The sequence below is a fragment of the Gallaecimonas kandeliae genome, assembly GCF_030450055.1.
GTDB lineage: Bacteria > Pseudomonadota > Gammaproteobacteria > Enterobacterales > Gallaecimonadaceae > Gallaecimonas > Gallaecimonas kandeliae.
This window is the reverse complement of the sequence record NZ_CP118480.1, coordinates 3,312,599-3,764,631: the sequence shown is the minus strand read 5'-3', so window position 1 is coordinate 3,764,631 and position 452,033 is coordinate 3,312,599. Positions and strand designations below refer to the sequence as shown.

At 63.3% G+C, this 452,033-nt stretch carries 417 protein-coding genes, 3 tRNA genes and 2 pseudogenes (2 of these 422 running past the window's edge); 217 read left to right on the top strand and 205 right to left on the bottom strand.

Features of this window, described 5'->3' with window-relative positions:
- Positions 1-1,016, bottom strand: the 5' portion of a protein-coding gene (locus PVT67_RS18480; RefSeq protein ID WP_301496363.1) for an MBL fold metallo-hydrolase. 343 nt of this gene lie to the left of the window's left edge; 1,016 of the gene's 1,359 nt are visible here — the first part of the coding sequence; the start codon lies at positions 1,014-1,016; its stop codon lies beyond the left edge, outside the window.
- Between the two features lie 63 nt (positions 1,017-1,079).
- Positions 1,080-2,258: an MFS transporter gene (locus PVT67_RS18475; protein WP_301496361.1), complete on the bottom strand. Its 1,179-nt coding sequence runs from the start codon at positions 2,256-2,258 to the stop codon at positions 1,080-1,082.
- 175 nt (positions 2,259-2,433) lie between these two features.
- Here PVT67_RS18475 and ccoG point away from each other — a divergent pair, with 175 nt between their 5' ends.
- The 4 genes from ccoG (at position 2,434) to PVT67_RS18455 (ending at position 6,179) form a co-directional block, all read left to right on the top strand.
- Positions 2,434-3,858, top strand: coding sequence for a cytochrome c oxidase accessory protein CcoG (gene ccoG, locus PVT67_RS18470; protein WP_301496359.1), 1,425 nt, complete (start codon positions 2,434-2,436; stop codon positions 3,856-3,858).
- Positions 3,858-4,844 carry a serine/threonine protein kinase gene (locus tag PVT67_RS18465; RefSeq protein WP_301496357.1) on the top strand — a complete coding sequence of 329 codons (987 nt, stop codon included), beginning with the start codon at positions 3,858-3,860 and terminating at the stop codon, positions 4,842-4,844. Before ccoG ends, PVT67_RS18465 begins: the two co-directional genes overlap by 1 nt.
- Positions 4,845-4,883: 39 nt before the next feature.
- Positions 4,884-5,486 carry a DsbA family protein gene (locus PVT67_RS18460; RefSeq protein WP_301496355.1) on the top strand — a complete coding sequence of 201 codons (603 nt, stop codon included), beginning with the start codon at positions 4,884-4,886 and terminating at the stop codon, positions 5,484-5,486.
- Between the two features lie 84 nt (positions 5,487-5,570).
- On the top strand, positions 5,571-6,179 hold the full coding sequence (locus PVT67_RS18455) for a thiol:disulfide interchange protein DsbA/DsbL (protein ID WP_301496353.1): 609 nt from the start codon (positions 5,571-5,573) through the stop codon (positions 6,177-6,179).
- 27 nt (positions 6,180-6,206) lie between these two features.
- Here PVT67_RS18455 and PVT67_RS18450 read toward each other — a convergent pair whose 3' ends face one another.
- The 4 genes from PVT67_RS18450 to PVT67_RS18435 all read right to left on the bottom strand — a co-directional run bounded on the left by PVT67_RS18450 (position 6,207) and on the right by PVT67_RS18435 (position 7,095).
- Positions 6,207-6,719 carry a hypothetical protein gene (locus PVT67_RS18450; protein WP_301496351.1) on the bottom strand — a complete coding sequence of 171 codons (513 nt, stop codon included), beginning with the start codon at positions 6,717-6,719 and terminating at the stop codon, positions 6,207-6,209.
- A gap of 111 nt (positions 6,720-6,830) precedes the next feature.
- Positions 6,831-6,907: transfer RNA gene (locus PVT67_RS18445), tRNA-Pro, on the bottom strand.
- 7 nt (positions 6,908-6,914) lie between these two features.
- Positions 6,915-6,990: transfer RNA gene (locus PVT67_RS18440), tRNA-His, on the bottom strand.
- 28 nt (positions 6,991-7,018) lie between these two features.
- Positions 7,019-7,095, bottom strand: a tRNA-Arg gene (locus PVT67_RS18435).
- Positions 7,096-7,315: 220 nt separating this feature from the next.
- On the opposite strand from PVT67_RS18435, the gene PVT67_RS18430 reads away from it, so the two are divergent.
- Both PVT67_RS18430 and PVT67_RS18425 read left to right on the top strand, forming a co-directional pair.
- Positions 7,316-7,732, top strand: a complete 417-nt coding sequence (locus PVT67_RS18430) for a c-type cytochrome (RefSeq protein WP_336407783.1) — start codon at positions 7,316-7,318, stop codon at positions 7,730-7,732.
- A 111-nt stretch (positions 7,733-7,843) separates the two neighbouring features.
- On the top strand, positions 7,844-10,375 hold the full coding sequence (locus tag PVT67_RS18425) for an EAL domain-containing protein (protein WP_301496349.1): 2,532 nt from the start codon (positions 7,844-7,846) through the stop codon (positions 10,373-10,375).
- A 34-nt stretch (positions 10,376-10,409) separates the two neighbouring features.
- Here the strand turns inward: PVT67_RS18425 and rep are convergent, their stop codons facing one another.
- Entirely contained in the window at positions 10,410-12,428 is a 2,019-nt protein-coding gene (gene rep / locus PVT67_RS18420; RefSeq protein ID WP_301496347.1) for a DNA helicase Rep, read from the bottom strand.
- Between the two features lie 102 nt (positions 12,429-12,530).
- Between rep and PVT67_RS18415 the strand changes: the two genes are divergently transcribed.
- The 4 genes from PVT67_RS18415 to ubiK are packed head-to-tail and all read left to right on the top strand — an operon-like array spanning position 12,531 to position 17,604.
- Complete coding sequence (locus PVT67_RS18415; protein WP_301496344.1) at positions 12,531-13,124, top strand: TetR/AcrR family transcriptional regulator; 594 nt, start codon at positions 12,531-12,533, stop codon at positions 13,122-13,124.
- A 6-nt stretch (positions 13,125-13,130) separates the two neighbouring features.
- Positions 13,131-14,246 carry an efflux RND transporter periplasmic adaptor subunit gene (locus PVT67_RS18410; protein WP_301496342.1) on the top strand — a complete coding sequence of 372 codons (1,116 nt, stop codon included), beginning with the start codon at positions 13,131-13,133 and terminating at the stop codon, positions 14,244-14,246.
- Between the two features lie 11 nt (positions 14,247-14,257).
- A complete protein-coding gene (locus tag PVT67_RS18405) occupies positions 14,258-17,347 on the top strand; it encodes a multidrug efflux RND transporter permease subunit (RefSeq protein WP_301496340.1) in 3,090 nt (1,029 codons plus the stop codon).
- A 2-nt stretch (positions 17,348-17,349) separates the two neighbouring features.
- On the top strand, positions 17,350-17,604 hold the full coding sequence (gene ubiK, locus PVT67_RS18400; protein ID WP_301496338.1) for a ubiquinone biosynthesis accessory factor UbiK: 255 nt from the start codon (positions 17,350-17,352) through the stop codon (positions 17,602-17,604).
- A 31-nt stretch (positions 17,605-17,635) separates the two neighbouring features.
- Here ubiK and nhaD read toward each other — a convergent pair whose 3' ends face one another.
- Positions 17,636-18,865 (bottom strand): sodium:proton antiporter NhaD, encoded by a 1,230-nt coding sequence (nhaD, locus tag PVT67_RS18395; RefSeq protein ID WP_301496336.1) that lies wholly within the window; start codon positions 18,863-18,865, stop codon positions 17,636-17,638.
- A 45-nt stretch (positions 18,866-18,910) separates the two neighbouring features.
- Positions 18,911-23,191: an EAL domain-containing protein gene (locus PVT67_RS18390; protein WP_301496334.1), complete on the bottom strand. Its 4,281-nt coding sequence runs from the start codon at positions 23,189-23,191 to the stop codon at positions 18,911-18,913.
- 111 nt (positions 23,192-23,302) lie between these two features.
- Between PVT67_RS18390 and PVT67_RS18385 the strand changes: the two genes are divergently transcribed.
- Positions 23,303-24,823, top strand: coding sequence for a YifB family Mg chelatase-like AAA ATPase (locus PVT67_RS18385; RefSeq protein ID WP_301496332.1), 1,521 nt, complete (start codon positions 23,303-23,305; stop codon positions 24,821-24,823).
- A gap of 75 nt (positions 24,824-24,898) precedes the next feature.
- Here the strand turns inward: PVT67_RS18385 and pncB are convergent, their stop codons facing one another.
- The 3 genes from pncB to speE form a co-directional block, all read right to left on the bottom strand.
- A complete protein-coding gene (pncB, locus tag PVT67_RS18380) occupies positions 24,899-26,125 on the bottom strand; it encodes a nicotinate phosphoribosyltransferase (RefSeq protein ID WP_301496330.1) in 1,227 nt (408 codons plus the stop codon).
- A gap of 1 nt (position 26,126) precedes the next feature.
- On the bottom strand, positions 26,127-26,765 hold the full coding sequence (locus PVT67_RS18375) for a nicotinamidase (protein ID WP_301496327.1): 639 nt from the start codon (positions 26,763-26,765) through the stop codon (positions 26,127-26,129).
- 78 nt (positions 26,766-26,843) lie between these two features.
- On the bottom strand, positions 26,844-27,701 hold the full coding sequence (gene speE, locus PVT67_RS18370) for a polyamine aminopropyltransferase (protein ID WP_301496325.1): 858 nt from the start codon (positions 27,699-27,701) through the stop codon (positions 26,844-26,846).
- A 161-nt stretch (positions 27,702-27,862) separates the two neighbouring features.
- Between speE and speA the strand changes: the two genes are divergently transcribed.
- The 5 genes from speA (at position 27,863) to PVT67_RS18345 (ending at position 35,537) form a co-directional block, all read left to right on the top strand.
- A complete protein-coding gene (gene speA / locus PVT67_RS18365; protein WP_301496323.1) occupies positions 27,863-29,743 on the top strand; it encodes a biosynthetic arginine decarboxylase in 1,881 nt (626 codons plus the stop codon).
- A complete protein-coding gene (locus tag PVT67_RS18360; protein ID WP_301496321.1) occupies positions 29,743-30,633 on the top strand; it encodes an acyltransferase in 891 nt (296 codons plus the stop codon). The genes speA and PVT67_RS18360 overlap by 1 nt, the downstream gene beginning before the upstream one ends.
- 10 nt (positions 30,634-30,643) lie before the next feature.
- A complete protein-coding gene (locus PVT67_RS18355) occupies positions 30,644-31,573 on the top strand; it encodes an acyltransferase (protein ID WP_301496318.1) in 930 nt (309 codons plus the stop codon).
- A gap of 69 nt (positions 31,574-31,642) precedes the next feature.
- Positions 31,643-33,370 (top strand): GAF domain-containing sensor histidine kinase, encoded by a 1,728-nt coding sequence (locus PVT67_RS18350; RefSeq protein WP_301496316.1) that lies wholly within the window; start codon positions 31,643-31,645, stop codon positions 33,368-33,370.
- Positions 33,360-35,537 (top strand): putative bifunctional diguanylate cyclase/phosphodiesterase, encoded by a 2,178-nt coding sequence (locus tag PVT67_RS18345; protein WP_301496314.1) that lies wholly within the window; start codon positions 33,360-33,362, stop codon positions 35,535-35,537. The genes PVT67_RS18350 and PVT67_RS18345 overlap by 11 nt, the downstream gene beginning before the upstream one ends.
- Before the next feature lie 45 nt (positions 35,538-35,582).
- On the opposite strand, the gene PVT67_RS18340 is transcribed toward PVT67_RS18345, so the two are convergent.
- Positions 35,583-36,149 (bottom strand): hypothetical protein, encoded by a 567-nt coding sequence (locus tag PVT67_RS18340; protein WP_301496312.1) that lies wholly within the window; start codon positions 36,147-36,149, stop codon positions 35,583-35,585.
- A gap of 103 nt (positions 36,150-36,252) precedes the next feature.
- On the opposite strand from PVT67_RS18340, the gene PVT67_RS18335 reads away from it, so the two are divergent.
- On the top strand, positions 36,253-37,638 hold the full coding sequence (locus tag PVT67_RS18335) for a M17 family metallopeptidase (protein WP_301496310.1): 1,386 nt from the start codon (positions 36,253-36,255) through the stop codon (positions 37,636-37,638).
- Between the two features lie 36 nt (positions 37,639-37,674).
- Here the strand turns inward: PVT67_RS18335 and PVT67_RS18330 are convergent, their stop codons facing one another.
- From PVT67_RS18330 to PVT67_RS18315, 4 genes are all read right to left on the bottom strand, one after another.
- The gene (locus PVT67_RS18330) at positions 37,675-38,433 is read right to left on the bottom strand and encodes a DUF2799 domain-containing protein (RefSeq protein WP_301496308.1); all 759 of its coding nucleotides are present in this window, start codon (positions 38,431-38,433) and stop codon (positions 37,675-37,677) included.
- A gap of 72 nt (positions 38,434-38,505) precedes the next feature.
- A complete protein-coding gene (locus PVT67_RS18325; RefSeq protein WP_301496306.1) occupies positions 38,506-39,024 on the bottom strand; it encodes a DUF2799 domain-containing protein in 519 nt (172 codons plus the stop codon).
- A gap of 98 nt (positions 39,025-39,122) precedes the next feature.
- Positions 39,123-41,900 carry a M16 family metallopeptidase gene (locus tag PVT67_RS18320; RefSeq protein ID WP_301496304.1) on the bottom strand — a complete coding sequence of 926 codons (2,778 nt, stop codon included), beginning with the start codon at positions 41,898-41,900 and terminating at the stop codon, positions 39,123-39,125.
- A 101-nt stretch (positions 41,901-42,001) separates the two neighbouring features.
- Positions 42,002-42,649, bottom strand: a complete 648-nt coding sequence (locus PVT67_RS18315; protein WP_301496302.1) for a DUF2959 domain-containing protein — start codon at positions 42,647-42,649, stop codon at positions 42,002-42,004.
- A gap of 69 nt (positions 42,650-42,718) precedes the next feature.
- Between PVT67_RS18315 and PVT67_RS18310 the strand changes: the two genes are divergently transcribed.
- From PVT67_RS18310 to dtd, 3 genes are read left to right on the top strand one after another with little or no spacing between them, the layout of a single operon-like run.
- Positions 42,719-43,579 (top strand): virulence factor BrkB family protein, encoded by an 861-nt coding sequence (locus PVT67_RS18310; RefSeq protein ID WP_301496299.1) that lies wholly within the window; start codon positions 42,719-42,721, stop codon positions 43,577-43,579.
- Positions 43,560-44,513: a prolyl aminopeptidase gene (gene pip, locus PVT67_RS18305; protein WP_301496296.1), complete on the top strand. Its 954-nt coding sequence runs from the start codon at positions 43,560-43,562 to the stop codon at positions 44,511-44,513. The genes PVT67_RS18310 and pip overlap by 20 nt, the downstream gene beginning before the upstream one ends.
- Positions 44,510-44,947, top strand: a complete 438-nt coding sequence (dtd, locus tag PVT67_RS18300; protein ID WP_301496294.1) for a D-aminoacyl-tRNA deacylase — start codon at positions 44,510-44,512, stop codon at positions 44,945-44,947. Before pip ends, dtd begins: the two co-directional genes overlap by 4 nt.
- Before the next feature lie 111 nt (positions 44,948-45,058).
- Here the strand turns inward: dtd and PVT67_RS18295 are convergent, their stop codons facing one another.
- Positions 45,059-45,541 (bottom strand): GNAT family N-acetyltransferase, encoded by a 483-nt coding sequence (locus PVT67_RS18295; protein ID WP_301496292.1) that lies wholly within the window; start codon positions 45,539-45,541, stop codon positions 45,059-45,061.
- Between the two features lie 62 nt (positions 45,542-45,603).
- On the bottom strand, positions 45,604-46,080 hold the full coding sequence (locus PVT67_RS18290; RefSeq protein WP_301496291.1) for a Dps family protein: 477 nt from the start codon (positions 46,078-46,080) through the stop codon (positions 45,604-45,606).
- A 155-nt stretch (positions 46,081-46,235) separates the two neighbouring features.
- On the opposite strand from PVT67_RS18290, the gene PVT67_RS18285 reads away from it, so the two are divergent.
- The 5 genes from PVT67_RS18285 to argS all read left to right on the top strand — a co-directional run bounded on the left by PVT67_RS18285 (position 46,236) and on the right by argS (position 52,352).
- Positions 46,236-47,126, top strand: coding sequence for a bifunctional GNAT family N-acetyltransferase/hotdog fold thioesterase (locus tag PVT67_RS18285; RefSeq protein WP_301496288.1), 891 nt, complete (start codon positions 46,236-46,238; stop codon positions 47,124-47,126).
- 56 nt (positions 47,127-47,182) lie between these two features.
- On the top strand, positions 47,183-48,898 hold the full coding sequence (locus PVT67_RS18280; RefSeq protein ID WP_301496286.1) for a permease: 1,716 nt from the start codon (positions 47,183-47,185) through the stop codon (positions 48,896-48,898).
- 62 nt (positions 48,899-48,960) lie between these two features.
- Positions 48,961-49,497 (top strand): SRPBCC family protein, encoded by a 537-nt coding sequence (locus PVT67_RS18275; RefSeq protein ID WP_301496284.1) that lies wholly within the window; start codon positions 48,961-48,963, stop codon positions 49,495-49,497.
- A gap of 269 nt (positions 49,498-49,766) precedes the next feature.
- The gene (locus tag PVT67_RS18270) at positions 49,767-50,582 is read left to right on the top strand and encodes a Rossmann-fold NAD(P)-binding domain-containing protein (RefSeq protein WP_301496282.1); all 816 of its coding nucleotides are present in this window, start codon (positions 49,767-49,769) and stop codon (positions 50,580-50,582) included.
- Positions 50,583-50,615: 33 nt separating this feature from the next.
- Complete coding sequence (argS, locus tag PVT67_RS18265; RefSeq protein ID WP_301496280.1) at positions 50,616-52,352, top strand: arginine--tRNA ligase; 1,737 nt, start codon at positions 50,616-50,618, stop codon at positions 52,350-52,352.
- 55 nt (positions 52,353-52,407) lie between these two features.
- Here argS and PVT67_RS18260 read toward each other — a convergent pair whose 3' ends face one another.
- Positions 52,408-53,499, bottom strand: a complete 1,092-nt coding sequence (locus tag PVT67_RS18260) for a pyroglutamyl-peptidase I (RefSeq protein ID WP_301496278.1) — start codon at positions 53,497-53,499, stop codon at positions 52,408-52,410.
- Positions 53,500-53,612: 113 nt separating this feature from the next.
- A complete protein-coding gene (locus tag PVT67_RS18255) occupies positions 53,613-56,192 on the bottom strand; it encodes a glycosyl hydrolase family 18 protein (protein WP_301496276.1) in 2,580 nt (859 codons plus the stop codon).
- A 298-nt stretch (positions 56,193-56,490) separates the two neighbouring features.
- Here PVT67_RS18255 and PVT67_RS18250 point away from each other — a divergent pair, with 298 nt between their 5' ends.
- From PVT67_RS18250 to PVT67_RS18240, 3 genes are all read left to right on the top strand, one after another.
- Positions 56,491-57,048 (top strand): DNA-3-methyladenine glycosylase I, encoded by a 558-nt coding sequence (locus PVT67_RS18250; RefSeq protein WP_419181042.1) that lies wholly within the window; start codon positions 56,491-56,493, stop codon positions 57,046-57,048.
- A gap of 61 nt (positions 57,049-57,109) precedes the next feature.
- Positions 57,110-57,988 carry an EamA family transporter RarD gene (gene rarD, locus PVT67_RS18245; protein WP_301496271.1) on the top strand — a complete coding sequence of 293 codons (879 nt, stop codon included), beginning with the start codon at positions 57,110-57,112 and terminating at the stop codon, positions 57,986-57,988.
- A 43-nt stretch (positions 57,989-58,031) separates the two neighbouring features.
- Positions 58,032-58,352, top strand: a complete 321-nt coding sequence (locus tag PVT67_RS18240; RefSeq protein ID WP_301496269.1) for a hypothetical protein — start codon at positions 58,032-58,034, stop codon at positions 58,350-58,352.
- A gap of 145 nt (positions 58,353-58,497) precedes the next feature.
- Here PVT67_RS18240 and uvrD read toward each other — a convergent pair whose 3' ends face one another.
- Genes uvrD through lptM form a run of 7 tightly spaced genes read right to left on the bottom strand, consistent with a single transcriptional unit; the run spans position 58,498 to position 65,130 of the window.
- A complete protein-coding gene (gene uvrD, locus PVT67_RS18235; RefSeq protein ID WP_301496267.1) occupies positions 58,498-60,654 on the bottom strand; it encodes a DNA helicase II in 2,157 nt (718 codons plus the stop codon).
- Positions 60,655-60,687: 33 nt separating this feature from the next.
- Positions 60,688-61,395 carry an HAD-IA family hydrolase gene (locus PVT67_RS18230; RefSeq protein WP_301496265.1) on the bottom strand — a complete coding sequence of 236 codons (708 nt, stop codon included), beginning with the start codon at positions 61,393-61,395 and terminating at the stop codon, positions 60,688-60,690.
- Entirely contained in the window at positions 61,392-62,282 is an 891-nt protein-coding gene (xerC, locus tag PVT67_RS18225; RefSeq protein ID WP_301496263.1) for a tyrosine recombinase XerC, read from the bottom strand. Before xerC ends, PVT67_RS18230 begins: the two co-directional genes overlap by 4 nt.
- A complete protein-coding gene (locus tag PVT67_RS18220) occupies positions 62,266-62,940 on the bottom strand; it encodes a DUF484 family protein (RefSeq protein WP_301496261.1) in 675 nt (224 codons plus the stop codon). The genes xerC and PVT67_RS18220 overlap by 17 nt, the downstream gene beginning before the upstream one ends.
- Complete coding sequence (gene dapF / locus PVT67_RS18215; protein WP_301496259.1) at positions 62,937-63,767, bottom strand: diaminopimelate epimerase; 831 nt, start codon at positions 63,765-63,767, stop codon at positions 62,937-62,939. Before dapF ends, PVT67_RS18220 begins: the two co-directional genes overlap by 4 nt.
- Positions 63,761-65,011: a diaminopimelate decarboxylase gene (gene lysA / locus PVT67_RS18210; RefSeq protein WP_301496257.1), complete on the bottom strand. Its 1,251-nt coding sequence runs from the start codon at positions 65,009-65,011 to the stop codon at positions 63,761-63,763. Before lysA ends, dapF begins: the two co-directional genes overlap by 7 nt.
- Entirely contained in the window at positions 65,008-65,130 is a 123-nt protein-coding gene (gene lptM / locus PVT67_RS18205; protein ID WP_301496255.1) for an LPS translocon maturation chaperone LptM, read from the bottom strand. Before lptM ends, lysA begins: the two co-directional genes overlap by 4 nt.
- A 79-nt stretch (positions 65,131-65,209) precedes the next feature.
- Between lptM and cyaY the strand changes: the two genes are divergently transcribed.
- The 4 genes from cyaY to PVT67_RS18185 are packed head-to-tail and all read left to right on the top strand — an operon-like array spanning position 65,210 to position 66,109.
- The gene (cyaY, locus tag PVT67_RS18200) at positions 65,210-65,539 is read left to right on the top strand and encodes an iron donor protein CyaY (protein WP_301496253.1); all 330 of its coding nucleotides are present in this window, start codon (positions 65,210-65,212) and stop codon (positions 65,537-65,539) included.
- A gap of 49 nt (positions 65,540-65,588) precedes the next feature.
- The gene (locus tag PVT67_RS18195; RefSeq protein ID WP_336407781.1) at positions 65,589-65,729 is read left to right on the top strand and encodes a frataxin domain-containing protein; all 141 of its coding nucleotides are present in this window, start codon (positions 65,589-65,591) and stop codon (positions 65,727-65,729) included.
- A gap of 49 nt (positions 65,730-65,778) precedes the next feature.
- Positions 65,779-65,919, top strand: a complete 141-nt coding sequence (locus tag PVT67_RS18190) for a frataxin domain-containing protein (protein ID WP_336407782.1) — start codon at positions 65,779-65,781, stop codon at positions 65,917-65,919.
- Between the two features lie 49 nt (positions 65,920-65,968).
- Entirely contained in the window at positions 65,969-66,109 is a 141-nt protein-coding gene (locus PVT67_RS18185; protein WP_336407781.1) for a frataxin domain-containing protein, read from the top strand.
- A gap of 53 nt (positions 66,110-66,162) precedes the next feature.
- Here PVT67_RS18185 and PVT67_RS18180 read toward each other — a convergent pair whose 3' ends face one another.
- On the bottom strand, positions 66,163-68,511 hold the full coding sequence (locus PVT67_RS18180) for a class I adenylate cyclase (RefSeq protein WP_301496251.1): 2,349 nt from the start codon (positions 68,509-68,511) through the stop codon (positions 66,163-66,165).
- Positions 68,512-68,641: 130 nt separating this feature from the next.
- Between PVT67_RS18180 and PVT67_RS18175 the strand changes: the two genes are divergently transcribed.
- The 6 genes from PVT67_RS18175 to PVT67_RS18150 all read left to right on the top strand — a co-directional run bounded on the left by PVT67_RS18175 (position 68,642) and on the right by PVT67_RS18150 (position 74,464).
- Positions 68,642-69,022 carry a DUF2914 domain-containing protein gene (locus tag PVT67_RS18175; protein ID WP_301496249.1) on the top strand — a complete coding sequence of 127 codons (381 nt, stop codon included), beginning with the start codon at positions 68,642-68,644 and terminating at the stop codon, positions 69,020-69,022.
- 39 nt (positions 69,023-69,061) lie between these two features.
- Positions 69,062-69,994 carry a hydroxymethylbilane synthase gene (hemC, locus tag PVT67_RS18170; protein WP_301496247.1) on the top strand — a complete coding sequence of 311 codons (933 nt, stop codon included), beginning with the start codon at positions 69,062-69,064 and terminating at the stop codon, positions 69,992-69,994.
- Complete coding sequence (locus PVT67_RS18165) at positions 69,991-71,760, top strand: uroporphyrinogen-III C-methyltransferase (RefSeq protein WP_301496245.1); 1,770 nt, start codon at positions 69,991-69,993, stop codon at positions 71,758-71,760. The genes hemC and PVT67_RS18165 overlap by 4 nt, the downstream gene beginning before the upstream one ends.
- The gene (locus PVT67_RS18160) at positions 71,757-72,878 is read left to right on the top strand and encodes a heme biosynthesis HemY N-terminal domain-containing protein (protein ID WP_301496243.1); all 1,122 of its coding nucleotides are present in this window, start codon (positions 71,757-71,759) and stop codon (positions 72,876-72,878) included. The genes PVT67_RS18165 and PVT67_RS18160 overlap by 4 nt, the downstream gene beginning before the upstream one ends.
- Positions 72,879-72,969: 91 nt before the next feature.
- Positions 72,970-73,383, top strand: coding sequence for a hypothetical protein (locus PVT67_RS18155; protein ID WP_301496241.1), 414 nt, complete (start codon positions 72,970-72,972; stop codon positions 73,381-73,383).
- 118 nt (positions 73,384-73,501) lie between these two features.
- Positions 73,502-74,464, top strand: coding sequence for an AEC family transporter (locus PVT67_RS18150; RefSeq protein ID WP_301496239.1), 963 nt, complete (start codon positions 73,502-73,504; stop codon positions 74,462-74,464).
- On the opposite strand, the gene PVT67_RS18145 is transcribed toward PVT67_RS18150, so the two are convergent.
- The 4 genes from PVT67_RS18145 to PVT67_RS18130 form a co-directional block, all read right to left on the bottom strand.
- Complete coding sequence (locus tag PVT67_RS18145) at positions 74,461-75,564, bottom strand: MFS transporter (RefSeq protein WP_301496237.1); 1,104 nt, start codon at positions 75,562-75,564, stop codon at positions 74,461-74,463. The two genes, PVT67_RS18150 and PVT67_RS18145, sit on opposite strands and share 4 nt — an antisense overlap.
- Positions 75,565-75,577: 13 nt before the next feature.
- Positions 75,578-76,273, bottom strand: coding sequence for an NAD(P)H-flavin reductase (fre, locus tag PVT67_RS18140; RefSeq protein ID WP_301496235.1), 696 nt, complete (start codon positions 76,271-76,273; stop codon positions 75,578-75,580).
- A 6-nt stretch (positions 76,274-76,279) separates the two neighbouring features.
- Complete coding sequence (gene ubiD / locus PVT67_RS18135; RefSeq protein WP_301496233.1) at positions 76,280-77,755, bottom strand: 4-hydroxy-3-polyprenylbenzoate decarboxylase; 1,476 nt, start codon at positions 77,753-77,755, stop codon at positions 76,280-76,282.
- Positions 77,756-77,833: 78 nt separating this feature from the next.
- Complete coding sequence (locus PVT67_RS18130) at positions 77,834-78,418, bottom strand: LysE family translocator (RefSeq protein ID WP_301496231.1); 585 nt, start codon at positions 78,416-78,418, stop codon at positions 77,834-77,836.
- Between the two features lie 111 nt (positions 78,419-78,529).
- Here PVT67_RS18130 and PVT67_RS18125 point away from each other — a divergent pair, with 111 nt between their 5' ends.
- Positions 78,530-78,973, top strand: a complete 444-nt coding sequence (locus PVT67_RS18125; RefSeq protein WP_301496229.1) for an Lrp/AsnC family transcriptional regulator — start codon at positions 78,530-78,532, stop codon at positions 78,971-78,973.
- Positions 78,974-79,031: 58 nt separating this feature from the next.
- Here PVT67_RS18125 and rho read toward each other — a convergent pair whose 3' ends face one another.
- Together rho and trxA are read right to left on the bottom strand one after the other, a co-directional pair.
- Positions 79,032-80,297 (bottom strand): transcription termination factor Rho, encoded by a 1,266-nt coding sequence (gene rho, locus PVT67_RS18120; protein WP_301496227.1) that lies wholly within the window; start codon positions 80,295-80,297, stop codon positions 79,032-79,034.
- A 179-nt stretch (positions 80,298-80,476) separates the two neighbouring features.
- Positions 80,477-80,803, bottom strand: a complete 327-nt coding sequence (gene trxA, locus PVT67_RS18115) for a thioredoxin TrxA (protein ID WP_301496225.1) — start codon at positions 80,801-80,803, stop codon at positions 80,477-80,479.
- A 117-nt stretch (positions 80,804-80,920) separates the two neighbouring features.
- On the opposite strand from trxA, the gene rhlB reads away from it, so the two are divergent.
- From rhlB to PVT67_RS18100, 3 genes are read left to right on the top strand one after another with little or no spacing between them, the layout of a single operon-like run.
- Positions 80,921-82,225 carry an ATP-dependent RNA helicase RhlB gene (gene rhlB, locus PVT67_RS18110; protein WP_301496223.1) on the top strand — a complete coding sequence of 435 codons (1,305 nt, stop codon included), beginning with the start codon at positions 80,921-80,923 and terminating at the stop codon, positions 82,223-82,225.
- 10 nt (positions 82,226-82,235) lie between these two features.
- On the top strand, positions 82,236-83,672 hold the full coding sequence (locus tag PVT67_RS18105) for a Ppx/GppA phosphatase family protein (protein WP_301496221.1): 1,437 nt from the start codon (positions 82,236-82,238) through the stop codon (positions 83,670-83,672).
- A gap of 48 nt (positions 83,673-83,720) precedes the next feature.
- Entirely contained in the window at positions 83,721-84,044 is a 324-nt protein-coding gene (locus PVT67_RS18100) for a hypothetical protein (RefSeq protein WP_301496205.1), read from the top strand.
- Here PVT67_RS18100 and PVT67_RS18095 read toward each other — a convergent pair.
- The 3 genes from PVT67_RS18095 to PVT67_RS18085 form a co-directional block, all read right to left on the bottom strand.
- Entirely contained in the window at positions 84,034-85,716 is a 1,683-nt protein-coding gene (locus PVT67_RS18095) for a methyl-accepting chemotaxis protein (RefSeq protein ID WP_301496203.1), read from the bottom strand. The genes PVT67_RS18100 and PVT67_RS18095 overlap by 11 nt on opposite strands.
- Before the next feature lie 100 nt (positions 85,717-85,816).
- Complete coding sequence (locus PVT67_RS18090) at positions 85,817-86,941, bottom strand: PilT/PilU family type 4a pilus ATPase (protein WP_336407779.1); 1,125 nt, start codon at positions 86,939-86,941, stop codon at positions 85,817-85,819.
- Positions 86,942-86,997: 56 nt separating this feature from the next.
- Entirely contained in the window at positions 86,998-87,474 is a 477-nt protein-coding gene (locus tag PVT67_RS18085; protein WP_301496201.1) for a DUF4124 domain-containing protein, read from the bottom strand.
- Positions 87,475-87,802: 328 nt separating this feature from the next.
- Between PVT67_RS18085 and PVT67_RS18080 the strand changes: the two genes are divergently transcribed.
- Positions 87,803-88,534 carry a hypothetical protein gene (locus tag PVT67_RS18080; protein ID WP_301496199.1) on the top strand — a complete coding sequence of 244 codons (732 nt, stop codon included), beginning with the start codon at positions 87,803-87,805 and terminating at the stop codon, positions 88,532-88,534.
- An 87-nt stretch (positions 88,535-88,621) separates the two neighbouring features.
- Here the strand turns inward: PVT67_RS18080 and PVT67_RS18075 are convergent, their stop codons facing one another.
- The 15 genes from PVT67_RS18075 to PVT67_RS18005 form a co-directional block, all read right to left on the bottom strand.
- Positions 88,622-90,265 carry an ArnT family glycosyltransferase gene (locus PVT67_RS18075; RefSeq protein ID WP_301496196.1) on the bottom strand — a complete coding sequence of 548 codons (1,644 nt, stop codon included), beginning with the start codon at positions 90,263-90,265 and terminating at the stop codon, positions 88,622-88,624.
- A gap of 4 nt (positions 90,266-90,269) precedes the next feature.
- The gene (locus PVT67_RS18070; protein WP_301496193.1) at positions 90,270-90,536 is read right to left on the bottom strand and encodes a lipid-A-disaccharide synthase N-terminal domain-containing protein; all 267 of its coding nucleotides are present in this window, start codon (positions 90,534-90,536) and stop codon (positions 90,270-90,272) included.
- The gene (locus PVT67_RS18065) at positions 90,536-91,249 is read right to left on the bottom strand and encodes a glycosyltransferase family 2 protein (protein ID WP_336407778.1); all 714 of its coding nucleotides are present in this window, start codon (positions 91,247-91,249) and stop codon (positions 90,536-90,538) included. The genes PVT67_RS18070 and PVT67_RS18065 overlap by 1 nt, the downstream gene beginning before the upstream one ends.
- A gap of 121 nt (positions 91,250-91,370) precedes the next feature.
- On the bottom strand, positions 91,371-92,375 hold the full coding sequence (gene hemB, locus PVT67_RS18060; protein WP_301496189.1) for a porphobilinogen synthase: 1,005 nt from the start codon (positions 92,373-92,375) through the stop codon (positions 91,371-91,373).
- Between the two features lie 27 nt (positions 92,376-92,402).
- Positions 92,403-93,185 (bottom strand): TatD family hydrolase, encoded by a 783-nt coding sequence (locus tag PVT67_RS18055; protein WP_301496187.1) that lies wholly within the window; start codon positions 93,183-93,185, stop codon positions 92,403-92,405.
- Complete coding sequence (locus PVT67_RS18050) at positions 93,182-93,676, bottom strand: hypothetical protein (RefSeq protein WP_301496177.1); 495 nt, start codon at positions 93,674-93,676, stop codon at positions 93,182-93,184. The genes PVT67_RS18055 and PVT67_RS18050 overlap by 4 nt, the downstream gene beginning before the upstream one ends.
- Complete coding sequence (gene tatC / locus PVT67_RS18045; protein WP_336407858.1) at positions 93,673-94,410, bottom strand: twin-arginine translocase subunit TatC; 738 nt, start codon at positions 94,408-94,410, stop codon at positions 93,673-93,675. The genes PVT67_RS18050 and tatC overlap by 4 nt, the downstream gene beginning before the upstream one ends.
- Positions 94,397-94,753 carry a Sec-independent protein translocase protein TatB gene (tatB, locus tag PVT67_RS18040; RefSeq protein ID WP_301496173.1) on the bottom strand — a complete coding sequence of 119 codons (357 nt, stop codon included), beginning with the start codon at positions 94,751-94,753 and terminating at the stop codon, positions 94,397-94,399. The genes tatC and tatB overlap by 14 nt, the downstream gene beginning before the upstream one ends.
- On the bottom strand, positions 94,753-94,986 hold the full coding sequence (tatA, locus tag PVT67_RS18035) for a twin-arginine translocase TatA/TatE family subunit (protein WP_301499732.1): 234 nt from the start codon (positions 94,984-94,986) through the stop codon (positions 94,753-94,755). The genes tatB and tatA overlap by 1 nt, the downstream gene beginning before the upstream one ends.
- Before the next feature lie 50 nt (positions 94,987-95,036).
- The gene (gene ubiB, locus PVT67_RS18030) at positions 95,037-96,653 is read right to left on the bottom strand and encodes a ubiquinone biosynthesis regulatory protein kinase UbiB (protein ID WP_301496171.1); all 1,617 of its coding nucleotides are present in this window, start codon (positions 96,651-96,653) and stop codon (positions 95,037-95,039) included.
- Entirely contained in the window at positions 96,650-97,252 is a 603-nt protein-coding gene (locus tag PVT67_RS18025) for a ubiquinone biosynthesis accessory factor UbiJ (RefSeq protein ID WP_301496169.1), read from the bottom strand. The genes ubiB and PVT67_RS18025 overlap by 4 nt, the downstream gene beginning before the upstream one ends.
- A 1-nt stretch (position 97,253) precedes the next feature.
- A complete protein-coding gene (gene ubiE / locus PVT67_RS18020; RefSeq protein WP_301496167.1) occupies positions 97,254-98,003 on the bottom strand; it encodes a bifunctional demethylmenaquinone methyltransferase/2-methoxy-6-polyprenyl-1,4-benzoquinol methylase UbiE in 750 nt (249 codons plus the stop codon).
- 148 nt (positions 98,004-98,151) lie between these two features.
- The gene (locus tag PVT67_RS18015; protein WP_301496165.1) at positions 98,152-100,308 is read right to left on the bottom strand and encodes a carboxypeptidase-like regulatory domain-containing protein; all 2,157 of its coding nucleotides are present in this window, start codon (positions 100,306-100,308) and stop codon (positions 98,152-98,154) included.
- A 102-nt stretch (positions 100,309-100,410) separates the two neighbouring features.
- The gene (gene pbpC, locus PVT67_RS18010; protein WP_301496163.1) at positions 100,411-102,705 is read right to left on the bottom strand and encodes a penicillin-binding protein 1C; all 2,295 of its coding nucleotides are present in this window, start codon (positions 102,703-102,705) and stop codon (positions 100,411-100,413) included.
- A complete protein-coding gene (locus PVT67_RS18005) occupies positions 102,702-108,335 on the bottom strand; it encodes an MG2 domain-containing protein (RefSeq protein WP_301496161.1) in 5,634 nt (1,877 codons plus the stop codon). The genes pbpC and PVT67_RS18005 overlap by 4 nt, the downstream gene beginning before the upstream one ends.
- 132 nt (positions 108,336-108,467) lie before the next feature.
- Here PVT67_RS18005 and PVT67_RS18000 point away from each other — a divergent pair, with 132 nt between their 5' ends.
- The 4 genes from PVT67_RS18000 (at position 108,468) to PVT67_RS17985 (ending at position 113,327) form a co-directional block, all read left to right on the top strand.
- Positions 108,468-110,474, top strand: a complete 2,007-nt coding sequence (locus tag PVT67_RS18000; RefSeq protein WP_301496159.1) for a S9 family peptidase — start codon at positions 108,468-108,470, stop codon at positions 110,472-110,474.
- Positions 110,475-110,560: 86 nt separating this feature from the next.
- Positions 110,561-111,841 carry a hypothetical protein gene (locus tag PVT67_RS17995; protein WP_301496157.1) on the top strand — a complete coding sequence of 427 codons (1,281 nt, stop codon included), beginning with the start codon at positions 110,561-110,563 and terminating at the stop codon, positions 111,839-111,841.
- Positions 111,842-111,887: 46 nt separating this feature from the next.
- A complete protein-coding gene (locus tag PVT67_RS17990; protein WP_336407777.1) occupies positions 111,888-112,340 on the top strand; it encodes a nucleoside deaminase in 453 nt (150 codons plus the stop codon).
- A 63-nt stretch (positions 112,341-112,403) separates the two neighbouring features.
- Entirely contained in the window at positions 112,404-113,327 is a 924-nt protein-coding gene (locus PVT67_RS17985) for an aspartyl protease family protein (RefSeq protein WP_301496155.1), read from the top strand.
- Between the two features lie 46 nt (positions 113,328-113,373).
- Here the strand turns inward: PVT67_RS17985 and PVT67_RS17980 are convergent, their stop codons facing one another.
- Positions 113,374-114,804, bottom strand: a complete 1,431-nt coding sequence (locus tag PVT67_RS17980) for an HDOD domain-containing protein (protein ID WP_301496153.1) — start codon at positions 114,802-114,804, stop codon at positions 113,374-113,376.
- Between the two features lie 136 nt (positions 114,805-114,940).
- On the opposite strand from PVT67_RS17980, the gene PVT67_RS17975 reads away from it, so the two are divergent.
- Both PVT67_RS17975 and PVT67_RS17970 read left to right on the top strand, forming a co-directional pair.
- Complete coding sequence (locus tag PVT67_RS17975) at positions 114,941-115,393, top strand: hypothetical protein (protein WP_301496151.1); 453 nt, start codon at positions 114,941-114,943, stop codon at positions 115,391-115,393.
- A 95-nt stretch (positions 115,394-115,488) separates the two neighbouring features.
- On the top strand, positions 115,489-116,145 hold the full coding sequence (locus PVT67_RS17970) for a fumarylacetoacetate hydrolase family protein (RefSeq protein ID WP_301496149.1): 657 nt from the start codon (positions 115,489-115,491) through the stop codon (positions 116,143-116,145).
- A gap of 4 nt (positions 116,146-116,149) precedes the next feature.
- On the opposite strand, the gene PVT67_RS17965 is transcribed toward PVT67_RS17970, so the two are convergent.
- Positions 116,150-116,794: a hypothetical protein gene (locus PVT67_RS17965; protein WP_301496147.1), complete on the bottom strand. Its 645-nt coding sequence runs from the start codon at positions 116,792-116,794 to the stop codon at positions 116,150-116,152.
- A 222-nt stretch (positions 116,795-117,016) separates the two neighbouring features.
- Here PVT67_RS17965 and PVT67_RS17960 point away from each other — a divergent pair, with 222 nt between their 5' ends.
- A complete protein-coding gene (locus PVT67_RS17960; protein WP_301496145.1) occupies positions 117,017-118,513 on the top strand; it encodes a phospholipase D family protein in 1,497 nt (498 codons plus the stop codon).
- Between the two features lie 3 nt (positions 118,514-118,516).
- On the opposite strand, the gene PVT67_RS17955 is transcribed toward PVT67_RS17960, so the two are convergent.
- Genes PVT67_RS17955 through PVT67_RS17940 form a run of 4 tightly spaced genes read right to left on the bottom strand, consistent with a single transcriptional unit; the run spans position 118,517 to position 120,886 of the window.
- Positions 118,517-119,050, bottom strand: coding sequence for a hypothetical protein (locus tag PVT67_RS17955; protein ID WP_301496143.1), 534 nt, complete (start codon positions 119,048-119,050; stop codon positions 118,517-118,519).
- Positions 119,043-119,567 carry a hypothetical protein gene (locus PVT67_RS17950; RefSeq protein WP_301496141.1) on the bottom strand — a complete coding sequence of 175 codons (525 nt, stop codon included), beginning with the start codon at positions 119,565-119,567 and terminating at the stop codon, positions 119,043-119,045. The genes PVT67_RS17955 and PVT67_RS17950 overlap by 8 nt, the downstream gene beginning before the upstream one ends.
- Positions 119,560-120,090 carry a hypothetical protein gene (locus tag PVT67_RS17945; protein WP_301496139.1) on the bottom strand — a complete coding sequence of 177 codons (531 nt, stop codon included), beginning with the start codon at positions 120,088-120,090 and terminating at the stop codon, positions 119,560-119,562. The genes PVT67_RS17950 and PVT67_RS17945 overlap by 8 nt, the downstream gene beginning before the upstream one ends.
- Positions 120,083-120,886, bottom strand: a complete 804-nt coding sequence (locus PVT67_RS17940) for a hypothetical protein (protein ID WP_301496137.1) — start codon at positions 120,884-120,886, stop codon at positions 120,083-120,085. The genes PVT67_RS17945 and PVT67_RS17940 overlap by 8 nt, the downstream gene beginning before the upstream one ends.
- Positions 120,887-121,123: 237 nt before the next feature.
- Here PVT67_RS17940 and PVT67_RS17935 point away from each other — a divergent pair, with 237 nt between their 5' ends.
- From PVT67_RS17935 to PVT67_RS17920, 4 genes are all read left to right on the top strand, one after another.
- The gene (locus PVT67_RS17935; protein WP_301496135.1) at positions 121,124-121,456 is read left to right on the top strand and encodes a hypothetical protein; all 333 of its coding nucleotides are present in this window, start codon (positions 121,124-121,126) and stop codon (positions 121,454-121,456) included.
- 58 nt (positions 121,457-121,514) lie between these two features.
- Positions 121,515-122,381 carry an AEC family transporter gene (locus PVT67_RS17930; RefSeq protein WP_301496133.1) on the top strand — a complete coding sequence of 289 codons (867 nt, stop codon included), beginning with the start codon at positions 121,515-121,517 and terminating at the stop codon, positions 122,379-122,381.
- Between the two features lie 86 nt (positions 122,382-122,467).
- Positions 122,468-124,336, top strand: a complete 1,869-nt coding sequence (locus PVT67_RS17925) for a CocE/NonD family hydrolase (RefSeq protein ID WP_336407776.1) — start codon at positions 122,468-122,470, stop codon at positions 124,334-124,336.
- A gap of 125 nt (positions 124,337-124,461) precedes the next feature.
- A complete protein-coding gene (locus PVT67_RS17920; RefSeq protein WP_301496131.1) occupies positions 124,462-124,851 on the top strand; it encodes a glutaredoxin family protein in 390 nt (129 codons plus the stop codon).
- A 34-nt stretch (positions 124,852-124,885) separates the two neighbouring features.
- Here the strand turns inward: PVT67_RS17920 and PVT67_RS17915 are convergent, their stop codons facing one another.
- The 18 genes from PVT67_RS17915 to PVT67_RS17830 form a co-directional block, all read right to left on the bottom strand.
- Entirely contained in the window at positions 124,886-125,122 is a 237-nt protein-coding gene (locus PVT67_RS17915) for a DUF2164 domain-containing protein (RefSeq protein WP_301496129.1), read from the bottom strand.
- Between the two features lie 147 nt (positions 125,123-125,269).
- The gene (locus PVT67_RS17910) at positions 125,270-128,251 is read right to left on the bottom strand and encodes an ImpA family metalloprotease (protein ID WP_301496127.1); all 2,982 of its coding nucleotides are present in this window, start codon (positions 128,249-128,251) and stop codon (positions 125,270-125,272) included.
- A gap of 223 nt (positions 128,252-128,474) precedes the next feature.
- The gene (gene mddA / locus PVT67_RS17905) at positions 128,475-129,203 is read right to left on the bottom strand and encodes a methanethiol S-methyltransferase (RefSeq protein WP_301496125.1); all 729 of its coding nucleotides are present in this window, start codon (positions 129,201-129,203) and stop codon (positions 128,475-128,477) included.
- 64 nt (positions 129,204-129,267) lie between these two features.
- Positions 129,268-129,495, bottom strand: a complete 228-nt coding sequence (locus tag PVT67_RS17900; protein ID WP_301496122.1) for a hypothetical protein — start codon at positions 129,493-129,495, stop codon at positions 129,268-129,270.
- A gap of 67 nt (positions 129,496-129,562) precedes the next feature.
- Positions 129,563-129,817: a hypothetical protein gene (locus tag PVT67_RS17895; RefSeq protein ID WP_336407775.1), complete on the bottom strand. Its 255-nt coding sequence runs from the start codon at positions 129,815-129,817 to the stop codon at positions 129,563-129,565.
- Between the two features lie 17 nt (positions 129,818-129,834).
- On the bottom strand, positions 129,835-130,242 hold the full coding sequence (locus PVT67_RS17890) for a VOC family protein (RefSeq protein WP_301496120.1): 408 nt from the start codon (positions 130,240-130,242) through the stop codon (positions 129,835-129,837).
- Positions 130,193-130,732 carry a helix-turn-helix transcriptional regulator gene (locus PVT67_RS17885; RefSeq protein ID WP_301496118.1) on the bottom strand — a complete coding sequence of 180 codons (540 nt, stop codon included), beginning with the start codon at positions 130,730-130,732 and terminating at the stop codon, positions 130,193-130,195. The genes PVT67_RS17890 and PVT67_RS17885 overlap by 50 nt, the downstream gene beginning before the upstream one ends.
- A gap of 56 nt (positions 130,733-130,788) precedes the next feature.
- Complete coding sequence (locus tag PVT67_RS17880) at positions 130,789-131,292, bottom strand: hypothetical protein (protein WP_301496116.1); 504 nt, start codon at positions 131,290-131,292, stop codon at positions 130,789-130,791.
- A gap of 394 nt (positions 131,293-131,686) precedes the next feature.
- On the bottom strand, positions 131,687-132,103 hold the full coding sequence (locus PVT67_RS17875; RefSeq protein WP_301496114.1) for a hypothetical protein: 417 nt from the start codon (positions 132,101-132,103) through the stop codon (positions 131,687-131,689).
- 471 nt (positions 132,104-132,574) lie between these two features.
- Positions 132,575-132,997: a hypothetical protein gene (locus tag PVT67_RS17870; protein WP_301496112.1), complete on the bottom strand. Its 423-nt coding sequence runs from the start codon at positions 132,995-132,997 to the stop codon at positions 132,575-132,577.
- Positions 132,998-133,112: 115 nt separating this feature from the next.
- The gene (locus PVT67_RS17865; protein ID WP_301496110.1) at positions 133,113-133,649 is read right to left on the bottom strand and encodes a hypothetical protein; all 537 of its coding nucleotides are present in this window, start codon (positions 133,647-133,649) and stop codon (positions 133,113-133,115) included.
- 83 nt (positions 133,650-133,732) lie between these two features.
- On the bottom strand, positions 133,733-134,908 hold the full coding sequence (locus PVT67_RS17860) for a DUF726 domain-containing protein (RefSeq protein WP_301496107.1): 1,176 nt from the start codon (positions 134,906-134,908) through the stop codon (positions 133,733-133,735).
- A 236-nt stretch (positions 134,909-135,144) separates the two neighbouring features.
- Positions 135,145-135,966 carry an FRG domain-containing protein gene (locus tag PVT67_RS17855; RefSeq protein WP_301496105.1) on the bottom strand — a complete coding sequence of 274 codons (822 nt, stop codon included), beginning with the start codon at positions 135,964-135,966 and terminating at the stop codon, positions 135,145-135,147.
- Between the two features lie 79 nt (positions 135,967-136,045).
- Complete coding sequence (locus PVT67_RS17850; protein WP_301496103.1) at positions 136,046-136,426, bottom strand: hypothetical protein; 381 nt, start codon at positions 136,424-136,426, stop codon at positions 136,046-136,048.
- A gap of 641 nt (positions 136,427-137,067) precedes the next feature.
- Positions 137,068-137,358, bottom strand: coding sequence for a hypothetical protein (locus PVT67_RS17845; protein WP_301496101.1), 291 nt, complete (start codon positions 137,356-137,358; stop codon positions 137,068-137,070).
- Positions 137,359-138,024: 666 nt separating this feature from the next.
- Entirely contained in the window at positions 138,025-139,776 is a 1,752-nt protein-coding gene (locus PVT67_RS17840) for a DUF885 domain-containing protein (protein WP_301496098.1), read from the bottom strand.
- Positions 139,777-139,995: 219 nt separating this feature from the next.
- Positions 139,996-141,564, bottom strand: coding sequence for a DHA2 family efflux MFS transporter permease subunit (locus tag PVT67_RS17835; RefSeq protein ID WP_301496096.1), 1,569 nt, complete (start codon positions 141,562-141,564; stop codon positions 139,996-139,998).
- Between the two features lie 3 nt (positions 141,565-141,567).
- The gene (locus tag PVT67_RS17830; protein ID WP_301496094.1) at positions 141,568-142,572 is read right to left on the bottom strand and encodes an HlyD family secretion protein; all 1,005 of its coding nucleotides are present in this window, start codon (positions 142,570-142,572) and stop codon (positions 141,568-141,570) included.
- A 56-nt stretch (positions 142,573-142,628) separates the two neighbouring features.
- Between PVT67_RS17830 and PVT67_RS17825 the strand changes: the two genes are divergently transcribed.
- Positions 142,629-143,702 (top strand): LysR family transcriptional regulator, encoded by a 1,074-nt coding sequence (locus tag PVT67_RS17825; RefSeq protein ID WP_336407774.1) that lies wholly within the window; start codon positions 142,629-142,631, stop codon positions 143,700-143,702.
- Positions 143,703-143,729: 27 nt separating this feature from the next.
- Here PVT67_RS17825 and PVT67_RS17820 read toward each other — a convergent pair whose 3' ends face one another.
- Positions 143,730-145,964 (bottom strand): DUF6351 family protein, encoded by a 2,235-nt coding sequence (locus tag PVT67_RS17820; protein WP_301496090.1) that lies wholly within the window; start codon positions 145,962-145,964, stop codon positions 143,730-143,732.
- Between the two features lie 341 nt (positions 145,965-146,305).
- On the opposite strand from PVT67_RS17820, the gene PVT67_RS17815 reads away from it, so the two are divergent.
- The 3 genes from PVT67_RS17815 (at position 146,306) to PVT67_RS17805 (ending at position 148,438) form a co-directional block, all read left to right on the top strand.
- Positions 146,306-146,575 carry a hypothetical protein gene (locus PVT67_RS17815; RefSeq protein ID WP_301496088.1) on the top strand — a complete coding sequence of 90 codons (270 nt, stop codon included), beginning with the start codon at positions 146,306-146,308 and terminating at the stop codon, positions 146,573-146,575.
- A gap of 123 nt (positions 146,576-146,698) precedes the next feature.
- A complete protein-coding gene (locus PVT67_RS17810) occupies positions 146,699-147,358 on the top strand; it encodes a cupin domain-containing protein (protein ID WP_301496086.1) in 660 nt (219 codons plus the stop codon).
- Between the two features lie 63 nt (positions 147,359-147,421).
- Positions 147,422-148,438, top strand: a complete 1,017-nt coding sequence (locus PVT67_RS17805; RefSeq protein WP_301496083.1) for a diguanylate cyclase — start codon at positions 147,422-147,424, stop codon at positions 148,436-148,438.
- A gap of 42 nt (positions 148,439-148,480) precedes the next feature.
- Here PVT67_RS17805 and typA read toward each other — a convergent pair whose 3' ends face one another.
- Positions 148,481-150,319 carry a translational GTPase TypA gene (gene typA, locus PVT67_RS17800; protein WP_301496081.1) on the bottom strand — a complete coding sequence of 613 codons (1,839 nt, stop codon included), beginning with the start codon at positions 150,317-150,319 and terminating at the stop codon, positions 148,481-148,483.
- Between the two features lie 331 nt (positions 150,320-150,650).
- On the opposite strand from typA, the gene glnA reads away from it, so the two are divergent.
- The 4 genes from glnA (at position 150,651) to glnG (ending at position 155,232) form a co-directional block, all read left to right on the top strand.
- Complete coding sequence (glnA, locus tag PVT67_RS17795; protein ID WP_301496079.1) at positions 150,651-152,060, top strand: glutamate--ammonia ligase; 1,410 nt, start codon at positions 150,651-150,653, stop codon at positions 152,058-152,060.
- A 148-nt stretch (positions 152,061-152,208) separates the two neighbouring features.
- Entirely contained in the window at positions 152,209-152,748 is a 540-nt protein-coding gene (locus PVT67_RS17790; RefSeq protein ID WP_301496076.1) for a DUF4124 domain-containing protein, read from the top strand.
- Positions 152,749-152,842: 94 nt separating this feature from the next.
- On the top strand, positions 152,843-153,868 hold the full coding sequence (gene glnL / locus PVT67_RS17785; protein WP_419181022.1) for a nitrogen regulation protein NR(II): 1,026 nt from the start codon (positions 152,843-152,845) through the stop codon (positions 153,866-153,868).
- Entirely contained in the window at positions 153,868-155,232 is a 1,365-nt protein-coding gene (glnG, locus tag PVT67_RS17780) for a nitrogen regulation protein NR(I) (RefSeq protein WP_301496074.1), read from the top strand. Before glnL ends, glnG begins: the two co-directional genes overlap by 1 nt.
- Positions 155,233-155,242: 10 nt before the next feature.
- Here the strand turns inward: glnG and PVT67_RS17775 are convergent, their stop codons facing one another.
- Together PVT67_RS17775 and PVT67_RS17770 are read right to left on the bottom strand one after the other, a co-directional pair.
- A complete protein-coding gene (locus PVT67_RS17775; RefSeq protein WP_301496071.1) occupies positions 155,243-156,550 on the bottom strand; it encodes a sensor histidine kinase in 1,308 nt (435 codons plus the stop codon).
- Complete coding sequence (locus tag PVT67_RS17770) at positions 156,540-157,883, bottom strand: sigma-54-dependent transcriptional regulator (RefSeq protein ID WP_301496069.1); 1,344 nt, start codon at positions 157,881-157,883, stop codon at positions 156,540-156,542. Before PVT67_RS17770 ends, PVT67_RS17775 begins: the two co-directional genes overlap by 11 nt.
- Positions 157,884-158,096: 213 nt before the next feature.
- Here PVT67_RS17770 and PVT67_RS17765 point away from each other — a divergent pair, with 213 nt between their 5' ends.
- Genes PVT67_RS17765 through PVT67_RS17745 form a run of 5 tightly spaced genes read left to right on the top strand, consistent with a single transcriptional unit; the run spans position 158,097 to position 164,487 of the window.
- Positions 158,097-159,347 carry an efflux RND transporter periplasmic adaptor subunit gene (locus tag PVT67_RS17765; protein ID WP_301496067.1) on the top strand — a complete coding sequence of 417 codons (1,251 nt, stop codon included), beginning with the start codon at positions 158,097-158,099 and terminating at the stop codon, positions 159,345-159,347.
- A gap of 11 nt (positions 159,348-159,358) precedes the next feature.
- Complete coding sequence (locus tag PVT67_RS17760) at positions 159,359-160,051, top strand: ABC transporter ATP-binding protein (protein ID WP_301496065.1); 693 nt, start codon at positions 159,359-159,361, stop codon at positions 160,049-160,051.
- Positions 160,044-162,437: an ABC transporter permease gene (locus PVT67_RS17755; RefSeq protein WP_301496063.1), complete on the top strand. Its 2,394-nt coding sequence runs from the start codon at positions 160,044-160,046 to the stop codon at positions 162,435-162,437. The genes PVT67_RS17760 and PVT67_RS17755 overlap by 8 nt, the downstream gene beginning before the upstream one ends.
- A 59-nt stretch (positions 162,438-162,496) precedes the next feature.
- Positions 162,497-163,165, top strand: coding sequence for a response regulator (locus tag PVT67_RS17750; protein WP_301496061.1), 669 nt, complete (start codon positions 162,497-162,499; stop codon positions 163,163-163,165).
- Positions 163,162-164,487: an ATP-binding protein gene (locus PVT67_RS17745; RefSeq protein WP_301496059.1), complete on the top strand. Its 1,326-nt coding sequence runs from the start codon at positions 163,162-163,164 to the stop codon at positions 164,485-164,487. Before PVT67_RS17750 ends, PVT67_RS17745 begins: the two co-directional genes overlap by 4 nt.
- Here the strand turns inward: PVT67_RS17745 and PVT67_RS17740 are convergent.
- Positions 164,472-165,377 (bottom strand): cation diffusion facilitator family transporter, encoded by a 906-nt coding sequence (locus PVT67_RS17740; protein WP_301496057.1) that lies wholly within the window; start codon positions 165,375-165,377, stop codon positions 164,472-164,474. The genes PVT67_RS17745 and PVT67_RS17740 overlap by 16 nt on opposite strands.
- Complete coding sequence (locus tag PVT67_RS17735; RefSeq protein ID WP_301496056.1) at positions 165,370-165,804, bottom strand: Spy/CpxP family protein refolding chaperone; 435 nt, start codon at positions 165,802-165,804, stop codon at positions 165,370-165,372. Before PVT67_RS17735 ends, PVT67_RS17740 begins: the two co-directional genes overlap by 8 nt.
- A gap of 85 nt (positions 165,805-165,889) precedes the next feature.
- Between PVT67_RS17735 and trmL the strand changes: the two genes are divergently transcribed.
- The gene (gene trmL, locus PVT67_RS17730; RefSeq protein WP_301496054.1) at positions 165,890-166,354 is read left to right on the top strand and encodes a tRNA (uridine(34)/cytosine(34)/5-carboxymethylaminomethyluridine(34)-2'-O)-methyltransferase TrmL; all 465 of its coding nucleotides are present in this window, start codon (positions 165,890-165,892) and stop codon (positions 166,352-166,354) included.
- A 325-nt stretch (positions 166,355-166,679) separates the two neighbouring features.
- On the opposite strand, the gene PVT67_RS17725 is transcribed toward trmL, so the two are convergent.
- The 5 genes from PVT67_RS17725 to PVT67_RS17705 form a co-directional block, all read right to left on the bottom strand.
- Positions 166,680-167,174 (bottom strand): hypothetical protein, encoded by a 495-nt coding sequence (locus PVT67_RS17725; RefSeq protein ID WP_301496051.1) that lies wholly within the window; start codon positions 167,172-167,174, stop codon positions 166,680-166,682.
- Between the two features lie 123 nt (positions 167,175-167,297).
- Positions 167,298-168,314 carry an NAD(P)H-dependent glycerol-3-phosphate dehydrogenase gene (gpsA, locus tag PVT67_RS17720; protein ID WP_301496049.1) on the bottom strand — a complete coding sequence of 339 codons (1,017 nt, stop codon included), beginning with the start codon at positions 168,312-168,314 and terminating at the stop codon, positions 167,298-167,300.
- Between the two features lie 15 nt (positions 168,315-168,329).
- Entirely contained in the window at positions 168,330-168,821 is a 492-nt protein-coding gene (gene secB / locus PVT67_RS17715; RefSeq protein WP_301496046.1) for a protein-export chaperone SecB, read from the bottom strand.
- A 36-nt stretch (positions 168,822-168,857) separates the two neighbouring features.
- Entirely contained in the window at positions 168,858-169,133 is a 276-nt protein-coding gene (gene grxC / locus PVT67_RS17710; protein WP_301496044.1) for a glutaredoxin 3, read from the bottom strand.
- Between the two features lie 10 nt (positions 169,134-169,143).
- The gene (locus PVT67_RS17705) at positions 169,144-169,575 is read right to left on the bottom strand and encodes a rhodanese-like domain-containing protein (RefSeq protein ID WP_301496042.1); all 432 of its coding nucleotides are present in this window, start codon (positions 169,573-169,575) and stop codon (positions 169,144-169,146) included.
- A gap of 141 nt (positions 169,576-169,716) precedes the next feature.
- On the opposite strand from PVT67_RS17705, the gene gpmM reads away from it, so the two are divergent.
- Genes gpmM through PVT67_RS17680 form a run of 5 tightly spaced genes read left to right on the top strand, consistent with a single transcriptional unit; the run spans position 169,717 to position 174,701 of the window.
- Positions 169,717-171,243 (top strand): 2,3-bisphosphoglycerate-independent phosphoglycerate mutase, encoded by a 1,527-nt coding sequence (gene gpmM, locus PVT67_RS17700; protein ID WP_301496040.1) that lies wholly within the window; start codon positions 169,717-169,719, stop codon positions 171,241-171,243.
- The gene (locus tag PVT67_RS17695) at positions 171,240-172,358 is read left to right on the top strand and encodes a murein hydrolase activator EnvC family protein (protein ID WP_301496038.1); all 1,119 of its coding nucleotides are present in this window, start codon (positions 171,240-171,242) and stop codon (positions 172,356-172,358) included. Before gpmM ends, PVT67_RS17695 begins: the two co-directional genes overlap by 4 nt.
- Positions 172,359-172,370: 12 nt before the next feature.
- Positions 172,371-173,570: a S41 family peptidase gene (locus tag PVT67_RS17690; RefSeq protein WP_301496036.1), complete on the top strand. Its 1,200-nt coding sequence runs from the start codon at positions 172,371-172,373 to the stop codon at positions 173,568-173,570.
- 14 nt (positions 173,571-173,584) lie between these two features.
- Positions 173,585-174,313: a divergent polysaccharide deacetylase family protein gene (locus tag PVT67_RS17685; protein WP_301496034.1), complete on the top strand. Its 729-nt coding sequence runs from the start codon at positions 173,585-173,587 to the stop codon at positions 174,311-174,313.
- A 52-nt stretch (positions 174,314-174,365) separates the two neighbouring features.
- On the top strand, positions 174,366-174,701 hold the full coding sequence (locus PVT67_RS17680; RefSeq protein ID WP_301496032.1) for an acetyl-CoA sensor PanZ family protein: 336 nt from the start codon (positions 174,366-174,368) through the stop codon (positions 174,699-174,701).
- Between the two features lie 45 nt (positions 174,702-174,746).
- On the opposite strand, the gene rpoH is transcribed toward PVT67_RS17680, so the two are convergent.
- The 4 genes from rpoH to ftsY form a co-directional block, all read right to left on the bottom strand.
- Positions 174,747-175,598 (bottom strand): RNA polymerase sigma factor RpoH, encoded by an 852-nt coding sequence (gene rpoH / locus PVT67_RS17675; RefSeq protein ID WP_301496030.1) that lies wholly within the window; start codon positions 175,596-175,598, stop codon positions 174,747-174,749.
- An 82-nt stretch (positions 175,599-175,680) separates the two neighbouring features.
- Complete coding sequence (gene ftsX, locus PVT67_RS17670; RefSeq protein WP_301496027.1) at positions 175,681-176,661, bottom strand: permease-like cell division protein FtsX; 981 nt, start codon at positions 176,659-176,661, stop codon at positions 175,681-175,683.
- Positions 176,658-177,335 carry a cell division ATP-binding protein FtsE gene (gene ftsE / locus PVT67_RS17665; RefSeq protein WP_301496025.1) on the bottom strand — a complete coding sequence of 226 codons (678 nt, stop codon included), beginning with the start codon at positions 177,333-177,335 and terminating at the stop codon, positions 176,658-176,660. Before ftsE ends, ftsX begins: the two co-directional genes overlap by 4 nt.
- Positions 177,332-178,765, bottom strand: a complete 1,434-nt coding sequence (gene ftsY, locus PVT67_RS17660) for a signal recognition particle-docking protein FtsY (RefSeq protein ID WP_301496023.1) — start codon at positions 178,763-178,765, stop codon at positions 177,332-177,334. Before ftsY ends, ftsE begins: the two co-directional genes overlap by 4 nt.
- 76 nt (positions 178,766-178,841) lie before the next feature.
- On the opposite strand from ftsY, the gene rsmD reads away from it, so the two are divergent.
- The 3 genes from rsmD (at position 178,842) to PVT67_RS17645 (ending at position 182,982) form a co-directional block, all read left to right on the top strand.
- The gene (gene rsmD, locus PVT67_RS17655) at positions 178,842-179,420 is read left to right on the top strand and encodes a 16S rRNA (guanine(966)-N(2))-methyltransferase RsmD (protein ID WP_301496020.1); all 579 of its coding nucleotides are present in this window, start codon (positions 178,842-178,844) and stop codon (positions 179,418-179,420) included.
- On the top strand, positions 179,417-179,680 hold the full coding sequence (locus tag PVT67_RS17650; protein WP_301496018.1) for a DUF1145 domain-containing protein: 264 nt from the start codon (positions 179,417-179,419) through the stop codon (positions 179,678-179,680). Before rsmD ends, PVT67_RS17650 begins: the two co-directional genes overlap by 4 nt.
- 338 nt (positions 179,681-180,018) lie before the next feature.
- Positions 180,019-182,982 (top strand): TonB-dependent receptor, encoded by a 2,964-nt coding sequence (locus PVT67_RS17645; protein ID WP_301496015.1) that lies wholly within the window; start codon positions 180,019-180,021, stop codon positions 182,980-182,982.
- A 342-nt stretch (positions 182,983-183,324) separates the two neighbouring features.
- Here the strand turns inward: PVT67_RS17645 and PVT67_RS17640 are convergent, their stop codons facing one another.
- The 4 genes from PVT67_RS17640 to PVT67_RS17625 all read right to left on the bottom strand — a co-directional run bounded on the left by PVT67_RS17640 (position 183,325) and on the right by PVT67_RS17625 (position 186,100).
- Positions 183,325-183,912, bottom strand: coding sequence for a YhgN family NAAT transporter (locus tag PVT67_RS17640; protein WP_301496013.1), 588 nt, complete (start codon positions 183,910-183,912; stop codon positions 183,325-183,327).
- 85 nt (positions 183,913-183,997) lie between these two features.
- Positions 183,998-185,182, bottom strand: coding sequence for a conjugal transfer protein TraF (locus tag PVT67_RS17635; protein ID WP_301496011.1), 1,185 nt, complete (start codon positions 185,180-185,182; stop codon positions 183,998-184,000).
- Between the two features lie 98 nt (positions 185,183-185,280).
- A complete protein-coding gene (locus PVT67_RS17630) occupies positions 185,281-185,850 on the bottom strand; it encodes a YjaG family protein (RefSeq protein WP_301496009.1) in 570 nt (189 codons plus the stop codon).
- Between the two features lie 55 nt (positions 185,851-185,905).
- Positions 185,906-186,100 carry a hypothetical protein gene (locus PVT67_RS17625; protein ID WP_301496007.1) on the bottom strand — a complete coding sequence of 65 codons (195 nt, stop codon included), beginning with the start codon at positions 186,098-186,100 and terminating at the stop codon, positions 185,906-185,908.
- Between the two features lie 158 nt (positions 186,101-186,258).
- Here PVT67_RS17625 and bla point away from each other — a divergent pair, with 158 nt between their 5' ends.
- Positions 186,259-186,933 carry a subclass B1 metallo-beta-lactamase gene (bla, locus tag PVT67_RS17620; RefSeq protein WP_301496005.1) on the top strand — a complete coding sequence of 225 codons (675 nt, stop codon included), beginning with the start codon at positions 186,259-186,261 and terminating at the stop codon, positions 186,931-186,933.
- On the opposite strand, the gene PVT67_RS17615 is transcribed toward bla, so the two are convergent.
- Both PVT67_RS17615 and PVT67_RS17610 read right to left on the bottom strand, forming a co-directional pair.
- Positions 186,930-187,178 (bottom strand): GlsB/YeaQ/YmgE family stress response membrane protein, encoded by a 249-nt coding sequence (locus PVT67_RS17615; RefSeq protein WP_301496003.1) that lies wholly within the window; start codon positions 187,176-187,178, stop codon positions 186,930-186,932. The genes bla and PVT67_RS17615 overlap by 4 nt on opposite strands.
- Before the next feature lie 45 nt (positions 187,179-187,223).
- Positions 187,224-187,634 carry an HIT domain-containing protein gene (locus PVT67_RS17610; RefSeq protein WP_301496000.1) on the bottom strand — a complete coding sequence of 137 codons (411 nt, stop codon included), beginning with the start codon at positions 187,632-187,634 and terminating at the stop codon, positions 187,224-187,226.
- Between the two features lie 42 nt (positions 187,635-187,676).
- On the opposite strand from PVT67_RS17610, the gene PVT67_RS17605 reads away from it, so the two are divergent.
- The 3 genes from PVT67_RS17605 to PVT67_RS17595 all read left to right on the top strand — a co-directional run bounded on the left by PVT67_RS17605 (position 187,677) and on the right by PVT67_RS17595 (position 189,863).
- Positions 187,677-188,210, top strand: a complete 534-nt coding sequence (locus PVT67_RS17605) for a dihydrofolate reductase family protein (RefSeq protein ID WP_301495998.1) — start codon at positions 187,677-187,679, stop codon at positions 188,208-188,210.
- Complete coding sequence (locus PVT67_RS17600) at positions 188,207-189,532, top strand: DNA recombination protein RmuC (protein WP_301495996.1); 1,326 nt, start codon at positions 188,207-188,209, stop codon at positions 189,530-189,532. Before PVT67_RS17605 ends, PVT67_RS17600 begins: the two co-directional genes overlap by 4 nt.
- Before the next feature lie 121 nt (positions 189,533-189,653).
- A complete protein-coding gene (locus PVT67_RS17595) occupies positions 189,654-189,863 on the top strand; it encodes a DUF1107 family protein (RefSeq protein WP_301495994.1) in 210 nt (69 codons plus the stop codon).
- Positions 189,864-189,933: 70 nt separating this feature from the next.
- Here the strand turns inward: PVT67_RS17595 and epmA are convergent, their stop codons facing one another.
- Both epmA and PVT67_RS17585 read right to left on the bottom strand, forming a co-directional pair.
- A complete protein-coding gene (gene epmA, locus PVT67_RS17590; protein ID WP_301495991.1) occupies positions 189,934-190,914 on the bottom strand; it encodes an EF-P lysine aminoacylase EpmA in 981 nt (326 codons plus the stop codon).
- Positions 190,915-190,948: 34 nt separating this feature from the next.
- Positions 190,949-191,746, bottom strand: coding sequence for an RMD1 family protein (locus PVT67_RS17585; protein ID WP_301495989.1), 798 nt, complete (start codon positions 191,744-191,746; stop codon positions 190,949-190,951).
- A gap of 54 nt (positions 191,747-191,800) precedes the next feature.
- Here PVT67_RS17585 and add point away from each other — a divergent pair, with 54 nt between their 5' ends.
- The gene (add, locus tag PVT67_RS17580; protein ID WP_301499727.1) at positions 191,801-192,796 is read left to right on the top strand and encodes an adenosine deaminase; all 996 of its coding nucleotides are present in this window, start codon (positions 191,801-191,803) and stop codon (positions 192,794-192,796) included.
- A gap of 26 nt (positions 192,797-192,822) precedes the next feature.
- On the opposite strand, the gene hemN is transcribed toward add, so the two are convergent.
- The 5 genes from hemN to PVT67_RS17555 all read right to left on the bottom strand — a co-directional run bounded on the left by hemN (position 192,823) and on the right by PVT67_RS17555 (position 196,995).
- Positions 192,823-194,181, bottom strand: a complete 1,359-nt coding sequence (hemN, locus tag PVT67_RS17575; protein WP_301495987.1) for an oxygen-independent coproporphyrinogen III oxidase — start codon at positions 194,179-194,181, stop codon at positions 192,823-192,825.
- Between the two features lie 69 nt (positions 194,182-194,250).
- Entirely contained in the window at positions 194,251-194,691 is a 441-nt protein-coding gene (locus tag PVT67_RS17570; protein ID WP_301495985.1) for a DUF2489 domain-containing protein, read from the bottom strand.
- Positions 194,688-195,230 (bottom strand): Der GTPase-activating protein YihI, encoded by a 543-nt coding sequence (gene yihI, locus PVT67_RS17565; protein WP_301495983.1) that lies wholly within the window; start codon positions 195,228-195,230, stop codon positions 194,688-194,690. The genes PVT67_RS17570 and yihI overlap by 4 nt, the downstream gene beginning before the upstream one ends.
- Positions 195,231-195,236: 6 nt before the next feature.
- Positions 195,237-195,869 (bottom strand): class I SAM-dependent methyltransferase, encoded by a 633-nt coding sequence (locus tag PVT67_RS17560; RefSeq protein ID WP_301495981.1) that lies wholly within the window; start codon positions 195,867-195,869, stop codon positions 195,237-195,239.
- A 502-nt stretch (positions 195,870-196,371) separates the two neighbouring features.
- Complete coding sequence (locus PVT67_RS17555; RefSeq protein ID WP_301495979.1) at positions 196,372-196,995, bottom strand: c-type cytochrome; 624 nt, start codon at positions 196,993-196,995, stop codon at positions 196,372-196,374.
- Between the two features lie 203 nt (positions 196,996-197,198).
- Here PVT67_RS17555 and yihA point away from each other — a divergent pair, with 203 nt between their 5' ends.
- The gene (gene yihA, locus PVT67_RS17550; RefSeq protein WP_301495977.1) at positions 197,199-197,852 is read left to right on the top strand and encodes a ribosome biogenesis GTP-binding protein YihA/YsxC; all 654 of its coding nucleotides are present in this window, start codon (positions 197,199-197,201) and stop codon (positions 197,850-197,852) included.
- Positions 197,853-198,394: 542 nt separating this feature from the next.
- On the opposite strand, the gene polA is transcribed toward yihA, so the two are convergent.
- Positions 198,395-201,169: a DNA polymerase I gene (gene polA, locus PVT67_RS17545; RefSeq protein ID WP_301495975.1), complete on the bottom strand. Its 2,775-nt coding sequence runs from the start codon at positions 201,167-201,169 to the stop codon at positions 198,395-198,397.
- A 96-nt stretch (positions 201,170-201,265) separates the two neighbouring features.
- Positions 201,266-201,493, bottom strand: coding sequence for a hypothetical protein (locus PVT67_RS17540; protein WP_301495973.1), 228 nt, complete (start codon positions 201,491-201,493; stop codon positions 201,266-201,268).
- A gap of 61 nt (positions 201,494-201,554) precedes the next feature.
- On the opposite strand from PVT67_RS17540, the gene elbB reads away from it, so the two are divergent.
- The 3 genes from elbB to PVT67_RS17525 all read left to right on the top strand — a co-directional run bounded on the left by elbB (position 201,555) and on the right by PVT67_RS17525 (position 205,622).
- Positions 201,555-202,205: an isoprenoid biosynthesis glyoxalase ElbB gene (elbB, locus tag PVT67_RS17535; protein ID WP_301495971.1), complete on the top strand. Its 651-nt coding sequence runs from the start codon at positions 201,555-201,557 to the stop codon at positions 202,203-202,205.
- Positions 202,206-202,244: 39 nt separating this feature from the next.
- Positions 202,245-204,800, top strand: a complete 2,556-nt coding sequence (locus tag PVT67_RS17530; RefSeq protein WP_301495968.1) for a diguanylate cyclase domain-containing protein — start codon at positions 202,245-202,247, stop codon at positions 204,798-204,800.
- Between the two features lie 207 nt (positions 204,801-205,007).
- Positions 205,008-205,622: a helix-turn-helix transcriptional regulator gene (locus PVT67_RS17525; protein ID WP_301495966.1), complete on the top strand. Its 615-nt coding sequence runs from the start codon at positions 205,008-205,010 to the stop codon at positions 205,620-205,622.
- On the opposite strand, the gene PVT67_RS17520 is transcribed toward PVT67_RS17525, so the two are convergent.
- On the bottom strand, positions 205,619-206,260 hold the full coding sequence (locus tag PVT67_RS17520; protein WP_301495964.1) for a 7-cyano-7-deazaguanine/7-aminomethyl-7-deazaguanine transporter: 642 nt from the start codon (positions 206,258-206,260) through the stop codon (positions 205,619-205,621). The genes PVT67_RS17525 and PVT67_RS17520 overlap by 4 nt on opposite strands.
- Positions 206,261-206,515: 255 nt before the next feature.
- Between PVT67_RS17520 and PVT67_RS17515 the strand changes: the two genes are divergently transcribed.
- Together PVT67_RS17515 and PVT67_RS17510 are read left to right on the top strand one after the other, a co-directional pair.
- A complete protein-coding gene (locus PVT67_RS17515; protein ID WP_301495962.1) occupies positions 206,516-207,499 on the top strand; it encodes a response regulator in 984 nt (327 codons plus the stop codon).
- A 4-nt stretch (positions 207,500-207,503) separates the two neighbouring features.
- A complete protein-coding gene (locus PVT67_RS17510; RefSeq protein WP_336407773.1) occupies positions 207,504-208,451 on the top strand; it encodes a sensor domain-containing diguanylate cyclase in 948 nt (315 codons plus the stop codon).
- Here the strand turns inward: PVT67_RS17510 and PVT67_RS17505 are convergent.
- Complete coding sequence (locus tag PVT67_RS17505) at positions 208,448-208,723, bottom strand: DUF3630 family protein (protein ID WP_301495957.1); 276 nt, start codon at positions 208,721-208,723, stop codon at positions 208,448-208,450. The genes PVT67_RS17510 and PVT67_RS17505 overlap by 4 nt on opposite strands.
- Positions 208,724-208,736: 13 nt before the next feature.
- Positions 208,737-210,170, bottom strand: a complete 1,434-nt coding sequence (locus PVT67_RS17500) for a protein adenylyltransferase SelO (RefSeq protein ID WP_301495955.1) — start codon at positions 210,168-210,170, stop codon at positions 208,737-208,739.
- A 136-nt stretch (positions 210,171-210,306) separates the two neighbouring features.
- Here PVT67_RS17500 and PVT67_RS17495 point away from each other — a divergent pair, with 136 nt between their 5' ends.
- A complete protein-coding gene (locus tag PVT67_RS17495) occupies positions 210,307-210,987 on the top strand; it encodes a pirin family protein (RefSeq protein WP_301495953.1) in 681 nt (226 codons plus the stop codon).
- Between the two features lie 50 nt (positions 210,988-211,037).
- Here the strand turns inward: PVT67_RS17495 and PVT67_RS17490 are convergent, their stop codons facing one another.
- Positions 211,038-211,499, bottom strand: coding sequence for a MarR family winged helix-turn-helix transcriptional regulator (locus PVT67_RS17490; RefSeq protein WP_301495950.1), 462 nt, complete (start codon positions 211,497-211,499; stop codon positions 211,038-211,040).
- 245 nt (positions 211,500-211,744) lie between these two features.
- Positions 211,745-213,571: a DNA helicase RecQ gene (gene recQ / locus PVT67_RS17485; RefSeq protein WP_301495948.1), complete on the bottom strand. Its 1,827-nt coding sequence runs from the start codon at positions 213,569-213,571 to the stop codon at positions 211,745-211,747.
- 125 nt (positions 213,572-213,696) lie between these two features.
- On the opposite strand from recQ, the gene PVT67_RS17480 reads away from it, so the two are divergent.
- The 3 genes from PVT67_RS17480 to PVT67_RS17470 all read left to right on the top strand — a co-directional run bounded on the left by PVT67_RS17480 (position 213,697) and on the right by PVT67_RS17470 (position 216,266).
- The gene (locus PVT67_RS17480; protein ID WP_336407856.1) at positions 213,697-214,167 is read left to right on the top strand and encodes a thioesterase family protein; all 471 of its coding nucleotides are present in this window, start codon (positions 213,697-213,699) and stop codon (positions 214,165-214,167) included.
- A gap of 99 nt (positions 214,168-214,266) precedes the next feature.
- The gene (locus PVT67_RS17475) at positions 214,267-215,541 is read left to right on the top strand and encodes a metal-dependent hydrolase family protein (RefSeq protein WP_301495944.1); all 1,275 of its coding nucleotides are present in this window, start codon (positions 214,267-214,269) and stop codon (positions 215,539-215,541) included.
- On the top strand, positions 215,541-216,266 hold the full coding sequence (locus PVT67_RS17470) for a sulfite exporter TauE/SafE family protein (RefSeq protein WP_301495941.1): 726 nt from the start codon (positions 215,541-215,543) through the stop codon (positions 216,264-216,266). The genes PVT67_RS17475 and PVT67_RS17470 overlap by 1 nt, the downstream gene beginning before the upstream one ends.
- Here the strand turns inward: PVT67_RS17470 and PVT67_RS17465 are convergent.
- Together PVT67_RS17465 and PVT67_RS17460 are read right to left on the bottom strand one after the other, a co-directional pair.
- A complete protein-coding gene (locus PVT67_RS17465) occupies positions 216,160-216,870 on the bottom strand; it encodes a phosphatase PAP2 family protein (protein WP_301495939.1) in 711 nt (236 codons plus the stop codon). The genes PVT67_RS17470 and PVT67_RS17465 overlap by 107 nt on opposite strands.
- Positions 216,846-217,205 (bottom strand): diacylglycerol kinase, encoded by a 360-nt coding sequence (locus PVT67_RS17460; RefSeq protein ID WP_301495937.1) that lies wholly within the window; start codon positions 217,203-217,205, stop codon positions 216,846-216,848. The genes PVT67_RS17465 and PVT67_RS17460 overlap by 25 nt, the downstream gene beginning before the upstream one ends.
- Positions 217,206-218,288: 1,083 nt before the next feature.
- Between PVT67_RS17460 and PVT67_RS17455 the strand changes: the two genes are divergently transcribed.
- The 5 genes from PVT67_RS17455 to PVT67_RS18845 all read left to right on the top strand — a co-directional run bounded on the left by PVT67_RS17455 (position 218,289) and on the right by PVT67_RS18845 (position 221,645).
- A complete protein-coding gene (locus PVT67_RS17455) occupies positions 218,289-218,699 on the top strand; it encodes a hypothetical protein (RefSeq protein WP_301495935.1) in 411 nt (136 codons plus the stop codon).
- 82 nt (positions 218,700-218,781) lie between these two features.
- Positions 218,782-219,639 (top strand): hypothetical protein, encoded by an 858-nt coding sequence (locus PVT67_RS17450; protein ID WP_301495933.1) that lies wholly within the window; start codon positions 218,782-218,784, stop codon positions 219,637-219,639.
- Between the two features lie 110 nt (positions 219,640-219,749).
- A complete protein-coding gene (locus PVT67_RS17445) occupies positions 219,750-220,364 on the top strand; it encodes an AbiV family abortive infection protein (RefSeq protein ID WP_301495930.1) in 615 nt (204 codons plus the stop codon).
- 140 nt (positions 220,365-220,504) lie between these two features.
- The gene (locus PVT67_RS17440) at positions 220,505-220,780 is read left to right on the top strand and encodes a hypothetical protein (protein ID WP_301495928.1); all 276 of its coding nucleotides are present in this window, start codon (positions 220,505-220,507) and stop codon (positions 220,778-220,780) included.
- Between the two features lie 574 nt (positions 220,781-221,354).
- The gene (locus PVT67_RS18845; RefSeq protein ID WP_301495925.1) at positions 221,355-221,645 is read left to right on the top strand and encodes a YkgJ family cysteine cluster protein; all 291 of its coding nucleotides are present in this window, start codon (positions 221,355-221,357) and stop codon (positions 221,643-221,645) included.
- A 145-nt stretch (positions 221,646-221,790) separates the two neighbouring features.
- On the opposite strand, the gene PVT67_RS17430 is transcribed toward PVT67_RS18845, so the two are convergent.
- The 10 genes from PVT67_RS17430 to rimK all read right to left on the bottom strand — a co-directional run bounded on the left by PVT67_RS17430 (position 221,791) and on the right by rimK (position 232,571).
- Entirely contained in the window at positions 221,791-222,471 is a 681-nt protein-coding gene (locus tag PVT67_RS17430) for a tetratricopeptide repeat protein (protein WP_301495923.1), read from the bottom strand.
- 38 nt (positions 222,472-222,509) lie between these two features.
- On the bottom strand, positions 222,510-223,058 hold the full coding sequence (locus tag PVT67_RS17425; RefSeq protein WP_301495921.1) for a hypothetical protein: 549 nt from the start codon (positions 223,056-223,058) through the stop codon (positions 222,510-222,512).
- Positions 223,059-223,069: 11 nt separating this feature from the next.
- Positions 223,070-223,840, bottom strand: a complete 771-nt coding sequence (locus tag PVT67_RS17420; RefSeq protein WP_301495919.1) for an AHH domain-containing protein — start codon at positions 223,838-223,840, stop codon at positions 223,070-223,072.
- Positions 223,841-224,356: 516 nt separating this feature from the next.
- Entirely contained in the window at positions 224,357-225,655 is a 1,299-nt protein-coding gene (locus PVT67_RS17415) for a sensor histidine kinase (RefSeq protein WP_301495917.1), read from the bottom strand.
- Entirely contained in the window at positions 225,652-226,983 is a 1,332-nt protein-coding gene (locus PVT67_RS17410) for a sigma-54-dependent transcriptional regulator (RefSeq protein ID WP_301495914.1), read from the bottom strand. Before PVT67_RS17410 ends, PVT67_RS17415 begins: the two co-directional genes overlap by 4 nt.
- A 9-nt stretch (positions 226,984-226,992) precedes the next feature.
- A complete protein-coding gene (locus tag PVT67_RS17405; protein WP_301495911.1) occupies positions 226,993-228,204 on the bottom strand; it encodes an ABC transporter permease in 1,212 nt (403 codons plus the stop codon).
- An 11-nt stretch (positions 228,205-228,215) separates the two neighbouring features.
- Positions 228,216-229,538 carry an ABC transporter permease gene (locus PVT67_RS17400; RefSeq protein WP_301495909.1) on the bottom strand — a complete coding sequence of 441 codons (1,323 nt, stop codon included), beginning with the start codon at positions 229,536-229,538 and terminating at the stop codon, positions 228,216-228,218.
- Positions 229,539-229,548: 10 nt separating this feature from the next.
- On the bottom strand, positions 229,549-230,238 hold the full coding sequence (locus PVT67_RS17395; RefSeq protein ID WP_301495907.1) for an ABC transporter ATP-binding protein: 690 nt from the start codon (positions 230,236-230,238) through the stop codon (positions 229,549-229,551).
- Positions 230,239-230,251: 13 nt separating this feature from the next.
- The gene (locus PVT67_RS17390; protein ID WP_301495905.1) at positions 230,252-231,520 is read right to left on the bottom strand and encodes an efflux RND transporter periplasmic adaptor subunit; all 1,269 of its coding nucleotides are present in this window, start codon (positions 231,518-231,520) and stop codon (positions 230,252-230,254) included.
- Between the two features lie 154 nt (positions 231,521-231,674).
- The gene (gene rimK, locus PVT67_RS17385) at positions 231,675-232,571 is read right to left on the bottom strand and encodes a 30S ribosomal protein S6--L-glutamate ligase (protein ID WP_301495903.1); all 897 of its coding nucleotides are present in this window, start codon (positions 232,569-232,571) and stop codon (positions 231,675-231,677) included.
- Between the two features lie 231 nt (positions 232,572-232,802).
- On the opposite strand from rimK, the gene PVT67_RS17380 reads away from it, so the two are divergent.
- A complete protein-coding gene (locus tag PVT67_RS17380; RefSeq protein ID WP_301495901.1) occupies positions 232,803-234,884 on the top strand; it encodes a M13 family metallopeptidase in 2,082 nt (693 codons plus the stop codon).
- A gap of 79 nt (positions 234,885-234,963) precedes the next feature.
- On the opposite strand, the gene PVT67_RS17375 is transcribed toward PVT67_RS17380, so the two are convergent.
- The 4 genes from PVT67_RS17375 to PVT67_RS17360 all read right to left on the bottom strand — a co-directional run bounded on the left by PVT67_RS17375 (position 234,964) and on the right by PVT67_RS17360 (position 237,407).
- Entirely contained in the window at positions 234,964-235,314 is a 351-nt protein-coding gene (locus PVT67_RS17375) for a MaoP family protein (protein ID WP_301495899.1), read from the bottom strand.
- Between the two features lie 93 nt (positions 235,315-235,407).
- Positions 235,408-236,274, bottom strand: a complete 867-nt coding sequence (locus tag PVT67_RS17370; RefSeq protein ID WP_301495897.1) for a DUF3014 domain-containing protein — start codon at positions 236,272-236,274, stop codon at positions 235,408-235,410.
- Positions 236,275-236,283: 9 nt separating this feature from the next.
- The gene (locus PVT67_RS17365) at positions 236,284-237,021 is read right to left on the bottom strand and encodes a ferredoxin--NADP reductase (RefSeq protein ID WP_301495895.1); all 738 of its coding nucleotides are present in this window, start codon (positions 237,019-237,021) and stop codon (positions 236,284-236,286) included.
- 8 nt (positions 237,022-237,029) lie between these two features.
- Positions 237,030-237,407, bottom strand: coding sequence for a SirB2 family protein (locus tag PVT67_RS17360; RefSeq protein ID WP_301495893.1), 378 nt, complete (start codon positions 237,405-237,407; stop codon positions 237,030-237,032).
- Between the two features lie 227 nt (positions 237,408-237,634).
- Between PVT67_RS17360 and PVT67_RS17355 the strand changes: the two genes are divergently transcribed.
- From PVT67_RS17355 to PVT67_RS17330, 6 genes are all read left to right on the top strand, one after another.
- The gene (locus tag PVT67_RS17355; protein ID WP_301495891.1) at positions 237,635-239,488 is read left to right on the top strand and encodes an ATP-binding protein; all 1,854 of its coding nucleotides are present in this window, start codon (positions 237,635-237,637) and stop codon (positions 239,486-239,488) included.
- A 13-nt stretch (positions 239,489-239,501) separates the two neighbouring features.
- On the top strand, positions 239,502-240,065 hold the full coding sequence (locus PVT67_RS17350) for a lysophospholipid acyltransferase family protein (protein ID WP_301495889.1): 564 nt from the start codon (positions 239,502-239,504) through the stop codon (positions 240,063-240,065).
- Positions 240,066-240,142: 77 nt separating this feature from the next.
- A complete protein-coding gene (locus tag PVT67_RS17345; RefSeq protein WP_301495886.1) occupies positions 240,143-241,117 on the top strand; it encodes a DUF4382 domain-containing protein in 975 nt (324 codons plus the stop codon).
- A gap of 64 nt (positions 241,118-241,181) precedes the next feature.
- Positions 241,182-242,336 (top strand): RsmB/NOP family class I SAM-dependent RNA methyltransferase, encoded by a 1,155-nt coding sequence (locus PVT67_RS17340; RefSeq protein ID WP_301495883.1) that lies wholly within the window; start codon positions 241,182-241,184, stop codon positions 242,334-242,336.
- Between the two features lie 206 nt (positions 242,337-242,542).
- Positions 242,543-243,706: an MFS transporter gene (locus PVT67_RS17335; protein WP_301495881.1), complete on the top strand. Its 1,164-nt coding sequence runs from the start codon at positions 242,543-242,545 to the stop codon at positions 243,704-243,706.
- A gap of 72 nt (positions 243,707-243,778) precedes the next feature.
- Positions 243,779-244,519: a head GIN domain-containing protein gene (locus PVT67_RS17330; protein ID WP_301495879.1), complete on the top strand. Its 741-nt coding sequence runs from the start codon at positions 243,779-243,781 to the stop codon at positions 244,517-244,519.
- Positions 244,520-244,532: 13 nt separating this feature from the next.
- Here the strand turns inward: PVT67_RS17330 and PVT67_RS17325 are convergent, their stop codons facing one another.
- A complete protein-coding gene (locus tag PVT67_RS17325; RefSeq protein WP_301495877.1) occupies positions 244,533-244,961 on the bottom strand; it encodes a YybH family protein in 429 nt (142 codons plus the stop codon).
- A gap of 61 nt (positions 244,962-245,022) precedes the next feature.
- On the opposite strand from PVT67_RS17325, the gene PVT67_RS17320 reads away from it, so the two are divergent.
- From PVT67_RS17320 to PVT67_RS17295, 6 genes are all read left to right on the top strand, one after another.
- Entirely contained in the window at positions 245,023-245,484 is a 462-nt protein-coding gene (locus PVT67_RS17320) for a CopD family protein (RefSeq protein ID WP_301495875.1), read from the top strand.
- Positions 245,481-247,496: a tetratricopeptide repeat protein gene (locus PVT67_RS17315; RefSeq protein ID WP_301495873.1), complete on the top strand. Its 2,016-nt coding sequence runs from the start codon at positions 245,481-245,483 to the stop codon at positions 247,494-247,496. Before PVT67_RS17320 ends, PVT67_RS17315 begins: the two co-directional genes overlap by 4 nt.
- A 214-nt stretch (positions 247,497-247,710) precedes the next feature.
- Complete coding sequence (locus PVT67_RS17310; RefSeq protein WP_301495871.1) at positions 247,711-248,997, top strand: cation:proton antiporter; 1,287 nt, start codon at positions 247,711-247,713, stop codon at positions 248,995-248,997.
- A 124-nt stretch (positions 248,998-249,121) separates the two neighbouring features.
- Positions 249,122-250,291, top strand: a complete 1,170-nt coding sequence (locus PVT67_RS17305) for a YjgN family protein (RefSeq protein WP_301495869.1) — start codon at positions 249,122-249,124, stop codon at positions 250,289-250,291.
- Between the two features lie 3 nt (positions 250,292-250,294).
- Complete coding sequence (locus PVT67_RS17300; RefSeq protein WP_301495867.1) at positions 250,295-251,320, top strand: M48 family metallopeptidase; 1,026 nt, start codon at positions 250,295-250,297, stop codon at positions 251,318-251,320.
- 55 nt (positions 251,321-251,375) lie between these two features.
- Positions 251,376-252,446 (top strand): FAD-dependent oxidoreductase, encoded by a 1,071-nt coding sequence (locus PVT67_RS17295; RefSeq protein WP_301495865.1) that lies wholly within the window; start codon positions 251,376-251,378, stop codon positions 252,444-252,446.
- Here PVT67_RS17295 and PVT67_RS17290 read toward each other — a convergent pair.
- Positions 252,443-253,678, bottom strand: coding sequence for an MDR family MFS transporter (locus PVT67_RS17290; RefSeq protein ID WP_301495863.1), 1,236 nt, complete (start codon positions 253,676-253,678; stop codon positions 252,443-252,445). The two genes, PVT67_RS17295 and PVT67_RS17290, sit on opposite strands and share 4 nt — an antisense overlap.
- Before the next feature lie 70 nt (positions 253,679-253,748).
- Positions 253,749-254,111 carry a SpoIIAA family protein gene (locus PVT67_RS17285; protein WP_301495861.1) on the bottom strand — a complete coding sequence of 121 codons (363 nt, stop codon included), beginning with the start codon at positions 254,109-254,111 and terminating at the stop codon, positions 253,749-253,751.
- Positions 254,112-254,246: 135 nt separating this feature from the next.
- On the opposite strand from PVT67_RS17285, the gene PVT67_RS17280 reads away from it, so the two are divergent.
- Both PVT67_RS17280 and PVT67_RS17275 read left to right on the top strand, forming a co-directional pair.
- Entirely contained in the window at positions 254,247-254,699 is a 453-nt protein-coding gene (locus PVT67_RS17280) for an NfeD family protein (RefSeq protein WP_301495859.1), read from the top strand.
- 16 nt (positions 254,700-254,715) lie between these two features.
- Positions 254,716-255,576: an SPFH domain-containing protein gene (locus PVT67_RS17275; RefSeq protein WP_301495857.1), complete on the top strand. Its 861-nt coding sequence runs from the start codon at positions 254,716-254,718 to the stop codon at positions 255,574-255,576.
- A 54-nt stretch (positions 255,577-255,630) separates the two neighbouring features.
- Here the strand turns inward: PVT67_RS17275 and PVT67_RS17270 are convergent, their stop codons facing one another.
- The 4 genes from PVT67_RS17270 to PVT67_RS17255 are packed head-to-tail and all read right to left on the bottom strand — an operon-like array spanning position 255,631 to position 258,409.
- The gene (locus PVT67_RS17270) at positions 255,631-256,803 is read right to left on the bottom strand and encodes a GGDEF domain-containing protein (protein ID WP_301495854.1); all 1,173 of its coding nucleotides are present in this window, start codon (positions 256,801-256,803) and stop codon (positions 255,631-255,633) included.
- A 58-nt stretch (positions 256,804-256,861) separates the two neighbouring features.
- Positions 256,862-257,578, bottom strand: a complete 717-nt coding sequence (locus tag PVT67_RS17265; RefSeq protein WP_301495852.1) for an aspartate/glutamate racemase family protein — start codon at positions 257,576-257,578, stop codon at positions 256,862-256,864.
- Positions 257,575-258,009 carry a DUF2214 family protein gene (locus tag PVT67_RS17260; RefSeq protein ID WP_301495850.1) on the bottom strand — a complete coding sequence of 145 codons (435 nt, stop codon included), beginning with the start codon at positions 258,007-258,009 and terminating at the stop codon, positions 257,575-257,577. The genes PVT67_RS17265 and PVT67_RS17260 overlap by 4 nt, the downstream gene beginning before the upstream one ends.
- Before the next feature lie 16 nt (positions 258,010-258,025).
- Positions 258,026-258,409 (bottom strand): VOC family protein, encoded by a 384-nt coding sequence (locus tag PVT67_RS17255; RefSeq protein ID WP_301495847.1) that lies wholly within the window; start codon positions 258,407-258,409, stop codon positions 258,026-258,028.
- Positions 258,410-258,541: 132 nt separating this feature from the next.
- Between PVT67_RS17255 and PVT67_RS17250 the strand changes: the two genes are divergently transcribed.
- Positions 258,542-258,883 (top strand): FKBP-type peptidyl-prolyl cis-trans isomerase, encoded by a 342-nt coding sequence (locus tag PVT67_RS17250; protein WP_301495846.1) that lies wholly within the window; start codon positions 258,542-258,544, stop codon positions 258,881-258,883.
- Positions 258,884-258,885: 2 nt separating this feature from the next.
- Here the strand turns inward: PVT67_RS17250 and PVT67_RS17245 are convergent, their stop codons facing one another.
- The 4 genes from PVT67_RS17245 to PVT67_RS17230 form a co-directional block, all read right to left on the bottom strand.
- Positions 258,886-259,290 (bottom strand): hypothetical protein, encoded by a 405-nt coding sequence (locus PVT67_RS17245; protein WP_301495843.1) that lies wholly within the window; start codon positions 259,288-259,290, stop codon positions 258,886-258,888.
- A 50-nt stretch (positions 259,291-259,340) separates the two neighbouring features.
- Positions 259,341-260,264 (bottom strand): M14 family metallopeptidase, encoded by a 924-nt coding sequence (locus PVT67_RS17240; protein WP_301495841.1) that lies wholly within the window; start codon positions 260,262-260,264, stop codon positions 259,341-259,343.
- A gap of 146 nt (positions 260,265-260,410) precedes the next feature.
- Entirely contained in the window at positions 260,411-262,600 is a 2,190-nt protein-coding gene (katG, locus tag PVT67_RS17235; RefSeq protein ID WP_301495839.1) for a catalase/peroxidase HPI, read from the bottom strand.
- A 396-nt stretch (positions 262,601-262,996) separates the two neighbouring features.
- On the bottom strand, positions 262,997-263,740 hold the full coding sequence (locus tag PVT67_RS17230) for a nuclear transport factor 2 family protein (RefSeq protein WP_301495837.1): 744 nt from the start codon (positions 263,738-263,740) through the stop codon (positions 262,997-262,999).
- A 384-nt stretch (positions 263,741-264,124) separates the two neighbouring features.
- On the opposite strand from PVT67_RS17230, the gene PVT67_RS17225 reads away from it, so the two are divergent.
- Entirely contained in the window at positions 264,125-265,039 is a 915-nt protein-coding gene (locus PVT67_RS17225) for an IS5 family transposase (RefSeq protein ID WP_301494219.1), read from the top strand.
- A 45-nt stretch (positions 265,040-265,084) separates the two neighbouring features.
- Here PVT67_RS17225 and PVT67_RS17220 read toward each other — a convergent pair whose 3' ends face one another.
- A complete protein-coding gene (locus PVT67_RS17220) occupies positions 265,085-265,594 on the bottom strand; it encodes a nuclear transport factor 2 family protein (protein ID WP_301495835.1) in 510 nt (169 codons plus the stop codon).
- 9 nt (positions 265,595-265,603) lie between these two features.
- Complete coding sequence (locus PVT67_RS17215) at positions 265,604-267,643, bottom strand: winged helix-turn-helix domain-containing protein (protein WP_301495833.1); 2,040 nt, start codon at positions 267,641-267,643, stop codon at positions 265,604-265,606.
- Positions 267,644-267,802: 159 nt separating this feature from the next.
- On the opposite strand from PVT67_RS17215, the gene PVT67_RS17210 reads away from it, so the two are divergent.
- Complete coding sequence (locus PVT67_RS17210; RefSeq protein WP_301495831.1) at positions 267,803-270,085, top strand: CocE/NonD family hydrolase; 2,283 nt, start codon at positions 267,803-267,805, stop codon at positions 270,083-270,085.
- 703 nt (positions 270,086-270,788) lie between these two features.
- On the opposite strand, the gene PVT67_RS17205 is transcribed toward PVT67_RS17210, so the two are convergent.
- The 13 genes from PVT67_RS17205 to PVT67_RS17145 form a co-directional block, all read right to left on the bottom strand.
- Complete coding sequence (locus tag PVT67_RS17205; protein WP_301495829.1) at positions 270,789-271,109, bottom strand: hypothetical protein; 321 nt, start codon at positions 271,107-271,109, stop codon at positions 270,789-270,791.
- A gap of 21 nt (positions 271,110-271,130) precedes the next feature.
- Positions 271,131-271,304, bottom strand: coding sequence for a transposase (locus PVT67_RS17200; RefSeq protein ID WP_301495827.1), 174 nt, complete (start codon positions 271,302-271,304; stop codon positions 271,131-271,133).
- Between the two features lie 69 nt (positions 271,305-271,373).
- Positions 271,374-271,796 (bottom strand): DUF4279 domain-containing protein, encoded by a 423-nt coding sequence (locus tag PVT67_RS17195; RefSeq protein ID WP_301495825.1) that lies wholly within the window; start codon positions 271,794-271,796, stop codon positions 271,374-271,376.
- A gap of 78 nt (positions 271,797-271,874) precedes the next feature.
- A complete protein-coding gene (locus tag PVT67_RS17190; RefSeq protein ID WP_301495823.1) occupies positions 271,875-272,198 on the bottom strand; it encodes a hypothetical protein in 324 nt (107 codons plus the stop codon).
- A gap of 90 nt (positions 272,199-272,288) precedes the next feature.
- Positions 272,289-272,660: a hypothetical protein gene (locus tag PVT67_RS17185; RefSeq protein ID WP_301495821.1), complete on the bottom strand. Its 372-nt coding sequence runs from the start codon at positions 272,658-272,660 to the stop codon at positions 272,289-272,291.
- Between the two features lie 718 nt (positions 272,661-273,378).
- Positions 273,379-273,762: a hypothetical protein gene (locus tag PVT67_RS17180; protein ID WP_301495819.1), complete on the bottom strand. Its 384-nt coding sequence runs from the start codon at positions 273,760-273,762 to the stop codon at positions 273,379-273,381.
- A 292-nt stretch (positions 273,763-274,054) separates the two neighbouring features.
- Positions 274,055-274,861 carry an NYN domain-containing protein gene (locus tag PVT67_RS17175; RefSeq protein WP_336407772.1) on the bottom strand — a complete coding sequence of 269 codons (807 nt, stop codon included), beginning with the start codon at positions 274,859-274,861 and terminating at the stop codon, positions 274,055-274,057.
- Positions 274,862-274,969: 108 nt separating this feature from the next.
- Complete coding sequence (locus PVT67_RS17170) at positions 274,970-275,185, bottom strand: hypothetical protein (protein WP_301495817.1); 216 nt, start codon at positions 275,183-275,185, stop codon at positions 274,970-274,972.
- A gap of 85 nt (positions 275,186-275,270) precedes the next feature.
- Positions 275,271-277,457, bottom strand: coding sequence for a bifunctional diguanylate cyclase/phosphodiesterase (locus PVT67_RS17165; RefSeq protein WP_301495814.1), 2,187 nt, complete (start codon positions 277,455-277,457; stop codon positions 275,271-275,273).
- Positions 277,458-277,661: 204 nt separating this feature from the next.
- Positions 277,662-278,138: a DUF1203 domain-containing protein gene (locus PVT67_RS17160; RefSeq protein ID WP_301495813.1), complete on the bottom strand. Its 477-nt coding sequence runs from the start codon at positions 278,136-278,138 to the stop codon at positions 277,662-277,664.
- 144 nt (positions 278,139-278,282) lie between these two features.
- Positions 278,283-279,815 carry a histidine ammonia-lyase gene (hutH, locus tag PVT67_RS17155; protein ID WP_301495812.1) on the bottom strand — a complete coding sequence of 511 codons (1,533 nt, stop codon included), beginning with the start codon at positions 279,813-279,815 and terminating at the stop codon, positions 278,283-278,285.
- Complete coding sequence (hutU, locus tag PVT67_RS17150; RefSeq protein ID WP_301495811.1) at positions 279,815-281,485, bottom strand: urocanate hydratase; 1,671 nt, start codon at positions 281,483-281,485, stop codon at positions 279,815-279,817. Before hutU ends, hutH begins: the two co-directional genes overlap by 1 nt.
- The gene (locus tag PVT67_RS17145) at positions 281,482-282,192 is read right to left on the bottom strand and encodes a UTRA domain-containing protein (protein ID WP_301495809.1); all 711 of its coding nucleotides are present in this window, start codon (positions 282,190-282,192) and stop codon (positions 281,482-281,484) included. The genes hutU and PVT67_RS17145 overlap by 4 nt, the downstream gene beginning before the upstream one ends.
- A 72-nt stretch (positions 282,193-282,264) precedes the next feature.
- Between PVT67_RS17145 and hutI the strand changes: the two genes are divergently transcribed.
- Entirely contained in the window at positions 282,265-283,488 is a 1,224-nt protein-coding gene (hutI, locus tag PVT67_RS17140) for an imidazolonepropionase (RefSeq protein WP_301495806.1), read from the top strand.
- Positions 283,489-283,585: 97 nt separating this feature from the next.
- Here the strand turns inward: hutI and PVT67_RS17135 are convergent, their stop codons facing one another.
- Entirely contained in the window at positions 283,586-284,143 is a 558-nt protein-coding gene (locus PVT67_RS17135; RefSeq protein ID WP_301495804.1) for a GNAT family N-acetyltransferase, read from the bottom strand.
- 284 nt (positions 284,144-284,427) lie between these two features.
- Here PVT67_RS17135 and PVT67_RS17130 point away from each other — a divergent pair, with 284 nt between their 5' ends.
- Positions 284,428-284,634: a hypothetical protein gene (locus tag PVT67_RS17130; protein WP_301495802.1), complete on the top strand. Its 207-nt coding sequence runs from the start codon at positions 284,428-284,430 to the stop codon at positions 284,632-284,634.
- Between the two features lie 8 nt (positions 284,635-284,642).
- Here the strand turns inward: PVT67_RS17130 and PVT67_RS17125 are convergent, their stop codons facing one another.
- On the bottom strand, positions 284,643-285,260 hold the full coding sequence (locus tag PVT67_RS17125) for a LysE family translocator (protein ID WP_301495800.1): 618 nt from the start codon (positions 285,258-285,260) through the stop codon (positions 284,643-284,645).
- A gap of 136 nt (positions 285,261-285,396) precedes the next feature.
- A complete protein-coding gene (locus tag PVT67_RS17120) occupies positions 285,397-286,266 on the bottom strand; it encodes a DMT family transporter (protein WP_301495798.1) in 870 nt (289 codons plus the stop codon).
- Between the two features lie 77 nt (positions 286,267-286,343).
- Between PVT67_RS17120 and PVT67_RS17115 the strand changes: the two genes are divergently transcribed.
- Positions 286,344-287,252, top strand: coding sequence for a LysR family transcriptional regulator (locus tag PVT67_RS17115; protein ID WP_301495796.1), 909 nt, complete (start codon positions 286,344-286,346; stop codon positions 287,250-287,252).
- Between the two features lie 90 nt (positions 287,253-287,342).
- Here PVT67_RS17115 and PVT67_RS17110 read toward each other — a convergent pair whose 3' ends face one another.
- Both PVT67_RS17110 and PVT67_RS17105 read right to left on the bottom strand, forming a co-directional pair.
- The gene (locus PVT67_RS17110) at positions 287,343-288,230 is read right to left on the bottom strand and encodes a DMT family transporter (protein ID WP_301495794.1); all 888 of its coding nucleotides are present in this window, start codon (positions 288,228-288,230) and stop codon (positions 287,343-287,345) included.
- 73 nt (positions 288,231-288,303) lie between these two features.
- Positions 288,304-289,344, bottom strand: coding sequence for a formimidoylglutamase (locus PVT67_RS17105; RefSeq protein WP_301495792.1), 1,041 nt, complete (start codon positions 289,342-289,344; stop codon positions 288,304-288,306).
- A 99-nt stretch (positions 289,345-289,443) separates the two neighbouring features.
- On the opposite strand from PVT67_RS17105, the gene PVT67_RS17100 reads away from it, so the two are divergent.
- From PVT67_RS17100 to PVT67_RS17080, 5 genes are all read left to right on the top strand, one after another.
- On the top strand, positions 289,444-289,674 hold the full coding sequence (locus PVT67_RS17100) for a cell division protein ZapB (RefSeq protein WP_301495789.1): 231 nt from the start codon (positions 289,444-289,446) through the stop codon (positions 289,672-289,674).
- Positions 289,675-289,890: 216 nt separating this feature from the next.
- Complete coding sequence (gene aroQ, locus PVT67_RS17095; RefSeq protein WP_419181041.1) at positions 289,891-290,346, top strand: type II 3-dehydroquinate dehydratase; 456 nt, start codon at positions 289,891-289,893, stop codon at positions 290,344-290,346.
- Positions 290,347-290,370: 24 nt separating this feature from the next.
- Positions 290,371-290,829 (top strand): acetyl-CoA carboxylase biotin carboxyl carrier protein, encoded by a 459-nt coding sequence (accB, locus tag PVT67_RS17090; protein WP_301495784.1) that lies wholly within the window; start codon positions 290,371-290,373, stop codon positions 290,827-290,829.
- A gap of 9 nt (positions 290,830-290,838) precedes the next feature.
- Positions 290,839-292,191 carry an acetyl-CoA carboxylase biotin carboxylase subunit gene (gene accC / locus PVT67_RS17085; protein ID WP_301495782.1) on the top strand — a complete coding sequence of 451 codons (1,353 nt, stop codon included), beginning with the start codon at positions 290,839-290,841 and terminating at the stop codon, positions 292,189-292,191.
- A gap of 78 nt (positions 292,192-292,269) precedes the next feature.
- Positions 292,270-294,267 carry an OPT family oligopeptide transporter gene (locus tag PVT67_RS17080; protein WP_301495780.1) on the top strand — a complete coding sequence of 666 codons (1,998 nt, stop codon included), beginning with the start codon at positions 292,270-292,272 and terminating at the stop codon, positions 294,265-294,267.
- A gap of 36 nt (positions 294,268-294,303) precedes the next feature.
- Here PVT67_RS17080 and PVT67_RS17075 read toward each other — a convergent pair whose 3' ends face one another.
- The 3 genes from PVT67_RS17075 to PVT67_RS17065 all read right to left on the bottom strand — a co-directional run bounded on the left by PVT67_RS17075 (position 294,304) and on the right by PVT67_RS17065 (position 295,489).
- The gene (locus PVT67_RS17075) at positions 294,304-294,783 is read right to left on the bottom strand and encodes a hypothetical protein (protein ID WP_301495777.1); all 480 of its coding nucleotides are present in this window, start codon (positions 294,781-294,783) and stop codon (positions 294,304-294,306) included.
- Positions 294,759-295,121 (bottom strand): hypothetical protein, encoded by a 363-nt coding sequence (locus PVT67_RS17070; protein WP_301495775.1) that lies wholly within the window; start codon positions 295,119-295,121, stop codon positions 294,759-294,761. Before PVT67_RS17070 ends, PVT67_RS17075 begins: the two co-directional genes overlap by 25 nt.
- Positions 295,122-295,255: 134 nt before the next feature.
- Entirely contained in the window at positions 295,256-295,489 is a 234-nt protein-coding gene (locus PVT67_RS17065; protein ID WP_301495773.1) for an HP1242/YdcH family protein, read from the bottom strand.
- A 110-nt stretch (positions 295,490-295,599) separates the two neighbouring features.
- Here PVT67_RS17065 and prmA point away from each other — a divergent pair, with 110 nt between their 5' ends.
- The 3 genes from prmA (at position 295,600) to fis (ending at position 297,906) form a co-directional block, all read left to right on the top strand.
- Positions 295,600-296,475 carry a 50S ribosomal protein L11 methyltransferase gene (prmA, locus tag PVT67_RS17060; RefSeq protein WP_301495771.1) on the top strand — a complete coding sequence of 292 codons (876 nt, stop codon included), beginning with the start codon at positions 295,600-295,602 and terminating at the stop codon, positions 296,473-296,475.
- 138 nt (positions 296,476-296,613) lie between these two features.
- Positions 296,614-297,576, top strand: a complete 963-nt coding sequence (dusB, locus tag PVT67_RS17055) for a tRNA dihydrouridine synthase DusB (protein WP_301495768.1) — start codon at positions 296,614-296,616, stop codon at positions 297,574-297,576.
- A 33-nt stretch (positions 297,577-297,609) separates the two neighbouring features.
- On the top strand, positions 297,610-297,906 hold the full coding sequence (fis, locus tag PVT67_RS17050; RefSeq protein WP_301495766.1) for a DNA-binding transcriptional regulator Fis: 297 nt from the start codon (positions 297,610-297,612) through the stop codon (positions 297,904-297,906).
- Between the two features lie 53 nt (positions 297,907-297,959).
- On the opposite strand, the gene PVT67_RS17045 is transcribed toward fis, so the two are convergent.
- Both PVT67_RS17045 and PVT67_RS17040 read right to left on the bottom strand, forming a co-directional pair.
- Positions 297,960-299,306, bottom strand: coding sequence for a heavy metal sensor histidine kinase (locus PVT67_RS17045; protein ID WP_301495764.1), 1,347 nt, complete (start codon positions 299,304-299,306; stop codon positions 297,960-297,962).
- Positions 299,296-299,979, bottom strand: a complete 684-nt coding sequence (locus PVT67_RS17040) for a heavy metal response regulator transcription factor (protein ID WP_301495762.1) — start codon at positions 299,977-299,979, stop codon at positions 299,296-299,298. Before PVT67_RS17040 ends, PVT67_RS17045 begins: the two co-directional genes overlap by 11 nt.
- Before the next feature lie 154 nt (positions 299,980-300,133).
- Between PVT67_RS17040 and PVT67_RS17035 the strand changes: the two genes are divergently transcribed.
- Genes PVT67_RS17035 through PVT67_RS17025 form a run of 3 tightly spaced genes read left to right on the top strand, consistent with a single transcriptional unit; the run spans position 300,134 to position 303,209 of the window.
- Positions 300,134-301,885: a copper resistance system multicopper oxidase gene (locus tag PVT67_RS17035; protein ID WP_301495760.1), complete on the top strand. Its 1,752-nt coding sequence runs from the start codon at positions 300,134-300,136 to the stop codon at positions 301,883-301,885.
- Between the two features lie 9 nt (positions 301,886-301,894).
- Positions 301,895-302,857 (top strand): copper resistance protein B, encoded by a 963-nt coding sequence (locus PVT67_RS17030; protein WP_301495758.1) that lies wholly within the window; start codon positions 301,895-301,897, stop codon positions 302,855-302,857.
- A gap of 10 nt (positions 302,858-302,867) precedes the next feature.
- Entirely contained in the window at positions 302,868-303,209 is a 342-nt protein-coding gene (locus PVT67_RS17025) for a cation transporter (protein WP_301495756.1), read from the top strand.
- Positions 303,210-303,237: 28 nt separating this feature from the next.
- On the opposite strand, the gene PVT67_RS17020 is transcribed toward PVT67_RS17025, so the two are convergent.
- The 3 genes from PVT67_RS17020 to rraA form a co-directional block, all read right to left on the bottom strand.
- Positions 303,238-305,178, bottom strand: a complete 1,941-nt coding sequence (locus PVT67_RS17020; protein ID WP_301495754.1) for a M1 family metallopeptidase — start codon at positions 305,176-305,178, stop codon at positions 303,238-303,240.
- A 159-nt stretch (positions 305,179-305,337) separates the two neighbouring features.
- Positions 305,338-305,985 (bottom strand): DsbA family oxidoreductase, encoded by a 648-nt coding sequence (locus PVT67_RS17015; RefSeq protein WP_301495752.1) that lies wholly within the window; start codon positions 305,983-305,985, stop codon positions 305,338-305,340.
- A gap of 116 nt (positions 305,986-306,101) precedes the next feature.
- On the bottom strand, positions 306,102-306,587 hold the full coding sequence (rraA, locus tag PVT67_RS17010; protein WP_301495749.1) for a ribonuclease E activity regulator RraA: 486 nt from the start codon (positions 306,585-306,587) through the stop codon (positions 306,102-306,104).
- Positions 306,588-306,783: 196 nt separating this feature from the next.
- Here rraA and PVT67_RS17005 point away from each other — a divergent pair, with 196 nt between their 5' ends.
- From PVT67_RS17005 to PVT67_RS16995, 3 genes are all read left to right on the top strand, one after another.
- Positions 306,784-307,311: a lipid-binding SYLF domain-containing protein gene (locus tag PVT67_RS17005; RefSeq protein WP_301495747.1), complete on the top strand. Its 528-nt coding sequence runs from the start codon at positions 306,784-306,786 to the stop codon at positions 307,309-307,311.
- Between the two features lie 75 nt (positions 307,312-307,386).
- Entirely contained in the window at positions 307,387-307,899 is a 513-nt protein-coding gene (locus tag PVT67_RS17000; RefSeq protein WP_301495745.1) for a phosphatase PAP2 family protein, read from the top strand.
- Between the two features lie 19 nt (positions 307,900-307,918).
- Positions 307,919-308,983, top strand: a complete 1,065-nt coding sequence (locus PVT67_RS16995; RefSeq protein WP_301495743.1) for an MJ1255/VC2487 family glycosyltransferase — start codon at positions 307,919-307,921, stop codon at positions 308,981-308,983.
- On the opposite strand, the gene hdfR is transcribed toward PVT67_RS16995, so the two are convergent.
- Positions 308,947-309,804: an HTH-type transcriptional regulator HdfR gene (gene hdfR, locus PVT67_RS16990; RefSeq protein WP_301495740.1), complete on the bottom strand. Its 858-nt coding sequence runs from the start codon at positions 309,802-309,804 to the stop codon at positions 308,947-308,949. The genes PVT67_RS16995 and hdfR overlap by 37 nt on opposite strands.
- Positions 309,805-309,934: 130 nt before the next feature.
- Here hdfR and PVT67_RS16985 point away from each other — a divergent pair, with 130 nt between their 5' ends.
- The 3 genes from PVT67_RS16985 (at position 309,935) to PVT67_RS16975 (ending at position 312,574) form a co-directional block, all read left to right on the top strand.
- Positions 309,935-310,282 (top strand): MaoP family protein, encoded by a 348-nt coding sequence (locus PVT67_RS16985; RefSeq protein WP_301495738.1) that lies wholly within the window; start codon positions 309,935-309,937, stop codon positions 310,280-310,282.
- A gap of 40 nt (positions 310,283-310,322) precedes the next feature.
- The gene (locus tag PVT67_RS16980) at positions 310,323-310,598 is read left to right on the top strand and encodes a hypothetical protein (RefSeq protein WP_301495736.1); all 276 of its coding nucleotides are present in this window, start codon (positions 310,323-310,325) and stop codon (positions 310,596-310,598) included.
- A 137-nt stretch (positions 310,599-310,735) separates the two neighbouring features.
- A complete protein-coding gene (locus tag PVT67_RS16975; RefSeq protein ID WP_301495734.1) occupies positions 310,736-312,574 on the top strand; it encodes a methyl-accepting chemotaxis protein in 1,839 nt (612 codons plus the stop codon).
- Positions 312,575-312,631: 57 nt separating this feature from the next.
- On the opposite strand, the gene hslU is transcribed toward PVT67_RS16975, so the two are convergent.
- The 4 genes from hslU to priA form a co-directional block, all read right to left on the bottom strand.
- Positions 312,632-313,963 (bottom strand): HslU--HslV peptidase ATPase subunit, encoded by a 1,332-nt coding sequence (gene hslU, locus PVT67_RS16970; RefSeq protein ID WP_301495732.1) that lies wholly within the window; start codon positions 313,961-313,963, stop codon positions 312,632-312,634.
- 3 nt (positions 313,964-313,966) lie between these two features.
- Positions 313,967-314,488 carry an ATP-dependent protease subunit HslV gene (gene hslV / locus PVT67_RS16965; RefSeq protein WP_301495730.1) on the bottom strand — a complete coding sequence of 174 codons (522 nt, stop codon included), beginning with the start codon at positions 314,486-314,488 and terminating at the stop codon, positions 313,967-313,969.
- A 118-nt stretch (positions 314,489-314,606) separates the two neighbouring features.
- A complete protein-coding gene (locus PVT67_RS16960) occupies positions 314,607-315,164 on the bottom strand; it encodes an SPOR domain-containing protein (protein ID WP_301495728.1) in 558 nt (185 codons plus the stop codon).
- Positions 315,165-315,218: 54 nt separating this feature from the next.
- A complete protein-coding gene (priA, locus tag PVT67_RS16955) occupies positions 315,219-317,420 on the bottom strand; it encodes a primosomal protein N' (RefSeq protein ID WP_301495726.1) in 2,202 nt (733 codons plus the stop codon).
- Between the two features lie 101 nt (positions 317,421-317,521).
- Here priA and rpmE point away from each other — a divergent pair, with 101 nt between their 5' ends.
- Positions 317,522-317,734: a 50S ribosomal protein L31 gene (rpmE, locus tag PVT67_RS16950; protein WP_301495724.1), complete on the top strand. Its 213-nt coding sequence runs from the start codon at positions 317,522-317,524 to the stop codon at positions 317,732-317,734.
- A 141-nt stretch (positions 317,735-317,875) separates the two neighbouring features.
- Positions 317,876-319,102: pseudogene (locus PVT67_RS16945) on the top strand (malic enzyme-like NAD(P)-binding protein); the annotation flags it as partial.
- Between the two features lie 54 nt (positions 319,103-319,156).
- On the opposite strand, the gene metJ reads toward PVT67_RS16945, so the two are convergent.
- Positions 319,157-319,477, bottom strand: a complete 321-nt coding sequence (gene metJ, locus PVT67_RS16940; RefSeq protein ID WP_301495720.1) for a met regulon transcriptional regulator MetJ — start codon at positions 319,475-319,477, stop codon at positions 319,157-319,159.
- 192 nt (positions 319,478-319,669) lie between these two features.
- On the opposite strand from metJ, the gene metB reads away from it, so the two are divergent.
- The 19 genes from metB to PVT67_RS16845 all read left to right on the top strand — a co-directional run bounded on the left by metB (position 319,670) and on the right by PVT67_RS16845 (position 340,991).
- Positions 319,670-320,827: a cystathionine gamma-synthase gene (gene metB / locus PVT67_RS16935; RefSeq protein ID WP_301495718.1), complete on the top strand. Its 1,158-nt coding sequence runs from the start codon at positions 319,670-319,672 to the stop codon at positions 320,825-320,827.
- Positions 320,827-321,027: a PLP-dependent transferase gene (locus tag PVT67_RS16930; protein ID WP_419181021.1), complete on the top strand. Its 201-nt coding sequence runs from the start codon at positions 320,827-320,829 to the stop codon at positions 321,025-321,027. The genes metB and PVT67_RS16930 overlap by 1 nt, the downstream gene beginning before the upstream one ends.
- A gap of 64 nt (positions 321,028-321,091) precedes the next feature.
- Entirely contained in the window at positions 321,092-323,293 is a 2,202-nt protein-coding gene (locus PVT67_RS16925; protein WP_301495716.1) for an amino acid kinase family protein, read from the top strand.
- 135 nt (positions 323,294-323,428) lie between these two features.
- Positions 323,429-325,705 (top strand): 5-methyltetrahydropteroyltriglutamate--homocysteine S-methyltransferase, encoded by a 2,277-nt coding sequence (gene metE / locus PVT67_RS16920; protein ID WP_301495714.1) that lies wholly within the window; start codon positions 323,429-323,431, stop codon positions 325,703-325,705.
- A 352-nt stretch (positions 325,706-326,057) separates the two neighbouring features.
- A complete protein-coding gene (gene metF / locus PVT67_RS16915; protein ID WP_301495712.1) occupies positions 326,058-326,960 on the top strand; it encodes a methylenetetrahydrofolate reductase in 903 nt (300 codons plus the stop codon).
- 390 nt (positions 326,961-327,350) lie between these two features.
- Positions 327,351-329,234: a M61 family metallopeptidase gene (locus PVT67_RS16910; protein WP_301495710.1), complete on the top strand. Its 1,884-nt coding sequence runs from the start codon at positions 327,351-327,353 to the stop codon at positions 329,232-329,234.
- 244 nt (positions 329,235-329,478) lie between these two features.
- The gene (locus tag PVT67_RS16905; protein ID WP_301495708.1) at positions 329,479-330,195 is read left to right on the top strand and encodes a glucosaminidase domain-containing protein; all 717 of its coding nucleotides are present in this window, start codon (positions 329,479-329,481) and stop codon (positions 330,193-330,195) included.
- A 9-nt stretch (positions 330,196-330,204) separates the two neighbouring features.
- Positions 330,205-330,597: a hypothetical protein gene (locus PVT67_RS16900; protein ID WP_301495706.1), complete on the top strand. Its 393-nt coding sequence runs from the start codon at positions 330,205-330,207 to the stop codon at positions 330,595-330,597.
- Entirely contained in the window at positions 330,598-331,041 is a 444-nt protein-coding gene (locus tag PVT67_RS16895) for a hypothetical protein (RefSeq protein WP_301495704.1), read from the top strand.
- 505 nt (positions 331,042-331,546) lie between these two features.
- Positions 331,547-331,954: a hypothetical protein gene (locus PVT67_RS16890; protein WP_301495702.1), complete on the top strand. Its 408-nt coding sequence runs from the start codon at positions 331,547-331,549 to the stop codon at positions 331,952-331,954.
- Positions 331,955-332,882: 928 nt separating this feature from the next.
- A complete protein-coding gene (locus PVT67_RS16885) occupies positions 332,883-333,494 on the top strand; it encodes a hypothetical protein (RefSeq protein WP_301495700.1) in 612 nt (203 codons plus the stop codon).
- 303 nt (positions 333,495-333,797) lie between these two features.
- Positions 333,798-334,415, top strand: coding sequence for a hypothetical protein (locus PVT67_RS16880; RefSeq protein ID WP_301495698.1), 618 nt, complete (start codon positions 333,798-333,800; stop codon positions 334,413-334,415).
- A 343-nt stretch (positions 334,416-334,758) separates the two neighbouring features.
- Entirely contained in the window at positions 334,759-335,310 is a 552-nt protein-coding gene (locus PVT67_RS16875; RefSeq protein ID WP_301495696.1) for a hypothetical protein, read from the top strand.
- Positions 335,311-335,713: 403 nt separating this feature from the next.
- Positions 335,714-336,562, top strand: a complete 849-nt coding sequence (locus PVT67_RS16870; protein ID WP_301495694.1) for a nuclease-related domain-containing protein — start codon at positions 335,714-335,716, stop codon at positions 336,560-336,562.
- Positions 336,563-336,652: 90 nt separating this feature from the next.
- On the top strand, positions 336,653-336,973 hold the full coding sequence (locus tag PVT67_RS16865; RefSeq protein ID WP_301495692.1) for an ElaB/YgaM/YqjD family protein: 321 nt from the start codon (positions 336,653-336,655) through the stop codon (positions 336,971-336,973).
- A 74-nt stretch (positions 336,974-337,047) separates the two neighbouring features.
- Complete coding sequence (locus PVT67_RS16860) at positions 337,048-337,245, top strand: hypothetical protein (RefSeq protein ID WP_301495689.1); 198 nt, start codon at positions 337,048-337,050, stop codon at positions 337,243-337,245.
- Complete coding sequence (locus PVT67_RS16855; RefSeq protein ID WP_301495687.1) at positions 337,218-337,460, top strand: hypothetical protein; 243 nt, start codon at positions 337,218-337,220, stop codon at positions 337,458-337,460. The genes PVT67_RS16860 and PVT67_RS16855 overlap by 28 nt, the downstream gene beginning before the upstream one ends.
- A gap of 229 nt (positions 337,461-337,689) precedes the next feature.
- Positions 337,690-340,098 (top strand): S9 family peptidase, encoded by a 2,409-nt coding sequence (locus PVT67_RS16850; protein ID WP_336407771.1) that lies wholly within the window; start codon positions 337,690-337,692, stop codon positions 340,096-340,098.
- 239 nt (positions 340,099-340,337) lie between these two features.
- Positions 340,338-340,991 carry a flagellar brake domain-containing protein gene (locus PVT67_RS16845; RefSeq protein WP_301495685.1) on the top strand — a complete coding sequence of 218 codons (654 nt, stop codon included), beginning with the start codon at positions 340,338-340,340 and terminating at the stop codon, positions 340,989-340,991.
- Positions 340,992-340,995: 4 nt separating this feature from the next.
- Here the strand turns inward: PVT67_RS16845 and PVT67_RS16840 are convergent, their stop codons facing one another.
- Positions 340,996-341,730, bottom strand: coding sequence for a hypothetical protein (locus tag PVT67_RS16840; RefSeq protein ID WP_301495683.1), 735 nt, complete (start codon positions 341,728-341,730; stop codon positions 340,996-340,998).
- 305 nt (positions 341,731-342,035) lie between these two features.
- Between PVT67_RS16840 and PVT67_RS16835 the strand changes: the two genes are divergently transcribed.
- Genes PVT67_RS16835 through PVT67_RS16825 form a run of 3 tightly spaced genes read left to right on the top strand, consistent with a single transcriptional unit; the run spans position 342,036 to position 347,899 of the window.
- A complete protein-coding gene (locus tag PVT67_RS16835) occupies positions 342,036-343,652 on the top strand; it encodes a c-type cytochrome (RefSeq protein WP_301495681.1) in 1,617 nt (538 codons plus the stop codon).
- A 10-nt stretch (positions 343,653-343,662) separates the two neighbouring features.
- A complete protein-coding gene (locus PVT67_RS16830; RefSeq protein WP_301495679.1) occupies positions 343,663-345,912 on the top strand; it encodes a c-type cytochrome in 2,250 nt (749 codons plus the stop codon).
- 10 nt (positions 345,913-345,922) lie between these two features.
- Complete coding sequence (locus tag PVT67_RS16825; protein WP_301495677.1) at positions 345,923-347,899, top strand: patatin-like phospholipase domain-containing protein; 1,977 nt, start codon at positions 345,923-345,925, stop codon at positions 347,897-347,899.
- A 48-nt stretch (positions 347,900-347,947) separates the two neighbouring features.
- Here PVT67_RS16825 and PVT67_RS16820 read toward each other — a convergent pair whose 3' ends face one another.
- A complete protein-coding gene (locus tag PVT67_RS16820; RefSeq protein WP_301495675.1) occupies positions 347,948-348,550 on the bottom strand; it encodes a nitroreductase family protein in 603 nt (200 codons plus the stop codon).
- Positions 348,551-348,749: 199 nt separating this feature from the next.
- Here PVT67_RS16820 and PVT67_RS16815 point away from each other — a divergent pair, with 199 nt between their 5' ends.
- The 3 genes from PVT67_RS16815 (at position 348,750) to PVT67_RS16805 (ending at position 350,608) form a co-directional block, all read left to right on the top strand.
- Positions 348,750-349,064 (top strand): hypothetical protein, encoded by a 315-nt coding sequence (locus PVT67_RS16815; protein WP_301495673.1) that lies wholly within the window; start codon positions 348,750-348,752, stop codon positions 349,062-349,064.
- 116 nt (positions 349,065-349,180) lie between these two features.
- Positions 349,181-350,167 carry a response regulator gene (locus PVT67_RS16810; protein WP_301495671.1) on the top strand — a complete coding sequence of 329 codons (987 nt, stop codon included), beginning with the start codon at positions 349,181-349,183 and terminating at the stop codon, positions 350,165-350,167.
- A gap of 3 nt (positions 350,168-350,170) precedes the next feature.
- Complete coding sequence (locus PVT67_RS16805; RefSeq protein WP_301495669.1) at positions 350,171-350,608, top strand: PAS domain-containing protein; 438 nt, start codon at positions 350,171-350,173, stop codon at positions 350,606-350,608.
- A 430-nt stretch (positions 350,609-351,038) separates the two neighbouring features.
- Here the strand turns inward: PVT67_RS16805 and ppc are convergent, their stop codons facing one another.
- From ppc to argE, 4 genes are read right to left on the bottom strand one after another with little or no spacing between them, the layout of a single operon-like run.
- Positions 351,039-353,651, bottom strand: coding sequence for a phosphoenolpyruvate carboxylase (ppc, locus tag PVT67_RS16800; protein ID WP_301495667.1), 2,613 nt, complete (start codon positions 353,649-353,651; stop codon positions 351,039-351,041).
- Between the two features lie 25 nt (positions 353,652-353,676).
- Positions 353,677-354,594, bottom strand: coding sequence for a 2-hydroxyacid dehydrogenase (locus tag PVT67_RS16795; protein ID WP_301495665.1), 918 nt, complete (start codon positions 354,592-354,594; stop codon positions 353,677-353,679).
- The gene (locus tag PVT67_RS16790; protein ID WP_301495662.1) at positions 354,591-355,340 is read right to left on the bottom strand and encodes a TerC family protein; all 750 of its coding nucleotides are present in this window, start codon (positions 355,338-355,340) and stop codon (positions 354,591-354,593) included. Before PVT67_RS16790 ends, PVT67_RS16795 begins: the two co-directional genes overlap by 4 nt.
- Before the next feature lie 39 nt (positions 355,341-355,379).
- On the bottom strand, positions 355,380-356,522 hold the full coding sequence (gene argE, locus PVT67_RS16785) for an acetylornithine deacetylase (protein ID WP_301495660.1): 1,143 nt from the start codon (positions 356,520-356,522) through the stop codon (positions 355,380-355,382).
- A 224-nt stretch (positions 356,523-356,746) separates the two neighbouring features.
- Between argE and argC the strand changes: the two genes are divergently transcribed.
- The 5 genes from argC to argH are packed head-to-tail and all read left to right on the top strand — an operon-like array spanning position 356,747 to position 362,440.
- Positions 356,747-357,763, top strand: a complete 1,017-nt coding sequence (gene argC / locus PVT67_RS16780; protein ID WP_301495658.1) for an N-acetyl-gamma-glutamyl-phosphate reductase — start codon at positions 356,747-356,749, stop codon at positions 357,761-357,763.
- A complete protein-coding gene (argB, locus tag PVT67_RS16775) occupies positions 357,760-358,506 on the top strand; it encodes an acetylglutamate kinase (protein ID WP_301495655.1) in 747 nt (248 codons plus the stop codon). The genes argC and argB overlap by 4 nt, the downstream gene beginning before the upstream one ends.
- 7 nt (positions 358,507-358,513) lie before the next feature.
- A complete protein-coding gene (gene argF, locus PVT67_RS16770) occupies positions 358,514-359,398 on the top strand; it encodes an ornithine carbamoyltransferase (protein WP_301495653.1) in 885 nt (294 codons plus the stop codon).
- 5 nt (positions 359,399-359,403) lie between these two features.
- Entirely contained in the window at positions 359,404-360,609 is a 1,206-nt protein-coding gene (locus tag PVT67_RS16765) for an argininosuccinate synthase (protein WP_301495651.1), read from the top strand.
- Between the two features lies 1 nt (position 360,610).
- Entirely contained in the window at positions 360,611-362,440 is a 1,830-nt protein-coding gene (gene argH / locus PVT67_RS16760; protein ID WP_301495649.1) for an argininosuccinate lyase, read from the top strand.
- 37 nt (positions 362,441-362,477) lie between these two features.
- Here argH and PVT67_RS16755 read toward each other — a convergent pair whose 3' ends face one another.
- The 7 genes from PVT67_RS16755 to PVT67_RS16725 form a co-directional block, all read right to left on the bottom strand.
- Positions 362,478-363,668 carry an ATP-binding protein gene (locus PVT67_RS16755; protein WP_301495646.1) on the bottom strand — a complete coding sequence of 397 codons (1,191 nt, stop codon included), beginning with the start codon at positions 363,666-363,668 and terminating at the stop codon, positions 362,478-362,480.
- A complete protein-coding gene (locus tag PVT67_RS16750) occupies positions 363,665-363,793 on the bottom strand; it encodes a hypothetical protein (RefSeq protein ID WP_301495644.1) in 129 nt (42 codons plus the stop codon). The genes PVT67_RS16755 and PVT67_RS16750 overlap by 4 nt, the downstream gene beginning before the upstream one ends.
- On the bottom strand, positions 363,778-364,137 hold the full coding sequence (locus tag PVT67_RS16745; protein WP_301495642.1) for a DUF3019 domain-containing protein: 360 nt from the start codon (positions 364,135-364,137) through the stop codon (positions 363,778-363,780). The genes PVT67_RS16750 and PVT67_RS16745 overlap by 16 nt, the downstream gene beginning before the upstream one ends.
- A gap of 3 nt (positions 364,138-364,140) precedes the next feature.
- On the bottom strand, positions 364,141-364,962 hold the full coding sequence (locus PVT67_RS16740; protein WP_301495639.1) for a MipA/OmpV family protein: 822 nt from the start codon (positions 364,960-364,962) through the stop codon (positions 364,141-364,143).
- 113 nt (positions 364,963-365,075) lie between these two features.
- Positions 365,076-365,552, bottom strand: a complete 477-nt coding sequence (bfr, locus tag PVT67_RS16735; RefSeq protein ID WP_301495637.1) for a bacterioferritin — start codon at positions 365,550-365,552, stop codon at positions 365,076-365,078.
- A gap of 51 nt (positions 365,553-365,603) precedes the next feature.
- Complete coding sequence (locus PVT67_RS16730; protein ID WP_301495635.1) at positions 365,604-365,819, bottom strand: bacterioferritin-associated ferredoxin; 216 nt, start codon at positions 365,817-365,819, stop codon at positions 365,604-365,606.
- A 70-nt stretch (positions 365,820-365,889) separates the two neighbouring features.
- On the bottom strand, positions 365,890-368,517 hold the full coding sequence (locus PVT67_RS16725) for a penicillin-binding protein 1A (protein WP_419181020.1): 2,628 nt from the start codon (positions 368,515-368,517) through the stop codon (positions 365,890-365,892).
- Between the two features lie 172 nt (positions 368,518-368,689).
- On the opposite strand from PVT67_RS16725, the gene PVT67_RS16720 reads away from it, so the two are divergent.
- The 9 genes from PVT67_RS16720 (at position 368,690) to PVT67_RS16680 (ending at position 377,489) form a co-directional block, all read left to right on the top strand.
- The gene (locus PVT67_RS16720) at positions 368,690-369,721 is read left to right on the top strand and encodes a pilus assembly protein PilM (RefSeq protein WP_301495633.1); all 1,032 of its coding nucleotides are present in this window, start codon (positions 368,690-368,692) and stop codon (positions 369,719-369,721) included.
- Positions 369,721-370,302 carry a PilN domain-containing protein gene (locus PVT67_RS16715; RefSeq protein ID WP_301495631.1) on the top strand — a complete coding sequence of 194 codons (582 nt, stop codon included), beginning with the start codon at positions 369,721-369,723 and terminating at the stop codon, positions 370,300-370,302. Before PVT67_RS16720 ends, PVT67_RS16715 begins: the two co-directional genes overlap by 1 nt.
- Entirely contained in the window at positions 370,299-370,889 is a 591-nt protein-coding gene (locus tag PVT67_RS16710; RefSeq protein WP_301495629.1) for a type IV pilus inner membrane component PilO, read from the top strand. Before PVT67_RS16715 ends, PVT67_RS16710 begins: the two co-directional genes overlap by 4 nt.
- Complete coding sequence (locus PVT67_RS16705) at positions 370,867-371,400, top strand: pilus assembly protein PilP (RefSeq protein WP_301495627.1); 534 nt, start codon at positions 370,867-370,869, stop codon at positions 371,398-371,400. Before PVT67_RS16710 ends, PVT67_RS16705 begins: the two co-directional genes overlap by 23 nt.
- A 28-nt stretch (positions 371,401-371,428) precedes the next feature.
- Entirely contained in the window at positions 371,429-373,480 is a 2,052-nt protein-coding gene (locus tag PVT67_RS16700) for a type IV pilus secretin PilQ (protein WP_301495625.1), read from the top strand.
- Between the two features lie 203 nt (positions 373,481-373,683).
- On the top strand, positions 373,684-374,199 hold the full coding sequence (gene aroK, locus PVT67_RS16695; protein WP_301495623.1) for a shikimate kinase AroK: 516 nt from the start codon (positions 373,684-373,686) through the stop codon (positions 374,197-374,199).
- Positions 374,200-375,282: a 3-dehydroquinate synthase gene (gene aroB / locus PVT67_RS16690; protein ID WP_301495621.1), complete on the top strand. Its 1,083-nt coding sequence runs from the start codon at positions 374,200-374,202 to the stop codon at positions 375,280-375,282.
- An 8-nt stretch (positions 375,283-375,290) separates the two neighbouring features.
- Positions 375,291-376,553 (top strand): SPOR domain-containing protein, encoded by a 1,263-nt coding sequence (locus tag PVT67_RS16685; protein ID WP_301495619.1) that lies wholly within the window; start codon positions 375,291-375,293, stop codon positions 376,551-376,553.
- Between the two features lie 33 nt (positions 376,554-376,586).
- Entirely contained in the window at positions 376,587-377,489 is a 903-nt protein-coding gene (locus PVT67_RS16680; RefSeq protein WP_301495617.1) for a Dam family site-specific DNA-(adenine-N6)-methyltransferase, read from the top strand.
- On the opposite strand, the gene PVT67_RS16675 is transcribed toward PVT67_RS16680, so the two are convergent.
- The 4 genes from PVT67_RS16675 to PVT67_RS16660 all read right to left on the bottom strand — a co-directional run bounded on the left by PVT67_RS16675 (position 377,400) and on the right by PVT67_RS16660 (position 380,438).
- Entirely contained in the window at positions 377,400-377,597 is a 198-nt protein-coding gene (locus tag PVT67_RS16675) for a DUF2970 domain-containing protein (RefSeq protein ID WP_301495615.1), read from the bottom strand. The genes PVT67_RS16680 and PVT67_RS16675 overlap by 90 nt on opposite strands.
- Complete coding sequence (locus PVT67_RS16670; RefSeq protein WP_301495613.1) at positions 377,575-377,802, bottom strand: hypothetical protein; 228 nt, start codon at positions 377,800-377,802, stop codon at positions 377,575-377,577. Before PVT67_RS16670 ends, PVT67_RS16675 begins: the two co-directional genes overlap by 23 nt.
- Positions 377,803-377,916: 114 nt before the next feature.
- Complete coding sequence (locus PVT67_RS16665) at positions 377,917-378,585, bottom strand: TorF family putative porin (RefSeq protein ID WP_301495611.1); 669 nt, start codon at positions 378,583-378,585, stop codon at positions 377,917-377,919.
- 398 nt (positions 378,586-378,983) lie between these two features.
- Entirely contained in the window at positions 378,984-380,438 is a 1,455-nt protein-coding gene (locus PVT67_RS16660) for an NAD-dependent succinate-semialdehyde dehydrogenase (RefSeq protein ID WP_301495609.1), read from the bottom strand.
- Between the two features lie 108 nt (positions 380,439-380,546).
- Here PVT67_RS16660 and rpe point away from each other — a divergent pair, with 108 nt between their 5' ends.
- From rpe to PVT67_RS16550, 24 genes and pseudogenes are all read left to right on the top strand, one after another.
- Positions 380,547-381,221, top strand: coding sequence for a ribulose-phosphate 3-epimerase (gene rpe / locus PVT67_RS16655; protein WP_301495604.1), 675 nt, complete (start codon positions 380,547-380,549; stop codon positions 381,219-381,221).
- Positions 381,218-381,892: a phosphoglycolate phosphatase gene (locus tag PVT67_RS16650; protein ID WP_301495602.1), complete on the top strand. Its 675-nt coding sequence runs from the start codon at positions 381,218-381,220 to the stop codon at positions 381,890-381,892. Before rpe ends, PVT67_RS16650 begins: the two co-directional genes overlap by 4 nt.
- Positions 381,871-382,875 carry a tryptophan--tRNA ligase gene (trpS, locus tag PVT67_RS16645; protein ID WP_301495600.1) on the top strand — a complete coding sequence of 335 codons (1,005 nt, stop codon included), beginning with the start codon at positions 381,871-381,873 and terminating at the stop codon, positions 382,873-382,875. Before PVT67_RS16650 ends, trpS begins: the two co-directional genes overlap by 22 nt.
- A 353-nt stretch (positions 382,876-383,228) precedes the next feature.
- Entirely contained in the window at positions 383,229-384,956 is a 1,728-nt protein-coding gene (locus tag PVT67_RS16640; RefSeq protein WP_301495598.1) for a ShlB/FhaC/HecB family hemolysin secretion/activation protein, read from the top strand.
- 17 nt (positions 384,957-384,973) lie between these two features.
- Positions 384,974-385,858 (top strand): annotated as a pseudogene (locus tag PVT67_RS18840) (filamentous hemagglutinin N-terminal domain-containing protein); the annotation flags it as partial.
- Between the two features lie 288 nt (positions 385,859-386,146).
- Positions 386,147-404,866 carry a beta strand repeat-containing protein gene (locus PVT67_RS16635; protein WP_301495596.1) on the top strand — a complete coding sequence of 6,240 codons (18,720 nt, stop codon included), beginning with the start codon at positions 386,147-386,149 and terminating at the stop codon, positions 404,864-404,866.
- Between the two features lie 3 nt (positions 404,867-404,869).
- Positions 404,870-405,235: a DUF7674 family protein gene (locus tag PVT67_RS16630; RefSeq protein WP_301495594.1), complete on the top strand. Its 366-nt coding sequence runs from the start codon at positions 404,870-404,872 to the stop codon at positions 405,233-405,235.
- 130 nt (positions 405,236-405,365) lie between these two features.
- Positions 405,366-405,542, top strand: coding sequence for a hypothetical protein (locus PVT67_RS16625; protein WP_301495592.1), 177 nt, complete (start codon positions 405,366-405,368; stop codon positions 405,540-405,542).
- A gap of 120 nt (positions 405,543-405,662) precedes the next feature.
- Entirely contained in the window at positions 405,663-406,262 is a 600-nt protein-coding gene (locus PVT67_RS16620; RefSeq protein ID WP_301495590.1) for a DUF6990 domain-containing protein, read from the top strand.
- A gap of 31 nt (positions 406,263-406,293) precedes the next feature.
- Positions 406,294-406,503: a hypothetical protein gene (locus PVT67_RS16615; RefSeq protein WP_301495588.1), complete on the top strand. Its 210-nt coding sequence runs from the start codon at positions 406,294-406,296 to the stop codon at positions 406,501-406,503.
- Positions 406,504-406,630: 127 nt separating this feature from the next.
- Positions 406,631-407,608, top strand: coding sequence for a transposase (locus tag PVT67_RS16610; protein WP_301495571.1), 978 nt, complete (start codon positions 406,631-406,633; stop codon positions 407,606-407,608).
- Between the two features lie 264 nt (positions 407,609-407,872).
- Positions 407,873-408,289, top strand: coding sequence for an immunity 70 family protein (locus PVT67_RS16605; protein WP_301495587.1), 417 nt, complete (start codon positions 407,873-407,875; stop codon positions 408,287-408,289).
- Between the two features lie 338 nt (positions 408,290-408,627).
- The gene (locus tag PVT67_RS16600; protein WP_301495585.1) at positions 408,628-409,029 is read left to right on the top strand and encodes a cytidine deaminase-like fold-containing protein; all 402 of its coding nucleotides are present in this window, start codon (positions 408,628-408,630) and stop codon (positions 409,027-409,029) included.
- Positions 409,016-409,483: a DUF6911 family protein gene (locus PVT67_RS18835; RefSeq protein WP_419181019.1), complete on the top strand. Its 468-nt coding sequence runs from the start codon at positions 409,016-409,018 to the stop codon at positions 409,481-409,483. The genes PVT67_RS16600 and PVT67_RS18835 overlap by 14 nt, the downstream gene beginning before the upstream one ends.
- Positions 409,484-409,627: 144 nt before the next feature.
- Positions 409,628-409,843, top strand: coding sequence for a hypothetical protein (locus tag PVT67_RS18830; protein WP_419181018.1), 216 nt, complete (start codon positions 409,628-409,630; stop codon positions 409,841-409,843).
- A 1-nt stretch (position 409,844) separates the two neighbouring features.
- Positions 409,845-410,444 carry a DUF6990 domain-containing protein gene (locus tag PVT67_RS16590; protein WP_301495580.1) on the top strand — a complete coding sequence of 200 codons (600 nt, stop codon included), beginning with the start codon at positions 409,845-409,847 and terminating at the stop codon, positions 410,442-410,444.
- Positions 410,445-410,475: 31 nt separating this feature from the next.
- On the top strand, positions 410,476-410,958 hold the full coding sequence (locus PVT67_RS16585; RefSeq protein ID WP_301495578.1) for a hypothetical protein: 483 nt from the start codon (positions 410,476-410,478) through the stop codon (positions 410,956-410,958).
- 91 nt (positions 410,959-411,049) lie between these two features.
- Positions 411,050-411,220, top strand: a complete 171-nt coding sequence (locus tag PVT67_RS16580; RefSeq protein ID WP_301495576.1) for an HNH/ENDO VII family nuclease — start codon at positions 411,050-411,052, stop codon at positions 411,218-411,220.
- Between the two features lie 20 nt (positions 411,221-411,240).
- Positions 411,241-411,513, top strand: a complete 273-nt coding sequence (locus PVT67_RS16575; protein ID WP_301495574.1) for an SMI1/KNR4 family protein — start codon at positions 411,241-411,243, stop codon at positions 411,511-411,513.
- A 48-nt stretch (positions 411,514-411,561) separates the two neighbouring features.
- A complete protein-coding gene (locus tag PVT67_RS16570; RefSeq protein ID WP_301495571.1) occupies positions 411,562-412,539 on the top strand; it encodes a transposase in 978 nt (325 codons plus the stop codon).
- 234 nt (positions 412,540-412,773) lie between these two features.
- The gene (locus PVT67_RS16565) at positions 412,774-413,751 is read left to right on the top strand and encodes a transposase (protein WP_301495571.1); all 978 of its coding nucleotides are present in this window, start codon (positions 412,774-412,776) and stop codon (positions 413,749-413,751) included.
- A gap of 250 nt (positions 413,752-414,001) precedes the next feature.
- Positions 414,002-414,916 carry an IS5 family transposase gene (locus PVT67_RS16560; protein WP_301494219.1) on the top strand — a complete coding sequence of 305 codons (915 nt, stop codon included), beginning with the start codon at positions 414,002-414,004 and terminating at the stop codon, positions 414,914-414,916.
- Between the two features lie 63 nt (positions 414,917-414,979).
- Entirely contained in the window at positions 414,980-415,252 is a 273-nt protein-coding gene (locus tag PVT67_RS16555; RefSeq protein ID WP_301495569.1) for a hypothetical protein, read from the top strand.
- Position 415,253: 1 nt separating this feature from the next.
- Positions 415,254-415,610: a hypothetical protein gene (locus tag PVT67_RS16550; RefSeq protein ID WP_301495567.1), complete on the top strand. Its 357-nt coding sequence runs from the start codon at positions 415,254-415,256 to the stop codon at positions 415,608-415,610.
- A gap of 242 nt (positions 415,611-415,852) precedes the next feature.
- On the opposite strand, the gene PVT67_RS16545 is transcribed toward PVT67_RS16550, so the two are convergent.
- The 6 genes from PVT67_RS16545 to PVT67_RS16520 are packed head-to-tail and all read right to left on the bottom strand — an operon-like array spanning position 415,853 to position 421,650.
- Positions 415,853-417,082, bottom strand: a complete 1,230-nt coding sequence (locus tag PVT67_RS16545; RefSeq protein ID WP_301495565.1) for a hypothetical protein — start codon at positions 417,080-417,082, stop codon at positions 415,853-415,855.
- Complete coding sequence (locus tag PVT67_RS16540) at positions 417,082-417,774, bottom strand: ABC transporter ATP-binding protein (protein WP_301495563.1); 693 nt, start codon at positions 417,772-417,774, stop codon at positions 417,082-417,084. The genes PVT67_RS16545 and PVT67_RS16540 overlap by 1 nt, the downstream gene beginning before the upstream one ends.
- 9 nt (positions 417,775-417,783) lie before the next feature.
- Positions 417,784-419,004, bottom strand: coding sequence for an ABC transporter permease (locus PVT67_RS16535; protein WP_301495562.1), 1,221 nt, complete (start codon positions 419,002-419,004; stop codon positions 417,784-417,786).
- Positions 419,004-420,224, bottom strand: a complete 1,221-nt coding sequence (locus PVT67_RS16530) for an ABC transporter permease (protein ID WP_301495561.1) — start codon at positions 420,222-420,224, stop codon at positions 419,004-419,006. The genes PVT67_RS16535 and PVT67_RS16530 overlap by 1 nt, the downstream gene beginning before the upstream one ends.
- Complete coding sequence (locus PVT67_RS16525; protein ID WP_301495560.1) at positions 420,224-421,006, bottom strand: outer membrane lipoprotein-sorting protein; 783 nt, start codon at positions 421,004-421,006, stop codon at positions 420,224-420,226. Before PVT67_RS16525 ends, PVT67_RS16530 begins: the two co-directional genes overlap by 1 nt.
- 23 nt (positions 421,007-421,029) lie before the next feature.
- Entirely contained in the window at positions 421,030-421,650 is a 621-nt protein-coding gene (locus tag PVT67_RS16520) for a TetR/AcrR family transcriptional regulator (protein WP_301495558.1), read from the bottom strand.
- A 379-nt stretch (positions 421,651-422,029) separates the two neighbouring features.
- Between PVT67_RS16520 and PVT67_RS16515 the strand changes: the two genes are divergently transcribed.
- The gene (locus PVT67_RS16515; protein ID WP_301495556.1) at positions 422,030-422,593 is read left to right on the top strand and encodes an anthranilate synthase component II; all 564 of its coding nucleotides are present in this window, start codon (positions 422,030-422,032) and stop codon (positions 422,591-422,593) included.
- Here PVT67_RS16515 and PVT67_RS16510 read toward each other — a convergent pair.
- Positions 422,590-422,970, bottom strand: a complete 381-nt coding sequence (locus tag PVT67_RS16510; RefSeq protein ID WP_301495554.1) for a DoxX family protein — start codon at positions 422,968-422,970, stop codon at positions 422,590-422,592. The genes PVT67_RS16515 and PVT67_RS16510 overlap by 4 nt on opposite strands.
- Before the next feature lie 275 nt (positions 422,971-423,245).
- Between PVT67_RS16510 and PVT67_RS16505 the strand changes: the two genes are divergently transcribed.
- From PVT67_RS16505 to PVT67_RS16490, 4 genes are all read left to right on the top strand, one after another.
- The gene (locus tag PVT67_RS16505; RefSeq protein ID WP_336407770.1) at positions 423,246-424,463 is read left to right on the top strand and encodes an aspartate aminotransferase family protein; all 1,218 of its coding nucleotides are present in this window, start codon (positions 423,246-423,248) and stop codon (positions 424,461-424,463) included.
- A gap of 61 nt (positions 424,464-424,524) precedes the next feature.
- Positions 424,525-425,550, top strand: a complete 1,026-nt coding sequence (astA, locus tag PVT67_RS16500) for an arginine N-succinyltransferase (protein WP_301495549.1) — start codon at positions 424,525-424,527, stop codon at positions 425,548-425,550.
- Positions 425,551-425,553: 3 nt separating this feature from the next.
- Positions 425,554-427,014 (top strand): succinylglutamate-semialdehyde dehydrogenase, encoded by a 1,461-nt coding sequence (gene astD / locus PVT67_RS16495; protein WP_301495547.1) that lies wholly within the window; start codon positions 425,554-425,556, stop codon positions 427,012-427,014.
- Positions 427,015-427,070: 56 nt separating this feature from the next.
- The gene (locus tag PVT67_RS16490) at positions 427,071-427,886 is read left to right on the top strand and encodes a DUF1338 domain-containing protein (RefSeq protein ID WP_301495545.1); all 816 of its coding nucleotides are present in this window, start codon (positions 427,071-427,073) and stop codon (positions 427,884-427,886) included.
- A gap of 41 nt (positions 427,887-427,927) precedes the next feature.
- Here PVT67_RS16490 and PVT67_RS16485 read toward each other — a convergent pair whose 3' ends face one another.
- Positions 427,928-428,674, bottom strand: a complete 747-nt coding sequence (locus tag PVT67_RS16485; protein WP_301495543.1) for a substrate-binding periplasmic protein — start codon at positions 428,672-428,674, stop codon at positions 427,928-427,930.
- 111 nt (positions 428,675-428,785) lie between these two features.
- Here PVT67_RS16485 and PVT67_RS16480 point away from each other — a divergent pair, with 111 nt between their 5' ends.
- The 4 genes from PVT67_RS16480 to PVT67_RS16465 are packed head-to-tail and all read left to right on the top strand — an operon-like array spanning position 428,786 to position 434,446.
- Complete coding sequence (locus tag PVT67_RS16480) at positions 428,786-429,691, top strand: AAA family ATPase (protein ID WP_301495541.1); 906 nt, start codon at positions 428,786-428,788, stop codon at positions 429,689-429,691.
- Positions 429,688-430,614, top strand: a complete 927-nt coding sequence (locus tag PVT67_RS16475) for a DUF58 domain-containing protein (RefSeq protein WP_301495539.1) — start codon at positions 429,688-429,690, stop codon at positions 430,612-430,614. The genes PVT67_RS16480 and PVT67_RS16475 overlap by 4 nt, the downstream gene beginning before the upstream one ends.
- Entirely contained in the window at positions 430,611-432,554 is a 1,944-nt protein-coding gene (locus PVT67_RS16470) for a transglutaminase TgpA family protein (RefSeq protein ID WP_301495537.1), read from the top strand. The genes PVT67_RS16475 and PVT67_RS16470 overlap by 4 nt, the downstream gene beginning before the upstream one ends.
- The gene (locus PVT67_RS16465; protein ID WP_301495535.1) at positions 432,551-434,446 is read left to right on the top strand and encodes a GNAT family N-acetyltransferase; all 1,896 of its coding nucleotides are present in this window, start codon (positions 432,551-432,553) and stop codon (positions 434,444-434,446) included. The genes PVT67_RS16470 and PVT67_RS16465 overlap by 4 nt, the downstream gene beginning before the upstream one ends.
- Here PVT67_RS16465 and crp read toward each other — a convergent pair.
- Complete coding sequence (gene crp / locus PVT67_RS16460) at positions 434,431-435,066, bottom strand: cAMP-activated global transcriptional regulator CRP (RefSeq protein ID WP_301495533.1); 636 nt, start codon at positions 435,064-435,066, stop codon at positions 434,431-434,433. The two genes, PVT67_RS16465 and crp, sit on opposite strands and share 16 nt — an antisense overlap.
- Positions 435,067-435,215: 149 nt before the next feature.
- On the opposite strand from crp, the gene PVT67_RS16455 reads away from it, so the two are divergent.
- Positions 435,216-435,623, top strand: coding sequence for an OsmC family protein (locus PVT67_RS16455; protein WP_301495531.1), 408 nt, complete (start codon positions 435,216-435,218; stop codon positions 435,621-435,623).
- Positions 435,624-435,878: 255 nt separating this feature from the next.
- Positions 435,879-436,688, top strand: a complete 810-nt coding sequence (gene speD / locus PVT67_RS16450; protein WP_301495529.1) for an adenosylmethionine decarboxylase — start codon at positions 435,879-435,881, stop codon at positions 436,686-436,688.
- A gap of 39 nt (positions 436,689-436,727) precedes the next feature.
- Here the strand turns inward: speD and PVT67_RS16445 are convergent, their stop codons facing one another.
- Complete coding sequence (locus PVT67_RS16445) at positions 436,728-437,129, bottom strand: NINE protein (protein ID WP_301495527.1); 402 nt, start codon at positions 437,127-437,129, stop codon at positions 436,728-436,730.
- A 167-nt stretch (positions 437,130-437,296) separates the two neighbouring features.
- On the opposite strand from PVT67_RS16445, the gene PVT67_RS16440 reads away from it, so the two are divergent.
- Positions 437,297-439,021 carry a DEAD/DEAH box helicase gene (locus tag PVT67_RS16440; protein WP_301495525.1) on the top strand — a complete coding sequence of 575 codons (1,725 nt, stop codon included), beginning with the start codon at positions 437,297-437,299 and terminating at the stop codon, positions 439,019-439,021.
- Positions 439,022-439,093: 72 nt separating this feature from the next.
- Here the strand turns inward: PVT67_RS16440 and PVT67_RS16435 are convergent, their stop codons facing one another.
- The 5 genes from PVT67_RS16435 to PVT67_RS16415 all read right to left on the bottom strand — a co-directional run bounded on the left by PVT67_RS16435 (position 439,094) and on the right by PVT67_RS16415 (position 445,338).
- Positions 439,094-440,659, bottom strand: a complete 1,566-nt coding sequence (locus PVT67_RS16435) for an MDR family MFS transporter (protein WP_301495523.1) — start codon at positions 440,657-440,659, stop codon at positions 439,094-439,096.
- The gene (locus PVT67_RS16430; RefSeq protein ID WP_301495520.1) at positions 440,646-441,734 is read right to left on the bottom strand and encodes an HlyD family secretion protein; all 1,089 of its coding nucleotides are present in this window, start codon (positions 441,732-441,734) and stop codon (positions 440,646-440,648) included. Before PVT67_RS16430 ends, PVT67_RS16435 begins: the two co-directional genes overlap by 14 nt.
- Positions 441,724-442,176 carry a MarR family winged helix-turn-helix transcriptional regulator gene (locus tag PVT67_RS16425; RefSeq protein WP_301495518.1) on the bottom strand — a complete coding sequence of 151 codons (453 nt, stop codon included), beginning with the start codon at positions 442,174-442,176 and terminating at the stop codon, positions 441,724-441,726. Before PVT67_RS16425 ends, PVT67_RS16430 begins: the two co-directional genes overlap by 11 nt.
- Before the next feature lie 67 nt (positions 442,177-442,243).
- A complete protein-coding gene (locus tag PVT67_RS16420; RefSeq protein WP_301495516.1) occupies positions 442,244-443,590 on the bottom strand; it encodes a sigma-54-dependent transcriptional regulator in 1,347 nt (448 codons plus the stop codon).
- Positions 443,587-445,338 (bottom strand): sensor histidine kinase, encoded by a 1,752-nt coding sequence (locus PVT67_RS16415; RefSeq protein ID WP_301495514.1) that lies wholly within the window; start codon positions 445,336-445,338, stop codon positions 443,587-443,589. The genes PVT67_RS16420 and PVT67_RS16415 overlap by 4 nt, the downstream gene beginning before the upstream one ends.
- 241 nt (positions 445,339-445,579) lie before the next feature.
- Here PVT67_RS16415 and PVT67_RS16410 point away from each other — a divergent pair, with 241 nt between their 5' ends.
- The 6 genes from PVT67_RS16410 to PVT67_RS16380 form a co-directional block, all read left to right on the top strand.
- Entirely contained in the window at positions 445,580-446,974 is a 1,395-nt protein-coding gene (locus PVT67_RS16410; RefSeq protein ID WP_301495512.1) for a cytochrome ubiquinol oxidase subunit I, read from the top strand.
- Entirely contained in the window at positions 446,974-447,927 is a 954-nt protein-coding gene (gene cydB, locus PVT67_RS16405; RefSeq protein WP_301495510.1) for a cytochrome d ubiquinol oxidase subunit II, read from the top strand. Before PVT67_RS16410 ends, cydB begins: the two co-directional genes overlap by 1 nt.
- Before the next feature lie 197 nt (positions 447,928-448,124).
- On the top strand, positions 448,125-450,788 hold the full coding sequence (acnA, locus tag PVT67_RS16395; protein WP_301495506.1) for an aconitate hydratase AcnA: 2,664 nt from the start codon (positions 448,125-448,127) through the stop codon (positions 450,786-450,788).
- Between the two features lie 116 nt (positions 450,789-450,904).
- Positions 450,905-451,075, top strand: coding sequence for a PLDc N-terminal domain-containing protein (locus PVT67_RS16390; RefSeq protein ID WP_301495504.1), 171 nt, complete (start codon positions 450,905-450,907; stop codon positions 451,073-451,075).
- A 24-nt stretch (positions 451,076-451,099) separates the two neighbouring features.
- Positions 451,100-451,444: a DUF6559 family protein gene (locus tag PVT67_RS16385; protein WP_301495502.1), complete on the top strand. Its 345-nt coding sequence runs from the start codon at positions 451,100-451,102 to the stop codon at positions 451,442-451,444.
- Positions 451,445-451,552: 108 nt separating this feature from the next.
- Positions 451,553-452,033: the 5' portion of an NADPH-dependent FMN reductase gene (locus PVT67_RS16380; RefSeq protein ID WP_301495499.1), read on the top strand. 110 nt of this gene lie beyond the right edge of the window; only the first 481 of its 591 coding nucleotides appear in the window; its start codon is at positions 451,553-451,555; the stop codon falls past the right edge of the window.

Here is a 452,033-nt window from a genome sequence, read left to right as displayed (position 1 = left end):
ATGTGGTGCAGTATCCGCCCCCCTGTGGCCATGCCGCTGCCGGCGATGATGATATGGGGGTATTGCTGGTCGGCCAGGGCCTTGGACTCTTCGACACTGCTGACAAAGGTGATAGTGGCGCCCATCTGCCGGCACTGGTTGCTGTCGAGGCGGTGCAACCGCTGGTAGTCGAGGTAGAGGTCGGTGACGTCTATGGCCATGGGGCTGTCCAGGAAGATGGGCAGGCGGGGGATGCGCCCATCCGCCATCAGGGTGGCCAGCATGTGTTGCAGGGCCTGGGCCCGGCCCACGGCGAAGCTGGGGATCAGCAAGACACCGCCTCGCTTGACGCTGTCGTTGACCACCTCCGCCAGCTGCTCGAAGGGATCGATTAGGGGGTGGAGCCGGTCGCCGTAGGTGGATTCGAGCAGCAGCAGATCCAGTTCCGGCAAGGGTTCAGGGGGCGGCATCAGCATGTCGTTGTCCCGGCCCACGTCGCCGGAGAAGCCAACCCGCTTGCCCTCAGCCTCCAGGATGATGCTGGCGGCCCCCAGTATGTGGCCGGCCGGTTGCAGGTGCAGGCGGATGTCCCCTATCTCCAAAGGCTGGTGGAAATCCAGGGGTTGGAACTGGGCCAGGCAACGCTTGGCGGCGGCCTCGTCGTAGAGGGGTTCGGGGTTGTCGTGGCGGCTGAGCTGGTGGCGGGCGTAGAACTTGGCGTCTTCTTCCTGGATGCGGCCGCTGTCCGGCAGCAGGATGCTGCACAGATCGGCGGTGGCGGCGTGGGTGTGGATGGGGCCCTTGAAGCCTTTATCACAGAGCACCGGCAGGTAGCCGGAATGATCCAGGTGGGCATGGGTCAGCACCACGGCGTCCAGGCCCTTGATGTCCAGGGGCGGTGTCTGCCAGTTGCGGCGGCGCAGCCACTTGTAGCCCTGGAAGAGGCCGCAGTCCACCAGGATGCGGGTGCTGGCGGTGGTTACCAGGTACTTGGAGCCGGTGACGGTTTCGGCGCCGCCGAGGAAGGTGATTTTCATGGCAATGGCCTCAATGCCCTTAAGGTAATGAATAGCTTAGGTGCTGGCGGCCGTTACTGCCGGTCAGGTGTTGATGAGGCTCCTGGCCTGCAGTGCCAGGAGCGACAAGCCGCTGAAGCCGGCTCCCACCAGGAAGCAGGCCCCAGGCCCCAGCTGGTCCCAGACCAGGCCCGCCAGCAGGCTGGCGATGAGCATGGCCAGGCCACTGACCAGGTTGAAAAAGCCGAAGGCGGTGCCACGCAGGGCCACAGGCGCCCTGTCCGCGACCATGGCCGCCAGCAGGCCCTGGGTCATGCCCATATGCAGCCCCCAAAGCAGTACCCCTGCCAGTACCGCGGCCCAATGGCCGTCCCAGGCCAGTATCAGGTCGGCGGCGATCAGTACCAGCAACCCCAGGGCCAGCAGCCGGTGGCGTTCGAAGCGGTCCGACAAGCGGCCAAAAGGGTAGGCGGTCAGGGCGTAGACCAGGTTCATGGCCACCAGCACCAGGGGAACCAGGGCCTTATCCCAGCCCCCTTGCTGGGCCCTCAGCAGCAGGAAGGCCTCGCTGAAGCGGGCCAGGGCAAACAGGGCCCCTACCGCCACCAGTTGCCAATAGTCTGACCCCAGCTGCCCCAGCCCCCTGAACCCCGGCTGCGCTGCCGGACGCCAGTCCGAGGCGGGTTCCTTGACCCCCAGGGCCAGCAGCAGCACCGCCAGGGTGGCCGGTATGGCAGCGACCCAAAACAGGGTTTGGAAGTCGAGTTGCCAGAGCAGCATCAAGCCCACCGCCAGCAGTGGACCCAGGCAGGCGCCTACGGTGTCCAGGGCTTGGCGCAGGCCAAAGGCGGCGCCGCGCAGCCCGGGCGGGGTGAGGTCTGCCACCAGGGCGTCCCGGGGGGCCCCGCGGATCCCCTTGCCCACCCTGTCCAGCAGCCGGGCGGCCAGCACCAAGCCCACTGAGCCGGCCAGGGCGAACAGGGGCTTGGTGAGGGCGCTCAGCCCATAGCCGGCCAGGGCCAGGCCCTTGCGCCTGCCGAGGTGGTCGCTGAGCAGGCCGGAGAAGAGCTTGACCACCAGGGCCGTGGCTTCTGCCAGGCCCTCGATCAGCCCCACCAACAGGGCGCTGGCGCCCAGGCTGCCCACCAGGAACAGCGGCAGCAGGCTGTGGATCAGTTCGGAAGAGGTATCCATCAAGAGGCTGACCCCGCCCAGCGCCCAGATGGCGGCAGGCAGGGAACGGCGGGGGGCGAATTTATCCAAAGGTGGCTTTCCTGTCAGTGACTTGCCGTTAACTATGGCCCCTGCTTTTGATGTGGGGCAAACCGACCCGGCAGGGCCCCTGCTAGGATTTTGTGACGGCCGGCACTCTGGGCTTATACTGGGGTCGCCTTTTCGCGCAACGGGTACCCCAGCGGTGGTGCCAAGAGAGGTCGCCATGAGCGAGCAGATCCCGGTCAAGGACGTGACACCGGACGTGCAGATCCAGCAGCCGGATCCCCGCAAGTCCAACAGCTTCAACCCCCGCAACCGCATCTATGTCAGGGCCGTACAGGGGCTCTACCAGCGGCTGCGCCAGCGCATGGGGTTCGTGATGCTGGGGCTCTTCCTGCTGCTGCCCTGGGTCCCCTACGGCGGCCGCCAGGGCATACTGCTGGATATCGCCGACCAGAAATTCCAGCTCTTCGGCCTGACCCTGATGCCCCAGGATTTCACCCTGGTGGCCTACCTCTTCATGCTGGCGGCCTTCAGCCTCTTCTTCGTCACCACCTTCCTGGGCCGGGTCTGGTGCGGCTACATGTGCCCCCAGACGGTCTGGACCTTCCTCTTCATCTGGTTCGAAGAGAAGTTCGAAGGCACCGCCAACCAGCGCAAGAAGCTGGACCAGAGCCCCTGGAACTTCGACAAGGCCTGGCGCAAGGCCGCCAAACACCTGGGCTGGCTGGCGGTGGCCCTGCTCACCTCCCTCACCTTCGTGGCCTATTTCGTACCGGCCAGGGAACTGTTCCCCGGCTTCTTCACCTTGCAGGCCGGCGGCTGGACCAGCTTCGCGGTGATCTTCTTCGCCTTCTGCACCTACGGCAACGCCGGCTGGATGCGGGAGATCATGTGCACCCACATCTGCCCCTATGCCCGCTTCCAGTCGGTGATGTTCGACAAGGACACCTTCATCGTCGGTTACGACCCCAGGCGCGGCGAGCCTAGAGGCCCTCGTTCCCGCAAGCAGGACCACAAGGCCCTGGGTCTGGGGGACTGCATCGACTGCCAGCTCTGCGTCCAGGTCTGCCCCACCGGCATCGACATCCGTAACGGCCTGCAGTACGAATGCATCAACTGTGGGGCCTGCATCGACGCCTGCGACGGCGTCATGGACAAGATGGGTTATCCCCGCAAGCTGATCTCCTACACCACCGAGCACCAGCTGTCCGGCGGCAAGACCCATGTGGCCAGGCCCAAGCTCATCGGCTACGGCGCCGTCATGGCCGTGATGCTGGGGCTCTTCGTGCTCACCCTGGCCACCCGCAGCCTGGCCCAGCTGGACGTGGTGCGGGACCGCAACGCCCTCTACCGGGAAACCAACGAAGGGCTGATCGAGAACAGCTACACCCTCAAGGTGCTCAACAAGGATGCCAAGGTCCACGACTTCGTGCTCAAGGTAAAAGGCCTGCCCGCCGACGCCCAGTGGAACGGCGACCAGCACATCCAGGTGGCGCCGGGGGAATTGGCCACCTTGCCCATCAGCCTGGTGCTGGATCCGGCCGATCTCAAAAAGCCCATCACCGACATCCATTTCCAGGCCCAGGCCGCCGACGACCCCGGCATCCAGGCCGACCAGGACTCCCGCTTCTTCGGACCCCATTGATGCCCAGATTCAACTTTGCCGACCTGACCCCCGATCTCATCCTCGACGCCCTGGAGGAACTGGACATCAGGGTCAGCTCTGGGCTGCTGCCCCTCAACTCCTTTGAGAACAGGGTCTACCAGTTCCTCGACGACGACCGCCGGCGCTGGGTGGTCAAGTTCTACCGCCCCGAGCGCTGGACTGATGCGCAGATCCAGGAAGAGCACGACTTCGCCCTGGAACTGGCGGCGGCCGAGCTGCCGGTGGTGGCCCCAGAGCGGCTCCAGGGACGCACCTTGCACCATGGCCAGGGTTACCGCCTGGCCCTTTATTCCTCAGTGGGGGGGCGGCCGGTGGAGATAGCCGACCTCGATACCCTCGACACCCTGGGCCAGTACCTGGGCCGGCTGCACCGGTTGGGGGCCGGCCGCGATTTCCAATACCGGGAAAAGCTGGACCCCGAACTGCTGCTGGGCCGGGCCGGGGCCGCCATAGCGGCCTGCGAACTGGTGCCCGATTACCTGCAACAGCCCCTCAAGGCCATACTGGCGCCCCTGGTGGACACCACCCTGGAGGCCTTTGCTCGCATCAAGGCCCAGTCCATCCGCCTGCACGGCGACTGCCACGCCGGCAACTTCCTGGAGGGCCCCAACGGCCTCTTCGTGCTGGATCTCGACGACGCCCGCCAGGGCCCGGCCATGCAGGATCTCTGGATGCTGCTCAGCGGCGACCGCCACGAACGGGAGGCCCAATTGGCGGTGCTGGTGGAGGCCTACGAGCAGTTCATGGACTTCGACCCGGCCCAGCTGCGCCTGGTGGCGCCTTTGCAGGCCCTGCGCCAGGTCCAGCACCTGGGTTGGCTGGCCGAGCGCTGGGGCGATCCTGCCTTCCCCCGTGCCTTCCCCTGGCTGGCGGAGCCCAGGCATTGGGAAAACCAGATCCTCAACTTCAAGGAAAGCCTGGCCGCCCTGGCAGAGCCGCCGCTTAGGTTGTTGACCGGTTACTGAGGCTGTGCCAGCCTGGGAAGCCAACAAGAGGGTAAGCCCATGAAAAACGGACTTTTAGCCTTGCTGTTCTGCTTCGCCTCCGGCCTGATGGCGGCGGACTTCCAGGAAGGCAAGAACTACGAAGTGTTGAAAGATCCCCACCCCGGCCCTGAGCCGGAATTGGTGGAGTTCTTCTCCTTCCTTTGCCCCCACTGTTATGCCTTCGAGGGCATCATCAACCAGGTGGAGGCCGAGCTGCCCCAGGGCGTGCATTTCGACAAGGTGCACATAGAGCCCTTCGGCGGCGAGCAGGGCAAGCTGATGGCCAGGGCCTGGGCCATCATGTCGGTGATGGGTGTGGAGAAACAGGTGGCACCGAAGATCTTCGAAGGCCGCCACCGCTACAAGATACAGTACCGTGACCTGCGGGATATTCGCGCTGCCTTCGTGGCCGCCGGGGTCAAGGGTGAGGAGTTCGACGCCGCCTCCCGTTCCTTCCCGGTGGAGAGCCGGCTGGCCCAGATGCGGGCCAAGGTGGAGGAGCTGCAACCCAGGAGCATTCCCGACCTGGTGGTGAACGGCAAGTACCGGATAGACAGGGCTTCGGTGCCGGATGCCAAGCAACTGGAAGCCCTTGTTGAGTATCTGCTGAACAAAAAGTAAGGAACTTTTCAGCTACAAGCTGGTTCCATAGCTGCAAGGCCTTTGTGTTAGGCTACCGAAAAAACGAGAGTCCAGAGGAAACCCATGAAGAAGCTGCTGTTGGGCCTTGTCGCCCTCTGCCTGGTACCCCTTGCCTTTGCCAAGGATTTCAAGGAAGGCGAGAACTACGAAGTGATCAAGATGGCGGGCCCCACAGCTCAGCCCGAAGTCACCGAATACTTCTCCTTCCTGTGCCCCCACTGCTATGCCTTCGAACCCTTCGTCCAGGAACTCAAGGCGCAGCTGCCCAAGAACGTCAAGTTCGACCGCAACCACGTGGACTTCCTGGGCCGCGACCTGGGTGTGGATCTGTCCCGCTCCTACGCCGTGATGGAACTGCTGGGCGTGGAAGACAAGGTGGGCCCCAAGATGTTCTCCTTCATCCATGAACAGCACCTCAAGCTGACCGGCATGGACGACATCCGTAAGGTGTTCGTGGCCGCCGGCGTGCCGGGTGAAGAGTTCGACTCCGCCGTCAACTCCTTCTCCGTCAGCGGCCGCCTGGCCCAGATGGAGCGCAACACCCAGAGCTCCGACATCAAGGGTGTGCCCACCCTGATCGTCAACGGCAAGTACAAGGTCAAGACAGGTTCGGTCTCCTCCAAGGAAGAACTCTTCCAACTGGTGGATTACCTGACGCAGTTGAAAGACTGAAGAAAAAGGGGCCCTCGGGGCCCTTTTTCACAGGTGGCTGGGAGCGGCCGAAGCGCCAGGCCCCGTGAAGATGCTCTTGGGGAAGTGGAACTGGTCCTGGGCCCTTGGCGTCAGCGACAGGCTCTGGTCAGGCACCTTCTTCAAGGGGCTGACCGGCTCGGCACGGGCCAGCTTGTAGGCCTGGGCCTCGCAATAAAGGCGGGCGGCGCAGTCGCCGCTGTGCAGGTCCTGCTTGCAGGCGGGGGTGGAGATGGCGTTGGCCCCTCTATCGTAGGCCGCTTCCTTGATGGCGCTGATGACGGCGCCTTTGTCCAGGGTTCTCTCCGGGCTGTACCGGCCGCTGGCTTCTGGCACGCATTCGCTGCGGGTCAGGGTACCCAAGTCGGTGCGATCGACGCCCTGGAGTTCATAAGGCTGGTAGGTCGTTATCTGGTTTTGCTTGGCGGCCGCGGCCAGGGCGCTGCCAGCATTGGTGGTGAGGCTGGTAGCGGTGCAGCCGCCCAACAGGGCCAGGGCGGCCAGTCCAAAAATCCTTTTCATCTTGTTATCTCTATGGGGCTTGAACCCTTAAGCAATACACCAAGGATAGAGCGATGCCAAGTCCTTGGCCCAGATACAAAAAAACCCGCTCTTTGAGCGGGTCTCTGTTCTTGGTCGGTGCTGAGGGATTCGAACCCCCGACCCTCTGGTCCCAAACCAGATGCGCTACCAGACTGCGCTAAGCACCGGGAATAATGGGGTGGACGATGGGACTTGAACCCACGACAACCGGAATCACAATCCGGGGCTCTACCAACTGAGCTACGCCCACCATAAATTCTTTTGCCATTGTATCGGGATGGCGCGCCCGAGAGGATTCGAACCTCTGACCTCTGCCTCCGGAGGGCAGCGCTCTATCCAGCTGAGCTACGGGCGCCCGACCGGCGAGGGCATATAATACTGAGCCACCCAGGGGTCGTCTATGGTGAAATGCGAAAAAAGTGGTGCCGGCCTTCTGTTCGTCTACTTTATCGCCAAAGGGCCATGCTTGCGGTGGCCAGCGGCTATCTTTCCAGAGGTGGTGCGTCTTTTTTGCGCATTGCTGCCCTTCAGCGCTAAATTAAATGAAAACCCCATAAGAAACAGGGAGAACCCTAGTGAGCAGATCCAGCAAAGTCCTGGCTTTCAGCCTGGCCCTGGTAGCGGCCAGTGTCCTGGCGAGCACCGACACCGAAAAGGACAAGGAAAGGCAGGCCATCGCCGAGCGCATCAAGCCGGTGGGGTCTGTCTACCTGGAAGGGGAAGGCGCCGCGGCCCAGGCTGCCAAACCCTCAGGCCCCCGTACCGGCCAGCAGGTTTACCAGGGAGCCTGTTTCGCCTGCCACGGCACCGGAGCCCTGGGGGCGCCCAAGGTCCATACCGCCGACTGGGATCCCCGCGTGGCCAAGGGCATGGACGTGCTGCTGGGCCACGCCCTCAACGGCTTCAACGCCATGCCCCCTAAAGGCACCTGTGGGGACTGCTCCGAAGCCGAGATCAAGGCGGCCATCGAGTTCATGAGCAGTAAATCTTAATTAGCAAGACACAATAACTTGGCATTTCTGTAACGTTTTGTTGATGTCTGCCTAAAAAGTGTGCTAAAACAGGACGCTTGCCGATCCGGCCCTACAAAGATCTGAGCCCTCATGGACGATTTACAGCCGATCATGGGCGCCAAGAACGATGTTTTATTGGATGCCTTATTCGAGATATCCGAGCTTTCCAGCGAAGCTCGGGATTTGGCGTCCTTTTTCCCCGCCGTGCACCGCATCATCGGCAACCTGCTGCCGGCCGAAAACTTCTACGTCGCCCTCTACCAAGAGCTGGATGACACCATAGAGCTGGTGTACCTGGTGGATCACGCCGACCCCATGCTGGACCCTGCCCAGGTGTCTTCCCAGGATTTGCACCGCGGCCTGACCGGTTACCTGCTGCGCAGCGGTGACGCCCTGCTGCTGTCCTCCGACGGCTTCAAGGTCCTGGCGGAGCAAGGCCAAATAGAAGAGCTGGGCCCGGACGCCGTGGATTGGCTGGGCATTCCCCTCAAGCACAACGACAAGGTCATAGGCGCCATGGTGGTGCAGAGCTATGACGCCGGCACCCGCTACAGCGAAGACGACAAGGCCCTGCTGGCCTTCGTGGCCCGCCAGGTGGTCAATACCCTGGAGCGGATCCGCCACCAGGAACTGCTGGAACAACAGATCCAAGAGCGCACCCAGGCCCTGCAGGCCAGCAACCTGCTGCTGCGCCGGGAAGTCCAGGAGCGCAAGAGAGCCGAGACCTTCCAATCGGTGATGCTACACCTCTCGGAACTGGCCAACAGCGACGGCGAGCCCCAGGACTTCTTCCGCCAGGTCCATGAGCAGGTATCCAGGCTGATTGCCGCCGAGAATTTCTACATTGCCCTGCTGGACGACCGGCAGATGCTGACCTTCCCCTACTTCGTGGACCAGGTGCAGCCCAAGGCCGCCACCCGCAAGCCGGGGCGGGGCCTGACCGAATACCTGATGCGCGGCGGCAAGCCGGTGTTGGTGACCAGGAAGGTGCGGGATGCCCTGGTACGCGAAGGCCTGCTGGATCCCGAAGGCACCCAGGCCTTCCACTGGCTGGGCGGGCCCCTCATCGTCGACAAGCAAGTGGTGGGCGCCCTGGTGGTACAGAGCTATGACGCTACCCAGCGTTACCGCCGCGAAGACGTGGAGCTGATCCAGTTCGTGTCCCGCTCCGTGGCCAATGCCCTTGGCCGGCGTCGCCATCGCGAGATGCTGGAGGTGGCCAAGCGTGACCTGGAATTGAAGGTGGCGGAGCGCACCCAGGCCTTGGAAGAAGCCAACGGCGCCTTGCGCCGGCAGATGCAGGAGAAAGAAAGCCTGGCCGAGCAGCATCGCTTCGATGCCCTGCATGACGCCCTGACCGGCCTGGCCAACCGCGCCTACTTCACCTCGCAGCTTAACAGGGTGCTCAAATCCCTGGGGCGCTACCCCAACCGCCGCTACGTGGTGGCCTTCATCGATCTGGACCGCTTCAAGATCATCAACGACTCCATGGGCCACCTGGCCGGTGACCAACTGCTCAAGGAAGTGGCCCAGCGGCTGGAATCCTGCATTCGCGAGACTGACATGGTGGCGCGCCTGGGGGGCGACGAGTTCGTGATCCTCTTCGACTGCATGCAGCAGAGCGAGGATGTGGAGCTGGTGACCCAACGTATCGTCAAGGTGATGCACCAGCCCTTCGAGCTCCTGGACAGGCAGGTTTTTTCCGGCTGCTCTGTGGGGGTGGCCCATCTCCATCGCCGTTACAAGGATGCATCCGAAGTGCTGCGGGACGCCGATACCGCCATGTACCAGGCCAAGGCCCAGGGCCGCGGCCAAGTGGTGAGCTTCGACGACACCATGCGCGAGAGCCTGCTGAGCCGCTTCAGCCTGCAGAACGCCCTGCGCCACGCTGTGGAGTCCAAGCTGATCTTCCCCGCCTTCCAGCCCATCTTCAGCTTGCCCGGTAAGCGCCTCTTCGGCTTCGAAGTGCTGGCCCGTTGGCCCCGCCCTGGTGGCGGCGAACTGACCCCTGAGCTGTTCCTGGAGGCGGCCGAGGAAACCGGCATCATAGTGGACATCGATGCCCAGATGGTGAGCCATGCCTGCCGCCAACTGGGGGTCTGGAGCCACCAGCTGACCGAGCAGCCGCTGTTCGTGTCGGTGAACCTGTCCCTGCGCAGCCTGCAAAACCCGGCCTTCGTCAGGCACCTGACCCAGGAGATCCGCGACCATGAGCTGAGCCCTGGCCAGCTCATGTTGGAATTGCGGGAAAGCGCCCTGCTGCATCCTTCCAGCCAGGTGCTGGAGGTGATGGAGTACCTGTCGGAGCTGGGAGTGGGCCTGGTGCTGGATCACTTCGGGGCCGGCTCGGCCACCTTGTCGGTGCTGATGCAGTACAACTTCCAGGCTCTGAAGATGAGCCCCCACTTCCTCAAGCAGGTCACGGAACACAGCCGTGGTCAGAATCTGCTGCAGTCGGTGGTGGCCGTGTCCAGGCACCTGCAGATCCCCATCATCGCCCACGGCATCGAAGACGAGGCCAAGTTCGAGGCGGTGCGTGGCCTGGGCTTCGCCTTCGGCCAGGGGGAATACCTCTGCCAGCCGTTGGCCCTGTCCCAGGCCGAGCTGATGCTCTGCGCCTAAGGCATTTACCCAGGCATGACTGCCTGGGCTCCAATCAATCCTTGTTGAACAGCGCCGCCCTCAGGTTGGCGATATTGGCCTTGCCCTTGGCCTGGCGTTCCTGTGGGCTGGGCGGAGGCTGGCGGTGTTCCCAGACCAGGTCGTCCTGGGGCAGCTCGTCGAGGAAGCGTGAGGGCTGGGGCCTGACGCTCTCGCCGAACTGGCGCCGCTCCCTACAGAGCATGAAAGTCAGCTCCCGCTGGGCGCGGGTGATGCCCACATAGGCCAGGCGCCGCTCTTCCTCGATGTTGTCTTCGTCGATGCTGCTTTGGTGGGGCAGCAGCCCTTCTTCCATGCCGATCAGGTAGACGTAGGGAAACTCCAGGCCCTTGGAGGCGTGCAGTGTCATCAGCTGCACCTGGTCGGCCTCTCCTTCCTCGCTCTGGCGTTCCATCATGTCGCGCAGCGTCAGGCGAGTGACAACCTCCTGCAGGCTCATGGGCTCGTCGAGGTCGTCGCCGCGCAGCATGCCGCTGACCCAGCCGAAGAGGGTGGAGACGTTCTTCATGCGCATCTCGGCGGCCTTGGCCGAGGGGGAACTCTCGTAGAGCCAGTTCTCGTAGTGGCTGCCGCGGATCAGTTCCCGCACCGCCTCCTCCGGCTCGCCGCGCTTGGCTTCTTCCTGGAGATCGGTCAGCCAGCGGGTGAATTCCCGCACCGCTTCCAGGCCGCGGCCGGTCAGGTGCTGCTCCAGGCCGAGATCGAAGCTGGCGGCGAAGAGGCTGGTCTTGCGCAGGCCCGCGTAGTGGCCCAGTTTTTCCAGGGTCACGGGACCTATCTCCCGGCGCGGCACGTTGATGATGCGCAGCAGCGCCGTGTCGTCGTCCGGGTTCACCAGGAGGCGCAGGTAGGCCATGATGTCCTTGACCTCGGCGCGGGAGAAGAAGCTGGTGCCGCCGGAGATACGGTAGGGGATGCGGTTCTGCATCAGCGCCTTTTCAAGGAGCCGCGACTGGTGGTTGCCCCTGTAGAGCACGGCGTAGTCCTTGTAATGGGTCTTGCCCAGGAACTTGTGGGAGAGGATCTCCGCCACCACCCTTTCCGCCTCGTGGTCTTCGTTGTTGGCCATCATCACCTTGAGCCGTTCCCCCTGGCCCAGTTCAGAGAACAGTTCCTTCTCGTAGACGTGGGGGTTGTTGGCGATGAGGATGTTGGCGCTGCGCAGTATGGTGGCCGTGGATCTGTAGTTCTGTTCCAGCTTCACCAGCTTGAGGTGGGGAAAGTCTTCCTTGAGCCGAACCAGGTTTTCGGGGCGGGCGCCGCGCCAGGAATAGATGGACTGGTCGTCGTCCCCCACCACGGTGAAACGGGCCCGCTCACCCACCAGCAGTTTCACCATCTCGTATTGGCTGGTGTTGGTGTCCTGGTACTCGTCCACCAGCAGGTAGCGCAGCCTGTCCTGCCAGCGCTCGCGCACCTCGAGGTTGTCCCGCAGCAGCAAGGTAGGCAGCAGTATCAGGTCGTCGAAGTCCAGGGCGTTGACGGCCCGCAGATACTGGCTGTAGCGGTCGTAAAGCTCGGCGAAGGCAGCATCGCGCCCGTCCTGGGCCAGGGCCTTGGCCTGGTCCGGCAGTATCAGGTCGTTCTTCCATTGGCCGATACGGCCGATCACCAGATTGAGCAGATCTTTGTCGTCCTGCAGCAGCTTGGCACCGATCTCCTTGAGGGCCTGGCTCATGTCCGCCTCGTCAAAGAGGGTGAAGCCGGCGCGCAGCCCCAGGTGGTGGCCGTCCCTCTTCAGGATGTTGAGCCCCAGGGTGTGGAAGGTCGACACCGTCAGGCCCCTGGCCTCTTTCTTGCCCAGGGTCTGGGCCACCCGCTCCTTCATCTCCCTGGCGGCCTTGTTGGTGAAGGTGACGGCGGCGATGTGCTTGGCCTGCCAGCCACATTGCTGCACCAGGTAGGCGATCTTGTTGGTGATCACCCGGGTCTTGCCCGAGCCGGCGCCAGCCAGCACCAGCAAGGGGCCGGAGATGTATTTGACGGCGTCGTTCTGGGCGGGATTGAGCTTCATGGCGCAGCTTCCTGAACAGGGCCGCACATTGTACCCCAGGTGCTGGCCTTGTGCAGTCCACCGGGTTAGAATGGATGAACGTTCATTCATTTCATGGCAAGCATGGCGGAACAACCCGGCATCGACAAAGAGCAGCGCATCCTGGAAGCCACGGGCCGGCTCTTGGCCAGCCACGGTTTCCATGGCCTGTCCATGCAGTTGGTGGCCAAGGAGGCCGGGGTGGCGGCGGGCACCATCTACCGCTACTTCGACTCCAAGACGGCGCTGATCGTGGCGCTGCATGCCAAGATAGTCACAGAGGCGGCGCAGCAGCTTTTCCGGGACTACGATGCCGGTGCCAGCCTCGAGGACCGTTACCGCTATCTCTGGAACCGGACCTGGGAGATCTTCCTGGGCTCTCCCGAGGTGTTGCTGTGCAAGCACCAATTTGACCGCCTGCCCACTGAGCAGGATCTGCAGCGGATGCGGGAACTGGAAGAACGCCATTTCGCCCCCTGGCAGGCCTTCCTCGAAGAGGGGCGCCAACAGGGGGTGTTCAAGGATCTGCCGGACGAGCTCTTATCCAGCCTGAGTATTGAAGTCTGTTTTGGCCTGGCCTACAAAGAGGTCACCGGCCTGGTGAATTTAACGCCGTCCCAGTTGGATGCGGCCATGGAGGCCAGCTGGCATGCGCTGGCCCATAAGACAAGGAGCTGATTAGGCATGAAACGTTGGAGCATCATGATAGCGGTGGTGGTACTGCTGCTGGGCACTGTGTTGGGCTTTAACGCCCTCAAGAGCTACGGTATGAAGCAGTATTTCGCCCATATGCCCCCCCCCGTCTTTCCCGTCACCACCATGAAGGTGACCACCCAGGACTGGACCCCCACCATAGAGGCCATCGGCTTTATCGAACCCAACCAAGGGGTCATGGTGCGCTCTGAGGCGGCCGGGGTGATCCGCGAGCTGGGCTTCGAGTCCGGCGACAAGGTGGAGAAGGGCCAGCTGCTGGCGGCCCTGGACAACAGCGTCGAGCAGGCCAACCTCAAGGCGGCCCAGGCCAAGATGCCGGCCGCCAAGGCCCAGTACGAGCGGCTCAAGACCCTCTACCGTGACAAGTCCGCCTCCAAGGGCCAACTGGACGAGGCAGAAGCCAACTACCAGAGCCTGGTGGCGGAGATAGAGAGCCTCAACGCCACCATAGGGCGCCGTACCATCAAGGCCCCCTTCGCCGGCGTGGTGGGGCTGCGCAATATCTACCTGGGCCAGTACCTGCAGAATGGTTCCGACGTGGTGCGCCTGGAAGACCAGCACCTGATGCGGATCCGCTTCACCGTGTCCCAGAATGACCTGTCGCGGATCGAGAAGGGCCAAACTGTCTCCATCAAGGTGGATGCCTACCCCGACACCCCCTTCAGCGGCCAGATCACCGCCATAGAGCCCGTGGTCAACGCCGAGAGCGGCGTGGTCAACGTCCAGGCTGACATCCCCAACAACGACGGCCAGCTGCGCTCCGGCATGTTTGCCAAGGTGGAGGTGACCCTGCCCACCCTCAAGGACCAGGTGGTGATCCCCCAGACCGCCATCGAGTTCGCCCTCTACGGCCAGACCGTCTACGTGATGCAGGACGCCAAGGACGACAGCGGCAAGGCCTACAAGGCGGTGCGCCAGTTGACGGTGCAGGTGGCCGAGCGCCGCGGTGACGTGGCCCGCCTGACCGGCGGCCTGGAGCCGGGCATGGAGCTGGTCACGGCCGGCCAGGTCCGCCTCTATAACGGCGCCCATGTGGACGTGAAGCAGGACAGCCTGGGTACAGACAAGCCGCTGCCGCGACTTTAAGGAAGAAGGCCATGCGCTTTACCGATATCTTCATCCGCCGCCCCGTGCTGGCGGCGTCCATCAGCTTCCTGATAGCGCTGATGGGCCTCTATGCCCTCAAGGGCATGCAGGTGCGGGAATACCCGGACATGACCAACACCACAGTGTCGGTCACCACCAGCTATTACGGGGCCTCTTCCGACCTGATCCAGGGTTTCATCACCCAGCCGTTGGAGCAGGCCATAGCCCAGGCGGACAACATCGACTTCATGACCTCCCAGTCCATGCTGGGCAGGAGCACCATCACCGCCTACATGAAGCTCAACACCGATCCCAACGACGCCCTGGCCAACATCATGGCCAAGGTCAACTCGGTGCGGGCCCAGCTGCCTTCCGAGGCCGAGGATCCGACGGTGGCGGTGGCGGCGGCCGGTGGTACCTCGCTGATCTACATCAGCTTTTCCTCCGACACCCTCAACTCCAGCCAGATCAACGACTACCTGGAGCGGGTGGTGCAGGCGCAGCTGTTCACCGTTGACGGTGTGGCCAAGGTCAACCTCTACGGCGGCATCAAGTTCGCGCTGCGCATCTGGTTGGATCCCCAGCGCATGGCCGCCTACGGCCTGACCGCCGAGGACGTGCTGCAGGTGCTGGCCGCCAACAACTACCAGGCCGCCCCCGGCCAGGTGGTGGGCCGCTACACCCTGATGAACGGCAACGCCGACACCCAGGTCAGCACCGCCGACGACCTCAAGAAGCTGGTGGTGGCCTCAAGGCCGGACGGCGTCGTGGTGCGGGTGCGCGACATCGCCGAAGTGACCTTGGAGAAGAGCCACGACTCGGTGCGGGCCCTGGCCAACGGCAAGCAGGCCGTGGTGGTGGGCATCGAAGCCACTCCCACCGCCAACCCGTTGGACGTGATCAAAGGGGTGCGCAAGATGTTGCCGGACATCGATAAGGCGATGCCCGACACCATCAAGATGCGCATCCTCTACGATGCCACCCGCGCCATCGATGAATCCATCAACGAAGTGGTGCATACCATAGGTGAAGCGGCGCTGATCGTGCTGGTGGTGATCACCCTCTTCCTGGGCAACTTGCGGGCCGTGCTGATCCCCGTCATCACCATTCCCCTGTCGCTGATCGGCGTGGCCATGCTGATGAGCCTGTTCGGCTTCTCGTTGAACCTGATGACGCTGCTGTCCATGGTGCTGGCCATAGGCCTGGTGGTGGACGACGCCATAGTGGTGGTGGAGAACGTGGACCGGCATATCAAGCTGGGGGAACCGCCGTTCCGGGCCGCCATCATAGGTACCCGCGAGATAGCGCTGCCGGTCATCACCATGACCCTGACCCTGGCCGCCGTCTATGCCCCCATAGCCCTGATGGGCGGCATCACCGGCGCCCTGTTCAAGGAGTTCGCCCTGACCCTGGCCGGCGCCGTCTTCGTGTCCGGCGTGGTGGCCCTGACGCTGTCGCCCATGATGTGCGCCAAGCTGCTCAAGCCCCACCAGAACCCCAACCGCTTCGAACGGGGCGTGGAAAGCACCCTGGCGGCCGTCAACCGCCGCTACGAGGTGATGCTGGCCTGGATGCTGGAGCACAGGCCCCTGGTGATCACCTTTGCCGCCATCGTCTTCATCTCCCTGCCCTTCCTGTTCAAGGTGGTGCCACAAGAGCTGGCGCCCAACGAGGACAAGGGCGGCTTCATGATGCTGGCCAAGGCCCCAACCAACGCCAACCTCGACTACATCGAGGACAGCTTGGACAAGGTCTCGGAAAGGGCCAAACAGCTGCCGGAGATCGACGGTACCCTGGCCCTGCCTGGGGTGCCGGCAGCCAACCAGGGCCTGGGCATCGCCATCCTCAAACCCTGGAGCGAGCGCAGCAAGTCCCAGAAGCAGCTGGTCCAGGAGATCAACCAGCGGATGCGGGACCTGCCCTATGTGTCTGTGTCGGCCTTCGAATTCCCTGAGCTGCCCGGCTCCTCCGGCGGCCTGCCGGTGCAGCTGGTGATCAGCACGCCGCAGGGCTTCGAGAGCCTGTTCCAGGTGGCGGGGGAAGTCTTCGACAAGGTGCGCAAGAATCCGCTGTTCGTCTATTCGGAGATGGACTTGGCCTTCGACTCGGCCAACCTGCAGATCAAGGTCAACAGGGACAAGGCCGGCGCCTACGGCATCACCATGCAGGCCATAGGCCGCACCCTCTCGACCATGGTCAGCGACGGCTATGTCAGCCGCATCGACCTCAACGGCCGTTCCTACGAGGTGATACCCCAGGTGAAAAGGGTCGACCGCCTCAACCCCGCCTCCCTGGGCCAGTACTATGTGCGGGCCGCCGATGGCAAGCAGATCCCCCTGTCGAGCCTGATCACCATGGAGGTGAGCGGCAAGCCGAGGTCACTGAACCACTACAACCAGCTCAACTCCGCCACCATCGGCATGGTGCCGGCTCCCGGCACCGCCATGGGGGACGCAGTGGCCTTCCTGAAGCAACAGGGCGAGGCCCTGCCCAAGGGCTACCAGTACGACTTCCTGGGTGAGTCGCGCCAGTACGTCAAGGAAGGCTCGGCCCTGTTCGCCACCTTCGCCCTGGCGCTGGCGGTGATCTTCCTGGTGCTGGCCTCCCAGTTCGAGAGCCTGCGCGATCCCCTGGTGATACTGGTGTCGGTGCCACTGGCCATCTGCGGTGCCCTGGTGGCCCTGGCCTGGGGGCTCTCGACCATGAACATCTATGCCGAGGTGGGGCTCATCACCCTGATAGGCCTGATCACCAAGCACGGCATCCTGATCTGCGAGGTGGCCAAGGAGCAGCAGCTGCACCATGGCCGGAGCCGCCGTGAGGCGGTGATCGCCGCCGCCGGCACCCGCCTGCGGCCCATCCTGATGACCACAGCGGCCATGGTGGCCGGCCTGATCCCGCTGCTGTTCGCCCAAGGCGCCGGCGCCATCAGCCGCTTCTCCATCGGCATCGTCATCGTCTCTGGCCTGACCATAGGCACCCTCTTTACCCTTTTTGTGCTGCCGGTGATTTACACTTTCCTGGCGTCGGAACATAAACCCCTGCCTGTCTTCGAAGAAGCTGGCGAGGTCGAAGGGCAACAGGCCCCTGTCGGAGGATGAAGATGATCAATGCCAACAAACTCGAAGAGCTGGCCAAGCAAATCACCGAGGCCCTGCCCCCCGGGGTCAAGGCCTTCGGCAACGAGGTGGAAAGCCGGGTCAAGCAGGTGCTGCAGGCGCAGCTGATGAAGCTGGATCTGGTGAGCCGCGACGAGTTCGAGGTGCAGAGCCGGGTGCTGCTCAAGACCCGCGAGAAGCTGGACGCCCTGGAGGCCAGGGTCGAGGCCCTGGAGAAGGGCGGCGAAGCCGAATCCTGAAGCAAAAAACGCGGCCCCTGGGCCGCGTTTTTCATAACACCAGGCCTATGGCGTAGACCCCCAGGAAGCCGGCGCTGTAGGCCAGCAGCAAGGGCGGGGTGAACTTCAGGTAGCTGGCGAAGGTCAGGCCTTCGACCTTGCTCATGGCCACCACCCCGGCCGCAGAACCTATGGCCAGCAGAGCGCCGCCGACCCCCACCGAGTAGGTCAGGGTCAGCCAGAGCGGCAGGCCCATGTCGATACCGGATTTGAGCAGCGCCGCCGTCAGCGGCACGTTATCCAGCAGCGCCGAGATCAGCCCCACCAGGTAGTTGGCGCCCAGGGTCGGCAGGGCCTGGTAGAGCCTTGGCAGATGGGCCAAGGTCCCCAGCTCCTTGAGCATGCCTACCAGCAGCAAGACCCCCAGGAAGAACAGCAGGGTGTCGAACTCGATGCGGCGCACATAGTCGAGGATGGGCTCGTCGCGGTTGAGGAACTGCACCACCAGGAACATCAGCGACAGCCCGAACAGGAAGCTCAGCACCGGCGGTATGCCGAAGGCGACATTGGCCCCCAAGGTGCCGAGGATGGTGAGGCCGAACAGCACCGCTATGGCCAGATCCGCCTGTTGTACCGGCACCTCGCGCTTCTGGGTCACCAGCTCGCCGGCCAGGGGCCTGGCCAGCAACAGCGCCAGCAACAGCACAGAGCCCAGGGCCGGCAGGCTCAGCAGCACCAGGTCCACTATGCCCACCTTGCCTGCCAGGAAGATCATCAGGGTGGTGACGTCCCCGGTGATGAGGGCGGCACCGCCGGCGTTGACGGCGAACACCACCAGCACCACGTAGCGCAGCAGCTTGTCGGTGGGCAGCTTGAGGCTGGCCAGCACCGAGATGCAGACCAGGGTGGAGGTGATGTTGTCGGCCATAGAGGAAAACAGGAAGGCGCCGGTGCCGGTCAGCAGCATCAGTTTCCGTTCGCTGAGCCGTGCCGGCAGCGCCCTTTGCACCAAGGCGTCGATGATGCCCTTGCTGGAGAGGTAGGAGACGAAGGTCATGGCCGCCATCAGGAACAGCCAGAGGCTGGCGATGTCCAGCAGGTTGCCGTTGAGGGCCTTCATCAGGCCAGCTTGGCCTAGTCCCGGCGGCGGCACCGCGAAGTAGAGCACCCACACCAGGGTGCCGAAGAAGAGGGTGGTCTTGGCCTTGTCGACATGGGTGAGGTCCTCGATGACGATGGACAGGAAGCCCAGCGCCACCAGCACCAGCAGTATGATCGTCATGGAGTCCTTCCGTTGCAGGCCGCAACGGCAGTGTAGCCGCTGGCCTCAGCGGCCCGCCAGCCAGGCCTCCAGTTCGGGCGCCGGCAATGGCCGGGCGAAATGGTAGCCCTGGCCCTCGTCACAGCCCAGCGCCACCAGGCATTGCAGCTGCTCCTGGGTTTCGATGCCTTCTGCCACCACCCGCATGCCCAGGCCCTGGGCCAGCTCCAGTACGGCGCGGATCACCGCCACCGAATCGCCGTCGCCGGGCAGCTTGGCCACGAAGCTGCGGTCCAGCTTGAGGATGTCGAAGTGCAGCTCGGTCAGGTAGGACAGGGCCGAATAGCCGGTGCCGAAGTCGTCCAGGGCCAGGCGGATGCCGCTCTTTTGCAGCCTGGCTACCTGGCGAGCCGCCCCTTCCTTGCCCGACAGCAGGGTGGACTCGGTCAGTTCCAGCTCCAGGCGGTTGCTGTCCAGCCCCAGCTCGGCCAGCAGGGCCGCCACCTGGCCAGGTAGGTCCTGGCTCTGGAACTGGCGCACCGAGAGGTTGACCGCCATCTGCAGGTCTATGCCCTTGGCCTGCCAGGCCTGCTGCTGGGACAGGGCTTCCCGCAGCACCCAGGCTCCCAGGGTGCTGATCAGACCGGTTTCCTCGGCCAGGGGAATGAAGTCACAGGGCGGGATGTTGCCCAGCTGCGGGTGCTGCCAGCGGGCCAGGGCTTCCACCCCCACCACCTGGTTGCTGGCGAGATCGACCCGTGGCTGGTAGGCCAGGCTCAGGCCCTCTTCCTGCAAGGCCTGGCGCAGGCCGTGCTCCAGGGCCAGGCGGCGCTGGGCGGCGGCGTTCATGGCGTTGGTGTAGTACTGGAAGTTGCCGCGGCCCCTGGACTTGGCGTGATACATGGCGGTGTCGGCGTAGCGCACCAGGGTGTCGGGGTCCGTGCTGTCCTGGGGATAGAGGGCGATGCCGATGCTGGGGCTGATGTTGACCCTGTGGCCTGCGAGATCCATGGCCGGCTCCAGCACCTGGACCACCTTTTCCGCCACCAGGGTGGCGGTCAGCAGTTCCTTGACGTCCTCGAGGATGATGGTGAATTCGTCGCCTCCCAGGCGCGCCACAGTGTCGTAGCTGCGCACGGCGCCGCAGAGGCGCCTGGCCACTTCCTTGAGTAGCTTGTCGCCAAACTGGTGGCCCAGGGAGTCGTTGACGTGCTTGAAGCGGTCGAGATCCAGGAACAGCAACGCCACCAGCTGGCCCGAGCGCCTGGCCCTGGCCATGGCGTGGCCGAGGCGGTCATGGAAAAGGGTGCGGTTGGGCAGGCCGGTCAGGGTGTCGTAGTTGGCCAGGTAGCGCAGCTCCTCCTCTGCCGACTTGCGCTCCGTGATGTCGTTGAAGAGCACCACCAGGTTGGCTCCCTGGGCCTGGTCCTGGGCCCAGTGGATCTCGGCTTCCACCAGCAGCAGTTGGCCTTCGTGGTTAAGGATGCTCAGTTCCCCTGCCCAGTTGCCGTGCTGGAGCAGGGCGGCGCGGATCTGGTTGAGCCTGGCCCGGCGTCCGGCCCTTGGCAGGAACTGCCAGGGGCGGTAGCCCAAGAGAGCGTCCCTTTTTCTGGCCAGCAGCCGCTCCGCCGCCGGGTTGATGCCGATGATGACCAGTTTGTCGTTGGTCACCATCACCCCTTCAGACATGGACTGGGTCACCAGGTCGGACAGTTGCAGCTGCCGCTCCCTGGCCTTGTCGGCGCTGATGTCGCTGTGGGTGCCCACCATCCGCACCACCTCGCCGTCGGGGCTCCTTTCCACCACCTGGCCCCTGTCCTGCACCCAGACCCAGTGGCCGTCGGCGTGGCGCAGCCGGTAGACGCACTGGTAATGGGCATCCTGGCCGCGCAGGTGGCGGCGTACCGCCTTGACGATATCGGCCTTGTCGTCGGGATGCACCAGGCCGGACAGGCCCTGGGGGGTCGGGGCTATGTCCCCTTCGGCGTAACCCAGGAATTCCAGGCCGGTGCGCACCACTGTATGGCTGCGCCAGTCCCAGTCCCAGACCCCGTGCCCAGAGGCCACCATGGCCAGGCGCAAGCGTTGTTCGTTGTCGACCAGTTGCCGGCGCAGCGACAGGCGGCTCTCCCGGCGGCGGCGCCACAGATACCAGCAGCACCAGAGCAAGAGCAGCACCAGCAGGCTTTCCCAGAGCAGGTGGACCGGCTGCCAATACCAGGGCTGGCGTACCCGGATCTGCAGCTCCAGGGGCGGTTGGTGGCTGCTTTCCCGGCTCAGCTGCAACAGGTGGCTGCCGGAAGGCAGGTGGGTGAACACCAGTTCCCTTTCCTGGCCTATGGATTGCAGCTGGCCATCCAGTCGGTACTGGTAGTTGCGCACGTCCCGGCCCAGATCCAGGTCGGCAAAACCGAGGCTGAGGCGCCTTATGGGCGGCGTCAGCACCAGGGGCTGGCCAGGGAGCAGGGCGGTGGGCACCCCGTCCACCGACACCGAGGTCCACTGCAGGGGATAGTGCTCTGCCTGGATGGCGTGTTTGGCCGGTTGCACCTCGGTCAGGCCGTTGACGGCGCCGAAATAGAGCAGGCCGCCCGGTGCCACCCAGAGGCTGTTGCCGTTGTATTCCAGGCTGTACTGGTCGCGCTGGGGCGAATAGAAATGCTGGCGGGCCACGTCGAACAGCGCCAGGCCGCGGTTGGTGGACAGCCACAGCTGGCCGGTTTTGCCTGGGGCTATGGCATAGATGGTGTCGTCGAGCAGGCCAGGCTGCTGTTCCCAGCGACTGAGCCTGCCTTGGGCATCCAGGTGCAGCAGGCCGCTCTGGGTCCCCACCCACCAGCCGTCGCCGTCTGCCAGCAGGCTGCGAACCCGGTGCGCCACCAGGGGCCTTTGCCAGCACTTGGGCTGGGGTCTGACGCGGCAAAGGCCGTCTTCCCGGCCTACCATCAGCGTCTCGCCCTGGCTGGCTATGGCGTAGACGGGGACTGCGTCCTCCACGGCCTGGAAGTGACCGTCCTTCAGCAGCAGCAGCCCTTTGCTGGTGCCCAACCAGAGTTCATTGCCCTTGGCGTACAGGGTCCAGATCCGGGCCTTGGGCAGGCCTTGTGCCTCACCGAAACGTTGCCACTGGCCCTGGGGATCGAGGCGCAGCAGACCCTGGTCGGTGCCCAGCCAGAGGTTCCCCGCCTGATCCTTGGCCAGGGCCGAGACGATCAGGAAGAGGCTGGCCGGATCCTCGCCCAACAGGGCGGCCAAGGGCTGCCGATAGGAGTGGTAGTGGCCCTGGGGATCCAGGCGTTTGAGGCCCTCCCCCAGGGTGCCCAGCCAGAGGCCCTGGTCGTCGCCGAGGATGGCCCTGATGTTGTTGGCGGCCTGGCTGGTGCCGTCCAGGAAATAACGGATGGCCCTGTTGTGGTCGGGCAGGTGCACCACGCCGCTGGTGGCGGTGCCGATCCACAGTTGCCCCTCGGAATCGGCAAAGGCGCTGAGGGACCATTGGATCAGCTCGCCCTTCGGCCCCTGCATCAGGGACTCGGTCAGGCCAAGGTCCGGGTCCAACCAACGCAGACCCTGGTGGCTCTGGATGAGGTAGAAGTGGCCCTTATGGTCGCTGACCAGGGCTATGGCCCGGGCACTGCCGGCCCAGCTCAGTCGAGGCTTCAGGCTGCCGCCATGCCACTGCCAGAGCCGGCCGGGGCCGGCCAGCCAGGCCTCGCCTTGCTGATCCAGGGCCAGGGCCTGCAGGCGGACGTCGTCGGCCTTCTTGACCAGGGTCTGGTCCTGCAGCTGCCAGAGCCCCCCTTGGCTGTCCAGGGTCCAGAGTTCGCCATGGCCTGCCGCCAGGGCGAGGATGGCGCCCGGCATCATCAGCCGCCACTGCTGGTTGGCCATGGACAGGCGCCAGAGCCCGGCCCTGGTGCCGACGAATATTTGGTCCCCCAGGCTGGCCAGCTGGGTGACGGGAGCCTCTTTCCAGGGCTGGGGCAGGCTCTGGAAGAACTGGCCGTCGTAGCGCTGCAGGCTGCCGTCGGCGGCCCCTATCCAGAGGCCGCCCTTGTCGTCCCCGCCGAGGGCGGTCAGGTGTTCGGAGTTGAGGCTGAAGGGATCGCTGGAGTCGGCGTGGAAGACCTGGAGCTGGCGGCCGTCGTAGCGGTTGAGGCCGTCCTGGGTGGCGAACCAGAGGAAGCCCTTGGCGTCCCGGTAGATGGCGCTGACCGAATTCTGGCTGAGGCCTTGGGTGACATCCAGCACCTGTGGCGGCAGGTAGGGCGCCGCCGTCAAGGGGGCCGCCCTCAAGGGCAGGGACAGCAGCAGGAGGAGAAGCAGGCGTATGTGCAGTGCGGTCAACCGGCCAGGGGAGTTCATAAAAACTATTATCAAGTTGTAACAGGGATGAAGGCAAGGAGTAGCCATCTTGCTGGTGATCAAATTTTATTCGGCAGTGCCGGGGCGGCAGCCATGGCCTTAGCCACGCTTTATTGCCGGGCCCAGTTGGGGATGGAAGCCCCCCTGGTGACGGTGGAGGTGGATATCGGCAACGGCCTGCCCGCCTTCGCCTTGGTGGGCTTGCCCGAGGCCTCGGTGCGGGAGGCCAGGGAAAGGGTCAGGGCCGCCATCCTCAATGCCGGCTTCGAATTTCCTGCGCGGCGCATCACAGTCAACCTGGCGCCGGCGGAGCTGCCCAAGGAGGGAGGCCGTTTCGACCTGGCCATAGCCCTCGGCATCTTGCAGGCGTCCAACCAGCTGCCTGCCAAGGTGTTGGACGGCATCGAGTGTTTTGGCGAGCTGGCCCTGTCCGGCGAGCTGCGCTCCTGCCAAGGCCTGTTGCCCGCCCTGTTGGCCTGCAAGCAGGCGGGGCGCTGCGCCCTCTATCCCCAGGCCAACGAGGCCGAGGCCCAGCTGCTGAAGGATCTCCAGGCCCATGGCGCCCCGGACCTGCTGGCGGTCTGCGCCCATGTCGCCGGGCAAAGAGCTTTGCCTCTGACGTCCACCCCGGTGCCAGATGGCACGGCTGTCGACGAAGGTGCCCTCTCCCTCAACGACGTGGTGGGCCAGGCCCAGGCCAAGCGGGCGCTGCTGGTGGCGGCGGCCGGCGGCCACCACCTGCTGTTCATAGGGCCCCCCGGCACCGGCAAGTCGATGCTGGCCAGGCGCCTGCCGGGACTGCTGCCACCCCTTGGGGAAGGCCAGGCCCAGGAGGTGGCGGCCATCCATTCCCTGGCCGGCAAGCCCCGCGACCAGGGCCATTGGCGCCTGCCGCCCTGGCGTAGCCCCCACCACACCGCTTCTGCCGTGGCCCTGGTGGGGGGCGGCTCAGTGCCGCGGCCGGGGGAGATCTCCCTGGCCCACCAAGGCGTACTCTTCCTCGACGAGCTGGCCGAGTACGAGCGCAAGGTGCTGGACGCCCTGCGCGAGCCCCTGGAAACGGGAGAGGTGAGTATCAGCCGCGCCGCCCAGCAGGCCCGTTTCCCGGCCCGGTTCCGGCTGGTGGCCGCCGCCAACCCCTGCCCCTGCGGCCATTTCGGCAACCCGCGCCGGCCTTGCCGTTGCAGCCCTGACCAGATCCGCCGCTACCTGGCCCGGCTGTCCGGGCCCTTTCTGGATCGCATCGACCTGCAGGTGGAGGTCGCCATGCTGCCGCCGGGCAGCCTCAGCGGTTCGGCCCAGGCCGGGCCGACCATGATCGAGCTGCGGGAAAAGGTGGCGGCTTGCCAGCAGCGCCAATGGGCGCGCCAGGGTTGCCTCAACGCCGATCTGGAAGGGGAAGCCATGCGGGAAGCCTGCGCCCTGGGCCCTGAACTGGCCCAGTGGTACGACGCCACCCTCCAGGCCCTGGGCCTCTCGGCTAGGGTCCATCACAAGCTGCTGAAGGTGGCCAGGACCCTGGCGGATTGGCAGCGCGCCGAGGCCATAGGCCAGCTGCACCTGGCCGAGGCCCTGCAATACAGGGCCATGGACAGGTTGCTGGCGGGTCTTTAGAGATTGAGCTGGGCCGCTGGCTTCCACCTGGAACACCTGCTCCTGGCTCAGGCGCAATGCGCTTAGGTAAGCTGCCTAGAGGTTAAGCTGGGTCAGTACCTGTTGCTGGACACCGGCTTCCACCTGGAACACCTGCATCAGGTAGCGCAGGAAGTTCTCGTCGTCGCACATGATCTTGCCGGGGCTGTCGGTGATCTTGGCCACCGGCTGGCCGTTGAGGCGGGTCAGCTTCATGACGATGTTCATGGGCTCGTTGGCGCCGAAGTCCCCCATCAGCCAGGTGCCTATGCCGAAGGCGGTGTTGATGCGGCCGTGGAAGTGGCGGTAGATGTGCACGGCCCGCTCGAAGTTGAGGCCGTCGGAGAACACCAGCCGCTTGGTGCCGGGATCCACGTCCAGCTCTTCCAGGCGCGATATGATCTTCTCACCCCAGGCGATGGGATCGCCGCTGTCGTGGCGGAAGCCGTCATAGAGCTTGGCCAGATACCTGTCGAGGTCCCGGCAGAAGGCGTCGACGCCGATGACATCGGTCAGTGCCACCCCCAGATCGCCCCTGTACTCCTTGACCCAGTTCTCCAGGGCCATCTTCTGGCTGTCCACCAGCCGGTAGTTCAGCGCCTGGTGGCTCTGCAGCCATTCGTGGGCCATGGTGCCCTGGCAGCGCAGCCCCAACTCCCTGGCCAGGTGCGGGTTGGAGGTGCCGACGAAGTTGTCGGGCAGGGCGACCTTGAGCTGTTCCAGCACCAGCTTCTGGGCCTGGTAGCTGAAGCGGCGGCGGGTGCCGAAGTCGGTGAACAGAAAGTCCGAGAGGTCCACCTTGTCGCCATAGGCCTCCAGCTGGCGGATCTTGGCCTGGGTGCTGCGGTGTATGGTCTCGCTGTCCACCTCCGGGTAGCGGCTGCGGTTGCGGACCTCGGAGACGGCGGCCAGCACCGGTATCTCCAGGGGCGAGACATGCAACAGGGGCCCGTTGGCCTCGATCACCAGTTGGCCGTCCTGGGTGCTGACCTTGAGGAAGTGGGGGTTGAAGCGAAAAAGGCGCAGGAATTCCAGGTAGTCGGGCTTGAGGAAGGGGTAGTGCTGGCGAAGGTGGGCCAGCTGATCCTCGGTGGCGTAGAGCTGGGCCAGGGCCTCGAACTCTTCCCGCAGCGGCGCCACATAGGGGCTCAAGTCCTCGTCGCTTCTACAGCGGAAGGTCCAGCGGGCCTGGGTGCCGGGCTGTTGGTGCAGGTAGGCCTGCTGCATGGTGAGCTTGTAGAAGTCGGTGTCCAGCAGGCTCTGGACGGCGGTGCGGCCAAACATCTCAGGGCTTTTCCTTGTTGAGCAGGGACTGGAGGGCGGCGGCGTCGGCCACCAGATGGATGCCGGCAGCCTGCATCTCGGCCTTGGCCGCCTCTGCGCCCTCCGGGCTGATGGCGCGGCAGGCGGCCAGGTTCAGGTAGACGGCGAAGCCGGCCTCGGCCAGCTGCAAGGCCGTGGTCTTGACGCAGAAATCCAGGGCCAGGCCCCCCACCAGCACCTTGTCCACACCCTTGGCGCTCAGCCATTCGATGACGCCGGTGGAGATGCGGTTGCCGAGGTCGTGGTAGCAGGCGCCGTAGGGGTGCATGTCGGCCTCCACGCCCTTGTAGACCAGGAAGTCGTAGTCCCGGGGTGCCGGCAGGCCAGGTACCAGCTCGAAGCCTTCGGTGCCGGGCTCGGCGTGGCGTACCCAGGTCAGATCGCTGTCCGGGTAAGGCAGGGGCTGGAGCATCTCGCCGTGGCTGGCCACCACCCACTTGGCCCGGGGGCTGTGGGCGTCCTTGGAGGCGAGGCGGAAGTCGGCGAGGGCGGCCTGGGCGTTGAGTTCGGCCGCTATCTGGTGGCCGCCCGGAACCGGCAGCTCGTTTGGGCAGAGGGGGGTGAAGGTGCGCTGGGCGTCGACGTCGAACGAGGCGATCATGGCGGCCTCCTGGTGACGGGTTTCCCTGCACTATACAAAAAAGCGCGCCGGAGCGCGCTTTTCACAGGGAGGCCGGGCTTAACCCAGGGCCTTCTTCATGAAGTTGGGCAGGGCCATGGCGCCCTGGTGGATGCCGCTGTTGTAGTAATGGGTCTCGAAGGCCTGGGCGTCGGCGTCGGCACGGCGGAAGTCGCCGAAGGCCTCGCCCTTGCGGGCCAGGGTGCAGCTCCACCAGCCGGAGGGGTAGAGGGGCTGGGGGAAAGGCAACGTCTGGAAGGCGTCGAAGCCGGCCTTGGCCATCTCGCTGCGCATTTCCTGGATCAGCTTGATGTGCAGCAGCGGGCTTTCGGACTGTTGCACCAGGATGCCGCCGGGGCGCAGGGCGCGCAGGCACTCTTCATAGAAGGCGCGGTTGAAGAGACCTTCGGCCGGGCCGACCGGGTCGGTGGAATCGACGATGATGATGTCGACGGAGGCGCTGCCCTGGTCCTTCATCCACTGGATGCCGTCGATGAACTTCAGCTCGGCGCGGGGGTCGTTGTTGGACTCGCACAGCTCCGGGAAGTAGATCTCGGAGAGGCGGGTGACGTTCTCGTCGATGTCGATCTGCACGGCCTGCTCGACGCCGGGGTGCTTGAGCACTTCGCGCAAGGTGCCGCAGTCGCCGCCGCCGATGATCACCACCACCTTGGGGTCGGCGTGGGTGTAGAGGGCCGGGTGGCTCATCATCTCGTGGTAGAGGAAGTTGTCACGGCTGGACACCATGGTGCAGCCGTCGATGACCATCAGCTTGCCCCAGTCGGTGGTGTCGTACATCTCTGTGGTCTGCCAGTCGGACTGGCGGCTTTCCAGGTGGCCGGTGATGCGCAGGGAGAAGGCGCTGCCGTCACGGTCGCTGACCTCGGTGAACCACTGCTTGGCATCCAGTTGTGACATGTCTTTTGTCTCCATCGACGGGGGTCAAAAAAAGAGCGCGCATTGTGCCGCCCCTTGGTGGCGGGCACAATGGATTTTGCGCACATTTTAGCTGCATAGGTATTCGGGGATCATTACAATACGCCCCCTAAAATTCCTTGCGGCCATAGGAGCTGCTACTCATGTCAAACTGGACCCTGGACAAAGCCCGCAATCTCTACGGTGTCGCCCATTGGAGCGACGGTTATTTCGACATCGACAACAAGGGCGAACTGGTTGCCTTTCCCGATCGAAACCGTAACAGGGCCGGGGTCCGATTATCCGACCTGGTGCAGGACCTCAAGGATCAGGGCCTGTCCCTGCCGGTGCTGGTGCGCTTCAACGACATCCTCACCGACCGCGTCAAGCGCCTGACCAGCGCCTTCGCCAAGGCCGTGGACAACTTCGAGTACAGCGGCACCTACCACGCCGTCTATCCCATCAAGGTCAACCAGCAGAAGTCCGTCGTCGAAGGCCTGCTGGCCGCCAGCCCCCACGTCGGCCTGGAAGCGGGCTCCAAGCCTGAGCTGATGGCGATCCTGGGCGTGGCCACCCGCCCCATCACCATGGTCTGCAACGGCTACAAGGACTCCGAATTCCTGCGCCTGGCCCTGATCGGCCGCCGCCTGGGCCACAAGGTCTATGTGGTGGTGGAGAAGCTGTCCGAGCTGAAAAAGCTGCTCAACGAGAGCAAGGACATGGGCATAGACCCCCTGGTCGGGGTGCGGGTACGCCTCAACTCCGTGGGCAAGGGCAAGTGGCAGAACACCGGCGGCGAGAAGGGCAAGTTCGGCCTGGCCGCCCACCAGGTGCTGGAAGCGGTGGAGATGCTGCGCGAAGCCGGCAAGCTCGACTGCCTGAAATTGGTGCACTTCCACATCGGTTCTCAGGTGGCCAACATCCAGGACATCCAGGGTGCCCTCAAGGAATGCGCCCGCTACTACGCCGAACTCCGTGAACTGGGCGTGCCCCTGGACGTGGTGGACGTGGGCGGCGGCCTGGGCGTGGACTACGAAGGCTCCCGTTCCCGCGGCAACTGCTCCATGAACTACACGGTGGACGAATACGCCGCCAAGGTGGTCCATGCCCTCAAAGAGATCTGTGTTGCCCGCGAACTGCCTGAGCCGGACGTTATCACCGAATCCGGCCGCGCCATGACAGCCCACCACGCCGTGCTGGTGACCAACGTCATAGACGTGGAGCGCGCCCCCGGCGAGCGCCAGTTCGAGGAACCGGCCGAAGACGCCCCCGCCGTGCTGCGGGACCTGTGGCGCACCCTGGATCTCATCAACGACGAGCCGCCGCTCGAGAACTACCACGACGCCGTCTACTTCCTGTCCGAAGCCCACAGCATGTACACCCATGGCCTGCTGAAGATCCAGGAATGGGCCCTGGCCGAACAGATGTACTTCGCCATCTGCCGCGGCGTGCGTGAGCAGCTCAACCCCCGCAGCCGCGCCCACCGCCCCGTGCTGGACGAGCTCAACGAGAAGCTGGCCGACAAGCTGTTCTGCAACTTCTCGTTGTTCCAGAGCATGCCTGACGTCTGGGGCATAGAGCAGCTGTTCCCGATCATGCCGGTCAGCCGTCTGGACGAGGCCCCCAGTGCCCGCGCCGTCATTCAGGACATCACCTGTGACTCCGACGGCCAGATCAACCAGTACGTGGACGCCGAAGGCATCGAATCCAGCCTGCCGCTGACCGGCTACCAGCCGGGCGACGACTACCACATCGGCATCTTCATGGTCGGCGCCTACCAGGAGATCCTGGGCGACCTGCACAACCTGTTCGGTGACACCGACTCTGTGCACGTGCAGCTCACCAAGGACGGCTACCGCTTCGACGCCGCCCAGAAGGGCGACACAGTCGCGGACGTGCTGCGCTACGTCAGCTTCGATCCCAAGGGCCTGATCCAGGGCTACCGCCGCCAGCTGGCTGCCGCCAACCTGAGCGACAGCGAGCGCCAGCAGTACGGCGCCGAGCTGGAAGCCGGCATCCACGGCTACACCTACTTGGAGGATTGATGCTGGCGTTCCTGCCCGCCTTCCTGAAAGGCCCCCTGGCGGTGTTGGGCTATGTGCTCAACACCCTATTCTGGTTCCCCCTGGCGATGCTGCTGGGGGTGATCAAGCTGCTGCTGCCGATAACGGTGATCCGCAACGGCTGCAACTGGCTGCTGGACAGGGCGGCGACCCTCTGGATCGCCATCAACAATGCCAACCAGCGGCTTTTCTCCCGCACCCGTTGGGTGGTGGAAGGCCTGGAAGGGCTGAAGAGGAAGGATTGGTACCTGGTGGTGGCCAACCACCAGTCCTGGGTGGACATACTGGTGCTGCAGCGGCTGTTCAACGGCCGCATCCCCTTCATCAAATTCTTCCTGAAAAAGGAATTGCTGTACGTGCCCTTCCTGGGGCTCTGCTGGTGGGCCCTGGACTTCCCCTTTATGCGCCGTCATTCACGGCAGCAGATTGCTGAGAATCCTGCCCTGGCCCAGCAGGACATAGACACCACCCGCGCCGCCTGTGAGAAGTTCAGCCAGCTGCCGGTGACGGTGATGAACTTCGTCGAAGGCACCCGTTTCACGGCCGGCAAGCACCACAAGCAGGCCAGCCCCTACGGCCATCTGCTCAAGCCCAAGGCCGGCGGCATCGGTTTCGTGCTGTCCGCCATGGGCGACAAGCTGCACAAGTTGCTGGACGTGACCATCTGCTACGGCAAGGAGATCCCCAGCTTCTGGGACTTCATCAGCGGCAAGGTCAAAACCGTCCATGTTAAGGTGCGGGTGTTACCGATTGACGACAAATTGCTCGGTGATTATGTTGGTGACCCTCAATACAAGGCCCGCTTTCAAGAATGGGTCAACCAGTTGTGGGCCGACAAGGACGCCACCCTGGCCCAGATGAAAGTGCGATAGATAGGTTTCCATGCTCAGTTTCTTGCCCAGATTCATCCTGATGCCGCTGATGGCGGTGCTGCTCTGCCTCAACGTCGCCTTCGGCGGCGGCATGGTCATGCTGCTCTCCATTCCCAAGCTGATCCTGCCCATTCCCGCCTGGCGCCGCTTCATGACCACCGTCATGGAACTCTGCATCCGCGCCTGGAGCCTGATGAACATGGCCATATTGCGCCTGGGCAACAAGGCCCAGTGGCAGATCACTGGCCTGGAGCAGGTGAAGAAGGACGGCTGGTACCTGATGATGGCCAACCACTTGTCGTGGCTGGACATCATAGTGCTCTACGGCGTCGCCGGCGGCCGTCTGCCGCTGCCCCGCTTCTTCCTCAAGCGCGAACTGATCTTCGTGCCCTTCCTGGGCCTGGGCTGCTGGGCTATGGACATGCCCTTTATGCGCCGTTATTCAACGGCCTACCTGAAGAAGCATCCCCATAAGAAGGGCAAGGACATCGAGGCCACCGCCAAGGCCTGCGCCAAGCTCAAGCACCACCCCTCCACCATGATCAACTTCGTGGAAGGCACCCGCTCCACCGCCGAGAAGCTCCGCAAGCGCAGGAGCCCCTACCAGTACCTGCTGCCGCCCAAGGCCGCCGGCATCGCCTATGCGCTGTCGGCCATGGGCCAGCAGTTCGACAAGGTGCTGGACGTGACCCTGGCCTACCCCGGTTCTGAAGGCCACATAGGCCGCGACGTGCTGAGCGGCAAGCTCAGGACCATAGTGGTGGACGTGGAGGCCCTGCCGGTGACCGACAGGGTGATAGGGGACTACTTCAACGACGTGGACTTCAAGCGCGGCTTCCAGGGCTGGCTCAACGAGCGTTGGCAGCTCAAGGATCGCAAACTGGCGGCCCTGACCCAAAGCGAAGAGGCCCCTGCCGCCCTGTCCGAACAGACCAGCTGAAAGGCCGGTCACTTGACATCCGCCGTCCATTGTCGGAGCTTAACGAGACGTTAACAGTGTGCGGCGGACATGTCTCCCGAACAACTTCTCAGGCAACTGGTACGGAACACGGATCGCCTCTTCGGTGAGGCCTTCTTTGAAGCGCTGGTGGCGAACCTGGGCCAAGCCCTCAAGGTTCGCCACGTCTCACTGACCCGGCTCCTGGAAGACCAAAGCGCCCTCACCCTGGCCGTCTGGAACGACGGCCCACCGCCCCAACTGAGCCGCTGCGATCTCAGCCGCTCCCCTGGCCTCCAGGCCTGCAGCCAGAAAGAACCCAGCTATATCTCCAGCGGCGTGCTTGAACGCTACCCGGACGATCCCCTGTTCAAGGCCCTCAAGGCCGAGGCCTACTTCGGGGTGCCGCTCTTGTCCCGCCAGGGGCGGGTCCAGGGCCTGCTGGCCCTGGCGCACACCCAACCCCTGGAGCTGGAGGAGGCCGACCAGTTGCTGTTGGAGCTGCTGGCGGACAGGGTGGAGGCGGAACTGGACCTGCTGGACGCCGAGGCCCAGCGCCGCCGGCCCGACCTGCTGGAGCCCGACCAGCGGGACCTGATGGCCATGGTGGCCAGCCGCACCAACAACCTGGTCTATATCCGCAACGCCCAGGACCAGATCACCTGGGTCAACGACGCCTTCACCCGCATCACCGGCTACCGCCGCGAAGATGCCCTTGGCCAGCAGCCGGCCGACTTGCTGCTGGGTCCAGAAAGGCCGCGGGTAGAGCAGATGATAAGCCGGCGCCAGGGCTTCCAGCTGGAAGCCAAGAGCTTTCGCAAGGACGGCAGCGCCTTCTGGCTCAAGGCCGACGTCCAGCCCCTGTTCGACGAGGGCGGGGAATTCCTGGGCCATATGATCATCGGCAACGACGTCACAGAACTGCGCCAGGCCGAGGAAGTGCTGGCCCAGAGCAACGCCCGACTGGAAGAGGAAGTGGCCAAGCGCACCCAGGACCTCAGCCAGGCCAACCTGGAGCTGCAGCTGGCCATGGAACAACTGGTGCAGTCCCGGAAGTTGGCCTCCCTCGGCGCCCTGGTGGCGGGCATAGCCCACGAACTCAACACCCCCATGGGCAACGCCCTGACGGTGGCCACCAGCCTGGAAGGCTCTGGCCGTGAGCTGCAGGCCGCCCTGGACAGCAACGCCCTGACCCGCAGCGGCCTGGCCGGCTACGTGGACAGGGTCAACGAAGGCTGTCGCCTGATCAGCCGCAGCCTGACCCGCAGCGCCGAACTGGTCAGCAGCTTCAAGCAGGTGGCGGTGGACCAGTCCAGCACCATGAGGCGCGGCTTCGACCTGGCCCTGGTGCTGGAAGAAACCCTGGCCACCCTCAAACCCGGCATCCGCAAGTTGCCCATCGACCTGGCCCTGGACTGCCCGGCCCTGGAGATGGAAAGTTATCCCGGCCCCCTGGAGCAGGTGGTCACCAACCTGGTGCTCAACGCCGTCACCTACGCTTTCAAACCGGGCCAGCCCGGCCAGATCCGGCTTTCGGTCGAGGACAAGGGCAAACAGGTGACATTGCAGGTGGCGGACGACGGCAAGGGCATAGACCCCGAGATCCTCGACAACGTCTTCGACCCCTTCGTCAGCAGCCAGCTGGGCCAGGGGGGCAGCGGCCTCGGCCTCTATATCGTCTACACCCTGGTGACCGGCGTCTTGGGTGGCCAGATCCAGTTGACCAGCAGTAGTCAGGGCACCCGCTTTACCCTGACCTTGCCCAAGGTGGCGCCTTTGAGGGAACAGCATGACAGGTGAAGAAGACAAGCTGGTATTCGCACTGGAAGACGAACAGCAGCCGGTGGCCGGCAGTTGGCAGTTGCTGGTGGTGGACGACGACCAGGAAGTGCACCAGAGCACCCGCTTCGCCCTGGGCGAACTGCGTATCCTGGGCCGGCCCCTGAACCTGCTCCATGCCCACAGCGCCGCCGAGGCCGCCGAGATACTGCGCCAGCACCAAGACATCGCCGTGGTGCTGCTGGACGTGGTGATGGAAAGCACCGCCGCCGGCCTGGAGTTGGTGCGGCTGATCCGCCAGGAGCTGGGCCTGACCAAGGTCAGGTTGGTGCTCCGTACCGGCCAGCCCGGCTACGCCCCCGAGCTGGAAGTGATAGAGCGCTTCGACATCAACGACTACCGTACCAAGGGCGAACTGACCCAGGCGCGGCTGGTAGCCACCCTGACCACGGCCCTGCGCGCCTACCAGCAGATCGACACCATAGAACACAGCCGCCAGGGCCTGGAGCTGGTGGTCAAGGCCTGCAACCAGCTGATGAAGTTCAAGGGCCTGGCCGACTTCTCCAAGGGCGTGCTGACCCAGATCGCCGGTTTCCTCGGCCTGCCGCCGGACGGCATCCTCTGCGCCGAATACGAGGCGGAGGCCGGCTGGTGGGTGGTGGGCGCCGCCGGCCGCCTGGCCGAACATATCCACAAGCCCCTGGCCCAGGTGCCAGAGCCCGGCCTGCGCCATTCGGTGGAGAAGGCCGTACTGGAAGCCCGGCACCAGTTCGCCGGCGACCATACGGTGCTCTACCTGGCCAGCGGCAGCCACCAGGGCGTCGTCTACCTGGCCACGGGCCGGCCCCTGAGCGCCGCCGATCGCCAACTGGTGGAGCTGTTCGCCGCCAATATCGCCACCTGCCACGCCAACGTGCGGCTGATGGAGGCCATGTCCAAGGTCGCCTACACGGATCCCTTGACCGGCCTCTACAACAGGGCCGGCATGCAGCAGCAGCTGGATGAAGACGTCGCCCAGGGCCATGCCGCCGTGTTGGCCCTCATCGACCTGGATCAGTTCGCCGACGTCAACGACGCCCTGGGCCACGAAACGGGCAACGGCCTGCTGCTGGCCCTGGCCCGCCGCCTGCAGGAGGCCTTCGGCCAAGAATGCCAGCTGGCCCGTCTCCATGCCGACGTCTTCGCCGTGCTGGGCCCGGCGGCCCTGTTGCAGGCCCAGCAGCTCAGCAGCCTGCTCAACCGCCCCTTTACGGCGAACGGCCAGCAACTGGTGCTGCACCATCACCTGGGGTTCTGCCCCGTCACCGCCGATGCCGGCTCCGGCGCCAACGTGCTGCGCCGGGCCAATATCGCCCTCAACAAGGCCAAGCTGCACCTGGTGGAGCGGGGGATCTGGTTCGACGACTCCATGGAGAGCGACACCGCCGCCCGCCTGGATCTGGTGCGCCGCCTGCGCCAGGCCTTGGACAACGAAGAACTGGCGGTCCACTACCAGCCTCAGATCTGCCTGGACAGCCGCAAGCTGATGGGCATGGAAGCCTTGGTGCGCTGGCCGGGCGGTCCCGGGCCTGGGGACTTCATCCCCCTGGCCGAATACGCCGGCCTCATCATCCCCCTGGGGCTCTTCGTGCTGCGCCGCGCCTGCCGGGAGCTGGCGGCCCTGGACGGGCAGGGGGTCAAGATGCCCCATGTCTCGGTCAACGTCAGCCTGGCCCAGTTCCAGGCCGCAGATTTCATCTCCCAGGTGCTGGCGGCCCTCGAGGACGCCGGCCTGGCTCCCCATCGCCTGGAGCTGGAGATCACCGAGAGCATCGCCATGGAAGACCCCCACGTGGTGGTGCGTACCTTGCGGGAACTCAAGGGCCACGGCATCAGGGTGGCGCTGGACGACTTCGGTACCGGCTACAGCTCCCTGGGCCACCTCAACACCCTGCCCCTGGACCGCCTCAAGATCGACAGGCGCTTCGTCACCGGCCTGGCGCCTGGCCAGGAAGGGCCCCTGATGAGCCTGATCCTGGGGGTGGCCAAGAGCCTCAAACTGGAATCCATCGCCGAAGGGGTGGAGAACAGCGACGAGCTGGCCTGGCTGGAGGCCGCCGGTTGCAGCGGCGCCCAGGGCTACCTCTTCGCCAGGCCCATGGGCAGCCAGGCCCTGGCCGACTGGCTGGCCACCTGGCCCCAGGGCTGAAACAAAAAGCGCGGCCAGGCCGCGCTTTTTCGTGGGGGAGCCGGCTCAGATCTTGGCCATGGCGTCGAGATCCAACAGGTTGGCGTAGGCCAAGAGATCGGGTTCCTGGCAGCCGTCGCATTGCAGCTGCACCATCAGGGTTCCCTTCATCAGGCTGAGGCTCATGTCGTCCGGCTTCAACATGGCGTTGACGCCCTTGACCTTCTTGACCTTGTAGCCGGCCATGACGGCCATGCCGGGGTTGCTGAAGATGCCCATCATGGCCTGCATCATGGGGGAATCCTTGAACAGGGTCAGCTCCAGGCTGACGTCGTCGCCCTTGCGGTAGACCCGGGACACCTGGATGCCGCCGCCCATGATGGCGCCGCTGGTGCTGTCGTTCTGGGCCTCCTCTGCCTGCCAGCCGTCCAGGGGCTGGGGCAGCAGCTTGGTCAGCTGTTGGCCCTGTTCCTGGCGGATCAAGGTGGCGGCGTATTCGAACTGGCCGGCGGCGTTGGAGAGGTCGCCTTTCTGGTAGGCGTCCTGGGCGGCCTTGATGGCGTCGTCTATTTCGCCGGCCTGGCAGGTGAAGGCGGCGCTGGCCAGCAGCGCCAGGGGGATAAGGGCTTTCATGGTCACTCCTTTGACTGAGGTTCGCAGCCAGTGTAGCCCGCCGCCATTTTTTGAACAGCCCCCGGCGGCTATAATGGCGGTTCATTCAGAAAGGGACCCCCCGATGCAAGATTTCCAATTCCCCGACGTCCAGATTGCCTCCGGCCGCCAGGACAGCGCCCTGCTGATCCTGGTGGGCGAGGCCGGCGCCCCAGACGCCCTGGCCTCCCTCAAGGCTTTGGCGCCCAAGGCCGGTGCCTGGCTGCTGGCCGGTGCCCAGCCGACCCTGGTGGTGGCCCCCAAGGCGGTCAAGAGTCCCTTCGAGCGCCACAACCAGGTACGCAAGTGGTTGGCGGTGCTGGGGGATGCCCAGTTCGAGTCTGTGCAGCTCAAAGGCGACGACAAGGACTGGCTGGAGGCCCTGGCCGCCACCCTGCTGGCCCGCCAGCTGCGCCTGCCCAGCTTCAAGAAGGACAAGGGGGAACACCAGGCGCTGCGCCGCATCAGCGTCGAGGGCCCCGAGCTGGACGCCGGCCGCCTGCTGGCCGAGGCCAGGGGCAACGCCCTGGCCCGCTGGTTGAGCGCCCTGCCCGCCTCAGAATTGACCCCGGCCAAGTACCGCACCGTGCTGGAAGCCCTGGCCCGCGACCACGGCTGGCAGCTGGAGATCTTCGACCAGACCCGCCTGGCCGGCCTCGGCGCCGGCGCCTTCCTGGCGGTGGCCCAGGGTTCCGACAACGACGAGGCGGCCATAGTGCGGCTGCGCCACAGGCCCAAGGCGCCCAGCGGCAAGCTGGCCCTGGTGGGCAAGGGCCTCTGCTTCGACACCGGCGGCTACAACCTCAAGACCAGCCACATGTTCGGCATGCACGGCGACATGGGCGGCAGTGCCGTGGCCCTCGGCACCCTGCTGGCACTGACCGAACTGGGCAGCGACCTGGAAGTGGACTGCTGGCTGGCCCTGGCCGAGAACCACATAGGGCCCAAGGCCTACAAGCCCAATGACCTGGTGGTTGCCATGAACGGCACCAGCATCGAGGTGGTGGACACCGACGCCGAGGGGCGCATGGTGCTGGCCGACACCCTGACCCTGGCCTCCCGCGAGAAGCCCGACCTGGTGATGGATTACGCCACCCTCACCGGCGCCTGCATCCGCGCCATCGGCACGGCCCAGAGCGGCGTCTTCTCCAACAGGGACGACTGGCGCGAGGCGCTGATCCAGGCCGGCCGCGCCAGCGGCGAGCGGGTCTGGCCCTTCCCTTTGGATGAAGACTACGACGACAACATCGAGTCCGATGTCGCCGACGTCAAGCAGTGCCATCCCGGCACCAGCTGCGACCACATAGACGCGGCCCGCTTCCTGTCCCGTTTCGTGGAAGAGGGAGTCAACTGGGTCCATGTGGACTTGAGCGCCGCCGAGCACAAAGGCGGCCTGGGCCTGGTGGACACCGAGGTCACCGGCTTCGGGGTGCGCTTCACCTTGGCGGCACTGCCGGCCCTGATGAAGTAAGAAGACAAAAAAGGCGCCCCAGGGCGCCTTTTTCGATCACAGCAGCCGCAGCAGCAGCTCGTCAATGTGCATCAGCTCGTCGCTGAGCTGCTGGCGCTGCCAGAGCAGGTCTTGGCGCTCCCTGGGGCTCAGGCCCTGCTCGCAGTGTCGCTCGGGATGCTCCGGTTTGGCCTTGCCCGGCTTCGAAGGGTGCTCCGGCTTCGCCGGCTTGGCGGGCTTTTCCGGTTGACGCCGGGGCGGCTGGCCCTTTTCCCAGGGGGTGGGCCTGGCGTCCCTGTCCTGGGGTGGCGGCACCTTCACCTTCTCTTTGTGGGCCGGTTTGGCCGGCGCCTCATGGGGCTTCTCCGGCGGCGGGCAGGGATGGGGGCGGGCCCGCAGCTGCCTGTCGATGTCGGCGACCTGGCGGCGCAGGTCGCTTTGGCGGTCATAGAGGGACTGGCGGTACTGGTTGCGCTCGAAGAGCTGGCGGCCCTGCTGGTAGCTGTCCAGGAAAGCCTGCTGGGCCGGCCCCTGGCAGACCCCCTGATAGTCCTGGCCCTGGCTGCCGTGGCGGTAGCCCTGGGCCGGGGTGCAGTATTGCCGGTTGCCTTCCACCCAGCCCTGGCTGTAGCCCTGCTGGTCGACGCCGTAGCCGTACTGCTGGCACTGGCTCTGCCAGTAGCCGCTGCGGGCCACCAGGCCGTCGAAACCGTCATTGAGCCCCTGTTGGTGCCAGTTCATGTTGGCGCACTGATCGGCCGTCACGGCGGCACAGCCGCTCAGCAACAGCCCCAGGGCGGCAATTCCTGCCCGCATTCCCCCTCCTTCATCGTTGTTATGGTTTTGCCCAATTGTGCCCCTTTGGCTTGGGGGTGCAAGGCCTTGCCTTCACAGCAGGTGTAGCAGCATCGAATCGATCTGCATCAGTTCCTGGGTGAGCTGCTGGCGCTCCCAGCGCAGCTGTTCGCGCTCGCGATGGCCCAGTTTGCCGTCGCGCAGCCGGTCGTCTATTTCCCCTATCCGCCAGCGGATGTCCCGTTGGCGGTCGTAGAGGGACTGGCGGTACTGGTCCTGCTGATACTGGCGGCGGCCCTTCTCGTAGCCGCCCATGAAGGCGTCCTTGGCGCTGCCCTGGCAGACCCCCTGGTAGTCGTTGCCCAGTCGGCCCTGGCGGTAGCCCTGCTCGGCAGTGCAGTACTGACGGTTGCCTTCGGCCCAGCCGCGGCTGTAATTGCCGGGGTCGACGGTCACCCCTTTGCACTGGCTCTGCCAATAGCCGCTGCGGGCCACCAGGCCGTCGAAGCCGTCCTCCAGCCCCTGCTGGCGCCAGTCGGTGCGGGCGCATTGCTCCGGGCTGACGGCGCAGCCGGCCAGGAGCAGCGGCAGTGTCGCTATCAATAAACGCATGGCGCCTCCTCATCCCCAGCATAGCCGGGCCAGGCTGAACTCCGGCCATAAAAAAGGGGCGCAAAGCGCCCCAAAAGGTTGGTTGGGCAAAACATCGATCAGATGGGCTTACCGTCGCTGTTGAGCTTGGTGACGGGGCCCAGCTTGAGGGTGCGTACCTTGTCCTCGATCTTGCTCAGGTCGCCGACTATGACCCAGGTCATGGCGTCGGGCTTGAGCACGTCCTTGGCGCTGGCACGCACCTGATCCAGGGTCAGGGCCTTGACCCTGGGGCCGTAGCCTTCCAGCCAGGCCATGTCCTTACCCTGGCTCAGGGTCTTGGTGATGGCGCCCAGCAGGGCGTCCTTGGTCTCATAGGCGCCGGGCAGTTTGGCGGTCTTGTTGGCCTGGATCTTGGCCAGTTCGTCTTCCTTGGCCGGGGCCTTGGTCACGTAGTTGGTCAGCTCCTTGCGCATCTCCTGGATGGACTCGCTGGCCTTGTCCACCTGCACAGGGGCGTAGGCGAAGTAGAGGCCCTGGCCCTCGGCCTTGACCCAGGCGGAGCCGGCACCGTAGGACCAGTGCTTGTCTTCGCGCAGGTTCATGTTGAGCCTGGAGGTGAAGGTGCCGCCGATGATGGCGTTCATCACGTCGATGGCGGTGGCCTGGTCACTGTGCTCGGACGGCGCCAGCTGGCCGGCGATGATGGTGGCCTGGGGGCTGCCGGGCTGGTCGATGAGGAAGACGCGGGTCTTGCCTTGGTCGGCGGCCAGGCCCAGTTGCTTCTTGGGCTTGGGCGCAGCCGGTGCCTGCCAGCTGGCGAAGTGTTTCTCCAGCAGCGGCTTGAGCTCGGCTTCGGTGGTGTCACCCACCACCACCAGGCGGGCGTTGTCGGGGCGCAGCCAGGTGTCGTGGTAGGCCACCAGATCCTCACGTTTGAGGGCGGAGATGGAGTCCTTGGTGCCGGAACCGGTCAGGGGCGCGCTGTAGGCGTTGTCCTTGCCGTAGAGCAGGCCGGGCAGGACCCGCAGCGCCATGTTGAAGGGCTGGGCCTTCTCCTGGTTGATGCCCTCTATCCAGCGGGAGCGCTGCTTGTCGATGGCCTCCTGGCTGAAGGCGGGGTGTTCCAGCACCTCACTGATGATATCCAGGGTCGGATCCAGGTTCACCGTCAGGCTGTCGAGGCTGAGGGTGGCGCTGTCCAGGCTGGCGCCGGCGGACCAGTTGCTGCCCAGCTTCTGCATGGCGCTGGACAGGGCTTCGCCGTTCATCTTGTCGGTGCCTTCGGCCAACATGGCCATGGCGAAGCTGGCGGTGCCGGCCTTGTGGCCGTAGTCGGCGGCATAGCCACCGTCGAAGCTCAGCTTCATCTCCACGGTCGGGGTGTCATGGCGTTCGGCCAGGGCCACTTCCAGGCCGTTGGACAGCTTGAACTTGTGCAGGGCCGGCAGGGTCAGTGACGGCAAGGTGCCGACGGCGGGCAGCTTGGAGCGGTCGGCACCGGTCTTGGCGGTCTTGTAGTCGGGCTGGGGCACCACGTTCAGCACGAAGGCGCCGTCGGTCAGCCAGCGGTTGATGACGCCCTGGATGGCGGCCGGGGTGGCGCCTTCCATGTGCTTGAGCTGGGTCTCATAGAAGCCCGGATCGCCGTGGTAGACCATGCCGGAGGCCAGGATGTCGGACTTGCCGCCGAAGCCGCCGATGCGCTCGGCGCCGCGGACCATGTCGGCGGCCTGGCTGAACTGGATGCGTTGCAGTTCCTCGGCGGTGGGGCCGTCCTTCTGCAGCTTGGCCAGCTCTTCATCTATGGCCTTTTCCAGGCGGTCCAGGGACACGCCGGGCTTGGCGTCGGCCATGATGATGAACTGGCCGGCCAGTTGGCGATCGTAGTTGAAGGAGCTGACGTTGCTGGCGATCTGGTCCTGGTCCACCAGGCGCTTGTAGAGGCGGGAGCTCTTGCCCTTGGTGAGCAGGTCGGACAGCAGGCTGATCTCGTCGGAGTCCTTGGTGCCCTGTTCGGCCACGTTCCACACCTTGTAGAGGCGGGCGGCGGGCACATGGTCCTGCATGGTGGCGCGCTTGGTGCCGTGCATCTTGGCCACCCAGGACTTCATCTTCTTGAGCGGCTGGCCGGCGGGGATGTCGCCGAAGTATTTCTCGACCTTGGCCTTGGCCTCGGCCGGGGTGATGTCGCCGGCCAGCACCAGCACGGCGTTGGCGGCGCCGTAGTAGCCTTTGAACCAGGCCTTGACGTCATCCAGGGAGGCGGCGTTGAGGTCGGCCATGGAGCCGATGGTGGTCCAGTGGTAGGGGTGGCCTACCGGGAAGGTCTGGTCGGCCAGGTAGCCGAAGACGCGGCCATAAGGCTGGGCTTCGCCCTGGCGCTTCTCGTTCTGCACCACGCCGCGCTGTTCGTCCAGCTTGGCCTGGTCGATGGCGCCCACCAGGTGACCCATGCGGTCGGATTCCATCCACAGCGCCATGTCCAGGGCCGGGGTGGGAACGTTCTCGAAGTAGTTGGTGCGGTCGTTGCTGGTGGTGCCGTTCATGTCGGTGGCACCGGCCTTTTCGAAGGGCCCGAAGTACTCGTCGTTATAGTGCTCTGAACCGTTGAACATCAGGTGTTCGAAGAGGTGGGCGAAGCCGGTCTTGCCGGGCTTTTCGTCCTTGGAGCCGACGCCGTACCAGACGTTGACGGCCACTATGGGCGCCTTGTGATCCTCATGCACCACCAGGGTCAGGCCGTTGTCCAGGGTGAACACCTGGTAGGGGATCTTGACGTCGGGCAGGTTCTGGGCAGGAGGTTGGGAAGTGGCGGTGGTTTGGGCCGTGGTCTGGCAGCCCGCCAGCAGGACAGTGGCGATGGCCGCCGCCGTCAGGGTCGGTTTCAGGCGCATTGTTTTCCTTCCATAGTGGTTGGCGCAATCCTGAAACGGTACAAGAAAGCCCGGCGCCGGGACAGGGCCGGCGCCGGGCTTAAATGTAACAAAAAGTGGCCTCAGCCCTGCTGGTTGAGGTTCTGGATGAAGCGCTCGGATTCGTTGACGGCCCTCTGCATCTCCTTGATAAGGCTATCAACTTGTTTCTCTATGGAGCCCAGCTCGCCCTTGAGGGAGCCGATGGCACGGGCGTTAAGGTTATGTTTCAGGAACAGCACCTGGTCATGGAACTTGGCCAGCACCGGCGGCATCTTGGCCTCGGCCTTGCGCATGGCCTTGAGCAGGCTCTGGTAGCGGCGCTTGGTGTCGGCCAGGGTGTGGGCCGAGGCGGCCCTCAGGCTGGGGGAGCTGTACTGGTCCAGCTCGCCCTGCCATTCCTCGAACAGGGCTTCGGCCACGTCCTGGACGGCGTCGATGCGGTCTGACACTTCCTTGGCCGCCTTCTCCGAGTCCTCGTACTGGCTGGACAGCTCGTCGTAGCGCTTCTCCAGATCTTCACTGCCTTCCACCTTGACCACGGCGCGGAAGTGCTCCAAGGCGTCCTTGAACTGCTTCTGGGCATCCTGCTGGGCCTCGCCGGCCGCTTCCACCCGGTCGGCCAGGATGTCGCGCTTGTGGATGCCGACCTTTTCCATGGTCGCGTAATAGGCGCTTTGGCAGCCGCTCAGGCTGAAGAGGGCCAACAAGGCCAGTAAGGGGGCGCGCATCTCGGATCCTTTGCGGCAAGTATTTGGTGTTAGAGTAAAAGGCAGTAAGTCGATGAGCAACCCAAGCCGATGGATCTGCCGAACTGGAACGTTTTCTGGGCCCATATCAAGGGCTTCGTTACCCGGGTCAGGGAAGACAAGCTGACCTTGCATGCAGGGGCCATGGCCTACATCAGCCTGCTGTCCCTGGTGCCTTTGGTGGCGGTGCTGTTCAGCCTTTTTTCCGCCTTCCCCGGCTTCGAGCAGATCAAGGGCCAGTTGCAGAGCTTCGTCTTCGACAACTTCGTGCCCGCCGCCTCCGACGTCATCTCCCAGCAGGTGCAGGGTTTCGCCACCAACGCCTCCAAGATGACGGCGCTGGGCATAGTGTTCCTGGTGGTCACGGCCCTGGCGCTGATCAGCTCGGTGGACAGGACCATCAACCAGATCTTCCGTATCCACAAGGGCCGGCGCTGGTCCGTGGCCTTCGCCATCTACTGGTCGGTACTGACCCTGGGGCCGCTGCTGATGGGGGCTTCCCTGGCCATCACCTCCTATGTGGTGGGCATGGAGGTGTTCCAGCAAGGGGCCCTGTCCGGGGTGCGCACCTCCCTTATCCGCCTGGCGCCTTTCCTGGCCTCCTGGGCCGCCTTCATGGTGCTCTACCTGTTGGTGCCCAACAAGAGGGTCAAGGTGCGCCACGCCGTGGGCGGCGCCGTGCTGGCGGCGGTGCTGTTCGAGTTTTCCAAGCGGGCCTTCGCCTTCTACGTGGCCCAGGTGCCGTCCTACCAGCTGATCTACGGCACCCTGGCGGCCATACCCATTTTATTTTTCTGGATTTACCTCTGCTGGCTGATCGTGCTGCTGGGGGCGGAGTTGACCGCCTACCTCACCGAGTGCGACGAGAACCTGCAGGAAGAGGAGAGCGACGATGCGGACACTGTTGCCTGAGATAACCCCCAACTGGCAGCAGTGGCTGCCGGTGGGGGACGGCCATGAACTCTACGTGGAAGAAGTGGGCAACCCCCAGGGGCTGCCGGTGGTGGTGCTGCACGGCGGCCCCGGCGCGGGTTGCAACGAGACCATGCGCCGCTTCTTCGACCCGGCCCGCTACCGGGTGATCCTCTTCGACCAGCGGGGCGCCGGCCGCTCCCGGCCCCACGCCAGCCTGGAAGGCAACAACACCCAGAACCTGGTGGCCGATATCGAACTGATCCGCGCCAACCTCGGCATCGACAGCTGGCTGGTGTTCGGCGGCTCCTGGGGCTCCACCCTGGCCTTGGCCTATGCCGAGACCCATCCCCAGCGGGTCAAGGCCCTGGTGCTGCGCGGCATCTTCCTGGCCAGGGACGAGGACATCCATTGGATGACGGCACCAGACGGCGGCAGCGCCCAGGTCTACCCCGACCACTACCGGGACTTCCTCGAGCCTCTGGGAGGCGAAGCCCATGATCTCTTGGCCCGCTACTATGCGCTGCTGACCTCGGACAACGAGCTGGAGCGGATGCAGGCGGCCAAGGCCTGGACCCTCTGGGAAGGGCGCATGGTCAACCTGGTGCCGCCGGCCCGCGTCGACGAGATCTACACGGATCCCAGCCTGGCCCTGGCCGTGGGGCGCATGGAGTGCCACTACTTCGTGCACCGCTGCTTCCTGGACGAAGACCAGCTGCTGCTGGACGCCCACAAGCTGGCCGGCATTCCCACAGTCCTGGTCCACGGCCGTTACGACATGGTCTGCAAGCTGGAGAACGCCACCAGCCTGGCCGCCAAGCTGCCTGACGCCCAGCTCTGGATAGTGCCGGCCGCCGGTCACAGCGCCATGGAGCCCGGCATCACCGACGGCTTGATCAAGGCCCTGGACTGGGTCTGGGAGAAGCTCAAGTGATAGGGCTGATCCAGAGGGTCAGCCAGGCCAGGGTGGATATAGAGGGTCGCACCCAGGGCGCCATCGACAGGGGCTTGCTGGTGCTGCTGGGGGTGGAGAAGGGCGACGACGACGCCAAGGCCCGCCGCCTGGCCGAGAAGGTCTGCAAGTACAGGGTGTTCGAGGACGACCAGGGCAAGATGAACCTCAACGTCAGCCAGGCCGGCGGCGCCCTCTTGGTGGTCAGCCAGTTCACCCTGGCCGCCGACACCAACAGCGGCAACAGGCCCAGCTTCTCCAGCGCCGCAGTGCCGGCCGAGGGCGAGCGCCTCTATGAACTCTTCTGCCAATGCTGCCGGGAGCTGGGGCTGGGGGTCGAGACGGGCCGCTTCGGCGCCGACATGCAGGTCAGCCTCTGCAACGACGGGCCTGTGACCTTTTGGCTTAACGTCTAAAAGCCGGGAGCTGGGAGCCCTCCCTGGCGGCGCGCCCGGCTCGCCCGTCCAGAGGCTCGCGTTCAGCCGCAGCCAGGCAGCGCCTGGCTTTTGGGCTTCACCTTTCCTGATTTACCCCTGTGGCGCGGTATCGACCAGGGATTTACGCATCGGCATGCAGGCCAGCGTCATGCCCCTGGGAGACTGGTAAAACCCCGTTTCGCCGCCCTCGAACCCCAAGGCGCTGTAGAAGGGAACGGCGTTGAGGCTGGCGTCCAGGCTCAGGCTGTCCAAGCCATGCTGGCGGGCCAGCAGCTCCAAGTGGGCCATCATCCATTTGCCGAGGCCCTGGCGAAAAGCCTCCGGATGCACCAGCAGGCCGTCCAGCCGGCCCGAATCCAGGTTCACAGTGCCGCTGGCCAGCAACTGCTGCCCCTCTTCGATGAGGTACCAATGGCCGCGGATATGCTGGGCAAAGTCGGCCGGCATGGGGCCGCCGGCCCAGGCCTCGAGCAGGTCATCGGGGTAGAAGCCGCGGCAGCCGGCCAGCAAGGATAGCCGGCGCAGTTCCCAGATGGCCGCGGCGTCGGCGGGGGTTGCCTGTCTGAGGTGCATTTTTCCTCCGTCCATGAAAAAGCCACCCTGATGGGTGGCTTCTTAGCCTAGCGAAGCAGCCTTTACTTGTTAAGGTAGGCGCCCAGCATCCAGACGGTCTTTTCCTGCGCCTTGATGTAGTCGCTCATCAGGGAGGCGGTGCCTTCGTCGCCTATTTCGCCGGCCAGGGCCAGGATCTGGCGCTGCTGGGCGATCAGGGCCTGGTAGGAATCCAGCAGGTGGCCCACCCCTTTCTTGCCGTCGGTGACGTCCCGCTCCTCGTTGATGGCGGCACGCTCTATGTAGGCGCTGAAGCTGTGCAGCGGACGCTCGCCCAGGGTCAGGATGCGCTCCGCTATCTCGTCTACCTTCAGCAGCAGCTCGTTGTAGGTCTCCTCGAACTTGAGGTGCAGCTCGAAGAAGTTGTCGCCACGGACGTTCCAGTGGAAGCCGCGGGTGTTCATGTAGAGGATCTGGTAATTGGCCAGCAGCTGGTTGAGCATGGCGGTGAGCTTGGTCACCCCTTCCTGGTTCAAACCGATCAGATTGTGGTTGCTCATGGGGCCTCCTTAGTCGTCAGATGTCCTAGCTTAGCCTAGCCAGGTTACAATGGATTAACGCTTAAAATTATTTGAAACAATAGTTTTATCCGATTAATTGCCGGCATCCCGCCCTTGTTATCTAATGACATCCTCGGCCACAGGATCTTGATCTCATGCAGCTTTGTAGCCCCTTGACCCCCAAAGACTTCGCCGACTACTTCGCCCTGCGCTGGCAGGTGCTGAGGGCTCCCTGGCAGCAGCCCCCTGGCTCGGAGCAGGACGAGCTGGAGGCTAAGAGCTGGCACCTGATGGTGAGGGACGGCGAGCAGATCCTGGCCGCAGGCCGGCTGCACCAGAGCGCCCCTGGCGTGGGGCAGATCCGCTATATGGCGGTGGCGCCTGGGCAGCAGGGCAAGGGATTGGGGGCCAGGATATTGGCGGGCCTGGAAGCCCTGGCCGACAGCCTGGGCCTGGACAGTGTCGAACTCAACGCCCGGGAAGGGGCCTTGGCCTTCTACCAGAAGGCGGGTTACCAGTTGCTGGGGCCGGCCCATACCCTCTACGGCGTCATACCCCATTTCAAGATGGCCAAGGCCATGGCCAGCACCCAGCGGGCCTGGGCCAAGGAGCTGACCGACACCTGGCACCAGACCATACCCCTGTCCCGCTTCATGGACCTGCGGGTGGCGGCCTTCAACGGCGAACAGCTCTTCACCAGGGGGGATTTCCAGGCCAACAGCAACCTGCACGGCAGCCTTTTTGCCGGCAGCCACTACGCCCTGGCCACCCTCACCGCCTGGGGGCGGGTCTGGTGGCAACTCAAGACCCTGGGATTGGAGGGGGACATAGTGCTGGCCAAGGGGGAGATCAGCTACAAGCGGCCTCTGACCCAGGCACCGTTGATGCTGAGCCAGCCGGTAGAGGACTGGCATGGCCTGGAGGCCCTCAAGTCCGGCCGCAAGGCCAGGGTGAAGGTGGACGCCCTGGTCACTGAGGCGGGCCAGGCGGCGCCGGCCTCCCTGTTCAACGGCCACTTCGCCGTGCTGCCCAAGAAGGACGCGTAGCCAGGGACCTCCTGGCTTTGTTATCCTATAACAGCGCTTTTCCTTTCGAGATCCCCATGCTCCTGGTCTTGAGTCTGCTGGCCCTGTTGGCCGGCCCCCTGCTCTATCGGCAACTGTCGCGCCAGCCCCATTGGCTGGTGCTGCTGGACAACTTCATCTTTGTGGTGATCGGCGGCCTGCTGCTGTTCCACGTCATGCCCGAGGCCCTCCATGAAGGGGGCTGGCCGGTGCTCTTGCTGCTGCTGGCCGGCGCCGTGGGCCCTGGCCAGGTGGAGCACCTCTTTCGCGGCGCCGCCAAGGCCACTCACAACCTGACCCTGCTGGTGGGCATCGGCGGCCTGGCGTTGCACGCCATCACCGACGGCACCGCCCTGGTGGGCGGCCAGGGCCAATCCGGCGCCCTGCTGGCCCTGGGGGTGGTGCTGCATCGGCTGCCGGTGGGCCTGACCCTCTGGTGGCTGCTGCGGCCCCAGTTCGGCCGCCTGGCCGCCAGCCTGGCCCTGGGGTTGGTGGTGGCCGGCACCCTGATCGGTTACTTCCTCGGCTACCGCTGGCTGCCGCAGCTCGGCGCCGAGCAGCTGGGCTGGCTCCAGGGGCTGGTGGCCGGCACCCTGCTGCACGTGGTGCTGCACAGGCCCTTCAGCCAGCATCACCACGGCTCCAACCTGACGGCGGGCCTCGGCGGCCTCTTGGGAGCGGCGGTGCTGCTGGCCATTTCCCTGCCGGCCCTGTTCCAGGTGCAGCTGCACGGCCATGACCACGGCCAGACAGGCGCCGCCCTGCTGCGGCTCTGGCAGCTGCTGCTGACCCTGTCACCCTGGCTGCTGGCGGCTTACGGCCTGGCGCTGCTGCTGAACTGGCTGCGGCCCCTGCGCCACGGCCGTGTTGAACATGACAGAGGCCTGTGGCGCGGCATGGCCTGGGGCCTGCTGTTGCCGGTGTGCCTGCCCGACGCGGCCCGGGTCTATCCCAAGCTGCTGCAACACGGCGCCCAGCCGGTGATGGCCCTGGCCTTCCTGCTGGCCGCCCCCGTCTTTGGCATCGACGCCCTGCTGGCCAGCCTGGCCCTGCTGGGGGGCAAACTGACCCTGTGGCGCTTCCTCTCGGTGCTGCTGCTGGCCCTGGCTTCGGCCTGGCTGCTGGTGCGGCTCTTGCCCAGGGTGCCGGGGCGCAGCTGCTTCCAGCACGACGCCGAGGCGCCGCTGCGCTCGGCCTTCGAGATGGGCTATGGCCACCTCATCGACCACACGGCGCCCTGGGTGATCACCGGCCTGGTGGTGGCCGCCACCCTGGCGCCCCACCCGCTCTGGGACGCCCTGGCCGCCCATCCGATCTGGCAATTGCTGCTGGTATTGGTCCTGGCCCTGCCGCTGCATCTCTGCGCCACCGGTCTGACCCCTGTGGTGGCGGTGCTGCTGGCCTTTGGCCTCGACTGGGGGGCGGCGCTGGCGCTGCTGTTGGTGGGGCCGGCATTGAACCTGGGGCTGCTGCGCTACCTGGCCGACCAGCACAGCAGGCGCTTTGCCTGGAGCTACGTGCTGGTGGTACTGGCCTTGGCGGCCACCTTGGCCCTGGGCGTCAGCCAGGGGTTGGGGGTTAACGGCAGCTCCCTGCCGGCCCTGGTACCGGCCGGGACTGGCGGATGGCGGGTGCTGAGCGCCTTGGCGCTGCTGGCCATCTTCGCCACCGCCTTGCTGCGCCGTGGCGCCAGGGGTTTCGTGGCGGAACTCTGGCCCAAGGGCCTGGCTATCAAGCCCCACCATCACCACTGAAGCCTTGCCAGGGAAGGTCCGTACTGCTAGTGCTTAGCTAGCGACACCACAAGGAAAACAAGATGATTTGGCTGAAACGTATCGTCACCGCCCTGGTGCTGTTGGTGGTTATCCTGCTGGTGGTGGGCCTCTTCCTGCCGAGGGAAGTGCAGGTGGAGCGCAGCATCCACATCGATGCCAAGCCCCAGTCGGTGTTCACCAAGGTCACAGACCTGACCCAGTTCAACCAATGGTCCCCCTGGTACGGCCTGGATCCCTCGGCCCGCTACGAGATCAGCGGCAAGGCCGGGGAGCGCGGCCACAAGCTGGCCTGGCAGTCCGACAAGCCCGATGTGGGCAGCGGCTCCATGACCCTGATCGAATTCAATGCGCCTGGCTATGTGGCCATGAAACTGGATTTTGCCGGCCAGGGCCAGGCCGACAGCTATTTCAGGATCCGCCCTGAGCAAGGGGGCAGCGACGTCACCTGGGGCTTTCGCACCAATTTCGGCAACGATCTGGTGGGCCGTTATGTCGGGCTCTTCATGGACAGCATCTTGGGTCGCCAGTACGAGGAGGGCCTGGCCAAGCTGAAGAAGGTGTTGGAAAGGAGAGCTTAGAAAGTAAGCCCGGTGACAATGGCTAGATGAGGGAAGAGGGGATTCTGCCTGTTTCTATTGCCACCGGGCTAGCCCGAAAAAACAGCCGACTCGGTTCCCACTGAGAAGGCTACGGGCTTGAAGGGTGGACCACCCAGCCGGGACGTCGTCCGGGTGGCCTGGTCATCCAATGAACTCCGCTTGCAAAAGAGCCATTCGACGAACACCTGTGCACTGTACAACAACGGTAGGCAGGTGTGTAGCAATAATTTTTCATGGTGCCTAAAACGATGCAATTTGATACAGCCGTGATCGGTGCCGGCTGGCTGGGGTTGCCCTTGGCCAAGGCGTTGAGAGATAAGGGAAACAAGATACTGGTCACCAGGCGAAGCCAGGCCGGTTGCGCCGAGCTGGCCGAGCTTGGCCTGGCTGTTGTGGCCCTGGATCTGACGGAAAATAACGATCTGGGAGTCCTGGCCCAGTGCCGGCAGCTGGTGCTGGCCTTCCCCCCCGGTATCCGCCGCGGCAAGGGGGAAGACTACCTCAAGATGCTGCAGCGGCTGCGGGACGGCCTGGCCGGCAGCGCCGTGCAAAACATGCTGCTGGTGTCCTCCAGCGGCGCCCTGGCCGAGCAGGAAGCCGAGCTGGACGAAACCAGCCCCGCCGATCCCGCTTCTCCCCTGGCCCAGGCCGAACAGCAACTGCTGGCCGACCCGCGCTACAGCGCCAGCGTCATCCGCATGGCCGGCCTCTTCGGCCCAGGCCGTTATCCTGGCCGCTTCCTGGCCGGCAAGCGGGATCTGGAGCGGGGGGCGGCGCCGGTCAACCTCATCCACCAGGCCGATGCGGTGGGGCTCTGCCTGGCGGTCCTCGAGCGCCAGGCCTGGGGCCAAATCTTCCACGGCGTGGCCCCAGTGGCCTACCGCCGCGACCATTTCTACGGGGAGGCGGCCAGGCTGGCTGGCCTGGCCGAGCCACACTTTGTAGACCAGAAGGGTGGCAAGCGGGTGCTGGGGGACTGGACGGCCGCATTGCTTGGCTACCAATACCAGGTGCCTGACCCCCTGGCCTGGTGCCAAGGGGCGGTGTCTGGGGTAGAATGCTGACCCTTTGCTCAATTTCTCGGATGGGATGGTTCTGTGAACATTCAAGCGCTGCTCAATGACAAGGTTGCCGCTGCCATGGTGGCAGCCGGTGCTCCTGAAGGTACTCCGGCCGCGGTGCGCCAATCGGCGCGACCCGAGTTCGGCGACTATCAGGCCAACGGTGTCATGGGTGCCGCCAAACGCATGGGCCAGAATCCCCGCGCCTTCGCCGAGACCCTGCTGGGCCACCTGGACCTGGGTGACATGGCCGACAAGGTCGAGATCGCCGGTCCCGGCTTCATCAACATCCACCTCAAGGCCGACTGGCTGGCCGTCCAGGCCGAGCAGGCCCTGAGCGATGATCACCTGGCCGTGACCCGTCCCGCTCCCCAGAAGGTGGTGGTGGACTACTCCAGCCCCAACCTGGCCAAGGAGATGCACGTCGGTCACCTGCGCTCCACCATCATCGGTGACGCCGTGGTACGCACCCTGGAATTCCTGGGCCACCAGGTGGTCCGCCAGAACCACGTCGGCGACTGGGGCACCCAGTTCGGCATGCTGCTGGCCTACCTGGAGAAGCTCAAGGCCGAGGGCAAGGACCAGGCCGCCATGGAGCTGTCCGACCTGGAGGTCTTCTACCGCGCCGCCAAGCAGTGCTTCGACGAGTCCCCCGACTTTGCCACCCGTGCCCGCGAGCTGGTAGTCAAGCTCCAGGGCGGCGACGAAGACTGCCTGAAGATGTGGCGGGAATTCAACGAGATCTCCCTGAGCCACTGCCACGAGGTCTACCAGAAGCTCAACGTCAGCCTGACCCGCAATGATGTCATGGGCGAGTCCGCCTACAACGCCGACCTGGCCCAGGTCGTGGCCGACCTCGACCAGCAGGGCCTGCTGGTGGAAGACCAGGGCGCCAAGTGCGTCTTCCTGGACGAGTTCAAGAACAAGGACGGCTCCATACTGCCGATCATCATCCAGAAGGCCGACGGCGGTTACCTCTACGCCACCACCGACCTGGCGGCCATGCGCCACCGCGACCGGGTGCTCAAGGCCGACCGCGCCCTCTACTTCGTGGACCAGCGCCAGGCCCTGCACTTCAAGCAGGTGTTCGCCCTGGCCCACAAGGCCGGCTTCGTGCGCGACGAACTGAGCCTGGAGCACATGGGCTTCGGCACCATGAACGGCGAAGACGGCCGCCCCTTCAAGACCCGCAGTGGCGGCACCGTCAAGCTCATCGACCTGCTGGTTGAGGCCGAAGACAAGGCCTACCAGCTGGTCAAAGAGCGCAACAGCGACTTCGATGAGGCCGAGCTGCGCGAGATTGCCCACGCCGTCGGCATAGGCGCCGTCAAGTACGCCGACCTCTCCAAGCACCGCAGCTCCGACTACATCTTCAGCTTCGACGCCATGCTGAGCTTCGAGGGCAACACTGCCCCCTACATGCTCTACGCCTATACCCGCGTCGCCAGCATCTTCCGCAAGGCCGGCATCGAGGCCCAGAGCCTGGCCGCGCCCCTGGTACTGGCCGAGCCCCAGGAGAAGGCCCTGGCCCAGAAGCTGCTTCAGTTCGAAGAGACCATCGACTCGGTGGTGCGCGAAGGGGCCCCCCACTACCTCTGCCTCTACCTCTTCGAGCTGGCCGGCCTCTTCTCCGGCTTCTACGAGGCCTGCCCGATACTGAGCGCCGAGGACCAGGGCGTGCGCGACTCCCGCCTCAAGCTGGCCCACCTCACGGCCCGCACCCTCAAGCTGGGCCTGGACCTGCTGGGCATCAAGACCCTCGAACGGATGTAAGAGGTCCTCAAGAAAAAAGGCAGCCGATGGCTGCCTTTTTTGTGCCTGGACTCCGCTATTTCAGGGCCACCAGGGCGTTTTCCAGCATGGCCTTGAGCTGGTCGCAGCTGGCCTTTTCCTTGGCCTTGTCGTAGGCGTTGATGCGCGGCACATGGATGTGGCCCACCGGGATAGGGCTCTTCATCAGGTTGCGCAGGCGGATGGCGCGGTAGCTGATCTCGTTGGAGAGGTAACCGCCGCCGGAGCCGCGCACCGATACCTGGCTCTGGATCTCCGACAGGTGCAGGGCTTCCAAGTCGCCGTCCAGGGTGGCCACCTTGCGGTTGTCGTGGATGGGGAAGGGGCCTGAGGTGGCGGCCATGGCGGCGGCCGGCAGGCTGAAGGTGACGAACTCGGGGCCCGACAGGGGCTTGCCGTAGAGCAGCGGCAGCTTGGGCAGCACGGCGGTGGCGCCTGTCATGACGTTGAGGTTGTCCGGGGCCTCGGCGCTGCGGCGCTTGCCTGGGTAGCGCTCCAGGTCGAAGTCTTCCCGGCCCATGGACACCGTCACCACCATGTCCGCCGTCTTCTGGCTGTAATAGGGCAACAACAGCCGTTCGATAAGGCCGTCGTCGAAGTCCTTGAAGCGCACCGGGATCAGCACCGTCTCGATGCGGGCCCTGACCCCGTCCTTCTCGATCACCTGGCCGTCCAGCAGCAGGGCCGCCAGGCCGGAGGGGTTGGACTGGTCGATATGGCGGTCCAGGAAGAAGGGGTCGAAGCCGGTCAGCAAGATGTGCTTCTCGGGCCCGGTGAACTGGACGTCGTCGATGCCGCGGCTGACCGCCTCGAAGCGGCGCAACAGTGCCGCCTTCTGCTCTTGGGGCAGCGCCAGGGCGCGCAACTTGGCCTTGCCGGCCAGGCGGAACCAGTAGAGGGGCCTGTCGTCCAGTTTCTGGCGGGCCAGGGACTTGCCGAGGGCCCAGCCCTGGCTGGCGACGGCGGTGACGGTATCCAGGCTGGCCTTATCGTCCAGTTTGGCCAGCAGCGGGGCGAAGGGCGCCAGCAGCCCGGGCATGGCGGCCTCGGCCTTGGGCAGGCGGTCCTCCTCCACGTCGGCCAGGGCCGGCAGGGCGAAGAGGGCTAACAGCAGCAGGGTTCGAAACATGGCTATCTCCTTGATTGCCCAAAGCTTGGCAGAAAGGGCAAGGAGAAGGAAGCGGGGCCTGGCCGCCCTAGGAGGGTGACCAAAAGAAAGCCCCGCTTGGCGGGGCTTGTGGTTCAGGGGCAGCTGGCGGCGCCGGCGTCCACCCAGACGCTGGCGACACCGGGCTCTTCACCCTTGGTCCACCACTGGGCGCGCCAGTGGCGGCCGTTGTGGTCCACCTCGTCGCCGCCGTTGTAGGCGACGCCGGCTTGCCAGGTCTGTGCAACGGTGGACACCAGCTGCCAGGCGTCGCTGCTCTGGCTGGGGGCCGTGCCCTGCACCCAGTACTTGGCTTCCCAGACCAGACCCTGGTAGCTGACCTTGTCGCCGCCCACATAGGTAGCGGCGCCGTCCCAGGCCGGGTACTTGGCGGCGTCGGGATCTGTGGTGGCGCAGCCGCCCGTGGCCGGGGCGCTGACCACCAGGGTGGTGCCGGCGCTGGCGGTCAGGCCTTCGGCGTCGGTGACGGTCAGGTTGATGATGTAGCTCTGGTCACTGCTCACCGTCGGCGCCGTCAGGCTCAGGCTGGGGGCCGTCAGGTCGGCGGCGCTGAGGCCGGCCGGCAGCTGCCACTGGTAGCTGACGGTGCCTTCGTCCTGCACTGTGGCGTTGATGGTGACGGCCTGGCCACTGGCGGCCAGCACCTGGGCCGGCAGGCTGAGGCTGGGCGGCTGGTTGGGCTGGGGCGCCTTGTTGGTGATCAGCACGCTGTCGCTGGTGCTGAGGGCGCCGTCCGAGACGGTCAGGGTGAAGCCGTACTGGGTGTCGGCGCTGACCTGGGGCAGGTCGAAGTGGGGGTTGGCGGCGGTGGCGTCGCTCAGGGTGACGGCGGGGCCGCTGCCCTGGGTCCAGCTGTAGCTCAGGGTGTCACCGTCGGGATCCGAGCCGCTGCCGGCCAGGGTGACTGTGGCGGGGCCCGTGACCGTCTTGTCGGCGCCGGCGTTGGCCGAGGGGGCGCGGTTGGCGGGGGGCGGGGTGCCGTCACCGTTGCCCAGGCCCTCGTTCATGGCGTTGAGGATGTCGCCGTTGTCGGCGTCGATCTCCCAGGCGAAGAGGCCGCCCAGGCCGTGGCTCAGCACGTACTGGCCCTTGGCCTTGACCGAGCGGGGGTCGTCATAGCTGATGAGGTCGCCGGTGCCGGGGTTGAAGGCATAGGGTGCCTCGGCGGTGCCGTCGTAGCCGTATTGCCAGGTCGGCAGGTAGTCGTTGACGATCTGCCGGTAGTCCACCACCCCGGCCTCCCAGGTGCCCTTGACCGGCCCAGTGGCGGTGCCGCTCAGGGGATCGCCGGACTGGTAGTCATGGACGCCCGTCCAGCCGCGGCCGTACATGGCGGCGCCCACCACCAGCTTGGCCGGCTCCACCCCCTGGGCCAGCAGGGCCTGGATGCCCTTGTCGGTGCTGTACTTGGTGTCCGGCTTGCCGGCCGGCGCATAGAGGGCGGTCTGGTTGCCCAGCACCTGGTTGTCCCAGGCGCCGAAGAAGTCGTAACTCATCACGAAGAAGTGGTCCAGGTACTGCTGGGTGGCCTGGTAGTCCACGTTGGCGATCTTCTCGGGGCCGGCGCTGATGGCGGAGGTCAGTTCCAGCTTGCGGCCTGTGTCGGCCTCGACCCTGTCCATCATGGCCCGCAGATCCTTCATCAGGGCTTGGTAGGTGGCGCCGTCCGTGGGCTTGCCGAGGGCCGGGTTGGCCCCTTCACCGCCGGGGAATTCCCAGTCGATGTCGATACCGTCGAAGAACTTCCAGGTGCGCAGGAACTCCTCCACCGAATCCACGAAGATCTTGCGCTTGGCCGGGTCGTCCATGAAGTAGAAGGGGTCGGAGAGGGTCCAGCCACCGATGGACGGCAGTATCTTGAGCTTGGGGTAGGCCCGTTTGAGGGCCATCAGCTGGCCGAAGTTGCCCTTGTAGGCGCTGCTGAAACTCTGGCCATCCTGGCTCTTCTGCAGGGCGGCGTAGGGGTCGTGGATGGCCACCTTGAAGTCGGCCCGGCCGGCGCAGGCCCGCTGCAGGGCTTCGAAGCTGCCGGAGATGCTCTTGAGGCTGTCGTTGATGCCGTCACCGCCGCAGATAGGGATGAAGCCGTAGAGCAGGTGGTTGAGGTTGTAGGCGGGGATCTTGTCCACCGGGAAGTTGCGGCCGTAGACGCCCCATTCCACGAAGTAGGCCCCCAGCACCTTGCCGGACTGGTCCAGGTAGGGGTGGTTGTTTTCGCCGGCGTGAAGGCTGATGGGGTCCAGATGGCTGCCGTCGGTGTCGGCCACCGTGATGGCGGTGGCGTCGCTGGGGGTGCAGCCGTCGCTGTTGCAGAGCGCGACCTGGAGCTGGTACTGGCCGCCCTTGGCGATGGACAGGGTGGCGCTGCCGGTCTGGGCGCCGGAGAGGCTGTCTTCCTTCACCAGCTTGCCGTTCAGCAGGTACTGGACAGAAGTGGCGGCGGCGCCGGAATACTGGCTCCAGCTGACCGGCACCTGGACGGCGTCCTTGACGGTAAAGAGCTGTTCGTAGGCGGTGGCGCTGTCGTTCACCTCCACCAGGGCGAAGCTGGTGTTCATCCAATTGATGCCGGGTTTACCGGGGGCGGAGGCCCAGGCCGGGTGTGCCAGGGCGGCGAGCCCGGCGGCGGCGATCAGGCGTTTTCCGTATCGCATAAGTCCCTCTTTCTTTTTTGGGTTGTCCTCACTCAACACTGGCCGCGCCCTCTCATCTCCACGGTGACAGCGTTGTCATTTTTTGCCACCAGCAAGGCGACAAATCCCCTAAACCATAGGCACAGATCGCCGGGAATTCCTTGGCCTCCGTCACATAAAAACTTGGCAGTTCAAAAGGCTACATCTTTCATCTGCCTAAAATTTGCTCAACCCCACCTTTCGCCATCGGGCTTTCACCGGCCGCCCCTTTGCCGTTACCCTGTACCCAACCACAGCCATAGGAGCCCTCATGGACGACCTGCAAGCCTGCCCCTGGTGCGGCAGCGATCCCCTCTACCGCCAATACCACGACCAGGAATGGGGGAGCCCAGTGCATGACGACAGGACCCTCTTCGAGTTCCTGATCCTCGAAGGGGCCCAGGCCGGCCTGTCCTGGATCACCATATTGCGCAAGCGCGACGCCTATCGCGCCGCCTACCAGGGCTTCGACGTCCACAAGGTGGCGGCCTTCACCGAGGCCGACCAGCAGCGGCTGCTGGCCGACCCCGGCATAGTGCGCAACCGTCTCAAGGTGGCGGCAAGCATAGGCAACGCCCAGGCCTTCATCCGGGTGCAGCAGGAGTTTGGTAGCTTCGCTTCCTACCTCTGGGGCTTCGTGGACGGCCAGCCCATCATCAACCGCTTCGCCAGTTCGGCCGAGGTGCCGGCGGTGACGCCCCTGGCGGAGCGGATCTCCAAGGATCTCAAGAAGCGCGGCTTCCGCTTCGTGGGGCCCACCATCATCTATGCCTTCATGCAGGCGGTGGGGCTGGTGAACGATCACCTGCTCAGCTGCCATCGCCACCCGGCAAACTGAGCGGTTCGGCTCGCCGGCTTCTGGTAGCATAGGCGGGCTTTCTTCCCTTCCCGGAGTGGTCATGTCGACCGTGGAATCCAAGGGCAGCCTCTACGCGGTGGCGGCCTACACCATGTGGGGCATAGCCCCGGCCTATTTCAAACTGATCCAGCAGGTGCCCGCCACCGAGATCCTCACCCACAGGGTGATCTGGTCCTGCCTGCTGCTGGCGGTGCTGCTGCTGGTGCTGGGCAAGTGGGGCGCCGTGCGCCAGGTGCTCAAGGAACGCCGCCAGTGGCAGACCCTGATGCTGACCGCCTGCTTCATAGCCACCAACTGGGGGCTCTTCATCTGGGCCATCAACAGCGACCACATGCTGGACGCCAGCCTGGGTTACTACATCAACCCCCTGGTGAACGTGGCCCTGGGCATGCTGTTCCTCGGTGAGCGGCTGCGGCGCCTGCAATGGCTGGCCCTGGGCCTGGCCGCCGGCGGCGTGGCGATACAGCTCATCGCCTTCGGCTCCCTGCCCTGGATAGCCCTGGTGCTGGCCGTTTCCTTCGGCCTCTACGGCCTTTTCCGCAAGAAGGTGCCGGTGGACCCAATAGCCGGGCTCTTCGTGGAGACGGTGCTGCTGCTGCCGGCCGCCCTGCTCTACCTCAACCTGCTGGACAGCCCCACGGCCCACCTCACGGCCAATCCCTGGCAGCTCAACGGCCTGCTGGTGGCCGCCGGCCTGGTGACCACAGTGCCGCTGCTCTGCTTCATCGCCGCCGCCCGCTCCCTGCCGCTGTCGGTGCTGGGCTTCTTCCAATACATAGGCCCCAGCCTGACCTTCCTGATGGCGGTCTTTCTCTACGGCGAGGCCTTCGACGCCAGCAAGATGCTGACCTTCGGCTTCATCTGGGGGGCCTTGTTGCTGTTCATCCTGGATGCGGTGCGCCAAGCGCGGCGGCGCTGAAGCTGGGCTAGGCTAGGGGAAGAAGACCCCGGAGGCCAGGCCCATGAAAAGACACTGTTTTTGGGTGCTGTTATTGCTGCTGGCCGGCTGTGCCAGTACCCAGGAAGTGGCCGACAACGCCGAGCTGCGCCAGGGGGAGGCCATAGTAGTGCGCCTGAGCGACGGCAGCGAGCTCAGCACCCGCTACCTGGGCCAGGATCCCCAGGTGCTCCAGACCCAGGACGGGGCCATACCCTGGCCGAAGATAGACAGCATCCGCCATCGCCAGGGCCCCAGTGACAAAGAGAGCAAGGACTGGGCCCAACTGCTGCAGCAGCTGATCCCCGGCGCCATAGGGGTGCTGGCGTTGGCGCTGATCTTTTAGCCAATAAAAAACCGCTCAAGAGCGGTTCTTTATTGGGCCGTTGTGCCAGGGATGGGTGAAGCCAGAAAGCCAAGCGTTGCTTGGCTGCGGCTGAACGCCCGCCCCCGGACGGGCTGGCCGGAACGCGGCGCCAGGGACGGCTTATTTAGATCGACTCCAATCTGGCATAGGCGACCACCAGCCACTTGGGGCCCGCCTCATCGAAAGCCACCTGCACCCGCGACTGGGGCCCTGAGCCTTCGTAGTTGATGATGATGCCGTCGCCGAATTTGGCGTGGCGCACCCGTTGACCGAGGCTCAGGCCCGTCTCGTTGAACTGGTCGCTGGACTTCTGGTACTGGGCCATGGGCCTGCTGACCTGGGTACGCATCCGCACCTCCTCCAGGCAGTCCTTGGGGATCTCCTTGAGGAAGCGGCTGGGGGTGTGGTACTCGTCGCGGCCGTAGAGGCGGCGCGACTCGGCGTAGCAGAGGTAGAGCTTCTTCATGGCGCGGGTCATGCCCACATAGCAGAGCCGCCGCTCTTCCTCGAGGCGCTCCGGGTCGGTGGTGGACTGCATGGAAGGGAACATGCCCTCTTCCACCCCCACCAGGAACACCAACGGGAACTCCAGGCCCTTGGCGGTGTGCATGGTCATCATCTGCACCGCGTCCTCGAACTCGTCGGCCTGGGTGTCGCCGGACTCCAGGGCGGCGTGGGCCAGGAAGGCGTTGAGCTCGCTCATCTCCTCCGCCCCTTCGGGGGGCTCGAAGTCCTGGGTGGCGGACACCAGTTCCTCCAGGTTCTCCACCCGCGCCTGGGCCTTCTCGCCCTTCTCGGCCTGGTAGTGGGCCAGGAGCCCGGATTCCTTGATGGCCACGTCCACCTGGCGGCTCAGCACCTGGTCGCAGCCCTGCTCCTCCAGGCCGTCCACCAAGGTCAGGAAGCCCTGGACGGCGTTGCCGGCCCGGCCCGACAGCACCTTGGCTTCCAGCAACTGGCGGGCGGCCCGCCACAGGGTGGTGCCCTGCTCGCGGGCCTGCTGGCGGATGATGCCTATGGTGCGGTCCCCTATGCCGCGGGTGGGGGTGTTGACCACCCGCTCGAAGGCGGCGTCGTCGTCGCGGCTCGCCATCAGCCGCAGGTAGGCCAGGGCGTCCTTGATCTCCTGGCGTTCGAAGAAGCGCAGGCCGCCGTAGATGCGGTACTTGAGGTTTTCCCGCAGCAGGGCATCTTCCAGCACCCGCGACTGGGCGTTGTTGCGGTAGAGGATGGCGCAATCCGACCAGCGGCCGCCCTCGTCTACCCAGGCCTGGATGCGGCTGACCACGAAGCGGGCCTCGTCTATTTCGTTGAAGCCGGCATAGACGGACACCGGCTCGCCGTGCTGGCCTTCTGTCCAGAGATCCTTGCCCAGGCGCTCGGCGTTATGGGTGATGAGGCCGTTGGCGGCCTTCAAAATGGTGCCTGTGGATCTGTAGTTCTGCTCCAGGCGGATGGTGGTGGCCGGGGCGAAGTCTTCCAGGAAGCGGTGGATGTTGTCGATGCGGGCGCCGCGCCAGCCGTAGATGGACTGGTCGTCGTCGCCGACGATCATCACGTGGCTCTGGGGGCCGGTCAGCAGCCGCAGCCAGGCGTACTGGATGCTGTTGGTGTCCTGGAACTCGTCCACCAGTATGTGGCGGAAGCGGGCCTGGTAATGGTCGCGCAGATGGGGGTTATCCCGCAGCAGCTCCAGGGCCCGCAGCAGCAGCTCGGCAAAATCCACCAGGCCGGCCAGTTCGCAGGCGTTTTGGTAAGCCTCGTAGATCTGGTGCCAGAGCCTTTCCACCGGATCCTGGGGGTCTATGTGCCGCGGGCGCAGGCCGTCGTCCTTCTTGGTGTTGATGTAGGCCATGGCCTGGCGCGGCGGCCATTTCTTGTCGTCGATATTGAGGCTGCGCATCACCCTCTTGACCAGCCGCAGCTGGTCGTCGGAGTCGAGGATCTGGAAGTTCTCGGGGAGCCTGGCGTCCTGGTGATGGAAGCGCAGCAGCCGGTGGGCCAGGCCGTGGAAGGTGCCGAGCCAGAGGCCGCGCAGGGCGCCGCCCAGCAGCTGCTCCACCCGGCCGCGCATCTCGCTGGCGGCCTTGTTGGTGAAGGTCACGGCCATGATGGCGTGGGGGGACACCTGCAGGGCCTGGATCAGGTAGGCGATGCGGTGCACCAGCACCCGGGTCTTGCCGGAGCCGGCCCCGGCCAGCACCAACAGGTTGCTTTGGGGGGCGGCCACCGCCTCCCGTTGTTTGCCGTTAAGGCCTTCCAGCAGCTGGGCAATGGTCATGGAAATTTATACAGTGGTTGAGCCTGGCGGCCATTATAGCAACTGCTGCAGCGAGTCCAAGGCGCCAAACTCGAAATGGGGCAGCAGCCGGCCCCTGGGGTGCTGGCGCAGGGAGTGGCCCTTGGGGTTGTACCAGGCGGCCTGGTAGCCGGCGAGCAGGGCACCCTGGATGTCGTCGTCCAGGTGGTCGCCGATGTGCAGTATGGCCTTGGGGGTCAATTTCAGGTGCTGGGCTGCGGCGACGAAGAGGTCCGGGTCCGGCTTCATGCGGCGGCTGCCGCCGGCGTGGAAGCTCGCCTTGAAATACTGGCCCAGGCCCAGGCGCTCGACATCGGCATTGCCGTTGGAGATGGCGATCAGCGGCCGACGGCCGCTCAGGTAGGCCAGCATCTGGTGCACTTCCGGGGCTATGTCCCCCTCGGAGCGCCAGGCCAGGAAGTGGCCCATGGCGGCGTCGGCCAGCACCTGGGCCTGGGGCACCCCCAGGGCCTTGAGCCCCAGCAGCAGCGCCTGGTGGCGGCTGGCGGTGGCATCGTGGCGCAGGGCCGGCTTTTCCTTCAGCACCCGCTGGCGCCACTGCTGGAAGTAGCTGCGGCTGTCCTCCCGCAGCTTGACCCTCTCCGCCAGCCAGGCATAGAGCTTGTCTTCGGCGGCCTGGATCACGGGCCTGTTGTCGTACAACGTGTCGTCCAGATCGAAGCTGATGGCGGCGATGGGGCCCAGGGGGCGGTAATGGATCATTTGCGTCTCGCTCTCGGGTGGGCGGCGTCGTAGACCTTGGCCAAGCGGTCCATATCAAGATGAGTGTAGATCTGGGTGGTGGCCAGTTGGCTGTGGCCCAGCAATTCCTGTACGGCCCTCAGGTCGCCGCTGGCCGACAGCAGGTGGGTGGCGAAGCTGTGGCGCAGCTTGTGGGGGTGCAGGTGGCTGTCGAGGCCGGCCTTCTGGGCGTACTGGCCGAGCCGCTGTTGCACAGTGCGTACCGACACCCGGGCGCCGCGGTTGCTGATGAAGAGCGCCCGCTCGCCGCCCTTGGCGAACTGGCCGCGCACCTTGAGCCATCTCTCGACGGCGGCCAGGGCCGCCCGGCCCACCGGCACTATGCGGTCCTTGCCGCCCTTGCCGGTGACCATCAGCTCGCCGCCGCGGATCTGGCCACAATCGACTCCCACCAGCTCCGACAGGCGCAGGCCGCAGCCGTAGAGCAGCTCCAGCATGGCCTTGTCCCGCAGCAGCAGGGGGTCCTTGCTGTCGGCGGCGAAGAGCTTGCCGGTCTCATCGAGATCCAGGGCCTTGGGCAGCCGTTTCGGCTGCTTGGGGGGCTTGACCCTGGCCGCCGGGTTGTCGCTGAGCAGCCCCAGGTGCAGCAGGTACTGGTAGAGGCCGCGCAGGGCCGAGAGCCCCTGGGCCAGGGAGCGGGGAGACTGGCCGCGGCGGGTCTCGGCGGCCAGCCACTGGCGGATCTCCCCTTCCTTGACCTGTTCCAGCCGGCTTTGGCCCCTGTCTTGGAAGAAGGCGGCCTGGGCGTCCAACTGGCGGCGGTAGCCGGCCAGGGTATGGGGCGAGCGCTGGCGCTCGCTGGCCAGGTGGCGGTAGTAGCGGGGCAGGGCTTCAGCGAAGCTCGGCATGGCTCAAGGCCGCCAGGCGCAGGGCCAGCAGGTCGCAGAGCTGGCCGACCAGGAGGGCGTCCATGTCCGGCTGGAAATGGCCGGCGTCGGGGGAGGCGATAACCCAGATCCCCAGCAGCTTGTCCTGGCGGCGGATGGGCAGCAGCGCCAGGGACTCGGCCCTGACCGGGGCATGGCCCAGCAACAGCCGTTTTTCGTCCTCGGTGAGGCGGCCGAAATAGGGCCCCTTGGCCAGGCGTTCGAACACCGAACTCAGGGCCTTCTGCTGGGTTTCGGCCAAGCGGGCGCAGAGCACCAGCCGGCTGATGTCCATGCCCAGATGGATGCGCACCCCTTCGCCGAGCAGGGCGATCAGCTGGTCGAGGCTGGTGGCGGCCAGGGCCTGGAGGCCCAGCTCATGGCAGGCCTTGGCCACCTGCTCGTTGTGGGCGGCCACCCCCAGCAGTGCCGTGATCTCTTCCTCGAGGTCCCGGTGCTTGTGGCGGGCCAGTTCCAACTGGCGCTCCAGCAGCGACACCGAGCCCTTCTCGCCGTGGGGCAGGCGCAGCCTGGCCAGCAGCTCGGGATGGCGCCCGAAGAAGTCCGGGTTGGTCTCCAGGTACTCGGCGACCAGTTCCTCGTCCAGGGCCAGCAGGCTGGCGGTGTTGCTCTCGCTCATAGGTGTATCTGTCCGTCGTACACGTGTTCGGCCGGGCCCGTCATGTAGAGGGGTTCCCCCGGGCCGGCCCAGTTGATCTGGAGGCTGCCGCCGGGCAGATCCACCCGTACCTTCTTGCCCAACTTGTCCTGGAGCTGGCCTACCACCACGGCGGCGCAGGCGCCGCTGCCGCAGGCCTGGGTTTCGCCGGCGCCGCGCTCATAGACCCGCAGCCGGACATGGTCGCGGCTCACCACTTCCATGAAGCCGACGTTGACCCCTTCCGGGAAGCGGTCCGAGCCCCCCAGCAGCGGGCCAATCTGAGCGACGTCGGCGTCCTGGGTGCTGTCCACCTGCAATACGCAATGGGGGTTACCCATGGACACGACACCGGCGAAGAAGGTGTGTTCCCCTTCCCGCAGTATGTAGGTCTTCTCTTCCTTCTGGGCCCTGAAGGGCACCTGGGCCGGCTCCAGCACCGGCACCCCCATGTTGACCGAGACCAGGTTGTCCTTGTCGATGTTGAGGGTCAGCTTGCCCTTGGCCGTGGAGACCTTGATGCGGTTGCGGTTGATCAGGCCCTTGAGGCGCACGAAACGGGCGAAACAGCGGGCGCCGTTGCCGCACTGCTCCACTTCGGAGCCGTCGGCATTGAAGATGCGGTAGTGGAAGTCGAGGTCCGGATCGTAGGGCGGCTCCACCACCAGCAGCTGGTCGAAGCCGATGCCGGTGTGGCGGTCGGCCAGCTTCTGGATCTGTTCGGCCGAGAAAAAGACGTTCTGGGTGACGTTGTCCACCACCATGAAGTCGTTGCCCAGGCCGTGCATCTTGGCGAACTGAACTAGCATGAAGCCTCCGGCAGCAGCTGTTCACCGGCCCAGAGGTTCTCCACCGTCTCGCGCTGGCGGATCAGCAGGGCTTCATCGCCCCTGACCATCACCTCGGCGGCGCGGGGCCTGCTGTTGTACTGGGAACTCATGGTGAAGCCGTAGGCACCGGCGCCGCCTATGGCCACCAGGTCACCTTCCTCGGCGGCCAGGGGGACGTCCTTGGCCAACCAATCGCCTGTCTCGCAGACAGGGCCCACCAGGTCAGAGACGGGCCCCTGGTTCTGGGCCTCCTTGACGGCCAGCACCGGCATCACCGCCTGGTAGAGGGTGGGGCGCATCAGGTCGTTCATGCCGGTGTCGAGGATCACGAAGCGCTTGAAGCCGTTGTCCTTGGTCATCTCCACCCGGCCCACCAGCAGGCCGGCGTTGGCCACCAGGGCGCGACCGGGCTCCAGCACCACGGTCAGGTTGGCGGGGATCAGCGGCAGCACTTGTGCCAGGTACTGGGCCGGGGTCGGGGGCTGCTCGTCGGTGTAGCTGACCCCAAGGCCACCGCCGATGTCGAGGTGGGACAGCACTATGCCGTCGGCCTGGAGCTGCTGCTCCAGCTCGATCAGGCGCTTGATGGCGTCAACGAAGGGCTGGGTCTGGGTCAGCTGGGAGCCGATGTGGCAGTCCACCCCCACCACCTTGAGGTGGGGCAGGCTGGCGGCCTTGCGGAAGGCGTCGGGGGCCATGCGGATATCGATGCCGAACTTGTTCTCTTTGAGGCCGGTGGCGATATAGGGGTGGGTCTTGGCGTCCACGTCCGGGTTGACGCGGATGGAGACGGGGGCCACCAGGCCCAGCTCGGCGGCCACGGCGTTGAGGCGGTCCAGCTCGGCGACGGACTCGACGTTGAAGCAGTGGATGCCGGCCTTCAAGGCCTGGGCCATCTCGGCGCGGGTCTTGCCGACCCCGGAGAAGACCACCTTGGCCGGGTCGCCGCCGGCGGCCATGACCCTGGCCAGTTCGCCGCCTGAGACGATGTCGAAGCCGGCGCCGAGGCGGGCCAGCAGGTTCAGCACCGCCAGGTTGGAGTTGGCCTTGACGGCATAGCAGATCAGGTGCTTACGGCCCTTGAGTGGCTCGGCGAAGGCGTTGAAGGCCTGCTCAATGGCGACCTGGGAATAGAGGTAGAGAGGAGTGCCGAAGCGCTCCGCCAGGGCGGCGACGCTGCAATCTTCCAACATCAGCTGCTGGTTCTGGTAACGGTGCATCATGGCTGCTGCTCGCCGGGTTGGTTGTTCTGGGGTTGGTCGGGGGTATAAAGGGGGCCTTTCTGGCCACAACCACCCAGCAACAGGCCAAACAAGGCCAGGAGTAGAAGGCGCTTTCTCACTTGGTATCGCTATCGGATTTATCGGGCTCTGACCCTATAATCGCACTACCCATGGCTTTTGCAAAACCGAAGGTAAGAGATGAACGACAGCCAGTACGAGGATTTGACCGACGCCCTGTTGTTGGCCATAGAAGACGCCGTGGAAAAGGTGGCTGAGGACAGCGGCCTGGACATCGAAGTGGAGTCTTTGGGCGGCAAGCTGGACCTGCTGTTTCCTGACAATTCCAAGATCATCATCAACAAGCAGCCGCCCCTGCACCAGGTCTGGGTGGCCACCCGTTTCAACGGCCACCATTTTGGCTACCGTGACGGGCTCTGGTTCGACGTGCGCAGCGGCGCCGAGCTCAAGGCCTTCCTGGACGAGGCGGTCAGCCGCCAGGCCGGCGCCGATCTGAAGTTAAGCCTCTAAAAGGTGCCAGGCCGGCTGCACCAGCCGGCATCCTTGGCACCAGGTTTGGGTGGCCACCCGTTTCAACGGCCACCATTTTGGCTACCGTGACGGGCTCTGGTTCGACGTGCGCAGCGGTGCCGAGCTCAAGGCCTTCCTGGACGAGGCGGTCAGCCGCCAGGCCGGCGCCGATCTGAAGTTAAGCCTCTAAAAGGTGCCAGGCCGGCTGCACCAGCCGGCATCCTTGGCACCAGGTCTGGGTGGCCACCCGTTTCAACGGCCACCATTTTGGCTACCGGGGCGGGCTCTGGTTTGACGTGCGCAGCGGCGCCGAACTCAAGGCCTTCCTGGACGAGGCGGTCAGCCGCCAGGCCGGCGCCGATCTGAAGCTAAGCCTCTAAAAGGTGCCAGGCCGGCTGCACCAGCCGGCATCCTTGGCACCAGGTCTGGGTGGCCACCCGTTTCAACGGCCACCACTTTGGCTACCGTGACGGGCTCTGGTTCGACGTGCGCAGTGGCGCCGAGCTCAAGGCCTTCCTGGACGAGGCGGTCAGCCGCCAGGCCGGCGCCGATCTGAAGTTAAGCCTCTAAAAGGCGGGCAGAAAAAAGGGCTGCGTTGGGCAGCCCTTTTTCTTTGGGGGAACTCAGGGTTCGGACAGGGCCGAGGTGGTCAGAGGCTGCATCTGCCAATGCCCTTCCTTTTCCACCAGTTCGTAGTACTGGGGCAGGTTGAAGGTGGCGCTGGGGCAGAGGCTTTCCTTCTGGGTGTAGAAGCGGCTGATCAGGTTCACCAGGTTGGCCTTGTCCATGGCCGGGTAGTGGTAATAGCTGATCTGGTTCTGCTCGTTGGACACGTAGAGGCTGTAACCGTCTTCCCTGTTGATGAAGAAGAACTGCACCAGGCCGCAGAGGGCGTGGGCATAGACGGGGGCCGGCACTGACGGGTCCTTGCTGTGGCTGTGCTGTTCCAGCTTGGCCGCCGACAGGGCGGCGTAGAAAGCCAAGGGATCGGTCATTTCCTGCCAGTGCAGCTCGCCGGCGTGATACCAGAACACCCACTTGCCGTTGCCGACGCACAGGGTCCAGGGGCCTTGGGTGAGGCGGGCCTGGGCGGCGGCGATAAGGTCCAGCACCTTGTGGGCTATGGTTTCCCCCAACTGGCTGGCGAAGCAATGGATATGGACCCGCTTGGCCTGCAGGCTGTCCCCCGGCATCAGCGGCAGCAGCGCCAGCAGCAGCTCGGCCAGGGCATGGTTGCCCCTGAAGGTCTGCACTGTGCATTCCCCCCAGGTGTTGCGCACCACCAGCGTCAGTTCCCCCACCAGTACCTCTTTTTCCTCGCCGAACATCAGCGGGTTGGGAACCTGGCCGCGTTTGAGCTTGATGTCGCGGGTGGCGTCCTGCTCCAGGTTGATGATGATCTGGGCCCGCTCCAGCTGGGCCGGCTGGGCCAGGATCTGGTGCGCGGGATCGATCTTCTCTCCCAGCCAGGCCATGCTGCGGCAGAGGCTGTCGAGGCTGTCCAGGCTGAGGCTGTCGCTTTCCAGCTGGAGTTCGGTATGGCTGCTGATCAGGCCGTTGAGCAGGCACCAGGCCAACAGGCCGGGCAGCTCCTGGCACTGGTAGAGGGTCTTGGCGGACTGGGGGCAGGCCAGCTGCCATTGGCCGTCCTTGCGGATCACCAGGCTCGGCTGGCCCATTTCCACCCGGGGCGGCAGGCACAGCTGCTGCAGCTTGTTGGGCTTCTCGGCGAAGGCGGCGTCCAGCTTGCGGCTCAGCACCGTCAATTCGATGGGGCAGAGCCGCGACACTGTGCCGGTGCGGCGGAACAGCTCCCGCGCCTCGTGCAGGCCGGCCAGCATCTGCTCACGCAGCCGCAAGTGCCATTCCTGCAGCTCCGCCAGGGGCCAGTGGCGGTGATCCTGGAGCTGCTCGCGCTTGGCCTGGTCCCAGCCCCAGGACTGGGCCAGGTCGGCCAGCGCCTGGGCGTGGTTGGCGGGCAGTTCCAGCAGGTTGTCGCCGCCGCACTTGAAGTAGAGGCAGGTGCGGGCCGTATCCAGCTCTACGGGCCCCAGGTCCAGCTCACGCAGGTACTGCTCCAGCAGCAGATAGGGGTCCAGGGCCATGACCTCGGTCTCGCCCCTGTGCAGGGCGCGGCGGAACTCGTTGCACAGCAGCCGCACCGCCGGGTACTGGCGGGCGTAGGCGGACATCAGGGTCAGCTTCAGCAGCGCCTTGTAGGGATTTTCTATGCCCTTGTAGAGCAGCCAGAGCATGGAGCCGAGGAACTCGTCCGCCGGTATGGGGTCCGGGGAGCCGAGGTCTATCCACTGGTGGGGGTCCACCCCCTTGGCGAAGAGGTTGGCCTTGGCCTGCAGGTAGGGGGTCTTGTCGTCCGGGCTGACCAGCAGCCAGATCGGCAGCTGGCCGGCCAGGCAGATGGCGCTGCGGTAGAATTCGTCCAGCAACAGCCAATGCTGGAAGCTGCCGCAGGACTCGCCGCTCATGCCCTGTTTGTTGCCCTGGCGGAACTGTTCGGGGTCTATGAGGAAGAAGGTCAGATCCATGCCCTGGCCCTTGCCCCAGTCGGTGAGGCGGTCGCACTTGGCGGCCAGGGCCTGGCGCTCTTCGGCGCCGAGGCAGGATCTGTGGCAGACCCAGATGTCCAGATCCGAGCAACGGGTCTGGCCCAGGGTGCCGGTGGAGCCCATGGAATAGACGGCCAGTATGCTGTCGTCGGAGGGGCTGTCCGCCTTGACCCCCAGCCGGGTGGCCAGGCGTTTACGCAGAGGCTCGTCCTCGACACTGCGGATGCCGTGGGGTGCCGCCTCCTCGCCGCCGGGCAGGGCTTGGTCCTGGCAATGCAACAGCGCCGGCACCAGGTCGAACACCATGGCCGCCTGGGGCGTCATGGCCTGGCGGGCCAGGCGCCGGCGTTCGGCGTGCAGGGCGGCGATGTTGAGGGTGAGCTGGTCGAGGCTGATGGGGGACATGGACCGTCTAAAGTGTTAATTCGGTCACATTTTAAACCCTGGCGCCCCTTTCGCCAACGCCTCAATTTCCTGTCGGCGCCAAGGCGATAGGTATACTGCTGAGATTATTAAGAAAAAGGACTATTCGACCATGTCGAGACGCTTTCTCTGGTTGTTGCTTAGCCTGCTCAGCCCCCTGGTGCTGGCGACCCCCGACCTGAGCCGCGTGGTGCTGTGCCGCGACGTGGTGCAGCGGGAGCCCGTAGGCGTGCTGCAGGGTGACCAACTGCCCAAGGGCCTGGACAAGCTGGTGCTCTTCACCGAGGTCCATGGCGGCGCCGGCCAGAAGCTGCACCACCGCTGGTACTTCAACGGCGCGCTCCAGGCCGATATCGCCCTGCCGCTGGGGGCCGATCGCTGGCGTACCTGGTCGCAGAAACACATCAGGCCCGGCACCTGGCGGCTGGAGGTGCTGAGCGACGACGGCACCCTGCTCTACCAGCACACCCTGGTCGAAAGCACAGCCCCCTAGTGGTAGGATGAGCTGAGAACAATCCAAGGCAGCGCAGCGATGTCCCAATCCATTCGTATTGCCACCCGGCAAAGTCCCCTGGCCCTCTGGCAGGCCCACCATGTGAAAGAGGCCCTGGAAGCGGCCCACCCCGGTCTGGAAGTGGTGCTGGTGCCCATGACCACCCAGGGTGACAAGATCCTCGACACCCCCCTGGCCAAGGTCGGCGGCAAGGGCCTCTTCGTCAAAGAGCTGGAGCTGGCCATGCTGGACGGCCGGGCCGACATCGCCGTCCATTCCATGAAGGACGTGCCTGTAGAGTTCCCCGAAGGCCTGGGCCTGGTCACCATCTGCGAGCGCGAGGATCCCCTGGACGCCTTCGTCTCCAACCGATCCCCCGACCTGGACGCGCTGCCGGCCGGCGCCGTGGTGGGCACCTCCAGCCTGCGCCGCCAGTGCCAGCTGCGGGCCCGCCGCCCCGATCTTGTGGTCAAGGACCTGCGCGGCAACGTCAACAGCCGCCTGGCCAAGCTGGACGATGGCCAGTACGACGCCATCATCCTGGCCTGCGCCGGCCTCAAGCGCCTCGGCATGGGCGACCGCATCCGCAGCGCCCTGCCGCCTGAGCTGAGCCTGCCCGCCGTGGGCCAGGGCGCCGTCGGCATAGAGGCGCGGCTGGGCGACGAGCGGGTACTGGCGCTGCTGGCCCCCCTCGGTCACGAGCCGAGCCGGATCAGGGTCAGCGCCGAGCGGGCCATGAACGAACGCCTCCAGGGCGGCTGCCAGGTGCCCATCGGCAGCTATGCTGAACTGCAAGGCGAGGAGCTCTGGCTGCGCGGCCTGGTCGGGCAGCCGGACGGCGGCGCCATCATCGAGGCCGAGATCCGCGGCCCGGCCAGCCAGGCCGAAGCGTTGGGCCAGACCCTGGGCCAGCAGCTGCTGGACAGCGGCGCCAAGGCCATACTGGAAGCCGTCTACGGAAGAAGCCTATGACATTGCTCATCACCAGACCCGAACCCCAGGCCAGCCGGCTGGCAGAACGCCTCCAGGCCGAGGGCGTCAAGGCGCTGGTGGTGCCCCTGCTGGATATCGAGATACTGCCGCCCCAACCCGGCTTGGCCGAAGAGCTGGCCCAGGCCGCCTGGGTGATAGCGGTGTCCAGCAACGCCGTGGCCGGCCTGCCAAAACCCCTGCCCAAGGGGCCGCGCTACGCCGCCGTCGGCGAAGCCACGGCCCAGGCTTTGCGCGATGCCGGTGCCCAGGCGGTGTTGGTGGCCGAGCCGCCGGACTCCGAAGGCCTGCTGGCCCAGCCGGCCCTGGCCAAGGTGCAGGACGAGAGCATCCTCATCGCCCGCGGCAACGGCGGCCGCGAGCTGCTGGCCCAGGTGCTTGGCGAGCGCGGTGCCCAGGTCAAGGCCCTGGAGCTCTACCGCCGCCAGCCGGTCAGCGTGGCGCCGGAGCAGTTCCTGGCCTGGCAGGACGCCAGTGTCGACCAGGTCCTCATCACCTCCCAGAGCCTGCTGGATGCCCTCTTGGCCACCACGCCGCCGCCGCTGCTGGACTGGCTCCATTCCCTGACCCTGCTGGTGCCGTCGCAGCGCGTGGCCGACCATTGCCGCCGGCAGGGTTTCGAGCAGCTGGTGCTGCTCAAGGACGCCTCGGACGAGGCCATCATTCATCATTTCAAGGAAAGTGCCGCCCCCATGACGGACAAGACCCCCACTCCCCCGACCCAGGCCTCCGAGCCCAAGCCGTCACCCAAGCCCGCCGCCCCCGGCAAACCCCAGGCCGCCAAGGGCGGCAAGGCCTCCCTGGCGTTGGCCTTGCTGGCACTGCTGCTGGGCGCCGGCGCCCTGGCCCTGTCCGGCTGGAGCTACTACCAGCAGCAACTGGCCGCCAAGGCGCCCAAGGCCCCGACGGTGGATCCGGCCCGGGTTGCCGAGCTGGAGCGCGGTGCGAGTGGGATGGGCGCGACCCTGGCCGCCCAGGCCAAGGCGCTGAAGCAGCAGGATGCGGCCTTGGCCCAGCTGCGCGAGCAGCTGGCGGCTGTCCAGCAGAAGGAAGAACAGGCGGTCAGCTGGCCCCGTGAGGAAGCGGCCAGCCTGGTACGCATGGCCAACCGCCGCCTTTATCTGGCCCAGGATCTCACTGTCGCCAAGGCCCTGCTGGAAGACGCAGACCAGGCCCTCAAGCAGCTGCCCGAGAGCAGCGACAACCTGGCTTGGCGCCAGGCCATAGCGGCCGATCTCGCCAGCCTGGATGCCCAGCCCCAGATCGACCGCACCGCCATCGCCATGCGCCTCGGCGGCCTGGCCCAGCAGGTGGCCAAGTTGCCCTTGAACATGGTCAAGCTGCCGGATCTGGCCGAGCAGAAGGCCGACCTGTCCCTGACCCAGGACAGCGGCGACTGGCGCGACAACCTGGCCAAGTCCTGGCAGCGCTTCACCGACGACTTCATCAAGATCCGCAAGCGTGACGGCGAAGTGGCGCCGCTGATGAGCCCCAGCCACCAGGCCTACCTGCGCGAGGCCCTGCGCCTGGCCCTGGACGGATCCCGCCTGGCCCTCTTCGCCGGTGACCAGGAGCGCTTCCAAGCCAACCTGCGCCAGGCCCGTGACTGGCTGACCGGCTATGCCGACACCAAGGAGCAGGCTACCCAGGCCTTCCTGGGCGAGCTGGACCAGCTGCTGGCGCTGCAGATCAGCCTGAGCCTGCCGGCCCAGCTCGATTCCCTGCGCTACGCGGAGGCCAAGCCATGATCCGCCTCATCCTGCTGCTGGCCCTGCTCATCGCCGGCCTGGTGATAGGTCCCTGGCTGATGGGCAATACCGGTTATGTGCTGATCGCCATGGGCCGCTACACCATAGAGATGTCGGTGGTGAGCCTGGGCATATCGCTGCTGGTGCTGTTGGGACTCATCTGGTGCCTGGACTGGCTGGTGCGGCGCCTGGCCCGTTCCTTCGGCAGCTCCCGCAGCTGGTTCAGCGATCGCAGCGGCCGCCGTGCCAACAAGAAAGCCTCCAAGGCCTGGGCCCAGCTCTGGCAGGGCCAGTACGGCCAGGCCGGCGCCGCTCTGGCTGCAGCCGTGCCCCATTCCCAACTGCCCGACCTGCCGCGCCTGGCCGCCGCCTATGCCGAGCACAGGGCCGGCGACAAGGCCGAGCGTGACCGCCTGCTGGCCGAGCTGGACCAACCCCTGGCCAGGGCCGCCCTGCTGCTGCAGCTGGGGGATCTGGAGTCGGCCCGCCAGGCCTTCGACGCCCTGGAAGAAGGGCAGCGCCAAGGCAAGAGCGGCAACCAGTTGGCCGCCCGCCTGGCCCTGGCCGAAGGGGACCTGGCGGCGCTCTGGCCGCACCTGGACAGCCTCACCGACGCCGAGCAGGACCGCTACCACTTGGCGGCCCTCAAGGCGCGGATCGGCGTCGCCGCCAAGGAAGGCCAGGCCAGCCTGTCCAGGCTGGAGCAGGTGTTGGACAAGCACAGCCGCCAACAGCCCGAGGTGCTGGCGGATCTGGCCGGGGCCTATGCCGCGGCCGGCGCCAGGGACAAGGCCCTGGATCTGCTGATGCCGGCCCTCAAACGCGACCCCCACCCCGCCTTGCTGGCCGAGCTGGCGGCCCTGGCCGGCACCGAAGATGCGGCCGAGCTGCAGCGCCAGTTGCTGAAATGGCACCACAAGCGTGACAACGACCCCGCCCTCTTGGCGACCCTGGGCCAGCTCAGTGCCAGGCAGGGGGATCTCAAGGAAGCCAGGCGTTACCTGGAGGCGGCGCTCCAGCTCAAGGAAGAGCCCCAATGGCGCCTGGCCCTGGCCCAGATCCTGGAGCGACTGGGCAACCTGGACGCGGCCTTGGCCCAGTACCGGACCCTGGCTTGAAGGCAGGCCGCGCCACCAGGGCGCGGCCTCACTTTATTGACAGGAAAAAGCCTTTGATTGCGCTAGTCTTTCCAAAGAGACTGGAGACGCTATGATGCGCTGGCTTGTCGTTACCCTCTTACTGCTCTGCCCCTGTTTGGCACCGGCCGCGACGCCGGAGCCCCTGTTGTCGTCTCGTTTTGCCGACATCGCCTATTCCGACCAGGACAGTTTCCTCAAGGATCTGCTGCGCCGCCGCGACCCCAGGCACCTTCAGGCGCCGGGGGCCAGCTACAAGGCGCCCGTGGTCAGCGCCATCAACTGGCAGGGCAAGGAAGGGGTGGTGCTGACCCAACGCGCCTGGTTCCTCGGTGAGCCCTACCACCTGGTGGTGTTCATCGTCGCCAGCGATTACAAGCCCCTCTACAAGACCCGCCGTGTCCATATCGAATGCCGGCTGGAGGGCAACCTTTCCCGCCGTGACGCCATAGAGCGCTGCCGCCGCCAGCAGGGCCACGACGACTGAGCCGCTGACGGCGTGCCGAACGCCGCTGGCGCCACCCTGGCAACCGCAGGGCGCATGGCCCTTGAGCCGGGCCGCCAAAGGCGCTTTGATAAGGCCAAGGCCACCACCGAGTCCCTTCATGACCACCCAACTCCAGGGCCTGGCCCTCTACTGGGATACCTTGCTGTTCACCGCCCGCATGGTGGCCCCCATCTTCCTGCTGGTGGCCCTGGGCGCCTTGCTGCGCCGCACCCGGCTGCTGGACGAGGCCTTCGTCCATACCGGCTCCCGCCTGGTGTTCCTGGTCTGCCTGCCGGTGCTGGTGTTCATCTCCATCAGCCAGACCCATATCCGCCAGGTGCTGGATCTGCCGCTGATGGCCCTGCTGGCGGCGGCTGTCCTGCTCACCTATTTGAGCTGCAGCCTCTGGGCCAGGGCCAAGGGCCTGGCCCAGGCCGACAGGGGCGCCTTCGTGCAGGGGGCCTTCAGATCCAACTTCGGCATCATAGGCCTGGCCATGGCCGTCAACCTCTTCGGCGAGGCGGGCCTCGGCCGGGCGGCGGTGCTGCTGGCCCTGGGCATTCCCTTGTTCAACGTGCTGTCGATACTGGCCCTGTCAGGGGGCGGGCGGCGCTGGGGCCAGACCCTGGCCACCGTCTGCAAGAACCCCCTGATCATCGCAGTGGCGCTGGCTTTGCCGTTCTCGGTGATGGAATGGCGGTTGCCGGCCCTGGCCTTGGATGTGGGCCAGTCCCTGGGGCGCATGACGTTGCCCCTGGCCCTGCTGACCATAGGGGCCACCCTCAACTTCCGGGAGCTCAAATCGGATTCGAAACTGGCCGGCCAGGCCAGCCTGGTGAAGCTTTTGTGGATGCCTGGGCTCTCAAGCCTGGTGGCCTGGGGATTGGGCTTTGCCGGTAAGGATGTGGCGCTGCTGTTCGTGATGCTGGGCTCACCGACGGCGGCAGCGGCCTTCGTCATGGCCCGCGCCATGGGGGCCAATGCCCAGCTCACCGCCAACATCATACTGGTGTCCACCCTGGGCTCGGTGCTGAGCCTGTCCGGCGGTATCTACCTGATGCGCCTCAGCGGCCTGATCTAGGCGGCTATCAGGCGGTTGCGTCCGGCCAGCAGGCCGAAGAGGGTAGCCATCAGGCTGATGGCCGCCAGCAGTGGCGCCGTCGCCGTCCAGCCGCCGAAACCGTCCTGCCAGGCGCCCACCGCCAAGGGCCCCAGGGCGGCCAGGCAGTAGCCCAGGCCCTGGGCCATGCCGGAAAGCCGGGCCGCCACCTGGCTGTCGGGGCTGCGCAGCACCAGCAGCGCCAGGGCCAGGCCGAAGGAGGCGCCCTGGCCCACACCCAGGATGAGCCCCGCCGGCCACAGCCAAGCGTCCCCTGCCAAGAGGATCAGCATCAGTCCAACCAGGGTGGCAACCATGGACAGGCCTATGGGCAGTTTCTGGTCGCGCCCCAGGTGGCTCAAGGCCGGGGCCAACAGCGCCGCCGGCGCCTGGATGAAGATGGAGACCGAGGTCAGCCAGCCGGCCGCCGCCGGGCTCAGGCCGCGGTTGATCAGCATGCTGGGCAGCCAGGCGAAGACGCTGTAGGCCAGGGCCGACTGCAGCCCTATGTAGAGGGTGACCTGCCAGGCCAGGGCCGAATGCCAGAGCGGCTTGGGCCGCGCGGCCTGCAGCGGCAGGTTACCACCTTGACCGTAGCGCCATATCAGCAAGGCCAGCAGGGCCGGCAGGGCCCAACTGGCCAGGGCCAGGCTGGTGGAGTGGAAGAAACCGGCCAGGGGCACCATGGTGCCGGCGGCCGCGGCCGCGCCCAGGCAGAGGACCATGGTGTAGAGGCCCGTGACCAGGCCGGCCTTCTGAGAAAAGTCGCTCTTGACGATGCCGGGCAGCAATACCCCCGCCACCCCTATACCGGCGCCGGCCAGCACCATGCCGCCAAACAGGGCCCAGGGGCTGCCAAGGCCACGCAGCAGCACCCCGGCCAGGATCGCCAGCAACGCCAGGCGCACCGCCCAGCCCAGGCCAAGGCGCTGGGCCAGCAGCGGGGCCAGGGGGGCGAAGAGACCGAGGCAGAGCACCGGCAAGGTCGTCAGCCAACCGGCGGCGGTGGCCGACAGTCCCAGGTCGGGCAAGACGGGCCCCAGGCTGGACAGGGCCGGCCGCAGGTTCAGCGCGACCAGCAACAGCGCCAGCAGATTATATGAAGGCGAAGGCATCGCCGTAGAGGTGTTCGCGCACGGCGCCCTGGGCCAGGAAGAGGTCACGGGCCACGGCGGCCATCTCGAAGCGGCCGGCGATGTAGATGTCGAAACCGGACAGATCAGGGTGCCTGTCTTTCACCACTTCCACCACCAGCCCTTCCTCGCCGGGAAAGCCGGCCGGCTTGTCTTCCAGCACAGGTATGTACTGGAGGTTGGGGTTGAGGGCGGCCAGGGCCTTGATCTCCTCGTGGAGGTAGAGGGCTTGTGGGGTCTTGCCGCCCCAGTAGAGCTGGATGGGCCTGAGCGGATCCATCTGCAGGGCGCGGCGCACCAGGGCCCGCACATAGGAGAAGCCGGTGCCGCCGGCGATGAGGATCAGCGGCCTGTCGCTGTCTTCGCGCAGCTGGGCATGGCCGGCGGGCAGCTCTATCTCCACCGTTTCGTGGCTTTGGAAATGCGCCACCACCTGCATGGCCCAACTGTCGGCCCCGAAGGCGCCCAGGTGCAGCTCGATGAAGTCGTCATCGGCCAGGGAGGCGATGGAGAAGGGCCTCTTGTCTTCCTCGCTCAGCACCACCTTGAGGTATTGGCCGGCGGCGAACGCCTGGCCCTTGGGGGCCTTGAGGCGCACATGGTAGACGGTGTCGGTGAAGGGGCGCACGTCCTGCACCCGGCATTGAATTCGTTGCATAAGCACTCAGTTGTTGTCGAGGATGCCAAGCTGGTCCCAGATGGCGTCGATACGGGCCACCACGGCCGGGTCCTGCACTATGGGCCTGCCCCATTCGCGATGCACTTCCCCTGGCCACTTGTTGGTGGCATCCAACCCCATCTTGGACCCTAGGCCCGCTTCCGGCGAGGCGAAATCCAAAAAGTCGATGGGGGTGTTGTCGATCAGCACCGTATCCCGCTTGGGATCCATGCGGGTGGTGATGGCCCAGATCACGTCCTGCCAGTTGCGGGCGTCGATGTCGTCGTCACAGACGATGACGAACTTGGTGTACATGAACTGGCGCAGGAAGGACCAGACCCCCAGCATCACCCGCTTGGCGTGGCCGGGGTAGCGCTTCTTCATGGTCACCACCGCCATCCGGTAGCTGCAGCCCTCGGGGGGCAGGTAGAAGTCCACTATCTCCGGGAACTGCTTCTGCAGTATGGGCACGAACACCTCGTTCAGCGCCACTCCCAGCACCGCAGGTTCGTCCGGCGGACGGCCGGTGTAGGTGGAATGGTAGATGGCGTCCTTGCGCCTGGTGATGTGGGTGACGGTGAACACCGCGTGGCGTTCCTGCTCGTTGTAGTAGCCGGTGTGGTCCCCGAAGGGCCCTTCCATGTGGGTCTCTTCCGGGTCGATATAGCCTTCCAGCACTATCTCGGCGCCGGCCGGCACTTCGAGGTCGCAGCTGACGGCCTTGACCACTTCGGTCTTGTTGCCGCGCAAGAGGCCGGCGAAGGCGTATTCGGAGAGGCTGTCAGGAACAGGGGTCACGGCGCCGAGGATGGTCGCGGGGTCGGCGCCGAAGGCCACTACCACAGGGAACTTCTCGCCCGGGTGGGCTTCCTTCCATTCGGCGAAATCCAGGGCGCCGCCGCGGTGGGATAGCCAGCGCATGATCAGCTTGTTCTTGCCCAGCTTCTGCTGGCGGTAGATGCCGAGGTTCTGGCGCTCCTTGTAGGGGCCCTTGGTGACGGTGAGGCCCCAGGTCATCAACGGCGCTATGTCGTCAGGCCAGCACTTCTGGATGGGGATGGCGTCGAGGTTCACCTGGTCGCCTTCCAGCACCACTTCCTGGCAGAGGGCGGACTTGAGGCGTTTGACCGGCATGTTCAGCACCTGCTTGAACACCGGCAGCTTGTCCCAGAGTTCCTTGAAGCCCTTGGGCGGCTCGGGTTCCTTGAGGTAGGCCAGCAACTTGCCCACTTCACGCAGGGCGCTGACGTCTTCCTGGCCCATGCCCAGGGCCACCCGCTTGGGGGTGCCGAAGAGGTTGGCCAGCACCGGCATGTTGTGGCCCACAGGGTTCTCGAAAAGCAGGGCCGGGCCACCGGCACGCAGGGTGCGATCGGCGATCTCCGTCATTTCCAGTTCGGTGCTGATGGGGTGCTTGATGCGCTTGAGCTCGCCCATCTGTTCGAGCTGCTCGATGAAGTCCCGCAGGTCCTTGTATTTCATGTTATCTGCCATGTGGGCGAAGTGGCGCCATTATAGCCTTCTGCGGGCCCGAGCGCAGCCCGGGGCACGGCCTCCCGGCTAGAGCAGCGGCAGTGTCGAGCCCAGCAGCAGGACCGCCATCAGCAGGTTGAAGCGCCTCAGCCAGTGTGGCTGGGACAAGAGCCGGCTGAGCTGGCTGCCGGCGGCTGTCCAGACGCAGACGGAGGGCAGGTTGATGCTGGCAAAGACCAGGGCTATCAAGCCTAGGGCCAGCCAGGTGGCGGCGGGGTTGTAGAGGCTGACGGCCGTCAGGGCCATGGTCCAGCCCTTGGGATTCACCCATTGGAAGGCGGCGGCGGCCCAGAAGCCCATGGGTCTGTAGGAAACACCGACCTCCCTGGGCTTGCTGAAGGCTATCTTCACCGCCAGGTAGGCCAGGTAAAGCATGCCGGCCACCTTGAGCACCTGGTGGAGCCAGGGATAAGCCGTGAAGAGCCCGGTCAGCCCCAACCCCACCAGTATCACCATCAGGCTGAAGCCGATCACGACCCCCAGCATGTGGGGAAGGGAACGCCAGAAACCCACGTTGGCCCCTGAGGTCATCAGCATGATGTTGTTCGGGCCGGGCGAGAAGGTGGTGGCGAAGGCGAACAGGACCAAGGTCCAGAGCTGTTCCAGCGGCATGACAGGCTCCTCTTGAGGAAAGGCAGAGACCAGAAAATGGTACTTGGAGCCGGTCGCAATAAGGTGCTTAAATTTGTTTGGTTAAGATGATTTTCGCAATAAATAATCGCTATGGATAAATTTGACGAAGGAATATTGCACAGCCTGAAAAGGGATGGCCGTATCGCCAATGTGGAGCTGGCCGAGCGCATCGGCCTGTCACCCTCGGCTACCCTGCGGCGAGTCCAGGAGCTGGAGCGCGCCGGCATTATCAAGGGTTACAGGGCGGTGCTGGACAACGGCAAACTGGGGATAGGTTTCGTGGCCTATGTGTCTGTGGGCCTGTCCAACCACAGCAAGGCCTCCCAGTTGGCCTTCGAGGAGCAGGTCCGTTTCGCCGACGAGGTCACCGAGTGCCACAACATCACCGGCATGAGCGAATACCTGCTGAGGGTGGAAACCCGGGACCTGGCCTCCTACAAGCGCTTCCACGCCAATGTCCTGGGTGAATGTCCCCAGGTCGACGCCATCACTACCATGGTGGTGATGGACTCGCCCAAGGATGAGAGGCTCTAGCCGCTAAGAGGTAAAAAAAAACGGCCGCCTGGGCGACCGTTTTTTCTCTCGACAGGACTCAGCTCTTGGAGCGCTTCATGGCTTCGAAGAACTCGTCGTTGGTCTTGGTCATGGACAGCTTGTCGATGAGGAACTCCATGGCGGTGATCTCGTCCATGGGGTGCAGGATCTTGCGCAGTATCCACATCTTCTGCAGCTCGTCGTCGCGGCACAGCAACTCTTCGCGGCGGGTGCCGGAGCGGTTGAAGTCGATGGCCGGGAAGACGCGCTTCTCGGCTATCTTGCGGGACAGGTGCAGTTCCATGTTGCCGGTGCCCTTGAACTCCTCGTAGATGACTTCGTCCATCTTGGAGCCGGTGTCGATCAGGGCGGTGGCGATGATGGTCAGGCTGCCGCCTTCCTCGACGTTACGGGCGGCGCCGAAGAAGCGCTTGGGCTTGTGCAGGGCGTTGGCGTCCACACCACCGGTCAGTACCTTGCCGGAGCTGGGCACGACGGTGTTGTAGGCGCGGGCCAGACGGGTGATGGAGTCCAGCAGGATCACCACGTCCTTCTTATGCTCGACCAGGCGCTTGGCCTTCTCGATGACCATCTCGGCTACCTGCACGTGGCGGCTGGCCGGCTCGTCGAAGGTGGAGGCCACCACTTCGCCTTTGACCAGGCGCTGCATCTCGGTCACTTCTTCGGGACGCTCGTCGATGAGCAACACTATCAAGACGCACTCGGGGTGGTTGTAGGTGATGCTCTGGGCGATGTTCTGCAGCAGTATGGTCTTACCGGCCTTGGGCGGCGCGACGATCAGGCCGCGCTGGCCCATGCCGATGGGGGAGGCCAAGTCCAGGACCCGGGCAGTGATGTCCTCTTTACTGCCGTTGCCCCTCTCCATGCGCATGCGGCTGTTGGCGTGCAGGGGAGTGAGGTTTTCGAAGAGGATCTTGTTGCGGGAGTTTTCCGGGCGGTCGAAGTTGACTTCGCTGACCTTGAGCAGCGCGAAATAGCGCTCGCCTTCCTTGGGGGGCCGGATCTTGCCGGAAATGGTGTCACCGGTGCGCAGGTTGAAACGACGGATCTGGCTGGGAGAGACATAAATGTCGTCTGGGCCGGCCAAGTAGGAAGAATCTGCGCTGCGGAGGAAACCAAAACCGTCCTGCAGTATTTCCAGGACGCCATCACCGAAAATGTCTTCCCCTGATTTGGCATGGGCCTTGAGGATGGCGAAGATGATGTCCTGTTTGCGCGCCCGCGCCATGTTTTCCAGGCCCATTTCATCGGCCAGGGCTACCAGTTCCGAAACTGGCGTGTTCTTTAATTCGGTTAGATTCATAGTGGTGGGTTGTTATTCAACGTTTTGGTATCAAACGGGAAATTTCCACGCCCCGGCGTGAATACAGGAAGGGCATGAAGGGAAGTAACGGGTCTAAATTAGCAGTGAACCTGGACCGCGTCTAGGACAAAAAGGCAACAATAACGAACAAGGCGCCTGGCGGCGCCTTGTGGTCGGGCTTAGATATTGGTGTCCAGGAACTCTTTGAGTTGGGTCTTGGACAGGGCTCCGACTTTGGTGGCAGCGACCTGGCCGTTCTTGAACAGCAGCAGGGTCGGGATACCACGGATACCGAATTTCGGCGGGGTGTCGCTGTTTTGATCGATATTGAGCTTGGCGACGGTGAGGCGGCCAGCATATTCTTCAGCGACGTCGTCCAGAACGGGGGCGATCATCTTGCAGGGACCACACCACTCGGCCCAGAAATCGACCAGGACGGGGCCCTGAGCTTGCAGGACATCGCTCTCGAAACTGTCGTCGCTCAAGTGAACAATTTTATCGCTCATGGCTATCTCCAAAGGGTTATGCGACACGGGGCGAAATAGCGGCCTCGGCGCTAGCTGGGCCTATTTCAATGGAATCTGTTCCTCATTGCAAGTCGAAGCTGATATGCTTGGAAGCCTATGACAAAGACACATTTAACCGAAACCAAGTTCGATGAACTTGGCCTAGCAGAACCGGTGTTGAAGGCCCTCGCCGAGAAGGGTTTTCACAATTGCACACCCATACAGGCGCTGTCCCTGCCCATAGCGCTCCAGGGAAAAGACGTTGCCGGTCAAGCACAAACGGGCACAGGCAAGACAATTGCCTTCCTCGCCGCCACCTTCCACCATCTGTTAACACATCCCGCCTCAGCCGATCGCACCCCGCAACAACCCCGTGCCATCATCATGGCCCCGACCCGGGAACTGGCCATCCAGATCCACAAGGATGCGGTCGCCATGGCCAAGGCATCGAATTTTACGATGGGCCTAATCTACGGCGGTGAGGGCTACGACAGCCAACGCAAACAGTTGGAAGAGGGCGTGGACGTCCTGATCGGCACCACAGGCCGCATCATCGACTACTTCAAGCAGGGCGTCTTCGACCTCAAGGCCATCCAGGTGGTGGTGTTGGACGAAGCCGACCGCATGTTCGACCTGGGCTTCATCAAGGATATCCGTTACCTGTTCAGGCGCATGCCGGATCCGGCCCAGCGCCTGAACCTGCTGTTCTCCGCCACCCTCTCCTTCAAGGTGCAGGAACTGGCCTACGAACACATGAACACCCCCGAGCACGTGCAGGTGGAGCCGGAGCAGAAAACTGGCGCCCGCATCACCGAAGAACTCTTCTATCCGTCCAAGGAAGACAAGTTCAAGCTGCTGCTGACCCTGATGGAAGAAGACTGGCCGGACAAGGCCATCGTCTTCGCCAACACCAAGATCGTCTGCGAGCGGGTCTGGGGCCATCTGGCGGCCGACGGCCACAGGGTGGGCCTGCTGACAGGTGACGTGCCCCAGAAGAAGCGCCTCAAGATCCTCGAGGACTTCACCCAGGGCAAGCTGGACATACTGGTGGCCACCGACGTGGCGGCCAGGGGCCTGCACATCCCGGCCGTGACCCATGTCTACAACTTCGACCTGCCCGACGATTGCGAAGACTATGTGCACCGCATCGGCCGTACCGGCCGCGCCGGCGCCTCAGGCCATGCCGTCAGCCTGGCCTGTGAAGAGTACGTCTTCAACCTGCCGGCCATCGAGGAGTACATAGGGCACGAGATCCCCGTGACCCAGTACCGCCACGACGCCCTGCTGACCGACCTCAAGCCGCCGCTGCGCCTGCATAGGGCCGGCCGCGACAGGCCTGGCCATGGTCGTAGTGGCGGTGGCCGTGACGGTGGTGGCAACAGGGGCCGTAGCCGCGGTCCGCGCCGTCCCTCCTCAAACTGAGGCAAGAGGCTTGGGTGCCGTCAGTCCGCTCTATGCGGCCATCGATCTCGGCTCCAACAGCTTCCACATGCTGGTAGCCCGTTCCTGCCACGGCCAGGTGCAGACCCTGGCCAAGGTCAAGCGCAAGGTGCGCCTGGCTGCCGGCCTGGACGACAGCTACCAGCTGTCCCTCGAAGCCATGGAAAGGGGCTGGCAATGCCTGACCCTCTTCGCCGAGCGGCTGCAGGGCATACCTTCAGAGCAGGTGAGGGTGGTGGCTACCGCCACCCTTCGCTATGCCAGGAACGCCGATACCTTCCTTCGCGAAGGTGAGCGCATCCTCGGTTGCCCCATCCAGGTGATCAGCGGCGAGGAAGAGGCGGCCCTCATCTACCAGGGCGTCGCCCACACCAGCGGCCAGGAAGGCCGGCGACTGGTGGTCGACATCGGCGGTGCCTCCACCGAACTGGTGATCGGCACCGACTTCGCCCCCGAAAAGCTGCAAAGCCTGGAGATGGGCTGCGTCACTTTCCAGAACCGTTACTTCGCCGACGGCAACCTCAGCCAGCAGGCCTTCGATGCCGCCATAGCGGCCGCGCAAAGCAAGCTGACCCCGCTGCGCGACCATTACCTCGCGTTGGGCTGGGACCACTGCGTCGGCGCTTCCGGCTCGGTCCAGGCCGTCCAGGAAGTGCAGCTGGCAAGGGGGGAGAACGAGACCCTGACCCTGGCGCGGCTGCGCCAAACCCTGGCGACCACTGTCGCCTGCGGCCACATGGACAGCCTGGCCATGCCTGGCTTGATGGAAGAGCGTAAGCCGGTCTTTGCGGCGGGCCTCGCCATCCTTATCGCCATCTTCGAGAGCCTGGCCGTCAGCGCCATGGAAGCCTCTGGCGGTGCCTTGCGCGAAGGGGTCATCTATGGCCTCTTGCCGGCACCGGAGTTGGATGTGCGCAGCCGTACCCTGGCCGCCATCAGCGCCCGTTTCTCCTTGGACGAAAGCCAGGGGGAAAGGGTGGCCGAGCTGGTTAGCGCCCTGGCGCCCCTCTCCCTCGACCCCGAGCAAGTGGCGCTGGCGGCCGCTGCCGCCAGGCTCCATGAGCTGGGGCTGGCAGTGGGCTTCAAGCAGGCGGCCGATCACGGCGCCTACCTGCTCAACCACCTGGATCTTCCCGGCTTCAACCAGCACGAGCGCCGCGATCTGGTGGCCCTGCTGGCCCACCAGGAAGGCTCCCTGGACGGGCTCCCAAGGCGCCTGCTGCTGCCGGCCGCCCTGCTGCGCCTGGCCATACTGCTCTGTGCCAGCCGCCAGGACCCGCCTGAAGGCATCCAATTGCATAGCCAGGATAACGAGCTGGTGCTTGCCTTGCCTGTCCCTTGGCTGGCGCAGCGGCCGTTGCTCAGTTCCATGCTGGAGGAAGAGCAGGGCCTTTTTCACACATCAGGGATCTCTCTGCGGTTGATCTGACCGGCTTTGCTATAACAAAGTCATGGGCAGGCGCAGTGTGGAGGGATCATGAAAAGCGCCAAAGAATTCGCACACTGGCTGCATGCCCGCGTCGGCCATGTGCGGGAAGGCGTCTACCTGACCCGGGAGGATGTGCAGGAGCTGAGTGGCCGTCAGCGCTTCACCATAGACTACATCAACGATGTCCATTTCGAGCTGGCCGCCCTGGGCCTGGGGCTGGTGACAGACACCCACCGCGAGTACTTCTACCTCATCCACCTGCCCAAGGAGCATTGGCTCAAGTTTGGCGACCGTTACAGCCCTGGTCCCCGGGAAGCGGTACGGCCTGAGGTCGAAGGACAGGACAGCGTGGTACGCCGCCTCAAACCCTGAAACGGCCGATCAGCTGCCCCAACTCCCCTGACAGTTTGTCCAGATCGCCACAGAGGCTGTTGTTGTGGGCGGTCAGGGCCTCGGTGTCACTGATATGACCGCTGATACGGCCGAGGTTCTGGTTCACTTCAGCACCAATGCTGGACTGCTCCTCGGCGGCGGTGGCGATCTGGTTGTTCATGCCGTTGATCTCTGAGACGGCATTGGTGATGGAAGCCAGGATCTCGCCTGTGCCGTTGACCTTTTCCACAGCCCTCTCGCTGCCTTTGCGGCTCTCCATCATGGTGGCCACAGCCGCCCGCGCCCCTTGCTGCAGCCGGCCTATCTTCTCCTGGATCTCCTCAGTGCTCTGCTGGGTGCGGCTGGCCAGGGACCTGACTTCGTCTGCCACCACAGCGAAACCGCGGCCCTGCTCGCCGGCCCTGGCCGCCTCTATGGCGGCGTTCAAAGCAAGCAGGTTGGTCTGCTCGGCGATGGCGCGGATCACGTCCAGTATGGAGCCGATGGACTCCACGTCGGCTCCCAGGGTTTCCATGCTGCCGGCAGCCTGCTCTATGTCGCGGGCCAGGCCCCCTATGGCGTCTATGGTGTCGTCCACGTTGGCCTGCATGGCCCTGGCCTGGCCGTCTGTCCCCCTGGTGGCCTGGGCGGCGTTCTGGGCCGATTCGGCCACGTTATGGGTCGCCAATGCCATCTGCTCCATGGCGTGGGAGACCTGCTCGGCGTCGGTTTTCTGCAGCTTGAGGGCGTCGCTGGCCTGCTGGGCGCTGGCCCTCAGCCTGCCGTTCAACTCCTGCAACTGGTGGACGGCGCGGGTGAGGTCCAGAACCAGGTCGTGGATCTTGGAAACGAAGGTGTTGAAGGCCTGGGCCAGCAACGCCGTTTCGTCGTTGCCTTCCACGTCCAGGCGGCGGGTGAGATCCCCCTCGCCACTGGCCAGATCCGTGAGGCCGTCGGTGAGGTGGCGCAGGGGCTTGACCAGGGTCGAGGCCAGCCAGGCGGTGGCGACCACCAGCAGGGCCAGCATCACCACCATAAGGCCGCCTTGCTGCCATCGTTGCTTGGCGAGGGCCTGCTGGCTCTGTTCGGCCTGCTTAGCTATCTGGGCGTCGATGTCGTCGATATAAAAGCCGGTGCCGATCATCCAGTGCCACTTGTCCAGGTAGATGGCGTAGGAGAGTTTGGGATAGGGGGTGCTATCGGCGCCGGGCCTGGGGTAATGGTAGGTGACGAAGTCGCCACCTTTCTTGCCGGCTTTGATGAGGTCGCGGATCAGGTAGACGCCGTTGGCGTCCTGGAGATCCCAGTAGTTGTTGCCTTCGCCCTTGCCGCCCCGGCCCTGGAACACCTTGGTGCCCTTGTCGTCGTAACCGAAGATGTAGCCGTCCTTGCCGAACTCCAAGGATCTGAGCCGCTTCCTGGCCTCTTCCATGACCGCCGGGCTGTTGGCGTCGGGACTGTCATAGAGGGGCTTGATGGCGGTGAAAGCCAACTCCACATAGTGGACCAGCTCACTCTCCTTGGTTTTCACCAGGGTCTGGCGCAGTTCGGCCAGGCTACGGCTTTCTTCGGCCTTCTGGTCGTAGCTGGCCAGCAGCTGCATGGCCAGGGCCAGCAGCATGGCCGGCACCACGGCCAACAACAGCATCTTGTTGCGGATCTGCCATTTCATGCCTTACTCCCCCTTTCAGGCATCCGGTTTCCCGTGATCGGTTTTATTCCTTATCGACAGCAACATCCTTGGTCTTGATTGAACTTTGGTCTTAGTAGCCTTATTCGTCCTCGCCTTCTTCCCCTTCCAGGCGCAGGTCCATGGCGCCGCTGCCGGCCGTTTCGTTCTTGGCCAGCTTGACCTTGAGGCGCAGGTCGTTGACGGAGTCGGCATTGCGCAGCGCCTGGTCGAGGTCGATCTTGCCTTCCATGTGCAGTTTGAACAGGGCTGTGTCGAAGGTCTGCATGCCGAGGTTCTCGGACTTCTGCATGATCTCCTTGATGGCGTGGACATCGCCGCGTTTGACCATGTCCTGCACTGTGGAGGTGCCCAGCAGTATCTCCACGGCGGCACAGCGCTTGCCGTCCACCGTCGGCACCAGGCGTTGGGAGACGAAGGCCCTCAGGTTCAGGGACAGGTCCAACAGCAGCTGGGGGCGGCGCTCTTCCGGAAAGAAGTTGATGATACGGTCCAGGGCCTGGTTGGCGTTGTTGGCGTGCAAGGTGGAGATACAGAGGTGGCCGGTTTCGGCGAAAGCGAGGGCGTGCTCCATGGTCTCGCGGTCACGGATCTCACCGATGAGGATGACGTCAGGCGCCTGGCGCAGGGTGTTGATCAGGGCGGCATGGAAACTGCGGGTGTCTGTGCCCACTTCCCGCTGGTTGATGATGCTCTTCTTGTGCTTGTGGACGAACTCCACCGGATCTTCGATGGTGATGATGTGGCCGCTGGCGTTGCTGTTACGGTAGTCGATGAGGGCCGCCAGGGAGGTGGACTTGCCCGAACCGGTGGCACCGACGAAGAGCACCAGGCCGCGCTTGGACATGATCACGTCTTTGAGCACTTCCGGCATGCCCAGGTCTTCCAGCTTGGGGATGTCGTTGCGGATATAGCGCGCCACTATGCTGACTTCGTTGCGCTGTTTGAAGATGTTGACCCGGAAGCGACCGACACCGGGAATGGAGCGGGCCAGGTTCATCTCCAGCTCCTTGTTGAACTTGAGTCGCTGCTCTTCGTCCATGACGAAGTCAGCCACTTCGGCGATCTCACCCGGGGCCAAGGCGTCCTTGGCCAGGGCCTTGAGCTGGCCATGGAACTTGGCGCAGGGCGGCGCGCCTGTGGACAGGTAGAGATCCGAGCCCTCGTTGCGGGCCAGCACTGTCAGGTATTGGTCGATGTCGATCATGGGAGTCTTCTTATGATTGCAAGCGGCCTAATAAGTACAACGCTTGTAGCCGGACATCAAGGTGCGCAGTGGCCGCGCCTAAAGAAGTAGTAGCCGTAGTCGCCTTTCATTACCATGCCGTCGGCACCTTGCATGACCAGATGGTAGTTACCCAAGCGGGGGTCATCCACCTGCAGCAGCTCCTCTTCCTGGCTGAAGTCGCTGAGGATCTGGAGGGGGCCATTGACCACCTCCAACTGGCGGTCACCGAAGGTCCACTGGGCAGGTTTGCTGAGATCCTTGGCACCGGTCAGGGAAAGGGACGTGGCGAAGTTGCACCATTGCCCGACCAGGGGCTTGAACTGCTGGCTGCGGGTAACGCGGGTCTTGGATTGGGGACCCGTCTTGTCTTTCTGGTAAAGTCTCTGGATGCCGTGCTGGCAAGGGGTATCCCGATACTCCACTTTGCCCTGTGCCGTCTTGCACTGATAGACGCCAGCCTGGGCAAAAGCGGCGTAAAAACACAGGGTGACAAAAAGCCAGATACGCGGCATGCTGTTTCTCAAAAAGTGTAACAACTCCTTAAAGACTAACATTGGCATCTTAAATAACAAGAGCTTAAGAAATAGGCATGATAATGGACTCTATGGCCCATAATGCTATTTACCGGAGCAACGCCAAAAAGGGACACTTGCGGCGCGACCACTGCCAAACAACTTCAAGCACAATAGGTGGTTGATGAATTTTGAATTTTCCGCTTTCGTGAAAGCGAAACGGCGTACTTTGGGTCTTTCGCAGGAAGAGTTCGCACACCACCTCTCCTGCCGCAGAGAAGCCTTTGCCAGGTTGGATGCCGTGACCATCAGTCGATGGGAGCGGGGGGTGACTACGCCTTCTCTTTACCGCCAGGCCCAGATCATTGCCGCCGTGGGGGACGACCCCCTGAAAACGCTCTGTGAGAGTGAGGACGACGAAGCCAAAGAGCTGGCGGATGCCTTCCTGCTGCGCGAGCCTTGGACCCGCCTGCGCGCCTTCTTCTATCGCTACCGAGTTGCCGACCACCTGAAGGTGGGGGTCGAGATGAGCGAGGATGACCAGGCCGAGTTCGAGCGCTTCTACGGTTGGGTGGGCGCCTGCGACAGTGGCGACGTCATGATCGAGGCCTGCCGCCGCTTGAATGCCGAGGGCCGCCTGTCCCACCAGTTGATCCGCCATCACGACCTGCTGTTGGCCCACATGGTCATGGTGCCCATAAAGAAGTCGGCCAAGGACGCCATCGCCATCGACGGGGATGACTACTTCAGCAAGCTGACCCCAGGGCAGTTGCCGGAAGAAAACGCCCCCTGCTATCTGCTGGTCACCCATGCCGGTGGTCTTTGCGACAGCCAGTTGGAAAGGTGCCTGCGCAAGCTGATGGACCGCATCACCCGTCACAGCCATATCCACGGCGTGATCTGGCGCGGCTACCGCGGCGATGCCGACTCTCTCTGCAACGTGCTGGGCATGGAGTTCATCGGCCGGGCCAACGAAACAGGCCATTACTACCTGTTGGAGCGGGAACGCCTGGCCAGCCAGTTGGCGGCGGCCCTGCTGGGTAAGACGGACGACAATTGATCCTGGTTACCATGAAAAAAGCCCCGGCCTGATGCCGGGGCTTTTGTTTGGGGTTTTCCCTGGACCTTCGACAGGTCCAGGGAAGGATCAGGGCTTGATAACGCCGTAATCGGGCCCCTGGTAGCGTGGGGCCGGCTCCACGCCAGGCTCGCAGCCGGGCTTGAGCTGGTCGGCGCTGACCAGGTACCAGAGGCCACCGTGGCGATCGCCCACGAAGAGGTCGTCACTCAGCTTGAAGCACTGCTCTATGTTGCGCTTGGGTCCCAGCACATAGTACTGCTGGCCCTGCTGCACCCAGTCGCGGGCGGCGGCCCGCTGGGCAGGCAGGTCGCCATGGAAGCCAAACTGCACCACTGGCCTGTCGGCAAAGAGGGCGAACTGCTCCTTGTAGTCCAGCAGCGCCAGCTTGCCATCGGGCCCGATGCGCTGGCTGACCTTGGCCATGATGTCGACGGGGGTGCGTACGGTATCAAGGGCAGGCCCGCCCAGCAGGCTATAGCCCAGCCAGAAGCCCCCTATCACCCAGCCCCAGCCCTGCCAGACGGGCTTGTTGCGGCTCAGCCACTGGGCGGCCAGCATCAAGATGCCTGTGACGGCCAGGAACACCACGCCTTCGGTGCCCAGCAGCTTGTGGGCCTTTGGCAGGGCGGCGGCGATCAGCAGCGCTGCCGTCAGCAGCCAACCCAGGCCACGCCACAGGCGCTGGCACCAGCGGCCGGCCAGGGCCTGCTCCAGGAAGGGCGCCGTCACCAGGGCCAGCCAGGGCAGGGCCGGGGTGATGTAGACGCCGCGCTTGCCGGGGCTGATGGAGAAGAACAGCAGTACCGCCACCACCATCACCAGTGGCAACAGCACTTCAGGCCGCGCCTTTTCCTTCCACCATGTCTTGGCCAGGAAGGGGATCATCAGCGACAGCGGTAGCCAGAATACCGGCACCACTTCGACCAGGTAATACCAGAAGGGCTTCTTGTGGCCCAGGGAATGGACATAGCGGTTGGCGGTCTGGTTGAAGAGGATGTTGTCCCTGTAGGCCATGGCTTCCGGGTTGCTGCTGTGGGCGGCGTACCAGAGCATGGGCAGGCCCCAGGTGGCGATGGCCGCCAGCAGCACCAGCGGGCCCAGCCAGCCGCGCTTGCTCATATTGGCCCGCAGATCTTTGCGCCAGAGCAGCGGCAGCAGCAGGAACAGCGCCAGTACCCCTACCCCTTTGGTGATGACCCCGAAGCCGGCGGCGGCAAAGCCGATGAAGTACCAGCGCCAGTCCGGCCCCAGCAGCAGGTGCCTGGCCAGGCCGTAGCCGCCCAAGGTGATCCAGAACACCACCAGCATGTCGATCTGGGCCGTCTTGGCCTGCAATGTGAACTGCAGGGTGAAGGCCAACAGCCAGAGGGTGCGGGTCGCCGCTTCCTGGCCGAAGAGGCGGCGGGACAGGTCCACCGTCAGCCAGGCGGTACCCAGGCCGGCCAGGGCCGAAGGCAGCAGGAAGGCCAGCTTCAGCGGCACCTTGAGCCAGACGAAGAGGGCTATGGCCCACATGAAGATGGGCGGCTTGTCCGGATAGAGTTCACCCACCCGGTGCGGGATCAGCCACTGGCCGGTGTTGACCATCTCCTGGGCGATGAGGGCGAAGCGGGGTTCGTCCGCCGGCCAGGGCCAGCGCAGGCCGATGCCGGCCAGCACCACGACGGCCAGCATCAGCCAGCCAAGGCGGTAGGTGTTGTCTGCTTTCATGGCGTCAGTTTCGGCTCTCATGGGCCTTGATCAGCTGCAGGTTGCGCAGGTAGATGGCAAGGCCTGCGCCCTGGCCGACCATGAACACCGGGTCCTGGCGGTAGACGGCGTAGACCAGCAGCAATGTGGAGCCGCCCAGGGAGAAATACCAGAAGGCCTTGGGCACTATGCTCTGCTTGGCCTTTTCACTGGCCAGCCATTGCAGCAGGAAGCGAGCGGAAAAAAGCAGCTGGCCGGCGAAGCCGACCACCAGCCAGAGGTTTTCTTTCATCACAGTTCCTCGGTGAGGGTGGGCAGCTTGGCCCTTTTCTGCAGCCAACGTACCCCGAACATGTCGACCAGGCCCACCCAGAGGCGGTTGTTGAGGCCGTACTTGGAAACACCGGCGGTACGGGCCCTGTGGTTGACGGGCTGGCTCAGCACCTTGGCGCCGGCGCGCTTGGACAGGGCCGGGAAGTAGCGGTGCATGTGGTTGAAGTAAGGCAGGGTCAGGAACAGCTCACGGCTGATCAACTTGAGGCCACAGCCGGTATCCACCACATCGTCGTTGAGCAGGCGGCGGCGCACGCCGTTGGCGATCTTGGAGGACATGCGCTTGCCCCAGCTGTCATTGCGGCGGGTGCGGATGCCGCAGACGCAGAGCGGGCCTTCGGGCTGGCTCTCGGCCAGGGCCAGCAGCTTGGGAATGTCGGCCGGGTCGTTCTGGCCGTCACCGTCTATGGTGACCACGTACTGGCCGCGGGCGGCGCGGCCGCCGTGCCAGATGGCGGTGCTTTGGCCGCAGCTCTTGGCGAAGCGCAGGGCGCGCAGCCAGTCGTGCTGTTGCTTCATCTCGGTCAGCAGCGCCCAGCTGTTGTCTTCCGACGCGTCGTCTATGACCACCACTTCGAAGGGCACATCGGCCAGGCTGGCCTGGATTTCCGCCAGCAGGCCGGGCAGGTTTTCCGACTCGTTCTTGGCAGGTATCACTACGGACACTTTCATCAACGTCCTCGCATTTTTCCGAAGGCACCGAGGTTCCAGTGCCTTGATTAGGATCTATCAATATTCCAGTGAGCAGCCTAAGTGAAACTCAATGGGCTGCAACAGGGCTTTGGGCCCCTGCTTATTTCTCTCGCAGCCATTGGGCGGCACGCTTGGCGAAATAGGTAAGGATACCGTCAGCGCCCGCTCTCTTGAAGCACAGAAGAGATTCAAGCACTGTTTCTTTTTCTTTAAGCCAGCCGTTCTGGATGGCTGCCATCTGCATGGCGTATTCACCGGACACCTGGTAGGCGAAGGTGGGCACGCGGAATTCGTCTTTGACCCGGCGAACCACGTCCAGGTAAGGCATGCCCGGCTTGACCATCACCATGTCCGCCCCTTCCTGGAGATCCAGGGCCACCTCGTGCAGGGCCTCGTCACTGTTGGCCGGGTCCTGCTGGTAGGTCATCTTGTTGCCGCCCTTGAGGTTGGCGGCGGAGCCGACGGCATCCCGGAAGGGGCCATAGAAGGCGGAGGCGTACTTGGCGGAATAGGCCAGGATGCTGACGTTGTGGTGGCCTGCGGCTTCCAGGGCCTGGCGGACGGCGCCGATGCGGCCATCCATCATGTCGGAGGGTGCCACTATGTCGGCGCCGGCTTCGGCGTGGCTCAGGGCCTGCTTGACCAGCACTTCTGTGCTGATGTCGTTCAGCACATAGCCGTTTTCATCGATGATGCCGTCCTGGCCGTGGGTGGTGAAAGGGTCCAGGGCCACGTCTGTTATCACCCCCATCATGGGGAAGGCTTCCTTGATGGCGCGGGTCGCCTTCTGGGCCAGGCCGTCCGGGTTGTAGGCTTCCTCGGCATGCAGGGACTTGGCTTCGATGGGCGTCACGGGGAAGAGCGCCACGGCCGGCACCCCCAGTTCCACCAGCTCCTCGACCTCCTTGAGCAGCAGGTCGATGGAGAGGCGATCGACGCCGGGCATGGAGGCCACTTCTTCGCGGCGGTTCTTACCTTCCAGCACGAATACCGGGTAGATCAGGTCGTCGACGCTCAGCTTGTTCTCGGCCATCAGGCGGCGGCTGAAGTCGTCCTTGCGCAGGCGGCGCAGGCGGGTATGGGGAAAAGGCGCACGGTTCAACATCTTAAGTCTCCTTGGAAAAGCCCGCCGCTACCCGGTGAACCCGAAAAGGCGCTGGCTGTTGGCCAGGGTACTGGCTGCCAGGGCTTCTGGGTCCTGCCGGCGGCACGCAGCGACGGTGGCAAGAATATGGGGCAGGTACTGGGGCTCGTTGCGTCTGTGCTTGAGCTTGAGATCCCGCGGGATCAGGTAGGGGGCGTCGGTCTCCAGCAGCAGCCTGTCCTCGGGGATCAGGCGCACCAGTTCCTTGAGGTGGCCGCCGCGGCGTTCATCGCAGATCCAGCCGGTGATACCCACATGGAGATCCAGCTCCAGCCAGCGCTTGAGGGTGGCCTCGTCGCCGGTGAAGCAGTGGGCCACGGCGCCGGGCAGCTTGTCCCGGTATTGGCGCAGTATCTGGTATTGGCGCTCGCCGGCCTCCCGCTCGTGGAGCAGCACCGGCATCTTGAGCTCGGCCGCCAGCGCCAGCTGCGCTTCGAAGACGGCCTCCTGGACAGGGCGTGGCGAGAGATCCCGGAAGAAGTCCAGGCCACATTCCCCTATGGCCAGCACCTCGGGCCGGACCGCAAGTTGTCGCAGCCTCTCGATAAAGCCCGGGGAGGCCTCGGCGGCATAGTGGGGGTGGACGCCGGCGGTGGCGTAGAGGCCGGGGCGGCCGGCCGCGTAGTCGGCGGCCTTCTCGCTCTCGGCCTCGCTGGTCCCTGTCAGTATCAGGTAGGGCACGCCGGCGTCAGAGGCGGTCGCCACCACCTGCTCCCGGTCGGCGTCAAAGGCGCCGTCGGTCAAGTTGATGGCGATGTCGCAGAGCCTCATTTGCTGCGGCTGACCCTGATGGTGCGGCCGCCGCCGTCCTTGCCCAGGTAGACGGCGCCCAGGGCACCCTTCTCCAGCTTGACGGTGTCGCCGGTCTTGATACCGCTGTAACCGCTGTCACCCTGCTTCCAGGTCTGGCCGTTATCCAGCACCAGGATCAGCTTGCCGTAGGGGTCTTTGTTGATCTTGACCACCACCGCCTTGATGCTGTCCAGCTCGTGTTTCTTCTCGACCTGCTGCTCCATGCCGAAGCTGGCCACGGGGTCATGGGTCTCTGCCACCACCTTGGGGCGCTGCAGAGCCTGTTCCTCGGCGGAAGTCACAGGAGCTACGGCCATGTCGCCTTGGCTCCTGGCCTGCTTGGCCAGGGCATCGAAACAGGCCAGGCGCAGGCCGTCGTCGCTCAATTGGGCGCATTGGGCCAGCTTGTCTTGGATATTGGCACTGGCGCCGAAGGCCAGGACCAGCAGGGGCAGGTAACGCAGTTTCATGAGGGCTCCTCATCCTTGGGTTTCAGACCCACCAGCCTGGCCATCAGTAGGCCGGATTCGAACAGCAGCCACATGGGCACGGCCAGCAGGGTCTGGGAAATCACGTCGGGCGGGGTCAACAGCATGCCCAGTGTGAAGGCGATAACGACGATATAGGGACGCTTGGCGCTGAGGCTCTGGATGTCGGTCACGCCCGTATAGCAGAGCAGCAGCACGAAGATGGGGATCTCGAAGGCGAGGCCAAAGGCGAAGAACAGCTTGAGTACGAAATCCAGGTAACTGGAGATGTCGGTGGCTATGGTCACCCCTTCGGGGGCCACCGAGGTGAAGAAGGCGAAGATCACCGGGAACACCACGAAATAGGCGAAGGCGATGCCACCGTAGAAGAGCAGGCTGCTGACGGCCAGCAGCGGCGCCACCAGGCGGCGCTCGTGCTGGTAGAGGCCTGGGGCCACGAAGGCCCAGATCTGGTAGAGGATGGCCGGCATGGCCGCGAAGAAGGCCAGCACCAGGGCCAGCTTGAAGGGCGCGAAGAAGGGCGAGGCCACGTCTGTGGCGATCATCGAAGCGCCCTTGGGCAGATGGCTGATCAGCGGCAGCGCCAGGTGGTGGTAGAGATCCTTGGCGAAAAAGGCGGTGACCAGCAGCATCAGCCCCACCGCCATCAGGGCGCGCAGCAGGCGGGAACGCAGCTCCAGCAGGTGCTGCAGCAGGGGCATCTCACTCATGGCGATCCTGGGACTTGTCTTCGGCCTGGGGAGCCGGCTTCGCAGGTGGCTCTGCCGGTTTGGCGTAGGGCCTGTTCAGTTCCTCGGCGCTGCGCTTCATGTCTTCGACCTTCTGCTCCAGCTCCTTGGGCAGGTCCTTGCCCAGCTTGTCGGCCTGCTTCATGCTCTCGTTGAGCTCATGGGCTTCCAATTCCCGTTCCAGCTCGCTGCGCACCTGCTGGGCCATGCCCTTGAAGGTGCGCACCCAACGGCCCAGGGTGCGGGCCGCCGCCGGCATGCGTTCGGGCCCCAGCACTATGAGCGCCACCAGCGCCACCAGTACCAGCTCCCCGAAGCCGATGTCGAACATCAGACCTTGTCCTTGTCAGACTTGGCCTTGTCCTCCTGCTTGTCTTCTTTGAATTCGGCGTCGGGCTTGTCTTCCAATTCCTTCTTGGGGGCTTCCTCGTCTTCGTGCATGGCCTTCTTGAAACCCTTGACGGCGGAGCCCAGGTCAGAGCCGATGTTGCGCAGCTTCTTGGTGCCGAACAGCACTAGTACTACCACCAACAAGATCAGTAATTGGGGCCAGCTGATACCCATAGTCAACCTCTAATAATGTCTGACATACCAGGGCATTATACCCCTGGTGGTTATTTTCGCAGCGCCTTTATCCAACTGACCAGGGCGCCCAGGGCCAGGGCTGCGGGCAGCCACCAATGCACCTTGTCCAGCAGCACCGCCGCCGAGATCAGCAGGCTGGCGGCCAGTATCTGCCAACCCATCATCTGGCTGCGCCTGTCGGCGGCCAACGCCTGTTCTTGTTCACGCAGCATGGCCCGCTGTTGCCAGTCCCGGGCCAGGCGCAGGTTGTCGTAAAGGAGATCCGGCAGCTCCGGCAGCTTCTCGCCCCAGAACGGCAGGTTGGCCTTCATATGGCGGAACATGGCCTTGGGGCCCATCTGCTCTTTCAGCCAGTCTTCCAGGAAGGGCTTGGCCGTCTTCCACAGATCCAGCTCGGGGTAGAGCTGGCGGCCCAGGCCTTCGATGTAAAGCAAGGTCTTTTGCAGCAGCACAAGCTGGGGCTGCACTTCCATGTTGAAGCGCCGCGCCGTGTTGAAGAGGTTGACCAGCACCTGGCCGAAGGAGATCTGGGCCAGGGGCTTTTCGAAGATGGGCTCGCAGACGGTGCGGATGGCCACCTCGAACTCGTCGACGCTGGTGTCGAAGGGCACCCAGCCCGAATCCACGTGCAGCTCCGCCACCTTGCGGTAATCGCGGTTGAAGAAGGCCACGAAGTTCTCGGCGAGGTAGCGTTTGTCTTCCTTGGCCAGGGTGCCGACGATGCCGCAGTCGATGCCGATGTACTTGGGATCCTGGGGGTTTTCGAAGGCCACGAAGATGTTGCCAGGGTGCATGTCGGCGTGGAAGAAGGAATCCCTGAACACCTGGGTGAAGAACACCTCCACGCCCTTTTCCGCCAGCCGCTCGAGGTTGGTGCCGTTGGCCTTGAGGCCGTCAATGTCGGCGACTGGGATGCCGTAGATGCGCTCCATCACCAGCAGGCGCTTGCGGCACAGATCCGGGTAGACCTCGGGCACATAGAGGGAGTCTGAGCCCTCGAAGTTTCGCCTCAGCTGGATGGCGTTGGCCGCCTCGCGCAGCAGATCCAGCTCGTCGAAGAGGGTCTTCTGGTATTCCTTGACGACTTCCTTGGGCCTCAGACGGCGGCCGTCCGGCAGCAGCCTGGCCGCCAGGGCGGCGAAGGTGCCCATCAGGGACACGTCGGCCGCCATCACCTTCTGGATGCCGGGGCGGATCACCTTGAGCACCACCTCCTGGCCGCTGTCCTTGAGGCGGGCCGTGTGCACCTGGGCGATGGAGGCCGAGGCCAGGGGCTTCTCGTCGAAGTCGGTAAACCAGTGCTCCAGGGGGCCGCCGAGGCTGCGCTCTATGCTGGCGCGGGCCTGGGCGCCGTCGAAGGGCGGCACCCTGTCCTGCAGCTTGGCCAGTTCCAGGGCCACGTCGTCCGGCAAGAGGTCGCGGCGGGTGGAGAGCATCTGGCCGAACTTGATGTAGACGGGCCCCAGGGCTTCGAAGGCCAGGCGCAGCCGCTGGCCGCGGGGGCTCTTCTTGTGCCTGTTGGGGATCCAGAACAGGGAGAGTCGCCAGAGGCGCATGTACCAGGGCCAGAAGCGGCGCGGCACCAGCTCGTCAATGCCGTGGTTCAGTAAGGTTTTCAGTACCTTATGCAGGCGCAGGCTGCTCATTTGCGCTCCAGTGCCTCGAGGCGGCGGCTAAGGCGCTCGAGGTCGCTTTTCAGGTCGTCCACGTCGTCGAAGAAGGCCTGTTGTTCCAGGCCGCTGGGGGTCAGGCGCGATTCCTCGGTGAGCTGCTCGGCGCCCCACTGGGAAAAGCCCTTGAGGCCCTTATCCAGCCTGGCCTTGACCTTGGTGGCCGTGCTCAGCAGCAGGTGGGCCGGTACGTCGCCGATATAACGGGCCAGTTCCCCTTCCCAGTCGATGTCGAGCTTGGCGAAGAGTTCGGAAAACTGCTTGAGCAGCAAGGGATCGCCGGTGAGCTCCAGCCGCCCTTCCTTGATGGCGCGGGGCAGGTTGGCGCTGTCTTTGAGTTCGTCCAGGGCCGACAGCGGCAGCGCCACTGTGGCGTCGGCTTCGGCCAGGTCGCCTGTGACCAGCAGGCCGGCCTCGGTGACGGTGAAACCGAGGCTGAGCCCGACGTCGGTGAGGCGAACCAGTATCGCCTTGCCCTTGAGGCGGGCCAGGCGGCGGTTGCTGGCCTCGTCCAGGGCCAGCAGCCTGTTGCTGCCGGTTTCCATCAGGGCCTGGAGCAGCTGTTTGAAGGGCATCTTAGAACTTGAAGCCGCGGTGCAGGGCCACTATGCCGCCGGTGAGGTTGTGGTATTCCACCTCGTCGAAGCCGGCGTCGAGCATCATGGACTTCAGGGTTTCCTGGTCGGGGTGCATGCGAATGCTCTCGGCCAGGTACTGGTAGGACTCGCTGTCCCCCGCCACCAGCTTGCCCATGGCCGGCAGCACCTTGAAGGAATAGAGATCATAGGCCTGGGTCAGCAGCTGTGACTGGGGCTTGGAGAACTCCAGCACCAGCAGGCGGCCGCCGGGCTTGAGCACCCTGCACATGGATTTCAGGGCCGCGGCCTTGTCGGTGACGTTGCGCAGGCCGAAGGCGATGGTGATGAGGTCGAAATGGTTGTCGGGGAAAGGCAGGCACTCGGCGTTGGCCTGCACGAAGCGCACATTGCCGACTATGCCCATGTTGCGCAGCTTTTCCTTGCCGACGTTGAGCATGGAATCGTTGATGTCGGCCAGCACCACTTCGCCGTTGTCGCCCACCAGGCGGGCGAACTTGGCGGCCAGGTCGCCGGTACCACCGGCCAAGTCCAGCACCTTCTGGCCCGGACGCACTCCGGAGAGATCGATGGTGAAACGCTTCCAGAGGCGGTGGATGCCCATGGACATCAGGTCGTTCATCAGGTCGTACTTGCCGGCCACCGAGTGGAAGACCCCGGCTACCATCTTGGCTTTTTCCGCCGCCGGGACCGTCTTGAAACCGAAGTCGGTGCTGTTGTTGTCTGCCATGATCTCGTCCTTACAAATTCCGGCCTAGTGTACTTGAGCCTGGCAGCCGGTGCAGCAGCTAAGGAAGGAAAGAAATCCCAAGGCCCTGGCAGCCGAACTGGACAAGCCCTCGCCGGTAAAGAAAAAGCCGCCTTGCGGCGGCTTCGGGTCAGTTGGGCAGCTTGCTGACGTCTATGGGCGGGGCCTGGAGCACGTCGAACTGGCGGATGTCGATGGAATGCAGTTCGGGCTCGGCGTTTAAGGAATAGTGGTAGCTGTTGTCCAGCTCCACGGTCCAGGAGCCGTCATGCTCGCCGCCAAAGGTGAGGTAGCGGTTGTTGTAGATGACGCAGTCGGGATCCTGGAGGTCGGTGCAGGTCCGGCCGGTGGACTTGTTGCGGTAGCGGACCATGTGCAGCCTGCCTTCCTCCAGGGTCCAGAACATGGGCATTGAGCCGTAATCGGACTGGGTCAGGCCGTTCTCGTCGTAGTCGTCGGCCCAATTGGCGGTGGCTGTGCCGTCGCTGTGGAACTCGAACCAGTAGTAGCTGCGAGGGGAGTTGAGGGCGTCGCGGCGATAGGCCATGAAGACCGTCTTGTCGAAGGTCCCGGCCGGCCAATCCTGCTTGACCAGCAGCGGCATCACCTGGCCGCCCAGTTCGGACGTCACCCTGACCAGGTTGTTGTCCGAACGCAGCTGGCCAAAGCGCCACTGGCTCTGGTCGCCCCAGAACAGTTGCAGGCCCTGGTCGCCCTGCTGCCACTGGAAGGGGGCCTGGTTGTCGAGGCGCAGGCCGGTACCGTCGGCGTTGAACTGGAACTGGGCACTGTAGTGCTGCAGGACGCTGTTGTAGTCGAAGTTCTGGTCGCCATGGACCAGGGTGCTGCTCTGCTCCAAGGCCGGCAGCGGCAGGCCCAGGGTGGTGGGGGCCGAGACGGCCAGGGGCTGGACGGCGTCGTCGGTCAGGTACCAGCTGGTGTAGATGAAGTGATCGTCGCCATTGGTGGTCTGGGGCGTGCCGCCGCTGGGGTGGCTGACCTCCTCCCAATGCATCCAGCTTTCTTCCACCACCAGCAGCTGGCCGTTGCTCAGGGCTATGGGCCTGAGGCTGGCCTTGGTCAGCCACTGGGTATGGGTGCTGTCCCCTACGTCATAGCTCCGCTCCATGGCCTGGCCGCTGAAGGTCGCCACCCAGCTGCCGTTCTCGGCCTGCCAGGTGAAGGGGGCCGGTGTCGGGATGTCGACCTCGGTGAGCTGGCCGGTGCCGTCTGCCGCCCAATGCCAGTTGGCGTTGGAGTTCAGGGCCTGGGCCTTGTCGAACTGGGTCATGCTGGCCGGCGGGGCCATGGTCTGGGTTGGCAGGACCTGGCTGTCGGCCAGCATGGCGTCCACCATGTCGCTGAAACCGGCCTGGCTGGTCTGCTGGTCCACCCAATCCTGGTGCTCGAAGACGTGCAGGGCCAGATCACGGGTGTCGGTGACGCCGCTGGGCAGGGCGGCGCCCTTGTCCACCACCGCCTTGATCAGGGCCGCCAGGTTGATCCAGTGGAGGGCGTCCAGCTGGCTCTTGGCCTGATCATACTCCGCTTGGCTGGCGGGGGCATGGCCCAGCTTGGTGGTGAGCAGGCCGTCCAGGGCCGTACTCAGCTGGGTCACGGCGAGGCGCGGCTGCTGCTGGGTATCCAGGCTGCTGCCCTGGGCCAGCAGGTCCTGGGCCTTACCCAGCCAGGAGCTGAGTACGGCCTTGGCGTTGCTGGCGCTTTTGGCCTCGAGGCTCAGCAGGGCGCCGTCTTCCTTTTCGTCCAACTGCAGCGAGAAGTGGAAGTTGCCGTCGTTGTCGGCGGTGGTGGTCAGGGGCGCGTCGCGGCCCGAGATCGTCAGGGTGATGGTGGCGCCCGGCAGGGGGCCGTCGTAGGCCAGGCCGGAGAGGGCCAGCTCATGCTTGATGGCCTTGACGGTCACTGTGCTGGTGGCGGTGCTGGTGGCGCCCTTGTCGTCGGTGACGGTCAGGCTGAACACCAACTGGGCGTCCTCGTCGAGGTCCGGGGCCGTGAAGCCGAGGCTGGCGGTGTCGGTGCCGGCTAGGGTCACCTGGGGGCCAGAGACCTGGGTCCAGGCGTACTTGGCGACGCTGCCGTCGCTGTCACTGGCCGTGGCGGTCAGCTGGGCACTGGCCCGCTCGGTGACGGTCAGGTCGGTCAGCTGGATGCTGGGGGCCTGGTTGGGGATAGCCTTGGCCGGCTCTGTGCCGCCGCCACCTCCGCCGCAACCTCCCAGCAACAGGGCAGCGATCAGGCAGGGAAGGGCTTTCCTTATGGTTTTCATGCATTTCCTTATGGTGTCAGTTTGTCAGGTTGGCGGATTTTATGGAGATGTTAAGAAACTGGCAATCGAAATAACGCCATAAGGATGCTTGCCTGGCCAAGGTCAAGGTTGGAGGCTGACCTCCAGCTCGCGGCTGGCGCCTTGGCCCTGGTCATCGCTGACCGAGAGGGGGTAGTGGCCCGAGTGCTGGGGCCGCCATTCCAACGTCTGGCCGGGGGCCGTCTTGCCCAGGAAACTGCGGCCGGCGAACCAGTAGAGCGCCTTGACCTGGGGGCCGGCGTCGGCCCGCAGCGGGATGCTGTCCTTGGGCTGGCGCAGCCGGTAGCTGACTCCTTTGAGGGGCGAGCGGATCTGGGGGGCGGCCGAAGGGGCTGAGGTGCCGGCCTGGGCGAGGCCATTCCCCGAGCAGGAAGCGGGCAGGGGCGGCGGTGCCTTGCGGGGCAGTCCGGCCGCTGCAAAGAGGGCGGCCAGATCCGAGGGCCAGAAGGCGAACACCTCCTGGTGTTGGGCCTTTAGGTCATGGGGCGGGCAGGCGGCCTGGCCTGTCTTGTTGTCCACCCAGACCGGCCTGTGCAGGGTCGAGACCTTGACCGGGGAGATGCCCGGGATGAACCAGCCGTCCACCACCCTGGGGCACCAGGGGTTGGGCAGCTCGCCCGAGGCGGCGCAGATCTTCACTTTCTTCACGGTTTGGGGCGGCAGGCGGGGCCTGTCCGCCGTGGCCGGCAGGCTGGCCTGGAGGGCGTCGCTCAGGGCGAAGAACAGCGGCCCCGCCGCCTGCACCCCCACGAAGGCGGGGTTGGGGGTGGCGTCGAAGTTGCCCACCCAGACCACCAGCACATAGGGGCCTGTGACGCCGGCGCTCCAGGCGTCGTGGAAGCCCCAGGAGGTGCCCGTCTTCCAGGATACCGTCCAGTTGCCCTTGGGCAGGCCGTCGGCGCGGGGGTTGTCTTTGAGCATGTCCAGCACCAGGAAGCTGGCGGCCGGGCTCAGCAGCTGTGGGCTGGGCGGGCTGACGGGCTGGTCCTGGCGGCTGCGCAGGGGGTAGTGGGCGCCATGGCTGGCCAGCATCAGGTAGAGGCGGCCCAGCTCCGCCATGCTCAGCTCGCCGCCGCCCAGGGCCAGGGCCAGGCCGTAGTGGTTCCTGCCTTTAAGGCCCTGGATGCCGGCCTGGCGCAGCAGGCCGTAGAGGTCTGGGTCTTCCAACTGGCCGGCCAGCCAGACCGCCGGCACGTTGCGGCTGCGGATCAGGGCGTCGTGGGCGCTGACCGGGCCCATGAAGCGATGGTCGAAGTTCTCCGGTTCGAAGTCGCCGAAGGCGGTGGGGGCGTCCTTGAGGATGCTCAAGGGGTGGATAAGCCCCTGGTCCAAGGCCAGGCCGTAGAGGAAGGGTTTCAAGGTGGAGCCCGGTGAACGCCGGGCCAGCACCCCGTCCACCTGGCCCTGGATGCCCGGGTCGAAGAAATCCGCCGAGCCGACCCAGGCCTTGACGGCCTGGTCGCGGCTGTCGATCAGCAGGGCGGCTGCGTTCTTGATGCCAAGGTCCGCCTTGCCGGCCAGGTAGCTGCGCAGCCGCCGCTCGAGCAGGGCCTGGAGGCGGCTGTCGAGGGTGCTGTGGATGACGGCCTGGTCGCTGCCGGCCAGCAGGTAGCGGCTGAAGTGGGGGGCCGCGAAGGGCAAGGCGCCGCGGTCATGGCCCAGGGCGGTGAGGGCCAGCAGGCCCTGGCCCTTGGGGTCCTGGGGGTAGCTGTCCAGCCAGAGCCTGGCCAGGCGGTCGCGGGCAGCCTGGAAGTCGTTGCCGAAACGGGCCCGGCGGGCCGGGCTCTGGGGCATCACCGCCAGGCTCAGGGCCTCGTTGAGGGACAAGTCCCGGGCACCTTTATGGAAGTAGATGCGGGCGGCGGCTTCCACTCCTTCGACGTTGCCGCCCATGGGGGCCAGGTTGAGGTAGGCCTCCAGCAGGGCCCGCTTGGAATAGCGGGCCTCCAGCCAGAGGGCGGCCAGCATCTGCTCGAGCTTGCCCGGCACCGTCCTGCTGTTGATGCCGTAGAGTCGCCTGGCCAGCTGCATGGTCAGGGTGGAGGCGCCCTGGCGGTCGCCGCCGATGTAGGTGGCCAGGGCCGCCCGGCCCAGGGCTACGGGATTGATGCCAGGGTGCCAGCGGAAGTAGCGGTCTTCCTTGAGCAGCATGGCCTGGACCATGGCCGGGGCTATCCCTGCCAGGGGCTGCCAGAGCCGGTATTGGCCGTCGGCGGCCAGGGTCAGGCGCAGCAGGCTGCCGTCCGCCGCCAGCACCTCTCGGGAGCCGGGGGAGGCGGCGGAAAGGGGCGGCGCCGACAACCTCAGCCCCAGCAGCAAGGCCGCCAGGGCGGCGAGAGCCAGGTAGCGGCGCCTCATGGCGCCACTATCACCAGTTCACCACCCTGGCCCAGGGCCTGCTGGCGGGGATCGTAGAGGCCCTGGGCATAGGGCGGCGGCACCAGGTAACGGCCGACGTTGGTGGCCCGCACCTTGTAGACGAAGGTGGCGGCGTCGCGGCTGGCCGTGCCGTAGAGCACCAGCCTGTCTTCCCGCAGGTTGAGCCACTGGGGCCGCCAGTCGCTGAGCTTGGCGACCCCCACCGGCGGCTGCCAGCCGTGGAAGTCGTCGCCGGCGTCCCGCGGCACCGGCTCCACGCCGCCGGGCAGCAGGTCGGTGATGGCCACCTGGGCCAGGCTGTCCAGGGCCGTGGCCCGCAGCCGCAGCCGCACCAGGAATTCCTGGCCCAGCTTGACCTGGGCCAGGGGCTTGCCGGCCAGGTCCAGATAGTCGCGGCTCACCTCCAGGCCTTGGCTAAAGGGGGCCGGGGGCGTTTTGTCGAAGCCCGCCTCCGTGACCAGGTAGAAGGCCGGGGCCTGGCCGCTCTTCTCCAATTTCAGCTGGTCGGTGCCGGCCGGCAGGGCCGCCAGGGGCAGGGCCAGGGCCTGCCAGGCACTTTTGACCTGGGCGCTCAGGGCCAGGTTGCCGCTCTGGGCCCTGTCGCCGTAGGTGCTGAGTGCCCGGATCAGGGTGCCGGCGGACAGGGAGCTGTAGTTCTGGTCGCTCAGCCACTGGCCCATCTTCGGCAGCAGCGCCTCCGGCAGCTTGGCCAGGCGCTGTGGGGCGTGGCGGGCCAGCAGGGTCAGCAGCTGGGCGTCGTGGACCAGGGGGCCCAGGTAGACGCCGAGGCGCTGTGGCTTGTCGCTGAGCAACTGCCATTGCTGGGCGTCCCAGAGGGGCTGGGCCAGTTCCTGCTGCTGCATCAAGGTGAAGCTGGCGGCCAGCCAGGCGCTGGCGATGTCGGCCTGCCAGTTCTTGGGGTAACGGCGCTGCAACCGTTCGCGGATGTCGGCCAGGGCGCCGCTGACCCTGACCCCCTGGCGGGCCAGCAGGTAGGCGCCGTAGGCCCGCTCCCGTAGTTCCGCCAGGCCGTCGCTGGGGCCGTTGCTGAGGCCGGACAGGTAGCTGTCGGCCCTGTCCAGCATGTCCTGGGGCACCGGGTAGCCCTGCTGGCGGGCGTCCAGCAGCATGTCCACCACGTAGAGGGCCACCATGGGCTCAACGACGGGATTGGCGGCCCAGAGGCCGAAGCCGCCGTCGCCGTTCTGGCGGCTGCGCAGCTGGTCGAGCAGCTGCTCGAAGCTGGCCTGGTTGTCCGCCGCCGTGCCGAGGAAGATGGCCGGCACCGCCTTGGACACCAGCTGCTCGGTGCAGGCGTGGGGGTAGTGGCCCAGGTAGGCCTTGAGGCCCTGGGCCCAGAGCAGCGGGCTGGCGGCCAGCCCCGCCTCCTGCTTGGCGAAGGGGGCGTAGAGGTCGCGCTGGGGCGCCAACTGCTGCTGGTCGTCCTCCAGCATGCCGGTGCGCAGGGCCGTCCTGTAGGGGCTGGCGGGCCTGACCGAGAGGGTCTCGGTGCGCTGGAAGCCGCCCTGGCCTGTGCTGGCCGTCCAATGCAGCCTGGCCTCGCCGAGGCTGGCCGTGGCCTGCACCTGGAAGCGGGCCCTTGCCTCCTGGCCAGGGGCTATGGTCAGCTGGCGCTGGGCGCCGTCCAGCAGCTTGAGGCCGGGGCTCGCCTCCAGCAGCAGCGCCACCTGCAGCGGCTTGTCCTGGGTGTTGTAGAGGCCCAGGGCCACCTGGCTCTGGTCGCCCGGGGCCAGGAAGGTCGGGGCGTTGGGGCTCAGCACCAGGGGGCCCTTGACCTGCACGGCGCCCTGGGTGGCGCCCATGCTGTTTGGGGCGACGCTGACGGCGAAGAGGTGCAGCTTGCCGTTGAAGCTGTCCGGCACGGGATACTGGAACCGGTGATGCCCTGCCGCCAACTGCTGGATGCCGGACCAGTAGACCACGGGGGCGGCGTGCTTGCGCTTGAAGGGGTTGAGGTTGGCGGCCAGCAGGGCGGCTGCGTCACCGCCGGGGGCGGCGCTGCGCATCAGGAGCTTGAGGTCGGGCAGCAGCAGGTCGAGGATCTGGCTGGAGTCCACCGACAGCGCCTTCTTGGCGAAGAAGTGGCCCAGGGGATCCGGGGCCTGGTAGCGGGCCACCTGCAGGATGCCCTCGTCCACCCCGAACACCAGCACCTTGCCGGCCTGGGGCAGATCCAGGTCCAGGTCCAGCGTCTGGCCGGGCTGGAGCTGGGCCGGGGCCGTCAGCGCCAGGGCCTGGCGGCGCGCGCCGAGGTCCACCTGGAAGGGGGCCACGGCGTAGGACAGGGGGCTCATGAAGATCTGGTCGGAGTCGGGGGCGCGCAGGAACTGCACGTTCACATAGGCGTTGCCCTCTATGCCGGCCGGCAGGCGGATCTGCTGCACCGAGCGGGTGCCGTCCATCTTGAACCACTTGAAGGCGTAGACCTTGTCCCGCTCTATGGTGATGAGGCCGGCGCCGCTGTAAGGCGCCTGGATGGCGACCTGGATGTCGTCACCGGGCTGGTACTGGCCCTTGTCCAGCTTGAGGTTCAGCTCGGCGTTGCGGTCCAGGGCGCGGCTGGCGTTGCCCTTGCCGGCGACGCTGTAGTCCAGCTGGCCGAGCTGGCGGCCCTGGGCGTCGCTGAAGCGCAGGCGGTGATCCCCGGGGGCCTGGGTGTCCAGGGCCAGGTCCAGGCCATCGGCGGCCAGGGCCAACGGCTGGCTACCCAGGCTGATGTCCTTGCGGCGGGACTCGTAGCGGTAGCTGCCGTCCTGCTGCTTGATCAGCACCGACACCCAGCGCCGCTCGATGCGCTCGGCCTGGACGGCGGTGGCGACGCCCTTGAGGTCCTGGCCCACGGCCTGCAGCCTGACGTGGCGTTCGCCGCCCTTGGCGATGAAGCCGAGGTCGCCGTCGGCCTTGTAGCCCAGCAGCAGTTCGGCGTTGGACACCAGGGCCTCGGCCTGGGCGCTGACCCCCCGGCCAGAACCTGCCTCCATGACCCTGGCCAGCAGGTGCAGCTTGTAGGTGCTGCCCTCGAAGCGGTCCAGGGCCAGTTGCAGCTGGGCCTGGCCCTTATCGTCGGTTTCGGCGTCCGCCAGCTGGTCACGGAAGGACTCCTTGAGCTTGCCCTGGACCCCGAAGCGGTAGCCGGGCCACAGGGGGAAGCCGATGTCGGTGGGCGACAGCAGCATCTCCCCCGTGACCCGGCGCTTGCCGGCCGGGCCGCCGAACAGCTGTTCGGCCTGCACCAGGGCCTGGACCTCGGCCGGCTTCAGCCAGCCGATGGGCGGATGGCCGCCGGTTTTGTCGGCCCCGGCCAGTGCCAGCCGCACCTTGATGCGGTCGGGCTCGAAGTCCCGCACCTTGAAGCCGACGCTGCCCAGCAGGGTCAGGCGGTGCTTGTCGCGAATGAGGGACAGCCTGGCCTGGTAGTCGCCGGCCGGGGCCACTTCGCCGCTGGTAAAATCCAGGCTGGAAAAGCCGCTGCCGTCCAACTGGAAGGTGCGGTCCAGCACCTTGAGGCCGCGGGGGTCCAGGACTGTGAGCTTGACCGGCAGCCCTTCCAGGGGCGTCGCCCAGTCCTGGCCCTTGACCAGGCTGGCGATGTGGACTGTCTCGCCCGGCCGGTAGAGGCCGCGGTCGGTGAAGAGGTAGGCCCCCAGAGCCTTGGGATCGTCGCTCTCGCCGGCGCCGCCGGTGTCGAAGCGGGACAGGTCCAGGTGGCGGCGCCAGTCCCCAATGGGCAGGAAGGAGAGGTCGCCGTCCTTCTCCACCCGGTAGAGCAGGGGCGTCTTTTCCCGGCGCAGCTGGTCCAGCTTGGCAAAGCGGGCATGGCCCTGGTCGTCGGTCTGGGCCTCGGCCACCGGCTGGCCGTTGCGGCCGATCACCGCCACCTGGGCCCCGGCCACGGGCTGGCCGCTGGCCAGGGACTGCACGAAGAGGTCCTGGCTGCCGTCGCGGCTGCGTTTGGCGAGGATGCCGAGATCGGTCACCACCAGGAAGCGCAGGTCATGGGCCTCGCTCTGGTAGTAATCGAAGGTCTGGTCGTCCTTCTCGGCGGCGGGGGTCAGCTTGACCACGAAGATGCCGCGCCTGTCCTTGAGGAAGGGGCCGAGATCCAGGCTGCCGTACTGGGTCTGGCCGGGGTCGGCCACCGGCAGGGCCTGCTTGATGAGGGTGCGGGTCACCAGGCGGTCGAAGGCCTGGTTGTCGAGGTTGGGCTTGGCGAAGCTGCCGTTGCGCTGGTCCACCAGCTGGGCCAGCTGGCCTGGCAGCAGCTGGGCCACCTCCAGTTGCACCTTGCCGACGCCCCTGGCCAGGTAACCCAGCCGGCGGTCACCCTTGAGGCTCAACAGGGCGCCGTCCCCCAGGAATTGCAGGGCCTGGGGGTATTCCGGCATGCGCAGCACCGAGAAGCTGGCCTGGCGGGACAGGTAGCCCCCCTGGCCTTCCACCTGCTTGTCCACCCGCACCGCCAGGTAACGGCCCACCGGGGCCTTGAACTTGAAGCTGTGCAGCTGGTTGAGCCCCTCGGCGCCCGGGATCTGGGTCAGCTCCAGGGGCAGGGACTGGGCCAGCACCGCCTCGCTGGTGTTTTCCTCGTACCAGTAGTCGTCGCCCTTGGGGTTCTTCTTGGGCAGCAGCCAGGCGTGGACCTTGCCTTGCAGGGCCTGGTCGCTGACTCCCTTGGAGCTTTCCATGGTCAGCACCGGCTCGGCCTGCTGGTTGTCGTTGATGGCGAAATGGATCTCGGCGCCATCGAAGCTGAGTTGGTAGCGGCCCGGCACCGCCACCGCCTGGCTGGCCTTGCCGGCTTCGTTGCCGCCGGCGGCGGCGCGGATCCCCTTGTCCATTTCCAGGCTGATCCGGGTGCTGTCCAGGGGCATGGCCAGGGGCGCCGAATGCAGGTAGGCGAAGAGGTGCTTGTCGTCGAAGCTGAGTTCGGGGGCGGTGCTGCCCTGGTAGCTCAGGCCTGGGCCCAGCAGCAGCGACAGCCTGGGTTGGACGCTGGCGGTGTCGACAGGGTGGCTGAAGGCGAGGGTGGCCACCAGCTGCTGGATCTCGGGGTGGCGGGGATCCTGGTAGAGGCGGGCCTCCTGGATGGCGGCGCTGAAGGGGGCCGTCTCGAAGCCGGCCTTGTCCCTGTCCAGTTGGATGCCCTTGGCCAGCAGCTTGCCTTCATCGAGCTGGACGCTGAAGGCCTGGCCCACGGGCCAGTCGCCGTCGGGCTGGAACTGCAGGTGCTTGTCGCTGGCCCAGTGCCATTGGCCGTTGAGGGCCGGGCTCAGGCTGACGCCGGCGCTGACCGGCTTGCCGATGGCGTCCAGGGGCGCCACCGACGCGCTGAAGGCCAGGGTCAGGGGCGCCACCACGGCCTTGTCCTTGTGGTAGTCGGTAAGGGCTGGTGCTTCGACGCTGAAATGCAGCAACTGCGGCTGGGGCCTGTGCTGGTACCAGTACCAGCCGCCCCAGGCGGCGGCCGCCATCAGCAGCAACGCCAGCAGGCCGGCCAGGGCCTTGCCCTTGTGGGCCCGGCACCATTGCCACCAGGGCGGCGCCTGCCATTGGGGTGAGCCGAAAAGCTGGAATAACAGTGCACGCATCCTTGTGTCCTCAAAAGCGCCGGGTCTGTCCATGATAACGGTTGATACTGAAGGAAAACCAACTCGCTGGCAGATTTGGTGGCCGCCGGGAATTGCGCGACAATGGCCCATCAGCCCCGCCAGGATGTTTCCATGTCAGCCCCCCGCGCGCCCAAGAAAGCCCATGTCCACCAGATGCACGGCCACCAGCGCCCCGATCCCTACCACTGGTTGCGGGACGACGACCGCGCCGACCCCGAAGTATTGGCCCACCTGAAGGCCGAGAATCGTCACGCCGAGGCGGTGCTCAAGGCCAACGCCGAGCTGGAAGCGACATTGCTGGCGGAGATGCGCTCGCGCATCGCCCCGGAAGACGTCAGCCTGCCCTGGTGGGATTACGGCTGGCAGCTGCGCGAGCGCACCCTGGCCGGCCAGGAATACGCCCTGGTGGAAGGGCGCCAGGCCGAAGACCAGCCCTGGCAACTGCTGCTGGACGGCAATGTGCTGGCCGGGGACGCCAGCTATTTCGCCCTTGGGGATCTCGCCATCAGCCCGGACGGGCGCCTGCTGGCCTACAGCACCGACCACAACGGTGACCGCTGCTACGAGCTGCACCTGGTGGATCTCGAGAGCGGCGAAAAGCTGGCCCACGACTTCCCCGCCATCAGCGGCGAGATGAGCTGGGGCAAGGACAGCCAGAGCCTCTATTACCTGACCTTGGACGAGAGCCTGCTGCCCTGCCGCCTGCACCGCCAGGCGCTCGGGGCCGAACCCGAGCTGCTCTACGAGGAAGAGGACAACAGCTTCTGGCTGGGCATGGGCGAGAGCCGGGACCGCCAATGGCTGCTGCTGTCCAGCGCCGCCACCCTCACCGCCGAGGTGCTGCTGTTGCCCCTGGACGGCTCCAGCGACCAGCCCCAGGCCTTCTGGCCGAGGCGCGAGGGTATCGAATACCAGCTGGACTGCCTGGACGGCCACTTTGTGGCCCTCTGCAACGAAGAAGCCCCCAACTTCAAGCTGCTGACCGGCACAGCCCCCGACGCCATGGCCGAGCGCCTGGCCCATGACCCCGACGTGCTGCTGGAAGACTTCGACCTGCTGGCCGGCCGCATCGCCCTCTCCGAGCGCTACCAGGGCCAGAGCCGGGTGCGGGTGCTGGAAGGCGGCCAGGACCGCCTGCTGGACTGGCCCGGCGCCGTCCATGACGTCTGGCTGGGTCACAGCGACGACACCAGCGAACTGGTGGTGGGCTACCAGAGCCCGCTCCAGCCCCCCAGCCTCTACCGAATCGAGGCCGATCTCGCCAAGACCTTGCTGAAGACCAAGCCGGTGCCCAACTGCGAGCTCAGCCATTACGACTGCAAGCGTATCGAGATCCAGGCCCGGGACGGCGCCCTGGTGCCCGTCACCCTGCTGTGGCGCAAGGACGCCTTCAACCAAGGCCAGAACCCGCTGCTCATCGACGGCTACGGCGCCTACGGCATCAGCCTGGATCCCAGCTTCTCCCAGGCGCGCTTCAGCCTCCTCGACCGCGGCTTCGTGCTGGCCGTGGCCCATATCCGCGGCGGCCAGGAGAAGGGCCGGGCCTGGTACGAGGCCGGGCGGCGCCAGCACAAGTGGCACAGCTTCCACGACTTCATCGACGTCACCAAGGCCCTGGTGGCCCAGGGCTATGGGGACAAGGACAGGGTCTTCTGCGAAGGCCGCAGCGCCGGCGGCCTGCTGATGGGGGCCGTGCTCAACGAGGCGCCGGGGCTCTACAAGGGCGCCCTGGTGGGGGTGCCCTTCGTGGACGTGGTGACCACCATGCTGGACGACGGCCTGCCGCTGACCACGGGGGAATACGACGAGTGGGGCAACCCCAACAACGCCTCGGACTACTTCCTGATGCTGTCCTACAGCCCCTACGACAACCTGCGCCCCCAGGCCTACCCCCACATCTATGTGCGCAGCGGCCTGCACGACACCCAGGTGGCCTACTGGGAGCCCGCCAAATGGGTGGCGAAGCTGAGGGAGCTGAAGACGGACGATCACCTGCTGCTGCTGGAAACCGAGCTGGAAGTGGGCCACGGCGGCCTCTCCGGCCGTTATCGCCAATATATCGAGACGGCCCGTGACTTCGCTTTCGTTATCGCCCTGGCACAAGGAAGCCTGGGCTAGGGCGGCCAACATCTGCTTACAAAGTCGGCTTTCCCTAGCTAATTCAGCGCGTTAACTTCATAGCTTCGCTCTTCGGGGAGGAGGCTATGAAACCACTGTTATGGCTGGCGGCACTGCTCAGCTTCGGCGCCCTGGCGGCGAGGCCCGTACCGGACATCGCCCTCAGCAAGGACGACAAGGGCGACTGGCAGCTGAACTACCAATTGACGGCCCCCGCCAAGCAACTGCGCTTTGCCCGCAGTCCCGACCATTCGCGGGCGGCCCGCTGGCAGCCCCTGGACCCGGCCTTCCAGATAGGCCAGGACCAGGACGGCGAATACCTGGCCCGTAAGGACGGCCAGGCCTTTTCCAGCGCTGCCATCCGCCTCACCCCTACCTATATCTACCTGCCCAAGGACTACGCGCCTTTCTCTCCCTTTTCCGACGGCGGCCTGGCCCTGCACAGCGGCCGCTTCTTCGCCTGCGTAGGCCTCTGCGAAGGAGACGAACACTGGAACCTGAGCCTGGCGGCGCCCAAGGGGGACCATATCGTCAGCCGCGACGGCCAGGGCCGGCAATCGCTGCGCTGGCAGGACGGCGGGGAAGGCCAGGTGCTCTATGTGGGGCCCTTGCAGCCCCGCGAAGGCGCCGAACTGCGGGCCCTGGTGGACCCCGGCCTGCCCCCGGCCCTGCGCCAGGCTCTGGATGAGGCCCTGCCGCGGATCCTGGCCCACTATGCCAAGGCCCTGGGCCCGGCCCGGGCCAAGCCCATGCTGATCGCTTCCTTCGGCCGCACCATGGGGGGCCAATATGGCAACCAGGGCGGGGTGCTGGCCAACCAGATCAGCATGCATTGGTATGGCAACCAATTGGAGAAACTGCTGGCAAAGCCGGAGCAGATCAGTGCCTTCCTCTGGTTCTTCGCCCACGAAGGAGCCCACTTCTACCAGGGCCAGGCCGGCCAGGTAAGGGCCCAGCAGGACAGTTGGCTCCACGAAGGGGGCGCCGAATGGCTGGCCATGGACGCCATCCGCAGCCTCTACCCTGAGCGCAGCGCCTTCACCGACCAGAAGCTCGAAGATGCCCGCAGCCAGTGCCTGGCCGGCCTGGCCCAAACGGGGCTGGAACAGGCGGCGCAGCGGGGCCTTTTCGACCTCTACTACAGCTGCGGCCTGGCCCTCTACCAGCGTTTGGCCGAGACCGGCACAGACCCTGTGGCCCTGTGGCGCCGCTACAAGGCGGCGGTGGCCAAGGGCGCCGAGCCGGGGCGCCAGGTCTGGCTGGCCCAGCTGCCGCCAAGTCAGGCCAAGGTCCTGGCCGCCTTGCTGGCCGCAACACCGCCAGAGGCGGCGCCGGCCTGGCGGCACTGGTTGGGCACAGCGCCCTGAACCTTGTTCTACCCTTATGTTTTCACTGTGATTTTGGGAGATGTCTATGAGCGCGGAGCTGGACAGGGCCTTCATGGCCGAGGCCGTGGCGGAGGCCCGCAAGGGGCTGGCAGAGGGCGGTATCCCCATCGGCTCTGTGCTGGTCATAGATGGCAAGGTGGTGGGGCGGGGCCACAACAGGCGGGTCCAGCAGGGCAGTGCCGTGCTGCACGCCGAGATGGATTGCCTGGAAAACGCCGGCCGCCTCAAGGCCGCCGATTACCGCCGCGCCACCCTCTACTCGACCCTGTCCCCCTGCGACATGTGCTCAGGGGCCGTGCTGCTCTACGGCATCCCCAGGGTGGTGGTGGGAGAAAACCGCAGCTTCCAGGGCCCGGAGGACTACCTGCAGGTGCGTGGCGTGGAGCTGGTTATGCTGGACGACACCCAGTGCCGCCAGCTGATGGCGGACTTCATGGAAGCCAGCCCCGAACTGTGGAACGAGGATATCGGCTGCTGACAAAATGTTGTCTAGCTGTTAATTTAGCCGGCCTTGAAAAAACATTGCCTTAAGGATGAGCACATGAAAAAAACCGCACTGCGGTGCCTTTGGCTGCTGGCCGCTGCCCTGCCCTTTTGTTCCCAGGCTGCCGTGACGCCCTGGATCCCCTTCGAACTGGAAAACGGTGCCATCGAGCTGCCGGTTACCATTGCTGGCATCAAGACCAAGGCCATATTGGATTCTGGTTCCCAGCTCAATGGGATCAACGAGGACTTCATCAAGGCCAACAAGCTGGAGTTTGGCAAGGGTAGCCGGATCCGCGTCAAAGGTGTTTACGATGAGGTGGAGCACAGCACCTACAACAAGGTGCCGGTATCCCTGTTCGGTTCAACTTGGAATCTGGACGGCCTGGTGTCCATGCCCTTCGGCGATGAAGACGCGGCTTTGCTGTTGGGTGGGAGCCTCTTTGAGAATTTCATCGTTCAAATAGACTACCCCCACAGCAAACTGCGGCTGGTGGAGCGTAAGTCGTTGGACTTGCGCAAAGCAGCAAACATCGAGATGCGTTCAGATCCGCACACTGGTATGCCTATCGTCAAGGTGGAGTTGAACAAGGAAAAGTCGGTGTGGTTGATGCTGGACACCGGCAACACGGGGGGTCTGATGTTGCCCCGCTCCCTGGCCAATGACCAACATTGGTTGGAGAGATACCCCACCAAGGACACGCTGGGGCAAGGGGTCAATACCATAGGCGAGAATGACAGTTTCCGGCTGCCTGAGATGACCTTTGGCCCCTTTGAGCTGGAGAACATACTGGTGACTGTACCCAAGGACGGCAGCGTGGACGTGGTGGAAGCGCCGGAAAGGGGATCGGTTTTCGAGCCGATACACAATGTCAAGGTGCGGGGACTCTTGGGTTTCGATGTCATCAAGCACTTCCTGCTGACCATCGACTACAAAGAAGGGCGCATGCATGTCGGCTTGCCCCCGGAAGACAAGGGCTGAGCCCTCAGACCTCTTACAGCATAAGCCCCGGCAGTCCGGGGCTTTTTCATGGGCGCAGCAGCAGGTTGAGGCAGAGGGAGGCCTGGCGCACGAAGTGGCTGAAGGCGTCGAAGTCCTCCCGGCCCAGGGGCCGGCCGCTATGGGCCCGGTCGGCGTAGAAGAGGCCCAGGCATTTGTGGTCCACCGCCAGGGGGGCCAGGAAGAAGGGCGCGCCCTTGTTGACCGTCGCCAGTTCCCTGGGCAACCTGGCCGCCCAGGCCGGGTCCTTGAGGTTTTCCACCCAGAGAAATTCCTTGTCTTTGAAGGTCTTGCTGAATAGATCTGTACCGCCCAGGGGCAGGCTCAGCAGCTCCCGCAGGGGCTTCTGGTCGGTGCTGGCGAAGAAGCGGGGGTTGAGACGGTCGAAGCTGGGGCTGGGCATCAGCACCATGACCCTGTCCATACCCACTGCCCGCAACAGCCCTTCGAGGGTGGTGTGGATCAGCAGGTTGATGTCGGCCTTTTCCCCCACCAGGGTCATCATTTCCCGCAGCATCTTGAGCTGCAGGCCCTCGTCCGGTTCGTGGAACAACGAAGGTGCTTCTTCCGGATCCCAACCGCCCTGGGGGAAGAGCTTCTGTGCCACCTCACCGACGCCGTAGCAGCTGGCCAGTTCCGCCGTGGCCTGGGTGCAGGCCTGGATCCTGGCCTTGGCGATGTCGGGCTCCACCTTCATGAAGGCGGCCATGTCGTTGAGACCTTTCTGGACGGCGCCCTGGTCGCCCTTGGCCAGGGCCTGGCTGAAGCCCTTGGCCAGGGCCACGCAGCGCATCTCAGGGCTGCGCCTCAAGGGGTCGGTGATGGCCCGGATCAGCAGATCGCCCATGTTCCAGGTGCGGGCCAGGGAGGCGCCCAGGTTGTCGAAGCTGGTGCCCAGCAGCTCCTGCACCGCCGCCTTGGGCTGCGCCCCTGCTCGCAGGCGCGCGTCCAGGGTCTCCGTCGCCGGGCCTCCCGAGCTCCAAAAGGCGATCTCCCCCAGGTTCTGCAGCAGGGCGGCGATGTAGATCTCCTCCCGGGTGTCCTCGTCGTAACCGGCCATCAGCATGCGGGCCAGCATGGCGGCGTGCAGTGAGCCGGCCATCAGCTCGATAAGCCGTTCGTGCACGGCCGGGCTGAGGTCGCGGTTGCGCAGCAGGCCGTCGATCATGGTGGCGGTGATGCAGATGTGCTTGAGGGCGTCGTAGCCGAGGATCACGGAGGCGCGGCTGACGGTGGTGATCTGGGCTTGGCCGCGGCGGTAGATGGCGCTGTTGACCACCTTGAGGATGCGGGTGGTGAGGCCGTGGTCGTGCAGGACGCTGCGGCCCAGGCTGGCCAGGGAGGCGGTATCGCTCTTTTCCAACTGCTCCAGCGCCCGCACCGTGGCGGTCATGGCGGGCAGTTCTTTTTCGCTGATGCGTTCAACCCAGGCCTCGAGGCCGTGCGGGATGGCGGTCATGGGCAAGCTCTTATGATGGTTGTTATCCGCCTTAGCATAGCCCTCCCCGGCAGACGGCCGCCATGGCGCCGATGAATGTGATCTTGATCACTATACTTGCAGGGCTCCATGGGGGAGCCACAACGGGAGAAAAACCATGAAAATGCTCAAGACCCTGGTGCTGGCCCTGGTGCTGGCCGGCTGGGCTGGCTTGGCCCAGGCCAGGTTGGAACCCTACAAGGATTATGACGTTTCCGATGCGGTGTCGTCCGTGACCACCGTCAAGGTGGATCCCAACATGATGGACGTCTACCTCGAAGGCCTGCGGGACTCCTGGGTTGCCGCCAACAAGGTCGCCAAGGAAATGGGCTACATCAAGGATTTCAAGATCTACATCAGCGACCTGCCGCTCAGCGGCAACTTCAACCTGGCCCTGGTGATCTACTACGACAAGGCGGCCGACCTCGAACCCAACAAGGAAAAGTACATGAAATTCATGCAGAAATGGGGTGAGGAAAGGGAGAAGAAGTCCAACGCCATCGCCAAGACCTACCCGGATGTCCGCACCATCACCGGCGAATACCGGATGCGGGAGCTGACCCTCAAGTAAGCAAAGGGGGAGGAAGTTTGGCCGTCTCCCCCAGCCCCTTCCCTTGTGACCTTGCCCCTGCTACAACAGCGGCACCCCCCAATCGGAGAATCCCCATGATCTTGCGCTGGCGATCCGGTGAGCCCCTGCCCTGGGCCACCACCAAGGTGGTCTGTGTCGGCCGTAACTATGCAGAGCATGCCAAGGAGTTGGGCAACGCCGTGCCCGAAAAACCGCTGCTGTTCATGAAACCCAGCACCGCCCTGGTGGACCTGGAGGCCGGCTTCAGCCTGCCGGCGGACAGGGGCGAGGTGCATTTCGAGTGTGAGCTGGCGGTGCTGCTGGGCGAGCCCCTGACCAAGGCCAGCGAGGCGCAGGCCAGCGCTGCCATCGCCGGCATAGGACTGGCCCTGGATCTTACCTTGCGGGAGCTGCAGAACGAGCTCAAGGCCAAGGGCCAGCCCTGGGAGCTGGCCAAGGCCTTCGACGGCAGCTGCCCCGTCTCGCCCCTGGTGCCTGTAGCCGAGGTCGGCGCTTTGGACGCCCTGCGTTTCCAGCTCTACCAGAACGGCGAGCTGCGCCAGGACGGCGCCAGCAGCGACATGATCACCCCCATCCCCGGCCTGCTGAGCTACATCAGCCAGCACTTCAGCCTCAAGCCCGGCGACCTGGTGCTGACCGGCACCCCCAAGGGCGTCGGCAAACTGGCCCTGGGCGACAGCCTGCGGCTGGTGCTGGCCGAGCGTCTGGACCTTCAAAGCCAGGTGGGCTGAGGCCTCAGAGGCGGCTTGCCGGCCTGTAGTCTTCCTTGAGGGCCTGGACCAGGGGCGCCATGAAGCCCCTGACCTCGCTGTCGAGGCTGGCCTGGTCCACCAGGGCCAGGCCGAGGTCGGCGTCCACCCAGGCCAGGGCTTCTTTTTGCTGCCAGAGGTCCCGGCCCTGGTGCATCAACCTCAGGCTGGCGGTGACCTCGGCCCCCTGGGGCGGCAGGTAACCGCCGCCACCACGCCTGTCATGCAGTTCCACCACCAGCACCCCATCGGCCCCCAGCCGGTGGGCGGTGTCGGCCAGCAGCTGGTCCAGGGCCTGGCCCTGGGGCAGCTTGGCCGGGGCCAAAAGGTCGAACTGGTAGGCGAAGCGCTCCGGCGTCACCCACTGGTAATGCTTGTCCTTGGCCACCAGGGCCGCCGTTTCCCTGATCAGGCTCTGGTAGAGGCGGCGGGCGCCGGGTTGGGGGTTCTCGATGCGGGGTGACAGGTCCGCCACCACCAGGCGACGCACCTGTTGCAGGCTGGGCGACTTGACCGGCTGGGGCTCCAGCCTGGCCTGGGTGACCACCACGTCGAACTGGGGCCTGGGTTTGACCGGTGCCTGGGCACAGCCGGCCAGGGCCAGGGCGGCGATGACGAGGGTTTTGCGCATGATCCACTCCTTTGGATACCTTTTGCGCGGCGCACCATAACAAAGGCCGCGGGGCAACACCATGACAGTCGGGGCTTTTCTGGTTAAAAAATGACTAGCCTGGTGATGATCTAGCCGAGAGACCTACAGCAAGTTATTGTTATCTATGTTATATCTCCAGCAGTCCCTAAGGAGACCCCAGACCTTGTCCCCCTTGTCCTTGCGCCCACCGGTGCCGGCCCCATGAGCAGCGCCCGCTGGTGGCTCACCACCCTGTCGCTGCTGGTGGCCGGTGCCGTCAACAGGGTGCCGCGCTTTGCCCGCGAGCCCTCCAGGCTGCTGCCCCCATTGCCCCACAAGCCTTGGCAGGCCAGGCTGGGCCTGGGGGTGCGGCTGCTGGCCGACAACAAGGAGGCCCTGGCGGTCAGGCTGGCGCTGATCGAGGCGGCCAGTTCCAGCATCGACGCCCAGTACTACCAGTGGCGGGTGGACACTTCCGGCAAGCTGCTGCTGGCGGCCCTGCTGGACGCCGCCGATCGCGGGGTGCGGGTGCGGCTGCTGATCGACGACATCCACACCGACGACGACCCCCTGATCGCCCGGCTCAACGCCCACGCCAATATCCAGATCCGCCTCTTCAACCCCTTCGGCAGCCGGGTTCTGACCCCCATCACCAGGCCCCTGGAATGGCTCTGGGATTTTTCCCGCGCCAACCACCGCATGCACAACAAGGCCCTGGTGGTGGACGGCGAAGTGGTGGTGCTGGGGGGGCGCAACGTGGGGGACGAGTACTTCGGGCTGCACCCCAGGCGCAATTTCCTGGACCTGGACCTGCTGGCGGTGGGGGAGGTGGCCCTTGAGGTGGGGCAGGCCTTCGATCTCTTCTACAACTCCCAGTGGGCCGTGCCCGTCACCCGCCTCATCGCCCTGCGGCCGCTGCGCATCGAGGCCAGGATGGCCTTCAGGAAGCTGCACGATTTCTGGGACAAGCCCCAATGCCAGGCCCTGCTCAGGAGCCTGCCCAAGGGGGTGCTGGACAAGCCCTTGCTGCCCGGCACCATGCAGGTGCTGTTCGACCAGCCCTCCAAGATACATCCCCTGCGCCGCAAGCGGCGCCGGGGCGGCTCCCATACGGCCCTGGTGCTGGCGCGCCTCGCCAGGGAAACCAGCTCGGACCTGCTGGTGGTCAGCCCCTACCTGGTGCCTTCAGCCGAGATCATCGCCCTGATGGGGGTGCTCTGCGGCCGAGGCGTGCAGAACCGCATTCTCACCAACAGCCTGGCCGCCAACGACGTGGTGCTGGCCCACACCGGCTATGCCGCCCAGCGCCAGGCCATGCTCAGCGCCGGGGTCGGCCTCTATGAACTGGCCCCCGACGCCGAGCTGCCCGGCGGCAAGGAAGCCGGCAGCTCTTCCAGCCTCCATGCCAAGCTGATCCTCTACGACCGCCGCCGCCTCTACCTCGGCACCTTCAACCTGGATCCGCGCTCCATCTTCATCAATACCGAGATGGGTTTGTTGCTGGACAGCCCCGAGCTGGTCTCGGCCCTGGAGGACTGGGTGCAGGGCTACCTGGGAGGGGAGCAGAGCTGGCAGCCCGACTTCAGCGGCACCCGGCTGTTGTGGCGGCGCTGCCAGGAGCAAAGCGTCTGGAGTTCCTCGGTGGAACCCCAGGCCAGCCTCTGGCGGCGAGCCCTGGCCAGGGTGCTGTCCTGGCTGCCGGTGCGCAGCCAGCTTTAAGGCTCAGCTTTGCGGCGGCTTCTCGGGCAGGTATTCCCTGAGCTTGGCCTCGTTGATGAGGCCGGTGATCACTTCGTCCAGGATCTCGTTGTCGTGCCAAGTGCCGCGCAGGGTGTAGTAGATATTGGCGGCCTTCTCGCTCACATCGTTATAGGCTGCTGCGTATTTCCTTGCCTTGTAGTTGTCCACGTACTTGAACCAGCGTTCGCTGACCACATCCATATTCTTGGATAGCCCTAGTATGGAACTGCAGACCCGCTCCATCAGCTCCCTGTCCCCCTGACGGTAGAGCCCCAGGGCTTGGTGGAACCTCTGGTTGGTGCCCCTGAAGTTGGCCAGCACCCGCCGCTCCCATTCGTCCGGTGTCTCCCAGACCTGCCAGTCGTTGGTAAGCTCCGGCGGGTTGCGCAGGCGGAAGTCTTCGATGCATTTCTCCAGCCAGCGCACTAGGTCGTCGTGGTCCAGCACCAGCTCCTGTGCATAGTCGAAGCTGGAGAAGTAGTTGAGCAGGGCCTGCTTCTTGGTGGCCTTATCCATGGCCGGGCAGGTATTCCTTGAGCTTGGCTTCGTCGATGGGGTCGGTGATTGTTTCTCTAAGTATTTTATCCTCTCCCCATCGTCCCCTTAGCGTGTTGTAGACATTGGCGGCCTTCTCGCTTACGTCGTTATAGGCTGCTGCGTATTTCCTTGCCTTGTAGCTGTCCACATACTTGAACCAGCGCTCGCTGACCACATCCATGTTCTTGGATAGGCCCCGGATGGCACTGCAGACCCTTTCCATCAGCTCGGTGTCCCCTTGCCGATACAGTCCCAGTGCCTGGTGGAACCTCTGGTTGGTGCTCCTGAAGTTGGTCAGCACCCGCCGCTCCCATTCGTCGGGGGTCTCCCAGACCTGCCAGTCTTGGGTCAACTCCGGCGGGTTGCGCAGGCGGAAGTCTTCGATGCATTCCTCCAGCCAGCTCACCAGGTCGTCGTGGTCCAGCACCAGCTCCTGTGCATAATCGAAGCTGGAGAAGTAGTTGAGCAGGGCCTGCTTCTTGGTGGCCTTATCCATGGCCGGGCAGGTATTCCCTGAGCTTGGTCTCGTTGATGGGACCTGTAATGTGCTCTTTGAGGATGTCTTCGTTGTCCTCACCCCAGTAGTCCGACAGGGTGTAGTAGATATTGGCGGCCTTCTTGCGCATTTCGTTCATTGCTGACGCATATTTACGGCCTTTGTAATCGTCTACATAGTCGAACCAGCGGTCGCTGACCACATCCATATCCTTGGACAGGCTGCGCATGGAGCCGGCGTAGTCTTCCATCATGTCCGTCGCGCCCTGGCGGTAGAGCTCCAGTGCCTGGTGGAAGCCATTGTTGGTGCCCCTGAAGTTGGCCAGCACCCGCCGCTCCCATTCGTCCGGTGTCTCCCAGACCTTCCAGTCCCTTGTCAGCTCCGGCGGGTTGCGCAGGTGGAAGTCTTCGATGCACTCCTCCAGCCAGCGCACCAGGTCGTCGTGGTCCAGCACCAGCTCCTGGGCATAGTCGAAGCTGGAGAAGTAGTTAAGCAGGGCCTGCTTCTTGGTGGCCTTATCCATTGTCGCTCCAGTGGGTCAGTTGGGGAGGGGTGGGTGCCACGCCGCCCGGGGTAATGAACAGCTGGGTCTGGCCCCCAGGCAGGTGGCAGCGTTTTGGGGTACTGCGGTAGGGCTGGGCGGCGACGGTGCCCTTCCAGGCTTTGAGGCCGCCCTTGCCGACGGTATGGCTGACATAGTAGCCGTTGTCGTTCCAGTCGTCCTTGACGGCGTAGCCGTTGCGCCATTGGGCCTTGCTTGCCGGCTTCTCCAGGGCCCAGTAGGCGCCGGCGTCGTAGGCGTTCTCGTCGACGATGCGGTAGAGGGTGGTGCCCTCCGGCAGTATCACCGCCTCGGCGTCGGCGAAGTTGGCAAAGTCTTCGGCGTGCTGACCCTTGGCGTTGACATAGTCCAAGGTGGGCCAGCCCTCGGCCACCAGTTGTTCGTGGTCGTCCGGTAGTTCCTTCAGGCCCTTCAAATGGCTGGGTGGTTTACCGGCCTCGGCGCCCAGGGGCATGCCGTTTCCCAGCAACGTATAGCGCTCCGTCTCGACGCCATCCGGGTGCAGTCGCTTGAAGGTCTGGTCCCCTACCTTGGGTGGCTTGGCGTCGGGATGGATCTGGTAGCCAGGCGCCCTGCGTGGTTGGACGTCCCCCGACTTGGCGCTGCTGGCGCCCTGGCTTTGGCTGCGGGGCCGCTGGGGAGCGGGCTTGGGCTGGCTGGCCTTGTTGGCCGCCGGTGCCGGCCTGATGACTTCAACGTTCTCGAGAGACGGCCTCTGATCCAGGCCCTGCCTGGCCTTGTCGTATTTTTCCAGCATCCTTGCCCCCTTCAGTGCCGGCTTCCCTGCCGGCGTGAGGGGAACAATGCTAACACCAGGGGCAGCCATACCCATGGCATGACGTCTTGCGGCTTTTGCTGTTTTGACTAAGGCTGATGCGGGCCAAATGCCGGTGCGCAGCCAGCTCTGACCATGGGGGGGCTGGTCAGGAGACGCCGGCGGTAGTATGTTAACGGCCGGTTTCAAAGCCGTCTCCTGTTCAGCCAAGGAAGGTCCATGAAGACCCTGATCTGCCCCTTCTGCTACGGGCGCTCCGTGCATGGCGCCCAGGACTGCCACCGCTGCGGTGCCCAGATCCGCTACGGCGTGCGCCACCTGGAGAACTGGTCCCTCTATATCCTGCTGTTCTGTGCCTGGCTGCTGCTGCTGGTTGCCGTCGTCGGCACCTTCACCAATTTGTCCCTGGACAGGGTGCTGGCCGGCCAGGGGCCTGTCTGGCCCCTCTGGTCGCTGCCGGGGGCGGCCCTGGCGGCCACTGTCGCCAGCATCCTCTGGTACAGCCGCAGGGCGCCCAAGTTGGTGCAGTTCCGCGCCGGCCCTTGCCGCTGAGCCCCTTGGGGCCGTGCTAGACTGGCCCCCCGTCACTTACCCTTGCTGCCCAAAAAAGATGCTGGTTTTCAACGCCCTGCTACCCCTCTGCCTCATCGTCGCCCTGAGTTTCCTGGCGGCCCGCCGTGCCCTGCTGCCCGCCGCCTTCTGGCAGGGCTTTGCCCGCCTCACCTTCAGCGTGCTGGTGCCGGCCTTCCTGCTGCTGGGCACCCTGCGGCTGGATCTGCACCTGCTGGGGCCTTACAGCCTGGCCTACTACGGCCCTGTGGCGCTGCTGTTCCTGCTGCTGGCCGTCAAGGTCCGCGCGCCGGGCGCCCTGGCCGGCAGTTTTTCCAATACGGTGCTGGTGGGGCTGCCGGTGATCGCCGCCTTGCAGGGCCAGGCCGGGGTGGACGTGGCCATCGCCATCATCGCCTTCCATTCCCTGGTGCTCTACAGCCTCTTCGCCCTGGTCCAGGGCCGGGGCCTCAAGCCGTTGCTGGCCACCCTCAAGAACCCCATGATCGCCGCCCTGATGACGGGCCTGGCCCTCAACGCCCTGGGCCTCAAGCCGCCCCAGGCCTTGATAAAGAGCCTGGAACTGCTGGGCAACGGCGCCATCGGCTGCGCCCTTATCTGCCTGGGGGCGGCCCTGGCCAGCCTGCCGCCGTTCAGCCGCGGCCAGTGGGGTGAGAGCCTGGTGTTGGCCCTGGCCAAGCTGCTGGGGCTGCCGGCCCTGGTGTGGCTGGGCACCTGGCTCTTTGGCCTGGGTGGCCGGGAGGCCCAGGTGCTGGTGCTGCTGGCGGCCTGCCCCACGGCCGTCAACGTGCTGCCCTTCGTCAAGGAAAGGCCGGCGGCCACCGCCACCATCATGCTCAGCACCCTGGCGACATTGGCCACCATGCCGCTGTGGATGGCCCTGACCCAGCATTACCTGGCCCGTTGAACGGGCCCAGGCGTCGCCCCGGCGGCCTGGGGCTTGGCAACGGCGGGTCGAGCGGGTAAAGCTAGGGAAAACAAAAGGAAGATGCCATGAAAATGACCAAAGCCGCCCTGGCCCTGGCCGCCCTGGGGTTGTCTTGCGCCGCCCTGGCCGGCGACGAGGCCGACCAGGCCCGCGCCCAGTACATCCGCAGCCACTACGCCAAGTACGAATACCAGGTCCCGATGCGCGACGGGGCCAAGCTGTTCACCTCCGTCTACGTGCCCTATGACCACAGCCACAAGTACCCTATCCTGCTGCAGCGCACCCCCTACGACGTGGGCCCTTACGGCAGCGACAAGTACAAGAAGGCCCTGGGCCCCAGCGAGAGTTTCGAGAAGGAAGGCTACATCTTCGTCTTCCAGGACGTGCGCGGTAAGTTCATGTCCCAGGGCGACTTCGTCAACATGAGGCCCCAGGACGCCTTCGAGAAGGGCGGCAAGGCCACAGACGACGCCACCGACAGCTACGACAGCATCGACTGGCTGGTGAAAAACGTGCCGGACAACAACGGCAAGGTGGGCATGTGGGGCATCTCCTACCCCGGCTACTACACCTCGGTGGCCTCCATCCACGCCCACAAGGCGCTCAAGGCCATCTCCCCCCAGGCCCCCATAGGTGACTGGTTCTTCGACGACTTCCACCGCAACGGCGCCTTCGTCACCCCCATGGCCTTCCTCTTCTTCGACAGTTTCGACAAGCCCCGTGACGGTACCATGGCCGCCTGGCCGGAAGGCTTCAAGCTGCCGACCCCGGACGGCTACCAGTTCTTCAAGGACCTAGGCCCCCACGGCAACGTCAACAAGCGCTATTTCAAGAACGACAGGCCTTTCTGGAACGAGCTGACCCAGCACCCCAACTACGACAGCTACTGGCAGGCCCGCAACGTGCTGCCCCACCTCAAGGACACCAAGCCGGCCACTCTGGTGGTGGGGGGCTGGTACGACACCGAGGATCTCTACGGCGCCCTGGCCACCTACGCCACCATGTCCCACCACAACGACAAGGACAACGTGCAGCTGGTGATGGGCCCCTGGTACCACGGCCAATGGAACCGCGGCGACGGCAGCCACATGGGCGAGGCCCAGTTCGGCTTCGACACCGCCAAGTGGTTCCAGGACAATGTTCAGCTGCCCTTCTTCAACCACTACCTCAAGGGCAAGGACGATCCGGATCTGGCCAAGGCCACCGTCTTCGAAACGGGCGCCAACCGCTGGCGCCGTTTCGATACCTGGCCGCCCAAGCACACCGCCAAGGAAACCCTCTACTTCGGTAACGGCGAGCGGCTGCTGGACCACAAGGACGCCAAGGGCGGCTTCAGCGACTACATCGCCGATCCCAACAAGCCGGTGCCCCAATCCACCGCCATCACCCGCGGCTGGGACCGCGACTACATGGCCGCCGACCAACGCTTCGCCGCCCGCCGCCCCGACGTGCTGGTGTTCAACACGGCGCCCGCCAGCGAAGACATGACCATCGCCGGCCAGTTGGACCTGGATCTCTGGTTCTCCACCGACCAGAGCGCCGCCGACATCGTCGTCAAGCTGGTGGACGTCTTCCCCGGCAGCGACGAGAACACCGCCAAGAAGGACGACGCCACCGGCAACCGCCATGAGCTGGTGCGCTGGGGGGTGATCCGCGGCCGCTTCCGCAACGGCTTCAGCCACCCCGAGGCCTTCGTGCCCAACCGGCCGACCGAGGTCAAATTCAGCCTCTACGACGTGCTGCACGACATCAAGCGCGGCCACAGGCTGCAGATCCAGGTGCAGAGCTCGCTCTTCCCCTTCCTGGATCTCAACCCCCAGAAGTACGTGCCCAACATCTTCGAGGCCAAGAAAGAAGACTATGTGCGCGCCACCCACAGGCTCTACCACTCGGCCCAATACCCAAGCTCGGTGAGCTTCCAGGTGCTGAAGTAAGAAGAAAGCCGCCTCAGGGCGGCTTTTTCATGGCCTGGCCAGATTTGGCGAAAAGCTGGCCAGGCGGGTAGACTGGCCCCTTCCTACTTTCCAACCGCTGTATGCCCGCCGGGCAGAGGAAGGCCATGAGAGCTGTTATCCGTTTGTTTTTCTTCGTACTTCGCCGCCTGTTGATGCCCTTCATGCTGATTTACGCGGTGCTCAGCAAGCCCAAGCCCGTCTCCCGCAGCCCTGAGGCCCAGGCCGAGGTGGACGCCGCCTGTCACGGCCTGACCCTCTACCAGTTCGCCACCTGCCCCTTCTGCATCAAGGTCAAGAAAGAGGTGCACCGCCTGGCCCTGCCTATCGCCATGGCCAACATCAGGCGCGATCCCGCGGCCCGCCAGGCCCTGCTGGCCGGCGGCGGCAAGGGCCAGGTGCCCTGCCTGCACATCGCCCATGAAGACGGCCGGGAGGAATGGCTCTACGAGTCTTCGGACATCAACGCCTACCTCCAGCAGCGCTTCGCCGCCTGACCACAAAGCCGCCCCAGGGCGGCTTTTTCATGCCTCATTTTTCCAGGGCGTAGAGGTCGTCGGAGAGGGTGTCCAGGCGGGCCATGACGGCGCCCTGGGCATCCTTGAGGGCCTGGTTGTAGAAGCGGGGCCCGATTTTTTCGGCAAAGAAATCCAGCAGGAATTCGGCGTCGAACTGGCCCAGATCCTGGTCCAGCTCTCGCTCGAAGTAACGCTGTATGGCCTGCACCAGTTCTGCCTTTTCGGCGGCGTCGAATTGGATCTTGCTCATGCCCTGGTTCCCCTTATTGGCCGGTCTTGGTGGCCGGCCCGCTTCACGACTTGGTCCCGGCCACTCTAAAGGGATGCCTGCCGAAACCCAAGCCAAGCCGCCGCCGCGCCGATAAGAAAAAGCCCTCTGGCGAGGGCTTTTTTGGGGTCAGGAAGCGGGCCAGGCCGTGCTGCCGTCGATGGGCAGCTTGGCGGCGCCCTTCATGTCCATGCACTGGCTGTCGGCCTTGTAGAAGACCAAGGCGGCGGCGGGGTAGCCGTAGGCGGCCACCTGGCTGGCGGCGCCGCTGCTGTAGCGAATACCCCAGGCGTCGAACAGGGGCCTCAGGTCTCTTTTCAGCAGGTAGGAGCCGGCCATGACCATGAAGTCGTTGCCGTCCAGGCTCGGGGCCGTGGCGAAGCTGCCCATGCCCAGGGCGTCCTTCTGGGCCGTCCAGGTGGCGGCGTCCTGGCTGGCGTGGTTGAACAGCCGCTGCTCGAGGTAGAGCAGGGTGTAGAGCTCCCAGCCGTTGTCCAGGCCGCCGACGTCTTCGGCCAGGAAGGCCAGTTGCAGGTAGAAGTCCAGGCGCTGGCCGGCGTTGTCGTAGATGCCGGTCTGGCTCCAGAGCTTGTCGTACATGGCCTGGGTGGGGTCGGCCTGGTTGTGGGCGTCCTGCAGCCACAAATAGGTGGTGGCCGGGCTCTGGCGGTCGCAGCTGTCGATGCGTTCGCCGCTGTCCATGAAGCGCTGCCAGCCCTTGTGCAGCGGGAAGATGTTGTTGGAAGTCTCGCTGGAGCGGCCGCCGTAGATGCGCAGCAAGGCGGGCTGGTTGTTGTGGCCTATCTCGTGGCTCTCGCCCCAGCCGAAGGGGTCCAGGGTCCAGGCCTGGTCATAGGGGTTGCCCGAGCAGCCGGCGCCGCAGTTGGCGGACTCGTCGATGTTGATGTGCTGCAGCTTGGGCTTGGCGTGGATGACCGGGTCTGTGCAGTCCCAGCCCAGGCTGGTGCAGCGGGCCTGGACGGCGGCGGGCAGGGCCAGGCCCTCGCCCTGGTAACCGGCCAGGTCATAGGTGCCCTTGATCATGTAGGTCCAGACATCGTCCAGGGCCTGCTGGGCATTGCCCTGGTAGCGGCTGCTGTTGATGAAGTCCTGCATCATGTGGCGGCGGCTGTTGATCTCCACGAAGTCGGTGCGGATCCCGGACCAGTTCAAGGCGGTATCGTTGAGCTGCGCCAGGAAGTCGGCCGCCTTGCTGAAGTCGGTGAGGTAGGGGTAGGGGGTGGCGCCGCTGATCTGCAGGCTGAGCTGGCCGCTGCCGGCCGGCAGCTGCACCATCAGGGGGCCGCCGTAGGGGCTGGTGATGGTCTGGCCCTGGCCCTGCTTGAGGTCGAAGGTGGGGGACTGCAGGAACTTGGGCCGCAGGTAGCCGTTGGTGTTGAACTCGCGGGTCGAGCCGGTGCGCTGGGTGTTGATGAAGAGGCCGAGGCTCACCGCCTGGCCGTCGGTGCGCAGCACCGAGATGCTCTGGCCCGGCAGCAGGTAGAGGCCGGTGCCGCGGAACTCGCTGTCGGCGCCCAGGGTGAAGTTCAGGGTCTGGTTCACCAGCGGCAGATTGGCGGGCAGGGTGTCGCTGAAGTTGCCCAGATCCGGCTGGGCCGGGTTATGGCTGTGGTGGTAATAGGCCAGGTGGTCGGCCAGGTAGGCCGCCATGAAGCTGTTGATGTTGGTGCTGGCCTTGTCCATGGGGTAGTGGATGCCCTGGCGGTAGCTGTCGCCCAGCAGCACGAACAGCTTGCTGAGGGTCAGGCTGTCCTGGTTGAACAGATCCAGGCCCTGGCGATCCAGCTGGTTGAGCCCGGCCCTGAGCGCCCTGGCGCCGTCCAGGAAGGCGCTGTGCAGGCCCGCCACCTGGTCGCAGCTGGTGGTGCCGACGCTGCTGGTGCAGGCGGACCAGTCGAAGCTGAAGTCCTGGTCCACCAGATGCTGGACCAGGGTCTGCTCCGCCTTCAGCCAGGGGGCGGCGTCGAGCATGGCCTGGGCGTCGCTCCAGGTGGCGCTGGCGTTGGCAAACCAGTTGCCGGCGTAGGGCAGGCTGGCCCCCAGCAGGGCGGCGGTGCCGTCGGACAGGGCGTTGCTGCCCCAGCTCCAGTGTTGGTAGAGGAGGGGCACGCCCTTGGCCAGGCTGGCCTTGAGGGCGGCCACCACAGTGGTTGCGTCGCCGTCGGCGGCCTGCATGCCGCTGACCACCAGCTCGCTGCCGGCCAGGCAGTCGGCCAGGGTGGCGACGTCGTTACAACTCTTGATGGTCCACTGGGGGAACTGGGCCTGCAGCCAGTTGCGGCTGGCAGTTTCATAGCCCCCTAGGAAGGCCAGGGCCACGCTGTGGGCCTGGGCCGGGTCGGCGTTCAGCAGCCAGCCCAGCAGCCGCTGGGTGGCGGGGACCAGGGCCGGGAAGTCGCCGCCGTCCAGGCGGGCCAGCAGCGGGGTGCCGAAGGCGGCGTAACGGCCGCCGCCCTGGCTGCCGGCCAGGGCCAACACCTGGCCGGTACTGGCCTCCAGCAGGGGGAAGCTGCTGTCCGGCGCGCTGATGTTGAAGATCTGGGTGTTCTGGCCAGGGGCATAGTCGATGGCGTCGGCCGCGAAGACGGTGCCGGCCAGGGTCGACTGTTGGCCCTGGATGCCGGTGATGGTGGCCTGGATCCGGGCCAGCAGGCTGGCGCTGTCGGTGTAGCTGGCGTCGCCTGCGGCCAGGGCCCGGGTGACGCCGTCACGGCCGTCGACGCCGCTGACGGTCACGGTCATGGCGGTGCTGCCGCCGTGGCCGTCGCTGATGGTCAGGGTGCCCTGGTCGTCGCCCTGGGTGCCGGCATTGGCGGTGTAGCTCAGCTGGTCGCCTGCCAGGCTGAAGCTGCCGAGGCTGCCCTGCTGGCTGACGCTGGCGGTCAAGGTATCGCCGTCGGCGTCGCTGGCCTGGCTTTGCCAGTTGCCGGACGCCGACTGGCTGGCCCAGTCGTAGGTCAGGGCCAGGGCGCTGGCGGTCGGAGCCTGGTTGCTGTTGGGGGCTTGGTCCTTGGCCGGGGCGGCATCGCCGCCGCCACCGCCGCCGCAGCCTGCAAGCAGGAGGCTGCCGAGAAACAGGAGCTTTTTCATCACGTTGCCTTGTTGTTCTTTTGCAGGGGATGGTAACGGATACAGGCGCCAGGGACAGGGCAGGCCGCCGCCGGCCTGGCCTCCCTCATGCCTTTTTATTGAGCATCAGTCAGTACTGGTGCCCAGCTTGCCAGGGTTTGGGAAGCCGTTGCCGTACAAAAATGTGGCCCCAACAAGGTGGGGCCATGGGGCAGAGTGAGCAGGGTTTCCAGGGGCGAAGGGTTCAGCGCCGCCGGCCGAAGGGACAGAGCCTCGGCACCTGTTGGCGGTAGCGCAGGTACTCGGCGCCGTGGTAGCGCACCAGATCTTTTTCCTCGAAATACAAGGCGATAAGGATATAGGCGCTCATGGCCAGGGAAAACAGCAGGTGGCCGCCGCTCATCACTGGGGTGGCCCAGAAGGCCAGCAGCATGCCCAGCATCATGGGGTGGCGTACCAGCCGGTAGAGGGAGGGAGTGTGGAAGTGGGGGTGGTGGTAGGCCTTGCCGTAGGCCTGGCACCAGACCTGCTTGAGGCCGAACAGATCCCAGTGGTCGATAAGGAAGCTGCCCACCAGTACCAGTAGCCAGCCCAACCCGAACAGGCCCCAGAGCAGGGCTTTTGCCACAGGGCTCTGGAAGGTCCAGATCTCGCCCCCCAGGGGCTGCCAGTAAAAGTACAGCACCAGCAACACCAGGTTGGTGGCCAGCACATAGGTGCTGCGTTCCATCCATTCCGGCAGCAGCCTGGCCAGCCAGGCCTTGTACCAGGCCCTGGCCATGATGCTGTGCTGCAGCCCGAACAGGGCCACCAGCCCCAGATCCACGGCCAGCCCCGGCCAGGCCGGCGCCGTGGGCTTGGCGTCTATGCCCATGGGCACCAGGTTGCCGACGAAGCCGATCAGGTAGAGGAAGAGGGCCAGGAACAGCAGGTAGCAGAGGGCGCCGTAGGCAAGGGGGAAGGCGCGGGCCATAAGGGGCTCCCGCTGGTGGGTGATAGTTTCAGCCTAGTTGATGTATCTGCAGGGGGCGTGACCTTTAAAGCTCCACCACCTTCAGCACCTGCTCGCCATCCTCTTGGGACTGGACCAGGAAGGTGCTGTTACAGGCGTCGCAAGTCACCTGGGCGTCTGAGCCCGCCTGGCCCAGCAGCAGGGTCAGGCCGTCACACTTGCAGATCCAGGCGACGTTGTTGCCTTTGGCGATGGCCTTGGTGCTTTGCCCGTCCTTGTAGATGACGGGCACGGTATGTTGTTTCTGAGGCATGGGTATTGGCTCTGTGGTTGTCGCCGACATCCTAACTGACGACACATCCATCGCCTAGGCCACCTGCCTAGCTGCGCTGGTTGTTGGGGGCTATTTCACCTTCTTTGGCTGACCCGCTCCGCCATTGCCTGGCATAGGGCAGCGCGAACAGGTAGAGGCCGGTGAAAAGCAGCAGGGCCAGCGGCAGCAGCGGCGAATAGGTGATCCAGGCGGGAGGCTGGCCCCTGGTCATGGCGGCGAAGTTGGCGGCCACCGTCAAGGTGAAGAGGATGGACACCCAGCGGTGGAACTGGCGGACCCCCTTGCTCATGGTCTGGCTCATGGTCTTTTCCCTCCGGTTCAGCGGCGTGCCTGGATCATCTTCCAGCCGTTCCCCGAAGGGTCGCGGAAACCGGCGTCCACGGTGCCGAACCTGTCCTGTGGCGCCTGGGTGAATTCCACCCCCGCGGCGCGCAGCCGTTCATAGGCGGCACGGCAATCCTCGACGATCAGCACCAGGGGCGGCATGGCCCCCTTGGCCACGGCGGCCTGCAGCGCCTGGGCCGTGCCGGCGTCATGCATGGGCGGGCCTGGGGTAAAGAGGCCCAGCTGGAAAAAGGGCTGGTCGGGATGCTGTACCGTCAGCCAGCGGAAATCGCCGTTGCGCACGTCGGTGTGGACGCGAAAGCCGAGCTTGTCCACGTAGAAGTCGAGGGCTTCATCCTGGTCCCTTACGTAGAGACCCGCTACCTGTACACCCTGGTTCATGGTTCACCTCCTTTGGTTGAGCCTCATTTTTATCCTCTCCCTGGCGGCGCCGCTTCTCCGAAACTGCTGTCTTCAGATCGGGCCTGTGGGCGGCGCTGAGGATGCAGCCGGGCACACTGCCTATCCCCTGGGCCCCGGCCTGGGCCCGCTCCCGGAAGGCGCCGGGGTTCTCACCCTTGATGTCGCGGAAGATGCGCCCGAAGGTGCCGAGGCTCTGCCAGCCGGTCTGGAAGGCGATGTCGGTGATGGGCAGCTCGGTGTCGCGCAGCAGCGCCGTGGCCTTCTCTATGCGCCGGGTCAGCAGGTAACGGTGAGGCGGTATCCCGAAGGCGTCCTTGAAGGCGCGGGCGAAGTGCGCTTCCGAGAGGTGGGAGATGGCCGCCAACCGCCGCACGGGCCAGTCTTCCTGGGGAGCGGCGTCCATGCCGTCCTTGGCGCGCAGCAGCCGGCGTAGCAGCAGCGGGTCCTGGTCTGCGAGTTCCTTGCTCATGTCGTTTGGTTAGCAGTTAATGGTGCTGAAGGCCAGGGGATCACGATAACCCCTTGTTATTTATCCTGCACCAGCTGGTTGCCATCCAGGCGGTAGTTTCTGGTCACTTCCTGGGTAGGCGCCGCCGCCATGGGCTCGCCCGGTGCCCTGTCGAGCCAGGTCACGGAGATGACGCCATCCTTGATGGCCACCGCTGTGACCTTGATCCTGTCCCCCAAAAAGACGGACGCCACTCCGTGCAGCTTGCCGTCCTTGCCGACCACGGCCGCCAGGTAGGCGAAGCTGCCGCTGCCCCCCGGCTCCGCCACCAGCACGGCGGCCGCATCCAGGGTGCCGTCACCGTCGAGATCCCCAGTGGCGAAGCTGTCCGCCAGCCGCACTTTCAGTTTTGTCGCCGACCCCGGCGCCGCCGGGCCTGCGTATTGCCCTTGGTTCAGGGTCACGTAGCCGTCGGGCGAGAGCTCGAGTTGGTAGTCCACCGTGCCCAGTTCCTTGAAGCTGGGCGCCTGGCCCTGGCAGGCGGTGAGTAGCAGGGCCAGTATGGTGATGAGTTTCTTCATGTCGATTCGGCTTCCATTTCCAAGGGATGGGTAACTTTGGTCCGGTATTCTGAGGGTAAGCGGATAGGATTGAGCCGTTGTTGAACGCGGCGCTTTATTTGAAGTGCGGTTTTGTTAAAGCAGGGGGGCGCCCCTGCACGCGCCCTACTTTCTTAATGCTAAGAAAGTAGGCGGGGCCTCCCAGGCAAAGAAGCCACCCCCTGGACGCCGCCCTGCGGGTACCCTCGTCTCCGGTCGTTTGCCGGTCACCGGTTCATACGCGCTCCCGGCACGTACTCACCTGCCTCGATATCCCTATCTCGGCTGACCTCCCACTCCCTGCACCTCGGCGGCTTTAAGGGGGAAACTACGGCAGCTCCGTTCTGGCTTGGTTGTTGAGGGTAGGTGCCCTCTTTCAACTACGGAAGAGTGCCCAGAGTGCGTAAATTGGCAGAACAACACACCACGCGAACAAGAAAGCGGGAGCAATAAAGCGCATGACTCCCTTTACTTCTTGTGGGTCGATTTGCTCCCAATCCGCATTTTTCAGTGCAACCAAGCCGAAATCACTTTCAAATCTTCCCTTGACCTCTACGCATTCATTTTCCAACGCATCGTCTATCACCTGTTTTAAAGCGAGCAGGCCTTCGCGATTCCCGACGATAGAATCGTCCCAGGCGTCATCATAGATTTTTACCCACGGTTTGTTAGGCAACTTAAGCTCCTCATGGCTTATAAGGCTTGCCGGATCACAATCTAGGTGTTTCCACCACCAGCCACTTGATAATGCAGGGGGGCGCCCCTGCACGCGCCCTACTTTTACTCGGACCATCCCTGCTCCTCGCCCTTCGGGTAATCGTCGCAAGCTCCGATATTCAAAATCGTTCCAGACGATTTTGTGTTGGAAAAAGTAGGCGGGGCCTCCCAGGCAAAACCATCGCCCACGTTTACTCAGACCGTCCTGGTCTTCGCCCTGACGGGCCATCGTCGCATAGCTCCGATGTTCAAAATCGCTCCCGGCGATTTTGTCGCTTGATCTTCGCCTCTAGCTTCGACTAACTCCCGAGTGGCTAGCCGTCCTTGGCGGCTCATTCCGGCTCGGCCATCCAGGACCTCGCGCGAAGCAGCACGAAAGCAGTGCTTTCATGTGCAAGCTTCGCCCCGACGCGTACTCACCTGCTTCGACATCCCTGTCTCAGCTGCCCCTCCACTTCCGCCGGCTCAGCGCTGCACTTAACGGGCATAAGAGCGGGTAGCTCCGTTCTGGCTTGGTTATTCGGAGGCGGTACAGCGGTTTCTCTGCCTAACGACGTTTGAATGCCTTTCTTGGCGGGCGAGATTCCAAATCTTTTCTCAGCTTCTGCACTGTGAGTTCTGTCAATTCATCTTGTAAAGGTTGAACCTTGGTATGCCAGCGATAGAATCCAAATAGTATCAAGAGCAGCCCTAATCCACCTACCCCGCCGGAGCACCGTAGAAGAAAATTCTTGTCGTCGAGAGAAACGTCCATTTTCTTTTTCAGTAACTTAAGATCAGTTTCTTGAACTGGAGTACGGATTTTAATCGACTCTAATGCTTCAATTGAAAGTGCCGTATTATAGAAGAAATCGTTAGTGCTCCGATTAAGATATAATACTGATGAAAGGCTAAAGATAAAAATAACCAGGCCAAAAAGCGCATAGAATTTATAAATGTTGTCAGTTGGTAAAGGTATCCTGTTTTCCAATTGTTATCCGCCTATTCTAAAACATCATTACGTTGTTAGATTGCACTTGATAAAATTTAGCCAGTTAGTTAAAGCGGGTGAGGTCCAACGTCGGCCTGAAAAGAGTTGTTAGAGCCTACTCTTCGTCTCTTCGGCGAAATTCTTCAAGCTCCCAGACGGACAAACCTCTCTTGCCTGCCACTTCCCTGAGTTCCGTTACGGCGTTTTTATAATCATCAATGGAGTCATTGGTTGTCCAGTCGTAGGTGATCTTCGCCTTATCGCGAATGATCCCATCAATTGGGCAATGCGGTGGCTCTTCAATATAGCCAGTTGCCCAAAGATATTTCAGGTGCAGGTTGATCAGCTTTTGGGCGATACCAATTCTAAATCTGCCGTTGTGAAGTTTGTTCCCGAGTTTTTTTGTGACCTCGTCCGCAGTGTTCTTGATGAACTCAATATGCTCATCTTCCGTAACACCCCCCTTGGCGTACTTCTGCTCTAGCTTTTCAAGTACAGCACGAAGAATCTTCTTTTCCTTCTTCCTCTGATGGGACTTGATTCCCTTCGCATAGACGGGGGCATCACCATCCCTAGTAGAAAGGGAAGCTTTAAGGCTAAGAAGGCCTAGCTCATAACTGAGGAAGCGCTTCTTGTCATTTTTATTTTCCATGACTTTCTCCTGTAGGCTCTAATGCTTCAAACGCGGGTGCAGCTATGCTGCATCCGTGTGATTTGACTTATTAGATCTTGTTTTTATATTTTACAAAAACGACTCAAGTTCTCTTTGTATTTTGTATGTCCGGCTACAGTATCTGAAACGTTTATATTTTCTATTTTTCCAGCACCTGTTTCAATAGGGTTTCTTCCAATTGGGCTGCTAGCAAAAAACGTCCCAGCCTTGTAGAATGTCGCCAGTACCCAGTCGTTAGTGCTGTAATAATTATTGATTTGGCCATTGGTCGCTAATATAGCTTTGTTCCAGTCCTCTGCTTTGTTTCCAACAGCACCTCCAAGCAAATGGGCATCTGTGATGTAGTTTGATTTTTTAGTGCTCAAAGTTTCTAGCGCATAGTAAATCACCCTTGCGCCAAGTGAGTGTCCAAACAAAATGTATTCCGAATTTGTTCTCGCAATAATGTCCGCTAAAAGAACCCCTGTTTGGCCTGCCTTAACCAAAGCAATACTCCATGGATTAGAAGCCAACCCCAGAGCAGTCATTACATTTCCAACAGGCCCAAGGCGTTTAGCGGCCTGTTTTGCAGCTTTTTTTGCCCACTCTGTTATTAATTTTTGAGCTGCTACTTTGCCGCCATGAGCGGATAAATTTTTACCTATGTCGTAAAGTCTTTTTGACTCCCACCTGACGTAATACCATGGATTATCAGGGTACATTTTAGCCAGCGATTCTTCCCAATCTGAAGGGGTTGGTTTTTTTTCAGTTAGGAATCCGTCAATGAATAAAACCTTAGCTCCTTTTCCTTTTTTAATAAGCTCAATTTCGAAACCGTCAACGTCTTTGAAATAACTATTAGAAATTACACCACCAGCAGTCCCGCCGAGTGCAGCGCCGGTAGCTCCTAATATTGCAGCCCCACCAGCCATTCCAAGGCCACCTGCAGCTAAGGAACCACCACCTACTGCAGCTAAACCAGCATTAGTTGCAGCCGCACCAGACAACCCTAAAATGCTTGTTCCTATGGCTCCACCAATTGCTGGAGCCGCTGCTAGTGCAATGGGACCAAGAACTGCAGCGCCACCAATGCTTAGGGCTGCGATTGTTCCAACTTTTTGTATGTTGACTGCATCTCTTCTAAATATTTCTTCATAATCTGTAATGTCATTTAATTGTAACGAAAGCCTTTCAAAGCTTGCTATTGAACCATCATGCTCAGCACAAAGCTCATTATCCCACTCGCCACCCCTTGCCATACTTTTGCAAAAACGACATTCGAGGGTTTTCTTTTCACAGGAAGAACATTTATATAGGTTCCTTCTTAAATAGTTCTGCTCAAGCAGTATGTGCCTGGTCTTCTGAAAGCACCACGAACAATATGAAAATTCACTAGATGGCATATTGATTTCCTTTCAAAACTCTAATGACTACTATAACCGGAGAAAAAAGCGGAACGCAGCGTAGATTTTTGTCATTCGCGATCATGGCATTGTTATGTGCTATATTTGCTCGATATATATTTCGCTGAATTTTCAATGTAAGGAAACGCCGTGCTTTCATTGATATTCAAGCTATCCAGTTCGCCGAGTATTTTCTCCTTTGCATCCTTATTGATGTCGATGCGTTCAACACCTATAGAAGTGGTGCCGGCCTCAGGAAGCACCGCATTACGACCAAAAAGCAAAAAAGCACCTGACTGAGATAAAATTCTGTTGTTATTCATCTTCCCTTTTACGCAAACAATTGATTCAAGATCGCCTGGAATTAATCGGCTTAAGAAAAATGGCTTTTCTTCCTTAATCAAATGAACCAACCTTTTTGCCTCTTCGGTTTCATTGAAATCATCGATGCCAAGGGTTAGATTAAGTTTTTCTTTATCATCTTTCGGCAGCCTAGCAAGATTAGAAATACAACTCGCCGTATCACTATCGAAGAACTTAACCTCATTTTTCTTGATCCTAAAAACAATAATTTGGCCGGTTTTGTCGGGTTTGCTTTTGGTAGCAAAATAAAGCGCCATTAGTGGATTTGAGCTTATATCAAGCAAGCGAGTAGGCAATGAATGATGCTGCATTCTTACTAGTTTATCTAGGGCGGACAAGTCACCTATAAAGTCAGATGGATTTGATATTAATAGCTCCCTAAACATAACGGCCTCATTTTCTATATGTTTAGTCTTCCTGTGTAACGATGGCTCAAGCTTGTACTTATCTTTGTCAGAATGTCCTCGATAGAAAAGTAATTCATCATCAGCCTTGGAAAGGCTGAAGACCTTTCTAATCAGTCCTTCTGTGCTTGTGATTCCTTTGCTCATACGCCTCTACGATCTCTTTTATGTATAACGCCCCGTACAGGGGCAGACAAAGTGGAGCGATTGCTGCGGTTTGTTATGGTTACTTACGACGAACATATTTTTGTAGATCTTCTATTGCCGAAATTAGAACGTCGGGTTTGTTGAAATCATAGTCTCCGACCGAATTGAAGGTGCCACAGGATTTCTTTGCTTGCACATAATTGGCTAGAGAAATATCTAGCCTTTTATATTTTGAAGAAGATATATGTTGCTTTAACCCTATAAGAGAGTTCTCCCCAAAGGAATTTGCGCTATTTGGAAAAGAGCCACTTTTAGCGGAAATCCTTTGCTTTTCCAGAACTTCAAAAATAGGCAAAGCAATTTCATTAAATTCTTTCCTTTTCTCTCGCCCTAATGCCAATCGATTGCCAAAAAATAAGCCAATCAAAGTTCCAAGCAATCCAGTAAATATCGCTAACATTAGCTGCGTTCCCTTTTTGAACCATGACAATAGTTATGAAGCCGGCTCGTTCTTACTCATTAGACCACTTCAAGGGGGAGGTTAACCCATTGATCTTCATGGTTATCACTGTGTCTCCCCTGGCATCGCTGCGCAAAAACGAGCCGGCATCCGTGATAAAGGTGCCAAACTGCCACTCCCCGGCTGGATATACTGTATTCCCGTCCAAAAATCCTGAACGAAACTGGCGGCCTTGAAGTAGCTAACCGGGCTGGTCGATACAGGCTCTTCGCCCCGTTAAGCGCAGCGCTGAGCCGCCGGAAGTGAAAGGCCAGCCGAGACAGGGACGTCGAGGCAGGTGAATACGTGCCGGGAGCGCGTATGAGCCGGTGGTCTGATAACGACCAGAGGCGAAGGAGAAGCGAAGCGTGGGGCCGGGTTTTGGGTACTTTTGCCGCAAAAGTACCGCGCCGCGGGGCGCCCCCCGCAAACAAAAGCCGTGCCGCAGGCACATTAAAAACCACACTACCGCCCTTGAGTTGCAGCTCTCCATCATCGAACTCTTCCCTATCATTATTCTCGCCCAGGGTTGCACCGGATGGTCCCCCCTTGGGAAGCCGTCCTGGCGAGGCACCCGGCTCGTACATCCTGTGTACTCGCGCTCAGCTGCGAGAAAGCGGTGCTTTCTCTTCGAGCTTCGCCCTGATCCCATGGATCTCTTCCTTGGCCATTTCAAAGGCCTTCTCGATGATCTCATAGGCGGCGCTGTGGCCCTGGTGGCTGTGCCCGGCGCGGATGGCTTGGCCGTGGCGGTCTGCCTCACCCAAGGCGTGGGAGATGCTGACCAGCAGTTGGCTGACGGTGCCCAGCACCTGGCTGTCGTCCGACAACCTGGCCGCCGCCTGGGTAACGGAATCGGTGATCTGGCCGTTGACGGGGGTTGGTATAGCCATGAGAAACGCTCCTTGTACTGTGTGGAAAGGCAGCATCGAAGCTGCGTGATTGGAATAGTAGACCATGGCCTGCCGGTGGGGGCGGGGGCTCTATCCCCCTTGGAGCCGCCGAGCGGGAGGCTGCGTGAAGGAAGTCGAGCCATGGACGGCGAGACAGGTGAATACGCGTCTGGACACGCGTATGAACCGGTTCCTGGCAAGCAGCTGGACGTGAGGGCACCGCGCAGCGGCGGCGGAAGCGGGGGTGCCCTCTTTGGTTACTTTCTCTTGCACAGAGAGAAAGTAACCCGCCCGCCGGGGCGGGACCCGGCAATAAAGCCGTGCCTGCGGGGCGCCCCCCGCGAACAAACAGCCGTGCCGCCGGGGCGAAGCTCGAAATGAAAGCATGCTTTCATGCTGCTTCGCGCGAGCCTCTGGAAGGGCGAGCCGGAATGAACCGCCATGGACGGCTTCCAACTCGGGACCCGTTTGTAGCGGCAAGCTAGGCAGTCATGTCAAAACCCACGCTACCGCCCTCAGAACTTCCATCTGCGTCGCCAAAGGGCCTGTCTGTTCCTTCTCTGCTCAGCAACCAAGCTACTGATAGATAAGCCTTAAGTAAACAAAAAAGCCCCCTTGAACAGGAGGCTTTTTGCGGGGATGAAAGGGGACGCCAGTCCCCTTCAATCACTTCCGAACCTTCTCACGGGCAATAAAGGCATCGATCTCCCGCTCCATGGTGGACAGGGGGATGGCGCCGTTGGCCAAGAGCGCGTCGTGGAAGCGGCGGATATCGAATTTCGGCCCCAGTTCCTTCTCGGCCTTGGCCCGCAGCCGCTCTATGGTCAGCTCGCCCAGCTTGTAGGATAGGGCCTGGGCCGGCCAGCTGATGTAGCGGTCGGTCTCGGTCTGGACGTTATGCAGCGCCAGGCCTGTATTGTCGGCCATGTACTGCAAGGCCCGCTCGCGGCTCCAGCCGTACCAGTGGATGCCGGTGTCCACCACCAGGCGGGCGGCGCGCCAGGCGTCGAAGATCAGCTGGCCGAAGCGCTCGTAAGGGGTGTGGTAGTAACCCGCTTCCACCCCCAGGTGTTCGCAGTAGAGGCCCCAGCCCTCGCCGAAGGCGCTGATGTAGGCCTCGCGGCGGAAGGGCGGCAGGTCGGTCAGTTCCTGGGCGAGGCTGATCTGCAGGTGGTGGCCGGGCACGGCCTCGTGCAGCGTCAGGGCCGGCAGCTCGTAGAGGGGCCGCACGTTGAGGGCGTAGGTGTTGACCCAGTATTCCCCCGGCCTGTCGTCACTGGCCGAGCCGGAATAGCGGCCCGTGGTGTAGTTGGGGGCTATGGCCGCCGGCACCGGCTCGACGCCGTAGGTCTTGCGGGGCAGCTTGCCGAAGTAGCGGGGCAGCAGCTCGTCGGCGCGCTTGGCGTACCAGGAGGCTTCCTTGAGCAGCTGCTCGGGGCTGTCCACGTAGAACCGGGGATCGGTGCGCAGGAAGTGCAGGAAGTCCTGGAAGCTGCCCTTGAAGTGCAGCTCCTTGATGATGGCGTCCATCTCCTTGTGGATGCGGGCCATCTCGCTCAGCCCCAGCTGGTGGACCTCCTCGGGGCTGATGTCCAGGGTCACGTAGTGCTGGATGCGGTTCTTGTACCAGGCGCGGCCATTGGGCAGCTCGGAGAGGCCTATGCTGTCGCGGGCGCCGGGTATGTAAGTGTCGACCATGAAGTCATGGAACTGCTGGAAGGCGGGCAGCACCTGCTTTTCCACCAGGGCCTTGGCCTTGGCCTTGCGCGGGTCGCCGTCCGGCAGCTTGTCGAAGGGGCTCAGGAACTGCTCGGCCTTGGTGTAGGACTGGATGTTCTGGCCCACCAGGCCCAGTACCGCCTTGGGTTGGGTGATGCCCTTGGTCAGGCCTTCTTGCAGCCAATGGGTCTGCTGGGCCATGTAGCGGGGCACCCCGGCCAGGGCGCCGAGGTAGCGGTCGTAGTCGCCGTCGTCCTTGAAGCGCATCTGGCTCTTCATGTCGGCGATGTCGGCCCAGAAACCGTACTCGGAGGTCAGCGGCATCATCTGGGCGCCGAAGCGGTAGCTGTCCAGGCGGTCATCCAGCTCGTAGAGCAGCATGGTCTTGGAGATCCTGTCCTGGTCGTCGAGGCTGGCGGTGGGCACGGCCACTATGCTGGCCTTGAGCCGCTGCCAGTAGGCGTCCTGGTCGGCCAGGGCCTTGGGGGACAGGTCCGGCAGGGTGCCGGCGCTGCGCAGGGGGTTATCGCTGCTGGCGATCAGCTCGTCATAGTGGCCGGCGGCCTGCCAGTACTGGTCCATCAGGGCCGCCAGGGCGCTGTGCTGGATCTCGGCAGAGCTGGCCTGGGGCTGCTGGGTCTGGGCGCAGCCGCCCAGCAGGGCCAGGCAGAGGGCGGCGACGGGTGCGATGCGGTTCATGGATAGTCCTTGGTGTTTTTCCCCAGTGTGCGGATATGGCGTTGCCAGGCAATGGCATCAGGACCAAAGGCTCCTGGTGCGGGGTGAATGCCTGGCAACGGCCTCAGAGGCGGGCGGCGAGATCGCCCTGGGCCAGGGCCGGCAGGGCGAGAAGCAACAGGGGGCAGGGGCTTTCACCCGGATCTCCTTCTGGTATCCGGATGTTTTATCACAATTTTTTCAGGCTGCCTGCTTTTCGACCTGGGGACTGTCGGCCTGGGATTGGGGCTGGGCCTGCTGCTTATGGGCGGGCTTGATGGCGATCACCGACAGGGCGGCGATGAAGAGCAGGCCACCCATCAGCAGGAAGCCGTCGTTGTAGGCCATGACGGCGGCCTGCTTCTTGATCTCCTGCATCAGCAGGCCATAAGCCTGGTTGCTGCTGCCGCCCTGGGCCACCATCATCTGGCTGGCCTGGGCCATCCAGTCGTGGAGGTTCTGGGAGCCGGTGACCAGGGTCTCCTTGACCTGCCAGAGGTAGTGGCGGCTGCGCACGTCCAGCAGGGTGGCCAGCATGGCGATGCCGACGGCGCCGCCGAGGTTGCGCATCACGTTGAGCAGGGTGGAGGCCGAGGGGGCCTCCTCCTTGGAGATGTTCTGGGTGGCGATGATGGACAGCGGCACCATCATGAAGGGCTGGGACATGGCCCTGACCAGCAGCGCCGGGATCAGGAAGGCGCCGTCGTAGAGCACCGACATGTTGATGTTCATCCACATGCTGATGGCGATACCCACGAAGCCGGCGAATACCAGGTAGCGGGGGTCCACCTTGTTCACCAGCTTGGGGATCACCGGGAACAGCGGCAGCTGCGGGAAGCCCACCCACATCAGCACCAGGCCGATCTGCATGGCGTTGTAGTCGTGCACCTGGGCCAGGAACAGCGGCACCATGTAGACGGAGCCGAAGAGGCCGGCGCCCAGGGCGAAGTAGGCCAGGCAGGCCTTGGTGAAGTCGCTGTTGCGGAACAGCTTCAGGTTCACCAGGGGGAACTTGGTGCTGAACTGGCGCCAGACGAAGAGCACCAGGCTGACGGCGGAGATCACCGACAGCCAGCGGATGTATTCGGCGTCGAACCAGTCGTCCCTAGAGCCTTCCTCCAGCACCACTTCCAGGGCGCCCAGGCCCAGGGCCATGGTGATCATGCCGAAGATGTCGATGCGGCCCAGCTCGTCGTCGTCGCGGTCACGCTTGTCCAGGCCCATGGCCAGCAGCGCCATCACCAGCAGCCCCGGCAGCACGTTGAGGTAGAAGAGGTAGTGCCAGCTGAAGGTGGCGGTAAGCCAACCGCCCAGGGTGGGGCCTATGGAGGGGGCGAAGGTGGCGGTGACCCCGAACAGGGCCATGCCCACCGGCTGCTTTTCCTTGGGCAGCAGCGTCATGATCAAGGTGAAGGCCATGGGGATCAGGGCGCCGCCGGTGAAACCCTGCAGGGCCCGGAAGGCGATCATGGACTCCAGGTTCCAGCTGAAGGAACAGGCCAGGGAGGCCAGCACGAAGCCGGCGCTGTTCCACAGCAGGTAGCGCCGGGGCGACAGCCAGCGGGTGAAGAAGCCGGTCAGGGGTATGGCGATCATTTCCGCCACCAGATAGGCGGTGGCGATCCAGGAGGATTCGGACAGGGTGGCCCCAAGGGCCCCCTGGATCTCCTTGAGGGAGGAGTTGGTGATCTGGATATCCAATATGGCCATGAAAGCGCCCACCAGGGCGCCCATTACTGCCAGCCAATTCTTGGGGATCCGCGAGACCATCTGTTACTCCGTGTGTACCCTGGCCAGCACCGACATGCCGGGGCGCATGACGCTCAAGTCCTGGCCGGCGTCGAAGGCGATCCGTACCGGCAGGCGCTGCACCACCTTGGTGAAGTTGCCGGTGGCGTTCTGGGGCGGCAGCAGGGCGAACTCTGAGCCGGTGGCGCCGGCAAAGCTTTCGACATGGCCCTTGAACTTGACCCCGGACAGGGCGTCGGCCTCCACGTCAACAGGCTGGCCCACCTTCATGTCGGCCACCTGGGTTTCCTTGTAGTTGGCTTCCACCCAGATATGGGGGGTCACCAGGCTCAGCAGGCGGGCGCCGGGGGCGGCGCTCTGGCCCAGCTGCACCTGGCGGCTGGTGACCATGCCGTCGCGGGGGGCCACTATGGTGGTATAGGACAATTGCAGCTTGGCTTCCTCGACCTTGGCCTTGGCGGCGGCCAGCAGGGCTTCCAACTGGGGCTTCTCGCCCAGGATCACGGCCAGCTGGGCCTCCTCGGTGGCGATCTGGGACTGGGCCTGGGCCAGGCGGGCCTTGGTGGCGTCGCGGGCCAGCTTGGCGGCGTCGAGGTCGTCGGCGGACACGTACTGCTTGCCGGAGAGGCGGGACAGGCGGCTGGCCTGCTGCTCGGCGCGCTTGAGTTCGGCATCGGCGGCGTCACGGCTGGCCTTGGCGGACTGCACCATGGTCTGCTGGGCCTGCTGGCGGTCGACCAGGTGGTCAAGCACGGCCTGCTGCTGGGCTTGGGCCGCCTGGGCCTGGGTCAAGGCAACTTGGTAATCGCTGGGGTCCAGTCTCAGCAGGGGGGTGCCGGCCTTCACCTGCTGGTTGTCTTCGACCAGTATGGCGGTGACTGTGCCGTTGATGCGGCTCATGATCGGCACTATGTCCGCCTTGACGTAGGCGTTATCCGTCGTTTCCTGGCCCTTGTGGAGCCACCACCAGGCGCCGGCTCCTATTCCCAGGACCACCAGCACCAGCAGGAAAAGAATTCTTCGAGACATTGGACCTCCATAATGAAGGTCGACATCCTAACTCTGTTCCATTATTTTGATAAGTCGTGTTGTATGATACGTACTGTTTCTTATCTAGAACAACGGTGCCGGAGCTGGAGGTTGCAGTGGATCTTAATGAGATTCAAGTCTTTACCAAGGTAGTCGAGGTTGGCAGTTTCACCGCGGCCGGCGAAAGGCTGGGCATGACCAAGGCCACCGTCAGCCGCAAGATAGCGGACCTGGAGGAGAGGCTGGGCGTCCGGCTGCTCAACCGCACCACCCGCCAGCTCAACCTGACCGAGACGGGCCAGGCCTTCTACGAGCGCTGCTCGCGGATCATGGCCGACCTGGGCGACGCCCAGGCCCTGGTCACCACCCGTGCCGAGCAGGTGCGGGGCAAGCTCAAGGTGGTGATGCCCATCGAGCTGGGCCAGCTGTTGATGGGCCGTTTCCTGGGCCACTTCATGCAGAAGTACCCGGACGTGGAGATCGACGCCGAGCTCACCAACCGCCGTATCGACATGGTACAGGAAGGAGTGGATGTCCATATCCAGGTCGGCCTGGGCCAGGACTCCAACCTCATCGCCCGCCGCCTGGGCACCAGCCAGAAGGTGCTGGTGGCCGCCCCCGAGTACCTGGAAGGCAACGGCGCCATCATGCACCCCGAGGATCTGGCCGACCACGAGAACGTCCTGCTCAAGACCGCAGGCGACAGCTACGAACCCTGGCATTTCAACAAGGGCAAGGAGCGGGTGACGGTGCAGCCCAAGGGCCGCATGCACTGCAATAACGTCACCTTCGCCCGTGAGGCCCTGGTGTCCGGCTTGGGGGTGGGCTTCCTGCCACTGTTCCTGGCCCTGCCCTACGTCAACGAAGGGCGCCTGGTGCGGGTACTGCCCGATTGGGACATCGAAGGGGCTGACATGTACGCCCTCTACCAGAGCCGCCAGTACATGCCCAAGCTGCTCAAGACCTTCCTGGACGAGGTGAGCGCCACCATGGCGGAGATGAGCAAGCTCAAGACCCACTGCATGCTGGACAAGGAACACCTGCTGGACCAGCTGATGAAGAACCAGGGCGGTTCAGTGGCGTCCCAGATGGAAAAGGCGGGCGCCCTACCCAGGAAAGGGGCCGCCTGAGCAAATGCCGGCAGCTGCCGGCATTTTTCATGGTGCCAGGCCCATGTCTTCGTCGCTGGGCCTGGCCTGGTCCCCCTGGCTGTAGTCGCAGACCCCGTCCTTGAACACCAGCTTCAGCCAATCCCGCCAGGGCCTCATGTCGACAGGCGCGTAGAGGCCCTGGGCCAGGGCCGCATCGACCGGGATGCGGGCGCACCTGAAGATGTCCCCGGCCAGGGGGCTGCCCGCCCTGTTGCGGGGCGAGCTGTAGGCCGGGAAGGCCTGGAGGCAGGCCCCTTCCGCCTTGCCGTCCCAGGGGCCGTCCCAGACGCCTGGGCCCTGGGCTATCACCTCACCGTCTCCCTTGAAGCAGCTGTCCACCGCCTCGGCGGGCTTGCGGCCCGTGGTCAGCCACCTGTCCACCAGGGCCAGGATCTTCGCTATGGGTTCATAGGGCTTGTCGGCCATCCAGATCACCAGGTTGTCGGCGCTGCCCTGGGCGCGCAGCATCCGCGCCTTGGCCGAGAGGCTGGCAAAGGAGTGGTGCATGTTGAGGCTGGGATCCAGGTAGGGGCGGAAGTCGATGGTGGGCAGGCGTTCACGGCCCAGAAACACCTGGCCGCCATGGTAGGCGGCGGCCTGGGCGGCAGGGTAGCCCTGGTTGCGCCGGGCCACTTCGAGCGTCTTGGGGGCCGGGCCTTGGAAGAAGCTCAACGGCAGCACGCCGCCGGGCCTTTTCTGCATGTTCTGGTCGCTCCACAACGACAGCCGGGTCAGGTCTTCGTCCCCCGACAGTACCCAGTAGCGCTCCGGCTGCTGCTGGGCCGGGGGTTTCCAGCCGCCGATATGGGCGTTGAGGTGCAGGAATTCCGGCACGCTCAGCTTGCCTTCCTTGAGGGCCTCCAGGCCGTACTGGACGCCGAGGTTGTCGAAGGTGCGGTAGCCGTAGCCCTGGTCGTCCAGGCCGTAGATAGGGGCCAGGTCGTGCCAGTAGCTGAAGTGCATGGCCTTGGCCAGCTCGGGGGCGAAGAAGCGGGCCCTATGGAAATAGCGGGGGTTGTTGGTCATGGGCCCCAGGCCGCGCCAGCTGGCGGCACATTCGGTGGCGCCGGGGGGCATCCGGCTGGACTTGAGCTGCAGCCACTGGGACCAGTTCTCGAAGCGCCGGTAGCGCTGCTCCTTGGTGCTGGAGGCGGCCAGGCCTTCCACCAGGGTGCGTTCCTCCTGGCGTTGCCAGCGCGGGCCTGCTTCCTGGTCGAAATAGTATTCCAGCAGTTCGCAGTCCAGGGCCCAGATGGACTGGGTCACCATGTCAGGGAAGGAGTAGAGGGGGACCAGGGCGTCCAGCAGGCCGGGAGCCGTTTCCGACAACACGTACTGCTGGACGGCGCCTCCCGAGCCGCCGATGCCGACCGTGTAGCGGGGCTGGCCGTAGCGGGCCACGAACTGGGCCTTGACCAGCTGGGCGTTGCGGGCGGCCCGCCAGAGATCGTAATGGGTGCTGGTGATGTTGCCGCTGGAGCTGAGCACGGCATAGCCGGCCAGCAACTGGGGCAGCAGGTGCTTGGTCATGTCGCTCAGGCGCAGCCGGCCCTGGTAACTGCCGATGCCGACCCCACCCTTGAAGTTGAAGATGATCCTCTGGTTCCAGCGGCTGGCGTCGCCGAGACCCGCCTTGGGGTCGGCCAGCATGGCGATGCCGTAGATGTAGCGGCCCAGAGTGCCGCGCTCGATGCGCAGAACCAGCGGCTTGCCGTCCTTGTATCCCATGTCGGCGGGAAGGGCGCCGGCTGGCAGCGGCTTCAACTGGTCCTGGGCAGGATCTTGACCGGCCGGCAGGTAGTAATAGTCGACCCGGGTCTTGAGCCGGCAATCCTTGCTGTAGCCCAGCACTTGGCCGTCCGGCCCCTGCACCGGGGTACCGGCGCCCTGCTGGTTGTCTACCAGGGGCTGGCCGAGATCGGACTCCTCGGTGGCGCAGGCGAAGGGGTAGTCGGGGGGCCAGAAGCTATCCAGGGGCCCAACCTCGCCGGGCTGCACCGGCAGCTGGAAGGCGCCGGCGTCGAAGGGCACCAGGGAAGGGTGAGGACCCGCATAGGGTGGCGAGGGGATGAAGGGGTCGTAACCGGCAGGCAATGCCTCCACCAGGTGGGGCGGTGGCTCTGGGGTCAGCTCTTCTCCCAGCCAGTCCAGGGTCAGCTTGCTGCCGGGAATGGCGGCCATGGCCACCAGGATCAGGCCACCCAGCCAGGGCTTCCAGAAACCTTTGCCTCTATCGGTCATGGTGCCCCCTCTCTTTTTTGCTGCCTCAAGATCAGCGTAGCAAGGTCAGCGCCGGCTGCCTTCGGTAGCGCCTTTTTGGCTGTTACCGGAAAGTTGTGATGCAGGTAGCAGAAACGTAAATAGCCCCCGGGCCCTGCCTGGCTTTGCATTCCTTTCTGCAACAGTTAGTTACGCAATGTAGTGCTTGCTAATTGAGCATCGGGTTCCCGATAGGTGAAAATTTTGCCTTGGTCGCTGAATGCCACCTGAATCATTCTTGGGGCGCAGAGGTGGGAAAGAGGGCTAAGACAATGCACCGAGTTCTGATAGGAATGCTGGTCGCGTTGGCAGGGACGCCCGCCATGGCGGTAACGCTAAAAACAATCCAAAGCGAAGAAGTCGAACCCAACATCGACTGGTACCAGGGGCAAGTCCCCCAACTCCAGGCCGGTGAACAGGCCAAGGCTGTGGAACATAAGCTCTTGGAGATCAAGGTCAGCAACAGCTTGACCCTGGGTTTCGAGGGCCACCTGGAGACGGTACCCATGCCTGGCCAACAGCAAAGCAACCAGGTCTCGCCTGTGGGCCCCTCGTCTGTGGCCTATCAGCTGACCTTGAGCTGGCGCTTCTGAGCTTTTGAACTTCTGACTAAAAATAATACGCTTGCAAAATCGAAGGGCGCCTGGCGCCCTTTTTGCCGTCCAGGCCCTGGTTGCATACTACAGTGGAAGCTTGGCCCACTGGAATGCCGCCACATGATCGCTCTGCCCTACAACCTGGACTTTACCCTGCCCGTGACGGTGGACAGCCATAAGGCCCCCTGGTTCGACAGCCCGGGGGGCGAGGTCAGCCGCTGCCCCCTGGAACGTGAGGCTGCCGAGCATGGCCATGTCACCAGCCTGGTCCGCTACAGCCCAGGGGCTCGCTTCCCGGCCCACAACCACCCCAGGGGCGAGGAGATACTGGTGTTGGAGGGCGTCTTTTCCGACGAAAGTGGCGACTATGGCCCCGGCACCTACCTGCGTAATCCCCCAGGCAGCCGCCATGCCCCCTTCAGCGAAAGCGGCTGCACCCTCTTCGTCAAGCTGGACCAGTTCCAGGACGGCGACGCCAGGCCCCTGGCCATAGACACCAGGCCCTGGCGCTGCGATCCCGGCCTGCCGGTGGAGCTGCCGCTGCACAGTTTCAAGGGCGAATACAGCGCCCTTGTCCGCCTCCAGCAGGGCGCCTCCGCCTGCCTGCCGGCCCTGGAGGGGCAGGTGGAGGCCCTGGTGCTGGCCGGGACCTTGCTGGACGCCAAGGGCCGCTACGGGCCCGGTACCTGGCTGCGGCGCCCTGCCTGGCACGCCTCCGAACTCAAGGTCGCGGGGGATACATTGCTCTTCATCAAGCGGGGGCATTTCCCGGCCCCCTGAACCGCTGGCGGATCCCCTTTTCCTTGCATAGGCTCAGAACATTCGGGCTGTGATGGGCGAAGCATGGCGGGTCAGGGCATAGGTATCGTCAGGCGTATCTACGGGCCCAGGGTCCTGGGCCTGGCCCTGGGTGGCCTATGCGTGGCGGCCGTGCTCTGGGAGCTGCCTACCCCCTGGTGGCTCTGGCTGTTGCTGGCCGCCAATGCCCTGCTCTGGCCCCATATCGCCTACTGGCGCGGCCTGCACCATCCCCATCCTTACCGGGCAGAGCAGCAGCACCTGCTGCTGGATGCGTTGCTGGGCGCCGCCTGGGTGCCGCTGATGGGCTTCAACGCCCTGCCCTCGGCGCTGATCCTGGTGATGCTGGGCATGGACAACGTCGCCATGGGCGGCCCCCGGCTCTTCCTCAAGGGCCTGGCCGGCCAGGCGCTGGTGGTCGCCCTCATGGTGGCGGCCGGGGCCTGGCATTGGCAGTGGCGCACCCAGCCGGAGCAGGTGCTCTGGTGCCTGCCCATGTTGGCCACCTACCCCTTGATGATCGGCGCCATCACCCATAGGTTGTCCCTGCGCTTAAGCCGCCAGCGCAAGGAGATCGAACACTTGAGTCACCTGGACGGCCTTTCCGGCCTCTACACCAAGAGCTACTGGGAGGAACTGGTGCGCCGGGAATTTCGCCGCAGTCAGCAGCTTGGGGTGCCGGCCAGCCTGGTGTTGTTGGACATAGACCACTTCAAGGCCATCAACGACAACTTCGGCCACCAGGTGGGAGACAGCTGTATCCAGCAGCTGGCGACCCTGATGGGCCTGCAACTGCGGCCCCAGGACAAACTGGGACGCTGGGGCGGCGAGGAATTCGGCCTGCTGCTGCCCGGCACCCCAGCTGACTCTGCGGTGCTGATCGCCGAGCGCATCCGCCACATGGTGGCAGATGTTTCCCGCGGCAATACCCCCATGACGGTGAGCGCCGGCGTGGCCAGCCTGGGCCCGGCCCTGGCCGATTACCGCGCCTGGATCGGGGAGGCGGACAGGCGCCTCTACAAGGCCAAGCAGACGGGCAGGGACAAGGTGGTGGCCACATAAAAAAACGGCGCCATCAGGCGCCGTTTTTCAAGGTCACAGGGCTCAGCTGCCGGAACGGGAGGCGCGTTTGCGGTCGTTCTCGGTCAGGTGGCGCTTACGGATACGGATGCTCTGGGGGGTGACTTCCACCAGCTCGTCGTCGTCGATGAATTCCATGGCGCGTTCCAGGGTCATCTTGATCGGCGGCACCAGGGTCAGGGCTTCGTCGGTACCGGCGGCACGCATGTTGGTGAGCTGCTTGCCCTTGAGGCAGTTGACGGTCAGGTCGTTGTCACGGCTGTGGATGCCGATCACCTGGCCTTCGTAAACCTCGGCGGCGTGGCCGATGAAGAGGCGGCCGCGCTCCTGCAGGTTGAACAGGGCGTAGGCCAGGGCCTTGCCGGTGGCGTTGGAGATCAGCACGCCGTTGTTGCGCTGGCCTATGTTGCCACCCTTGTGGGGACCGTAGTGGTCGAAGCTGTGGTACATCAGGCCGGTACCGGAGGTCATGGTCATGAAGTCGGTCTGGAAACCGATCAGGCCACGGGCCGGGATGATGAAGTCGATACGGACGCGGCCCTTGCCGTCGATGTCCATGTTGCGCAGCTCGGCTTTACGCAGGCCAAGGGCCTCCATGACGCCGCCCTGGGTCTGTTCTTCCACGTCCACGGTCAGGGTTTCGAAGGGCTCTTCCTTCTCGCCTGCCTCGTTGGTGCGCAGGATGACCTGGGGACGGGAAACGGCCAGCTCGAAGCCTTCACGGCGCATGTTCTCGATCAGCACGCCCAGGTGCAGTTCGCCGCGGCCGGAGACGCGGAAGGTATCCGGATCCTGGGTCTCTTCGACGCGCAGGGCCACGTTGTGCTTGAGCTCCTGGGTCAGGCGGTCGAGGATCTGGCGGGAGGTCACGAACTTGCCTTCCTTGCCGGCGAAGGGCGAGGTGTTGACGCAGAAGTTCATGGTGACGGTGGGCTCGTCCACGGTCAGGGCCGGCAGGGCCTCGAGGGCATTGACGTCACAGACGGTGTCGGAGATCTTCAGCTCGCCGAGGCCGGTGATGGCGACGATGTCGCCGGCGGTGGCTTCGGTGGTCTCGAAGCGGTCGAGGCCCATGTAGCCCAGCACCTGGCCGACCTTGCCGTTACGCTTGGTGCCGTCGGCGCCCAGTACGGTCACCTGCTGGCCGACCTTGACCTTGCCGCGCTTGATGCGGCCTATGCCGATAACGCCCACGTAGGAGCTGTAGTCCAGCTGGGAGATCTGCATCTGCAGGCCGCCGTCCAGGTCGACGTCCGGGGGGGAGACCTTCTCGACGACGGTCTCGAAGAGGGCGGTCATGTCGGCACCCACTTCGCTGTCGGACTTGCTGGCCCAGCCGTTAAGGGCAGAGGCGTAGACGATGGGGAAGTCCAGCTGCTCGTCGGTGGCACCCAGGTTGTCGAACAGGTCGAAGACCTGGTCGATGACCCAGTCGGGACGGGCGCCGGGCTTGTCGATCTTGTTGATGACCACGATCGGCTTGAGGCCTTGGGCGAAGGCCTTCTGGGTCACGAAACGGGTCTGGGGCATGGGGCCTTCCTGGGCGTCCACCAGCAGCAGCACCGAGTCGACCATGGACAGTACCCGCTCTACCTCGCCACCGAAGTCGGCGTGTCCGGGAGTGTCGACGATGTTGATGCGGAACTCTTCGCCAGCGGGGGAAGTCCAGCGGATGGCGGTGTTCTTGGCCAGAATGGTGATGCCGCGCTCACGCTCCTGGTCGTTGGAGTCCATCACACGCTCGGCCATCTCGCCACGGCTTTCCAGGGTGCCGGATTGGGACAGCAGCTTGTCTACCAGGGTGGTCTTGCCATGGTCGACGTGCGCGATGATCGCTACGTTACGAAGTTGTTGAATTTGCATAACTTTTCCAGGAGTGATGGGAGTGCACAGTAATGAGCACCGTTCTGGGATGAACAGGACCCCAGATGAAAAAATGGCCGCTATTGTACTCAAGCCACATGACTTTAACAGTACCCAGCGTAAACTGATTTCGGTACCTGTGATCTCGGTTTGCACCAACATGGTGCAAGTTGCGATCCGTCATGGTGCAAGTCCCGGGGCTATTGGCCGGGGGCTTTCTCATTTTGCTCTTAAAAAACAAGTAATTGGCAACTTGGCAAGGGATTTGTAGCAGAGAGGCCATCGATGCCCCAGCCAGGCGTCAACTACATCCAACCGGAGGCTTTTTTCCATGTCCGTTGAGCACATTCTCGATCTCATCAAAGAACACGAAGTGAAATTTGTCGACCTGCGTTTCACCGACACCAAGGGCAAGGAGCAGCACGTCTCCATCCCTCACCACCAGGTGGACGTGGATTTCCTGGAAGACGGCAAGATGTTTGACGGTTCCTCCATCGCCGGCTGGAAACACATCAACGACTCCGACATGGTGCTCAAGCCCGACCTGAACACCGCCGTCATGGACCCCTTCACCGAAGAGGCCACCCTGATCCTGCGCTGCGACATCCTCGAGCCCGCCACCATGCAGGGCTATGATCGCGACCCGCGCTCCGTGGCCAAGCGCGCCGAGGCCTACCTGAAGTCCACCGGCATCGCCGACACAGTGCTGTTCGGCCCCGAGCCGGAGTTCTTCATGTTCGACGACGTCCGTTTCGGCGCCGACATGTCCGGCTGCTTCTACAAGCTCGACTCCGACGAAGCCTCCTGGAACACCGGCCGTGAATACGAAGGCGGCAACAAGGGCCACCGCCCCATGACCAAGGGTGGTTACTTCCCGGTCGCCCCCGTCGACTCCGCCCAGGACATCCGTTCCGCCATGTGTATGGTGATGGAAGAGATGGGCCTGGTCGTTGAAGCCCACCACCATGAAGTGGCTACCGCCGGCCAGAACGAAGTGGCCACCCGCTTCAACACCCTGACCACCAAGGCCGACGAGATCCAGATCTACAAGTACGTGGTGCACAACGTCGCCCACGCCTACGGCAAGACAGCCACTTTCATGCCCAAGCCCATCGTCGGCGACAACGGCTCCGGCATGCACTGCCACCAGTCCCTGAGCAAAGATGGCAAGAACATCTTCGCTGGCGACAAGTACGGCGGCCTCTCCGAAGAAGCCCTCTACTACATCGGCGGTATCATCAAGCACGCCAAGGCCCTGAACGCCTTCTGTAACGGCTCCACCAACTCCTACAAGCGTCTGGTGCCCGGCTTCGAGGCCCCGGTCATGCTGGCCTACAGCGCCCGCAACCGCTCCGCTTCCATCCGCATCCCCCACGTGGCCAGCCCCAAAGCCCGCCGCATCGAGGTGCGCTTCCCCGACCCGACCGCCAACCCCTACCTGGCCTTCGCCGCCATGATGATGGCCGGCCTGGACGGTATCCAGAACAAGATCCACCCCGGCGACGCCATGGACAAGGACCTCTACGACCTGCCCGCCGAAGAAGCGGCCGAGATCCCCACCGTTGCCGCCAGCCTGGAAGAGGCCCTGTCCTGCCTGGACAGCGACCGTGAGTTCCTGACCCGCGGCGGCGTCTTCACCGACGAGGCCATCGACGCCTACATCGGCCTGAAGAAAGCCGAAGCCCAGCGTGTCGCCATGACCACTCACCCGGTGGAATTCGAGCTCTACTACAGCGTTTAACAACACCGACAATAGCTGCTTGCGTGTTGGGCCCGCCTTTATGGCGGGCTTTTTTGTGGCCGGGGCCGGCATACAAAATGTGCTTCTGCCATGGACAAAAAGCCCATCTGGGTTTTAGCTGGACTCAGATACCCGGAGGGAAAGGACCATGAGACCACTGCTTTGCCTGTTGTTGGCCATCGTTGCCGGCAGTCTGAGCGCCGCAGAGCCTGCCAAGATCTACAGCTGGAAGGACGAGAAGGGGGTTGTGCACTATTCGGACAAACCCCATGTCAACGCCAAGGAAGTGGTAGTGGAGGATTCACAGCAGTTCGCCATACCCAAGGCCAACCCCGACGTGCTCAAGCCGGAAGAGCCGGCCGCCACCGGCGTGCAGTGGGCCATCAGCATCGCCAGCCCGGGCGAGGAAGAGACGGTGCGGGACAACGAAGGCCGGCTGCAGGTGGACGTTCAGGTGGCCCCCGGCATGGAGCGGGGCCAGCGGGTGCAACCCTTCCTGGACGGCCAGCCCTTCGGCCCGGCCCGCACCATACCCGCCTTTGAACTCAAGGACATAGAGCGCGGAGAGCACAAGCTCAAGATCCAGCTCATCGACCATGACAACAAGATCCTCGCCGAGAGCAAGGAGCGCACCTTCTTCATGCACAAGGCCAGCGCCCTCAGCCCGGCCCGCAAGGGCGGCAACTGAGCCAAGGCGCCGCCCAAAGCCAGCAAAGAGCCCCCTAGCCAGGGGGCTTTTTTTTCCCTAAACTGGCTTTGCACCAAATTGGTGCAATCTGGAGGTGCCCTTGGATAAACAGCAGGTGCTGGACAACCTCACCACTGGGGTGGTGCTGGTGGACGAGCAATTGAGGGTCCGCTACCTCAACACCGCCACCGAATCCCTGTTGGGGGTCTCCCGGCTCAAGAGCCAGGGCCATCCCCTGGAGGAATTGCTGGGGGACAGGCTGACCCTGGGCCGCTTCCAGGAAACCCTGGACTCAGGCCAGGGTTTCATCGACGCCGACTGCGAACTGGGCCCTGTGCACGTGGAGCTGGCCGTGTCCATCCTCGACGGCGAGGCGCGCTTCCTCATCATAGAGCTGACTCCCATAGACCAGCTCAAGCGCCTCTCCCAGGACGCCTTCCACCAGGTCCAGCAGCAGGCCAGCCAGGAGATACTGCGCGGCCTGGCCCACGAGATCAAAAACCCCCTCGGCGGCCTGCGCGGCGCCGCCCAGCTGCTGGCCCTGGAGCTGACCGCCTCCCAGCGCGAATACACCGACCTCATCCTGGCCCAGGTGGACCGCCTCACCCAACTGGTGGACCGGCTGCTGGGCCCCAAGCAGGGCCCCCAGCGCAGCCCCGTCAACATCCACCAGATCCTGGAAAGGGTCCGCACTCTGGTCGGCCTGCAGAAGCCCGAAGGGGTCAAGCTGGTGCGGGACTACGACCCTTCGCTGCCGGACATGGCGCTGGACGTCGGCCAGATAGAGCAGGCGCTGCTCAACGTGGTGCAGAATGCCGTCCAGGCCCTGGGCAGCAGCGGCACCGTCATATTGCGCTCCCGGGTCGCCTCCGGGGTGACATTGCAGGGCAGCCGCCACCGCATGGTGGCCCGCATCGACATCGAGGACGACGGCCCAGGGGTGCCTGACAAGCTCAAGGACACCCTCTTCTATCCCCTGGTCACGGGCCGGGCCGATGGCTCAGGCATGGGCCTGGCCATAGCCCAGTCCCTGGTGGCCTTGCACGGTGGCCGCATCGAACTGGAGTCTCGGCCGGGCCGGACCCTCTTTTCCCTCTTCCTGCCCATGGAGGAAAGCTGATGAAAGTCTGGGTTCTCGACGACGACGCCGCCATCCGCTGGGTGCTGGAGCGGGCCCTAGGCCAGCAGAAGATGGAGGTGGTCACCTTCCTGGACGCCCGCAGCCTGCTGGACGCCCTGGCCCAGGATGAGCCAGACGTGCTGATAACGGACGTGCGGATGCCGGGCATGGACGGCATGGCCCTGACCGAGGCCCTGCAGCAGAGCCACCCCGGCCTGCCTGTGATCATCATGACGGCCCACTCGGACTTGGATACGGCCGTCAGCGCTTACCAGACCGGGGCCTTCGAATACCTGCCCAAGCCCTTCGACCTCGACGAAGTGGTGGCCCTGGTGCGCCGGGCCGCCGCCCACAAGCCGGCCCCCGAACCGGCCCAGGTGCAGCCGGCCAGCCTGCCGGAACTGGTGGGGGAGGCCCCGGCCATGCAGACGGTGTTCAGGGCCATAGGGCGGCTGTCCCGCTCCTCCGTGTCTGTGCTGATCAACGGCCAGAGCGGCACCGGCAAGGAGCTGGTGGCCCGCGCCCTGCACCGCCACAGCCCCCGCGCCAAGGGCGCCTTCGTGGCCATCAACATGGCCGCCATACCGGCGGAACTGATCGAATCCGAGCTGTTTGGCCATGAGAAGGGGGCCTTCACCGGCGCCGCCGGCCAGCGCCAGGGCCGCTTCGAACAGGCCGACGGCGGCAGCCTCTTTCTGGACGAGATAGGGGACATGCCCCTTTCCGCCCAGACCCGGCTGCTGCGGGTGCTCCAGGAGGGCCAGTTCTACCGGGTCGGCGGCGCCACGGCGGTCAAGGTGGACGTGCGCATCATCGCCGCCACCCACCAGGATCTGGAGAAGGGGGTCAGGGGCGGCCGCTTCCGTGAGGACCTCTTCCACCGCCTCAACGTCATCCGCATCCAGCTGCCGCCGCTCGCCGAGCGGCGCGAGGACATTCCCAAGCTGGCCGAATATTTCCTGGCCCGCATCGCCGCCGAGCTGCAGACCCCGGAGCGGCACCTGCACCCGGATACGGTGGAACGGCTGGTGAGCCTGCCTTGGCCGGGCAATGTGCGCCAGCTGGAGAACTGCTGCCGCTACCTGACGGTGATGGCCGCCGGCCAGGAGATCCTGCCGGCCGACCTGCCGGACGATCTGGATCCCAAGGCCGCGGCGTTGGACTGGGTGGAGGAACTCAAGGCCTGGGCCGACCAACTGCTCACGGCCGGCAACCAGGGGGTGGCGGGGGATGCCCAGAAGATGCTCGAAGAAGCCCTGATCGAAGTGGCCCTCAAGCATTCCAAGGGCCACAAGCAGGACGCCGCCAAGCGCCTGGGCTGGGGCCGCAACACCCTGACCCGTAAGCTGGCGGGGGACGCCTAATCGGGGATGCCTAGGCCGGGAAGGCCAGGCTGACGGCGAAGCCCCCCTCAGCCGGGCTCTCGGCCCGGATCTGGCCGCCGTGGGCCAGCATGATCTGCCTGGCCAGGCTCAGCCCCACCCCTGAGCCGCCGACCTTGGTGGTGAAGAAGGGCACGAACAGCTGCTTGAGGGCGCCAGGCGCCACCCCAGGGCCGTTGTCCGCCACCACCAGCCTGACCCTGCTGTCCTGATCCCGCCAGGCGCGGATCGCCAGCCTGGCCTTGGGTTGGCTGGCCAGGGCCTGGATGGCGTTGCGCACCAGGTTGATCAGCAGCTGCTCCAACTGGGCCCTGTCCCCCTCGACATTCAGCGCCGGCGCCAGCTCCAGGGCCAGCTCCAGCCCCGCCAGCTCCTCGCGGTGCAGCGCCAGCACCCCCTGCACCCAGTCCGCCACCGACAGCGGCGCCACCTTGGGCGGCGGCAGCCGGCTCAGCTGCTGGAAGTCGTCCACGAAACCGGCCAGGCCCCTGGCCCGGCGCCTGATGGTGGCCAGGGCTTCGCCGAGGTCCTGTCTGTCCTCGGCCTCCAGCTCGCCGTCCGCCACCAGCGCCTGGGCCGACTCGGCCAGGGAGGCGATGGGGGCCATGGAGTTGCGGATCTCGTGGGTCAGCACCTGCACCATCTGCAGCCAGGCTTGCTGCTGCTGCTGTTCCAGCTCGGGGGCTATGTTCTGCATCGTCACCAGTTGCAGTGCCTGACCCTGGATCAGGTTGCGGCTGACCTGCACCTTGAGCTGCTGTTCGCCCCAGTCCAACATGGCCTGGTCCTGGCTGCCGGCCTGCGCCAGGAAGCGGGCCAGGTTGTGGGCCTTTTCCGGCAGGGCGGCCAGGCTGGCCGGCACCGCCTGGCCCAGCAGGGCGCGAAAGGCCCTGTTGTGGCGTACCAGGGCGCCGTCCTCTGCCACCAGCAGCACCGCCGTGTCCAGCCGCTCCAGCACCGCCTCCAGGAACAGGGCCTGGCGTTCTTCCCGGTGCTGGCTCTGGCGCATCTGCTTGGCCAACTGGTCCAGGCGCTGCTGCACCAGGGGGTCGGCCAGGGCCGCCAGCTCCCCCGCCGGCAGGTCGCCGGCCAAGGCGGCCCGCAGCAGCTGGCCCTGGCGGTCCAGTTGCTGTTGCCCCTGCCGCCAGGCCAGCCAGCCGCAACCAAACGCCAGCAGCGCCAGCAGCAGGGGCGTGGCTCGGTAGGGGGTGCTGAGGGCCAGCCACAGGGCCAGGGTCACCAGGACGCCGGCCCCCAGCTGCAGGGCCAGCAGGCGCAGTGCCATGCGGTCAGAGGCCATGCTTTTCCAGCCGGCGGTAGAGGGCGGCGCGGGTCAGCCCAAGGGCCTTGGCGGCGTGGCTGATGTTGCCCTGGTGCTGGGCCAGGGCCTGCTCTATGGCCTGCTGCTCCAGCTGTCCCAGGTTGAGCTGAGCCTCCGCGGTTTCCTGTGCCTGCTCAGGGACCGGCGTCAGATCCAGCAACTTGCCGTCCAGGGGGCCGTCGCCGGAGAGGATCACCAGCCGTTCCAGGCAGTGCTGCAGCTCCCGCACGTTGCCGGGCCAGGGATGGGCCGAGAGCCTCGCCAGCAGATCCTGGGGCAGCGCCTGGCGCCGCCGCTGGTACCTGTCCTGGTAGTGGGCCAGGAAATGGGCCGCCAGCAGGGGGATGTCTTCGCGGCGCTCCCGCAGGGGCGGCAGCCTGATGGTGACGGTGTTGATGCGGTAGAGGAGATCCTGGCGGAAGTCGCCGGCCGCGACCCTGGCCTCCAGATCCTCGTTGGTGGCGCAGACGAGACGGATGTCGATATCCAGGGGTTGGCTGGCGCCAAGGGGCTGGATCTGGCGGTTCTGCAGGGCCGCCAGCAGCTTGCTCTGCTGGGCCAAAGGCAGGTTGCCCAGTTCGTCGAGGAAGAGGGTGCCGCTCTGGGCCTGCTGGAAGCGGCCGGGCCTGTCGGCCTTGGCGTCGGTGAAGGCGCCTTTCTTGTGGCCGAACAGCTCGGATTCGATGAGGCTCTCGGCCAGGGCGCCCATGTCCACCCCCACGAAAGGGGCTGCGCTGCGCCTGGATGCCTGGTGCAGGGCCCTGGCCACCAGCTCCTTGCCGGTGCCGCTCTCGCCGGTGATCAGCACGTTGGCGTCTGTGGGGGCTACCATGGCCAGGGTCGCCTGGACCTTGGCCATGGCCTGGCTCACGCCGATAAAGGCGGGGTCGGCTGCGGTCTTTGGCTTGGCCTGCTTAGCCTTGGCCATGGCCGCCGCCAGGGTGTCCAGCAGCCTGGCGTTGTCCCAGGGCTTGGTGACGAAGTCGGCGGCGCCGGCCTTCATGGCCTCCACCGCCAGTTCCAGCTCGCCGTAGGCCGTCATCATCACCACCTGGGTGTCGGGATGGCTGGCCAGGATCTGGCGCAGGTAATGGAGCCCTTCCTCGCCGCTGGCGGCATCGCGGCTGAAATTCATGTCCAGCAGCACCAGGGGGTAAGGGGCCTGGGCCATGAGCACCGGCAGCTGGCGCGGATCTGTGGTGGTCTGCACCCCGGCGTAGTGCTTCTTCAGCAGCAGCCGGGTGGCGGTCAAAATGTCCGGGTTGTCGTCCACCACCAGTATCTGGCCGGGGTCCTTGTCCATAGTGCTCATTCTCCTTCTTCCTGGCCTCATCATAAGCAAAAACCCTTTTAAATAAAGCGCTTGTAACTGTCCGATAACGGACAGTCGCACTGTTCGCCAGCGGACACTCATGGCGAACCTCAAGAGGATGTCTATCGCAAGCGTCTGTAAAACAATGAAATTTTAGTTGGCACGCTAATGGCAATGGGAAAGGCAGGACTTCTCGGACACAGGACAAGCAAGATGGACCAACAGCTCAGCCCCCGCCCCCAATGGCGCCGTTTCTGGCCCCTGGCCCTGCTGGCGCCCCTGGCCCTGGCCACCGCCTGGGCCATGACGGCCCAAGACCAGGGCAAGAGCCTGACCCTGGACAAGGCCGGGCTGCGCCTGGCCAAGGTGGAGCGGCGCACTTTGAGTGCCTCGGTACAGCTGCGCGGCCAGGTGCAGGCCAGGCGCACCATCTACCTGGACGCCATAGAGGGCGGTCGGGTGGAGAAACGCCTGGTGGAGGCCGGCACCCAGGTCAAGAAGGGCCAGCCCTTGGTGGAGCTGTCCAATTCGGCGTTGCAGCTGAGCGTCATCAGCCGCGAGGCGGACGTCTCGGAGCAGCTCAACAACCTGCGTAACACCCAGCTGAGCATGGAAACCGAGCGCCTCAACCTCAAGGGCCAACTGCTGGAGTTGGACCACCAGATAGCGACCCTGGAACGCCAGGTGAAGCAGCAGCAGGAGCTGAAGCGCAAGGCCTTCGTTTCCGACGATCTCTACCAACAGACCCAGGAATCCCTGGCCTACTACCGCCAGAAGCGGGAGCTGACGTTGGCCCGCCAGCAACAGAACGACGCCATTCGCCAGGTGCAGCTGGCGCAGCTGGAGGAGAGCAGCAAGCAGCTGCAAAGCAACCTGGCCGTGGCCCGCCAGAACCTGGAGAACCTCACCATAAAAGCGCCGGCCGACGGCTTCCTCAGCGTGCTGGAGGCCGAGCAGGGCGAATCCAAGGCCCCCGGCAGCCGCCTTGGCCAGCTGGATCTCACCGACGGTTTCAAGGTCAAGGCCCTGGTGGACGAGTACTACCTCAGTCAGGTGCAGCCCGGCATGAAGGCCCTGGCGAGCCAGGACGGCCAACCCCTGTCCCTGGTGGTGACCAAGGTCTCTGGCCGGGTGGAGAACAACCAGTTCGAAGTGGAGCTGGGTTTCGAAGGCGAGGCGCCAAAAGGGTTGCGCCTGGGCCAGTCCCTGAACCTGGAGCTGCGCCTGGAAGAGGCGCAGCGCCTGGCCCTGGCCATCCCCAAGGGCCCCTTCCTGCAGCAGACAGGCGGCAACTGGATCTTCACCCTGGACGACGACGGCCAGGGCGCCCACAGGGCCAACATAGTGCTGGGTAAGCGCAGCGGTGACTGGCTGGAAGTGAAATCCGGCCTGGCCGAAGGCGAGCAGGTGGTACTCAACGGTTACCAAAACCTCCAAGACACTGCAGTATTGCATTTCAACTAAGGACAGCAACCATGATCAAACTGGAAAACCTCAGCCGCGTCTTTCGCACCGAAAGTGTCCTGACCCAGGCCCTGAACGACATCAACCTGACCGTCAAACCCGGTGAATTCGTGGCCATCATGGGCCCCTCAGGCTGCGGCAAATCCACCCTGCTTAACACCCTGGGGATGCTGGACAGCCCCAGTGGCGGCCATTACTACTTCCAGGGCAAGGACATCGCCGGCTATGGCGAGAGCCAGTTGGCGGCCCTGCGCAAGGCCAAGCTGGGTTTCGTGTTCCAAAGCTTCAACCTGATCGACGAGCTGTCCGTGTTTGAGAACGTCGAGCTGCCGCTCCTGTACCAGAAGCTGCCAAGGGCCGAGCGCAAGGCCAGGGTGGAGGCCATGCTGGAGCGCATGAACATCAGCCACCGCCGCGACCACCTGCCCCAGCAGCTGTCTGGCGGCCAGCAGCAGCGGGTGGCGGTGGCCAGGGCCCTGGTGATAGAGCCGGCGCTGATCCTGGCCGACGAACCCACGGGCAACCTGGACTCGGTCAACGGTGAAGAAGTGATGGCCATGCTGGCCGAGCTGAACCGCCAGGGCGCCACCATCGTCATGGTGACCCACTCCGAAGAGCACGCTGCCTTCGGTACCCGCATATTGCGGCTGCGGGACGGCCAGATAGTGGCGGACCTGCCCAGCGAGGTGAAACGTTATGCTTAACAATTACCTGCGCACCGCCGCCCGGGCCCTGGCCAAGCAGAAGCTGCACCTGGGCCTGAACCTCTTCGGCCTCTCGGTGGGCCTGGCCGCCACCCTGCTGATCCTGCTCTGGGTCAGCCAGGAGCTGAGCTTCGACCGCATGCAGCCCAAGGCCGCCCAGACCTACAGGGTCAGCCAGGAATTCGTCGAGATGGGGGTATCTGTTCCGGTGATCTCCCCCGTCTTCGCCGACAAGCTGGTGGCCAATTTCCCCCAGGTGGCGGCGTCCACCCAACTGGGCCATATCCAGAGCCCCATGAACACCGTCACCCTGGGCACTGAGCCCTACAACCTTAACGGCTTTGTGGCGGCGGACCCGCGCCTGACCGACTTCTTCGCCTTCAACGCCCTGGAGGGCAGCCTGGCCGAGGTGCTGGCCAGCCCCAACAAGCTGGCCCTGTCCAGCCGCCAGGCCAAGCGGCTGTTCGGCCAGGCATCCCCCCTGGGGCGCCAACTGCTCTGGCAGGGCCAGCCCCTGACGGTGGCCGCCGTCTTCGCCGATCTGCCCGAGAACAGCCACCTGGGCGTGGACGCCGTTACCGGCCTGGCCTCGATGCGGGCCAGGGGCCTGGACAGCATGCTGGACAACCCGGCCATGAACTTCTCCTTCACCTACTTGAGGGTGCCGGATCCCAAGGCGGTGCCTGCCCTGGAGCAGGGCATCACCGACCTCATCAACGGCCTGGCCTATGACGGCCAGAAGATAGTGCGGGCCAAGCTGCGGCCCCTGACCGACATCCATCTCCATTCCCAGCAGCTGGTGGAGATGAAGACCAACGGTTCGGCCCAATCGGTGTGGATGGGCATGGGCCTGGCCGCCTTCATACTGCTGGTGGCCTGCTTCAACTTCATCAACCTGGCCACGGCCCGCTCCGGCCTGCGCGCCAAGGAAGTGGGGGTGCGCAAGGCCCTGGGCGCCAGCCGCGGCCAACTGGTGGCCCAGTTCCTCACCGAGTCTGTGCTGCTGACGGCCCTGGCTACCCTGCTGGCCTGCGTCTGGGTGGAGCTGTCGTTGCCGGCCTTCAACCAGATGATGAACAGCCAGCTGGTGCTGGATTACAGCGGCCCCTTGGGGCTGATGTTGCCGGCCCTGGTGCTGCTGGTGGGCCTCCTGGCCGGGGCCTACCCCGCCTTCTACCTGTCGGCCTTCAACCCGGCCAAGGTGCTCAGTGGCGACCTTATCCGCGGCCAGGGTTCCATCCGGCTGCGCAAGGGGCTGGTGTGGCTGCAGAGCGCCATCAGCATAGGGCTGCTGGTCTGCACCTGCGCCCTCTACACCCAGCTCCAGTACAACCAGAGCCGTCCCCTTGGCTATGGCAAGGACCAGGTGCTGGTGGCCAAGGATCTGCCGGCCAAACTGTACGAAATGGGGGACCGGCTGGCCGGCCAGTTGGACAAGGTGTCCGGGGTGCGCAACTGGACCATAGTCGACCATAACCCCACCGAAGGGCTGCGGATCTTCCGCACCGTCACCAGCAACGGCCAAAAGATGGAGTTCGTGGGCATGGTGGGGGCCGGTTTCGATCTGGTGAAGACCCTGGATCTCAAGCTGCTGGCCGGCCGCGACTTCGAGCGCCGCTTCCAAGGCGACTGGTACAACAAAGACAGCCACAGCCTGGCGGTGATCATCAACCGCCAGGCCAGCCTGCAGGCTGGCTTTGCCAGCCCGAGGGACGCATTGGGCCAGGACTGGCTGCTGGGCGACAACCAGCACGGCAAAGTGGTGGGCGTTGTGGAAAACCTCAAACTGGGGGCCAACACCGAGGCGGTCAAACCCATGTTCTTCGCCCTGGGGCTGACCAATTCGGTGTCGGTGGAGCTCTTGGCCCGCTTCGAAGACAGGAAGGTGCCGGCCCTGGTGGACAACCTGACTGTACAGCTGCAGCGGCTGCTGCCCGGGCAGGTGATCGACATCGGTTTCCTGGACAGCCAGTTCCAGGCCCTCTTCGACCAACAGCGCCGCCAGCAGCGTCTGCTGCTGTCCTTCAGCAGCCTGGCCATATTGCTGACCTGCGTCGGCCTCTTCGGCCTGGCCGCCTTCAGCTGTGAGCGCCGCACCAAGGAGATAGCGGTGCGCAAGGTGCTGGGGGCCTCGAGGGGTCAACTGGTGGCGCTGATCGGCAGGGAATTCCTGGCGCTGGTGCTGGCCGGCAGCCTGCTGGCCTGGCCCCTGTCCTGGTGGGCCATGAACGATTGGCTGGGCCATTTCGCCGAGCGCATCAGCCTGCAGCCCCTCTGGTTTCCCCTGGCGACGGCGGCCATGATGTTGCTTGCCGGCGCCACAGTGGCAGTGCTGGCGCTCAAGGCCGCCTCGGCCAAGCCGGCCCTGGCCCTGCGCTACGAATAAGGCGGGTAAAAATGCGTAAAGGGGCTTGGGTTGTCGCCGGGAGCCGTTAGGATGTGAGCATGACCAAGATCCTCATCATCGACGACGACACCAGCCTCTGCGAGCTGCTGGGCGACTACCTCAAGGGCAACGGCTTCGACGTGGCCCTGGCCCACGACGGCCCCAGCGGCCTGGCCCAGGCCCTGGGCGGCAGCCCCGATCTGGTGCTGCTGGACGTGATGCTGCCGGGGCTGGACGGCTTCGGGGTGCTCAAGGGCATCCGCCAGAAGAGCCAGGTGCCGGTGCTGATGCTGACCGCCCGCGGCGACGAGGTGGACAGGGTACTGGGCCTGGAGCTGGGGGCCGACGATTACGTGGCCAAGCCCTTTTCCCACCGCGAACTGGTGGCCCGCATCCAGGCCATATTGCGGCGCCTCAACCCCGTTACCCAGGCGGTGGGGGCCCTGGACCTGCAGCCGGAACGGCTGGAGGTGCGCTACCACGGCGCACTGCTGGATCTCACCGCCGCCGAGTTCCGGGTGCTGGCCGTGCTCTTCGAGCGCAGCGGCGAGGTGGTCAGTAAGGAAGACATCTGCCAGCAGGCCTTCGGCCGCCGGTTGCAGCCCTTCGACCGCCATATCGACATCCACGTATCCCATATCCGCAAGAAGATGGCCGACGTCAGCCCAGACCCGGTGATCCGCACCCTGCGCGGCGTCGGTTACCAGCTGATCACGGAGTCCCCATGAGGCTGCCCGGCCTCGGTTGGCTGACCGGTTTCGCCGGCCGCCTCTTCCTCTGGTTCTGGCTGGTGCTGACCCTGATGCTGCTGGCCAACGTCCAGCTGAGCCACCAGCTGCGCGACCGCGAGGAGCTGCGTCCCCCCGAACCCCCGGAAATGGCCGAGCTGGCCCAGGTGCGCGACCGTCTCGACCGCTTCGCCGACAGGCCCCTGCTGGCCCTGAAGCGGACCGAGATCAGCCGTTTCCTGATGTTGTTCGACCCGCAAAGCCTGCAGCCCCTGGAGCGCCGCCACAGGCCAGGGCATTGGCGGATCCCCGAACTGGTGGCCTCGGACCATATCCAGGTCTTGGAGCAGGGCCCTCTGCGTGCCATAGGCCCCTTCGAGATAGCGACCCGGGACGGCCCAGTGCTGGCTATCTGGATGATGCCGCCCAGGCCCATGGGCCCCTGGGAGCGCTTCTGGCAGGGACCCTCCTGGATCCGTTTCGCTACTTCCCTGCTGCTGGTGCTGGGCTTGAGCCTGGGGCTGGCGGCCTGGCTGGCCAAGCCGGTCAGGCAGCTGTCCATTGCCGCCAGGCGCCTGGGGGACGGCGACCTCAAGACCAGGGTCAAGCCCGGCAGCGGCGAGCTGGGCCAGCTGGGCCGCGATTTCAACGCCATGGCCGACAAGCTGGAGGCCTTGTTGGCTTCCCAGAAGCGGCTGCTGGCGGACGTGTCCCACGAACTGCGCTCACCCCTGACCCGGCTCAAGCTGGCGTCGGCGCTGATGGCCGAGCAGCAGGGGGAGCACAAGTACCTGGAGCGCATCGAGAAGGAGTGCGACACCCTGGAGCACCTCATCGATCAGGTGCTGACCCTCTCAAGGCTGGAGGCCACCCTCTACCAGGAGCCGCCGGAAGAAGGGGACATTGCCGAGCAGGTGGCGTCCAGCGTCCAGGACTGGCGCTTCCAGGCCCCTGACAAGGACATCACCCTGGCGGCGCCGGACAGCGCCGAGGCCCTGTTCAGGCCGCGCCTGCTGCAGCGGGTGCTGGACAACCTGCTGTCCAACGCCTGCCGTTACGGCAGCCATATAGCGGTGAGCCTGGCTCGGAAGGACAAGGGCTGGCTGCTGCGGGTGGAGGACGACGGCCCTGGCGTGCCAGAGGAGATGATGGACAAACTGTTCGAGCCCTTCTACCGGGGCGACCCGGCCAGGGGCCACCAGGGCAAGACGGGGCTGGGGCTGGCCATAGCCCTGGCGGCGGCCAGGGCCCAGGGCGGCGACCTCAAGGTGGGGCGTTCAAGCCTGGGAGGCCTGCGTTTCGAGCTTCAGCTGCCCGAGTGACGGCGGCGCCTCTTGCCGGGCGCCATGGACAGGGGGTCCTGGTGGATGATGACGTCCGCCCCTGGATAGGCCCGCTCCAATGATTTCTCCACTTCGTCGGCCACCCTGTGGGCCTCCATCAGTGACAGCTCGTCGGGCAACTCCAGGTGCATCTGGATGAACTTGGTGGGGCCGGCCTGGCGGGTGCGGATCTCGTGGGCGCCATGCACCATGGGGTGCTCACGGACTATGCGCAGTATGTCTTCCTTCTCTTCTTCCGGTAGTTCCCTGTCCAGCAATGTGTTGCCTGACTCTATGGCGATGCCCGCCGCCGACACCAGTATGTAGACGCCGATCACCAGGGCCAGGGCGCCATCGGCCCATTGATAGCCGTAGGCGGAGGCGCCCAGGGCCGCCAATACCCCGAGGTTCAGCAGCACGTCGGAGCGGTAGTGCAGGGCATCGGCCTTGACCACCTGGGAGCCGGTCTTCTTCACCACGTAGGCCTGGTAGCTGATCAGCATCACCGTCAGCACCAGGGCCAGCAGGGTGACGGTGATACCCACATCGGTCTGGGCCAGGGTCTTGGGATTGATCAGGCGGTCGGCGGCGTTGAAGATCAGCAGCACCGCCGAGCCGGCGATGAAGCCGGCCTGGGCTATGCCGGCCAGGGACTCGGCCTTGCCGTGGCCGAAGCGGTGTTCGTTATCCGCCGGCTGGGTGGCGTAGTGGGCCGCCAGCAGGTTGATGAGGGACGCGGACACGTCCATCAGGGAGTCGGTGAGGGAAGCCAGCATGCTGGCCGAACCCGTGAGGATCCAGGCCAGCAGCTTGCTGATGATGAGGAGGGTGGCGACAAAGGTGGAAGCCAGTGTCGCCTTCTTTACCAGGCGCTTGTATTGATCATTCATCTCGGTCGTGGCGGGAACGCTCTTTACGCATTTCGGCCAGTTTATCCTTCTGCTCCGCTGTTAGCACCTGCATAACGTCGTGGGCCAGCTTCATGTGGGCCAGTTCCATGTCGGCGTGCTCGGCGATCATGGCGCGGGCCTTGGTTTCATCGAAGGCCGGAGCCTCGATCAGCGCCTTCATCTCGTCCCGCTTGGCCTTCATCTGGTCGCGGCTGGGGCGCTTGCCCTTCTGGGCGTCCAGTAGGGCCTGGATCTGGTCCTTCTGGGCCTGGCTCAAGCCCAGCTTATCGGCGAAGTGGGGGCGGAGCAGCATCTGCGCCGGCATGGGGCCTTCCATGCGTGGGCCTCGGTCGTGTTCATGGGCCAGGGCGCCGGCGGACAGGGTCAGGGTGCCGGCCAGGGCCAGGGCGGTGAAAAGGCTTTTCATGGGGGTGTCTCCTGTGATTGACTTCGCTTCCAGATTAGCCAGCGCAATGCAAAGGGGCGTAAGGCCCGGGTAAAGAAGGGTAAAGATGCTCAACATCGTTTTGTTCCAACCGGAGATCCCCCCCAACACCGGCAACATCATCCGCCTCTGCGCCAACAACGGCTGCAAGCTGCACCTGGTCAAGCCTCTGGGATTCGTCTGGGACGACAAGCGCCTGCGCCGGGCTGGCCTGGACTATGACGAGTTCGCCGAAGTCGCCCAGCACGACAGCCTGGCCGCCTGCCTGGCGAGCCTCGGCAATCCCAGGGTCTTTGCCTGCACCACCAAGGGCAGCAGGCCCCACTCCGAGCCCAGTTACCAGGAAGGGGACGTGCTGCTGTTCGGCCCCGAGACCCGTGGCCTGCCCATGGACGTCATCGACAGCCTGCCGCCGGAGCAGCGCATCCGCATCCCCATGCAGGCGCAATCACGCAGCCTCAACCTCTCCAACGCCGTGGCCATCATCAGCTACGAAGCATTGCGCCAGCTGGGTTACCCGGGGTTGGGGTGAGCCCTGCTCAAGGCTGGATGATGGCCAAGGCCCCATTTCAGTGAGCTACGAAGCATTGCGCCAGCTGGGTTACCTGGGGCTGGGGTGAAGCCCTGCTCAAGGCTGGATGATGGCCGAGGCCCCATTTCAGTGAGCTACGAAGCATTGCGCCAGCTGGGGTATCCGGGGCTGGGGTGAAGCCCTGCTCAAGGCTGGATGATGGCCAAGGCTCCATTTCAGTTAGCTACGAAGCATTGCGCCAGCTGGGGTATCCGGGGTTGAGCTGAGCCTCAGCCAAGGAAAAGAAAACCGGCCATCTGGTCGGTTTGTTTTATCCACAGGAAGCCTAGTCGGCGCCGCCCAGGGCCAAGCTGATCGATACCAGGCTGGCGTAGGGTGTCAGGGCATCCTCCAATGACTGGCGGCTTACCAGCAGTTCCACCTGTCCTTTGGCGAAACTGACGTCGTCCGACAGGTCCTTGATGCCGGGGCTGGTTGGCAGCTGGCCAAGCAGCGGCTTGGCCAGCTTGATCCCATGCAAGGGCGAGGGCGCCAGTAGGGGTTCGAGGCGGCTGTTGTCGACCTTGCCGCTGGTGCTGAAGTAGTTGACGCTGTAGTTCTCCATCTCGCAGTTGCGTGACTCCACCACCGCCATGTCGGCGTCCTTATAGAGAACTATTGCCCGGATAAAAGGCTCTTCGCTGTCCTTGCGCAGGCCTTGTTGGTATTGGATGGAGGCGATGTCAGGGCCGCTGAAGTGGAGCTGGACAGGGGACAAGGTACAGGCTAAGGCTTGGGAGCCGGGCCACAGCATCAGCAGGAAAAGAAAAGGCCGTGTCATTTGCATCCTTGCATTTTATGGGGTGGTACATCGGCAGCCTAAGAGGCCTTTATCTAGGCCGGCAAAGGCATATCAGGTATCTGTGTTTGTTGAAAAAGAAAACCGGCCATCTGGCCGGCTTTTTTACTTAAGGGATTCGGATTTGCGTTCCCTTGAAAGCAGGTTGGCAGAGGCTTCCTTGGGGTCGCGCCCTTCATAGAGCACGGCGTAGATCTGCTCGGTGATGGGCATCTCCACTCCCAGGCGCCGGGACAGCTCATAGACTTCCTTGGCGTTGCGGTAGCCTTCCACCACCTGGCCTATCTCGGCCATGGCCTGCTCGGCGCTCTTGCCCTGGCCCAGGGCCAGGCCGAAGCGGCGGTTGCGGGACTGGTTGTCGGTGCAGGTCAGCACCAGGTCGCCCAGGCCCGACATGCCCATGAAGGTGGCCGGATCGGCCCCCAGGGCGGCGCCCAGGCGGGACAGTTCCACCAGGCCACGGGTGATGAGGGCGGTGCGGGCATTGGCGCCGAAACCCAGGCCGTCGGCCATGCCGGCGCCGATGGCGATGACGTTCTTGACCGCGCCACCCAGCTGCACGCCGATGAAGTCCGGGTTGGCGTAGGTGCGCAGCCGCTTTTCGCAGTGCAGCAGATCGGCCAGCCGGTGCATGAAGTCTTCATCCGTGCTGGAGATGGAGATGGCCGTGGGCAGGCCTGCGGCCAGCTCCTTGGCGAAGGTGGGGCCGGAGATCACGGCCAGGGGGATGCTATCTCCCAGCACTTCGCGGGCCGCGTCCTGCAGCAGCCGGCCCGTGTCGGGCTCCAGGCCCTTGGTGGCCCAGGCCACCCTGGCATCGCTGCGCAGGTAGGGTTTCATCTGGGTCAGCACGTCGTCGAAGGCGTGAGAGGGGACCACCACCAAGATGTCGCGGCAGCTGGATACGGCCTTGGCCAGATCCGGCTCCATTTCCAGGCTGTCCGGGAAGGGGATGCCGGGCAGGTAACGGCGGTTCTGCCTTTCACTGGCAAGATCCGCCAGGTGGGCGCTGTTATGCCCCCACAGCAGAATACGGTTGCCATTGCGTGCCAGAGAAATGGCGAGGGCGGTGCCATAAGACCCCGCCCCCAATACGCAAATGGCCGGTTGTGCGGCTGTCATGCGTTTTTCTCAGGCTTAGGCCTGGGCCTCCTCGGAGGCACCCTCGGCCTGTTGGGCCTGGGCGGCGCGCTGCTGCACGTACTGGGCGAACAGGGCGTCGAAGTTGACCGGAGCCAGGTTCAGCGGCGGGAAGGTACCGCGGTTGACCAGGTTGGATACGGCTTCACGGGCATAGGGGAACAGGATGTTGGGAGCGAAGGAACCCAGGGTGTGGGCCAGCTGGGCTTCGGCCATGTTGGCGATGGTGAAGATACCGGCTTGCTGCACTTCGCACAGGAAGGCGGTTTCGCCTTCGATGCTGGTGGTGACGGTCAGGGCCAGAACCACTTCAAAGACATCGTCGGCCAGCTTGTTGGAGCGGGTGTCGAGGTCCAGCTTCACTTCCGGCTTCCACTCTTTCTGGAAAACGGCGGGGGAGTTGGGGGTCTCGAAGGAGATGTCCTTGGTGTAGATACGCTGGATCTGGAATTCGGGGGCCTGTTGGGCGTTGTTCAGTTCTTCAGACATGATTAGAAACCTGTGTGTGTAAAAATGTCGTTTTCGTTATCTTGCGTCGGCGGCGGCACCCAGCAGGGCGTCCAATTGGCCGGAGGCATCCAGGGCCTGGAGGTCGGTGCAACCACCGATCAGTTGGCCGTCGATGAAGATCTGCGGGACCGTGTAGCTCTGGCCGCCGGTCAGGTCCAGCATGTGCTGGCGACGCTCGGCGTCCTTGTCGTTGCAGACTTCTTTGAACAGCTGCCCTTTCTCGTTCAGCAAGGCTTTGGCCCGTACACAGTAGGGGCAACCGGTTTTGGTGTAAATAACGATGTCGGCCATTAAAGACTCCTTAACCTTTTACGGGCATGCCGGCATCTCGCCAGCCCTGAATGCCGCCACTCAGTACAAACAACGACGTGAAGCCGGCCTTGCTGAGCTGATTTGCAACGGCCTGGGCGCTGTGTCCCATGTCGCATACCAGGATAATGGGGGCGTCTTTGTGCTTTTCAAGGCGAGATGTTTCACCTTTTAACAATTCGTCCTTGGCGACGTTCATGGCGCCGGCGATATGGCCCTTCTTGAAGTCGGCCTGGGCGCGGATATCCAGCACCAGGGTGCTGTCCTGGTTGATCAGGAACACCGCCTGTTGTGGCTTGATTTTCTTGACCTTGGAGAGGGCGCCCTGCACCAGGGACATCAGCAGCGCCGCGAAGACCACCACCCAGAGGGCAGACAGCATCAGGTGGTTGGAAACGAAGGTCGTCAATTCTGACAGGTTCATCAAGGCCTATCCTCGGAATTTGGGGGCCTTGAGTATACCTTTGTGCCCTTCCAATGCCAGTCCCGGCGGCTGGTTTGTGATGGGTCTTTATGTTTAAACTAGGCGGGATCTTTAGGCTTAGAGCGCGATGTGGGTGATGTGATGGCTAAGAAACCGCTTGTTCTGATCATTCTGGATGGTTGGGGTTACCGCGAAGATCCGGATAACAACGCCATACTGGCGGCCAACACCCCCAACATGGACAGGCTCTGGGCCGAAAAACCCCATTCGCTGATCTCCGGCTCCGGCCTGGACGTGGGCCTGCCCGCCGGCCAGATGGGCAACTCCGAAGTGGGCCACGTCAACCTGGGCGCCGGCCGCGTCGTCTACCAGGAGCTGACCCGCATCGGCAAAGCCATAGACGACGGCGACTTCTTCGAGAACCCGGCCCTTTGCGGCGCCGTGGACAAGGCGGTGGCGGCCGGCAAGGCCGTGCATATCATGGGCCTGATGTCCCCCGGCGGCGTCCACAGCCACGAAGACCATATCCTGGCCATGATGGAGCTGGCGGCCCGCCGCGGCGCCGAGCACATCTACCTGCACGCCTTCCTGGACGGCCGCGACACCCCGCCGCGCAGCGCCAAGGCGTCCCTGGAAAAGGCCGACGCCAAGTTTGCCGCCCTGGGCAAGGGCCGCATCGCCAGCCTGGTGGGCCGCTACTACGCCATGGACCGTGACAACCGCTGGGACCGCGTCCAGGCCGCCTATGATCTCCTGACTCAAGGCAAGGCAAACTTTGCCGCCGCCAGCGCCGTGGCCGGCCTTGAGGCCGCCTATGAGCGCGGCGAGAACGACGAGTTCGTCAAGACCACCGCCATAGGCCAGCCCGTGGCCATGGCAGACGGCGACGCCGTCATCTTCATGAACTTCCGCGCCGACCGCGCCCGCCAGCTGAGCCGTGCCTTCGTGGACGACGGCTTCACCGGCTTCGAGCGCGCCAAGCGCCCGGCCTTATCCGATTTCGTGATGCTGACCCAGTACGCCGCCGACATCGCAACCAGCTGCGCCTACCCGCCCGAGTCCCTCACCAACACCCTCGGCGAGTGGCTGGCCAAGCACGACAAGACCCAGCTGCGCATCTCCGAGACCGAGAAGTACGCCCACGTCACCTTCTTCTTCAACGGCGGCGTCGAGCAGACCTTCCCCGGTGAGGACCGCATCCTGGTGCCCTCGCCCCAGGTGGCCACCTACGACCTGCAGCCCGAGATGAACTCCACCGAGTTGACCGACAAGCTGGTGGGCGCCATCGAGTCCGGCGACTATGACGTCATCGTCTGCAACTACCCCAACGGCGACATGGTCGGCCACACCGGCGTTTTCGAGGCCGCCGTCAAGGCCGTCGAGGCGGTGGACCACTGCATTGGCCGGGTCACCCAGGCCCTGGCCAAGGTGGGCGGTGAGTGCCTGATCACGGCCGACCACGGCAATGCCGAGCAGATGGTCGACCACGACTCTGGCCAGCCCCACACGGCCCACACTTCGGATCCTGTGCCCCTCATCTACTTCGGCCGTCCGGCCAAGGCGGTGGAAGGCGGGGTGCTGTCCGACCTGGCTCCCACCATGCTGACCCTGATGGGGATGCCCATCCCCGCCGAAATGACCGGCAAGCCGCTGTTCATCACTGAATGAGGTTGAAGGTCCGGCATCTGCTGACCCTGGCGGCCCTGATGGCCGCCAGCTGCTGCTGGGCCGCCGGCGACAAGGACAAACTCAAGGCCGTCGACAGCCAGATCAACCAGGCCCGTGCGGCGCTGGCCAAACAGAAGGCCGAGCGCGACCGGCTCCAGGGCGCCCTCAAGGCCATCGACCTGGAGGTGGGCAAGCTCAGCCGCGATCTCAGCGACCTGCAAGGCCAGCAGGCCGACCAGCAGCAGCGCCGCCAGGCCCTGCAGCAGAAGCTGGACCAGCTCCAGGAGCGCTCCAAGGCCCAGCAGGCGCTGCTGGTCAAGCAGCTGCGGGCCGCCTATGCCACGGGCCAGGACGACTACCTCAAGATGTTGCTCAACCTCCAGTCCCTGGCGGACATGGAGCGGATGATGGGCTACTACCAATACCTCAATGGCGCCCGCCTGGACGAACTCAAGCAGATCAAGGCTACCCGCAGCGAGCTGGAGAGCACCAAGGCCGACCTGGACCAGTCCCTGGCCAAACTCGACGCCCTGGGCCAGCAGATCCAGGAGCGCCAAGCCAGCCTCGGCAGCCAGCAGGCCAAACAGAAGGCCACAGTCGACAAGCTCAACCAGCAGATCCGCAGCCAATCCAGCCAGTTGGAGCAGATGCTGGCCAACCGTGACGCCCTCGACAAGCTGGTCAAGGAAGCGGAGCGCCAGGCCAAGATCCAGGCCGGCCAGCAGAGCCTCAAGGGCCGTGAAGGCCAGCTGGCCTGGCCGGTCAAGGGCAGCGTCCAGGCCCTGTTCGGCAAGCGCCGCGCCGCCGGTATCGACTGGAAAGGGGTCATCATCAACGCCCCCGGGGGCAGCAAGGTCAGGGCCCTGGCCGGCGGCACCGTCGTCTACGCCGACTGGGTGCGGGGCTTCGGCCTCTTGATGGTGGTGCAGCACAAGGACGGTTACATGAGCCTCTACGGCCAGAACCAGGCCCTGCTCAAGGGGGTCGGCGACCCAGTGGCGGCCGGCGAACCCATAGCCCTGGTGGGCAACTCCGGGGGCCAGAACGAGCCTGGGCTATATTTCGAAATACGCCATGAAGGCCAGGCTGTAAATCCGGCGCGTTGGTGCCGCTAACAAGGAGGCTGCATGTCCAAATGGTCCTGGTTGTCTGGGCTGGTCACAGGGAGCCTTCTCACAGGTGCGACCCTGGCCCTGGCCGGTAAGGATGCCGCCCCAAAACCCGACGCCCTCTTCACCGAAACCCTCAACCAGATCCGCCAGTACTATGTGCAGCCGGTGGACGAAGGCCAGCTGGCCGACAGCGCCCTGACCGGCCTGGTGTCGTCCCTGGACCATTATTCCAAGTACCTCAAGGCCGACGACATCCGGGCCCTGGAAGAGATGGCGGACGGCCATTACTCCGGCCTGGGGCTGGAAGTGGATTTCGACAAGGAACAGCGGCTCAAGGTACTGGCCCCCATCAAAGGCTCCCCGGCCGACAAGGCCGGTATCCAGGCCGGTGACCTGGTGCTGGCCATCAATGGCCAGCCGGTCAAGGGGCGGGCGCTCAAGGCGCTGGTGGACGAGCTGCGCGGCCAGGGTGATGCCGTGGCGCTGCGGCTCAGCAGGGACGGCGTAGAAAGAAACATCAGCCTGGTGCCGGCGGAGGTGCAGGTGCCCTCGGTGGTCGCCTATCCCCTGGACAAGGGCCGGCTCTGGCTCAGGCTCACCCAGTTTCAGTACTCCACCCCCAAGGAAGTGCGCCAGGCCCTGGCCAAGGCCAAGCCCAGGCAGTTGATCCTCGACCTCCGTGGCGACCCGGGCGGCGTCTTCCCGGCGGCGGTGGAAGTGGCGGACCTCTTCCTGGACAAGGGGCCCATCGTCAGCACCCATGGCCGTGCCGACATGGCCAACCAGATCTTCGACGCCAAGAGCGGCGACCCCTATGAACAGCTGCCGATGCTGGTGCTGATCGACAAGGACTCGGCCTCCTGCGCCGAGATCCTGGCCGGCGCCCTCAAGGACAGGGGCAGGGCCAAGCTGCTGGGCCAGAAGAGCTTCGGCAAGGGTAGCGTCCAGAGCCTGATCCCCTTGGCCGGCGGCGACAGGGCCCTCAAGCTCACCACAGCCCTCTACCTGACCCCCAGCGGCACCTCCATCCAGGGCAAGGGCATAGTGCCCGACATCCCGGCCGGCAGCCTGCTGGCGGACGCCGGGCAGCGTTCCCGGCTGAGAACCCATTTTCCCCTGACCCGCCAGGCCGAGCAGGCCCAGGAAGGGCAGTGGGCAGACGATGCCCTGCTTTGGGAAGCCGTCACCTATTTCGAAGAGCAGAAACAGCCATAACAACAAGGACTAAAGTGCGCCTTCTTTCCCTGCTGCTGGGGCTCTTGCCGGCCCTGGCGACGGCCCAGCCCAAGCTGGCGCTGATCGTCGATGACATAGGCTACAGTGCCGCCGACGTCCAGGCCCTGGCCCTGCCCAGGGCCGTGACCCTGTCGGTGCTGCCCCACACCCCTTATGGCGCCAAGCTGGCCGCCGAGGCCAGGCAGCCGATCATGCTGCACCTGCCCATGGAGCCCCAGGGCAAGGCGCCGCTGGAAGCCCACACCCTCACCAACACCCAGAGCCGGGCCCAGCTGGAGCAGATCCTGGCCGCTGCCCTGCAGGACGTGCCCGAGGCCAAGGGCGTCAACAACCACATGGGCTCCCTGCTCACCCAGGACAGGCAGCGCATGGACTGGTTGATGGCGGATCTTGCCAAACGCGGCCTCTATTTCGTGGATTCCCGCACTACGGCCCAGTCCCAGGCCCTGGCCGCAGCCAGGGCGGCGGGGGTACCGGCCGTGGCCCGCAAGGTGTTCCTGGACAACGACCAGGCCGGCATGGTCGGCCAATGGCAGCGGGCCCTGCGCCTGGCCAGGCGCGACGGCCAGGTGGTGGTCATAGCCCATCCCCACCCCAGGACCTTGGCTTTCCTGCAGGCGGCGCTGGCCAAGCTGCCGGCCACCGAGCTGGTGCCGGTATCGGCTCTTCTGCCCGCCGAGCAGCTGGCAACTTCTGGTAGAATGAAGGCAAATCGAGGCTAAGGACCCGCTCATGCGTTTGACTATCCACGCGAATCCGCCACTTTCGGCGCAGATGGAAACCGATCTTGGCAAGCTCTACGGCCACCTGCCGGCCGACCTGATGGCCCCCTTCTGGTTTGTGGCGACCTTCAACGACCGTCATATCGGCGCCGTGCGCCTGGACGGCGACCGCCTGGTGAACCTGGGGGTGCGCAGCGAGACCCGCCGCCGCGGCGTGGGCCGCTACTTGATGGAGAAAGCCCTGGAGCGGGCCAAGGAGATGGGCCTGAGCCAGGTCCGCGCCCTGGCCTCCGACTACCCTGTGGAAAACCGGGCCATGGTGGGGGATTTCCTGCTGGCCCTGGGTTTCGAGGCCGTGGCCGAGGACCAGTGGCAGAAGGCCCTCTGAGCCAAACCCCAGGATCGAAAAAGCCGGCTGATGCCGGCTTTTTTCTTAGTTGAGCATGGCGCCCTTGAGTTTGCCCAGGGCGTTTTTCTCAAGTTGCCTGACCCGCTCGGCGGAGACCTGGTACTTGTCGGCCAGCTCCTGCAACGTGGCCTTGTCCTCGTCCAGCCAGCGGCGCTGGAGGATGTCGCGGCTGCGCTCGTCCAGCACGGCCAGGGCATGGCCGAGGCGGCTGTGGGAAGCGGCTTCCCACTGCTCTTCTTCGACGACCTGGGCCACATCGGAGGACTTGTCCTCCAGGTAGTGGACAGGGGCGTAGGACTCGTCGTCATCGTCGCTGGCCAGCTCGAAGGCCTGGTCCGGCGAACTCATGCGCGCTTCCATCTCCCGCACTTCGCTGGGGCTGACCCCCAGTTCCTCGGCCACCATCTGCACCTCGTCGTGGCTGAACCAGCCGAGGCGCTTCTTCTTGGAGCGCAGGTTGAAGAAGAGTTTGCGCTGAGCCTTAGTGGTGGCGATCTTGACGATGCGCCAGTTCTTCAGCACATATTCGTGGATCTCGGCCTTGATCCAGTGGACGGCGAAGGACACCAGCCGCACCCCGACATTGGGGTCGAAACGCTTGACCGCCTTCATCAGGCCGATGTTGCCTTCCTGGATGAGATCGGCCTGGGGCAGGCCATAACCGGCGTAACTGCGGGCCACGTGGGCCACGAAACGCAGGTGGGACATGATCAGGGCCTTGGCCGCCTGCAGGTCGCCTTCTTCTTGCAGACGGGTGGCCAGGGCGTGCTCCTCCTCGGCGCTCAGCATGGGAATGCTGTTCACCGAATGGAGGTAGGCCTCAAGGCTGCCACTGGCCGGCAGGGTCAACGCCATGGATTGCAGATGGTCGCTCATCTCTCTCCCTCTAAAACTGCGATAAAGGTCACAAAAACAACCTTACCTGAGAGAGCCACTCTAGGCAAAAGTTCCGCCCGGATCAAGCCGGTTCCATGGCCTTGAGATGGCGCCAGACGGCCAGATAGGCGCCGCTGAGCCCCAGCAGCACCGAGAGCCCCAGCACCGCCAGCGCTTCCTGGCCGCCTAAGCCACTGAGCACAAAGCGGGAATCATAGATATCCACCAGTTGGGCCACGCTGCGCTCCAGCCACAAAAGGCCCAGGCTCACCAGCAGCAGGGCCATCAGGCCGGCGGCCAGGCCGTACCAGAAACCGGTATAGAGGAAGGGGCGGCGCACGAAGGCGTCGGTCGCCCCCACCATTTTCATGACGTTGATGCTGTCGCGCCTGTGCTCGATGAGCAGCCGTATGGTGTTGCCCACCACCAGCACCATGGTCACCAGCAGCAGGCCGGCGACCAGGGTCACGGCGTCCCTGGCCAGGGTCAGCAGGGCGTCCAGGCGCTTGAGCCAGTCCAGATCCAGGCGGCCCTGTTCCACCTCACGCTCACCGTCCAGCTTGTCCAGCAGCGCCTGGGCGGCGGCCGGGCTGGAGTGGCGCTCGGTGGGGGTGACCAGGATCAGGTTGGGCAGGGGGTTGTCGTCCAGGTAGTCCAGGGCCTCGCCGAAGCCGCTCTTCTCGCGGAACTCGGTCAGCCCCTCGTCGCGGGTCACCAGCTTGGCCTTGGCCACCTCGGGGTAGAGGCCGATGCGGGTGGCGGCCTTGGCGGCCTCTTCCAGGTTCACCGAATCCTTGAGGAAGAGGGTGATCTGGGAAGCCTTGTCGAACTGGGCCGAGACCCCCTCGACATTTTTCAGCAGCACATAGAAGGTGGTTGGCAGGGTCAGGGAAAAGCCCAAGACGGCGACGGTCAGCAGGCTGGCCAGGGGGGCACGCCAAAGCTCACCCAGGCTGCCGAGGCCCTGCTGCATATGGCGTACGAAGTACATCATCAAGCGGCTGCCAAAGCCCGGCTTGGCGGCGCTGGGGGCGCTGGTGCGGTTCTCGAACAGTAGGCTCATGCCAGGTCCCCCGCCAGCGAATCCCCCAGCATCCGGCCCTGCTTGAGGGTCAAGGTATGGTGGCGCATGCGGGCGATAAGGCCCAGGTCATGGGTGGCCACCAGCACCGAGATCCCCAGGCTGTTGAGGTCTTCAAAGAGCTTGAGGATATCCATGGACAGCTTGGGGTCCAGGTTGCCGGTGGGCTCGTCGGCCAGCAGCAGCGGCGGCTTGTTGACCACGGCGCGGGCTATGCCCACCCGCTGCTGCTCGCCACCGGAGAGCTGGATGGGGCGGCAGTCGGCCTTGTCGGACAGGCCCACCCAGCCCAGGGCCGTCTGCACCCTTTTCCGGATCTCGGCGGCGGTGAAGCCCACCACCACCAGCGGCAGGGCCACGTTTTCGAAGACGGTCCTGTCCATCAGCAGCCGGTGATCCTGGAAGATGATGCCGATGTCGCGGCGCACATAGGGGATCTGGGCCGGCTTGAGGCGGGTTATGTCGTGGCCGTTGATGCTGATCTTGCCCGCCGAAGCGCGCTCCTGGAGGGTGATCAGCCTGAGCAGGGTACTCTTGCCGGCGCCGGAATGACCGGTCAGGAAGGCCATCTCGCCCTTGGCGAGATGGAAGCTGACGTTCTGCAGCGCCTGGGCGCCGCCGGCGTAGGCCTTGGAAACCTGCTCGAAGCGGATCATCTTTCCTCTGTCTCGAAGAGGGCGTCCACGAAGTCCCCGGCATTGAAAGTCCGCAGGTCTTCGATACCTTCGCCCACACCTATGTAGCGGATAGGAATACCAAATTTGTCCGCTATGGCAAAGATGACCCCGCCCTTGGCGGTGCCGTCGAGCTTGGTCAGGCTGATGCCGGTCAGGCCCACCGCCTCGCTGAAGATCTTGGCCTGGCTGAGGGCGTTCTGGCCGGTGCCGGCGTCCAGCACCAGCATCACCTCGTGGGGGGCCTCGGGGTCCAGCTTCTTCATGACCCGCACTATCTTCTTCAGCTCTTCCATCAGGTGCGCCTTGTTCTGCAGGCGCCCGGCGGTGTCGGCGATCAGCACGTCGGCGCCCCTGGCCTTGGCGGCCTGGAGGGCGTCGAACACCACGGACGCCGAATCGGCGCCGCTGTGCTGGGCGACGACGGGGATGTTGTTGCGCTCCCCCCAGACCTGCAGCTGCTCCACGGCGGCGGCGCGGAAGGTGTCACCGGCGGCCAGCATCACCGACTTGCCCTGGTCCTTGAACTGGCGGGCCAGCTTGCCGATGGTGGTGGTCTTGCCGACACCGTTGACACCGACCATCAGGATCACGTGGGGCTTGCGGTCCAGCACCAGGGGCTGGGAGACGGGATCCAGCAACGCCCGCATCTCTTTCTTGAGCAGGTCGTAAAGGGCTTCGCCGTCCTTGAGCTGGCCGAGGCTGGCCTGCTTGGTAAGGCGGTCGATGAGGCGGGTGGTGGTCTCGACCCCCACGTCTGCCAGCAGCAGTTGGGTCTCCAGCTCTTCGAACAGTTCGTCGTCAATCTTCTTGCCGCGGAAGATGGCCAGGAAGCCGGCACCGATGTTTTCACGGGTGCGCTTGAGTCCTTGGCGCAAGCGGCTGAAAAAGCCCGGCTTTTCCTTGCCGGCGTGGGCCTTGGCGGCCTGGGTGGCCAGATCGGCCTTGATTTCTTCCTGGGCCGGCGCAGCATCCTGTTCGGCTTCGGCTTCGGCTTCGGCTTCGGCTTCGGCTTCGGCTTCGGCTTCGGCTTCGGCTTCGGCTTCGGCTTCGGCTTCGGCTTCGGCTTCGGCTTCGGCTTCGGCTTCGGCTTCGGCTTCGGCTTCGGCTTCGGCTTCGGCTTCGGCTTCGGCTTCGGCTTCGGCTTCGGCTTCGGCTTCGGCTTCGGCTTCAGGCTCGGCCTCGACAAGGGCCGCTGCTGTTTCTTCCTGGGCGGGCTCGGCCGCCACGGCCTCTGCGGGCAGCTCGGCTTCCACCTCCACTACGGGGGCTTCTGCGTGAGGGACCTCGGCTTCGGGGAGGGGGGTATCTAGGGGGGCAGGGGTCTCTTGGACCTCGACTTGCTCCTTGCTCGGCTCGGCCTTGTCGCGGCCCAGGCCAAGCCAGGAAAGGAAACCTTTCTTTTTGCTCATGGCAATCTGCTGTCTGGCGGCTAGAATAGCGTGATTTTTAAAGGCGCTAGTCTAACCCGGAGGGCAAAGAACCGCCATGGCAGTCAAGGGTACAAGCGGCCAGATCCGCATCATTGCCGGCCAGTACCGGGGCCGCAAGCTGCCGGTCAAGGACGTGGAGGGGCTGAGGCCCACCACCGACAGGGTCAGGGAGACGCTGTTCAACTGGCTCCAGGGCCAGACCATAGAAGCCGCCGTGCTGGACTGTTTTGCCGGCGCCGGCGCCCTGGGTTTCGAGGCATTGTCCCGCCATGCCGAGAGCCTGACTCTGGTGGAGAAGGACAAGGGCGCCGCACACCAGCTCAGGGAAAACCTGGCCAGGCTGGATGCCCAGCGGGGCCAGGTGGTGGAAGGGGATGTGCTGGCCTGGTTGGCCCAGACCCCGGCCAAGCCCCAGGACCTGGTGTTCGTGGACCCGCCTTTCGGCAAGGCCCTCGCCGCCCCGACCCTCAAGCTGCTGGAAGAAAAGGGTTGGCTGGCTGCAGATGCCTGGATCTACGTGGAAGCCGAACAGGGCCTGGCCCTGGAGGCACCGGCCAACTGGCACCTGCATCGCGAACTCAAGGCCGGCCAGGTGCAGGCCCTGCTATTTCAACGGGAGGAACCCCAAGCATGACGATAATCAAACGCCTGCTGATGGCCGCCATCTGGCTGGTCTGCCTTTACAACCTGGTGGTCCCCCTGCCGGGGCTGAGCCACACCGTCTTCCTGGTGGCGATGGCTGTTTTCGCCGCCATGCACGGCATCATGGTGTTGCTGTTTTCCAAAGTGCTGCAGCTCGATACCAAGGGCAAGCTGGACATCTTCTTCTTCGGCAGCATCGCCGCCAGCGAAAGGCGCGATGCGCTGATGAAAGCCCAGTCCCTAAAGAAGTAAGCACCTCTTCTAGCCATCCTTCTTCATGAGGGATGGCCCTTTCTGATCTACATCGTCTTACCACCTCGCCTGACCTATCAAGAAACAACTCTTTCAAAATGTTTCAAATTAAACACTTGGTTAACATTCGCCCTCCTGGTTAATTGTCAGTAACCACATGATTTAAAACAATAAAATATAATTGCAAATTAGGTGTTATTAAAATGTGGTGACGCTCGTCACACTGCCAACCTGGCGACGTTTCAATCTTGTTACATTTTTGGGACCTTCCCGTGGGTGCCTACGTAAGGCACAGGACTTCAAAACTATAAAGTTCCATCTGTCTTCAGGGAGAATTTATGCGAAGCAATGTCTTGAAAGGGCATCTGGTCGCTGTGGCTGTGGCCTCGGCGCTGGGAATGGCCTCTTTGCCTGCTCTGGCCGGTGAATCCACAGGTACCGTCAATGGCGTGGTTGTCCACGCTCCTGCCGCCAATCTCAAAGCCGTTATCAAGAGTGAGTCTACCGGTCAGACTCGTACTGTTGACGTATCCCAAGCGGGCACCTTCAAATTCCCGCAGCTGCAAGTTGGTAGATACAAACTGCAGATCGTTGATGCCTCAGGCTCAGTACTTAAAGAAACCGAACTCAACATAGGCCTGGGCGCCAGTGCCGCCTCCTTGGATTTGGCCGGCACTGGTGACGTGGAGCGCATCAGCGTTGTCGGCAGCGCTATCTCTATGGTCAACACCACTTCCGTGGATAGCGGCCTTAACATCGGTGAAGCCGAGTTCGATAAATTGCCGGTAGGTCGTGACTCTACCTCTATTGCTATGTTGGCCCCTGGCACCGTCAAGGGTGATAGTGCTTTCGGTAACCTAGCGGCCTTTGGTGGCGCCTCCGTTGCCGAGAACGCCTACTACATCAACGGCCTGAACGTCACCAACTTCCGTAACGGTCTGGGTGGCTCTTCTGTTCCTTTCGAATTCTACGACCAGTTCAAAGTCAAGACAGGTGGCTACAGTGCCGAATTTGGCCGCTCTTTGGGCGGCGTTATCGATGCCGTAACCAAATCCGGCGGCAACGAATTTGAAGCCGGTGCCAACTATTACTACTCCCCTGATTCACTTCGTACCGATAAGCCCAATACTCGCTTCCGTAACGGCAAAATGTATTTGCCCAACGATAAAGATAAGTACTCCAAGAAAGAGGCAAATATCTGGGCTTCTGGTCCTATCATTAAGGACAAGTTGTTCTTCTATGCCTTGTTCAATCCCCGTAACATTGAACAGGCAAACTTGAACTCTGGTAGCAGCAACGGTTCAGAGGGCGGTACTTCCTATACAACGCAAGGCAGCGATAACTCTTTCTGGGGTACCAACATCGACTGGTACATTACAGACAAGCATTTCCTTGAATTTACTGCTTTCAATGATAAGAACGATACCAAGGAAAGGTCCTATGGTTATGACTACGCCACAGGCAAGATAGCCGATGGTGATAGTGGTTCCTTGACGACCTACAAGCGTGGCGGTAAGAACTGGTCATTGAAGTATACCGGCTACATTACGGATGACCTGACTATCTCTGCTCTTTACGGCAAGAATAAATATGACTTGTCTGACATTTCAGCCAATGCAATGGATTGTCCGTATGTGGTTGATGTTCGGCCTGGTGTTGGTTATCCCTTTATTAGCTGCGCGGGTGAAGCTTGGAATGGTATTGCCATTAACAAGGATGAGCGTACAGCGTACCGCTTCGACGTAGAGTGGACCATCAATGACCACCACACTCTTCGTTTAGGTTATGACAACGAGGATCTTGATTCTTTCAGCAACGAATTTACCTATTCAGGTGGTGTCTACTACCGCTACTTCCAAATGGCCGACGGCCAGTCTTTGGGTGATGCAGGTTATACCAACAGTACTGGTGGTCCCATCGACGTGGTCCGTGCCCGTCACCGTACCCTGAGTGGCAGTTTCAAAACCAAGTCTAAAGCCTATTACATCGAAGATCAGTGGCAGATCAATGATGAGCTGTTCGCGTCAATCGGCCTGCGCAATGACTCCTTCGAAAACGATAGTGTAGCCGGCAACCCCTTTATCAAGGTCGACAACCAGTGGGCGCCACGCCTGGGTATCTCCTGGGATATCGGCGGTCAAGGCACTGACAAACTGTACGCCAACTATGGCCTCTACTACCTGCCTATTGCCAACAATACCTCTGCCCGTGTAGCCGGTACCGAAGAATTCACCGCCGACTACTACATGCTGAATGGCGTTGGTTCCGATGGCTTGCCGGTCATAGGCGACCACTTGGGTAATCAGGTTGTCTATAGCGATGGTGCTCACCCCGAAGATCAGCTGGCTGATGCCAACATCAAACCCATGTATCAGGAGGAGTGGATCCTGGGATATGAAAAAGAATTCATGCCTAGTTGGACCCTTGGTATTCGCGGCACTCACCGCGAGTTGAAACGTGCGATCGATGATAACTGCTCAGACATACTGGGCGGAGCTTGTACCCTGATCAACCCGGGTTACGGTGCTACCATCGGTGTGGATACCAATGGTGACGGTTTGACCAATGAGACCCGGACCTACACCGCTGAAGAGATAGGCTTGCCCAAGGCCAAGCGCCTTTACGATGCTGTATCTTTGGAGCTGAACCACCGCGCCTCTGACTTGGTCCTGTCGGCCTCTTATACCTGGTCGCATCTGCGTGGTAACGCCGAAGGTTATGTGAAGTCTGATAATGGCCAAACGGATGCCGGTATCACTACTGACTGGGACTTCCCGGCTCTGATGGACGGTGCCTTCGGCGACCTGCCCAACGACCGCCGCCATGTCTTCAAGTTCTATGGTGCTTACAGCATCACCGATGACTGGAGCGCTGGTTGGAACTTCTCCGTTCAGTCCGGGCGTCCGATCAATGCCTTCGGTATTGGTTATCCCGATGCCCTTGGTGGTCAGCCTCCTTACGGCGACACCTACTACACTAGGGACTCATCCTATGTGCGCGACGACAGCACTGGGGAATACCAACTGGTATTGGGCGACTACGTGAAGCGTCCCCGTGGTTCCATGGGTCGCACCCCTTGGACTGTCAACCTCGACCTGTCCACTGCTTACAACCTGCACTTCGATAAAGTTGATGTGAAACTGACTCTCGATGTGTTCAACGTCCTTGACGCAGGTGGTGTGACAGAAGTGTTTGAGGTAGCTGAAGCCGATAACCCCGGCACACAGGATCCGCGCTATGGCCTGGCTACCAACTACCAGGCTCCGCGTTCTGTACGCCTGGGTGCCGAAGTGAAGTTCTAAGCAACAACCGTCCACTTCCTGGACCTTCTTGGCAGCGACCCGTGTCGCTGCCCTTTTTCGTTTTAGGCCACCCGTCAGGGTGGCTTTTTTATTTCGGGTGAGGTCTTGCCAGGATTGGCCAGAAGGTCGCAGCCAGAGCGGGTAGGTGGAGGCATTCCTGGTCATGGGAGTCAGGTTGGGAGGGGGTGGGGATCAGGGGCAATCACTCTTTTGAACCGTCATGGCTAATAAGAAATGCCTCAGGTGGCCCATTTATTAGGAAGCTGTAGCCAGCTGACTGCCGCCCACCCTTTGGCGGGCCCGCGAGGTTATGCCGGACGTGGGGAGCTTCTTGGGGGGACGCTATTTCACGAAATAGCGAGCTATGCCGTCCAGGAACATCTGTACGGCGATCATCACCAGCACCATGCCCATCAGCCTTTCCATAGCGGTCAGGCCGCGCTCGCCCATCAGCTTCATCAGCACTTCCGAGAACAGCAATATCATGGCGTTGACCGCCCAGGCACCGACCAGGGCCAGGGTCAGCAGCCCCATCTGGTTGGGGGCCTGGTTGGACATCAGGATCAGGGACGCCAGTATGGAGGGTCCGGCCATCAACGGGATGGCCATGGGCACCAGGAAGGGCTCTTCACCCACCGCCAGGCCGGTCACGCCGCCGGGGCTGGGGAAGATCATCTTGATGGCGATCAGGAAGAGGATGATGCCGCCGGCGATGGACACCGACTCCTGCTTGAGTCCTAGGAAATGCAGGATGCTGTCACCGCCGAACAGGAACAGCAGCATGATCACCAATGCCAGGCAGAGCTCGCGGATCAGGATGCGCCGCCGCCGCTTGGCGGGCAGGTGGCGCAGTATCGATATGAAGACGGGCATGTTGCCCAAGGGGTCCATGATCAGGAAAAGGGTGACGGCGGCAGCAAAAAAGTCCATGGATATCAGGGTCCCAACGGCATTTGGCTTGCCGAGATAGTAAACGAAAGGGCGCCAAAAAGCGCCCTTGTTGCCAAGTTCCTGCTCAGAGGGTGAGAGAGAGGCTCAGGGCGGCACCCATGTGGTCCCCCTTGCCCTTCTCAGCGGCGAGGTCCAAGTGGAGGGTGTCGAAGGGCGACAGTCCTATGCCGGCGCTCCACACGTTCCCTTGCGAGCCCTCCAAGTCGTGGCGGTAGCCCAGGCGCAGTTGGGCCCACTTGTTGGCGTCCAACTCCAGGCCGGCTCGCAACCACTGGCGTTGTTGGCCGTCGAAGGAGGGCTGCTCGGTCTTGGTCAAGTCGGCTTCCAGGGTGGCGGCCAACCAGCCGTTGTCGTAGGCGCCGCCCAGGGTGACGCTGGGCTTGAGGCTGTAGCTGAACTGCCTGCCGGCCACAGGGGCCGAGTCAATGTGCTGCCGTACGAGATCCTTGCCGCTCAGGCCCAGGCGCCAATCACCTTTCTGGTAGGCCAGGCCCAGGTCCAGGTTGAAGGCGGACTTTTCCACCCGATATTGGCTGTCGTCCCAGTTGCTCTTGTCGAAGTTGTCCACGTCGGCCTGGTAGAGGTAACTGTAGAGGCGCTGGGCCTTGGGGCTGACGCCCAGCATCAGCCTGCCGCCGTCGGCCAGAGACCAGCCGTGGCTGAAGGCCAGGCCCAGGTCGGCCACCGCCACCCCCAATACCTGGGCATTGGATTTGAGGTTGCCGAGATCCTGGCTGGGCAGCTCTGCTGGTGCCCAGTTCAGGTCACTTTCATCGATATTGACCAGGCCCAGGAACTGGGCCCTGACATCGGCGAAGAGGGCGCCACTCAGGCGCTTACCCGGCAAGGCCACGGCCAGGCCCAGGTCCAGTTCGCCGGCCAGGCGGTCGCCGTTCATCTGACGCAGGGCGTCCTGCCACTGACCGATCAGCTGTTCGGCCTGTTGCTGGGTGGTGCCGCTGGGGTCGCGCTGTATGGCTTCCAGTTGGTCATTGAGTTTCTGGAAATGGTCGACCTGATCCTGGAGGTTGTTTTGGTCACGGCCCCTGGCGGCCAGGCCTGGCAACAGTACGCCGACGTCGTCGCCGTCGTTGAAGTTGGACAGCAGGGCGGGATTGTAAAAGGAGGCGGCCAGGTAGCTGGCGTTGGCACTACCGGCGCCGCCCATGGCCTGGACGCGGGCGTCTTGGGCTTGGGCAACGCTGAGGGTGAGCAGGGAAAGGGGGAACAAATAGAGGGCGCTTTTCATTGAAGACTCCACAACATCAAGATGCATTGTCTTAGCGCCCGTGAAGCTGCCTTTCTTAAGGCCTTGCCGCCTTTTATTAGCAAATTGTGAAGGCGGCCCTAATCGGCCAGGCTGATGCCAAGGTTGGAGACGCCGTCGTTGCGGCCCATGTCGCGGGCCTCTTTGAGTGTGGCCTCGGTCAGCTCACCGGAGAGCAGGGCCAGCAACTGGTCCTGGAAGTCGCGCTCCTCCTGCCAGAGGGGATCCTGGTCCAGCTGTTCGTACTCCAGGGTCGTCTCGGCCAGGATGTTGAGGTAGAACTGCACCGAACCGCGGGACAACCTGCTGAGATCCAGGGCCGGTTGTTCGTCCTTGTCCTGCATGGCGGCCAATACCGTCATCACCGCCAGGAAGGCGTCCAAGGCCGGGTAGGCGCCGAAGAAGTCATACTGCTCGGGGTCAGGTTCCAGCTCTTCCAACTTCAGCTGCTGCTTCTCGAAGCTGATCTTGGCCTTGGGGTTGAGCAGCTTTTCCCAGACGGTGTCGAGGGCGGCCTTCAATGCCTGGGCATTGTCGGGCTGTTCGGTGAGCTCGGCGAAGAGCAGGTAGTTGGGCAGCATGCGCAGGGCCAGGGCGGCGGCATAGGCGCGCTGGGCCAAGGGGCTCAGTTGGTGCAGGGTCTTTTCCATGGGCGGCGCTCTTGTTGGACGCCGCCCATTGTAGCCATTGGCGCTGGCCTTGTCCTCAGTAGGTGCGGCCGCGCTGCCAGATATGGCGGTAGCCGAACCAGGCGGCACTGACGCAGAACACCGGGGCCAGGGTCAGCCAGCTCAGGGTGCTGCCTTCCACCATCGCCACCACCAGCAAGGCGAAGCTCAACACCAGCAGGGCCAGGCTTTCGAAATAGCCGAGTTTCAGGCTGTTCATCCAGGTTTTCATGGTCTTCTCTCCTCAAGAAAGTTGGCCTATTGTCGGCACTCTCTCCTAGCCAAACCTTGCGCTGGCGCAAAGCCAGGCCGGCTTTGCCAGGCAGTTCAGCGCCGGCTCAGCCGGGTTGGTGTCAGCTAGGGGCCTGCAATAAGAGAAAGGGATCGCTGATGAAAAAAGGGTGGCTACTGGCCCTGCTGGGGGCCTGCTCGGCACAGGCGTTGGAGGTGACCCCTGTGGCGCCTCATCTTTACCGCTACGTGCTGGAGGCGGACGTGCCCGGTTTTGGCCGGGTGCCGGCCAACGGCATCATAGAGTTGGAAGGCAACAAGGCGTTGCTGGTGGACACAGGCTGGAACCAGGATCAGGGCCGGGAGCTGCTGAACTGGATCCAGAGCAAGGGCATCAAGGACATCCAGGTGGTGCTGACCCATTCCCACGCCGACAGGGCCGGGGGCGTCAAGGTGTTCCTGGACGCCGGCCTGACCGTCTGGGCCCACGAGAAGACGGCGGCGCTGCTGAAGGAACCCCGGTTGTCGGTCTGGTCGGGAGACAGCCTCAAGCTGGGTCCTGTGGAGGTCTTTTACCCTGGCGCCGGCCACAGCCCGGACAACCTGGTGGTCTGGTTCCAGGGCCAGCGGCTGCTGTTTGGCGGCTGCCTGGTGAAGGATGTTGCCGCCAAGAGCCTGGGCAACCTGGAGGACGCCGATCTACGGCACTGGCCCGAGGCCTTGAAGGCGGTGGGCCACCGCTACCCTGGTGCCAGGTTGGTGATACCAGGCCATGGCGATGGCCGCGGGCCCGGCGCCATCAACCACAGCCTGGCTTTGCTGGAAAAGCGTTAGCGCTTCATCACCCGGTAAAGGGCCAGCAGCACCAGGGCACCCACCACGGCGGTGAAGATGCTGCCCAGGTTGAAGCCGGTGGCGGGGCCGAAGCCGATGAAGGTGCCTATCCAGCCACCGACGAAGGCGCCGGCGATCCCCAGCACTATGGTGATGATGAAACCGCCGCCGTCCTTACCCGGCATTATCCATTTGGCGAGAACCCCGGCCACCAGGCCGAGGATGATCCAGGTGAAGATGCCCATGCTGTTGTCCTTATGCTGTTGGTGTTTCCGGTAAATAAGCGAGCGTCAAAGGCCAGGGGCCAGTAACGCCTTGACGGCCGCGATCCGCGCTTCGGCGGCGCCTTCCGCGAAGGCTTCGGCCGGCAGCTGGCCCCAGACCGGCTTGGGCCAGGCGCCGTCCCCTTCGAATCGCACTATATGGTGCAGGTGCAGCTGGGGCACCATGTTGCCAAGGGCCGCCACGTTGAGCTTGTGGCCCTGGAAGTGGTTCATCAGCACCTTGGACAGCCGCGCCGACTCCCGCCACAGCTGCTGCTGGTCGGCCTCGTCCAGTTCATAGATCTCGCGGACATCCTCCCTTCTTGGCACCAGCAGGAACCAGGGATAGTTGGCGTCCTTGCTCATCAGCAGCTGACACAGGGGCAGGTCCAGGACGACGTGGCAGTCCGCTGCCAGTTGGGGATGCAATGTGAACATGGGTAAGATAGGCAAGTTTTCGATGCATGGAGCATAGCAAAGATGTCCGGCCGGCCAACACTGACTCTCTATATCGCCATCAGCCTGGACGGCTATATCGCCGGTCCCAAGGGCCAGCTGGAATGGCTGGCGCAGGTGGAAAGCCCAGGCGAGGACTACGGCTATGGTGCCTTTGTCGACCGCATGGACGGCCTGATCATGGGCCGCAAGACCTACGAGGAAGTGCTGGAGCTGGGGCCCTGGCCCTACGAGGGCAAGGCCACCTATGTGCTGAGCCACCAGGACAGCATCAAGGCCGGGCCCGTCACCCCTTTCACCGGCAGCGTCGAAGCCTTGCTGGACAGCCTTGCCGGCAAACACCAGCAGCTGTGGCTGGTGGGCGGCGGCCAGACCTTGCAGGGCTTTCTGGACAAAGGCCTGGTGGATGAAGTGATACTGTCGCTCATTCCCGTCACCCTGGGGGAAGGGATTCCCCTCTTCCTGCCCACGGGCCGCCAGCAGAGCTGGCAACTGGCCGGGGTCCGCAGCTTCGACAGCGGCCTGGTGCAGCTCCATTACCATAAGGACAAAGCATGACGGCCCTGCCCTGGCCCTGGTTGACCGCCGGCCTGGCTGGCCTCGCCCTGGTGCTGGTGCTGGTGCTGTGGCGCGCCCAGCGCCTGGCCCTCAGCAACAGCAGCCTCAAGAGCCGCCTTGAGGCCCAGGCCGAGCGGCTGGAGATGCTGCAGGCGGAAAGGGATGCCCAGGCTGACACCCTGGAAGAAACCCGCCGCCTCTTTGCCCAGAGCCAGCAGCACAGGGCCGAGCTCCAGGCGCGGCTCGAAGAGCAGCAGAAGGCGGCCGCGGGCAAGGTCTCCGCCTTGCAGGACGCCGAGCAGCGGCTGTCGGTGCAGTTCCAGCACCTGGCCCAGCGCATCTTCGACCAGAAGGCGGAAGCCTTCTCCAAGCAGAGCAGCGAGAGCCTGGGGCAGATCCTGGGGCCGCTGCGCCAGCAGCTGGGGGACTTTCACAAGAAGGTGGACAGCGTCTACGACAACGAGCGCCTGCAGCGCCAGGGGCTGATGAACGAGCTCAAGGCGCTCAAGGAACTCAACCGCCAGATGAGCGAAGAGGCCCACAACCTCACCCGGGCTCTCAAGGGCGACAAGAAGCTCCAGGGCAACTGGGGCGAGATGGTGCTGAACCGGGTGCTGGAAGAGTCCGGCCTGCGCCAGGGCCACGAGTTCGAGGTGCAGGTCAATCTCAAGGACCAGGGCGGCGAACGCTTCATCCCCGACGTGGTGGTGCACCTGCCCGATCAGAAAGACATCATCATCGACTCCAAGGTGTCCCTGGTGGCCTACGAGCGCTACTTCGCGGCCGAGGACGAAGGGGAACGCCAGGCGGCGCTGCGGCTGCATGTCCAGGCGTTGCGCCAGCATATCCGTGGCCTGGGGGCCAAGGACTACGAGCGGCTGGTGGGCATCAATGCCCTGGACTATGTGCTGATGTTCATTCCCATCGAAAGCGCCTTCTTCGCCGCCATGGAAGCGGACCAGAGCCTCTTCACCGAAGCGCTGCAGAAGAACATCTTGCTGGTCAGCCCCACCAACCTGCTGGTGGTGCTGCGCACCATCAAGCGGGTCTGGAGCTACGAGCAGCAGTCCCGCAACGCCCAGGAGATCGCCGGCCGGGCCGCCGCCCTCTACGAAAAATTCGTGGGCTTCGTCGAAGATCTGGAGCGGGTGGGGGCCGCCATCGACAACAGCCAGAAGCGCTACGGCGAGGCGCTGGGCAAACTGTCCTCCGGCAAGGGCAACCTGGTGCGCCAGACCGAGATGCTGCTGGAACTGGGGGTGGAGGCCAAGAAACAGCTCCCCGAGGCCATGAAGCAGCGGGCCCAGGCCCTGGACCGGTAAAAAGAAGCCGATCCAGCGCACAGATCGGAAAAGCCCCGAGAACCCCAAAGCCTGCTGCAGGTCAATACGTCTGTCATCTTCAGCCGTTAAGCTGCGGCGGACTTTTTCAGAGGGGCAGGTTGTGCGTAAGTTTCCTCATTACCACGTTAAGCAGGTGGCCAAGCATGTCACCGCCTATTTCGAAGGTGTCGTCTGGATCCAGGGGGTGGGTGCCTTCCGCTTCCAGCAGGGGCGCCTGCAGCCCCCTTCCCGGCCCAGCAACGACAAGTTGCGGGTGGTCAGTGAAGTGAACCGCTGCGTCGAGCAGCTCAAAGGCGCCCAGGCCGCCTAGGCCCGGGCCAGCGAAGCAAAGGACAACCTTGAACAACCGGGAGCAGTGGCGCCAAGGCCATCTAAATTGCTTAAGCCCGGGCCAGGGTAAAGGGCATCACCTGGCTGATGTCCTTGGCGTCCAAGATCACCATCAGCAGCCGGTCCACCCCTAGGGCCACGCCGGCGCAATCCGGCAGGCCGGCGGCCAGGGCATCGGCCAGGCGCAGGTCGGGGTTGTTGTAGGGCCTGCCCAGGGCGCGGCGGGTCTCGCCGTCGGCCAAGAGGCGCCGGCGCTGTTCTTCGGCGTCGGTCAATTCGAAATAGCCGTTGGCCAGCTCCACTCCCTTGATGAACAGCTCGAAGCGGCAGGCCACCTGATGGCCGTGCTCATCCTCTGCGGTGCGGGCCAGGGCCGCCTGGCTGGCCGGGTAGTCGTAGAGAAAACAAGGGCCTTCGGTGCCCAGGCTGGGCTCGATGACGAAACTCACCAAGAGGTTCAGCAGGGTGTCCCTGTCTTCTTCCACTTCCCCATAACCGGCGTGCTGCTGGGCCAGGGCCTGGAGCTCGGCCAGTGACGCCCGGTGCGGGTTGATGCCGAGGCTGCGCTCAAAGGCTGCCAGATAGCTGAGCTTCTCGATGCGGCTTCTGTCCATGCCTGCCACCGCCACCAGCAGATCGGCTATTTCGTCCATCAACTGGTGATGGTCGAGGCTCGGCCTGTACCACTCCAGCATGCAGAACTCGCTGTTGTGGCGCCGACCCGCCTCTTCGTTCCTAAACACCTTGCCCAACTGGTAGATGGGGCCAGAGCCCGCGGCCAGCAGCCGCTTCATGGCGAATTCGGGGGAGGTTTGCAGATAGAGGGTCAGGCCCTGTGGCGCCAGGGGACCAGTGTAGATGCTGGTCATCACCTCTATGTGGGGGTCCGAGATGCTGCCCTGGGAGAGGATGGGGGTGTCCACTTCCAAGACACCCCGCTCGGCAAAGAAGGCGCGGATATCGGCAAAGAGTTGGGCGCGGCGACGGAGCGCCTCAAGGGAGCATTGGGGCTGCCAGTTTTGGTCGATCATCGGACACCTCCTAGGGGGCGCACAAGATAGCGCATCAGAACCAGCGGAGGTAGTCGTGGAAGACGAAGATCAGTATCTCTATGACGATCAGCCAGATGATGATCCACTCCAGGAAGCTGGAGTGGCGGTGATGCTCCTCGTCGGCCAGTATCGCCAGCAGTTCCCCTATCACCTCCAGCCGCTTGTTGAGTATGGCCAGGCGGCTGTCCAGTTCCTGGTTGGCGCGGCTGAGATCGTAGTAGGGGTCCAGCTCGGGGTGGTCCCAGAAGAACTCCGGCTTGTCCAGCAGATCGAAGTGCAGGTTGACCTCGCTCTTGGCCAGGTGCAGCCGGCCCCGCAGCTTGGCCAGGCGCCGCCGGCCCAGGCGGATCCGGCCTTTTTCCGCCAGGGCCTCGGGGATGAAGGCGGTGTCCCTGATATTGACCGTCACCTGCTGCTCGAAGGCCTCCAGCACCACCGACTGGGCCAGGGCATGGCTGATGGCCAGCTTGGCCAGGGGGGCGTCATCCGGCAGTTGGAAGTGGTCATGCTGGATATGGAGCCGGTCCAGCTGGCGGTTGAGGGCGAAGCTGATCTCGTCGAAGGGGGCCTTGGCCAGGGGCTCTTCCACGGCAGGCGCCAGCCTGGCACAGAGGGCCTGCACATCGTCAAGCGGCAGGCCCCAGCAGACCAGGGCGCCATAATCGAAGGCAAAGGCCAGTCCCTGATGCAGGCTGACCAGGGTGGCATCCTTGAATCGCTGGCTCTGGCCTTCCTCTGCCAGCAGGGGAGCCAGTTTTTCCAGATTAAAACGATTGCCCAGGCAATAACTGAAGCAGGCGCTGTGGCTCATGGGGTGCATCCGTTACACTGTGGCTTAATTAGAGCATAAGCGGCAGATACCGTGATGATTGATAAGAATTTTCCCCTGGTGGATATCCACCGCCACCTGGACGGCAATGTCCGCATCGCCACCATCCTGGATTTGGCGCGCCGTTTCAATGTGCCCTTGCCGGCCCAAGACGAGGCGGGCATGAAGCCCTATGTCCATGTCATCGAGAACGAACCCAGCCTGGTGGCCTTCCTGGCCAAGCTGGACTGGATGGTCAAGGTGCTGGGGGATCTGGACGCCTGCTACCGGGTGGCCTACGAGAACGTCGAGGACGCGGCCCGGGTCGGCATCGACTACACGGAGCTGCGCTTCAGCCCCTGGTATATGGCCATGAGCCACAAGCTCGACACCCAAGGGGTGGTGGAGGCGGTGGCCGCCGGCGTGGCGGCGGGCAGCCGCGACTTCGGGGTCAAGACCAACCTCATCGGCATCATGAGCCGCACCTTCGGCACCGAGCAGTGCCAGCTGGAGCTGGACGCCCTCCTGGCCAACAAGGACAAGCTGGTGGCCATCGACCTGGCCGGCGACGAGCTGGGCTTCCCCGGCCCCTTCTTCGAGCCCCACTTCAAGCGGGTCAAGGACGCCGGCCTGCAGGTCACTGTCCATGCCGGTGAGGCGGCGGGCCCCGAGTCGGTCTGGCACGCCCTGCGCGAGTTGGGAGCTGTGCGCATAGGCCACGGCGTCAAGTCGGTGGAAGATCCCGCCCTGCTGGCGTACCTGGCCGAGAAGGGCATCGGCATCGAGTCCTGCCTGACCTCCAACATCCACACCTCCACTGTGGCCAGCTACGAGGTACACCCCATCCGCACCTTCCTGGCACACGGCATACCCGTGAGCCTCAACACCGACGACCCCGGCGTCAGCGCCGTGGAGCTGGATTTTGAGTACGAAGTGGCGGCGCCCAAGGCGGGGCTGAACCCGGCGCAGATAGCGGCCTGCCAGCGCCATGGCCTGGCCATGAGCTTCCTGTCAGAGGCCGACAAGCAGGCGCTGATCAAAGCCAAGCAATAAGACAAAGGGGCCAAGAGGCCCCTTTTTTAGATCACCCGCGAGAAGCGGTGCTGCTGCACCTGTTTCTTCAAGTGGGCGTCGAAGGCGGTGGCGATGGTGCGCACCAGCAGCCGCCCCCTTTCGGTGATCTTGATCCCCTGTTCTTCCTCCACCAGCAGCCCGTCCTGGACGAAGGGGGTCAGCAGGGCCCTCTCTTCCTGGAAATAGCTGCGGCTGTCGATGCCAAAGAAGCCGTCCAACACAGGCCAATCCAGGGCGAAGCGGCAGAGCAGGCTGTGGATGGCGGCGGCGCGGATGCGATCGTCCTCGCTCATCTGGTAGCCCTGGGTGCGGGCATGGCCCTGGCTGTCGGTGGCCTGCTGGTAAGCCTTCAGGTCCTTTTCGTTTTGCACGTAGAGTCCTCCTACCTTGGAGATGGCCGACACCCCCAGGGCCAGCAACTCACAGTCGCCGTCCGTGGTGTAGCCCTGGAAGTTGCGGTGCAGCCGCCCCTCTTGCTGGGCGATGGCCAGCTCATCGTCTTTCCTGGCGAAGTGGTCCATGCCGATGAAGCGGTAGCCGGCCCCGGTCAACTTCTCGATGGTGGTGCCCTGGATGCGCAGCTTCTCGGCCGGGCTCGGCAGTGTCTCTTCCTTGAGCTTGCGCTGGGCCGGGAAACGGGCCGGCAGGTGGGCATAGTTGAAGATGGAGAAGCGGTCCGGCTGCAAAGCCAGGGCCTGGTCCAGGGTCTGGCCGAAACTGGCGGTGTCCTGGTAGGGCAGGCCGTAGATGAAGTCGAGGTTGATGGAGCCGAAACCGAGGCGCCTGGCCTCGGTCATCAGGGCTTCTATATGGGCCCTATCCTGGACCCTGTTGATGGCCTGCTGGACCTGGGGATTGAAGTCCTGGGCGCCGATGGAGAGACGGTTGAAGCCAAGCTGTGCCAGCCAGGCCAGGTCCGACACCGCCAGGGCCCTGGGGTCCACCTCTATGGCGCCGTGGAAGCCGGGAGCGAAGCGGAAATGGCTCTGCAGCATCGCCATCAGCCGGGTCATCTGCGCCTGGCTGAGGAAACTGGGGGTGCCGCCACCCAGGTGCAGGTGCTGGACCTCGAAATCCTTGAACAGCGGTGCCTGGTAGGCGATCTCCTTGGCCAGGTGCTCTAGGTAGTTGTCCGCCTTGTGGCTGTGCCGGGTCACCACCTTGTTGCAGCCGCAGTAATAGCAGAGCTGGTGGCAGAAGGGGATATGCACATAGAGGCTGAGCCGGCGCGACGGTGCCGAGGCGATGGCGGCGCGCCACTGGTCACCGCGGATCTGCTCCGTGAAGCTCAGGGCCGTGGGGTAGGAGGTGTAGCGGGGGGCCGCCATGTCGTAGCGGCGGATAAGCTCCGGGTCGAAGTGCAAGGGGCGGCCTCCAGATAGCAACAAGGGCGCCAGTATGGCGCCCTTGGCGGGAAGCTCACTTGATCTGACTCAATGGCTAAGGTCTTTGAGCAGCTCGGCCTCGGCCTTGATGGCATCGCTCAGCTCCCGCTCCCAGCCTTCCCGCTCGCGGTCCTGGCGGCGCAGCTCTTTCTTGTCCAGTTCCTTGCGGGCCTCGTGGGTGGGCAGATCCTTGACCCGCTTATAAAGGTCGAACAGGGCCGGGAAGCGCTCGCCGTAGGCCTTGTAGGGGTGCAGGTGGTCCAGCAGGTTGCGGATGCGGATGGCGCCTTCGGAGAAGTCGCACTGCTCTTCCAGCATGGCGCGGGCGATGATGTGGATGCTGGACAGCAGCTTCTCGTTGCGCTCGGCGATGGCGGCCTCGCGCTTTTGGCGCTGGGCCTTGACCATGAACAGCAGCTTGCCGAGGTAGAAGGCGAGGCCGGCGATGACGAGAACCCCCAGCAGGGCCAGGGTGGTCAGCCAGGTCATACCGGCTGTTCCTCGTCATCCCAGTCGATGTCGTCCATCAGTTCGTCTTCGTCGTCGCTGATGCCCAGTTCCGTCATCAGCTTCTCGATGCGGCCGGTCATCTCCTCGACGTAGTTCTCTTCCTCGGCGCTCAGCTCCTCGCCTTCATCCAGGCGGTCCAGCAGGGCGTTGAGGCGCTCGTCGTTTTCCAGGCTCTCCAGCAGGGTGGCCTTGGCCAGGGCGTCCTGTTCGACGACCGCGGGCTTGGGCGCCTTGGCGGCCTTGCTGGGCACCACCTTGGCCTTGGGCGCCTCGGCTGCCTTGGGGCTGACCAGGGTCACCGGTTTGGTGGAGCCGAGGCGGTTGTCCTGGGCCTTGCCCTTGCCCTTGCCTTGGCCACCTTGGGTGGACTTGGCGGCGACGCTGCCCTGGCGGCTGCCGGACTTGTTGCCCAGCTTATGGCGCTTGCCCTTGCTGGTGCTGAGTTTGGTGTTGCCGGTGTCGACTTTCTTGGCAGTGCCTTGTTTGCCGGGGGCGCGGGTCTTCTTGATTCGGGTCATCTCTGCCTACCTTTTTTGCAGCAGGATCACATCGGTATCCACCCGCTGCCAGTCGAAGCCGAAATGTTCGGCTAACCAGGCAAAGGTGGCTTCGCTGTGGAAGCTCACATGGGTGGGGTCATTTTTGTAATGCCAGTTGGCAAAACGGTCTTGGTCTATCACCAGCTTGGTCATCACTCCCAGCCAGCCACCGGGTTTCACCAGGCCGGCCAGCAGGGCCCAGCTTTCGGCCGGGCTGTTGAAGTGTTCCACCACTTCGGTGCTGGTGACGAAGTCGTACTGTGCCTGCAGCGGCGCCGGATCCGCAGCATAGTAGGGATCGTAGAGCGCCACCGCCATGCCCGCTTCCTCCAGCATGGCCGCCAGGGCCGGCCCAGGGCCACAGCCGAAATCCAGCCCTTGGCTGCCGGGAGCCAGCCTTGCCAGCAGCGGTGTCGCCAACCTGGACAGGAAGCGGCGGTAGCCGGGATCACCGGGCTGGTTGTCATGGATATCGTAGAGCGCTTTCTCGGCTTCCGGCTGCAGATGGCTGCCGGGGTCGGCGGACACCAGGGCACAGTCTTGGCATTGGAAGTAGTGCCGGCGCTTGTCCGCACCGAAGGGCGCGACTGGGCCGTGACAGAGGGGGCACGCTTGCATGGGGGGCTATTTTACGGGAGTGGCGGATAAAGAAAAAGGCGATGCTCACTGCGATCGCCTCATCTCTTGTGCCTAAGTCAGGCACTGCTCCCATCGTATCCGGCCGTTATTGTTTTTTTTCGGCCTAACGGGTTCCATTTTTTTTTTGCCAGCTTCCTTGCATGGTTATTATTTTTACGCCGCTCCTGGCGCTTTCTTTCTCATCCCTGGAGGCTTGGGACCATCATGGTCGCCTTACCCCTTTTTCTCGGTTGATTAGCGCTTTTCCCACAGGTTTGTCGATGCTGGCCTTCCTGACCTTATTCCCGTTTCCCTCGAGTCGAGGTGCCCGTGCCGTGGGCAACCCCTGCAAACCTTGCGACGCCGCTCAAGTTAACGCTCACGTAAGGGGGGTGCAAGCCCAACTGAAGCCATATTGTTAAGGCATTGCCAAAATTTCGTGTTGGATCACAGTTATCAAAAAAGGCGCCAATTGGCGCCTTTTCATCCTTCGGCAAATGCCTTAGTGCAGGCCCGCCAGATATTTGGAGAGGATGTCGATATCCTGGTCGGTGAGCTTGGCGGCCACCTGGCGCATCATGCCGTTGGGGTCGTTGGCGCGCTGGCCGGCGCGGAATCGCTCCAGCTGCGTCTTGATGTACTCTGGGTGCTGGCCGGAAATGTCGGGGAAGCGTGCCAGGCTGTGGCCGTCGCCCCTGGGGCCGTGGCAGGCGGTGCAGGCGGGAATGCCCCGTTCCAAGTCGCCGCCCATGAACAACCTGTGCCCGGCCTTCACCACATCCTTGGGCGTGGTGCCGCCGGCCATGGTCTGGCTGGAGAAGTAGGCGGCCAGATCCGCCATGTCCTGGTCGGAAAGGGGGGCGGCCATGGAACTCATCACAGGATCGTAGCGCCCGTCCTTGCCGCCGGACTCCATGCCCTTCTTGAGGTCGTGCAGTTCCTTGATGATGTAGCTGGCATGCTGGCCGGCCAGGCGTGGGTACATGCCGACGGGGCTGTTGCCGTCAGGGCCGTGGCAAGCGGCGCAGACCGCCGATTTGGCCTTGCCGGCGTCGGCATCGCCCTGGGCGAGGAGCTGGCTTGAGGTTCCGGCCAGGAGTATCACTGCAAGTGCAATCTTCTTCATGGCGTTCCGTCATCTTGTGGTGCAGTTTCAGCCCGGTTGTGTCGCGCCCATCGCACGACCGCCCAGGCATGTTAGAATTCTGCGAGCGGTCCCTGGCCATTGCCGGTAAGGCCGGATCCGGCGGCTCTGAATTTATGGCCAGAGTTGTTGATAGTTTACACAAAAATTCCGATGTGTCTTTAGTTTACAGCGCGGGAGAGCTGATGACCCCCACCCCTGAGATCGACTTTCGCCAGGCCAGATTCGTCACTTCTGCGCCCGATATAAGGCACCTGCCCCGCAATGAAGGGGTGGAGATCGCCTTTGCCGGCCGTTCCAATGCCGGCAAGTCCAGCGCCCTGAACGCCATCACCGGCCAGAAGCAGCTGGCCCGCACCTCCAAGACCCCGGGCCGCACCCAGCTGATCAACCTGTTCAGCCTGGCCGATCCCCGCCACTGCCTGGTGGATCTGCCCGGCTACGGCTTTGCCAAGGTGCCCCTGGAGTTGAAGGAAAAGTGGCAGGCCAGCCTGTCCGAGTACCTGGAAAAGCGCGAATCCCTGCGTGGCGTCGTGGTGCTTATGGATATCCGCCATCCCTTCAAGGAGATAGACCAGGACCTCATCTACTGGGCCGTGGAATCTGGCCTGCCGGTGCTGGCGTTGTTGACCAAGGCCGACAAGCTCAAGAGCGGGGCCCGCAAGGCCACTGTGCTGCAGTGTCGTGAAGCGGCCCTGGCTTTCGGCGGCGACGTGACCGTCATGGCCATCTCGGCCCTGAGGGGGCTGGGGTTGGACGAGGTGCGCCGGCACCTGGCTGGCTGGCTGTCCCTGGTGGACCAGGAAGCGCCGGACCCCGAGGCTGGGGAAAGCGAGTGACAAAGAGGGCCCCGACAGGGGCCTTTTTTATGCAAGGTGCTGAATCGCAGGCAAAAAAAACCGGTGGTCGAGACCACCGGACAGAAATATTAGCTTATTGGGGGAGAAGCTAATATGTCAGCAGAAAATCACCACAGGCTTGCTGAGCAAGCCATGAGGTTATGCAGCAACTTCAAGGTACAACACTTCTTGACCGATTTGAAGTTTTTACTCTAAAAATTTTTCCGCCGAGCGGGGAATGGAGCGTCAGCCCCTGCGGGACAAGGATTTGGGGTATGAGAGGTGGGAGCCGGGCTGCGGATAAAAAAATGCCTCGCTCGTTTGAGCGAGGCAGCCATATCTAGCTAAATCCACTACGTGAAACAAAGACCCGTCCTCAGGAGAGGGTCTTCAGTACCCTACGAGAGCCAGTCTAGCGGCCCCCTGCTCAGATTAAAAGCGCTTTTTGTAGTTTTTTTTCATATCGGCAGGTTAATCACCAGATTGTCCCACTTTTCAGACGGCTTACAGCGTCATTTGGTAACAATATTACAATTACCCGGTCAGTGGGCTTCATCCCAGGTGGCGCCCAGGCCGGCTTCCACCAGCAGGGGCACCGCCAGTTCGGCTGCTCCCTGCATCAGGGCGCCGACCTTGGCCGCGGCGGCCTCGGCGAAGTCCTCGTCCACCTCCAGCACCAGTTCGTCGTGTACCTGCATCAAGAGGCTGACCTTGTCGGCCACCTCGTTGCGGATCCAGGCGTCCACCGCCAGCATCGCCTTCTTGATGATGTCGGCGGCCGTGCCCTGCATGGGTGCGTTGATGGCGGCGCGCTCGGCCGCCTTCTTGCGGGCCTGGTTGCGGGCCTTGATCTCGGGCAGGTAGAGGCGGCGGCCGAACAGGGTCTCCACATAGCCTTTTTCCTCGGCGCTGTGGCGGGTCTTTTCCATGTAGTCCAGCACCCCGGGATAACGCTCGAAGTAGGTGTCCATGTAGCCCTGGGCCTCGCCCCGGCCGATATCCAGCTGGCGGGCCAGGCCGAAGGCGGACATGCCGTAGATGAGGCCGAAGTTGATGGCCTTGGCGCGGCGGCGCTGCTCGCTGGTCACCGCAGCCAAGGCGACCCCGAAGACTTCGGCGGCCGTGGCGGCGTGGATGTCCTTACCCTCTGCGAAGGCGGTCAGCAGGCCCTGGTCTCCTGAGAGGTGGGCCATGATGCGCAGCTCTATCTGGGAGTAGTCGGCGGCCAGGATCTTGCGGCCTTTGGGGGCGATGAAGGCCTGGCGGATGCGCCGCCCTTCCTCGGTGCGCACCGGTATGTTCTGCAGGTTGGGATCGGTGGAGGACAGCCGGCCTGTGGCTGTGACCGCCTGGTGGTAGCTGGTGTGGACACGGCCTGTCCTGGGATGGATCAGGGCCGGCAGCTTGTCGGTGTAGGTGGACTTGAGCTTGGCCAGGCCGCGGTATTCGATGATCACCTTGGGCAAGGGATGGTCCAGGGCCAGCTCCTGCAGCACCTCTTCGGCCACGGAAGGCACGCCTGTGGGGGTCTTCTTCAGGGGCTTGATGACCATCTTGTCGAAGAGGATGGCCTGCAGCTGCTTGGGGCTGCCGAGGTTGAATTCTTCGCCGGCCAGCTCATAGGCCTTCTTCTCCAGGGCCTCGATGCGCTCCGCCAGCTCCAGGCTTTGCTGGCCGAGCAGCTTGGGATCGATGAGCACGCCGGTGCGCTCCATGCGCGACAGCACAGGCACCAGGGGCAGTTCTATGTCCAGCAGCACCGACTTGAGGCTGGGCTCCTTTTCCAGGCGCGGCCAGAGGTGCTCGTGGAGGCGCATGGTGACGTCGGCGTCCTCGGCGGCATAGAGAGCCGCCTCCTTGATGGCCACCTGGTCGAAGGTCAGCTGCTTGACGCCCTTGCCGGCGATGTCCTCGAAGCTGATGGTCTTGTGGGACAGGTACTTGAGGGAGAGGCTGTCCATGTCGTGGCGGCCGCCGACCGAGTTGAACACATAGCTTTCCAGCATGGTGTCGAAGGCGATGCCCTTGAGCGCTATGCCGTGGTTGGCCAGCACGCTCATGTCGTACTTGAGGTTCTGGCCGACCTTCTTGTGCGCCTCGCTTTCCAGCAGCGGCCTGAAGGCTTCGAGGACGGTGTCACGGGGCAACTGGGGGGTCTCGTCCAGCAGGCTGTGGCCGAAGGGGATATAGGCCGCCTCGCCGCCGCTGACGGCCACGCAGAAGCCCACCAGCTCGGCCACCATGTAGTCCAGGGCCGTGGTCTCGGTGTCGAAGGCGAAGAGTTCGGCCTTCTCCAGCTTGGCTATCCAGGCCTGGAGGGCCTCTTCGGTATTGACCAGTTGGTAGACGTCGCGGTCGATGCCGGCGGGGTCTGCTATTTCCTCTTCTGCGGCGGCCGGCGCTTCACCTTTGGCCTCGGCCTGGGGGGCTGTCTTACCGTCCAGCACCTCGGCCAACCAGCGGCGGAATTCGAGCTTGCCGTACCATTCCACCAGGGTGTCGCGGTCCTCTTCCTTGATGCGCAGATCCAGGTGCTCTTCGCTGAGATCCACGTCTGTCTTGATGGTGGCCAGCAGGTAGGAAAGCCGCGCCTGCTCTTCGTTGTCCACCAGCTTCTTGGCCATGGTCTTGGCGCCGCGGAAATCCAGGGTCGCCACCTTGTCCAGGCTCTGGTAGATGCTGTCCATGCCACCCAGGCCCTGGAGCAGGCCAAGGGCCGTCTTTTCGCCAACCCCGGGTACGCCTGGAATGTTGTCCACCTTGTCGCCCATCAGGGCCAGGAAGTCGATGATGAGCTCCGGGCCCACGCCGAACTTTTCCACCACCCCGGCCGGGTCCAGCACCGTATTGGTCATGGTGTTGATCAGGGTCACGTTCTCATCCACCAGCTGGGCCATATCCTTGTCGCCGGTGGAGATCAGCACTGGGCGCCCTTCCTGGGAGGCCTTGCGGGCCAGGGTGCCGATGACGTCGTCGGCCTCGACCCCTTCGATGATGATGAGCGGCAGGCCCATGGCCTTGACCAGGGTGTGCAAAGGCGCCACCTGGCTGCGCAGGTCGTCGGGCATCGAGGGTCTGTGCGCCTTGTACTGTTCGAACAGCTCATCCCGGAAGGTCTTGCCCTTGGCGTCGAACACCACCGCCATCTCGGTGGGCTTGAACTGGCGCAGCAGGCTCTTGAGCATGTTGACCACGCCGTAGATGGCCCCGGTAGGTTCGCCCTGGGAGTTGGTCAGGTGGGGCGGGGCATAGTAGGCGCGGTAGAGATAGGAAGAGCCGTCTACCAGGATAAGGGGATTTTCGGGGATGGTGGCCATGAGGGGAGTCCGGGTGATCCTTGTTGGCGCACAGGATGCCACAGCCTCCGGCTGGAAGAAACTTGCCCCTGTCAGGGCTGTGGATAAGTCTGTTGATCAAGTATGACGGCTGTCGGCCAAGTTGTTAAAACTTGTCCGTTGACCATAGGCGGAGGCCGCGCCTGGATTGGCGCTGACGATCATAAGTAAGAATGGAGACAGATGTGGATAGCCATTCCCTGCTTGTGAATAACCGTCATTCCCTGTTTGTTGAATTGTTGTTATTTTTAACGCACAAGCAAGCAGTCTAGCACTGCACAAAAGATGTGCAATAGCCTTTTTCATCTCCATCCATGCCATGACACGGAGAGCGGGCTAACATGGCATCAGCATCAAGGAGGCTACCATGAAGAAGATTGCAGTTATTTTAAGCGGTTGCGGTGTTTACGACGGCAGCGAGGTCCATGAGGCAGTGCTGACGCTGCTGGCCCTGGCCGAAGCCGGGGCCAAGGTGCAGTGTTTTGCCCCCGACATGGCGCAGCACCATGTCATCAACCACCTCACCGGCGAAGAGATGCCGGAGCAGCGCAACGTGCTGGTGGAATCCGCCCGCATCGCCCGCGGCCAGGTCAAGGATATCGGTGAACTCAGGGTGGCGGACTTCGACGGCCTGATCCTGCCTGGCGGCTTCGGCGCCGCCAAGAACCTCTGCGACTTTGCCTTCGAAGGCGAGGACTGCCAGGTACAGCCCGACGTCCTGACGGCCCTCAAGGCCTTCGCCAAGGCCCACAAGCCGGTGGGTTACATCTGCATAGCGCCGGTGATGATCCCCAGGGTCTACGACAAGGGCGTCAAGGGCACCATAGGCACCGACAAGGGCACGGCCGCCGCCTTCAATGCCATGGGCGGTGATCACCAGAGCTGTCCCGTAGACGAATTCCGGGTGGATGAGGCCAACAAGGTGGTCTCGACACCGGCCTACATGCTGGCCGGGTCCATACTGGAAGCCAAAAGCGGCATCGACAAGCTGGTCAAGGAAGTGCTGCGGCTGGCCTGAAGCCTGGCGTAGGTAGGATATCAGGAGGCGAAGAAAGGGATGTTGAGTTGGGGCTATCTGGGCAGGACAGGGCTGGTGGCCATCCTCTATTTGCTGGGGGGATGGCTGGGCAGCCAGCTGGCGTTGCCGCCCGGTTACGCCAGCCCGATCTGGCCGGCGGCCGGCCTGGCCTTGGCTGCCATGCTGGTCTGGGGGGCGCGGGTCTGGCCCGGCATTTTTGTCGGCTCCTTCCTGACCAACGCCCTGATGGTGGGCGATCCCCAGGCCCTGATCTCGGGCACCTGGCAACCCTGGCTCATCCCTCTCGGCATTGCCACCGGCACTAGCCTGCAGGCCCTGTTCGGCGGCTGGCTGCTGGACTGGAAGCGCCGCTGGCGCCTGGCCAGGCTCAACGAGATCCTGACGCTGCTGGGCAAGGGCGCCTTGCTCAGCTCCCTGGTCGCCGCCTCTGTCGGCCACCTGGTGCTCTACCTGGCCGGCCTGGTGTCGATCGCCGCGCTGCCGGTGGACTGGCTGGCCTGGTGGACGGGGGACGCCCTCGGCATAGCGGTGATCTCGCCCCTCTGCCTCTTGGTGGGGTCAGGAGCTGCCCGGCAGCGGCTGCTCTGGACCGGCAGCACCATGGTGCTGATGGTGCTGGGGCTGCTGTGGAGCACCAACCAGATAGCCCAGCACCAGCGGGAAAAGGTGGGGCTGGAACTCAAGCGCCAGGCCGACACCCTGGCCATGTCGGTGCAAAGCTCCGCCGACCGTTACCTCCACACCCTGACCGGCCTCGGCCTCTTCTTCAGCGGCTCCCAAGCCGTGAGCAGGGATGAATTCCACCACGTGGCAGGGGAACTGCTGGAGGAGCTGCCCGGGCTCAAGGCCCTGGAATGGGTGCCCAAGGTGGCGGCCCCGGACAGGGCCGCCATGGAGCAACAGGCCTCACGGGAGTTGGGCTTGCCCTTCCATTTCACCGTCGTCGGTGACCAGGGGCAGATGGTGCCGGCGCCCCAGGCCCCTTACTACTATCCCATCTACTACCTGGAGCCCCTGGCCGGCAACGAGAGGGCCCTGGGTTACTCACCGGCTTCCCATCCCAACAGGGAAGCGGCCATGGAAGCAGCCGAGTCTTCGGGCAAGACGGTGGTGAGCGACGTGGTGGCCCTGGTGCAGGGCAACCATGACCCCGGCTTCCTGGCCTTCAGGGCGGTGCGGCGCCAGGACGGTACCACAGCCGGTTTCGTGCTGGCGGTGATCGATGCCAAGACCCTGCTCAGCCGCGCCCTGGCGCCGGCCCAGGGGTCTGAACTGGCGATCTCCGCCGAGGATGACCAATCCCATGTCAGCTTCTTGATGGCGCAACCAGGGCAAGAGTTGGGCCTTTGGCGGGACAAGGTGCTGGAGGTGGGCGGCCGGCAGTGGCTGCTGCGCTTCGGCTACCCCAGGCGCTATGTGCTGGCGGAGGCCAATGCCGGCCTCTGGCTGACCCTGGTGGGGGGCCTGCTGCTGGTCTCCCTGGTGGGCTTCGCGGTGCTGCTGGCCACGGGCCAGGCCCAGGTCATAGGGCGCCAGGTGGCGCTGCGCACCCGGGAGCTGGAGAAGGCCAACAGGCGCGTCAAGGAACGGGAAGACCTGCTGAGTTCTGTGGTGGACAACCTGCCCCTGACGTTGATCATCAAGGACGCCAACAGCCTGCGTTACCTGCAGGTCAACAAGGCCGCAGAGGAGCTGATGGGGCTGCCCAGGGACAAGCTGCTTGGCTGCACCGACCAGGACATCTTCAAACCCGAAGAGGCGGAGGCGACCATGGCCAGGGACAGGGACAGCATCAGTGAGGGCCGGCTGCAGCTGGTGGAGAAGGCCCTGGTCTCCACCCCTTCAGGCCAGCATTGGCTGCGCACCCGCAAGGTGCCCCTCTTCGACGAGCAGGAAAAGGCACGCCACCTGCTGGTGCTCTGCGAAGACATCACCGACAGCCTGGCCAGGGACGAGGAGATCCATGACCTCAACCTGATCCTGGCGGAAAACAACAGGGCCCTGGCCGACGCCAACCTGCGCCTGGAGGAGCTGTCCCGCACCGACGCCCTGACCCAGTTGGCCAACCGCCGCATCTTCGACCAGGAGTTGCAGGAAGAGTGGTACCGCTGCCAACGCCAGCAGCTGCCGATGGCGGTGATGATGATCGACATCGACTTCTTCAAACGCTACAACGACAGCCTAGGCCACCAGCACGGCGACCAATGCCTGCGCCAGGTCGCTTTCCAGCTGATGTCCTCGGTGCGGCGCAGCGGTGACGTGGTGGCCCGCTACGGCGGCGAAGAATTCGCCCTGGTGCTGCCAGGCTCCGATGGCCAGCAGGCCAGGGGCCTGGCAACCAAGATCCAGGCCAATGTCAGGGCGGCCGCCATCCAGCATCCCGACTCCCCCATCAGCCCCTGGGTGACCCTCTCCATCGGCGTCGCCTTCTGTTACCCGAGCGACGAGTCGGCCGGGGCCGAGGCGCTGCTGGCAAGGGCCGACCAGGCCCTCTACCAGGCCAAGGACAAAGGCCGCAACCGCTTCGTCAGCGCCGAACCGACGGCAGAGTTGGAAGCGCGGTTGGCCAAATAAAAACAGGCCGGCGGGTGCCGGCCTTTTCCAACTGGAAGCAATGTGAGCAATGTCGTGCGATGCCACCTGTCAAGGCGAGTGCATCAGCGTCAAAATGAACGCCACTCAAATGATAATGATTATCGTTAGCCTGTCAATGGGTGGCCTATCCAGCGCCGAACGCGCGCTGCCATTGAGTCGGGCCCTGTTCCCCGCTCATAATGGGGCATGCCCAGTATCAATCGAATCCTCTATCTCCTGAAGACCCGGGGCGACCAGACCGCCCAGGTGCTGGCCAGCGAACTCGGCATGACCGCCATGGGTGCCCGCCAGCACCTGCTGGCTGCCGAACAGGACGGCCTGGTGGAAAGCTTCATGGAGAAACGCAGCGTCGGCCGCCCGGCCCGGGTCTGGCGCCTGACCGAAGCCGGCCACGGCCGCTTTCCCGAACGCCATGCCGACCTGACCCTGACCCTGATCGACAGCGTCCGTTCCCTGTTCGGAGACGAGGGGCTCGATGCCCTGATCGGCCACCGCGAGCAGCAGATGGGCAACCATTACCTTCGGGCCCTGGCCGGGGAACCCTCCCTGGAGGCCAAGGTCCATAAGCTGGCCGAGCTGCGCAGCAGCGAAGGCTATATGGCGGAAGTGGAAGAGGCTCCCGGCGGCTGGCTGCTGATCGAGAACCATTGCCCCATCTGCGCCGCCGCCCAGCACTGCCAGCAGTTCTGCCGCTCGGAACTGGCCCTGTTCGGCCAGTGCCTGGATGGCGCCACCGTCAGCCGCAGCGAGCACCTCCTGAGCGAAGGACGCCGCTGCGTCTACCTGATCCAGGCCCCTTAGGCAGGCGCCAGGCGGCGGCCCATCAGGCCCAGCAGGCCATTGAGCAGCACCCCGTAGAGGGGCAGGAAGAAGGCGAAGCTGATCAACAGCTTGAAACCGTAATCCAAGCAGGCGATCTCCAGCCAATGACTGGCCATGAAGGGATCGCCACAGTGGTAGAAGGCGGCGCTGAAGAACACCAGGGTGTCCAGCAGGTTGCCCAGCAGGGTGGATACGGCGGGCGCCAGCCACCAGGGGCCGCGGCTGCGCAGGGGGGTGAAGATCTGCACGTCGGCCACTTGCCCCAGCACATAGGCCAGGAAAGAGGCCAGGGCGATGCGGGCCACGAAGAGGTTGAGGGCCCCGGCCTGGGCGAAACCGCCAAAGTCCCCCTGGGGGAAGAGGACGCTCACCACATAACTGACAAAAAGCGCCGGTATCATCACCCAGAAGATCACCCGGCGGGCCTGGGCAGCGCCCAACAGCCGCACCGTCAGGTCGGTGGCCAGGAAGATGAAGGGAAAACTGAAGGCGCCCCAGGTGCTGTGCAGGCCGAACAGGCTGATCGGCAATTGCACCAGGTAGTTGGAGGCGGTGATCACCAGGATGTGGAAGGCGACGAGCCAGGCCAAAGGCCGGCGAAAGCAGGAATTGGACATATCAAACCTTTTTGATGCGGGGTGAGGGAACCCGGTTGCGGTAAGTCCGCTCTGGCGAGCGGCCGGCAAGATTACTGCCCCGCCCTCCCAGGATCAAGGACTCCATGGCACCCATCCCATCCTTCAGCCCAGGCTCTGCTTGGCCTCTAGGCAAAGCCATTGATTTACTTTGTGGAAATGCTTTTTTTGTGTTGACGGCGCCTGTACAAAGAAACGACACTAATGCGCTAATTTTGTTGAGGGATTGTTTAAGTTTTGGGCTACAAGGTCATTATCTGCGACGACTCCCGCCTGGCCAGGAACTTCCTGGCGCGGTCCCTGCCTGCCGGCTTTGCCGACGAGCAGCACTTTGCCGCCAGTGGCAGGGAAGCCCTGGAGCTGGTCTCCCAGGGCCGGGGTGAATTGTTGTTCCTGGACCTCAACATGCCCGACCTGGACGGTTACCAGGTGCTGGCCCAGCTTCGCGCCCAGAACGCCCCCTGCAAGGTGATCGTCATCTCCGGTGACGTCCAGCCCAAGGCCCTGGAGAAGGTCATGGCCCTGGGGGCCCTGTCCTTCCTGCAAAAACCCCTCAACCGCGACACCCTGCTGCAGCACCTCTTCGAGCTGGGCCTTGTCACCGAAGACATGCTGGGTCTGCCTGCCACCGGGCATCAGGAACTGCCGGGCATAGACCGCCAGGAAGTGCTGCGGGAAGTGGCCAACGTGGCCATGGGCAGGGCGGCCGGCATCATGGCCGGCATCTTCAACGTCTTCGTGCAGATCCCCGTGCCCAGGGTCCAGGCCATGCCCGCTACCGAAGTGCTGGAGCTGGTGGAGCAGTGGCAATGCCGCCCCGGCCACCAGGTGATCAGCCAAGGCTTCGTCGGCGCCGGCATCAGCGGTGAAGTGCTGATGGAGCTGTCCAGCGAGGAAGCCCACGGCATCGCCAACCTGATGGGGCTCGAGTGCAAGCAGGCGGAGGAAAGGGCCCTGATGGTGGAGCTGTCCTCCATCCTCATCGGTGCCTGCCTCAAGGGCATCGCCGCCCAGTTGGAGCTGGCCTTCAGCCAGGGCCATCCCATCATACTGGGCCGCGGCGAGAACCGCATGCTGGACGGCCTGGGAGAAAGCCCAGTGCCCTGCGTGCGCCTCGGCTACCAGATCCCCGACGAAGGGATCCACCAGGAGCTGGTACTGCTGCTGGCGCCCGCCTGCCTGCCGGTGCTGGAAAAGCGCCTGACCCAGTTGGTGAACTGAGATGATGAGCCTGTCCCTTTTGGAGCTCCAGCAGCTGCTGGGGGTGTTGCAAAGCCTGGATGTGGGCCTGGTGGTGCTGGACCGGCACTACCGCGTCAGCTTCTGGAACGACTTCATGGCCAACCACTCCGGCCTGGCGCCCCAGGAAGTGCTGGGCCAGGAGCTGTTCGGCCTCTGCCCCGAGCTGCCCCGGGATTGGATCAAGCCCAAGATCGACACGGCCCTGGCGCTCGGTACCATCAGCTTCACCACCTGGGAGCAGCGCCCCCACCCCTTCCCGTTCAGTTCCTATCGGCCCCTGACCGGCCGCTCCAAGGCCATGTACCAGAACCTCACCTTCATGCCCATCGCCGGTGCCAGCGGCGAAGTGGACAAGGTGGCGCTGGTGGTTTACGACGTCACAGAGGCGGCCAACTCGCGCCTGGCCCTGATCGACGCCAACCAGCAGTTGTCGGTGCTGTCCCGCACCGATCCCCTGACCGGCCTCTTGAACCGCCGCTCCTGGGAATCGGGCCTGGAGGAGGAATTCGCCCGTTGCCGCCGCTCCGGCCGCACCAGCACCTTGCTGATGTTCGACATCGACTACTTCAAGCAGGTCAACGACACCCACGGCCACCAGGCCGGGGACCTGGTGTTGCAACACACAGCCACCCTGCTGACCAGCCAGCTGCGCACCACCGACAAGGCCGGCCGTTACGGCGGTGAGGAATTCGCCCTGCTGCTGGTGGATACCGACGCCGATCAGGCCCGCCTGCTGGCGGACCGGCTCTGCTCCAGCCTGGCGGCCACCCCGGCCAAGGTGGGCGGCCAGGTCATCCCCATCACCATCAGCGCCGGCATCGCCCAGGCCACCGAGGCCATGGCCAATGCCCACGCCTGGGTCAAGGCCGCAGACCAGGCCCTCTACCAGGCCAAGGAAGCGGGCCGCAACACCATCTGCCTGGCCGACTAGCGCCCGCCGTGGAAACGGGCCAGGAAGGCCAGCACTTCCAGGCCCTCTTCGTCTTCGGCTTCCAGCCAGGCGCTGCCGCTCATCTCCTCGAATTCCAGGCGCAGTTCTGTGCCTTCGAAGTCCAGCCACCACTGGTGGCGGTCGGCGCCGTTTTCCTTGCGCAGCACCCTGAGTTCCAGCCGTTCCAGCCAGGGCTGGATGTCGGCCTCGAAGCTGTCCCAGCTGCTGGTCAGGGGCAGCAGCAGTGTCTTGTGTTCTTTGTCCAATCGCATCGTTTAGGGTTCCTCAGCTCGAACAGGACACTTCCAGGCGCTTGCCCCAGTCGGGGGCCTTCTGGGCGTAGGCGGCCATGCCGGGCTGGTCGGTGAAGGGGTTTTGCAGCAGGCCGTAGAGGCGGCGCACCTCGCTGAAGTCGCCCTGCTCGGCGGCGGCTATGGCGTTCTGGGCCAGGTAGTTGCGCAGCACATAGAGGGGGTTGGCGTCATTCATGGCCAGCTGCCGGCCCTGGTCCCCCACATCCTGCAGCCGCAGCCTGGCCAGGTAGCGCTCGGCCCAGGCGTCGAAGCGGGCGCGGTCCACGTAATGGTCGCGGCAGGGGATCAGCTTGTCGTCCTGGCGGGCCTCGCCCAGCCAGCGGAAGGCCAGGTTGTAATCCTGGGCTTCGTCGGCCAACAGGGCCAGCAGCTCGTTGATGAGGGGCGCATCCTGGCCGCTCACTTCGCAGAGCCCCAAGCGGCGGCCCATGGTCTTGAGGTAATGGCCGGCCAGGGCCGGCTGGAACTGCTTGAGGGCCGCCACCAGATCGTCGGAGGCGATCAGCGGGCTCAGGGCCATGGCCAGGCAGTTGAGGTTCCAAAGGGCGATGCTGGGCTGGGCGTCGAAGGCGTAGCGGCCGCTGTGGTCCGAATGGTTGCAGACGAAGCCGGGCTGGTAGTCGTCCAGGAAGCCATAGGGGCCGAAGTCGAAGGTGTCGCCGAGGATCGAGAAGTTGTCGGTGTTCATGACCCCGTGGGCGAAGCCGTAGGCCTGCCAGAGGGCGACCATCCGCGCCGTCTTGTGCACCACCCGCTCGAAGAAGACCTTGGCCGGCTGGCCTTGCAGATCCGGCCAATGGCGCTCGATCACGTAGTCCATCAGGCCCTTGAGCTCCTCCCCCAGGCCGCGGTGGAAGCAGTGCTCGAAATGGCCGAAGCGGATATGGGTGCGGGCCACCCGGGTCAGCATTGCGCCGCGTTCCACATGCTCACGCTGCACCGGCAGCTCGCCGGCCACCACGCACAGGGCGCGGGTCGTGGGTATCCCCAGATGGTGCAGGGCCTCGCTGGCCAGGAACTCGCGGATGCAGGAACGCAGCACGGCCCGGCCGTCGCCGCCGCGGGCATAGGGAGTGGGGCCGGCGCCCTTGAGGTGCAGGTCCCAGAAACCGCCCTGGCCGTCCTTCACCTCCCCCAGCAACAGGCCGCGGCCGTCCCCCAGCATGGGGTTGTAGACGCCGAACTGGTGGCCCGTGTATTTCTGGGCCAGGGGCTGGGCGCCGGGCAGGGGCAGACGGCCGCCGAACCAGTCGGCCAGCCTCTCCTGCTCTTCGGCCAGGCCCAGCTCTGCCACCAGGGCGTCGTTGGCCACCACCAGCTGCGGCTCGGCGAAGCCCATGGGCTCCTGGGCGCTGTAGAGGCTGGGGAAATCGCGGGCGTAGCGGTTGTCGAATTCAAGTGCCATGGGGCCCTCCTGGGGGGTATTTTCCCATAAGCCACAAAGGGGAGATAGGTCGGCTTTATCGAACGTTATCCTCAAGATCAGTCGCTTTTTATTCGATTACTTTCGGGTCATATTGTCCTCAACAAAGGAGGCAATGATGCGTATTCGTCCCGCCGGCAGCCGCCTGCCCACCAAAGCAGGCTGGCTCGACTCCAAACACAGCTTTTCCTTCGGCCACCACTACGATCCCCAGTGGACCGGCAGCGGCGCCCTCTTGGTGATCAACGACGACACCGTTGCGCCGGGGGCCGGCTTCGGCACCCATGGCCACAGCGACATGGAGATCATCTCGGTGGTGCTGAGCGGCAAGCTGACCCACAAGGACTCACAGGGCAACATAGGGCACCTGCTGCCCGGCATGGTGCAGCGCATGTCCGCCGGCACCGGCATCCGCCACTCCGAATACAACGGCTCGGACACCGAGCACGTGCATTTCCTGCAGATCTGGATAAGGCCCCACAGCCAGGGCCTGGCCCCCAGCTATGAAGAAGCCCAGGTGCCGGACCAGAAGGGCAAGGTGATCTTGGCAGGCAGCGGCGGCCTGATGGCCATCAACCAGGACGCCGAGCTGGCCCAGTACCGGCTGGATGCCGGCGATGAAGTGGCCTTCAAGGCCGAAAGCCGCCGCAAGCGCTACCTCCACGTCATCGAGGGGGGCATCAGCGCCGGCGAGCTGCGCCTGGGCCCCGGCGACGGCCTGGAGCTGAGCGCCGGTGAGGAGCGCCGGTTCAGCGCCGACGGCGAGGCCTGGTTCCTGGCCTTCGACGTGCCGGCCTGAGCCCTGTGCTGACAGTTAAAACCCCGCCGCGGCGGGGTTTTCCTTTTCTGTCAGTCCCTGGCTTCGCGCCCCAGCTCGATAAGGGTCGCCAGGCCGTGCCGCAGGCTGTCCACCTCCGCCTGGCCGCAGCGCGCCAGCAGGGCCTGATCGATGCGCTGGCGGGCCTGGGTCTGGACCTCGGCGGCGGCCTGGCCGCGCTCGGTGAGGCTCACCACCAGTTTACGCCTGTCCTGCTCGTCCACCGTCCTTTGCAGGTAACCGCGGCTGACCAGGGTATCCACCAGCTGGCCCGCCGCCTGCTTGGTGATGCGCAGCTCCCTGACCAGCTGCCCCAGGGGGGCATCGCCGGCCCCCTGGGCCAGGCCGCCGATGAGGTAGAGGCCGTTGCCGGGGATGTCCTCAAAGCCCGCCTCCTCCAGGGCCTGGCGCATGGCGCCGCCGTAGGTGTTGCGGGCGTGGCGCAGCAGCGCCGGGGTGCTGATGTCCTGGTACCAGGGGTTCTTGTCCGTCATGGTCGCCTCCATAAGTCAGGTAAGTTGACAGTCAATTTAGTTGACTAATAGGCGAAAGGCAAACCAGGACCAGAGGCTTTTTAAAAGGGTGGTGAGAACGGGTGCCAAGGGCGTCAGCGAAGAAGGCTGGGTAAGGTGACAACATCATCGGGAATGATGTTGATCATCGGCGTATTACGACGATGATCCGAAGGGCGAAGACCAGGGATGGTCGGAGTAAGGCCCTGACGGCCACTCCGCCAGCCTTAGCCCTTATTGAGGTGATCCGTTATTAAACCCAGGAAAGGTTCACCGTAGCGGGCCAGTTTGGTCTGGCCGACCCCGCTGATCGCCAGCAACTCGGCGTCGGAGGTGGGGAACTGGCTGGCCATCTCCGCCAGGGTGGCGTCGTTGAAGACCACGTAGGGGGGCACCTCGAACTCGTCTGCCAGCTGCTTGCGCAGCTTCTTGAGGCGGGCGAAGAGCACCTTGTCGGCGGCGCTGTTGTCGGTGGCGCGGCTGCTCTGCTTGACCCGGGTCACCAGGCGCGGCACCGCCAGCATCAGGGGCCGCTCGCCCTTGAGCACGGCCCTGGCCGCCTCGGTGAGGGTCAGGGCGCCGTGGCGGGTGATGTCCTGGGCCACCAGGCCGTGGTGGATCAGCTGGCGGATGATGCTGACCCAGTAGTCGTGGCCCTGATCCTTGCCGATGCCCCAGGTGCTGAGCTTGTCGTGGCCCAGCTCCTTGATGCGGGCCGTCTGGGCGCCGCGCAGCACTTCCACTATGTGGCCCAGGCCAAAGCGCTGGCCGGTGCGGTAGATGCAGCTCATGGCCTTCTGGGCCAGCTCTGTACCGTCCAGGGCCTGGGGCGGGTCCAGGCAGATGTCGCAGTTGCCGCAGCGCTCGCCGCTGTACTGGCCGAAGTAGTTGAGCAGCACCTGGCGGCGGCAGGTCAGGCCCTCGGCGAAACCGGCCATGGCGTTGAGCTTGGACAGCTCGACCCGTTGCTGGGCCTCGTTTTCGGACAGCTCGATCAGGCTCCTGACCCTGGCCACGTCGCCCGGTTCAAACAGCATCCAGGCCTCGGCGGGCAGGCCGTCACGGCCGGCGCGGCCCGTTTCCTGGTAGTAGGACTCGATGTTCTTGGGCAGGTCGAAGTGGGCCACGAAGCGCACGTCCGGCTTGTTGATGCCCATGCCGAAGGCGACGGTGGCGACGACGATGTCCACCTCGTCCTTCTGGAAGGCCTCCTGCACGAACTGGCGCTCGTCGTTACTCATGCCGGCGTGGTAGGCGGCGGCGTTGAAGCCCTGGCCGCGCAGCTTCTGGGCGATGTCGTCCACCCTTTTGCGCGAGCCGGCGTAGATGATGCCGCTTTGGCCCTTCTGGCCCTGGATGTATTGCAGCAACTGGTTGAAGGGCTTGAACTTCTCCACCACCAGGTAGCGGATGTTGGGCCTGTCGAAGCTGGACAGGTGCTCCAGGGGCCCGTCCAGGTTGAGGCGTTGCAGTATGTCCTGGCGGGTGGCCTTGTCGGCGGTGGCGGTCAGGGCCATCAGCGGCACGGCCGGGAAATTGGCCTTGAGCTGGCCCAGGATCAGGTACTCGGGCCGGAAGTCGTGGCCCCAGGAGGAGATGCAGTGGGCCTCGTCCACGGCGAAGAGGCTGAGCGGTATCTCCAGCAGCCGCTGCTGGAAGTCCGGCTGCATCAGCCGCTCCGGCGCCACGTACAGGAGATCCAGCTCGCCGTGGTGCAGCTGGTTCAGCACCCGCAGCTGCTGGTCGCGGGAAAGGGCCGAGTTCAGGTAGGCCGCCTTGACCCCCATGGCCAGCAGCTGGTCCACCTGGTCTTTCATCAGGGAAATGAGCGGCGATATGACGATGGCGGTGCCGGGGCGGCTGAGTGCCGGCACCTGGTAGCACAGCGACTTGCCGCCGCCTGTGGGCATGATCACCAGGGCGTCGCGGCCGGCGATCACGGCCTCAACCACCTCCTGTTGGCCGGGTCTGAAACTGTCGTAGCCGAAAACCGACGCCAACACGGCGTGTGGCGACTCATCGGAGGACTTCACAAAAGCGGGGGCTTGGGACATGCTCATAGCGCCGGCCATTGTAATGGAAGGAGGGAGCCTTGTCTTTCTGGTGGGCCGTCAGCATCCGCTTGCTGAAAATAAAACTCAGAAGATTCAAAGAAGTAGGATTTAAGGAAATGACGACTTTGACCCAGACCCCATTGAGCCGCGACGAGATCCTGGCCTTTATCGGCGATCTCTTCACCGCCCAGATGCCCTTCAACCAGGTGCTTGGCCTCAAGGTGACCCGCTACGAGGCGGACGCCGTCGAGGTGCGCTTCGCCATGAAGAAGGAACTGCTGGGCAACCCGGTGCAGCGCATCCTGCACGGCGGCGTCACCGCCTCGGTGCTGGACGTGGTGGGGGGCATGGCCGCCATCGCCTCGGTGTCCGACAAGTTCGACGGCGCCACTGTCCAGGCCCTGGCCGAGAAGTTCGGCAAGATGGGCACCATCGACATGCGCGTCGACTACCTGCGCCCCGGCCGCGGCCAGGAATTCGTCGCCACCGCCCAGGTGATCCGCGCCGGCAACAAGGTGGCGGTGACCCGCATGGAGCTGCACAACGAGGCCGGCGACCACCTGGCTTTCGGCACCGGCACCTACATGGTCGGCTGAACCGTCCGCCGCAAGGGGGCGGGATTTGGTCGCAGGGCCTGGGACCGGCTGTAAACATCTTGTTATGACTGGGTGCAGTCCCACTGGAGGAGCAACCCCATGCGCAAGACAATGCTGGCCGCCGCCCTGATGGCGGCATTCGGGTCCCAGGCCGCCACCTTGATCCAGGCCGGCCGCCTGATCGACGGCACCGGCAAGCTGCTGACCGAGCAGACTGTGGTGGTGGACGGCGACAAGATCAGCGCCGTCAAGGCCGGCTATGTCGCCCCGGGCCCGGGGGACAAGGTCATAGACCTCAAGGGCGCCACCCTGATGCCGGGCCTCATCGACGCCCACGTCCACCTGAGCTTCCAGCCCGGCCCCAACAGCTATGCAGAAGGCACCCATTTCAACCCCGCCGACTACGCCCTGCGGGCCGTGGGCCTGGCCAAGACCACCCTGGAGGCGGGCTTCACCACGGTGCGGGACGTCGGCGACGTGGACAACGTCAGCCTCTCGTTGCGCGACGCCATCAACAAGGGGGAGATCGAAGGGCCCCGCATCTATGCGGCCGGCAAGATCATCTCCACCACCGGCGGCCACGGCGACCCCACCGACGGCCTGAGCTGGGCGCTGATGGGCGACCCTGGCCCGGCCCAGGGGGTGATCAACGGCCCTATTGAGGCCCGCAAGGCGGTGCGCCAGCACTACAAGGACGGCACCGACCTCATCAAGATCACCGCCACCGGCGGCGTGCTGTCGGTGGAGAGATCCGGCCAGAATCCCCAGTTCATGGACGACGAGCTGCAGGCCATAGTGGCTACGGCCAAGGACTACGGCATGAAGGTGGCCGTCCACGCCCACGGCAAGGAGGGCATGCTGAGAGCCATCCATGCCGGGGTCGACTCCATAGAACACGGCACCTACATGGACGACGAGGTGATGCGGGCCATGAAGAAGGCCGGCACCTGGTACGTGCCCACCATCATCGCCGGCAAGACGGTGGCGGCCAACGCCGAGATAGCGGGTTACTACCCGGAGATGGTGCGCCCCAAGGCCCTCGCCATAGGGCCGCAGATCGAAAAGACCTTCAGCCGCGCCGTCAAGGCCGGGCTCAAGATCGCCTTCGGCACCGACGCCGGCGTCTATCCCCACGGCCAGAACGCCAGGGAATTCCAGTACATGGTGGAAGGGGGCATGAGCCCCATGCAGGCCATCCTCTGCGCCACCCGCAACGCCTCGGAGCTGTTGGGGGTCGATGACGAGCTGGGGAGCGTCAGCCCCGGCAAGCTCGCCGATCTGGTGGCGGTGCAGGGTGACCCCTTGCAGGACATCAAGCTGATGCAAAAGGTGAGCTTCGTGATGAAGGCCGGCGTCCTGGTCAAGGGGCCCTGATGGACTGGACCTTCTGGGGCCTGACGGCGCTTTCGGCCGCGACTTCCTTCGTCACCGCCAGCATGGGGGCCGGCGGCGGCGCCATCCTCATCGCCGCCATGGCGCTGCTGTTGCCGCCGGCCGCCGTGATACCGGTGCACGGCCTGGTGCAGCTGGGCTCCAACCTGGGCCGGGCCAGCCTGTCCTGGCGCCATGTGCATTGGCCCACCTTGGCGGTGTTCGTCCCCTTCAGCCTGCTGGGGGCGGCCCTGGCCAGCCTGGTGCTGGTGCGGCTGCCGGGCAATGTGCTGCAGCTGGCCATAGCGCTGTTCGTGCTCTACCTCTGCTGGGGGCCCAAGTTGCCCAAGAGGGTGCTGGGCAGGGCGGGCCTGGCCCTGGCGGCGGCCGGCACCGGCTTCGTGTCGTTGTTCGTGGGGGCCTCGGGGCCGCTGGTGGCGGCCTTCATCAAGGCCAGGAGCTCGGACAGGTTCCAGACGGTGGCCACCTTCGCTTGCGCCATGGTGGTGCAGCATGCCCCCAAGGCGCTGGTGTTCGGGTTGGCGGGTTTCGCCTTTCGGGACTGGTGGCCGCAGATCCTGGCCATGTTGCTGGCCGGGATCGCGGGCACCTGGCTCGGGCTCAGGACCCTGGGGCGTCTGTCCGAGGCGCGCTTTCACCTGCTGTTTCAGCTGGTGCTGACGGCGCTGGCGCTGGAACTGCTGTGGGAAGCAGCCAGCGGGCCATGAGGTAGCTCAGCGTCAGGCTCAGCATCACAGTCCAGACGTCGTGGGACAGGAAGTGGGCGCCGCGCAGCTGCTGGGCTATGCCGAAGGACAGGCCCAGGAAGAGCCCCGGCAGCAGCGCCCATTTGCGCCGCCCCGGTATGGCGAAGTAGAGGGCCAGCCAGGCATAGCCGCCGCTGGCGTGGCCGGCCGGGAAGCATTGGCTGTGGGGCAGGCCGGCGGGGCGGCTGTCGAAGAGGCCGATAAAGGGCCTGTCACCGCCGAACTGGGCCAGGCTCCAGGGGCAGTCCATGTTGGTGAGATGCTTGAGCGCGCCCACCGCCAGCAAGATCAGCGGCACCGTCAGGGCCAGGTAGCGCCAGCGGCGGCCGGACGGCTTCTTCCAGTTCCAGGCCATGCCGACCAGCACCGTCACATAACCCAGGGCCACCAGGTGCCGGCCCTGGTTGTGGATGAAGCCCTTGATCAGCCAGTTCTCCTGCAGGGCCCATTGGTTCCCTTCCCACTGGTAGAAGTGGCCGGCCAGCCAGAAGTCGGGGCCGTGCCAGGCCGCCAGCAGCAAGGCCAGGGCCCAGCCGAGGATCAGTGCCAGAGGATACCGAGCCATATCAGCACCGCCATGATCAGAGTGATGAGGACGGCCGCCGAGCCCATGTCTTTGGCGCGGCCTGAGAGTTCGTGGTGTTCGGCGCCGATGCGGTCCACCACCGCTTCGATGGCGGAGTTGAGCAGCTCCACCACCAGCACCAGCAGCACGCTTGCTATCATCAGGGCCCGCTCCAGGGGGCTGACCGGCAGGAAGAAGCTGACCGGCACCGCCACGGCTATCAGCAGTATCTCCTGGCGCACCGCCGCCTCGGCCCGCCAGGCGGCCTTGAGCCCCTGCCAGGAATACTGGCTGGCCAGCCAGAGGCGTTTCACGCCGCTATGCCCAGGTTTCATCTTAGACCCCTCATCAATCATGCCCCTGTGGATGCGGGGGCATCTTAGGTGATGCTTGGTTTGACCACAATGGTGTGGCGGTCTTTATGGCATTGCGGGTGCCATGGCCGCTGCTGGCCGGCATCGCCTTGCCATGCTTCCCACCTTTATAGGCTTAAGCTGCTTGATAGTGTGGCCCAGGGAAGGCCTTCTGGTAGTAGCCTGCTTTGCTGGTTTACCTTTTGCTGTTAAGGGGTTAGGTTGGTTTTGTCGCCTTTATAGATGTCAGGGACGGCAATAAGCCGGGAGGCCCGCCAGGGATGGGTCAGGAGTAGGGATCTCATTGGGGATTTGTCTAGGGGGCTGGGACAACAAGGAAGTCAAAGGGATGGTGGGGCCCGTGAACTCAAGGGCGGTAGCGTGTCTTGAATGTGCCTGGGTAGCTTGCCGCTACAGGCGGATCCCGAGCTGGAAGCCGTCCATGGCGGTTCATTCCGGCTCGCCCTTCCAGAGGTTACTCAGACCATCCATGGTCTTCGCCCTTTGGATCATCGTCACTATGCTCCGATGTTCAAAATCGCTCCCGGCGATTTTGTCGCGCGAAGCTGCATGAAAGCAGTGCTTTCATTTCGAACTCCGCCCCGGCGGCACGGCTTTTTGTTTGCGGGGGGCGCCCCGCAGGCGCGGTACTTTTGCGGCAAAAGTACCCAAAACCCGGCCCCACGCTCCGCTGCTTCTTCGCCTCTGGTCGCTCCCAGGCCACCGGTTCATACGCGCTCCCGGCACGTACTCACCTGCCTCGACATCCCTGTCTCGGCTGGCCTTCCACTCCCGACGCCTCAGCGCTGCGCTTAACGGGGCGAAATAGAGCCATCCACCAGCAGGTTCGGTTTTCACCTTGAAAATCGCCAGCTTCTTTCAGGGATGTTGTGTCAAGGATGGAAGGATAACGCGCAGGCTCGCTTTCATCCCTGAAGTTCTGACAGTGATACATGAAATGTATAGGGAGATCAGCGCGTTGCACGGCTTTTCAGGCGCTGGTCTAATGAGACAAAACGAGCATGCGCACTATTGCGCTGTTAGGGATTTAAAGAGAGGGGGAACATGCCAGTTGTAATTACATTCGATATCCAAGGGGCTCCGCCACAAGAGCGAAACAGAATCCAAAGCTTCTTTGAACGTTTGGGTTGGCAGAATCTCGGAGGTAGCTCATACAGATATCCAAAACTAGGAACTGCAGATCAACCCGTTGAGGACTGGTTTAATCATGTTGTACCGGCATTAACCTTGTTCAGGCAGTATCTAATCGAAAGCAAACGTCCACTAAGCTGCTTTACACTTGATATCCAGTCCACAACAGGTCATGACCCGAATACGGGTTTTGGTACGCCACCACAAGAAGGAAAGGCAGTAAAGTTATATAAGCCAAACAATACTTCATTTGGTGAAGGGAAACTTAAAAAATGGATAGATTCATTGGAATTCCCATATGACGTTGGCGACAAAAATCCCTAACCAGGCGCTTCACCCGACCAAAACCGCGATGCGGTTTTGGTCGGGTGACCTTGGTCGTTAGGCACGATAAAAGAGTACAGCTATGGCAAGTGATAACGCTGGCGGACAGATCGCCAGAAATTTCAGACCGGGTCAAATTGCAGAGGGATTGGCAATTGAATTGTTCAGGCCATTTATGGCCGTAGCCCGCGTCGACCAAGAGGAAGATTTCGGAATAGATTTTATTGGGACGCTTCTAAAGCAGTCGTCGAGAACATACAGTGCTGAGCAATCCTGCATGTTCCAAGTAAAAATATCGAGCGCCGCCAGATTTCACATCAAAGGGATTGGCGTTAATTGGTTGAGGCAGCTAGTTATTCCATACTTTCCGGTAGTAATAGATCGGGACACGTCAACGGCGCATGTATATACATTAAATCATTGGCATCGTGTTATACACTTGAGCATGGTCGATGAATATATATTCGTGCTGGATGATGATATGGAGAACGACCCTGGTGATAGCTTTTTCTCCCTAGGAGATCCGTTGATGTCTTGGAGCATAGATGACTCCAGACACCCAGATTTTTGCATTTGGGCATACTCTGTTATGAAGCCGGCCATAGAAATTGAAACGCGCAACCAAAGGCTTGCATCAATCGGTAGGTTTGAAGAAATAGAGGGCAGAAACTTTATCTTCGGCAACAGGGATGTGGGTAATACTGCAATTAACCCCCCTCGCAGTGGAACCATTGATTATCAGTATGCTGGCAACCACGATCTCGTAAAGTCTCACATAAGAGAATGCATGGTTCCTTTTGTAGCCACAGTTGCAAATACAATTTTTAGCCGCAACATGACCAATGAAGTTCAGAAATTAGTTTCAATCTTTTCCGAGTTAGGTATTGAAACTGATCGTCCAGACCACTTGGCTTCGTATATCGAAGACATGCAAGCCTAACAATTCCGTCGAGAGGGACGGTTTTCAAGCTGCGCTTGCAAATGCCCTCCGCCGCTTTGCGGCTCCGGTCGCCCCTCACGTCAAATGTTAGCTGCTTAGGAGGAAACATGGTGAAAAAGGGACCCCACTTAGCACATAAAGCCTCCCTGGTTGTATCAGATGAATACACCGGCTTGCATGGCCGTGAAGAATATAATGCTGCAGTTGACCACGTTTCCGACCTAATCCGAGCATCATATATATTGTTTGAAAACGGCAGCTTTGCTCCATCTCTTTTCTTAACCATCACAGTATTTGAAGAAATTGCTAAAATTAAATCTGGTCATATGCGCTCATGGGGAGAAAGTCGCGAAAAGGTACGGAGAGGAAAAGACCCACTTTTCAACCATGGCACAAAGCATAAGATTGCAGTTGACCCCATTTATTTAAGCGGCGACCGCATTGCGAATAGCATTGGCCATGAGCGAGCCAAAGAAATATTCGAAAAATATGAGTCTGGCGACTACTCATCCCTCAGGGAAGAGTCTCTTTATTTTTCGCGAAACAACGATGGCTTGCATATCCCAGCTCGCAACATAGCGCTCCGATTAGCTGCCGAACATTTACTGATTGCAATTGAGATATTTTGTGATGAGTTCTGGGGCATGACCGCCGAAGCATCAGAAGTTTGCGACATGACTGATTCGATATATTCGGAAGTCGAAAATGCACTTAAAGGCAGCTAACAAATGGTTCAAATCGTTTGTGGACCTCACCTGCTTTAACGGACACGCATCACTAACTTACAGAAAATAAGCTGTATGGCGGAAAACATTCCAAAATTTCCCAATCCGCTTTATGAATTGCGATTGAAAAGGTGTCGACAATGAGTGAGCAGGAATTTCTCGCCTATCTGAAAAACGAACTGCATCAGTACAGCCTGATCCCAGCCCAGGATGGACCCAGGAAGCGTGAGAAAAAGCAGTACATCAAGGGCCTGATGACGGCGTCGCGTTTTTTCGGGGTCAGCTTTGAGGCCTTGGAAGAGGTTGTGGGCACCACACTAAAGCCCCTGGACGGGGGCATGGACTCCACTGCAAGAGAAGAGTTACTGGATATTCCCACCGTTATCCGCAAGAAAATCCCCATCTCCATAGACTAGGGTTTCAGCCAGTACGTGGTTTGAGTCTTTTTAATTGTTCTAACCATCCTTCCAGGCGAAGCGGAACTAAGGCAAACCGACGAACTCCAGCGGGTGAGGCCCCGGAGCCCCTTTTAAGTGGAGCGCCTTACCGTCGGGAGCGTGAGCTGGCGCGAGACAGGGATGTCGAGCGAGCGGAGGACGCGTCGGGAACCGTACGCAGCGGTCAGCGGCAAGCGACCAGAGGTAAGGACATCGCGTAACGTTTTGGGGCGGTGCTTTTGGATACTTTGTGCGAAAACAAAGTATCCCGCCCGCCGGGGCGGGACCCGGCATATAAAAGCGTTATCAAATTGAAATAAAGACCGAAATTAGAAAACCCATTCCCTCGGCAGAGACAACGGCACTCCCACCAGCCGCCGCCAGGCAAAATCCTCTCCCCCCGAAGCCCAGTTATCGGCTATTTCCCGGCAGAGGGCCAGGCCCTGGCTGGTACCATTCTTTAATTATGGTATTCAATTCAACCGGTTATAAATACCAATAAAAAATCGCGATTTGGAGTACCATGCTGTGATAGCGCCGATTGAAGGTATTTATGACCATTGCTGTTAAAAACATAACCGAGCCTGAGGTGTCCTGTTCGAATTGTCAGGCTTGTTGTTGTCGTTTGGAGGTCATGATCATCAGTGATACAGGCGTTCCCAGGCAGCACATAGCCTTGGATAAGTGGGGCGGTGAAACCATGTTGCGCTTGGCCGATGGTTGGTGCTCGGCTTTGGACAGGGAAACTTTCATGTGCACCATCTATGAAAACCGGCCCTGGATCTGCCGGGAATTCGAAATGGGTTCATATGAATGCCGAGAGGAAAGGGCCGAGCTGAGGTAAGCTTGGTTTTAGCTGTATTCCTCGTCAGAATACCCATTTTACTTTTTTAAATCAGTTGCTTACCAATATCCCCTAATCCTGCTAGAGAGACTCCGGAGCCATGGATGGCTTCACTCTCTGAGCCTTATTGGATTGGCTATCATTGTCAGCCATCTTTGCAGAGATCAAAAGAATCAAACCCCTTTTGACTGTTAGCCAGGCATTCCCAGGCTTTGCTGCGCTTGTCATCGGGCGGAACCTCGAAACCTTGGCCAACCAGGCGCGCCAAGGTCAGCTGCGATACCTTGTCCCCCTGTTCTGCCGCCCTTCTTAGCCAGTAATAGGCTTGCAGGGTACTCTTATCGAGACCATTTTCACCGTGTAGGTAGAAGGTCCCCAGCAGGTATTGGGAGGTCATGAGACCTGCAGCGGCGCTTTGTGTCAGCAGGCCGATCCCTTTGACCGTGTCCCTTCCAACAGCTCCTTTCCCTATTTCCTGCAGATAGATAAGAGCCAGCAGCTCTTTGCTTCTGGGTTCCTTCTCTTTGGACTGATTGAGCAACCTCAATGCTTCGGGAACATCCTTTTTGAGCCCCTGTCCCTTCAAGAGTATTTCTGCGTACCGGAATTGCGCGATAGGATAATGAAGATCAGAAGATTCTTTCAGCAAGCTTAAAAACTCGTCATATCGCTTATCTCCAGGCACGACGCTTTCCTGCATGCTGACAGCTTTTCTGAATGCAATTTCTGCTTCTTTCATAGAGGGTGATTTTTTTCCTCCACTGAGGAAAAAAACACCTCCAATGACAGCAAGAAGAAAAACAATGATGGATGCCTTTTTATTCATCGGTTCGATGTGGTATTTGTTCTGAATGCCGGTGATATCTAAAAGGCTGTTAGCAAGTTTTCTTCAAATCTCAGCCCCTTGATGAAGCTCTCTTCGCAGAGCATCTTGAAGTTATCGTTGCAGAACAGACTTCCACAAAAACTAATCTGGGATTTAAATAGGATCTTATCCTCTTCGACAAACTCCAAATGTGTTAGTCCTGTCGGGATACCGGCATCGTATTTATAAGTCGTTTTAGCCTCATTCTCCTGACCAAATATCAGGCAGTTGAATAGGTGGTGAGGCTCACCATTTACAGTTAGTGGCAGGAACTCGCCAAAGTTATTTAAGGAGGGCGCTAAGGTATCATAAGCCTTTTTGTTCAGGACCAGATAGATATCCAACCAGAGAAAGATATCTGGCTTTTGCAAAGCTTCTGCTTCAGGCATTTCAAACAGGCTACAGTCAAAGGGTACCCAGTCCTCTACAAGAGAGAGGTTTGTATCTGACTGCTGGAATATTTTTAGCCCCAGTTTTTCACTCCCTACCTTCTCAAACAGAGTCAGCATGTCGAGATCCAGACTTTTGTAATGGTAGGGAAGTTCCATCAGTTTATAGATCATGCTTTACCATCCCAGTCTTTGCTTGGGCGTTCCTCTATCATCTGTGGGTAAGCACCTGTTTTCAATTGAACTTTAACTGTCTTCAGAGATCTGAGGAAGGACTCTTTAGGTATTCCCCTTGGTCCAAACTGGGAGTAAATCCAGGTTTCGTAGTTGTAGGTATGGATCGGAAGGTGGACCGGTGCATCTGGTGTTGCCCAGTGCTTGGGTTTTTCCCCGGTGGAATTATCAGTTCTCCACAGTTCTGACTCTGCTCGGTTGTGTACTAGCCAAACGCCATTTACAGAGTCGTTGATACCAACACCATGTAAATGCAGATTAAGCCTGGCGGCGGACATCAAAGGTTTTCTGTACCGGCCTTTGCCCATAATGATGTGATGCGGTGCATATCGAGGGCTCGGCTGAGGGTCGCCGTCGGCTTCCAAGTTTCTGGCAAGTACTTTTGGAGGGTGATGTGGCTCTTGGAGACGCTCTGTCAGCGTTTTGTTTGTGACTGCCTGGCGGTAGTCGGCCAAGGGCTGCTTAGCAGGTGTCGCTATGTCGTGAGCTATCAGGGCCGCTTTCAGGTTCTGAAGATGCTCCCATTCCAATCGTTGGTTTTCGCTGAACTTGGCTTGTTCTTTTGGTGAAAGATTGGCTACTTTTTGTGCCCGCTCCTTGGAGTGGTACTCGGCGCATCTCTTTTCAAACTGGTAAATGGCGAGTTCGAGCGGGGTAGGGTTCTCTGGCCTTACCGGGGCCGCTAACGGCTTGTAGGGATAAGTCATGATGCATCCTTGCGTCACATATAGGTGCAAAGAACATACCTCACCATCCAATCATTGCAACAGCCCTTAGCTGATACAGCATTTGTGAAAGTGCCCAGCCACAGACTGGTGGCTGCTTCGTCTGCCTTTTTCACGTTGAAGGGGACGTCCATCCTTGGGACTCAAACCAAAACAAAGCTGCCACTTTTCCCCCTTAAAGCCGCCGAGCCGTAGGGAGTGGGAGCAGACTCGAGGCAGGGACGCCGAGAGAGCTGAATACGTGGTTGGACCCGCGTATGAAGCGGTCTGCGGCAAACGACCGGAGGCGAGGGTACCCGCAGGGCGGCGTCCAGGGGGGGGCTTCTTTGCCTGGGAGGCCCCGCCTACTTTCTTGGCCATCAAGAAAGTAGGGCGCATGCAGGGGCGCCCCCCTGCGTATAAATGCACTATCAAATCAAAGAGGAGTGTGAGAATTGCACTCCGCCATTCTTAGCCTCAGGCAGAACAACTCCCCCCAGCGGCGCCAGCCAATCTCTCCTAACTCGCCATCGGCAACCAGATCCTCACCCTCAATCCCCCCGACGCCCGGTTCTCCAGGCTCAGGCGGCCGCCGTGGGCCTCGGCGATTTCCCGGCACAGGGCCAGGCCCAGGCCGGTGCCGCCCTTCTTGGTGGAATAGAAGGGCAGCAGCGCTTGGGTCAGCACGGCTTCGCTCATGCCGCTGCCCTTGTCGCAGACCTCCAGGCAGTGCCAGCCGCCCTGTTGGCGGATGGCCAGTTCCGTGTCCCTGGGGGCAGAGCCGGCCTCGGCGGCGTTCTTCAGGAGGTTGACCAGCACCTGGGTGAGCTGGGCAGGGTCGGCCCAGCCGTGGTCACAGGGCAGGGCCTCGCGGACCCGGAAGGGCACCAGATCCTGGAGCTTGGAGAGCAGCGGCTGCCATTCGATGACCTCCTGGCGGGGGTTCGGCAGCCTAGCGAAGCGCACATAGCCCTGGAGGAAGCGGTGCAGGTGTTCGCTGCGCTCGCTGATGGTGTCGAAGATCTGGGTCAGCAGGGCGGTGTCGGGGTTCTGCAGCAGTTGGCGGCCTGTGTTGGCCATGGAGGCGATGGGGGCCAGGGAGTTGTTGAGCTCGTGGCTGATGACGCGAATGAGCTTCTTCCAGGTGCCCACTTCGGCCCGGCTCAGCTCCCTGGTCAGCTGCTTGAAGAGGTAGAGCTGGTGGCGCTGGCCGTTGAGCTGGAAGCGGCTGCGGGACAGGTGCCAGATCTCCGGGTCCGGCTCCTGGGGCAGGGTGAAGAGGCCGTCCTGGGGGGCGGCTATGGCTTCCAGCAGGGCCTGGGGGCAGGCCGTCAGTTCGGCCAGGTGCAGCCCCGTGATGGCGTGGCCGCCGGCCAGCAGCTGCTTGGCGGCGGGGTTGGCGTAGAGGATACGCTCCTTGTCGTCGCAGAGCAGCAGCGCCATGGGCGAGCTCTGCAGCACCGTATCCAGCATCAGCTCGCGCTGGTAGATGTGGGCCCGCTCGGCGCTCAGCCGGATGGCCGACTCGTTGTAGAGGGCCGCCAGCCTGGCCAGTTCGTCATGGCCCCGGTAGTTCAGGGACACCGAGAAGTCGTTGTCCTTGAAATTGAGCAGCCCAGTGGTGAGGGCGTCCAGGCCCTGGTTGAGGCGGGCCGTGACCAGGCGGCCGAGGAAGAGCCCGGCCAGCAGGGCGGCCAGCAGCCCCAGTTGCAGGCTGAGCCAGGGCGGCCAGCCCAGTTCCAAGAGCAGACCGGAACTGCCGGCCAGGGTCAGCAGGCTGGCCAGCAGCACCAGCGACAGTTTGGCTTCCAATGTCATGGCGGCGCTATCCCGTATTTTTCCAGGCGCCGGTACAGGGCCTGGCGGGACAAGCCCAGGCTGCGGGCCGCCTCGGCGATGGAGGGGGCGTCCTGCAGGGCCTGGCGCAGCTGGGCCTCGTCCGGCTCGAAGGCGGGCCTGGGGCGGCTGAGGCGCGGCGCCGGCAGGTTGAGATCGCCGGCCTCTATGTGGTCGCCCGGGGCCAGCAGGGCGGCCCGCTTGAGGCAGTTTTCCAGCTCCCTGACGTTGCCCGGCCAGTCATGGGCCTCCAGGGCCCGGCAGGCGTCCAGGCTCAGGGGGCGGCCGGCCAGGAAGTGGCGGGCCAGGGGCAGCACGTCTTCGCGGCGCTCCCGCAGGGGCGGCAGGCGCAGCTCTATGACGTTGAGCCGGTAGTAGAGATCTTCGCGGAAGCTGCCGTCGCGGATGGCCACCGGCAGGTCGGTGTTGGTGGCGGAGATCAGCCGCACCTGGGCCTTGCGGGTCTGGGTGGAGCCCAGGCGTTCGAACTCGCCGGTCTGCAGCACCCGCAGCAGCTTCATCTGGCCGGAGAGGGACAGGTTGCCTATCTCGTCCAGGAAGAGGGTGCCGCCGTCGGCGGCCTCGAAGCGGCCGATGCGGGTCTTGGTGAGGCCCGTATAGGCGCCCGGTTCGGCGCCGAACAGCTCGGCTTCCATCAGCTCCAGGGGCAGGGCGCCGGCGTTGACCCTGATGAAGGGGCCGCCGGCGGCGCTGGAGTTGCGCTGGATGAGCTCGGCCACTTTTTCCTTGCCGGCGCCGTTGGGACCCGTGATCAGCACAGGCACCTCGGCGCGGGCCACCTGGGTGGCCATCTCCGCCAGCCGCTGCATGGCGTCCGACTGGTAGATGAGGCCCGCCAGGTCGAATTTTGCCGCCAGCTCCAGGCGCCGTTTGGAGAGGGCGCGCTGGCTGGCCTGCTGCTGCTGGCTCAGTTCGGCCAGTTCCAGCAGGTTCTTGACGGTGGCGATCAGCTTGGTGTCGTCCCAGGGCTTGCCCTGGTAGTCGGCGGCGCCGGCCTTGACCAGGGTCACGGCCGTCTCCAGCTCAGTCCAGGCGGTGAGCAGTATGATCGGCAGGTCAGGGTGCTGGTCGCGGATGGCGAAGAAGAGGGCCTTGCCCTCTTCGCCGCTGGTGGTGTCCTGGGTGAAGTTCATGTCCTGGATAACCAGGCTGATGTCCCCCTGGGCCAGCCTTGCCAGGCCGGCCTGGGGGGTCAGGACGCTTTCGGCCTCCAGGCCGTTGACCTTCAGCAGCAGGCCCAGGGCCAGGCCCACTGCCGGGTTGTCATCGATGATGAGAATGCGATCCATAGTGCCTTTTTAAACGCTCCTTGTGGCCGTGGCCGGCGGGATCTGCGCCGCCTTGAAGGCGGGCAGCAGCGCCGACAGCTGGCCCAGCACCACCAGGGCGCCAAGGGAGCCAAGGAGGTAGCCCAGGGGCAGGGCCGGCAGCTGGTAATGCTGCACCAGAAGCCGGTTCAATGCCAGGGCAAGGCCTGTGCCCACCAGGGTGGCCACCACCGAGATGATGCCGTTCTCCACCAGGAAGTAGCGCACTATGGCCGCCTTGGTGGCCCCCAGGGCGCGGCGGGTGCCCACCTGCTTGCGGCGCTGGTTGACCCAGAACACCGTCAGGCCTGTGATGCCGAGCGCGGTGATCATCGCCAGTATGGTGATGCAGGCCTTGAGCACACCCACCATGACGATGTCCTGGGCGTAGACCCTGTGTTTCCACTCGTCCATGGTGCGCACCGTCAGTATCACCCTGTTGGGATCGACCTTGAGCAGCAGATCCTGCACCTTGCCCATCACCTCGGAGCGGCTGCCGGCCTTGGTGCGGATCAGGTAGTGGGGTATCACCAGGTCGGTTATGAAGTCCGGGGTGATGACGGCGTTGCCGGCGTGGTTCCATTCCGGCCAGCTGCCCAGCATGGTCTGCACCACCCCTACCACTTCCATCAGGCCGCTGTCGCGGGTGATGGACTGGCCGATCGGGTCCTTGCCGGGGAAGAGCTCGTCCGCCAGCTGCTGGGTGATGATGACGGCCGGGGCGTCCTGGGTGTAACCGTAGGCGGAGACATGGTAATCGGCCGGGGTGAAGTCGCGGCCCTTGACCAGCTTGAGTCCCATGACGTTGAGGATGTTGGTGCCGCCGTTGAATACGGCGGCGGGGACATGCTGGCCGTCCGGATTTGCGTCGGCGGTGCGGAAGCCGGAGGAGGAGCCGCTGCCGGACATGGGGATCTGGTTGATGAGGGTGGCGTCGATAACGCCCGGCAGCTCGCGGATCTTGTCGAGATCCTGCTGCACCTTGCCCTGGTCCAGGGGCTGCTTGACGCTGGGGTAGGCGTTGAGGCTGAACAGCTCGCTGTCGGCCATGCCGGTGGGCCTGGCTATCAGGGCCTGGCGTTGGTCGATGATGGTCAGGGCGTTGCTGACGATGGCCAGGGTCAGGGCCATCTGGATGACGACCAGCAGGGCGCCGACCTTGTTGCGCCACAGGGCGCGCAGTATGGGGCCTGTATGCCACATGATCCTTCTCCTTACTGGGTCTTGAGGTAATAGGCGGGGTTGGTACGGCCGACGCGCCAGGCAGGGTAGAGGCCGGCCAGCAGGCTGGCGAGGATGGCTAGGCCGACGGCGGCCAACAGCATCACCCAGTCCATGCGGGCCACCTTGTCCACCTGGCCGGGGATCAGGTGATCCAGGCTGGTCAGGCCGAGCAGGGTCAGGCCTATGCCCAGGACGCCGCCCATCAGGCCGATGCAACCGCTCTCGATGAGGTGCTGGGCGAAGATGGCGCCGCGGCTGGCACCCAGGGCCCGACGTACCCCTGCCTCGGGGGCCTTGCGCAGGAACTTGGCCAGCAGCAGGGCGACGGTGTTGATGACGCACACCAGCAGGAAGGCCAGGCTCAAGAGGCTCAGGGCCCTGCTGTCATTGCTGACCACCTGGTTGATCTTCATCCACTCATCGGGATGGCTGAGGGCAAAGCTGGGGGTACGCTTGCTTGGGAAGCGGCCGTGGGCCTTTTGCTGGGCTATGTAGGCGGTCAGGAACTGCTCGTAACGGGCCTTGGCCTCGGCATCTGGCAGCTCCACCCAGAATTCCAGCCAGGCCAGCTCCGAGCCCAGGAAGCCCTCGTAGGTGTTCAGGTCCTCGTGCTTCCAGCCGTTGGTGTTGCCCCAGGTGTCGATCTTCAGGGTGCGGTGCAGGCCGAAGGGCATGTACATCTCTTCGACGTCGTTGAGGGCGCCGTTGGAGACGTCGTAGACCTTGGGGGTCATCTCCCAGTTGTCGATGACGCCGACCACTGTGAAGGGCTTGCCGTCCATCAGCATGGTGCGGCCGACGCTGTTGTCGCCGTGGAAAAGGCGGTCGTTGAGGGCCTTGCCCAGCACCACCTGGAAAGTGGGCTGGGTGTCGGCGTCCTTGCTCCAGGGGCCGCCGAAGAGGAAGGGCACCTTGAAGAGGCCGAAGAAGTCCCGGCCCGTGACCCTGGCGTCGGCCAGGTAGGCGGGAATGTCGCTGTTGGGGACCTGGACGGCGCCGCCGAAGCGGTGCATGGCGGCCTGGCGCACCGGTATGTCGGAGCGCAACAGGGCGGTGGCGTCCTGGTAGGTGAGCAGGTCAGGCAACTGGTTGGCGGTGTTGCTGTAGGGGTTGTCCGGGCCCCAGGCATCCAGCTGCACGGCGTAGAGCACGCCGTTCTTATCGCTCAGCGGGTTCTTGGACATCATGTACTGGAGGGTCAGGGTGGTCATGGCCACACCCACTCCCACGGCGATGGCCAGCACCATCAGGGCGGACATCACCGGGGTCTTGCGGATGGACAGCCAGGCCAGTCGGAAATAGTAGGCAAACATGGTCAGCTCCTCAGGCGCGGCGGGCCTGGTCGAAGGCGAAATCGGACACCTGGCCGTCGACGATCTGGATGTTGCGCTGGGCGCGGCGGGCCAGATCCGGGTCGTGGGTGACCATGACGATGGTGGTGCCGGCCTGGTTGATGGTCTCGAGCAGCTCCATCACCTGGCGGGCCATCATGGAGTCCAGGTTACCTGTGGGTTCGTCCGCCAGCAGGAAGGCGGGCTTGCCGGCCAGGGCCCGGGCTATGGCGACGCGCTGCTGCTGGCCGCCGGACAGCTGGGACGGCAGGTGGTGGCGGCGGGCGGCCAGGCCGACCCGCTCCAGGGCGTCCTCGATGCGGGCCTTGCGTTCCTTGGCGCCAAAGCCGCGGTAGCGCAGGGGCACGTCGACGTTGTCGAAGAGGTTGAGGTCGGGGATCAGGTTGAAGCCCTGGAAGATGAAGCCGATCTTCTCGTTGCGCAGGCGTGAGCGATCGCTGTCGCTGAGGTTGGACACGTCCACCCCGTCCAGCATGTACTTGCCGCCGTCGAAGCTTTCCAGCAGGCCGGCGGTGTTGAGGAAGGTGGTCTTGCCGGAGCCGGAAGGCCCAGTGACGGCCACGAACTCCCCTTCCTTCACCTCCAGGCTGAAGTCGCGCAGGGCGTGGGTTTCAATCATCTCGGTGCGGTAGATCTTACGGATCTGGTCCATCTGCAACATGGTTATGTCCCTCTTATTCGGTGATCAGGAGTGTGTCCGCCTTCTTGAAGCGGCTGGTGTCGGAAATGATGATGGTGTCGCCGGCCTTGAGGCCTTCGAGGATCTCCACCTGCTTGAGGCCCATGGCGCCCAGGCGTATGGGGGTACGGATTGCCTTGTTGCCGTCCAGCTTGAAGGCGTAGCGGCCGCCGTCTGCGTCCACGAAGGCGCCCCTGGGCAGGGCCAGCACCTGGTTGCGGCTTTCCAGCAGGATGCGGGCGGTCAGGTGTTGGTTCTGGCGCAGGTTGCCGGGGCTCTGGCCCTTGAAGCGCAGCCGCGCCGTAACCTGGTTGCCGATGACTTCGGGGCTGATGGCGGCCACTTCGCCCTGCCAGTCATTGCCGTTGACGTTGACCACCACCGGCATGGCCAGGCCCAGGTCGTCGGCGTAGTTGTCCGGCACCTGCACTTCCACTTCGAAGCTGGACAGGTCGACGACGGTGAGCAGCGCCTGGTGGGCGGTGACGGAGGATTTTTGGTTCAGGGCCAGGTTGCCGACCATGCCGGCCACGGGGGAGCGGACGCTGAGCTCATCGCTCTGGCGTTGCAGCTCGGCCACCTGCAGCGACTGGTGTTCCACCTGCAGCTTGAGGTTCTTGGTCTCGAAGGCGGACATCTCTGTGCCCAGCTCGGCGTTCTGCTGGCTCTGGCGGGCGCGCAGCTTGGCACGGGCCAGCTCGTCCTTGGCCTTCTCGTAGTCGATCTGGCTTATCACCTGCTTCTTCCAGGACTGTTCGGCGCGGCGCATCTCGCGGTCCGCCGCTTCCAGGTCCACCTTGGCGAGATCGGCGGCTTGCTGGTTTTCCAGGGTCTGGCGCTTGGCCTGGATCTGCTGGCGTTCCAGCTCGCCCTGCATGCGGGCCAGGTTGGCTTCTTCCTGCTTGAGGTTGGAGGTCAGGGAGGGGCTGTCCACCTGGGCTATGACCTGGCCTTCCTTGACGCTGTCACCGGCCTTGATCTGGTAGGTGACTATGCCCTGGGCCGGGCTGTAGAGGGTGGGGCTGTTGGCGGCCACCACCCGGCCCTGGACGCTGATGTCGCGCTGGATGTCGCCCAGGGTCACCTTGGCCAGGCGCAGATCCTGGCGGGCGGCCACGGCGTCGGCGCTGGCGCTGTCCCGCCAGCCGGTGATGGCCCAGCCGAGGCCGGCCAGCAGCACCAGGGCCAGGCCTGTGCCCAGCCATTTCTTGTAGGGGCGCCGGTGCTGGATCACTACGTCCTGCCCGGAAGTGTCTTTGATCATGGGGTCCTCCTTGGTTACAGGACCTATATCAAAGACCGTGCCAAACATTTAATCATTGATAAATAAGGGCTTTTTAAATGGTCGGACGGCGGACACTGTCCGTTTTCACTGTCCGCTGTCCGGCCTGGGGACATCCGGTCAGGCCGGACAGCGCCTAGACGTCGCGCTTGCGGCGCTTGCGGCTGTGCTCGATGAGGTGGTCCATCATGATGCCGGCGATGTCGAGGCCGGTGGCCGCCTCTATGCCTTCCAGGCCGGGGCTGGAATTGACCTCCAGCACCAGGGGGCCGCGGTCGGAGCGCAGCAGGTCCACCCCGGCGATCCCCAGGCCCAGGCTCTTGGCCGCCTGCACCGCCAGGCGCCGCTCCTGGGGGCTGATCTTCACGGCCCTGGCCTCGCCGCCGCGGTGCAGGTTGGCGCGAAAATCCCCGTTCTTGGCGATGCGCTCCATGGCCGCCACCACCTTGTCGCCCACCACCAGCAGCCGCAGGTCCCGGCCGGCGGACTCCTTGATGTATTCCTGCACCAGTATGTTGACCTTGACCCCCATGAAGGCCTCGATGACGCTCTTGGCGGCCTGGGCCGTCTCGGCCAGCACCACCCCTATGCCCTGGGAGCCTTCCAGCAGCTTCAGCACCAGGGGCGCGCCGCCGACCATCTCGATGAGGTCGGGGATGTCGTCCGGCACATGGGCGAAGGCGGTGACGGGCATGGGGATCTGCTGGGCGGTGAGGATCTGCAGGGCCCGCAGCTTGTCCCTGGAGCGCTGCAGGGCGGCGGCGGACACCGGCGTATAGACCCCCATGGCCTCGAACTGGCGCAAGAGGGCGGCGCCGAAGAAGGTGAGCTCGGGTCCCACCCTGGGCATTACGGCGTCGAAGGCCGGCAGCACCTGGCCCTTCTGGTGGATCTGGGGGCCGTTGCTGTTGAGGCTCATGTAGCAGCCCACCGGGCTTACCACCATGGCCTCCATGCCCCGCTCGGCGGCGGCGGCCAGGAGGCGCTGGGTGGAATAGAGTTCGGCCTTGGCGGACAGTATGGCCACACGCATGGGGGCTCCTTGGTTGCGATGGGTCGCCGGCCGGGCTGCCCGGCGGCCTTGCCATCTTAGTCTGCAACGACCGCGGCGGGGAGCGGGTGCGCATGATTTTCCTGGGCTTTTGGCCTAGCTGCGGCTCACCTTGCCCAGCTCACATCCCATCACACTTTTAGTGCCCCGGTGCCTTGACGTTAAGGTAAGCTTGGCCCTTCGATTCGTCCCTCATCATCAAAGGTAAGGCTCATGAAGAAGCGATTGGCTGGCGTCCTGGTTGGCGCGGCGGTACTGGGCACTGTCGGCGGCTGCCAGAGCAACGTCGCCGTTGCCCCCAAGGCGCAGCAGCAGAAGGTGGATATCGGCATCGATCTCAGTGCCATGGACAAGGGCGTCAAGCCCGGCGACGACTTCTACGGTTATGCCAATGGCAACTGGATGAAGACCACCAAGATCCCGGACGACCGTTCCGCCACCGGCTCCTTCCTGGAGGCCTTCAACGCCACCGAGACCCATAAGGCGGCGCTTATCGCCAAGCTGGTCAAGGAAGCCCACCCGGCCGGCTCCGATGACGCCCGCATCGCCGACTTCTACCACGCCTATGTGGACACCCAGGCCATCGACGCCGCCGGCATGAAGCCGGTCCAGGCCGACCTGGCCCGCTACGCCGCCATCAAGGACAGGCACCAGCTGTCCCAGGTGCTGGGCGCCAACCTGCGGGTCGACGTGGACCCCCTGAACGCCACCAACTTCTTCACCGAGAACCTCTTCGGCCTCTTCGTGACCCAGGGCCTGGCGACCCCGGGTGAAGTGCTGCCCTACGTGCTGCAAGGGGGCCTGGGCCTGCCGGAGCGTGAGTACTACCTGTCGGCCGACCCCAAGATGCAGGCCATCCGCACTGCCTACCGCGCCTATATCGAGACGCTGCTGAAGACGGCCGGTGTCGACGACGCCGCCCAGCGCGCCGACCGCATCTTTGCCCTGGAGATGAAGATCGCCAAGGCCCACGTCAGCCGTGAAGACAGCGAAGATTTCGCCAAGTCTTCCGGGATCTGGAGCCGTAAGGACTTCGACAAGAAGGCCCCCGGCATCGACTGGCAGGCCTTCTTCGCCGCCGCCCATCTCGGCCAGCAGCAGCGCTTTGCCGCCTACCACGCCGGCTCCATCCCCGGCCTCTCCGCCCTGGTGGCCTCCGAGCCCCTGGCGGCCTGGAAAGACTGGCTGGTATTCCACCAGATCAACAGCCACGCCGACGTGCTGCCGAGCGCCATAGACCAGGCCCATTTCGCCTTCTACGGCACCACCCTGTCCGGCACCCCCAAGCAGCGCAGCCGCGACAAGCGCGCCCTCTCTGCCCTGGATGAGTACCTGGGCGACGCCGTGGGTGAGGCCTATGTGGCCAAGTACTTCCCGGCCTCCGCCAAGGCCAGGGTCAAGGCCATGACCACCCAGATCATCGACGCCTTCCACCACCGCGTGGAGTCCCTGGACTGGATGGCGCCCTCCACCAAGAAAGAGGCCCTGGCCAAGGTGGAATCCCTGGTGGTGGGTGTGGGTTACCCCGACCATTGGCGTGACTACAGCAGCTACCAGGTGAGCGCCGACAACGCCTACGCCAACGAGATCAACGGCGAGAAGGTCCGGACGGCCCAGCAGCTGGCCAAGGTCGGCAAGCCCCTGGACAAGGGCGAGTGGTGGATGAACGCCCAGATCGTCAACGCCGTCAACCTGCCGGTGCAGAACGCCCTCAACTTCCCGGCCGGCATCTTGCAGCCGCCCTTCTTCGACCCCAAGGCCGATGACGCCTACAACTACGGGGCCGTGGGTGCCGTCATAGGCCACGAGATCAGCCACAGCTTCGACAACAACGGCGCTGCCTTCGACTCCACCGGCGCCATGCGCAACTGGTGGACCAAGGCCGACTTCGCCCGCTTCGCCAAGCAGGGTGAGGCCCTGGCTGGCCAGTTCGACAGCTACCAGCCCTTCCCGGACCTGCATGTGAACGGCAAGCTGACCTTGGGCGAGAACATCGCCGACGTGGCCGGCCTGGCCGCCGCCTATGACGCCTACAAGGCGTCCCTGAACGGCAAGGCAGCCCCTGTCATTGACGGTTTCACCGGCGACCAGCGCTTCTTCATCGGCTTCGCCCAGACCTGGGCCACCAAGATGCGTGACCAGGCCCTGCGCCAGCGCGTCGCCACCGACGGCCATGCCCCCGGCATGTACCGTGCCCTGACGGTGCGCAACCTGGATGCCTGGTACAAGGCCTTCAACGTCAAGCCTGGCGACAAGCTCTACCTGGCCCCGGAGCAGCGGGTAAAAGTCTGGTAAGAGACTGATATAAAAAAAAGGCAGCCTGGTGGCTGCCTTTTTTGTGGCCCCGACGCTTTGCCGACCTCGCCGGCAGCGCTCAGTCGTCGCTGCTGTCGTCCGGCTCGTCGAAGCGCTGGCCGGCGCTACGCAGCTGCAGCCAGTCGTCGCAGACGGTGAAGACCCTTTTCTTCTGATCGAGGAGCCGCTGGTACTTGGCCCAGACCTTCTCGAGGGGGGTCACGGGAGGGCGGCTACCCTGGCAGACGGCCAGGAACTGGTGCTCCTCGGCCGTGGCCGGGCTGGTGAGGCAGGAGGCCAGGGCCTGCAGGCTCTGGCCGTGGGCTTCCAAGAGGTTAGCCTCGGCCTTGGTGAAGTCGCCGCTGCGGGCGAAACCGTGGGGGAAATGCTTGTTGTCGGAAAAGCGTTTTGTGCTGATAAAGCTCTGCATCGTCAACCACCTCCAGGGCACTTTCGGGTTGGAGTATTGGCCATGCCCTGGGGTGGGTAAAACGAAACATTTTTATCGACGGCATAAGCGCCGTTATTGGTCGCCGACGCTGTCGCCAAGGGCGTCCTTGAGGCGCTCCAGCTTGGCTTTGACCTTGGCCCTGTTGTCCGGCCCCATGCGAATGAGGATCTTCTGGATGGGCTTGAGGTTCTCCAGGGCCGGGTCGGCAAACTGGTAGAGCACCTTGGGCTGCTTGAGCTTGATGGGGTCGGCCGGATCCGGGGTGTCCAGGGCCAGGTCTATGATCTGGTTGAGGCTGCCCTGGATGCTGTCGTCGCCCAGGCCCAGGGTGGCGAAGGCCTCCTTGAACAAGGGCGCAAAGCGGTCGATGAAGGCCAGCAGCTTGGTGTCGTCCATGCCGACGAAGGCCTGCACATAAGGGTCGAAGCGGTGGTAGCTGTCGCTGTCGAGATAGAGGGTCTCGCCGTCGCGGACCACGGCGAAGGGCTGGTCGGGGGAGGCGATGACGCGCTGGCGTTCCGGCAGGTAACCCTCGACGGCGGTGGTGAGGATCTGGGTGAACTTGTCGATAAGGCCGGCCTGTTGGATATCCACGGGGCTCTTGGCCGGCAGCATCTCGCCAAGGGCGGCGCGCACCTCAGGGTCGCTGTCCTTGAGGGCCGGTAGCGGCGGCGCTGCTGGCGCCTGGGGCTGGGTTTGGGCCGGCTCAGGCTGCACCTCTTCGGCGGCGGGCTGCGGCTCAACCTTGGGCTGTGGCTGTGGCTGGGTCTTCTGCTCCACCACGGGCGGCGGCAAGGGGGCTTCTTCCTGCTTGGGCGCCGGCGCCTTGGGCCAGAAATACCAGGCCAGGGCGCCGAGGATAAGGACTGCGGCCAGGATGAGGAAAGGTTTGCTGGAGGCGCCGTCTTTGGGGGGACGGGTTTGGGGATCGGCTTGCATTATGGCTCCTTACCAATACTGCTCGACTGTGACATGGCCGGGTTGGCGGCGCAGGTTCTTGTTGAGGCCCTTGCCGGCCAACAGCTGGAGGCTGTCGCGGATCATCTCGGGGTTGCCGCAGAGCATCAGCTGGCAACCCTTATCCAGTTTGTCACCCAGGGCGGCTTCAAGTTCACCGCTGGCCAGCAAAGCGGGTAAACGGCCACGCAGGGCACCGGCCAGGGGCTCGCGGGTCACCACCGGCTGGTAACGAAGCTGGGGCCTGGCTGCCGCCAGGGCCTCGATCTCGGCCTTGTAGGCAAGGTCTGCGGCAAAGCGCACCCCGTGCACCAGGTGGATGCGCTTGAAGCGCTGCCAAGGGGCTTCGGTGCCCAGTATGGACAGGAAGGGGCCTATGCCGGTGCCCGTGGCCAGCAGCCAGAGGCTGTCGCCGTCCGGTACCTCGTCCAGCACGAAGAAGCCGCTGGCCGGCTGGCTGACCTGGATGTGGTCACCGGGCTTAAGCAGGTGCAGGCTGGGGGACAGCTTGCCGCCCACCACAGGCGTCACCAGAAAATCCAACAGCTCGGCACCGGGGCTGTTGACCAGGGAATAGGCCCGCTGGGCCCGGCCTTCTGGCAGGTCCAGTCCCAGGCGTACAAACTGGCCGGCCACAAAGTCGAAGGCCGGCGCCTTGACCTTGAGGCTGAACAGGTTGGGGTTCCACTGGTGGTTTTCCACCACCTTGGCGTCTAGCCACTGCGCCATGCTGCCTCCTAAAGCCAGGACCAGGGGGTCTTGTATATGGCTACCCCGACAATATAGATAAAGACCAGCACGGCTCCCAAGGCGGCCAGGGCCCGCCCTCTGGTGCTGCGGCCGCGTTTGATGGCAATGGTGCCGAGACCGATGTAGAGCAGCAGGCCCAGCAGTTTGGCGGTCAGCCAGCCGTCCTTGAAGGGATACTGGTGGATCAGCAGCATCAACCAAAGCCCGGCGGCCAGCAGCAGGGTGTCGATGACATGGGGGGCGATGCGGGCCCAGCGGGGCAGGCTGGCCGGGTTCAGTACGGCGCGGCTGGCGCGCCAGACGAAGAAGAGGATGGTCACCAACGCCAGGGCCTGGTGTATGGCTTTGACCAAGCTGTAGGTCATGGCGAACTCTGTGGCGGAAGCCTTGGCCAGAGGCTAGCACGCGGCCCATTTTTCCAGCAAATAGAAAAGCTTGCAGACTTCCTTCCATTGAGGTTTTATGTTGCGGTAGTCAGCCCATCGAGTACCGCATGAAGTTCCTTCTTCTGTTTTTGATTGGGTGCCTCAGCTCAACCGGCGCCTGGGCAGAAAAGGATCTCTCCCCCCTCATCACGCAAGCGGAAGCGGCAATGCAGCAGCGGCACTACCAGCAAGGTGCCGAGTTGCTGGCGCCCCTGGCCAGCCGTGACCTCAGAGGTCTATCGGATTTCGACCGCGGCCGTTATCTCTGCCTTAAGGCTGATGTCACCGGCCGCCTTGAGCGCAAGATGACAGAAGCCTCTGCACTATTAAATCAAGGGCTTGATCTTCTGGGGCAGGAAGAACCCAGTATCCAGCTGGTGGATTGCCTCCTGCTCTATAGCCGGCTCCTGAGCGGTCTGGGGTTGTTACGAGAAACCCTAGCCGCCAATGGCAAGGCCGTGGCGCTGGCCACAGAATTGGGTGATACAACCAGGCTGGCAAGGGCTTTGGGGGAGAGAGGTAATAGCCTCAAATACCTAGGGCTTTTTGCCGAAGCAGAGCCTTTGCTGACCAAGGCTGCCGCCTTGGCCAAGGTTAATGGTGATATCTCCACCCAGCTCAGTGCCAATTCCGATCTGGTGACGGTCAGAAACAGCCTGGGCCAGGACAGCCTGGAGCTGGCTCTTGAAAACAATGAATTGGCCCGCCACTCACCCTATGTGGAGGACAGGGCCAAGGCCGCCTTCACCCTGGCCAACGTCCAAGTTCAACACCAGCACTATGCCGAGGCATTGGACGCTGAGCTGGCCGTTTATGAAGAGTTGGAGCAGAGGAGCAACCTTGCTTGGCAAGGTACGGCAGCCAGCAATGTGGCCGAGAGCTACTTGGCGCTGGGCGATCTCGATAAAGCCGATTTCTACGTCAATATCGCCCTGGATAAGTTGGCCAAGGCCAAGCTGGTTCGCCAGCGCATGTCAGCCCTGATGACGGCGGCGGGCATCGCCGCCAAGCGTCACGATAAGGCACGTCAGCAGGCCATGCTGGAGGCCGTCATTCAGGCCAGGGGCTCCGATGACAGCCCTTACCAGAACAAGGTTGCCGCCCAGGCGCAAAAGGCCTTGGCACAGCTGACCGAGGGCGAGGAAGCTAAATCCCATTGGCAGGCCTACGCCAGCCTGATGGCGGCGCGTCTCAAGGAAGCCGAAGACGCCAAGCAGGTCCTTTACAAGGAGCTGTACCAAAAGCCGGTGGAGGCGCCGCTTGCCGCCAAGCCCGCATCGGCCAAGGTGCTGCTGCTGGCATTGGGCATCGCCAGCCTGGTGTTGGTACTCTGGCTGTTGGTCTTTTGGTTGTGGTATCGGAGCCGTGGCCAGCGGCACTTGCTGGAGCGGCAACTGGGGGCCTGGGCTCATTCCCGGCTGCCACAGGTGCACTTGACTCTGGCCAGGCTGACAGAACTCTTGGGGGCGGGCCGGCCCTGCCGGCTGCTCTATTTCAAGCCGCATTTTGAGCGCCACCCCGTCTATGAGCAGGGTTTCCGTCATGGCAGCCGGCTGCAGCGGCAGCTGGGGGATTGCCTGAAGTCTTTGTATCCCCAGGCATTGCTGTTGGGGGAGCCGGACAGCTTCAGCTACCTGGTGGTATTGCCGGCAGGAGAGGAAGGGCAAGTGGCCGGCCACTTCGAGGAACTACGCCAGGCCCTGGGGGAGCTGGGAGCAGGTATCACGGGCTTGCACCTGGCCGCCCTGGATTTTCCCTGCTTCCCGCAGGTATCCAGGCTGACCGAGATGGGGCCCCTGGCAGAACTCCTGTTGCTGGGGTTGCAGCTGGCCGGTGAGCAAGGGGCTTATGGCTGGGTGGAGCTGCGCCCCTTGCCCCTGGCGGCCGGAGCCCTCAATGCCGAGGACAGCCGCCAGGCCTGGCTGGAGCAGCTGGGCAAGGGTTATCTCAAAGTGAGCCTGGGTCCTGATACTGACTTGACGGCGCAGCCAGATTGGGCTTATCTGGCGCAAAGATTATAACCTTCAAGAGCTTATGCAGCGATTTGCAGCCTGGCTGCTGGCCCGTCTCGGCTGGCGCATCCAAGGCCAACTCCCCGACTTGCGCCAGTACGTGCTGGTGGCCGCCCCCCATACCTCCAACTGGGATTTCGTGCTTGGCATCCTGGCCCGCAATTCCCTGGGGGCGCCCATCCGCTTCCTCGGCAAGCATCAGTTGTTCCGCTTCCCCTTCGGTTGGTTTTTCCGGGCCCTGGGTGGCTACCCAGTGCACCGGGACCGTAGCAACCAGTTGGTGGACCAAGTGGTGGGTTATTTCAGCAGCCAACCCGACTTCGTGCTGGGCCTGGCCCCGGAAGGCACCCGCAGCCCGGTCAAGCGCTGGAAGCTGGGCTTCTATCACATCGCCAAAGGGGCCGGCGTGCCCTATGTGCTGGTGGGTTTCGACTACCCCAACAAACGTCTCCTGATAAACGACCCTCTCTGGCCAACAGACGACATGGCGGCGGATCTGCAGCGCATTACCGATTTTTACGGCCAAGTACAAGGTCGCCACCCCAAGGTCATACCAGAGCTTTTGGGCTACAAAGGTAGGCCTTGATCCCCCTAATGTCAGGTGACAGACAGTAAAAGCTTTCCATACTTGGTAAGCCTTTACTTACAAAGGGGAGACTGTCCATGAAAATCATAACCAAAGAAACGCTTGCCCTTACCCTCGCCGCCCTGACCCTCACCGCTTGCGGTGGTGGTAGCGGTGGCGACACCACGGCACCCAACAGCGCCGTCCTGTCCATGTCCATCGGCGATGCGCCTGTGGACGGTGCCGACAAGGTGGTGGTGACCGTCAACAACATCATCCTCAAACGCGACGGTGACACCGACGTGGTGCTGCCGGTCCAGGATGCTTCCGGTAACCCTGTCCAGCTGAACCTGCTGGACTACCAGGGTGGTACTACCTTCCTGGCCCTCAATAACGTGACCATTCCCGCCGGCACCTATACGGACGTGCGCCTGGACATCAACGATCTGACCACCAGCGCCAGCTACGTGGAAACCGGTGACGGCATCTTCGAACTCAAGGTGCCCTCAGACCAGCTCAAACTGGGCGGCTTTACCGCCAGCGCCGGTGGCCAGCTGGCCTTCACCATCGACTTCAATCTGCGCAAGGCCATGACCTACAATCCCGGCCCGCAGCGTTACATCCTCAAGCCTCGCGGCATCAGCCTGGAAGAGAGCGCCATTCTCGGCAAGATTGACGGCACCGTCGATCCCGCCCTGGCCGAGAGCTGCAACACCGGCACCGACACCAACTACGGTTTCGTCTACCTCTACAGTGGCCATAACCTGACCAACCTGGCCGATGACTTCGACGCCGGCGCCGCCGGTGCCCCGAGCGACGCCAGCATTCCCGTGGCCTCCATGGCCGTGACCCTGCAGGACGATGGCAACCCCAGCACCACAGACCCTTACGGCTACCAGTTCGGCCTGCTGATGCCCGGCGACTACACCCTGGCCTTCTCCTGTGACGGTATCAACGACCAGCCGGAGACCTACGAGGGCCTGACCATTCCCAACCCTGCCGGCCTGGTCTATGAGCTGAGCCTCACCGATGGCGGCGATGTCGTCCAGGACATAGCCCCAGTGGCACCCTGAGCATCCCCTTGCCGCCGACGCGGCTTTGGCCTAGCATGCCCCACCAATTCGGTGGGGCATTTTTATGACGACAGCGGCGCTTCTTTCCATCCTCGACTCGGTACTGATCCAGGGCCATCCCCTGGACAAGGCCTTCGCACGGGTGGATTTCGGTAAGGACAAGTCCCAGGCGGTCCAGGCCGCTCAGCACCTGGTGCGTTATGCGCGCCGTTACGGCGCCCTGGCTGGCCGTCCCTGGCCTCTGCGCAAGGGCGACCTGCCAGCCGTCCTGGCGGCCTGGTCTGCCCTGGAAAAGCCGGCTTTGACGCTCAAGGTCAAGCCCCTGGTGCTGGATAAGGCCGAAGTCGCCGCCGTCAAGGCAGACCCCACCCTCTGGGAAAGCTACCCCGACTGGCTCTATGCCCTGATGGCACAGCGGTTGCCCAACTGGGGCGAGCTGGCCAAGGCCCTCAACAAGCCCGCCGCCCAATACCTGCGTGTCAACAGCCTCAAGACCGACGCCAGGAGCCTGCAGCGGCAGCTGGCCGCGGAGAAGGTGGAAGCCGACATCATCGACACCGGCTGCCTCAAGCTCAGGCGCTTTGCCAATGTCTTTCGCACCCAGGCCTTCAAGGACGGCAGTTTCGAGCAGCAGGATTGGGGTTCCCAACAGGTGGCGGCCTGGCTGGATGCCAGCCCAGGCATGACGGTGATCGACGCCTGCGCCGGCGCCGGCGGCAAGACCCTGGCCCTGGCCGCCCAGATGCAGAACAAGGGCCGGCTGCTGGCCATGGATATCTTCGACGGCAAGTTGCTGGCGCTGCGCAAAAGGGCCCGCCGTGCCGGCGTCCACAACCTGGAAACCCGCCTTATCGAAGGGTCGGCCACCATCAAGCGCCTCAAGGGCAAGGCCGACCGCCTGCTGCTGGACGTGCCCTGCTCAGGCCTGGGGGTGCTGCGCCGCAACCCGGACTGTAAATGGACCATTGCCCAGGCCCATATCGACAACCTTATCGCCATCCAGAAACAGATCCTCGACAGCTACAGCCGCATGCTGAAACCGGGTGGCCAGCTGGTTTACGCCACCTGCTCCCTGCTTCCGCAAGAAAATGAGCTTCAAGTCGCTGAATTTATTGAGAGGAGCCAGGGGCAATTTGTCATGGAAAGGCAACAGACCCTGAGCCCCTTGGACGGCGACACCGACGGCTTCTACATGGCCCTGATCAAGCGTCAACAATAATTGACGACTTTACGTCAGGTTCAGCCAAACAAGGCGTTGCGGCCATCCTGACATTGTCACATTGCGCTGGTAGATTGCGCGCCGTCGGCATGGACGCTGCGTGGTTGATTTTTTGCCTTTTCCTGACTTTTAGGGTGTGCGTAATGCGTTCGCCGTCTTTGCGACTGTTTTTGTTGCTTATGGTGACCCTGGCTGCCGTTGGCCAGATGTCCCAGACCCTCTTCGTGCCCGGCCAGGGCGCCATTGCCGCTACCTTCGGCATCAGCCCCGGCATGACCCAGGGCATCATGGCGGCCTACCTTGCCATGTACGGCCTGTCCCAGTTTGTCTACGGGCCCCTGTCCGACAACTTGGGCCGCCGCCCCGTTACCCTGGGGGGCCTGGTGCTGTTCCTGGCCGGCTCCCTGTTGGCCTGGCATGCCGCCAGCTTCACCATGCTGATCGCCGGCGCCCTGGTGCAGGGCCTGGGGGCAGGTGTGGCCGGCGTCATGGTGCGTACAGTGCCCCGCGACCGCTTCGAAGGCCCTGCCCTGACCCGGGTCAACGGCCTGCTGAGCATGGCCTTGATCCTCTCCCCCATGCTGGCCCCTGTGCTGGGCGGTTTCCTGGTGTCCCACTTCGATTGGCGGGCCTGCTACCTGTTCCTGCTGGGCCTGGGCGGCGCCGTGCTGCTGCTGCAGGCCTGCTGTTTTGCCGAGACCCTGCCTGCCGATCCCGAACCCAGGGCGCCGGCCTGGGTCCGCTACCAGGCCACTTGGCAGAACGCCAATTTCCGCCACCACCTCTGGCCGCTGCTGGCGGTGTTTTCCGGGGTGGTGGTGTTCGAGGCCGCCGCCGGCGTGTTGCTGGGCGAACGCCTGGGGCTGCCCGCTTCCCTGGTCAGCTGGCTCTATATAGCGCCCTTGCCGCCCTATATCGCCGGCTCCTTCCTGGCCGCCTCCCTGGCTCATCGCTGGCGCCACAGGGCCCTGCTGCAACTGGGCACCAGCCTGCTGCTGCTGGCGGCCCTGGCGCAACTGCTGTTGGCCTGGGCCCTGCCCATGAATGCCTGGACCCTGCTTGGCCCCGTGTCCCTCTACTTCCTGGCCGCCGGCCTGCTGGGGCCCGTGGCCACCAGCGGCGCCTTGAGCGACTTTCGCAAAGGCGCCGGTACCGCCGGGGCCCTGCTGGGCGGGCTACAGAACCTGGCGGCGGGCCTGGCGGCGGGATTGTCGAGCTTCATTCCCCAGCATGACGCCCTGCCCCTGGGCGCCTTGCTGACCCTGTTCGCTGTCTTGGCCTGGTGGCAGGCAAGGCGGGTTGGCGAACTTCACGCGCAAGTGGCGAATATCACCACGCCCGCAGTGGAGTCTTCCCAGCAAAGCCTGTAAAAACGGCGTTGTGGCAGCTGGCACGCCAGTTGCTAAAGTCTGTGCAGGACTTTTTCAGGAGGAAAACTGCATATGAAACCCAAGCACATGGTTTTGGCCGCCACGGCCCTGGTTCTGAGTTCAGCCAACTTCAGCGCTTTCGCCTGGTGGGGCAGTGACGAGATCAAGGGCAAGGGCCCCGTCACCGAACAGAGCCAGCCCCTGGATGGGGACGTGGACGAGGTCAGCATCGCCATCCCCGCCAAGGTCACAGTGATGCCCGGCGACGGCAAGATCAGCATCAAGGCCGAAGAAAGCCTGCAGCCTTACATAGAGGTGAAGGTGGAGGGTGATGAGCTGAAGGTGCGCACCAAGCGCGGCTACGACCTCGATCCCAACAAGACCATCGAAGTCCACATCAGCGTCAAGGCGCTGTCCGAACTGTCCCTGGCCGGCCGCGGCGAGGCCAAGGTCGGCGACTTCAAGGGGGATGACCTGAAGCTCGACCTGGCCGGCGCCACCGACCTGACCATGAGCAGCGCCCAGTACAAGCACATCAAGGCCGACATCGCCGGCTCCGGCAGTGTCGTCATCGCCGGCGGCAGTGCCGACAAGCTGAGCGTCGACATCGCCGGCAGCGGTGACGTGGATGTAGGCAAGGTCCAGGGCCGCCAGGCCGACATCGACATCGCCGGTTCCGGCAGCGTGGTGGTGCGGGCCAGCGAGCAACTGGATATCGATATCGCCGGTAGCGGCGACGTGGACTACTACGGCAACCCGCACCTCAAGCAGAGCATCATGGGCTCTGGCGACATCGCCCGCAAAGGCGACTGAGCCGCACCTCTTGCTAGTGGGCGGACGAGGTATGGTCCGCCACTATCTGCCATCTCCCATCCAGCTTGGCCAGCAACAGGGTGAAGAGCCCCTGGGGCTGGTCTTTTTGCCTGTCCAGCTGCCAGTGGCCGAATACCAGGGCGTGCTCCCCCATCAACCGCACTTCCCGGATCTCGAAGCTGAGCCGGCCCATGGCGGCCTTGTCCTGGTAGTGGGCGCGGTAGCGGTCGAAGGTGGCCTGCCAGCCGTAGGTGACGTCGCCGCCTGAGGCAAAACGCAGCTTGGGGCTGTGCCAATAGGGAGCCATGAAGCCGGCCAAATCGCCCTGGCTCCAGGCTGCCGCCTGGCCTGCCAGCAGGGTGCGGATGGCCCCTTCGTCGGCCGTGGCGGCCAGCAATCTGGGACTGGCCAGTAACAGTAGGATTATCATTAGCTTTTTCATGGGCTTCCTTGATTGCAGTCGGATCCGGGCGCTACCATGCCAGCAAAGAACCGGGGACGCCATGTACTACTACATCCTCAGCCTGCACCTGCTGGGCGCCATCTTGGTGGCCGGCGCGCCATTGCTGTCGCTACTGTCGCTGCTTCCCCTTGGCCTGCGCAAGGGGGAATGGCAGCCCCTGGCCGACGCCGCCATCGCCTTCGAGCGCCTGGCCTGGCCTTTGCTGGCGCTGATGCTGGGCTCAGGGGTGGCCCTGACCTGGATGAGCGCCGCCAACGTCAGCCAGCTCTGGTCTCCGGACAACCAGGCTGGCCTGATGCTGCTGGCCAAGAGCCTGGGGACCCTGCTGTTCGCGGGCCTCTGGTGGGGCTGGCGCTACCGGGTACTGCCGCGGCTGGGGCAATGGCCTCCCAGGAAGGTGGTAGCCTACCTGGCGGCCCTGGCCTTGGTGGCCACCCTGCTGGTGCTGGGGGGTATGCTGTATCTGACCGGTTTCTTCCAACCCGAGGGACAGGGACTATGAAGTGGCTCTGGTTGTTGTTGTGCATGCCCGGCCTGACCTGGGCCTCGGCGGTGGTCGACTTGCGCCAGGCCATGGCGCACAGCATGGAGCCCAAATACCGCAGCCGGCTCACCAGCCTGGTGGCGCCGGCGCTGGCGGAAGCCGAGGCCGGCGGCGACCCCAAGGTGTTGGGAGAGGTGCTCTATATCAAGGCCAACATCGAGAGCCGGGTCAGCCGCCACTACCAGCAGTCACTGGCGACCCTGGCCGAGGCGGCCAAGACGGTGGCCGCGCTGGAGGGAGACGACGCCTTCAAGGTGCAGATGGAGATCTGGATAGAGCAGGGCTCCCTCAACCAATATCTTGGGCAGTTCGACCAGGCCCAGCATTATTTCCAATACGCCCTGGACCAGGCCAGCGCCCGCCACGCCAAGCGGGCCGAAGCCCAGGCCCTCTACCGCCTGGGCCAGCTCCAATACCGGCGCAACGACATAGTGCCGGCCCTCAACTACCTGGACGAGGCCAGCCTCAGGCTGCTGGAGGAAGACGATCCCGCCCTGCGCCTGGATATCCTCTCCACCAAGGGCCGCATCTTCCGCCTCAACCATGCCTTCGACAAGGCGCTGTCCTTCCTGCAACAGGCCCTGGCCCTGGCCCAGCAGCAGCAGATGACCAAGGAAGTGCCTGATCTGCTGGTGGGCCTGGCGGTCACCTACCAAGAGCAGGGGGACAGCAACAGTGCCCTGCTGGAATCCCTGCACGCCCTCGATCTGTACCGCGATCAGCACAGGACCCTGTCCGAGGCCAAGGTGCTGCTCAACATCGCCAGCCTCTACCTGGACGACCCCCAGCAGCGCCTCAAGGCTCTGGAATACCTGGATCAGGCGGTGGATATCTACCGCCGCAACAAGGTCAATTTCTACCTGGGCACGGCCCTGTCCATGCGCGCGCCCCTGCTGACCGACCCGCAGGGGGCTGTGGCCGACCTCAAGGAAGCCCTGGGGCATTTCGCCGAGCGGGACGATGTGTCTTCCTGGCGGGAAAGGGAGAAGGCCCAGGAACGCCTGGCGGACATCTACCAGCAGCAGGGCCTGCAGGACCAGGCCATAGCCGCCTTGAGGGCCGCCATGGCCCTCAAGGACAAACTGGACAGCGACGACCTCAAGGACGGTCGCCAGGCCATGGAGCAGTTGACCGAACAGGTCAACCAGTCCGACCGGCTGCGCCAGAGCGAACAGCAGCGCCTCGACCTGGCCAAGGCCGAAGGGCAGTGGCGCCTCAGTGCCCTGCTGGCGGCCTTGCTGGCCCTGGCTGCCGCCCTGGCGGCCACCTCGCTGTGGCGCAGCCGCCAAGGGTTGCGCCTGGCCCTGGCCGAGGATAGGCAGCGGATGACCCATAATCCCCAGTCCGGCCTCATCAACAGGCTGGGGGTGCCTGCTGCACTGGCGCCCTTGCTGGAGGCCAGCCAGCAGGACCACAACCGCAGCCGCGAGGCTGGGGGCACCGCCGCCAAGCCGCTGGTGCTGGTCAGCCTGGATCCCCATTTCCTGCAACGTTTGCCGCTTCTGGCCGGCAGTGACCAGAGCCGGGAGGCGCTGCACCGCTATGTCGCCCGGCTCCAGACCGCCTGCCAGCATTGCGCCCTGGTGGCCCAGCTTTCCGATCGCCACCTGCTGTTGGTGCTCAAGGATGAAGCCTTTGAATCCGCCGCGCTCTACCGGCGGCTGGCGGATCTGACCAGCCGTTTCGTGGCCGAAGAGGGCCTGGAGGACGGCCGGATGGCGGTGGGCTTCAACCTCTTCCCGACCCTGGCCCAGCGCTCGACGGCGCTGCCGGTGCCGGTGCTGCTGGAGCTGGCCCGTTTCACCCTGGCCCAGGCCGGTGTCCTGCTGGAAGAGACCCGCCAAGGCAGTTGGGTATCCTTGCTGGCCCTGGAGCTGGCGCCGCCCTCGCTGTTGGACGTGGACGATCCCCACCGCCAGCTGCAACAGGCCCTGGACAGGGGGTTGCTGCAACTGCGCAGCGGTCATTGATCCTTGTCAATGGGATGTGAAAAACCCTCGTCAAGATGATCTGACAGTCTGTCTTTTCGGTTAGGCCGAAAGGAAGTTCAGGATAAAACGAAATCAGTGTAACCTAGTGCCGCCCTGTCGCCTGGAAGCCCCCTGAGGGGGCTTGGCCGGCATCGCCGGCCCGCACTCGAGATCTGCCAGGCAGCTGTATTCGCCTACTTCAGGATCCAACACCATGACTGCCTGGTACTTGATCTGTTTTCTCTCGGCCCTGGCCGTGTTCATCGCCTTCACCAACCAATATGTGCTCAAACTGCAGACCACCATCGCCATTACCACTGGCTCAGTGGTGATCTCGCTGCTGCTGATCCTGGCGGTGAAGCTGCTGAACGACCAGACCGCCCTGGCCATCACCGATGTGGTAGGCCACCTCAATTTCAACCAGCTCCTGCTCAAGGGCATGCTGGGCTTCCTGCTGTTCGCGGGGGCCATCGAGATCGACCTCAAGGCCATGAAGAAGCAGCGCTGGGAGATCACGGTGCTGGTGCTCTTCTCGACCCTGGCCTCCACCTTCATGGTGGGTTACCTCAGTTTTTGGCTGCTGGGCGCCATGGGCTGGCCCGTGCCCTTCATCTACTGCCTGCTGTTCGGGGCCCTGATCAGCCCCACCGACCCCATAGCGGTGCTGGCCATCATCAAGCAGATGAAGGCGCCTGAAGGCATCTCCATACAGGTGGAAGGGGAATCCCTGTTCAACGACGGTGTCGGCCTGGTGGTGTTCACCACCATCTTCGCCGTGGCCTTCTCCGGCACAGCCCCCACCTTCAGCGGCGTGGCCGAGCTGTTCCTGACTGACGCCCTGGGCGGCGTGGCCTTCGGCCTGGTGCTGGCCCTGGTTGGCCACTACCTGATCCTTGGCAGCAAGGACGCCAACATCCGCCTGCTGGTGAGCTTGACCATCCCCTCAGCCGGCTTCGCCCTGGCCAACATCATGGACATCTCAGGGGCCCTGGCCATGGTGGTGAGCGGCATCTTCCTCGGCAACGTCACCCGCGCCAAGGCCTCCACAGTGCAGCGCCTGTCCAACCTGCGCTACGTGAAGAACTTCTGGCACGCCACCGACACCTTCCTCAACGCCCTGCTGTTCCTGCTGATCGGCCTGCTGGTGGTGAGCATGCCGGTGAGCTGGGAAGAGATCAGCCTGGGCCTGCTGATGGTGCCGGCGGTACTGCTGGCCCGCTTCCTCAGCGTGGCGGCGCCCTACCTTGTGTTCCGCCAGTTCCGCACCTATGACCTCAACTCGGTGCGCATCCTCACCTGGGGCGGCCTGCGTGGCGGCCTGGGCCTGGCCATGGCCGCCTCCATCCCCAGCGGCAAGTTCATCGTCAACGGCGCCGACCTGCACAGCCTGCTGGTGATCATCACCTACGTGGTGGTGATCTTCTCCATCATAGTCCAGGGCCTGACCATATCGCCGCTGATCGGCAAGAGCATCGAAGCGTCCAAGCAGCGCCAGGGCTAAGGCCGGGCTGGTGCGCCACAGGGGCCCTGCGGGGCCCCTGTTTTGTTAATAAGGTGTTTCTAATCTATTGCCTTTCCCTTCTGTCCTTGGTTCAATAAGCGCCTGATTGCAAAGGAAGGCTCTTATGACTCAAAACACCCAGCTCCATTCGTTCCGCTTCAAAGGCCAGGGCGCCGAATTTTTCGGCATCTGGATCGTCAACCTGCTGCTCTCCATCCTGACCCTGGGCATCTACTCCGCCTGGGCCAAGGTGCGTACCCACCGCTATTTCTACGGCAACACCGAACTGGACGGCGACCACTTCGAATACCTGGCCACCCCCAGGCAGATCCTCATCGGCCGCATTGTCACCGTGCTGGTGCTGCTGCTGTGGGGCTTTGCCAACAACGCCAGCCCGATACTGGCCATGGTCCTTGGCCTGCTGTTCGCTGTGTTGATGCCGGTGCTGGTGGTACGCAACCTGCGCTTCGACGCCAGGGTGACCCGTTTTCGCAATGTGCGTTTCGACTTCGCCGGAGGCTATGGCCCTGCCTACGCCAACCTGCTGGGCAAGCCGCTGGCGGGCTACCTGGCGGTGGGGCTTGCGGTTACCCTGGCGGCGCTGCTGGGGGGTGTTGTCGGCCCCGGCCTGGCCGTGGTGCTTGCCGTCTTGGTCGGTCTTTTGGGCATGGTCTGCATCTACGCCTGGGTTAGCTCCTCCATGGCCCAATACCTGATGAGCGGCTACCGCTATGGCGACAAGGCCTTCAGTGCCGAGGTGGCCTTTGGCGAATACTTCAAGATTGGCGCCTTGGCCGCGTTGATCGGCATCGGCCTGATGCTGGCCATAGTGACGGTGCTGAGCGTCGTGGTGGGGATCAACGTCGTCGCCGACATGCAGCAGTTGGGTGCCCATGCCAAGGATCCGCAAATGGCCCGCGCCATGATGCCGCTCGTTTTCGGCTTCTACCTGAGCTTCTTCGTGACGGCGCTGTTTGTCTCCGCCTTCGTCAAGGCCAAGGTCCGCAACTACCTCTTCTCGTGCACCCAGATCGAAGGCGGGCTGCAGCTGGTGTCCAACATGAAGCCTCTGTCCTACCTGGGCCTGGTGCTGACCAACCTGCTGCTGGTGGTCTTTACCCTGGGCTTCGGCTCCGCCTGGGCCAGGGTGCGTTATGCCCGCTTCCTGGCCGACTGTACCGCCGTGGAAGGGGATCTGGCCCTGGTGGCTGTGCAGGATCATCAACATGAAACGGACGTGGCCATCGCCGACGAGCTGGCCAGCGCCTTCGACGTCCAGATAGGCGTGCTCTAAGCCGTGCGTATCCAGGGGCATCTGCTGGCCGCCGGCAAGGCGGCCCGCTATCCCGCCGAACTGGAGCTGGGTGACCAGGGCCGCCTCAGGCTGTGCAGCGAGGTGCTGGAACGGGACTGCGCCTTGAGCGAGGTGATCCCCTCCGAGGCCCTGGGGCGCATGACCCGCACCCTGGCCTTCGAAGGGGGCTGGGTTTTCACCCCGGCCGAGCCCCAGGCCCTCAATGCCTGGCTGGATTGCCACGACGGCCGTTCCTGGCTGGCCAGGGCGGAGCAGCATCTCTGGCTGGTGCTTTTGGCCATGATGGTGACAGTGGTGGCGGCCTTCGGGGGTTACCGCTACGGCCTGCCGGCCTTGGCCAAGACCCTGGCCGGCCATGTGCCCCATGGCGTCTACCGGGCGCTGGGCAAGCAGAGCTACAAGCTGCTGGACAAGATGGGCTTCAGCCAAAGCGGGCTGGACGAGGCGCGTCGGCAGCAACTGCGAGGGCGTTTCGAGGCGTTGCTGGCGGCCTTGAAGGCCCAGGGGGAGACGCTGCCGGTCGAACCCCGGCTGGTGTTCCGCTCCTTCGAGCAGGGCCCCAATGCCTTTGCCCTGCCGGACGGCACTGTGGTGCTCACAGACCAGTTGGTGGCGCTGTCCAAGGACGACAGGGAGCTGGATGGCGTCCTGCTTCATGAGCTTGGCCACCTCCATTACCACCACATGATGACCCGGCTGGTGCAGGCCTCCCTGCTGTCCATAGGGGCGGCCATAGCTGTGGGTGACAGCAGCAGTATCGCCGACACCCTGGTGGGTAGCGGCACCCTGCTGATGACCCTGAGCTATTCCCGTGACCATGAGCGGCAGGCGGACCATTTCGCGGCCGACAACCTCTATCACCTGGACGGCACTGTGGCGCCGCTGCGGGACCTCTACCAGGCCTTGCTGGACAGCCACAAGGGCGAGAACGGCTTGCCGGTCTGGTCCAGTACCCACCCCCAGCTGGCGGAGCGCATCCAGGCCCTGGCGCACTTCAAGCCACAATAATTTCGGTTCCAAGCTGCTGTTATGGCTAGGCTTTCCTTAAGAGGAGGGCTTAGCCATGCGTGTTGCTGTCGTCGGTGGGGGGATCAACGGCCTCTGCGTGGCCTGGCAGTTGGCGTTGGATGGCCACCAAGTAAGCCTTTTTGAAAGGGGCGAGCTGATGGCGGCCACCAGCGCCGCCTCCTCCAAGCTGCTGCATGGCGGTCTGCGCTACCTCGAGCAGGGGCGCCTTGGGCTGGTGCGCGAAGCCCTCAAGGAACGCCACTGGTGGCTTCAGCAGGCGCCGGAGCTGGCCCATCCCCTGCCCATCCTCTACCCCCTCTACCAAGGCGGACGCCGCAAGCGCTGGCAGCTCAAGCTGGGGCTGCTGCTCTACGATCTCCTGGCCGGGCGCCGGGGCCTGGGCCGCCATCGCTGGCTGAGCGCCGCCGAGCTCTCGGCCCTGGAACCTGGCCTTAAGCGCCACGGCCTGCTGGGGGGCTATCGCTTCTTCGACGGTCAGATGGACGACAGGGCCCTGGGCCTCTGGGTGGCCCAGCAGTGCCAAGGCCTGGGGGTAGCCCTCTTTGAACACAGCGAGGTCCAGGCGTTGCGGCCGGACGGGGCCCTGAAGGTGGCGGGGCATTGGCAGCAGTTCGACTGGGTGCTGAACCTGGCCGGGCCCTGGAGCGAGCAGCTGCTGCGCCAGTCCGCCCTGGAAGTGGACCAGCCCCTGAGCCTGGTGCGCGGCAGCCACCTGTTGCTGGGGGGCAAGCGCCGCCAGGGCCTGATGCTGGAGGTGCCGGGGGAGCGGCGGCTGGTGTTCGTGCTGCCCTACCTGGGCAGCACCTTGCTGGGCACCACAGAGGTGGCCCAGACCCTGGACGAGCCGATCCACTGCTCGGCCGCCGAGCGGGGCTACCTCAAGGCCGTCTACGACCACTACTTCGTGCTGCCCCTGATGGAAACCGACATCAAGGGCAGCTTCGCCGGCCTGAGGCCGCTGCTGCACAGCCAGGGGGACCCCAGCCTTGCCAGCCGCGACTACGCCCTCTCTGTCCAGGGCCGGCTGCTGACGGTGAGCGGCGGCAAGTGGACCACCGCCAGGGCCCTGGCCAGGAAGGTGGCGGCCAGGCTCAAGGGCGCCTAGCCCTCGGCCAGCTCCTGCTCTATCCAGGCCGGGCGCTTGAGGCGGCCCGCCAGCAGGTAGAGCAGCATCACCCCCAGGCTGCACAGGGCCATGGCCAGGTAGAGGGCCCGGCCCGAATAATGGTCCAGCACCCAGCCCCCGACCATGGGGGCCAGGGCCCAGCCGATGGAATAGAGGGCGCCGGCGCCGAAGTAGGCGCCACGCAGCCGCGGTGGGGCCATGGAATCGATCTGCACGTTGATGCTGGGGAAGAGGATCACCTCGCCCAGGCTCAGCACCAGGGTGGCGCCCATCCAGCCCCAGTAGCTGTCCATGGGGTTGAAGGCGAACCAGAGCTGGGAGGCGGTCATCAGCACCATGCCCACCTGCATCCGCTGGGTCAGGGACATCTTCTCCATCCATTTCAGCAGCGGGAATTGCAACAGCACTATGGTCAGGGCGTTGACCAAAATCATGGCCGAGATCAGCTCCACCAGCCGCGGCGCCCCGGCCCGGGTCAGGTACTGGATCAGCGACGAGTCGATGTGGGCGAACACGAACATCATCAGGATGTTGGCCAGGATCAGCACCAGGAATACCTTGTCCTCCCCCAGCAGCCGCAACGTCTGGCGGAAGCTGCCTTGGCCCTGGCCTGGCGCCGGGGCCACCGGATGGCGGCGAAAGGCCCAGGCCAGGGCCGCCACCAGCGCCAGGTAGGCCAGGGCGGTGAGGTTGAAGGTGGATTGCTGGGCGGTGAGGCCGGCCCAAACCCCCACCAGCGGGCCCATGGCGGCCCCCACGTTGACCAGGAAATAGCGGGCCTGCAGGGCCAGCTCCCGGGTCTTGCGCTCCGGCAGTTGGTCGCCCATCAAGGCCTGGGCTGCCGGCTCCCAGATGGCGCGGGCGATGGAGGTGAGGGCTATGCCCAGGATGTAGGCCAGCAGGCTGTCGGCACCGGCCAACACCAGGAAGGCCAGGGCCGAGAGCAGCCCTGCGAAGTAAAGGATACCGCGGCGCCCGAAGCGGTCGGACAGGGCGCTGACGTAGAAGCCCAGCACCGCCGAGCCCAGGGCCGAGAGGCTGAGGATAAGGCCGATGTCGTAGGCCGAGAGCCCGAACTTCTGGTAGAGCAGCACCGACAGGAAGGGCCAGATCATGAAGAAGCTGCCCCTGGCGAAGAAGGTGCCCAGGAGGATGATCCACACCAGCGGCGGGAAGGACTTCAGACGGCTGAGGGACAGGGCGCTTTCCATGGCGATGCTCTGCGGCGGCAAGGCCCTCCAGCATATCGCCACGGAAGCGCTCAGGACAACAGGCCTCTTCTCAGGAGCCCAGCCACTGGATGGCGTCGTCCAGCTGCGCGTTATGGAAGACCCGCAACTGGCCCGGGATCAGGGCGCCGAACAGCCGGAAGGCGCCGCGGATCCAGTGCACGTCAGAGACCAGGGCCATCTTCTCCCAGCCGCCCAGGTGCTTGAAGCCCAGCTTGACGTCCTCCCAGGCCGCGCTCCCTTCCACCTCGGCAAAATCCTCACCCAGGTAGCAGAGGAAGCGGACCTGCTCCCCCTTGGCGAACCTGGCCTCGACGGCCGGCACTATGACGGACTTGAAGTCCTCCGCCGTGACTATGCCCCTGCCGGAAAACCCCAGGACCCCGGCAGGCAGGTCGGCAACTGCTTCTATCATGGCCTTCTCCTTTTCCAGCCTATCCCTGAGGGTCTAGCCGAGGTTGGAAGGGCCCGCCAGCAAGGTGTCGAACTCGTTGATTTCCAAAGCCCCCTGGCCGATGATGGAACGAGATTTCGCCACACTGGAAAGCAAATGGACTTCGAGATCCAATACTGGCACTGGCTGGTGTTCGGCATGCTGCTGATCATCGCCGAGCTGTTCGTGCCCAGCTTCACCATCTTCTGGTTCGGCCTGGGGGCCCTGGTGGTTGCCCTGCTGCTGGGCCTGTCCCTGCCCTTGAGCCTGGCCTGGCAGCTGCTGATCTGGGCAGTCGCCTCCACCGTCTTTACCTTGCTCTGGTTCCGCCTCATCAAACCCTACATGCAGGATAAGACCCGGGCCGGGGTGGCCGGTGAGGCCATCAAGGGCGAGGTGGGCCAGGTGATCAAGGTGCCGACGGACGACCAGCGCGGCATGGTGCGCTTCACCACACCGCTGCTGGGCGACGACGAATGGCACTTCATCTGCCAGGAGCCCGTGGCCCTGGGGGACAGGGTTGCCGTGCTGGACATGTCCGGCAACACCCTTATCGTAGAAAAACGTTGAGAGAAGGAAGCTAACAATGGTGATCAACGGACTGGCCATGGCCGGCGTCTTCGTACTGCTGGTGGTCGTCACCCTGGCCATGGGGGTCAAGATAGTGCCCCAGGGCAGTAAATTCGTGATCCAGCGCCTCGGCAAGTACAGCCGGACCCTGGGCCCCGGCCTCAATTTCATCATCCCCTACATGGACCTGGTGGCCTACAAGGTCACCACCAAGGACATAGTGCTGGATATCCCCTCCCAGGAAGTGATCACCCGCGACAACGCCGTGATCATCGCCAACGCCGTGGCCTACATCAACATTCTCAGCCCCGAGAAGGCCATGTACGGTGTCGAGGACTACAACTTCGCCATCCAGAACCTGGTGCAGACCTCACTGCGTTCCATCATAGGTGAGATGGACCTGGACGATGCCCTGTCCAACCGTGACACCATCAAGGCCAAGCTCAAGAACGCCATCTCAGACGACATCGCCGACTGGGGCATCACCTTGAAGACGGTGGAGATCCAGGACATCAACCCCTCCGCCACCATGCAAAAGGCCATGGAAGAGCAAGCCGCCGCAGAGCGGGGCCGCCGCGCCACCGTCACCCGCGCCGACGGCGAGAAGGCCGCCGCCATACTGGAGGCCGAAGGTCGCCTGGAGGCCTCGCGCCGCGACGCCGAGGCCCAGGTGGTGCTGGCCACCGCCAGCCAGGCCGCCATCGAGAAGGTCACGGCCGCCGTGCAGAACAACCAGCTGCCGGTGATGTACCTCTTGGGCGAGCGCTATGTGGACGCCATCAAGGAGATGTCCAAGTCCAGCAACGGCAAGCTGGTGATGCTGCCGGGAGACATTCCCGCCGCCATCCGCTCCCTGCTGGGTGGCATGGGCAAATAAGTCCCGCCCCAATGAAAAGCCCCGCGATGCGGGGCTTTTTTTCAGCCGCTGTCTTTAGCCTCCGGCCTGGCTTAGTGCGTGGCCCTCGCCGTAGACACAGGTGCGGTTGCGGCCTTGGCGCTTGGCGTCGTAGAGGGCCTGGTCGGCCTGGCGCAGCAGGGTGCAGAGGTCGTCCTGCGCCTGGATCTGGGCCAGGCCGAAGCTGGCGGTGAAGGACACTGCATCCCGGCCCGTTTGTGCCTGGCTTTGCTCCACTTCCCGGCGCAGCCGCTCCACCAGGCCCAGGGCCTGGCGGCTGTCGGCCGCCTGGAAGAGGAGGATGAACTCCTCGCCGCCGATGCGGGCGGCGATGTCGGTGCTGCGGACCTTGGTGGTGAGCAGCTGGGCGAACCGGGCCAGGGCGGCGTCGCCCATGGCGTGGCCGAAGTTGTCGTTGATGGCCTTGAAGTGGTCGATGTCGGCCATGGCGGCGAACAGGCCCTGGGTCTGGCCGCTGGCCAGCAGGCGGTTGGTTGCCTCCTCGAAGCCGCGCCTGTTGAGCAGGCCGGTCAGGTCGTCGGTGGTGGCCAGGGCCCGCATCCGCCCGGCAAGATCGTCGGCCAGCAGCAGCACCGTGAAGAGCCCCAGGCCGATGAAGGCGGGGGGCATCACCAGGAAGTTGAGGCCGCTGTAGAGGTTGAGGTAGTAGGGATCCCGCTGCGCTCCCTGCAGCAGGGCCAGGGTGCCGCTGCCGAACTGACTCAGGGCGTAGAGCACGAACACCAGGCAGAGGGCCCTTTCGACGGGGCGCATCGGCCGCCCCGGGCTGGCCAGGGTCTTGACGCAGAGCAGACCCACCAGGGCGCCTGAGTAGGGGATCATCACCATGCGCAGGCCCATGTGCGGTTGCACCAGGGTGAACCAGACCACCGCCAGTTCGACCAGGGCCAGCGACAGCAGCAGTTGCCAGGGGTAGCCCCTGAGCCCGGCGCGCTGGCGGTAGCCGGCCAGGGACAGGCCCTGCATCACCAGGGAGCTGATGTTGACCACCACCCAGTAGCTCTCGGGGCTGGGGAATAGGCCCTTGCCGGCGTTGAGCAGCATGTTGAGCACCGAGACCCAGAACAGTATCGACCAGGTCAGGCAGTAGGGCTTGCGCTCTATGGTCAGCCAGGACAGCAGGAAGATCACCCCCAGCATGGTGCTGACGCTGAGCATGAAGATGAAGACGGTCTCGAGGGCGGACATGGGTTTCCCGGCGCTGGATGTTAAGCAGGCGTTATTAGGGCTCAAGAAGGCACTATTGTCACGGCCCCTCGGGTGAAATACCGGGGTTGATCGCAAAGCGCAGTGCGGCCCTGGCCAGGAGGCGGGTGGAGTCCAGCACCGGCAGCGGCGAATCGCTTTCACCGATCAGCAGCGGGATCTCGGTGCAGCCCAGCACTACGGCGTCGCAGCCCTGGTCGGCCAGTGTCTGGATCACTGCCTGGAAATAGCGCCTGGTCTCGGGTTCGAAGCGCCCCTGCACCAGTTCGCCGAAGATCCGCCGGTGGATGCCGAGGCGCTGCGCCTCATCCGGGATCACCGCTTCCATGCCCAAGGCCGCCAGGGCCTGGGGGTAGACGGGGCCTTCCATCAGGAAGCGGGTGCCCAGCACGCCGATGCGCCTGAAGCCTCTGGCCTGGGCGGCCTTGGCCACCTCCTCGCCGATATGGAGCCAGGGCGCCGGGGATTGGGCCCGGATCAGCGCCAGGCCGGGGTGGACAGTGTTGTCGGGGCAGAGCAGCAGCTCGGCGCCGCCGGCAACCAGTTTCTGGGCCGAGGCCAGCAGCAGGCGCCCCACCTGTGGCCAGTCCCCCGCCTCTATGGCGGCCATGTGCTCGCTCATGGAGAAGCAGTGCAGGCTGATCTCGGGGTGGGCATGTTCGCCCATGGCGGCCTGGGCCTCCTGGACCAGGGTGCGGTAGCAAAGGGCCGCCCCTTCGGCGCTGATGGCGGCGATACCCAGGTGCCTGGCCTTCACTGGGCCAGCCCCACGCCCTTGGCCATGGTGGCTGCCAGCAGCGGGATGACCAGGAGCAGCAGCAGCTCGGTGCGCACCACCATGACGATGGCCTTGGGCACGGCCACTTCCGCTTCGCTGTTGCGGTGCTTGAGGAAGAAGCGGGTCGGATAGATGGACAGCAGCGCCAGCAGCACGAAGAGGGTCAGTTTCAGGTGGAAGACCCAGTTATGGCTGTAGAAGACGGCCGGTTTGCCCACCCCCAGCCAGAGGGTCAGGCCGGCCCCCAGCACCAGCAGGGCGGCCAGGCCATAGATGGCGTCGATGCGGGCCAGGCGCCGCAACTGGGCCGGGGCCAGGCTGGGGGCCAGCAGCAGGTGCTCGGCCACCAGGGTGGCGGCCAAGGTCATGATGCCGATGAAGTGCAGGTAGCGGACCAGTATCTCGTCCATGAGCTTATCTCCTGGGTCAGTGGTTTTGCCTGAGCTGGAAGACGTTGCCTTCGGGGTCCATGGCGTTGCGCACCACGAAACCGGGGCCTTGCCATTCTTCGTCGAAGAGTTCGCCCCCCAGGCGCCCGGCCAGGGCACCGGCGGCGGCGAGGTCCGGCACCGTGAAGAACAGCTTGATGGCGCAGTTTTCCCGCCGTGCCGGCGGGCTGCTGATGCTGATGTCCTTGGCGTACTGGGGCGGTATGGCGTGGATCAGCAGCTGGAAGGCGGGGGACTCCAGCACCGCCAGTTCGGCCGAGCCGTGCAGCAGCTCCATGGCCAGCAGCTGGCGGTAGAAGGCGCTGAGCCTGTCGAGATCCTTGGCGTAGATGAGGGCGCCGGCGGCGGCAGGACCTGCCATGATCAACTCCTTGTATTAGCCGGTATTTTGACCAGCTTAAAGCCTGGGGCGCCGGCGCACCAGCCCCGTGAGCGATGGCCGGCCCGGCCGGGCTGCCGTAGAATCGGCCCATACCGAGACGGAGCCGTAACCATGAACGACGAACTGAAGATTGAAGACATCCAGCTTGGCGACGGCAAGGCCGTGGTCAAGGGCGCCCTGATCACCACCCAGTACCGCGGCACCCTGGAAGACGGCACCGAGTTCGATTCCAGCTATGCCAAGGGCCGGCCCTTCCAGTGCGTTATCGGCACAGGCCGGGTGATCAAGGGTTGGGACCTGGGGCTGATGGGCATGAAGGTGGGAGGCAAACGCCGCCTCTTCGTTCCCGCCGATTTGGCCTACGGCGAGCGCCAGGTGGGCCAGCACATCAAGCCGGGGTCCAACCTGGTGTTCGAGATAGAACTGCTGGAAGTGCTGACCCGGGACGACTGAAGTCAGGGAGTGGCGTGGTCCGGGGCCAGGGCCTTGACCTCCTGGCGTTCCTCTTCTGACAAGGGCCCGTAGAGGCGGGGGTAGGGCCAGCCGTAGCCCCAGCGGAAGCGGGTGGGCAGCAAGGGTGTGCCCCCCATCCTGACCCCGGCCAGCATCACCAGCCCTATGGCGGGCTCCCCCACCTTGGCCACACAGGCGCGCAGCGCCAGGTCGGCGTCCAGGCGCTGCTGGTAGGTGCCGCCCTGCCAGTAGGCCAGGTCGTGCCGGCGGCAGCAGGACAGCCAGAGCTGTTTCTGCGCCGGGGTGCCGTCGGGGAAGTCGCTGCAGCCGTCGCTGGTGAAGGGCTTGAGCTCACCGGCGCCGGCGGGGCCGCCAAGGGCGAGCAGCAGCGGCAGGTATTTTTTCATGGGCATCCGTCCTTGGTATGGCCAGGGCAGCCGTGCCGCCCTGGTGCCGTTCAGACCTGCTGGGCCAGCAGGTAGTCGAGGCCGCCACAGATGGCCGCCACCTGGGCGGCGTTGCAGATCTCGGGCGTGGCTTTGGGGCTGTCCGGGTAAACCTCTGTGGTGCAGGTGAAGGGGGCGTCAGTGACCCTGGCGCAGAGTCCCAGCTTCTTCAGCTGATACTGGATCACCCCGGGCTGGACCACCTTGGAGCCGATGATCTCGCCTTTTTCGTCCGCCGGCGCTATGTGGGTCACCTTGGCCACGGCCTCGATGATGGCCTGCTGGAAGGCGGGTTGGGGGTTGGCGCTGTCGTCCACCACGTAGAAGCCGTCGGGGATGGTACCCGGCTCGAAGGGTTTGCCGTCACGGGCCGCCAGGGCCGGGCGGAATTCGCTCTCGTCGCTGTCGGTGGTTTCGTGCAGGTCGATGTGGGCCAGGAAGGGTGCCTCGAACTGGGCCACCAGCGCCATCAGGGCCGCCGACTCCTCGGCCGGGCTGTCCTTGAAGAAAGAGCGGTTCGGATCCAGGGCCAGGGGGTTCCAGCGGTTGATCACTTCAAAGCCCCAGGGGCTGACGCAGGGCACGATCAGCAGGTTGAAGTGCTCGCCGTAGGCCAGGGCCTTTTCCCTGGCGAACTGCAGGGCGCCTTGGACGCCGCTGGTCTCGTAGCCGTGGATGCCGCCTGTCACCAGCACCAGGGGCTTGCCGGGCTGCCAGTTGGGGGTCTTGAGGGCCAGCAGCGGGAAGCGGGCCGGATCGTAGCTCAGGGCCCCGTACTGGAGCCTTTCCAGCTCGGCGGGCAGCTGCCGGTAGGGCGCCACCACTTCGTCCTGGTAGCTGCGCTGCACCTGTTGCCGGGCCAACCACTGGGCCTTTTCTGCCTCGCCCCAGGGTTGGCCTTCGGTACCTATGGGATAGCGGACTGCTTGATTCATGGGTCTTCCTTCGCTGAGCCGGTTTTGGTGAGCAGGTTACCAAATCCGGTGCGGCGAGAGGGCACTTTGCGACCAACGGCCAGGCTCTCGCGCAAAGAAAAGGCGGCGCTTGAGAGCGCCGCCTTCTTAGCCGTGCCTTATCGGCTTCAGGCCAGGTCGAAACGGTCCAGGTTCATCACCTTGGTCCAGGCGGCCACGAAGTCGCGGACGAAGTGCCCCTGGGCGTCACCGCAGCCGTAGACCTCGGCCAGGGCCCGCAGCTGGGAGTTGGAGCCGAACACCAGGTCGACCCGGGTGCCTGTCCACTTCAGGTCGCCGCTCTTGCGGTCGCGGCCCTCGAAGAGGTCGGCGTCCTGGGAGGTGGGCGTCCAGGTGGTGCCCATGTCCAGCAGGTTGACGAAGAAGTCGTTGGTCAGGGCGCCGGGCTGTTGGGTGAAAACCCCATGCTGGCTCTGATCGGCATTGGCCCCCAGTACCCGCAGGCCCCCGACCAGCGCCGTCATTTGCGGGGCGGTCAGGGTCAGCAGCTGCGCCTTGTCCAGCAGCAGTTCCTCGGCCGAGACGCTGAACTTGGCCTTCTGGTAGTTACGGAAGCCGTCGGCGATGGGCTCCAGTACGGCAAAGGAGTCCACGTCGGTCTGTTCCTGGCTGGCGTCCATGCGGCCCGGGCTGAAGGGCACAGTGACGTCTATGCCGGCGTTCTTGGCACCCTGCTCCACACCGGCGCAGCCGGCCAGGACTATGAGGTCGGCCAGGGAGACCTTCTTGTTGCCGCTCTGGGCGCTGTTGAATTGGCTCTGTATCCCCTCCAGGGTCTTGAGCACCTTGGCCAGCTGCTGCGGCTGGTTCACGGCCCAGTCCTTTTGGGGCGCCAGGCGGATACGGGCGCCGTTGGCACCGCCGCGCATGTCGGAGCCGCGGTAGGTGGAGGCTGCCGCCCAGGCGGTGGACACCAGCTCGGCAACGGACAGGCCCGAGGCCAGCACCTTGGCCTTGAGGTTGTCGATGTCCTGCTCGTTCACCAGCTCATGGTCGCACTTGGGAATGGGATCCTGCCAGATGAGATCTTCGGCCGGCACTTCCGGGCCCAGGTAGCGGGCCTTGGGCCCCATGTCGCGGTGGGTGAGCTTGAACCAGGCCCGGGCGAAGGCGTCGGCCAGCTGTTCCGGGTGCTCGTGGAAGCGCCTGGAGATCTTCTCATAGACGGGGTCGAAGCGCAGGGACAGGTCCGTCGTCAGCATGGTGGGCACATGGCGCTTGGACGGGTCGTGGGCGTCGGGGATCTCGCCGGCGCCGGCGCCGCCCTTGGGCACCCACTGGTGGGCCCCGGCCGGGCTCTTGCTCAGCTCCCAGTCGTACTTGAAGAGGTTGTCGAAGAAGTGGTTGCTCCACTGGGTCGGGGTCTGGGTCCAGGTCACTTCCAGGCCGCTGGTGATGGCGTCACCGGCCTTGCCGCTGCCGTAGCCGCTCTTCCAGCCCAGGCCCATCTGTTCCATGGGGGCCGCTTCCGGCTCCGGGCCCACCAGGCCGGCGTCACCGGCGCCGTGGGTCTTGCCGAAGGTATGACCGCCGGCGATCAGGGCCACCGTCTCTTCGTCGTTCATGGCCATGCGGGCGAAGGTCTCGCGAATGTCCACGGCCGCAGCCAGGGGATCGGGGTTGCCGTTGGGGCCTTCGGGGTTGACGTAGATGAGGCCCATCTGCACCGCCGCCAGGGGATTTTCCAGGTCGCGTTTGCCGCTGTAGCGCTTGTCGTCCAGCCAGGTGGTCTCGGTTCCCCAATAGATGTCCAACTCCGGCTCCCAGATGTCGGGGCGGCCGCCGCCGAAACCGAAGGTCTTGAAGCCCATGGATTCCAGGGCCACGTTGCCGGCCAGGATGATGAGGTCGGCCCAGGAGATCTTCTCCCCGAACTTCTGTTTGACGGGCCAGAGCAGGCGCCGCGCCTTGTCCAGGTTGACGTTGTCGGGCCAGCTGTTGAGCGGGGCGAAGCGCTGGTTGCCGGTGCCGCCGCCGCCGCGGCCGTCACCGGTGCGGTAGGTGCCGGCGGCGTGCCAGGCCATGCGGATAAAGAGGGGGCCGTAATGGCCGAAGTCGGCGGGCCACCACTCCTGGGAATCGGTCATCAGGGCGTGGAGTTCCTGCTTGACGGCCTTGAAATCCAGGCTCTTGAAGGCCTCGCCGTAGTCGAAGTCCTCGCCCATGGGATTGGACTTGGCGGAATGCTGGTGCAGGATCTCGAGCCGCAATTGATTGGGCCACCACTGGTGGTTGGAAGTACCGCCCCCAGCGGCTTGCTTGCCCGCGCTGAAGGGGCACTTGCTTTCGTCGGCCATGAGCTATCTCCTCGTGCTCTGAAGGGGTTTGTTAGGCTGCGCCCTTAGGTATAGAGCACCGGCACCGGCCTGACCAATTGGTCTTTCCGGGTGAGGCGATAGGTTTTTTTGTAATTACAGGATCTTAGTGCAGATGGTTGCAGCGGAATGGGCGGAGATTTGGCGTGGCGGGGAAGGCCGCTACTCCAGTTGGCGCGACGCTGTTCGGCTATGGTGGCCAACAGTGCCTGCTGGTCTGTCTCGCCTCACTACCGATTGGGCTTCCCGTTGTGCCAGTTCCGAAGGGGCTTACCAGCTTCAATATTCCTCCCGCATGAACAGGCTACCCATGCACTCCAGCGCCAGGGGGGTGTCTGCTGCAGAGCGACAAGTGGCTGTGGCCCGAGCGCGCCGCGCTCAGGCCTCTTTCTTCAGGTGCATGTCGCTGCCGTTCTTGCGGCTGATGAAGCCGGTGACCTGGCCCACGGCATTGCGCTCGAACAGCCGCCGGCCCACCGCACCGGGCGTGAACAGCACATCGCGGATCTCGACCTTGAGCGGCACGGCATCGCCGCCATTCTGGTTCATGAACAGCTGGTCGCCATCACGCCAGATCCTGACCTTGAAAGCGGTATCAAGCGCATAGGTGCCGACATAGGCATCCAATTCGGCCGCGGTCTGCTTGAGCGCCGGCGGGTCCTTGGGCACCACCATAGTGTGGCTTGAGATCATCTTCCAGCCGTCCGGGCGCTTGGCCCAGGTTTCGGTGGATTGGAAATCATACACCAGGGTTTGGCCGTGGAACGCCATGGTCAGGTGATCGACAAAGGTGGCGGTGGCGACATCGCCCTGCGGCACCAGCTGCCATTTGGTCACCTCGATATGGCGTTCGCCCGGTAACGGCGACGCGCCATCCACAATATCCTTCTTGGTGAAAATGCCGCCGTTTTCGACCGTGAACACCACCTTGTCATCCAGGTAGCGCGCCATGGTGGCTGCGTCACCCACCTGGCCGGCTTCCGAGAAAGCCTGGGTCTGGCGCTTCAGGAGCGCCGAAAGGTCCTCCGCCTTGTCAGCCGCCACCGTTGGCGCGGCCCACGCCACCGCCAGAAGCCCGGCACCCACAAACCATCCTCCATGCCTATCCATCCTGCCTGTCATTCGAACCTCCCTATTGGTTTGTTGAAGCGGCCAACCCTCAGGTGCGCCGCGGGCAGACGCTAGCGAAAGGTAGGCCATCGCCAAGGGGCGTTCATGCCAATGTTCGGGTGATTGCGACGGGGCGCCAGCCGCCAGCGGCCAGTCGATAAACCAAAGTGATATCGCATCGGAGGCGCAGGGGGGGCAGGGCACACCACGGCGCGAGCGCCAGCGACTCAGCGACATCGGCGCGGGCACCATAGTCCAGGCCGCAACCTTGGCTTGATCGCTCTCCACCCCCTCCAGTCGTAGTCGAAGGCCACAGAGCGGCGTTGTTTCCCAAATCCGGTGAACCAATCCGCCTGACTGTGATCCGATCCCCGACGTATCGATGGGGAACAGCAGATGGGTCAGGCTAAACGCACTATCACCAATTGGGCAGACTACAACCGCGCCTTGGTTAACCGAGGCTCATTAACCTTCTGGATGGATGAAGCGGCTACCCGCCATTGGCATTGCCAACAGCATCACGGCGGTCGGGGTCGTGGTTTCGAATACAGCGACACCGCCATCGAGACAGCGCTGATGCTCAAGGGCCTGTTCGACCTGCCGCTGCGTGCCTTGGAAGGCTTTATCAACTCGCTATTCCAGTTGATGGAACTGCCGTTGACCTCGCCCAGTTACAGCTGCATCAGCAAGCGCGCCAAGACGGTCAACATCCGCTACCGCCTGCCCAGCAAGGGCCCAGTTGCCCACCTGGTTATCGACGCCACCGGGCTCAAGGTCTATGGCGAAGGCGAGTGGAAGCAACGCAAGTACGGCAAGGAGAAGCGCCGTGTCTGGCGCAAGCTACACCTGGCCGTCGATGCGCAGACCCATGAGGCTATCGCCGCCGAAGTCAGCCTGGAAAACGTCGGTGATAGCGAGGTACTGCCCGGCCTGCTCAATCCTCTGCGCCGCCGTATCGACCAAGTCAGCGCCGACGGGGCTTACGACAGCAGAGCCTGCCACCGGCTACTGCAAAGAAAAGGCGCCAAAGCCAGCATCCCGCCTCGCAAGACAGCGGGGTACTGGGAGCAAGGTCACCCAAGGAACGAGGCAGTGGCGGCGCTGAAAGCCGGGCAACTGGCCGAGTGGAAAAGGGAAAGCGGCTATCACCAACGCTCAAAAGCGGAAACGGCTATGTCGCGATACAAGCAGCTCATCAGCCCGAAGCTGAGTCTGCGCGACTACAACGGCCAAGTGGCAGAGGCTTTGGCTGGGGTGAAGGTGATGAACAAAATGCTGGGCCTCGGCATGCCTGTTCGCCAGGTCAGTTAAGGGCAGCAAGCCCTTTAGGAGCAGGCTTTCCAGGCTCTGATTTGATCAACAACGCCCCACAGAGCCGACTTCGCCGTCGGTATCGATCTTGACGTTGATAAACTTTTCCTCGGTGGGGAGCGGCTCGGCGGCAATGCCCTGGATGGCGGTGAGGTAATTGTTGGTCGGCACATGGCGGGCCTTCCTGGCTTCGGGCTTGAATTTTTGAATGCGCGCCAGGCGGCTATCTTCCACGGCAAACTGCCAAACCACTTGCTCCGGCTTGGCCGAATAGAACAGCCTTTTGAAGGCGTCGACGTCCTTTTCCTTGATGGCAGCCCCGAAGCGGTCGACGACCTGCTGGATCGCCGCCACGTCTTTGGCGTTATTCTGCTCGGCAAGGGCAATGGGGCTATATAGGGAGGCGGCAATAAGAGCGGCGAGGCTACAGCGTAAAATGGAACGAAAAGATATGGTGATTGATCCTAGCGTTAGTTTTAAATGGTTCTTGTTATTTTCAAATGATGTAAGGGTTATTGGCGCTAACGCGTATTTTAAGAACAGCGTAAATATCACCGCCCTCCCTTACTGATCATCCCGGGTTTGATAGATATTGGCCTTGCCCGGCACTTCCAGGCTGAAGACTATTTGCTGTTGTTTCACATCGAAGCCTGCGGCATTGCTCTGGAATATGGTCTTGGGGCTGCCCTGACCTTTGCTGTACCTCATTCCCTTGTAATGAGGAAAATTGCTGGACCAATACCATTGGTCGCCCTGTTTCAACAGATTAAAGCGCCGTCCGTACAACATTAAATCACCGGTCAATACCTTGTCGGTAACAGCTTTCGGTGTTTGTCCGGCATAGAGCCGGTCGTGGCGATCGAGCCATAAGGTATCTTCCGCCTGCGGCCGGTAGCGGACGAATTGCCACTGCTCAGGGCCTTTTGTCAATTCGCCCTTGTCCATTTGGTATTCGTACAGTTGCCAGCGTTTACCTTCCTTGCGGCTGAAGGACAACAGCTTGTTGGACTTGAATGACACGCCGCGGATCTCCGCCTGCGGCATGCGGATTAATGTGGTGCGTCCGCTCTTGGCGTCGATCAGGTGTAGCTCGTTCAGGGTCAAGGCGGCCAGCGTGCTGTCATCCGGCGACCAGAGCAGGTCGACGTAATGGCGGCCGTCGTGATAGTCGGTGAGTTTGGATGTTTGCCTGTCGGCAAGGTTCATCAGCCAGATTTCCTCGCTGCCGGAGCGTTGGCTGACAAAGGCAAGGCGCCCACCGGTATTGGCGAAGGTGGCCAGCTTGTCGTCTGTGGTGCTGTCCAGCAGCACGCTGGTGTCGCCGGTTTGGGTATTGAACAGTTGGGCATTGAGATAATCCTGGCTGGCGGTGAAGAGGTAATCCTTGCCGTTGCGATGGCGAAAGGGCCCCATGATTTGCTGCGAACCGCGATACAGCAGTTGTTTGTCCCGGCCGGTTAAGTCGTAACTCAGCAGTTCCCGCGCCGGATGCTCGCCCATCAGGACCACCCTGTCGCCATCTTGGCTCCAGATGCCGCAGCAGATATAGCTGTCCAGCTTGAACAGCAGCGACAGAACGTCGCTGTCCAAATCCAGCCGGTAAAAGCCTTCCCATTGCTGCTCATCGGGTGAGGAGATAAGCAGCTGGTTCTTTGTGGGGTGCAGGTCGAAGCGGCTGTTGCCGCCCAGCACCAACTCGGGCTGATTCAGCCTCTTAGGCTCTCCGTTGTTGATATTGAGTGAAAACAAGGAGTAAGGGGTGTCGCCGCTTCTCTCTGCAAAGATGATCTCGTCATTGTGGTGGGTAAAAGACACCATGCCGAAACTGCCCGCCGGGCAATTGTGTACCAGCCTCGGCTTCCCTAACGTCATCCCCTCTACGGTTCGAACATAGTAGCGGCAGCTTTTCTGGTTGGCGGCCAGGTAAACGATCCGGCTGCCGTCATCACTCCATCGTGCCGGGCCGACGCCCATGCCATCCTGGTGGATCTCCAACTGCCGGTTGTCCGACAAGCGTTCCAGGTATTGATGTATCTGCCCCCCCTTGTTCGACATGAACAACAACCGGGTGCCGTCGGGGGAGACATCGGGGAAGAGGTTGGTTCCCGCCTCGCTGGTCAGTGCCTTGGCGGAATTGAAGGTGGGCTGCTTGGCGGGAAAACCAAGCCAGGCGATAAGTCCAACCACCAAGACAAGGGCCGCCATACCGGCAAACCAGCGCAGGTGGCGGCCAGTGCTGCCAGCCGCATCGCCCTTTGTTGTCAGGGTATCGGCTGCCTCCAGAGGGGCGTCATCCAGTTGGCTGACCTGGGCGATGAACTTGTAGCCCTTTTTGGGAAAGGTCGCGATGCAGCGAGGCTGGCGCGGATCGTCCTGCAGGGCCTTGCGCAACTTGGTGATCAGCCGGCTGACGGCATTGTCCGTGACGATGCGCCCATTCCACACTTGTTCGATCAGTTCATCACGGCTGATCAGTCGGTCGGGGTGCTGGCAGAAATAGGCCAGCAGCTCAACGGCCATGGGTTCAAGCTGATACTGCTGCTGCCCCTGGGTCAGGGTCTGTGTGGATGAACAGAAGACAAAGTCGGCGATCCGCCACTGCATGCTTGAAGCCAATTCCTTGAAAAAACAAAAAATACCATCAGGTAAGGCGCTTATCACCCAAAGTCACGAAAAATCACCGCCCCATCACGCCATCAGTACGGCCTGACCTTAGGCTGCAGGGGAGCATAAATAACCAAGAGGAATACCGTCATGCGGCAGTTGCGTCTTTGGGCCATGGTCCTGCTTTTAGGGCTGGCCTGGCTTCCCCTGCAGGTGACAGCCCAACCGGGATCGGACCCTTCCATCCCCAACCCTTTGCGGCAGCTTAAGGCCGGGTCCCGTGACGAGGTGGTGCAGCTTCTTCACGATCCCGCCTGGTATGGCAAATTGGCCGCCATTGCCAAACAGCTCCCCGCCGAAACCGTGGCGGCGCAAAAGATGTTTAACCGCACCGCCTTGTTGTCGGCTCGTCAGGAATATCCGGCCTTGCTTGAATTGCTGGATAAAAATCCGGAGGGGGAAACCTTTTATTGCTACCGCCTAGGCTCCCTCTTCCCCGCCGGTGAAGGGAAGGGCGAAGCGGAAGAGAGCAACCGTCTGCGTACCTACATGCAGCAGAGCCTTGCGGCCATGGGTGACGAAGCGTTTTTAAAGGTCAGCCAGGCACTGAACTGGTCTATTCCCAGTGCGGAGGACTTCACCACCAATGTCTACAAGAAATATCGCACCCAGGCGACATTGAGCCAGGCCGAAGCCATAGAGGTGGTCGCCAACACCCAATTGATGCGGGTGCTTTATCAGGTGATCCCGTCGGCGGACAAGATCATTGCCATGGAGCAGAACCGGCGCTTTGATATTCAGCCCGAGGTCATGATCAAGACCCCCGACGGGGTCGAACTGGCCGCCACCCTAGTGCGTAAGAAAGGCGTGAAGAAGCCGCTGCCGGCGGCACTGCAGTTCACCATTTACGCCGATGAGAAGAGCCATATCAAAACCGCCATCCATGCGGCGGCCCATGGCTATGTGGGCATTGTCGCCAATAGCAGGGGGAAGCGCGGCAGCCACAACAAGATCAGCCCCTGGGAACATGATGGCGAGGATGCGGACAGGGTGATCGACTGGGTTGCCCGCCAGCCCTATTGCGATGGCCGTGTGGTCATGTACGGCGGCAGTTACAACGGCTTTACCCAATGGGCGGCCACCAAGCACCTGCCCAAGGCCCTGAAGACCATAGTGCCTTATGCCGCCGCCAGCCCCATTACCGGCTTGCCGATAGAAAACAATATCGTCATCACCCCGAATTATCCTTGGGCCTTTTTTGTTACCGACAACAAGACGATGGACAATTCGGTCTACGCCGACTGGCAGAAGGCTGAGAAGCTGAGAAAGGATCTCTATCGGTCGGGGCGGCCCATTGTGGATATCGACAAGTTGGACGGTCGGCCCAATCCTTGGTTCCAGAAATGGTTGAAACATCCGGATTACGACAGCTACTACCAGGCGATGCTGCCTTTTGGCGCGGACTATAAACAGATCAACATCCCTGTGTTGTCTATCACCGGTTATTTCGATGGCGGGCAGATCTCCGCGTTGGACTTTGTCAAACGTCACCAGAAGAACAATCCCAAGGCACAGGATTTCCTGGTGATAGGCCCTTATGACCATGGCACGGCCCAATCCACTTCGGGTCAGTATCTCAGCAATTACAAGCTGGACCCTGTTGCGCTGCAAAAAGACACAGAGGAGCTGGCCTTTGCCTGGTTCGATCACGTGCTGTACGGCAAACCGCGCCCCAAGCTGGTGAAAGACCATATCAATTACCAGCTGATGGGCAGCAATAGCTGGCAGCATGCCCCATCCCTGGATGCGCTGAACGCCAAAGGCCGTAACTTCTATCTGACCAAGCAGCGCAGCGAAGAGGGCTATTACCTGTTGTCGACGAAGCGGCCTGGCACTATTGAAAAGTTTTCCATGAAGGTGGATATGGCCGACCGCGCCGAGCAGCGCAACCTGTCGGCCCTGCCGGTTATCCAGAGCGCATTACCCGATAAAAACGGCCTGGTGTTTGTTACCGAGCCCTTCAAAGAGGCCACCCAATTTTCCGGCGTGATGACAGGCAGCTTTTCCCTGGTCACCAACAAGAAGGACCTGGATATCGGCTACAACCTCTACGAGCTGACCGGCAAGGGGGAATATTTCCACCTGGTGAACTACATCAGCCGCGCCAGTTACGCCGCCGACATGTCGAAGCGTACCTTGTTGACCCCCAACCAAAAGACCCGCGTTCCCCTCACCAATACCTACATGACCGCCAAGCTGTTACAGCCGGGCAGTCGCCTGGTGCTGGTGCTCAACGTCAACAAGAACGAGAACGCCCAGGTGAATCTGGGCTCGGGCAAGCCGGTTAACCTGGAAGGCACCAAGGATGCCGGCGCCCCGCTTACCCTGGACTGGTTCAGCGACTCGGAGCTCCATCTGCCACTGCAAGCCTGGAAGTCCTAGGGACAAGCAGATCCCATAAAATCTCGGCTCCGTTGTCGTCTTCTGGCGCGGAGCTGAGGATTCATTTTGGTGACTTGTGATGCAGTAACAGCTTACTAACTGGGTTGGTAGGGGTTTAGGGGAATGGCGTTGCTTCTGTCGAGTGGTTGCCAGGAGGACTTTCTGATTTCAGTCCGTTCTTTGATTTGATAACGCTTTTATATGCCGGGTCCCGCCCCGGCGGGCGGGATACTTTGTTTACTCGGGCCTTCCCTGGCCCTCGCCCTGCGGGCCATCGACGCTTAGCGACGATGTTCAAGCCTCGGCGGCCCCAATCATTCCTGGCGATTTTGTCGCTTAATCTTCGCCTCTGGTCGCTCCACCCGATCAAGGGGTCCTGAGCTGGAAGCCATCCTTGGCGGCTCATTCCAGCTCGGCCATCCGGGGCCTCGCGCTCAGGTGCTCGAAAGCGATGCTTTCGTTTCGACCTTCGCCCCGACGCGTACTCACCTGCTTCACCATCCCTGGTTCAGCTGCCCTCTCGCGACTTCCATCCCGGCGCTTCACTCAAAGGGGCCCCGGGGCCCTACCTGCTGCTGATGGCGTGAGGGACGACAAAGGTCGGCTTTGGTAAATCCTCTTGAAGAGAGAGCCTGAAAACGACTGCCCGAAACTTCCCAGTGGCATCACATGCAAGCAGGAATTGGAATGCGAGGGTATCTTGTCATGACCGGTGCCAGATCGGGACCTTGTCACAGACCAGTTCATTATCGATCAACCCATCCAGTTCCAGCCGTTTGGGAAAGCCCGCCAACGCCTCGCTGAGGTCTGCCAGGAGCTGGGGGACCCCTTTTGTGTCCGGATCCAGGCCAAGCTCCCCGCCGCTGAATACCAGGATCAGGCAGTGCTGGAATCCCACCCCCATATCCCACCAGTAGTGGACTTCCGCCAGATCAGCCAAGGGGATAACTCTGTCGCCGTCCTTGGCGCTGTAGCGGATGACGCCATCCTGCAAGCAGATGCATTCTTTTTTGAAGAGTCTCATTATCCGTAGGAGGTTCATGCCTTACTCACCATCACGACATTCCCGGCACCAACGAGACAAGATGAAAGGAAGGATGTCCAGCACCTCGGCCACTTCCTTGACGCTGCGATGGGGTTCATGGCTCCACAGCACTGCCTTGACCTTGAATTCCAGGCTGTACTGCGGGGTCCGTTTTCCGGTCTTGTAAGCATGCATCGACTTCCTCTCGGTGAGTGAGTGATGCGTGTCCGTTAAAGCGGGTGAGGTCCAGAACGAACTGGATGTTCAATCATCAGCTTCATCAGGGCCATAGAGATCCAAGCCTAGTTCAATCCCTCGCTCACCAAGGGCCTTCATAGATTCCGCAGAGACTGACAAACCCTCGTTGCTATGCTTCATGAACAAGCCACAAAAAAGATCAATTCTGCAGCTACTCGATATTTTGGCCCACACTTTAAGATTTCCTGTGAGCTTACCCAACAACTCGGCTATTTGGCCATCGAGGTTTTCAGGCGTTGCATCCATAGCTTCCAAGTACCACATACCAGTTTTGGCAATACGTGAAACGCCCGAGACCTTGCCAATGATTACTTCCCCTTTTGTCTGCTGTTTTGAAGCAGTGTGACCGAGGAGAGCAGAGATTTCATCCGGGTTGAGATCATCCCCGATGATTCTTAATGTCGCTACTGAGCGATCTAAATGGGCCATGTCTGTCTGACGCCTAACGCCGCCAGCAGCGGCCGAGTGAAACGAGGTCCAGAGCGATACTGGCTGGCTTTGTTAGTGCTATTTGTAGTGATACCACCAGTTACCATTATTTTCTCTATCTACTGTTTCTTGTGACTCAACATCAAAAACTACTTCTGGCCTTGCTTGTATTGGCCAGTTGAAAGTTTCAAGCAGCTCTTTCATTGATGCAGTAAAAGTGCTGTTGGACTTTAACGTTTCTTTAGCGGTATCGGTTGGAACACCCACAACAAATACGAGGTATTTCGGATCAATATAATACGCGCCAAAAGACCAAACCATCGGTTTGAGCCCCTCTGCTCTCACAAGATTCTTGAGAGCGGATTCAATTCTCCAAATTTTCCACTTGAGTAGCAGGTTCATATTGAGCACTAACGCCGCACACAGGGGACGGCAAAAAAGCGCAGCGTTTTGACGGTCCCAGCGACCAACGGGAGCGACTGCTGTGCATTGTTAACTGTTGTTTCCAAGTTTATACCTATTTTCTTTTGAGCCCGGAGGGCCAAACCGAACCCGAACGTAACCTTCTTGTGTGAGGCTGGATTTTTCTAATACTGACCTTATGGCCCCATAGAGCACGGAAGCACTCGGGCCGTACATATAGATGACCGCCACGCCTTGACCTACCTCATTACCATCTAGCTCACCGGCCTTTGCGTTACGTATAGCCTTTTCCAGTTCATCTTCAAGTAAGAATACACGTTCTAAGCTTGCAGTTCCGCTGCCCTGAGAAGTTTCAAAAGGAAATACAACTATAACCGCCTCTTCAGCTGAAACTACCGTAGAAATAAGCAGAGCAAATATAAAAGCAGATATCCTTATCATTTTGCACCATTAGTTCAGACAGTTAACAGTTTTATTAGCGAGCCGGCTCGCTTTTACTCATTAGACCAGTTTTGCTCATAGCTCTAACCAACTGATCCCCCTATTGATTTCCTTCTGACATTTTATGTCGCTGCGTGAAAGCGAGCCGTCTCTTTATCACGCAAGCCGATGGCGCTTTATCATCACATCGGATGAGCGATAACTCCCACTACATCAGTCTCTTATAACTGGTCACACCGGACAAAGCGAGAGCTGGCGGCTGTCACAAAAGCTCCTGAATGACCGGAACCGAGAGATACACTGTACGCCCATCCAAAAACCTGAACGGCGCTAACTACCCTTTCACAGCCAGCCGAACCTTGCGGATAAGGCCCCGGAGCCCCTTTTAAGTGGAGCGCCTTACCGCCGGGAGCGTGAGCTGACGCGAGACAAGGATGTCGAGCGAGCGGAGGACGCGTCGGGAACCGTACGCAGCGGTCAGCGGTAAGCGACCAGAGGTAAGGACATCGCGTAACGCCAGGGGCGGTGCTTTTGGATACTTTGTGCGAAAACAAAGTATCACGCCCGCCGGTGCGGGAACCGGCAAACAAAAAGCCGTGCCGCTGGCACATTCAAGACACGCTACCGCCCTTGGGTTACAGCCCCCAATCGGCTGATCACATCCTTGTTTTCATCTCTCCTTGGACAAACCCGATAAGCGAAGCCTTTCCTGGCCCGCTCAATCTTCCTTGGGTGTTCTTAATAACCGGTACTGGTTGACGGCAACGGCCAAGCAATAGCCAAAGGTGGTCAGCAGCTTGAATGCCTTACGCCCGTCTTCCAGTGAATGGCCGAAAAGTGGCTGAAGCGCAGCCCCCAAACTGAACAAGGCCAAGATGCCGGTAATGGCGATGATGCAGTATCTCAGTCCGGAAAAATACTGGGCGCCGAGGTTGAGAAAGATCAGGCCCATTACCAAGCCGAAGGCCATGGCAAAGGTCGGGTTGCCAAAACGCCAGCCGTCACCCGAAGCTGCCATCAGCAGCATGCAGAAAAAGATGCCACCACCGCCAATAACGGCAGTACCTGGCGTATCTCCGCCTTCGCCACCGGGCAACGGCATTTTATATCTGCCTGTCATGGCTGCTGTCGGGGCGCAACAGCAATGGCTCCGGCCGGAGCCTGTACGAAGCTGTTGTAGCTCGGCACTCCAGCACTGGTATCGCCAGTCATGGAGCCTATGGCTCCCATGGGCACACCGGCCAGGCCCAGGGCAATGGCACCGCCAACGCCATTGAAGAGGGGGAAGCCTCTCCGCAACACCGGCTTCATTGAACGCCATACCGGCAAATTTGGGCGGGCTTTCATAAGCAAAAAGGACTCCTTGCAGCGGTCTTTCTATTTGTCAAAAGAAGCTATTTGACTGCTCTGATATAGAGAACCTTCTGGTCGGATCCGGCTATCTGGCGCTCTTCCGTGATAAAGAGATCGTCCTTGGCTCTGACCAAATCTGAGAGTTTCTTAAAACCAAAATTTCGCGAATCGAACTCGGGTTGAAGCTTTGATAGATAGTCACCAAAGGTGCCCAAATGCGCCCAACCCGAGTCGTCGCTCGATTGCTCCAAGGCATCAAGCATGAACTGCCTTGGAAAAGAAGCTTGTGGTTTTCCTACGGTGGCAGAGGGGTGCTCTTGGTCAGTGATGCTTTCCTTACTTGCCTTGGGGCGCAATACCTCGGTAAAGATGAATTTGTGGCAAGCGCTGCGGAAGGCATCAGGTGTTTTTTCCTCGCCAAAACCCAGAACCATGAGACCTTCCTCCCTTAGGCGCACGGCCAGGCCAGTAAAGTCACTATCGCTGCTGACTATGCAGAAGCCATCGAACTTGCGTTTATAAAGCAGGTCCATCGCGTCAATGATCATGCTGCTATCAGTGGCGTTCTTACCCGTGGTGTAAGCGTATTGCTGTATGGGCTTGATGGCATGCCGCTGAAGTACTTTCTTCCAGGCTGCGCTGGTGGGGGAGGTGAAGTCGCCGTAGATTCGCTTGACGGTCGCTTCACCATAACGGGCGATTTCGGCCAGCAACCCTTCAATCACAGCGGCTTGGGCATTATCCGCGTCGATAAGGACGGCCAATCTCAAAGCGGGTTCTTCTGACTCGATCTTGGCGATAAGTTTTGGTGACACCATGTTGCACTCCGTTGCTTGCAGCGCATCCAAGCGTTGCTCTAGTCATTTGCCAACGCTAACGCACAACATGATGCAGGTAAATGCCATTGAGGGGCGTCCATCAAGGCCTATGCCATGGCCGCTCAAGGCCACAACACATCAATGCTGATGCCTCCCCTGCTTCAACTTCCAATAGCCGACGGCGGTCAGGACACCCACCACCACGGCGCCGAGGCCCCCCAATTCCGCCAACCAGCTTTCGCCGAGGAAGGCGGCCAGTACCGCCACCAGCAGCAGCAGGCCGGTCAGCTGGACGCCTCTGTGGATGCGCACCCTGGCCTGTTTGGTCTGGCGGTCGACTTTCGATTTGGTCATGGCATTCCCCCCGATATCCCTGCTCAAGCATAGCCGCCAAAAGGGCTAAGGCCTTGTCTGGACAGCGTAAAAATGGCGCCAGGCACTATTGTGGCAGCCAGGCCTTGCCGTCCCCGGTCAGCCAGAGCGCCAGCTCGGGGGCCGTCATGGGGGCGGCGAAGTGGTAGCCCTGGATCAGGTCGCAGCCGAGGCCCGTGACCAGCTCCAGCTGTTCCTGGGTCTCGACCCCTTCGGCCACCACCCGCAGCCCGAAGCTGGCGCCCAGCTGGATGACGGCGGCGGTGAGGGTGCGGTCGCTGGGATCTGTCTCGATGTCGCGGATAAAGCTGCGGTCCACCTTGAGCTCGGCCACCGGGAAGCGCTTGAGGTAGCTCAAGCTGGAAAAGCCGGTGCCGAAGTCGTCGATGGAGAGGCTGATGCCCAGGGCGCGGAGCCGCTCCATGGTGGCCAGGATCTGGTCGTTGGACTCGATCAGCAGCCCTTCGGTGATCTCCAGGGTCAGGTCGGCGCCGCTGAGGCCCTGCTCCTGGAGCAGGGCCTGGATCCGTTCCACCAGATCCGGCTGGCGGAAGTCCAGGGCCGAGAGGTTGACGGCGACGGCGGGGATGGCGAGGCCTTGCCGGCGCCAGGCGGTCAGCTGCACCAGGGCCTGCTCCAGCACAGTGCAGTCGAGGTTGCAGATGAGGCCGCTTTCCTCGGCCAGGGGAATGAAGACGGCGGGGGGGATGTTCCCGAGGGCGGGATCCTGGCAACGGGCCAGCACTTCCAGCCCGGCCAGCCTGGCCTCCTTGACCGAGATCTGGGGCTGGTAGTGCAGCACCAGGCTCTTCTCGGCCATGGCCCTGCGCAGGGCCGCCAGCTGCTGGTGGCGCAGCTGGGCGCTCTCGTTCATGGCCGCCTTGTAGAAAGACCAGGTGTTGCGGCCGCTGTCCTTGGCCTGGTGCAGGGCTATCTCGGTGTTCCTGAGCAGGGTGTCGACGTTGGTGGCGTCTTCCGGCGCCAGGCTGATGCCGATGCTGGCGCTGATGGACAGCTCCCGGCCCGCCAGTTGCACAGGGATCTGGATCCTGGCCAGCAGCCCTTCCGCCAGGGTCCTGGCCTGGTTGGCGTCGGTGTCGATCGCCAGCAGCAGGAACTCGTCGCCGCCGGTGCGGGCCAGGGTGTGCTTGTGGGACAGGCCGTCCTGCAGGCGCCCGGCCAGCAGCTGCAGCAGCTGGTCGCCGACGGCGTGACCCAGGGATTCGTTGATGGCCTTGAAGTTGTCCAAGTCGATGAAGAGCGCCGCCAGGGGCGCCCTGCTGAAACGGGTGGCGGTCAGGGCTTGCTCCAGCCTGTCCCGCAACAGGCTGCGGTTGGGCAAGCCGGTGAGGGGGTCGAAGAACACCAGCCGGTGGATCTGCTGCTGGGCCCGCTCGTGCTCCATGGCCAGGGCGCAGATATGGACGCAGGTCTCCACCATCTGGCGGTGGAAGGCGCTGGGGCCGCGCTTTTCCCGGTAGTAGAGGGCGAAGGTGCCGGCCACCTTGCCGTCTTTGAACAGTATGGGGCTGGACCAGCAGGCGGCCAGGCCCAGGGGTAACGCCAGGGCCTTGTAGTGCTCCCAGAGGGGGTCTGTGGCGATGTCGGTGACCTCCACCGGCTGGCGGCGCCAGGCGGCGGTGCCGCAGGAGCCGGCCTTGGGGCCAATGGGTTCGCCGTCGATGGCGTCGCTGAAGAGGGGGGCCATGCTGGGGGCGGCGCAGGGGTGGACCTTGCCGTCGTCATCCACCAGCAGCACAGTGCAGAGCAGTTCAGGGGCCAATGTCTCCACCCGCTTGCAGAGCAGCTCCATGCAGTGGTGCAAGGGCTCCCCCTGGGCCACGGCTTGCAGCACCTCGCTTTGCAGCAGTTGGATGCTTTCCCTGTGGAAGTCGGGCCCGCAGCGCTTCAGGCAGAGGGTGAAAGCGGCAGGCCAGTGCTGGCGGCCGCGCAGGGACAGTTCGAACAGTTGGCCGCCCTTGGTCCGTTCCAGGCTGAGGGCCAGGCCCGCCTGCTCGGCCCGCTTGCACAGCCCCTGCCACTTGGCCTGGTCCAGGCTCGTAAAGAGCGCCGTGATTGCGGCCTTGCCGGTGAGGCCGGCGTCCTCCAGCAGCAGGGCGAACGCCGGGTTGAAGTGATGGAGTTGGCCACCCTGGTCGGCGCCGGCCAGGGCCAGGGGCGCCGTGTCCACCATTTCGGCCAACAGGGCACTGTCGGGCTGCTCGGGCAACAGCCCGGCTTCGCCTTTCTTCATGGCCATGGCACCTTCATTCCTTGCGCCGCCGGGGCGCCGTCAGTCCATCAGAGCAGGCTTTGACGTCCTTGGCAACAGCATGGCCTGGGTTGCGCCTTCAAGCTTTGAGCCAGGTCATCTTTGCCCGGCGACCCAGGTAAAAAGCGCCAAGGGCCCGGGGCGAGTTTGGTCGTAGCTTCTTATTTCGCTCGGCCTCCTCACCGCTCAGAGCTGGGCCCTTTCGGCCTGGCAGAGGTAGCAGCCCCACTTGGCATTGTGCAGCTGCACATAGGCCAGGGCCGGGCCTGAGAAGAAGTCTTCCAGCAGCGGCGCCAGTTCGGCGCCGGGGCAGACCTCGGCCCTGATGATATGGTGGCCGTGGTCGTAGCCCCTGACTGAGATCAGCCGCTTGCCGATGTAGGGCGGTACCTCTCCTGCTTTCAGTTCGGCCTGGCGTGCGCCTCGGCGCACGAAGATGGGGCCGCTGGCCCTGTAGGGGCTGTCCGCCCCCTGGTGCCGGTAGGGCAGCAGCAGGACTTCGTCACCTGGCTGGGCGTCTTCGAGGCTGATCCGGCAGGGATAGCCGCTCGGACTGTCGGCGACCAGGCGCCGGATCTGCCGGGCGGCCAACTGCCGATCGTCGAGGCTGAAGAGGTCGGCAAACTGGGCCTCGGCGAGGCCCTTGAGGATAAAGCTAGGCATGGGGTTCTCCTTGTATTGGGTGCAAGGAGAGCTTGCCCAAGGGCGGCCCTAAATGCTGGCCAAAAGCGGACCCGGAGTTGGCGATGGTGGCTTGGGGCCATAAAAAAGGCCCCATCAGGGGCCTTTTCCATTTTGCGTGCCGGCTTAGAGGCTGGGCAGCAGGCCGGGGATGGCCAGGCTGTTCAGCTCGGCGCTGGCCAGGATGGCGTCGGCGGCTTCCATGTCGGCGGCCATGTAGCGGTCCTGGTCGTAGAAGCTGACCTGGGCGCGCAGTGTCGCCTTGGCGCTTTCAACGGCTTCGCTTGCCTTGAGCGGGGCGCGGAAGTCCAAGCCCTGGCAGGCGGCCAGGTATTCCACGGCCAGCACGCCACGGGTGTTGGCGGCCATGTCGGCCAGGCGGCGGCCGGCGAAGGTGGCCATGGACACGTGGTCTTCCTGGTTGGCGCTGGTGGGCAGGCTGTCGACGCTGGCCGGGTGGGCCAGGGACTTGTTTTCGGACGCCAGGGCGGCGGCTGTGACCTGGGCGATCATGAAGCCGGAGTTGACGCCGCCGTTGTTGACCAGGAAGGCCGGCAGGCCGGACAGGTTCTTGTCGATCAGCAGCGCCATGCGGCGCTCGGACAGGGCACCGATCTCGCTGATGGCGATGGCCAGGTTGTCGGCGGCCATGGCCACCGGCTCGGCGTGGAAGTTGCCGCCGCTGATGATGTCGTCATCATTCGCGAACACCAGGGGGTTGTCGGTGACGCCGTTGGCCTCGCAGTGCAGCACTTCGGCGGCCTGGCGGATCTGGGTCAGGACGGCGCCCATCACCTGGGGCTGGCAGCGCAGGCTGTAGGGGTCCTGAACCTTGGCGCAGTTGGCGTGGGAGTCACCCACCTCGGAACGGTCACCCAGCAGGTGGCGGTAGAGGCGGGCGGAATCGATCTGGCCCTTCTGGCCGCGCACCTCGTGGATGCGGGCATCGAAGGGACGGCGTGAGCCGAGGGCCGCTTCCACGCTGGTGGCGCCGATCACCGAGCCGGCCACGAACAGATCTTCGGCGGCGAAGAGGCCTTGCAGGGCGAAGGCGGTGGAGGCCTGGGTACCGTTCAGCAGGGCCAGGCCCTCCTTGGCGGCCAGCACCACGGGCTGGATGCCGGCGATCTCCAGGCCCTGGCTGGCGGTCAGCTTCTGGCCCTTGTGCAGCACATGGCCTTCGCCGATCAGCGGGCAGACCATGTGGGACAGGGGCGCCAGGTCGCCGGAGGCGCCTACGGAGCCCTTCTTGGGAATGCAGGGGTAGACTTCGGCGTTGATCAGCGCCATCAGCCCTTGCAGCACCACGGGGCGGATGCCGGAGAAGCCGCGGGACAGGGAGTTGAGTTTGAGCACCATCAGCAGGCGCACCGTGTCTTCGCTCATCAGCTCGCCGATGCCGGCGGCGTGGGACAGCACGATGCGGCGCTGCAGCTCTTCCAACTCGTGGCGGGCGATGCGGGTGTTGGCCAGCAGGCCGAAACCGGTGTTGATGCCGTAGACGGTGCGGTCTTCCTCTATGACCTTCTGCACCATGGCGGCGCTGGCCTCGATGGCCGGCCAGGCGGCGTCATCCAGGCTGACCCTGACGGGGCCGCGGGCGACGCGGCGGATATCGGCCAGGCTGAGGGTGCCGGGTTTCAGTACCAGTTCAAACATCAGTTGTTCTCCAGCATGGGCAGATCCAGGCCCTGTTCACGGGCGCAGTTCTTGGCGATGTCGTAGCCGGCGTCGGCGTGGCGCATGACGCCGGTGCCCGGGTCGTTGCGCAGCACCCGGCCCAGGCGTTGGTGGGCCGCGTCGGTGCCGTCGGCGACGATGACGACGCCGGAATGTTGGCTGAAGCCCATGCCGACGCCGCCGCCGTGGTGCAGAGACACCCAGGTGGCGCCGCCGGCGGTGTTGAGCAGGGCGTTCAGCAGCGGCCAGTCGGAAACGGCGTCGGAACCGTCCATCATGGATTCGGTTTCACGGTTGGGGCTGGCGACGGAGCCGGAATCCAGGTGGTCGCGGCCGATGACGACGGGGGCCTTGAGTTCGCCGTTCTTGACCATCTCGTTGAAGGCCTGGCCGAGGCGGGCGCGGTCCTTGAGGCCGACCCAGCAGATACGGGCGGGCAGGCCCTGGAAGGCGATGCGCTCACGGGCCATGTCCAGCCAGTTGTGCAGGTGCGGGTTGTCGGGGATCAGTTCCTTGACCTTGGCGTCGGTCTTGTAGATGTCTTCCGGATCGCCGGAGAGGGCTGCCCAGCGGAAGGGGCCTATGCCTTCACAGAACAGGGGCCTGATGTAGGCGGGCACGAAGCCGGGGAAGTCGAAGGCGTTCTCGACACCCTCTTCCAGGGCCATCTGGCGGATGTTGTTGCCGTAGTCCAGGGTGGCGGCGCCGCGCTCCTGCAGGGCCAGCATGGCGCGCACCTGCACGGCCATGGACTGCTTGGCGGCCTTGACCACGGCCGCTTCGTCCTTCAGGCGCATTTCGCGGGCCTGGGCCATGGTCCAGCCCTGGGGCAGGTAGCCGTTCAGGGGGTCGTGGGCGGAGGTCTGGTCGGTGACCACGTCGGGGGTGATGCCGCGCTCTACCAGTTCGGCAAAGACGTCGGCGGCGTTGCCCAGCAGGCCCACGGACAGGGCCTGGCCCTTGGCCTGGGCTTCTTCGATGATGGCCAGCGCCTCATCCAGGCTGGTGGCCTTCTTGTCGACGTAGCGGGTACGGAGGCGGAAGTCGATGCGGGTCTCGTCGCACTCCACGGCCAGCATGGAGAAGCCGGCCATGGTGCCGGCCAGGGGCTGGGCGCCGCCCATGCCGCCGAGGCCGCCGGTGAGGATCCACTTGCCCTGGGCCTTGCCTTCGAAGTGCTGCTTGGCCACGGACACGAAGGTCTCGTAGGTGCCTTGGACTATGCCCTGGGAGCCGATGTAGATCCAGGAGCCTGCCGTCATCTGGCCGTACATCATCAGGCCTTTCTTATCCAGCTCGTTGAAGTGCTCCCAGTTGGCCCAGTGGGGCACCAGGTTGGAGTTGGCGATCAGCACGCGGGGGGCATCGCTGTGGGTCTTGAAGACGCCGACCGGCTTGCCGGACTGGACCAGCAAGGTCTCGTCGGCTTCCAGGCGCTGCAGCACCTCCACTATCTTGTCGAAGCACTCCCAGTTGCGGGCGGCGCGGCCAATGCCGCCGTAGACCACCAGGGCCTGGGGATGCTCGGCCACATCCGGGTCCAGGTTGTTCATCAGCATGCGCAGGGCGGCCTCGGCCAGCCAGTTCTTACAGCGCAGCTCTGAGCCGTGGGGCGCACGGATCACGCGGCTTTCGTCGAGACGGTTCATAACTTCTCCCCCAATGTCATTGGTACTTGTCCGCCCAGCCGGTAATGGCTGGGGTGGTAAAGGCGGGCCAGGCTGACGGCACCCTGGCGGGCGGCCGTGAGCCGGGTCAGTTTCAACAGCGGGCTGCCTTCGGCGACGTCCAGCAGCCCGGCCTGGTTGCCGTCGGCGGCCACCGCCTCCACCCAGTGGTGGGCGGCGGTGAGCGGCGCCACGGCGCTCAAATATTCGTGGGGCGTATGGGCCCCGAAGTCCTGGTCCAGGTAGCCCGGGGCCAGGGCCAGGTTGACGTAACGCTCCTCCAGCTGGATGGGCGCCTCGTCCTCGGCGTGCAAAATGCGGGAGAAGCCCACGGCCTCTCCTGTTTTGACCCCCAGCAGCTTGGCGATATCCGGCGGGCAGGGCAGGGACTTGAGGCTCACCACCTCGGCCTGGTGGTGGCGGCCCCGCTCCGCTATTTCGTCGGCGATGTTGCGGATGGTCAGCAGGGCGCTCTGGGCCTTGAGCTCGGCCACGAAGGTGCCCTGGCCCTGGCGCCGTTCCAGCATGCCGCTGTCCACCAGCTCGGTCAGGGCCCGGCGCGCCGTCATCCGCGATACGCAAAAACGCTCGGCCAGCTGGTTCTCCGACGGCACCGCGTCCCCCGGGCTGAGGTCCCCGGCGTCTATGCTGTCCAGCAGCCAGCGGCGTATGGGTTCAAACTTGCTCATGACCAAAAAGGCTTGTTGACGTTGACGTCAATGTGGCACAGTTAAGTTGTATATACAAGTTGCGGAGGCAAGATGTCGGCAGACTGGGATCAGCTGGTAGTGAACGTGAACCTGGCCACCATGGGCCCGGCGGGCAATGTGCTGGACGGCGCCCTGGCCGTGAAGGACGGCAAGATAGCCTGGCTGGGCAAGAAGGATGAGCTGCCGGCCCTGGACCCGCTGCTGCCCGTCGTCGACGGCCGGGGCGGCTGGCTGCTGCCGGGCTTCATCGACTGCCACACCCATATCGTCTATGGCGGCAGCCGCGCCCGGGAATTCGCCCTGCGCCTGGAAGGGGCGAGCTACGAGGAAATAGCCAAGGCCGGCGGCGGCATCATGAGCACGGTGCGCGCCACCCGTGAGGAAGACGAAGAAAGCCTCTACCACAGCGCCCGCGCCCGGCTGCGCGCCCTGCTGGACGAAGGGGTCACTACTGTCGAGATCAAATCCGGCTACGGCCTGGAGCTGGAAGCCGAGCGCAAGTGCCTGCGGGTGGCGCGCCTCCTCGGCGAGCAGATGCCCCAGCGCATCCGCACCACCTTCCTCGGCGCCCACGCCGTGCCCGCCGAATACAAGGGCGACCCCGACGCCTACATCGACCTCGTCTGCGACCAGATGCTGCCGGCCATAGCCGCCGAGGGGCTGGCGGACGCCGTGGACGCCTTCTGCGAAGGGGTGGGTTTCTCGTTGGAACAGACCCGCAAGGTGTTCGAGGCCGCCCGCCAGGCCGGGCTGCCGGTGAAACTCCATGCCGAGCAGCTCTCCAACCTCGGCGGCTCTGCGCTTGCGGCCAGCTTCAAGGCGTTGTCGGTGGACCACCTCGAATACCTGGACGAAGCCGGCATCAAGGCCATCAAGGATAGCGGCACCGTGGCCGTGCTGCTGCCCGGCGCCTTTTACTTCCTGCGGGAGACCAAGCTGCCGCCCATGGCGCTGCTGCGTAAACATGGCGTGCCCATGGCCATCGCCACCGACATCAACCCCGGCACCTCGCCTTTGAGTTCCTTGCTGCTGATGCTGAACATGGGCTGCACCCTGTTCCGCCTCACCACTGAAGAGGCCCTCAAGGGCGCCACTATCCACGCCGCCCAGGCCTTGGGGATGCAGGAGCAGATCGGCAGCCTGGAAGTTGGCAAGCAGGCCGACATGGCCCTCTGGGCCGTCAGCGAACCGGCCGAGCTCTGCTACCAGTTCGGGGTCAGGCCGCTGAGCCAGCTCTGGGTCGGGGGCAAGGAAGTGAGTGGCATCAGGCGTTAGCACGCCAGACGACCCTGTTGAAGGAGGCGCCACTTTAGAGTGGCGCCTTTTTCATGGCGCCTGCATTGCAGGAGCCTTCTGGGTGAGCAACCGCCGGCTAGGCCGTGGCGAACTTACCCATCACCACGAAAGTCATCTCTGGATACAAGACGCCGGCCTGGGGTTCCTTGAGCGCCTTGAAACCGTGCTTCTGCATGGCCAGCACCCGGTGCTCCGGGCAATCGAGCAGTATGCTGTTCGCGCCCAGTGCCTCGGCCTTGCTGAGCCTGGCCCGGATCAGTTGTTCCGCAATGCCCTGCCGGCGCCAGGCTGGCGCCACGGCCAGTCGTCCCATGGTGGCAAAAGGCGGCGCCAGTTCAGCTTCGAGATCCGCGTAAAGCTCCCGTTCCGGCAAGTGGGCGAGATCCCAGGACAAGCTCAGGCGCGCCGTGGCGATGAGGGTGCCATCGGCGCCGGTGACAAGCCAAAGGTGGGAGTGGTGATCGGCCGCTTCCAGCCAGCCGCTGTCTTCGTCGCTGGGTGCCATCTGCGATGCCCTGTCGCGCCAGATCGCGCTGCGAAAACGCCCTATGGCCTTGAGCAGGGCGCCATCCGCCTCGCCTGGTGGGTAGTGGCTCAGCCTGGGCGTCCGGTCCTGCGCTGCTTGTGCTGGCATCATGCATCCTTGCTTGATTGACGTGATGGCTGATAGTAGGTCGCTGGTTAAATCATCACAACCGGCCATCGCTAATACAGCAAATCCACCAGCCGGCGGGCTTTATCAAAACCTCAAGCCTCTCGGCCTGGTCGCTGAGTCAGCTCTGGGGCGGGGCAAAGAAATATGCGGCATCTGCCGCTAAGCCAAAAGGCCGCAGAAGAGGCCTTTTTGGTGGCGAAAAGGATAAGCTGGGTCTGCCCTTGGCCCAATCAATTGGGAGTGATCTTTTGCCAAAGCCACCATTGCCAGACGCGCGCGACGGCCTTAACGAGCTGGAGCGTATCGTGCTTTATGTGCTCAACCAGACCCAGCAGGAGCTAGGTGGCCGGCCCGTGCCCACCGCCATGCTCTATGGCCGGGTAGTGGAATATATCAATATCAGCGAGGCCGAATTGCAGGCTTGCCTTCAGCGCCTGGGGGCGGGGGACCATCAGGCCCGGCCAGGTTAGGCTCGGCCTTACCCCAATGCCAACCAGAGCCCTACCCCCATCATCAGGGTGCCGGCGATACGGTTGACCAGGGCCAGGTTGTTGCCGCTGCCAAGGAAGCGGCCCATGCTCTTGCCACCGGCGGCGTAGAGCATCAGGCAGCCGAACTCGGTGCAGAGGATGATCCCCACCAGCAGGCCCAGTTGGCCGGGCAGGGAACGGGCCGTGTCGATAAAGGGCGGTAGCAACGAGACCATGAAGGCCCAGCCCTTGGGGTTGGCGATGGCGGTGACGAAACCCTGGGTCGCCAGTTGGCGCCGGGAGGCTGGGGCCTGGCCGGGCTCGCCGGTCAGGGCCAGCTTGCCCCTGGCCCGCCACATCTGCACCCCGAGGTAGAGCAGGTAGGCGCCGCCGCCGTACTTGAAGAGCTGGAACAGCAACGGGTAGTTGAGCATCACCGCCGCCACCCCCACCACGGCCGCCACCGACACCAGGCCCACCCCCAGCAGTTCCCCCGCCATCATCCACATGGTGCGCCTGACCCCCAGGGTCATGCCCAGGGTCATGGACAGCGTCATGCACATGCCGGGAGTGATGGACACGAAGAAGAAGGTGGCCAGGAAGATGAGCAGCACTTGTTCCTGCACGGCGGGCTCCGGTGAAGAGGGGGCCGTTGCACCTTAAGGCAAGGCGGTGAGGGGCGCAATCTGACCAGAGCGGAGGCAGCAAAAAGGCCGCGGGTGCGGCCTTTTGTCTTTTACCTGATGGCGCAATGCGCTTGGCTTATTGCGCCTTACGCTCGCCGAGTTGGTTGATGGCCACGGCGCTGAGGATCACGGCCAGGGCCACCCAGGTGTTGGAGCCCAGCTGTTCCTGGTTGAGGGTGGCGGCGAGGATCACGCCGACCAGGGGCACCAGGTAGTTGGACAGGGAGGCAAACACTGGGCCTGCCTTCTGGATGAGGATCATGTACAGCAGGTAGACGACGCCGGCGCACATCACGCCCAGGTAAGCCACGGCGCCGAGGGCCGGGCCGGTGGGCTGGAAGCTGTCCAGGGGGGCGGTCAGCAAGGCCAGCAGCACCAACTGGTTGCTGGCGGCCAGCAGCACGTTGCGGGCCACGATCAGCGGTTCCTCGCTGTCCAGGCGCTTGAGCAGCAGCAGGGCCAGGGCGAAGCAGGCGCTGGCGCCTATGATGGCCATGGCGCCCCAGAAGCTGGCGTTGACCCCTTGGCCCAGCTCGGGGGCGAAGAGCACCAGCAGCCCCGCGAAGCCCACGGCCACCGACAGCAGGCCCATGGCGGTGATGCGGGCCCCTTTGACCAGCAACGGGCTCAGCAGTATGGCGAAGAAGGGGATGGTGCCCATCAGGATGGCGGCCACGGCCGTATCCAGGTACTGCTGGCCCCAGGCCACGGCCACGAAGGGCAGTGTGGCTTCCAGGAAACCGATCAGGTGGTACTTGCCCCACTGGCGCTTGCTGGCCTTGAGCTTGAGGAAGTAGCAGAGGGCGACCAGGGTCATGCAGCCCACCATGGCCCGGCCGGCGCCGACCCAGACGGGGGGCAGGGCCGCCACGGCCTTCTGCTGGAATAAAAATTGGGAGCCCCAGATCAGGCCGACTCCCCACAGGAAAAGGTAATTCTTGAGCATGTTGGATGCCTCGACAAAGCAGAGGCCATTCTAGGAGCCGCCCTTCCATGGTTAAAATGAATAATCATCATTACCCCATGGCGGATATCGATATGTCCAGGCTGGATCTGAACCTGCTCAAGGTGTTCGACACCCTGATGCTCTGCCGCTCGGTGTCGGAGGCGGCGCGGCAGCTGCACCTGTCCCAGTCCACCGTCTCCCATGCCCTGGCGAGGCTGCGCGACCAGCTGGGGGACCCGCTCTTCGTGGCCGGGCGCAGCGGCATGCAGCCGAGCCCCAGGGCCCAGGCCCTGGCCCCGGCCTTTCGCCAGGCCCTTACCCTGGTGGACGACGCCCTGGCCCAGGCCCCCGCCTTTGACCCGGCCAGCAGCGAGCGCCGCTTCACCCTGGCGGCGGGCAGCTACGTGGACATGGTGCTGCTGCCGCCGCTGATGGCGGCGCTGATGGCCAAGGCCCCCGGCGTCAGCCTGCGGCTGCGGGTGCTGGGGCAGTCGGATTACGAGCAGGAGCTGGAAAGGGGGGAGCTGGACCTGGTGCTGGGTTTCAACGAACCGGCGCACCTTTCTCCCCGGCTGGAGCAACAGCCCCTGGTGACCGAATCGGTGAGCCTGCTCAGCGGCCGGCCCCTGGCGGCGCCGACCCCGGCAAAGCTTGGGTCCTTGCAGTACATCTACCCCTCGGACTGGGGCCACAGCCAACTGCTGTTGGACCACTGGCTGCAGGGCCACGGCATCCAGCGACAGATCCGCCTGCAGGTGCCGGACTTCCAGGCCATACCCGGCGTTCTGGCCAGCACCGAGCTGGTGGTGGTGGTGCCGAGCGCCGTGGCCGGGCTCTACGCCCGCCAGCACGGCCTCCACGCCTATCCCCTGGCGGCCAGCGGCCTGAGCTTCACCCAGGTCATGGCCTGGCATCCCCGTTTCGCCCAGGACCCGGGATTACACTGGCTGAAGGAACAGATCCTGGACGTGGCTAGCGGCGTCTAGCCAGGCTGGGCTTGGCTTTGAAACCCTCGGGCTTTGCCATGGATCCCGGCCTTCTCTGGCTGAAAGAACAGATACTGCCGGTGGAGAGGCTTAATCTGCGGCGGGCTGGGGTGTTGGGGCCTTCTTGCGGATGACGCCAAGGGAGAAGGCGATGCCCAGCAATATGACGGTGCCACCGGCCAGCAGGGTGAGGGTCAGGTGTTCGCCGAGGAAGAGGGCCCCCCAGAGATTGCCGAAGATGGGGATCAGGAAGGTGACCATGACGGCGTTGCCGGCCCCCACATGGGCGATGAGCCGGAAGAACAGCAGGTAGGCGATGCCGGTGCAGAGCACGCCGAGGGCGATGGCCGCCAGCCAGGCCTGGGTGCCGATGGGGCCGGCCGGCCAGTAGAAATAGGTCAGGGGCAGCAGCATCAGCGCCGCCGCTATCTGGCTGCCGACTGTGCTCACCAGGGGCGGCACCCCGGCCAGCTTGTGCTTGGAGTAGTTGGCGGCAAAGCCGTAGCAGAGGGAGGCCAGCAGGCAGGCCCCTATGGCCCAGAGGGCATCCACGGCGGCCAGCTTGTGCCAGACCAGTATCACCACCCCCGCAAAACCTATGGCGATGCCCAGCAGGCGCTGGCCGCTGAGCTTCTCACCCCAGAGGGCGAAGGCGACCAGGGCCGTCCAGAAGGGCGCCGTGGAGTTGAGGATGGCGGTGAGGCCGGCGGTGAGGTAAAGGGTGGCGAAGGCGAAGAGGGTAAAGGGCAGGGCCGAATTGGCCAGGCCGACCACGGCCAGGGGCTTGACGTGCTGCCTGAGCTGCGGCAGCTGGCCACGCCAGGCCAGTACCGGCAGCAGCACCAGGGCGGCGACGGCCACCCTCAGGGCGATCAGCGGCACTGGGCCGAAGGCCGGCGCCGAGACCCGCATGAAGAGGAAGGATGCCCCCCAGAGGGCGGCGAGTAGCAGCAATTCAGGGATATATCGGCGCGGCATGGTGATCTCCTTGTGAGGCGCCATCATAGCGCCTTTTCAACCACAGAGTCGCGCCGAAAACGGACCCCTAATTTCAGGGAACCATGGCCTCGACGAAGGCCACCACCATGGCCGCCAGGCCCTGGCCGCAATCGCTGATCCCGAAGGCCTCGCCTGCGGGGTGCCGGGCCGGGGCGGCCTCGCAAAGGTGGAGGTAGCGGGGCCTGAGCAGGGTGGCGGCGCGGTGGATCAGGTACTCTACGTCGGCCAACGGCAGGCTGGCGTTGGTGTAGGCGCTGGCCGGCATCAGGTTGATGACGTCCATGTCCAGCTCCAGGCCAGTGGGGTGGCCGAGCAGCTTGCGGCTCAGCTGTTCCAATGCCTGCTCCAGGCTGGTGCTGCGGCTGACCTTGAGGTCCTGGTAGCTGACGAAGCCGAAGCCGGCGTCTTTCAACGCCTGCTGGCTGGCCGCCGAGTTTTTCCAGCTGTGCATGGCCAGCACCTGGTACTGGGCCAGGTGGCCGCCCTCGTGGGCGTAGCGGAAGCCGTTGCCGGAGTGGCGGCCTTCCATGGGCCGAAAATCGGCATGGGGATCGATGTTGAGCACGGCCATGGGGTCGCCAAGGGCCTGATGCATGCCCTGGATGATGGGGAAGGCATTGTTGTGGCCACCGCCGATGACGATGGGGATGAGTCCGGCCTTGGCTATGGCCTTGATCACCGGTGCCAGGCGCTTGTCCACCTCGCCGACCAGTTCCCGCAGCTTTGCCAGCTGTTCGGGGCGCTGGGCCGAGAGTTCCTGGCCCTGGGCCATCAGGTCATTCAGCTCGAGTTCGCCCAGCAGCAGCAGACTCTGGGTAGGAAAGCCGGGCTGGCTTTGCAGGTTCAAGAAGCGCTGCAGGAAGGCCGGCCAGCCCAGTTCGGCGCCACCTTTGCCGAGGTTGGCCCTGGGCCCCAGATCCTCGGGCACCCCCAGCAGGGCGAAGCGGGCACCCAGGCTCTTGGCTTTGGCCAGGCGGTCAGAGAGATCCTCGCCCTGGGGCAGCAAGGTCAGGGCTTCGCCCACCTTGGTTTCCAGGGGCCTGTGGCTGATGAGGCGTGCCACGTCGGAATGGGTGTAGACCTTCAACTTCATAGGGCCTTTGCTTTCTTTCATGTGAGAGGCGTTAAGTTACAATAGATCGACGGCGCAGGTCACAGGCCTGAAGTGCGCCAATTTTCATTAGGGGAAAACATGTCGCTGGAATTGTTGGAAAAGCTGGAAGCGAAAGTGCAGGCTGCCGTGGACACCATAGGCCTTCTGCAGATGGAACTGGAAGAAGTGAAGGCCCAGAAGGGCCAGTTTGCCGGCCAGGTGGAGAGCCTGACCCAGGAAAACACCCGGCTTAAGGGCGAACTGGAACAGGTTCAGGACAGGATCAACGCCGTTCTTGGCAAGATTGCCCAAGTAGACGAACTGCTCTGACGCCCAAGCCCGGCCATCGCCGGGCTTTCTTTTGCCTTTCCCTTTCGCCCAGATCCCACAAACCTGCCGTACTTTGCTGAGATAAGACCAGTATTTTGCTGCCTTTTCCAATCGACCCTATATAATGCCTTGAAAGCGGGCCATTTTGCCCCTGGTGGTCGGATGACTCGAACTTTCCGACCTGTTGCCGGACAGTTCACAGCAAAATTCCGGAAGATCATGGCGAAACCCACAGTACTGCTCATCAATGGGCCCAACCTCAACCTGCTCGGCAAGCGCGAGCCCGAGGTTTACGGCCACCAGAGCCTGGACGACATAGTCGCAGGGGTGACGGAGCGGGCCAGCCAGCTAGGCATTTCCCTCGAACATATCCAAAGCAATGCCGAACATGAGCTGGTGGGCGCCATCCATGACGCCATGGGCCGGGTGGATTTCATCATCATCAACCCGGCGGCCTTCACCCATACGTCAGTGGCGCTGCGGGATGCCCTCCTGGGGGTGGCCATCCCCTTCATCGAAGTGCACCTGTCCAACGTCCATGCCCGCGAACCCTTCCGCCACCATTCCTACCTGTCCGACAAGGCGGTGGGGGTGATCTGTGGCCTGGGGGCACAGGGCTACCTATTCGCACTGGAAGCGGCCGCCCGGCGGCTTTCGGTCAATATCAACTAAGCAGAAAATCAGAGAAGCCTTTCTATGGATATTCGTAAAATCAAGAAGCTGATCGAGCTGGTAGAAGAATCAGGCATCAACGAGCTGGAAATCACCGAGGGTGAAGAGTCTGTCCGCATCAGCCGTGGCGGCAGCGCCCCCATGATGCCGATGCACTACAGCGTGGCGCCCCAGGTTGCCCCGGCCCCTGTCGCCGCTCCCGCAGCAGCTCCGGCTGCCGCCGCTGCCCCCGCCAAGGCGGAAGTGAGCGGCCAGGTGCAGAAGTCCCCCATGGTCGGCACCTTCTACCGTTCCTCCAGCCCGGGTGCCAAGCCCTTCGCCGAAGTGGGCCAGAGCGTCAGCAAGGGCGATACCCTGTGCATCATCGAAGCCATGAAGATGATGAACCAGATCGAAGCCGAAGTGTCCGGCACCATCAAGGCCATACTGGTGGAAAACGGGGAGCCCGTAGAATTCGACGAGCCCCTGTTCATCATCGAATAAGGACGCAACATGCTGGATAAAGTGGTTATTGCCAACCGGGGCGAGATAGCGCTGCGCATTTTGCGCGCCTGCCGCGAGATGGGCATCAAGACGGTGGCCGTGCACTCCACCGCCGACCGTGAGCTCAAGCACGTGCTGCTGGCCGACGAGAGCATCTGTATCGGGCCTGCGCCGTCCAACCAGAGCTACCTGAACATCCCGGCCATCATCGCCGCCGCCGAAGTCACCAATGCCGTGGCCATCCACCCCGGCTACGGCTTCCTGGCCGAGAACGCCGACTTCGCCGAGCAGGTAGAGAAGAGCGACTTCATCTTCATAGGCCCCCGCGCCGACACCATCCGCCTGATGGGCGACAAGGTGTCTGCCATCGCCGCCATGAAGAAGGCCGGCGTGCCTTGCGTGCCGGGCTCCGACGGCTCCCTGACCGACGACGAGGCCCGCAACAAGGCCATCGCCAAGCGCATTGGCTACCCGGTGATCGTCAAGGCCTCCGGCGGCGGCGGTGGCCGCGGCATGCGCGTGGTGCGCAGCGAGGCCGAACTGGTCAACGCCATCGCCACCACCCAGGCTGAAGCCGGTGCCGCCTTCGGCAACCCGGAAGTCTATATGGAGAAGTTCCTCGAGAACCCGCGCCATATCGAGATCCAGGTGCTGGCCGACGGCCAGGGCAACGCCATCCACCTGGGTGAGCGTGACTGCTCCATGCAGCGCCGCCACCAGAAGGTGGTGGAAGAGGCCCCTGCTCCCGGCATCACCGAGGCCATGCGCAAGACCATAGGCGAGCGCTGTGCCCGTGCCTGCGTGGAGATCGGCTACCGCGGCGCCGGTACCTTCGAGTTCCTCTACGAGAACGGCGAGTTCTACTTCATCGAGATGAACACCCGTATCCAGGTGGAACACCCTGTGACCGAGATGGTGACCGGCGTGGATCTGATCAAGGAGCAGCTGCGCATCGCCGCCGGCCAGCCCCTGTCCATCAGCCAGGCCGACGTGGTGATCCGTGGCCATGCCATGGAGTGCCGGATCAACGCCGAAGATCCCCGCACCTTCATCCCCAGCCCCGGCAAGATCACCCGTTTCCACCCGCCCGGTGGCCTGGGTGTGCGTTGGGACAGCCATATCTACACCGACTACCGCGTGCCGCCCAACTACGATTCCATGGTGGGCAAGCTGATCACCTACGGTGAGAACCGCGACGTGGCCATAGCCCGGATGCAGAACGCCCTGTCCGAGCTGGTGGTCGAAGGCATCAAGACCAACGTCGAGCTGCACAAGCTGATCATGAAAGACGAGAACTTCTACAACGGTGGGACCAACATCCACTACCTGGAGAAGAAGCTCAAAGGCCTCGAAGGCCAATAAGCAAAACGCCGGCACAAGCCGGCGTTTTCTTTTCGTTAACAACCGAATAAGGTAGAGGCTTATAACAAGGAGAATGTTATGGCCGACCAACCGCTGGTGGCGCCCGAGCGCAACCTGCAAGAAATGACCCTCAAGGCCCTGCTGCTGGGCGCCTTCCTTTCCGCCCTGCTGGCCGCCGCCAATGCCTATATCGGCTTGCTGGTGGGCCTCACCGTTTCCGCTTCCATCCCCGCTGCCGCCACCTCCATGGGCGTGCTTCGGCTGTTTCGCCGCTCCAGTATCCTGGAGAACAACATGGTGCAGACGGCCGCCTCAGCCGGGGAATCTCTGGCCGCCGGCGTCATCTTCACATTGCCGGCCCTGGTGATGATGAAGGCCTGGGGCGGCTACGAATGGGGGCCCATGGTCGCCATCGCCATCCTCGGCGGCGTGCTGGGGGTGGCCTTCACCATACCGCTGCGCCGGGCCTTGATCGTCGAGGCCAAGCTCGCCTTCCCAGAGGGGGTGGCAACGGCACAGGTGTTGAAAACGGGCGGTATCGAGACCGACAAGGACCACCCCGAGTGGAAGCCCAGCCCAGAGGCCAAGCAGGGCTTTATCAACCTGCTGCAGGCCGCCAGCCTCGGCGGCGGCATCAAGCTGCTGGAAGCGGGCCTGGGAGTGCTGTCCGGCGGCGTGGCCGCCACCAAGAGCTTCTTCGCAGGCAAGTGGCTCTTCACCGGTGACATCACCCTGAGCCCGGCGCTGCTCGGTGTCGGCTACATAGTAGGCCTCAACATCGCCACCCTGGTGTTCATGGGCGGCGCCATCGGCACCTTGATCGGCGTGCCCCTGAACTGGCTGCTCAACGGCGACGATATCCAGCACCTGGCTGGCGTCCATGGCGACATGGGCAGCTGGAACGCCCAGGACTGGGAAGCCATCGCCGGGGCCTCCTGGCAGCAGTGCCGGCGCATCGGTGTCGGCGCCATGATGGTGGGCGGCCTCTGGTCCCTCATTACCCTGGCCAAGCCCCTGTGGGACGGGGTCAAGGCCTCGCTGCACGTCTACAAGACCGCCAAGAACAACGGCGGCAAGGTGCTGCGCACCGAGTTCGACATGCCCATCCCCTACGTGGGTACCCTGATCCTGGTGTCCATCATCCCCCTCTACGCCATCTTCTACAGCGCCCTCGAGGGTTACGGTGAGCGCCTCTGGATAGCAGGGGTGATGACGGTGCTGATGCTGGTCTTCGGCTTCATCTTCTCGTCCGTGGCCGGCTACATGGCGGGGCTGGTGGGTTCCAGCAACAACCCCATCAGCGGCGTCACCATCGCCACCGTCATCGTCTCGGCGCTGATCCTGCTGCAGCTGATGGGCAACCAAGGCCTGGCCGCCACCCTGGGTCCCATAGCGGTGATTTATCTGGCCGGCATGATCTGCTCGGCGGCGGCCATCGCCGGCGACAACATGCAGGATCTCAAGTGCGGCCATCTGGTGGGGGCCACCCCCTGGCGCCAGCAGCTGTTCCAGATCATCGGCGTCGTCGCGGCGGCCGTGGCCATTCCCTGGGTGCTCAACATCCTCGACCAGGGCTACGGCATAGGCAGGCCCAGCCCGGTCAACCCCGACGCCACGCCGCTGTCGGCGCCCCAGGCGGGGCTGATGCGCGACCTCTCCACCGGCATCTTCGGCGCCGGCATCGAATGGAGCTACATCTACATCGGCTTCGCCCTGGCGGTGGTGCTGATCGTGCTCGACGAGTTCCAGAAGCGCCGTGGCGCCAGCTTCCGCTTCCCGGTGCTGGCCGTGGCGGTGGGTGTTTACCTGCCCCTGGGGCTGTCGATACCCATCTTCCTGGGCGGCCTGCTGGCCCACTGGCAGCAGAAGAAGCGCGGCACCCATGAGGCCGAAGGCAAGGGCCTGCTGCTGGCCTCCGGCCTTATCACAGGCGAGGCCCTGATGGGGGTAGTGGTGGCCATCCTCGCCGTGGCCCTGCCCGGCAAGGTGCCTTACCTGCAGGACTTTGCCCTGGCGCCCTGGCTGGGCAGTGCCGGCCTGCTGGCCTGCTTCTTGTACCTGGCCAAGAAAGGCTGACCAAAGACCGCCCCTCGGGGCGGTTTTTTCATGGGGTCAGGTTGCCGGCGCGGCAGCCGGCAGGGCCGGGGGCGGGACGCGGTGGAAGACGGTGCCGATGAAGCCCTGGTTCATGTGCTGCAGCACGAAGTAATGGTCCTTATCCAGCATCAGTATGTAGGGCAGGCGCAGGCTTGAATCCACCCTGTACTCGATGTCGGCCGGCGGGTTCTCCAGGCTGAAGAGGTTGCGGCCCGTGTCGGGGGTCTTGCCGAGGTAGAGCAGGACCAACTGCTGCTGGCCAAGGGCCTTGCCCTTGGCGTCCTGGTAGTCGGCCTCGGCATTGATGCGCTTGCCCGCCGTGTGGAGCCGGTAGTCCATCTTCACCAGCCCCTGCTCCAGCTGCTGGTAGTAGGTCCCTTGCCAATCCCCTTCGATAAGCCACAGCGGCCGCCATTGCGCCAGCAGCCGGCCGCTGCCGTAGGCCAGCCCCAGCAACAGCAGGGCCCAGATCAGGGAAGTTCGAGGCTTTGGCATAGCCAGCCCTCCTCGTGGGGGCTGCAAGCCACCCATTGCTCGTCGAAGCGGGCCACCAGGCTGCCTTCGGGCAGGGCCTTGGCGGCGGCCAATATCGCCGGGCTGGGGGCCTGGGCGAAGAGGATGCCTTGGCGCTGCTGGTAGAAGTGGTCGATGCTGAGGCTGTAACGCCAGAAGGCGTAACAGAAGACGGCGACGGCGGCCAAGGCCAGCAGCAGCCAGGCCAGCAGCTTCCGCCAGGGCAGACGGCGGCGCCTGGGGCGGAACAGGGTGCCGAGATAGGCGAGTTCGTCGTCGCTCAGGACCTGTTCTGGTGAAGGGGTTGCGTTGATGGCCATATCCTCCCGGTGCAAGCCGAGCTTGCCAGGGTCAGGCAAAACGGGACCTGACTGTAATTTTAGGCTTGTCTGGTGAGGGTGGACGGGGGCTTTGGAGACTGTCCCGGCGCCAGGGCCGGGACAGTGGGAACAGGTCAGCTACAGAGCCAGTTGTAGAGTTCATCCTTCAGTTGGGCCCGCTGGCGTTTCAAGCCTTTCATGGTCTGGTCGTCCACCGGCTGGCTGCGCATGTGGAGGCCTCGGATCTGATGGTCGAGCTTGTGATATTCGGCAGCGGCGCGGGCAAAATCGGGGTTGGCGGACTTGAGTTCCTGGATGCGATCGATGTGGTTGGGGAACTCGGTATAGAGGCTGTGGTTTTCCGACATCTTCAGGTTCCTCCTGAGGGGCATGGATGAAGTGGCGAAGCCTTGGCGAAAGCCTTTGTGAGTATGACTCATGATAGACTTATGCGTTCCGCGCGAATTGGGAGAATGACATGGCCTGGATCCAGGTGCGCACCAACACCACGGCCCAAGTGGCAGAAAAACTGGGCGATATGCTGATGGAGCAGGGCGCCCTGTCCATCACCTTCATGGACGCCAAGGACACCCCCGTGTTCGAACCCCTGCCCGGCGAGACCCGCCTCTGGGGCGACACCGACGTCATGGCCCTGTTCACCGCCGATACCGACACCAGCCAGGCCCAGGCCCTGATCCGCTCCGTGCTGGGCGACGAGGCGCCCCTCAAGGTCGAAGCCCTGGAAGACAAGGACTGGGAGCGGGCCTGGATGGACAACTTCCATCCCATGCAGTTCGGCAAGCGCCTCTGGATCTGCCCCTCCTGGCGCGACGTGCCTGATCCGGACGCCGTCAACGTCATGCTCGACCCCGGCCTTGCCTTCGGTACCGGCACCCACCCCACCACGGCCCTGTGCCTGGAGTGGCTGGACGGCCAGGATCTCGAGGGCAAGACGGTGGTGGATTTTGGCTGCGGCTCCGGCATCCTCGCCATCGCCGCCCTCAAGCTGGGCGCTGCCCGGGTGATCGGCATCGACATCGATCCCCAGGCCATTCAGGCCAGCCGCGACAACGCCGAGCGTAACGGCGTCGCCGACCGTCTCGAGCTCTACCTGCCTAAGGATCAGCCCATCGGCCTCGAGGCCGACCTGGTGGTGGCCAACATCCTGGCCGGCCCCCTCAGCGAGCTGCGCGACATCATCCTCGGCTACCTCAAGAGCGGCGGCGACATCGCCCTGTCCGGCATCCTCGACTCCCAGGCCGAGGGCCTGGCCGAGCGCTACGGCGAATTGTGCAAAATCGATCCCATCAAGAGCCGCGAGGAATGGTGCCGCATCAGTGGCGTCAAGGGTTGAAATTTAGCCTGAAAACTGCATGGGGCGGGCTTTTGCCAAGCGGTCGACAAAAAACCGCTTTCGGTCAATTTGTGACCTTTTCAGACAGGTCATAAATGCGTAAACTACGCGGCCCTGTGCATATGGCTTCCCGGGTTCATGCAAATCGGTTCCTACAAACTGGATGTGCCGCTGATCCTGGCCCCCATGGCCGGTGTCACCGACAGACCCTTCCGTGAGCTCTGCCTGCGGATGGGGGCCGGTTTGGCCGTCGGCGAGATGCTGTCGGCCAACCCCGAGGTCTGGCAGTCGGAGAAATCCCGGCTGCGCATGGAACACAGTGCCGAGGCCGGCATCCGCGCCGTGCAGATCGCAGGCTCAGAGCCGGAACTCATGGCCCAGGCCGCCCGTCATAACGTGGATAACGGCGCCCAGCTGATCGACATCAACATGGGTTGCCCCGCCAAGAAGGTGAACAAGAAGCTGGCCGGTTCGGCCCTGCTCCAGTTCCCCGACCAGGTGGAAACGATCCTCAAGGCGGTGGTGGCGGCCGTGGACGTGCCCGTGACCCTGAAGATCCGCACCGGCTGGGACCCGGACCACCGCAACGGTGTGGCCATCGCCAAGATTGCCGAGCGTTGCGGCATCCAGTCCCTGGCCGTGCATGGCCGGACCCGTGCCTGCCTGTTCAAGGGCGAGGCCGAGTTCGACACCATCAAGGCCATCAAGGCGGCGGTGGACATGCCGGTGGTGGCCAATGGCGACATCACCAGTGCCGAGAAGGCCCAGTGGGTCCTCAGGCACACGGGAGCCGACGCCATCATGATCGGCAGGGGCGCCCAAGGGCGGCCCTGGCTGTTCCGGGAAGTTGCGCATTTCCTTGAAACGGGCCGGCATTTGCCGCCACCCAGTCTCAAGGAGCAGGAGTCACTCCTGCTTGACCATGTAGTGGCCCTGCATGGGTTTTACGGAGAGTTCAAAGGGGTCCAGATCGCCCGCAAGCATGTGGGCTGGTATCTGGCGACCCAGGATAGAGATGGCGAGTTTCGCCGGGCTTTCAATGCATTGACGGATGCCCAAGCCCAGCTTGATGCGCTGGGGCGTTACTTCCGTTCTCTGTAGTTTTCCAAGATAACAACCAAGAGCGTTAAGACTATGTTCGACTCCAATACGACTGCTGATGTTTCCAAGGCCCTGACCGCCGTTAGCCCCAAGACCGGCAACCCGCAGCCTCTGCGTGATTCCGTACGTCAAGCGCTCCAGAACTACTTCTCCCAGCTGGACGGCCAGGAAGTGACCGAACTGTACGAGATGGTCCTGAGCGAAGTGGAAGCGCCCCTGCTGGACGTGGTGATGACCTACACCCGTGGCAACCAGACCAAGGCCGCCAACATGATGGGCATCAACCGCGGCACCCTGCGCAAGAAGCTGAAAAAGTACGGCATGAACTAAGACTTGATGCTGTGAAAAAGCCCCGCTGACGCGGGGCTTTTTTGTACCTTTTTTCAGGCCGGCAGGCTGAGGGTGAAGCGGGTCAGGCCGGCTTCTGAGCTGACGGCCAGGTGGCCGCCGTGGAGCTGGATGATGGATTGGGTGATGGCGAGGCCCAGGCCGACACCGTCCCGGCCCCGGGCGGGGTCGACCCGGTAGAAGCGGTCGAAGAGATGCGGCAGGTGCTGGGCCGGGATGGTCTCCCCCGGGTTTTCCACCTGGATCTGCACCCATTGCCCTTCGGTTGCCAGGCGGACCTGCACCTTTTCCCCGGCCGGGGTGTGGCGGATGGCGTTGGACAATAGGTTGCTGAGTGCCCGGCGCAGCAGTTGGCGGTCGGCCTTCAGCTGCTGGTCGTCCCCGCTCAGCTGCAGCTGCACGCCCTTGTCTTCGGCCAGCAGGGCGAAGTAGTCCAGCAGTTCGGCCAGCTCCGCCTTGAGTGCCAAGGGCTGCAAGGCCGGGTGCAGGCGGCCGTTGTCGGTCTGGGCCAGCCACAGCATGTCGGTGACCATTTTCGCCAGCCGCTCGAATTCCTCCAGGTTGGAGTAGAGGATCTCCCTGTACTCGTCCTGGCTCCTGGCCTTGCCCAGGGCCACCTGGGTCTGGGTGACCAGGTTGGTCAGCGGGGTGCGCAGCTCGTGGGCGATGTCGGCGCTGAAGTTGGTCAGGCGCTCGAAACCTTCCTCCATGCCGGCCAGCATGGTGTTGAAGGCCGCCACCAGCTCCTGGAGTTCGGCCGGCACCTGGGTAGGGTCCAGCCGTTCGGCCAGGCTGTCGGTGCTGAGGCTGCGGATACGGGCGCTGAGCTGGCGCAGTGGCGCGTGGCCCCAGCGCACCGCCAGCCAGGCGGCGGCAAGAATCGCCAGGGCGGCCAGCACCATCAGGGCCCAGAGGCTGCCCCTGAAGTGGTCGAGGAAGCGTTGGTGGATGTCGATGTTCATGGCCAGGGCCAGCCGGTAGGGCCCCGGCAGCTTAAGGGCGGCGCCTCGGTAGGCATGGCCGCCGTCCTGCCAGCGCTGGAGCCGGGCGTCGTCCATGGTGGCGACGGCGTCATCGAGCAGGGCTGTAAGCCCGGGCCCGGGGCTCTGGTAGAGGAGCCGGCCCTGGTCGTCGTAGAGGGCAAAGCTGATGCCCTTGAGGCCGCGCAGGGCCCGGGTCAGGTCCGGCTGGCCCTGGGGCTGGCGGGCCACGGCTTGCTCCAGGGCCTGGGCTGCGGCCTTGAGCTCCATCCTGTCCATGTCGGCGAAGTGTTTTTCGATGGCCTGTTGCACCAGCCAGCCCAGCAGCGTCAGGCACAGCACTATGGCCAGGCCCACCAGCAGCAGCACCCGCCGGGCCAGGGAGGCGGGGCTAGTCTTCATCGGGCAGGTCCAGCTTGTAGCCCATGCCCCGCACCGTCTGGATGAGTTTGGGGTCGAAGGGCTCGTCTATCTTGGCCCGCAGCCGGCGGATGGCCACGTCTATGACGTTGGTGTCGCTGTCGAAATTCATGTCCCAGACCTGGGAGGCGATGAGGGAGCGGGGCAGCACCTCCCCCTGGCGCCGGACCAGCAGCTCGAGCAGGGCGAATTCCTTGTTGGTGAGGTTGATGCGCTGGCCGGCCCGCACCGCCCGGCGCCGCGGCAGGTCCAGCTCCAGGTCGGCGATGCCGAGCCTGTCTTCCTGGGTCGTGGCGCCGCCCCGGCGCAGCAGGGTGCGGACCCGGGCCAGCAGCTCGGCGAAGGCGAAGGGTTTGACCAGATAATCATCGGCCCCCAGCTCCAGGCCCTTGACGCGGTCTTCGACGCTGTCGCGGGCGGTGAGGAAGAGCACCGGCGCCTGGCGGCCGGCGTCCCGCAGCGCCTTGAGCAGCCGCCAGCCGTCCAGGTCCGGCAGCATCACGTCCAGGATCAGCAAGTCGAAGGCCTCGGTCATGGCCAGGTGGTGGCCGTCCAGGCCGGTGCGGGCCAGGGCCACCTGGAAACCGGCCTCGGTCAGGCCTTTTTGCAGGTAGTCCCCCGTCTTGAGCTCATCCTCTACCACCAGTAAGCGCATGCCGTCCTCTTCTCGTTGCCTTGCCCAGACTAAGGCCGGGCCGCCGTCCTCCAGATTACCGGAAGATGACAAAGTTGTAATGAAGGGGTCATGGCCCTGACAGAGGCGCCCCCTTAGGCTGGCCGCCATCAGTCTGAAAAGGCCGGAGGGCCAGATGACAGCCAAGACCATGCTGCCGCGGCGGCGTTTCATCCAGGGGCTGGCGGCCGGGGGCCTGCTGCTGGGCTTGCCGACCCTGGGCAGCGCCAGGGAAAAGGCGCCGGCCAGCGCCACCCAGGCACCGGTGCTGGAAGGCACCGACTTCCACCTGGTGATAGGCCAGCAGCGGGTGAATTTCACCGGCAGCAGCCGTACCGCCACCACCGTCAACGGCTCCCTGCCGGCACCGACCCTGGTCTGGCGCGAGGGCCAGGAGGTGACCATCAAGGTCACCAACCAGCTGGCGGTGCCCAGCTCCATCCACTGGCACGGCATGATACTGCCCTTCCAGATGGACGGGGTGCCGGGCATCAGCTTTCGCGGCATAGCCCCGGGGGAGACCTTCACCTACCGCTTCAAGGTGCGCCAGAGCGGCACCTACTGGTACCACAGCCACAGCGGCTTCCAGGAGATGACCGGCCTCTATGGCGCCATCGTCATCAAGCCCGCCGCCGGGGAGCGCTTCAAGGCCGACCGCGAGCACCTGGTGCTGCTGTCGGACTGGACGGACGAAGAGCCCATGGCGCTCTTCTCCAAGCTCAAGGCGCAATCGGACTACGGCAACTACATCAGGCCCACGGCCGGGGATTTCATCAAGGACGTGTCCCGCTACGGCCTCGGCAAGGCCATGGACAAACGCCGGATGTGGAACCAGATGCGCATGAACCCCACGGATCTCGCGGATCTCGGCGGCGACACCTTCACCTACTTGCTGAACGGCAACAACCCGGCCGGCAACTGGACAGGGCTCTTCAAGCCAGGGGAGAAGCTGCGGCTGCGCTTCATCAACGGCTCCAGCAACAGCTTCTTCGACGTGCGCATCCCCGGCCTCAAGCTGCAGGTGATCCAGGCCGACGGCCAGGATGTGGAGCCGGTGACGGTGGACGAGTTCCGCTTCGGCGCCGGCGAGACCCTGGATGTGCTGGTGACCCCGAAAAACGACGCCTACTGCCTCTTCGCCCAAAGCATGGACAGGACAGGCTACGCCGCCGGCACCCTGGCGGTGCGCCCCGGGCTCAAGGCGCCGGTGCCGGCCCTGGAAGCGCCCCAATGGCTGACCATGACCGACATGATGGGCAGCATGGACATGGGCCACGGCAAGATGGCCATGGACCACACCATGGCCGGCATGCAGATGGGCGCCATGGACCACGGCCGACAGGGCATGGGCCTGGCGGTGCCGTCCAAAAAGGTGCGCCACGCCAGCAGCGAATACGGCCCCAGCGTCGACATGCGGGTCGACAGCCCCCGCACCAACCTGGACGACCCCGGTGTGGGCCTGCGCAACAACGGCCGCCGGGTGCTGACCCTGGCCGATCTGGCCACCATCGGCGGGCCCCTGGACCAGCGCGAGCCCGGCCGGGAGTTGGAGCTGCACCTCACCGGCAACATGGAGCGCTACAGCTGGTCCTTCGACGGCCTGGAGTTCGGCAAGTCCACGCCTGTGCACTTCCGCCACGGCGAGCGGCTGCGGGTGATATTGCAGAACGACACCATGATGACCCACCCCATGCACCTGCACGGCATGTGGAGCGAGCTGGAGGACGACAAGGGCAACTTCGTGGCCCGCAAGCACACCATCCCGGTGCAGCCGGCCCAGCGCATCAGCTTTCGGGTGACGGCCGATGCCCTTGGCCGTTGGGCCTGGCACTGCCACCTGCTGTTCCATATGGACGCCGGCATGTTCCGGGAAGTCGTGGTGGCCTGAGGAGGCATGATGAAAACATTATCTTTGGCGCTCTTGGCCCTGCCGCTGCTGGCCCAGGCCGCAGAGCCGCCGCAAGACCCCGCCACGGCGAAGGCCCAGAAGGGCATGGCGCAGATGAAGCATGGCGGCATGGGTCACGGCATGCCGGCCATGGCTCAGGGCCAAAAGCCGCATGACATGAAGAAGATGGACCCGGGCGCCATGGGGCACGACATGGCGGCCATGGACAAAAACGACAAGGCGCCGCCCCCGGCGGGCGATAGCCGCGACCCCAACGCCTATGCGGACGGTTACACCCTGGACAGCGGCCCCTACGCCCTGCCGGGCCCACGCCAGCTGCACATGGGGGACGAGCACCAGTTCGCCCACCTGCTGCTGGACCAGCTGGAATGGCGGGGCCAGGGCGACAGCGCCTATGACGGTCAGGCCTGGTACGGCAACAGCTTTGACAAGGCGGTGCTCAAGGCCGAAGGGGACTGGGCCAAGGACAAGCTGGAGGAGGCTAGAACCGAACTCTTGTGGAGCCATGCCGTCAGCGGTTTCTGGGATGCCCAACTGGGGGCCCGCTTCGACGGCGGCGAAGGCCCGGAGCGGCGCTGGCTGGCCCTGGGCTTCCAGGGGCTGGCGCCCTATTGGTTCGAACTGGACGTCACCGCCTACCTGGGCGAACAGGGCCGCAGCGCCCTGCGCCTCGACGCCGACTACGAGCTGCTGCTGACCCAGCGCCTGGTGCTGCAACCCAAGATAGAGGCCAACTTCTACGGCAAGGACGATACCGAGCGGGGCATCGCCAAGGGCTTGTCCGACGCCAGCGCCGGCATTAGGCTGCGCTATGAATTTTCCCGCCAGTTCGCCCCTTATGTCGGCTTCGAGTGGCAGGGCAGGTTCGGCAAGAGCGCCTCACTTGCCAGGCAAGAAGGCCAAGCCACCCGCGAAGGGCGTTGGCTGGCCGGGGTCCGTTTCTGGTTCTAAAGGAGCGCCTATGATGTTGAAACCCGGGGTGCGCCAGCCCTACCTGGTGCGGCGCCGCCTCAAGCTCAGGGGAAAGGGCGACTGCCAGGCCCTGGCGGCGGCCCTGGCCGAAGAGCCGGGGGTGCAGGAAGCCAGGTGCGAAGGAGAGCGGCTTTGGCTGGCCTACGACGCCGTCAACTTCCAGCTGGAGCGGCTGGCCGAATTGCTGACCCCTTGGGATCTGGCCCTGGCGGACAAGGGCTGGGCCGGCCTCAGGCTCGGTTACTACCGCTTCCTGGACCAGAATATCCGCGACAACGCCACCCACGAACCCTGGTGCTGCCACCGGCTGCCGCCCGGCATCAAGAAATGACAAACCCCGGCCTTGGCCGGGGTTTTTGTCAGAAGCGGAAGCTGTCGTTGTGGCGGTCGCAGTCCGGCAGCTTGTGGTCCGGATCCAGGGTGAGGCTGGCCACCGCCTTGCCGCCGGGCAGCTGGACTGTGGGGGTGGCGCTCTGGCGCCAGGTTTCCACCGGCAGGCGCAGATCCTTGTGGCTGCCGTCCTGGTAAGCGATGCGCACCAATACCGGCATCACCAGCTGCTGGTGGCTGGCCAGGGTCAGGGCCAGGCCCTTGGCAGGGTCGCCGTCCACATAGCTGGCGCCGCTGATGGCCATGTCCAGCTGCCAGTTGTTGAGGTACCAGCCCCGCCACCACCAGCCCAGATCCTCACCGGCCTGGTCTTCCATGGTGCGGAAGAAGTCCGACGGCGTGGGGTGGTGGTAGGCCCAGGTCTGGATGTAGTGCTTGAAGGCGCGGTCGAAGCGTTCCGGGCCCAGGATCTGCTCGCGCAGCAGCACCAGGCCCAGGGCGCCCTTGAAGTAGCTGACGCTGTGGCGGTACTTCTCGGATACCGAGTCGGCCGGGGCCATCAGGTTGGGGGCCTGCGGGTCGGCCAGCACCGGCAAGATCTCGTCCACCGGGTTGCCGCCGCCGGGGGCGTATTCGCTGTCGCGCTTGGGGGCGAAGCGGCCGCCGTCGACGGCGTCGGAGGCGTAGATGTCGATGAAGGTGTTGAAGGCCTCGTCCATGAAGGCGTGGCGGCGTTCGTTGGAGCCGACGATCATCGGGAACCAGCTGTGGCCTATCTCGTGGGCGCTGATCCAGAACAGCTTCTTGCCGGCGTCGTCCATGCCGTCGAAGACGATGCCGGGGTATTCCATGCCGGCGCCGTGGCCGCCGAGATTGACGGCCACGGGCCAGGGGTAGGGGTACCACTGGGAGAAGTGCTCTATGGCGCCCTTGAGGTATTGGGTGGACTGGTCCCACTTGTCCTGCCCCACCGCTTCCAGCGGGTAGGCGGACATGGCCAGGGCCGGCTGCTTGTTGGGCAGATTGATGCGGGCCGCGTCCAGCACGAAGGCCTTGGAGGCGGCGAAGGCCACGTCGCGGCTGTGCTCCATGTGGAAGCGCCAGGTCAGGTTGCCGCTCTGGACGGGCCGGCTGGCGGGGTCTGTCACTTCGGCTGGGCTGCGCAGATAGACGGTAGCGTCGCTGCCCTCGGCCTTGGCCAGGCGCCGCTGCTGGGTCTTGGTCAGCACTTCCTGGGGGTTCATCAGCTTGCCCGAGCCCACCACCAGGTAGTCCCAGGGCAGGGTGATGGCGTAGTCGAAGTTGCCGTATTCGAGGTAGAACTCGGCTCCCAGGAAGGGCTGGGTGTCCCAGCCCCGCAGGTCGTCATAGACGGCCAAGCGCGGATACCACTGGGCCATTTCGAAGATGTCGCCGTTCTGGCTGGGGGTGACGGCGGTGCGCCCGCCCCAGGAGCCGGGGATCTGGTAATGGTAGCGGATATGAAGCTGCAGCTTGCCGCCCCTGGCGGCCAGGCTCCTGGGCAGCTGGACCCGCATCCGGGTGTCGTCCACCTGGTAGTCAAGGGCCTGGGGCTTGCCGCCGGTTTCCAGCCAGGCGGCGTCCAGTACGAAGCCATTCGTGTGGTGGTCGCGGGCCTTGGCGGCGGTGACGGCCGAGCGGGAGTCGGCCCTGTAGATGTTCTGGTCCAGCTGCACCCAGAGCTGGTCCAGGGCGTCGGGGCTGTTGTTGGTGTAGCTGATGGTCTCCTCGGCGCTCAGCACCTTGGCCTCGGTGTCGAGGCTGGCCTGGATGCGGTAGTCGGCCCTGTTCTGCCAGAACAGCGGGCCGGGCTGGCCGCTGCCGCTGCGGTAGGCGTTGACCGGTGTCGGCAGGCTGAGCGGCGCGAACAACGCCTGGGGATCGAAGCCGGTCGCCAGGGCGGGCAGGCTGGACAAGGACAGGGCGGCAAGGCTGAGCCACTTCGACATGGGGTCTCCCTCTGCTGGAGTTGGAATGCCGGCTTTTGGCCGTTTTCCCCTTATGTTCAGGGCCTTGGCTCACGAGTGCAACAGGCGTTCGTCGGTTGGGAACGGCCCTTGGGCGCTGCCGGGGATAAGAAAAAGCCCGCCGGGCGGCGGGCTTGGCGGTCAGGCGTTCTCGGCCGCCACCTGACGCAGGGCCTGCTCGAAATATTCCACCGGCTGGCCGCCGGAGATGAGGTACTTGCCGTTGAGGATCACCGCCGGCACCGAGCTGATGCCGCGCTGCTGGTAGAAGGCTTCCTCGGCCCGCACTTCCTCGGCGAAGGCGCCGCTCTCCAGCACCTGGCGGGCCTGGTCGCCGTCCAGGCCAGCGGCCTCGGCCAGGCTGACCAGCAGCAGGTGATCGCCGGGGTTCTGGCCGTCGGTGAAGTGGGCGGCCAGCAAGGCCTTCTTCAGGGCCAGTTGCTTGCCTTCCAGGCCGGCCCAGTGCAGCAGCCGGTGGGCGTCGAAGGTGTTGTAGGTGTGGGTGCGCTTGTCCATGTCGAAGCGGAAGCCCAGTTCGGCGCCGCGCTGCTGGATCTGCTGCTGGCTGGCGGCCACCTGTTCGGCGCTGATGCCGTACTTGCCGGCCAGGTAGGGGACTATCTCCTCGCCGTCCGGCCCCATCTGGGGGTTGAGTTCGAAGGGCATGAAGCGCAGTTCGGCCTGGATCTCGGGCAGCTTGGCCAGGGCCTGTTCCAGGGCGCTGAGGCCTATGGCGCACCAGGGGCAGACCACGTCGGAAACAAAGTCGATTTTAAGAGGTTGGCTCATGAGGGCTCCTTATCCGGGGCCCCATGATGCGCGAGGAACGGCAGCGGGGCCAGGGGATAATTCCGGCCGGGGTTATCGTTTTTGCCGCAGCAAAAAGCCGCCCTTGGGCGGCTCTGTCAGACCAGGTCCAGCTGTTCTGGCGAGAGGATGATGCCGGTGGAGTCGGCATAGAGCCAGTCTTCAGGCAGGAAGGTGACGCCGGCGAAGTTGACCGGCACCTCGGTTTCGCCGTGGCCTTTGTCTTCGGCGCCGACGGGAATGGCGGCCAGGGCCTGGATACCAATATCCAGCTCTTCCAGGGCGTCCACTTCGCGCACGGCGCCGTTCACCACCAGCCCTTCCCAGTGGTTGGCCAAGGCCAGTTCGGCCAGCCCGGCGTCGATCAGGGCGCGGCGCATGGAGCCGCCGCCGTCCACCAGCAGCACCCGGCCTTCGCCGTCCTCTTCCAGCATCTCGCGGATGAGGGCGTTGTCTTCGAAGCACTTGACGGTGCTGACCTTGCCGCCGAAGGAGGCCCGGCCGCCGAAGGAGGCGAAGACGGGTTCCACTACGTCCACCATGTCGATGTAGGTGTCACAGAGGGCTGAAGTGTTGTATTCCATGGCGAAGTTCCGAGCTGGCTAATGCATCTACAGGGTAGCGTCAAAGGACGGGCGGCGGCAAACGGCAAATGCGGCGCCTTTCTGACCAGAGGTCAGCCTGGGTTCAATCAAATGTCCCTAAGCTGGGAAATGCCCCGTCGCATTGTGTGACTTTGTCGGTACAATAGGGCGGTTTTTTTAACAAGTGGAGCCTGGCATGCGACTTTGGCTGTTGATTGCACTGTGTTTTTCCTTCGGCCTGGTGCCAAGGGAAGCCCATGCCGGCACCCAGCAGCTCGAATCCCAGGCCGCCGCTACCATCAAGGCTTTCCTGCGCACCGACCCCGGCCTCAAGGCCTTCTTCAACCGCGCCCATGGCTATGCCGTTTTCCCCAAGGTGGCCAAGGGTGGCCTCATCATCGGCGGCGCCTACGGCGAGGGCCTGGTCTTCGTCAAACGCAAGCTGGTGGGCAAGTGCCGCCTCAAGCAGCTGACCGTCGGCCTCCAGATCGGCGGCCAGAGCTATAGCCAGATCGTCTTCTTCAAATCCGCCGCCGCCTTCGACCGCTTCAAGAAGGGCGACCTGGAGTTTGGTGCCCAGGCCTCGGCCGTGGCCCTGGACGCCGGTGCCGGCACCAGCGTCGACGACGACGACGGCGTCGCCGTCTTCACCCTGGCCCTGGGCGGCCTGATGTACGAGGCGTCCCTGTCGGGCCAGGTGCTGAGCTACCAGCCGTTGCCTTAATCATTTCTTCAAGACCCCGTCATGGCTTTGTCATGGCCCCTTCCTATCTTTCGCTGCAAAGAGGGAGGGACTTTCATGCGTTTGGCAAACCTTACCGCTTGGGACCATCAGCTGTTCCAGAAAAGTCAGGCTCACCGTCACTGGCGCCAGTCGGCAGCCGTGGCCCGTTGGGTGTCCCGCACCGGTGACGGCCCCCTGTACGGCCTCATCGCCCTGGCCTTCTGGATGAGCCAATGGCCGGCCCTGCAAGCCTATGTCATCGACCTGCTGCAGGCTTTCGCCATAGAACTGCCCCTCTACCTTGCCTTCAAGAACACCTTCAAGCGCCGCCGCCCGGCCGTGGCCCTACCCGGGGCCCAGGCCTTTATCCAACCGTCCGACCAGTTCAGCCTGCCTTCCGGCCATACCGCCGCCGCCTTCGTGATGGTGACGGCGGCCATAGGCCACTTCGGGCTTTGGGGCCTGCTGGCCCTGCCCTGGGCCATGGCCGTGGGCCTTTCCCGGGTGTTGCTGGGGGTCCATTTCCCCTCCGACATCCTGGCCGGTGCCCTGCTGGGGGCCAGTGTCGCCTGCCTGGTCCTGTCCTGAACCAACCCAAGGAGACCGAATGCGCATTCTGTACGGTGTGCAAGGCACTGGTAATGGCCATATCACCCGCGCCCGGGTCATGGCCGCCGAACTGGCCAAGCGGGATGTCCAGGTGGATTTCCTGTTCTCGGGCCGCCCCGCCAGCGACTACTTCGACATGGAACCCTTCGGCGACTACCAGACCCGCTCCGGCCTGACCTTTGCCACTGAGCGGGGTAGGGTCAGCCTCACCAAGACGCTGCGCCAGAGCAAGCTGCGGGAGCTCTACCAAGACATCAAGGCCCTACCGGTCAAAGACTACGATCTGGTGATCAACGACTTCGAGCCCATCACCGCCTGGGCCGCCAAGCTGGCCAAGGTGCCGAGCATAGGGGTCAGCCACCAGGCCTCTTTCTTGAAGCCGGTGCCGCGGGACGGCGAGGACTGGAGCGCCCGGCTGCTGATCCGCCATTTTGCCCCGGTCGGCCTGGAGCTGGGGGTGCACTGGTACCACTTCGGCCACGCCATGCTGCCCCCCATCATAGAGCGCCATAGCCACGACCAGCCGGTGCGCCACAACAAGGTGCTGGTGTACCTGCCCTTCGAGTCGGTGGAGGAAATATTGGCGCTGCTGGAGCCCTTCCCTGACGTGGAGTTCTACTGCTACCACCCCCAGGTGCAGGACGAAGACAGGGGCCACATCCACCTGCGAGCCCCTTCCCGCAGCGGCTTCCCGGTGGATCTCGCGGAATCCGTGGGGGTGATCGCCAACGGCGGCTTCGAACTGCCCTCTGAGGCGCTGCGCCTGGGTAAGAAGCTGCTGCTTAAGCCCCTGCACGGCCAGTTCGAGCAGCTTTCCAACGTGCTTACCTTGCGCCAACTGGGGCTGGCTTCGGCCATGTACGAGCTGTCGGCGTCCGAACTGGACGCCTGGCTGGAGCTGCCCCCGGCCCAGCCGGTGTCCTTCCCGGACGTGGCCGCCAGCCTGGTGGATTGGCTGCTGGCGGGCAACAGGGACAACTTCGGCGAGCTTTGCCAGGGGCTATGGCGGCAGGTGGCCTACCCCTCTTACTGCAAGCTGTCGGCGGGCCCTGTCAGCAACTGACAGATGTGGTCGATAAGGCCGACCCGCTCGGCGTCCTTGAGGTGGGCGCCGTAGATCTCGCGGGCGATCTGCGGCGCGCCGGCCACGGGGTGCAACCGGCCCTTTTCCAGGGCCTCTTCGGCCAGGCCCTGGGGCAGGTAGGCGCTGCCGCCGTGGTCGAGGATGAAGTCGAGGGCAATGCGGGCTATGCCGGTGTGCAGCAGGGGCGGGGCCTGCTCCTTGACCAGCTTGGCGTGCTGGATGCTGAACTGGGTTCCCCAATCCACCTTGACGTAGGGCCCCTTGAGGGCCGCCTCCAGATCCAGCTCTTCTTGACTGGACACCAGTTGCAATCGCAGCTGGCCCAGCTCCCGCACCTCCAGTTCTTCCACCTTGGGCGGGTCGAACAACAGCGCCAGATCCAGGCGCCGCTCCAGCAGCATCCGCACCAGCACGTCGGGCGGCGCCGTGTCGGCCCGCAGCGCCACCTGGCCCAGGCTCTGGTAGATGATGGGCAGGCGCCGCTGCAGGAAAGGGTCCCAGATGTTGGCGCTTGCCGACACCGCCAGCTGCACCGACTGGTGGCTGGCCAGGGCTATGTCCTGCCTGGCCCTTTGCCAGGACAGCAGCATGGCCTCGGCGTGGGGTAGCAGCCTTTCACCTGCATTGGTGAGCTGGATGTTGTTGCGGTGGCGGGTGAAGAGGGCCACCCCCAACTGGCTTTCCAACTGGCGAATACGGAAGCTGACCGCCGATTGGGTGAGGTAGAGGTTTTCGGCTGCCTTGCCGAAGTGGCGGCAGCGATGAACCTCGAGAAAGGTTTTCAGGAGTTCCGTATCCAAGTCAGGCTCTCGTCAAGAAACTTTTCTTGTGGCGATAAATATTTTTCATTTTACCCCTATAAAGGGGTTATCCATACTCCGCCGCGTGTACCGGTCCGCCGGTATAGTACGAACCATGGGGACAGGTGTAATGAACAGCTTTATGTCTGGCAAGAAGTTTTTTGACGATCTGAACTTCCCGCGCGGCTTCCAGCGCAGTGGTGACTTCACCATTACCGAAGCGAACCTGCTCACAGATAAAGGCATGGGCATGCATGAGCTGGCCAGCGGTCAACGTGAACCCATGACCGCCGACGAGCAGCGTTTCATCAGCGTCTGCCGTGGCGAGCAGCCCGCCTCCAGCAACGAAGAGAAGGTCTGGCTCAAGTACCTCAACCGCATCACCCAGCGCCGTCACATCTACACTATCTGTGATGCCCCGGCCAAGTCCGGTGGCGGCGACTTCGATATGAGCGCTTCTGACAGCTCAGACGAATAACGAAGGGGCGCAAGGCGCCCCTTGTTTTTAGGGGGGCTTTTTGCGAGGTGACGAACAAGGGGTGGTGCAGGCCCTGCAGGCGCAGCTCCAGCACCAGCAGCTGCCCCGGCTGCTCAAGCTCAAAGCCAAGGTGGACGCCGGCCAGCCCTTGGACGACTACGATCTGCGCTTTCTCAAAGATGCCCTGGCGGCGGGCTGGCAGGCCCGCTCCGTGATGCACCAAAGCCGCGAACTGCAAGGCCTCGCCGGCCACATCTTCCGCCTTTACCACCAGATCTGCGACCAGGCCTTGGCCAACGAACGTCGACTGTCATAAAAACGCAATCTTATTTTTGTCTAAATTTGTTTAAGGCATTGTCGAAAGCGGCCGATAAGCAATCACTTATTGGGCGCGTCCGGCGCCAAGACCCTCCATGGAAGGCTCCGTCTACTCATCCGCTCAGGCGAGGCTTTATGCTAATAAAACACAAACTCTATGGCCTGGCCGCCCTGGCTGTTGCCGCCTTGCTGTTATTGCTTGCCGGCACCTGGTGGTCATGGCGTGACATCGACAAGCTGGGCTCGGCCCAACTGCTCAGCCTCAACCTCGACAAGCAGATGCTGCTGCTGCGCCGCCACGAGAAGGACTTCATGCTGCGCCTGGACATGAAGTACCCCAAGGAGTTTGACGACACCATCAAGGCCTTCAACGGCGATCTGACCTCCCTCAAGACCTTGTTGGACGAGCAGGGGGTGGAAAGCCGTTCCCTGGGGGAATTGGAAAGCCATATCCAGGACTACAGCGACGCCTTCCATAAGCTGGTCAGCCAACACCAGACGGTGGGCCTGGACCCCGAGTCCGGCCTCTACGGCAGCCTGCGTGACGCCGTCCATGCCGCCGAAGCCAGCGTCAGGGCCGAGAAAAGGGACGATCTCCTGGCCGCCATCCTGATGGAGCGCCGCCATGAAAAAGACTTCATGTTGCGCCTCCAGACCAAGTACGTGGACGAGTTCAACACCGACTTCGTCAAGCTCAACGCCCTGGTGGACAGCAAGAAGGTCGGCGACGACCTGGCCACCTACAAGCATGACTTCCTCAACCTGGTGGCCGCCCAGCAGCAAATAGGCCTGACCCCCAACGACGGCCTCACCGGCGAGCTGCGCCAGCAGGTACAGGCCACCGAGCAGCTGTTTGAGAACATCGACAAGGAACTGACCCAGGTACTGGCCGACGAGAAGGCCAGCACCCTCTGGCACCTGGTGCTCTTCGCCCTGGTCATAGCCTTGGCCCTGGTGGTGCTGGCGGTGATGATAGTGCGCCAGCTCAACAGCCAGTTGGAGCGTAGCATCAACACCATGCAGCGCATCGCCACCGACTGTGACCTGACCCACGGCCTGGACCAGGACGGCAAGGACGAGCTGACCCAGATGGGCCGCCACTTCAACCAGATGATGGAAGGCGTGCGGGCCCTGGTCCGCCAGAGCAAGCAGGCGGTGGAGTATTTGAGCCGGGCGACCTCCGAGTTGTCGGCCAATGCCGAGGAAACCTCGGCGGGCTCCAAGGAGCAGCTCAGCCAGACCGACCTGGTGGCCACCGCCATCACTCAAATGGGCTCCACCATCGAGGAGATAGCCCGTAACACCGAGCAGGCGGCGGTCAAGGCCCAGGAAGCCAATGAAAATGCCCAGCTGGGCCACCGCCAGCTCCAGGGGGCCATCAACCGCATCGAGCAGTTGGCCGGGCAGTTGGAGAACAGCACCCTGGTGGTGGACGAGCTGGTGCAGAGCGCCCACACCATAGGCTCTGTGCTGGACGTCATCCGCGGCATCGCCGAGCAGACCAACCTGCTGGCCCTCAACGCCGCCATAGAGGCGGCCAGGGCCGGGGATCAGGGCCGCGGCTTCGCCGTTGTCGCCGACGAAGTGCGCACCCTAGCCATGCGCACCCAGACTTCCACCGAGGAAATCGCCCAGATCATCAAGACCTTGCAGCAGAAGACCCAGTCCATCGTCAGCCTGATGGAAGACTGCCGCGGTGAGGGCCTGGAGAGCGCCGGCGAGGCCCAGAAGGCTGGAGAGCTGCTGGGCCACATCACCCGCGACGTGACCCGCATCCTCGACATGAACACCCAGATAGCGGCCGCCATCGAGGAGCAGAGCCAGGTGGCCACTGAGGTGAACCGCAACGTGGTGGTGATCCGTGACGTGGCCGAGCAGACCGCCAGTGCTTCCCACGGCAACGCCGAGACCTCGGCCCACGTGGCCGAGCAGGCGGAGGAACTGGCCGCCGTCATCAGCCGCTTCAAGGTCTGAGTGAGATAGCCATAAAAAAGGCCACCAGTCGGTGGCCTTTTCTTTAGCTGTCGCCCTTTAGAGGATAAAGCGGGACAGGTCCTCGTCTTCCACCAGCTTGCCCAGGTGATCCTGGACATAGGCGGCGTCGATGCGGATGGTCTGGCCTTCGTGGTCGGCGGCCTCGAAGCTGATCTCCTCCATCAGCCGCTCCATGACGGTGTGCAGGCGCCGCGCCCCGATGTTCTCGGTGCGCTCGTTGACCTGCCAAGCCGCCTCGGCCAGCTTCTCGATGCCGTCCTCGCTGAATTCTATGGTGACACCCTCTGTGGCCATCAGCGCCTGGTACTGCTCGGTGAGGCTGGCCTTGGGCTCGGTGAGGATGCGCACGAAGTCTTCGGCGGTCAGGGCGTCCAGCTCGACCCGGATCGGCAGGCGGCCCTGCAGCTCGGGGATGAGGTCAGAGGGCTTGGCCATCTGGAAGGCGCCTGAGGCGATGAAGAGGATATGGTCGGTCTTGACCATGCCGTGCTTGGTGTTGACGGTGCAGCCTTCCACCAGCGGCAGCAGGTCCCGCTGCACCCCTTCACGTGACACGTCTGGGCCCGAGCTCTCGCCACGCTTGCAGATCTTGTCTATCTCGTCGAGGAAGACGATGCCGTTGTTCTCCACGGCCCAGAGCGCCTTCTGCTTGACCTCTTCTGGGTTGAGCAGCTTGGCGGCCTCTTCGTCCACGGCCAGCTTGAGGGCTTCCTTGACCTTGAGCTTCTTGCTCTGCTTGGTCTGGCCGCCCAGGTTCTGGAACATGGACTGGAGTTGGTTGGTCATCTCCTCCATGCCGGGCGGGGCCATGATCTGCATCTCCATCTGCGGGGCGGCGATGTCGATGTCGATCTCCTTGTCGTCGAGCTCCCCTTCACGCAGCTTCTTGCGGAAGACCTGACGGGTGTGGCTGTCGGACTCGGACTTCTCGGTTTCGCCCCACTGGTTGCGGGCGCGGGGCAGCAGGGCGTCGAGGATGCGCTCCTCGGCCGCTTCCTCGGCGCGGGTGCGGACCTTCTTCATCTCCTGCTCGCGGGTCATCTTCATGGCCGCGTCGGCGAGATCGCGGATGATCTGCTCCACTTCCTTGCCCACATAGCCCACCTCGGTGAACTTGGTGGCTTCCACCTTGATGAAGGGGGCATTGGCCAGGCGCGCCAGGCGGCGGGCGATCTCGGTCTTGCCGACGCCGGTGGGGCCTATCATCAGGATGTTCTTGGGGGTGACTTCGTGGCGCAGGGCCTCGTCCAGCTGCATGCGGCGCCAGCGGTTGCGCAATGCTATGGCCACGGCGCGCTTGGCACCGGCCTGGCCGATGATGTGGCGGTCCAGCTCGTGGACGATTTCGCGGGGGGTCATGGCCGACATGCGTTACTCCAGGACTTCGATGGTTTGGTTGGTGTTGGTGAAGACGCAGATCTCACCGGCTATGGTGAGGCTCTTCTCCACTATCTCTTTGGCGCTGAGCTCGGTGTTGTTGAGCAGTGCCTTGGCGGCGGCCTGGGCATAGTTGCCACCTGAGCCTATGGCGATGATGTCCTGCTCCGGCTGCACCACGTCGCCGTTGCCGGTGATGATGAAGGATTTCTCCTTGTCGGCCACGGCCAGCATGGCTTCCAGGCGGCGCAGCATGCGGTCGGTGCGCCAGTCCTTGGCCAGGGCCACGGCGGCGCGCTCCAGGTTGCCCTGGTGGGCCTGCAGCTTGGCCTCGAAGCGTTCCAAGAGGGTGAAGGCGTCGGCGGTACCGCCGGCGAAACCGGCCAGCACCTGGCCGTTGTGAAGACGATGCACCTTGCGGGCATTGCCCTTCATGACCGTGTTGCCGAGGGAAACCTGGCCATCGCCCCCGAGGGCGACCTGGCCGTTGCGGCGGACGGATACGATAGTGGTCATGGGCTCTCCTGACGACAAGGGCGCGACGGCGCCCATTGGGTATGTCGACTAGGTGGGGACTGCTGCGGCCCCTTTCAAGGGGCCAGGGTCAAGGATAGCCGAGGGGAACAGGCGCCGTTCAGCGCCAGGGCCAGATGGCGCAGGTCGGCAGGCCCGCTTTTTCGGCCTTGTGCTGGTCGTTCTGGGCGGCGCGTTTGCCGGTGTAGGGGCCGAGGATCACCCGGTACCAGTCCCCTGTCTTGCGGACCTGGGCCTCCATGCCGGCGAAGGCCAGCTTGGCCTTCTGGGCCTCGGCCTGGTCATAGACCTTGAAGGAGCCGCACTGCATCTGGTAGGGGGTGTTGTCCTTGGGCCTGTCCGGCACCTCCACTTCCACTTCCTTGTTCTTCAAGGTTTCGACGTAGCGCCACTCTTCCTTGGGGGGCTTGGGAATACTGTCTTTGGCCTTGGGCTGGGTCTTGGGCTCTTCCTTGGGCTGGACGGCCACCGGCTCGGCCTTGGCAGGCGCCTGGGCGGCGGGGCGCTGGGCCAGCTTGTAGAGCAGAAAACCGAAGGCCAGGGCGCAGACACAAAAGACCGCTATGGCGGCCCAGGGGGGCTGGCGGGCCGGGGCGCTCTTCTTGTTGGCGGGGCGGCGTTTGGGGGCGCTGTTGCGGACGTAATCTTTGCGGGCCATGGGCAACTGGTGTCTCTGATGGTCGGCCTATGCTGGCCAAGGGGGGGCTGGAAATCAAGCGCTGTCGACGGGATCCAGGTCCAGGCTCCAATTGGCGCGCCTGTGAGGCGGCGCCGTTTCCAGCCAGGACAACACAGGGGACAGCCAGCGGCGCAGCTGTTTCTTGTCCGGGCACTGCACCCAGAGCTGGAAGCGGAACTTGCCGGCGCGCCGCTCCAAGGGCGCCGGCAGGGGCCCCAGGGCCCAGCCCCCCTCGGGGGCGCTTTGCTGCAACGCCTGGGCCAGGGCTTCGAGCAGGCTCTGGCCGTCCTCCTGCTTGAGGCTCTCGGCGCGGAACAGGGCCTGGGCGCTGTAGGGAGGCAGCATCGTCTGGCGCCGCTCTATGAGGGCATCCGCCGCGAAGGCCTGGTAGCCGTTCAGCAGCAGCTGGCTCAGCAGCGGGTGCTCGGGGTGGTGGCTTTGCAGCAGCAGGCGCCCCGGCTTGTCGGCCCGCCCCGCCCGCCCCGCCACCTGCACCACCAACTGGGCCAGGCGCTCGGCGGCGCGAAAATCCGCCGAGTAGAGGGCGCCGTCCACGTCCAGGAGCACCACCAGGGTCACGTCCGGGAAATGGTGGCCCTTGGCCAGCATCTGGGTGCCCACCAGCAGCTTGTAGCGGCCCTCGCGGATGCCGTCCAGGGCCGACTCCAGGCTGCCCTTGCGGCGGGTGGCGTCGCGGTCGATGCGCACCAGGGGATAGTCGGGGAAAAGGGCGGCCAGCTCTGTCTCCAGCTGCTCCGTGCCCAGGCCCACCCCCACCAGCTGGCTGGAGCCGCACTCCTGGCACTGGTGGGGCAGGGGCCTGTCGGTGCCGCAGTGGTGGCAGATGAGGCGCTGGCGGCCCTTGTGCACCGTCGGGTAGGCGGAGCAGCGCGGGCAGGCGGCCAGCCAGCCGCATTCGTGGCAGAGCAGGGTAGGGGCATAGCCGCGGCGGTTGAGGAACACCAGCACCTGCTCGCCCCTCTTGAGGTGCGCCTCTATGGCGCCCAGGGCCTGGGGACACAAGCCGGCTTTCAGCGGCTGGTGCTTGATGTCCAGCAGGTCGAAGCGCACCTGGCTGGCGCCACCGGCCCGCTGGCCCAGCACCAGCTTGCGGTACTTGCCCGCCTCGCAGTTGGCCAGGCTCTCCAGGGCCGGTGTGGCCGAGCCCAGCACTAGCGGCACTTTTTCCAGTTGGGCCCGCACCACCGCCAGATCCCGGCCGTGGTAGCGAAAGCCTTCCTGCTGCTTGAAGGAGGCGTCGTGCTCTTCGTCGACGACGATAAGGCCGGGCCGGGCCAGGGGGGTGAAGACGGCGCTGCGGGTGCCGATGACGATGCCCAGTTCCCCGTCCCTGGCCTGGCGCCACACGGCCAGCCGCTCGTTGTCGGTGAGCCCGGAGTGCAGCAGCGCCATGGGCACGTCGAAGCGCTTCTGGAAGCGGCGCAGCGTCTGGGGGGTGAGGCTGATCTCCGGCACCAGCACCAGCACCTGCTTGCCGGCCTTGAGCACCTCTGCCATGGCCGAAAGGTAGACCTCCGTCTTGCCCGAACCCGTCACCCCTTCCAGCAGGAAAGGCTGGAAGCCGCTGGCCTGGTTGATGGCGGTGATGGCCACCGCCTGCTCGGGGTTGGGCCTGGGGCCAGGGTGGACGGTCAGCTCGCGTTCCCAGAAGGGGCTGCCCTTATGGTGGCGGCTGTGGCACTGGGCCAGGCCCTTGTCGGCCAGGGCCCGCAGCTGGGCGCGTTCGAAAGGCTCGCCTGCCAGGGTGTTGTCGGACAGCTCCCCCTGGCGCAGCCTTGCCAGGGCCAGCTGCTGCTTGGCGGCGTTCTTGAGATCGGGCGCTTCCTGGCCGGCTGCGGTGAGCTGCCAGTACTGCTCCTCGCCGTCGGCCGGGGCCCCCTGGCGCAGCAGCACCGGCAGTGCCTGTTGCCAGACATCGCCCATACTGTGGAGGTAGTAGTCGGCGGCCCAGCGCACCAGCCGTTGCAGGCTGTCAGGCAGCAGGGGGGCGGCGTCCAGCACCTCCTCCACCGCCTTGAGCTTGTCGGTTTCGACATCGGGGGTGACGTCCAGCTCACCCACTACCCCCAGGCGCCGGCCGCGGCCGAATGGCACCTGCACCCGCATGCCGGGCTGGGCGTCCAGGCCGGCAGGCAAGAGGTAGTCGAACCCCCGGCGCAGCGGCGTGGCTAAAAACACGCGGATCAGGCGGGGCTGGGATTGATTATTGAGCAAGGGGTCCGTTAGAATACGCCGCTTCGAATTCCCGAACGTTAACACATCGCGTGGTATCTGGCACTGGACCAGATGGCGACGCGGCCTGACGAGGTTATCCCATGAAAGACGGTATCCATCCTAAGTACGTTGAAATCAAAGCTACCTGCACCTGCGGTAACGTGATCAACACCAAATCCACCCTGGGCAAAGACATCAACCTGGACGTCTGTGGCGCCTGCCACCCCTTCTACACCGGTAAGCAGAAAGAAGTTAACACCGGTGGCCGTGTGGACAAGTTCAACAAGCGTTTCGGCGTGCTGGGCAAGAAATAAGCCAAGCTACCGAACCGGAAAAAGGGCGCCTCAGGGCGCCCTTTTTTGTGGTCGGATGTACCCTTTTGCACATAACGTGCGACACTTCACAAAGTTCAGCGACTATACCCACTACGACCCTACACATAAGTTGCACCCATCATGTCTGACCTACGTGAAAAAGCCCTCGAGTACCATGCCCATCCTACGCCCGGCAAAATCGCCATCAGCCTGACCAAGCCGGCCGATACCGTCCGTGACCTGGCCCTGGCCTATTCCCCCGGCGTGGCAGAGCCGGTGCGGGAGATCGCCGCCGATCCGGACAACGCCTACAAGTACACCGCCAAGGGCAACCTGGTGGCCGTGATCTCCAACGGCACCGCCATCCTCGGCCTCGGCAACCTGGGCCCCCTGGCCTCCAAGCCGGTGATGGAAGGCAAGGCCCTGCTGTTCAAGCGCTTCGCGGACCTCGACGCCATCGACATCGAGGTCAAGCACCGCACCACCGAGGAATTCATCAATACGGTGGCGGCCATCGCCGACACCTTCGGCGGCATCAACCTCGAAGACATCAAGGCCCCAGAGTGCTTCGAGATAGAGAAGGCCCTGATCGAGCGCTGCGCCGTCCCCGTTTTCCATGACGACCAGCACGGCACCGCCATCGTCACAGCCGCCGGCCTCATCAACGCCCTGGAAGTGCAGGGCAAGGAACTGGAGACGGCCAAGGTGGTGTGCATGGGCGCCGGCGCTGCCGCCGTGGCCTGCATGGAGCTGCTGATCAAGTGCGGCGCCCAGCGTGAGAACATCTACATGCTGGACCGCAAGGGCGTGATCCACAGCCGCCGCGACGACCTCAACGAATACAAGCGCCTCTTCGCCAACAACACCGACAAGCGCACCTTGGAAGACGTCATCAATGGTGCCGACGTCTTCGTCGGCGTCTCAGGCCCTGACGTGTTGCCCGCCGAGGCCCTGGCGCTGATGGCCGAGAACCCCGTGGTCTTCGCCTGCTCCAACCCGGATCCGGAGATCAAGCCACAACTGGCCCACGCCACCCGCAATGACCTCATCATGGCCACCGGCCGTTCCGACTACCCCAACCAGGTCAACAACGTGCTCTGCTTCCCCTTCATCTTCAGGGGCGCCCTGGACGTGCGGGCCACCGCCATCAACGACGCCATGAAGGTGGCGGCCGTCGAGGCCATCCGCCAACTGGCCAGGGAGCCGGTACCGGCCGAGGTGCTGGCCGCCTCCGGCGTGGACGGCCTGGAGTTCGGCCGCCAGTACATCATTCCCAAACCCATGGATCCGCGCCTGCTGCCCCGGGTGGCCAGGGCCGTGGCCCAGGCGGCGGTGGACAGCGGCGTCGCCCAGATCCCCATGCCTGACAATTACATGGCATGAAAAAAGGGCCCCTAGGGGCCCTTTTTCTTTGGCTGGCGCTCAGTCCTCGTAGAGGTCCGGGATCTCCAGGCCAAGTTCCTTCATCACCGCCTTGGCGCCTTCCGGGATGTCGTCGGGCCTGTCTTTGCGCAGGTCCTCGTCGCCGGGCAACGGCTGGCCGGTGAAGGCGTGCAGGAAGGCCTCGCAGAGCAGCTCTGAGTTGGTGGCATGGCGCAGGTTGTTGACCTGGCGGCGGGTCCGCTCGTCGGTGAGGATCTTCAAGACCTTGAGGGGGATGGAGACGGTGATCTTTTTGACTTGTTCGCTTTTCTTGCCGTGTTCTGCATAAGGGCTGATGTAGTCGCCGTTCCACTGAGCCATGAGGGTTGCCTTTAACCTTTCTTTTATTGGCAGAAATTGTACGCCCTTGGCCATGACAGTCAATCTCGTCACATTTAGACGTCCAAGCGTCTTGACGCCTAGAAATGTATGCGGCTAACCTATGCCGACATTTTGGCCGCCCCCGCCGACCTTTCTTTTTATGGGCTGCCAGGCATCAAGAGGATTTCGTGGATGAGCATTCAGCAGAGCACCAGCGCCGTCCGGGCCGGCATCGACACCGACCACCAGTTCAACGCCGTGGTCCCGCCCCTGTACCTGTCTAGCAACTACCGCTTCCACGACATCCACACCCCGGCCCAGTACGACTACAGCCGCTCCGGCAACCCCACCAGGGACCTGCTGGGCCAGGCCATCGCCGAGCTGGAAGGAGGCGCCAGAGGCGTCATTACCGCCACCGGCATGGGCGCCGTCACCCTGGCCTTGCAGCTGCTGAGCCCCGGCGAGGTGCTGGTGGTGCCCCACGACTGCTACGGCGGCTCCTGGCGCCTCTTCAACGCCCTGGCCAAGAAGGGCGCCTTCGAGCTGCTGACGGTGGACCAGGGCGACGCCCAGGCCCTGGCCGCGGCCCTGGCAAAGAAGCCCAGGCTGGTGTGGGTGGAGACCCCCTCCAACCCTCTGCTGCGGGTGGTGGATGTCCAGGCCATCTGCGAGCAGGCCCATGCCGTGGGCAGCCTGGTGCTGGTGGACAACACCTTCCTGTCCCCCCTGGGCCAGCAGCCCCTGGCGCTTGGCGCCGATCTGGTGCTGCACTCCACCACCAAGTACCTCAACGGCCACTCCGACGTGGTGGGCGGTGCCCTGGTGGCCAAGGAGCAGGCCCTGGGTGACGAACTGGCCTGGTGGGCCAACTGCATCGGCATCACGGGTGCGCCTTTCGATGCCTTCCTGACCCTGCGCGGCCTGCGCACCCTGGCGGCCCGCTACCGCGCCCACGAGGAGAACGCCCAGGCGCTGGTGGCCTGGCTGGACGCCCAGCCGGAAGTGAAAGTCATCAACTACCCCGGCCTCAAGAGCCACCCCAACCATGACCTCGCCAAGCGCCAGCAGAAGAGCTTCGGCGCCATGTTCAGCGTCGAGTTTGCGGCCCCCGTCGAGGCCCTGGGCCGCTTCGTGTCCCGCTTGAGGCTGTTCTCCCTGGCCGAATCCCTGGGCGGTGTCGAGAGCCTGGTGGCGGTGCCCGCCACTATGACCCACGCCGCCATGAGCCCTGAGGCCCGTGCCGCCGCCGGCATCAACGACGGCCTGCTGCGCTTCTCGGTCGGCATCGAAGGTGCCGAGGATCTGATTGCCGATCTGGCCCAGGCCTGGCCTGCGCTGCGGGGGGAATGATGGGACAGCTTCATAAGTTGCGCGGCGGCGGGCGGGCAGGTGCCTGCTGTCACGGCATGACCCACGCCGCCATGAGCGTTGATGCCCGTGCCGCCGCCGGCATCAACGACGGCCTGCTGCGCTTCTCGGTCGGCATCGAGGGTGCCGAGGATCTGATTGCCGACCTGGCCCAGGCCTGGCCTGCGCTGCGGGGTGAATGATGCGCCACATCGATGAATTGCGGGGTGCCAGCCTGGCTGGAGCCACTGGCTGCGAGGGGGAATGATGCGCCATATCCATAAATTCGGCGGCTCCAGCCTGGCCGACGCCCACTGTTATAAACAGGTGGCGGCCCTGGTGCGCCGCCATTGCCAGAAAGGCGACCTGGTGGTGGTCTCCGCCTCAGGCGACACCACAGACCTGCTGCTGGCGCTGACCATCGAGAGCCTGCCGGCCCTGGCGCAGCACCAGCGCGGCCTCTTCGCCGCCTTGGAGGATCTCGACCAGGTGGCGCGCCTTTGTGCCGCCCTGGACGCGGATCTGGATGCCATAGCCCAGGCCCTGGCCGAAGGCATCGACAACCCCGACTGGCTGCTGGCCTTCGGCGAGCTCTGGTCGGCCCGGCTGCTGGCGGCGCTGCTGGACGTTGCCTACCTGGACGCCCGCGACTTCCTGGTCATCGAAGGCGGCCTGGTGCAGCCCCAGAGCGCCCAACGCCTCCAGGCCCTGGCATCCCAGGAGCTGACGGTGGTCACCGGTTTCATCGGCGCCGACAGCAAGGGCCAGGCCCGAACCCTGGGCCGTAACGGCTCCGACTACAGCGCCACCCTGGTGGCCGGTTTCCTGGAAGCCGCTTCCGTCACCATCTGGACAGACGTCACCGGCATCTACACCGCCGATCCGCGCAAGCTGGAAGGGGCCTACACCCAGAGCCTGCTGGCAGGCAACGTCGCCACCGAGCTGGCCCGCCTCGGCTCGCCGGTGTTGCACCCCCGCACCCTCACCGCCCTGGATCTCAGCCGCCAGCAGCTGATCATCCGCTGTACCTTCGCCCCCGACGAAGGGGGCACCCGCATCAGCGCCGAGCGCGGCAACAAGGCCCTGTCCAGCCTTACCTGGCGCCAAGGGGTCTACCGCTGCCAGCTGGCGGCAAGCGATGAAGCACTTAAGGCCCAGGCCTATGCCGTCGAGCCCGGCGGCCGGGTCGCCTACCTGCCTTTCCCCCACGGCGAGGACGCCGAGGCGCTGACCCTGCTGGCCCTGGTGGGCCAGGGGCTGGAATGGCAGAGCCCGGCTGGCGCCGCCCTGGCCAACGTCGCCCAGCAGGGCGGCCTGGTGCACCAGGCCAAGGGGCCGGACGGCCTCTCCCTTATCGCCTTCATCAGGGCGCTGCCTGAAAAAAGGCTGCTGGCCCGGCTGCACGACCAGCTCTTCGCCGTGGGCGTGGTGGTGCTGGGCCTCGGCAATATCGGCGGCTGCTGGCTGGACGGTTTCGCGCCCCGCCTCAAGGACCGCCTGCGCCTCTATGGCCTGGCCAACTCCAAGGCCCAGTTGTTCGACCTGCACGGCATCGACCCCGCCCATTGGCGGGACGAATTTGCGGCCCGGGCCCAGCCCCGCCAGGACGGCGACCTGCTGGCCGCCTTCCAGAAGGCGCCCTTCGCCCACCTGCTGCTGCTGGATCTCACCGCCTCGCCACAGGTGGCCAAGCAGTATCCCCAATGGCTCAACGCCGGCATCCACCTGGTCAGCGCCAACAAGCAGGCGGGTTCGGCCAGCCTGGACGACTACGACCGGCTGCACGTCACCCTGCGCCAAAGTGGCCGCCGCTGGTTCTACAACACCACGGTCGGCGCCGGCCTGCCGGTGCAGGCGGCGATCCGCGACCTGCTGGGCTGCGGCGACGACCTCGAAGGGGTAGGGGGCATCTTCTCCGGCACCCTCTGCTGGCTGTTCCAGAACTTCGACGGCACCAAGCCCTTCTCGGCCCTGGTGCGCGAGGCCCACGCCAAGGGCTTCACGGAGCCGGATCCGCGGGACGATCTCAACGGCTTGGACGCGGCCAGGAAGCTGTTGATCCTGGCCAGGGAAGCGGGCTGGCGCCTGGAGCTCAGCCAGCTGCGGATAGACAACCTGGTGCCGGAGCACCTACGCGCCATAGGGCGGGAGGAGTTCTTCGATCGCCTGGAGGAGCTGGACGCCCCGCTGCTGGCGGCCCTCAACGCAGCCCGCGCCCAGGGCAAGGTGCTGCGCTACGTCGGCAACCTGCGCCAGGAGGCGGACGGCTTTCGCGCCACCGTCGGCCTGGAGGCACTGGACCCCAGTCACCCCTTCGCCAGCCTGACGCCGGGAGACAACATCTTCGCCATCCAGAGCCGCTACTACCGGGAGAACCCGCTGATCATCCGCGGCCCCGGGGCCGGCCCCCACGTCACGGCGGCCGGGGTGCAGTCTGACGTGCTGCAGCTGCTGGCCTGGCTGGCCTGAATATAAGTCATTGTTAATACCCGCCTTTTGGCGGGTTTTTTTATGCCTTCGCCTTGACCTTCGGACAAAGATCGTTAGCATGGCCATTTAGACGTCTAAACATCTAGAGATCCATTTAATAGAGGAACTTCCACCATGGCTTTAACCCATTCCCTTGGTTTCCCCCGTATCGGCCGCCGCCGCGAACTGAAATTCGCCCTCGAATCCTTTTGGGCCGGCGACAGCGGCGAAGCCGAGCTGCAGGCCGTCGCCCGAGGCGTCCGCCGATACAACTGGCAGGCGCAGCAGCAGCTGGACCTGGTGCCCGCCGGCGACTTCAGCCTTTACGACCAGGTGCTGGACACGGCGGTGCGCCTGGGGGTGCTGCCCCAGCGCTTCGAAGCCGACGAGCCCCGCCTCACCCGTTACTTCCGCCAGGCCCGTGGCCGGGCCCCGGGCGGCGAGGACGTGCCGGCCCTGGAGATGACCAAGTGGTTCAACACCAACTACCACTACCTGGTGCCCGAGCTGGAGGCCGACCAGGGCTTTTGCCTCGACATCCACGACCAGCTCGCGCAGATCCGCGAGGCCAAGGCCCTGGGCCATGCCGTCAAGCCGGTGCTGCTGGGGCCCGTCACCTTCCTGTACCTGGCCAAGCAGCGCCAGGGGCAAGACGGCCGCCTGGCCCTGCTGCCGGCCCTGCTGGCCGCCTACCGCCAGTGGCTGGCCGCCCTGGCCGCCGAGGGCATCGACTGGGTGCAGCTGGACGAGCCTATCCTGGTCCAGGATCTCGGCGCCGACTGGCAGGGCGCCGTCGAGGCCGCCTATGGCGAACTGAGCCGGGAGCCTGTGCGGATCCTGCTGGCCAGCTACTTCGGCACCCTGGGCAACAACCTGGCCCTGGCCACCGGCCTGCCGGTGGCCGGCCTGCACATCGACGCCGTGGCCGGCAAGGCCCAACTGGCGGTGGTGGACGGCGCCTGGCCCAAGGACAAGGTGCTGTCCGTGGGCATCGTCAACGGCCGCAACGTCTGGCGCACCGACCTCAATGCCGCCATAGAACTGCTCGCCCCCCTGGCCCAGCGCCGCGGCGACAACCTCTGGGTGGCCCCCAGCTGCTCGCTGCTGCACAGCCCCGTCGATCTCGACCAGGAAGACCAACTGGACGACGAACTCAAGTCCTGGCTGGCCTTCGCCGTGCAGAAGGTGGAGGAGGTGCGGCTCATCGCCAAGGCGCTCAACGAGGGCAAGGGCGCCATCCAGGAGGCCCTGGCCGCCTCCGACGCCGCCGCCCTGGCCCGCCGCCAGTCCGGCCGCATCCACAACCCGGCCGTGGCCGAGCGCCTGGCTTCTATTACCGGCGAGCACAGCCGCCGCCAGCGCCCCTTCGCCGAGCGCATCAAGATCCAGCGTCAGGCCCTGCGGCTGCCCGCCTACCCCACCACCACTATCGGCTCCTTCCCCCAGACCCCGGCCATCCGCGGCCTGCGCCGCGACTGGCGGGCCGGCCGCCTGGCCGAGGCCGACTACCGCACCGCCATTGCCAGGGAGATAGAAGCCGTGGTGCGCGAGCAGGAGGCCTTGGGGCTGGACCTGCTGGTGCACGGCGAGGCGGAGCGCAACGACATGGTGGAGTACTTCGGCGAGCTGCTGGCGGGCTTCGCCTTCACCCGCTTCGGCTGGGTGCAGAGCTACGGCTCGCGCTGCGTCAAGCCGCCCATCATCTTCGGCGACGTCAGCCGCGCCCAGCCGCTGACGGTGGAATGGACCGCCTTCGCCCAGGGGCTGACCGACAAACCGGTCAAGGGCATGCTCACAGGCCCCGTCACCATCCTCGGCTGGTCCTTCCCCCGGGACGACCTGGATCTGCCCAGCATCGCCCGGCAGATAGCCCTGGCCCTGCGTGACGAAGTGGCGGACTTGGAAGCGGCCGGCATCAAGGTGATCCAGATAGACGAGCCGGCCTTTCGCGAGCTGCTGCCCCTGAAGCTGGCCGACCAGGGCCCCTACTTCGACTGGGCGGTGGAGGCTTTCCGGCTCTCGGCGGCCGGGGTGGCGGACGGCACCCAGATCCACACCCACATGTGCTACTCGGAGTTCAACGCCATCATCGACGCCATAGCGGCCCTGGACGCCGACGTCATCACCATAGAGACGTCCCGCAGCGCCAACGAGCTGCTGGAGGTGTTCCGCCACTACAACTACCCCAACGAGATAGGGCCGGGCGTCTACGACATCCACAGCCCCCGCATCCCCTCTGTGGACGAGATGGCGGCGCTGATCGAGCGGGCCCAGGCCTATATTCCCGCCGAGCGGCTCTGGGTGAACCCCGACTGCGGCCTCAAGACCCGCCGCTGGGAGGAAGTGCGGCCGGCGCTGAGCAATATGGTGGCCGCCGCCAAGCAACTGCGTGAGGGCGGCTGCGCTCGGTGATCTGGCGTTGGGCGCCCTCTGCGAAATGCTCATTTACTGGCATGTAAACTGCGCTTTCTCGGGGGCGCCCGCCTTGTCTCACCTTCGCTCGCGACGCCCTCACCGAATGGCTGCGCTCGGTGATCTGGCGTTGGGCACCCCCTGCGAAATGCGCATTTACCGGCATCTAAACTGCGCTTTCTCGGGGGCGCTCGCGACGCCCTCACCGAGTTGCCGCGAACCCATCCCTTCCGATCCAAGCCGCCTTTTTGGCGGCTTTTTTGTTTTTCCGCTTGATTTAGCCGTCTAAACGGCTAACATGCAGCTTTAGACGTCTAAACGTATAAACATCCAAGTGCGCGAAGGAGCCACCATGTCCCTGTCACATGCCCAACACCTGGAACTGCTGAACCAGAGCGTCAGCGATCTCAAGGACGACATCCAGGTCTCCTTCGAGTTCTTCCCCCCCGGCACCCAGAAGGCCGAGCAGAGCCTCTGGGAGGCCCTGGATCGCCTGGCGCCCCTGGCCCCCCGCTTCGTGTCCGTCACCTACGGCCACAGCGAGGAAGGGCGGGAGCGCACCCATAAGGTGGTGAAATCCATCCGCGAGCGCACCGGCCTCACCGCGGCGCCGCACCTGACCTGCATCGACACCCCCGAAGCCGAGCTGCGCACCATCGCCCGCGACTACTGGCAGAGCGGCATCCGCCACCTAGTGGCCCTGCGCGGCGACCGCCAGCCTGGCCGCCAGTACACCGACCTCTATGCCGCCGACCTGGTGCGCATACTGCGCGAGGAAGGGGACTTCGACATCTCGGTGGCCGCCTACCCCGAGGTGCACCCACAAGCCAAGAGCGCCCAGGCCGACCTGCTGGCCTTGAAGCAAAAAGTCGAGGCCGGCGCCAGCCGCGCCATCACCCAGTTCTTCTTCGACGTGGAAAGCTACCTGCGCTTCCGTGACCGCTGCGTCAGCGCCGGCATCGACGTCGAGATAGTGCCGGGCATCCTGCCGGTCTCCAACTTCGAGACCCTGCAGCGTTTCGCGGCCCTGACCAACGTCGGCCTGCCCCAATGGCTGGCCCAGCGCTTTGCCGGCCTGGAGAACGACCCCACCACCCGCTCCCTGGTCGGCGCCTCCATCGCCATCGACCAGGTACGGGTGCTGCGCCGTGAGGGGGTCAAGGAGTTCCACTTCTACACCCTCAACCGTGCCGAGCAGAGCTACGCCATCTGCCATACCCTGGGGGTGCGTCCCCAGCTGGCTAAGGCCAGCTAAAACAAAGCCTTGGCAGATGGCGGCCATCCGCCGCCTTACCTTCCGGCGTTCGTCCCCAGTTGGCAAAAGCCAGCTAAGTTAATTCCTTGCAGATGGCGGCCATCCGCCTCTCATACCTTCCAGGGTCAGGCCCCAACTGGCTAAGGCCGGTTAAAACAATCTCTTGGCAGAGGGCGCCTATATGAGGCCAAGGCTGATAGTTCCGATTTGAAAAGCCGGCTGTTGCCGGCTTTTTAATGCCTCTTTATCGATGAAACGCCGCCGACCCAAGACCAGGGTCGGCGGGCTTAAGGTTTTACCTTGGCATTGTGGGTTAAGGTCCTTAAGGTTTTGCTTTTTGCCGGCCCCGGGACAGGGCGCCCGGCGTCACCACATCGGGAGAAGTCGAAAATGAAAAGAACCGCCGTAGCGGCTGCCGTACTGGGTACCTTGCTGGGCCTGCCGGCCCTGGCCGAGGTACAGCCCCCCCAGGATGTCGCCTACCCTGGCACCATCAGCCTGAAAGTGGACGCCACCGATCTCGCCCACCGCATCTTCAAGGTTCACGAGGAAGTGCCGGTCCAGGCGGGCCCCCTGACCCTGCTCTATCCTGCCTGGATCCCCGGCCACCACAGCCCCACTGGCCCCATCGACAAGGTGGCCGGCATCAAGATCAGCGCCAAGGGCCAGGCCATTCCCTGGGAGCGTGACCAGGGCAACGTCTACGCTTTCCACCTGACGGTGCCCCAGGGCGTGGACAGCATCAGCGTCGATTTCGACTTCCTGAGCCCCCAGAACCCCCATCAGGGCCGGGTGGTAATGACCCCCGAAATGCTCAACCTGCAGTGGAACACCGTCGCCCTCTACCCGGCCGGCCACTTCAGCCGCCAGATCCAGGTGCAGCCCAGCGTCACTATCCCTGAAGGCTGGCAGCTGGCCACGGCCCTGGAACAGCAGGACCACAGCGGCAACAGCTACAGCTTCAAGGCCATCGACTTCGAAAACCTGGTGGACAGCCCCATCTTCGCCGGCAGCCATTACAAGCGCCTGGATCTCGCTCCCGGCGCCAAGGTGCCGGTGCACCTCAACGTCTTCGCCGACAAGGCCAAGGACCTGGAGGTGAGCGACGAGGCCCTGAAGATCCACCAGGCGCTTATCAAGCAGGTCTACAAGGTCTACGGCACCCAGCACTACAACCATTACGACTTCCTGCTGGCCCTGACCGACAAGCTGGGCGGCATCGGCCTGGAGCACCACAGGTCCAGCGAGAACAGCGCCAAGGAAAACTACTTCACCGAGTGGGACAAGTCCTGGCTGGGCCGTGACCTGCTGGCCCACGAGTTCAACCACTCCTGGAACGGCAAGTACCGCCGCCCCGCCGGCGTCTGGACCCCCAACTACAACGAGGTCAAGCGTGACCACGGCCTTTGGGTGTACGAAGGCCAGACCCAGTACTGGGGCTTCGTCTTCTCCGCCCGTTCCGGCCTCTGGAGCCACGACCAGGCCATGGACAGGATGGCCCTGCTGGCCGCCACCTACGACAAGGGCCGCCCCGGCATGCAGTGGCGCAACATCCTCGACACCACCAACGACCCGACCATAGCCCAGCGTTCGCCCCTGCCGTTCCGCAGCTACCAGATGAGCGAGGACTACTACTCCGGCGGCCAGCTGATCTGGCTGGCGGTGGACGCCAAGCTCCGTGAACTGTCCCACGACAAACACAGCCTCGACGACTTCGGCAAGGCCTTCTTTGGCGTCCACCCCGGCGCCTGGGACATCAACACCTACGAGTTCGAGGAAGTGGTCAAGACCCTGGACGGCATAGAGCACTACGACTGGAGCGATTTCCTCAACAGTCGCCTCAAGGGCCACGTCAACCTCTCCCAGTCCATGAACGACCAGGGCTGGAAGCTGGTCTACGACGACAAGCCCAGCGAAGCCACCAAGGCCGTCGAAGGCCGCTACAAGGGCACCGACTTCGTCTACTCCCTGGGCTTCATGGCCGGCAAGGACGGCACCCTGGGTGACGTGCTCTGGGACAGCCCGGCCTTCAACGCCGGCCTCTCCCCCAGCATGACCATCCTCGCCGTCAACGGTGAGCAGTTCGACGGCGACGTCCTCAAGGACGCCGTGACCAAAGCCAAGACCGACAAGGCCCCCATCGAGCTGCTGGTCAAGGACTTCAACCAGTACAAGACGGTGACCATCGACTACCACGGTGGCCTCAAGTACCCGCACCTGGTGCGGATCAAGGGCAAGAAGGACTACCTCAGCCAGGTGCTGAAGGCCCGCTAAGGTTTCTTGCCAAGTGTGAAAGCCCGGCCGATGCCGGGCTTTTTTATGGATGCTGCTCACTGCCATTAAGGGGGGCATCTGCAGGCCGTGGCCAGCAGATGCAGCGTTAGGCGTTTTAGGTCTTGATGGTGACTTTATCGCCTTTCCTGCTGCATTGGCCCTCCAGTAGTCTTTCAGGCCGGGATCTCAATCATCGAAGGCCGCATGCCTTTGTGATGGCAAGGAATGCAGGAGGAGACAAGGAATGGTCAAGATCAATGGCTCTGTGGGATATCAGGGCAAGAATCAGAAAGGTGATGTGAAGGCGGTCCAGCAGTTGCTGAACCGACATCTCAAGGAAATGCCCGGCATCAGGAAGCTGGCCGAGGATGGCGTTGCTGGCGGCCTTACGGTACAGGCCATCAAGGCCTTTCAGACGAGGGTCATGAAAATGGTCCGTCCCGACGGCAGGGTGGACCCGCAAGGTAAGACGCTCTCCCTCTTGAATAAGGCTAGCGGGGTGAAGGCCAGGCCAGCCAACGTGTCCGCCTTTATCGACAAGACGCTGCCCGCTGCCAAGGCCGTCAAGGATAGGTATGGCGTACCCATTTCGGTGCTGATGGCACAAGCCGCCTTGGAGTCGGGCTGGGGGCGGCATGTGAAAGACAACGCCTACTTCGGCATCAAGGCTCACAAGACGGCGGGCGCCACTACCACTTTCAAGACGACAGAATTCGTCAACGGTAAGCAAATCTCGATATCCGATCAGTTCCGGGCATATACCGACTTCAGGGAGTCGGCACTCGACTACGGGAAATTCCTGACGGAAAACCCAAGATATAAAACCGCCTTCCTCTATAAGAATGACCCTTTGAAATTTGCAGATCAGTTGCAGGCGGCCGGTTATGCCACGGACCCTCAGTATGCAAAGAAGCTTAAGACGGTCATTACCACCTATCACTTGGATGATTACGACAAATAAGGGCTTACCATGACCCAGGTTTTTTCCCGCGTCTTTACCGCCCTGGCCTTGGCTTCGGCGCTTTTATCGGCCAGCTGTAGTGCCGTGCCGGGGGAGCATGTCCAGGCCGGTGGCAAAGCTGCTGCCCCTGTGGCAGAGGCGCATTCCTACATCGACAAGGCCAAACAGCTGGTTCGGCAATATGCCCTGACCAACACTCCCCTGGCCTGCCTGGCCTTTGAAGATATCGGTGGCGACGCCGACTATCTGGCGGTGGTGGATGTCAGGGAGTTGCACAACGAGCAGTGCCCCGGCGATCCCGATGTCTCTCCCCGCCTGTTCAGCGTCGCCTTCGACAAGGAGCAGAGGGTCTGGACGGATGCCAAGTCCGAGCTGGGGCAGATGGAGCCTCTTGGTAACTAATTGAAAGTGTCTCTTGGGAGATTGGCCCTTATTGGCGTCTTAGGGGCCCTGTTTCCTTGCTGCCAGGCCGATGCCGGCAACGGCTACGACATGGAGCCGACCCTGACCCTCAGCCAGCCCTTGGGCAGTGCAACCTTTGTCTACCAGCAGTTCGATGCCGAAGTGGATTTTCCCTGCCCCCTGGTCAGCCTCAAGGCGGGTACCAAGGTGCTGGCCACCAAAGAACTCTGTCTCTACAAGGCCAGGGACCACAGCCCCTTCGACCTGCGCAAGGACGTGTCCTTCAACGCGATCCGGGACGCGGCGATTGTGGGCCATCGCCTGAGCTACACCCTGGACGTCAGCCTGCGCCGCCCCGACGCCTTCCTCCAAAAGTGCTCCTTGACCTTCAGCGACAAGGCCATAGGTGAGCCGGAGTGCCAGTTGGTGGACAGGCCTGAATAGCTGTCGAGGTGTCGATGCGCAGAGCTGGGAAAAGCCCCGCCTTAGGTGGGGCTTTTTTTATGGCCGGCAAGAGGTTAGGTTAAGCTGCGGCTGAATTTGGTCGCTTTACTGAAAGGCCAATGAGGAAACGGAGCTAAGGAATGTGTCTAGGAAGGACAGCGATGGAAAGCAATGGAGTCTGGGGCCGGTGAGCTCAAGGATGTTAGCCTGTCTCGAATGTGCCCTACGGCCACAGGCTTGTTGCCTGCTGGGCATGCCTGGGCCGTCCGAGGCCCTCGCCCTGGAGAACCGCTGCCGCCAGACTCCGGTGTTCAAATCCCCTCCTGACAGATCTGCCGTTCCGGCGGGCAGTCCACTTTCTTTCTCTGCAAACGACAGGGCGGGTCCACCCAAGCCCAAGAGTGCACCTCGTTTCCGCCAAAGCTTCGCGGTCACCCAATGCCGCTAAGCCTGGCGTTCGGCAAAATATGTGTAAAAAACAATCAACCTAGTAGTAGAGGAAGCCATGAAGTACGTCATTACACTTATTTCCACATTATCTTTTGCCGCATGCGCTTTTGCAGGCGAAGGGCAAGCGGATAAACAGTTGCCTTCACAAGTGTGCTTGTTTGCTGGCGTTCCTTCACAAGGGGCCGTTTTTGAAGAAGTGAAAAGGATTAAAGTCGCCAAGGGGAGCTACGGCAGCGTCAGCCAAATCCTGCCTGAGCTGGCGGCCAAGGCCCAGTCAATGGGCGCGAACGGTGTAGTTCATTATATGGGGTCTCAGCGCTTTGGCTTCTGGCCGTGGCGCATCGTCCGGCCCGTTGTAAGGGGCACTGCCGTGAAAGTGCAATTCAAAGAGGGGCAGAGCTGTGCTGATCTTGGCGGCAAGACAGTTGGAGACGTCATCAAGACTAACGTAGCGCCGACCTGATGAGTGCGCGTTAGGCATCGCTTTGGAGCCATGGGCCCCATGGCAACATCCAGGGTGCCGCCCAAGCCCCGCCATCAGGTGGGGCTTTTTTGTTTACCTTTCATTCAGTTGGCGCTAGCTTGGACATAAGCCTTGCGTAGGGAGATAGCACAACAGGGATTGTAGGGGGGCATTGGATAACCGGATTCCAAGGGCGGGTGAGGGGCGAAGCGAAAGCGCCGCTTTCGCGCACCCGAACGCGAGTACACAGGATGTACGAGCCGGGGTGAGCGCGTTAAAAAACGGTCCTGTGAACCATTTTTAGCTGGCGAACGCGAACAGCTTGCCTGTGAGCTGAGGACCGCCAGGGAGGGTTTCCCAAGGGGGGGACCAGCTGGATTAGGTTGTTTTGGTTGATGACAGGGATGCTATCAGCACTGTGGGAGCTGTGACCCAGGGGCGGTAGCGTGGGTTTTGGTCTGGCCGGTTAGTTTGCTGCCATAAGCGAGTCCCGAGTTGGAAGCCGTCCATGGCGGTTCAGTCTGGCTCGCCCTTCTAGAGGCGAGCCCCAGCGGCACAGCTTTTTGTATGCCGGTTCCCGCACCGGCGGGCGTGATACTTTGTTTTCGCACAAAGTATCCAAAGGCACCGCCCCTGGCGTTACGCGATGTCCTTACCTCTGGTCGCTTGCCGCTGACCGCTGCGTACGGTTCCCGACGCGTCCTCCGCTCGCTCGACATCCCTGTCTCGCGCCAGCTCACGCTCCCGACAGTAAGGCGCTCCACTTAAAAGGGACCCCTGGTCCTCATCGGCAGGCTCCGGAGGTGGTAAGACGCTCCGCAGCTTCGTTGAGTAATATGTATGTGTCTGATTTTAAAGATTACACAAAGTGGGTTTCCCGCTGAGTTCACTGAGTTCTGTTTAATTTTATTTAATCAAGGGGTAATTCATGGACGGTTTCAATCACAATGATAAAGAAATTGTATTTTGGAGCGAAACAGGAGAAGTGTTAAGCCAGAATAAGTATTCTGAAACTCATGTGTCATCAAGTGGTGGTGGTGGACATGTAGGAAGAAATGGTGGACATGTTAGGGCACCGAAGATTAAATCAACCACTGTAATAAATCATGAGATCTGGATAAAAAAAGACGATGGTAAGGAGAAAAATGTAAAACTGGTAGGGCAAGATATACCTCTCCGTGAAGGGCAGCGAGTCACATTAATATCTGCTGGAGTTAAAGGAGAGAATTCCAGCTATCATTCTGTTCTAGTAAACCACAATGCAAATAAACACTGGTTTATAAACGATGCTGACTCATTGAATCAAAAGCTGAAGATCGACTTGGTGACTGGCAACTCAGTTTTACTTGCTGGTGCTCTATGGTTGTTTTTGATCTTTCTAAATCAAAACTCCGCAGTACTCTTGAGTATCGAGACTATTTCTTTCGTAGGATTTGTTATTTATAAGCTGTTAACTAAAATGCCACGAGTACGAAAAATGAAAAAGTCACTTGACGGACATTTGGAGTCTTTGGCTCAGCAAGCATATAGGAATGTCTAACTAGAAAGAAATTCAGTTGAAGATGTGATGAATTACTACAGGTGTGAGTAATTTTTAGTTAACATAGTGCTGTGGTTGTCCTGATTTTAGCAGGTGTCGGAGCGGAGTGCCTCTTATTTTCATTTCATCTGCTGCGTGTGCCGCATTTTCCTGTGCGGTAATAGTTGATATCATAAACTTCGAATGTTGCCAAGATAGTATAATTATTGATTGATGAATTACTGATCTAGACAACTCATATGAAATATATTATAGCCTGCGCTTTAAGCGACTTTTATTTTCAATAGTTATTGAAGAGATTTTATGGAAAGATCAATTTTATCATTGACGATGGCTTCTGTTGTTATTTCTGGCTGTGCTAGCAATAACCAAAATATGGATTACAATGAGCCATTGTCATCTTATGTGGTTGAATCTGCTAAGAACCAAACAAACCTTATCGGTAAAATGAGGATCGATGGTAGGGTTCATAAGCAGAGCTTTGATGATCCAAAAATTTCTCTTACCGATTTCTGGTTTGTTACATCTAACTTAGGTGATAGTTCTTATGACAGCTTTCAAAGAGATATTGGAGATTACTGTCAAAGCCATAATGGTAAATATTTAAAGTACGACACTAAAGGTAAGATAAAGGTTTTTGCTGACGAGTTATACGCCTTTGGCCAAAAAGCATTTCTTGTATACAGCGATAAAGATGAAAGGACTTTTCTTTATGAATGCAAGGATAACGATAGCGGAGTAATTAGTTTTTCCTTGGCTATTAACAGTGGTGATAGTGATAATACGCTAGCTGGCAATACAGTCTCTAAGGTTAGAGTTGCGTTGTTTGAAAACATTGATAGTGTAGATTCTTTAAGTTTTAGGAAACAGTACTTATATATGACTGACCAGCTTCACGATAAATGGATAAAAACCTACTGACGGATTTTATTTTCTCCTTTAGTTACGTGAGGTTTTAAGGGCTGAAGTGTAAGAGTTGAAGGGGACATCCACACCCGCCTCCTAAAACCAAACGAAATTGCCTGCTTTTCGGTACTGCTAAGTGCGGCGCCGATACGAGGTTTTTTAGACTGAACTTTAGCTGGCGAATGAGAGCGATTGTCCGCCCATGCACATCCGAGATAATATCAATGGGCGAAGCCAGGAATCAGCTCTTTATTTACGGATGTCATGGTGATTTTTCGAGTAAAAATGTTGCGACAAGTAAGGTCTTTTATAAATGCCACATTGGATATCAATGAATAGATAGTATTGGAGTTTTCAAATGGGTGATTTTAGGTCCATCATCGTTGTAAGCGTTGCGCTAACTGTTTCCTCCTGCGCATTTTTATCATCTAAGCCACCTGTTTTACCGGGATATGAAAATAAGAAAATAGAATTTGGACTTGTTGGGCAAAGTGCGTATGCAGGCCAAAAAAGGATCTATTTCATTCAGTCTATAAATGGTCTTGATTGGGAACATGGATTGCCAACTTCAGGAAGTGGAATTAGAGTCCCTCCCGGTAAATATACTATCTTATATAAGTGGGGATATTGGAACCAAGCAGCAGATAAGTTCGCATCTGTTACTTTCGAAGCTAAGCCGGGAGTTTGTTATCAACCATGGTTTGAAAGCAGTGTTGTGAGCGAGAAAGTTGGCATGAACTGTAAAGATGACTACAAATCTATAGGGAACGGGAAGTATAAGCTTGATGGGAAAATTTGCGAGCCTCAATATGTAAGTAAGAATAAACATGGCCTTGTCATGAAAGAGTTTTTACCAGGTGACAGTGAGAATAGCAATCTATGTCCAGCAGATTTTAATAAAGAGGATTAAATTTTGAAAATTGCGCTAATTTTAAATTAACGCTGTAATGTAAGGGTCTAAATAATTTAAGAGGAACCTATCTCCAGTCCCCAAGTCTGAACGAAGCTGCCGTAGATCCCCCCTTGGAGCCGCCGAGTTGTCGGGAGTGGGAGCAGATCCGAGGCATGGACGCCGAGGAAGCTGAGTACGTGGTTGGACCCGCGTATGAAGCGGTCTACGGCAAGCGACCAGAAGCGAGGGGACGCGCAGCGCGGCGAAACCGGGGGTGCACTCTTTGGTTACTTTCTCTTGCAAAGAGAGAAAGTGACCCGCCCGCCGGGGCGGGACCCGGCAAAAAAAGGCACTCTCAGCTAAAAGTAGATTGAAGGGATAGTGGGGGCCCACCCCACCAACGCCCTCAAGGAACAGGCAAATGGACTTCACCACACTACTCAAGCCCCTCCTGCCATACTACGGCTACATGCTTGCCCTCATCATCCTGACGGGAATACTGAAAACCCCTTGGTTCAAAGGCCTCACCGGCGAGTGGTGGGTGCGCTCCATTGCCAAGCTGCGGCTGCCTAAGGACATCTACCACCCCATCCATAACGTCACCTTGCCCATGGATGACGGCAGCACCCAGATAGACCATATCTTCGTATCCGTTTACGGCATCTTCGTGGTGGAAACCAAGAACATGAAGGGCTGGATCTTCGGCAGCGAGCGGCAGGCGCAGTGGACCCAGAAGATCTTTCGCAGCAGCTTCAAGTTCCAGAATCCCTTGCGGCAGAACTACCGGCACCTCAAGGCCCTGGAGGCGGCCCTGGACGTGCCACCTGAGACATTGCACTCGGTGGTGGCCTTCATGGGGGAGTGCAGCTTCAAGACGGCCATGCCGGCCAACGTCACCCTCGGCGGCGGCTATTGCCGATATATCCGCTCCTTCAAAGAATCGGTGCTGAGCGAGGCGGAGGTCTCGGAACTGGTGACCAGGATCCAGTCGGGCCGGCTGGCCCCTGGCCTCAGGACCCATTTCGAACATGTTGCAGGCCTTCGCCGGCGCCATGAAGGCAAGGTACAAGGGCAGGGCGACCCCTTGGTTGTCGGCTCCAAGGCCAGGCCTGAAGCGGCTCTCTTGGAAGCCGAACGCCTCTGCCCCAAGTGTGGCCAGCCCATGGTGCAGCGCACCGCCAAAAGGGGCGCCAACGCAGGGGGCCAGTTCTGGGGCTGCTCCCAGTTCCCAAAATGCCGGGCCATGGCCAAGGTGGGTGCCTTCCCTTAACGCCCTTGATGCAAAGGAATTTCCGCTAGTATTAGGAAACATTCGCTCTGACTTGGTTCCTTTAACCCGGTGGAAGAAAGGAGGTGTGGAATGGCTGAAGAGATACGCAAGGAACTGGATACCCTCAAGGCGGACATGGCCAAGCTGCGGGAAGATATCGGCAACCTGACGGGGGCGGTCAAGAACGCCGCCAAGGAAAACGTCAGGAACGCCAAGGCCGATGCCCAGGACGGGATGCATAAGGCCTGGGAAGACATCGAGAAACGCTTCGAAACCATGCTCAACGAGGGCAAGACGGCCTACAACAAGGCTGAGCACAGGGTGGCCGAACATCCCACCGGCAGCGTGCTGGCGGCCTTTGGCCTGGGCTTTGTCATCGCCAAGCTGCTCGACAGGGGAGATCGGCACTGAACCGGCTGACCGACTATGTCATCGCCTTCACCGACCTCCTTGAGGCCGAAGGCCGGTCGCTGCGCCGCTCTGTCATGCGCACCGGTGTCGGCCTGGGGCTGCTGCTCCTTGCCGCCTTGCTGGTGTTTGCGGGCCTGGCCCTCTGCCTTTGGGGGCTCTACCTGCTGGCGCTGGTGCCCATGGGGGCCAGTGGCGCCGCCGTCTTGATCGGTGCCCTGGCCATGCTCCTGGCTGGACTGCTGCTATGGCTGGCAAGAGCCCTCACCCGCTGACCCCGGACGAGGCCAAGGCCCGGCTTCGCCAGGCGGCGGATCAGGCCAGCCTGGGCCTGTGGGTTGGCCGGCACCCCTGGCCTGTGATGGCCGCCGCCCTGGTCGGCGGCTTCGTCGTCGGCCGTATCGGGGTGACGGCACTGGCCCGGACTCCCCTGGCGCGCCGTTTTGCGCCTGTGCTCTTGAGGTTGGTGTGGGACTGGCGGCGATGCTGACATCGGCGCCAGCTCCTTCTTTTGCCGCCATGCCGCCCCCTGCCTAGCCAAGGGCACCTCCGTTGCCGCTCTATCCCTCAGTCTCGACAAGCGGCCTGGCTCGCTGGCTGAGCCGCAAGACGCGGCGGCCGCAAAGGCATAACATCGTCTGGACTATGAAAAAATGATGCTCAAGGTACGCCGCCGGCCAGGGCTGGGGGGCGGCCTGCCGCATAAAAAAGGGAAAGGCATGGGGAACAACAGCTTGAAGACAGGGGTGGGATTGGCGCTGGCACTGATGGCGGCCAATGCGGCAGCGGCGCCGGCAGGAGGCTCCGCGGCGCTGACCAAGGCGGACTACCAGAACGCCGAGCGCTTCCTCAGTTACAAGACGGATCCGCTGGTGGACCATGATGTGCGCAAGGCCCACTGGTTCGACGACAGCCAGTTCTGGTTTGTCGACACCGACCACGAGGCCCAGCGCTACATGCGCATGGATGCGGCAAGCGGTAAGGCCGAGCCCCTCTTCGACCAGGCCAAGCTGGCGGCGGCCCTGAACGCGGCCATGGCGGCCGAGGCCGGCAAGGACAAGCAGCACAAGAAAGACGACAAGGCCAAACCCCTGGAAGCGGGCAAGCTGCCCATCAGCGACATCAAGCTGCCCAAGAACGGCCATATCCAGCTGACCGTCAAAGGCAGCGACTACAGCTGTGACTACCCCGGCCTGCAAGAGTGCGTGAAGGGCGTGCTGAGTGCCGTGCTGGCCGGCAACGGCAAGAAGGCCGACATCGCCAAGCTGCACGGTGTCATCTCCCCGGACGGCAAGCAAGTCGCCTTTATCCGCGACTGGAACCTCTGGGTGCGCGACATCGCCTCGGGCAAAGAACGCCAGCTGACCAAGGACGGGGTCAAGGACTTCGGCTACGCCACCGATAACGCCGGCTGGGTCCATTCAGAGCAGGCGGTGCTGGAATGGTCCCCTGACTCGAAGCGGATCGCCACCTTCCAGCAGGACCAGCGCAAGGTGGCCGACATGGCCCTGGTCAGCACCGCCCTCGGCAACCCCAAGATAGACGTCTGGAAATACCCCCTGGCCGGTGACAAGCACGTCTTCATGATCCACAGGGTCGTCATCGACGTGGCCGCCGCCAAGGTGGTGCCCCTGAAGATGAAGCCGGACTTCCACCGTTCCACCCTCTGCGACGACATCAGCTGCAGCGGCCACGGCGCCTGGGACGACGTCAAATGGGCGCCGGACAGCCAGAGCCTGGCCTTTGTCTCCACCTCCCGCGACCACAAGCACGAGTGGCTGCGCATCGCCGACCCCAAGAGCGGCAAGGTGCGCACCGCCTTTGAAGAGTCCGTGCCCAGCTATTTCGAGAGCGGCATAGAAGGCGTGAGCTGGCGCTACCTGCCCGGCAGCGACCAGGCCTTGTGGTACTCGGAGCGCAGCGACTGGGGCCAGCTCTACCTCTACAGCACCAAGACCGGCAAGGTGTTGCATCCCGTCACCAGCGGCGAAGGGGCCGTCTCCAACGTGCTGCACCTGGACCCCAAGAGCCGTGAGGTCTGGTATACCGCCGTCGGCAAGGTCAAAGGCAACGACCCCTACTACCGCCAGCTGTGGAAGGCTTCCCTGGACGGCGGCGAGCCTGTGCTGCTGACCCCGGAAAACGCCGACCACAGCATCAGCCTGTCCAAGGACGGCAGCTACTTCGTGGACAGCTATTCCACCCCTACCACACCGCCGGTGACTGTGCTGCGCGCGGCCAAAGACGGCCATGTCATCAGCACCGTCGCCAAGGCCGACATCTCCCGCCTCAAGGCCGCCGGCTGGGTGGCGCCCGAGCCCATCATAGTCACGGGCCGGGACGGCAAGACCCCCCTCTATGGCTTGATGTTCAAGCCCAGCAACTTCGACCCCAAGAAACGCTACCCCATCATCGACTACGTCTACCCCGGCCCCCAGACCGGCTCGGTGCGTGGCCGCAGCTTCCTGGCGGCGCGCAGCGACCACCAGGCCATGGCGGAATTGGGCTTCATCGTAGTGGCCATCGACGGCATGGGCACCCCCTGGCGTTCCAAGTCCTTCCACGACACCTGGTACGGCAACATGGGCGACAACACCTTGCCTGACCAGGTAAAGGCCATCCGCGAGCTGGCCAACCGCTACCCCTGGATCGACTTCAAGCGGGTCGGGATCTGGGGCCATTCCGGTGGCGGCAACACCACGGCCGATGCCATGTTCCGCTACCCGGAACTCTTCAAGGTGGGCTGGGCCGAGTCCGGCAACCATGACAACCGCAACTACGAGGCCGACTGGGGCGAGAAGTACCAGGGCCTGGTGAAGGACAATGCGGACGGCACCAGCAACTACGACAACCAGGCCAACCAGGATCTGGTGGCGCACCTCCAGGGCAAGCTGATGCTGACCTACGGCACCCTGGACGACAACGTGCCGCCCCAGAACACCGAGTTGCTGGTCCAGGCGCTGATCAAGGCCGACAAGCCCTTCGACATGATAGCGGTGCCCAACGCCCACCATGCCTATGGCTACGCCACGCCCTACATCACCAAACGGCGCTGGGACTACTTCGTCCAGCACCTGCTGGGCGCCACCCCGGCCCCTTACCAGCTCAAGGAATGGCCCTGGCATTAAGCCGTTCCCGCTGCAAAAAGCCGGCCCTTGGGGCCGGTTTTTTATGGTCAGCCGCCTGCCCTGGCCGATATAAAAACTACATCGACATCAGCTACTTCTTGCCGGGGAGCTGGCCATGGGGCCGCCGTCACGGTTCGGAGAGAAGGCAGGGGTGAATGGCTTGTTCAGGTAAATGCCTTGTTATAGCTTTAGGGCCGGGGAATCCTTTCTCCCCATTGCCAGGAATAAGAAAGTAGGGAATGGAATTGCAGAGCGTCATCGTAGAGCGGTCGTCAGAGCAGGAAAGCCGCTGGCTTGAACACACCCGAGTCGGCATGCGCCTCGACATAGAGCTGCTCGACCATCGCCGCAGCCGTTTCCAGAGCGAACTGGTGGGCTACCGCCTGGGCCGCTTCCTGATAGTGCGCTTCGACGAGCAGGTGTTGCCGGCCAAGCTCAGCGTCAACGGCCTGGTGGCGGTCTGCCGCTTCCTGGTGGAGGACAGCGTCGGCGAGTGCTACGCCTTCAAGGCGCAGATCCTCAGCCTGGTGCGCCTGCCTGACAAGCTGCTGTTCCTCTCCTTCCCCGACGAGATACAGCGCCGCCCCCTGCGGGCCATCAAGCGCCAACGCATCGAGATCCCCGCCTCCATCCAGCTGCACAGCGACAAGGCCCTGGCCGCCAGGGCCTATGGTGGCGCTGTCACCGACATCTCCCAGAGCGGTTGCCGCTTCCGTTTCGACGAAGGGCACCAGGGCCGCAAGGTCGCCCTGCTGCCGGTGCTGGTCAACCTCCTGGGCCAGGAACCTGGCCTGCGGCGCCAGATCCCGGGCCTGGTGCGCAACTCCAAGCTGGAGGAAGAGCGCCTCTACGTCGGTATCCAGTTCGAGCAGGTGCAACTGGACTTCGCTTAAACCCTCAGGGCGTTTTGGCCTGCTGTGCCGGCGGCGTCTTCGGCTGTATCGCCTTGCCCTGGGCTGCCTTCTCTGGTGCGGCTTTCACCTCCGACTCCAGGGGGATGAGGCTGGCGATGTTGTTGTAGGGCAGCATCAGGATCTTGTGGTCGGCGTAGAGCCAGAGGTAGCGGCTGGTGGCCGCCACCAGCTGGACCCTGGGCAGGGTCAGGGTATGGGGGCCTCCGGCTATGGGATAGATGGCGGTGACCTGGTAGTGGGGGGTCTGGTCTTCACGGATGGCCTTGGCCCTGTCCAGGGCGGACATCTTGATGAAAGCGCTGAGATAGAGCAGGGCCAGGAAGGCCACTGCCAGCCAGGGGTTTATCCGGAACAGGGTCTTGTTGTGCTTGTCACTGGCCCTGGCATAGCGGGGGAAACGCCGCCTCAGTCCTCTGTTCAGCAGGAAGGCCAGGTAGAATCCCAGGACGCCGCCGGCGATGTAGGCGAAGGCGATGGGTTGATGCACGGCGCCCAGGATGAAGTCCAGCAGCTCCATTTGTGTCAGGGCATCCACCTTGAAGGCGCCCAGCAGGTAGAGGCTGTGGACCAGGCCGACGATACTGGCGCAGAGGTAGCAAAAAGAAATGGCCAGGGTGGGGTGTTTGCCGGCAAAGCGCCACAGCGCCTGGCTGTCCGACTTCAGGCGGGCAAAGTAGCCCTCGGCGCTGGTGATGGTCTCTGGAGGGGCTTGGCTCATGATCCTTGGGCTCGCGGGTCGTCCTTGCCTACAGCCTACCCAATAATGGCGCAGCGCGCCTAGCCCCCAAATCCAACCCGATCCCATTGTCACTCCACAGCACCCCGAGTCATTCCTCGCCTTAAACCCTAAAGCCGCCATCGGGACCGAATCTTTTAACAATCCTGTGAGCTATGCTGCGTAAGTGGTTAAGCAGGCTGTAATTTACGTCGTCGCTCGTGTTAAAAGACAGGGCGGTCGGCGCCAGCAACAGGGTGCCGGACCAGGCCAAGACAAGGACAAAAAAGATCAAGAAGGAGTCCGGGGTGAAAGGGGGGATTAGGGGCCTGTTATTGGCCCTGGTGGCGTTGCTTGCCGCTTGTGGCGACAAACCCAAGGCTGTGACCAGCCAGCAGACGACCACGGGTCTGGAACTGCTCGATCAGAATTGGGATGACCAGGACAGGCAGGCGGCCTGGACCCTGAGTTTCGGCTCCCGCATCCTGCCCATCAACTGGTTCCTGGCCTTGGAACAGGCCGGCAGCAAGCGCCTATTCAGCGCCAACCTGGCCCGCTTTGGCTTCGCCAGTGCCGGCGTCTCACCGCGTAACCCCGACGGGCTGCCCATAGGGATGACCGTCACCCCCGAACACCAAGGCCGGCAATGGGTCGGGCTGGGCTGTTCGGCCTGCCATTCGGGCCAGGTCTACCATGGCGGCCATACCCTGCACATCGACGGCGGCCAGTCGCTGCTGGACTTCCAGGGCTTCGAGAAGGCGCTGCTCAAGGCCCTCGAGGCCACCCTCGATGACGATGCCCGCTTCCAGCGTTTCGCCAAGGCCACAGGCGAGGCGCCGGCGGCGCTGCGCCCGGCCCTTGAGGCCAGGCTCGAATGGCTCAAGGCCCGCGCCGCCCTCAACGCCACCCATTTCCCCTATGGCCGGGGCCGGCTCGATGCCTTCGGGCAGATCTTCAACGCCGTCACCGCCGATTTCCTCGGTATCCCGGAAAACCGCCGTGAGCCGGATGCCCCCGTCAGTTACCCCGTGCTCTGGGATGCGCCCCATCTGGACCTGGTGCAGTGGAACGCCTCGGCCCCCAATGCCGGCCCAGGGCCCCTGGTGCAGAACGCCACCACCACCCTGGCGGTGTTCGGTGAACTGAACATCCACAGCCCTGGCCAGGGTTACGACTCCAGCATGGAGCTGGAGAACCTCGGCAAGATCCAGGACCTCTGGTACCAGCTCAAGGCCCCTGCTTGGCCGGAGGCGGTACTGGGCGCCATAGACAGGCCCCTGGCGGAGAAGGGCCGCGCCCTCTACCAGGCCAACTGCCAAAGCTGCCATGCCCTGGCCGATGAGTCCGACGCCAAGCGGGAGCTCAGGGCCGTGCCGGTGCCGGTGGAGCAGCTAGGTACCGATCCCAAGATGGCCAGCAATTTCGTCAATGCCAGCGCCAAGAGCGGCGCCTTCGCCGGCCAGAAGATGCTGTTCCTGGCCGGCCCCACCCTGGGGGAAACGGCTCCCAGCATAGAGCTGGTGCTCCATGCCGCCGTCGGCGCCCTGGCCCACCATCCCCTGGAGGCGATGCAGCAGCAGCTGGAGAGCCTCCATAAAGTGGACAAGACCCCCCTCAACCAGCGGCCTTTTGATTACAAGGCAAGGCCCCTGTCCGGGATCTGGGCCTCGGCGCCTTACCTGCATAACGGCTCTGTACCGACCTTGGCGACGCTGCTGTCCAAGACGCGGCCGGCCCGTTTCCCTGTTGGCAAGGTGGAGTTCGACCCCAAGAGCGTGGGCCTGAGCAGCCAGGTGCTGGACAGCAGGCAGGTCAGCTTCTTCGACACCAGCGAGCCCGGCAACGGCAACGGCGGCCACGACTATGGCACCAGCCTCAGCGACGCCGACAAGGCGGCCTTGCTGGAATACCTGAAAACCCTGTAGAGGAAAGACGATGAGCAAGGGAAGCGCCCTGCGCTGGTTATGGCGGCTGCTGATATTGGCGGCCCTGGCACTGCTGGTGCTGGTGGCGGCCTTCGCCTGGTATGTACAGTCCTCCAAGTCCCATATCCCCCAGTTGGAGCAGGTGGACCAGTACCGCTACCTGAGTGACTGGGACCCGGACCAGCGCCAGCTCTACTACCGCACCCCCCAGGGCACGGTGCTGCCCCAGGGCGCCGGTGACGCTGCCTTGCGCTACGACTGGTTCCTGGCCTTGGAACAGCCCATGTCCAGGTCCAGCTTCGCCGACCCGCTCTTCCTGCGCCGCTTCCGCTTCCTGGCCGACCCGGTGGACCCCGACGGCCTGCCGGTGGGCTTCACCCGCCGCCATGTGGCGAGCCTGAGGGACGACGTCCTCGACATCAACTGCAGCGCCTGCCACACAGGCCAGCTCAATTACAGCAAGGACGGCCGCCGCTACGCGCTGCGGGTGGACGGTGGCCAGGCCATGCACGCCTTCACCGATCTCGAGATGGGCAGCTTCGGCCCCACCCTCATCAGCGCCCTGGCGGAGACCTGGGCCAACCCCCTGAAGTTCGAGCGCTTCGCCGAGAAGGTGCTCAAGAAGGGCGGCTCCAGGGCCCAGCTGCACGCCCAGCTGGGCGACACCCTCAAGGCCTTCCTTGCCATCAAGCAGAACAACCCCCTGGCCCACCTCTACCCCACCCGGGAGGGCTTCGGCCGTACCGACGCCCTGGGGCGCATCGCCAACACCCTCTTCGGCGACCACCTGGACCCTGCCAACCTCCAGCCCTCGGCGGCGCCGGTGAGCTACCCCTACCTGTGGAACATGTGGAAATTCAACTGGGTGCAGTACAACGGCTCCGTCGCCCAGCCCCTGGCCCGCAATGTCGGCGAGGCCCTGGGGGTCGGTGCCGACATCCAGCTGCTGGACAAGGACGGCAAGGCGCTGCCCCCGGACCAACGCTTCCACAGCTCGGTGCAGGTGCAGGGCCTGGAGAAGATTGAGCGGGCCCTGCAGCAGCTGCCCCAGCCCCAGTGGCCGGAGGACATCCTCGGCAAGGTGGACAGGGCCAAGGCCGAGCAGGGCAGGGCGCTGTTCGCCCAGCATTGCAGCCAGTGCCACGGCCCTCATCTGGCCAGCGGCCCCCGCCAACAGGCGGAGGCCCCGCTCAAGAAGAGCCCGGCCGACCAGTGGCTGATCGAGGTGATAGGGCTGGACCATATCGGCACAGACCCCAGCGCCGCCGACAATTTCATGACCAAGACCTATGATCTCTCCGCCACCGGCCTGGACCAGGCCGGGATCAGCGCCCTGCTGGCGCCGCGCCTCAAGCGCCAACTGGCCCGCGACATGCTGATGCGCCTGCAGGAGCTGGCCGCCGACCAGGCCCTGACGGAAGCGGCCAGAGGCGATTTCGCGGCCCTGGCCAAGGCTTTCCCTGCCCCGGACGCCCTGGCCGACGCCGGTTTCCAGCCGGACCAGGCCCCGGCCATCAAGGCGGTGCTGAATCGCTACGACCTCAAGGCCAGCGCCGCCCTGAGCCCTGACTTCCAGACGCCCCAGCTCTATTGCGACCACCAGTGCCAGCTCGACGCCCTCTGGTTCGACCTGGATCTGGCCCTTGATCATATCGACACCAGCCTCAAGGCCCTGGATCCCAAGCACCTTACCGAGGGCCTGGGCCTCAACCTGGTGGGGCTGCTGGTCAAGCAGCGTTACTACCAGGACCACGACGTGACGGCCGAGCAGCAGCGCTGCCTGGAAGGCTTCGGCGCCCTGGATCTGCCCCAGCAGATAGCGGGCTACAAGCCGCGGCCCCTGGGCGGGGTCTGGGCCACACCGCCCTTCCTGCACAACGGCTCAGTGCCCAACCTCTACCAGATGCTGGTGCCGGCCGCCGAGCGCGACCAGCGCTTCTTCCTGGGTCCCAGGGAATACGATCCTGTGCACCTGGGGTACATCACCAAGCCGCTGCCCGGTGGCGAGCCGGACGGTTTCTGGTTCGACACCAGAGAGCCCGGCAACCACAACAGCGGCCACAGCTTCGAGGCCAGCCCCGCCCAGTGGCAGGCCTTCGAGGCCGATCCCAAGGGCCATCCTTTACCAAAAGGGGTGATAGGGCCCAGGCTCAGCGAGCAGGAGCGCATGGCGCTGCTGGAATACCTCAAGATCCACACCGACAACCCCAGCGGCGAGCCTTACCAGCCGGGGCCGGCCTGCCTGGCCGAGACGCACTGAGGAGGGAACCATGGGCCAAAAGCAAGAGGCGTTTGATTTCGCGAAAGTCAGCCAGGACGAAGCGGCCTGGCTGGCGGCCCGGCGCCAGGCGGCCGGTGTGGACGCCAACCAGCCCAGGGTGGGGCTGGCCTTTTCCGGCGGCGGTATCCGCTCCGCCTGTTTCCAACTGGGGCTGATGCAGGGCCTGATCCACAGGGACAGGCTCAGGCAGGTGGACTACCTGTCGTCGGTGTCCGGCGGCGGCTACCTGGCCGGCGGCTACCAGTGGCTGAAGCGGCAACAAAAAGACGACCACAGGCTCTTCGACGCCGGTGTGCTGAACTGGCTGCGGGGTCACGCCAGCTACCTGACCGCCGGCAAGGGCGTGGGCGGGGCCACCCTGGGGGCGGCCATGCTGGCCTCCAGCCTGTTCAGCCTGCTGGTGTTGCTGCCCATGCTGCTGTTCTTCCTCTGGGCGGCGGGGCTGCCCCATTCCAAGCTGCCCTGGCCGGCCTGGTTGCACATGCCGGAAACCGGTGCCATCCACGGCCATGCCGGTTACCTGCTGATGCTGATGGCGGCGGCGGCCTGCTTCGCCTTCTACCTGCTCAGCATTCCCACCATGGCCCTTTGGCGGGCAGGGCGGCGCGGCGACCTCAGCCACATCTTCAAACCCAGGCTCTTCATGGGCAAGCTGCTCAAGTGGGCCCTGGTGTTGGCCCTGGCCGGCGGCCTGCCGCTGGTGGCCCAGTTCGACGACAGCCTGGTGGCCCTGGTGGGCTCCGAGACCCTGGGCCAGCTCAGTGGCCACTTCAATTATCTGCTGCCCTTCGCCACCGGCGCCTGGGCCATGACCAGGGCCGCCATGAAGCCCAAGCTGGCCCTGTTCGGCCTGGCCATGCTGTTGTTCGGCATGGCCGCCTTCGCCTACCACCTGGTGTTCCACGCCGGCATCACCCACCACCTCTGGTACTGGGGCTGGCTGGCCCTGGCCGTGATGCTGGCGAGCCTGGCCAGTGTCAACCGCACCTCCATGCACAGCTATTATCTGGCACAGCTGGCCCAGGCCTTCTTCTACACCGGCAAGCCGCAGATCAAGGACATGCCCCTGTCGGAGCTGACCCCAGGCAATGGCGCCCCCCTGCCGCTGTTCAACACCACCCTGGCCACGGCCAATTCCAGGCGGCCCCTGGCCCATGCCCGTAAGGGCGACAGCTTCACCTTGAGCCCCCTTTACTGCGGCAACCCCGCCACAGGTTATGCCCAAACGGCCCAGTTCCAGGCCGGCCGCCTCAGCCTGGGGGAGGCGGTAACCACCAGCGGCGCCGCCGTCGACCCTGACCAGGCCCAGACCGCCAACAAGGGCCTGAGCTTCCTGATGACGCTGCTCAACTTCCGCCTCGGCTTCTGGGTGCACCATCCCCGGCGGGCCGGGGTGCGCTTCGGCCACATGCCCTTCTGGCTGATCTTCAAGGAGCTGCTGGGCCGGGGCCTGCACGAGCATGCCGCCAACCTGCACCTGTCCGATGGCGGCCATTTCGAGAACCTCGGGATCTATGAACTGTTGCGCCGCGAGTGTGATGTCATCATCGCCAGCGACGCCGGCGCCGATCCCGATGCCCGCCTGCTCAGCCTGGGGCTGCTGCTGCAGCGGACCGAGGCGGATTTCGGCTGCCATATCAATCTGGATCCCCGCCCGCTGACGACGGTGGAGGACGGGGTCCATCAGAGCAGCCATGCGCTGGGGGAGATCCGCTACGCCTCGGGCAAGCGCGGCCGGCTGCTGTTCATCAAGGCGCTGCTGACCCCCCAGTCCTCGGCCCAGGTCAGCTGCTTTGCCAAGCAGGATCCCAGCTTCCCCAACGACAGTACTGCCGATCAGTTCTTCGACGAACGGCACCTGGACGCCTACCGGGAGCTGGGCCGGGAGAACCTGTTGCGGGCCCTCAAGGCCCTGGACGAGAGCACGGTACCGGCGCCGACGCAGCAGGAACCGGCCCTGGTCTGAGGGCAAAAAAGAAGGGGCCTAAGGGCCCCTTCTTTTTCATGTGGCTTTTTAGAAGCCGTCGGTCAGCACCACCTCGGCCAGGGGCAGCTGGCCGCCCCTGGGATGGGCCGGCTTGGCGGCCTTGCCGATGACCACGAACATGGTCACCAGGTGGTCTTGTGGCAGCTTGAGCAGCCGGCCCACTTCCTCGAAGTCGAAGCCGTCCATGGGGCAGCTGTCATAGCCCATGGCCTTGGCGGCCAGCATCAGCGTCTGGGCGGCCATGCCGCAGGAGCGCAGGGCCTCGTCCCGCTGCACCTGCTCGCGGTTCCTGTAGTACTGGTCGATGGCGGTGGCCATGAAGTCCTGAACGGCGCCGTCGGCCTTGGCCCAGTAGCGCTGGGGCTCCTTCTCCCAGGCCTTGAGGTCGGCGCAGAGCACCACCAGCAGGGAGGCGTCGGTGACCTGGGCCTGGTCCCAGGCGGCGGCGCGCAGCTGTTTGCGCAGCTCGGGATCCTTGGCCAGCACGAAGCGCCAGTTCTGGATGTTGAAGGCGGTGGGGGAGAGCAACGCTGCCGACAGCAGCTTTTCTTCTTCCTCGGCGCTGAGCCTGTGGGTGGGGTCGTAATGCTTCACGGCCCGGCGGGCCTGGATGGCTTCAAAGGCGTCCATGTTCAAGTTCCTGATAACTAACGAAGTCCGCTGGCACTCTAGCAAGATGGCGGGCGCCAATCCATGAAGCTTTTCCGAACAGGGTTATCGGTATTAGCGGCGGTGCCGGGGCAGGGCCGCGGCCCGCGCCGCCCGGGACTATAGTGAAAGTTCCCCGCCACTGGGGCGGGGCCTTGGATAGTCCTTGAGGAGACCCATCATGATGATCGCAAGGTGGAGTATCGACGCCAAATTCGGCTACAAGGAAGACGCCATAGCGCTGCTCAAGCGCTGGATGGAAGAAGTCGCCCCGCAAGTGGGGTTGGAGGCCGGCAAGATGCGGCTCTTGACCGGCTCGGTCGGCGCCCTGGAGGCGACCCTGGTGGCGGAACACTTGGTGGCGGACCTGGCCGAGCTCGACGCCGTCTGGGCCAAGCTGGCCAGCCTCGATGCCCACCGCCGCTGGGGCAAGGAGCTGGAGCCCCTGGTGGTGTCCGGCACCAGCAAGTGGGAGATCTACCGGCTGCTGGGCTGATACCTCAAGCTGAGCGGCACCACTTCAGTGACGGCGCTCAGAAGACGGCATGCCGCCCTTTGCAATAACTTCCTAAAATATCTAGGCTTCGCGGTAAAAGCGCCCTGGAATATGCCATGACCAAAGTCCTGATCTGCGACGACTCTGCCATGGCACGCAAGCAGATGGCCCGCTCCCTGCCCAAGGATTGGGATATCGAGATCCTCTTCGCCAAGGATGGCCGCGAAGGCCTGCAACTGATCCGTGCCCAGCAACCCCAACTGCTGTTCCTCGACCTGAACATGCCCGACGTGGACGGCTACCAGGTCCTGGAATTCCTGCGCCTGGCCAAGATGGACCTGCCGGTGATCGTCGTCTCCGGCGACATCCAGGCCGAGGCCCATCGCAGGGTCATGGCCCTGGGGGCCCTGGCCTTCATCCAGAAACCCATGGCCGCCGAGCGCCTCAAGGAGGTGCTGGCCGCCACCGGCCTCTACCACCAGGGCGAGGTGTCAGCGGCCAGGGAAGAGCCGGGCCTGGCCGTGGACATCCGCGACGGCTACCAGGAAGTGGTGAACGTGGCCATGGGCAGGGCCGGGGCCCTGCTGGCCCAGATGCTGGGCATCTTCGTGAAGCTGCCCATTCCCAAGGTGGATCTGCTGGAGCTGAGCGAGCTGCGCATGGCCCTGGCGTCGGCCAACTCGTCGCGGGTCTCCGCCATCTGCCAGGGCTTCATAGGCCCGGGCCTGGCCGGTGAGGCGCTGCTGCTGCTGGACGACGCCGATATGGCGGATCTGGCCAGGCTGCTGCGCTTCGAGGGGGAACTGACCGAGTCGGTGCAGGTGGAACTGCTGTCCGACATCGCCAACGTCCTGGTCAGCGCCTGCCTGGCGGGCCTGGGCGAACAGCTGGACGTGCGCTTCTGCCAGGGCCACCCCGTGGTGCTGGGGCTGCACCGGGACATAGGGGAACTGCTGGCCCACGGCAAGCCCTGGCAGCGGATCCTGGCCGTGGAGCTGAGCTACGGCCTGGAGGGCTACCACCTGACCTTCGATCTGCTGCTGCTGCTGGCGGAAAGCGCCATCCCCACCCTCAACTACAAGATCGCCCACCTGCTGGAGTAAGCCATGAACTCGATAGCCGAACTGAACGAGATCCACTGGCTGGTGGAGCTGCTGCAGAACGTGGATGTGGGCATGGTGGTGCTGGACAGAGACTACAAGGTGCAGATCTGGAACGGTTTCATGGAAAACCACAGCGGCCTGCTGCCGAGCCAGGTCAAGGGCAAGAGCCTGCTGGAGTGCTTCCCCGAGCTGGACAAGGCCTGGTTCGACCGCAAGGCGGCCATGGTCTTCACCCTCAAGAGCCGCGCCTTCATGACCTGGCAGCAAAAGCCCTACCTCTTGAGGTTCAACAACTACAGGCCCATCACAGGCACCGCAGAGCACATGTTCCAGAACGTCACCCTCTTTCCCCTCACCGGCTTGTCGGGAGAGGTGACCCATATGGCGATGCTGATCTACGACATGACCGATAGCGCCCTGGCCAGCCAGGGCGGCCACTAGGCAAGCAGGCCCTTCAGGCCAGCAGGTAGAGGAAGAAGCCGAAGCCGCCGAAGAGGCTGGCGCCCAGCAGCAAGGTGATCCAGTAGGAGGGTTGGCCTGGCTCAGGCCGGCGGTTGCGGGTCTTGCGAAACATTCCTTGTCTTTCGTCCTTGTGGTTAATGCGGCCCATCATCCTTGAGGGCGTCGGCGCCTGCCTGAACAGGGGCTCTGTCTTGCCAAGGCCGGGCCAGGCCTTGGCGGTTCCCGGTGTGCATGGGCGGCAGGGCCAGGGCCCGAACGCTCCATCTTTTGGGGCCAGCCGTCCATTGACTGGCACCCAGGTTCGCGCATTGTCTCTTACAGCGGCGGCCAAGGGTAGCCTGGGCCGCACCGTCCTTCAGCTGGCGTTAGGTTTGGCGACCGGCTAGGCGCAGGCCAGGCCGGCTTCCCTTTAGCCGGTGTTGCGCATTCCCGCCGCTATGCCGGCCATGGTCACCATCAGCGCCTGTTTGACCGGCTCCGGCACCTCGCCGCCCTTGCGGGCCCGGCGCAGCAACTCCACCTGCAGTATGTTCAGGGGATCCGTGTAGGGGTTGCGCAGCCGGATCGACTCCTGCAGCCAGGGATCCTGGTCCATCAGATCCTCTTCCTTGGAGAGGGTCAGCAGGGTGTGGATCCCCTCAAAAAGCTGGGAGCGCAGCTGCTTGCCCAGCGGCCAGAGGTCCTGGGGCACCAGGCGCTGGTCGTAGTAGGCCGACAGCTCGCTGTCGGTCTTCATGTAGACCATCTCCAGCATGTCCAGGCGGGCCTTGAAGAAGGGCCAATCCCGGTAGAGGGTCTCCAGCTGCTGCTGGTCCCCCGCCTCTATGGCCTTGCGCAGGGCCTGGGCCGCCCCCAGCCAGGCCGGCAGCATCAGCCGGTTCTGGGTCCAGGAGAAGATCCAGGGAATGGCGCGCAGGGACTCGATGCCGCCGCCCTGGCGGCGCTTGGACGGCCTGCTGCCGAGCGGCAATGAGGCCAGCTCCTGCTCTGGGGTGGCGGCGCGGAAATAGGGCACGAAGTCGGGGTTGCCCCTTACCACGGCGCGGTAGGCGCTGCAGGCGTCACCGGCGAGACGGTCCATCAGGGCCCGCCAGGAAGGCTCTGGCTCGGGTGGCGGCGCCAGCCGCGCCTCCAGTATGGCGCTGGTGTAGATCATCAGGCTGTTGACGGCGATGGCCGGCAGCCCGAACTTGAAGCGGATCATCTCGCCCTGCTCCGTGACCCTCAGGCCGCCGTCCACCGAGCCTGGGGGCTGGGAGAGGATGGCGCCCTGGGCCGGGCCGCCGCCGCGGCCTATGGTGCCGCCGCGGCCGTGGAAGAGGCGCAGCCCTATGCCCTGTTGCTGGCCGATGCGCACCAGGGCCTCCTGTGCCTGGTACTGGGCCCAGGCGGCGGCCATGACGCCGGCGTCCTTGGCCGAGTCCGAGTAGCCGATCATCACCTCCTGGTGGCCCTGGATGTAGTCCCGGTACCAGGGGATGTCCAGCAGCGCCGAGATGACGTCGGCGGCGTTGTTGAGGTCGTCCAATGTCTCGAACAGCGGCGCTATGGGCATGGCCCACTCCATGCCCGCTTCCTTGAAGAAGAGCGCCACGGCCAGCACGTCCGAGGGCTGGGAGGCCATGGAGATGATGTAGATGCCGAGGGCCTGCTTGGGCTGGCGGGCCACCACGGCGAAGGTGTCCAGCACCTCCTGGGTGTCGGGGCTGGCCTGCCAGTGGTGGGGGATCAGCGGCCTCTTGCTCTGCAGCTCGGCCAGCAGGAAGGCCTGGCGCTGGGCCTCGTCCCACTCCAGGTAGGAGCCGAGGCCGAGGTAATGGGTCACTTCGTCCAAGGCCTGGGCGTGGCGGCCCGAGTCTTGGCGGATGTCGAGGCGGATGAGGTGCAACCCGAAACAGCGCACCCGGATGATCATGTCCAGCAGGGGGCCGTCGGCGATACGCTCCATGCGGCATTCGCAGAGGCTCTTGTGGATGGCCAGCAGCGGCGCCAGGAATTCGGCGTCGTCCCAGAGCAGGCCTTCGTCATTGCCCGGCTCGCCCCTGAGCACGGCCTCGATATGGGCCAGGGTCTTGCGCAGCCGGTTGCGCACCTTGCGCAGGGCCACCCGGTAAGGCTCGTCGCTGTGCTCGCCCATGGCCATCACCTCGGCGTTGGCCTGGCTCATGGACAGCTCCGAGATGAGGGGGCTCAAGTCGCGCAGGAAGAGATCCACCGCCGTCCAGCGGGACAGCAACATCACCTTTTCCGTGATCTTGGCGGTGACGTTGGGGTTGCCGTCGCGGTCGCCGCCCATCCAGGAGGCGAAGCGCACCGGGCTCTTGTCCCAGGGCAGTTCCAGGCCCAGCTGGCCGAGCTTGGCGTTGAACTGGCGGATGAACTCGGGCACCGCCTCCCAAAGGGCGTTCTCCACTGTGGCGAAGCCCCACTTGGCCTCGTCAACAGGGGTGGGCCTGTTGCCGCGGATCTCGTTGGTGTGCCAGGCCTGGGCGATGAGCTGGCGCAGCCTGTCCTGCCAATGCTGCTGTTCGGCCTTGCCGATGGCGGGGTTGTCCAGGGCTTCCAGGCAGTGGGCTATCTCGTCGTACTTGACGATGTTGGTGCGGCGGGTCACCTCGGTGGGGTGGGCGGTGAGCACCAGCTCTATGTCCAGCTCCTTCAGTACCTGGGGCAGCCTGGCCTTCTGGTCGGCGCTCAGGCCTTCCAGCAGGGCGTCCAGGTGCTTGCCGGCGCTGTCGAGGTTGTTGGCGATGGAGAAATGCTGCTCGGCGATGTTGGCGAGGTTGAGGAACTGGTTGAAGGCGCGGGCCACCGGCACCAGCTCGTCGTCCGGCAGGCTGGTGAGCATCTCCAGCAGCTCGTCGCGGCGGGTGCGGTCGCCGAAGCGGGCGGCCTTGGCCAGCTGACGGATGGCCTCAATACGGTCCAGGCAGGCCTCGCCCTGGTCGTGGGCTATGGTCTGGCCCAGCATGTCGCCAAGCATGTGTACCTGCCGCTTCAGGGCGCCGTATTGATCTGCCATGGTTGCTCCTTCCTTTAAGTCAGTTTCAGTAACCTTGTTCAGGGTCGACGACCTGGTCCAGGGCCAGCCCTTGGCACATGGCCAGGTAGTTGTGGTAGACGGCCTTGGCCAGCTCCTTGCCGCTGGTGACGCTGGCGCAGTGGGGGGTGATGCGCACCCTGGGGTGCTGCCAGAGCGGGCTGGACGGCGGCAGGGGCTCGACATCGAAGACGTCCAGGCAGGCGCCGCGCAGCAGGCCCTGGTCAAGGGCCGAGCGCAGGTCGGCTTCCACCAGTTGGGGGCCGCGCCCGGCCTGGATGAGGTAGCAGGGCTTGCCGAGCTTGGCGAAGAAGCCGCTGTCCATCAGGCCGCGGGTCTGGTCGGTCAGGGGTAGCAGGCAGATCAGGTAGTCCAGATCCGCCAGGAAATCCTCAAGCTGCTCGGGGCCGTGGAAGGTTTCCATGGCCGGCAGACGCTTGAGGGTGCGGCTCCAGCCCTTCAATTGGAAGCCGAGCCCGGCCAGGCCAGCCGCCACCGCCTGGCCCAGTTCCCCCAGGCCCATGATGCCCACCACGCCGCCGCGCCGGTAATGGCGGGGTTGCCAGTGGCCCTGGGCCTGGTCGGCGGCCATGGCGTCCCACTGGCGCTGTTCGGCGAGGATGGCCAGCAGCACATAGTCGCGCATGTCGGTCTTGAGGCTGGGGCTGACGGTGCGGCAGAGGGTCACGCCCAGGGGGATAGCCTCGGTCAGGCCGTCCACTCCGGCGCCCAGGCTCTGCACCACCTTGAGGGCGGGAAAGTCCCCCAACACCCCTTGGGGCGGCTGCCAGCAGAGGGCGAATTCCACCGCCTCCGGCCGCTCTATGTCGGGCCAGATCTGGATGTCCAGGCCGCCGTCCAGGGCCTTGAGGCGCTCGGCCAGGCCTTCGCCGTTGCGGCCCGGCATGATGATGGCGAGGCTCATGAAGGCTCTCCCGGCAGCTGCTTGTGCAGTTTGACCGCCTGCTGGCGCTTCTTGCGGGCCCGCAGGTTGAGGGTTTCCACGGCCAGGGAGAAGGCCATGGCGAAGTAGACGTAGCCCTTGGGAATGTGCAGGCCGAAGCCCTCGCCGGTGAGGGTGAAGCCCACCAGGATCAGGAAGGACAGGGCCAGCATCTTGATGCTGGGGTGGCGGTCCACGAAGTCCCCTATGGCCTTGGCGGCCGCCATCATCACCAGTACCGACAGCACTATGGCGATGATCATCACCTGCACATGGTTGGCCAGGCCCACGGCGGTGATCACCGAATCCAGGGAGAAGACGATGTCGATGAGGGCGATCTGCACCAGGGTGGCGGCCAGGGTCACGGAGCGGGGCGCGGCTTGGCTTTCCTCTGCCCCTTCCAGGCTGTTGTGGATCTCATGGGTGCTCTTCCAGATAAGGAAGAGGCCACCGAGGATAAGGATGCTGTCACGGCCCGAGATGGCGAAGCCGGCCAGGCTGAACCAGGGGCTGGTCAGGCCCATGACCCAGGCCAGCGATAGCAGCAGCAAGATGCGGGTACCCATGGCCAGGGCCAGGCCGAGCAGCCGCGCCTTCTGACGTTGCTGTTCGGGCAGGCGCCCCACCAGCACTGAGATGAAGATGATGTTGTCGACGCCGAGGACGATTTCCAGCGCCGTCAATGTCGCCAGTGCGACCCAGGCGCTGGGATCTGCCAGCCATTCCATTCTGTAAACCTGTTGTTAAATGACAACGCTTTCCCGATGTTACGCGAGGCAAAGCCGCTTGACCATGCTTTGTATCAGCTCCATGGCCGGCCGCAGCTGGTCCATGGCCAGGTACTCGTCCGGCTGGTGGGCCTGGCGGATGGAACCCGGGCCCAGTACCAGCACTTCCCCGCCCAGACTGGCGAAGAAGGGCGCTTCGGTGGCGTAGTTGGCCGCTTCCACCGGGCTTTGCAGAAGCCTGCCGATCTCGTCCTGGAAGGGGCCGGGCGGGCTGACGAAGGCCGGGCAGGGAGCATGCAGGTGCTCCCAGGCCAGGGCGCCGGGATGTGCTTTTTCTACATTTGACAGGCTTTCCTTAAGCAGGCCTTCCAATTCGGGGATGCTCATGCCCGGCAGCGGCCTGATGTCGATGTGCAGCTCGCAGCAGCCGCAGATGCGGTTGGCGTTGTCGCCGCCGTGGATATGACCGAGGTTTAGGGTGGGGTAGGGCACGGCGAAGTGGTTGTCCTGGTAACGCTCGGCCAGTTTGCCCTTGAGGGCGATGAGGTCCCCCATGACGCCGTGCATCAGTTCCATGGCGTTGAGGCCGGCGGCCGGATCCGAGGAATGGCCGCTCCGGCCTGTGATGCGGATGCCGGCGCTGATATGGCCCTTGTGGCGGCCTATGGGCTTGAGTTCGGTGGGCTCGCCCACCAGGGTCAGGGCCGGGCTGAAGGGGTTGGCCTCGGCCAGCAGCCGAGCGCCGTCCATGGTGGTCTCCTCGTCGGCGGTGGCGGCGATGCGCAGCGGCGCCTTGAGTTGGCTGAGATCCATGGTTTCCAGGGCGCCCAGCACCAGGGCGAAGAAGCCCTTCATGTCGGTGGCGCCGAGGCCATACCAACGGCCGTCCCGCTCGGTGAGGCCAAGGGGGTTCTTCTGCCAGCGGCCTTCGTCGAAGGGCACTGTGTCGGCGTGGCCTGTCAGCAGCAGGCCGCCGGGGCCGCTGCCCAGTTCTGCCCAGAGGTTGAGCTTGTTGGGGCCCACAGGCTGCAGCGTCACCTTGAAACCCAGGGTCTCGCACCACTGGGCCAGCTGTTCTATCACCGCCTTGTTGCCCGTATCCAGGGCCGGATCCGTGGCGGACACCGACGGCAGGCTCAAGAGCCGGTTGAACATCTGATCCAGGGACGGCAGTCTGCTCATGAATAATTTCCTATTGGTATTGCATTAAAAATCAAGCGCGGTTAGTCTAGCGAACATTGAATTAAAATCCACGCTTTGGGAATAAAAATGTCACATGCGATGCGACGACACAGCTGCACTTTCCGTTAGTCCGGGAGGCTTGCCTGCCCGGGAGCAGGCCGCGTTGCGTCAGGCATCAAGACTGCTCATCTAGACTAGAAGTCACACAGACAGAGAGCCGTTGCATGTTGAATACCCTCATTATCGGTGGCGCCGGTTACACAGGCCAGGAACTGTGCAAGCTGGTAGCCAGCCATCCCCAGCTCAAGCTGGCCCATGTGTTCGCCTCCGCCGGCTCCAAGAACGCCGGCGAACCCCTGCCTTTGGGCATAGCCGGCACCATCGAAGACGGCAGCCCGGCTGCCATTATCGCCGCCGCCCGTGACGCCCAGGTGATACTGCTGGCCACCCCCCACGAGGCCTCCGCCGAGCTGGTGCCGGAACTCATCAAGCACAGCGACGCTCTGATCGTCGATCTCTCCGGCGGCTTCCGGCTGGCGGCCGACGCCTATCCCCAGTGGTACGGCTTTGAGCACCCTGCTGCCGAGCTGCTGAACAGGGCCGTCTACGGCCTGGTGGGCTGGAACGACGAAGCCATCAAGGCCAGCAAGCTGATCGCCGCCCCCGGTTGCTACCCCACCGCCAGCCTGTTGGCCTTGAAGCCCCTGATGAAGGCCGGGCTGATCAAGGGCCTGCCCATCATCAACGCCGTGAGCGGCGTCAGTGGCGCCGGCAAGGCCAACAAGCCCCATACCCAATTCTGCGAGGTCAGCCTCAGCCCCTACGGGGTGCTGGGCCACCGCCACCAGCCGGAGATCGCCCAGCACCTGGGCCACGACCTGGTGTTCACCCCGCACCTGGGGGCCTTCGACCGCGGCATCCTGGCCACCATCACGGTGCCGGTGCAGAGCGGCACTGTCCAGGCCGATATCGATGCCCTCTACCTAGACTGCTACGGCGAGCACCCCTCCGTCATGCTGTCGGGCGATCTGCGGGTCAAAGCTCCTGCCATCAAGAACGTGGCCCATACCCCCTACGCCCAGATCGGCTGGGCCCTGGATGAAACGCGTGACCTGCTGGTGCTGGCCAGCGCCATCGACAACCTGCTCAAGGGCGCCGCCAGCCAGGCGGTGGAATGCATAAATATCCACTTTGGATTCAGGCTGAAGCCCCTGCCGGGCTATGGCTGGGAGGCGTTATGACCCCATTGGTGATCAAGATTGGCGGTGCCGCCCTGGAGGCGGGCCCGGTATTGGACCAGCTGCTGAAGGCCCTGGTGGCCATGGAGCGCCCCGTGGTGCTGGTGCATGGCGGCGGCGACCGCGTCGACCAGGTGCTGAAGCAGGCCGGCATAGAGCCCCGCAAGCACAACGGCAAGCGCATCACCTGTGAGGCCAGCCTGCCGCTGGTGGTGGGCACCCTGGCCGGAGAGATCAACAAGAAACTGGTGGCGCGGCTGCGCGCCTTGGACGGCGAGCCCGTGGGCCTGGCCCTGGCCGACGGCATAGCCCTGGCCGAGCCGGCGGGCGAGGAATGGGGCGCCGTGGGCGTGCTCACCCAGGGCTCCAGCACCTTGCTGTCGTTGCTGCTGCAGGGGGGCTTCTTGCCGGTGGTGAGCAGCATCGCCGCCAGCCGGGAAGGGGAGCTGCTCAACGTCAACGCCGACGAGGCGGCCGCCATGGTGGCCTCTTTGCTGGACGCCGAACTGCTGCTGCTGAGCGACGTTTCAGGGGTGCTGGATGCAAAGGGCCAGCTGCTGCCTGAACTGAATGGCGCCGACATCGCCCGGCTCAAGGCCGACAGCGTCATCACCGGCGGCATGGTGGTGAAGGTGGACGCCGCCCTTCACGCCGCCCAGGCCCTGGGCCGGGCAGTGCGCCTGGCCTCCTGGAAGGACAGCCAGGCCCTGGCCAACCCCGCCCTCGGCACCGCCATCGCACCCTGAGGTAAAGATGAAGCATTTATTGACCGATTTTGATTGGAACGCCGCAGAGCTCAAGGCCCTGCTGCAACAGGCCGCCACCCTCAAGGCCCACCCGGCCGACTATGCCCAGGCCCTGGCCGGCAAGTCCGTGGCCCTGCTGTTCGAAAAGCCTTCCCTGCGCACCCGCGTCACCTTCGAGCTGGGTGCCCAGCAGTTGGGCGCCCTGGTGGTCTACCTGGACCAGAGCCACGGGGCGCTGGGCAAGCGCGAGCCGGTGGGGGACTTCGCCCAGAACCTGTCCTGCTGGGTCAACGCCATAGTGGCCCGCACCTACAGCCAGGCCACCCTGGACGAGCTGGCCGCCAAGGGCTCTGTGCCGGTGATCAACGCCTTGTCCGACCGCTTCCACCCTTGCCAGGGCCTGGCCGACATGCTGAGCCTCTACGAGGTGTTCGGCAAACTGGAAGGGGTCAAACTGGCCTACGTGGGGGACGGTAATAATGTCACCCACTCCCTGATGATACTGTCGAAGCTCTTGGGCGTTGAGATGCTGGTGGTCACCCCCAAAGGCTGCGAGCCGGCCGCCGACATCATCCAGGCCACCGGCATCCAGGTCACCGACGACATGGCGGCCCTGGAAGGGGTGGACGCCATCTATACCGACACCTGGATCTCCATGGGTGACGACAAGGATCCGGAAGCGGTACTCAAGACCTTCCTGCCCTACCAGATCAATGGCGACGTCATGAAAAAGTCCGGCGCCAAGGCCTTCATGCACTGCCTGCCCGCCTACCGCGGCAAGGAAGTGACGGCCGAGGTGCTGGAGGGGCCCCAATCCATAGTGCTGCGCCAGGCCGAGAACCGCCTGCATGTGCAGAAAGCCGTATTCCTGAAGCTTCTTAAAGAGGATTAATACCAATGTCTGTATCCAAAGTGGTTTTGGCCTATTCCGGCGGTCTGGACACCTCGGCCATAGTGCCTTGGCTGAAGGAAAACTACGGCTGTGAAGTGGTGGCCTTCGTGGCCGACGTTGGCCAGGGCGCCGAGGAGTTGGAAGGGGTGGAAGCCAAGGCCCTGGCCAGCGGCGCCTCCGAGTGCCATATCGTCGACCTCAAAGAAGAGCTGGCCGCCGAATACATCTGGCCCATGCTCAAGGCCGAGTCGGTCTACGAGGACAGCTACCTGCTGGGCACCTCTGTGGCCCGCCCGGTGATCGCCAAGGCCCAGGTGATGGTGGCCCGCAAGGTGGGCGCCGACGCCCTGGCCCACGGCTGCACCGGCAAGGGCAACGACCAGGTCCGTTTCGAGTCCTGCTTTGCCGCCCTGGCTCCCGAGTTGAAGGTCATAGCCCCCTGGCGGGAATGGACGATGCGCAGCCGTGAGGATCTGCTCAACTACCTGGCCGAGCGCAAGATCCCCACCACCGCCAGCCTGACCAAGATCTACAGCCGCGACGCCAACCTCTGGCACATCTCCACCGAGGGCGGCGAGCTGGAAGATACCTGGACCCCGGCCGGCCCCAACTGCTGGGCCTGGACCGTCGATCCCAAGGACGCCCCCAATGAGGCCGAAGTGCTGGACATCGACTTCGAAGCCGGTGTGCCCGTGGCCCTGAACGGCGAAGTGCTGAGCGGCGCCAACCTCATCGAGCGCCTCAACGGCGTGGCTAGCGCCCACGGCGTCGGCCGGGTCGACATCGTCGAGAACCGCCTGGTGGGCATGAAGTCCCGCGGCTGCTACGAGACCCCGGCCGGCACAGTGCTGCTGGCGGCCCACCAGGCCCTGGCGCACCTGGTGCTGGACAAGGTCTGCTCCCAACACCTGAAATTCCTGGGCCAGCAGTTCGCCCAGCTGCTCTATGACGGGCGCTGGTTCACCCCCCTGCGGGAAGCCATCGTCGCCGGCGTCGAGAGCCTCAACAAGGAACTGACCGGCCAGGTGCGGGTCGAGCTCTACAAGGGCCAGGCCAGGGTGCTGGGCAGCCAGTCGCCCCACAGCCTGTTCTCCGAGGCCTTCGCCACCTTCGGTGCCGACGAGGTCTACAACCAGAAGGACGCGGCGGGCTTCATCCGCCTCTACAGCCTGCCGGCGCGGATCAAAGCGCTGCAAGAAGAGGGCAACTAAGATGGCAGCGCTCTGGGGAGGTCGTTTTGAGCAGGGTGCCAGCGAGGCCTTTGCGCGGTTCAATGCCTCATTACCCGTCGACTGGCGTTTCTGGGCCGAGGACATCCAAGGCTCCCTGGCCTGGGCTGGCGCCCTGGCCGAGGTAGGGGTGCTGACCCAGAGCGAAGCCGAACGACTGCAGGTGACCCTGCAGTCCCTTGCCGAGCAATTGGCGGCCGATCCGGCCCCGCTTTTCGAGAGCAGCGAGGAGGACATCCACAGTTTCGTGGAGGCCTGGCTGATCGGTGAAGTGGGGGATCTCGGCAAGAAGCTGCACACAGGCCGTTCCCGTAACGACCAGGTGGCCACCGACTTTCGGCTCTGGTGCCGCAAGACCGGCAAGCAACTGCTGGCCGAGCTCCAGCAGACGTTGGAAGTAATGGCGGAGCTGGCCAAAGGCGAGCTGGGCACCTTGATGCCCGGTTACACCCACCTGCAACGGGCCCAGCCGGTGACCTTCGGCCACTGGGTGATGGCCTACGTCGAGATGCTGGAACGGGATCTCGAGCGCCTGGAAGACGCCCTCAAGAGGGTCAACGTCTGCCCGCTGGGCTGCGGCGCCCTGGCCGGCACCGCCTACCCCATGGACCGCGAAAGGTTGGCCAAGGCCCTGGGGTTCGAGCGCGCCGCCCGCAACAGCCTGGACGCCATCTCAGACCGGGACTTCGTGCTGGAGCTGCTGCAGCTGGCCAGCACCTCCGCCCTGCACCTGTCGCGCCTGGCCGAGGACCTCATCTTCTTCGGTACCGGCGAGGCGGGCTTCGTGAAGTTCTCCGACACCGTCAGCTCAGGCTCTTCCCTGATGCCCCAGAAGAAGAACCCGGACGCCCTGGAGCTGATCCGCGGCAAGAGCGGCCGCATCTTCGGCGCCATGGCCGGTTTCTCCATGACCTTGAAGGCGCTGCCGCTCTCCTACAACAAGGATCTGCAGGAAGACAAGCAGGGCCTCTTCGACGCCCTGGACAGCTGGAGCGACTGCCTGCTGCTGGCCCGGGAAGTGCTGGGTACCCTGGAAGTGAACCGCGAGGCCTGCGCCAAGGCCGCCGCCGGCGGCTATTCCAACGCCACAGAACTGGCCGATTACCTGGTGGCCAAGGGCATCCCCTTCCGGGAAGCCCACCACCTGGTGGGAGTGCTGGTGCGCATCGCCCTGGAGCAGCAGCTGCCCCTGGAGGCCCTGACCCTGGCCGAGATGCAGCAGGTGAGCGAGGTCATAGACGAGGACGTCTACCCGGCCCTGGACCTGACGGCGGCCCTGGAGAAGCGCTGCGCCCTCGGCGGCGTCTCCCTGGCGCGCCAGCAGGAGGCCCTCAAGGCCCTGCACGGCCGCCTGGCGGCCAAGGCGGTGCGCCGCGCCACCCTGGAAGACGTGGACGCCATCCAGGTGCTGATCGGCCACTGGGCCGGGGAAGGGGAGAACCTGCCCCGTACCCGCGAGGACATCATCCACTCGATCCAGGACTTCGTGGTGACGGAGGTGGACGGCCAGGTGGCGGGTTGCGCCAGCCTCTACATCTACTCCACCGGCCTTGCCGAGATCCGCTCTCTTGGCATCAACGAGAGCGCCCACGGCAAGGGCCTGGGCCAGGCCATGGTGCAGGTGCTGATGGACGAAGCGAGGGAGCTCAAGCTCAAGCGGGTCATAGTGCTGACCCGGGTGGCGGGCTTCTTCGACAAGCAGGGCTTCAAGGTCATCTTCAAGGACAGCCTGCCCGAGAAGGTGATGAAGGACTGCAAGCTCTGCCCGCGCCAGGACAACTGCGACGAGATCGCCATGGAACACCGGCTCTGAAAAGCCCCGAGGGAAAGCCCGCCGATTGGCGGGCTTTTTATTTGCGGTCTCTGGGGAAATGCAGGCTGATGCGGGCACCGCCCAGGGGGGAGTCGTCCAGGGTCAGGCGGCCGCCGTGGAGCACCATGATGCGGCTGCACATGGCCAGCCCCAGCCCCAGGTGGGGTACCGGATCCTGGCCCCTGGCCTTGTCGCCCCGGTAAAAGAGCTGGGTGGCCTTTTGCTTGTCTTCGTCGCTGAGGCCTGGGCCGTCGTCCTCAACGACGAGGGCGTCACCGCGCCAGCCCACGCGGATCTGCGCCTTGGCGTAGCGGCCGGCGTTGTCCAAGAGGTTCTGCAGGCAGCGGGTCAGCAGGTGGGGGTCGGCGTTCAGGGCCTCGGGGAAGGGGCCTTGCAGCGCTACCTGGCGGGTGGCCAGCCGCTCCAGCAAGGGGAGCAGGGCCAGGGGCTCCTTGTCGATGACCTCGACGGTTTCCAGCTCGTGGAACTCGCTCCAGTGGCTGACGATCTGCTCCAGGTATTCCAGATCTTCCTTGATCTGGCCGTCGTAGGGGCCCTGGCCGTTCATGGCCAGGGCGAAACGCAGCCTGGCCAGGGGGGTGCGCAGATCGTGGCTGACGGCTCGGGTCATCAGCGCCTGGTCGGCCAAGAGCCCCTCGATACGGGCGGCCATCAGGTTGAAGCTCTGGGCCAAGTCACCGAGCCGATCCCTGGGCCTGACGGCGAGCCGCTTCTGCCAGTTGCCCTTGCCGAATTCCAGGGTGGCGGCCTTGAGGGCCGTCAACTCCCGCACCAGGGGCCAGAGCCAGAGCAGCACCAGCAGCGCCAGCAGCACGAAGAAGGTGGCGGCAAAGCCATAGGAACCGGGCTCAGGGGGGCGCTGGTAGGGGCCCAGCAGCAGGTAGCCTTGGCCTATGGGGGTCAACAGGTAGTCCTGGTTGCCCTGGGTCAGGGGCAGTATCTCGTCGGGCCCCAGGGGCTGGTTGATACCGATGTCCTTGGGGTCGATGAGCTGCCCCTTGACCTGATGCTTGGCCAGATACTGGGCCCACTGCGCCCTGGGGCGTGACGCCAGTTCGGCGTCCAGCAAGGCCACCAGTTGGCGCTGGCTGGCGGTGGCCCTGGCCGGTTCGGCGTTGAAGCGTTGCCAGAGCTGGTCCAGGCCGTAACCCAGCAGTAACAGCGCCAGCAGCAAGAGGCCGTAGAGGCTGAAGAAGAGGCGCTTCATTGCCAGGGATCGGGGGCGAAGAGGTAGCCCTGCCCTGTGAGGTAGGCCTTGCTCTGCTGGGCCAGGCGCCTGTCGTCCTCCGCCAGCAGCAGCCTGGCCTTGGGGGTACTCAGTGAATGCTCCATGGCATGCGGTTCCGACGTCTGAGAGGTTGAGTAAAAAGCACCTGCCATTGGCCTTCCCAGAGCCGTTCGCCTTCGGGTGTTCCCAGCCAAAAAAGTATGGAGCCGCTGGCTTCCACTTGACCCTGCCATTGACCTTTTTCCTGGGCGGGCCAGCAGGTCAAGGGTTTGTCTTCCCGGTACAGGCATAGGGGAGTCGCCTGGGTCTGTTGCCAGTCCAGGCTCAGCTCGGCCTTGCAACTGCTGGCCCCCGCCGCCGCCACGCACCAGTGGGGGTTGAGGGTGACGTCCAGCCCGGCCTGGGCGGTGCCTGTGATAAGCAAGATGAGAAGGCCGAGGCTGCGCATGGGCTAGAAGCTGAAGGTGATGCCGACAAAGCTGTCGAGCAGGTTGCGTTTGTTGATCAGGGGGCTGTCGCCTATCCCTTTGCCCAGCCGCCGGCCGTTGAGGTTGGCCAGCAGGCCCCAGTGTTCCCCCAGGGGGTAGAACCACTGGCCTCTGGCCACCAGATCCAGTGTAGCCCTGCCCTGGTAGTCGGGGACAAGCCAGGGAAAAAGGCTGTCGGTGCCGTAGTAATAGTCCACCAGCTTGGCGCTTTTCCAGTCCATCCCCAGGCTGAACTGCCATTGTCCGAAGCCCTCAAAACTTTGGCCCACCCTGATGCTGGCCAACAGACCATGATGCTTGCCCAGCAGGTCGTGCAGCACCCTAATGCGCAGGAAGCGGTCACCCTGGTAGCGGCTGTAGGAGAAACCGCCCAGCCAGGTCCAGCTGGGGTCGTGGTCCACGTAGAGTGGCTGGCGGCTGGGACAGATGGGCCTGTTGCTGCAGGGCTGCTCCCGGCTTGGGGGCTTGATGCCCAGCCGGCCCCAGGATCCGAAGTAGAGAGGGTCGTCGGAGAAGCCTGTGGTCAGGTACAACTGGTTGTCGCCGTCGTCATAGAGGCTGAAGGCCAGGTCGCCGTTGTCGAAATAGCCCCAGTCGCCGTAATAGGCGACCTGGGGGATGGCGTAATAGGTGCTGTCGTCCTTGTTCACGAGGGGATTGTCGAAGTGGCCGTAACCCAGGGCGAGCCCCAGCTCCCACTGGTTGGCAGGAATGGTCTGCAGATCCTGGGCTTTGGCCGGGAACTGGCAGAGACAGAGGGCGATGATCAGTACAAGTATGGGCACGGCCAATAAACAACGTCAGGCGCAATGGTTACGACAGTGTAAACATTGCGTCTTTTGTCGTCGCCCGTCTCAGACAAATTGCGACATTTGTTAAATCGAAGCTGGGATACAGCTCACTCTTCCTTGTACATCTGCGATTGCAGGTAGTTTTGCAGGCCGACGGTGCCGATCAGTTGCAGCTGGGTCTCCAGCCAGTCGATGTGCTCCTCCTCGGAATCGAGAATGCGTTTCAAGAGGTCGCGGCTGATGTAGTCCCGGACCTTCTCGCAATACTCTATGCCGTCCCGCAGGTCGGGAATGCCCTTGAGCTCATGGTTGAGGTCACTCTGCAGGGCCTCGGGTACGTCTTCACCGATATTGAGTTTGCCAAGATCCTGGAGGTTGGGCAGGCCGTCCAGGAAGAGGATCCGTTCGGTCAGCCAGTCGGCGTGGTTCATCTCGTCGATGGATTCGTGGTACTCGTGGTCCGCCAGCCGTTGCAGGCCCCAGTTCTTGAACATGCGGGCGTGGAGGAAATACTGGTTGATGGCCACCAGTTCGTTGCCCAGCACCTGGTTCAGCAGCTGTATGACTTTCTTATCCCCTTTCATGCCGGCCTCCTTATGGTCAATAAGGAAGCATGGTATTGAGGAAAAGCTAAGTCAAACAGCGATTTGGGTAATGATAAGCGTTTGTTTTGGGGCTGCGGAGGGGGGCGGCAGAGCCTCGCTCAGGACCGCCTTGGCCTGGCGGGCACATTTGCCGCACTGGCTGGCGACCTTCAGCTCGGCACGCAACTGGGCCAGGCTGTGGCAGCCGGCGTGGGCTGCTTTCCTGATTGCCTTGTCGGATACGCCATGGCAGAGGCAAACGTACATAATCCGGCCCAGAGTGGAGACTGGACCGGATTATAAATGCGAACCGTTATTATTTCAATCTGGCCCCTGTTCAGAAGAGATCGGGATCGTCCGGGTTCTGCTTGTCTTGTGCGGGCGGCGCGTCGAAGGGATTGGCCAGGCTGTCGCGGGCAAATTCCGTCGGTTCAGTGCCGGCCTTGAAGTACTCGAAGCGGCTGCTGAAATCGGTGGCGCGGGTCAGCTTTCCGGTGGCCCTGTCGATACGCACCGATACGATACCAGGGGGCACGGCGAAGCTGCCTTCGGGTATCTTCGCCAGGGCCACCTTCATGAAGGCATTCCAGCCTGGCTGGGCGCTCTTGGCCCCCGCTTCCTTGCCGGAGATGGGGTCATCGGCCAGGGGCGGGAAGTTGGTGCTGCCGCCCAGCTCGTGCTGGTGGTCGTCGAAACCGATCCAGGTGGTAGCTTCCAGGCCGGGTATGAAGCCGGAGAACCAGGCGTCCTTGGATTCGTTGGTGGTTCCCGTCTTGCCGGCGATGTCGTGGCGCTTGAGCTCGCGGGCGGCGCGCCAGCCGGTGCCTGTCCAGCCGGTGCCGTGGCTCCAGTTGCCGCCGCCCCAGATCACGCTTTCCATGGCTTGGGTCACCAGGAAGGCGGTCTGGGCGCTGATGGCGCGCTTGGCCAGGCGGTTGGCCCCTACCGGAGCCACCTCGCATTGCTGCTGCCAGTTGCCCTGGTCCTGCACCTCAGGCTGGCCCTGGAGGCTGGCAAAGGCGGCGCTGAGGGCTTCTTCCTGGTCGGCAGGTGCCGCCGCTAGTGCCTGGGTTGGGGCGCCCAGGGTGACCGGCTGGTCAGCCGCGCCTTGGGCAAGCAACTGCTCACATTCGCTGCAGGCAACCTTGGGAGAGGCCATCCAGACGAGCTTGCCGTAGCCGTCTTCTACCCTGTCGACAAGGTAGGGTTCGACCAGGAAGCCGCCGTTGGCGATGGCGCTGAACCCCCTGGCTACGTCCATGGGGGTCAGGGACGCCGAGCCCAAAGCCAGGGATTCGTTGCGGGGCAGGTCGTCGCGGTCGAAACCGAAGTCGGTGAGGCGGTTGATGACCTTATCGATGCCCACGGCCCTTAGCAGCCGCACCGACATCACGTTCTTGGACTGGCCGAGGCCGATGCGGACCCGGGTCGGGCCCAGGTAGACGGGGGGCGAGTTCTTGGGCCGCCAGGCATAACCCTGGGACCTGTCCCATTGGTTGATGGGGGCGTCGTTGACCAGGGAGGCCAGGGTGAAGCCGTTGTCCAGGGCGGCCGAGTAGATAAAGGGCTTGATGTTGGAGCCCACCTGGCGTTTGGCCTGGGTGACCCTGTTGTACTTGCTCAGTTCGAAGTTGAAGCCCCCCACCAGGGCGCGGATGGCGCCGTCATGGGGATCCAGGGCTACCAGGGCCGAGTTGACCATGGGGATCTGGGCCAGCAGCCAGCCTTCGCCATTGGGGCGCACATAAACCAAGTCTCCTGGTGCCAGTATCTCACCGGCGCTCTTGGGAGCAGGGCCCTGCTTGTTCTCGTCGATATAGGCCCTGGCCCAGGACAGGGCCTCCCAGGGCAGTTCCAGTTGGCCTTTGCCTTTCACTTGTACCGTGGCGCTTTGTTCGCCCACGGCCGTCACCACGGCCGGGATCAGCGGTTGGTAGCTGTCCTGGCCCTTGAGGAACTGGTCTATCTTGGCCTGGTCCCAGGGCCAGCCTTCCAGCTTCTGGGCCGGGCCGCGCCAGCCGTGGCGGCGGTCGTAGTTCAAGACGTTGTTGATCAGGGCCTGCTGGGCCGCACGCTGGTCCTTGGCGTTGAGGGTGGTGTAGACCTGGTAACCCTCGCCATAGGCGGCGTCTTCACCGAAGAGATCGATCATCTGCTGGCGGACCATCTCTGCCACGTAATGGGCGGACAGGGTGATCTCGGCACCGTGGTAACTGGCGGTGTTGGGGGCCTTGATTGCCTGGTCGTATTGGGCTTGGGTGACGGCGCCCACGTCCAGCATCCGGCCCAGCACCACGTTGCGCCTCGCCATGGCCCTTTCGGGGTTGGACAGGGGGTTGAGGGTGGAGGGGGCCTTGGGCAGGCCAGCCAGCACTGCCATTTCCGGCAACGTCAGGTCCTTGACGTCCTTGCCGTAGTAGACCTGGGCAGCGGCCCCCACCCCGAAGGCGCGGTGCCCCAACTCAATCTTGTTGAGGTAGAGCTCGAGGATCTCGTCCTTGGTGAGCAGTTGCTCTATGTGCCAGGCGATGAACATTTCCTTGATCTTGCGGATGTAGGTTTTTTCCCGCGTCAGGAAGAAGTTACGGGCCAGCTGCATGGTGATAGTGCTGGCGCCCTGGCTCTTGTGGCCGGTCAATACCAGGTTGACGGCGGCCCTGGCCAGGCCGACGAAGTCGATACCGGAATGCTCGTAGAAGCGGCTGTCTTCGGTGGCCAGGAAGGCCTGCACCAGCTGTGGCGGCATGTCCTTGATGGCAAGGGGAATACGGCGCTTTTCACCGAACTGGGAGATCAGTTCGCCGTCGGCGGAATAGACCCGCATTGGAGTCTGCAACCGCACGTCCTTGAGCACCGCAACGCTTGGCAGCTCTGGCTTGACGTAGTAGTACATACCCACCACCGAAGCCACGCCCAGCAACGCCATCAGTCCCAGGGCGAACAGAATTCTAACCAGCCACTTCACTAAACACCTCGCAATTGCCCCTGTCCTTACCCTATTATCTGCTTGATTAGGCGGCAAAACTATAAACGGTCAACTAGACCGACTGCAAAAAGCCCACTATTCTAAGTCACCACATAACAAAAAATTTACGACGGATATGCTTGCAAAACTCTTCCGTCGCCAAGAGCCCATCATGATTGGGGTTGATATCGGTTCCCACTCAATCAAGGCCGTGTTGCTGGCGAAAAATGGTAACACGTTCAAAGTTGAAGCGGTGGCCGTTGAACCCACTCCCAGAGGGGCTGTTGTCGACCATGAAATTCAGGACATCGAACCGGTAGGGGAAGCGCTCCGGCGGCTGGTACGTCGCCTGCCCTCCAAGATCAAGGCATCGGCCATGGCCGTGGCGGGCTCGTCCGTTATGACCAAGGTCATTTTCATGGACGCTTCCTTAAGCGACGATGAAATGATGAGCCAGATCGAGGTGGAAGCGGAGAACCTTATTCCCCATCCTCTCGATGAGGTCAACCTCGACTTCGAACGGTTGCGTCCCCATGCCAACGACCCCTCCCGAGTCGACGTGCTGCTATCAGCGGCCCGTTCCGAGTCGGTGCAGGCCAGGGTCAGTGCCATGGAGATCGCCGGTCTCGACACCCACATCATGGACATCGAAGCCTACGCCCTTGGGCGCGCGGTCGGCACCATTGCCGCCCGCCAGCCCGAGTTGGCCGATGCCAAGCTGCTGGGGGTGCTGGACATAGGTGCCCGCACCACTACCCTGTCCATCATCGAAGACGGCGAAGTCGCCTACAGCCGCGAAGAAGCCTTCGGTGGCGAGCAGCTCAACCAACTGATCCAGTCGGCTTACGACATGAGCGCTGACGAAGCGGAGCGCGTCAAGCTACGTGGCGAATTGCCAGCGACCGCTGCCCTTGAGGTGCTGGCGCCCTTCCAGACCGAGCTGCTGCAACTGCTGCGCCGCTCGCTGCAACTCTTCTACACATCTGAGGGCCACGACAGCCTGGACGGCCTGGTGCTGACCGGTGGCAGCGCCGCCATTGAAGGCCTTGCCGACATGCTGCACGAAGAACTGGGCTTCCCGGTGCTGGTGGCCGATGTCTTTGCCGGGATGAAGATGGGGCCCGACGTCAACAAGCGCGACATGGAACGCCATGGCCCGGCATTGGCCATCGCATCCGGCCTGGCCATGAGGAGTTTCAGCTGATGGCGCACATCAACCTGTTGCCCTGGCGGGAAGAGGCTAGGGAGAGGGAGAAGAAGGAATTTACAGCCACCCTGGTGGCCATGGTGGTGCTGACGGTGCTGCTGATGTTGGTGGCCAACTGGATAGTGGGCCAGTACATCGATGGTCAGCGCCAGCGTAATGCCTACCTCCAAGGCCAGATCCATGAACTGGAGCAGGCGATCTCCGAGATAGAACTGCTCAAGAAACGCAAGGCGGATCTGGAGCAGCGCATGGGCCTGATCGCCCGCCTGCGGGCCAGCCGTAACGTGACGGCCCATATCTTCGACACCATAGCGGACGCCGTCCCTCCCGGCATGTATCTGACCGAGGTCAGCCGCAACAACGACGACTTGAGCATCAAGGGTAAGACCGAGTCCAACAACCGCGTCTCCACCCTGATCCGCTACATCAAGGACTCCGAGTGGCTGGCCAACCCCGAGCCCAGGCGGATCCAGTCCAGCAACAAGTCCAGTGCCTTGTCCGATTTCGACCTCGGCGTCCAGGTCCACCTGGAAGGGGTAGTGCAGCCCAAGCAGGCCGCCCAGGGAGGTAAGAAATGAAACTCAATGAACTGGACTTCTCGGAGATCGGCAGTTGGCCCAAGGCGGCCAAGGCCGTTTTCATCGGTTTCATTTGCCTGGTGGTGGCCGCTGTCTTCTACTACGTGGAGATCAGCGGCAACCTGAGCACCCTCTTCGCGGAGCAGAAGAAAGAAGAGGAGCTCAAGCACACCTTCGAAGGCAAACAGCGGCTGGCTGCCAACCTGGAGGCTTATCGCGCCCAGATGCTGCAGCTGGAAGCTACCTTCTCGCAATTCCTCAAACAGCTGCCCACCGAGGACGAAACGGCCGGCCTGCTGGACGACATCAACTTCGTGGGTACCGCCAGCGGCCTGGACTTCAGGGTCATCCAATGGCAGCAGCCCCAGGAGAAGGAATTCTACATAGAGCTGCCCATCGACATCGAGGTGATAGGGGATTATCACCAGCTTGGCACCTTCGTCAGTGACGTGGCGGCCCTGCCGCGGATCGTCACCCTCCACAACTTCGACATCAAGGCCACAGACAACGGCAAGCTGATCATGAAGCTGCAGGCCAAGACGTACCGGTATAAGGAGGATGGCAATGCCAAGAAGAAGAAAGGCTGAATTGCTGTTGCTGTTGTCGGTGCTTGGCCTTGGCGGCTGCAACGACGACACCAGTGACCTGCAGGCCTTCGTGGCCGAGGTCAAACAGCGCCCCGTTCCCGGCATCGAACCCATGCCGGAGCTCAAGACTTTTGAACACTTCCGCTACGAGCCGGGTGACAGGCGCAGTCCTTTTGAGCCGCCCAGCCCCGAGCTGTTGGCGGAAAGCGCTGCAGCCAAGAACCCTGACTGCTTGCAACCTGACAGCAACAGGGTCAAGGAACCGCTGGAACAGTTCCCCCTGGATACCCTCTCCATGAAGGGCACCATGGGTAGCACCGGCGAGCTCTGGGCCCTGATCCAGGCCGGCGACGGCAACCTGTACCGGGTGACCACAGGCAACTACCTGGGTCTCTACAACGGCCTTATCCAAGAGATTTCGCGCAGTGGCATCAAGATACGAGAATTGGTGCCAGATGGGGCAGGGTGCTGGCAGGAGCGTGCCGCCACGCTCGAACTGGTCAGTGAATAACAACGAGATTCTTTAAGGGACAGACGTGATGAATGCTTGCAACTCCCTGAGAAACCCGGCCCAGTCCTTCTGGCAGCGGGTTAAACACAGCGCCCTGGGCATCTTGCTGCTACTGCCGGTAGGCCAGGCCCTGGCGACGTCCTTGACCGACGTGCGGGAAAACACCCTGGGTAAACAGGGCATCGAACTGGAGTTCGTGATGGACGGGGATTTCATCGAACCCCGCACCCGCATCTCCTACAACCCGGCCGAGCTCTACATCGACTTCCGGGGCGTGGATTCCAAGCTGGCCATGTCGGAGCTGGAGGTCAAGGCCGGTGGTCTGGACAAGATCACCACCACCAGCATCAACGACGGCGTCCGCGCCGTGTTGCACCTGGACAAACTCACTTCCTACCAGACCAAGCGTATCGACAACCGCTACGTGGTGTCTCTGGGACAGGCCATCGCCGGCGGTGGTGAGGAAGGCCAGGGTGGCCAGATCAACGCCATCAAGGCTATCGACTTCCGTCGTGGCAAGGACGACGAAGGCCGGATGCTGGTGTTCATGCAGAATACCTCCGCTGCCGTGGACGTACGGCAGCAGGGGGCCAGCATAGTGGCGGAGTTCCTCAATACCGCCATTCCCGACGACCTCATCTACCAGTTGGACGTCACCGACTTCGGCACCCCGGTGCAGAGCGTCGAAACCTTCCGCGAAGGGGACAAGACCCGGATGGTGATCAAGCCCAAAGGCGCCTTCACCTTCCGTTACCAGCAGGCCAACAACCTCTTCACCCTGGAAGTCTTCCCCAAGAAGCAGACCAAGGAGGAGAAGGACAAGGTGGCCTATGACGGCAAACGCATCTCACTGAACTTCCAGGATATTCCAGTCAGGACAGTGCTGCAGATCATCGCCGACTATAACAACTTCAACCTGGTGACCTCCGACACCGTCAAGGGCAACATCACCCTGCGTCTCGACGGCGTACCCTGGGACCAGGCCCTGGATATCGTGCTTAAGGTCAAGGGCCTCGGCAAACGTGTGGATGGCAATATCCTGATGGTGGCCCCAACCGACGAGCTCAACGCCCGCGAGGCCCAGGAGCTGGAGGCCAAGAACAAGGTCAAGACCTTGGTACCTCTTTACTCCGAGTTCCTGCAGGTCAACTACGCCAAGGCCAAGGATTTGGCGGAACTGCTCAAGAGCAGCCAGGCCAGCCTGTTGTCCGACCGTGGCAATGTCACTGTCGATGAGCGGACTAATACCCTTTTGGTCCAGGATACTGAGGAAAAGCTTAATGAAATCAAGGGGCTGATAAAGGTCCTTGATGTGCCTGTCAAGCAGGTGCTTATCGAGTCCAGGATCGTCACAGTGCGTGACAACGTAGTGGAAGATTTGGGGGTTCGTCTGGGCTTCACCGACCAGAATGCCAACAACGGGACCTCGGGCAGCCTGGAAGGTGCCGAGACAGCTGCCGGCGGTGCTACTCCTGCCCTGGCCGACCGCCTCAACGTCAACCTGCCGGCCGCCGTGGAGAACGCCGCCTCTATCGGCTTCCATGTCGCCAAGCTGGCCAATGGACAGCTCCTGGACCTGGAACTTTCCGCTCTGGAACAGGAAAACAAGGGTGAAGTCATCTCCAGCCCGCGCCTCACCACCGCCAACCAGAAGGCAGCCTACATAGAGCAGGGCACAGAGATCCCCTATGTGCAGAGCACCTCTTCCGGCGCTACCTCCGTCACCTTCAAGAAGGCCGTGCTGAGCCTGCGGGTGACCCCGCAGATCACCCCGGACAACAAGATCATCCTGGATCTGGTGATCACCGAGGATACCAAGGGCGATGTGGTGCAAACTCCGACCGGTACTGCTGTGGCCATCGACACCAAGGAGATCGGCACCCAGGTGCTGGTGGACAACGGTGAAACCATAGTGCTGGGCGGTATCTTCCAGCAGGAGAAGAAAAGGGTGGTGTCCAAGGTGCCGTTGCTGGGTGATATCCCTGGCTTGGGCTGGCTGTTCCGTAACACCAACAATTCCAATATCAAGCAGGAATTGCTGATCTTCGTGACCCCAAGGGTTGTCAACGAAGAATCCTGATTTGTGAGAAAAGGCCTAAGTGCCGACGCTGAAAAGGCCACCGCTGAGGTGGCCTTTTGTTATTTGTTGCCCGCCCGTCTCACCGGGCCAGTTGCCTGAAGGCTGCACAATTGCGATAATCCGCCGTCACCAAACGACCTTGTGGGGATTTTTTCACCAGGGCGTTCCGCCCCTGTTTCGGACAGCGAAGACGTATCACCAATATGGCAGAAAAACGCAATATCATTCTTATTGGCCCCATGGGGGCCGGCAAAAGCACCATTGGCCGCCAGCTCGCCCAGGATCTGCATCTCGAGTTTTTCGACTCTGACCAGGAAATCGAACGCCGTACCGGCGCCGATATCAACTGGGTCTTTGACGTCGAAGGCGAAGATGGTTTCCGCGTGCGGGAGAGCAGGGTCATCGACGAATTGACCGAGCTGCAAGGCATAGTACTGGCCACAGGCGGCGGCGCCGTGATCAACAAGGATGTGCGCAACCGCATTTCTGCCCGTGGCATAGTGGTGTACCTGGAGACCACCATCGAGAAGCAGCTGGCCCGCACCCAGAAGGACAAGCGCCGCCCCCTGCTGCAGGTGGATGAGCCCCGTGACGTACTGGTGCGCCTGGCCGAGGAACGCAACCCCCTCTACGAGGAAGTGGCCGACATAGTAGTGCGCACCGACGACCAGAGTGCCCGCAGCGTCGCCAGCCAGATCATCGACCAACTGGGTTTCTAAATGGCAAAAAGGCTGGACGTCGGGCTCGGGGAAAGAAGCTATCCCATCTGGATAGGAACCGGCCTGGGTCCAGACTTGCTGCAAAGGATCAGGGGGCGCCAGGTTGTCATCGTCAGCCAGGCGCCCCTGGCTCGGCACCTGACCAAACTGTTGGCCTACCTGGGGGACGCCCCAAAATCCGTCCACTGCCACTCCTTGCCTGACGGCGAAGGCGCCAAGAACCTCCAAGAGCTGGAACGGCTGATTGGCTGCCTGATAGAGGCCGGCCTCGGCCGTGACGGCCTGCTGCTGGCCCTGGGCGGCGGCGTGGTAGGGGATATCACCGGCTTTGCCGCCGCCTGCTTCCAGCGCGGCATGGACTTCATCCAGTTGCCCACCACCCTGCTGTCGCAGGTGGACTCCGCCGTCGGCGGCAAGACGGCCGTCAACCATCCCCTTGGCAAGAACCTGATCGGTGCCTTCCACCAGCCCAAGGCCGTCTATGTGGATCTGGACTGGCTGGATACATTGCCGGGCAACCAGCTTTCCGCTGGTCTTGCCGAAGTCATCAAGTATGGCGTCATCGAAGACGCCGCCTTCTTCGCCTGGCTGGAAGCCAACATGACGGGGCTGCTGGCCAGGGACAAGACCCTGCTGGCCCACGCCATAGAGAGGTCCCTGGCCATCAAGGCCCGTATCGTCGCCGCCGACGAACGCGAGCAGGGCGTAAGGGCCCACCTCAACCTGGGCCACACCTTCGGCCATGCCATAGAGGCCCACCAGGGCTATGGCAACTGGCTGCACGGTGAGGCCGTGGCGGCCGGCATGCTGATGGCGGCCGAGCTTGCCAAGGCCAGGGGTATGCTGGAAGATGGTGAATTATCGCGCCTGTATCGCCTGACTCAGGCCGCGGGCTTGCCTACCAAAGGGCCGCTGGACATGGAGCCGGAAGACTACCTGCCGCTGATGCAGCGCGACAAGAAGGTGTTGGCCGGTAAGTTGCGACTGGTGCTGCCTCAGGGGTTGGGCCAGGCCGTGGTGGTTAGCGACGCCCTGGACACCGAGATCCTCGAGGCAATCCGCGCCGTTCAGGCCAACCACTGAGTGGAGCTATGTCGAACGCCCTAGAGGCCCTGCTTACCCGCATCCGTCACCTGCTGCATTTTGGCCAGGATCCCCTGGTGGTGGTGGAGCCGGATGGCGCCAGCCGCGGCCTGCTGTTGAATCGGCTGCTGGACGGCCTGCCTGAGCACCAGGATCTCGCCCTGCTGCGTTACAAGAAGGCGCCCGGCCTGCGCAAGCTGCGCACCGACATCCTTTCCCAGTGGTTCCCCGACCCCGTCTTCAACCCCGACGACACCCTGGCTGACAGCTACCTTCGGCTACGCCAGCAGCCCGCCCAGCGGCTGTTGCTGGTGGACAGCGCTGAACGGCTGGATCCGGCCATCTTCCGCGAATGGCAGGCCTTGGCCGAGGAAACAGACGACTCCATGGGGCTGCTGCTGCTGGTGCCTGAGCCGGCCTGGGTGCCGACCCTGTCCTGGCGGCCCATCTACCTCGGTGGCAGCGCCGCTGCCGACAAACCCAGGGCCAAGGGCAAGGCCCGTCTCTGGCTGGCCCTGGTCGGCGCCCTGTTGTTGGCGTCCCTGATGTTGGCCTTCTTCCTTCAGCCTTCCGCGCCTTTGCCGGAGCGCCGCAGCTTGCCTTTGCCGCAACCTGTCGAGAACCAGCTCAATCAGCCCCAAGCCACAGCGCAGAAGGTGGAACCAGCCCCAGAGGCAGCCAAGCCTGGGTCGTCTTTGGCACAAGGCAACAGCGACGAGGCCAAGAAACCCTCGGAGGAAGACCTGGGCCAGCAGGCAGCCGCCAGCCAAGAGCGGAGCCCCGCGGAAATGGATGCATCCCAAGCCGGAGGAGCTGAAGCAGGCAAGGCCCAGGCTTTGCCGGTGGCTGAGGCAGACAAGGGGGGCGATGCCAGTGCCGAGACAGTGAAGCCCAAAGCGGCCGAGACCAACCCTAAGGGCAATGAGAAGGCCCAGCCTGCCACGACTGCCGAAGGCAAACCGTCGGCCGCTGGGCCCCAAGCCGGCTGGCCACAATCGGTGCCGGATTCCCACTATGCCCTGCAATTGATGGCGGGCTTCAGCGCCGCCAAGTTGAAGACTGCCCTGGCCGGGCAGGGCGTCGAGGATTGGCACCTGGTCAAGACCCGGCGCCAGGGTAAAGTCTTCTACCTGTTGCTACAGGGGAACTACGCCAATATGGAAGAGGCCAAGGCCGCCCAGGCCAAGCTGCCGGCCAGTTTCCGCCAAGCCGGAGCCTGGCCCAAAGACTACGGCAAAATCAAGGCAGAATTTGCCGCCGGCAAAGGCTAAAATGGCCCACTGGATTTTCCCCGAACCGCATTCATGAAAAAACACCGAGCCTTCCTGAAATGGGCTGGCGGCAAATACACGCTGGTTGATCATATCCGCCGCCATCTCCCGGAAGGGGAAGTGCTGGTGGAGCCCTTCGTGGGCGCCGGCTCGGTGTTCCTCAACAGCGACTTCGATCGCTATGTGTTGAACGACATCAACCCGGATCTGATCAATCTCTATCGCCACCTGGCGGAAGAGCCTGAACGTTTCATCCGGGATGCCAAGGCGCTGTTCGGGCCCGGTACCAACCAGAAGGGCGCCTACTACCTGTTTCGCCAGGAGTTCAACGACTGCACCGACAGCTACCGGCGCTCCCTGCTGTTCCTCTACCTCAACCGCCACGGCTACAACGGCCTCTGCCGCTATAACCGCAAGGGCGGTTTCAATGTTCCCTTCGGATCCTACAAGGCGCCTTATTTCCCCGAGGACGAACTGGGCTTTTTCGCCGAGAAGGCCAAGAAGGCCACCTTTACCTGCCAGCACTTCGTGCAGCCCATGGAGGCGGCGGGGGCAGGGCAAGTGGTCTACTGCGATCCGCCCTATGTGCCCCTGTCGGTGACGGCCAGTTTCACTACCTACGCCAGCAGCGGCTTCAGCCTCGACGATCAGGCAGCCCTGGCCAAGACGGCATTGGAGTCTTCGCGGCGCGGAGTCAGCGTGCTGATCTCCAACCACGACACCCAGCATACCCGTTGGCTATACAGGGATGCCGCCCTCAACGCGGTACAAGTCAAACGCAGCATCAGCCGCAACGGTGCCGGCAGGCAGAAGGTGGGGGAGTTGTTGGCGCTCTATCAGGGGCTGTCAGTGCAGCACCCAGTTGACCACCAGCAGCAGGGCGATCACGAAGAGCGCTATGCCGACCACCCCGGCGATTATATAGCTCAGGGCTGAACGGCTTTCGAGGTCTGTGGCATGGCGACTGCTGCTTTGCACCCCGAACAGGGCGCCGGCGACACTTAGGAAGAGGTTGCGCTTCTTAGGGGTGGACTTGGCGGGCATGGTGGTCGTTTCCCCGGCGGCTGATCAATTCCAGCAGATCCAGAAAATGCAGCTGGGCAGAGCCGCTGTGACCGCTGAGCCATTGCCCCCAGCTGACTTCCTGATGGAGGTTGGCTTGCGGGACCAGCTTGTGCTCAAGGGAGGATGACCCCAACAGCAGGGCGCAGGCGGCCAAAGACAAACCCAAGGCTTTCTTGATATGCACGCACTCCTCCTGTCGGTGTTAATGAAACTGGGCCGATTATAACAGCTGCTTAAAAGCTGGCCAATAAAAAAGGGGCCCTAAGGCCCCGAGGTCGCATGGACGCCAAGGAGGGACTCAAAAGCTGGCCACCAAGCCGAACAGCAGCTTGCCTTCGGTGGCGTGGTCGGGGTTGTTGTCCTGGTGCCAGGCATAACCGATGAAAAGGCTCTGCTTGTCGTTGACGGCATAGATCAGCTTGGCGGCGGCGTCGGCATAGGACTTGCCATAGGCCCAGTAGTCCGGCTGGTATTTCTTTTCCCCATAATTGCGGTAACCGCCGTGGAGCGAGAGCTGCCAGGCCGGTGCCAGAGCCAGGGTCTTGTTCAGCTCAAAATAGTTGTGGCCGAAGTCCCAATCGTGGCGCGCCGAGATGGTCACCCAGGGGGTATCCAGGCTGACGGAGCCTTCTGTCTGGTGGTTGGTGCCGCCAGGATAGTAGAAGCGGGTCAGCTGCAACTCCAGGCTGTAACCTGGCGCCAGGGAAAAGCGGTAGCCGCCCCACCAGTCCAATTCGCCGCCGTTGTCGCCGGACGACCCCCAGAGCCCCACATAGGCCCCGCTGTCGTGGGTCAGGTCGATACAGCCTTGCACCACAGGTTGGTTGGACGAGCCGCTGACACCCCTGGCCACATAGTTGTTGGCAAAGGCGGTGAAGCCGTCGACGGAGAAGTGGTCGCCTAGGGCGGCCTGGGCCTGGGGGACGCCGAGCAGGGTCAGCGCCAATATGGAGTAGAGCTTGGGCACGTCGCTATCCTGGTTTAATTGGTATTACCAATTCACCTATTGGTCGTGGAAAAGCGGGCGACTCTACGTAATAGGCCGGGGTAAGGCAATGGTTTTTGGCCTTGCCTGTCAGGATTCCCTCGGATTTATAGCTTTTTAAAAGAAGTGTTTGCTTACTGCTAACAAAGGGCCAAGATCGCCCTTACAGAAATAGGCTTTGGTTATACCAATTTCAAATGCTTGCCTGGTTTGGCCAGCTTGGCAAAAAGGGGCCGGCCGGCCCCTCTCTAACCCAGGCCGGCGATACAGAGGTATTTCATCTCCAGGTATTCGTCCAGGCCATATTTGGAGCCTTCCCGGCCAAGGCCTGAGGATTTGACGCCGCGGCAGTGTGGGACGCCATGGCGCCGGGCTAAGGCTTAAGCTCCCAGGCCGGCGATACAGAGGTATTTCATCTCCAGGTATTCGTCCAGGCCATATTTGGAGCCTTCCCGGCCAAGGCCTGAGGATTTGACGCCGCCAAAGGGCGCCACTTCGTTGGACACCAGGCCGGTATTGACCCCCACCATGCCGGACTCCAGGGCCTGGGCGACCCTGAACACCCGGCCCAGATCCTGGCTGTAGAAGTAGGCCGCCAGGCCAAAGGGCGTGGCGTTGGCGAGGCGGATCGCCTCTTCTTCCTCGTCGAAGGCCAGCACGGCGGCCACGGGCCCGAAGGTCTCCTCCCTGGCGATCAGGGCGTCGGGGGCGAGGTCCGCCAGGAGAGTGGGCTCGAAGAAGGTGCCGCCCTTCTTGTGGCGTTTGCCCCCCAGCAGCAGCCGGGCGCCGCCGGCCAAGGCGTCGCTGATGTGGGCCTCCACCTTCTGGACCGCCTTGGCGCTGATGAGAGGGCCAGTGGTGACGCCGGGCTCGGTGCCGGCCCCCACCTTGAGGCCGGCCATGGCCTTGACCAGCTTGTCCAGGAAGGGTTCCAGCACCGGGCGCTGGACATAGAAGCGGTTGGCGCAGACGCAGGTCTGGCCGGCATTGCGGAACTTGGCGGCCATGGCCCCTTCGACGGCGGCGTCCAGATCGGCGTCGGCGAAGACGATAAAGGGGGCGTTGCCCCCCAACTCCAGGGACAGCTTCTTGATGTCATGGCTGCATTGACCCATCAGCAAGGCGCCGACGGCGGTGGAGCCGGTGAAGCTCAGCTTGCGCACCAGGGGGCTGGCGGTCAGCACCTGGCCCAGGGCGGCGGCGTCCAGGCCTGTGACCACGTTCAGCACCCCGGCGGGGATGCCGGCGCGCCGTGCCAGCTCGGCCAGGGCCAGGGCGGTCAGGGGCGTCTCGGCGGCGGGCTTGACGATGGCGGTGCAGCCGGCGGCCAGGGCCGGCGCCAGTTTGCGGGTGATCATGGCGGCGGGGAAGTTCCAGGGAGTGATGGCAGCCACCACTCCCACCGGCTCCCGCAGCACCAACAGCTGCTGGCCCGCCTTGGGGGCGGGGATGATGTCGCCGTAGGCGCGCTTGGCCTCTTCGGCGAACCATTCCACGAAGGAGGCGGCATAGGCTATCTCCCCCTTCGCTTCCACCAGTGGCTTGCCCTGTTCCTGGCTCATCAGCAGGGCCAAGTCGGCCTGGTTGGCCATGATCAGCTCGAACCAGCGGCGCAGCAGTTGGCTGCGCTCCTTGGCGGTCAGGGCCCGCCAGGCCGGGAAGGCGGCATGGGCGGCCTGGATGGCGGCCTCCACCTGGGCAGGAGTGATATCGGCGACCTGGGCCAGCTCGGCGCCGTCGGCCGGGTTGGTGATGGCAAAGGTGCCGCCGCCCTGCTGCCAGCGGCCGTCGATGAATGCTTGGGTTCGAAAGAGTTCGGGATCGCGAAGTTGCATGCTGCCTCCTGTTACCTAGCGCTGAGGGTAGCAGAGCGCCGCTTCGGCACCAATGAACCGGGCGGCGCCTTGGTTTACAATAGCGCCAACTGAACCTGGAGCCCGCAGATGAAAGACTTCCTGATCGCCCCTTCCATATTGTCAGCCGACTTTGCCCGCCTGGGCGAAGACGTGGCCAAAGTATTGGCCGACGGCGCCGACGTGGTGCACTTCGACGTCATGGACAACCACTATGTGCCCAACCTGACAGTGGGTCCCCTGGTCTGCGAAGCGCTGCGCAACTACGGCATCACAGCTCCCATAGACGTGCACCTGATGGTCAAGCCGGTGGACAGGATCATCCCCGATTTCGCCAAGGCGGGCGCCAGCCTCATCACCTTCCACCCCGAGGCCTCAGAGCATATCGACCGCACCGTCGGCCTCATCAAGGACAGCGGCTGCCAGGCCGGCCTGGTGTTCAACCCGGCCACCTCCCTGCACCACCTCGACCACCTGATGGACAAGCTGGACGTGATACTGCTGATGTCGGTCAATCCCGGCTTCGGTGGCCAGTCCTTCATCCCCGGCACCCTGGACAAGCTGCGCCTGGTGCGCCAGCGCATCCAGGAAAGCGGCCGCGATATCCGCCTGGAGATCGACGGCGGCGTCAAGGTGGACAACATCCGCGCCATCGCCGAGGCCGGTGCCGACATGTTTGTGGCCGGTAGCGCCATCTTCAGCCAGCCCGACTACAAGAGCGTCATCGACGCCATGCGCGCCGAGCTGGCCAAGGTCGGCGCGTGATCAAAGCGGTCGCCTTCGATCTCGACGGCACCCTGGTCCACAGCCTGCCGGATATCGCCTATGCCGCCAACGCCATGCGCCGCCAGCTGGGGCTGGCGGCCGTAGGGGAGGACAGGGTAGGGCAATGGGTCGGCAACGGCGTCAAGACGCTGGTGGAACGGGCCACGGTCGAGCTGGGCTATTCGCCCCAGGCCCAGGCGCTGTTCGAGGCGGCCTATGAAGAAAACCTGGCCGTCCATTCGACCTTGCTGGCCGATGCCGAAGCGGTGCTGGTCGAGCTCCAGCGGCGCGGCTACCGGCTGGCCATGGTCACCAACAAGGCCCGCTGCTTCGCCATCCCCCTGGTGCGCAGCCTGGGGCTGGAGCCCCACTTCGAGGTGCTGCTCTGCGGTGACGACCTGGCGGCAAAGAAGCCCGATCCTCTGCCGCTGACCTGGCTCTGCGAGCGCTGGCAGCTGGCGCCAGAAGAACTGGTGCTGGTGGGGGATTCGCGCAATGACGTGGAGGCCGCCAAGGCGGCCGGCTGCCTGGCCGTCGGCTTGACGGGCGGTTACAACTACGGGGAAGATATCGGCCTTTGCCAGCCCCATCATCAAATCGATTCGTTAGCGGCGCTCCTGACACTTGCGCCCCTGCAAGAGGAAGAGTCATGTCCAAACCCATTGTCTTGAGCGGCGCTCAACCGTCCGGCCAGCTTACCCTTGGCAACTACCTGGGGGCCCTGCGGCAATGGGACCAGATGCAGTCCGACTACGATTGCCTCTACTGCATCGTCGACCTCCACGCCATCACGGTGCGCCAGGATCCCAAGAGCCTGCACGAGGCCACCCTGGACAGCCTGGCCCTCTACCTGGCCTGTGGCATCGACCCGGCCCGCTCCGCCGTCTTCGTCCAGTCCCATGTGCCCGAACATGCCCAACTGGCCTGGGTGCTGAGCTGCTACACCCAGTTCGGCGAGCTGTCGCGCATGACCCAGTTCAAGGACAAGTCTGCCCGCTTCGCCGACAACATCAACGCCGGCCTCTTCACCTACCCGGTGCTGATGGCGGCCGACATACTGCTCTACCAGGCCAACCAGGTACCGGTCGGCCATGACCAGAAGCAGCACCTGGAGCTGGCCCGTGACGTGGCCACCCGCTTCAACAACCTCCACGGCGACGTCTTCACAGTGCCCGAGCCCTTCATTCCCAAGGTGGCGGCCCGGGTGATGAGCCTGCAGGACCCCACCAAGAAGATGTCCAAGTCCGACGACAACCAGGGCAACTTCATAGGCCTGCTCGAAGATCCCAAGGTGATCACCAAGAAGATCAAGCGCGCCGTCACCGACTCCGAGGATCCGCCGCGCGTCGCCTTCGACGTCGACGCCAAACCGGGTGTCTCCAACCTGCTGGGGATCTTGAGCGCCATCACCGGCAAGTCCATGCCCGAGCTGGAAGCGGACTACCATGGCCGCATGTATGGCCACCTCAAGGGCGACGTGGCCGACGCCGTGGTCAGCCTCATCGAGCCGGTGCAGGCCCGCTACAAGGAGCTGCGTGAGGACAGGACCCAACTGAATGCCATCATGCGCGACGGCGCCGACAAGGCCCGCGCCCGTGCCGAAGCCACCCTCAAAAAGGTCTACGAGGTGCTGGGCTTCGTTGCCAGGCCGTAAAGCCAGGCTGTCAGCCCGGTACGGAAAAGGCGCCCAAGGGCGCCTTTTTTCATGTCTGGTGCCGGTTGAATTGGCAATGGCCCTCTTTCGGGGCCTGGCAGCGTTAATACAGAGTTGGGTCAAACCCGAGCCTACAGCATGTCTGCATGCCGGAATGTCAATGAGAGGACTTAGCCCTTTATACGCAGGTGGTTGCTGGCTGTAAGTGGCAAAATCACCCGTGTTTTCAGTAATGTTCGTCATTTTTTGGCACTTATGCATTTGTCGCAAAAAATTTGCAAGGCTTATTTATGTTCTGTATCGTGGCGGTCGCCTAGTCAGTTTTAGGTGGTTGTGAAAGGTCGATTAAGGTCATGGAAGCTGTTTTGCCAAGGAACTGGCCAGGGTCTGTTTTTCTTCTATTTCTTCTTTTTTTCTCATCATCATATGCCGCAGATGTAAGCCTTACATCTGCGCCGCCCCGTCATGACCAAGAGCAATGGCTGAAAAAACAACAGGATAGACTGCGCCAACAGCAAGCTCCCTACAAAGTTGCCCCCGACATTTTCTTGCAACAAGAGCTTAACAAGAGAGAGGCAACTGAAGCGCAAGGTGAAGCCAACAAACGCTGTTTCACAATCCATCACTTGGTATTTGAAGGCATAACTAGGATTTCCAAAAAAGATCTGGGCAAGTTCAAAGCAAGCTACGAAAGCAAGTGCCTTGGTTTGGACAAAATCCAGTCTGTTATTAAAGCTGTCACCAGCCTGTATATCGAAAAAGGCCTGATCACTTCTAGGGCATATGTCAAGCCTCAAAATCTCGCTAGTGGCACTTTGGTCATTACCGTTATAGAGGGGAAGGTTGATCATCTCCTATCCGTCGACCAGCATTTGACAAGCACGCAGCTGGCAATGGCCTTTCCGACAGGAAACGACGAGATACTGAACCTCCGCAATTTAGAGCAAGGTTTGGAACAACTGAATCGTCTTCCAATGAATAATGCCACGATGGAGTTGGTTCCTGGAGATACAGAAGGCACCAGTACAGTTTCGATTAGAAATGCCTTACAACCGTGGTGGCGCGGAAGCGTAGGCCTGACCAATAAGAAAACCGATGACTTTAATGTCATGCAGCTGGATGGAAACCTGGCCGTCGATGATATTTTAGGTATTAATGACAGCCTGCTTTTTTCCGCCTCCACAGAAATCGGTCATCACGATCTTCACGCTCAGTCCAATAGCTACTCATTTTTTGGTAGTGTCCCATTTGGTTATTGGCTCTTTAGCTTGAACAGTAGTTACTTCGATTATGAGCAGGCTATTAGAGGGCAGGTTGTAAACTTCCTAAGCCATGGCTCGGCAACGGTCAACAACCTATCTATTGCCAACATGCTTTATCGTGGTCAGCGAGATAAACTTAAGGCGTCAGGCTCAATAACGCGCAAACAGACTAAGAATTACATTGAAGATGTGTTTCTTGAAAGCTCCAGTCGTGTTCTTTATATCTTTTCTCTAGGACTGGATTATAGTCGTTATCTGGATGATGGTGGCGCTTTATCCTTGGGAATAAAGTGGGATAAAAGCCTGTCGTGGTGGGGAGCTACCACCAAGGTGGTGGCGGCCGAAGATGCCTACCAGTTTGACAAATACAGTGTGGCGGCTTCTTTTCAAAAACCTCTTGATACAAGTCTTGGTCAATTCGACTATCAACTCAATAGTATGTACTTGTATTCTCATGATGACATTATCGCATCCGAAGGTGTGTCCATCGGCGGCCGTTATGATGTTCGAGGCTTTAATGGTAACAGTTTATTTGGGCATCAAGGCGGATATGTTCGCAATGAAGTGGGTCATATATTCCCTGCCGACAACAGTTTGGTCCGAAAAGTTCGAGTTTATGGCGCTTTAGATTCTGGCATTGTAAGAGCTAAAAATAACGAACGTTCCGGAAATAAGGCGTTGGCAGGGGCGTCAATTGGCTTGCAGCTGATGGGGCCACGTTTGTCATTGGACTTGATTTACTCCAAGGCTTTGTACAAACCAAATTCTTTTGTTGCTGGTGAGCATGAGTTTTATGCATCCGCCAGGTTTAATTTTTAAATAAGAGCTTCAGGTATATGATGATTAAGGAAAAACTGCGAATAGCTACATCATATCTGCTGATTGGAGTGATTCTTGGCAATCCCATGGTGGCAGCTGCCGCTAATATCACTCGAATGCCTGAAGATATTGCCATATCCCACCGGATCGCTGCTGAGCAGTTGGCTGCAGCTACAGCGGCTAGCACCAGTCAGCCGGCCTCCACGGTAGCTGCCAACCAAGTCATAGTGACCAAATCAGCCAACGGCACTCCCGTATACGATATAGTGGCACCGAGTAAAAAAGGGGTGTCCCATAATCAATTTACCGATTTTAATGTCGGCACTGAAGGTGCCATTTTTAACAACAGTTACCAACCAACGGTGTCTAAGTTGGGCGGCTGGCTGGACGGAAACCGGCAGCTTGCCGGGGGCACGGCAAAAATCATCCTCAACGAGGTAACCGGTACCCACTCATCCAGCCTGCTTGGTTACACCGAAGTGGCAGGCGACGCTGCCGAGTTTATTCTTGCTAACCCTAACGGCATCACTTGTAGCGGTTGTGGCTTTATCAATACACCAAGGGTGTCTCTCGTAACTGGCTCCCCCGATATGGTTGAAGGCGGTATTGCCGGTTTCAACATGGGGCCTGGCAGCATCACCATCTCTGGTTCAGGGTTAAATGCCTCTGCTGTCGATCGCTTTGACCTGCTCAGCCGGGCAATCAATGTCAATGCCGCACTTTATGGCAACAAGCTTAATTTGTTTACCGGCAACGACTATTTCGATTACCAATCTAACCGAATGGCATCGGTTGATAATTCAAGCAATGCCCCGTCCATCTCTCTTGACGTTTCTGCATTGGGCGGCATGTATGCCAACAGCATAAAGCTGGTCGGCACCGAGAAAGGCCTTGGTGTCAGTAGCGAGGGGGTGATCCGAGCTCAAGATCTGGAGCTGGATGCAGATGGACAAATCCGGCTGAAAGATACCCAGGGGACTGGCAGCTACTCCGTCAGGTCACGCTCCGCCGGGGTTGAAAACACTGGCACCCTCTATGCGAACAATCTCACTATTTCAGCTGCTGGCAACCTGGCAAACTCAGGATTGTTGGCTGGCACAAGTACCGTCAACATTGACGCCGGCTCTGTTACACAGACAGGTAACCTTTTCGCTGGCTTGGCCACCGATGGCACCTTTAACGATAGCGGTTTGCTGAACCTGGTCGTCAGCGGTCAATTAAACAACAGTGGTCAGATCGCCGCTGCGACCTTGGCCAAGATCCAGGCTGACCAGCTGTTGAACCCTGGTCTTATCCAGGCGGGAGGTCTGGGTATAAAGGCGAATGGCGCCGATGTGGCGGGTACGCTTTATGCCAAAAACCTCAGCCTGGATGCCACCGACCTGAATATATCTGGCCAGGTACAGGGCGGTGATCTGACGCTCTCTGCCAATGACCTTTCCCTGGATGGCGGGGTAATTTACCAGTCTGACAGCGCAGGCAAGCTGGCCTTGTCAGGGAACGCCATCGTCAACAATGCCGGCACGCTGTACAGCAGAGGGACAAGCACTGTCTCAGCTGGTTCCCTCAACAATAACGGCAATCTGGTGGCCCTGGGCCAAGCCAGCTTTAGTGTCGACAGCCTGGTCAATGCTAGCCAGATTTACTCGGCTGCCGCCCTCAACTGGTCCGGTAACAGCTTTACCAACAATAGTGGCGGGCAGGTCTTGCTCTATGGTCAGGACGCTGCCCAGTTCTCGCTGGGTGCGCTGAATAACGCGGGCTTGGTTGAAGTGTCGTCCACCGATTTTGGGATGACGCTCGATAGCTTCAACAATGCCGGAGGCACCTTTTCCCACCTGGGGCAGGGGGGGCTCACCTTAAACGTGACAGGCAGCCTGGATAACAGTGCCGGCACAGTGCAGACCAACGGCGCCATGGTCCTTGGTGTTTCCCAACTCAACAACAATGCGGGTCAGCTAAGTGCGCAGTCAGGGTTGACGGTAAGCGGTCAATCCTTATTCAACGACAAAGGCACCTTGGTGACCAACGGTGACCTGGCGCTGAACCTTTCCAACCTCGACAACGGCACAGGTATTCTGTCTGCCTCAAATCTGAATGCCCAGGTTCATCAGATCACCAACAACGGCGGCATCATTCAGGCCGCCAACGACGCCTCTATTACGGCAGATACACTGGCCAATCAGACGGCAGGGCGCATTGAGGCCGGCAACCTGACCTTAAACGCATCTGAGTTGAATAACAGTGGCACCTTGGCCGCCACAGGGCTGTCGGGTAAGTTTTCAACACTCAACAATAGTGGCGTCATTTCTGCCGCAGACAGCCTGTCTCTGACAACCGAGAGTGCCCTTAACAATAACCACGGGCAGTTATTGTCTGGTAACAGCTTGGCGATCACCGATCATGGAACCTCCCTTAACAACAGCCAGGGCCTGCTCCAATCCGGCGATACGCTGAGTATCAAGGGCAATGCCTTGGCCAACACCAATGGCCAGATCCAGGGCCATACCGTCAATCTTGACCTTGGCACCCTCAACAACCAGCAGGGGCAACTTCTCGGCACATCGATGCTGACAGCCGCAGTGGCACAGACCGACAACCGAAACGGGGCGCTGGGCGCCGGGCAACTCAGCCTCAAGGGCGCCACGCTGTTGAATGATGGCGGTGTCATTCAAAGTTCGACAGGTGCGGAATTTAACCTGTCCGGCGCTTTGAACAATGGTCAGGGCCAGATCCTGCTGGGAGGCGACCGGGCGAGCATCACCGCCGGTTCGGTCAGCAACGCCGCCCAGGGGGTCATTCAACAGGTCAACACCGGCAACCTGGCCTTGGCCGTCGAGAGCCTCTTGGATAACCAGGGAGAGATCAGCAGCCTGGGGCAACTGCGCCTCGTCGCCCACCAACTGGACAACCAGGGATTAGTGGCTGCCAATGATGCGCTAGCCGTGGATGCCGACGTCTCCAACAGCGGCCAGCTCTCGGCCCAGAACCTGACCATGAGCGGTGCCGGCCTCAATAACAGTGGGAAGCTGGATGCTGGGCAGTCACTGCTGCTGAACAATAGCAATATCATCAATAGCGGCCATATCGGCAGTGGTGGCAGCAGCCAGATCAGCACCGAAGCGCTGAACAATGCCCAAGGTGAAATCATGGCTGTCGGTGTCAGCCAAATCGATGCCGGTAGCCTGAGCAACACTGGCCTGATCTTTGGCGGAAAAAGCCTGGCGGTCACAGGTACCCAATTAACCAACCTTCAAGGCAGCCTGGTCAGCAATGGGGCCTTGGCGGTGCAGGGTGGGCAGGCCAACAACAGCGGCATCATCCAGGGGCAAGAAGTAAAACTGTCGTTGACCGGGAAGCTGGATAACAGCCAAGGCCAGATCACCGCCGCCGGGCAATTGGCCTTGAACAGCGGCAGCCTGGTCAATGGCAAAGGTCTGCTGCAAGGCAGCGATGTCATGCTGCAGCAGGACGACATCAATAACAGTGGGCAAATTCTCGCATCCGGCCAGTTGGCTATCACTGCCAATGGCTTGAGCAACAGCGGCCTGCTCCAAGGGCAGGCCGTCGAGGGCCAGGTAGCGGCTACCCTCAGCAACGGCGGTCAGATAGTGGGTGAGCACGTATCACTCACTGCCGACACCTTGAACAATGACGGTGGGCAGATCCTGGCGTCAGGAACTGAGGGAGAAAGTCTCTCTCTGGGCAGTTCTCAGCCTATCAGCAACCAGCATGGTGTTATCCAAAGCGCCGGCACCGCGCTGAACCTGGCCCAGGATCTACTCAACCAGCATGGGCAGGTCTTGCTGTTAGGGCAGGGCCTATTGACCCTCAATAGCCTTAATAACGAACAAGGCGCTGTCTACAGCGGCGGTGACTTGCAGCAGCAGGGCGCCTTGAACAACGACGGCGGCCAGTTGCAGGCCGAGGGCGATCTGCGCCTGAGCGGCGGCCAGTCGAGCAACGTGGCGGGCCTCATTCAGGCCGGCAAGGCCCTGACGGTCAAGGCCGACAGCCTCGACAACCAAGGCGGCCAGCTGAGCAGCACCGGCGCGCTGTCCATCCAACTGAGCCAAGGCCTGAACAACAACCAGGGCCTGATCGCCCACGGCGGCGACGGCCAGCTGCAGGCCAGCAGCCTGAGCAACGACGGCGGCCAGTGGCTGCACAGCGGCAACGGCAGCCTGGTGCTGCAGGCCGACAACCTGGACAACAGCCAAGGGGTCGTGGCCAGCAACGGCCAACTGACGGTGACCAGCCAGCAGCTGAGCAATGCCGGCGGGCAGATACAAGGGGCCGAGGTCAGTGTCGATACCGGCCTGTTGGACAACCAACAAGGGCTGCTGACCAGCCAAGGCGGGCTGTCGGTCCAGGCGGGGGCGGTGGACAACCGGGGCGGTGAGCTGTCCGGTGACCAGCTCAGCCTGCATGGCCAGAGCCTGCAGAACGACGGTGGCCGCGTGGTGGGCGTGAACGGCACCACCCTGACCCTGTCCGGCGCCCTGGATAACGGCAACGGCCAGCTGCTCAGCGGCGGCGACGCCCAGCTCAAGGCGGGCAGCCTGCACAACGGCGCCCAGGGGCTGATCCAGCTGTCCAGCGCCGGCAACCTGGCCCTGGCCGTCGACGGCCTGGTGGATAACGCCGGGGAGATCAGCAGCCTGGGGCAACTGGGGCTGCAGGCGCAGCAGCTGAGCAACGGCGGGCTGCTGGCCGCCAAGGACGGCCTGACCCTGGCCGGCGACATCAGCAACAGCGGCCAGCTGTCGGGCAATACCCTGCAGCTGAGCGGCACGCAGTTTACCAACAGCGGCCAGGTGACCGCAGGGCAGTCGTTGCTGCTCAGCAGCGGCGCCATCCGCAACGGCGGCCATATCGAGAGTGCCGGCAACAGCCAGATCAACACGGCGAGCCTGGACAACAGCCAAGGCGAGCTGGTGGTGCTCGGCATCAGCCAGATAGACAGCGACAGCCTCATCAACAAGCAGGGCCTGATCCACGGCGAGCAGGGGCTGACCGTGAACAGCACCGGCAGCCTGGATAACCAGGGTGGCAGCCTGCAGGGGAGCGGTGATGTCAGCGTCACCGCCGCCACCTTGAACAACCAGGGCGGCAAGCTGCTGAGCGGTGCGCAGCTGAGCCTCAAGGCCGACACGCTGGACAACAGCACCGGCACGGTGCAGGGCCAGAACGTCAAGGCCAGCATCAGCGGCAAGCTCGACAACAGCCAGGGCCAACTGCTGGCCATGCAGGGACTGGAGGTCAGTGCCGGCCAACTGCAAAACGACCAGGGCGTGCTGCAAGGGGGCAGTGTCCAGCTGAGCGGCGGCGTGCTGAACAACGGCGGCACCGTGGCGGCGAGCCAGCAACTGACGGTAACGGCGGAGCAACTGGTCAACAGCGGCGTACTGCAAGGGCAGGAGGTGACGGCCACCGTCACGGGCAGCCTGCAGAACAGCGGCCAACTGGGGGGCGAGCAGCTGACGGTGAGCGCCGGCCAGCTGAACAACGACCAAGGGGTGTTGCTGGCCACGGGCACGGCGGGTGAGAGCCTGAAGATCAGCACCGGCCAAGCCATCTCCAACCAGGGCGGCACCATCCAGAGTGCGGGCACCGCCCTGACCCTCGACCAGGCGCTGAACAACGACGGCGGCCAGGTGGCCTTGCTGGGCGAGGGGCTGTTGCAGCTGGCCGGGCTCAGCAGCAAGCAGGGCCTGGTCTACAGCGGCGGTGACTTGCAGCAGCAGGGCGCCTTGAACAACGACGGCGGCCAGTTGCAGGCCGAGGGCGATCTGCGCCTGAGCGGCGGCCAGTCGAGCAACGTGGCGGGCCTCATTCAGGCCGGCAAGGCCCTGACGGTCAAGGCCGACAGCCTCGACAACCAAGGCGGCCAGCTGAGCAGCACCGGCGCGCTGTCCATCCAGCTGAGCCAAGGCCTGAACAACAACCAGGGCCTGATCGCCCACGGCGGCGACGGCCAGCTGCAGGCCAGCAGCCTGAGCAACCAAGGCGGCCAGTGGCTGCACAGCGGCAACGGCAGCCTGGTGCTGCAGGCCGACAACCTGGACAACAGCCAAGGGGTCGTGGCCAGCAGCGGCCAACTGACGGTGACCAGCCAGCAGCTGAGCAATGCCGGCGGGCAGATACAAGGGGCCGAGGTCAGTGTCGATACCGGCCTGTTGGACAACCAACAAGGGCTGCTGACCAGCCAAGGCGGGCTGTCGGTCCAGGCGGGGGCGGTGGACAACCGGGGCGGTGAGCTGTCCGGTGACCAGCTCAGCCTGCATGGCCAGAGCCTGCAGAACGACGGTGGCCGCGTGGTGGGCGTGAACGGCACCACCCTGACCCTGTCCGGCGCCCTGGATAACGGCAACGGCCAGCTGCTCAGCGGCGGCGACGCCCAGCTCAAGGCGGGCAGCCTGCACAACGGCGCCCAGGGGCTGATCCAGCTGTCCAGCGCCGGCAACCTGGCCCTGGCCGTCGACGGCCTGGTGGATAACGCCGGGGAGCTCAGCAGCCTGGGGCAACTGGGGCTGCAGGCGCAGCAGCTGAGCAACGGCGGGCTGCTGGCCGCCAAGGACGGCCTGACTCTGGCCGGCGACATCAGCAACAGCGGCCAGCTGTCGGGCAATGCCCTGCAGCTGAGCGGCACGCAGTTTACCAACAGCGGCCAGGTGACCGCAGGGCAGTCGTTGCTGCTCAGCAGCGGCGCCATCCGCAACGGCGGCCATATCGAGAGTGCCGGCAACAGCCAGATCAACACGGCGAGCCTGGACAACAGCCAAGGCGAACTGGTGGTGCTTGGCATCAGCCAGATAGAGAGCGACAGCCTCATCAACAAACAGGGCCTGATCCACGGCGAGCAGGGTCTGACCGTGCACAGCACCGGCAGCCTGGATAACCAGGGTGGCAGCCTGCAGGGGAGCGGTGATGTCAGCGTCACCGCCGCCACCTTGAACAACCAGGGCGGCAAGCTGCTGAGCGGTGCGCAGCTGAGCCTCAAGGCCGACACGCTGGACAACAGCACCGGCACGGTGCAGGGCCAGAACGTCAAGGCCAGCATCAGCGGCAAGCTCGACAACAGCCAGGGCCAGCTGCTGGCCGCACAGGGGCTGGAGGTCAGTGCCGGCCAACTGCAAAACGACCAGGGCGTGCTGCAAGGGGGCAGTGTCCAGCTGAGCGGCGGCGTGCTGAACAACGGCGGCACCGTGGCGGCGAGCCAGCAACTGACGGTAACGGCGGAGCAACTGGTCAACAGCGGCGTACTGCAAGGGCAGGAGGTGACGGCCACCGTCACGGGCAGCCTGCAGAACAGCGGCCAACTGGGGGGCGAGCAGCTGACGGTGAGCGCCGGCCAGCTGAACAACGACCAAGGGGTGTTGCTGGCCACGGGCACGGCGGGTGAGAGCCTGAAGATCAGCACCGGCCAAGCCATCTCCAACCAGGGCGGCACCATCCAGAGTGCGGGCACCGCCCTGACCCTCGACCAGGCGCTGAACAACGACGGCGGCCAGGTGGCCTTGCTGGGCGAGGGGCTGTTGCAGCTGGCCGGGCTCAGCAGCAAGCAGGGCCTGGTCTACAGCGGCGGTGACGTGCAGCAGCAGGGCGCCTTGAACAACGACGGCGGCCAGCTGCAGGCCGAGGGCGATCTGCGCCTGAGCGGCGGCCAGTCGAGCAACGTGGCGGGCCTCATTCAGGCCGGCAAGGCCCTGACGGTCAAGGCCGACAGCCTCGACAACCAAGGCGGCCAGCTGAGCAGCGCCGGCGCGCTGTCCATCCAGCTGAGCCAAGGCCTGAACAACAACCAGGGCCTGATCGCCCACGGCGGCGACGGCCAGCTGCAGGCCAGCAGCCTGAGCAACGACGGCGGCCAGTGGCTGCACAGCGGCAACGGCAGCCTGGTGCTGCAGGCCGACAACCTGGACAACAGCCAAGGGGTCGTGGCCAGCAGCGGCCAACTGACGGTGACCAGCCAGCAGCTGAGCAATGCCGGCGGGCAGATGCAAGGGGCCGAGGTCAGTGTCGATACCGGCCTGTTGGACAACCAACAAGGGCTGCTGACCAGCCAAGGCGGGCTGTCGGTCCAGGCGGGGGCGGTGGACAACCGGGGCGGTGAGCTGTCCGGTGACCAGCTCAGCCTGCATGGCCAGAGCCTGCAGAACGACGGTGGCCACGTGGTGGGCGTGAACGGCACCACCCTGACCCTGGCTGGCGCCCTGGATAACGGCAACGGCCAGCTGCTCAGCGGCGGCGACGCCCAGCTCAAGGCGGGCAGCCTGCACAACGGCGCCCAGGGGCTGATCCAGCTGTCCAGCGCCGGCAACCTGGCCCTGGCCGTCGACGGCCTGGTGGATAACGCCGGGGAGCTCAGCAGCCTGGGGCAACTGGGGCTGCAGGCGCAGCAGCTGAGCAACGGCGGGCTGCTGGCCGCCAAGGACGGCCTGACTCTGGCCGGCGACATCAGCAACAGCGGCCAGCTGTCGGGCAATGCCCTGCAGCTGAGCGGCACGCAGTTTACCAACAGCGGCCAGGTGACCGCAGGGCAGTCGTTGCTGCTCAGCAGCGGCGCCATCCGCAACGGCGGCCATATCGAGAGTGCCGGCAACAGCCAGATCAACACGGCGAGCCTGGACAACAGCCAAGGCGAACTGGTGGTGCTCGGCATCAGCCAGATAGAGAGCGACAGCCTCATCAACAAACAGGGCCTGATCCACGGCGAGCAGGGTCTGACCGTGCACAGCACCGGCAGCCTGGATAACCAGGGTGGCAGCCTGCAGGGGAGCGGTGATGTCAGCGTCACCGCCGCCACCTTGAACAACCAGGGCGGCAAGCTGCTGAGCGGTGCGCAGCTGAGCCTCAAGGCCGACACGCTGGACAACAGCACCGGCACGGTGCAGGGCCAGAACGTCAAGGCCAGCATCAGCGGCAAGCTCGACAACAGCCAGGGCCAGCTGCTGGCCGCACAGGGGCTGGAGGTCAGTGCCGGCCAACTGCAAAACGACCAGGGCGTGCTGCAAGGGGGCAGTGTCCAGCTGAGCGGCGGCGTGCTGAACAACGGCGGCACCGTGGCGGCGAGCCAGCAACTGACGGTAACGGCGGAGCAACTGGTCAACAGCGGCGTACTGCAAGGGCAGGAGGTGACGGCCACCGTCACGGGCAGCCTGCAGAACAGCGGCCAACTGGGGGGCGAGCAGCTGACGGTGAGCGCCGGCCAGCTGAACAACGACCAAGGGGTGTTGCTGGCCACGGGCACGGCGGGTGAGAGCCTGAAGATCAGCACCGGCCAAGCCATCTCCAACCAGGGCGGCACCATCCAGAGTGCGGGCACCGCCCTGACCCTCGACCAGGCGCTGAACAACGACGGCGGCCAGGTGGCCTTGCTGGGCGAGGGGCTGTTGCAGCTGGCCGGGCTCAGCAGCAAGCAGGGCCTGGTCTACAGCGGCGGTGACGTGCAGCAGCAGGGCGCCTTGAACAACGACGGTGGCCAGCTGCAGGCCGAGGGCGATCTGCGCCTGAGCGGCGGCCAGTCGAGCAACGTGGCGGGCCTCATCGAGGCCGGCAAGGCCCTGACGGTCAAGGCCGACAGCCTCGACAACCAGGGCGGCGTGGTGTCGGCCGGGACAGGCCTGGCACTGAACCTGAGTGGCCAGCTCAACAATGGCAATGGTGCCATCCAGAGCCTCGGCGGCGGGTTGTCAGTAACGGCCAACACCGTTGCCAACCAGCAAGGGAGCATCTATCTGCAGGGCCAGGGACCGCTGAGCCTCACCGCCATCCTCAACAACGATAGCGGCAAGCTGATCTCGCAAGGCGATCTGCAGCTCACAGCGGCACTGCTGAGCAACAGCAGTGGCCAGCTCGGTGCCAACAACATAGTCCTTAAAGCCGGCGACGTTACCAACAACGGTGTTATTCAAGCCCAGCAGAAGCTGTCACTGACTGCCGACAGCCTGGCTAACGGCAGTGGCTCTCTCCTGGCCATGGGCCAACAAGCCGATGCCCTGAACCTTAACCTGACCGGCCCCTTGAGCAACGATGCCCAAGGGCAAATCGCCAGCGCCGGCGGCCTGGATATCAAGGCGGGCAGCCTGCAGAACAAGGGCCTGCTCTCGGCAGCGGCCGGCCTCAACGCCACCCTGGGCGACCTGAACAACAGCGGCCGCATCGAGAGCGCCGCCGGCCTCTTTGTTTCCGGTAACACCCTTTCCAACGGCGGCACCCTGCTGGCCAGCGGCGACCTGAACCTCAAAGCCACAGGTGCCATCGACAATAGCGCCGGCACCCTGCTCAGCCAGAGCGGTGACCTTGCCCTCGCGGGCAGCCAAATCACCAATGCAGGCGGCCAAATCGCCGGCACCCGGAATGTCAGCCTCACCAGCACCGGGGCCCTCAACAACCTCGGTGGCCTGGTCCAGGGCAATGCCCTGAGCGTTACCAGCACCGGCGATCTGAACAACAGCCAAGGGAAACTCCTGGGCAATCAGCTGACGCTGTCTGCCGCCGCCATCAACAACAACAAGGGTGCCATCTCTGCCAGCCAACTGGCTGTCACCGGCACCGATGTCAACAACAGTCAGGGCCTGATTTACAGCGGTGGCACTGCCGACGGCGACTTCAAGCTGAACATCGCCACGCTCAACAACGACAAAGGGCTCGTCAGCACATCCATGAAGGATTGGCAGCTGGCACTGGGCAGTCTCAATAACGGCAGCGGCCAACTGGTGCATCTGGGAACAGGGCAATTCACCCTGAAGGTCGACCAAGGCGTGACCAACAGCGGCACCATCGGCAGCAATGGCGCCATGACCCTGGACGCCGGCAGCCTCGACAACCAGGGCACTGTAGTGGCACAGGCGCAGCTGGCCTTGGACGTGCTGGGCCATATCAGCAACAACGGCACCTTCCAGGGCGGCAGTGTCAGCCTGGCCGCCGGGACTCTCGACAATGCCGGCCAGATCAACAGCGCCGGCGCCCTGACCGCCAAGACCACTGGCGCCATGACCAACGGCGGCCAGCTCTACGCCGCCTCAGGCCCCATGTCCGTTACCGCCGGTAGCCTGACCAATAAAGGCGTTGTTTCTGCCAAGGACGTGACGCTGACCCTGGGCAGCCTGACCAACAGCGGCCGCGTCCAGGCTCAGCAGTCCCTCACCATTGCCAGCGCTACCCTGAACAACCAGGCCAATGCCGTGCTCAGCAGCCAGGCCATGACCCTCAAAGGCCTCAATACCGCCACCAATGCCGGTGTTATCCAGGCCAACAGCCTGTCCATGCAGGGGCAGTCCCTCAACAACAGCGGCGTTGTTGCCGCCGTGGGCACCACCAGCAATGCGTTGGACCTGAACCTGGCCAGTGTGACCAACCAGGCGACCGGCACCCTCTACAGCAACGGTACCAACCTTGCCTTCAATGGCGCCCTGAACAACAGCGGCGCCGTTATCCACAAGGGGAACGGCAGCCTGACCTTGGGCAACAAGGGGACTGTCACCAACAGCGGCAGCATTCAGACCAATGGCAGTGCCACCCTCTACAACGGCATCAGCGGCAACGGCAGCCTCTATGCCCAAAAACAACTGACCCTCACGGGCAGCGGTTTTACCAACAAAGGCAACTACCTGGCCACGGGTGGTAATTTGCTGGTCAACACCAGCCTCAACAACCTGGGCGGTACCCTGCTTGCGGCCGCCGGCCTGACCGTGAATACCAGCGGCGGCGTCACCAACACCGGCATCATGCAGGGCAACAGCCTGAACCTGACCGCCGCCAGCCTTAACAACCAAGGCGGTAAGCTGATCAGTGCCGGCAGCGGGGCTGCCACTATCAAGGTCGGTGCCCTCAACAACAGCCAGGGCAGTATCCAGGCCGCGGGCTCCGGGTTGCAGCTGACCAGCAGCAGTACCAACAACGACAATGGCCAGATCCTGAGCGCCGGCAACCTGTCGCTCAGTACGGGGTCTGGAAACCTGTCCAACAAAGGCGGGGCCATCATCGCCAATGGCGCGGCGACTCTGGCTGTCACAGGCAACCTGGACAACAGCGCTGGCCGTATTTCCGCCAGCCAGCTCAAGGTGACGGCTACCGCTAGCCTCACCAACACAGGTGGAAAGCTGCTGGCCGTAGGCGCCACCTCCGGCAGCAGCATCCAGGCGGGGAGCCTGAGCAACGGCGGCGGCACCATCGCCTCTGACAATGCCAACCTGACCGTCATCACCAATGGCGCCTTCAACAACGCCAACGGGCAGTTGGTGCATGTGGGCAGCGGTAAGCTGACCCTCAACAACCAGTCCTTGACTGTGGCCAGCGGTGGGCAGATCAACACCAACGGCAACCTGAGCGCGACGGTCGCCGGCAATCTCAGCAATGCCGGCACCCTCAGCGCCGCCGGCAATGCCGCCCTGGATGTGGGGTCCATCACCAACAGCGGTACCCTGGGCAGTCGTGCCGGCACCTTGGGCCTTACCGTCAAGGGCTCCTACAGCAACCAGGGGCAGGCCAGCGGTAAGGCCGGGCTTTCGGTCAATGCAGACGCGCTCGACAACAGCGGCACCTTACAGTCCGATGCCAGTATCGTCGCTACCCTCAACACCCTGACCCGCATCGGCACCATCAACGGTGCCAATGTGGGCTTGTCGACAAAAAATGACATCACCCTGGGCAGTGCCGACAACCTCAGCGCCAGCGGCACCCTCAGCCTCAGCACGACCGGCAACCTGACCAACAACGGCACCCTGGCCACAGGCGGCGCCTTGCTGCTGTCAGGTAAGAACCTGACCAACAACAGCAAGCTCAAAGGCGGCAGCGGCACCAGCCAGTTCCAGTTCTCAGGCACCGTCACCAATGCCAGCGGTGGCCAGATGAGTGGCGCCGGCAACCTCGTTGTTAAAGGCGGCACCATCAACAACAACGGCACCATAGCCGCCGGCAATACCCTGCAGCTGCAGGGCAGCAGCCTGACCAACAACAACTTCCTCTACGCCGGCAGCCAATTGCTGGCCCTGGCCGGTATCGTCAAGAACCAGAATAACGGCACCATCTACTCGTCCGGTGACATGCTGATCGCCGCCGACAGCAGCGGCAACAAGGCCAGCTCCATCAGCAATATCAGCTCCACCATAGCTGCCGGGCACAACCTGACCCTGGCCGCCGATACCATTTTGAATCAACGCTCAGGTGTCAGTTATTCCTCAGGCAGTGTTAGTGAGTGGGATGAAGGCAGCGGCGATCCGGGCGGATCAGCCATGAGTCCGACGCTGTTCACACTAAATGTGGAACGCGATCACGTCGTCGCCACCACCTACACCGCCACCGCGACAGGACCGGACGCCCGCATCATTTCCGGCGGCAACATGTCCCTCACCGGAGGGGATATCACCAACGAGTACGGCACCATTGTGGCTGGTGCTGACCTGCTGATATCAGGCAGTAATCTCACCAACACGTCGGCACAGAACAAGGTCGAAAAAGACGTAACTGTTTATAACGATCAATATGACGGGAAATGCCAGCAAGGACATTACGAGCCCAATCATGGCCCCTATTCCTGTGATGAGCCAGGCGATTATAATTTTGTAAGTTCTACCCAGACCAATAGCTACCACGAGACCAGTTACACCGGTGGCGCCTTCGGCGGCATTTCCGCCGGCGGTAGCATCTCTGGCAACCTGTCCGGCACTTTCGACAATGCCGGTGACGCCGGCACCCTCCCCGGCGCCATCAATACCACTTCTTCAGGGACCCAGGGCAGTGCCGGCAGGGGCACCGGCGCTGGTGCCGTCTCTGGTGCTACCGCCAGTGTCAACAAGGTCAACCTGGGCAACCATTCCTCCGGCAGTATTTCCAAGGGGGCCGATCAGGCGCTGACTGGGAATAACCAGGGGCCAGTGGCTGGTTCTGGCGGTGTAGGCCAGCAAAACCTTGGTGGCAGCCTTACCGCCATCGGTGGCGGCAACCTCTCTGCTGCGCTCAAGCCTGTGGCGGTGGCAGGGCCAGGCAAAGACGGGCTGGTCCATACCGAGTACCCCAATAATGGCAAGCAAGACGCCAGCTTCGCCCTGGTCGGTAAGGCCGCGCTCGCTTCCACCGAGCCGGTAACCGGCGGGCAGCAGGCACCTGTAGGGGACATCAAATCCGGCACGGCACCGAAGGACCATGCCCTTGGCAGCGACAACGCCCAGTTTGCAGGCCTCCTGACCTACGGCAAGGCCGACGCCAACGACATTGTCGGCAGGCAAAGGTCGCGCAGCGATCTGGATATCGGCAAGGACGGCACCCTCAAGTCGGGTACGGCGCCGAAGGACCATGCCCTTGGCAGCGACAGCACGCAGCTGACCGGCCTCCTGGCCTACGGCAAGGCCGATGCCAACGACATCGTCGGCAAGGAAAGGTCGCGCAGTGGTTTGACTATCGACAAGCAGGGCCCCCTTGCCGGGATCCCAGAAGGTCACCAGGGAGGGATTAGCCTCCAGGCGCCGAAAGACGGTGTTGCCTACGCACAGCAGGGGGAAGGCCTGCAACGTGCCGTTGCTGATCGGCAGCTCACCGCCGCTGATGAGAAGCATTATGACAAGAGCGGTATGGCCCACGCCTATGCCGTGGGTGCCGAAGGCGATAGCGGCTCAGCGCCGGCAGGGGCGGGCGGCCTTGCTCAGGGCAACCTGGCCCTGAATACCGGTTACAGCGTGCAAGGCCCCGGCTACAGCACCGAAACCCGTTCCCAGTACCTCAGCAAAGGCAATTACTACAACACAGGCGAGTTCCAGGACGAACTGGGGGTCGATCCGGCCAAGGTCGTCAAAGGCGAAGACCAGCGCCAACAGCAGCAACACCAGGATGCCGCCAACGACGAGGTCTACACGGCATCCAGTGGCGCCCAGACCGCGGCCAACCAGATCATCCTCAGTGACGAGCAGATAAGGGTACTGACCGAAGACATGGGCCTGGACGGCTCTGCCATCGACAGCAGCCAGCAGGCCCTTTATGCCAGCCTGGACAACCTGGCGCTGCTGGACAACGGCGATCTGATCGCCGCCGGTGGCGATATCGCCATCAAAGCCGACCAGGGCATCATCAACAACGGCGGCATCAAGACCGGCGGCCAGCTGGCGTTGGCCAGCAACGGCGACCTTGTCAACACCAACTTCGGCAGCCTCAATGGCCAGGGCGGCCTCTTCCTGGATCTCGGCGGCGATCTGAACAACGCCGGCAAGCTGCAAGGGGGCGACAGCTACATCAAGCTGGGGGGGGATCTCAACAACCTGGGCAGCCTCACCACTGGCGACCTGACGTTGCTGGCCGGCAATCTCAACAATGACGGTGTTTTCTCTGGCGCCAACATCGGCCTGAAACTGGCTGGGGATCTCAACAACAACACCGCCCTCAATGCCAGTGGCGATCTCTTTGCCGATGTCGGCAACAACATCAACAACAACGGCGACATAGTGGCGGGCGCAGGCCTCGACCTCACCGCCGGCCAGAACATCTTCAACAACCAAAGCCTGATCCAGGGGGCCGACGTCTCCCTGACCGCCACCCATGGCGACATCGTCAACCGCACCGAGTACCAGCAATTCACCCTGGGCGATGGCAACAATAACCAGACGGTCACTTCGGTAGGCAAGGCCTCCCAGATCGTCTCCCAGAACAGCCTGGCCATGAACGCCGGCCACGACCTGGACCTGCAAGGTTCCAAGCTGGCCGCCAACGGCGACATCAGCCTCCACGCCGGCAACGACGTGAAGCTGCAGGCCATCGAAAAGGTCAGCGGCCACGAAAGCCACTCCAAGGGCGGTTACGACATCCAAAAAGATGTCAGCTACGACGTGGTGGACATCAACGCCGGCGGCAACCTCAGCGTCAGCGCCGGTCATGACCTCGACTCCCAAGGGGCCCAGTTCAGCGCCGGCCAGGACGTCGCCCTGGCCGCCGGCAACGAGATGAACCTGGATGCGGTGCTCGAGTCCCACTACGACGCCAGCAAAACCACCAGCAAGCACCTCTTCTCCAAGAAGGTCAAGGAAACCGAGAGCCTCCACGAAACCCTGGAAGGCAGCGGCGTCCAGGCCGGTGGCGACATCCTCCTCAACGCCGGCAAGGACAGCGCCGGCAACCTCGGCCTCCTCGACGGCGGCAATGTCACCCTGGTCGGCGCCAACCTCAAGGCCGGCGGCAACATCGTGGCCAACGGCAACGACGTCAACATCACCGCCGGCACCTACCAGGATTACGACTACAGCCACACCAGCAAGAGCAGCTTTGGCGGCCTCAGGTCCAAGGCCAAGGACGACCTGGAGCAAGGCGCCCTGCTGCAGGGCTCCAGCCTGAACGCGACCGGCAACATCCTGGTGAACGCCGGCAACGACCTCAAGCTGGTTGCCAGCGATCTCAACGCCGGCGACAGCGCCAAGCTGAGTGCCTTCAACGACCTGCTGATCTCCTCCGGGGACGAAAGCAGCCATTCCGAGCATAAGAGCAAGTCGGGTGGCCTCTTCTCCGGCGGCAAGCTGTTCTCCAGCACCGAGAAGCTGGACGGCAACGCCAAGGTCACGGCCAACGGCGCCAGCGTCACCACCGGCGGCAACCTCATCATCGATGCCGGCAGCGCCTCTGTGGTGGGCTCGGACCTGGCAGTAGGGGGCAGCCTCTCGGTCAGCACCGACATCGGCGACCTCGCCTTCCTGGCCGCCCAGGGATCCGAGCATAGCTATCACGACGAGAAGCAGCTCAGCGTCGGCCTCGGCGACATGGCCAAGATGCTCTCCGACCCCGTGGCCTACCTGAAGAAAAGCTACGACAAGTCCAAGAAAACCGGCCGCGCCTCCATCACCATAGCGGACGCCAGCTACCACCAGGCCAAGACCACCACCGACACCCTGACCAACAAGGGCAGCCAGGTCCAGGCCAAGGGCGACATCTGGCTCAACGGCTCCGGCGACGTCAAGGTCCAGGGCAGCGACCTGGTGGCGGACGCCGACGGCAGCGGCCAAGGTGACCTGGCCATCAAGGCCGGCGGCAGCGTGCTGGTAACGGATGCCATCAACACCCTGACCCAGCAGAGCAGCAGCACCGACGGCAAGGCCGAGGTCAGCGTCTTTGTCACCCACCAGGCGGCGGAAGTCGCCCTGGCGGCCAAAGCCGTCAACGACGCCCGCAAGCAGGTGGAAAAGGCCAAGCGCAGCTACAAGGAATACGAGCGCCAACAGGACCAGCTCAAAGACCAGCTCGCCAGCCTCAAGCAGCAGCTGGCCAACGGCGAGCCGGGGGTCAATCAGGGCGATATCGACGATCTCCAGGAGCAGATCGACAGCCTGGCGGACGACAAGGGCTTGTACCTGAGCGACATAGCCCTGGCCGGCGCCAACCTCACCAGCAAGATCACCCTGCTGGTCCAGCAGACGGCCACGGCGGCCAGCAGCACCGCCACCTACGGCTTCAACGCCGGGGTGCAGCTGGATATCGACGCCACCAAGACCAAGAGCCAGCTGGATCAGACCACCTCGGTCGGCTCCACCCTGTCCGGCCAGAACGTCGCCATCCAGACCGCCGACGACGGCCAGCTGTTGGTGCAGGGCTCCGGCATCAGCGCCGCCGCCGGCATGAACCTGGATGTGGGTTCCCTCAACATGCAGGCCGGCGTCAGCACCAGCGACAGCAGCAGCAGCAGCCAGCATGGCCACGTCAATATCAGCCAGACCGTCTGGGGGGCTGCCGCCGGCGGCCCTGCGGTCAACGCCAGTTACGACCAGAGCCAGCAGCGGGACCACAGCACCACCTACAGCAACGCCCAGCTCCAGGCCGGTGACCTGCTGATGGACGTCAAGGGTGACGCCGACCTCGAAGGGGCCAACATCCGTGCCGACAACAGCCTGACGGCCAACATCGGTGGCGACCTGACCCTGACCTCGATGCAGAACCGGGCCTCAGGCTCCAACCACGGCTTTGGCCTCAGTGGCGGCGTCAGCTTCAACGGTGTCGCGGCGAAAGAAAACAGCACCCTCAACAAGGCGGGCAGCTTCCTGACCCAGCAGGGTCAATCCGGTGGTGCCATGGTCGTAGGTAAAACCGCCGGGGTCGCGGGGGCCAACGGCGGCTTCAACGTCAGCAACGGCCGCTACCTGAACAAGGAAACGGTGCTCTCCAGCATCACCGCCGGTGGCCAGACCAACATCGACGTCGGCGGCCATACCCAGCTGGACGGCTCCCTGATCGCCTCTGTGGACGACCAGGGCAAGGATCTGGGCCTGTTGAACCTCAGCACCGGCTCCCTGGACTTCACCAACCTCACCGACAGCCATTACCAGACCAGCAACAGCCTGTCCCTCAGCACCAGCGTCTCCATCGGTGGTGGCGGCAACGCCGTCAAGCCCAAGGACAGCCAGGGTAACGACATCCAGGCCAACACCAGCAACCTGGGGGTCCACAACAGCAGCGACTACGACAAGAGCAAGACCTTGGCCACCCTGGGCCAGGGCAGTGTCAGCGTCGGCGGCAGCAGCGACGATGTCGCCGGCCTCAACCGCGACACCGACAAACAAAACAAGGACTTCTACAGCATCCACCGCAGCAAGGGGGATGTGGATGTCACCTTGGACCACAGGTTGTTGAGTGAGGAGGGGCGTGCCCAAATCGCAAAAGACTTTGGCACTTCCATCAAGGCAGTCGTGGAAACAGGGGGCGATATCAAAAAAGCCCTTACCGATTTCTACGATGAATACTTTCCTGACATGCCGCCAGAAGAGCGGGATGCAAGAGTCAATTCGGATAGTCTCAACATCAAGAATGGTAATGCCGATGCTGTAACGGCGGGCATCCAATCTCGTCTCCAAGCCGAAGGTGAAAAACAGGAAGCCCAATTTGTAAAAGATGAGCAAGAAAATGACAAATGGGCAAAGGACAACGGTGTGTCCTTCGATTTGCCGGCCATTGGTGAATCACCTGATCTGCCAAGCAGCCAACACTCTTACGATCCCAATGGATTAGATAGCGTATTCCAGAGTTCGGCTGACCAAGGGGCTGTGGATTACCGGGTGGGGGCTTACAGTCATGATGCGGATGTCTTCAGCACGCCAAACTTTAATGACGAAGTCCAATACGGAACTGAGGCTCAAAGCTACCAGTTAGGCCAACTCTATCAGGATGCGGGTGCCAATGTTGTCAGGAGCGGCGACGCTGGTGATTATGCCAGTTGGCACCTGAAGGGGGCTATCAACTCAATGTATGAGTCCGCCCAGTTGGCAAATAATTTGTCGGCGTCCGGATTGGCAGTGAGCCTGCTAACATTGAAAAATCCGTTTGAAACAAACTCATTGATAGGGGAAGGGAAAGGCTTCGGTATGCCTGACTCTATGGCAGGGGAGACGGCATTAAAACAGCAAGAGTATTTTGGTTATGTGGCAGCCTTCGCGTCAGGCCTCGAAGGGCTAGATGCCGCGGCAGGCAGCCTCAAAGCACTACCTAGCCTCAAGGCGCTACCTAGCCTCTTCAAGAAAGAGGAAAAAGTCAGCCTTAACTTCAGTGGTAATAATGGGTCTTACGATGCTGAGGGAGATTTTGGGTATTTAAACCAGAGAGAGAAATACAGCTCTCCATTTAGCCGCCTGACCTTTGAAAGTTATAAAGACGAGCTTATTCGAAACAACGAAAAACCGGTTGTGAAGGACTCTACGTTGCAGTCCTTCATAGGTGAGCTATATAGAGATAATGCTACTATTGGTGTTGGAAGTACGGCAGATGCAGTTAGATACGAGCGTGCCACCGGTGAAACAGTGAAAGGTAAGACACACTCGGAGAAGGCAGAGAATGCTATAACATTCCTTAACAGTTGGTTAAAAAAGAATCCGGATGCATCTCCAGGGGATAAAGCTGCAGCGGAAAATCTCGTTAAAGATATGCAGGATGCCTTAGGAGGTAATTGAAATATGAAATCTGAAAGATTAATAAAGCTGACGTTTGAAATAATACCAACTTCTTCGGTGGAGATTGATAAGATTAATTTTGTTTTTCATCCTGATCAACCTCCTGAATTAATAATTTTGTCTGCTCTTGGTAGGTGTGTTTATGAAAACATGGACAATATTGACGACTGTGAATTAGAAAGGATATTCGATGTTGTAGAGTTTTTTATGGAAGGTCATGATGATGTTTCTAATGCAGTTGCAACTGGTTATGTAGAAGGAATAATTAACCAATGTGATTCTTCTGAATTTAATAGGGCTGTAAGGCTGATGAAACCTCTAACGTGCGAGTATGCTAAAGAATGGAAGAACTTGGTTCTTAGGAAATAAAAAGTGATATAAAAGATATAAAGAGATATAAAAGAGATATAAAAGAGATATAAAGGACACCCATCTTCAGTTGACGCTGTGATGTGGGGATCTAGGCTTAAAGGATCCCCTTGGCTGAAGGAGTAGCCAGATGACCCGTCCCCGTTCTGAATTGGTGTCCGTGCAGGACACGCCCTATTACCACTGCATCTGCCGTTGTGTGCGCCGGGACAATAAAAAGGACACCCATCTTCAGTTGATAACCAAAAAGCCGTCTTTGAAAAGGTTGGCAAAGACGATTACCGTATACCGCCAAACAGCATACTGAGCCCAAGGGCCGCAGAAGCTATTGGCGCTGATTACAGGCCGGGGATGACAGTGGCGGAGGCCGGTTACCCCAACGGTATCCCTGTCCTGATTCACCGTGCCCCTGGTTCGGGAGGATAAGATGAAAAAAGCGGAACTGATCAAGTATTTTAAGACGCGCTACCCTTTTGTGAATGAAGGGGGCGGTGACTGGGCCTTTACTATCAAAGACGATACGCAAGGATTCATGAAAGCGAGACCCAACCTGAAATCGTTACGTAATGCGCAGCGATCCTGGCTAAGCCTTGTTGGTAATCCTAGATGGTTTATCGACATCAAAGAAGCGGTCTTCGTTGACAGAGGCTCTTATCTTTTTGTGGCAAGCTCCGGCGATGTAGAGGTTATCAATGAGAATGGACCTCTTGAGGTAGAGAGCGCCGGCGCAGAGTTACAAGCTAAAGCCTTTTCCTGGTTTGAAAAGCAGCTCAAACCCGAGCATATCGCCCGCAAGCTGCGCATTCATTACGATGTTTACGACCGTGGCGGCGGCTGGCAGTTTACCCATATCACCGCCTGCATCCTTAAAGGTGACGTCGAGCGATTAAAAGGCTATTTAGCTGCTTTTGAAAGAGGAGACCGCCTGAATTTTATTCCCCTGATTAAGCAGGAGTTTTTCGAAAGGGCCATCCCCCTGGCGGAAAAATACCGTTCTGGGGAGTTGGTGTCGCCGGTTGATTTCTAGGAAGGCCTTTGTGCCCAGGGCAAGGTGAGAGATGAGTGAAAGAGAAAAGAGCGTAGGTCAATATCTGGGCACCATTATGGCTTACAGCGCGCTGATGGGCGACAGCCAGACTCCAGGACAGCTGTTGGTACCCTATCTGATACTGGAAGACGGATCGGTACACTTCTTTGAAGGGGAAGACCAAGCTGATGCCGTTGCCAAGGCGGAAGCCAAAATCGCGGCGCTGAAAAGAGGGATATAAAGGACACCCATCTTCAGTTGACGCTGTGATACGGGGTTCTAAAAATAAAAAGGACACCCATCTTCAGTTGACGCTGTGATACGGGGTTCTAGGCTTAGAGGGTCCCCTTGGCTGAAGGAGTAGCCAGATGACCCGTCCCCGTTCTGAATTGGTGTCCGTGCAGGACACGCCCTATTACCACTGCATCTGCCGTTGTGTGCGCCGCGCTTTCCTGTGCGGTGAGGACAAGCTGACGGGCCAGGACTACAGCCACCGCAAGGGGTGGGTGTTGGCCCGGCTGGCCGAGCTGCAAGAGGTGTTCACCATCGAACTTTGCGCTTATGCGGTGATGGCCAACCACTATCATCTGGTGGTGCATATCGACGCCAAGGCCGCTGAGGTCTTGGCTGATGAGGATGTGATAAGGCGCTGGAACCGTTTGTTTTCCTTGCCACTTTTGGTCAGCCGCTATCAGGCTGGTCAATGCACCTCCGATGCTGAGCGGGAAGCTGCCCAGCAGCTGGTTGATGACTGGCGACAACGACTATGCGACCTGTCCTGGTTTATGCGCTGCCTCAACGAACACCTTGCCCGTAAGGCCAATGAAGAAGACAACTGCAAGGGCCGCTTTTGGGAAAGCCGTTTCAAGTCCCAGGCGATACTGGATGAAGCGGGCTTGCTGGCCTGCATGGCTTACGTGGATTTGAACCCGCTTCGGGCCAAGGTGGTGGAGGTGCCGGAGGATTCACCGGACGTGTCCTTGTCAGAGCGGTTGCCAGAGAGGGCGGTCCAGCCTGAGAGCGGCAATCCCAAGCCGGCGCTGCTGCCCTTTGTCGGCAACTTCCGCAAGGACATGCCCAAGGGCATTCCCTTTGCCCTGGCCGATTATCTCGAACTGGTGGACTGGACAGGCCGAGCTCAACGGCAGGACAAGCGGGGTTTTATCACCGCCGATACCCCCGCCATCTTGCAGCGGCTGGGCCTGGACGCCGACAGCTTCCTGCTGGCCGTAGGCCACCATCAGTTGTCGAAAGGTACGGTGATAGGACACCAGCATACCCAGGCCGCCTACGCCCAAAGCCATCACCGACGACGGGTTAGTGGCCCGGCGATAAAAGCTGGCTGAGCGCCTTCCTGCTCTAGCCAATCAACAAGGCTCTGCTTAGGCGAACGGCCTGAACGGGTGCTGCCTCTTTGGACTGTTTTGAGCCGGTTTCCAATGCCCCTCCATCGACCATGGCCAAAAGCCTTGCCAACAAGCTCCTCTGGTGTAGTGTTGAACGTGGATGGACTGAAGATGGATGTCCTTTATTTTCTTTTGTCAGCCGTATAGTGGAAAAGTCTAATGGAACGCTAAAGGCTGAAGACATTAATATTGTACGGTGAAATCATGACTGTAGGATTGAAATTAGGAAGTGTTACAGACGAAGTTGGAGGGCAAGATTTTTTTCATGCTTTTTTTTCAACAATCAGCTACAGGTTGGAAAGGAGTGGTTGGGGATCTCGCTTCCCTTGTTTGCTTAAAAAGCTTTATCAGGGAAAGTTGGAACAAAATGATGCAAAACAAGCTTTAGAAGAATTAGCTATCATTACCCTTGAGCTTAGTAGGCTCTCTCCAGATCAAGTTGTCTGGGATATTGAAGATTTAAAGTCTTCTCCACCGTGGGGTAACGACATAAGCGACGATATAACAAGTTTGTCAAACTACTTTGTAACCAGTTCAGGGCGTGATTTGCTTGGTGTATTAAGAGAGTGTCTGGAAGAGCTGCGAGATAGAGGTGGTTCACTGGAAATTGTATCTATTTAGCAAGTTAGGAGATTAAGGGATAAAAAGGACACCCATCTTCAGTTGACGCTGTGATACGGGGTTCTAGGCTTAGAGGGTTCCCTTGGCTGAAGGAGTAGCCGGACGACTCGCCCTCGGTCTGAGCTGGTGTCTGTGCAGGACACGCCTTATTAAAATAAAAAGGACACCCATCTTCAGTTGACGCTGTGATGTGGGGATCTAGGCTTAAAGGATCCCCTTGAAATAAAAAGGACACCCATCTTCAGTTGATAACCAAAAAGCCGTCTTTGAAAAGGTTGGCAAAGACGATTACCGTATACCGCCAAACAGCATACTGAGCAAAAGGGCAGCGAAAGCCATTGGCGCTGATTGGAGCCAACAGCGAAGTGACGGTAACAGCAGAGGCAAACATTGGCGGAAATGTATTGGTCGATACTAACCAAACGGCGCGTCCGTCAGTAGATGCAGACCCAAATAAACCGACATTAATTTCCGATCTGATTCCTCCTGGAAAGCCAAACTCAACAATGGCTAACGCCCACGCAGAGGTCGCTGTTATTCAAAGAGCTTATGACAAGGGGTTGACTAGTGGTCGTAATATGTCAATTGTTGTTAGAGGAGAGGAAGTATGCTCTTATTGTCAATCGTCTACCAATATAATGGCAGCAGCTGAACGTGCAGGGCTAAATAGTCTGAAGCTGGTTGAAGCTGAGACTGGTAAAACATTTACTTGGACTCGAGGTTCCCATGAGTGGAAATAGTAATTTTTCTGATGACAATACAGGGCCTATTCTGGAGCTCTGCTATAGGGATAAAACCTATCCTCCTCCAGCAATAACGATAGAGGGACCGGTTTGGGAAAGCATGGAATCAGCAATTCGTGATGTTTTCGGAAATGGCGGCTTTGTTCGCGTTTCTGTAATTACTCCAAGAGCCTCCTTTATCCGGCAGCTTTCTATGAAGGCGTTACCAGAAAAGTGTACATTGGTCGCATTAACCCGAGCCACTGATCCCAAGAGCGAGCTGCTTGAGTGGTGGGAGAGCGGTGATGAGCCATACAGAGGCAACATTCTATTCGGAGACGATGAATGGGATGCGCGAATGGTCTGTACGAAAGTCGAGGTCATTCTCTCTTTATTCAAAGAGCTTTTCGAGCATGGAGATCTGCACGAAGGGTTGTTGCAGATGCGGTCTCAGTGGGATCCCAAACCCTAGAATACCTAAAGGATTAAAGATGAATGTCCTCTTTTCTCTTTTTAGATAGAGGAAGAGGTTCGAGTCTTCAGCAGCTGTGGTCAGACTTACTGCAAACCTGATATCGTCTACCGCAATGAAGCGGGCGAGGTTGGCTTTATCGAGGTGAAGACCGGGAATGCCGGCCTCAGCGATAACCAAAAAGCCGTCTTTGAAAAGGTTGGCAAAGACGATTACCGTATACCGCCAAACAGCATACTGAGCAAAAGGGCAGCGAAAGCCATTGGCGCTGATTACAGGCCGGGGATGACAGTGGCGGAGGCCGGTTACCCCAACGGTATCCCAGTCCTGATTCACCGTGCCCCTGGTTCGGGAGGATAAGATGAAAAAAGCAGAACTGGTCAAGTATTTTAAGGCCCGTTTCCCCTTTGAAAATGAGGGGGGGGGGGACTGGTGTTTTACATTCAAGGACGATGAACAGGGTCTGCTTGAGGGTTACCCCAACCTGAAATCGTTACGCAATGCGCAGCGATCCTGGCTAAGCCTTGTTGGTAATCCTAGATGGTTTATCGACATCAAAGAAGCGGTCTTCGTTGACAGAGGCTCTTATCTTTTTGTGGCAAGCTCCGGCGATGTAGAGGTTATCAATGAGAATGGACCTCTTGAGGTAGAGAGCGCCGGCGCAGAGTTACAAGCTAAAGCCTTTTCCTGGTTTGAAAAGCAGCTCCAGCCAGAATCGGTGGCCCATAAGCTGCGCATTCATTACGATGTCTACGACCGTGGCGGCGGCTGGCAGTTTACCCATATCACTGCCTGCATCATCAAAGGTGACGTCGAGCGATTAAAAGGCTATTTAGCTGCTTTTGAAAAGGGAGACCGTCTGAATTTTATTCCTCTGATTAAGCAGGAGTTTTTCGAAAGGGCCATCCCCCTGGCGGAAAAATACCGTTCTGGGGAGTTGGTGTCGCCGGTTGATTTCTAGGAAGGCCTCTGTGCCCAGGGCAAGGTGAGAGATGAGTGAAAGAGAAAAGAGCGTAGGTCAATATCTGGGCACCATTATGGCTTACAGCGCGCTGATGGGCGACAGCCAGACTCAAGGACAGCTGTTGGTACCCTATCTGATACTGGAAGACGGATCGGTACACTTCTTTGAAGGGGAAGACCAAGCTGATGCCGTTGCCAAGGCGGAAGCCAAAATCGCGGCGCTGAAAAGTGAAAACAAAGGATTCGCCCATTTTAGGGAAGGCCTGATCGCTTTGGCCGAACGAAAGCAGGATGTGTTCTTCTTTGAAGTCTGGCTTCCCGGCATGCCGGTGTCCCTGCAGGCCTATCAAATGGTTCAACCCGCTCCATTCAAGATGATTGAGAATGTCAAGGTGCTCAATTATGTGGATGCTGGTTTGGATGTGCAGGACACAGACGGTTTTTCTTTAGGCATCAATCAGGGAATAGCCTCGAGTAAGGAAGCGGCAGAGAAATGGCAGTCATGGTTCTAGGCGCCAGGCTGAAATACTTAAGAATTAAAGCTTGATTCTCCGGGCTAGTCTGGATGCCCTGTCAAGAATAAAAAGGACACCCATCTTCAATATGCTTCAGACCCAAGACGGACCTATTGCGGAGGTGACACAAAGCTTTCATCAAAAGAATAACAAGGTTATTCATATAAATCATGGATCAAACATTCCCTCTGGAATTAATAGGTCTGAGTTCGATGGTTGGAAAAAAGCTTATTGGAAAGCTAGGGCTGCTGGTTTTTAACTTCATGATGAGATTTTATTATGGATATACATTCTGCAATATCTGAGCTGAAAGAGTTAAGGCTGCGTTTGCCGAAAAGACAAATACTTCCAGATGATGAAATTCTAGACTCTTATGAAAAAGACCTGGGGTTTTCTTTTCCAAAAGACTATAGGTATTTTCTGAAGGTTGCTAGTGATAGTATCCTCAACGGAAAAGACGCGCTGAGGGTTACCGTTGATAAAGGTAGTCCAAGAGAGTTAATGGTTTTTGCGCATAATATAAAGGACACCCATCTTCAGTTGACGCTGTGATACGGGGTTCTAGGCTTAGAGGGTCCCCTTGGCTGAAGGAGTAGCCAGATGACCCGTCCCCGTTCTGAATTGGTGTCCGTGCAGGACACGCCCTATTACCACTGCATCTGCCGTTGTGTGCGCCGCGCTTTCCTGTGCGGTGAGGACAAGCTGACGGGCCAGGACTACAGCCACCGCAAGGGGTGGGTGTTGGCCCGGCTGGCCGAGCTGCAAGAGGTGTTCACCATCGAACTTTGCGCTTATGCGGTGATGGCCAACCACTATCATCTGGTGGTGCATATCGACGCCAAGGCCGCTGAGGTCTTGGCTGATGAGGATGTGATAAGGCGCTGGAACCGTTTGTTTTCCTTGCCACTTTTGGTCAGCCGCTATCAGGCTGGTCAATGCACCTCCGATGCTGAGCGGGAAGCTGCCCAGCAGCTGGTTGATGACTGGCGACAACGACTATGCGACCTGTCCTGGTTTATGCGCTGCCTCAACGAACACCTTGCCCGCAAGGCCAATGAAGAAGACAACTGCAAGGGCCGCTTTTGGGAAAGCCGTTTCAAGTCCCAGGCGATACTGGATGAAGCGGGCTTGCTGGCCTGCATGGCTTACGTGGATTTGAACCCGCTTCGGGCCAAGGTGGTGGAGGTGCCGGAGGATTCACCGGACGTGTCCTTGTCAGAGCGGTTGCCAGAGAGGGCGGTCCAGCCTGAGAGCGGCAATCCCAAGCCGGCGCTGCTGCCCTTTGTCGGCAACTTCCGTAAGGACATGCCCAAGGGCATTCCCTTTGCCCTGGCCGATTATCTCGAACTGGTGGACTGGACAGGCCGAGCTCAACGGCAGGACAAGCGGGGTTTTATCACCGCCGATACCCCCGCCATCTTGCAGCGGCTGGGCCTGGACGCCGACAGCTTCCTGCTGGCCGTAGGCCACCATCAGTTGTCGAAAGGTACGGTGATAGGACACCAGCATACCCAGGCCGCCTACGCCCAAAGCCATCACCGACGACGGGTTAGTGGCCCGGCGATAAAAGCTGGCTGAGCGCCTTCCTGCTCTAGCCAATCAACAAGGCTCTGCTTAGGCGAACGGCCTGAACGGGTGCTGCCTCTTTGGACTGTTTTGAGCCGGTTTCCAATGCCCCTCCATCGACCATGGCCAAAAGCCTTGCCAACAAGCTCCTCTGGTGTAGAGGATATAAAGGACACCCATCTTCAGTTGACGCTGTGATACGGGGTTCTAGGCTTAGAGGGTCCCCTTGGCTGAAGGAGTAGCCAGATGACCCGTCCCCGTTCTGAATTGGTGTCCGTGCAGGACACGCCCTATTACCACTGCATCTGCCGTTGTGTGCGCCGCGCTTTCCTGTGCGGTGAGGACAAGCTGACGGGCCAGGACTACAGCCACCGCAAGGGGTGGGTGTTGGCCCGGCTGGCCGAGCTGCAAGAGGTGTTCACCATCGAACTTTGCGCTTATGCGGTGATGGCCAACCACTATCATCTGGTGGTGCATATCGACGCCAAGGCCGCTGAGGTCTTGGCTGATGAGGATGTGATAAGGCGCTGGAACCGTTTGTTTTCCTTGCCACTTTTGGTCAGCCGCTATCAGGCTGGTCAATGCACCTCCGATGCTGAGCGGGAAGCTGCCCAGCAGCTGGTTGATGACTGGCGACAACGACTATGCGACCTGTCCTGGTTTATGCGCTGCCTCAACGAACACCTTGCCCGTAAGGCCAATGAAGAAGACAACTGCAAGGGCCGCTTTTGGGAAAGCCGTTTCAAGTCCCAGGCGATACTGGATGAAGCGGGCTTGCTGGCCTGCATGGCTTACGTGGATTTGAACCCGCTTCGGGCCAAGGTGGTGGAGGTGCCGGAGGATTCACCGGACGTGTCCTTGTCAGAGCGGTTGCCAGAGAGGGCGGTCCAGCCTGAGAGCGGCAATCCCAAGCCGGCGCTGCTGCCCTTTGTCGGCAACTTCCGTAAGGACATGCCCAAGGGCATTCCCTTTGCCCTGGCCGATTATCTCGAACTGGTGGACTGGACAGGCCGAGCTCAACGGCAGGACAAGCGGGGTTTTATCACCGCCGATACCCCCGCCATCTTGCAGCGGCTGGGCCTGGACGCCGACAGCTTCCTGCTGGCCGTAGGCCACCATCAGTTGTCGAAAGGTACGGTGATAGGACACCAGCATACCCAGGCCGCCTACGCCCAAAGCCATCACCGACGACGGGTTAGTGGCCCGGCGATAAAAGCTGGCTGAGCGCCTTCCTGCTCTAGCCAATCAACAAGGCTCTGCTTAGGCGAACGGCCTGAACGGGTGCTGCCTCTTTGGACTGTTTTGAGCCGGTTTCCAATGCCCCTCCATCGATCATGGCCAAAAGCCTTGCCAACAAGCTCCTCTGGTGTAGTGTTGAACGTGGATGGACTGAAGATGGCGTTGTTTCCCAAATCCGGTGAACCAATCCGCCTGACTGTGATCCGATCCCCGACGTATCGATGGGGAACAGCAGATGGGTCAGGCTAAACGCACTATCACCAATTGGGCAGACTACAACCGCGCCTTGGTTAACCGAGGCTCATTAACCTTCTGGATGGATGAAGCGGCTACCCGCCATTGGCATTGCCAACAGCATCACGGCGGTCGGGGTCGTGGTTTCGAATACAGCGACACCGCCATCGAGACAGCGCTGATGCTCAAGGGCCTGTTCGACCTGCCGCTGCGTGCCTTGGAAGGCTTTATCAACTCGCTATTCCAGTTGATGGAACTGCCGTTGACCTCGCCCAGTTACAGCTGCATCAGCAAGCGCGCCAAGACGGTCAACATCCGCTACCGCCTGCCCAGCAAGGGCCCAGTTGCCCACCTGGTTATCGACGCCACCGGGCTCAAGGTCTATGGCGAAGGCGAGTGGAAGCAACGCAAGTACGGCAAGGAGAAGCGCCGTGTCTGGCGCAAGCTACACCTGGCCGTCGATGCGCAGACCCATGAGGCTATCGCCGCCGAAGTCAGCCTGGAAAACGTCGGTGATAGCGAGGTACTGCCCGGCCTGCTCAATCCTCTGCGCCGCCGTATCGACCAAGTCAGCGCCGACGGGGCTTACGACAGCAGAGCCTGCCACCGGCTACTGCAAAGAAAAGGCGCCAAAGCCAGCATCCCGCCTCGCAAGACAGCGGGGTACTGGGAGCAAGGTCACCCAAGGAACGAGGCAGTGGCGGCGCTGAAAGCCGGGCAACTGGCCGAGTGGAAAAGGGAAAGCGGCTATCACCAACGCTCAAAAGCGGAAACGGCTATGTCGCGATACAAGCAGCTCATCAGCCCGAAGCTGAGTCTGCGCGACTACAACGGCCAAGTGGCAGAGGCTTTGGCTGGGGTGAAGGTGATGAACAAAATGCTGGGCCTCGGCATGCCTGTTCGCCAGGTCAGTTAAGGGCAGCAAGCCCTTTAGGAGCAGGCTTTCCAGGCTCTGATTTGATCAACAACGCCACTGAAGATGGATGTCCTTTATTTTCTTTTTATTTTCTTTATCCTTTATTTTCTTTACTTTATTTTCTTTATTTTTTATGAGTACAAAGTCTTTATGAAAAAATATGTAGACCCTAGAGGAGTACCATCAACAGTTGTAGAATCTGTCATTGAAAACAGTAAGGCAAGTCCTGGTAAATATGATGGTACATTCATTCATGCTGGAGGAAATATTAAAGCTATAGTCAACCACAAGGGGAAAGTTGTCTCTGTAGTTCCAAGTTCAGGAAAGGGTGGTTAGTATGTTCATTGATTTTGATGATAATGATTTGAAACGATTTTTCCTTTCATCTCCTAAGGAGATAGGAGATTTTGAGGGAGGGGAGTTTATATACTCAATTAGTTATAAGAACCAATTTTCAATTGTTTTAAACATCTCTACATATGAAAGAGAAGTTTTACTTATGGTTAGTAGCTCTATTGGCAGTGAGCTATCTAGTAGCATTTCTATTTCAGAAGTTTTATCTATAGTTGCATGCGAGAGTGAGTTGATTATAAATGGCGAAGGCAATGTAGTTGCTCTATCGAAGGATCTAAAAGATACCCATCTGGAGTTGACGCTGCGGCATTGTGATCCAGAAGCTAACGGCTCTCATTGAGGGATTAATAAAGAAAATAAAAAGAGAAAATAAAAAAGAAAATAAAAAGGACACCCATCTTCAGTTGACGCTGTGATATGGGGTTCTAGGCTTATAGGATCCCCTTGGCCGAAGGAGTCGCCGGATGACCCGCCCGCGTTCTGAGTTGGTATCTGCGCAGGACACGCCTTGTTACCACTGCAGCTGCTGCCGGGGAACCCGTTACTCCTATTGCATCTCTATTCTTCCTTGCCGTTCGCCAACTAGAAATACAGCTCAAGTTGGACTTGCAGCTGCCTGGGTTGGGTCAGGTAGGGGGCTTGGTCCTGGAGCAGGGGCAGGCCGCCGAACTCTGTGCCCTTGTTGCCCATGGGCAGGCGCAGGTCGGCCTTGAAGGTCAGGTTGTCGCTCAGGGACCAGCTGAGCTGGGTGTCGAACAGGGCGCTGGCATCCTTGAGGTTGAGGATCAGGCTTGGCATCAGCTGCACCAGGGGGGTCCACTGCCAGGTGCCCCCCAGGGCCAGGTAATCCCTGGCCGTCACGAATTGCTGCCCGCGCCTGAGCCGCACCGCCAGGGAAGGGGCCAGTTCCGCCAGGCTGTAATGGCGCCGGGGTTGGCCGAAGCCGTTGTGGTAATACTCGACAAAAGCGGTGTAGTCCCCCTGCCAGATGATGCCGGCCCGGGTCAGGTTGAACAGCAGGGAACGGGCATGGCCCCCCTGCCTTAGCCCGGTACTGACCAGCTCCAGGTTCCAGATGTTTTCCCCAAAGGGGCCGCTGGCGCCCGCCCCGAAAGTGGGGTCGCCTCTGTCGCTGGCCGCCAGCAGGGTCCATTGCAGCTTCTCTCCAGGGATACTGGCGAAGAGGGCCTGGGTAGGCTTGCCGCCGTCGGCGTCGAAGCCATCCCTGTTCTTATGGGGGACCAGGGCAACTTGCAGGTCGGCGCCGCCGTCGAAAAGCCACTGGCCATAGGCCAGGTCGGTGCCGCGCTTGTAGGCCGTATCCAGTTGCACCGGCTGGAAGGGGTTGACCAGATCCATGGGGTGGAACACCTGCCCCGCACCCCAGGTCAGCGCCTGCCTGCCCAACCTCATTACCAAATTTTGGCCCGAATAACCGAGGTTGAGCCTGTCCCAGCGCTGCTGGTACTGGCTGTCGTGTCCTGCCCGCCAACCTTGTTGCAGGTCCCAGAGGCTGTCGTCGCTCCCCTGGGCAAGCTCGGGAAAGGCGGCGGCCTTGTCCTTGGCCAATGCCACGGCGCTGCCCTGGCTGCCGTCGAGCTGCCAGGCCGCCTTGAAGGCCCAGTTGCCCAGGCTCTGGGCCAGGGCCAGCCTGAGCTGGGCACTCGTCTCGGCGCTGGTCTTGTGGCCCAGGGCTTCATCCAGGCTCTGGCTGCCGCCATCCTGCCAGTCGCCGCCGACTTTCACCCTGCCGCCGAGATCCGCACCCTGGGCGGCAAAACAGAGCAGCGACAGGAAAAACCAGCTGCGCATCAGGCCGCCTTGCTCTGGTCGCTTTCGATCAGCCCGTCGGTGAGCACTATGTGCCTTTTGGTGTGGGCTATCACCTTGGGATCGTGGGTGGCGACTATGATGGTCACCTTGGACTCTTCATTGAGCCTGGACATCAAGGCCAGGAGCTCGTCGGAGTTTTTCGAGTCGAGGTTGGCGGTGGGCTCGTCCGCCAGCACTATGGCCGGATGGTTGGCCAGGGCCCTGGCCACCGCCACCCGCTGCTGCTGGCCGCCGGAAAGCTGGCCGGGCTTGCGGTCACCGAGGCCGGCCAGGCCGACCTGCTCCAAGAGCTCGGAAGAGCGTGCCCTGCGGCTGGTGGCGTCCACACCCTGCAACTGCAGGATAAATTCGATATTTTCGGCGGCCGTCAGTACCGGGATCAGGTTATAGGCCTGGAACACGAAGCCGATGCGGTTGAGGCGCAGGTCGGCAAGCTGCTGTTTGCTTTCCTCGAACAAAGGCGTGCCGTCGAGGATCACTTCCCCCGCCGAAGGCTGCTCCAGGCTGCCGATGATGTGCAGCAGGGTGCTTTTCCCCGAACCAGAGGGGCCGGAGATGGACACGAACTCCCCCTTGTCGAAGCACAGATCCACGCCGCGCAGGGCTTCCACCGTCGTCTCGCCCTGATGGTAGCGCTTGGTCAGCTGTTTACATTGCAAGATGGCGTTCATTGTTGTCCCTCAGGTTGAGCGCATGGCTTCGATGGCGTTGAAACGGGTCGCCCTACGGGCCGGCCACAGGGCGGTGAGCACGCCAAGGCCCCAGACCACCAGAACAGTGGTCACGAATTCCTTGAGCTCGAGGCGCGGATAGAGCACCCGTTCTATGCCCAGGAAGTCGGCCCCGGCCGACAGACCCTCCAAGGAGATGCCGTCTTTCAAGGCGTAGACGGTCAGGTAGGCGGAGATGGCCCCCAGGAGCACACCGAAACCGATGATCTGCACCGCCTCCAGCAGCACTTCCAGCATGATCCAGCTGGGCCTGAAGCCCAGGGCCTGCAGCAACCCGAACTCCCGGGTGCGCTCAAAGACGGCCATCAGCTGGGTGTTGACCACGCCTATGGCGATCAGCACGAACATCACCCACAGCCACACATAGATAAAGCCCTGGGTGAGGTCGTGTATGCCCTTGGTCATGGGTTCCAATGTATCCCAGCCCTGGATATCCAGCGCAGGCGCCGCAGCCTTCAGTTTTGCCAGGACAGAGGCCATGCCCGGCGGCTCCCTGGTCATCAGGGCGATCTCCGAGATTTGGCCCCCGGCATGGGCGAAATGCTGGGCCTGCTCAAGGCCGATGAACAGCAGGCTGTCCTCCAGGGGCTGGGAAGCAGCATAAATACCCTTGATGACCACGCCCCGTTCCTGCAACTTGCCCTCGGCGTCGTTGGCCATGACCACCAGGCGCTTGCCGAGACGGGTCTTGAGCCGTTCGGCCAGGTGGCGGCCGATGAGCACGCCGGGGTCTTTGTCGCCTAGGAGCCGGGCGCCCTGCAGGGGGCAATCGGCGATGAAGGACAGCCCCGCTTCTCTTGCCGGCTCTATCCCCACCAGGCTGATGGGAAGGGTCTTGTATTCGCTCTGCACTATGGCCGGGATGCGCACCCGCGGCGCCCAGTGGCTGATGTCAGGGCCATCGAGCCTGGCGAGCAAGGCCGCCGCTGGCGTGAAACTGTGCCTCATGTCCGGGTCGTCCAGATAGCCGGGGGCATGGAGCTGGATCTGGGCCGTCATGTTTTTCAGGCTGCCCTTGAGGGAGCTGTCTGACCAGGCCCGGATCAGCGCGTTAAAGGTGAGGATGGACCAGACGCCGATGCTGACCACCAGCAAGGTGATCAGGGTGCGCCGCCAGTTGCGCCACAGGTTGCGCCAGGCGAAGGGAAAGAGGATCAATAAAACACGCATCAGGCCGCCCTCATGGCATCCACAGGCGCCAGCCTGCGTACTTTGAGATAGGGAATGAACCCGGAAAGGAAAATACAGAGCGCCATGGCGCCGGGGCCGGCGCTGAGGCTCAGCAGGCTTAACCTGGGGTACAACTTGCCGGGCAGCCCCCACTGGGAAAAGATGGCCTCGGCCCCTGGCATCGACATGCCGTAGTGGCCCGTCACCAGGGTGATGGCGCCGCCGATGGCGATGCCTAGCGCCAGGCCGAAGAAGGCCAGCAACATCAGTTCGAGCCAGATCATGGCCCCTATCCTGCCCGGCCCCATGCCGATGGCCAGCAACACCCCGAATTCCCTGGTGCGCTCCAGCACCGACATCAACAGGGTGTTGAGGACGATAAAGACCACCACTATCACCAGGCTTACGTACCACATCAGTGAGGTGTTGAGATCCAGGCTGATGGCCCCGTCCATGCCCGGCTCCAGGGCCTGCCAGGGCTGCACCGCCAGCCCTTGGCCCTGCAAGGCCTTGACGAGGGCCGGCAGGGCCTGGTTGATGGCCGCCAGGCTGGGGCCGGACAAGGCGACGAGGTTCACCGCCTTGCCCATGGCGAAGGTGCTTTGGAAGCGCCTTAAGGGCATCTGCGAGAACTGCCGGTCGATGTCCGCGGTGCCGGTGGAGAAGATCCCCACCACCTCCAGCACATCGGCGGCGATGCTGCCGTCCAGGCCTTCGCCGAGCAGGGTCAGGCTATCCCCTGCCTTGACCCCGAGGTTGCGGGCAAGGGAGCTGCCGAGGACTATGGCATCGCTGTCGCCGGCTTCGAGGTAGCGCCCCTGAACCATGCTGCTGTGCAGCCTTGTGACCTGGACTTCCCTGGCCGGGTCCACCCCCATCAGGGCGGCGCCGACGCTCTTTTCCCCCAGGGACAGGATGGCGAAGGTGGTGGCGCGCGGCGCCATGGCGACCCCGGCAAATTGCTTCTTCAGCCCGGCCATCAGCTGCTCCGGGTCTTGGATGCGCTTCTTCAGATCCGGGTCGGCCTGATAGCCCTGGGGCTGAACCTGGGCGAAGCCGTCGAGGATACGCAGCAGGTTTTCCTTCATGGTGGCGTAGGTGCCGAGCTGAAAAGACAGCAGAAACACCATCACCGTGGACGCGAAGGCGATGCTGAGCAGGTTTAGCGCCGTGCGGCGGGGTTGGCGCCACAGGTTCCGCCAGGCCAGGGAGAGAAGCATCAGTCTTGCCCCTTGAGTTCGTAGTGGCGGGGGTTGCGCAGGTTGGACTTGGTCAGGAGGGCGCCTGGAATGGCGACATCGAAGCTGGCCTGCAGATACTCTACCTTCGTCCAGCTGTCGTCGGCGCCGGCCTGGTGCATGGTCATCGCCACCGGGTATTGGCGGCCGCCAAGCTCCCCGACCTGGATGGTCTCCATCACCTTGACCGGCTGCATGTCCTGGTCGAAATATTGCTCGCCGAGCAGCACGCCGTCGTCGCGGACGCGCACCAGTTGCTTGCCCCAGACAGTGGCCGCATTGGGCTTGGGCAGGGCCTCGATGTCGTAAACCTGGTGGCCGTCCTGCTGGCTGATGCGGACTATGCGGTGGCTATATTGGGTGAGGATGTCGTTGGCCTTGGCCAGGTCGTTGTAGGAGAAATCGGACCCCATCCAGGACTGGGCCATCATGCTGGCCGGCAGCTTGATGATCTGATTCAGCTTGGGGTTGAAGATCCACATGTCGTCGCCCAGCTTGAGGGTGGCGTTGCCCGCATCCTTGGCCGGCGCCGTGAAACGCACCAGCGAGTCGTCCTCGCCCCGGGTCCAGGACGACATGGCCATGGTCCTCTCCCAGCTGGGCCTGTGCACCGTCATGGTCACCTTGGTGTAGGAAGAGTTACCGCGCCAGTTGTCCAAGGTCTCTTTGATCAGCGCCGTCGGATCCGGCCCGTCGCTCTTGGGCAGTGGCATGGGCAGTGCCGCCAGCGCCGACACCTGGCACAGCAGGCAACAAGCTGCCACGAGCATCCCTTTTCGTATTTCCCTCACTTGGCTCCTCCTTCTGTTCCGATACCCCTTAGCACCATGGCCAGGAAATGTTCGGTCAGTCGTTTGACGTCCAGGCTCCTGTCGAACCAGTACTGCAACATCAGGCCGTCGATGCCCCCCACCAGCCAGGCGGCGGCGGCGTCGGCATCGGCGTCTTCCCTGAACTCGCCATTGGCCTGGCCGGCCTGGATCAGCCCGGCCGTCATGGCGCGAAACTCGCGATACATCCCCTCCATGATCTGGCCGAAGCTCCCCCTGGCCGGGCCGGAACTGGCCGCCGCCCACAGCTCCAGCGTCAGGGGAAAGAGCACTATGTGCTCCTGCAATGACAACACCGTCACCATCAGGCAGGCATTGAGCCTGCCCCCCATGGTTTCTTGGGCGGCCATGGCCGCTTCACATTGGCCCATCAGCTCGGCCTGATAGGCCTGGAAGGTGGCGTAGAAGATGTCTTCCTTGTTCTTGAAGTACCCGTACAGCGAGCCCTTGCTGACCCCGGCCGCCCGGGCTATGTCATCCACCGAGGTGCCCTGGAAACCCTTCTGGGCAAAGACCTCGGATGCCGCCTGGGTGATTGCAGCCCGCCGGGCTGCCTTGTCCACTATCTTGGGTGCCATGTTTTTCTTTTATTGACTGACCAGTCAGTCAATAAAAGCAGGTGGTCAAAGAAACATCAAGACTTTGTTTGAAAATTATGCGAAGAGGGCGGCATGCTTGGCCGTGCCGGCGAAGTGTTCCTGCTAATGGTCACTGCTAGGGTTGGGGCGAAAGCCCGCTGTGGTAAGTAGAACGCACTGGCTGTAACGGCCAGGCCCCGGGCGTTTGGCCAGATCAGCATCAACAACCCCTTCATTAGCTCGGCCGCATCGGCGACAATAGCGCCGCTCCTGAAACGAGGGGTTCTTAGCGAGTCGTCCGGGGCCGATGCAGAACCTGAAGGTGTCAAACCGGCGAACTCGCCATCCATCTCTTTATTATCAATTGGTTGCCATATAAATGCTGCTGGTCATCGACAACTACGACTCCTTCACCTTCAACCTGGTCCAGTATTTTCAGGAGCTGGGGCAGGAGGTGCTGGTCAAGCGTAATGACGAGCTGGACCTGGCGGACATAGCGGCGCTGACGCCGTCGCACCTGGTGATCTCCCCTGGCCCCTGCAGCCCCGACCAGGCCGGCATTTCCCTGGCCGCCATCGATCATTTCAAGGGCAGGTTGCCGATGCTGGGGGTCTGCCTTGGGCACCAGGCCATGGCCCAGGCCCTGGGAGGCAAGGTGGTGCGGGCACCCCAGGTGATGCATGGCAAGACCAGCGCCATCCGCCATGACGGCAGCGGCCTCTTCGAGGGCTTGCCCGAACCCCTCACCGTCACCCGTTACCATTCCTTGCTGGTGGAAAGGCAGGGCCTGCCTGCCGAGCTGGAGGTCAACGCCTGGACGGAAGAGGGGCTCATCATGGGCTTTCGCCATGGCGACTGGGCCCTACACGGGGTGCAGTTCCATCCCGAAGCCATACTGACCGAAGCTGGCCACCAGCTGCTGGCCAACTTCCTGGCCCTCTAATCCTTCTGCCTTTTGGCGTCCAGGCTCCATGGGCCGGCGCCATGGGCCATCAGCATCAGGAAACCGCCGGCCATGGCCAGGTTCTTGAGGAACATGATCTGCTGGGTTTGATCGCCACCGCTGTGGAAGATAAGGGCCGTGGCGATGGAGAACAGGGCCAAAGCCAGGGCTGTCCAGCGGGTGAAGTAGCCCAGTACCAGCAAAATGCCGCCGCCCAGCTCCAGCAGTATCACCAGTGGCAGCATGGAGCCGGGCAGGCCCATGTGTTCCATATAGCCCTGGGTGCCGGCGTAGGCGGTTATCTTGCCGAAGCCGGAAAGGATGAAGATGGCGGCCAACAATATGCGCCCCAAAAGGGGCACCAGGGGGTGGTTCATTTGCTTATCCTCCAAGGGTTTTCATCAGTCTAGTCAAGGACTTTGCAAACGCATTTTTACCGTCCTGTTATCGAATTAACCCCGCCAATGTTTCATTATCTTTGATAAGCAAAGTTTTTTGCGACAATCAGTCCCACAGTACATCTAACGGTAAGATGGGCACAGGCAGTGCCCGGCCAGTTCAAACATAAAGGCGTCTGCCGTCATTGGCGTGCTGGTCTTTCAGTCCGGTCCTAGTCCGCCCCTGCACGCCCAACCCATTGGAGAAACTAACCATGTCAGAGCATATGTCAGTCAGCCGTGCCACTTTCGACGAAGTCATGGTCCCCAACTACAACCCTGCCGCCATCATCCCGGTGCGCGGCCTGGGCACCCGTGTCTGGGACCAGCAAGGTAAGGAATACGTGGATTTTGCCGGTGGTATCGCCGTCAACGTCCTGGGTCACTGCCACCCGGCCCTGGTGTCCGCCCTCAAGGAACAGGGTGAGAAGCTCTGGCACCTGTCCAACACCATGACCAACGAGCCGGCCCTGCGCCTGGCCAAGAAGCTCACCGACGCCACCTTCGCCGACCGCGTCTACTTCGCCAACTCCGGTGCCGAAGCCAACGAGGCCGCCTTCAAGCTGGCCCGCCGCTACGCCCTGGACCACCATGGCGAAGGCAAGGACCAGATCATCGCCTTCAACAAGAGCTTCCACGGCCGTACCTTCTTCACCGTGACCGTCGGCGGCCAAGCCGCCTACTCCGACGGCTTCGGTCCCAAGCCCGGCGCCATCGACCACCTGGATTTCAACGACCTGGCCGCCCTGGAAGCGCTGATGAGCGACAAGACCTGCGCCGTGGTCATGGAACCCATGCAGGGCGAAGGCGGCATCATCCCCGCCGACCAGGCCTTCATCGAAGGCGTGCGCGCCCTCTGTGACAAGCACAACGCCCTGCTGATCTTCGACGAAGTGCAGACCGGCGTCGGCCGTACCGGCCACCTCTACGCCTACCAGAAGTACGGCGTGACCCCTGACATCCTGACCTCCGCCAAGTCCTTGGGCGGCGGCTTCCCCATCGGCGCCATGCTGACCACAGCCGCCATTGCCGCCAGCCTGAAAGTGGGCACCCACGGTTCCACCTACGGCGGCAACCCCCTGGCCTGCGCCGTGGCCGAAGCGGCCCTGGACGTGGTCAACACCCCCGCCGTGCTGGACGGTGTCAAACAGCGTGAAGCCTGGTTCCGTGAGCACCTGGACGCCATCAATGCCAAGTACAAGGTCTTTAAGGAAGTCCGTGGCATGGGCATGCTGCTGGGCGCCGTGCTGAGCGACGACTTCAAAGGCCGTGCCCGCGACTTCCTGAACGCCGCCGTCGACGAGCAGCTGATGGTGCTGGTGGCCGGCATGGACGTGGTCCGTTTCGCCCCCTCCCTGGTGATCAGTGAAGAAGACATCAAGGAAGGCATGGCCCGTTTCGAGCGCGCCGTCGCCAAAGTGGTCGGCGCCTGAGCCGACTTGGGCGGCCTGCGGGCCGCCCTTGTGACTCAAATCTCAATTTAAGGAGCCATCTATGCTGGTCATTCGTCCCATCGCCAGCCGAGATCTGGGCGCCCTGCTGCGCATCGCCGAGGAATCCGGCGTCGGCTTTACCTCCTTGCCCGTCAACGAAGAGCGGCTGGCGGCCAAGATCGCCTATTCCGAAGCCTCTTTCGCCCTGGGCGACGATGAGTGCCAAAGCGGTGAGCAAGGCTACCTGCTGGTCATGGAAGACACCGACACCGGGGAAGTGGTGGGTACCACGGCCCTGGAGGCCAGGGTAGGGCAGTCTGACGCCTTCTGGCACTACCACCTGGGCAGTGCCGTGCACTCTTCCCCCGGCCTCGGCGTGCATAAAGAGCACAAGACCCTGAGCCTGTGTAACGACTACTCTGGGGTGTCCGAGCTTTGCACCCTCTTCTTGAGCGAAAGCCATCGCCAGGGCCATAACGGCCGCTTGTTGTCCAAGTGCCGCTTCCTGTTCCTGGCCGAGTTCCGCGACCGCTTCGCCGACATCATCATCGCCGAGATGCGCGGTGTGTCCGACGAGCAGGGTCATTCCCCCTTCTGGGCCTGGCTCGAAGAACACTTCTTCGACATGGAATTCCCCCAGGCTGACTACCTGTCCGGCCTTGGCAAGAAGACCTTCATCGCCGAGCTGATGCCCCGCCACCCCGTCTACGTGGCCATGCTGCCCAAGGCGGCCCAGGGCGTCATAGGCGAGGTCCATGACAAGACCAGGCCGGCCCTCAAGCTGCTCACCACAGAGGGCTTCCGCTGGCGCGGTTACGTGGACATCTTCGATGCCGGCCCCACCGTCGAGTGCGACATCGACCATATCAAGGCCATCCGCGAGAGCGAGCGGGTGCAGGTGCTGATCGGCGATACCAGCGACGGCGTCAAGACCATGGTGTCCAACACCGACATTCAGAATTTCCGCTGCACCCTGGCCAGCGCCCTGCACCGCAAGGGCGACTTGGTGCTGGACCAGGCCACCGCCGACGCCCTGGGCGTCAAGTCCGGTGACTGGGTGCGCGCCATTGCATTCGAGAAGGAGTAAGGCATGAACCAATTCATCAACGGCCAGTGGCTGGCCGGCGAAGGCCAGCCCTTTCAATCCCATAACCCCGCCGACGGCTCCGTGATCTGGGAAGGCCGCAGCGCCAGCCCGGCCCAGGTGGACGCCGCCATCAAAGCCGCTCGCGGTGCCTTCGTGGCCTGGGCCGACATGAGCCTGGAAGAGCGCCTGGCCATCATCACCGCCTTCGGTGAGCAGCTCAAAGCCAACCAGGAAGCCCTGGCCCACACCATCGCCGAAGAGACCGGCAAGCCTTTCTGGGAAACCAAGACCGAAGTGGCGGCCATGATCGGCAAGATCGCCATCTCCACCCGCGCCCACGCCGAGCGTACCGGCCTGGTGGAGAACGACGCCGCCGGCGCCAAGGCCTTCATCCGCCACAAGCCCCACGGCGTGGTGGCGGTGTTCGGCCCCTACAACTTCCCGGGCCACCTGCCCAACGGCCACATGGTGCCCGCCCTTATCGCCGGCAACACTGTAGTGTTCAAGCCGTCCGAGCTGACCCCCAAGACGGCAGAGGAAACCCTCAAGCTGTGGGAAAAGGCCGGCCTGCCCGCTGGCGTCATCAACCTGGTGCAGGGTGAAGTGGAAACCGGCAAGGCCCTGGCCGGCCACACCGGCCTCGACGGCCTCTTCTTCACCGGCTCTTCCAACACCGGCCACATACTGCACAAGCAGTTCGGCGGCCAGCCCGAGAAGATCCTGGCCCTGGAGATGGGCGGCAACAACCCGCTGATCGTCCGCGAGGTGGCCGAGATCAAGGGCGCCGTGCACGAGATACTGCAATCCGGCTACATCTCTTCCGGCCAGCGCTGCACCTGTGCCAGGCGCCTCTTCGTGCCCAAGGGCGCGCAGGGCGACGCCCTGGTGGCCGAACTCACCAAGGCCGTGGCGGCCATCAAGGTCGGTGGCCAGTTCGACGCCGAACAGCCCTTCATGGGCCCGCTGATCTCCGAAAGGGCGGCCCTCGGCATGGTGGCGGCCCAGCAGAAGCTGGTGGAACTGGGTGGCAAGGTGCTGGTGGAACTCAAGCATCTCAAAGCCGGCAGCGGTTTTGTGAGCCCGGGTTTGATCGATGTCACGGCAATAGCCCAGCTGCCTGATGAAGAATACTTCGGGCCCCTGGTCCAGCTGGTGCGCTATGACGACTTCGACGCCGCCATAGCCCAGGCCAACGCTACCCGCTACGGCCTGTCCGCTGGCCTGCTGTCCGACAGCCGCGCCGACTGGGAGTATTTCTTCCGTCGTATCCGCGCTGGCATCGTCAACTGGAACAAGCAGACCACCGGTGCCTCAGGTGCCGCCCCCTTCGGCGGTATCGGTGCCTCCGGCAACCACAGGCCCAGCGCTTACTACGCCGCCGACTACTGTGCCTACCCGGTGGCCAGCGTCGAGGCCGAAGCCGTCAGCATGCCGGCCAGCCTGGCCCCAGGCCTGAGCCTGTAAGAGACAGCATGACGGCAGCCTTTTGGCTGCCGTCCTTACAATCACGCGAGGTTTTTATGCACAAGGACATCAATACCCTTTTTGACAACCTCTGGAAGAACTATCTCGAGGTCACTCCCAGCGCCGCCAAGGTGCACCAGCTGCTGGCCAGCTCCGAGCAGGGCGACGACATCATCAACGACCATATCGCCTTCCGTACCTTCAACCTGCCCAAGGTAGGCCTGGAGAAGCTGGCCGCCCACTTCCTGGCCCTGGGCTACGAGCAGAAGGGTGAATACCACTTCGAGGCCAAGAAGCTCTACGCCAAGCACTTCGAGCACCCCGACGCCACCCAGCCCAAGGTGTTCATCTCCGAGCTGCTGGTGGAAAAGTGCAGCCCCGAGCTGCAGGCCCTGGTCAATAAGATGGTGGATCAGGTGGACGAGGCCAGCGTGACCGCCGACAACTTCCTCTACTCCGGCACCCAGTGGCAGGTTTCCCATGAGGACTACCTCAAGCTGCTGGAAGAGAGCGAGTACGCGGCCTGGATGGCGGCCTACGGCTACCGCGCCAACCACTTCACGGTGTCCATCAACCACCTGAAGAACTTCGAGACCATCCAGGCCGTCAACCAGGCCCTCAAGGATGCCGGTTTCGTGCTGAACAGCTCAGGCGGCGAGATCAAGGGCAGCCCCGAAGTCTGCCTGGAGCAGTCCTCCACCATGGCGGACAAGGCCAGCGTCCACTTCAGCGACGGCGACTTCGCCATCCCCAGCTGCTTCTACGAGTTCGCCCTGCGCTATCCCCTGGCCAACGGCGAGCTGTACACCGGCTTCGTGGCCGCCAGCGCCGACAAGATCTTCGAGAGCACCAACGTTCAGTGCAACGCCTGAGCTGGATGCCATGAAAAAGGGCCGCTGTAGCGGCCCTTTTTTTATTCGACGTCGTATTTTTTCTTCAACTCCTGCCACTGGCCTGTCTTGATCAGCTCCAGGCGGCCTTGGTTGAGCCAGGTGACGAGGTTGGCGTCCCCTTCCTTGTTGGAACAGGCCACATAAAGCGGCACTGGGTCGGCGAAGTGGCCCACGTCACGGATGGCTTTCTCCAGGCCGTGCGCCTTGATGTACTGGGCCATGGTGGCTTCGGGGGCGGCGATGACGTCCACCTCGCCCATGCGCAGCCGGCGCACCAGCTCATCCATGCCATCGGCTTCCGGCACCAGGATCAGCTGCTTGGGCTTGGGCTTGAGGGTGGCCAGGGGCTTCAGGGCCGCCTCCATGCGCGAGTCCTTGATCACTGCCACCCGGCGCATGCCGAAGCTGTTGAGATCTTCGTACTTCATGGGGTCGGTGGGGCGCACGTAGAGGTGGGGGGACATCACAGTCCAGGGATCCCGGGTGAAGTTGAGTTCCGGGGCCTCTGTGGGGTGTATGCCCAGCAGGCAGTCGTAGACGCCCCTGTCGGCACCGGAGATCATGGCGTTCCAGGGCACGACGTTGTAGCTGACGTCGGTCTGGTGCTGGGCGAAGATGGCCTTGGCGGCTTCGATGAAGAAGCCCGGGTGGTCGCTGTCCGGGGTGCCGTTGTAGGGATAGCCATCATACCCCCTCAGCCGCAGCTCGCCCGCCTGGGTCAGGCCTGCTGCCAGCATCAACACCAGGGGGAATAGTCTTTTTTTCATCTTGTTACTCCTTGAGCCACTGGTCAGCTTTATCTTAGGCGAAGCGAAGCTGCCTTGGTACTTTGAAATGAAAGGCTTAGGCTTAATAAAAAGTCCCAAGAGGTTGCTTGCGTGTCCCTGTCCAACCGGATCCTCCACCAGCTCAATGCCGTCATCCTCGGCAAGGAGCAACCCGTGCGCCTGGCGCTCTGTTGCCTGCTGTCTCGCGGCCACCTGCTGATCGAGGATCTGCCGGGTACCGGCAAGACCACCCTGTCCCATGCCCTGGCCGCCACCCTGGGGCTGGACTACCAGAGGGTGCAGTTCACCTCCGACATGCTGCCGGCCGACCTTATCGGCGTCTCCATCTACCGCCAGGACCAGGGCCATTTCGACTTCCAGCCCGGGCCCCTGTTCAGCCAGGTGCTGTTGGCGGACGAGATCAACCGCGCCAGCCCCAAGACCCAGAGCGCCCTGCTGGAGGCCATGGCCGAGGGCCAGGTCAGCGTCGACGGCCATACTTATGGCCTGCCGGCCCCCTTCTTCGTCATCGCCACCCAGAACCCGGTGGATCAGGCCGGCACCTATCCGTTGCCCGAGTCCCAGATGGACAGGTTCACCATGCGCATCACCCTGGGTTTCCCGCCCATGGAGGCGGAGCGGCGGCTGCTGCGGGGCGAGGCCCTGGAGCACCAGGGGCTGGCGGCGTTGCTGGACGCCGAGCAACTGGCGGCCCTTCAAGCCGAGGTGGACGCCGTCAAGGCCTCGGACGATCTCCTTGGTTACCTGCTGGCCCTGCTGGCGGCCAGCCGCCGCCTGGCGGACGTGCCCAGGCCCCTGTCGCCCAGGGCCGGCAAGGCCATATTGGCGGCGGCCAAGGCCTGGGCCTGGCTGGCCGGGCGCGACTATGTGCTGCCCGAAGACATACAGGCGGTCTTCCCCAGCGTGGCCGAGCACCGCCTGAGCCCGGTGGCCCAGGGCGGCGAAAAGGCCTATGCCCAGCTGGTGCTGGCGGCCGTGGACCCCGTCTTGTCATGAGGCAGGATCTCTGGCGACGTTTCTTGAGCCGGCGCCAGCCCGCCGCGCCCCAGAGCCGGCTGTCCAACGCCAATATCTACATCTTGCCAACCCCTTTCGGTTACGCCTTCCTGGTGGCGGTGGCGGCCATCTTCCTCCTGGGTACCAACTACCAGAACAACCTGGTGCTGCTGCTGGCCTTCTTCCTGATCAGCCTCTTCACCACCAGCATGTACCTCACCCACCGCAACCTGACCGGCCTCAAGTTGAGCCGCCTGGCCCTCCAGCCCCAGGCGGCGGGGGACGACCTGCGCCTGCCGGTACAGGCCGAGGGCCGCGGCCACTGGGCCATAGAGCTGCGCTACGGCAAGGGCCCGGTGCGCCAAATCGACGTCAAGGGGCTGGCGCGGATGACGCTGCTGGCACCGCCCGGCAAGCGGGGCCGCCACAGGCCGGGGCGGCTGACGGTGGCCTGCCGCTATCCCCTGGGGCTGTTCAGGGCCTGGAGCCACCCGGATCTCGACCAGGAGCTGCTGCTCTATCCCAGGCCGGAGCCCTGGTCAGGCGTCCCCCATGCCGAAGACGACGAAGGGGAGCAGGCCAGGGAACGCCAGGGGGAGAGCGACTGGCAGGGGCTCAAGAGCTACCAGCAGGGTGAGTCCTTGCGGCAGGTGGCCTGGAAGCAGCTGGCCCAGGGGCGGGGCATGTGGTCCAAGCAATTTGCGAGCCCGGCCCAGGACAGCCGCTGGCTGCGGCTTAAGGCGGTGCCGGGCCGGGATCTGGAACAGCGGCTGGCCAGGCTGGCCTGGCAGGTGCTGGATGCCAGCCGCCGCCAGGAGCTGTTTGGCCTGGATCTCGGCACCCTCAAGGTGGAGCTGGGTACGGGCAGCGCCCACCGGGACCAATGCCTGGCTGCCCTGGCCTGCTTTGGGGAGGCGCCATGAGGTGGTACCTGCCCAGGCCTACCCTGGTACTGCTGATCGTCGCCCAGCTCGGCGCCGTGCTGCCCAACTGGAGCCAGGTGGGGCCGGTGCTGGTGGTGCTGAACCTCTTCTGCCTGGCCTGGTGCGCCGGCATCTGCCTGGGCCGCTTCGGCCAGCCGCCGCGTTGGCTGCTGGTGACCCTGGCCCTGGGGGGCGCTGGGGCCCTGGCCATCACCTTGCCGGGCAAGGGGCTTTACCTCGCCATGGTCTCCCTGCTGGTGCTGGGCTACAGCCTCAAGGTGCTGGAGATCAAGGCGCCCCGGGACCTCCACGCCCTGGTGCTGTTCGGCCTCTTCCTGCTGGCCACCGACCTGGTGCGCTACCAGTCCATGGCCATGACCCTCTACCTGCTGCTGGCAGCCCTGGTGCAGCTGGCGGTGCTGCTAAGCCTGTTCGGGGTACGCAGGGCGCGGCACCTGGCCGCCACCTTGGGGCGCATGAGCCTCCTGAGCCTGCCGCTGATGCTGCTGCTGTTCCTGCTGCTGCCGCGGCTCGGGCCTTTGTGGAAGATGCCGGATGCGGGCCTCGGCAGCACAGGGTTGTCCGACAGCCTGAGCCCGGGGGACATCTCCAAGCTGGCCCAGTCCACGGCCCTGGCGTTTCGCGCCGAGCTGCCCTGGCATCCCAATGGCACCAGCCTCTACTGGCGGGCCCTGACGCTGGAAGTCTTCGACGGCCGTGCCTGGCACCAGGCGGATTTTCGTAAAAGCGAGGAAGAACATCCGGCCAGGCCCAAGCCGCCCCAGGGCCGCGACTGGCGCCTGATGAGCGAGCCCAGCAGCAGGCCCTGGCTGCCGGTGCTGGACGGCTCCCTGCCGTTGTCGCCCGGCCTCGGTTACACGGGGGACAGGCGGGTGGTGGCCGACAAGCCCCTGGCCAGGACGGAGTCTTTTCGGCTGCGGCTGGCGACCCCGGCCAGGGGCCGCGAGCTGCCCGGGGTGCTGGCTATCAACAAGCTGCTGCCCCCGCAAGGCAATCCCAGGGCCAGGGCCCTGGCCCAGACGCTTCGCCACCGCTATAAAGACGACGCCGCCCTGGCCGCCGCCGTCAACAGCCGCTTTGCCGACTCCGCTTACCACTACAGCCTGGCGCCACCAGCCCTGCCGGATAACGTCATAGACCGTTTCCTGTTCGAGACCCACACCGGCTTCTGTGGCCACTACGCCTCGGCCATGGCTTTCCTGCTACGGGCCGCCGGCATTCCGGCCCGGGTGGTGGCCGGCTACCAGGGCGGGCAGTACAGCCCTGAAGGGGACTTCTACGCCCTCTACCAGTACGACGCCCACGCCTGGGTGGAGGCCTGGCTGCCGGCCACCGGCTGGACCCGTTTCGACCCCACGGCCCAGGTCTCCCCCGAACGCATCGACAGGGGCTTCGAGGGCCTGGCCAGCGACCCGGCCTTCAGCAAGGGGGGCAACTGGCTATGGCGGCTCAAGCAGCAGCCGGCCCTGCGCTGGCTGCGCTACCAGGCGGCGCTGATGGACTACCGCTGGCAGCGCTGGGTGCTGAACTACGACAGCGGCCGACGCGACGCCCTGCTCTCGGCCCTGCTGGGCACCAGCGACTGGCTGCCGGCGGCGCTGCTGTTCGGCGGCCTGCTGCTGGCCTTCCTGCTGGCGCTGCACTGGTGGAGCGGCAGGGACAGGCGGCCGGCAACGGGGCCGGCGGCCCGCCTCTACCTCAAGGGCTGCAAGCGCCTGGGCTTGGCGCGCCGGGCCGGGGAAAGCCCGGAGGCCTATGCGCTGCGGGTGGCGGACAGCTTTCCGGCCCTGGCCAGCCAGTGGAACCGCGTCACCGGCCTCTACCAGCAGCTCAGGTACGGCGGCGCCGATCCGGGCCGCCTCGATGAGCTGAAAAGGCTGGTGCGGGCCCTGCCCAGATCCGCCAGAATAGCGCCATGAAAGACGCCCAATCCCTCTGGCAAGACGCCAAGGCCGCCTGGCAACGCCGGCTGCTGCTGCTGACCTGCCCTCCCGACCAGGCCCGTGCCCAGGCCAAGGCCCTGGCAGCCCAGGCCCAAAACGCCCTCTGGCTGGGGCCGGACGGCCTGAGCCCGGCCCAGGCCCGCCACAAGCTCGGCAGCGAGTGCGACCTGCTGGTGGTGGACTGGCATGACGGCATCGCCCTCGATGCCCTGGGCGCCTTGGCCGGCTGCCTGACCGGCGGCGGCCTGCTGGTGTTGCTGAGCCCGCCCTTGGATGAACTGGCCGCCCTGCACCCCCTGGGGGCCTGGCTGGCGGCGGGGCTGTCGGTCTTTCGCCAGCATGCCCCTGCCGGCGCCAACCCCCTGGCCGGGCTCACCCCGGACCAGCAGGAGGCCCTGGCCGCCGGCCTCAAGGTGCTGACCGGCCACCGCGGCCGCCCCCTGGTGCTGACGGCGGACAGGGGCCGCGGCAAGACGGCTGCGCTTGGCATGCTGGCGGCCGAGAGCCTCAAGCAGGGCCGCAGCCCAGTGCTGGTGACGGCGCCACGCGTCGAAGCCCTGGGCCCTTTGTTCGCCTTCGCCGAACAGGCCCTGCCCGGTGCGAGCAGGGAAGGGCTGAGCCTGGTCAGCGACTTGGGCCGTATCGACTTCTGGGCCCCGGATGCGCTGCTGGCCCAAAAGCCGGAAGGGGCCCTGCTGCTGGTGGACGAGGCCGCCGCCATCCCCACCCCCTTGCTGGACGCCCTGGCCGAGCACCACAAGCGGCTGGTGCTGTCCAGCACCTTGCACGGCTACGAGGGCTCGGGCCGGGGCTTTGCCCTGCGCTTCCTGCCCCGCCTCAAGGCCCTTTACCCCGATACGAGGGAGCTGCACCTGAAGGCGCCGGTGCGCTGGGCCGCCGGCTGTCCTGTGGAGGCCCTTATCAACAGCCTGCTGCTGCTGGACGCCGAACCGCCGCAGCCCCAGCCCGGGCCCCTGGCCCTGCATTGGCTGGACGGCGCCGAGCTGGTGGCGAGGCCCCAGTGGCTGAAGGCGGTGATGGGGCTGCTGGTCAGCGCCCACTACCAGACCTCGCCTTCGGATATCCAGCACTGGCTCACCGACCCGGCCGTGTGTTTCGCCGTGGCCAGCAGCCAGGGCCAGGTGGCCGGGGTCATGGCCCTGGTGAGGGAAGGGGGCCTGGAACCGGCGCTTGCCAAGGCCGTCCACCAGGGCCAGCGCCGCCCCAAGGGGCACCTGGTGCTGCAATCGCTGAGCGCCCACCTGGGGCTGGCGGAGGCGCCGCTGCTGAAGGGGCTGAGGGTGATGCGCATCGCCACTGTGCAGCGCCGCCAGGGCATAGGCTCCTGGTTGCTGGAAGAACTGGAACGCCAGGCCCGGGAGTCGCTGCTGCTGGTGAGCTTTGCCGCCGACGCCGAGCTGCTGCGCTTCTGGCGCCGGGCCGGCTGGCGGCCACTGCGCCTGGGCCATAGCCTCGACGCCGCCTCGGGGCTCTTGTCGGTGATGATGGGCAAGGCCCTGGACGAGCGGGGCGAGGCGCTGCTGGCAAAGGCCCATGGCCGCTTCCTCGAGACTCTGCCTTGGCACAAGCCGCTGCCGCTCGAGCTTATCAACGGCCTCTACCTAGGGGCCGAGGGCCCTGAGCTTAGCGACTGGGACAGGAGCGATCTCGAGGCTTTCGCCAGGGGCAAGAGGCCGCCTGAAACCCTGGCCCTGGCGCTGTGGCGCCTGGCCTGGGGTTGGGCGGCGGAGGGGGATTGCCCCGAGTTATTGCTGGCCCTGGCGGCGGGCCTGGAACTGGCGGAGCTGGGCCCGCGCAAGGCGGTGCTGGCCGAACTCCGCGAATGGGTGGCTCAGCGGGTGCCGTAAACCACTATGGTCTTGCCGCGGGCGTGGATCAGGCTCTGCTCTTCGAGCATCTTCAGCACCCGGCCCACCGTCTCGCGGGAGCAGCCGACGATCTGGCCTATCTCCTGGCGGGTGATCTTGATCTGGTGGCCGTCGGGGTGGGTCAGGGCATCGGGCTGCTTGGCCAGGTTCAGCAAGGTCTGGGCGATGCGGCCGGCCACGTCCAGGAAGGCGAGATCGCCGACCTTACGGCTGGTGGAGCGGATGCGCTTGGCCATCTGGGTGCTGACCCGCAACAGGATCTCGGGGTCCTGCTGGATGATCTGGCGGAATTTCTGGTAGCTCACTTCCGCTATCTGGCACTGGCTCTTGGTGCGGATCCAGGCGGTGCGCACCGGATCCTCCTCGAAGAAACCCAGCTCACCGAAGAAGTCCCCCTGGTTGAGGTAGGAGAGGATCATCTCCTTGCCTTCGTCGTCCTTGATCAGCACCACTACCGAGCCTTTGACCACGTAATAGAGGGTGTCGGCCTTTTCCCCCTGATGGATGATGGGGGCCTTGGCGCCGTACTGCTTGACGTGGCAGTGGGACAGAAACCTTTCGAGCACCGGATCGGGCTGTACTCGATTGAGGATTGCCATGGTATCGCCTCGCTTCTACCCATTGAATTTTTGGACGTTATCACACTTTGGCAGGGTCATAGAGAGGCATCAAGTACAAATTGATCCTTTAAAAGAGGGCACCATGTGGTATCTTTGCGCCCACTTTGGTCAGCGGCACGGATCCGAGCATGATAGCGACGGTGAAATGGTTGGACGGCATGCGCTTCGTTGGCACCAGCGAAAGCGGCCATGCGATGGTGATGGACGGCGACAACCCGGGTACGGGTCCTAGCCCCATGGAGATGATACTGATGGCCGTTGGCGGCTGCAGTTCCGTCGACGTGGTGTCCATACTCCAGAAAGCCCGCCAGGACGTGCAAAGCTGCGAAGTGGAGATCAAGGGCACCCGGGCCGACGACATTCCCCGGGTTTTCACCGAGATCGAGCTGGTGTTCGTGATCACCGGCCGCGAGGTTCAGGCCAAGCACGTGGAACGTGCCGTCAACCTGTCCATGGAAAAATACTGTTCGGTGTCGAAGATGCTGGAAAAGGCCACCCCGGTGCGCCACAGCTTCAGGATCGTCGACCTCCCGTAACCTGGCGCCTCGCTACAGGCGTCTGACCGCAACTTGCCCGGAGGGCGGGTTGCGGCGTCGTTGTTTCCGGCTTGGGCCGGCGCAGCGGAACAACGAATGCATATCAAGGCGCTTCAATGCTTTAGCGCCTCGACATGCAGGTCGATGATGGCCCTGCAAAGCCGCCCGGCGGCAAGCTGTCAGGTCCCACGCCCGGGGGTGGGGCCCGTGTTCATAGAGGCCGCCAGGCGGCCAGGTAGGTGAGGAATCCGATAAGTGGAAGAGTCCAAGCTCAAGCTGCACGGCTTTAACAATCTGACCAAGAGCCTTAGTTTCTGTCTGTATGACATCTGTTATGCCAAGACAGAGCAGCAGCGCCAGGAATACATCGAGTACATTGATGAGCAGTACAACGCGGATCGTCTGACCGACATCCTGACCGAGGTCTGCGACATCATCGGTGCCAATATCCTGAATGTGGCCCGCCAGGACTACGACCCCCAGGGTGCATCCGTCACCATACTGGTGTCCGAAGAGCCCCTCAAGGACTCCCAGAAAGTGGACACCTCCGAGAAGCCGGGCCCCCTGCCCAGCGACTCCGTCGTGGCTCACCTCAACAAGTCCCACATCTGCGTGCATACCTATCCGGAGATCCACCCGGACGACGGTATCTGCACCTTCAGGGCGGACATCGAAGTGTCCACCTGCGGCGTCATTTCACCGCTCAAGGCCCTGAACTACCTGATCCACACCCTGGAATCCGACATCGTCACCGTCGACTACCGGGTCCGTGGCTTCACCCGTGACGTGCGCGGCACCAAGCACTACATCGACCACGAGATCAACTCCATCCAGAACTTCCTGTCCCAGGACACCAAGGACATGTTCCAGATGCTGGACGTGAACATGTACCAGGAGAACATCTTCCACACCAAGATGATGCTCAAGGAGTACGACCTCGACCACTACCTGTTCGGCATGTCCAAGAAGGACCTGACCGGCATCGAGGTGGAAGAGATCACCGAGAAGCTGTGGAAGGAAATGCAGGAGATCTACTACGGTCGCAACCTGCCGGACGTGAAGTAAAGAGAACGGGGCCTTGGCCCCGTTTTTTTATGGCCGCCCTCAGCGGCGGTACTGGGCGTTCTTCATGGAGATCTGGTCGTTGAGGGTCCAGAAGTCGTAGAGCACCCCTATGCCGCACAGGCCCAGGGTCAGCAGGTAGAGGATGCCGGTGAAGACCTTGCCCTGGTAGAAGCGGTGGATGCCGAAGACGCCCAGGAAGGTCAGGAAGATCCAGGCGATGTTGTAGTCGATGGGGCCGGGGTTGAAGCGCTGGTCCGCCTCGCGGTCCATGCCGGGGATCAGGAAGAGGTCGATCAGCCAACCGATACCCAGCAACCCAAAGGTGAAGAACCAGACGGTACCCGACACCGGTTTACCGTAGTAAAAACGGTGGGAACCGGTGAAGCCGAAGATCCACAGCAGGTAGCCAAAAAGTTTGGAATGCGTATCCGCAGGTTGCATAAAAACGTCCTTTTTACCTTTTGTTAAAGAGTGCCGTAGCCAGCTGAAGGACATTCTAAAAAAAATGCCCGCTGCGCAAAAAATACCCGTATAATGCGCGGCCTTTCACGCCACAGAGAGCCGCTATGTCCGCGACCTTTACAGAGCTTTCCTTGCCCCAGCCGCTTATGCAAGCCCTGGATGATCTGGGTTTCCAAACTCCCTCACCCATTCAGGCCAGTTGCATCCCGCTGCTTTTGGAAGGTCGCGACGTACTCGGTATAGCCCAGACCGGCACCGGCAAGACAGCCGCCTTCGGCCTGCCGCTGCTGGCCAACGTCGACACCAGCCTGGGCCTGCCCCAGCTGCTGCTGCTGGCCCCCACCCGTGAGCTGGCCCAGCAGGTTGCCGCCGCCCTCATCGACTTCGGCCGTTACATGCCCGGCCTGAAAGTGGTGACCCTCTACGGTGGCGCCCCCTTCGGTCCCCAGAAGATGGACCTGCGCCGCGGCGCCCAGGTCGTGGTGGCCACCCCCGGCCGCATGATCGACCACCTGGATCGTGGCTCCCTGACCCTGGACTCCATCAAAGCCGTGGTGCTGGACGAAGCGGACGAGATGCTGCGCATGGGCTTCATCGAAGACGTGGAGCGCATCCTCAGCGAAACCCCGGCCGAGCGCCAGACAGCCCTCTTCTCCGCCACCCTGCCGCCGATGATCCGCAACCTCGTCAACAAGTTCATGGGCGACTACCAGGAAGTCAAAGTCTCGGCCCCGGCCCAGACCGTTGACCGCATCACCCAGAAAGGCCTGATGGTGTTCGAAGAACACAAGCCGGCCGTGCTGACCCGTGTCCTGGAAGCGGAAGACTTCGACGCCGCCATCATCTTCGCCCGTACCAAGGACGCCACCACCACCCTGGCTGAGCACCTCAACCAGAACGGCTTCAAGGCCACCGCCATGAACGGTGACCTGGGCCAGCGTGAGCGTGAAGCCGCCGTCGAGGCCCTCAAAGACGGCCGCCTGGACATAGTGGTAGCCACAGACGTGGCCGCCCGCGGCCTGGACGTGGAGCGTATCGGCCTGGTGGTGAACTACGACATCCCCCGTGAGCCCGACGCCTACGTACACCGTATCGGCCGTACCGGCCGCGCCGGCCGCACCGGCACCGCCGTGCTGCTCTACACCCCCCGCGAGCGCATGCTGCTGAGCCGCATCGAGAAGGTGACCCGCCAGAAGGTGGACGTCATCACCCTGCCGGACCGTGACGCCGTCTTCGAACGCCGCGTCGGCAAGCTCAAGGACAACCTGGCCGCCGCCGAGCGCGAAGACCGCCTGGCCCTGGTCGCCCGCCTGGGCGAAGAGCTGGAACTGAGCCCGGCCGAACTGGCCGCCGCCCTGCTGGCCCAGCTGGAGCAGTTCCAGCCCCTGGCCGTGGGCGCCGATCCCAAGATGCCCAGCGAGCGTGGCCCCCGTGACGACCGCCCCCGCCGCGAGTTCGACCGCAACGACCGCCGTGAGCGCTTCGGCGACCGCGAGCGTTCCGGCGAGCGCCGTTTCGAGCGCAAGGGTGAGCGCTTCGGTGAACGCTCCGGCGAGCGCCGTTTCGAGCGTAATGACCGTGCCGGCGCCGACCGTGCCGGTGACGACAAGCCGCGCCGCGAGCGTCCCAGCATGGACATGGTGGCCTACCGCCTGGAAGTGGGTCGCAGCCACGGCGCCACTCCGCGCCACATCGTCGGCGCCATCGCCAACGAGGCCAAGATCAGCTCCAAGTACATTGGCCAGATCAAGATCCACGACGAGCACAGCGTGGTGATGCTGCCCACCGGCATGCCCAAGGACATCGAGAGCCAGTTCCAGCGGGTCTACATCTGCTCCAGGCCCATGAAGCTGCGCCAGCTGGATGCCTGAGTCTGAGTTGAAATGAAAAACCCCGCTGATGCGGGGTTTTTTGTATCTGTGCGACTGTCATCCTGATAATGCTTACCGGGCCTTTCTTGGGCTCATCAGCCAGGCGGGCACCATGGCCAGGAAGAACACCAGGGCCACGACGAAAAAGCCGTCCTGGTAGGCCAGTAGCCTGGCCTTGGGCAGCAGCACCTGCTCCATGAAGCTCAGCACACCGGGGTTGACCTTGAGGGCCATGTGTTCGCCGAAGGGGTTGCCCCAATGGCTGTAGAAGAGGGATAGCCGCCGCACGCTTTCGCCGAAGGCCGGGTTGTCCGGGGTCAGGGTCTGGGCCAGGGCCTCGCCGTGCAGGACGCCGCGCCTGTCGATGAACACCGACAGCAGGTTGACCCCGAAGGCGCCCCCCAGTTGGCGGATGAAGTTGAGGCTGCCGGCCCCCTGGGCCAGCATCTCGTGGGGCAAGGTACGCAGGCCCCCGGCGTTCAGGGCCGGCAGCATCAGGCCCAGGCCGATGCGGCCGAACAATACCCAGAGCGCCAGCTGCCAGAAGGCGGTGTCCACGTCCACACTCCGCTGCAGCCAGCAGCTCAGCCCGAAGATCCCCAGGCCCGCCATCACGGGCCACTGGGGCCTGACCTTGTCACTCAGCTGGCCGGCGATGGGGAACACCAGGGCCAGGATCAGCCCGGCCGGCATCATCAGCAGGCCGGAGCGGGTGGGGGTATAGCCCTGCACCGTCTGCAGGAAGAGCGGGATTATGTAGGTGGAGCCGTAGATGCCGGCCCCCAGGGCAAAGGCCACCAGGCAGGCGGCGACGAAGGGCCCCACCCTGAACACCTTGAGGTGCAGCAGCGGGTGGGCGCAGTGCAGCTCCCACCAGATGAAGGCCGCCGCCGCCAGGGCCGCCAGGGCGAAGCAGCCCAGTATGAAGGCCGAATCCCAGCCATGGCGCTGGCCGTTGGAGAGGCCCGTGAGCAGGCTGACCAGCGCCAGGCAGAGCAGCGCGAAGCCGAGGCCGTCGAAGGGCACCCTGGGCTTGTGGTGGTCCTGCTGGCGGCCGGGAAAGAGCAGGCTGGCGGCCAGCAGCCCGGCCAGGCAGAAGGGCACCACCACCAGGAAGACGTCCCGCCAGCTGTACTGGTCCACCAGCAGGCCGCCCACAGTGGGCCCGAGGGCGGGGGCCAGCACTATGCCGACCCCGTAGATCCCCATGGCCCGCCCTCGCTGGGCCGGGGGGAAGACCTGGGACATCACCACCATGGCCAGGGGCTGGACTATGCCCGACGCCGCGCCCTGTATCACCCGGGCGGCGATCACCATGGCGCCGCTGGTGCTGGCCGCCCCCAGCAAAGAGCCGAGGATGAACAACGCCATGGCACCGCCGAAGGTGGCGCGGTAACCCAGGTGGTCCAGGGCCCAGGCGGTGAGCAGCATGGTGGCGGTCATGGCGGCCAGGAAGCCGGTGGACAGCCACTGGATCTGGTCCGTGCCCATGCCGAAGGCGCCCATGATGTCGGTCAGGGCCACGTTGACTATGGTGGCCGTGGTGGTGGTGGCTATGGTACCCAGCATGACGGTGCCCGTGGCCAGCCAGCGGTAGCCGGGGCCGAAGCGGACGCCGTATTGCTCAAGCACCGACATGGATATCCACCTCCACCATCAGGCCGGGCTTGAGCCTGGGGTCGATCTGGTCGAAGGCGATGCGCACCGGCACCCGCTGGGTGATCTTGGTGAAGTTGCCGGACGGGTTGGGGCTGGGCAGCAGGGCGAACTGGTTGGTGGCGGCGTTGCCCACCTTGAGCACGTGGCCCTTGAAGCTGACCCCGGGGTAGGCGTCGACGCTGATGGTCACTTCCTGGCCTTCGCGGATCTGGCCGATCGCCGTCTCCTTGATGTTGGCCTCCACCCAGACCTTGGCCGGGTCATGGATCAGCATCAGCCACTGGCCGGCCTGCACGAAGTCCCCCGCCTCGGCCAGGGTCTTGTCCACCACCCCGTTCACCGGCGAGCGCAGGCTGCGGTCGTCGATGTCCTGCTGCAACTGGGCGGCCTGGGCCTTGAGGGCCTGGATCTGCTGCTGCTGCACCTGGATCTGGCGGTTGATCACCAGCCCCTGCTCCAAGGTGGCCTGGGCGTGGGTGAGGCCGGCCTCCATGGCCTTGATATTGGCCTGGGCCTGGGCCAGCTGGTCCTGGCGTTCCAGCAGGGTGCTGTGGCTGCGGTCCCAGTCCTGCTGGTTGGACAGCCCTTTTTTGCGCAGCTTGTCGATGCGCTTGAACTCACCCTGGGCCAGGGTCAACAGGTGGTCGCTGGCGTCCTTGGCGGCACGGGCGGCGGCCAGGGCCGCCTTGGCCTGGTCCAGGCTGGCGCTGTTCTGCTTGTCGATCAGTTCCTTCTGGGCCTGGAGCTGGCCCACCCCTTCCTCGGCGGCGCCGATCTGGGCGCCCAGGGCGCTGAGTTTGAGCTTGCTGTCGCGGCTGTCCACTTCGGCCAGCAACTGGCCTTGCTGGATGTTGTCCCCCTCTGTGACGGGGCGGGCCATCAGCCAGCCGTCGAGGCGGCTGGCCACGTTGACCATCTCGCCGGCAATGCGGGCGTCCGTTTCATGGACCTGGCTGGCACCGGCCTTGAGCCAGTAGCCGAGGCTGCCCAGGGCCAGTATGGCCAGGGCGCCGAGGATAAAGGGCTTTTTGAGGAAGGGGCTGTTACTGCTCATTGGGGCTTTCCTGTTCCAGGGCCTTGAGGCTGGCCATCAGTCTTTCCAGCACGCGGAGGGTAGTGTCGAGATCGTTTTCATCCAGGGGGCCAAGCACCTGTTCGCGAACGGCGTTTGCCACCTGGCCCACCTGATCCGCCACCTTCTGCCCTTCCCGGGTCAGGTGCAAGGTCTTGGCACGGCGGTCTTCGCCCGATTTTCTAAGGATAAGGCCTTGTTTTTCCAAGGTGTCCAGGGTGCGAACCAGGGCGGAGCCGTCGACCTGCAGCAGGGCGGCCAGGTCTTTCTGGCGCAGCGGCTCTGCGGCCCTGGCCAGGTGCCAGAGGGGTAGCCAGGTGGCCTGGGTCAGGCCGAAAGGTTGCAACTGGCGATCCACCGTCTGGCGCCACTGGCGGCCGGTCTGGGCGATAAGGGCGCTGAGCTGATGATGAGAGGTCTTCATTTTGCGACCAAGTCAATTGATGACTTGTCAATTATATTCATGGCAGTGGTTTCCCGTCCAGCCCGGCTCAGGCCCCCAGACCGTAGCGCTCCAACTTCTTGAGCAGCCCCTGGCGGGACAGGCCCAACTGGCGGGCGGCGGCGGATCTGTTGCCCTGGTGCTGGGCCAGGGCCTGGCCGATCAGGCGGATCTCCAGGGCCCGCACCTGCTCGTCCAGGCTGGCGTCGGCGGCCAGGGCCGGCTCGGCGGCGGCGCTGGGGTAGAGCAGGGCTATGTCTTCCAGGCCCACTTCCTGGCCCTGGGCTATGGCCGCCACCGACTCCAGGCTGTTCTTCAGCTCCCGCACGTTGCCTGGCCAGTCCCGGCCCAGGAACCACTGGTGGGCGGCCGGGCTGAGCCGCAGCTGGCGGTGGTTGCGCTTGCACCAGGCCGCCAGCAGGGCGCTGCACAGCAGTGGCAGATCTTCAGGCCTGTCCTTGAGTGCGGGGGTGACCAGGTTGACCCCCTTGATGCGGTAGTAGAGGTCCTCGCGAAAGCGCCCTTCGGCCACCCGCTGCGGCAGGTCGACGTTGGTGGCCGACACCAGCCTTACCTCGATGCGCTGCTGCTCGCGGCCCCCTACTGGGTAGAAGGTGCCTTCCTGCAACACCCTTAGCAGTTTGACCTGCATGGGCAGGGGCATGTCCCCTATCTCGTCGAGGAAGAGGGTGCCCCCGTCGGCCAGGGCCAGCAGGCCAGGCCGGTCACGGTCGGCGCCGGTGAAGGCCCCCTTCTTGTAGCCGAACAGTTCGCTCTCCAGCAGCTCCGCCGGTATGGCGCCGCAGTGCACCGACACGAAGGGCCCCTCGGCGCGCCGCGAGAGCCGGTGCAAAGCCCGGCTCACCACTTCCTTGCCGGTGCCGGAAGGGCCTGTGACCAGTACGGGCACGTCCGTGGGGGCGATGCGCTGGATCAGGGCCTTGAGGCTGGCCATGGCCTGGCTGGAGCCCACCAGCTCATCCAGGGGGCCGCTATCGCCCTCGCGCAGCCGTGACAGCTCCTTGCTCAGGGCCTGCTTGGTCAGGGCCCGGCGGATCACCACCGCCAGCATGTCCGGATCCAGGGGCTTGGCCAGGAAGTCCCAGGCGCCGGCGGCCATGGCCTTGAGGGCCAGTTGCCGTTCGGCATGGCCGGTGAGGATGATGACGGGCCTGTCACCGAGGCTGGGCAGGGCTTCCAGGGTGTGTTGTGGGTCCATCTGCGGCGGCAGGGCCAGATCCAGGAGGATAAGGTCGGCATCGAAATGGGCCAGCTTGTCCTGGGCCTCGGCCAGGCTCTGGGCGCTCTGCACCTGGTAGCCGTCGTCCGTCAGCCAGTCGCTGGCCAGTTCGCAGAAGGCGGCTTCGTCGTCCACCAGCAGGATGCGACCGTTCATAGGGGAAACTCCAATTCGAAGGTGACGGGCCAGCCGAGGTCGGCGCGGTGGCGCACGCTGCCGCCCTGGGCCGCCATGATGCGCCGCACTATGGCCAGGCCCAGGCCGGAGCCGCCGGGCCTCTTGCTGACGAAGGGCCGAAACAACTTGCCGGCCAGCTCGGAGGGGATGGGCGGGCCGTCGTTGTGGACCCGGATGAGGTTGCCTTCGGCTTCCAGCCGTACCTTGGTCGCGGCGAAGGCCAGGGCGTTGTCCAAGAGGTTTACCAGCAGTTGGGTGAGGCGGTGGGGGTCGGTTTCCAGCACCAGCTCGGGCGGCACCGCCAGTTCAACCTGGGCGGCCTGGGGCAGGCTTTGCAGCAACGGCAGCAGGGCCACCGGCTGGGAACGCACCTCCAATGGGCTGCCATAGGTCAGCAGATCCTGGATCAGGCGGTCGGCCCTTTTCAGCTGCTCCTGGATATGGTGGCGGCTGCGCTCTTCGGTGCGCACCGCCGCCATGGCGATGATGTTCAAGGGATTGCGCAGCTCATGGGCCATGGCCGCCGACAGGGCCCCCAGCTCCACCAGGTGCTGCTGGTCCAGGCGTTTGCGCTCCTCGGCGGCCAGGGCCAGGGTGCGTTCCAGGTTGTCACAGGCGCTGCCCAGCAGGGAGGCGAACACCTCCAGTTGCAGCCGCTGGCCGGGCAGCAGCTCCTCGCCGCCTTTGAGTTCGGCTTGCCAGCCGTCCTGCTGGCGTCGGCAGAGCAGGTGGGGGCCGCGAGCTGGCTCCAGGGTCACCGGCAGGGGCCGGCCCAGCAGTGTCTGCAACAGGCATTCGGCGTTGGCCAGCAAAGCCGGCCAGTCGTGGGCGTCCCGCAGGCTACTGCGCCAATGGCTGAGCAGGGTCTCGTCCAGCTTGGCGCCGGGGTAGACGAGGCGGCGCACCCAGGCATTGAGCAATGGGTAGAGCAGGGCGCTGGCCGCGAGGATCAGCAGCGAATAACCCCAGAGGGCCCAGCCGCTTCGGGCAAAGCCGAGGCCCGCTGCCAGGGCCGAGAGGGCACCGGCCACCAGGGCCAGGGCCAGCCACAACAGGATGCGGCTGGCCCAGAGGTTCACCTCCAGCATCCGGTAGCGCAGTACCGCGAACACCAACAGCAGCACGTAGCTGGGCAGGGCCAGCATCGAGTAGGGGAAGTAGGGGATGCCCAGGGAGGGGAAGACGAAACTGGAGGCCAGCAGCAGGCCCCAGCCCCCTACCAGGAAGATGGCCAGGATGGAGCGGCGCACATTGCCCTGCTGCTTGAGGTAGGCCCGCAGCAGCACCAGGTGGGCGCTGACGCCGAGGGCCACAGTCCAGCCAAGGTTGAGCCAGCCCAGGGGCGCCAAGCGGATAAAGCCCTCGAAGGGCGGCCAGGGCTGGATGCTGGCGCCCCCTATCAGGCTGATGGCGAACACCAGCACAGAGGTGCCGTAGCTGGCCCAGAGCAGCCGGCGCTTCTGCCCGGGAGGCACCCGTAGGTAGCCGAGGGCGAAGTGCAGGAAGGCGTTGGGCATGAAGGGGTTGGCCAGCAGCAGCGGCAGGGCCAGGGCCGGGGCCAGGGGGCCCAGGAAATGGCCAAGGCACCAGAGCCCCATGCCGGCCACGAAGCCCGCCAGGGGCCTCAAGTCCCGTTGGCGCCAGAGCCAGGCAGCCGTGGCCAGGCCGCTGAGCAGGGTCACCAGCATGGCCGTTTCGAAGATCACCACCAGCCAAGGTGTAAACATCGTTGACAGTTTCCTTCTCCTTATCGTCAACGCCGTTGACGATTTGTGGGCAGCTTAGCCCCTGAAATTGCGGTGGATCAAGGCCTGGCGCGATTGGCGCGGCCTTTGCAAAAAGTTGGCACGTTGTTTCTGCAAGGAGTGGACCATGAGCCAACTTATTCCCGACGCCGTATTCCTCTTGAGTTGTTTGTCGCTGGCGGCCCTGCCCTGGGTGCTCAGCCGCTGGCTACGGAGGTAAAGCATGGACGTGGCGCTGTTGTCGCGGCTCCAGTTCGCCTGGACCGTCAGTTTCCATATCCTCTTCCCCACCATGACCATAGGCCTGGCGGTATTGATAGCGACCTGGGAGGGCCTTTGGCTCAAGACCCGGGACCCGCGCTACCTGCAACTGGCCAAGTTCTGGATCAAACCCTTCGCCATCACCTTCGGCTCGGGGGTGGTGACCGGCATAGTGCTGTCCTATGAGTTCGGCACCAACTTCAGCGAGTTTTCCCATCTGGTGGGCCCTGTGCTGGGGCCCTTGATGACCTACGAGGTGCTGACCGCCTTCTTCCTCGAGGCGGGCTTCCTGGGTGTCATGCTGTTCGGCTGGCAGCGGGTGGGTGAGAAGCTGCACTTCTTCGCGACCCTGGTGGTGGCCCTGGGCACCGTCATCTCCGCCTTCTGGATACTGGCGGCCAACTCCTGGATGCAGACCCCCGCCGGCTACGAATTCGTCAACGGCCAGTACGTGCCCGTGGACTGGGTCAAGGTGATCTTCAACCCCAGTTTTCCCTACCGCCTGGCCCACATGCTGCTGGCCACCTTCCTCACCGCCGGCTTCCTGGTGGCGGGGATCAGCGCCTGGTACCTGCGCCAGGGCAGGGACAAGGAGTTCGCCAAGCGCGGCCTGTCCACCGCCCTCTGGCTGGTGCTGGTGCTGGCGCCGCTGCAGGCCTGGGTGGGTGACGAGCACGGCCTCGCCGTCAAGGAACACCAACCCATCAAGCTGGCGGCCATGGAGGGGATCTGGCCGGCCACCGAAAAGAGCGCCGGCCTGCGCCTCTTCGCCTGGCCCGACGAGAAAACCGAAAGCAACCGCTTCGAACTGGAGGTGCCGCACCTGGCTTCCATCATCCTCACCCACAGCCTGGACGGCGAGCTGCAGGGGCTGAAATCGGTGCCGCCCCAGGACAGGCCCCCGGTCAAACCGGTGTTCTTCAGCTTCCGGGTCATGGTGGGCCTGGGCCTGCTGATGATCGCCATGGCCTTCTGGGCCAACTGGCGGCGCCGCGGCGGCAAGCTCTGGGAGGACCGCCTGACCTTGAGGGTACTGACCTGGATGACGCCGGTGGGGCTCATCGCCACCCTGGCCGGCTGGTACGTGGTGGAGATCGGCCGCCAGCCCTGGCTGGTCAACGGCCTGGTGCGCACCGAACAGGTGGTGTCCAAGCTGCCGGCGGAAAGGGTGCTGCTGTCCTTCGGCCTCTTCGCGGCTACCTACCTGCTGCTGGCCTGGGCCTTCCTGCACTTCTACCGCAAGCTCATCCGCAAGGGGCCGCCCGACATGGCCAAGCTGGAGAAACAGCTGATCGGCATGGAGGCGCCCGGTTATGCCCTGAACTGGGTCCGTGAACTGAAGCGGGAGGGCTTCTGATGGAACTCTTTTATTTCCTGTTGCTCGGCTTCGCCATCCTGATGTACGTGGTGCTGGACGGCTTCGACCTGGGGCTCGGCATCCTCTTCCCGCTCTTCCCCGAGCAGCACGACCGTGACCTGATGATGCGCTCCGTGTCCCACGTCTGGGACGGCAACGAGACCTGGCTGGTGTTCGGCGGCGTGATCCTGATGGGGGCCTTCCCCCTGGCCTACGCCACCCTGCTGCCCATCCTCTACCTGCCCATAGTGCTGATGCTGGTGGCCCTCATCTTCCGCGGCATCGCCTTCGAGTACCGCTTCAAGGCCAAGAGCTCGAGGCGCTGGTGGGATCTGGCCTTTGGCCTCGGCTCCTCGGTGGCGGCCTTCTGCCAGGGGCTGATGCTGGGCTGCCTGGTGGAAAGCGGCGGCGAGACGCTGTTGACCCCCTTCAGCGTGCTGACCGCCTTCGCCGTCATGGCCGGCTACGCCCTGCTGGGGGCCAGCTACCTGGTGGTCAAGACCCGGGCCGATCTGCAACTGCGGGCCAAGGCCCTGTGCAAACCGCTGCTGGTGGCGGTGATGCTGGCCATGGTGGCGGTGAGCCTCTGGAACTTCCTGGCCGTGCCGGCGGTGCAGGAACGCTGGCTCGGCAACCTCGGCTGGCTCTGGCCCATACCGCTGCTGACGGCGGCCATAGCCCTGGTGCTCTGGCAATCACTGAAGCGCTCCGAAGTGGTGCCCTTCTTCTGCGCCGTATTGCTGTTCGTGATGGGCTTCCTGGGCCTGGTGGTGGGGCTCTTCCCGCAGCTGGTGCCGGGCCGCCTCAACCTCTTCGAGGCCGCCGCCCCCGTGCAGAGCCTCAAGTTCATGCTGCCCGGTGTGCTGATCTTCGTGCCGCTGATCCTCGGGTACACCCTCTGGGGTTACCGCATCTTCCGCGGCAAGGTCCACGACTATGAGGAGGGTTACTGATGGTCAAGAAAGGGCTCTGGTTTGTGGGTCTTTACCTGGGGGGCCTGCTGGCCCTCTCGGTGGTGGCTTTCGGGCTGCGCTGGCTGCTCCATTGATTCGAAATATTCGATAAAGAGTTGCTCTGATAGACGGTTTTCTTGCCATTAAAAGGGGTGCTAGCATTGATGGCAGGATAAAAAAGCGTCAAGGAGCACGTTGTGAGCAAGGCTCAAACCTCAAAGGACAGCTTCAAGGCCCGCAGCACCCTGTCGGTCGATGGCCAGTCCTATGACTACTTCAAGCTGGCGGCAGTCGAACACCTCGGCGAGGTGTCCCGGCTGCCTTTCTCCATGAAGGTGCTGCTGGAAAACCTGCTGCGCCATGAGGACGGCGACAGCGTCACCAAGGACGACATCCAGGCGTTGCTGGATTGGACCAAGGCCAGGCGCTCCGACCGGGAGATCCAATACAGGCCGGCCCGGGTGCTGATGCAGGACTTCACAGGTGTGCCGGCCGTGGTGGACTTGGCCGCCATGCGCGACGCCATGGCCAAGGCCGGTGGTGACCCCGAACGCATCAATCCCCTGTCCGCCGTGGATCTCGTCATAGACCACTCTGTGATGGTGGACAGCTTCGCCAGTTCCCATGCCTTTGCCGACAACGTCAAAATCGAGATGGAGCGCAACCAGGAACGTTACCAGTTCCTGCGCTGGGGCCAGCAGGCCTTCGACAACTTCCGCGTCGTGCCGCCCGGCACCGGCATCTGCCACCAGGTGAACCTCGAATACCTGGGCAAGGCGGTGTGGAGCCAGGACGGCCAGGCCTATCCCGACACCCTGGTCGGTACCGATTCACACACCACCATGATCAACGGCCTGGGCGTGCTGGGCTGGGGCGTGGGCGGCATAGAAGCGGAGGCGGCCATGCTGGGCCAGCCCATCTCCATGCTCATTCCCGAGGTGGTGGGCTTCCGGCTCACCGGCAGGCTCAAGGAAGGCACCACCGCCACCGACCTGGTGCTGACCGTCACCCAGATGCTGCGCCAGCAGGGGGTGGTGGGCAAGTTCGTGGAATTCTATGGCCCCGGCCTCGACGAGCTGCCGCTCGCCGACCGCGCCACCATCGCCAACATGGCCCCGGAGTACGGCGCCACCTGCGGCTTCTTCCCCATCGACGGTGAGACGTTGCGCTACATGGCGCTGTCCGGCCGAGACCCCCACACCTTGAAGTTGGTGGAAGCCTACGCCAAGGAAAACGGCTTCTGGCGCGACTCCGCCGCCCCCGAACCTTATTTCACCGACAGCCTGGAACTGGATCTGGGGGCCGTAGTGCCGAGCCTGGCCGGCCCCAAGCGGCCCCAGGACAGGGTCGCCCTGCCGGAGCTGGGCAAGGCCATAGACGCCGTGCTGGATCTCAGTGGCGCCGACAAGGAGCTGCGGGTGCCGGTGCAGGGCGAGGCTTTCCAGCTTTGCCACGGCGACGTGGTGATCGCCGCCATCACCTCCTGCACCAATACCTCCAATCCCAGTGTCATGATGGCCGCCGGCCTGGTGGCCAAGAAGGCGGTGGAGAAGGGCCTCAAGCGCAAGCCCTGGGTGAAATCCTCCCTGGCTCCGGGCTCCAAGGTGGTCACCGACTACCTGGCCAAGGCCGGCCTGCAAGACTACCTGGACGAACTGGGCTTCAACCTGGTGGGTTACGGCTGCACCACCTGCATCGGTAACTCAGGGCCCCTGCCCGAGGCCATAGGCAAGGCGGTGGAGGAGGGAGATCTGACCGTCAGCTCTGTGCTGTCCGGCAACCGCAACTTCGAGGGCCGGGTCCATCCCCTGGTCAAGGCCAACTGGCTGGCTTCGCCGCCGCTGGTGGTGGCTTTCGCCCTGGCCGGCACCACCCGTATCGACCTCCAGGCCGAGCCCCTGGGCGAGGACCTGGACGGCAAGCCCGTCTTCCTCAAGGACATCTGGCCGAGCTCGGAGGAAATACAGCAGGTGGTGCGGCTGGTGGACGAAGGCATGTTCCAGAAGGAATACGCCGAGGTCTTTCTAGGTGACGCCGACTGGCAGGCCATCCAGGTCAGCCCCGGCAAGACCTACGGCTGGGCCGGCGACTCCACCTATGTGCAGAACCCGCCTTACTTCGAGCACATTACCGAACCGGTCAAGCCTCTGGAGGACATCCAGGGTGCCCGCATCCTGGCCCTGTTCGGGGATTCCATCACCACAGACCACATCTCCCCGGCCGGCAACATCAAGGCCGACAGCCCGGCCGGCCGCTACCTACAGGAGCACGGGGTGGCGCCGAGGGACTTCAACTCCTACGGTTCGCGCCGCGGCAACCACCAGGTGATGATGCGCGGCACCTTCGCCAATATCCGCATCAAGAACCAGATGTTGGACGGGGTGGAGGGCGGTTATACCCGCCATGTGCCCAGCGGCGAACAGATGGCCATCTATGACGCGGCCATGCGTTACCAAGCCGAGGGCATTCCCCTGGTGGTGGTAGCGGGCAAGGAGTACGGCACCGGCTCCAGCCGCGACTGGGCGGCCAAGGGCACCACCTTGCAAGGCATCAAGGCGGTGCTGGCCCAGAGCTTCGAGCGTATCCACCGCTCAAACCTGGTGGGCATGGGGGTGCTGCCGGTGCAGTTCCCGGACGGCGTCTCCAAGGAGAGCCTGGGTCTCACCGGCGACGAGAAGCTGAGCCTGCTCGGCCTGGCCTCCCTCAAGCCCAGGTCCAGCCTGAAGCTGGTGATCGAACGGCCAGACGGCAGCAGGCAGGAACAGGCCGTGCTGGCCAGGGTGGACACCAACACCGAGCTCGAGTACCTCAAGAGCGGCGGCATACTGCATCATGTGCTGCGCGGCATGATAGGCCAATGACAGGACCCCGCTTCGGCGGGGTTTTTTGTAGCATCTGGAGCTGGGGGCTTGGCATGGCGCCACAAGGCTGGCACCTTGGGCTAGACTGAGAGCGTCATCGGGACAACGGAGTGCCTATGAAGACCCTGTTCGGGCTTATCGTCCTCATCCTCGACATCTATGCCATAGTGCAGGTGCTCAAGAGCGGCGCCAAACCGGTCGAGAAGTTGCTTTGGATCCTGGTGATCCTGATACTACCCTTGCTGGGGCTGATCATCTGGTTCTTCGCCGGCCCTGGCCGTAAATAGAAACATCTGACAAAGGACGTCAATATGTTAAGGGACATCTTCCAGTCCATGCGGGCCCGTCGCCTGCTGAGGGCTACCCCCAGGCTACTGATCAGGCAGTTCAATTGCCTGCCCTACTACACCCCGGCCCAAGTGGACTGGGCCCTCAAGAAATCCCAGGGCAAGTTGCCCAACCACCGTTACCTGGCCTATGCCCTTTTCTGCGAAAAGCGGGACTTCCTCCATGTGACGGGGGAGACCAGCGCCACCTGGGAGAGCTGCCGCCGCCAACTGGGCCGAGCCCTGTTCGCCGGCCGCACCGATTTCTCGGTTGAGGACGTCATGACCCTGGCCGAGAAGGAAGAGGAAGCACTGGAGTCGGCGCACTGACCCAGGCCCTCCCAGCGGCCTGCCGTGAGCGGCTGCTACACTTGCTGGACTTGGCAGGGGAGTGCTTGGCTTCTTCCCTGCCGCCAGTGACTGCAAGGGGATAAAAACATGGCCATCCATATCGTCACCATCTGCGGCAGCGTCAGGCCGGGCAACTACAGCAACATGGCCCTGGCGGTGGCCATAGACGAATTGAAGAAAACCCCCGATGTGGAGGTCACCTCCATCCACCTCGAAGAACTGGATATGCCGCTGCCCGGCCTGCCGGCCAGGAAGCCGGAGGCCATCAAACAGTTCCAAGACACGGTCAGCCAGGCCACAGGGGTGCTGCTGGCCTCCCCCGAATACCACGGCGGCATCAGCAGCCCCATGAAGCTGGCGATCGACAACCTGGGCTTTCCCAGCAAGCTGGCCGGCAAGCCCATCTCCATACTGGGGGTGGCCGCCGGCACCATAGGCGCCATCAAGTCCAGTGAACAACTGCGGGCCATCTGCGCCCACGTCGGCGCCGTGCCCCTGCCGCTGGCGGTCTCCATCCCCCATGTGCAGCAGGTGTTCGACAAGGAAGGCCACTGCCAGGACCCGGCCA

Excerpts from the sequence above, each read along its gene's own strand:
- PVT67_RS16490 (WP_301495545.1), top strand. The coding sequence starts at position 427,071 with ATGCACAAGGACATCAATACCCTTTTTGACAACCTCTGGAAGAACTAT.
- PVT67_RS18180 (WP_301496251.1), bottom strand. The coding sequence starts at position 68,511 with ATGTCCCCCATCAGCCTCGACCAGCTCACCCTCAACATCGCCGCCCTG.
- PVT67_RS17680 (WP_301496032.1), top strand. The coding sequence starts at position 174,366 with ATGGAAACCGATCTTGGCAAGCTCTACGGCCACCTGCCGGCCGACCTG.
- hemB (WP_301496189.1), bottom strand. The coding sequence starts at position 92,375 with ATGTTGAACCGTGCGCCTTTTCCCCATACCCGCCTGCGCCGCCTGCGC.
- PVT67_RS18845 (WP_301495925.1), top strand. The coding sequence starts at position 221,355 with ATGACCATTGCTGTTAAAAACATAACCGAGCCTGAGGTGTCCTGTTCG.
- gpsA (WP_301496049.1), bottom strand. The coding sequence starts at position 168,314 with ATGACAGCCGCACAACCGGCCATTTGCGTATTGGGGGCGGGGTCTTAT.
- speE (WP_301496325.1), bottom strand. The coding sequence starts at position 27,701 with ATGTCACAACTGGATGCCAAGCAGTGGTTCACCGAGGTCAGCGACCGT.
- PVT67_RS17610 (WP_301496000.1), bottom strand. The coding sequence starts at position 187,634 with ATGTTCACATTGCATCCCCAACTGGCAGCGGACTGCCACGTCGTCCTG.
- PVT67_RS16710 (WP_301495629.1), top strand. The coding sequence starts at position 370,299 with ATGAAACTCAATGAACTGGACTTCTCGGAGATCGGCAGTTGGCCCAAG.
- PVT67_RS17410 (WP_301495914.1), bottom strand. The coding sequence starts at position 226,983 with ATGGATCGCATTCTCATCATCGATGACAACCCGGCAGTGGGCCTGGCC.
- hutH (WP_301495812.1), bottom strand. The coding sequence starts at position 279,815 with ATGTTTGAACTGGTACTGAAACCCGGCACCCTCAGCCTGGCCGATATC.
- bfr (WP_301495637.1), bottom strand. The coding sequence starts at position 365,552 with ATGAAAGGGGATAAGAAAGTCATACAGCTGCTGAACCAGGTGCTGGGC.
- PVT67_RS16410 (WP_301495512.1), top strand. The coding sequence starts at position 445,580 with ATGGACGTGGCGCTGTTGTCGCGGCTCCAGTTCGCCTGGACCGTCAGT.
- cyaY (WP_301496253.1), top strand. The coding sequence starts at position 65,210 with ATGAACGACAGCCAGTACGAGGATTTGACCGACGCCCTGTTGTTGGCC.
- PVT67_RS16910 (WP_301495710.1), top strand. The coding sequence starts at position 327,351 with ATGAAAAGAACCGCCGTAGCGGCTGCCGTACTGGGTACCTTGCTGGGC.
- PVT67_RS17465 (WP_301495939.1), bottom strand. The coding sequence starts at position 216,870 with ATGGCTCGGTATCCTCTGGCACTGATCCTCGGCTGGGCCCTGGCCTTG.
- PVT67_RS17245 (WP_301495843.1), bottom strand. The coding sequence starts at position 259,290 with ATGAAAAAATACCTGCCGCTGCTGCTCGCCCTTGGCGGCCCCGCCGGC.
- PVT67_RS17690 (WP_301496036.1), top strand. The coding sequence starts at position 172,371 with ATGTCCAAATGGTCCTGGTTGTCTGGGCTGGTCACAGGGAGCCTTCTC.
- PVT67_RS18450 (WP_301496351.1), bottom strand. The coding sequence starts at position 6,719 with ATGAAAAGGATTTTTGGACTGGCCGCCCTGGCCCTGTTGGGCGGCTGC.
- PVT67_RS17950 (WP_301496141.1), bottom strand. The coding sequence starts at position 119,567 with ATGGATAAGGCCACCAAGAAGCAGGCCCTGCTCAACTACTTCTCCAGC.
- PVT67_RS17470 (WP_301495941.1), top strand. The coding sequence starts at position 215,541 with ATGGACTGGACCTTCTGGGGCCTGACGGCGCTTTCGGCCGCGACTTCC.
- PVT67_RS18095 (WP_301496203.1), bottom strand. The coding sequence starts at position 85,716 with ATGAAATGGCAGATCCGCAACAAGATGCTGTTGTTGGCCGTGGTGCCG.
- PVT67_RS17340 (WP_301495883.1), top strand. The coding sequence starts at position 241,182 with ATGACGACAGCGGCGCTTCTTTCCATCCTCGACTCGGTACTGATCCAG.
- hemC (WP_301496247.1), top strand. The coding sequence starts at position 69,062 with ATGTCCCAATCCATTCGTATTGCCACCCGGCAAAGTCCCCTGGCCCTC.
- PVT67_RS16795 (WP_301495665.1), bottom strand. The coding sequence starts at position 354,594 with ATGAGCCTCGCCATCATCATGCCGGGCCGCAACGGCGAAGGCCTGGCC.
- PVT67_RS17320 (WP_301495875.1), top strand. The coding sequence starts at position 245,023 with ATGTACTACTACATCCTCAGCCTGCACCTGCTGGGCGCCATCTTGGTG.
- PVT67_RS16415 (WP_301495514.1), bottom strand. The coding sequence starts at position 445,338 with ATGTTTACACCTTGGCTGGTGGTGATCTTCGAAACGGCCATGCTGGTG.
- rsmD (WP_301496020.1), top strand. The coding sequence starts at position 178,842 with ATGGCAGTCAAGGGTACAAGCGGCCAGATCCGCATCATTGCCGGCCAG.
- PVT67_RS17380 (WP_301495901.1), top strand. The coding sequence starts at position 232,803 with ATGAAGAAGCGATTGGCTGGCGTCCTGGTTGGCGCGGCGGTACTGGGC.
- PVT67_RS16545 (WP_301495565.1), bottom strand. The coding sequence starts at position 417,082 with ATGCGCAGCTGGTTTTTCCTGTCGCTGCTCTGTTTTGCCGCCCAGGGT.
- astD (WP_301495547.1), top strand. The coding sequence starts at position 425,554 with ATGAACCAATTCATCAACGGCCAGTGGCTGGCCGGCGAAGGCCAGCCC.
- aroB (WP_301495621.1), top strand. The coding sequence starts at position 374,200 with ATGGCAAAAAGGCTGGACGTCGGGCTCGGGGAAAGAAGCTATCCCATC.
- PVT67_RS18160 (WP_301496243.1), top strand. The coding sequence starts at position 71,757 with ATGATCCGCCTCATCCTGCTGCTGGCCCTGCTCATCGCCGGCCTGGTG.
- PVT67_RS17110 (WP_301495794.1), bottom strand. The coding sequence starts at position 288,230 with ATGCCGCGCCGATATATCCCTGAATTGCTGCTACTCGCCGCCCTCTGG.
- PVT67_RS18350 (WP_301496316.1), top strand. The coding sequence starts at position 31,643 with ATGTCTCCCGAACAACTTCTCAGGCAACTGGTACGGAACACGGATCGC.
- PVT67_RS17835 (WP_301496096.1), bottom strand. The coding sequence starts at position 141,564 with ATGGTCTCGCGGATCCCCAAGAATTGGCTGGCAGTAATGGGCGCCCTG.
- PVT67_RS18425 (WP_301496349.1), top strand. The coding sequence starts at position 7,844 with ATGGACGATTTACAGCCGATCATGGGCGCCAAGAACGATGTTTTATTG.
- PVT67_RS17070 (WP_301495775.1), bottom strand. The coding sequence starts at position 295,121 with ATGGCCATCAACGCAACCCCTTCACCAGAACAGGTCCTGAGCGACGAC.
- PVT67_RS17460 (WP_301495937.1), bottom strand. The coding sequence starts at position 217,205 with ATGAAACCTGGGCATAGCGGCGTGAAACGCCTCTGGCTGGCCAGCCAG.
- PVT67_RS18835 (WP_419181019.1), top strand. The coding sequence starts at position 409,016 with ATGAGTGGAAATAGTAATTTTTCTGATGACAATACAGGGCCTATTCTG.
- PVT67_RS16815 (WP_301495673.1), top strand. The coding sequence starts at position 348,750 with ATGATGATCGCAAGGTGGAGTATCGACGCCAAATTCGGCTACAAGGAA.
- PVT67_RS16685 (WP_301495619.1), top strand. The coding sequence starts at position 375,291 with ATGTCGAACGCCCTAGAGGCCCTGCTTACCCGCATCCGTCACCTGCTG.
- PVT67_RS17970 (WP_301496149.1), top strand. The coding sequence starts at position 115,489 with ATGATCTTGCGCTGGCGATCCGGTGAGCCCCTGCCCTGGGCCACCACC.
- PVT67_RS18455 (WP_301496353.1), top strand. The coding sequence starts at position 5,571 with ATGAAGAAGCTGCTGTTGGGCCTTGTCGCCCTCTGCCTGGTACCCCTT.
- PVT67_RS17310 (WP_301495871.1), top strand. The coding sequence starts at position 247,711 with ATGACTGCCTGGTACTTGATCTGTTTTCTCTCGGCCCTGGCCGTGTTC.
- PVT67_RS17955 (WP_301496143.1), bottom strand. The coding sequence starts at position 119,050 with ATGGATAAGGCCACCAAGAAGCAGGCCCTGCTCAACTACTTCTCCAGC.
- pbpC (WP_301496163.1), bottom strand. The coding sequence starts at position 102,705 with ATGAGGCGCCGCTACCTGGCTCTCGCCGCCCTGGCGGCCTTGCTGCTG.
- PVT67_RS17750 (WP_301496061.1), top strand. The coding sequence starts at position 162,497 with ATGACCAAGATCCTCATCATCGACGACGACACCAGCCTCTGCGAGCTG.
- secB (WP_301496046.1), bottom strand. The coding sequence starts at position 168,821 with ATGTCTGAAGAACTGAACAACGCCCAACAGGCCCCCGAATTCCAGATC.
- PVT67_RS18220 (WP_301496261.1), bottom strand. The coding sequence starts at position 62,940 with ATGAGCGAGAGCAACACCGCCAGCCTGCTGGCCCTGGACGAGGAACTG.
- PVT67_RS18295 (WP_301496292.1), bottom strand. The coding sequence starts at position 45,541 with ATGCACCTCAGACAGGCAACCCCCGCCGACGCCGCGGCCATCTGGGAA.
- PVT67_RS18260 (WP_301496278.1), bottom strand. The coding sequence starts at position 53,499 with ATGTTTCGAACCCTGCTGCTGTTAGCCCTCTTCGCCCTGCCGGCCCTG.
- PVT67_RS17845 (WP_301496101.1), bottom strand. The coding sequence starts at position 137,358 with ATGGCTATACCAACCCCCGTCAACGGCCAGATCACCGATTCCGTTACC.
- PVT67_RS18280 (WP_301496286.1), top strand. The coding sequence starts at position 47,183 with ATGCTCCTGGTCTTGAGTCTGCTGGCCCTGTTGGCCGGCCCCCTGCTC.
- PVT67_RS18150 (WP_301496239.1), top strand. The coding sequence starts at position 73,502 with ATGACCACCCAACTCCAGGGCCTGGCCCTCTACTGGGATACCTTGCTG.
- PVT67_RS16830 (WP_301495679.1), top strand. The coding sequence starts at position 343,663 with ATGAGCAAGGGAAGCGCCCTGCGCTGGTTATGGCGGCTGCTGATATTG.
- PVT67_RS18360 (WP_301496321.1), top strand. The coding sequence starts at position 29,743 with ATGCTGGCGTTCCTGCCCGCCTTCCTGAAAGGCCCCCTGGCGGTGTTG.
- elbB (WP_301495971.1), top strand. The coding sequence starts at position 201,555 with ATGAAGAAGATTGCAGTTATTTTAAGCGGTTGCGGTGTTTACGACGGC.
- PVT67_RS17935 (WP_301496135.1), top strand. The coding sequence starts at position 121,124 with ATGAAGACCCTGATCTGCCCCTTCTGCTACGGGCGCTCCGTGCATGGC.
- argF (WP_301495653.1), top strand. The coding sequence starts at position 358,514 with ATGAAGCATTTATTGACCGATTTTGATTGGAACGCCGCAGAGCTCAAG.
- PVT67_RS16715 (WP_301495631.1), top strand. The coding sequence starts at position 369,721 with ATGGCGCACATCAACCTGTTGCCCTGGCGGGAAGAGGCTAGGGAGAGG.
- PVT67_RS17880 (WP_301496116.1), bottom strand. The coding sequence starts at position 131,292 with ATGAAGAAACTCATCACCATACTGGCCCTGCTACTCACCGCCTGCCAG.
- PVT67_RS16615 (WP_301495588.1), top strand. The coding sequence starts at position 406,294 with ATGAGTGAAAGAGAAAAGAGCGTAGGTCAATATCTGGGCACCATTATG.
- PVT67_RS17015 (WP_301495752.1), bottom strand. The coding sequence starts at position 305,985 with ATGAGCCAACCTCTTAAAATCGACTTTGTTTCCGACGTGGTCTGCCCC.
- PVT67_RS16575 (WP_301495574.1), top strand. The coding sequence starts at position 411,241 with ATGGATATACATTCTGCAATATCTGAGCTGAAAGAGTTAAGGCTGCGT.
- trxA (WP_301496225.1), bottom strand. The coding sequence starts at position 80,803 with ATGAGCGATAAAATTGTTCACTTGAGCGACGACAGTTTCGAGAGCGAT.
- PVT67_RS16720 (WP_301495633.1), top strand. The coding sequence starts at position 368,690 with ATGATTGGGGTTGATATCGGTTCCCACTCAATCAAGGCCGTGTTGCTG.
- PVT67_RS17600 (WP_301495996.1), top strand. The coding sequence starts at position 188,207 with ATGACGGCCCTGCCCTGGCCCTGGTTGACCGCCGGCCTGGCTGGCCTC.
- PVT67_RS16560 (WP_301494219.1), top strand. The coding sequence starts at position 414,002 with ATGGGTCAGGCTAAACGCACTATCACCAATTGGGCAGACTACAACCGC.
- PVT67_RS17920 (WP_301496131.1), top strand. The coding sequence starts at position 124,462 with ATGAGAGCTGTTATCCGTTTGTTTTTCTTCGTACTTCGCCGCCTGTTG.
- rhlB (WP_301496223.1), top strand. The coding sequence starts at position 80,921 with ATGACAAAGACACATTTAACCGAAACCAAGTTCGATGAACTTGGCCTA.
- PVT67_RS16515 (WP_301495556.1), top strand. The coding sequence starts at position 422,030 with ATGCTGCTGGTCATCGACAACTACGACTCCTTCACCTTCAACCTGGTC.
- PVT67_RS17120 (WP_301495798.1), bottom strand. The coding sequence starts at position 286,266 with ATGCTCAAGAATTACCTTTTCCTGTGGGGAGTCGGCCTGATCTGGGGC.
- PVT67_RS17855 (WP_301496105.1), bottom strand. The coding sequence starts at position 135,966 with ATGAGCAAAGGAATCACAAGCACAGAAGGACTGATTAGAAAGGTCTTC.
- PVT67_RS18090 (WP_336407779.1), bottom strand. The coding sequence starts at position 86,941 with ATGATCGACATCGACCAATACCTGACAGTGCTGGCCCGCAACGAGGGC.
- PVT67_RS17255 (WP_301495847.1), bottom strand. The coding sequence starts at position 258,409 with ATGGCAGGTCCTGCCGCCGCCGGCGCCCTCATCTACGCCAAGGATCTC.
- PVT67_RS17335 (WP_301495881.1), top strand. The coding sequence starts at position 242,543 with ATGTCCCAGACCCTCTTCGTGCCCGGCCAGGGCGCCATTGCCGCTACC.
- PVT67_RS17305 (WP_301495869.1), top strand. The coding sequence starts at position 249,122 with ATGACTCAAAACACCCAGCTCCATTCGTTCCGCTTCAAAGGCCAGGGC.
- PVT67_RS17890 (WP_301496120.1), bottom strand. The coding sequence starts at position 130,242 with ATGAACCAGGGTGTACAGGTAGCGGGTCTCTACGTAAGGGACCAGGAT.
- PVT67_RS16890 (WP_301495702.1), top strand. The coding sequence starts at position 331,547 with ATGAAGTACGTCATTACACTTATTTCCACATTATCTTTTGCCGCATGC.
- PVT67_RS17885 (WP_301496118.1), bottom strand. The coding sequence starts at position 130,732 with ATGAGCAAGGAACTCGCAGACCAGGACCCGCTGCTGCTACGCCGGCTG.
- PVT67_RS16860 (WP_301495689.1), top strand. The coding sequence starts at position 337,048 with ATGCGCACCGGTGTCGGCCTGGGGCTGCTGCTCCTTGCCGCCTTGCTG.
- tatA (WP_301499732.1), bottom strand. The coding sequence starts at position 94,986 with ATGGGTATCAGCTGGCCCCAATTACTGATCTTGTTGGTGGTAGTACTA.
- PVT67_RS17375 (WP_301495899.1), bottom strand. The coding sequence starts at position 235,314 with ATGCAGAGCTTTATCAGCACAAAACGCTTTTCCGACAACAAGCATTTC.
- PVT67_RS16590 (WP_301495580.1), top strand. The coding sequence starts at position 409,845 with ATGAAAAAAGCAGAACTGGTCAAGTATTTTAAGGCCCGTTTCCCCTTT.
- PVT67_RS16390 (WP_301495504.1), top strand. The coding sequence starts at position 450,905 with ATGAAGACCCTGTTCGGGCTTATCGTCCTCATCCTCGACATCTATGCC.
- gpmM (WP_301496040.1), top strand. The coding sequence starts at position 169,717 with ATGGCTAAGAAACCGCTTGTTCTGATCATTCTGGATGGTTGGGGTTAC.
- PVT67_RS17770 (WP_301496069.1), bottom strand. The coding sequence starts at position 157,883 with ATGAGCACTATGGACAAGGACCCCGGCCAGATACTGGTGGTGGACGAC.
- PVT67_RS17135 (WP_301495804.1), bottom strand. The coding sequence starts at position 284,143 with ATGCCAGCACAAGCAGCGCAGGACCGGACGCCCAGGCTGAGCCACTAC.
- PVT67_RS16755 (WP_301495646.1), bottom strand. The coding sequence starts at position 363,668 with ATGAAGCGCCTCTTCTTCAGCCTCTACGGCCTCTTGCTGCTGGCGCTG.
- PVT67_RS17295 (WP_301495865.1), top strand. The coding sequence starts at position 251,376 with ATGCGTGTTGCTGTCGTCGGTGGGGGGATCAACGGCCTCTGCGTGGCC.
- rimK (WP_301495903.1), bottom strand. The coding sequence starts at position 232,571 with ATGCGTGTGGCCATACTGTCCGCCAAGGCCGAACTCTATTCCACCCAG.
- PVT67_RS17505 (WP_301495957.1), bottom strand. The coding sequence starts at position 208,723 with ATGCGATTGGACAAAGAACACAAGACACTGCTGCTGCCCCTGACCAGC.
- ubiD (WP_301496233.1), bottom strand. The coding sequence starts at position 77,755 with ATGAAATACAAGGACCTGCGGGACTTCATCGAGCAGCTCGAACAGATG.
- PVT67_RS17400 (WP_301495909.1), bottom strand. The coding sequence starts at position 229,538 with ATGTTTGCCTACTATTTCCGACTGGCCTGGCTGTCCATCCGCAAGACC.
- rarD (WP_301496271.1), top strand. The coding sequence starts at position 57,110 with ATGTCGACCGTGGAATCCAAGGGCAGCCTCTACGCGGTGGCGGCCTAC.
- PVT67_RS18055 (WP_301496187.1), bottom strand. The coding sequence starts at position 93,185 with ATGAGGCTCTGCGACATCGCCATCAACTTGACCGACGGCGCCTTTGAC.
- PVT67_RS17325 (WP_301495877.1), bottom strand. The coding sequence starts at position 244,961 with ATGAAAAAGCTAATGATAATCCTACTGTTACTGGCCAGTCCCAGATTG.
- ubiK (WP_301496338.1), top strand. The coding sequence starts at position 17,350 with ATGATCAATGCCAACAAACTCGAAGAGCTGGCCAAGCAAATCACCGAG.
- PVT67_RS16565 (WP_301495571.1), top strand. The coding sequence starts at position 412,774 with ATGACCCGTCCCCGTTCTGAATTGGTGTCCGTGCAGGACACGCCCTAT.
- fre (WP_301496235.1), bottom strand. The coding sequence starts at position 76,273 with ATGCAACGAATTCAATGCCGGGTGCAGGACGTGCGCCCCTTCACCGAC.
- PVT67_RS17330 (WP_301495879.1), top strand. The coding sequence starts at position 243,779 with ATGAAACCCAAGCACATGGTTTTGGCCGCCACGGCCCTGGTTCTGAGT.
- PVT67_RS17350 (WP_301495889.1), top strand. The coding sequence starts at position 239,502 with ATGCAGCGATTTGCAGCCTGGCTGCTGGCCCGTCTCGGCTGGCGCATC.
- PVT67_RS17830 (WP_301496094.1), bottom strand. The coding sequence starts at position 142,572 with ATGTCTCGAAGAATTCTTTTCCTGCTGGTGCTGGTGGTCCTGGGAATA.
- PVT67_RS16625 (WP_301495592.1), top strand. The coding sequence starts at position 405,366 with ATGACCCGTCCCCGTTCTGAATTGGTGTCCGTGCAGGACACGCCCTAT.
- typA (WP_301496081.1), bottom strand. The coding sequence starts at position 150,319 with ATGCAAATTCAACAACTTCGTAACGTAGCGATCATCGCGCACGTCGAC.
- PVT67_RS16520 (WP_301495558.1), bottom strand. The coding sequence starts at position 421,650 with ATGGCACCCAAGATAGTGGACAAGGCAGCCCGGCGGGCTGCAATCACC.
- PVT67_RS17440 (WP_301495928.1), top strand. The coding sequence starts at position 220,505 with ATGAGTGAGCAGGAATTTCTCGCCTATCTGAAAAACGAACTGCATCAG.
- rpoH (WP_301496030.1), bottom strand. The coding sequence starts at position 175,598 with ATGAGCGACCATCTGCAATCCATGGCGTTGACCCTGCCGGCCAGTGGC.
- PVT67_RS16465 (WP_301495535.1), top strand. The coding sequence starts at position 432,551 with ATGAAAGACGCCCAATCCCTCTGGCAAGACGCCAAGGCCGCCTGGCAA.
- PVT67_RS16505 (WP_336407770.1), top strand. The coding sequence starts at position 423,246 with ATGTCAGAGCATATGTCAGTCAGCCGTGCCACTTTCGACGAAGTCATG.
- PVT67_RS18415 (WP_301496344.1), top strand. The coding sequence starts at position 12,531 with ATGGCGGAACAACCCGGCATCGACAAAGAGCAGCGCATCCTGGAAGCC.
- PVT67_RS16640 (WP_301495598.1), top strand. The coding sequence starts at position 383,229 with ATGGAAGCTGTTTTGCCAAGGAACTGGCCAGGGTCTGTTTTTCTTCTA.
- PVT67_RS18460 (WP_301496355.1), top strand. The coding sequence starts at position 4,884 with ATGAAAAACGGACTTTTAGCCTTGCTGTTCTGCTTCGCCTCCGGCCTG.
- PVT67_RS17240 (WP_301495841.1), bottom strand. The coding sequence starts at position 260,264 with ATGAATCAAGCAGTCCGCTATCCCATAGGTACCGAAGGCCAACCCTGG.
- PVT67_RS16855 (WP_301495687.1), top strand. The coding sequence starts at position 337,218 with ATGGCTGGCAAGAGCCCTCACCCGCTGACCCCGGACGAGGCCAAGGCC.
- PVT67_RS17145 (WP_301495809.1), bottom strand. The coding sequence starts at position 282,192 with ATGAGCAAGTTTGAACCCATACGCCGCTGGCTGCTGGACAGCATAGAC.
- PVT67_RS18290 (WP_301496291.1), bottom strand. The coding sequence starts at position 46,080 with ATGAGCAACCACAATCTGATCGGTTTGAACCAGGAAGGGGTGACCAAG.
- PVT67_RS16535 (WP_301495562.1), bottom strand. The coding sequence starts at position 419,004 with ATGCGTGTTTTATTGATCCTCTTTCCCTTCGCCTGGCGCAACCTGTGG.
- PVT67_RS18340 (WP_301496312.1), bottom strand. The coding sequence starts at position 36,149 with ATGAAAGCCCTTATCCCCCTGGCGCTGCTGGCCAGCGCCGCCTTCACC.
- PVT67_RS17640 (WP_301496013.1), bottom strand. The coding sequence starts at position 183,912 with ATGGACTTTTTTGCTGCCGCCGTCACCCTTTTCCTGATCATGGACCCC.
- PVT67_RS17820 (WP_301496090.1), bottom strand. The coding sequence starts at position 145,964 with ATGACCGATAGAGGCAAAGGTTTCTGGAAGCCCTGGCTGGGTGGCCTG.
- PVT67_RS18255 (WP_301496276.1), bottom strand. The coding sequence starts at position 56,192 with ATGCGATACGGAAAACGCCTGATCGCCGCCGCCGGGCTCGCCGCCCTG.
- PVT67_RS17560 (WP_301495981.1), bottom strand. The coding sequence starts at position 195,869 with ATGCAAGCGTGCCCCCTCTGTCACGGCCCAGTCGCGCCCTTCGGTGCG.
- PVT67_RS17815 (WP_301496088.1), top strand. The coding sequence starts at position 146,306 with ATGGCGGTAACGCTAAAAACAATCCAAAGCGAAGAAGTCGAACCCAAC.
- PVT67_RS17365 (WP_301495895.1), bottom strand. The coding sequence starts at position 237,021 with ATGGCGCAGTGGCTAGACGCCAAGGTGGTGGAAAACCACCAGTGGAAC.
- PVT67_RS17045 (WP_301495764.1), bottom strand. The coding sequence starts at position 299,306 with ATGAAGACTAGCCCCGCCTCCCTGGCCCGGCGGGTGCTGCTGCTGGTG.
- PVT67_RS17215 (WP_301495833.1), bottom strand. The coding sequence starts at position 267,643 with ATGCAGTGGCGGATCGCCGACTTTGTCTTCTGTTCATCCACACAGACC.
- PVT67_RS17930 (WP_301496133.1), top strand. The coding sequence starts at position 121,515 with ATGCTGGTTTTCAACGCCCTGCTACCCCTCTGCCTCATCGTCGCCCTG.
- PVT67_RS18015 (WP_301496165.1), bottom strand. The coding sequence starts at position 100,308 with ATGAAAACCATAAGGAAAGCCCTTCCCTGCCTGATCGCTGCCCTGTTG.
- PVT67_RS17225 (WP_301494219.1), top strand. The coding sequence starts at position 264,125 with ATGGGTCAGGCTAAACGCACTATCACCAATTGGGCAGACTACAACCGC.
- PVT67_RS17910 (WP_301496127.1), bottom strand. The coding sequence starts at position 128,251 with ATGAAAAAGCTCCTGTTTCTCGGCAGCCTCCTGCTTGCAGGCTGCGGC.
- PVT67_RS18410 (WP_301496342.1), top strand. The coding sequence starts at position 13,131 with ATGAAACGTTGGAGCATCATGATAGCGGTGGTGGTACTGCTGCTGGGC.
- rpmE (WP_301495724.1), top strand. The coding sequence starts at position 317,522 with ATGAAAGACGGTATCCATCCTAAGTACGTTGAAATCAAAGCTACCTGC.
- trmL (WP_301496054.1), top strand. The coding sequence starts at position 165,890 with ATGCTCAACATCGTTTTGTTCCAACCGGAGATCCCCCCCAACACCGGC.
- PVT67_RS17585 (WP_301495989.1), bottom strand. The coding sequence starts at position 191,746 with ATGAGCCACAGCGCCTGCTTCAGTTATTGCCTGGGCAATCGTTTTAAT.
- PVT67_RS18315 (WP_301496302.1), bottom strand. The coding sequence starts at position 42,649 with ATGCGCGCCCCCTTACTGGCCTTGTTGGCCCTCTTCAGCCTGAGCGGC.
- PVT67_RS16810 (WP_301495671.1), top strand. The coding sequence starts at position 349,181 with ATGACCAAAGTCCTGATCTGCGACGACTCTGCCATGGCACGCAAGCAG.
- ppc (WP_301495667.1), bottom strand. The coding sequence starts at position 353,651 with ATGGCAGATCAATACGGCGCCCTGAAGCGGCAGGTACACATGCTTGGC.
- PVT67_RS17360 (WP_301495893.1), bottom strand. The coding sequence starts at position 237,407 with ATGACCTACAGCTTGGTCAAAGCCATACACCAGGCCCTGGCGTTGGTG.
- PVT67_RS17035 (WP_301495760.1), top strand. The coding sequence starts at position 300,134 with ATGACAGCCAAGACCATGCTGCCGCGGCGGCGTTTCATCCAGGGGCTG.
- PVT67_RS17615 (WP_301496003.1), bottom strand. The coding sequence starts at position 187,178 with ATGGGCATCTTCACCTGGATCATCCTCGGCCTGGTGGCCGGGGTTCTC.
- PVT67_RS16885 (WP_301495700.1), top strand. The coding sequence starts at position 332,883 with ATGGACGGTTTCAATCACAATGATAAAGAAATTGTATTTTGGAGCGAA.
- PVT67_RS18310 (WP_301496299.1), top strand. The coding sequence starts at position 42,719 with ATGGATCTGCCGAACTGGAACGTTTTCTGGGCCCATATCAAGGGCTTC.
- PVT67_RS17980 (WP_301496153.1), bottom strand. The coding sequence starts at position 114,804 with ATGACCGCCATCCCGCACGGCCTCGAGGCCTGGGTTGAACGCATCAGC.
- argH (WP_301495649.1), top strand. The coding sequence starts at position 360,611 with ATGGCAGCGCTCTGGGGAGGTCGTTTTGAGCAGGGTGCCAGCGAGGCC.
- PVT67_RS16585 (WP_301495578.1), top strand. The coding sequence starts at position 410,476 with ATGAGTGAAAGAGAAAAGAGCGTAGGTCAATATCTGGGCACCATTATG.
- PVT67_RS17745 (WP_301496059.1), top strand. The coding sequence starts at position 163,162 with ATGAGGCTGCCCGGCCTCGGTTGGCTGACCGGTTTCGCCGGCCGCCTC.
- PVT67_RS18345 (WP_301496314.1), top strand. The coding sequence starts at position 33,360 with ATGACAGGTGAAGAAGACAAGCTGGTATTCGCACTGGAAGACGAACAG.
- PVT67_RS17370 (WP_301495897.1), bottom strand. The coding sequence starts at position 236,274 with ATGCAAGCCGATCCCCAAACCCGTCCCCCCAAAGACGGCGCCTCCAGC.
- PVT67_RS17725 (WP_301496051.1), bottom strand. The coding sequence starts at position 167,174 with ATGACACGGCCTTTTCTTTTCCTGCTGATGCTGTGGCCCGGCTCCCAA.
- PVT67_RS17995 (WP_301496157.1), top strand. The coding sequence starts at position 110,561 with ATGAAACCACTGTTATGGCTGGCGGCACTGCTCAGCTTCGGCGCCCTG.
- PVT67_RS17500 (WP_301495955.1), bottom strand. The coding sequence starts at position 210,170 with ATGGCACTTGAATTCGACAACCGCTACGCCCGCGATTTCCCCAGCCTC.
- ftsE (WP_301496025.1), bottom strand. The coding sequence starts at position 177,335 with ATGATCCGCTTCGAGCAGGTTTCCAAGGCCTACGCCGGCGGCGCCCAG.
- accB (WP_301495784.1), top strand. The coding sequence starts at position 290,371 with ATGGATATTCGTAAAATCAAGAAGCTGATCGAGCTGGTAGAAGAATCA.
- rraA (WP_301495749.1), bottom strand. The coding sequence starts at position 306,587 with ATGGAATACAACACTTCAGCCCTCTGTGACACCTACATCGACATGGTG.
- PVT67_RS16455 (WP_301495531.1), top strand. The coding sequence starts at position 435,216 with ATGATAGCGACGGTGAAATGGTTGGACGGCATGCGCTTCGTTGGCACC.
- PVT67_RS17530 (WP_301495968.1), top strand. The coding sequence starts at position 202,245 with ATGTTGAGTTGGGGCTATCTGGGCAGGACAGGGCTGGTGGCCATCCTC.
- PVT67_RS17115 (WP_301495796.1), top strand. The coding sequence starts at position 286,344 with ATGGCGGATATCGATATGTCCAGGCTGGATCTGAACCTGCTCAAGGTG.
- PVT67_RS17810 (WP_301496086.1), top strand. The coding sequence starts at position 146,699 with ATGATCGCTCTGCCCTACAACCTGGACTTTACCCTGCCCGTGACGGTG.
- lysA (WP_301496257.1), bottom strand. The coding sequence starts at position 65,011 with ATGATGCACCGTTACCAGAACCAGCAGCTGATGTTGGAAGATTGCAGC.
- PVT67_RS16555 (WP_301495569.1), top strand. The coding sequence starts at position 414,980 with ATGGATGTCCTTTATTTTCTTTTTATTTTCTTTATCCTTTATTTTCTT.
- PVT67_RS17705 (WP_301496042.1), bottom strand. The coding sequence starts at position 169,575 with ATGAACCTGTCAGAATTGACGACCTTCGTTTCCAACCACCTGATGCTG.
- PVT67_RS17100 (WP_301495789.1), top strand. The coding sequence starts at position 289,444 with ATGTCGCTGGAATTGTTGGAAAAGCTGGAAGCGAAAGTGCAGGCTGCC.
- PVT67_RS17865 (WP_301496110.1), bottom strand. The coding sequence starts at position 133,649 with ATGGAAAATAAAAATGACAAGAAGCGCTTCCTCAGTTATGAGCTAGGC.
- PVT67_RS17420 (WP_301495919.1), bottom strand. The coding sequence starts at position 223,840 with ATGACTTATCCCTACAAGCCGTTAGCGGCCCCGGTAAGGCCAGAGAAC.
- dapF (WP_301496259.1), bottom strand. The coding sequence starts at position 63,767 with ATGCTAGTTCAGTTCGCCAAGATGCACGGCCTGGGCAACGACTTCATG.
- PVT67_RS16805 (WP_301495669.1), top strand. The coding sequence starts at position 350,171 with ATGAACTCGATAGCCGAACTGAACGAGATCCACTGGCTGGTGGAGCTG.
- astA (WP_301495549.1), top strand. The coding sequence starts at position 424,525 with ATGCTGGTCATTCGTCCCATCGCCAGCCGAGATCTGGGCGCCCTGCTG.
- PVT67_RS17895 (WP_336407775.1), bottom strand. The coding sequence starts at position 129,817 with ATGAGCCAGACCATGAGCAAGGGGGTCCGCCAGTTCCACCGCTGGGTG.
- PVT67_RS17630 (WP_301496009.1), bottom strand. The coding sequence starts at position 185,850 with ATGGAAAAGACCCTGCACCAACTGAGCCCCTTGGCCCAGCGCGCCTAT.
- uvrD (WP_301496267.1), bottom strand. The coding sequence starts at position 60,654 with ATGACCATTGCCCAGCTGCTGGAAGGCCTTAACGGCAAACAACGGGAG.
- PVT67_RS17185 (WP_301495821.1), bottom strand. The coding sequence starts at position 272,660 with ATGATAAGGATATCTGCTTTTATATTTGCTCTGCTTATTTCTACGGTA.
- PVT67_RS18465 (WP_301496357.1), top strand. The coding sequence starts at position 3,858 with ATGCCCAGATTCAACTTTGCCGACCTGACCCCCGATCTCATCCTCGAC.
- PVT67_RS17805 (WP_301496083.1), top strand. The coding sequence starts at position 147,422 with ATGGCGGGTCAGGGCATAGGTATCGTCAGGCGTATCTACGGGCCCAGG.
- hutI (WP_301495806.1), top strand. The coding sequence starts at position 282,265 with ATGTCGGCAGACTGGGATCAGCTGGTAGTGAACGTGAACCTGGCCACC.
- PVT67_RS17915 (WP_301496129.1), bottom strand. The coding sequence starts at position 125,122 with ATGAGCAAGATCCAATTCGACGCCGCCGAAAAGGCAGAACTGGTGCAG.
- PVT67_RS16620 (WP_301495590.1), top strand. The coding sequence starts at position 405,663 with ATGAAAAAAGCGGAACTGATCAAGTATTTTAAGACGCGCTACCCTTTT.
- PVT67_RS16440 (WP_301495525.1), top strand. The coding sequence starts at position 437,297 with ATGCAAGCCCTGGATGATCTGGGTTTCCAAACTCCCTCACCCATTCAG.
- PVT67_RS16845 (WP_301495685.1), top strand. The coding sequence starts at position 340,338 with ATGGAATTGCAGAGCGTCATCGTAGAGCGGTCGTCAGAGCAGGAAAGC.
- PVT67_RS17285 (WP_301495861.1), bottom strand. The coding sequence starts at position 254,111 with ATGATAGAAGCAGTTGCCGACCTGCCTGCCGGGGTCCTGGGGTTTTCC.
- PVT67_RS17900 (WP_301496122.1), bottom strand. The coding sequence starts at position 129,495 with ATGCCTCAGAAACAACATACCGTGCCCGTCATCTACAAGGACGGGCAA.
- PVT67_RS16445 (WP_301495527.1), bottom strand. The coding sequence starts at position 437,129 with ATGCAACCTGCGGATACGCATTCCAAACTTTTTGGCTACCTGCTGTGG.
- PVT67_RS18240 (WP_301496269.1), top strand. The coding sequence starts at position 58,032 with ATGAAAAGACACTGTTTTTGGGTGCTGTTATTGCTGCTGGCCGGCTGT.
- hutU (WP_301495811.1), bottom strand. The coding sequence starts at position 281,485 with ATGAACCGTCTCGACGAAAGCCGCGTGATCCGTGCGCCCCACGGCTCA.
- PVT67_RS17475 (WP_301495944.1), top strand. The coding sequence starts at position 214,267 with ATGCGCAAGACAATGCTGGCCGCCGCCCTGATGGCGGCATTCGGGTCC.
- PVT67_RS17425 (WP_301495921.1), bottom strand. The coding sequence starts at position 223,058 with ATGGAACTTCCCTACCATTACAAAAGTCTGGATCTCGACATGCTGACT.
- metB (WP_301495718.1), top strand. The coding sequence starts at position 319,670 with ATGAGCATTCAGCAGAGCACCAGCGCCGTCCGGGCCGGCATCGACACC.
- PVT67_RS17450 (WP_301495933.1), top strand. The coding sequence starts at position 218,782 with ATGGCAAGTGATAACGCTGGCGGACAGATCGCCAGAAATTTCAGACCG.
- PVT67_RS18005 (WP_301496161.1), bottom strand. The coding sequence starts at position 108,335 with ATGCGTGCACTGTTATTCCAGCTTTTCGGCTCACCCCAATGGCAGGCG.
- PVT67_RS16610 (WP_301495571.1), top strand. The coding sequence starts at position 406,631 with ATGACCCGTCCCCGTTCTGAATTGGTGTCCGTGCAGGACACGCCCTAT.
- PVT67_RS17000 (WP_301495745.1), top strand. The coding sequence starts at position 307,387 with ATGCGTTTGGCAAACCTTACCGCTTGGGACCATCAGCTGTTCCAGAAA.
- PVT67_RS17390 (WP_301495905.1), bottom strand. The coding sequence starts at position 231,520 with ATGATCAAAGACACTTCCGGGCAGGACGTAGTGATCCAGCACCGGCGC.
- PVT67_RS16875 (WP_301495696.1), top strand. The coding sequence starts at position 334,759 with ATGGGTGATTTTAGGTCCATCATCGTTGTAAGCGTTGCGCTAACTGTT.
- PVT67_RS17415 (WP_301495917.1), bottom strand. The coding sequence starts at position 225,655 with ATGACATTGGAAGCCAAACTGTCGCTGGTGCTGCTGGCCAGCCTGCTG.
- nhaD (WP_301496336.1), bottom strand. The coding sequence starts at position 18,865 with ATGACGATCATACTGCTGGTGCTGGTGGCGCTGGGCTTCCTGTCCATC.
- PVT67_RS18025 (WP_301496169.1), bottom strand. The coding sequence starts at position 97,252 with ATGCCCTTCAAACAGCTGCTCCAGGCCCTGATGGAAACCGGCAGCAAC.
- PVT67_RS17525 (WP_301495966.1), top strand. The coding sequence starts at position 205,008 with ATGCCCAGTATCAATCGAATCCTCTATCTCCTGAAGACCCGGGGCGAC.
- PVT67_RS18100 (WP_301496205.1), top strand. The coding sequence starts at position 83,721 with ATGAAAAGCGCCAAAGAATTCGCACACTGGCTGCATGCCCGCGTCGGC.
- PVT67_RS16680 (WP_301495617.1), top strand. The coding sequence starts at position 376,587 with ATGAAAAAACACCGAGCCTTCCTGAAATGGGCTGGCGGCAAATACACG.
- PVT67_RS16420 (WP_301495516.1), bottom strand. The coding sequence starts at position 443,590 with ATGAACGGTCGCATCCTGCTGGTGGACGACGAAGCCGCCTTCTGCGAA.
- PVT67_RS18065 (WP_336407778.1), bottom strand. The coding sequence starts at position 91,249 with ATGAAAGTGTCCGTAGTGATACCTGCCAAGAACGAGTCGGAAAACCTG.
- PVT67_RS16995 (WP_301495743.1), top strand. The coding sequence starts at position 307,919 with ATGCGCATTCTGTACGGTGTGCAAGGCACTGGTAATGGCCATATCACC.
- PVT67_RS17790 (WP_301496076.1), top strand. The coding sequence starts at position 152,209 with ATGAGACCACTGCTTTGCCTGTTGTTGGCCATCGTTGCCGGCAGTCTG.
- PVT67_RS17355 (WP_301495891.1), top strand. The coding sequence starts at position 237,635 with ATGCAGCAGCGGCACTACCAGCAAGGTGCCGAGTTGCTGGCGCCCCTG.
- PVT67_RS17205 (WP_301495829.1), bottom strand. The coding sequence starts at position 271,109 with ATGAGACTCTTCAAAAAAGAATGCATCTGCTTGCAGGATGGCGTCATC.
- PVT67_RS16850 (WP_336407771.1), top strand. The coding sequence starts at position 337,690 with ATGGGGAACAACAGCTTGAAGACAGGGGTGGGATTGGCGCTGGCACTG.
- PVT67_RS16985 (WP_301495738.1), top strand. The coding sequence starts at position 309,935 with ATGAACAGCTTTATGTCTGGCAAGAAGTTTTTTGACGATCTGAACTTC.
- PVT67_RS17160 (WP_301495813.1), bottom strand. The coding sequence starts at position 278,138 with ATGCCTAGCTTTATCCTCAAGGGCCTCGCCGAGGCCCAGTTTGCCGAC.
- yihA (WP_301495977.1), top strand. The coding sequence starts at position 197,199 with ATGACCCCCACCCCTGAGATCGACTTTCGCCAGGCCAGATTCGTCACT.
- PVT67_RS16750 (WP_301495644.1), bottom strand. The coding sequence starts at position 363,793 with ATGGAGCATTCACTGAGTACCCCCAAGGCCAGGCTGCTGCTGGCGGAG.
- PVT67_RS18375 (WP_301496327.1), bottom strand. The coding sequence starts at position 26,765 with ATGATCGCCTCGTTCGACGTCGACGCCCAGCGCACCTTCACCCCCCTC.
- PVT67_RS18230 (WP_301496265.1), bottom strand. The coding sequence starts at position 61,395 with ATGATCCATTACCGCCCCCTGGGCCCCATCGCCGCCATCAGCTTCGAT.
- accC (WP_301495782.1), top strand. The coding sequence starts at position 290,839 with ATGCTGGATAAAGTGGTTATTGCCAACCGGGGCGAGATAGCGCTGCGC.
- PVT67_RS17180 (WP_301495819.1), bottom strand. The coding sequence starts at position 273,762 with ATGCCGTTGCCCGGTGGCGAAGGCGGAGATACGCCAGGTACTGCCGTT.
- PVT67_RS17555 (WP_301495979.1), bottom strand. The coding sequence starts at position 196,995 with ATGAAGAAGATTGCACTTGCAGTGATACTCCTGGCCGGAACCTCAAGC.
- PVT67_RS17260 (WP_301495850.1), bottom strand. The coding sequence starts at position 258,009 with ATGGACGAGATACTGGTCCGCTACCTGCACTTCATCGGCATCATGACC.
- PVT67_RS17540 (WP_301495973.1), bottom strand. The coding sequence starts at position 201,493 with ATGAAAAAGGCTATTGCACATCTTTTGTGCAGTGCTAGACTGCTTGCT.
- metE (WP_301495714.1), top strand. The coding sequence starts at position 323,429 with ATGGCTTTAACCCATTCCCTTGGTTTCCCCCGTATCGGCCGCCGCCGC.
- PVT67_RS17645 (WP_301496015.1), top strand. The coding sequence starts at position 180,019 with ATGCGAAGCAATGTCTTGAAAGGGCATCTGGTCGCTGTGGCTGTGGCC.
- PVT67_RS16865 (WP_301495692.1), top strand. The coding sequence starts at position 336,653 with ATGGCTGAAGAGATACGCAAGGAACTGGATACCCTCAAGGCGGACATG.
- PVT67_RS16530 (WP_301495561.1), bottom strand. The coding sequence starts at position 420,224 with ATGCTTCTCTCCCTGGCCTGGCGGAACCTGTGGCGCCAACCCCGCCGC.
- PVT67_RS16675 (WP_301495615.1), bottom strand. The coding sequence starts at position 377,597 with ATGCCCGCCAAGTCCACCCCTAAGAAGCGCAACCTCTTCCTAAGTGTC.
- PVT67_RS16435 (WP_301495523.1), bottom strand. The coding sequence starts at position 440,659 with ATGTCGGTGCTTGAGCAATACGGCGTCCGCTTCGGCCCCGGCTACCGC.
- PVT67_RS18165 (WP_301496245.1), top strand. The coding sequence starts at position 69,991 with ATGACATTGCTCATCACCAGACCCGAACCCCAGGCCAGCCGGCTGGCA.
- katG (WP_301495839.1), bottom strand. The coding sequence starts at position 262,600 with ATGGCCGACGAAAGCAAGTGCCCCTTCAGCGCGGGCAAGCAAGCCGCT.
- PVT67_RS17170 (WP_301495817.1), bottom strand. The coding sequence starts at position 275,185 with ATGACCAAATCGAAAGTCGACCGCCAGACCAAACAGGCCAGGGTGCGC.
- PVT67_RS16660 (WP_301495609.1), bottom strand. The coding sequence starts at position 380,438 with ATGCAACTTCGCGATCCCGAACTCTTTCGAACCCAAGCATTCATCGAC.
- PVT67_RS16870 (WP_301495694.1), top strand. The coding sequence starts at position 335,714 with ATGGACTTCACCACACTACTCAAGCCCCTCCTGCCATACTACGGCTAC.
- PVT67_RS17985 (WP_301496155.1), top strand. The coding sequence starts at position 112,404 with ATGAAAAAAACCGCACTGCGGTGCCTTTGGCTGCTGGCCGCTGCCCTG.
- PVT67_RS16905 (WP_301495708.1), top strand. The coding sequence starts at position 329,479 with ATGGTCAAGATCAATGGCTCTGTGGGATATCAGGGCAAGAATCAGAAA.
- argE (WP_301495660.1), bottom strand. The coding sequence starts at position 356,522 with ATGAGCAGACTGCCGTCCCTGGATCAGATGTTCAACCGGCTCTTGAGC.
- argB (WP_301495655.1), top strand. The coding sequence starts at position 357,760 with ATGACCCCATTGGTGATCAAGATTGGCGGTGCCGCCCTGGAGGCGGGC.
- PVT67_RS17025 (WP_301495756.1), top strand. The coding sequence starts at position 302,868 with ATGATGTTGAAACCCGGGGTGCGCCAGCCCTACCTGGTGCGGCGCCGC.
- ubiB (WP_301496171.1), bottom strand. The coding sequence starts at position 96,653 with ATGAGCAGCCTGCGCCTGCATAAGGTACTGAAAACCTTACTGAACCAC.
- speA (WP_301496323.1), top strand. The coding sequence starts at position 27,863 with ATGTCAAACTGGACCCTGGACAAAGCCCGCAATCTCTACGGTGTCGCC.
- PVT67_RS18125 (WP_301496229.1), top strand. The coding sequence starts at position 78,530 with ATGGATAAATTTGACGAAGGAATATTGCACAGCCTGAAAAGGGATGGC.
- PVT67_RS16630 (WP_301495594.1), top strand. The coding sequence starts at position 404,870 with ATGAAATCTGAAAGATTAATAAAGCTGACGTTTGAAATAATACCAACT.
- PVT67_RS17075 (WP_301495777.1), bottom strand. The coding sequence starts at position 294,783 with ATGCCAAAGCCTCGAACTTCCCTGATCTGGGCCCTGCTGTTGCTGGGG.
- PVT67_RS17755 (WP_301496063.1), top strand. The coding sequence starts at position 160,044 with ATGCTTAACAATTACCTGCGCACCGCCGCCCGGGCCCTGGCCAAGCAG.
- PVT67_RS17570 (WP_301495985.1), bottom strand. The coding sequence starts at position 194,691 with ATGACCTGGCTGACCACCCTGGCCCTGCTGGGGGTTCTCGTCATCGCC.
- PVT67_RS17030 (WP_301495758.1), top strand. The coding sequence starts at position 301,895 with ATGAAAACATTATCTTTGGCGCTCTTGGCCCTGCCGCTGCTGGCCCAG.
- PVT67_RS16570 (WP_301495571.1), top strand. The coding sequence starts at position 411,562 with ATGACCCGTCCCCGTTCTGAATTGGTGTCCGTGCAGGACACGCCCTAT.
- pncB (WP_301496330.1), bottom strand. The coding sequence starts at position 26,125 with ATGTTTGGCCGCACCGCCGTCCAGAGCCTGCTGGACACCGACTTCTAC.
- hslV (WP_301495730.1), bottom strand. The coding sequence starts at position 314,488 with ATGACCACTATCGTATCCGTCCGCCGCAACGGCCAGGTCGCCCTCGGG.
- PVT67_RS17395 (WP_301495907.1), bottom strand. The coding sequence starts at position 230,238 with ATGTTGCAGATGGACCAGATCCGTAAGATCTACCGCACCGAGATGATT.
- PVT67_RS17040 (WP_301495762.1), bottom strand. The coding sequence starts at position 299,979 with ATGCGCTTACTGGTGGTAGAGGATGAGCTCAAGACGGGGGACTACCTG.
- PVT67_RS16880 (WP_301495698.1), top strand. The coding sequence starts at position 333,798 with ATGGAAAGATCAATTTTATCATTGACGATGGCTTCTGTTGTTATTTCT.
- PVT67_RS16540 (WP_301495563.1), bottom strand. The coding sequence starts at position 417,774 with ATGAACGCCATCTTGCAATGTAAACAGCTGACCAAGCGCTACCATCAG.
- hslU (WP_301495732.1), bottom strand. The coding sequence starts at position 313,963 with ATGTCGGCCATGACCCCCCGCGAAATCGTCCACGAGCTGGACCGCCAC.
- PVT67_RS17405 (WP_301495911.1), bottom strand. The coding sequence starts at position 228,204 with ATGTGGCATACAGGCCCCATACTGCGCGCCCTGTGGCGCAACAAGGTC.
- glnA (WP_301496079.1), top strand. The coding sequence starts at position 150,651 with ATGTCCGTTGAGCACATTCTCGATCTCATCAAAGAACACGAAGTGAAA.
- PVT67_RS16470 (WP_301495537.1), top strand. The coding sequence starts at position 430,611 with ATGAGGTGGTACCTGCCCAGGCCTACCCTGGTACTGCTGATCGTCGCC.
- metF (WP_301495712.1), top strand. The coding sequence starts at position 326,058 with ATGTCCCTGTCACATGCCCAACACCTGGAACTGCTGAACCAGAGCGTC.
- fis (WP_301495766.1), top strand. The coding sequence starts at position 297,610 with ATGTTCGACTCCAATACGACTGCTGATGTTTCCAAGGCCCTGACCGCC.
- PVT67_RS17650 (WP_301496018.1), top strand. The coding sequence starts at position 179,417 with ATGACGATAATCAAACGCCTGCTGATGGCCGCCATCTGGCTGGTCTGC.
- PVT67_RS16385 (WP_301495502.1), top strand. The coding sequence starts at position 451,100 with ATGTTAAGGGACATCTTCCAGTCCATGCGGGCCCGTCGCCTGCTGAGG.
- trpS (WP_301495600.1), top strand. The coding sequence starts at position 381,871 with ATGTCCAAACCCATTGTCTTGAGCGGCGCTCAACCGTCCGGCCAGCTT.
- add (WP_301499727.1), top strand. The coding sequence starts at position 191,801 with ATGATTGATAAGAATTTTCCCCTGGTGGATATCCACCGCCACCTGGAC.
- PVT67_RS16825 (WP_301495677.1), top strand. The coding sequence starts at position 345,923 with ATGGGCCAAAAGCAAGAGGCGTTTGATTTCGCGAAAGTCAGCCAGGAC.
- PVT67_RS17250 (WP_301495846.1), top strand. The coding sequence starts at position 258,542 with ATGAACGACGAACTGAAGATTGAAGACATCCAGCTTGGCGACGGCAAG.
- PVT67_RS17635 (WP_301496011.1), bottom strand. The coding sequence starts at position 185,182 with ATGAAAAGCGCCCTCTATTTGTTCCCCCTTTCCCTGCTCACCCTCAGC.
- PVT67_RS18270 (WP_301496282.1), top strand. The coding sequence starts at position 49,767 with ATGCAATTTGATACAGCCGTGATCGGTGCCGGCTGGCTGGGGTTGCCC.
- prmA (WP_301495771.1), top strand. The coding sequence starts at position 295,600 with ATGGCCTGGATCCAGGTGCGCACCAACACCACGGCCCAAGTGGCAGAA.
- PVT67_RS18085 (WP_301496201.1), bottom strand. The coding sequence starts at position 87,474 with ATGCCGCGTATCTGGCTTTTTGTCACCCTGTGTTTTTACGCCGCTTTT.
- PVT67_RS18330 (WP_301496308.1), bottom strand. The coding sequence starts at position 38,433 with ATGCGGGCAGGAATTGCCGCCCTGGGGCTGTTGCTGAGCGGCTGTGCC.
- recQ (WP_301495948.1), bottom strand. The coding sequence starts at position 213,571 with ATGTCCCAAGCCCCCGCTTTTGTGAAGTCCTCCGATGAGTCGCCACAC.
- PVT67_RS18355 (WP_301496318.1), top strand. The coding sequence starts at position 30,644 with ATGCTCAGTTTCTTGCCCAGATTCATCCTGATGCCGCTGATGGCGGTG.
- PVT67_RS17270 (WP_301495854.1), bottom strand. The coding sequence starts at position 256,803 with ATGTCCGCCCTCGAGACCGTCTTCATCTTCATGCTCAGCGTCAGCACC.
- pip (WP_301496296.1), top strand. The coding sequence starts at position 43,560 with ATGCGGACACTGTTGCCTGAGATAACCCCCAACTGGCAGCAGTGGCTG.
- PVT67_RS17345 (WP_301495886.1), top strand. The coding sequence starts at position 240,143 with ATGAAAATCATAACCAAAGAAACGCTTGCCCTTACCCTCGCCGCCCTG.
- PVT67_RS17165 (WP_301495814.1), bottom strand. The coding sequence starts at position 277,457 with ATGAAGAAAGGCGAAGCCGGGCTGTTGCCCGAGCAGCCCGACAGTGCC.
- ftsY (WP_301496023.1), bottom strand. The coding sequence starts at position 178,765 with ATGAGCAAAAAGAAAGGTTTCCTTTCCTGGCTTGGCCTGGGCCGCGAC.
- PVT67_RS16925 (WP_301495716.1), top strand. The coding sequence starts at position 321,092 with ATGCGCCATATCCATAAATTCGGCGGCTCCAGCCTGGCCGACGCCCAC.
- PVT67_RS16730 (WP_301495635.1), bottom strand. The coding sequence starts at position 365,819 with ATGTACGTTTGCCTCTGCCATGGCGTATCCGACAAGGCAATCAGGAAA.
- ftsX (WP_301496027.1), bottom strand. The coding sequence starts at position 176,661 with ATGAGCCTACTGTTCGAGAACCGCACCAGCGCCCCCAGCGCCGCCAAG.
- PVT67_RS18405 (WP_301496340.1), top strand. The coding sequence starts at position 14,258 with ATGCGCTTTACCGATATCTTCATCCGCCGCCCCGTGCTGGCGGCGTCC.
- epmA (WP_301495991.1), bottom strand. The coding sequence starts at position 190,914 with ATGATCGACCAAAACTGGCAGCCCCAATGCTCCCTTGAGGCGCTCCGT.
- PVT67_RS17315 (WP_301495873.1), top strand. The coding sequence starts at position 245,481 with ATGAAGTGGCTCTGGTTGTTGTTGTGCATGCCCGGCCTGACCTGGGCC.
- PVT67_RS18385 (WP_301496332.1), top strand. The coding sequence starts at position 23,303 with ATGGCCTTAGCCACGCTTTATTGCCGGGCCCAGTTGGGGATGGAAGCC.
- PVT67_RS17940 (WP_301496137.1), bottom strand. The coding sequence starts at position 120,886 with ATGCTGGAAAAATACGACAAGGCCAGGCAGGGCCTGGATCAGAGGCCG.
- PVT67_RS17290 (WP_301495863.1), bottom strand. The coding sequence starts at position 253,678 with ATGGAAAGCGCCCTGTCCCTCAGCCGTCTGAAGTCCTTCCCGCCGCTG.
- PVT67_RS16960 (WP_301495728.1), bottom strand. The coding sequence starts at position 315,164 with ATGGCCCGCAAAGATTACGTCCGCAACAGCGCCCCCAAACGCCGCCCC.
- PVT67_RS16745 (WP_301495642.1), bottom strand. The coding sequence starts at position 364,137 with ATGCGCAGCCTCGGCCTTCTCATCTTGCTTATCACAGGCACCGCCCAG.
- PVT67_RS16900 (WP_301495706.1), top strand. The coding sequence starts at position 330,205 with ATGACCCAGGTTTTTTCCCGCGTCTTTACCGCCCTGGCCTTGGCTTCG.
- PVT67_RS17020 (WP_301495754.1), bottom strand. The coding sequence starts at position 305,178 with ATGTCGAAGTGGCTCAGCCTTGCCGCCCTGTCCTTGTCCAGCCTGCCC.
- PVT67_RS17430 (WP_301495923.1), bottom strand. The coding sequence starts at position 222,471 with ATGAATAAAAAGGCATCCATCATTGTTTTTCTTCTTGCTGTCATTGGA.
- PVT67_RS18320 (WP_301496304.1), bottom strand. The coding sequence starts at position 41,900 with ATGCGCCTGAAACCGACCCTGACGGCGGCGGCCATCGCCACTGTCCTG.
- yihI (WP_301495983.1), bottom strand. The coding sequence starts at position 195,230 with ATGACCCGAATCAAGAAGACCCGCGCCCCCGGCAAACAAGGCACTGCC.
- PVT67_RS17990 (WP_336407777.1), top strand. The coding sequence starts at position 111,888 with ATGAGCGCGGAGCTGGACAGGGCCTTCATGGCCGAGGCCGTGGCGGAG.
- PVT67_RS16485 (WP_301495543.1), bottom strand. The coding sequence starts at position 428,674 with ATGAAAAAAAGACTATTCCCCCTGGTGTTGATGCTGGCAGCAGGCCTG.
- PVT67_RS16580 (WP_301495576.1), top strand. The coding sequence starts at position 411,050 with ATGCTTCAGACCCAAGACGGACCTATTGCGGAGGTGACACAAAGCTTT.
- PVT67_RS17080 (WP_301495780.1), top strand. The coding sequence starts at position 292,270 with ATGGCCGACCAACCGCTGGTGGCGCCCGAGCGCAACCTGCAAGAAATG.
- PVT67_RS17200 (WP_301495827.1), bottom strand. The coding sequence starts at position 271,304 with ATGCATGCTTACAAGACCGGAAAACGGACCCCGCAGTACAGCCTGGAA.
- PVT67_RS17945 (WP_301496139.1), bottom strand. The coding sequence starts at position 120,090 with ATGGATAAGGCCACCAAGAAGCAGGCCCTGCTTAACTACTTCTCCAGC.
- tatB (WP_301496173.1), bottom strand. The coding sequence starts at position 94,753 with ATGTTCGACATCGGCTTCGGGGAGCTGGTACTGGTGGCGCTGGTGGCG.
- PVT67_RS17695 (WP_301496038.1), top strand. The coding sequence starts at position 171,240 with ATGAGGTTGAAGGTCCGGCATCTGCTGACCCTGGCGGCCCTGATGGCC.
- PVT67_RS17875 (WP_301496114.1), bottom strand. The coding sequence starts at position 132,103 with ATGGTCCGAGTAAAAGTAGGGCGCGTGCAGGGGCGCCCCCCTGCATTA.
- PVT67_RS17965 (WP_301496147.1), bottom strand. The coding sequence starts at position 116,794 with ATGCGCAAAACCCTCGTCATCGCCGCCCTGGCCCTGGCCGGCTGTGCC.
- PVT67_RS16425 (WP_301495518.1), bottom strand. The coding sequence starts at position 442,176 with ATGAAGACCTCTCATCATCAGCTCAGCGCCCTTATCGCCCAGACCGGC.
- PVT67_RS16605 (WP_301495587.1), top strand. The coding sequence starts at position 407,873 with ATGACTGTAGGATTGAAATTAGGAAGTGTTACAGACGAAGTTGGAGGG.
- mddA (WP_301496125.1), bottom strand. The coding sequence starts at position 129,203 with ATGGCCCGCGCCTTCCCCCTTGCCTACGGCGCCCTCTGCTACCTGCTG.
- PVT67_RS17775 (WP_301496071.1), bottom strand. The coding sequence starts at position 156,550 with ATGGCCTCTGACCGCATGGCACTGCGCCTGCTGGCCCTGCAGCTGGGG.
- PVT67_RS17490 (WP_301495950.1), bottom strand. The coding sequence starts at position 211,499 with ATGACGGACAAGAACCCCTGGTACCAGGACATCAGCACCCCGGCGCTG.
- PVT67_RS17625 (WP_301496007.1), bottom strand. The coding sequence starts at position 186,100 with ATGAAAACCTGGATGAACAGCCTGAAACTCGGCTATTTCGAAAGCCTG.
- rpe (WP_301495604.1), top strand. The coding sequence starts at position 380,547 with ATGAAAGACTTCCTGATCGCCCCTTCCATATTGTCAGCCGACTTTGCC.
- PVT67_RS16790 (WP_301495662.1), bottom strand. The coding sequence starts at position 355,340 with ATGGAATGGCTGGCAGATCCCAGCGCCTGGGTCGCACTGGCGACATTG.
- PVT67_RS18285 (WP_301496288.1), top strand. The coding sequence starts at position 46,236 with ATGCAGCTTTGTAGCCCCTTGACCCCCAAAGACTTCGCCGACTACTTC.
- PVT67_RS17735 (WP_301496056.1), bottom strand. The coding sequence starts at position 165,804 with ATGAAAAGCCTTTTCACCGCCCTGGCCCTGGCCGGCACCCTGACCCTG.
- PVT67_RS16820 (WP_301495675.1), bottom strand. The coding sequence starts at position 348,550 with ATGGACGCCTTTGAAGCCATCCAGGCCCGCCGGGCCGTGAAGCATTAC.
- PVT67_RS17925 (WP_336407776.1), top strand. The coding sequence starts at position 122,468 with ATGAAAATGACCAAAGCCGCCCTGGCCCTGGCCGCCCTGGGGTTGTCT.
- PVT67_RS18275 (WP_301496284.1), top strand. The coding sequence starts at position 48,961 with ATGATTTGGCTGAAACGTATCGTCACCGCCCTGGTGCTGTTGGTGGTT.
- PVT67_RS17275 (WP_301495857.1), top strand. The coding sequence starts at position 254,716 with ATGGTGATCAACGGACTGGCCATGGCCGGCGTCTTCGTACTGCTGGTG.
- PVT67_RS16475 (WP_301495539.1), top strand. The coding sequence starts at position 429,688 with ATGAGGCAGGATCTCTGGCGACGTTTCTTGAGCCGGCGCCAGCCCGCC.
- PVT67_RS18075 (WP_301496196.1), bottom strand. The coding sequence starts at position 90,265 with ATGAAAGCAGACAACACCTACCGCCTTGGCTGGCTGATGCTGGCCGTC.
- PVT67_RS16765 (WP_301495651.1), top strand. The coding sequence starts at position 359,404 with ATGTCTGTATCCAAAGTGGTTTTGGCCTATTCCGGCGGTCTGGACACC.
- crp (WP_301495533.1), bottom strand. The coding sequence starts at position 435,066 with ATGGCAATCCTCAATCGAGTACAGCCCGATCCGGTGCTCGAAAGGTTT.
- PVT67_RS18335 (WP_301496310.1), top strand. The coding sequence starts at position 36,253 with ATGCAAGATTTCCAATTCCCCGACGTCCAGATTGCCTCCGGCCGCCAG.
- PVT67_RS17195 (WP_301495825.1), bottom strand. The coding sequence starts at position 271,796 with ATGGCCCATTTAGATCGCTCAGTAGCGACATTAAGAATCATCGGGGAT.
- PVT67_RS17765 (WP_301496067.1), top strand. The coding sequence starts at position 158,097 with ATGGACCAACAGCTCAGCCCCCGCCCCCAATGGCGCCGTTTCTGGCCC.
- rep (WP_301496347.1), bottom strand. The coding sequence starts at position 12,428 with ATGAAGCTCAATCCCGCCCAGAACGACGCCGTCAAATACATCTCCGGC.
- bla (WP_301496005.1), top strand. The coding sequence starts at position 186,259 with ATGAAAAAAGGGTGGCTACTGGCCCTGCTGGGGGCCTGCTCGGCACAG.
- PVT67_RS17230 (WP_301495837.1), bottom strand. The coding sequence starts at position 263,740 with ATGACAGGCAGGATGGATAGGCATGGAGGATGGTTTGTGGGTGCCGGG.
- aroK (WP_301495623.1), top strand. The coding sequence starts at position 373,684 with ATGGCAGAAAAACGCAATATCATTCTTATTGGCCCCATGGGGGCCGGC.
- PVT67_RS17975 (WP_301496151.1), top strand. The coding sequence starts at position 114,941 with ATGAAAATGCTCAAGACCCTGGTGCTGGCCCTGGTGCTGGCCGGCTGG.
- PVT67_RS18325 (WP_301496306.1), bottom strand. The coding sequence starts at position 39,024 with ATGCGTTTATTGATAGCGACACTGCCGCTGCTCCTGGCCGGCTGCGCC.
- PVT67_RS17510 (WP_336407773.1), top strand. The coding sequence starts at position 207,504 with ATGAGCCTGTCCCTTTTGGAGCTCCAGCAGCTGCTGGGGGTGTTGCAA.
- dusB (WP_301495768.1), top strand. The coding sequence starts at position 296,614 with ATGCAAATCGGTTCCTACAAACTGGATGTGCCGCTGATCCTGGCCCCC.
- xerC (WP_301496263.1), bottom strand. The coding sequence starts at position 62,282 with ATGCCGAGCTTCGCTGAAGCCCTGCCCCGCTACTACCGCCACCTGGCC.
- polA (WP_301495975.1), bottom strand. The coding sequence starts at position 201,169 with ATGGCCACCATCCCCGAAAATCCCCTTATCCTGGTAGACGGCTCTTCC.
- PVT67_RS17105 (WP_301495792.1), bottom strand. The coding sequence starts at position 289,344 with ATGAAGTTGAAGGTCTACACCCATTCCGACGTGGCACGCCTCATCAGC.
- PVT67_RS16510 (WP_301495554.1), bottom strand. The coding sequence starts at position 422,970 with ATGAACCACCCCCTGGTGCCCCTTTTGGGGCGCATATTGTTGGCCGCC.
- PVT67_RS18070 (WP_301496193.1), bottom strand. The coding sequence starts at position 90,536 with ATGAAAGAAAACCTCTGGCTGGTGGTCGGCTTCGCCGGCCAGCTGCTT.
- PVT67_RS17840 (WP_301496098.1), bottom strand. The coding sequence starts at position 139,776 with ATGAACCGCATCGCACCCGTCGCCGCCCTCTGCCTGGCCCTGCTGGGC.
- PVT67_RS17065 (WP_301495773.1), bottom strand. The coding sequence starts at position 295,489 with ATGTCGGAAAACCACAGCCTCTATACCGAGTTCCCCAACCACATCGAT.
- PVT67_RS16430 (WP_301495520.1), bottom strand. The coding sequence starts at position 441,734 with ATGAGCAGTAACAGCCCCTTCCTCAAAAAGCCCTTTATCCTCGGCGCC.
- PVT67_RS16975 (WP_301495734.1), top strand. The coding sequence starts at position 310,736 with ATGCTAATAAAACACAAACTCTATGGCCTGGCCGCCCTGGCTGTTGCC.
- PVT67_RS16705 (WP_301495627.1), top strand. The coding sequence starts at position 370,867 with ATGCCAAGAAGAAGAAAGGCTGAATTGCTGTTGCTGTTGTCGGTGCTT.
- PVT67_RS18050 (WP_301496177.1), bottom strand. The coding sequence starts at position 93,676 with ATGAAACTGCGTTACCTGCCCCTGCTGGTCCTGGCCTTCGGCGCCAGT.
- PVT67_RS17960 (WP_301496145.1), top strand. The coding sequence starts at position 117,017 with ATGAGCAGCGCCCGCTGGTGGCTCACCACCCTGTCGCTGCTGGTGGCC.
- ccoG (WP_301496359.1), top strand. The coding sequence starts at position 2,434 with ATGAGCGAGCAGATCCCGGTCAAGGACGTGACACCGGACGTGCAGATC.
- rho (WP_301496227.1), bottom strand. The coding sequence starts at position 80,297 with ATGAATCTAACCGAATTAAAGAACACGCCAGTTTCGGAACTGGTAGCC.
- metJ (WP_301495720.1), bottom strand. The coding sequence starts at position 319,477 with ATGGCTCAGTGGAACGGCGACTACATCAGCCCTTATGCAGAACACGGC.
- PVT67_RS16840 (WP_301495683.1), bottom strand. The coding sequence starts at position 341,730 with ATGAGCCAAGCCCCTCCAGAGACCATCACCAGCGCCGAGGGCTACTTT.
- PVT67_RS16930 (WP_419181021.1), top strand. The coding sequence starts at position 320,827 with ATGGGACAGCTTCATAAGTTGCGCGGCGGCGGGCGGGCAGGTGCCTGC.
- PVT67_RS17455 (WP_301495935.1), top strand. The coding sequence starts at position 218,289 with ATGCCAGTTGTAATTACATTCGATATCCAAGGGGCTCCGCCACAAGAG.
- grxC (WP_301496044.1), bottom strand. The coding sequence starts at position 169,133 with ATGGCCGACATCGTTATTTACACCAAAACCGGTTGCCCCTACTGTGTA.
- PVT67_RS17520 (WP_301495964.1), bottom strand. The coding sequence starts at position 206,260 with ATGTCCAATTCCTGCTTTCGCCGGCCTTTGGCCTGGCTCGTCGCCTTC.
- PVT67_RS17280 (WP_301495859.1), top strand. The coding sequence starts at position 254,247 with ATGGACTTCGAGATCCAATACTGGCACTGGCTGGTGTTCGGCATGCTG.
- ubiE (WP_301496167.1), bottom strand. The coding sequence starts at position 98,003 with ATGGCAGACAACAACAGCACCGACTTCGGTTTCAAGACGGTCCCGGCG.
- PVT67_RS17190 (WP_301495823.1), bottom strand. The coding sequence starts at position 272,198 with ATGAACCTGCTACTCAAGTGGAAAATTTGGAGAATTGAATCCGCTCTC.
- PVT67_RS18175 (WP_301496249.1), top strand. The coding sequence starts at position 68,642 with ATGTCGAGACGCTTTCTCTGGTTGTTGCTTAGCCTGCTCAGCCCCCTG.
- PVT67_RS17760 (WP_301496065.1), top strand. The coding sequence starts at position 159,359 with ATGATCAAACTGGAAAACCTCAGCCGCGTCTTTCGCACCGAAAGTGTC.
- PVT67_RS17605 (WP_301495998.1), top strand. The coding sequence starts at position 187,677 with ATGTCCGGCCGGCCAACACTGACTCTCTATATCGCCATCAGCCTGGAC.
- PVT67_RS16550 (WP_301495567.1), top strand. The coding sequence starts at position 415,254 with ATGTTCATTGATTTTGATGATAATGATTTGAAACGATTTTTCCTTTCA.
- argC (WP_301495658.1), top strand. The coding sequence starts at position 356,747 with ATGTTGAATACCCTCATTATCGGTGGCGCCGGTTACACAGGCCAGGAA.
- PVT67_RS16700 (WP_301495625.1), top strand. The coding sequence starts at position 371,429 with ATGAATGCTTGCAACTCCCTGAGAAACCCGGCCCAGTCCTTCTGGCAG.
- PVT67_RS18155 (WP_301496241.1), top strand. The coding sequence starts at position 72,970 with ATGATGCGCTGGCTTGTCGTTACCCTCTTACTGCTCTGCCCCTGTTTG.
- PVT67_RS18000 (WP_301496159.1), top strand. The coding sequence starts at position 108,468 with ATGTCAGCCCCCCGCGCGCCCAAGAAAGCCCATGTCCACCAGATGCAC.
- PVT67_RS17860 (WP_301496107.1), bottom strand. The coding sequence starts at position 134,908 with ATGGCAAGGGGTGGCGAGTGGGATAATGAGCTTTGTGCTGAGCATGAT.
- PVT67_RS17495 (WP_301495953.1), top strand. The coding sequence starts at position 210,307 with ATGCGTATTCGTCCCGCCGGCAGCCGCCTGCCCACCAAAGCAGGCTGG.
- PVT67_RS17005 (WP_301495747.1), top strand. The coding sequence starts at position 306,784 with ATGCGACTTTGGCTGTTGATTGCACTGTGTTTTTCCTTCGGCCTGGTG.
- PVT67_RS18130 (WP_301496231.1), bottom strand. The coding sequence starts at position 78,418 with ATGCCGCTGGAACAGCTCTGGACCTTGGTCCTGTTCGCCTTCGCCACC.
- PVT67_RS17740 (WP_301496057.1), bottom strand. The coding sequence starts at position 165,377 with ATGAATGATCAATACAAGCGCCTGGTAAAGAAGGCGACACTGGCTTCC.
- cydB (WP_301495510.1), top strand. The coding sequence starts at position 446,974 with ATGGAACTCTTTTATTTCCTGTTGCTCGGCTTCGCCATCCTGATGTAC.
- glnG (WP_301496074.1), top strand. The coding sequence starts at position 153,868 with ATGAAAGTCTGGGTTCTCGACGACGACGCCGCCATCCGCTGGGTGCTG.
- PVT67_RS17850 (WP_301496103.1), bottom strand. The coding sequence starts at position 136,426 with ATGTTAGCGATATTTACTGGATTGCTTGGAACTTTGATTGGCTTATTT.